This window comes from Solidesulfovibrio sp. DCME, from assembly GCF_049995385.1.
In the GTDB taxonomy this organism is placed as follows: domain Bacteria; phylum Desulfobacterota; class Desulfovibrionia; order Desulfovibrionales; family Desulfovibrionaceae; genus Solidesulfovibrio.
This window is the reverse complement of record NZ_CP188261.1, coordinates 1,715,150-2,176,522: the sequence shown is the minus strand read 5'-3', so window position 1 is coordinate 2,176,522 and position 461,373 is coordinate 1,715,150. Positions and strand designations below refer to the sequence as shown.

Below are 461,373 nucleotides of genomic sequence, written 5' to 3'. Positions count from 1 at the left end.
CGTCATCGAAGGCACGGGCGCCCGCTACTGCCCGTCGGTGGAGGACAAGGTGGCGCGGTTTCCCGAGCGCGACCGCCACCACGTGTTCCTCGAGCCCGAGGGCCTGGACAGCCCGGAGATCTACCCCAACGGCATCTCCACCAGCCTGCCCATCGAAACCCAAAAGGCCATGATCGCCACCATCCCGGGGCTGGAGCGGGCGCAAATCGTGCGGCCGGGCTATGCCATCGAATACGATTACGCCGACCCGGTGCAGCTTCTGCCGACGCTCGAAACCAAAGCCCTGCCCGGGCTCTTTCTGGCCGGCCAGATCAACGGCACCTCGGGCTACGAGGAGGCGGCCGCCCAGGGGCTGTGGGCGGCGCTGAACATCGTGTGCGCCGCAACCGGCCGGCCGCCCTTTTTGCCGCGCCGCGACCAGGCCTACATGGCCGTGCTCGTCGACGACCTGGTCACCAAGGGCACGGCCGAGCCCTACCGCATGTTCACCTCCCGGGCCGAGCACCGGCTGCTGCTGCGCGAAGGCAACGCCGACGCCCGCCTCACGCCCCTTGGCCGCGAACTGGGCCTGGTGGGCGACCGGCAATGGGCGCTTTTTTCCGGCAAGGAGACGGCCCTGGCCGGGGTCCTGGAAGGGTTGGCCGCGCGCCGGGCCCGGCCCGACGACTGCGACGAGGCCACCTGGCTGGCCCTGGGCGGCAAGCCCCTGGACCGCAGTGTGCGCCTGGACGAACTGCTGCGCCGCCCGGAAGTGGCCCTGGCCGACCTGCGCCGCTTCTGGCCCGACATCGAGGCCCTGTCCCCGGAGGCGGCCGAGGAGGCCCAAACGCGGGTCAAGTACGAGGGCTACCTGCGCCGCCAGTCCGAGCTGGCCGCCCGCCTGGGCCGGCTGGACGCGGTCGCCCTGCCGCCGGGCCTCGACTACGCCGCCGTGGCCGGGCTGTCGCGGGAGGTGGTGGAAAAGCTGACCCGGGTCGCGCCGTCGAGCCTCGGCCAGGCCGGGCGCATCTCCGGGGTGACGCCGGCGGCTCTTTCCTGCCTGGAAATCCACCTCAAAAAAATCGCCGGCCAGCCCAAGGCCTTGTGCCCGTAACGATGTTCGCTTATGAACGTTTCATGGGTGATTTCGGGGCACTGGACACACTGCCGGCGCTGACGAGCCTGTTCGATCCGGGCTGGTGGGACCGCATGCGCGATTCCACCACCTCGGGCCACATTTCCCCGGAAGCGCTCATCCTCACGGCCGTCGTCTTCGGCCTGGCCTTTTTGGTCATCGCCGCCGGCTTTTTCATCAAGATCCGGTTCGGCCGCGCCGACGCGCCGCCCACCACCTGGATCGTGCGGCCGGGCGAGATCCGGGCCCTGCTCGACACGGCCTTGACCCAGCGCAGCAAGGTGCGGGTCAGCTTCGTGCGCGACGACGCCGGCGCGCGCTCCACCGATGCCACCATCCTGTCCGTGGACCCGGTCCGGGGCATCGAGATGGAGATGACCTCCCTGGTGCGGGCCACCCCGAGTTGGGTCGGCAAGCTCGTGGCCTGCGACTTCCGGCTGCGCCTGGATCCCCGCAAGGACTACCACAGCTTTTACGGTTTCGTTTCGGCCATCGCCGCCGTGCGCCTGGCCGGCGACGACTTCGTGCACATGACCGTGACCTGGCCCAAGCACCTGGAGTTGGAACAGAAACGCGGCTTCCTGCGCATCGAGCCGCCGCGAAACTTCGTGCTGGAACTGGAAGTGTGGCACGAAAACACGGTCAAGACGGCCCATGGCCGGTTCGGCAATCCGTCCACCTGGGGCGAGCCGCTGCTACGGCTCGATCCGCGCCTCGAACCGCCGCTTATCGAGGTGCGCAACATCTCCGGCGGCGGCGTGCGCCTGGAGGTCCTGTCCGAAGGCCTGCAGGGCCACAAGGCCCTGTTCGAACCCACAGGCCGTTTCCTCATGCGCTTGGTGCTGGCCGAGCCCGAGGCCGACCAGCCCCTGGAGTTCCATCTGGCCCTGCGCCTGCAAAACGTCTACGGCGACCCGGGCAGCGCCGGCAAGAAGGGCTTCGGCTTTCGCATCGTGAGCTTCGGCGTGCCCTCCGACGCCCCGGGCGATGCCCTGTCCTGGAAAACGGCGGCCTCCGGCGCCCCGGCCCTGGACGACTGGGCCTTCCGGCGGCATCTGTCCATGTACCGCTCCCGGGGGGAATAGGCGCGCTTGGCCAGGGCCAGCGGGGCCGGGCCTTCCCATGGGCCGCCCCCGGGGGGCCGGGCGCGGCGCGGCCGCCTCCGCCATGGACGGCGCGGGCCGATTTGAGTATGGGGGACGGGTTTTCGTAGCGCCCGTCACCAAGTTGCAACGCATGGCGGCCATGATGCCCGGATACGCGTGGCCGCGGACGGGAAGACAAGGAGCGAGAGGTTGGACGACGATTCCGACAGTCGATTTTGGGGTGCCCTGGGGAAATTTTTCCGCCAGAAAAACATCTCCATCGAGGAGCTGATCCAGGAGGCGCGCGGCGAAGGCACGCTCATCGCGGAAGACGCCTCCATGCTGCTCAACATCCTGCGCCTGGAGAAAAAACAGGTCTTCGACATCATGGTGCCACGCCCGGACATCGTCTGCGCCGAGGCCGACGACGGCATCGCGGCCATCTGCGACCTGATCAAGACCCACGGCCACTCCCGCATCCCCATCTACGAGGGCAACCGCGACAACATCCTCGGCATCGTCTACGCCAAGGACTTGCTGGCGCACATCGTCGGGGCCTGCGGCGAATACCCCGATCCCCGCTCCATCATGCGCGCCCCGCTGTTCATCCCCGAAACCCTCAACCTCAAGAAGATGCTGCTGGAATTTCGCAGCCAGAAAAAACACATGGCCGTGGCCCTGGACGAATACGGCGGCACCTCGGGGCTGCTCACCCTGGAGGACGTGCTGGAGGAGATCGTCGGCGAGATCGAGGACGAGCACGACCCCAGCAAGCCCGAGGAAATCCAGGAGATCGAAAAGGATGTCTTCCTCGTGTCCGGCCGCTACCCCCTGGAGGACCTCGACGCCGCCCTGGGCCTCGAACTGGAGTCCGAGCAGGTGGAGACCATCGGCGGCTTCCTGACCGAACTGGCCGGCCGCGTGCCGCGCCAGGGCGACGCCTTCACCCTGGAAGGCCGCCGATTCACCATCCGCGAGGCCGACCGCCGGCAGATCCGCTGGATCGTCATCGAACCGGCCGCGTAACGGGGTTTCCCCGGCGGTCCCCGGCGGCAGGCCTTCCGCCGCGACCGTGCGCGCGCCCCGCCAAACCCGAGGCACCCCCGACAGACCACCGTGACAACAGCATGCATCCTGGCCGTGCTCGGGAGTTGGCTCGGCTTTGCCAACCCGCTGTACCGCCTGCCCCTTCTGGCCCTGGCCCTGCCGGCCGGCCTGGCTTTCGCCGCCGCGCGCGCCCCTTCGGCCACAGCCGCGGCCAAGGCCGGCTATTGGGTCGGCGCCGCCGCGGCCTGCGCCAGCCTCTACTGGACGGCCCTGCCCCTGCACGACTACGGCGGCCTGGCCTGGCCGTTGGCCGTACCGGCGCCCGTGCTCATGGGCCTGGTGCTTGGGCTGTACACCATGGCCCTGGCCCTGCTGGCCCGCCTGGCGGCCGAGCGGCTCTCCCCCTGGCTTTTTGGCCCGTTTTTCGCCCTGGCCTGGACCGTCATGGAGATGGCCCGGGGGACGCTTTTCACGGGTTTTCCCTGGCTCACCCTGGCCGCGGCCTTCTCGCCCTGGCCGGCGGCCATCCAGGGCGCGGCCTTCCTCGGCGCCTACGGCCTGTCCGGGCTCCTGGCCGGGCTTTTGGCCTGGCTGGTGGTGTGCGGCCCCGTTTCCCGCCAGGGGCTTGTGGCCGTGGCCGGGCTGGCGGCGCTTTTTTTCCTCGGCAACGGCCGGGCCGGCCAGAGCGCGCCCCGCGACGGCACCATCCACGCCACCATCGTCCAGGGCAACGTGGACCAGAGCCGCAAATGGGACCCCGACAGCCAGCTCGAAACCGTGGAAAAATACGTGTCCCTGTCGCGCCAGGCCATAAAGGACGCGCCCACGGACCTGCTGGTGTGGCCCGAGACCACCATGCCCTTCTACTACCAGGACCACGGCCCGCTGGCCGCGCGCCTGATCGATTTCGCCGCCGCGGCGGGCACGCCGGTGCTGTTCGGCGCCCCGGCCTACGGCCGCACCCTCGGCGGCCACGTCCTTTTCAACCGCGCCTACCTGCTCGCCCCGACCGGCGAGGAGGGCACCTACGACAAGGAACACCTGGTGCCGTTTGGCGAGTACGTGCCCCTTGGCCGATTCCTGCCCTTCATCCACAAGCTGGTGGACGGGGTGGGGGATTTCCGGCCGGGCAAATCCGAAGCGCCCTTGCGGGTGGGCCGCCTTGCCCTGGGCGTGCTCATCTGCTATGAAGCGATCTTTCCGGAACTGGCGCAACAGCGCGTGGAGGCGGGGGCCAACATCCTGGTCAACATCTCCAACGACTCCTGGTTCGGCGATTCCGCCGCCCCGCGCCAACACCTCGACCTGGCCGTACTGCGGGCCGTGGAGCAGGGGCGGGCCATCATCCGGGGCACCAACTCGGGCATTTCCGCCGTGATCGATCCCCGGGGCCGCCTCATGGCCCAGGGCGGGCTTTTCACCACCCTGACCCTGCCCTGCCCGGAGGTTCCGGTGGTGTCGGAAACGACCTGGTACCACCGCAACCATGCCGTGCTCACCTGGGCGGCGCCGGTACTGCTGGCCCTGGCCTGCCTGGCCTGCGCCGTCCTGCCCAAACGCCGCCACGGCCAACCCGGCCGCGGCATAACCCTATAACCGAGCGATCCACCCATGCTGCAATACGCGGAACTGCGCACCGTAGGCGCCGAGCTACTGACCAAATTCGACGAGTTCTGGAGGCGTCTTTGACCTGGGGCAAAGCCGCAAACGCCTGGCCGACATCGAGGCCGAACTGGCCAAACCCGGCGCCTGGGATGCCCCGGAACGCCTGACCCCGGTGCTGCGCGAAAAAAGCGCCCTGACCGCCAAGGTCGCCGGCGGCGAGAAGCTCCTGGCCGCCCGCGAGGACCTCGACGAATGGCTGGCCATGGCCAAGGACGACGACAGCCCGGAAATCCTCGACGCCCTGGCCGAGCAGATCGAGTCCCTGGGCGCCGCACTGGCCGACGCCGAACTGGCCGCCTTTTTCGGGCCCGAGGACAACGCCGACGCCATCCTGGAAATCCATCCCGGCGCCGGCGGCACCGAGGCCCAGGACTGGGTCGAGATGCTCCTGCGCATGTACCGCCGCTGGGCCGAGCGCAAGCGCTTCGACGTCAAGGAACTGGACTTCCTGCCCGGCGACGAGGCCGGCGTCAAAAGCGTCACCCTGCAGGTCTCCGGCCCCTACGCCTACGGCCTGCTCGCCGCCGAAAAAGGCATCCACCGGCTCATTCGCATCTCGCCCTTCGACTCCTCGGGCCGGCGCCACACCTCCTTCGCCTCGGTGGACGTCTATCCCGACGCGGGCGTGGACATCGACATCGAGGTCAAGGAGGAGGACCTGCGGGTGGACGTCTTCCGGGCCTCGGGCCCGGGCGGCCAGCATGTCAACAAGACCTCCTCGGCCATCCGCATCACCCACCTGCCCACCAACATCGTGGTCCAGTGCCAAAACGAGAAGTCCCAGCACCGAAACCGCGAAACGGCCATGAAAGTGCTCAAGGCCAGGCTTTACGACCTGGAGCTCAAAAAGCTACAAGCCGAAAAGCAGGAAAGCTACGACTCCAAAAACGCCATCGGTTTCGGTTCGCAGATAAGGACCTACACCATGCAGCCCTACCGCCTGGTCAAGGACCACCGCACCGGGGTGGATGCCGGCGATGTCGAGGCCGTCCTCGACGGCGACCTGGACAAGTTCATACGCGGCTTTCTGCTGCGGGGCGGCAATGGAACCTAACCCCCCGTTCCCAGGCGCCTCCCAGGAGGAGCTGCTCGCCGAACTGGCGACCTTGCGGCGCATGCTGGCCGAGGTGGAAACCCCGGCCTGCGCCGGCGAGGGGGAGGGGCTGGTCATCCTGCGCCTGTGCTCGGGCCTGGACCTGGCCGGCTGGGAGGTGCTCACCCACCGCCAGGAACTGCGGGACTGGCTGGCCCTGCCCCTTTCGGCCAACCCCCTGCCCTTTTTGGCCCGCATCCAGAAGACCCTGCGCGAACTCGTCTTCCTCTCCGAGCACGACCCCCTCACCCGCCTGTACAACCGGGGGGCCTTCGACCGCATCCTGGCCGCCGAGCTTGTCCGCGCCACCCGGGCCGGCCAGTCCATGGCCCTGGTCCTGTTCGACCTCGACGATTTCAAGGCCGTCAACGACACCTACGGCCACCCCTGCGGCGACCGGGTGCTCGAAACCGTCGGTTCGCTGCTGCTTTCCGAAAAACGCTCCTACGACTACGCGGCCCGGGTCGGCGGCGAGGAATTCGCCCTGATCCTGCCAAGCGTCGGCCTGGTGCGGGCCGAGATGGTCATCGGCCGCATCGTGGAGGCGGCCCGGTCGCTCAAGATCGCCTGCGACGGCGCGGAGGCGCCCATCGGCGTCACCATCTCGGCCGGGCTGGCCATCACCAAGGGCAAGCTGGACATGGCCCCGGAGAAGCTCTACGCCCTGGCCGACGCGGCCCTGTACCAGGCAAAGGCCTCCGGCAAGGACCGGGTCGTGGCCGCGCCCATCGCCGACCTGACCGGCCCGCCGGAGAAAACGCTCGTGCGCGCCGATGAAAAAAGATTTCTTTTCACTGGCTTAACCAAAGGATAAGGCGACGTATGCCCCAAGCCGTCAATCCCAAGGCGTCCCTGTCCGTGGCCATCTTAAGCGGCAAGGGAGGCGTGGGAAAAACCAACCTGGCGCTCAACATGAGCTACGCCCTGTTCCGGGCCGGCCACCGCGTCCTGCTGATGGACTTCGATGTGGGCCTGGCCAACGTGGACGTGCTCCTTGGCCTGTCCCCGGAAAAAAACCTCCAGGACCTGTTTCGGCCCGAGGTCGGGGCGGCCGAGGTCATGGTGGCCGTGGAGCCCGGCGGCTTCGACTTCCTGCCGGCGGCCAGCGGCGTGCCGGAACTTCTGGAAATGGACGACGACATGCGCGAGATCCTGTTCCAGAAGCTCAACGCCTCGTTTGGCGACTACGACTACCTCATGCTCGACCTGGGGGCCGGCATCTCCCAGACCGTGCTGTCGGTTGCCGTCATGAGCCACGTGCGCGTGCTCGTGGTCACGCCCGAGCCGACCTCGCTGACCGACTCCTACGCCGTCATCAAGGTGCTCCACACCCAGTACGGGGTGACCGACTTCCACATTCTGGTCAACCAGGTCGATTCGCCCGGCGACATCAAGGCGACCTTCAACCGCCTGGCCGCGGCCTGCCAGCATTTCCTGGGCTTTTCCCCGGAACTCCTCGGCGGGGTGCGCTCGGATCCGGCCCTGCCCGACGCCGTGCGCCGCCAGATACCGCTTCTGCGCCATGCCCCGCGCAGCCCGGCCGCCCAGGACGTCCTGGGCTGCGCCGTGAAGCTGCACCGCGTCCGCCAGGCCCGCCAGGAGGCCCTGGCCGACATGCCGCTTTTGGGAAAAATTCCCCGGCCGCGCAAGTAACCCTTGACGGAGACGGCTTTGTTTCGGCAATGGTATGAAATAGATGGATGAATGTTCGCCCGCCGCCTTGCGGCTGTGGCCAAAACGTCAACCGCGCGAGGACCACGCGATGAACAAAAGCGAACTCATCAAGACCCTGGCCGAAACCAAGGACCTGCACATCGACGAGGCCGCCGACATCGTCAACGCCTTCATCGACTCGGTCAAGCAGGCCCTGATCAACGAGGACCGGGTGGAAATCCGTGGCTTTGGCAGCTTCAAGATCAAGGGCTACAAGGGCTACACCGGCCGCAACCCCAAATCCGGCGACGTGGTTTCCGTGGCCCCCAAAAAACTCCCCTTCTTCCGCCCCGGCAAGGAGCTGAAGGAGTACCTCAACAAGTAAGCACCACCATGACCGCAACACGCCTCTTTTTCGCCGCTGTCCTGGCCGCCCTGGCCATGGCCGTTTCCCCGGCTTTCGCCGCCGACCCGGTCCTGACCATCGCCTTTGCCGGCAACACCTACGGCTATTTCGACCCCTGCCCCACCTGCGGACCCCAAATGCTCGGCGGGTTGGCGCGGCGGGCCTCGTTCCTGCGCGACCTACGCCAGAACGCCCCCACCGCCGGCAAGACCCTGGCCGTTGCCGGCGCCTGGGAATTTTTGCCCGAGGTCGCGGCCGCGCCGCCGGAACCGGCCAAGCTGCCGGCCGTGGCCAAGGCCCACGAGCGCCTGGCCTACGACGCCTTCGTCCTGACCCCGGCCGAAGTGAAGGTCCTGGCCGACAACAAGGCCGCCACCCCCGCCGGCGCCGTGGTCCTCGACCAGGCCCCGGTCAGCAAGATCCTCACCATCGGTGGCAAGGCCATCGGCCTGGTCTACTTTCCCATGCCCAAGGACATCAGTGCCCCGGTGCCGGACAGGCTCATGGACGCCACGGCCAAGGCCGCCGCCGAACTGCGCGGCAAGACGGCCCTGGTCGTCGGGATAAGCCCCTGGGGCGCCCTGGACGAGGAAGCCTTCATCAATACCCGCACCGGTGCCGTGGACGTGCTGCTCGGCAGCGGCGGCGGCTCGGGCTTTGCCTCGCGCACCTCCAAGGACGGCAAGACCCTGTGGACCCGGGCCTATATCAAGGGCAAGACCGTAAACCGCCTGGATCTGCTGGCCCTGCCCACGGCCAAGGACTTCGCCTGGAAGATCGGCGAAAACTTCACGGCCAAGGTCCAGCCCCTGGACGAGGCCTTTCCCCAGGACCCGGCCATCGAAGCCCTGTTCTGATCCGCGTTCCGACCATCCAACCTCGCGAGGCTTGCGCCGTGTCCATTCCCTTTCCAGGCCTTCTGGCCGCCCTTGTCGGGCTGCTGCTGTCACTGCCCGCCCTGCCGGCCCGGGCGGCCGATCCGGCGGCCGTCGTCTTTTTTACCGGCAACACCTACGGCACCCTGGCCCCCTGCCCGTCCTGAGGCGGCAAGCTCATCGGCGGGCTGGCCCGGCGGGCCGCCTTCATCAAAACCGAACGTGCCGCGCCCCAGCTTGCGGACAAACTGCTCCTCATCGCCTGCCCCTTCGAGATCCTGCCCGACGGCCCCGAAGCCAAGCCCGACCCCAAGACTCTGCCCGGGCTGGTCAAGGCTTTCGAGGCCATGGGCTACGACGCCGGGGCGCTGAACCCGGACGAGGCCGCCTTCCTGCAAAAGGCCGGCGCGCCCCTGCCCGCCCGGTTCACGGTCCTTGGCGACACGCCCACAACCCAGATCGTGAGCAAGGCCGGCACCACCTTCGGGCTGGTCTTTTTTCCGGCCTCGCCCGATATCCGAAAGCCCGTGCCCGCCGCCTACGGCGAGGCCGTGGCCCGGGCGGCCCACGCCCTGCGCGGCCAGGCGGCCGTCATCATCGGCATCAGCGGCTGGGGCATGACCGACGAGCAGGCCTTCCTCGACGGCCATCCCGGCGCCGTGGACGTCCTGCTCGGCAGCGGCCCGAGCGCCGGCACGACCTCGCGCCTCTCCCCCGACGCCAAAACGCTCCTGTCGCGCAGCTACATCAAGGGCAAGACCATAAACCGCCTGGACATCTTCACCCTGCCCGGCGCGCCGGATTTCGCCTGGAAACCCGGCCAGACCTTCCGCACCGACGTCGTCACCCTCGACGACCACTACCCCGCCGACCCAGCCATCGAGCAGATGTTGCAATGAAGCATGAAGATGTGGGGCGCTGCCCCACGCCCCGCCGGGGGGGATAATCCCCCCCGGACCCCCTTGACGGGTGGGCGCGACGGGGCGGGACGCAAAGCCGTCCCGCCCCGTCGCGCCCACCGGCAAAGGGTTCCAGGAAGCATTCTTCCTCCCGCCAGTATCGTGTCCTTACGAAACAACTTGCCCCAGTCACCACACACGGCTTATCCTCTCCCTATACCCCCCTTTGAAAGTTTTTGGGGGGAGGAGGGGTGTGGGGAGGAACCCCCCTTTTTTCAAAAAGGGGGGTTCCTCCCCACATTCCCACCGTCCATCCCCGCCAAGGAGCGTCGGTATGCGGAAAGGGACCGAGGAAAAAACGCCCATTGTGGTGCGGCCCGAGGCCGTGGAGCGGTATCTGCGCGAGGCTTTTGGCGACTCCGCCCGGATGCTCGGGGTGTGCGCCATGGGGGCCGACGGCCAGGGTATGAAGGAATTCGGCTACGGCAAGCCGGTCTGCCTGGATTTCAAGGTGGACGGGCAGGTGCGCCGGGGCGTGCTGTCCATCATGCGCGGCGACAAGTACGGCCACCAGTTCTACTGGGACCGGGCGGCCATCCTCATGTTCCAGTACGAGGCCGGCGGGCGCATGGAAAAGCATGTCCGGCCCATGGCCCTTGGCTATTTCGACCACGACGACCGGCTCGTCCCGGTCAAGGAACCCAAGGAATTTTTTATCCTGAGCGAAAAGGCCCCGGGCTACGACTACTACCTCGATTTGCAGCGCATCCAAAAGACAGGCCTGGAGCCACGCGACCTGGACATGGCCCGGGCCTTTGCCGCGTGGCTGGCCCGGGTGCATGCCGCCAAAAAAGACGACGCCGACCTGTACCTGCGCCGCGTGCGCAACCTGATCGGCGCCTCGGAGTGCATCTTCGGCCTGGTGGACGCCTACCCCCACCCTTACGATTGGTATCCGCCGGAACAATTCTGCGCCCTGGAAAAGCGGATCATCGACTGGCGCTGGAAGCTGCGGGGGTTCACCCACCGCTTAAGCGAGGTCCACGGCGATTTCCATCCCTGGAACGTGCTGATCCAGGAGGACGGCAACGCGCGCGATTTCGCCGTCCTCGACCGCAGCCGGGGCGAATGGGGCGAGCCGGCCGACGACGTGGCCACCATGAGCCTCAATTACGTGCTGTTTGGCCTGTATAGCGAACCGCGCCTGACCGGGGATTTCGAGCGCCTGTTCCTGACCTTTTTCGAGGCCTATCTGCGCGAAAGCGGCGACGACGAACTGTTTTCCGTCATCGCGCCCTTCTACGTCTTTCGCGGCCTGGTCATCGCCTCGCCCCAGTGGTATCCCGGCCATCCGCCCGAGGTGCGGCGGGCGCTGCTGCGCTTTCTGGGCAACGTGCTGGAAGACGGCCGGTTCGACTGCCAGGACTTCAACCGGTACCTGCGATGAATACGACGGCAGCGCTGTGGTTTACGGGCCTGCCCGGCTCGGGCAAAAGCGCCGTGGCCCGGGCCGTGGAAAAAACCCTGGCCCTTGGCGGCCTGCGGGCCCTGCGCCTGGAACTCGACGCCCGGCGCAAGGCGTATTTCCCCAATCCCGACTACTCCGAGGCGGAACGCGCCGCAGCCTACCGGCTTTTCGCCGAGGAGGCGGCCAAGGTCGCCCGCGACGACACCTACGACCTCCTCCTCCTGGACGCCTCGGCGCCCAAGCGGGCCATGCGGGACTATGCCAGGCGGCTTTTGCCCCGTTTCGCCGAAATCCACGTGCGCTGTTCCCTGGCCACGGCCATGGCCCGGGAGGCGGCCCGGCCCGAGGGCCTGGTCATGGCCGGGCTGTATGCCAAGGCCATGCTGCGCAAGACCACCGGCCGGGATTTTCCGGGCCTGGGCCAGGTCATCGGCGTGGACGTGCCCTTCGAGGAGGACCCGGCGGCGGAATGCCTGCTCGACGCCGAACACCTGTCCGTCGAGGCCTGCCGCGACGCGGTCCTGGCCTTTCTGCGGACCTGGCTGCCCCAGACCCTGGCCCCGCGCCTGGACCTGCCCGTGCCGGGCGACGGCGGTTTTCCGCCCGGGCCGTGAGGCCGCGCCCGCCCGCAGGCCCCCTGCGACCGCGAGGGACATGAAAAGACTGTATGTTCACAGGGGCGCGCCGGGACGTATCCTTGACGCATGCGCCCGCGCGGCCCGTCAAAAAATCCGCTCCCCCGGGGACACCGCGCGTTCGGGGCCAAGGAGCACCACGCCGCCGTCCGTTTGCGCCCCCAGCACCAACACTTCGGACACGAAACCGGCGATGCGCCTGGGCGCGAAATTGACCACCGCCACCACCAGCCGCCCGACAAGCCCCTCGGCCTGATACAGGTCCGTGACCCGGGCGCTGGACTGTTTGTGGCCGAGTGCGCCGAAATCGATGGTCAGCTTGTAGGCCGGCAGCCTGGCCTTGGCCAGCGGCTCGGTCACGTCCGTCAACGTGGTGTAAATTCTGGTGTGCTTGAGGTGGCCCTCGGTCAGGCTGCTCTTGGTGGAATTTGGGCTGGCTGCGCCTCGTTTGGTTGGGTGTTGAGTTCGGCCATGGCCTCGACCTGCATGTAGCGGCTTTGCAGCTGCCACTCGTCGTTTTGCTCCAGTAAGATGGCCCCGATGAGCCGGATGATGGACTGTTCGTTGGGGAAGATGCCGACTACGTCCGCCCGCCGCTTCACTTCTTTATTGAGCCTTTCCAGCGGATTGGTGCTGTGCAGCTTGACCCGATGCTGCGCCGGGAAGGTCATGTAGGCCAGCACGTCGTGCTCGGTTTCATCCATGAAGCTGGCGAGCCGTGGCCATTTTCCACGAAGCTGATCGGCGACATGCCGCCAGGTCTGGCTGGCGTTGGCCGCATCCGGCTGTAAAAAGGCCTGGCGCAGGGCGGCCGAGACCATGGCGTGCTGGGACTTGGGAACCCGGGCCAAGGCGTTTCGCATCCAGTGGACCCGGCAGCGTTGCCACGTGGCCCCGAACGTCTTGGCCATGGCGGCCTTGAGGCCTTCATGGGCGTCGGAGACGACAAGCCTCACGCCGCCAAGTCCCCGACGAAGAAGGCTTTTGAGGAAAAAAGACCAGAACGGCTCGGCCTCGCTGGGGCCGATGTGCAGTCCCACGATTTCTCTGCGGCCTTCGGTGTTCGCCGCCACGGCGATTATGGCGGCGACGCTGACCACCCGGCCGCCTTCGCGCTGCTTGAGGTAGGTTGCGTCCAGCCACAAATAGGGCCATTCGCCGGTCAGCGGCCGAGAAAGAAAGGCATGGACCCGTTCATCAATGTCCTTGCACAGCTTGGACACCTGGGACTTGGAGATGCCGGAAAGGCCCATGGCCTGGACCAGATCATCCACGCGCCGCGTGGAGATGCCGCCGATCCAGGCTTCCTGGATGACGGCCACCAAGGCGCGTTCGCTGGTCTTGCGTGGCTCCAGGAAGGGCGGAAAGTAGCTGCCCTGGCGCAGCTTGGGGATGCGCAGTTGCAAGGAGCCGATGCGGGTATCAAGGCTGCGGTCACGGTAGCCGTTGCGGTAGCTGACTCGCTCGGGGCTTCGCTCGTGGCGGCTGGCCCCGATGAGGCCGTCCACATCGGCTTCCATGAGAAGCTGCAGGACGGCTTCCGCCAGGGAGCGGAGAAAATCGCCGCCGTCGGCCTTTTGCATCAGCTCGATTAATGCCATGCTGTCCTCGGCCATCGTGGTCTCCTTTGGTTGCAGGTGCGGCGTCGTAACTTCACCTTACAGCCAATTGACCCGATGGCCACCTCGCCCATTCCGTCCGGGCCGGAGGCTCTCCCCCGGCCTGGACGACTTCAGAATTTACACCACCTCCGTGGACGCTACCAGCGGCTCGGCCGCCAGGATGCGCCCCACGCGCATGTCCACCTGCAAAAAATCCTCGAACGCGATGTGTTCCACGCAAGCTCCCACCGTGCCCCACCGTGTAACCAAGGCCGGGCTTTCAGGTACTTCTCTTGCAATACGAGGGTTTTGCAAAAATCGGTTTTGCTAAATAATCCTGCAAAACCGTATGGATAGGAGTAGAACGGAAGCTGGTTATGTGGTAGTTTGAGTTCACCACAAACCTAAACTAAAACCACACGAGCCAGCTTCCATGAGACTCCTATCACGCATCCTCGGTGCCATACAAGGTTCTTTGATTCCATGTTTAGAAGAAAAGTTTGGTTCTTTGACAGATAAGCAGAAAAGACTCGTTGAGATTATTGAGTTGGTTCGCATAGAAGATCATATTTCGGATTTGCCTCGATTCGGAAGAGGTAGGCCATCATATAGTCGCGCAGCTATTGCCAGAGCGTTTATTGCGAAAGCTGTTTTAAATTTTCCTAACACAAGGGCTCTCGTTGAAGCGTTGCAATTGATGCCAAGTCTTAGACGGATTTGCGGTTTTGAAGAACACAAAACTATTCCGCATGAATCTGTATTTAGTCGTGCATTTTCAGAATTCTCTTTAAAAGGTTTGCCTCAAAATGCCCATGAAAGACTTGTCAGGCTACATTGTAGCGAACGATTGATTGGGCATATTAGTCGTGATTCGACAGAAATTAACGCCAGAGAAAAACCAACTAAAAAAATGAATCCGCCCAAACCCAAAAAACGCCGCCGCAGGGGGCGGCCGATTAATAGCAAGACAAAGCCAAAGACAAAGAAGCTACTTGAGCGACAGATAGAAATGACTAGCGACGAAGCCAGAATGACTCTTCCTATGGCATGTGATATCGGTGCTAAATCTAGCAGTAAGGGGCATTTTCGTCGATGGATTGGATATAAATTACATATTGATTCGGCGGATGGTCAAATTCCTATCAGTTGTATACTTACTTCTGCTTCACTACACGATAGTCAGGCAGCCATACCGTTGGCAAAAATGTCCGCTGAACGAGTAATAAGTCTCTATGACTTGATGGATTCAGCGTACGATTCCAAAACAATTCGCGACTTTAGTCGTTCATTGGGGCACGTTCCGATTATTGATTTTAACAAAAGACGCAATGGAATAAAAAAAGAAATGGAGCCAGCAACTAGCATTCGATACAGAGAAAGAACTAATTCTGAACGTGTTAACAGCCGTCTTAAAGATGATTTTGGCGGAAGAAGTCTTATGGTTCGCGGTGGACCTAAGGTCTTTGCTCATCTTATGTTTGGCATCCTTGCGTTGACAGCAGATCAATTGATTCGTTTGTTGACAGTATAGCAACAATATGATTTTGATACTCATAAATCAGGATATTCGTTTCTGAATTATGTGCAAAATAGAAACACGACAGCATTAAAACACATTAGTGTTTAAAAATGAGCACTCATGCCCGTTGGAATGTGTTAATTCTGTAGCTCGTATTATTTTTGCAAAACCCTCATACGCCTTGTCCCAGGAGGACGCCATGTCCGAAGGCCCTGTGCGCACCTGTCCCGCTTGCGGCCAGGCGTTGCGCTTCCCCGGCGAGATCGGCGGCATGCTCATGGCCTGCCCGGTCTGCGGCCACCGTTTCGCCTCGCCGTTTCGGCTGGCGGGGCCGGCCTCCCTGGCCTGCGACGCCGCCGGCCCGGCGGCCGGCCCGGCGCCCGAGGAAACAGCCCGCCCGGCCGCGCAGGACCCGGCCGCGCTGCGTCCGCTGCGCCAAACCAGCCTGGCCGCCCGCGTCGCCGCCCTCTACGCCGCCAAATCCCGCTAATGCCGCGTCCTTGAAAAGCATATTGTGATCGTTGCTGGGGAAGCGCCCGAGCCCTTGACCGTCCCACCGCCAACCCCGGCCTCCGGATGACCTGGTGCCACGAAGCGCCCGGAACGCGCCAAACCAGGCGGCCGCGCCGGCGCGCCGGGCCAGGCCGCGGCCCTAAGGCCGAAGCGGCTCGCCGGCCGCATCCTGCAAGGGGAAGGACAGGCGGAAGACCGTCCCGGCCGTGCTGGAACCGAAGGACAGGGCACCGCGCAACTGGCGCGTGAGCTGGACCACGAGCTGCATGCCCAGCGATTTCACGGTATCGGGATGAAAGTCGTCGCCAAGGCCCACGCCGTCGTCCTCCACGACGGCCCGCACCAGGTCCGCCTCGCGGGTCACGGCCACCCGGACGTTTCCCGAAGCGCGCCCGGTGAAGGCGTGCTTGACAGCGTTGGTCACCAGTTCGTTGACGATCAGGCCAAAGGGGATGGCCTTGTCCACGGGCACACGGCATTCCTCGAGCTCCAGGGCGAAACCGATGGTGCGCTCACCGCGCAGGGACTGGATGAGCTTGGGCGTGAGCCGCTCCAGGTACTCCTTGAGGTCCACCCGGGCCAGGTCGCCGGAGCGGTAGAGCTCCTCGTGGATGAGCGCCATGGAGCTGATCCGGTTACGGCTTTCCTCGAAAATAATCTGGACGGCCGGATCCTCGATGGTGTCCTTTTGCAGGTACAGCAGGCTCGAGATGACTTGCAGGTTGTTTTTGACCCGGTGGTGCACTTCCTTGAGCAGCACTTCCTTTTCCAGGAGCGAATCGCGCAGCCGCTGCTCCTTGGCCTTGTCCTCGGTGACGTCGCGGATGACGCCGACGATGAAGCGCGCCCCGGAGGCATCGACGAAAAGGCCCTTTCGCGTCACGAAAATGTGCTTGACGCCCAGTTGGTCCGTCATCCCCTCCTCGTAGATGTCGTCCTTGCCGGTCTCCAGCACGAGCCGGTCGCGGGCGATGAAGACCTCGGCCTCCTCGGCCGGGACGAAATCCTTGTCGGCCTTGCCGATGATGGCGGCGGCGGGCTGGCCCAGCATGGCGCACAGGGCGCCGTTGACCGTGACGAAGCGGTGATCGCTGTCCTTGACGAAGACGGGGTCCGGAATCGTCTCCAGGATCATCCGTAAAAATTCCCTGGACCGCCGCAGGTCCTCCTCGATGCGGCGCCGTTCGGTGATGTCGCGGCCAACGCCCAGCACGCCCGTGAAGGTTCCCGAGGCGTCGAACAGCGGCCGCACGACCGATTCTATCCAGACCGTGCCGCCGTCCTTGTGGCGCGCCTCCAGTTCCAGGCGCTGGACGACGTGGTGGGCCGGCCCGCCGTTGCGGATCTGGGCGGCCTGTTCCCAGGCCTTGGCCGCCGATTCCGGCGTCATCATGTCTTCAAACGTCTCGGTCATGGCCTCTTCCACGCTGATGCCGCGCAACCGGCGCACCGAGGGGCTGACGAAGGTCGGACGGAAGGCGGCGTCGAGGATGAAAATGAGGTCATGGGCGTTGTCGGCCAACAGCCGGTACTTGGCCTCGCTTTCGCGCAGATGCCGTTCCGCGCGCAGGCGGTTGCCGATGTCGCGCACGAAAATCAGCCCCCCCGGCCCGCTCCCCAGGGCAAACGGCACACCCGACACCTCCACCTCGATGGGCGAGCCGTCCAGGCGCTGGTAGCGCTGCTCGCGCAGCCGGGCGACCTGTTTTCGGGCCATGGTCCGTTCCATGCGCCCGGCCACGGCCTCCCGGGAGTCCGGATGCACGAAATCCATGACCGGCCGGCCGATGATGTCCTCGGCCGAGGCCGCGCCGAAAAGCCTGGCCGCCTCTTCGTTGGCGAAGACGAAGCGGCTGGCGTCGTGAATCAAGATGGCGTCCGGGGCGTTTTCCACGACGAGTTGATACCGGCGCCTACTTTCCCCCAGCTCGAGCTCCTTGCGACGGTAGGCCAGCAGGTGCCGGTGCAGCAGCAGATGGAGCAGGCCGCCCGTGACGAGGACAAAGGCAAAGCCCTTGAGCGACGAGACCCACAGCAGCAGGTCCGGATTGCCCCGGAACAGCACATCGGCCAACCGATCGGAGAAAAGGATCCACAAGAAGCCGGCCACCACATAGGCCAGGACGATCCGGAGGGGACTGAGGCTGATGCGTCCGTACTGCTCCCTGGAGGGCGGAAGTGTCATCGTCGCCTGCCTTTGCCCGGCCGCCGGCCCGTCCCGAGGGGCATGGCCCAACCACGGCCTTCGGGGGCGGCCATCGCGGTCACTGTTTTTCCGTGGCCCTGGTCAGATGCGTCACGTTGCTTTTGGTGAAAAAGCCGTCGAATCCATCGTAACGCTCAATGTATTCGTTGACCAGCAGGGTCGTCGGCGACATGGCGGAAAAGATCTGCTTGAGCCCCTCTTCGGGCGAGCCGACCAGGTCCGACAAAAACCCCAGGCCCGTCCCGGCCAGGCCGGCCACAGCTTCCTCGATGCCCGAGACGGCGAAGGCCGCGTGGTGGGGCCGCACGCCGTAGTTGGCGATGAACCCCTCGGTGGGCCCGGCCGTGGCCGCATCCCCGGCCGTCAGGGGCACGATGCCCGAGGTGAACACCTGGGCGTAGTCGCCGGGGCCGAGGCGGGCCACGCTGGTGATGGAGTTGAGGGACTCCACGTACACGGCGAAATCGAACCGGTAATTGGTCAGGACCAGGAATTCGGCGATGGCGGCATTGCGGTCCCCGGCCCGCACCCGGGTGGCCACGTGGTCGAGGCCCTTGATCCGGCCCAGCCAGGCCTCGGCGGGCTTGGCCGGCAGGGGCAGGTCCAGGGTGCGGCTCGCCCCGTGGGTAAAGGCGCCGGGGCGGCGTTTCCACTGGATGCAGCCCAGGGAATTGCCGGTGTGAACGGAAGGCACGGTCTGGATGAAGGCGAAGGTGTCGGTTTCCAGCGGCGCCTCGGTGAGGAAGGCCACGCCGCGCTCACGCTGCAGGCGCCAATAGGCGCGCACGTCCTGGCAGACGAAAACGAAGGTCTCCAGGCGCGCCGGTGCGTCGGGGCCGGTTTTGGCCCCGGTGTTGTAGGGGGCGAAGGGATTGGCCCCCCGGGGCCGGCTTTTGACCAGGAAGTCCGCGCCCAAGCCGTCGCGCAGGAGCAGGCACGGCCCGCCGTCGGCGGCAAGGGGATCTTCCAGGGCCGCCACCGCTTCCAAGGCCGTGGTCGCAATGAGCTCCCGGGCGGCGGGCAGGACATCCGTCGGGGCGACATTGACGACCACCGCGGCCAGATCGCCGACCAGCCCGTCCAGGCCCGCCCGGCGGCGGTTTTCCAGGGTCGTTTCCACCAGGCGCAAAAGCGCCGCTTCGTCATGGGCGCAGGCTGCCGTCACAGGGACCTCCCGAAGGCTTGTGTCAGAGCATGTCCACCGGATCGAGATCCAGGGTCAACCGGACCTTGTCCGGAGCGGGCAAGGCCTGCCGGCCGGCGGCGAACACCCGGCGCAGGCTCGGCCAATCCTCGGCCTTAAGCAGGCAATGCAGCCGCCGCCGGCCAGCCACCAGGGCCAGGGGCGCCGGGGCCGGCCCGAGCACACGGACCTGCAGCGGCGCGGCGGCCTGACGCATGGCCTGGCCCACGGCTGTCGCGGCAGCGAACCCGGCCTCGAAATCCCGGGGAAAGCTCAGCCGCGCCAGGCCGAGCCTCGTAAATGGCGGATAACACAAGCGACGCCGGCGGGAAAGCTCCTGCTCGAAAAATCCCTCGAAATCGCCGGTCACGACATGGCGGAAAAACGGGTCCTGCGGGGTTCGGGTCTGGATGAGCACCCGCCCCGGGCGCCCGCCCCGGCCGGCCCGGCCGGAAAGCTGGGTCAGCAGTTGGAAGGTCCGCTCCGAGGCCCGGTAATCGGGCAAGGCCCGGCCGAGGTCGGCGTCGGCGGCCACGACCAGGGTCACCTCCGGGAAATGGTGGCCCTTGGAGAGCATCTGGGTGCCGACCAGCACCTGGGCCCGGCCCGCGGCGAAATCGGCCAGAATGGCCTCGGCGCGCTCCGGGCGCCGGGCGATGTCGCGGTCGAGCCTGGCCACGGCGGCGCCGGCCGGGAGTATCCCGCCAAGCTGCTCCTCGAGCATCTCCGCCCCCACGCCCATGGGCAAAAAGCGCGTGCCGCCGCAGGCCGGACAGGGCGAGGGATGGGCCCGGGCGTGGCCGCAGTAGTGGCACACCAGCCGCTCCCGGTCCTTGTGGTAGGTCAGCGACAGCTCGCAGTGCGGGCAGCGCACCGGGGTTTCGCAGTCGAGGCAGAACAAAAGCGGCGCGTAGCCCCGGCGGTTGAGCAGGATCATGGCCTGCTCGCCCCGGGCCACGACCTCGGCCAAGGCGGCGGCGGCCAGGTCGGTCAAAACGCCCGTGCGGTCGCCGCTCTCGCCGGCGGCCGGCACGGCCGTGAGCTTGGGGGCCGCCCGCATGTCGACGAGTTCCACCGTCGGCATGCCGCCGGCACCCACCCGGTGGGCGAGCCGGACCATGGGCACATGGCCTTCCCGGGCGGCCTGGAAGGTCTTGACGTCCGGGGTGGCCGAACCGAGCACCAGCAGCGCCCCGGACTGCCTGGCCCGGAAAAAGGCCACTTCCTTGGCCTGGTAGGGCAGCCGGTCCTCCTGCTTGAAGGCGCCGTCGTGCTCCTCGTCGAGGACGATGAGCCCGATGTCGCGAAGCGGCAGCAGCAGGGCCGAGCGGGTGCCGCAAACAAGCAGGGGCGCGTCCGGGCCGGCCGCCCGGCGAAAGGCCGCTTCGCGCACCGGCGGCGGCTGGTAGCCATGGTAGAGCAGCACCGGCCGGCCGGGGAAGGCCTGCTCGGCGGCCCGGTGCAACCGGGCGGCCAGGGCCACTTCCGGGGCCAGCAGGAGCACGCGCCGGCCCCGGGCCAGGGCCGCGGCCGCCAGCTCCATGTACAGGCGCGTCTTGCCGCTGCCGGTGACGCCGAAAACGAGCCGGGCCGCCCCGTCCGGCGCGTCGAGGACCGGCAGCAGGCTCTCGAGGGCGGCCCGCTGTTCGTCGGTTACGGGCGGCAGGGCGGCAAGCCCGCGACCGGTGGTCTCTGGCGCCAGGGCCGCCGCGCCCTCCCCTTCCCCGGCCGCCTCGCCGGCATCCAGGCGCACTAGGCCCAGGGCGACCAGGCGGCGCAGAATGGGCACGGTGCCGTCACCGAGCCTTTTTTTGAGCTCGGACAGGGGCATGGGGCCGGCGTCGCACAGGGTGTCGAGCAGTGTCCGTTGCCGGGCCGCCCCCGGGCGCACCGGCCAGGGCGGATCGGCGGCGAGGCGGCACAGGGGGTCGGCCGCCTCGCCGGCCAGGCGGCAGCGCAGGCGGCCGTCGCGCCAGGCCGTCGCCAGGCCGGCCAGCGCCTCGGGGTCGAGGCGGGACAGGCCCTTGGCGGTCAGGCGCTTTTCCAGCCCCGCCTCGGCCAGGACGAATTCCACCTGGGCCGTGCGCATGCCGCGCGGCAACAGCGCCCCGAGGATGCGCCCGGGCGGGGAAAGGTGGCGGCTGGCCAGGTTGCGTACCAGGTCCAGGTAGCCGGCGTCGCAGGCGGGCCGGCGCTCCAGGGGAAACAGGGCCGGCCGCAGGGCCACGCCCTCGGGCGGCGCCACCCCGGCCTCCCAGACCACCCCGGCCCGGATGGTTTTGCCCATGGGCACGAGCAGGCACAGCCCCACGGGCAGCTCGCCCGGGGCAAACCCCGGCGGCAAGGCGTAGGTCAGGACGGCATAGGGAGGCGCGGTCAGGGCGACGGCCAGGGCCTGGTTCATGGCGCAACGACAAATCGCCCGGGAGGAGTCCCCCCCGGGCGAATGCGGGTATGGTTGGGCGGGGCCACGGGCCCGCTCTCCGGGCTATTCCCCAAAGGGCAGCAACTCGCGCAGGCGCGGCACCAGGGACTCGCGCAGCGTCTCGTCGTGCAGGGCGAAATAGATGTTGGCCGTGAGGTAGTCCACCCAGTCGCCGGCATCGAAACGCTGGCCCTGGATCTTGACGGCCAGCAGCCGGTTGTTGCCGGCCAGGCCCTTCAAGGCATCGGTCAGCTGGATCTCGCCGCCGTGGCCCGGGGTGACCTTTTCCAGGTGGTAGAAGATGTCCGGGAAAAGGACGTAGCGGCCGACGATGGCCAGGCGCGACGGGGCCTCGTTGACCTTGGGTTTCTCCACCAGGTTGCGCACCCGGTACATGCCCGGGGCGAACTCCTCGCCGTCGATGATGCCGTAGCGCGACACCATCTGCGGCGGCACTTCCATGACGCCGATGACGGGCATGTGCTCGGTCATGGCCACGGTGAGCAGCTGCTTGATGCCGGGCTCCATGCTGAACATGAGGTCGTCGCCGACCATGACGGCGAAGGGGTCGTTCTTGCAGACCTCGCGGGCGCACAGGACGGCATGGCCCAGGCCGAGCTGCTTTTTCTGGCGCACGGAAATGATGTTGACCATCTCGGCGACTTCGCGGACCATCTTGAGCATGTCTTTCTTGCCGGTGCGTTCCAGCAGGTCCTCGAGCGTCAGGTTGTAGTCGAAGTGGTCTTCGATGATGGTCTTGTTGCGGTTGGTGACGAAGACGACATCCTGCAACCCGGAGGATTGGGCTTCCTCGACCACGTACTGGACGACGGGTTTATTGTAGACGGGCAGCATTTCCTTGGGGATGTTCTTCGTGGCCGGCAAGGACCGGGTACCCCATCCGGCGACGGGAATGACCACCTTCTTGATTTCCATGTTCTTCTCCTTGAATGCGCGCTGCCCGAATATGATTACGGCCTGGGCGGACCGCGCCCGTTCGTCCCGGCCGTCCGCAGCTGACCTTCCCGTCGACACCGGTTCACCCGGTTCAAGCGGTTCCCCGCAACAACAATGGACTTTAAAACCTTTGCACAAACAAGTCCAGCACCAAAAGGCGTTTCGCGCGCCCCGCCGGCCCTAGCGCAGGGCCGTGGCCACGGTCTCGGCCAGGCTCGCGCACAGGCTCTCGACCAGGCTCGGGTCCTCGGCCTCGACCATGACCCGGGCCAGGGATTCGGTGCCGGAATAGCGCAGCAGCACCCTGCCCCGCCCGGCCAATTGCCGTTCGGCCTCGGCCGTGGCCCGTTCGATGGCCGGGGCCTCGCGAAAGGGGATCTTGCGGGCCACGGGCACGTTGACGAGTTTCTGGGGAAACGGCGCCAGCAGCGTGGCCAGTTCGGACAGGGGCTTGCCCCGCCGGACCATGATGCGCATGAGCTGCAGGGCGGCCAGGGTGCCGTCGCCGGTGGTGCTGTGATCGAGGAAGATCAGGTGGCCGGACTGCTCGCCGCCGAGCACCGCCCCCTTGGCCCGCATGGCCTCGACCACGTAGCGGTCGCCCACGGGCGTGCGCACAAGGCTGCCGCCGTGGCTGTTCATGAAGACCTCCAGGGCCATGTTGCTCATGACCGTGGCCACGAGCAAATTGCCGGGCAGCTTGCCCTGCTCCAGGAGGTCCAGGGCGCAGATGGCCATGATCTGGTCGCCGTCGAGGATGCGGCCCTTTTCGTCGGACACGATGACCCGGTCGGCGTCGCCGTCCAGGGCGATGCCGATGTCGGCCCCGGTCTCCACGACCTTTTGGGCCACCAGTTCGGGATACAGCGAGCCCACGCCCCGATTGATGTTGGTGCCGTCGGGGTCCACGCCGATCTTGTGGACCCTGGCCCCGAGCTCCTCGAAGACCAGGGGCGCCACGCGGAAGGCCGCCCCGTTGGCGCAGTCCAGGGCCACGGTCAGGCCCTCGAAATTGACGTCCAGGGGCACGGAATTCTTCAGGAAAACGATGTAGCGGCCGGTGCTGTCCTGGATCTTGGAGGCCCGGCCCACGGCCTCGGGGGCGGGCAGGTTCCAGTTGCGGCCGCAGCCCTCGACCAGGGCGGCGATTTGCGCCTCCACGGCGTCGGGGAGCTTGAAGCCCTGGTGGTCGAAAAATTTGATGCCGTTGTCCGTGAAGGGGTTGTGGGAGGCGGAGATGACCACGCCCACGTCCACGCGCATGTCGCGGGTGAGAAACGAGATGGCCGGGGTGGGCAGCGGCCCGACCAGGATGACGTCCATGCCGGCGGCGCAAAATCCGGAGGTGAGCGCGTATTCGTAGATGTAGCCGGAAAGGCGCGTGTCCTTGCCGATGAGCACCTTGTGGCGGCGCCCGCCGTCGCGCAGCACCTCGCCGGCGGCCAAGCCCAGGCGCATGACGATTTCCGGGGTCATGGGGTAGTCGTTGACCCGGCCGCGCAACCCGTCCGTTCCGAAAAGCCTATTTTCCATTCGCACTCCGTGACCCGCTTGCCGGGCCTACTTGACCGTCAGGCTCACCTTGTCGGGCTTGGCCTCGATGAGCTCGCAACCCTGCGGCATCTTCACCCGGTAGGACGCGGTATACTTACCCGGTTCGATATCCGGCTTCAACTCCAGGGAAGCCTCGACCAGGCCCGGAAAGTCCTTGTCCGAGAGGATGGCGCCCGGCCCCTTGATGCGCAGGGTCACCACGTCCGGCACGGCCTCGACGGTGCGGCCCTTGGGCCGCGTCAGGGACAGCGGCGCCCGCAGGGTCACCTCCGCCTCCTTGCCGGCCACGGCCATGGACACGCGCACCGACGGGGGGGTGGCGTCCACGTCCTCGGGCACGTCCAGGGCGACCAGCTCCTCGACCCGGGCCGGCGGCGGGTTGGGCACGGCCACGGGCTGGGTGCGGACCTCCTTGATGGCCTCCAGGCGCGAGGCCGGGCCGGTGAGGCGCACGGTGTCGGGCACGGCCCTGGCCCCGGACACGGCATAGCCCTCGGCCACGCCCGGGCGCAAGGCCACCTTGACCGGCACGGTCTTGACGGCGCGCTGCTCCACGTCGAGCTCCAGGCGCGAGGGCCGGATCTCCACCACCTCGTAAACCTTGGGCAGGGGGATGTTCTTGGCGTCGAAGACGATGCGGTTCCTGCCGGGCACGATCTTGCCGAGGCCCAGGGTATAGACGAGCTGGCTGTCCTCGATCTTGCGGGCCACGCCCTTGGGGCCGCGCACCAGCACGTCCACCGAGCCGACCATGCCGTTTTTGATGTACAGCCCCTCGGGCGCGCCGGTCATCTCCACGCGCATGGTCATCCAGGTGTCCACCTTTTCCCGGCCGGTGGTCAGGTACCAGCAGAAAAGGGCCAGGGCGAAAGCCAGAAAGAGGTACTGCCAGTTGGGTTTCATGAGCGTTTGGTAAAAAGGTTCCAGAGCATGGTTTTGAGGGTGCGCTCGTCCACCGGGGAGATGAGCTTGCCGCCCTCGGCCACGGACACCACGCCCCGCTCCTCGGACACGATCACGGCCAGGGCGTCGGTTTCCTCGGTGATGCCGAGCGCGGCCCGGTGCCGGGTGCCCAGGGACGCGTCCAGGGGCACGCCGGCGACCAGCGGCAGGATGCAGCCGGCGGCGGCCAGGGTCTCGCCCTGGACGATGACCGCGCCGTCATGGAGCGGCGTGTCCGGAAAAAAGATGGTGCCGATAAGCTCCTTGCTCATGCGGGCCGAAAGCTCCACCCCGCGGGCGATCCAGTCGCCAAGCGGCACCCGGCGCTCGAAGACGAGCAGCGCCCCGGTGTGGCTGCGGGCCATCTGGAAGACGGCCAGGACGCATTCGTCCAGGGCCGCCTCGGTAATGGCCTCGCGGCGCTTGGACCGGAAAAAGCCCCAGGCCCCCACGCTGGACAGGGCCTTGCGGATGTCGGCCTGGAACAGGATGATGAGCACCAAAAACACGGAGCTCAGGAAGTTGGTGAGCAGCCAATGCAGGGTGTTGAGGCCGAATTCGCCGGACAGGTAATAGAGGATGCAGATGAGCAGGAAGCCGTGGAGCACGGACACGGCCCGGGTGCCGTGGATGAGCAAAAGCCCCCGGTAGAAGATGAAGGTGACCAGCGCGATGTCCAGGACCTCGACCCAGGACAGGCGCAGGTTTTCGAAAAAGGCGGCGGACATGGGCGCGGCAGGCGGGGTTTAGCCGATGGCGGCGGCCAGGCGCAGGGCCAGGGCCGTCCTGGCCACGTCGTGGACCCGGTGGATGCGCGCCCCCTTGCCGGCGCACAAGGCCCCGACCACGGCCGTGGCCTCGTCGCGGCGTTCCACGGGCAGTTTGAGCACGGCCCCGAACACGGATTTGTTGGAAACGCCCAGGTACACGGGCCGGCCGAGGCTGGCGAAGCGGCCCAGATGGCGCAGGATGGCCAGGTTGTGCTCGGGCCGCTTGCCGAAGCCGACGCCCGGGTCCACGACCACGTGGGCCTCGGGCAGGCCGGCTTTGACGAGCATGGCCAGTTTTTCCTCGAAAAAGCGCAGGATGTCCTCGACCACGTCGTCGTAACGGGGGTCGTCCTGCATGGTTTGCGGCCGGCCGAGGCTGTGCATGAGCACGTAGCCGGGCTTGTGGGAGGCCACGACCTCGAGCAGGCCCGGATCGAAGGAACAGGCCGAGACGTCGTTGACGGCCACGGCCCCGGCCTCCAGGGCGGCGGCGGCGCAGCCGGCCTTGTAGGTGTCCACGGCCAGGGGCAGCCCGGGCAGGGCGGCGGCCAGGCCGGCGATCACCGGCACGACCCGGCGCAGCTCTTCCTCCAGGGGCACGGGCGGCGCCCCGGGGCGGGTGGATTCGCCGCCCACGTCGAGCATGTCCGCGCCGGCGGCGGCCAGGCCCTGGCCGTGGGCCACGGCGGCGGCCGTTTCGTTGTGGCGGCCGCCGTCGTAGAAGGAGTCGGGGGTGACGTTGACGATGCCGGCGACCCGGCTGGCCGCGCAGTCGAGGGTCAGCCCCCGGCCGAGCCGCCAGACGGCGGCCGGGCCGTCAGCGGCCATGGCCGTTTCCGTCGGGCTTGCCCGGTTCGTCGTCGGGCTCCAGGGTGAACTCGTCAGGCGTGGCGGGGGATGCGGAGGACGCGGGCGCCGTGGGGGCCGGGGCGGCCTCAGTCGCCGGCTCGCCCGGGGCCGCCGGTGCCGTCGCCGGGGCCGCGCCGCTGGCGGCCGCGGCGCCAGAAGCGCTGTCGGGCGTGCTCTCCGGCCTGGCGGCGGAGCTCTCCCCGGCCGTCGCCTCCGGTTTCCCGGCCGGGGCTTCGGGCGGGGGGAGGGTTTCGCCCCGCAGCAGCCGGTCGATGTCCTCGCCGGAAATGGTTTCCCGTTCGAGCAGGGCCCGGGCCACGGACTCCAGGGCCTCGCGCTCGTCCTCCAGGATAGAGCGGGCCCGGCGGTAGGCCGCTTCCACGATTTTGCGCACCTCGGCGTCGATCTGGCGCGAGGTCTCCTCGCTGAAGTTCTTGTGGTGCACGAGGTCCTTGCCGAGGAAGATCTCGTTGTCGCGCTCGCCGTAGGACAGCGGCCCCAGCACCTCGCTCATGCCCCAGGAGCAGACCATCTTGCGGGCCATGTTGGTGGCCCGTTCGATGTCGTTGCCGGCGCCGGTGGTCATCTGGTTGAGCACCAACTCCTCGGCCACCCGGCCGCCCATGAGCACGGCCAGGTTGTTTTGCAGGTAGTCGCGCGAGTAGTTGTGCCTGTCGTCGGTCGGCAACTGCATGGTGATGCCAAGGGCCATGCCGCGCGGGATGATGGAGACCTTGTGGATGGGGTCGGAGCCGGGCAGCTTCTTGGCCACCAGGGCATGGCCGGCCTCGTGGTAAGCCGTGGTGCGCTTCTCCTCGTCGGTGAGGATGAGGCTGCGGCGCTCCTTGCCCATGAGCACCTTGTCCTTGGCGTGCTCGAAATCGGCCATGTCCACGTGGTTTTTATTGACCTTGGCCGCTTGCAGGGCGGCCTCGTTGACCAGGTTTTCCAGGTCGGCGCCGGAAAAGCCGGGCGTGCCCCGGGCCAGGACATCGAGGTTGACGTCCGGGGACAGCGGCGAGCGCCGGGAATGGACTTCCAGGATGCGCCGGCGGCCGCGCACGTCCGGGGTGGGCACCACGACCTGGCGGTCGAAGCGGCCGGGGCGCAAAAGCGCCGGGTCCAGGACGTCGGGCCGGTTGGTGGCGGCGATGAGGATGACGCCCTCGTTGGACTCGAAGCCGTCCATTTCCACCAGGAGCTGGTTCAGGGTCTGTTCGCGCTCGTCGTGGCCGCCGCCGAGGCCGGCGCCGCGCTGGCGGCCCACGGCGTCGATCTCGTCGATGAAAATGAGGCACGGGGCGTTTTTCTTGCCCTGCATGAACAGGTCGCGCACGCGCGCCGCGCCGACACCGACGAACATTTCCACGAAGTCCGAGCCGGAGATGGAGAAAAAGGGCACCCCGGCCTCGCCGGCCACGGCCCGGGCGAGCAGGGTCTTGCCGGTACCGGGCGAGCCGACCAGCAGCACGCCCTTGGGGATACGGCCGCCCAGGCGGGTGAATTTCTTGGGATCGGACAGGAACTGCACGACCTCGGTCAGCTCTTCTTTCGCCTCGTCCACGCCGGCCACATCCTCGAAGGTGACGCGGGTGGACTCCTGGGTGATCATGCGCGCCCGGGAACGGCCGAAATTCATGGCCCGGCCGCCGCCGTTTTGCATCTGGCGCATGAAAAAGATCCAGACGCCGACGAGCAGCAGCATGGGGAACCAGGACACGAGCAGGGACATGTACCAGGGCGATTCCTCGTCGGGCTCGGCCATGACCTCGATCTTTTTCTGCATCAGCGTGGAGACGAGGGACGGGTCCTCGGGGGCGTAGGTCATGAACTTGCCGCCGCCGGTGGTGACGCCGGAAATCTTCGGCCCCTGGATTTTCACGGAAACGACGTCGCCGGCGTTCACCTTCTGGATGAAATCGGAATAGGAGAGCTTGGCGCTCTGGCTTTGCGGCTGGTTGAACAGATTGAACAAGACGACCATGACCAGGGAGATGGCCGCCCAAAGCATGAGATTTTTCGCGAAACTGTTCAAACTGGAGTCCTCCGGGAGTCGGGCGGAGACGAGAGAGGCCCGCGCGTTGTAAGGGTAAGTGCCATAGCACAGCCGCGCCGGGCCTGTCCACGCGACATGGCGGCCCGGCGCGGCCGAATCGCCTGCCCGGGGAAATCCCGGGTCAAGGCTTGCCAAGGCTGTCGATGCTCCATATTGATCCAACAATAAGTGCTGGCAACGTCCCCGGCAAGGAGCGGTGATGGCTTCCAAGCGTATTTTGACCGTCGATGACGCGGAAAGCGTGCGATCGCTCGTGTCCAGGACCCTGGCCCAGGCCGGCTACGACATCGTCGAAGCCGTGGACGGGGCCGACGCCCTGGACAAGGTCGCCGGCGGCGTCGACCTGGTCATCACCGACATCAACATGCCGGGCATGGGCGGACTGGAACTGCTCGGCCGGCTGCGCCAGCGACCGGAAACGCGGTTCACGCCCATCCTGGTGCTGACCACGGAATCCCAAAGCGACATGCGCCAGCGGGCCGTGGCCGCCGGGGCCAGCGGCTGGATCGTCAAGCCCTTTGAACCGGGAAGCCTCGTCGCCCTGGTGCGGCGCTTCCTCAGCCGGTAAGGGCCTGTCGTGGACGACCGCTCCCCGCCTGCCGCCAACGGCGCCCCGCCTGCCGCCGACCGGGCCGCGGTCCCCCTGGACGCGGTGGCGGTGCTGTTCCACGACGCGCCCCTGGCCATCTACCTGCGCGCCCCGGGCGGGGCCTTCCTCGAGGTCAACCGGGCCATGGCCCAGCTGTTCGGCTACGACGCCCCGGCCCACTACCTCGAGGCCATGGCCGCCTCCCCGGACCAGCACTACCTGGACCCCGAATCCCGCCGGACCATCCTCGAGGACCTGGCCACGGCCGGCCAGGTCACCGGCCGGCAATACCAGGCCCTGGGCCGGGACGGCTTCGTGCTGTGGGTGGAGGAAGCGGCCAGGCTCGTGGAAAACGGGGCGGACGAGCACTACTATTTCGGCTACCTGCGCGACATCACGGCGGAAAAAAGCACCAAATGGGCCCTGACCGAGGCCGAGGAGAAATACCAGGCTATCTTCGTCCACGCCGTGGAGGGGCTCTTCCAGATGACCCCGGCCGGCCGGTTCGTCACGGTCAACGACGCCTTGAGCACCATGCTCGGCTTCGCCTCGGCCGCGGCGCTCACCGGCGACCCCGAGGCGGCGGTCCGCCTGTTCGTGGACGACGAGGACCGCCGGCACCTGGGCCGGGACCTGGAAACGGAAGGCACGGTCCGCGCCCTGGAAGCCGAGTTGCGCCGGGCGGACGGCAGCCATATCTGGGTGTCCATCCACGCCCGGGCGGTGCGCGACGGCAATGGCCAGGTGGTGCTCCACGAAGGCTCCATGGTGGATGTGACCGAACGGCGGATGTCCCAGGAACAGCTGCGCGAGAGCCTGGCCCGCACCCGGCGGCTGTTCCACCAGACCGTCACCTCCCTGTCCAAGACGGTGCGCTACCGCGACCCGTATACCGCCGGCCACCAGGACAGCGTGGCCCGGCTGGCCACGGCCATGGCCCGCCACCTGGGCCTGTCCGACCACGAATCGGCCGGCATCCGGGTGGCCGGCCAGCTCCACGACATCGGCAAGATCGTGGTGCTGGTGCGCTACCTGTGCAAGCCCGGCCGGCTGGTGGGGCTCGAGTGGGAATTCATGCGCCAGCATGCCCAGGCCGGCTACGAGATCCTCAAGGAGATCGACTTCCCCTGGCCCGTGGCCGAGGTCGTCTGGGCCCACCACGAGCGCCTGGATGGTTCGGGCTACCCCCGGGGGCTGACCGAGGCGGCCATTCCCCTGGGGGCGCGCATCCTGGCCGTGGCCGACGTCCTGGACGCCATGGCCTCCAACCGGCCCTACCGGCCGGCCCTGGGCGTGGCCGCCGCCCTGGACGAGCTCGCCCGGCACCGGGGCACGGGCTTCGACGCCGCGGCCGTGGACGCGGCCCGGGCGGTCATCCGCGACGGCCTGATCCGCTACTGAGCGCACCTGCGCCCCGTTCCCCAGGCGGCCCGGCCTGTTCACCCAGGGCGGCCCGGTCCGCTACTGAATGCACCTTCACCCCGTTCCCCACGCAACCCGGTCCGCCACCGGGCGCATTCCTCACCCCGTTCCCCACGCAACCCGATCCGCTGCCGGGCGCAGCCTTCGCCCCGTTCCCCAGGCGGCCCGGCCGGCGGCGAAGCGCCTGCGCGGGTCCCTTTTGGCCGTGCCCTGGCGGCCGGTCATCCGGGGCGGCCCGGAGCGCGGCGGCACATTCCGCCCATCCAGCCGACACAACAAAATTGTCGCTTGCCGGGCGACATTTTTGTTTCCTCCGGGCGTCCGTCCGGAGGCGGGGTGCGACCCGAAAACATTATTTTCTTTTATTTCAAAGACCTAGACGGAATGCATCACGACTTTCCCATCCTGGCATGACTCCTGCTTAAGAGGGTCCCATCACACTCTGCAGCAGGAGGCATTACAAAATGCGTAAAATCGCTATCTACGGTAAGGGCGGCATCGGCAAGTCCACCACCACCCAGAATACGGTCGCCGGTCTCGCGGAGATGGGCAAGAAGGTCATGGTGGTCGGTTGCGACCCCAAGGCCGACTCCACCCGCCTGCTCCTGCACGGCCTGGCCCAGAAGACCGTCCTCGACACCCTGCGCGAGGAAGGCGAGGACGTCGATCTCGACGATATCCTCAAGGAAGGTTTCGGCGGCACCATGTGCACCGAGTCCGGCGGCCCCGAGCCCGGCGTCGGCTGCGCCGGCCGCGGCATCATCACCTCCATCAACCTGCTCGAGCAGCTCGGCGCCTACGAGGAAGAAAAGCACCTCGACTACGTCTTCTACGACGTCCTCGGCGACGTCGTCTGCGGCGGGTTCGCCATGCCCATCCGCGACGGCAAGGCCGAAGAGATCTACATCGTCTGCTCCGGCGAAATGATGGCCATGTACGCCGCCAACAACATCTGCAAGGGCATCGTCAAGTACGCCGACACCGGCGGCGTGCGCCTGGGCGGGATCATCTGCAACAGCCGCAAGGTCGACCAGGAAAAGGAAATGATCGAGGAGCTGTGCCGCCAGCTCGGCACCCAGATGATCCACTTCATGCCCCGCGAAAACCAGGTCCAGCGCGCCGAGATCAACCGCAAGACCGTCATCGACTACTCGCCCGAGCATCCCCAGGCCGACGAGTACCGGGCCCTGGCCCGGAAGATCGACGCCAACGACATGTTCGTGATTCCCAAGCCCATCGAAATCAACACCCTGGAAAAGCTGCTCATCGACTTCGGCATCTCCAACTAGCCCGGCCGACAACCTCAAACGACACCCCACGCGCACAGGAAGGAGTTTCGACATGCAGACCATGGTGAGAGCAATCGTGCGTCCCGAGAAATGCGATGACGTCCTGGCCGCCCTGATGGACGCCGGCTTCCCGGCGGTGACCAAGTTCAACGTGGCCGGTCGCGGCAAGCAGCGCGGCATCAAGATCGGCGAGATCCAGTACGACGAGATCCCCAAGGTGATGCTGATCTGCGTCGTCGACGACAAGGACAAGGAATTCGTGGTCAAGACCATCATGGAAAGCGCCCGCACCGGGGCCAAGGGCGCCTTCGGCGACGGCAAGATCTTCGTGAGCCCCGTGGAAGAGATGTACACCATTTCCTCCGGCGTGAAGGAATCCTAAGGGAGGCGGTCATGAAGGAGATCATGGCGGTCATCCGCATGAACAAGATGAACCAGACCAAGAAGGCCCTGGCCGACGCCGGCATCCCGGCCTTCGTGGCCCGCGAGGGCTACGGCCGCGGCAAGGGCCTGGTCAACCAGGACGTGCTCGAGGGAGCCGCCGCCGGAAACGAGGAAGCCATCGCCCTGCTCGGCACCAAGGGCCGGCTGTACCCCAAGCGCATCATCTCCCTGGTGGTGCCCGACGACAAGGTCCCGGCGGCGGTGGAAGTCCTCATTTCCGTCAACAAGACCGGACGGGCCGGCGATGGCAAGGTCTTCGTGATGCCCGTCTCCGATTCCATCCGGGTCCGGACCGGCGAAGAAGGCGACGCGGCCATCGTCTAGGCGAGCGCGGACGTTCCCGGACCGTTTAAGAGCTAATGAGGTAGCATCGAGATGAGCACCAAGCCCCTGAATACCGAAGAGATCAAGAAGGAATTGATCGCCAAGATGCCCACGAAGGTGGCGCGCAAGCGGGCCAAGGCCATGGTCCCCGGCGCCGAGGGCGGCGACATTCCCGAAATCCAGGCCAACGTCCGCACCATTCCGGGCATCATCACCCAGCGCGGCTGCACCTACGCCGGTTGCAAAGGCGTGGTCCTTGGCCCCTCGCGCGACATCGTCAACCTGACCCACGGCCCCATCGGCTGCGGCTTCTACTCTTGGCTCACCCGCCGCAACCAGACCGACGCCGGCCCCGACGGCGAGAACTTCATCCCCTACTCCTTTTCCACGGACATGACCGAGCACGACATCGTGTTCGGCGGCATGAAGAAGCTGGCCGCGGCCATCCAGGAAGCCTACGACAACTTCCATCCCCGGTCCATTTCCATCTTCTCCACCTGCCCGGTGGGCCTCATTGGCGACGACATCCACGCCGTGGCCCGGCAGATGCAGGAAAAGCTCGGCATCACCGTGTTTGCCAACTCCTGCGAAGGCTACAAGGGCGTGTCCCAGTCGGCCGGCCACCACATCGCCAACAACCAGATCATGAAGCACATCATCGGCACCGATGACGACACGCCGGTCGAGGGCAAGTTCAAGGTCAACATCCTCGGCGAGTACAACATCGGCGGCGACGCCTTCGAGATCGAGCGCATCCTGGAGAAGTGCGGCTTCACCCTGATCGCCACCTTCTCCGGCAACTCCACCGTGGATTCCTTCCGCATCGCCCACAAGGCCGACCTCAACACCGTCATGTGCCACCGCTCGCTGAACTACGTGGCCGAGATGATGGAAACCAAATTCGGCATCCCCTGGGTCAAGGTCAACTTCATCGGCGCCGAAGCCACGGCCAAGTCCTTGCGCCGCATGGCCGCCTACTTCGAGGACCAGGAACTCATGGACCGGGTCGAGAAGGTCATCGCCGAGGAGATGCTCGAGGTCCAGGCGGTCGTGGACGGCATCCGGCCGCGCACCGAGGGCAAGTCGGCCATGATCTTCGTCGGCGGCTCGCGCGCCCACCACTACCAGGAGCTTTTCGGCGAACTGGGCATGAAGATCCTCGGCGCGGGCTACGAGTTCGCCCACCGCGACGACTACGAAGGCCGCCACGTGCTGCCCAACATCAAGGTCGACGCCGACTCCCGCAACATCGAGGAGCTGGAGATCGATCCCGACCCCACCCGCTACAGCCCCCGCAAGAGCGCCGAGGAAATGAAGAAGCTCGAGGAATGCGGCCTGGATTTCAAGGGCTACGAGGGCATGATCGGCGGCATGAGCAAGGACGCCATGATCATCGATGACATCAACCACTACGAGACCGAAAAAATCATCGAGATCATGAAGCCCGACATCTTCTGCGCCGGCATCAAGGAAAAGTACATCATCCAGAAGATGGGCGTGCCGCTCAAGCAGCTGCACAACTACGACATCGGCGGCCCCTACGCCGGCTTCAAAGGCGCCATCAACTGGTACCACGACATCGACCGCATGGTGAACACCAAGGTCTGGGACCTCATGAAGGCTCCCTGGCAGCAGGGCGGCCCCGAGCTGGAAGCCAGCTACGTCGCCTCGTAAAAAAACACGCTCAGCTTACGATAAGGAACGCATCATGGCCCTTTTGCGACACACCACCGGCGAGATCAAGGAACGCAAGGCGCTCACCGTCAACCCGGCCAAGACCTGCCAGCCCATCGGCGCCATGTACGCGGCGCTCGGCGTGCGGGGCTGCTTCCCCCACAGCCACGGCTCCCAGGGCTGCTGCGCCTATCACCGCTCCACGCTCACCCGGCACTACAAGGAACCGGTCGTGGCCGGCACCTCGTCCTTCACCGAAGGTTCGTCGGTCTTCGGCGGCCAGTCCAACCTGATCGCGGCCATCGACAACATCTTCACCATCTACGACCCCGAAACCATCGCCATCCACACCACCTGCCTGTCCGAGACCATCGGCGACGACCTCCTGCAGATCTCGCAGAAGGCCAAGGACGACGGCAAGGTGCCGGCCGGCAAGCACATCATCTACGCCAGCACCCCGAGCTACGTCGGCACCCACGTCACCGGCTACTCGAACATGGTCAAGGGCATCCTCAAGGGGTTCGTGAAAAAAACCGGCACCCCCAACGGGAAAGTGAACATCATCCCGGGCTTCTGCGAGCCCTCGGACATGGCCGAGATGCGCCGCCTGGCCACCATGATGGGCATCGACATCGTCCTGGTGCCCGACACCAACGGCGTTTTAAACGGCCCGCTGACCGGCCACTACGAAATGTACCCCAAGGCCGGCACCACGCCCGAGGAAATCGCCTCCATGGGCGACGCCAAGGGCACCATTGGCCTCGGCCGCTGGGCCACCACCGACGCCGTCAACTACCTCGACGCCGAGTTCAAGGTGCCGGGCACCATCCTCGGCCTGCCCATCGGCCTGCACGCCACGGACCGCTACGTGGACGCCCTGCGCAAGATTGCCGGCGTGGCCGTGCCCGAGGCCGTCAACTTCGAACGCGGCCAGGTCGTGGACGTCATCTCCGACTACAGCCAGTACCTCTACGGCAAGAAAGTGGCCCTGGCCGGCGACCCCGACCAGCTGCTGGCCCTGGTCGAATTCTGCGTCACCCTGGGCATGATCCCGGCCTACACCGTGACCGGAACGTCCGGCAAGTACTTCGACGAGCGCATGGCCGAGCTGCTCAAGGGCGTGCCCTACGACTGCAAGTACAAGTGCGGCGAACAGGCCGACATGTACCTGCTGCACCAGTGGATCAAAAACGACCCGGTCGACCTGCTGATCGGCAACACCTACCTCAAGTACATCGCCCGCGACGAGGACATTCCGCTGATCCGCCACGGCTTCCCCATCCTCGACCGCGTCGGCCACCAGTACTTCCCGTCCGTGGGCTACTCCGGCGCCATGCGCCTGCTCGAGAAGTTCCTGGAAGCCCTCATGGGCCGTCAGGACCGCGACGCCCCCGAAACCCGCTTCGAACTCCAGATGTAACACCGGAACCGAAACCGCAAGGGAGACGTAACGCATGGCCATTGAAAAGCCCAAATACCTGATCAACGTCTGCGCGAGCTTCCGCGTCAAGGGCGAGGCCAAGGGTATTTGCCACAAGAAAGGTTCGCACAACCTGCTGGGCTACTTCGAGGAAGGCGTGCTCGACCGGGACATCGACGCCCGCATCGTCAGCACCGGTTGCATGAAGCAGTGCGAGGAAGGCCCCATCGTGGTCGTGATGCCGGAGAACTGGTGGTACCGGGGCATCGACAGCGAAGACAAGGTCGATGACATCCTGGACGCCCTGGAAAACGGGGAAGCCTGCGAGGACCACCTGCTGCCCTGACCGATCCGGTTTGCCAACCGCTTGGATGGACTCCCATAAAAAGCCGCCCCGCTGTCACGGACCAGCGGGGCGGCTCGTTTTTCCGGGATCGCGGCCGTCAGTCCGGCTCGCCCTTGCGCGAGCGCTTGACCGCGTACATGGCCCGGTCGGCCTCCTCCACCAGGGTGTCCATCTCCGTGGCGTCCTCGGGAAACACGGCCAGGCCGATGCTGGCGTCGATGGCCAGGGGTGTCTCCTCGTAGACAAAGGGCGCCCGGATCTCCCGGGCCATGCGCTCCACCACCTGGCGCGCCCCGCCGCGATCCAGCAGTTCGGACAGGATGACGCCGAACTCGTCGCCGCCAAGCCGGGCCACGGTGTCCGAGGCCCGGGCCGCCCGGTGGATGCGCAGGGCGCATTCCCGGATGGCGGCGTCGCCGGCCCGGTGGCCGTGGCGGTCGTTGATGGCCTTGAGCCCGTCCATGTCGAGGTTGAGCACGGCCACAGGCGTCGCCCGGCGCCGGGCCAGGGCCAGGGCCTGGCGCAGGCGGTCGTAGAAAAGCGCCCGGTTGGCCAGGCCGGTCAGCAGGTCGTGGGTGGCCCGGTGATAGAGTTCGCTGGCCTCGTACCGGGCGCTGTAATACATCGAGGCGGCGATGAGCTCGGCCAGAAGCCGCAGGATGGTCACATGCCCCGAGGTGAAGAAAGCCGCATCGGGCGAGGCGATCTTGAACACGCCGACCACGGTGCCGTTGTGGCAAAGCGGCGCCACGATCATGGACCGCAACCCGACCTTGCGGCAGGCCTCCCGGTCGACGCGGGCATCGGTTTCGCTGTCGCCGCACAGCAACACCTCGCCGGTCTCGATGCAAAGCCCCGACAGGCTGCCGCGACGGGCCAGGCGCAGGCCCAGCTGTGGCCCGGCGATACCGGAGGCCGCCCGGTAGACCATCTCGTCGCCTTCGGCCAATTCCACCACCGCGCCCTGAGCCCCGGTCAGGATTTGCACCTGCTCGATGACGAAGGCTAGGACACTGCCGAGGTCGTGGCCCAATTTGACGATATCCGTTTGCAGGTTCACAATGCGTAACAAGATATCGGCAGGCAAGTCTGTCACTGCGGATTGGCCAAGCATACAACGTCCTCAGCACCTCGCCCGCCACGCCAAATCATACGCGACAACATCGGGCGATACATTTTGCACCGTGTAGGGATATTCACTGCCTTCCGTCAAGACGGCAGGAAGGGCCTGCTGGAAGGTGCCGGCCGCAAAATGCCGGGGGCCGTCGCGGCTTCAGGCAGCGGCCCTTCCCGGCAGCCGCCAAGGCCGGGCAAACCTCCCCGGCGAAAAACGAACCCGCCCACCCCGGCGGCCGCCTGTCCAGCGGCGCCGGGGAGCGGTTTCGTTGCCTGGGGCGGTCGGGGGGCAGGCGTCGGAGGCCGCCGCCGGGGCGCGTCGTTTGCGCCCCGCCATCGGACGTGGGCGGGGCTGCGTCAGATGCCGCCGCCGTCGATGATGACGGCGCCGCCGGGATGCTGCTGGACGATGCGCGAATAGGGCGGCACGTCGGCGGTCAGCCAGACGTTGCCGCCGACGACCGAGCCCTTGCCGATGGTGATGCGGCCAAGGACCGTGGCCCCGGAGTAGATGGTCACGTCGTCCTCCACGATGGGATGGCGCGGGATGCCCTTGACGAGCTTGCCCTCGGCGTCCTTGGGAAAGCTCTTGGCCCCGAGCGTGACGCCCTGGTAGAGGCGCACGCCGTCGCCGATGCGGCAGGTCTCGCCGATGACCGTGCCCGTGCCGTGGTCGATGAAAAACTTCCGGCCGATGGTCGCCCCGGGATGGATGTCGATGCCCGTGGCCGAATGGGCCATTTCGGTCAGGATGCGGGGGATGAGGTCCACGCCGAGGAGGAAGAGTTCGTGGGCGACCCGGTAGTGGGTCAGGGCCGTGAGGCTCGGGTAGCAGAAGATGGTTTCGCCGGGCGAGCGCGAGGCCGGGTCGCCCTCGTAGGCGGCCTGGGCGTCGGCGGCCAGCATCTCGCGGATGTCGGGCAGGCGCATGAGGAAATCCCCGGCCAGCTTCTGGGCCCGGGCTTCGCAGTCCTGGCAGTTGCCGGCCCGGTCGAGCTCGCAGAAAAAGCAGTAGCCCCGGCGCACCTGGTCGGTGAGCAGGCGGTTTAGGGCATCGAGGTTGGCCCCGATGTGAAAGCGCATGTTCTCCGGGGTGATGTCGGAATGGCCGAAATAGCCGGGGAAGATCACGGCCCGCAGGCGCTGTATGATCTCGGCCAAAACCGGGATGGCCGGCATGGGCTCGTCGTGCAGGGGGCGGTGGTAGACCTTGCGGTAGGAGGCCTCCTCGCACAGCATTTCCGCCGCCCATTCGACGACGGTGCGCTTGCGGGGCCTGGGCAATGTGTTCTCCGGCACGGGGATCAGGCCTCCTCGGCGAAAAGTGGCGTGGACAGATAGCGCTCGCCCGTGTCGCAGACCACGAACACCACGACCTTGCCGGCGTTTTCCGGCCGCTTGGCGATCTCGATGGCGGCATGGGCATTGGCGCCCGAGGAGATGCCGCAGAGGATGCCCTCCTCGCGCAGCAGCCGCCGGGCCGTGGTCAGGGCAGCCTCGTTGGTCACGGCAAAGACCTCGTCCACGAGGCTGCGGTCCAGCACCTCGGGCACGAAGCCCGCGCCGATGCCCTGGATGGCGTGCAGGCCGGGCTTGCCGCCGGAAAGGACCGGCGAGGAGGCCGGCTCCACGGCCACGGCCCGCAGCGACGGCTTCTTGGCCTTGATGGCCCGGGCCACGCCCGTGAGCGTTCCGCCCGTGCCCACGCCGGCCACGAACACGTCCACCGCGCCGTCGGTATCCTCCCAGATCTCCAGGCCGGTGGTGGCGGCATGGGCCTCGGGGTTGGCCGGGTTGGCGAACTGCATGGGCATGTAGGCGCTCGGCAAGTCGGCCACGAGCTCCCTGGCCCGCTCCACCGCCCCGCGCATGCCCAGCGCCCCCGGGGTCAGGACCAGCTCGGCCCCGAAGCCGCGCAACAGCGCCCGGCGCTCCAGGCTCATGGATTCGGGCATGGTCAGGATGAGCTTGCGGCCGGTCACGGCGCACATGAAGGCCAGGCCCACGCCGGTATTGCCCGAGGTGGGCTCGACGATGACGGTATCCGGCCCGATTTTCCCCTCGCGCGCGGCGGCCCGCAGCATGGCCACGCCGATGCGGTCCTTGACCGACGAGCAGGGGTTGAAGGATTCGAGCTTTGCGGCCACGCGGGCCACACAGCCCGCGGCCAGGCGGTTCAGCCAGACCATGGGCGTTGCGCCCACGAGTTCGGTCATATCGGCGGCGATGCGCATGCTCCCTCCTTCGCGCGGCCCCGGGCCGGGCCGAAGCCGGGCCTGGGCCGTGCGCGTGTCCCGATCCTAGCGCAATTCCCCGGGGATGGCACCCCGGCCGCCCGGCCAGGCCAAGGGCGCGCGTTGACGGCCTGGGCCGGCCGTGGAAGGATGCGCCACCGTGCGCGCCGGCCCCGCCCCTTGCTTTCTGGCGGCCGGGCCGCGCCCGGGCCGCGACCGACAAGGAGCGAACCATGCGCCACGGGGCCAGCCTCGCCTGCCTGATCCTGTCGCTGGGCCTGGCCGTGCCCGGCCTGGCCGTGCCCGGCCTGGCCTTCGATTGCGCCCGGCTGCCGTTTGGCGCGAAACTCTCGGCCATCGACGACGGCCATTTCGTCCCGTACCGCCAAAAAGACGGCGTGGCCTACTACAACTACGTGGGCAACTGCCGCCTGCGGATCCACGAAACGGCCTGCCCGGCCATCGCCTACGCCTTCGTGGACGGCGTCTTCTACGCCCGGCTCATCCGGGCCACCGTGGCCAACGTCAACGACCTGCTCAAGGACCTGCCGGAAGGCGCCGGCGGCCCGGTCAAGGTCAAGGAGGCGGGCGGGGTCAGCCACTACGTCAGCGAACTGCCGGGCGGCCTCGTCTTGAAGCTCAAATACGACAACGCCTCGGGCGAGGCCACGGCGGCGGTCTACGACAAAGGGCTGCGCCCGGCAGGCGGCCGGCCCCTCGGCGCGGACGATTCCCCGCTGCCCGATAGGCCCGAAGCGCCCTGACCGCAGGCCGACCCGAGCCGGCCAGCACGAACCGGCTTCTCTGGCCCGGGCCGCACGCCGGCACCGCGATACGGCCCCCGGGCCAGCCGCGCACCAAGCCGTCACGGCCGCTGGGTGGCCTGGCTACGCAGGCTCCCGCCTGGCCGGCCTTCGTACCGAGGCAGCCGCGTGGCCCCGCTGGCCCCTTGCGGCCGGGGGGAGCCCTTATTTGCGGGCCAGGCCCAGGGCCGCGACGATGGCCGCGGCCGCGGCGGCCGTGTAGTCCTCGGGGGACAGGGCCGCCTTGTCGGCCTCGGTCAGGATCGCCTGGGGCCGGTTGACGTATTGCGCCTCGGGGGTGATGCCGTAGGCGGCCGGGAAGGTGCCCTCGAAATACATCTCCTGGAAGCCGATGAATTTGAGGTGGTGGGCCGTTGCGTCGAGGATCGCGATCTCCGACGGTTCGACCAGGCCCAGTTCCTTGGCCTTGCGCAGCCCGGCCAGGCACTCGCCGCCCTGGGTGCAGCTGATGTGGCCGTGGCGGTTGGCCGTGAGCATGCCCTCCATGATGGCCTGCTCGGTCACCTGGACCACCTGGAAGCTGCCCGGGCCGCCGATCTTTTCGTACTGCTCCACGAAATGGGCCACACGCGGGAAGGACACCGGATTGCCGATCATGGCCGCCTGGGCCACGGACGGGGTCACGGCCACGGGCTCGTAGTGGCGCTTGGCCGGGTCGGCCTCGTCGTAGTAGCGCCAGACCGGGTCGGCGTGGTGGGACTGGACGCCGAAAATGCGCGGCAGGGAACGGATGATGCCGAGCTTTTTGAGCTTCAAAAAGCCGCTCATGATCGCCGTGACGTTGCCGGCGTTGCCGATGGGCACGAACACGCACTTGCGGTAGGTGTCCCAGCCGAACCACTGGGCCACCTCGAAGGCATAGGACTCCTGGCCGAGGATGCGCCAGGCGTTCTTGGAATTGAGAAGCGCCACCCGGTAGTTGTCGGCCAGGTGCTCCACGACCTTCATGCAGTCGTCGAACACGCCCGGCACCTCGATGACGGTCGCCCCGCTGCCCAGCGGCTGGGCCAGCTGCTGGGGCGTGACCTTGCCCTTGGGCAGGATGACCACGGACTTGATGGGCCCGCCGACATAGGCGGCGTAGAGGGCGGCCGAGGCCGAGGTGTCGCCGGTGGAGGCGCACACGGTCAGCACCGAATCCCAGCCACGCACCCGCACCAGGTGCTTCAAATAGCTGAAGGCGCAGGCCATGCCCCGGTCCTTGAAGGAGGCGCTGGGGTTTTGGCCGTCGTTTTTGTAGTAAAACGGCACACCCACGGCTTCGGTCAGGGCCTCGTTGGCCGCGACCAGGGGCGTATTGCCCTCGCCCAGGTAGACGATGTCGCCCTCGTCCACGACCGGGGCCATGAGCTCGTAGAAGCGCAGCACGCCGCGCAGGGCCGTCACGCGCGTGGCGGCGCGCTTGTCGAAAAGCGACTGCCAGAAGCTGGGGGGGTATTCGAGCAGGCTGTCGAAGGTGGTGTCTTCGAGGATGAACACGCCGCCGCAATGCGGGCAGGTGTAGTAAAGCTCCCGGATGTCGAACCGGGCCTGGCAGCCCAGGCAGACATATTCCATCTTGCCCCGGTAGGCCGGGAAATCGCTGACCGTGATCATGCCGCTTCCTTCTCCCCGTGTCGCGCCGTCAGCGCCCCTGCCCGGCCGGGCGGGACCCGACGGCCGCGTATGCATCCCGTATGGGACGTCAGGCCGGCCAGAGCGTCCTGGCCGTGGCCGCCCACATGACGACGCCGCAGGCCACCTTGGCGGTCATGCCGAAAACCTTGCCGTACATGGCCCCCATGGCCGCGCGCCGGGCTTCGGCGCCGGTGCGGCCGTGGGCGCGCTCGAAAACATAACAGCCGAAAAAGGCCCCGGCAACGGCCCCGAACAACGCCCCCACCCCCAGAAAAAACGGCGCCCCCAGCAGCGCCCCGGCAAATGCCCCCAGAAACCCGCCCAGGTTGCCCTTGCCCGTGGCCCCGTATTTTTTCGCCCCCACGAGCTGGGCGAAAAGCTCCACCGCCTCGCCGGCCAGGGCCACGCACACGAGCATGGCGTAAAAGGCGAACCCCAGGTGCGGCGCCGGGTGGAAGTAGTCCCAGGCGGCCACCAGGCCAAGCAGCAGCCAGTTGGCCGGCAGCCCCAGCACATGCAGGGTCAGGCAGGCCAGCAGCACAAGCAGGAACACGACGAGCAACAAAACACTCACGCAAGCCTCTCCCGATTGCCCCTGTCGGGCCGCGGCAGCCGCCTCGCCGTACCCTTTGCGCCGGCGGGCCGGCCCGGCGGGGGCGGCAAGCGCTTCCCGGCCACGGCCGGCAGGCGTTGCCCCCGCTCCCCGACGGCCGCCCCGCCCGGGAAGGCCGCCCCGGACAAGGACGGATGGCCGCCAGGCCCAGGCGACCGCGCCCAGGCGGCAGGCGCCGGCCCGCGGCTGGGCAGCACCGCGGCGACATTGCCGTTTTCTCAAATACCGTTCGTTCCCTTGCCGAGGTCCCTGGCCGAATCCGAGGCGCAGCCCGTCGTGGCTGTGCGGCCTGGCCCGCCCCCTTCACGGGGCGCCTCCTCGTGTCGCGTCCTCAAAATGCGTGCATCCGAATTTCGAGAGCAACAGACTTAAATAATTATTTTTTTCGATAAAATAGCAACATATTTTTGAGCGAACGCCACACTAGCCGAAGCCCAGTTCGGACGGGGGCGGGATGTCGGAAAGATTCTCGAAGGACGTGGATTCCTTGAAAAAGGTCAGCCGCACCATGCCCGTGGGGCCGTTTCGCTGCTTGCCGATGATGATTTCGGCCACGTTGTCCTCGGGCGTGAGTTCCTCTTTCTTCTTATAGGCGGCGGCCCGGTAGAGGAAGATGATGACGTCGGCGTCCTGTTCGATGGCGCCCGATTCGCGAAGGTCGGACATCATGGGACGCTTGTCGGCGCGCTCCTCGACCTTGCGGTTGAGCTGGGACAGGGCGATGACCGGCAGGTGCAGCTCCTTGGCCAGGGCCTTGAGGCTTCGGGAGATGTCGGAAATCTCCTGCTCGCGCGAATCGAGGTGGCGCGAGGCCCGCATGAGCTGCAGGTAGTCCACCACGACCAGGCCCAGGCCGTGTTCGGCCTTGAGGCGCCGGCAGCGGGCGCGCAGGTCCATGGTGGTGATGGCCGGGGTGTCGTCGACGTAAATGGGCGCGGCGGAAAGATGGTTGGCGGCGTCGTAGAGCTTGGCCCAATCCTCGTCGTCGAGCCGCCCCCGGCGCAGCTTGGCCAGGTCGACCCTGCCCCAGCAGCACAGCATGCGCTGCATGATCTGCTCCATGGACATTTCGAGCGAAAACACGGCCGTGGGCACGCCGTGCATGGCCGCGCCGCGCATGGCCACGTTCATGGCAAAGGCGGTCTTGCCCATGGAGGGCCGGCCGGCGATGATGATGAGGTCGGAGGGCTGGAGCCCGGCCGTGTATTCGTCGAACTGGTAGTAGCCGGTGGGCACGCCGGTGACCAGTTCCTTGTTTTCCATGCGCTTTTCGATCTGCTCGAAAACGCGGGTGACGAGGTCCTTGGAGGAGTGCAGGCCCTTGGTGGTTTTCGAGTCGGCGATGGCGAAGATGGCCTGCTCGGATTCGTCGAGGAGCTTTTCGGTTTCCTGGCCGCCTTCGTAGCAGCGGCTGATGATGTCCACGGCCGCGCCGATGAGCTTTCGCTGCACGGCCTTTTCGCGCACGATGCCGGCGTGGTGCAGGGCGTTGGCCGCGGCGATGGTGGAGCCGGTCAGCTCGGCCAGGTAGGCCGGGCCGCCGACCTCGTCCAGGCGGCCCGAGGCGCGCAGGGCCTCGGCCAGGGAAACCAGGTCGATGGGGGCGTTTTGGCGCGAAAGATCGAGGATCGCCTGAAAGATGCAGCGGTGGGCCGGGGAGTAGAAATCGTCCTCGCCGACCAGGTCGACGAGATTAAACAGGATGGAGTTCTTGAGTAAAATCCCCCCCAGAACCGCCTGCTCGGCTTCGAGGTTCTGGGGGGGGACTTTTTTGAGGACGTCGGCGGAGACCCGCTCCAGGGCCTGCCCGGAGAGCGGCTCGCCGCTTCCGACAAGGCCGGAAGACTTGGCGTTACGCGGTTTCTTCCTCGGGCTGTCCATCGGCTTCGGCGGAGGCGGGGGCGGAAGCGGCCGGGGCGGCCAGCACTTCCTCTTCCTCGTTGCCACCCTGGCGCACGACCGTGACGCTGACCTTGCCGCGCAGTTCCGGCAAGAGCTTCACGGCCACTTCGTACTGGCCCAGCGCCCGGATGGGCTCGTCGAGCACGATCTTCTTGCGGTCGATCTCGACGCCGGCGGCGGCCAGCTTGTCGGCGATGATCGCGGAGGTGACGGAGCCGTAGAGCTTGTCGCCCTCGCCCACGCGCACCTCGATGACGATGACGGCGGCGGCCAGCTTGTCGGCCAGGGTCTGGGCCGCGCCCATGAGCGCGTCCCGCTTGGCCTGCAGTTTCTTGCGCTCGTTTTCGAAACGGCGCAGGTTGGCTTCGGTGGCCAGCATGGCCAGGCCTTGGGGGATCAGATAGTTGCGGCCGTAGCCGGGCTTGACGGCGACCTTGTCGCCAAGTCTGCCCAGGTTCTCCACGTCCGCGCGCAAAATGAGTTCCATGGCGTCCCTACCTTACATTTTCTTGAGGAGCTCGGCGCTGTGGGTGGCCGTGTAGTACAGAAGGGCCATCTGCCGGGCGCGCTTGATCTGCAGGGTCAGGCGACGCTGGCACTTGGCGCAGGTGCCGGTGATGCGCCGGGCGATGATCTTGCCGCGATCCGTGACGAAATCCTTGAGGATGTCCGGACGCTTGTAGTCGATGGGCAGGTTCTTGTTGGCGCAGAAACGGCAGAACTTCTTCTTCGGGGTGAATTTTTTCTTGAACGCCATGGCTTACGCTCCCTCGGGCACGTACTTGTCGGCAATCTTGACGGTGACGAACTTCATGATGCCGTCGGTGATGCGCACGATGCGCTCGAATTCGGCGATGGCCGTGGCCGGGGCGGCGAACTCGAAACGGGTGTAATGGCCGCGGGTCTTTTTCTGGACGGGATAGGCCAGCTCGCGCATGCCCCATTCGTCCACGGCCAGCATGCTGGCCTCCTGGCGCTCGAGAACACCCTTGAGGTTCTCGAGGATCTCCTGCCGGTTGTCGGCTGCGAGCTCGGGGGAGAGCAGCAGCAGCGCTTCGTACTTCCGCATGGTTCCTCCTTGTGGTCCATGGCCCTTCCTCCCGGGGTCATCCCATCGGAAAGAGCAAGGCGAAGGGGAGTCGTTACCCGCTGCGCCCCGGCCTGTCAAGGCCGTTGGCCCGCTTCTTGCCAAACCGCCGCCGCATCCCTAGAAATGGACCGACAGCACCCTCCATCCCCCTTCGCCGGCGCCGAGGAGTCCATGCGCATACGCACCAAACTGCTTCTGATCCTCCTGGTCCTGGCCGTGCCGCCCCTTGTGGCCATCAGTTTCTACGCCCTGCGCGAGGGCCGGCTGCTCGGCGACGAACTGGCCGAACGGGCAGCCCTCTCCTACCGCCATGCCGCCGAGCAGGAATTGGGGCTCATGGTGGACCTCATCGGCGAGGACTTAAACGACAACCGGCGCCTGATGGAACTGTCCGTGGCCCTGCTCGCCCAGGAGGCCCGCACGGCCCTGTCCGGCCCGGCGGACACGGCCACCCCGGCCCGCACGGCCGAGGAATTCGACGCCGCCGGCGGGCTGCCGCCGGGGCTGGCCCCCCTGCCCGACTACCCCGTGCCGTCCACGGCCCAGGCCCTGTCCCTCAGCCACCCCCGGGGCACGGCCCTGGCCAAGGGCAAGGCCGACCGGCTGGCCGGGCTGTTGCCCACCATGGAACTGCTGCGGGCCAAACTGACGGACAACATGCTCTGGGCCTACGTGGCCCTGCCCGACGGCCTCATGGCCAGCTTCCCGGGCCACGGCCGCCTGCCCGAAACCTACGACCCCCGGCAGCGTTCCTGGTACAAGGAGGCGCTCGCCCGCAAGGAGGCCGCCTGGAGCATCCTGGTCGACGCCTCCACGGGCCGGCTGACGGCCACGGTCTCCACGCCGGTCACCGCCGCCGACGGGCGGCTGCTGGGCGTGGCCGCCATCGACGCGCCGCTCGAGGCCATGCTGCCGGAAAGCGACCTGTCGCGGCGGTGGGGCACGGGGGTCAAGGCGCTGCTCGTGCGGCGCGACGAAGCCGCCGGCGACCGGGCGCTGGAAGTCATCGGCAGCCAGAATTTCCTGAGCACGGCCCTGACCTGGAACACGCCGCTGGCGCCGGAACCCTTCGCGGCCAGCGACCCGGCCGCCGCCGGCCGGCTGGCCGCGGCCATCGCCTCCAAAAAGCCGGTCCAGCTCGCGATGGCCCTGGATGGCCAGGACTTTTTCGCCGTGTTCAAGCCCTTTCCCGACACCCCGGCCGGGCTTTTGGTGCTCGTGCCGCGCGAGGCCGTGCTGCGCCAGGCCGACACGGCCGAAGCGGCCATCCTGGCCCGCACCCAGGGCATGCTGACCGTGGTCGTGGCCGCGAGCCTGCTGGCCGTGGCCGGCGCGGTGGTGCTGGCCTCCTTCGGCGCCCGGGCCGTCACGAAACCCGTCACGGCCCTGTGCCAGGCGGCGGGCAAGCTGGCCCAGGGCGACCTGGACTCCCGCGCCCCGGTCACCGGCCGCGACGAACTGGCCCACCTGGCCATGACCTTCAATGCCATGGCCCCCAAGCTGGCCGAGCGGCTGCGGCTCAAGCAGGACATGCTTCTGGCCATGGAGGTGCAGCAAAACCTGCTGCCGAACGCCCCGCCGACGCTTGCCGGCCTGGACATAGCCGGCTCCACCCGGTTTTGCGACGAGACCGGCGGCGATTATTTCGATTTCCTGACCATCGAGGGCGACGGCCAGGGCGGGCTCGACGTGATCGTCGGCGACGCCACGGGCCACGGCATCGCGGCGGCGCTTTTCATGGCCACGGGCCGGGCGCTGTTGCGCGGCGGCCGGGCCGGCCGGGCCGATCCGGCCGGGCTGATCAGCCTGGCCAATGCCCTGCTGTGCCGCGACACCATGGACTCGGGCCGGTTCCTGACGCTTTTTTACCTGCGCCTGGCTGGCGGCGGCCTGGCCCCGGCCGGCCATCTGGAGTGGGCCAGGGCCGGCCACGACCCGGCACTGATCTACGACCCGGCCACCGACACCTTCGGTGAACTCATGGGGCCGGGGCTGCCCCTTGGCGTCCTGCCCGACTACGCCTACGAGGGCCAGTCCCACCCGGGGCTCAAGCCCGGCCAGGTCCTGGCGCTCGGCACGGACGGCATCTGGGAGGCCCGAAATCCGGCCGGCGAGATGTACGGCAAGGACCGCTTCCGGGCGGTCATCCGGGCCCATGCCATGTCCCCGGCCGGGGACATCCTGGCCGCCGCCCACAAGGACGTGGCCGATTTCCAGGCCGGGGCCCCCCGCGACGACGACATCACCCTGGTCATCGTCAAGGCCGATATCGCGTAAGGCCGCCCCTACAGCCAGCGGGCCTGGACGGGGTTGCGCGGCGGCACGCCGGCATAGCGGGCTTTCGGGTAGCCGAGCATGAGCCCGCCGTGGACCTTCTGGCCCTCGGGCAGGTCGAGCGCCCGGGCCACGGCCGGATCGCCGTTGGCGGCGGCGGTCAGAAGCCCGGCCCAGCAAGTGCCCAGGCCCCGGGACACGGCGGCCAGTTCCATGAACGTCAGCGCGATGCCGCAGTCGGCTGCGCCGAAGCGCGCCGCGACATCGGTGTAGACCACGGCCAGGGCCGGCGCGCCGCGCAGGAAATAGTCGAGCCCGCGCTCCCACATGGCCGAATACTTCGGCCGCAGGCCGTTTCGGGCGAAAAAGGCGGCCGTAAGCCCGGCCAATTCCCGGACCTTGGCCGGATCGACCGTGACGATCCAGCGGATCTCCTGCTCGTTGGAAGCGGTGGGGGCGTGGCGGGCCACGTCGAGGAGCTCCTCCAGCACCTCGCGGGGCAGGGGCTTGTCCTTGTAGGCCCGGATGGAGCGCCGGCCGCGCAGCATCCCGTCCACCACGGCCGGCTCGGGCCAGGCACGCAGGTTCTCCCGCACGCCCACGGCCGGATCGACCGCGTCCACCCGGCTGTTGGCCAAGGCGCCGTGGGGGCACACGGCCACGCAATGCCCGCAGGCGTTGCACACGGCCGCATCGACCGCGACCGGCCCCCCCTCCCCGTCCGCGCCCAGCGCTCCGCTCGGGCACACCAACACGCACAACCCGTCCTTCTTGCACTTGGCCGCATCGACCGTAATCAGCTCCATCCCGGACCTCCTTGCTGACGACACATCCGCCGACGGCATCCGCCGGCTCGGCAACAGACCCTACCCGCACCGGGAAGGTTTGCAAGCAGGCACGCGAAAGTGGCGTGCTCCCCTGGAGGATACCGGGAGAAAATCGGGGGGTGCGCCGGCCGGACCCGGAGGCAGGGGGCGGGGCCGGCCGACGGTCCCTGAGGAAGGGGGGACCCGTTATGCGCGCTTACGGGTCGGCGCGGCGATCCGCGCGAAAACACTCGGGCCAAGGCCCGAAGACGGCAACACCTTTACAACCAGATGATCCGGGTTCCCGGCATAGCCTCCGGACGCGCGGTGCGCGAGCCGGGATAGCCGATGAAAACAGCGGCATGGACCATGGCCGCGTCCGGTATGGCGAGCGCCGCGGCGAGTTCCGGGCAGCCGGCCGCCGCCTGGACCATTTCGCCGGCAAAGCACACGCCAAGCCCGGCGCCCAAGGCCAGCCATTCCATGCGGGCCACGGCCAGGGAGCAGGCCGCGGCGGCAGCTTCGTCCCGAGGCCCAAAGGCCACGGCCATATGGGGCGCGCCGCCGAAGACCACTTCCCGGGCCTTGCCCTCGGGCCCCAGGCCGTCGACCAGGATGCCCTCCCGGCGCAACCAGCCGGCGGCCAGGTCCGACATCCGGTCCATGGCCGGTTCGGATTCCACCATGACGAACCGGGCCTGTCCCGGGGCGTCGCCGGGCTGGGCCCAACTGGCGGCAGCCACGAGATCGCGCAGCACCCGCATGGAAACGACCCTGTCGGCGAAGACCCGGACAGAGCGGCGGCTTTTCATGAAAGCGGACTGGGACCGCGAGGCGCAGCCCATAAGGCCGCAACGCCCGGCGGCGGCCATGGCCCGTCCCGGTTGGAAACTGTCCGCGGCCGGGGTGTCGACAGCCGGAAATACGACGGTGTTGCCGGTGGCGGCCGCGAGGGCGGGCGTTGCCGACACCCCACGCAACGCCGGCCGGCCGGGCGTGTTGTGGTGGCCATGTACTGGTGGCGTTGCGGCCCCGGTTGGACATCGGAAGGGAACCCCTCTGATATACATGATGTTCCCTGTCGTCGCCGTGCCTTCTTGCTGTTCGTTCTCCATAGCATGCTCCTTAAGACCTGGGGTCTTATTCCATGCCTTACGCCCATCGCAGCACCGGCACAACGGGACGTTTTTCCTAGAAAAGCGTGAGCCATCACCCCGTGAACGCCAGTGCTCACAGGTTTTTTCTTGATAATTCCCTAAAGAAAGCATATGCTTTTTTTTATTGGATGCATGTTGCAAGGAGAAGCCCCATGCGGGTGCTTGTCGTGGACGACGATCCGGCCAGCCGCCATGTCCTGGCCGCCCACCTCGCCGGCTTGGCCCACTGCGTCATGTGCGCCAGCGGCCCGGAAGCCCTGGAGACGGTCCGTCAGGCCTTGGCCGGGGGCGAGGCCTTCGACGTGGTTTTTCTGGACATCATCATGCCCCACATGGACGGCCACGAGACCCTGGCCCATCTTCGCGAGATCGAGGAAGCCGCCGGTGTCCCCCCCGAGGGCCGCATGCGGGCCGTCATGGTCACCTCCATGGACGACGAGACCAACACCATGACCGCGCTGTTCGACAGCCAGGTTTCGGCCTATCTGGTCAAGCCGGCCAACCGGTCCGTGTTGCTCGAAAAGCTCGTGGCCCTGGACCTGCTCTCCCTGGAGTAGGCGCCCGGGTAGCCGCGCGGCCGATGCCCCCGCGCCGCAAGGCGTCTTCCGGGGAAGCGAACAAGCCCCACCGCCCTCACGCGTTGCCACGTCCAGCGCTGACCTTGCCCACGCCGGGGAGCCTTGGCGCAATCGATCCCAGGTGTTGTCGCGGCGCCTCTCACCGACGGATGCATTCCGGATCGACGGCCTCAGCCCAACCCCTCGCACGCCATCCGAAATGACACGTGACCCTGGCGACCGCGAAAAGCCGTTGCGGCGTTCCTGGCTGACTCCGGTTGGCACACTCCCCACCCTGACGGTCCACAGGGCTTCCGGGCCTGCCTCCATACAGGTTCGCGAGGTCAAAAGTGGCAAAGCCCTGTTGGGCTGGCTCCCTTTGTTGCATCAGACCAAGTGAACACTCCGCGATTGCAGCCGACCCTCTTCACGCGTCATCAGACCCGCCACCCCAAAGGATCGCCAGCACGCCCAAGACTCCAGTCACTACCGCCGACCCTATCTTGATCGCTTTCCCCGTACCGCTCGTCATCTTCCACTGCCTCCCGCATTCGCGACAGGCATAGTCATACTCCGTCACGCTGCTGTTGAACATATTCGTGTTCTCCGAGCCGCAAAAAGGACAAAGGATACTCTCTTCCATCGTCATCACCCGTGGTTTTCTGTTCTCCGAGCAAACATCCGACCATCTCCTTGTGCGGACAAATAATATCGTTTTTTATATATCGATGCAACTCGAAATCGACCCTGGCCACAGTCTCGCCGCAACGGCCAAAACGCGACCCGAGCAGGCCACTGCGCACGTTTGCCTGCCTCCTCCAAACGCGGCAGTACCCGTGCATATCCAAGAATTATAAGCTCCTCCACAGTCCGGCCAATGGCTCCCTTCGCCGACGAAGCGAGGCAATCGCAGGGCTTGATCGTATATTTATTTTTATATATAAGCAAACACGAGAAAGAGGTTTGCCCATGGTCCGCTTCCCACGCGTGCTCCCCTTTGCCGTGGTCCGCATCGCCTGCCTCGGCTTGGCCGCGCTCAGCCTGACCGTGCCTAGCCTGGATGCGGGCGGGCGCGACTACGGCAGTGTCGGGGCCGTGGTGGTGCGGGTGTGCGACGGGGATACGGTGGTGGTGGACATCCCGGACTATCCGGCGGTGATGGGCCAAGGGATACGGGTGCGCCTTTCCGGCGTGAACGCCCCGGAGTTGCGTGCGGAAAACCCCGTGGAGCGGGAAGCGGCCAGGCGGGCCCGGGAGGCCATGGAACGGCTCCTGCCGCCGGGAACGCCGGTGACCCTGTCCGGCATCCGCCGCGACAAGTATTTCCGCCTCGATGCCGCCGTCCGGGTGGACGGCCGGGACGCGGCCGACGCCCTGGGCCTGGCCGCCAGCCCCCAGGCCGCGCCCTGAACGCGCCGTGCGGGACGGCGACCGCCCATTACCCCTTGGGGTTGTCGATGGCGCCCGCTTCCTTGCCGGCACGGGCGTCGAGCAGCCGGCACAGCGTCTGAAACTTGCCCAAAAGCCGGCGATGCCGGGCCAGGCGGCCGGCCAGGCCGGCCCCGCCGGCGGCCAGGCGTTCCTCGAACAGTTCAACGGCGAAGGCATATAGCGCCGCGTCCAGGGCGTTGCGCCCAGCCACGAGTTCCCGCTCCTCGGGTGTGGCCCGTTCGCCAGGCGGCCGGCGCAGGACGTTTTGCCGTTCGTAGAGGAGGTCCGTCAGGCCCAGGGCGTCGGCCAAAAGCAGCAGGCTCTCGTCGAAGCGCTCGGTGAGCCCGAAACACACAAAGCGCCGGCGCAGGTTCTCCCGGGCCGTGTCCAGGGCCGCTTGCGGCCGGTCGTCGGGGTCGAGCCCGGACAGCACCCGGGTCATGAAGTTGGCGCCCTTGTAGCGCAAAAGCTGGTGCCCGCTCGTGACATAGGCGCGCAGGTCCATGCCGGGTTCGTTGAGCAGGCCGTGGAGGTGCTGCTGCGGCCAGGCGCGCAGGAAGAAATACTCGGAAATCACCCGGTCCACGGGCTCGCGCAGGAAGGTGAAGGCCCGCACGGGCACGTCGTAGAAGGTGAAGGCCTTATAGTCGGTCAGGAGCACATGGCCCTGGATCAGGCGCAGGCCTTCCAGGCGTTCCCGGTCGATGACGGCGTTTCGGGCGAAATCGTCGCGGGAATAGAGGGAAAGGATTTCCTTGGGCGCGAACCGGCGTTCCAGGAGCCGGTTGAGCGTGGTGCCGGCCGTGCGCGGCATGTGCAGGAACAAAAAAGGCGGCTCGCCCGTCATGGGCCGGTCTCCCGCATGCCGGCTAGGCCGGGTCGAAGGCGGCCAGGGCCGCCTCCAGGGCGTCGCGCCGGGCGGTGAGTGCCTCCAGGCTGCGGCGCCGGTCGGCCACGTCGTCGAAAAAGGGTTCGAAGCGGGTTGTGAGCTCCCGGAAGATCCGGTCCACGCGCGCGGCCAGGCGTTCGTCGAGTTCCCGGCGCAGCCGCTCCCCGCCGCCGGCCAGACGCCGGCGCAGCTCGGCCAGAACGCGCGGCCGCTGCCAGAAAAGGGCGCTGCCGGCGAGCAATGCGCCCAGGGCCGCCACGACCCCGCCCGTCACGTCGATGACCGTGCTCTTGACGGCCACGGCGAAAATCGTGCCCAGCACCACCAGCGCCCCGCCCAGGGCCGCTTTCGGGTCCATGCCCGTGACACTGCCGGGATCGAGGCCGGAAAGCGGGCCGCCGTCGGCCAAAAGCGCCTCCACCCCGGCGGCGACCTCGGACAGGACCCGCTGGCGCTGCTCGCCCAGGGCGTCGGCCGGCAGCTCCTCGTCGCGGCGCTGGCGGCGCAGTTCGTCGAGCAGCAGCTGGGCCGAGCCGGTGACGCTCTCGAAGACATGCTGGGCGCCTTGGCGGGCGATGGACTCGACCTCGCGCTCCAGGTCGGCGGCGAAGGTTTCGCCGAGCTGCTTGAGGCGCTCCGCCGGGCCGGCCTGGCTGCCCCGCCGCCACAAGCCGGCCAGGCTGCGGCCGAGCATGCCGGTAAAGGTCAATTCCCGGGCAAAGGCCGCCTCGAACTCGCCGGAAAGCCGGGCATAGGCCGCCTCGACCCGGGTGCGCAGCACCTCGGCCTCGCGCCCGGCCGCCAATCGGGCCGCCTCCAGGCGCTTGGCGATGCGCGCGGCCTCGGCCGTGTCGGCCGCCAGTTCCCGGGACCGGGCCTCGAGGCCGGTGGCCAGGTCGGCCAGAAGGCGCAGGGCCGAGCGGCGCGTGGCGTCGAGCTTGGCCGCGAAATGGCCGCCCGAGGCGGTCAACTCGCGGATGTGGCGGCGCAGGGCCTCGATGCCGCCGGCGGCGGGGTCGGTGCGGCTCACCGTTGACGAGACGAGAAAGATGGTGGGGTCGGCCATGCCGCGCTGCCCGGCCAGTTCCCGCAGCCGGGCGGTGTTGACCGCGATCTGCTCGGCCGTGGCCAGGTCGGCCTGGGTCAGGGCGAAGGCGACGTTGCGGCGCCAGGCCTCGGCGGCCAGGTCATGGAAGTCCCAGGCCGCGCGGGAATAGGGGTTGAGGGCCGAAAAGACGAAAAGCACCAGGTCGGCCCGGGGAATGAACCGTTCGGTGATCTCCTGGTGGCGGTCGATGATGCTGTCCACGCCCGGCGTGTCCACGATGGCCAGGCCGTCGAGGATGGGGTTGTCCAGCGTCACCCGGGTCAGCAGCGCCCCGGCGTCCGTTTCGCCGGGCTCGGCGGCCCGGGTGATGACGCGGATGCGGTCCGTGCAGGGGTCCGGGGCCACGGCCGTGACCTCGGCGTCGAGCAAGGCGTTGATCAGGCTGCTCTTGCCGGTCTTGACCTCGCCGACGACGACCAGGAAAAACGGTTCCAGGGCGTGCTGCGCCAGTTCGGCGGCCACGGCCTCCAGGTCCGACCGGCCGCACCGGGCCGCCAGTTCGCCCAACCGGCCCACGAGCCCGGACAGTTCGGTCCGGCGCGCAAGAAACCGCGACTCCAGCAACGCGCTTGCCACGACACCTCCGCGCCCCGCGTCAGCGAGGCAAAAACCAATCCAGACCCAGGCTTTCGGCTTCCACGGCCTGGGCGCCGTTGGCCGCCCCGGCGCCCGAGGCCTTGCGTTTGACGGCCTGGCACAGCTCTTCCTCGCGCACCATGCCGGTCGCGGCCAGGCGGATGGAGTTGCCGTCGGTAAAGGCGCCGTCCTCGCCCTCGTAGTGCATGAGGATGAGGCTGACCGGTTCGCCGCCGGGGGTCCGCAGGCTCCATTTCCAGGTGCGCAGGGTGCCGAAGGCGTTGCCCCGCCATTCCCGGGGTTCGCCGTAGCGCTTCTTGAGCGCCTCCATGATCTTGTTGAAAAAGGCCAGGGAGTCGTCGGCGTAGTTCATCTTGACGCGCACCACCCGGCCGGGCTTGGCGCAAAGCCCCACGTCGGCGTAGCCGCTGCGGTAGCCGGGCACGGCCGCCACGGGAACGATGCCGAGGGAGGGGCGCTGGGGCGAGCGGTCGATGTCCACCGAGGCCAGCTTGCCGGCCAGTTGGTCGACAGATTGCCCCAGGCGGATGCCGGCCAGTTCCACGGGGCCGTCCGCGGCCCGGGCCGGCCCGGGGGCGGCCAGCAATGACAGGGACAGGACGGCCGCAACGGCCAGGTGCAACGGAAAACGGGAATCAACGTTCATGACGACACTCTCTCCCCGAAACGCCCGCTCCCGGCACCACCGCCGCCACGCCGCCACGGCGCGGTGCCCAGGCAAGCGCATCGCCCGGAAGCAACGCCGCCGGGCCTGGTGTTGTGTCCCACACAAATTCGAGAGCATTGAAAAAAACAATTCTTCCGCTCTATTGTTTACGAAAACCAGCGTTTCCCCGCCACGGGGCGACCCTAGGCGAAATGGCCCAGGGCCTCCTCCTGGCTGGCGTAGATGGGGAAAATCTCCGTATAGCCGGAAATTTCGAACACTTCCTTCATGTAATCCTTGATGGTGGACAAAACAAGCTTGCCCTGGTTTTTCTTGAGCTGCTGCAAGGCCAGGAGCAGGACGCGCAGCCCCGTGGAATTGATGTAGTCCACGTCCTTGAAGTCCATGAGCAGCTTTTTTTTGCCCTGGCCGAGAATCTCCATGACCTTGTCCTCGAGCACCTTGGAGGTGTTGCTGTCCAGGCGGCCGCCCAGCTCGAGCACCGTGACCTCGCCGTTTTCCTTCTCCACAAGCTGCATCTCTCGCCCCCCTTTGCGTTAATCGATATCCTTTTCCAGTATCAGCCGGTTCGTGCCGCCCACCCGCTCGTAGGCGACCCGATCCATGATCGTGCGCACCAGATGGATGCCGAGCCCGCCGATGCGGCGCTCGTCGACCGCTGCCTCCAGATTCGGCGGCCCGGCCGTGAGCGGATCGAAGGGCCTTGCGTCGTCCTCGATGACAAAACGCAGACGCCGCCCCTCCTGGCCCATGAACACGTCGATGGCGTGCTCGGCCTCGTCGGCGTAGCCGTAGTTGATGATGTTGGTGAGGAGCTCGTCGAGGACCAGGCGGATCTGGAAGCGCAGCTTGGCGGCCAGGCCATGGGCCTCGCCAAAGGCCTCCACCGCGTCGGCCAGGCGGTCGAGTTCCAGCAGGCGGTTGCCGATTCGCAAGGAAAAGCCCGGTTGCATCCTGTCCCCGAGGCGAAGGTCACCGCCCCCGCTGGCCTGGCCCCAAGGCCGGCACGTTATGCCGCGCGCCGCGGCGACGCGAACGGGCGGCAGTTGCGCCGCCGGCCCCGTGCCGCCGCCCCCCAAGGCGTTGCCGTCGGGGCCGGCGCCCGACCGATCCCCGCTCAATTTCTGTTTTTTGCCGGCCTGTCAAGGCAGCGGCCGCCACGCGGCCGGCCGGCGGGTTGCCAAGGTGCCCTGGCGGACGTAGAAGCCCCGGGCAAGGAGCCATGCCGCCATGAAAGACTTAAACGACGCCCTGGCCGAAGGCCAGGCCGACGCCACTGAAGCCTTCCTCGAATCCCTGCCCGAGCTTGCGGCCGGGGAGACCTTCCGTTTCGCCTGCCATCCGCAGGTGCCGTGCTTCAACGCCTGCTGTTCCGACCTCACCCTCATGCTCACGCCCTACGACGTCTTGCGCCTGCGCCGGGCGCTTGGGGTTTCGTCGGCCGATTTCCTCACCCACTTCGCCCATCGGGTCACCATCCCCGATTCCGGCTTTCCCATGCCGCGCCTGAAAATGCGCGAGGAACGCCAGAAGCGCTGCCCCTTCGTGTCCGCCGAGGGCTGCAAGGTCTACGGCAACCGGCCCGGGGCCTGCCGGACCTATCCCCTGGGCCGGGCCAGCCGCCTGGACGAGGCCGGCAACGTGATGGAACAGTTCTTCGTCGTGCGCGAACCGCACTGCCAGGGCTTCGAGGAGGAGGCCAACTGGGACGCGGCCGCCTGGCTGGCCGACCAGGAACTGGCCGTCTACAACGCGGCCAACGACCGCTACATGCGGCTGATGGCCCTGGCCCGGGGCAAGGGGGCGCGGCTGACGTCCAAGCAGGAGCAAATGGTCTGGCTGGCCCTGTACCAGCCCGATGCCTTCCAGGACTTTATTGCCAAGATGGACCTGTTCCGGCTGGTGGAGATCGACGAGGGCCGCAAGGCCGCGGTCGCAGCCGACGAGGAAGCGGCCCTGGCCTTTGGCCTGGACTGGCTGGAACTGGCCTTTTTCGGCATCGAGGAAGGGCTGCGGCGCAAGCGCCCGCCCCGGCCCGACGCCGATTAAGGCAGGCCCCAGGCCTGGCGCTCGCGCGAGTAGACTGCCTCGGGCAGCACGGCCAACACGGGCGCGGCCGCCGGGTCGAGCCAGGCGGCCAGGGCCGCGACGGCCTCCTCGGGACAGCCGATCGAACCGCCGGTGGCCGGCCCGGAGGCTTGGCGCACGTTGAGGAACAGGCAGGCCCCGGCCTGGGGGTCGGGCTGGTCGCGGTTGTGGGCTATGACCACGCCCCAGACGTTGGCCCGGTCGTCGCGCACCATGCGTTCCTGGCCGGCCGCCCCGCCCGCCCCCCGCTCCCCCGGCCCGACGACGCGGCCGAAAAGGGGCGAGGCGGCCTCGGTGACGCAGGCCGCCCGGTCCGTCAGCGCCACATAGGGCAAACGCACGCCCGCTCCTTTGGCCGCCTCCTCCCCGGCATACCCGAACGCCTCGGGCAGGGCGAAAAGCCCGGCCGGGCTGCGGCCGTCGCCCTGACGCTTGACCGGCCCGTCGGCCAGGGGCACCAGCCCCCGCCCGACGCCCAGGCCGTTTCGCCCCAGCCGGCAGGCCACGACCGGGCCGGCCTGCCGCCAGGGAGCGCCGGGGCCCGTGCGTTCGAAGCGGCGCAGCTCGCCGGAATCGGCGGCAAAATCCCTGGCCACGACCAGCACCAGCTGCCGGCAGGCGGCCACGGGGAAAGACTGGGTCGCCGCGCCGCCACCCGGGGCGGCGGTGGGCCACGGGGATTCGGCCGACGGGGCCTTGTCCGGGCTGGGGGGACTCGCCGACGCAACCACCGGCCCGGGGCGGGCCGTTTGCCCTGGCGCCGTTGCCGCCCCGGCCCCGGCCGGGGCGGTTTGGCCCGGGGCCTGCCCCGGGCCGAAAAGGGCCGGTGCCAACGGGGCGGACGGGGACGGCCCCGCAGCGGGAGCCGACGGCGCGGCGGCCGGGGACGCAGGAGGGACGACGGGCGACGGCGAGGCGGCCTGGACCGTATTTGCGGCGGTGCGGCCGGCGAAAAGCCGGCCGGCGGCCGGATCGGACAGGGGCGGGCCCGCGGCCCGGTTGGCCCCCCCCGCAGGGCCGGCCTCGAGGGAAGCGGAAAGGTCCTGCCGGTAATCCGGCGCCAGCACGGCCGCGCCGCCGGCCCCCCGGCCATGGACATCCTCGGGCCGCACCACCGGCGTCTTGCCGGTCAGCGTCTCCCTGTCCCCGGCCGGCGGGTCCTCGGAGCAGCCAAGGCTGGCCAGGACAAACCCCAGGGCCAAGGCTGCAAGCCCCCCGACAGCCAACCGGCGCCACATGCGCCGCCCCCCCCGCTCGCCGCTCATGCCTCGCTCGGCTCCCCGGCGGCGGCCGGCCCCGGTGTGTCGGCCGGTTCCGGTGTCGCGGCCGCGTCCGGCAGCCCGGCTTTGGGGCGCCGTTTGGGCCCCTTGGCACCGGCCAGCAACGTAGCCAATTTTTCGGCGGCCCGGCTGGCCTCCTCGGCCTTGCCCAGAAAATGCATTTCGCCGCGCGGGGAGATCCAATGCCAGCCGGCCGGCTTGACGAGCTCGGTCGCTCCGTGTTTTTCTAAAAACTCGAGTGACTTTACCGACTCCAATTCCACGGCCAGGGAGTCCAGCAACGTGTCGGCCTCGAAAACGGCTTCGGCGTAGCGAAAGATCTCGAAGGCGCCGTGGGCCACGTCGAAGAGCGAAAAATCGCCTTTTTTGCGTTTGCCGGACAACACGGCCTCAAGGGTGGCCAAATCGGCCCGCAAGGCCTTGAGTTCCTTGAGCGCCGCCTCGCGGGCCGCCTCGCGCCGCTCCTGGAGGGTCTTGCCGACAGCCGCCGTGGCGGCGCGTTTGGGGGGCATGGGCACCTCGCTTGTTTGCAACAGGATAGCCCCAAATGCGTCAAATGTGGAGCCATAATTGCCCCGGCCCCGCTGGGGGCGGGCCGCCGAACAGCCGGAAACGCGACCGCCGGCCTTGTGACCCGGGCGCCGCGAAAACGCCGACGCCGCGACACACGTAGCGTACAAGGTAATAGAATAAAAAACATTGTCCTGACCGTTCGAACCGTGTAACTACGCTATTCACAAGCTACCGTTCAGTCATTTGCCGCCGTTGGGCGATACGCCGTCGAACCGCACAACACCGCAAGGGGACCGCCATGGCCGCAACCGACCAATCCCAAAGCCAGCGCTTTCTCACCCTGACGCTTGGGCAGGAGATCTTTGCCATTGACATCTTTTCCGTGCGGGAGATCCTCGACTACGCCGAGATCACCCGCATCCCCCAAACACCGGAATTCATGCGCGGGGTGGTCAACGTGCGGGGCAGCGCCGTGCCGGTGGTGGACCTCAAGATGAAGTTCGGCCTGGGCCAGGTGGAACGCAGCCTCAACACCCGTATCGTCATCGTGGAAATCCGCCGTGACGACGCCGTTTCGGTCATGGGCGCCCTGGCCGATTCGGTCAAGGAAGTGCTGGAACTGGAAACCGACCGCATCGACCCGCCACCCCGCATGGGCGCCGCCGTGCGGGCCGATTTCATACGGGGCATCGGCAAGCACGCCGAGCGGTTCATCCTGATCCTCGACGTGGACAAGGTGTTTTCCACCGACGAGGTCCAAGACATGTCGCAATTTTTCGGCGAAGGGCCGTCGGCCGGAAGCGTTTCCGCCCCGTCCGCCGGGGACGAGGACTTTTTCCGTTAGGCGCCGCGCCGATCGTCGCATGTCGGACTCGTTCAATTTCTCCGCAACCGTGCCACGCCTGAGCCGTCCCGTAAGGCGTGGCGAAAGCGTCGGCCTTAACGGGAGCCTGCCATGTTGAAAAATCGTGGTCTCGCCTTCAAGCTCGGATGCGGCTTTGGCCTGCTGATCCTGCTGGCCGTCATCGTCGCCGGCGTGGGCGCCCTGAGCCTCAACCAGCTCCTGGAACGCTCGGCCAAAATGCAAACCGAGGGTTTTGCAAAAATCGGTTTTGCTAAATAATCCTGCAAAACCGTATGGATAGGAGTAGAACGGAAGCTGGTTATGTGGTAGTTTGAGTTCACCACAAACCTAAACTAAAACCACACGAGCCAGCTTCCATGAGACTCCTATCACGCATCCTCGGTGCCATACAAGGTTCTTTGATTCCATGTTTAGAAGAAAAGTTTGGTTCTTTGACAGATAAGCAGAAAAGACTCGTTGAGATTATTGAGTTGGTTCGCATAGAAGATCATATTTCGGATTTGCCTCGATTCGGAAGAGGTAGGCCATCATATAGTCGCGCAGCTATTGCCAGAGCGTTTATTGCGAAAGCTGTTTTAAATTTTCCTAACACAAGGGCTCTCGTTGAAGCGTTGCAATTGATGCCAAGTCTTAGACGGATTTGCGGTTTTGAAGAACACAAAACTATTCCGCATGAATCTGTATTTAGTCGTGCATTTTCAGAATTCTCTTTAAAAGGTTTGCCTCAAAATGCCCATGAAAGACTTGTCAGGCTACATTGTAGCGAACGATTGATTGGGCATATTAGTCGTGATTCGACAGAAATTAACGCCAGAGAAAAACCAACTAAAAAAATGAATCCGCCCAAACCCAAAAAACGCCGCCGCAGGGGGCGGCCGATTAATAGCAAGACAAAGCCAAAGACAAAGAAGCTACTTGAGCGACAGATAGAAATGACTAGCGACGAAGCCAGAATGACTCTTCCTATGGCATGTGATATCGGTGCTAAATCTAGCAGTAAGGGGCATTTTCGTCGATGGATTGGATATAAATTACATATTGATTCGGCGGATGGTCAAATTCCTATCAGTTGTATACTTACTTCTGCTTCACTACACGATAGTCAGGCAGCCATACCGTTGGCAAAAATGTCCGCTGAACGAGTAACAAGTCTCTATGACTTGATGGATTCAGCGTACGATTCCAAAACAATTCGCGACTTTAGTCGTTCATTGGGGCACGTTCCGATTATTGATTTTAACAAAAGACGCAATGGAATAAAAAAAGAAATGGAGCCAGCAACTAGCATTCGATACAGAGAAAGAACTAATTCTGAACGTGTTAACAGCCGTCTTAAAGATGATTTTGGCGGAAGAAGTCTTATGGTTCGCGGTGGACCTAAGGTCTTTGCTCATCTTATGTTTGGCATCCTTGCGTTGACAGCAGATCAATTGATTCGTTTGTTGACAGTATAGCAACAATATGATTTTGATACTCATAAATCAGGATATTCGTTTCTGAATTATGTGCAAAATAGAAACACGACAGCATTAAAACACATTAGTGTTTAAAAATGAGCACTCATGCCCGTTGGAATGTGTTAATTCTGTAGCTCGTATTATTTTTGCAAAACCCTCAACCGTCAGCGATATCAGCGATTATATCACCAACGCCCGCATGGACATGCTGTATTTCATCAATACAAAGGACATGTCGCGCCTGGAGCGCCTGCGCAAAAACCTGTCCGCGGCCAGGGACGAGGCCCTCAAGCTCAAGCAGACCCTGGCCGATCCCCGCAACCGCGAACGCATGGACGCCCTGGTCGCGGAAATCACCGCCTACGAGGCCGGCCTCACCCGCTACCTCGAAGCCGGGAAAACCCACGAGGAGACGCTCAAGGCCCTGGTGGACGCGGCCGGCGCCCTGCAAAAGGCTGCCGAGGACCTGGCCAAGCGCCAGTCCGAGGCCATGACCAAGGCCGCCGCCGCCGGCACGGAAGCCATGGCCAAGGCCTCCACCATCCGCAGCCGCGTCGACGGCTTGATCCAGCAGTTCCTGCGCTCCCGCATCGAAGTCCTCTACTACCTGTGGAAGGGCGAGAAGGGGCGCATGGACACCGCCCGGGAGATCCTGGATGGCCTGGCCAACACCGGCCGGGATATCCAGAACCTCATGACCGATACCGAGGACCGGGCCGTGCTGTCCGATATCCTCGGCCGGGCCGAAGCCTACAAAAGCCGCATGGACGGCTTCGTCGCCGCCAGCGACACCCAGGCCGTCGTGGCCAAGGAAATGGCCGCCGCCGCCGACAGGGCGGCCAAGGTCGCCGCCGACGCCACGGAAGTCCAGAAGGAAAGCATGCTGCGGGAGTCGCGCACGGCCAACCTGGTGAGCCTGGCGTCCGCCGCCGCCGCCTTGCTTTTGGGCATCCTTTTCGCCACGCTGATCACCAAGGGCATCCTGCGCGGCGTCAAAAAGGCCATCACCGCGGCCGAGGCCGTCTCCCACGGCGACCTCGAGGTGGACGTCACGGCCGAGGGCCGCGACGAGATCGGCACGCTGCTTGCCGCCATGGGCCGCATGATCGAGGCCGAACGGACCACGGCCGAAACCGCCGGACGCCTGGCCGACGGCGACCTGACCGTCTCCGTCGCCCCCCGTTCGGACAAGGACGTGATGCTTCTGAGCCTGGCCGAAATGATCGACAAGCTGCGCGACGTGGTGGGCGAGGTCCAGTCCGGGGCGGAAAACGTGGCCTCGGGCAGCGAGGAAATGAGCGCCTCGGCCGAATCCCTGTCCCAGGGGGCCACGGAGCAGGCCTCGGCCGTGGAGGAATCCTCCTCGGCCATGGAGGAGATGGCCTCGAGCATCAGCCAGAACGCCGACAACGCCAGCCAGACCGAATCCATCGCCGTCAAGGCCGCCAGCGACGCCCGCGAATCCGGCCAGGCCGTGGGCCAGGCCGTGGCCGCCATGAAGGAGATCGCCGGCCGGATTTCCATCATCGAGGAGATCGCCCGGCAAACGGATCTTTTGGCCTTAAACGCCGCCGTGGAAGCGGCCCGGGCCGGGGAGCACGGCCGGGGCTTCGCCGTGGTGGCCGCCGAGGTGCGCAAGCTGGCCGAACGCAGCCAGACGGCCGCCTCGGAAATCACCCAGCTCTCGCGCACCACCACCAGCGTGGCCGAACGGGCCGGGGAACTCCTGGCCAAGCTCGTGCCCGACATCCAGCGCACGGCCGACCTCGTCCAGGAAATCAATTCCGCCAGCCAAGAACAGTCCACCGGTGCCGGCCAGGTCAACAAGGCCCTGCAACAGCTCGACCAGGTCATCCAGCAAAACGCCTCGGCATCCGAGGAACTGGCCTCCACCTCCGAGGAACTGTCGGCCCAGGCCGAACAGCTCCAGGCCAGCATCGCCTATTTCCGGCTCGACGCCGGCCTGCGCCCGGCCCAGGCCCTGCCCGGGGCCGCGAAAAAGGCTCCGGCCCAGTCCGGTCCGGCCAAGGCGCTGCCGGCCAAGACCAAGCCCGCCCAGCCCAGACGGGAAAAAACCAAGGCCGCGCTGAGCATCGACATGGGTAATGACGACGACCAGTTCGAACGGTTCTAGGGCCGGGCGCGCCGCTGGCGCGTGACCCGGGCCTCGGAGGCGCGCAATGTCCGAGATCGATCCGTCTATCGCCATCTACGTCGAGGAGACCCGCGAACTCCTGGGCGAACTGGAGCGCGGCCTGCTCGACCTGGAAAACAACCCCGCCGACATGGAGCGCGTGGATGCCTGCTTCCGGGCCATGCACACCATCAAGGGCGGCGGGGCCATGTTCGGCTTCGACGAGATTTCCCGCTTCACCCACGACGTGGAAACCGTCCTCGACCGCGTGCGCTCGGGCGCCCTGCCCGTGACGCGCGAGCTGTTGACCCTGACCCTGGCCGCCAAGGACCACATCCTGGCCCTGCTCGAAGCCCCGGGCAAGACCGGCCCCGAGCTGCGCCAGGCCTCCGACGACCTGCTCGTTTCCTTCGCCGCCTTCCTGCCCGGCGGCAGCCACGACCGCGCCGCGCCGGCCGAACCCGTGGCCGCGCCGCCGTCCCGGGCCCCGGACGAGGGGCACTACGCCTGCGAAGCCGTTCCCGGCCCGCCGGGCATCTACTGGGTCCGGTTCCGGCCGGCCGCCCGCATCCTGCATTCGGGCAACGACCCGGTGCGCCTGCTGGCCGAGCTCCAGTCCCTGGGCCGGGTGCGCGTGCTGCGCCACGGCCCCCTGCCCGACCTCGATGCCCCGGATTTCGACCCCGAGGAAACCTACGGCGTCTTCGACCTGCTCGTACGCACGCCGTGCGGGCCAAACAGCCTGCGCGACGTCTTCATCTTCGTCGAAGGCGACTCCGACGTCTTCATCGAGTGCATCCACCAGGGCGACCTGCGCGAGGCCGACCTGGAGGAGTTGCTGCGCGCCCTGGCGGGCCTGGACGCCGCGCCGCCGGACGTCGTCCTGGACACGCTGTCCCGGGCCCTTGCCGCCAAGCTGGCCGTCATCTCCGAGGCCAAGGCCCGGCTTGCGGCCAAACGGGAACAGCTCGGCACCCTGGCGGCGGGCCAGGAACGCCCGTCGCAAAAGGCCGCCGCCACCCTGCGCGTGGACGCGGCCCGCCTGGACAGCGTGGTCAGCATGGCCGGCGAACTGGTCATCCTCCAGTCCCGCCTGCGCCAGGCCGTGCGGGCCCGCGACCTCGACGCCGCCGCCGCCGTGGACGAGGACCTCGAACGCCTGACCGACGCCATGCGCGACGTGGCGCTCGGGCTTCGCATGCTGCCCATCGGCTCCGTGTTCAGCCAGTTCACGCGGCTTTTGCGCGACCTCTCGGCCAACCTCGGCAAGGAGGTCGAATTCGTGGCCCTGGGCGGCGACACGGAACTGGACAAGACCGTCATCGACCGCATCAAGGACCCGCTGGTGCACCTGTTGCGCAACAGCCTCGACCACGGCATCGAGCCGCCGGCCGACCGCCGGGCCGCCGGCAAGCCCGAACGCGGCCGCGTCACCCTCTCGGCCAGCCATTCCGGCGGCAACGTCGTCATCGCCATCACCGACGACGGCCGGGGCATCGACGTCGCGGCCGTGCGCGAAAAGGCCGTGGAACGGGGGCTCATCGCCCCGGAGGCCGAGATGACCGACAAGGACGTGCTGGAGCTCATCTTCGCCCCGGGCTTTTCCACGGCCGAAAAGGTCTCGGACATCTCCGGCCGGGGCGTGGGCATGGACGTGGTCAAACGCAACATCGAGGCCCTGCGCGGCATGGTCGAGCTGGAAAGCACGCTGGGCCAGGGGGCCACGGTCACCATCAAGCTGCCGCTGACCCTGGCCATCATCGACGGCTTTTCGGTGGTCGTCGGCGGCGACTCCTTCATCGTGCCCCTGGTCAACCTGCGCGGCTTCCAGGAACGCTTTCCCGAGGGCGAGGTGCGCACGGTGGAAAACATGGAGCGCATGGGCGAACTGATCCCGGTGGTCAGCCTGCGGCGGCTGTTCGACGTGCCGGGCGGCCAGCCCGGCTACGAGCGTGTGGTGGTCACCGAGGTCGAAGGCGAGATGGTCGGCTTTTGCGTGGACAAGGTCGTGGGCCGCCAGCAGGCCGTCATCAAGAGCCTGGACGACTGCTACCGCCACCTCAAATGGATTTCCGGCACCACGATCAACGGCGACGGCAGCATCTCGCTCATCCTGGACGTGCCCCAGCTCGTCCGGTTCGTGCGCGGGCAGGAAGAGTCCCGCTTGCAGATGGCCAAGGCCTCCCGTACACTCAGCCAGTAGGAGCGGCGACACATGGAAGCGTTGCAGCAAAAGGAAGGCGACCGCCTGACCCTGGCCATTTCCGGCAAATGCACCGTGGAACACGCCGGCGCCTTGCGCCAGGCGCTGCTGCATGCCGTGGCCGCCGGCGGCGACCTCGACCTGGACGTATCGGGCGTGGACGAAGTGGACGTGACCTTTTTGCAGCTCGTGCTGGCCACGGCGCTGTCGCTTTCCCGCGAGCGGCGCCTCCTTGGCCGGCGCGGCGCCCTAAGCGAAGCCTGCCTCCAGGCGGCGCGCGTTTCCGGATTCGACCAGACGCCCCAGCTCAAACCCTTTTTTGCCGACGGGGATCACGATGGCTAAGCGAATCATGACCGTGGACGATTCGGCCAGCGTGCGCCAGATGGTGGCGTTCACGCTCAAGAAGGAAGGTTACGACGTCGTGGAGGCGTCCGACGGCAAGGACGCCCTGTCCAAGCTTTCCGGCACCGTGGACATGGTCATCACCGACCTCAACATGCCCAACCTCGACGGCATCGGGCTCATCAAGGCCATCCGGGCCCAGGCCGCCTACAAGTTCATTCCCATCGTCATGCTCACCACCGAATCCCAGGCCGGCAAGAAGGCCGAAGGCAAGTCTGCCGGGGCCACGGGCTGGATCGTCAAGCCCTTCACCCCGGACCAGCTGGTGGCCGTGGTCAAAAAGGTCCTGCGGTAGTGTTGCGCCCTTAAAAAATACGAGGGTTTTGCAAAAATAATACGAGCTACAGAATTAACACATTCCAACGGGCATGAGTGCTCATTTTTAAACACTAATGTGTTTTAATGCTGTCGTGTTTCTATTTTGCACATAATTCAGAAACGAATATCCTGATTTATGAGTATCAAAATCATATTGTTGCTATACTGTCAACAAACGAATCAATTGATCTGCTGTCAACGCAAGGATGCCAAACATAAGATGAGCAAAGACCTTAGGTCCACCGCGAACCATAAGACTTCTTCCGCCAAAATCATCTTTAAGACGGCTGTTAACACGTTCAGAATTAGTTCTTTCTCTGTATCGAATGCTAGTTGCTGGCTCCATTTCTTTTTTTATTCCATTGCGTCTTTTGTTAAAATCAATAATCGGAACGTGCCCCAATGAACGACTAAAGTCGCGAATTGTTTTGGAATCGTACGCTGAATCCATCAAGTCATAGAGACTTGTTACTCGTTCAGCGGACATTTTTGCCAACGGTATGGCTGCCTGACTATCGTGTAGTGAAGCAGAAGTAAGTATACAACTGATAGGAATTTGACCATCCGCCGAATCAATATGTAATTTATATCCAATCCATCGACGAAAATGCCCCTTACTGCTAGATTTAGCACCGATATCACATGCCATAGGAAGAGTCATTCTGGCTTCGTCGCTAGTCATTTCTATCTGTCGCTCAAGTAGCTTCTTTGTCTTTGGCTTTGTCTTGCTATTAATCGGCCGCCCCCTGCGGCGGCGTTTTTTGGGTTTGGGCGGATTCATTTTTTTAGTTGGTTTTTCTCTGGCGTTAATTTCTGTCGAATCACGACTAATATGCCCAATCAATCGTTCGCTACAATGTAGCCTGACAAGTCTTTCATGGGCATTTTGAGGCAAACCTTTTAAAGAGAATTCTGAAAATGCACGACTAAATACAGATTCATGCGGAATAGTTTTGTGTTCTTCAAAACCGCAAATCCGTCTAAGACTTGGCATCAATTGCAACGCTTCAACGAGAGCCCTTGTGTTAGGAAAATTTAAAACAGCTTTCGCAATAAACGCTCTGGCAATAGCTGCGCGACTATATGATGGCCTACCTCTTCCGAATCGAGGCAAATCCGAAATATGATCTTCTATGCGAACCAACTCAATAATCTCAACGAGTCTTTTCTGCTTATCTGTCAAAGAACCAAACTTTTCTTCTAAACATGGAATCAAAGAACCTTGTATGGCACCGAGGATGCGTGATAGGAGTCTCATGGAAGCTGGCTCGTGTGGTTTTAGTTTAGGTTTGTGGTGAACTCAAACTACCACATAACCAGCTTCCGTTCTACTCCTATCCATACGGTTTTGCAGGATTATTTAGCAAAACCGATTTTTGCAAAACCCTCAATACGATCGTATTTTTTAAGAAAAAATAATTATTTTTGGCTGTTGTACCTGTACAGGCATCTGCCTTTTCAAGGACGCAACACGCTCCGCGCCCCCTCCCCCGCCCCCTTGGCCCGCCCGGTTCGCGCCGGGCGGGCCTTTTCCTGGCCCGCCCCCGTCAGGGCACCAGCAGCACCTTGATGTCGCAGACGTTGGTGTTGGTGGGGCCGGTCTTGAGCAGCCGGCCCACGGCCGCGAAATAGTGGTAGGCGTCGTTGTTGGCCAGGTAGTCGTCCACGGCCAGGCCCAAGGCGGCCGCCTGGCGCAGGATGGCCAGGGAGGCGAAGGCGCCGGTGGCGTCGGTGGGGCCGTCGGAGCCGTCGGTGGAGGCGGCCAGGAACACGGCCTCCTCGGCGTTTTTCGGGTCGCGGCCGAGCCCGGCCAAAAAAGCCAGGGCCATCTCCTGGTTGCGCCCGCCCTTGCCCGTTCCCCGGATGGTCACCGTGGTCTCGCCGCCAGCGATGACGCAGGCCGGGCGCGGCAGGGGCACGCCGTATTCGGCGATGTCCCGGGCCATGCCCAGAAAAAGGTGGGCCATCTCCCTGGCCTCGCCGGTTAAGTGCGAGGTCAGCACCACCGTGGCGTAGCCGAGCGCGGCCGCCTTGTCCCGGGCGGCCAGCAGGGCCTGGAAATTGGTGCCCACGAGCACGGTGCGGGTGTCGGCGAAGACCGGGTCGCCGGGCTTGGGCGTGTCGGGCAGCCGGCCGGCGGCCACGCCTTCGAGCACGGCCAGGGCTTGGGGGGCGATGGTCTCGGCCACGCCGTAACGGGCCAGCACGGCCAGGGCGTCGGCGCCGGTGGTCGGGTCGGGCACGGTGGGGCCGCTGCCGATGACGTCGAGGTCGTCGCCCACCACGTCGGACAGCAACAGCCCCAGGCAGGCCGCCGGGGCGATGGCCGCCGCCAGCCGGCCGCCCTTGACCGCCGACAGCTTCTTGCGCACGCAGTTGATGTCCTGGATGGTCGCCCCGCAGGCAAGCAGCACCCGGGTGGTCTGCTGCTTGTCGGCCAGGGTCAGGGGCTGGCCCGGGCAGGTCAGTGGCGCGGCCAGGATGGCCGAAGCGCCGCCCGAGACCAGCACGATGACCAGATCGTCCCGGCCGGCCGTGGCGGCCAGGCCGAGCACGGCATCGGCCGCCGCGGCGCTGCGCGCGTCGGGCACGGGATGGGCCGCCTCCAGGAGGCGAATGCGGGAAAGCGTTTCCCGGTAGCCTTCCTTGACCGCCACCAGGCCGCCCGTGATGCGCCCGCCGAGCAGGCGCTCGAGCCCGAGCGCCATCCGGGCCGAGGCCTTGCCCGCGCCGAGCACGTAGATGTGGCGGTACCGCGACAGGTCGTATTCGTGGCACTCGGTTTCGGTCGTCACCCGCAGCGTGTCCCCGGTCAGGGACAGCACCCGGCCCATCATGGCCAGGGGATCGACCCGGGCAAGGCCTGCCCGGAAAATCGCCTCGGCGTCGGCAACGGGGTCGCCCATGGCCTCCTCCCGGAAAACGGTCCGTGGGACCTGGTTTTTTACGGCTGTGCCAGGGCCGTTGCCCGCCGTCAAGAACGTCCGGGCTGGCCAAAACCGACGCCGCCGGCTATGTTCGCCCAGGCGGCCCGTCCGTCCGTTTCCCGAATCAAACCACGAGCAAACGCCATGCCCTATCCCGAAACCGTCAACCTCGCCTTCAACCGGGCCGTCATCGAGCCCGAATTCGCCTTCTCCACCCCGGACCGCGACGTGCCGGCGGCCCCGGGCTACTGGCTGGTGCTGCGGGAAAACGCCCTGCTCGTGCGGCCCTCTCCGACCGACGGCCGCCCGGAGCTGCCCCTGGGCCCCGGCCCCCTGGCCGGCCCCTACGCCGTGCCGCCGGTTTTCGTCGGCACCTATCGCGGCCGGCCGCTACGGGCCGCGCGCCTTGCCCCCGAGGCCGCCGTGGCCCCGGGTCTCGTGGCCGTGCCGGCCGGCTACCGCGCCACCGAACTCGACGAGAAGCTGCTCACCCTGGCCGGCATCGCCCGCCAGGTCCTGCACTGGCGCGACCGCAGCCGCATCTGCCCGGCCTGCGGCGGGGCGCCGCGAGAGATTGCCGGCACCTTCGGCGCCCGCTGCCCGTCCTGCGCCCGGGAATACTACCCGCGCCTGCACCCGGCCATCATCGTGCTGATCGCCCGGGGCGACGAGTACCTGCTCGTGCGCAAGCCCGGCTGGCCGCAGGGCCAGTACGGCATGGTGGCCGGCTTCGTGGAGTTCGCCGAATCCCTGGAGGAGTGCGTCGTGCGCGAAGTGGCCGAGGAAACGGGCCTGGCCGTGGACGACATCCGCTACGTCGGCAGCCAGAACTGGCCCTTCCCGAGCCAGCTCATGGCCGGCTTCACCGCCCGCTGCGCCGGTGGCAGCCTGCGCCTGGACACGAACGAACTGGAAGCGGCGGCCTGGTTTTCGGCCAAAAACCCGCCGCCCGTGCTGCCCGCGGCCTCGAGCATCGCCCGCTTCATCCTCGACCACCACGCCGCGGACATGGTCGCCGCCGCCCTGGCCCGCAAATAAGGCGCCGCGCCGGCGGGAAATCCGTTGACAGGCTCCGGCGGCCCATATATAGGATCAATCAAATCCGACTAATCCGAATTGAGGCCGCCCATGCGACTGACCCGCGCCGGCGAATACGCCATCCGCTGCCTGCTCTACCTATCCCAGCACCGGGACCGCCCGATCATCTCCCGCAAGGAGATCGCCGAGGCCATGGACATCCCGGCCCAGTTCCTGGGCAAGGTGGCGCAGCAGCTGGCCCGGGCCGGGCTCATCGCCATCCGCCAGGGGGCGCACGGCGGCTACGAACTGGTGGCCGCGCCGGAGGACATTACCCTGCTGTCCGTGGTCGAGTCCATAGACGGGGAAATTTTTTTAAACGACTGCATCCACCGGCCCGACTCCTGCGACCGCCAGGCCTTCTGCTCGGTGCACCTGGTCTGGGAGCGGGCCCGCCGGCAACTGCGGGACACCCTGGCCGGCACCACGCTGGCCAGGCTGGTCGAGGAGGAGGGGCATGGTTGCGCGAACCGGTCGCCCGGACCGTGAACATACAGGGACGCGGAAGTGAAAATCGTTGTGGGGCTGATGCATTTTCCCTGGGGGGATGCTAGGTACGGCCAGGGCTACGAAAACGCCTCCCGCGCGAGGCTGGCCCGGCCGGCGCCAGGGACGATGCAGCAAGGGACCTTTGGACCTGACGGAGGAAAAGGAGACGGATCATGGACGTATTAATGCTTTCCCGGTTGCAGTTCGCCTTCGCCACATTCATCCACTTCATCTTCGTGCCGCTCACGCTGGGGATGTCCTTCATCGTGGCGGTCATGGAGACGAAGTACGTGCGCACGGGCGACGAAACGTACAAACGGATGGCCAAGTTCTGGGGCAAACTGTTTCTGATCAACTTCGCCCTGGGCGTGGTGACCGGGCTGACCCTGGAATTCCAGTTCGGCACCAACTGGTCGCGCTACTCGGCCTTTGTCGGCGACATCTTCGGCTCGCTTCTGGCCATCGAGGCCACGGCCGCCTTCTTCCTGGAATCCACCTTCATCGCCGTGTGGGTGTTCGGCTGGAACAAGCTCTCGCCCAAGGCCCACGCCGCCTGCATCTGGATCGTGGCCTTCGCCGCCAACCTGTCGGCCTTGTGGATCATCCTGGCCAACGGCTTCATGCAGCACCCGGTGGGCTACGTGATCCAAAACGGCCGGGCCGAGCTGTCGAGCTTCCTTGACGTGCTCACCAACGGCTACGCCTGGAACGAGTATTTCCACACCGTGACCGGTTCCTGGGCCCTGGCCGGCTTCTTCGTGGTCGGCGTGTCGGCCATGCACCTGCTGCGCAAGAGCAACATCGACTTTTTCACCAAGTCGTTCCGCGTGGGCGCCGCCTTCGCGTTGATCTTCACCATCCTCGTGGCCCTCGTCGGCCACCGCCAGGGCAACATCGTGGCCGAACTCCAGCCGGCCAAGCTGGCGGCCATGGAATCCCACTGGACGACCCAGAAAAACGCCCCCATGTACCTCCTGGCCGTGCCCGACCCGGCCAAGGAAGGCAACAGCCTCGAGATCGGCCGCATTCCGAGCGTCTTAAGCCTCATGGCCTTCAACGACCCCTCGGCCACGGTCAAGGGCCTCAAGGACTTCCCGGCCGAGGACCGCCCGCCCGTCACCCTGACGTTTGGCGCCTTCCGCCTGATGGTCGGCCTCGGCACGCTGATGCTCGTGCTGGCCGTGCTGGCCTTCATCGCCCGCCACAAGCCCGAGGACAGCTCGCCCAGGCTGCTCAAAATCCTCGTCTGGGCCATCCCCCTGCCCTACATCGCCCTGCAGGCCGGCTGGGCCGTGGCCGAGGTCGGACGCCAGCCCTGGATCGTCTACGGCCTCATGCGCACCAAGGACGCCGTGTCGCCCCTGGCCGTGGAGCAGGTGGCCATCAGCCTGGTCGCCTTCTTCGTGGTCTACATCCTGCTCGCCGGCTTGGACATCTTCCTTTTGGCTAAGTACGCCCGAAGGGACCCGCACTAGGCCCGGCGACACTGGGAAGCCCTTAACGCGCACAAGCCCGAACCCGGCCACGCCGGTTGCACCGTAAAGGAGAATGGCCATGGATCTCGGAACCACCTGGTTTATCCTCTGGGGAGTACTCTGGGCGATCTACTTCGTCCTGGACGGATTCGACTTCGGCATCGGCATGCTCCGCCCGATCCTGTCCAAAAGCGACACCGAAACCCGCATCATGTACAATGCCATGGGTCCCTTCTGGGACGGCAACGAAGTCTGGCTCATCACGGCCGGCGGCGTGACCTTCGCCGCCTTCCCCAAAACCTACGCCGTCATGTTCTCGTCCCTCTACACGCCGCTGATGCTGCTTTTATTCTCGCTGATCCTGCGCGGCGTCACCCTGGAATTCCGCTCCAAGGTCGACAGCGCCGGCTGGCGCAAGCTGTGGGACACCTGCAACTTCCTGGGCAGCTTTTTGCCCTCCCTGCTCCTGGGCGTGGCCTTCGCCAACATCTTCAAGGGTGTGCCCATCGACCAGGACGGCATCCTCCAGGGCAACCTTTTTACCCTGCTCAACCCCTACGGCCTGGCCGGGGGGCTGCTCTTCGTGGCCCTTTTCGCCCATCACGGCGCGCTGTGGCTGGCGTTTAAGTCCGAGGGCGACCTGCGCGGCCGGGCCATGGGCCTGGCCGGCAAGCTCTGGCCGGTGGTGGCCGTGCTGGTGGTGCTGTTCCTGGCCATGTCCTGGTTCATGACGCCGCTTTTCACCAACTACCTGGTCCACCCGATCCTTTTCGCCATCCTGCTCGTGCCCGTGGCCGGGCTGCTTCTGACCTGCAAGTACCGCCGCGACGGCCGCGCCCTGGCCTCCTGGGTCGGCTCGGCCCTGCTGATTGGCGGGGCGGCCCTTTTCGGCGTCGTCGGCATCTTCCCGGCGCTTCTGCCCTCGAGCCTCAACCCGGCCTATTCCATGACCATCGAGAACTCGGCCTCCACGCCCCTGACCCTGTCCATCATGCTCGGCGTGGCCCTGGTGTTCGTGCCCATCGTCCTCATCTACCAGTTCTGGGCCTTCCACACCTTCCGTCACCCGGTGACCCAGGAAGACCTGGATTACGACGAGGCCTACTAGGCCCGGCCTTCCCCTGCCGCCTCTCGCGCCGCCGCCGGGTTCGCCCGGCGGCGGCTTTTCGTTTGCAAAGCCGCCGCCGGCACAAGCTTGATATTGACAACGATTATCACAATCGGTAAATCCTCGCCGACGCCTCTGACACGCAACCGTAACGCGCCTCCAGCGCATCCTGGGCAAACCTCCAACCCGCTTCCCGCGAAAGGCATCCCATGAACGAATCCATGAAAAACGGCCTGTTCCTCCTGGCTGGCGTGGCTGTCGGCGCCCTCGGGGCCGTGGCCCTGGACAAGGGCAAATTCTCCATCCGCCCGGCCATGACCGACCTGCTCGCCCACGGCCTGGACCTCAAGGACAAGACCGCCGCCGTGCTGGAGCGGGCCAAGGAAAACATCGACGACCTCATCGCCGAGGCCAAGCACACCAAGCAAGCCCGGGACACCAAGGACGGCGAGGCCGCCGTGGCGCCCCAGGGAGAGTCGGCCTAGGCCGCAGCGCAGCCCATGCCTACGACGCCCTGCGCCATCGTCTCCGACATCCCGGGCCGCATGCGCCTGCGCTACGCCTCGGCCGCGGCTTTCGCCGACGGGGCGTCGCCGCTGGTGGCGGCCCTGTCCGCCCTGCCCGGCGTCGTCGCCGTCGCGGCCAACCCGCGCACCGGCGGCGTGCTGATCCAGTACAGGCCCGGCGCGGCGCGGGTGGCCGTCCTGGCCCTGACGCAAAACGGCTCCTCGCCCTATGCCGGCGTAGCGCCCCCCGCGCCGGCCTTGTTGCGCGCTGCGCGCCAGGCCCTGCGCAGCGCCGGCCAGGCCCTGGCCACGGGCCGCAAGCCGCTGGCCGCCCCCCCGGCCGTGGCCGCCCCCGGGGCCGGCGGGCTCACGCCGGGCCTGGCCCTGCTGCGCGAGGCGGGCCTGTTCGCCCTGCGGGCCGTGCTGCCGCCGATGGTGCGGCCGCTGCTGCTGCTGCGCCGGGTGCTCCCGTTTTTGCGGCGCGGGGCGGCGGCGCTGGCCCGGGGCAAGGTCAACGTCGAGGTCCTCGATGCCCTGGCCATCGCCGTGTCCATCGCCCGCAAGGACTACCGGGCCGCCACGGGCATCGCCCTGCTGCTGGGGCTTGGCGAAGTGCTCGAAAGCTCGACGCGCAAACGCTCCCGCGACAGCCTGGCCGCCACGCTCACCGCCTCCTGCGACGCCGTCTGGGTGCGCCGCGACGGCGTGGCCGAGCGCATCGCGGCAAGCGCGGTCGTGCCCGGGGACCTGGCCATCGTCGACATGGGCAACGCCATTCCCGTGGACGGCGTGGTGGTCGAGGGCGAGGGGCTGGTCAACGAGGCCTCCATGACCGGCGAGCCGCTGCCCGCGCACAAGCGCGTGGGGCATACGGTTTTCGCCGGCACGGTGGTCGAGGAAGGCTCCCTGGTCATCCGGGTCGAAAAGGCCGCCGGCGAGACCCGCATCCAGAAGATGGTGGCCGTCATCGAGGAGTCGGAGAACTTCAAGGCCAAGGCCCAGGACCTGGCCGAGCGGTTCGCCGACGCCGTGGTGCCCTGGACGCTGCTCGGGGCGGCGGCGGTCTACGCCGTCACCCGCAACGCCAGGCTGGCCTCGGCCGTGCTGCTGGTGGACTTCTCCTGCGCCATCAAGCTCTCGGCCCCCCTGGCCGTGCTGGCGGCCATGCGCGAGGCGGCCGCCGGCGGCGTGCTGGTCAAGGGCGGCAAGTTCCTCGAAGCCGTGGCCTCGGCCGACGTGTACGTGTTCGACAAGACCGGCACGCTGACCCAGGCCCGGCCGCGCGTGGCCGCCGTGGCCGCCTTAAACGGCTACGACCGGCGCTTCGTGCTCAAGCTCGCCGCCTGCCTGGAGGAGCACTTCCCCCATCCCGTGGCCCGGGCCGTGGTGCGCCAGGCCGAGGAGGAAGGCGTGGTCCACCGGGAATTCCACGCCCAGGTCGACTACATCCTGGCCCACGGCCTGTCCTCCATGGTCGGCGAGGACCGGGTCCGGCTGGGCAGCCGGCACTTCATCGCCGAGGACGAGGGCGTGGGCGTGGCCGAGGCCGACGCGGCCATCGAAACGGCCGGTTTCGGCGGGCTGTCCACGCTCTACCTGGCCGTGGGCGAACGGGTGGCCGGCGTGCTGGCCATCGAGGACCCGCTGGTGCCCGAAGCCCCGGCCGTGCTGCGCGCCCTTGCCGCCCGCGGCGTGGCGCGCCTGGTCATGCTCACCGGCGACGCCCGGGCCCCGGCCGGCCTGGCGGCCCGGCAGCTCGGCATCGACGAATGCCACGCCCAGGTCCTGCCGGCCGACAAGACCCGCCTCGTGCGGGGCTTTCGCGACGCGGGCCATGTGGTGGCCATGGTCGGCGACGGCATCAACGATTCGCCGGCCCTGTCCGCGGCCAATGTCGGCATCGCCCCCCGCCACGGCGCGGACATCGCCCAGGCCGCCGCCGACATCCTGTTGGCCGAAGGCCAGCTCGGTAGCCTCGTGCCCATGCGCGACATCGCCACCGGGCTCATGGCCCGGCTCAAATCCAACTTCCGCACCATCTGCTGGGTCAATTCCATCATCCTGGCCCTGGGGCTGACCGGCCGGTTCACGCCCGGCATCTCGGCCCTGGCCCACAACCTGGCCACGGTGGGCGTGGCCCTGTCGAGCCTTCGCCCCTACCTTCCCCGCCAACTCGAACACGGAGGCACCCCCCATGATCGCCAGCGCCATTGAAGGCCGCGTCCGTTTCCGCCACCCCTTCCTGACCGACCCCGAAACCCTGCGCGCCGTGGCCGAGCAGGTCGCCGCCCTGCCCGGCATCACCGGCGTGGACGGCAACCCCCGCACGGGCAGCCTGCTGATCACCCACGACGCGCGCCTCAAAACCGCCGACCTCCTGGCCATGGCCGAGGCCATGGCCCGCAAGGTCGCGCCCGAGGCGCCGGCCCCGGCCCGGGCCGCCCGGCCCAGGGGCCGGCTCAAGCCCGGCCAGCTTACGCGCCGTACCCAGAAGTTCGGCCTGGCCACCTGCATGGCCGGGGCCGTGGCCACGGGCCTGGCCGACACCAAGGCCGCCCACCTGGCCTTTGGCCTGGGGCTGGCCGGCTTCGCCGCCTGGCACCTGTTCATGTACCGCCGCCGCTTCATGGCCTGACAGCCCGGGATGTGCCTTTGCCCATGTGCGAGACAGCCTTGCTGCATACTCCCGTGTTTGACCTAGCGCTTTCCCGCGGCACCCCAGCCGGTGCCGCCCCGGCTGCACAGGACGCCCTCCTGGCCCAGGTCCACGAACTGGCCGCCGCCCTGGGCCGGGCCATCGACGCCAAGGACAGCCACACCATGGCCCACTCCGAGGAGGTGGCCGAGGTTTCCAAGCTGCTGGCCGCCGGCCTGGGCCTCGGCCCGGCCCAGGCCCAGGCCGTCCACGTGGCCGGCCATCTTCACGACATCGGCAAGATCGGCGTGCCCGACGCCGTGCTCGGCAAACCCGGCCGCCTCACCGCCGAGGAATGGACACGCATGCAGGCCCATCCGGCCATGGGCGCCGACATCCTGGCGCCGCTGTCCTGCCTGTCGGCCATGGGCGTGGTGGCCATGGTGCGGGCCCATCACGAGCGCTTCGACGGCCGGGGCTACCCGGATGGCCTGGCCGGGGCGGCCATACCGCTGGGGGCGCGCATCATCGCCGTGGCCGACAGCCTGTCGGCCATGCTGCAACGCCGCCCCTACCGGCCGGCCATGGGTTTCGAGGCGGCCCGAAAGGAGATCGTCGCCTGCGCCGGCAGCCAGTTCGACCCGGCCGTGGTGGCGGTGTTCCTGCGGCACGAGGAGCGGCTGCGCCGCCTGGCCGCCACGTTTCGCGAGGCCGGCCCCGGACGTCGTCCGGCCGTGTCATGACCCGAAAGACAAAGGACGGTTCCATGGTTGTCGCCACAAGCACCGCCGCGGCCCGGGAAACAGAATGCGCCCACACCGAAGCCCGGCCCCGGGAAGCCGACACGGCCGCCCGCCTGGCCGCCTTCGGGGTCACGGCCCGCATGCGCCTGGTCTTTTTGCTCGTCTTCGCCCTGCCGCCGGGACTTGGGCTCTATTGCCTGGAAACGGGCCTTGTGGCCTCGCCGGGGCGCATGCTCGGGCTGTGGCTGGCCTTGGCCCTGGTGCTGGTGCTGCCCCTGTCCCGGCTGGCGGCCCGGTTCGTGGCCCTGGGCGACATCGCCGCGCTCAACCGCTTTTGCGCCGGGCTGCGCCGGGGCGAATACCACCGCCGGCTGCCCCTGCCCGCCGAGGGCGACGACGAACACGAGGTGCTGCGCCTGATGCGCGACCTCAACTGGCTGGCCCACGGCGTGGAGACCCGCGAGGCCTGGCTGACCACCCTGCTCGACGAAACCAGGCGGCGCGAGCGCCATTTCGCCGACCTGTCCCGCTCCGACGCCCTGACCGGGCTTTTCAACCGCCGCCGCTTCGACGAGGCCCTGCCCGAGCTGACCGCCGAAGCCGCCGCGTCCGGCTATCCCCTGTGGCTGGCCCTGATCGATTGCGACGCCTTCAAGGGCGTAAACGACCGCTTCGGCCATCCGGCCGGGGACGCGGTGCTGGCCGCCATGGGCGCCACCCTGCTCGACTCCACCCGCGAGGGCCTGGACATGCCCTTTCGCCTGGGCGGCGACGAGTTCGCCGTCATCCTCACCCGGTTGCCGGCCACGGCTGCCCTGTCCGTGGCCGAACGCATCCGCTCCCGTTTCGCGGCGGCCAACGCCCACGGCGCCACGGCCAGCCTCGGCCTGGCCCGCCTCGACCCGGCCCGCGACGCCAAACCCTTCACCCACTCCCTGACCGCGCGCTGCGACGCCGCCCTTTATGCGGCCAAGGCCGGCGGCGGCGACCGGGTGTCCGCCGACCCGGCCGATGTGGGCCACGGGGACGGGCCAAGCGGCCCCCAGGCCCGCGACCGCTGCGGCCAGCCCAACCGCTCGCAGGGATAAGGACCGCGCCATGTCGCCCACACTCACCTTCGCCCTGGCCGGCAACCCCAACAGCGGCAAGACGACCCTTTTCAACAGCCTCACCGGCGCGCGCCAACACGTGGGCAACTACCCCGGCGTCACCGTGGAGAAACGCGAGGGCCGCCTGCGCGCCGCCGGCCGGGACCTGATCCTGGTCGATTTGCCGGGCATGTATTCACTGACCGCCTACTGCGCCGACGAACGGGCCGCCCGCAGCTTCCTCGTCGAGGAAAAGCCGAGCTGCGTCATCGACGTGGTGGACGCCGGCACCCTGGAGCGGGGGCTGTACCTCACGGTGCAGTTGCTGGAACTGGGCGCGCCCGTGGTCCTGGCCCTCAACATGATGGACGAGGTCCGGCGCCGGGGCCTGAGCCTGGACACGGGCCTTTTGGCCCGGCTGCTCGGCCTGCCCGTGGTCGCGACCGTGGCCCGCCTGGGCCAGGGCACGGACGACCTGGTGCGCCAGGCCCTGGAGTACGCCAAGGCCCGGCGCGGCCAGTGGAAGCCCCTGGAGCTGTCCTACGGCCCGGACGTGGACCGGGCCCTCGGGGTCATGGCCGCCCGCATCGAGGCCGACCGGTTCCTCACCGACCGCTTTCCGGCCCGCTGGCTGGCCCTCAAATACCTGGAGGCCGACGAGGACGTCATCGTCCTGGCGCGCGGGCGCGGCCCCACGGCGGCCTTCCTGGAGGAAACCGCCGCCCGGCTCGCCCGCCACATCCGCGAGACCCAGGCCACCTATCCCGAGGCCGTCATTTCCGATTACCGCTACGGCTTCATCGCCGCCCTGCTGCGCCGGGGCGTGCTCCAGCGCACCGCCTCGCCGGACCGCCTGGCCGTTTCCGACACGGTGGACCGGGTGCTCACCCACGCCGTGGCCGGCCCCCTGATCATGCTGGCCGTGCTTTTTTGCATGTTCCAGCTGACCTTCCTGACCAGCCGCTACCCCATGGATTGGCTGGAGGCCGGGTTCGGCTGGCTGGGCGAGGCGGCCGGGGCGGCCCTGCCCGAGGGGCTGCTCAAGTCGTTGGTGGTTTCCGGGGTCATCGCCGGGGTGGGCGGGGTGCTGGGGTTCGTGCCGCTGATTTGCGTGATGTTTTTCCTGCTGTCCTGCCTGGAGGACCTGGGCTACACGGCGCGCATGGCCTACATGCTCGACCGGGTGTTCCGGGCCTTCGGGCTGCACGGCGCCTCGGTCATGCCCTTTATCATCTCCGGCGGCATTCCCGGCGGCTGCGCCGTGCCCGGGGTCATGGCCGCCCGGACGCTGCGCAGCCCCAAGGAACGGCTGGCCACCATCCTAAGCGCCCCGTTCATGGCCTGCGGCGCGAAAATTCCCGTCTATCTCCTTCTGATCGCCGCCTTTTTCCCCGAACATCCCGGCATGGTCATGTTCGGTATCACCGTGGCTTCCTGGGCGGCCGCCCTGTGCGTGGCCAAGCTGTGGCGCGCCACGGTCATTGCCGGGCACTCGACCCCCTTTCTCATGGAGCTGCCGCCCTACCGCCTGCCCACCCTGCGGGGGCTTTTGATCCACACCGGCGAACGGGCCTGGCAGTACATCAAGAAGGCCGGCACCATCGTGTTGGCCATTTCCGTGGTCATGTGGGCGGCCATGACCTTCCCGGGCCTGCCGCCCGACCGCCTGGCCGACTACGACGCCGAGCGGGCCGCCCTGGCGGCCGAACGCGAGGCCCTGCCCGACGACGGCTCGGCGCAGGCCGACCGCCAGGCCCTGGGCGAGAGGCTCGACGACCTGGACAACCGGCAAACCGAGGAGGCCCTGCGCCGGTCCCTGGCCGGACGCCTGGGCGTCGCCCTGGAAAGCCTCAGCCGCCTGGCCGGCTTCGACTGGCGCGTCAACATCGCGCTCATCGGCGGGCTGGCCGCCAAGGAGGTGGTGGTGTCCACCCTGGGCACGGCCTACGACCTGGGCCAGGCCGAGCCCGAGGCACCGCAGGCCCTGTCCGGGCGCCTGGCGGCCGACCCGCGCTTCACGCCGGCCGTGGCCCTGGCCCTGATCGCCTTCACCATCCTCTATGCGCCCTGTTTCGTCACCGTGGCCGTCATGGCCCGGGAGACGAACTGGAAATGGGCTGCCTTCGCCGTGGTCGCCAACACGGCGCTGGGCTTTGCCGTGGCCGTGGCCGTCTTCCAGATCGCCCGGATCTGGTAGCCTGCGGGCAAACCATCGAATGGAGGAAGGAGCAACTGGACAGCATAATAAATAAATTTTAGTGCTACCGAAAACGCTTTTGTCTGACCGTCCACACCAAGGGAGACACGATCCATGCGAGGCAAACCTCTTTTTGCCGCCCTGCTGCTCATTACCGCCCTGGCCGGACAGGCCGTTGCCGCCACCGAGGTCAAAATGGCCGGCGACGCCCGCGTCTACGGCGTCTTTTTCGCCAACCGCAACTTCACCGGCTGGAACGAGGACGGCACGCAAACCGAGGACCGGTTGACCATCTGGCAGCGCCTGCGGCTGCGCAGCGACTTCGTCGCCAACGAGAACCTCAAGTTCCGCTTCGGCCTGCGCGTCGACGACCAGGCCTGGGGCCACGACTACCTGACCGCCGCCAATCCCCAGGTGGCCATCGAGCCCTACCTGGCCTACCTGCAATTCAAATGGCCCGGCACCGACATCGAGGTCACGGCCGGCTACCAGCCCCTGTCCGTGCCCCACACCGAGGTCTTCTACGACAGCATCGTGCTCGCCGCCGACGACGGCGACCAGTCCAGCGCCGCCCTGCACCTGAACATTCCCGTGAGCGAAAACCTCTCGGTCCAGGCCGCCTACGCCCGGCTGCTGGCCGCCAACCGGACCTACCAGCCGACCACGACCCAGGTCGGCGACGCCTTCGACACCTACCAGCTGGCCCTGCCCGTGACTGTGGAAGGCTTCTCGGCCACGCCCTGGGGCCTGCTCGGCGTCTACGGCAAGGGGTCCGACCCCGAGGACCTCTTCGCCAACGGCCTGCGCGCGGCCGGCAGCTCCCTGTCCACCAGCGGCTACCCCTACAAGGACAACCAGAACGCCATGTGGTGGGCCGGCCTGGCCCTGACCGTGGACGCGGCCGACCCGTTCAAGTTCTTTTTCGACGGCATCTACGGCGACGCCGCCCCGGCCGACCGCGAGCGCAACCGCCGGCGGGGCTGGTTCCTCGACGCCGGCGTCACCTATTCCGGCTTCGACTGGATGCTGCCCGGCGTCTTCGGCTGGGTGGCCAGCGGCGAGGACGGAAGCATCGCCAACGGCAGCGAGCGCCTGCCCGTCATCACCCCCAAATGGGGGCCGGGCACCTCGTTCCTGTTCGACTGCGACCAGGAATTCGCCAACAACAACATGGGCGTGGACCCGACCGGCACCTGGGGCCTGGCCGGGAGCCTTCGCGACGTGAGCTTCATCGAGGCCCTCAAAAGCCGCCTGACCGTGGCCGTTATCGCCGGCACCAACAGCGTGGCCGGCCTGCGAAAGGCCGTCGTCGCTACGGGCGGCGTCGGCCAGTACGTGACCATGGGCCGCAACCTGGCCCAGGGCGAATGGCTCGTCGGCGTCAACTTCGACCACAGCTACGCCATCACCGAGCAATTGACCCTCACGGTGCAGACCGGCTTCGCCACGCCGCAGGGGCTCAAGACCAGCATCTGGGGCCACCGCTTCACCCAGCAGGCCGAAAACGCCTTCATGGGCTCCGTGGGTTTCCTCTACACCTTCTAGAATCCGTCCGCCGTCGCGAGCCTGGACGCCCCTGCCCCCCCGTGGTAGGGTCGTGCCAGGCTTGCGACGCTGTCGCGCTGCGTTCCCAAGGCGTCCCCGGCGCCCGGGGAAGCGCGCCCCGCCGCCGCAAGGCCATCCCCATGCAACACAACGCCGGCCGCCAAGGCCGGGCCGGATACGCCGGAGACGGTTGACGACAGGTGTCGCCATGCATTGCCCCTTGCCCAAACGCCTTTCCACCATCCCCCCCGGGCGCGCCCGCGCCTGGTTTGCGTTGCTTGCGGCCGTGCTGTGCGCCGCTTGTGTCCTGGTCGCCCGGCCGCCGGCCGTGGGCGCCGCCAAGGCCGGTCCGGCCCCGGCCGCCAGCCCGGAAGCCGTCGCCGATGCCCCCGCGCCGGCCCCGGCCGGCGCCAAATCCATCAGCCTCAATTTCGACGGCGTGGACCTGCGGGCCTTCATCAAATACATCAGCCAGGTCACGGGCAAGAATTTCGTCATCGACGACGCCGTCAAGGGCAACGTCACGGTCATCTCGCCGGCGCCCCTGAGCCTGGAGGAAGTCTACAAGGTTTTCGAGTCCGTGCTCGAGGTCAACGGCTTCACCGCCCTGCCCACGGAGAACTTCGTCAAGATCGTGCCGGCCAAGACCAGCCGGTCGCGCAGCATGCCGCTTATCGACGGCAACAAGACCGAGCCCTCGCCCAACGACCACATGGTCACCCAGGTGCTCAACCTCACCAACGCCCGCTCGCCGGAAGTGCGCAAGGTCCTGGCTCCGCTGGTCTCCCCGGACGGCTTACTCGCCGACTACGCCGACACCAATACGCTCATCATCACCGACTACCGGCCCAACATCCAGCGCATCATCGGCATCGTCAACCAGATCGACGCCTCCTCGGCCCGGGCCTCGCTGTACATGTTCCCCTTAAAACACGCCTCGGCCAGCAAGCTGGCCCAGAAAATCGAAAAGGTCCTGACCCAGGAGGCCCGCAAGGAAGGCGGCGGCCAGGCCAAGCTCAATGTCGTGGCCGAGGAACGCACCAATTCCATCATCGTCATGGCCGAGCCCCAGTACGTCAGCCAAGTCAAGGCACTGCTGGCCCGCCTCGACGTGCCCAACCAGACCGAACAGGGCAACCTGCGCGTCTACAAGCTCCAGCACGCCGATGCCGAGAACTTGAGCAAGGTCTTAAACGAGCTGTTCACCAAGGGCGGCGGCTCGGCCTCGGGCGGCGACGGCAAGGCGCAAGCCGCGCCGACCATTTCCGGCGGCTTCAACTTCGTGGCCGACAAGGCCACCAACAGCCTGCTCGTCACGGCCGCGCCCGAGGATTTCGGCTTCGTGGACAGCGTGGTCCAAAAGCTCGATGCCGCCCGCAAGCAGGTCTACGTCGAGGCGCTGATCATGGAAGTGTCCACGGACAAGTCCGTATCCTTCGGCGTGAACTTAAACGTGGCCAACAAGCAGAAGGCCCTGGGCGACAGCAAGTACGGCGGGCTCGTGTTCGGCTCGTCCAACCCGGCCGGCTACGAATCCCTCTACAATTCCTCGGGCGCCTTCGTGCCCCCGGCCGGCGGCAGCCTCGGCGCCCTGGCCTTTCCGGTGAAAATCGGCGAGGTGGTCTATTCCAACCTCCAGGCCATGATCGGCGCGGCCAAGTCGGACAACAGCTTCAACATCATCGCCACGCCCCAGCTGATGACCCTGGACAACGAGGAGGCCACCATCACCGTGGCCGAAAACCGGCCCTACCTGACCAGCCAGGACGTGGGCCAGTCCACCACCGACCGGCCCTACCAGCGCTTCGACTACAAGGACGTGGGCACCACCCTCAAGGTCACGCCGCAGATCAACGAAGGCAACGCCATCAAGCTCAAGATCAAGCAGGAAACCAGCCGCATCGACGAGACCGTGACCAAGGAGACCGGCACGCTCCAGCCCACCACGCGCAAGCGCGTCACCGAGACCACGGTCATGTGCCACAACGGCGAAACCATCGTGCTCTCCGGGCTCATTGGCAAAAGCCGCAGCGAAGGCAACAGCAAGGTGCCCGGCCTGGGCGACGTGCCGGTCCTGGGCTGGCTTTTCAAGAACAAGTCCGTGATCGACGACCGCACCAACCTCTACGTCTTCATCACGCCGCGCATCACCTCGCCCGGGCCCGACAGCGACAAGGTCCTGCACGACAAGCAGATGGACATCGAACGGCAGATCGAATTCGGCGAACCGGAGCTGGCCGCGCCCATCCGCAAGGCGCCGGTCTTTTTCGCGGCCGGTGTCGGCGGGTAAGGCCATGGCCCAGACTGACCGGCCCGCCCCCCGGGGCGGCCCGACCATCGGCCAGCGCCTGGCTGGCGCCTGCCGCCTGCCGGATTGGCTGAAAAAATCCGGCCCGGGACGGGCTTCCGGCCCTCCGGCCGAGCCCTGTGTCCCCTTGCCGGCCGTGCTCGAGCCCGTGGCCGAGACCCTGCACCTTGGCCTCGACATCCTGGAGGAGACCTTCGCCGAGGCCGCCCGCCTGGGCCAAAACCCCATCCGCCGCCTGTCGGAAATCCACAAGGTCGACCCGCAGCTGGCCTGCCAGTCCCTGGCCGAGGCCCTGGCCATGCCCTACCTCGCGGAGATTCGCCTCGCCGACGCCGACGCCGAACGCCTGCGCGCCCTGCCGTTCGCCTATCTCAAGCGCAACCTGGTTGTGCCCTATGGCCCCGAGGGCGACATGGTCCTGGCCATGGCCGACCCCTTCTGCCCGGAGCTGGCCGACGACGTGCGGCGCCTGTGCGGCGCGCCGGACCTGGCCCCGGCCCTGGCCCTGCCCGAAACGATCCTGTCGGCCATCAACCGCGCCTTCGGCGAGGCCGACGCCGAAAGCCAGCCCGTGCTCGACGACGTGACCCTCGACGACTTCATCGGCCCGCCCCCGGAGAACATGTCCACCGAGGACCTCCTGGACGAGACGAGCAACGCCCCGGTCATCCGCCTCGTCAACCAGCTCCTCACCCAGGCCGTCAAGGACCTGTGCAGCGACATTCATATCGAGCCCTACCAGAATTCGCTCAAGATCCGCTTCCGCCTCGACGGCGTGCTCTACGACATCAAGACCCTGGACAAGCGCTGGCATCCGCCGGTGGTCTCCCACGTCAAGATCCGCTCCAAGCTCGACATCGCCGAACGGCGCCTGCCCCAGGACGGCAGCTTCGACATCCGCCTGGGCAACCGCACCGTGGACATCCGCGTTTCGGTGTTCCCCACCAAGTTCGGCGAACGCCTCGTGCTGCGCCTGCTGGAAAAAAACACCCGTATCTTAAGCCTCGAGGAACTGGGCCTGGCCCCGGCCAACCTGGCCGTGGTCCGGCGCCTCGTGGCCATGCCCCACGGCATCATCCTGGTCACCGGCCCCACCGGCTCGGGCAAATCCACCACGCTTTACGCCACCATCAACCACATCAATTCCGCCGACAAAAACATCCTCACCATCGAGGACCCGGTGGAATACCAGATCGAGGGCGTGGGCCAGATGCAGGTCAACGCCAAAATCGACCTGACCTTCGCCAGCGGCCTGCGTTCGATCCTGCGCCAGGACCCGGACGTGATCCTCGTCGGCGAAATCCGCGACGCCGAAACGGCCCAGATCGCCTGCCAGGCGGCGCTGACCGGCCACCTGGTCTTTTCCACCCTGCACACCAACGACGCTGCCTCGGCCGTCACCCGCATGGTGGACATGGGCATCGAGCCCTACATGGCCGCCTCGGTGCTGCGGGCCATCGTGGCCCAGCGCCTGGTGCGGGTGCTGTGCCCGCGCTGCCGCCTGCCCGTGGACGCGACCGAAGAGGACCTGCTGCCTCTGGGCCAGGCGGGCCGCAGCCTCATCGGCCGGCCCATCAACCGGGCCGTGGGCTGCCCCCAGTGCATGCACACCGGCTTTCGCGGCCGCACGGCCATCCACGAGGTCCTGGTCGTGGACGAGGACATGGCCGAAGCCATCCTCCACGGCGCCGACGCCGGCCGCATCCGGGCCAGGGCCGTCGATTCCGGCATGATCACCCTGCGCGGCGACGGCCTGGCCAAGATCCTGTCCGGCGTCACCACCGTGGACGAGGTCGTGCGGGCCACCCTGGTCTAAAAGGGTGTCGCACAAAGGGTCAGCGGAGAAGCCTTCGGCGGCCAACGGGCTCTCGCCCTTTGGAATCCCCTCATGATTGCACAGAGGAGTTGCGAAAAAATTTCTCTTGCAACACGTGACACGTAAAAAGCCCCAATCCCCTTCGCGGCCGCGCCAGGAGGGAGGGCGCCCCGTTGCGAGCGATTGCTCGCCCGGGCCGCCCTCCGGCGCGGCAGGCGTCAGTAGCCGACGGTGAAACGCTGCCGGACATGGGCCGGCTGCTCGATTTCGTCGACCAGGGCCACGGCGTAGTCCTCGAACGAAATGCGGGAACCGGCTTCATTCGTCAGGAGCCGGTCCTGCCCCAGGCGGAAGATGCCCGTGCGCTCGCCCGGCACGAACAGGGCCGAGGGCGACAGGAACGTCCAGTCCAGGTCGTCGACGGTTTTCAGCAGCTCCAGGAAGGCCGCGCCCTTGGACGCTTCGTCCTTGTAGGCCTCGGGGAAATCCGGTGCGTCGATGAGGCGCCGCCCCGGGGCGACCTCCAGGCTGCCGGCCCCGCCCACCACAAGGTAGCGCCGGACGCCGGACGCGCGCACCGCCTCGAGCAGCAGTTGCGGGTCGCTGGCCAAAAAATGCACGGCACTGACCACGGCATCGTGGCCGCGCAGCAGCGCCGCCAGCCCGTGCGGATCGAAGACGTCCCCGGCAACGGCCGTCACGCCGGGCAGGCTGGCGATCTTGCCCGGGTTGCGGGCGATGCCGGTCACCCGGTGCCCCCGGTCGGACAGTTCCTTGAGGATGCGCGAGCCGGCGTTGCCGGATGCGCCGATGAGCGCGATGTGAGCCATGACTTGACCTCCCAGGTTTGTTTTTGCGACAAGGTCCGCAGTTTGGACCAGCATGTAGGCCAGCCACGGGTTGGGCGCAAGAAGTCATCGTCGCCTGATCGGGTCAGCGCGCCGTGACCGGGGAGGACCACCATGAACGAAGCCAGGCCGCAAAAACGGGGCGCGGCCCTCGAGCCCCCCTTGGAGCAGCCCTGCCCGATCCGCGACGTGCTTGACCGCATCGGCGACCAATGGAGCCTGCTCGTGCTGGAGGCCCTGGACGGCCGCACCCGGCGTTTCAACGAATTGCTGCGCGCCATCGGCGACATCTCGAAGCAGATGCTCTCCACGACCCTCAAGCGCCTGGAGCAGGACGGCTTTGTCACGCGCACGCTGTTCGGGGAAATCCCCCCGCGCGTGGAATATGCCCTGACCGAGCTTGGCCGCTCGTTTCTGGTGCCCCTGCGCACGCTCATCACCTGGGCCGACAGCCATCACCGCCTGATCGTCGCGTCGCGCCAGCGCTATGGCGCCCGAAACGGGAACCCGGTCCCCTCGTGTCGCGTCCTTGAACGGGACATGGGCGTATTTGGAAACAACACCATAAAATAAGTATTTTTTAAGGGGCGCAACACGAGGCGGCGCCACGCCCCGGGTCGGCCCCCTCCCCCGCGCGCCCCGGGCCGTGCCGGCCGGCCTGGCCGCCGCCTTGACCTTTTAGGCCGGGGCGGCTATCACCCGCCCCTTTCCGGCCAGGCCCGGCCGATTTTTTCTTGACACTTCGTAAACAGGCGTTAACATCCCTCATGGCCGAACGCTTGGAATCCCCCCTGCGCCGGGAGCAGATCGCCGATGCGGCCCTGGCCATCGTGGTGGAGCAAGGCATCGGCGCGGTGACGGTACGCCGCGTGGCCGAGGCCGTGGGCATCTCGGCGGCGGCGCTCTACCGGCACTACAAGAACAAGGGCGACATCCTGGCCGCCGTGCTCGAGGAGCACCACGAGTTCCACCTGGCCAACGTCCGCCGGGCCCTGTCCCAAGGGCTCGGGCCGCTGGATTCGCTGCACCTGCTCTATTCGGACATGATGAAGCTCGTGGCCCGCTACCGGGCCTTGCCCGTGATTTTCTTGTCCGACGTGCTGTGGTTCGAGGAACCCAGGCTGCGCGACCTCAAGATGCGCCACCACGAGGCCATCCGCGACGTGCTGCGCGACCTGATCGCCAAGGGCCAGGAGCAGGGGGAAATCCGCGACGATGTGCGGCCCCAGGAAATAGTCAATCATTTCATAGGACTTGTGGCCATGCCGGCGCTGATGTGCGCGCGCAATCCCGAGGATGTGGATATGGACCGCCAGGCTGCCGCCAACTGGGAGCTGTTCGCCGATGCCGTCGCTCGCTGATTTTTTTTCCCTGCGAAGTGAACGCTCGTTCACGCCGTTGCGGCCGCGCCTGGCCGGTTTGGTCGCCGGCCTGACCGTGCTGGCGGCGCTGACCGTGGAGTTCGCGCCGGCGGCCGCGCCCCGGCCGAGCCTCCAGGACGTCCGGGCCAACTACGCCATGCGGCTGCCGGACGTGACCCCCCGGGGCGAACTGGCCGTCTACGAAGGTGCGCCCGACGAGCCGGCCGCTCACTGCGACAGCCTGCTTGGGCCGCGCACCATGATCGCCCTGGTCGTGGGCCAGTCCAACGCCTCCAACACCGTGGACCCGGGCTACGCCGCGGCCGAACCCGTCTATGCCTACGCGGGCGGGGCCTGCCATCGGGTGCGCGACGCCATCCCCGGGGCGACCGGGAACAAGGGCAGCAGCTGGGCCCGCCTGGGCGACCGGATCATCGCCAGCGGCCTGTACGATACCGTGATCTTCGCGGACATCGCCCGGGGCGGTTCCTCCATCCTGCACTGGGGGCCGGGCGGGCCGCTCAACGCCTTGCTCACCGAAACCCTCGACGCCCTGGCGGCGGAAAACATGCGCCCGACCCATGTCCTGTTCCATCAGGGCGAGGCGGATTGCCTTCTGGGGCTTTCCCGGGCGGAATACGGCGTCGTGCTGGAAGCGGTTTTAGGCGATATCCGCGCCCACGGCGGCCCGGCCAGCGACATCTTCGTCTCCCGGGCCTCGCTCTACCTGGACCCGGCCTGCGGGGACAAGCGCAACCCCACCTGCTACGTCGCCTGCCCGGCCGTGACCGCCGCCCAAACCGAGGCCGCCGACCCCGAGCGAAAAATCTTTTCCGGCCCCAACACCGACCTGCTCGTCCCCTGGTTCGACCGCAACGACGGCTACCATTTCACGGACCTGGCCGCCGACCGGTTCGCCGCCGCCTGGATGCCGCTTTTGGTCCGGGACGGCCTCGGCACCGGCCTGCCCAACTGACGCAACGAGACCATGGCCGCCGTCTTTCCCGCTTTCCGGGAAGGCCGCCGGCCCGGAGGATGTATGTCTGTTTTCCGTTTTTCCGCTTGCACCCGCCTCATGGCCGCCTTGGGTGTTGCGACCCTGCTGGCGGCATCCCTTTCCGGCTGCGCCACGGACAGCTCCGGCCAGGAAACGGCCGCCGCGGCCCCGCCGCCCCCGGAAATCGTGGCCTTTGCCGTGCGCCATGGCGACATCCCGCTTAACATGACCTTCATGGGCCAGACCGCCGGCTCGCGCGAGGTCGAGGTCCGGGCTCGGGTCGGCGGCATCCTGCTTCGCCGCAACTACGAGGAAGGCCGGCCGGTGCGCCGGGGCGATCTCATGTTCGAGATCGATCCGGCTCCGTACCAGGCGGCCCTGGAGCAGGCCCAGGGCGCGCTGGGCCAGGCTGAAGCCACCCTGGAGCAGGCCAAGCGCGACGCCGCCCGCATGGAGACCCTCTACAAGGGCGACGTGGTGGCCAAGAAGGACTTCGACGACGCGAAGACCACCCTGGCCTCGGCCACGGCCGCCGTGGACACGGCCAAGGGCAAGGTGCGCGAGGCCTCGCTCAACCTCGAGTGGACCAAGGTCACGGCCCCCATCTCGGGCCTGACCAGCAAGGAGGCCCGCTCCGAGGGCAGCCTCATCACCACCACCAGCGACGGGAGCCTTCTCACCACGATCAACCGCGTGGACCCGCTCTACGTCAACTTCTCCATGTCCGGCCAGGAAACGCTGCGGCTGCGCAAGCAGATGGCCGAGGGCAAGGTGGTGCTCGGCCGGGAGGGCGACTTCGTGGTGCGCCTGACCCTGCCCGACGGCGCCGACTACAAGGAGCCCGGCCGCATCAACTTCACCGATACGCAAGTCGACCCCACCACGGGCGTGGTCAAGGTGCGGGCGGAGTTCAAAAACCCCGACGGCGCCGTGCTGCCCGGCCAGTTCGTGCGGGTGCGCCTGGAGGGCGCCCGCTACAAGGACGTCCTGTCCGTGCCCCAGGGCGCGGTGCTCAACACCCAGCAGGGGGCCATGGTCTGGGCGCTGGACGAGAAAAACCAGGTCGCGCCCCGGCCGGTGGTGCTCGGCGAGGCCGTGGGCAACGACTACCTCATCGAAAAGGGCCTGTCCGAAGGCGAGCGCATCGTGGCCGAAGGCGTGATCAAGGTGCGCCCGGGCCTGACCGTGCGCGTGCGCGAGGACGCCCCGGCCACCGGCGCGGCCCAGCCTCCCCAAAACGGCGAGGCCCCCCAGAAGGCCGACGCCGCCGCCCCGGCCAAGGAGCCCCGTTCATGATCTCACGGTTTTTCCTGGGCCGCCCGGTCTTTTCCATCGTCATCTCGCTGGTCATCATCCTGGCCGGCCTGGCGGCGATCCGCAGCCTCCCCATCGCCCAGTACCCGGACATCATCCCGCCCGAGGTCAACGTCACCACGGCCTACCCCGGGGCCAGCCCCGAGGTCATCGCCGAAACCGTGGCCGCGCCGCTGGAACAGCAGATCAACGGCGTGGACAACATGCTCTACATGCGCTCCACGAGTTCCGGCGACGGGGCGCTGTCCATCACCGTCACCTTTTCCGTGGGCACCGACCCCGACCAGGCGACAATCAACGTCAACAACCGCGTCCAGGCCGCCCTGACCACCCTGCCCACGGAAGTGCAGCGCCAGGGCGTGGTCGTGCGCAAGAAATCGTCCAACATCCTGCAGATTCCCATTTTCGAGTCGCCCAACAAGCGCTTCGACGCGATCTACATCAGCAACTACGTGCTGGTGAACGTCCTCGACGAACTCAAGCGCCTGCCCGGCGTGGGCGACGCCTCCATCTTCGGGGCCAAGGACTATTCCATGCGCGTCTGGCTGCGTCCGGACAAGCTGGCCCAGCTCAAGCTCACGCCGGCCGACGTGGCCAATGCCATCTCCGAGCAGAACGCCCAGTTCGCCGCCGGCCGCATCGGCGCCGAACCCACCGATCCGGCCAAGCCCGTGGCGCTCAACTACATGGTCACCACCAAGGGCCGGCTGGCCACGGCCGAGGAGTTCGAGGACATCATCCTCAAGGCCCAGGCCGACGGCTCGGTACTGCGCCTCAAGGACGTGGCCCGGGTGGAGCTCGGGGCCAAGGACTACACCTCCGTGTCCAAGCTGTCCGGCAACCCCTCGGTAGCCATCGGCATCTTCCTGTCCCCGGGGGCCAACGCCCTGGATACGGCGGACTTGGTCACGAAGAAACTGACCGAGCTGTCCAAGCGCTTTCCCGACGGGCTGGACTACAAGATCGCCCTGGACACCACCACCTTCGTGCGCGTGTCCATCGAGGAGGTCATCCACACCCTGGTCGAGGCCATGATCCTGGTCTTCCTGGTGGTCTTCGTGTTCCTGCAGAACTTCCGGGCCACGCTCATCCCCTGCCTGGCCGTGCCGGTGTCCATCATCGGCACGTTCGCCGGCATGCAGGCCCTGGGGTTCACCATCAACACGCTGACCCTTTTCGGCATGGTCCTGGCCATCGGCATCGTGGTCGACGACGCCATCGTGGTGCTCGAAAACGTCGAGCGCATCATGACGGCGGAAAAACTGCCGCCCAGGGAAGCCACGGCCAAGGCCATGGAAGAAGTGACCGGCCCGGTCGTGGCCATCGTGCTGGTGTTGTGCGCCGTGTTCGTGCCCGTGGCCTTCCTGGGGGGGCTGACCGGCCAGATGTACAAGCAGTTCGCCATCACCATCGCCGTGTCCGTGGTCATCTCGGGCCTGGTGGCCCTCACGCTGACCCCGGCCCTGTGCGCCTCGCTGCTCAAGCCCGGCCACACCGAGCCCAACCGCCTCTTTCGCGCCTTCAACCGCTTCTTCGACACGGTGACGCGCGGCTATGCCGCCGGCGTGGCCTTCCTGCTGCGCCGCAGCTTCCTGGCCGTGGTCCTTTTCGCGGTGCTGTGCGCCGGGGCCTTGTGGATGTTTCGCATCGTGCCCGGGGGCCTGGTCCCGGACGAGGACGTGGGCTACATCCTCGGCGTCAACATCCTGCCCGACGGCACGTCGCTGCGGGCCACGGAAGCCGTGGACGACGCCATGGACGCCATGAACGCCCAGGATCCGGCCACCAAGTACATGATCACCATCACCGGCCTGGACATCCTGTCGTTCACCTACCGCTCCAACTACGGCACCATGTTCATTCCCTTGAAACCTTGGGACGAACGCAAAAAGCCGGGCGAGAGCTCGTTTGACATGGTCAAGCGCCTCTTCGGGCGCGGCATGGCCCTGCCCAAAAGCCTGACCCTGGCCTTCAATCCGCCGCCCATTTCCGGCATGTCCAACACCGGCGGCTTCGAGGCCTACCTGCAAAGCCGCGGCGAGGGCGGCGTCCAGGAACTGGCCGCCATGACCGACAAGCTCCTGGCCGAGGCCCGCAAAAACCCGGTCCTCGGCCGGGTGGCCACCACCTTCGGCGCCAACGTGCCCCAGCTGCGCATCGACCTGGACCGCCAGAAAGCCAAGGCCCTGGGCGTGGCCATAAGCGATGTCTACGCCGCCCTCCAGTCCACGTTCGGCGCCTATTACGTCAACGACTTCAACAAGTTCGGCCGCACCTTCCGGGTCCAGATCCAGTCCGAGTCGGATTTCCGCGACCGGCCCGAGGACCTGCGCGACGTCTACGTGCGCTCGGCCAAGGGCGAAATGATCCCCCTGACCGCCCTGGCCAACATCGAGAAATCCACCGGCCCCGAGGTCATGGAGCGCTTCAACGTCTTCCCGGCGGCCAAGATCATGGGCCAGCCGGCCGAAGGCCATACATCGAGCGAAGCCCTGGCCGCCATGGAACAGGCCGCCAAGTCCCTGCCGGCGGACTACACCCTGGCCTGGACCGGCTCGGCCTACCAGGAAAAAGCCGCCCAGGGCTCCTCGGCGCTCATTTTCGGCATGGGCATCGTCATGGTCATCCTGATCCTGGCCGCCCAGTACGAACGCTGGACCCTGCCGTTCGCCGTGGTCATGGCCGTGCCTTTTGCCCTCTTCGGCGCCATCGCCGCCGTCTTCGGCCGGGGGCTGTCCAACGACATCTACTTCCAGATCGCCCTGGTGACGCTCATTGGCCTGGCGGCAAAAAACGCCATCCTCATCGTGGAATTCGCCGTGCTCGAGGTCAAGGCCGGCAAGCCCCTCGCCGACGCCGCGCTGGCGGCGGCCCGGCTGCGCTTTCGGCCCATCATCATGACCTCCCTGGCCTTCATCCTGGGCTGCCTGCCCCTGGCCATCTCCACCGGCGCCGGCGCCAACAGCCGCCACGCCATCGGTACGGGCGTCATCGGCGGCATGCTCGGGGCCACGATCATCGCCCCGTTTTTCATCCCGGTCTTTTTTAAGCTCATCATGAGCCTGGGTGCCGCGGCCAGGCGCCTGGCCGGCGGCCGCGGCGACGCGGGCGGCACCCACCCCTGACGCCCTCCCTCCCTCGCCCGACCGGGCGCCGCGCGGCTCCCCCCTCCCGCGGCGCCCGGCTCGGGCCTTCTCCAGGGCCGGCGGCAAAATGCGTCTTGTCGCTTCCGGCGGTTTGCTGCATACTTGAAAAAATGGCTCGCCCCCGAGAGGAGGCGAAAACAACGGGTTTTGTCCGCCCCCGGACGCGCCGCCTCTCCAACCGGTTTTTTTCGAGGGTATGTCCGCAACGCATCCGACCCCGCACCGGCGACGTGTCGCCGCGGTCCTTTTGATCGTCCTGGCGATCCTTTCCGGCTGCGCCGACAAGCGTCCGCCCACGGCCGTGCGCCAATCCGGCGAACCGGCCACGGACAACCCCGAGGCCGTCATCCGCCAGACGTCCCCGGCCATCGCCTCGGGCAATGCCCCGGCCGCAACCTACCAGGAACGCGGCGAGGCCTATTACCGCATGCGCCAGTTCGAGCTGGCCGAGAAGGATTTTGAAAAGGCCCGGTCCACCAGCGGCCCCTCGGCCCAGAACCTCTACGACCTGGGCGCGGCTGCCTACATGCGCCAGGACTACGACAAGGCCGTGCGGTACTTCAGCGACGCCCTGGCCGCCGACGGCAGCCTGGCCCGGGCCTACAACAACCGGGGCGTGACCTATTTCGCCCTGGGCCAGTACGACAAGGCCCTGGCCGACTTCGCCACCGCCGCCGGCCTTGGCGGGGAAAGCGAAAAGGCGGCGCTTTTCAACCGGGCGCTGACCTACCAGACCATGCGCGACCTCGACCGGGCCATGGCTGACTACGACCGCATCATCGCCGCCGACCCCGCCCAGGCGGCGGCCCGCAACAACAAGGCCGACATCCTCATCACCTTGCGCCGCTTCGACGAGGCGGCAAGCCTGCTCGACGCGGCCATCGCCATCGCCCCGAACGACCCGGACCTCTACTTCAACCGAGCCCTGGCCAGGGAGGCCATGACCCAATACCCCCTGGCCCTGGCCGACTACGACCGGGCCGTGCGGCTGCGCAGCAACTTCGCCGAGGCCTACCGCAACCGGGGCGTGCTGCGCCTGCGGCTGCACGACGCAAAAAACGGCTGCGCCGACCTGGGTTTGGCCTGCGAGTTCGGGCAATGCAAGCAGACCCGCAAGGCCAAGGACTTCGGCCTGTGCCCCTAGGGCCGACCGCCTGAGAGCGGCTGCCATGACCGAAACCCGTTTCAAGCAGGCCGTGGCCCTGGTCGGCGCCCTGTCCCTGGCCGGAGCCCTGGGCCTGCTCGGGCGCGTCTTCGTCTTCGCCCCCGACCTCCGGTCCCCCCAGCCCGCGCCCAAGGCCCAGGCCGAAGCCCCGGCCGCGCCCACGCCCCCCCAGGCCGCCGAACTGTCGCGGGCCATCCTCAACAACGATATCTTCGGCTTGCTGCCCACGGCGGCCGAATCGGCCAAATCCGCCGACCCGCCCAAACCGACCGAAATCGACATGGACCTGGCCGGCACGGTGGTCACGGCCGACCCGGCCGCCAATGTGGCCTTTTTGCGCGACCGTTCGGCCAAGACCCAGAAGCCCTACACCGTCGGCGCCTCGGTCAAGGACGCCACCATCAAGAGCATCGGCAAGAACTTCGTCATCTTCTCGCGCCAGGGCCGCGAGGAGATCCTGTCCATGAAGCCTTAGCCGACGCGGGACCCCAAGGATCAGGCCGCCATGCCCGTTTTCGAATACACCGCCGTCGACGCCAAAGGCCGGGCCAAGCAGGGCATCCTCACGGCCGAAAGCGCCCAGGCCGCCCGCCAGATCCTGCGGGCCAAGCGCCTGTACGTCAGCGCCATGGCCGAGGCCAAAAGCCACGGCCCGGCCGCCGCCACGTCCGGCGGCGGGTCGGCGCCGTTTTTCGCCCGCCGCGTCAGCCGGGCCCAGCTGCTCACGGCCACCCAGGTCCTGGCCACCCTGCTCGAGGCCGGCCTGCCCCTGGACAAGGCCCTGGGGTCGCTGATCGACCAGATGCGCCCCGGCCGGGCCAAGTGGGTGTTTTCCCACATCCTCGAACGCATCCGCGAGGGCCAGGACTTCTCCTCGGCCCTGGCCGCCTATCCGGGCGTGTTTCCGCCCACCTACATCAGCATGGTGCGTTCGGCCGAGGCCACGGGCATGCTGCCCATCGTCCTGGCCAACCTGGCCGAGTACATGGACCGCCAGATGGCCCTGGCCCGCACCCTCCAGGCCGCCCTGGCCTATCCGGCCTTCATGTTTGTTTTCGGCATCCTCGTGCTCGGGCTGCTTCTCACCTACGTCATCCCGGAAGTGACCCGCATCTTCGTGGACCTCAAGCGCACGCTGCCCCTGCCCACGGTCATCCTCATCGCGGTCAGCGATTTCTTCCGCACCTGGTGGCCGGCCATCCTCGGCGGCCTGGTGGGGGTGACGCTGCTTGGCCTGCGCCTGGTGCGCACGGCCCGGGGACGGGCCGTAAAGGACCGCCTGGCCCTGTCCCTGCCCGTTGTCGGCCCCATCGCCCGCCACGCCGCCACGGCCAGGCTGTGCCGCACGCTCGGCACCTGCCTGCTCCAGGGCGTGACCATGCTCGCGGCCCTGCGCATCGCCGGCTCGGTCTCGGGCAACGTGACCTTCGAGCAGGCCATGGAGCGCATCCGCGACGAGGCCAGCCAGGGTGGCGGGCTGACCGAGCCCATGCGCGAGGCCGACGTCTTCCCGCCCATCGTCATCCAACTCGTCTCGGCCGGCGAGCAGAGCGGCCGGCTGGGCGAACTGCTCGTCACCCTGGCCCGGATGCTCGAAGCCGACGTGGGCACGCGCATCAAGGCGGCCAGCGCCCTGTTCGAGCCCATGATGATCCTGTTGCTTGGCGGCATGGTGGGGCTTATGGTCCTGGCCGTGCTGCTGCCCATCTTCGAGATGAGCAGCCTGATCGGTTGACCGTTTCCGGGCCACCGCGCCCAAGGAGGATATGCATGCAGGCTTGCCCCTTTGCCGCACCGGTTGCGGCCGCCCCGGCCCGCCGGGCCGACGCGGCCGGTTTCACCTTGATCGAACTGATGGTGGTCATCGTCATCCTGGGCGTGCTGGCCGGGCTGGTGCTGCCGCGCATCGTGGACCAGCCGGACAAGGCCCGGGTGGTCAAGGCCAGGATGCAGATCGAGAGCCTGTCCATGGCGCTCAAGCAGTACAAGCTCGACAACGGCTTCTACCCCAGCACGGAACAGGGGCTGCGGTCGCTCAAGGAAAAGCCGAGCATCGGCCGCGTCCCCCAGAACTACCCGGCCAAGGGCTATGTCGACGCCCTGCCCAAGGACCCCTGGGGCCGCGATTTCGTCTACATCTGCCCCGGCGAGCACGGCGACTTCGACATCATCTCCCTGGGCGCCAACCGCGAAGAAGGCGGTGAGGGCGTCGATGCCGACATCAAGAGCTGGGACATTGGCGGATAGCCCCCGGCAGGCGTTTTGCGGCCCGGCCGGCTTCACCCTGGTGGAACTGACCATCGCGCTGGTGGTCATGGGCATCGCCGCCGGCCTGGCCCTGCCCATGCTTTCGGCCATGCTCCCGCGCGAGGGGCAAAAAACCACGGCCCGGGTCATCCAGGGCGTGCTGCGGCGCACCCAGGCCGAGGCCCTGCTCGCCGGCCACGACTGGCGGGTGGACATCGACTGGGCCAAGGGCCAGTGCCGGGCCGCCCAGGTCGACCAGACCGTGCCGCCGCCGTCCAACGCCGTGGAAAAAACGCCCAGCGCGCCCCTGGCCAAGGCCCCGGCCGTCAAGGACGGGCGGGGCGTGACCGTTTCGGCCGCCCTGCCGGCCGCCCAACGGCCCCTGCTGACGGTCACGACGGCGGGGCTCACCCGCCGCCCCGACGTCACGAGCCTGGTGCTGCGGCCCCAGGGCCTGTGCCAGCCGGCCTTCGTGCGCCTGGCCGACGCGGACGGCAAAAGCGCCGCCCTGGTCATTTCCGCCGTGGGCTGCCGGGTGGAGCTGCTCCAGTCCGACCTGGAGGCCGCCCAGGAGCGGTTCGAGCAAACCCACGGCCAACCCCGCCTGCCCTGGGACGCGGCCGCCACGGCCGGTGGCAAGGGCTAGCCCCGTGGCCCGAACGTCCGCCTCCTCCCCCTCGGGCCAGGCGCTCCTGGAGACGCTCGTGGCCGTGGCCATCCTGGCCATCGCCCTGGTGTCGCTGCTCGCCGGGCTGGTCCAGCTCCAGGACCGGCGCATCGAGGCCGCCCGCATGCGCCAGGCCGGGCAACTGGCCCAGGACAAGCTCGCCGAGGTGCTCCTGGCCGGCGAATCGGCCATGGCCAACGCCACGGGCGAGTTTCCCGCCCCCAACGAGGCCTTTGCCTGGAAGGTGGAGGTCACGGCCGCGCCCGACACCGTCTTTCGGGTGCTCAGCGTGGAGGTGCTGGCCAAGGGAACGGACACCCTGTCCGTGCGCCTGTCGCGCCTGGAGCCCAAGCCATGACCCATGGCCGCCGCGAAGCCGGCTTCACCCTGGTCGAGGTCCTCCTGGCCGTGCTTTTGGCCGGCCTGGTCATGGTCGGCAGCTATTCCGTGGCCTCCCAGGTCATGCGCCTGTCCGAGGAGGCGGGCATACGCCTCGAGGTGGAATCGGCCAAGGCCATCCTGCGCCTGGCCCTGGCTGACGACCTGGGCTCGGTCATCTATGTGGAAGGCGGCAAGAGCCAATCCGCCAATGCCATGGTTTTTCTCGGCGGCCAGGCCGCCTCGGAGCAGGCCGCCTCGAGCCCGGCCGCCTTGGGCCCGGCCGGGACGGCGGATCGCCGGCTCCTGTCCCTGGCCAGCGCCGCCAGCCTCGACCCCGGCCAACCCTTTCCCTCCCACGGCTTCAACCGGGTCGAATACGTGCTGCGCGCGAAGGAGGCCAGCCAAAGCGAACCGGCCCACACGAGCCTTCTGCGCCGTGAACGGATCGCGGCCACCGTCACGCGCCGCCAGGGCCAGGAGGAGCCCGTCAACGAAACCGTCCTCGCCGCCCGCATCGAGGACACGGCCATCACCTTCTACGGCCGGTCCGCCGACGACGCTTCCAGCACCTGGGACAGCCCGAGCCGGGAGCGCGACCGCCTCCGGCCGCTGCCGGCCCAGGTGCGCCTGACCGGCACACTGGTCGTTGCCGGCAAACGTTTTCCCGTGGACGTGCGCGTCGCTCTGCCGGCCCGGCTCATCGAAGCGGCGGGCCGCTCATGAGGCGCACGGGCCACCGCGGCGCGGTCCTGCTGTTCGTGCTGATCCTGGTGACGGTCCTGTCGGCCCTGGCCGTGCAGACCGTGCGCACCTCCCAGTTGGAGGTGTTCGCCTCCTATGCCGGCGTCTACGCCGACCAGGCCGAAGCCATGGCCGAATCGGGCCTGCTGGCCGCGGCCAACCTGCTGCTTGCGTCCAAGACCCTCGATGCCGATACGGTCAACCTCACCGAGGACTGGGCCTATTTTCCCGACCTCGCCCGCTACCCCGGCAGTTGGTTTCTCGCCGGCCACCTGCGCGGGGCCATCCAGGACGAAACCGGCAAGTTTCCGGTCAACGGCCTGCACCCGGATTTGAGCGGCCACGAGGCCTTCGAGGCGATTTTTTTGCGCCTGCTGACGGGCCAGCCCTTTTCCCTGCCGCAGCAACGGGCGAAGGCCCTCCTGGCCGCGCTGGTCGACTGGCTCGACAGCGACGACACCCCCGGGGCCGGCGGGGCCGAGGACGCCGTCTACGCCGCCGAGAAGCTTCCCTACAAGGTCAAGAACAACTCCCTGGACACCCTGTCCGAATTGCTGCTGGTCCGGGGTTTTTCCCGGGAACTGCTCTACGGCGGCCACGGTACCCCGGGGCTGATGGAGGTGTTGACCGTGTGGGGGCCGGGGCTGATCAACGTCAACACCGCGCCGCTACCGGTGCTGGCCGCCCTGCCGGCCAACATCGACGCCACACGGGCCAGGGCCATGGCCGAGGCCGCCGACGCCTACCGGCGCGACCCGGTCCGCCGGGACAACCTGGAGACGGTGGAGTGGCTGCAAAAAGCCGTCACCGACCAGGGCGTGGAATGGCCGACGGCGGCCATGACCACCAGGAGCCGGTATTTTTCCGTCACCCTGGAGGGGCGTTCCGGGGCCGCCACCAAACGGCTGTATGCCGTGCTGCGGCGAAGCCCGCGCCAGCGCAGCGACCGGCCGCCCGCTTGCGAGGTCCTGTACAGGGAGTTGCGTTGAACCTTGCGGCGTGACACAAAGCCTCCATGCCCACCGCCATCCTGGCCATGCTCTGCCGCGCCGACACCGTCCGCCTGCTGCGCCTGGGCGGGCCACGGGGGGGGGCGCACATCACCGGCCTGGCCGAGGCCAGCCCCGGCGACGAAACATCGCCGGCCGCCCTGGCGGCCCTTTGCGCCCGCACGGCCCTGGCCGAGGGCCTGGCCGAGGGCCGGCTGATCCTTGGCCTCGACGGCAATGCCGCCTATCTGCGCCGCCTGCGCTTTCCCTTCACCGGCCGGGCCAAGATCGATCTTGTCCTCGGGCCGGAACTCGAGCCCCATCTGCCCTTCCCCTTGAGCGAAACGGCCCTGTCCTGGGCCAGGACGAGCCTGGAGCCGCCGCCGGCCGCCGTGGCCCTGGCCGCGGCCTATCCCCTGGGCGCCCTGACGGCCATGCTCGAAACCCTCTCCGGCCACCTGCTCGCGCCATCGGCCGCCTGCCTGGATCTGGCCGGCCTGGACGCCGTGCTCGGGCGCCTGTATCCCGACGGCGCCTCGCTGCTGGTCTGCCGCGACGGGGCGCGGGCGTCCTGCGTGTGCCGGCTGGCCGGCGGCCCGGCCATCTGGCGCACCCTGGCCGTGCCGCCCGCTGCGGATGCCGCCAGCCTGCCCGGCTTTTTGGCCAGGGAGGCCATGCTGACCGTGTCGGCCGTGGCCACGCGCCCGCCCCGCGACCTGCGGCTGGTGCTGGCCGGGACCGACGACGCGCCGACGCGCGCCGCCCTGGAGGCGGCGTTGTCCGTACCGGCACAGCCTGTCGCCGAGCTGCCGGCCTGGCCGCGCCTGGCCGACGGCACGCCCCTGCCCGACCGGTTCGCCGCCGCCTACGGCCTGGCCTTGCTCGGGCGTGACGGCGCCGGCTCCATGAATTTCCTGCGCGGCGCCCTGACCCCGGCCATGGCCCCGGGGCTGCGGCGGCGGGGGCTGGCCCTGGCCGGGGGGAGCCTGGCCGCGCTTGCGGCCTGCGCCGTGCTGGGCCTTTTCGTCACCTACCATCGCCTGGATACGGCCATTGCGGCCGCCCAGGCCCGCACGGCCGCCCTGGTGGAAGCCGTGGCCCCGGATGCCGCCCCGGGCCTGACCCTGTCCCAGAAGCTCTCGGTGCTGCGCGGCCGGCTGGCCACGATGGAGGAGGCCGCGCGCGGCCGGGCCGCCGCCTCGGGCACGACGATCGAAATCCTGGCCGCCATCCACAAGGCCCTGGGCGCGGACAACCGTGTCCGGGCCCGGCGCATCGCCCTCGACGACCAGCATGCCACCATCGACGCCACGGCCGACGATTACAACACCGTGGACGAGGTCAAACGCCGGCTGGCCGCCACCCCCTTGTTCTCGGACGTGGAAATCAAGGGCGCCAAAAACAATCCGGAAAAAAAGCAAGTGGAATTCCAGCTCGACATCCGCTTCGGTCGCGGCGGGACAGGCGCATCGTGAAAAGCGGCCGCCCCAACCCCTGGATTCTGGCCGCCGGAGGCCTGGCGGTCGTGGCCGGCGCCTCCCTGTGGGTGGTCGCCCCCCTTTTCGACGGCATCACGGCCCGGGAAAAGCGCCTGGACACTGCCCGGGGCGTCGAAGCCGAGGCCGCGCGCCTGGCCGGGGCCATCGAGCGGGCCCAAAAAGGCCCCGGCGCCCCCAACCGGCCGGAAGGCTTCGCCATCTTTTCCTATGTCGAAAACGCGGCCACCAAGGAAGGCGTCAAGGACCAGGTGGAGTTCATGCGCCCGGCCAACCGCGACCTCGGTGGCGGCAGGCGGGAGATGGCCGTGGACCTGCGGCTGTCGGGCCTGACCATGCCCCAGTTTTTGGCCTTTCTCCAGCGGGTGGAGTCGCCGGAGATGGGCGTGCGCGTGCGCCAGCTCATCCTGCAGCCGGCCACGAAAGGCGGCCTGGACGTCGACATGTCCATCGCCGTGGTGTTCGATCGGCAGCGCTGAGGCGCCGCTTCAATAAAACGTCCCGATGGTCGGCGTGGTGCTGTTGGTCGTGGTGGTGGTGGTGGAATACGGCGGCGTGTAACCGGTCAGCCAAGAGGTGGACGAATAGGTCGTCGTGGCCGAGTTGGTGATGGTTTGCTGCAGCTTCTGGGCCTGGGCCAGGTCGTTTTGGGCATTTTGGGTATAGGTCGCGGCCTGGCTGGCATTGGAGGTCGCGGCGGCCAGGGCGGTCCAGGTCGCCGCCCGGGCGACCAGGGCCACCACGTAGTTGGCGTTGATGGAAAGCGCCTTGTCGTAGGCCTCCAGGGCCGAGCCGTAGTTGCCTTGCAAGGCCCGCAGCAGCCCGAGGCTGGCATAGGCCGGCAGATAGGACGCGTCCTGGGCCACGGCCGCTTCGTATTCCTCGTTGGCCCGGCCCCAGTCGCCGACACTGACCCAATAGGCGCCCCTGGCCACGTAGACGGCCGGTTCCGCGGGCGCGTAGCTCACGGCCAGGTTGAGTTCGGACAGGGCCGCCGAGGACGCCCCCTGGCCCAGGTAGGCCAGCCCCAGGCCGGCCACGGCCTTGGCGTCGTCATCGTCCAGGGACAAGGCGGCGGCGAACCCCTGCTGGGCCTGGGCGTAGTTTTGTCCCAGCAAATAGCCTTTGCCAAGCACCGTGTAGCCCTCCACGAGGCTGGCGAGGTTGTTGAGGTAGATGCCGCCGCAGAAGGACGAATACAGGGACATCTCCGTCAACGTTTCGTTGTATTCGTTCATCGTCTCATTTTTCAGCTTGTCCTTGTCCGTGAGGTCCTCGGCCACGGGCAGCTTCTGGCTGCCGCTCGACGAGGCAAAAAGGGAACCGCTCGTCGTGGTCGTGGAAGAGGTGTTGCCGCTGGTCGTGGACGCGGTGCCACTGGAGGAGGACGTACCGGTGGCACTGGTGGACGTGCCGGTCGTGCCTGTAGCGGTGCCCGAGGTGGTCGAGGAACTGCCCGAGATGCCGGTGGACGTCGTGGACGTGCTGGTCGGGTAGCCGGTGATCGAAGTCAGGTTCAGGATGCTGCCGTAGGAGGATGCCCCGGTCAGGCCGTAATAGGCATAGCCCGAAGTATTGAGGAGCAACGGGCTGTCGGTTGCCAGGAACTGGTCGCAGATATCCGAGGAACGCAGCAAGGCGACGGCGCTGTTGGCGTCGGTGACGGCGTTGGACGGCAGGTAGTAAAGCAGGTCGAGTTTGGCCCGGACCAGATAGACATAGCCGTTGTTCTGGTTGGAGGTCAGAGCCTGGTTGAGATAGACGAGGGCCGTGCTGTAGTCCTGGTTGTCGATGGCGGCCAGGGCGGTCTGATAGTTCGTATCGTTGGTCGAAGACAGCTGGTTGGTGCTCGTGGCCGCCGGAAGGGCCGCGGGCAGCCACAAAAGCGCAACGACGAGCAGGTTGATCGTCCGGGCAAGGCGCTTGGCAGCGTTCATGGGCGTCTCCGGGTCGAGGTATGCGGCGTTGTTGCCCAGGGCCACGGGGCGCGCCGGGCTGTCTTTCCTTTCACTGCACTTAATAAGGCGTTGCGCCAGCGTCAAGGCCCGCGTCCCTGGCCTGTCGGACCCAGCCGATCTCGCGGCAGATGGAGGCGGCCACATCCGTTGTCTTGAGGTCGTCCGGCAGGATGCCCCAGGTGTATGTTTCGACCTCCAGCGGCGCATCCGCCGGAAAACGGGGCAATATCGCCGTCAAAAAGGGTTGCGTCGTCCCGCATTCCGGCAGTTGCGGCACGAAGACCGGAAGATGGAAATGCACGCGCCACGATGCGACATCGGTCAAGCCTGCATCCAGCGCCTCCTGCAGGTCGTCGAAGCGCACGAGTGTGCCGTTCGGGCGCCTGGCCACGGCCTGGTGCAGATAGACGGGCTCCACGAAGCGGGCAAGGCGCGTCAGGTCGCCGCCGTCGAGGTGCAGGGCCGAGGACACCTGCACATGGGCGACCCGCAGCCCGGCCGCCGCCAGTTGGGCCAGGGACGTGCCCGGGTCCTCGAACTGGAGGGCCTGGTGGCAACAGTCGTAGCAGATGCCGAGTTGTTCCCGGAACTGCCCCCGGGGGTCGAGCCGGTGGCACAGGTCCACGAACTGCGGCGTGGTCTCGACCAGGCAGCCCGGCTCGGGCTCCACGGCCAGGCGCAGGCAGCGGCCCGTTTCCTCGCCAAGGTCCCGCAGCCCGGCCAGAGCCAGGCGCATGTTGGCCAGGGCCGCCGGCAGGTCGGCTTCGGGAAAGCCCCGGCGAAAGCCCACCGGCACCGTGGACAGCGATCCCGTGCCGCCCTCGGGCAGCCAGCAGGCCAGCACCCGGGCCAGGCGCAGGGTGTAGGCCAGGCGCTCGGGGTCGCGCCAATCGGGCAGGTAGACCGCCTCCTTGACCGGCGCATGGTGGAACCGGCCGTAGGGGAAGGCGTTTACGGTCGGCACGTAAAAGCCGTTTTCCGCCAGCCAATCGCCCAGCCGGGCGGCGGCGTCGCCCGCCTCCAGCTCAAGGCTGGCCCGGCCCGACAGCCGCAGCCCCAGCGGAAACGGGGCGTCGGGCGAACAGGCCGCCTTGACCCGGGTCGCCTGGGCGGCCAGGCCCCGGCGGACCTCGTCCAGGGTCTCGCCGGGATGGATATTGGTGCAGTAGGTGACCGGGTGGCCGGCGCCGCGCCCGTCCGTTGCCGTCATGCCCGTCCTCCGTCCGTCCCCGGCCCCGGTCGGGGTCAGGGCTCGCGCCCCGCGTCATGGGGCGCACCGAAAAAATGCGATCGCCTTTTTTCGAGAAAAACTATTCCAGCATCTTCCATCCCAACGAGCACCCCTTGCGCGACGGCGCCTCAGGCGTCGCCGGCCAGCCCGCACAGGATGGCCCTGGCCTCGTCCATGCGGGCGAAATCCACCGCGTGGACCTCGACGCGGCTGCCGATGCCGGTCAAAAGGCTCAGGTGCAGCCGGCCGCCCAGGTGCTCGCGAAACGCCTCCACCGCCGCCGGCATGGCCAGGCCCTCCAGGGCCGGATGCCATACGGCCAGGCGCAACGCCCGGCAAAGCGCCAGCACGGCCTCGACCGTGTCCCGGCCGGCCAACCCGACCAGGCCGGAATAGACCGTGTCCAGGGCCAGGCCCACGGCCACGGCCTCGCCGTGGCGAAGCGCCCCGCTCGTCGCCTCTTCCAGGGCGTGGGCGGCCCAGTGGCCGAAATCGAGCGGCCTGGCCGAGCCGTACTCGAAGGGGTCGCCGCCGCCGGCGATATGGTCGAGATGGGCCAGGGCGCAGCGCCGGTCGGCCTCCTCCAGGGCGTCGCCGTCGAGCACGGCCAGGCGCGGGGCCAGTTCCACGAGCCTAGCGAAAAAGGCCGCGTCGCGCAGCGCCGCCACCTTGACCGCCTCGGCCAGCCCGGCCCGGCGGTCGCGCTCGGGGAGCGTGGCCAGCAGGGCATGGTCGTTGATGACGGCATAGGGAGGCGCGAAGCAGCCCAGAAAGTTCTTGCGGCCAAAGGCGTTGACGCCGTTTTTGACGCCCACGCCGGCGTCGTTTTGGCCCAGGGCCGTGGACGGCAGGCGCACCAGGCGCACGCCCCGGTGGGCCGTGGCCGCGGCGAACCCGGCCGCGTCCAGGACCGCCCCGCCGCCGATGACCACGAGAAACGACTGCCGGCACAGCCGCGCCTCGAAGGTCAGGCGCCACACGGCCTCGAGCACGGCGAAATCCGCCTTGGCCCCCTCCCCGCCCAGCACCACCAGCGGCGGCGCGGCCAGCGCCAAGGCCGGGGCATGGCCGGCCAGGTAGGCTTCGAGCCGCCCGGGCAGGCCCGGGTCGGCCGCGGCCAGGCCGCCGTCCACCACCACCCCCAGGCGGTGCGGCCCGGGCCCGGCGGCCAGAAGCGTCTCGGCCAGGACGGGGTTGTCGGGAGCGAAGGCGTTTCGGGTGAAAACGACGGGAAAAGCGAAATCGAGCGCGATGCGCTGGGTAAACGTCTGGGTCATGAAACCTCGGTCGGCCCGTTGCGGCCCGCTTCTGTCCTACCCGGTTTGGGCCGCGATTTCCAGGCCGGCGCCCCGGACATCACGTCCCGGGGCGTGGCCGAGCCGGCTGCGGCCCGGCCACGTTCCCCGCGCGGCCCGGCTCAACCGATGGGCAGGACGGTCCGGCCGTATTTTTCGTTGAGCACCTCGGCCATGGCCAGATAACAGGCGCTGGCCCCGCACAGGATGCCCTCGAAGCCGGCCAGGCGGCCGATGGCCGGTGATTCCAGCCAGTCCCTGGCCGCCAGCAGGAAAAAAAGCACCGTCAGGGAGCCGAACACGAATTGAAGCACGAAATTGGCCCCGAACGTCCCCAGAAACATGAAAAAGGTGAAAAGGCCCCACAAAAAGAGGTACCAGCCCATGAAGGCCTCGGAGGTCGGCTCGCCCAGGCCCATTTTGGGCAGGACGATCAAGCCGACCAGGGTGAGCCAGAACAGGCCGTAGCTGGTGAAGGCCGTCAGGCCGAAGGTGTTGCCCTTTTTGAATTCCATGATACCGGCAATGACCTGGGCCACGCCGCCGTAGAACATCCCCATGGCCAGCACCATGGAGGCGATGGGGAAATAGCCCGCGTTGTGGAGGTTCAAAAGGATCGTGGTCATGCCGAAGCCCATGAGGCCAAGGGGTGCCGGATTCGCCAGTTTCTGGTCCATGTCGCGCCTTCCTTACGGTTAAAGGGAGGGCCGGGCGAACCCGCCGCTGTCCGCTTCGGCTTACCTGGACTGGCGGTAGGGATTTTGGCGAACCGTGTAAAGACTTGACAACACCGAACGGGGCCTAGCCGGTTTCGACCCGGTTGCGCCCGAGGTCCTTGGCCGCGTACAGGGCCCGGTCGGCCCGGCCCATGCAGTGCTCGCCGGATTCCCGGGGCTTGGCCATGACCACGCCGAAGCTGCAGGTCACGCCCCCCAGGCCGGAAATACCCAGGCCCATGACCGCCTCGCGCAGGCCCTCGGCCAAAACGAAGGCCTCGGCCAGGGACAAGCCCGGGCACAGGACGAGGAATTCCTCCCCGCCCCAGCGGCCGACGGTACAGCCCTGGGGCACCCGCTCCTGCAGCAGCCCGGCCAGGGCGGCGAGCACCGCGTCGCCGCGCAGATGGCCAAAGTGGTCGTTGATGGCCTTGAACCGGTCGATGTCGAGCATGATCAGGCTCAACGGCCGGCCGCCCTCGGCCAAAGCCTCCAGTTGCGCCTCCAGCAGCCCGTCGATGCATTGCCGGTTGGCCAGCCCCGTCAGCATGTCCGTGGTGGACAGGCGGGTCAGTTCGATATTTTTCAGCGCCAGCTCGGCATGGGCCTCGGCCAGGCGGTTTTGCGTGTCCTTGAGCGCCGAGATGTCCACGGCGATGGAGTATTTGACCACCCGGCCGTCGGGCCAGGTCATGGCCCGGTTCTGCATCTGGTACCAGCGGTCGTCGACCTCGTTGAAGTGCTCGAAGATCACGGTCCGGCCGTTGGGCCGGCCATCCGGGCCGAGCAGCTCGCCCATGCGGCAATTGCCGCAGGGCCGGTCGCTTTCATAGAGGACCTTGTGGCAGGTGTGGCCGGCGTGGTCGCCGAAACGGTCGATAAAGGCCCGGTTGCTGTAGACGAGGGTGTAGGAGAAGGCGTCCACCACGTAGATGCCGAAGGGGATGAGGTCGAAATGGCTCTCGAACAGCGCGTTTTCCATCATGGCGCGGCCCCGGGCCGATGCGGCAGCCGCACGAGGACCGTGGTGCGGCCGGGGGTGGCGGCGTCGAGTTCGAGGCTTCCGCCGTGGGCCCGGGCGGCCAGGGCGGCGGAATAGGCGCCAAGGCCGGTCCCGCCCCGCTTGCCCATGGTCACGTATTTCTCGAACATGCGCGACCGGATGGGCGGCGGCACCTCGCCCTCGTTGGACAGGGCCAGCACGGCGTGGCCGTCGTCCTCGGCCAGGTCCACAACCACTTCGCCGCCGCTTGGCGCGGCTTCCAGGGCGTTGACCAGCAGGTTTTGCAGCATGGGGCCAAGGAGCAGTTCGTCGCCGGCGATGTCGAAGGCCTCGTCCGGGGACAGGGGCCGGCCCTGGCGGGTCAGGCGGATGGTGCGGCGCCTGGCCACGGCCATGGTGGACAGCCGGGCCGCCGTGCGCCGGACCAGCTCGGCCAGGTCGAGGGTCTTGGCCGCCAGTTCGTAGGTCCCGGTTTCCAGGCGATAGAGCACCAGGGACTGGTTGAGCATGTCCAGCATGGCGTGGCCGGCCTGCTCGATGAGGCGCACAACGCTGGCGGCGGACTCGGGCAGGTCGTAGTTGTCGAGCAGCACCTGGGGCAGGCCGATGAGCGCCGAAAGCGGCGCCTTGAGGTCATGGCGGCTGATGCGCTCGACGTGCTCGCGCAGTTCGATGTTTTCCTGGAGGATGCGGTTTTGGGCCGCCAGCTCCTTGTTGCGGATGGCCAGCTCGGCATGGGCCTCGGCCAGGCGGTTCTGCGTCTCCTTGAGCTCGGAAATGTCCACGGCGATGGCGTACTTGACCACCCGGCCGTCGGGCCAGCCCATGCTCTTTTCCTGCATCTGGTACCAGCGTTCCTCGCGCTCGTTGTAGTGATCGTAGATCACGGTGACGCCGTTGGGCATGCCGGAAGGGGCAAGCAGTTCCGGAATACGGCAATGCAGGCAGGGGGCGGGTTCGTCGAAGATGACCTCGTGGCACTTGCGCCCCTCGGCCGCGCCGAGGGTCTCGCGGAAGTGGCGGTTGACGAAAACCAAATCATAGGACGCCACGTCGACGACGTAGATGCCGAAGGGGATGACGTCGAAATGCGTCTGCAGAAGCGCGCTTTCGAGCATGGAGGCGTTCATGGCAGGTACTTCGCCGCGACCGTTTCCAGGGTTTCCTTGAGCTTTTCCAATTTGACGGGTTTGAGGATGTAGCCCTTGGCCCCGGCCTCGATGGCGTCCATGACCATCTGCTCCTGGCCGTGGGAAGTGACGATGATGATGCAGGCGCCCGGGGTGGCGGCCATGATGCGCCGCGTGGCCTCGATGCCGTCGAGGTCGGGCATGGTGATGTCCATGGCCACCATGTCCGGGGCCACGGCGGCGTAACCGTCCACGGCCTGCTGGCCGGTGGTGGCCACGGCGGCCACTTCATGGCCGAGCTCCTCCAGGAGTTTGACCATTTTCTTGACGGTCAGCCCGGAGTCGTCCACCACCATGATGCGAAGTGGTTTCATGACCTCCTCCTTACACATAATCCAGGGTATCGTTGAACAACTCGCCCGGCCCGATGAGATGGATGCTCAGCGCCCCGCCCGCGGCATGCAGCTCGGCCGAGGCGAATTTGGCCGCCCGGTGGCGCATGACCGACTTGGCTTCGGTCAGGATGATGGGCGGGGACAGCGCGATGGACGTCCCGGTGGCGGCGATGTCGGCCAGGGCGTTGCCGACCACGATGTTGATGATGTCGCCGGCCGTTTCCTGGACGGCGTCGTCGCGCTCGTCCTCGGCGATGTCCAGGTCTTGGGTATAGGCGGCAAAGGCCGCGTCCAGCAAGCCGGCGTCGAAGCTGTAGGCCAGGTAGAGCTTGAGCTCGCCGGCGGCGCTCATGATCGCCGTGGTATGGCGCAGGTCGAGGGTTTGCACGTCGTCGGTCTGAAAGGTCGGATCGGCCAGGGCGATGGCAAGCTCCTCACGGAAAAACGTTTCGGTGCGGTGGGTCAAGGCGCGCAGGAAAGCGCCGACATTGAGCTGTTCGGTCATACGTGCTCCACGGGCATTTCATACGGCGCAAGCGGCACCGCGACAACGAGCCGGGCACCCGGGCCGGTTTGATTCTCGATACTGGCCGTACCGCCCAGGCGCCGGGCCTCGGCCCGCACGGCCGCCAGCCCCACGCCCCGGCCGGACAGGTCCCCGGCCAACCGGCGCGAGGTGAAGCCGTCCCGGAAGGCCAAGTCAAGGATGGCCGCGTCGTCCATGGCCGTCAGTTCCTCGGCGCCGGCCAAGCCCAGCTCGAAGGCCCGGTTGCGCACCACGCCCACATCCATGCCCCGTCCGTCGTCGGCCATCACCACCCGAACCGCGCCGTCGCGGGCCTCGACCCGAAGCAGCAGGCGGCCGATCGGGTCCTTGCCGGCGCGTTCCCGTTCCTCCGGCGGCTCCAGGCCATGATCCACGGCATTTCGTACGGCGTGTATCAGGCTTTTCACCAGGGGGGCAAGCCGGCCGGGATCGACCATGACCGCGTCGCCCTCCACGGCGAAGGGGGCCAGGCGCTTGCCCTGGGCCTCGGCCAGGCGCAGGGCCGTGCGGGGATAGGCGGCCAGAAGCTTGCGCAGGTCCACGAAGCGCAGGGACCGCGCCGCCTTGAGCACCCGCACGTCGGTGGCGTCGAAGCCCATGGCGTCCAGGCGCCCGAGCAGCCGCGCGGCCAGGCGGGCCAGGGCGTCGGCCAAGTTCCCGTCCAGGCAGACCTCGCCGCGGCGGGTGAAAAACTCCTGGCCCAAGGCCTCGCGCACCACGTCCAGGTCCCGGCCCAGGGCGGCGTCCACCTCCCCATCCCCCAGCAGGGCCACCACCTCCTGACGCACCGGCCCCGCCGCCTGGCGCAGGCGCGACAGGCGCTCCTCCAGGGCGTCCAGGGCCCGGGCCGCATGGGCGCACTCGAGCTGCAAAAACAGGCCCTTCAAGGTATGGACGGTCCGGTAGGTCCCGTCCAGGGCGGCCCGGTCGTCGGGGGCGGCGGCGGCCTTGGCGGCGCCGTCCTGGCGGAAGGCGGCGAAGGCGTCCAGCACGTCGAAGAAATCGCGCTGCTCGCGCACGGCCGCCACCACGCAGGCCAGCCGGTTGCGCTCCCTGGCCACGGCGTCCTTGAGGCGGACCTCGTCCGTGACGTCGGTGATCACGAACATCAGCCGGTCGGGGGACAAGGCCCGGTAGGCCAGGCGCAAGGCCGTGTCGCCGCGCACAAGCTGGGTGGGCATAAGCGACACGTAGAGGTCGCGGCGGTAGGCATCGGGCTCGTCCACCACCCGGCGGATATTGACGGCCATGGCGGCCCGGCCGGCCTCGTCGCCGGGATAGAGCAGCCGCGAGACATCGCCCCCGGCCAGGGCGTCGCCGAAAAGCTTATGGCATTCGGCGCTGTAGAGGGGGTCGATGACCCCGTCGCGGTCCACGGACAAAAAGCCCTGGCCGGCGTTGTCCAAAAGGGCCGTCATGCGGTGGGAGGCGGCCTCGCGGGCCTCGTTGGCCTGGCGCAGGGCGCGGTTTAAGCGCGAAAGCTGGCGGTTCCACCAGACCACCAGGCCAAGCACCGCAGCCGCGCCGCCGGCGATCTTCCAGGCCAGGTCGTAGTCAAACCCCTGCTCGAAGGTGACGGCCATCCAGCGCTTGAGGATGGCCTCGGACTCCTCCTTGGTGAGGGTATTGACGGCCTTCTGGAACAGCGAGGCCAGCTCGGGTTCGTCGTCCCGGCTGGCCATGGACAGGTCCAGATGGGCATCCAGGCGGCCGGCGATTTTCAGGTCCGTGTAGTGCCCCTTGGCCAGGGCCTGGCTGATGGCCGGGACCGTGTCGATGTAGCCGTACAGGCGTCCGTCGGCCACGAGCTTGAGGCCTTCGTCGACGCTCGGCACTTCCTTAAGCCGCAGCTCCGGGTACTTGGCCCGCAGGATATCCAGGCTGGCGTAGCCGTTGACCACGCCCACGTCCTTGCCGGCCAGGCTGTGGGGGTCCTCGATGTAGGGGGCCTTGGACCGAGTGGCCACCACCATGGGAAAGCGCAGGTAGGGCGAGGTGAAGCGCAAAAACCGCCGCCGGTCCTTGGTATCCCCGGCCACGGGCAGGAAGTCGCAGCGCCGTTTTTTGACCGCCTCCAGGGACTGGCTCCAGGAGGCCGTGGGCACAAGCACCATGGGCATGCCGATGCGCTCGCCGATGATTTTGAGGAAATCCGCGCCGATGCCCACGTAACGGCCGTTTTCGTCGATGCGCTCCACCGGCGCCCAGTCCGGGTCGACGCAGAATGCCAGGGCTTTTTTCTCGCTCAAATAGGCGCGCTCCCGGTCGGTCATGGTCACGGCCGGGGTGGCGGCGCGCTTGGCGTCCCGGCTGGCCGCGGCCTCGGGGTTGACGGCCCCGTCCTTGTAGACGGGCAGCCATTTGGCGACCAGGGCGGCCTTTTCGGCCTCGGTGACCAGGGCCTGGGCCTTGGCGAGGACGGAGGCGAGCTCGGGCCAGTCGTCGCGCACCAGGGTGTAGATGTCGAAGGTGTCATCGAGCTGGCCGGAAATCTTGACGTTGGTGAGGCCCGAGGCCCGGATGGCGTAGGCGGCCACGGCCAGGTTCTCCACGGCGGCGTCGGCCTTGCCGAGCGCCACCATGGTCAGGGCCTCGGCGGCGTCCCTGGCCGGGAGCAGCTCGATGCCGCGGCCGTTTTCCCGGAGGTATTCGTAGGCCGTGCCGCCCCGGCCGGCGGCGACCTTTTTGCCGGCAAGCGTGGCCAGGGAATAGGCCGTTTCGTCGTCACGGGAGACGATGGCCAGGGGAAAACGCAGAAACGGCCCCACGAACAAGGCATAGTGGGCCCGGTCGGGCGTCTTGCCCGTGCCGTCGATCATGTCGATGCGCTTTTCCCGCAAGGCGTCGAGCACATATTGGAAATCGTGGCCGTCGCCCACCGTCTCGAACTGGAAGGCCAGGCCGGTCTTTTGGGAAATGAGCGTGTAGTAGTCGTGGAACAGGCCGGTCATGCGGCCGCCGTCGAAAATGGACAGGGGCCGCCAATCCGTGTCGCTGTAGCGGATGACGGGATGGGCCTCGATGAAGGCCTTTTCCTGCGGGCTCAACTCCAGGGCCTCGGCCCGGGCGATGGCCCCGGTCAGGAGCAGGCCGCACAGGCCCAGGGCAAAAAACAAGCGCCGCCCCAGCGCAAAGAGGACGGAGCGTCGGTCACGGTGCATCAAGTCGCCACGCGTCATGGGAAATAGGTGTAGACCAAGACGAATCGTTCCCCAACAAAAAAAACCGGGTCAGTCGCGCGTGTCCATGGTCAGGCGGATGGCATGGGAAAGGCGCGGCGCGGGCGCCCGGCCGCGGAAACTGCCGGCGACCGGGGCGGCCTCGGCCGGGTCGCCGGCGGCGGCCACGGCCACATGGCGGTCGGCCACGGCCAGGCCCAGGGACGGGTCGAAGCCGCGCCAGCCGCCGCCCGGCAGCCAGGCCTCGGCCCAGGCGTGCAGGTCGCGGTCCTCGCGCTCGGGGTCGCCCTCGTGATAGCCGCTGACGAACCGGGCCGGAAGGCCGACGTGGCGGCAGGCGGCCAGATAGCACACGGCCAGGTCGCGGCAGGCGCCCTGCCCGGCTTCCAGCAGGTCCTCGGGGGAAAGCAGCCCCGGTTCCTCGCGGGGCACGGTGGCAATGTTGTCGGCCATCCAGCCGAGCAGGGCCAGGGCAAAACTTTGGGGCGTATCCGCGCCGTCGCGCCTGAGCCGCTCGGCCAGGGCGGCGGCCCGGCCATGGGGCGGCGCCAGGGGGGCCAGGCAGGGCGCGGCGGCCTGGGCCTCGGCCGGCGAGAGCGGCACGGGCAAGCGGCAGGCTTCCGTTTCAATGAGGTAATCGAAGGGATTGGCCCGCAGCGTCTCCACCGTGGCCGTCACGCGGATATCCAGGTGCCCGGACAGGCCCGAAAACCAGGTCGACAGCACGGCATTGCCATACAGGTCCTGGCACACGGACCGCCCGACCGGGGCCGGATCGATGTCCACGGTAAGGGCCGTCACGCGCTGGCAGGCGTCGGGGCGCGGCAAAAGGCGCACCAGGTGCGGCTCAAGGAACACGGGCCGGCCGAAGTCGTAGCGCGTGTGGTGCGAAAGGCGGCACAGCACGGGTTACTTCGGGGGCAGGGTACGGCAGCCGGGCGGGGCGCAGACCTTGATCAGTTTGGAGGCGACGTTGTCGATCCACTCCGAGGGCAGGTCGTGGACCAGGCCGCGCAGATGCTCCTGCCACCAGGCCGAGATGTCGGCCAGGTCCTGCTTCTCGTAGCGGTGCTGGGCCAGTTCCTGGCCGCCCTTGCGGTACAGGACCACGTCGATGGGAAAGTCCACGTCCGAGGCGCTGATGCGGGTGGAGTCGAAGGCCAGGCAGCCGACCTTGAGCGCCATGCGCAACGAATCGGAAAACTTGAGGGTGCGGTCGAGCACCGGCTTGCCGTAGCCGCCCTCGCCGATGATGTGGTAGGGCGTGCCCCGGCTGATCTCCACCCAGTTGCCCTCGGGGTAGACGAGGTAGAGCTTGTGGGACGCGTCGCCCGAGAGCTGGCCGCCGACGAGGGCGTGGAGGTTGAAGTGCAGGCCCGAGTCGGCCAGAAACGGCTTGTCCTCGGCCGCAACCCGGCGCAGTTCGGTGGTGAAGGCGTTGACGGCCTTGTAGAGCTTGTCGAAGGGCGTGGGGCAGGATTCGAGGACCTCGTCGAAGTAGGTCAGCGTCTTGTCGCGCACCGAGCGCAGCCCCGAGGTCATGAGGAAAAACGCGCCGTTGCCGTTCTGGTAGGTCGTGACCTTCTGGGCGCTGGTCAGCTCGTTGCCCGAGGTGATGCGCGTGTCGGCGATGCCGACCAGGCCCTCCTCCACGGTAATGCCCAGGCAAAATGTCATGGGCCGTTCCTTCTCATTGTTGGCCGACGCCGTCAATAGCCGGAAACACGGAGAAAAACGTGGCGTAGCAGGCCTCGTCCACCTGGTTCATCCGGGTCTGGAGATTGTCCGTGAATTCGTGCAGCCCGCCGGCGAAGACCTCGTCCACGCTGCTGTAGGCCAGGTCGCTGCACAGATGCCCCAGGCGCTTTTCCGCCGGGTTGCTGAAATAGCCCATGCGCGTGCCGGTGATGGCGTGCAGGCACTCTTGCGCCTTGGTCAGGCCGCACAGCACCGAACGGGGAAAGTCGTGGTCGAGGAGCAAAAACTCCACGATGCGGTCGGGCTGGATGCGGCCGTGGCGGCGGCGGTAGGCTTCCAGGGCGCTGATGGCCTTCAGTAGCGCCGCCCACTGCACGTAGTCGAGGTTGGAGCCGACGTCGGTCGGGTGCGGCAGGAGGATGAAGTACTTGACGTCGAGGATGCGCGAGGTCTTGTCGGCGCGCTCGAGCAGCTTGCCCAGCCGGAAGAAGTCCCAGGCCTCGTCGTGGGACATGGCGTCGCCCGCGATGCCGCTGATCGTCAGGTCCCGGCGCTTGACCTCGTCGCAGAACTGGTAGGGGTTGGCCAGCAGGGCCTCGCAGCGGGCGGAGGCGTCCCGGGCCAGATGGTAGAAGGTGTTGATCTGCTCCCACATCTCGGTGGGGATGATCTCGCGGATGGTGCGGGCGTTGTCCCGGGCGTGGGCCAGGCAGGAAACGATGGAATTGGGCGAGGCCGGGTCGAAGGCCAGAAAGCGGATGACGCCGCTTCGGTCCTGGGGCGTGCCCTTTTCGATAAAGGTGTCCCAGTCGCCCATGGCCCGCACCAGCGGCGTCCACTGCTCGGTCGTGGCCCCGGGCGTGTCCAGGGTCAGGTGCCAGTTGACGTCGATGAACCGGGCGATGTTCTCGGCCCGCTCCAGGTAGCGGCTCATCCAGTAGATGGCGTCGGCCACGCGGCTTAACATGGCAGGCTCCTTGCCGTTAGGCGGCGAAAGCGGTTGCGGCGATGGGCCTCTCTCGTATTTGTTCCGGGGCGCATCACGGGTCGACCGGGCCGCCCAGCACCCAGGTGTCCTTGCTGCCTCCGCCCTGGGAGGAATTGACCACAAGCGACCCCTTCTTGAGCGCCACCCGGGTCAGGCCGCCGGGGATGACCCTTATGTCCTCGCCGTAGACGACATAGGGTCGCAGGTCCACGTGGCGGCCCTCGAAATGGTCGTCCACGATGACCGGGGTGCGCGAGAGGCCAATGGTGGGCTGGGCGATGTAGTTGCGCGGGTTGGCCTCGATCTTGGCGGCGAAGGCCTCGCGTTCGGCCGGCGTGGCCGCCGGGCCGACGAGCATGCCGTAGCCGCCGGATTCCGCCGCCGCCTTGACCACCATGGTGTCGAGGTTTTCCAGCACGTGTCGCCGGGCCTTGTCCTCCCAGCACAATAAGGTCTCCACGTTGTCGATGCGCGGCTCCTCGCCGAGGTAGTAGCGGATCATGCGCGGCACGTAGGCGTAGACCACCTTGTCGTCGGCCACGCCCGTGCCCGGCGCGTTGGCCATGGCCACCCGGCCGGCCTTGTAGACTTCCATGATGCCGGGCACGCCCAGCAGCGAATCGGGCCGGAAGACCGTGGGGTCGAGGAAGTCCTCGCCCACCCGGCGGTAGAGCACGTCCACGCGCTTTAAGCCTTTGGTCGTGCGCATGTGAACGTAGCCGTCGGCCACGACGAGGTCGCGGCCCTCCACCAGTTCGATGCCAGCCTGCTGGGCCAGGAAGGTGTGCTCGAAATAGGCGGAGTTGAACACCCCGGGGGTCAAAAGCGCCGCCGTGGGCCGGGAGGCGGTGGGGGGGGCGATGGCATGGAGCATGTCGAGCAGAAGCGGCGGATAGTCGTCCACGGGCCGGATGTGGATGGCCTCGAAGACCTGGGGAAAGGCCCGCTTGAGGATGCGCCGGTTGGCCAGGACGTAGGAGACGCCCGACGGGCAGCGCAGGTTGTCCTCGAGGACGAGGAAACGGCCGTCCACGTCGCGCACCAGGTCCGTGCCGGTGATGTGGCACCACACGCCGCGCGGCGGGGTCAGCCCCAGGCATTCCTTGAAATAGCCCGAGGAGGATTCGACCACGGCCCGGGGCACCACGCCGTCGGCCATGATGCGGCCCTTGCCGTAGACGTCGGCAATAAACAGGTTCAGCGCCGCGATGCGCTGGGTCAGCCCCTTCTCCAGGGCGTCCCACTCGGCGGCCGCGATGACCCGGGGGACGATGTCGAAGGGGAAGATCTTCTCCGTGCCGTCCTCGTGGCCGTAGACGGTGAAGGTGATGCCCATGTCGTAGAGGGCCTGCTCGGCCGCGGCCTGGCGGCCGAGGATCTCCCCGGGCGGCAGGGAGATGATTTTTTCGTAAAGCATCCGGCAACCGGGCCGGGGCGAGCCGTCCGCCTCGAACATCTCGTCGTAAAAGGGGCCTGGGTCGTAGCCTGAAAAGTCCATTTTCTGCGACATGGCGCTGCCTCGCTGCCCGTTTGAAGCCTGATTTGCCAACGTCCCGATCACCGCCGACCGTCCTGTTCGCGACCGTAGCCCCTAAGGCTGATTACCTTTTTTGGTAATCCAAGCCTCGCCGCCCTGTCAACGGTCCTGCGGCCCGGGCCACCGCCACGGTGGACAGAATGCGGCACCCGGCATACCACGGTGGCATGAACGAGTCCGCCCAGGAACGCCTCGTCGCGGCCATCAGCGCCCTTCTCGCCAAGGGCCTGGCCCAGGATGCGGCCGTGGCCCATTTCATCCGCTCCACCCACGGCGAACTGCCGCCGCACCGGCTGGCGACGCTGCTGGCCGACGGCGACGACCCCCAAGGGGCCAGCCTGGCTGAACTGCTGCTTTTCCCGGGCGAGGACACGGCCCGGGCCCTGGAGCCGGACCTGGCCCGGGCTGGCCTCGACGCGGCCGGCAGCGCCGCTTTGGCCCAGCGCCTGGCCGCCGCCGTCACGGCCGCCGTGGCCATCCTGCCCGACGGCACGCGCCTGACCGTGCCCATGGACGCCGAGGCCGTCGCCCGCTTCGTTTCGCGCCTGGGCCCCGAGCGCGGCCTGCCCCGGGAGACAACGCACCTGTTGACGGAACGCCTTGGCCCGGAGGTAGCCCTCACCGTAGCCGTGGCGGCCAGGCGGTCGGGACCGGCGGTGTGGCCGCCGGGCGCGGCTGCGCTGGTGCGGGCCGTGGCCGGGCGGTTGCCGGCCGAGGCCCCGGACGCCCTGGCGACGCTGCTCTATCTGGTGGGGTTTCTGGGCGGGCTGGCTGCGGGCGCCCTGCCGCTGCCGACGCTTATGGCCCGCCATGGCCGGCTTTCCGCCCAGTTGCGCCGGGCGCGGCAACAGGAACTGGCCTTTTCCAAAAGCAATTTCGAAACCATCGCCATGACCGGCGCCCGCCTGCCCTACCTGCACGCCCCGGACATCGCCCGGGAGCTGGCCCTTTGCGCGGCGGCCATCGAGGCGGCCACGGGCCGGGCGGCCCCGCCGGCCGAGGCGACCTGCCTGGACCTGGGCGTGGCCGCCGATGCCGCGGCGCTTTTCGCCGTCCTGGACGATCAGTCGGACTGATCGCCGGGCGCCTCGAGGGCGCAGGCCCACCGCCCCGGCAGGCGCACGGTCAGGCGCGTGCCCGAGGCCTCGCCCGTTTCCATGTCGATATCCCCGCCGTGCAACCGGGCCACGCTGCGCGCCAGAAAGGCGCCGAGCCCCGTGCCGCCCTTCTTGCCGCTGGTGGCGTATTTGGCGAAAAACCGGGGGCGGACGTCTTCGGGCACGCAGCCCAGGTTGTGCAGGACGGTCCGGACTTCGTCCACGGTTTCGGACACCGTGACGGTGACGGTGGTGCCGGCCGGGGCGGCCTCCAGGGCGTTGGCCAGCAGGTTGGCGAACATGGCGGCCAAAAGCCCGGCCTCGCCGAGCACCGTCGGCCCGTCCCCGGCCCCGTCCAGGCCGGGGCCGACAAAGCGCATGGCCAGCTTCCTGGAGCCGGCCTGGGCGGCTTTTTCCCGTTCCAGACGGCGCAAAAGCGGCGCCAGTTCCACGGGCTCGGGCGCCAGCACGTAGCGCCCCTGTTCGATTTTGAGCAGGTCGAGGTTGCGCTCGACCATGGTGTAGAGGCGTTCGGCGGTTTCGCGGATGACCTCGGCCATGGCCGCGCCGTCGGGGCACAGGCCGTTGTTCGCCAGGTGCGCGGACAGGCCCACGATGCCCGCCAGGGGCGAACGCAGGTCGTGGCGCAGCATCTGCTCCACCCGCTCCCGGGCCTGTTCGGCCCGCACCCGGTCCGTGACGTCGTGGATGATGGAAAAAAGCAGTGTCCGCCCGGGAAAGGCCACCGGCCCGGAATAGACCTCCACCTCCCGAAGGCTCCCGTCGGCCAGGCGGTGGGTGAAGCGGAAAAACCGCCGGCCCTCCTCCTTGGCCGCCCGCATCTCGGCCTGGGTCTTTTCCGGCCTCAGGGTATTGATGTCCCAGATGGACAGGGACCGCATGGTGTCGGCGCCGTAGCCGTAAAAGTCGCAGGCCGCCGGATTGGCCTCGACGATTTGGCCGGTTTCCGGGTCGATGAGCAGCTTCACGGCGATATTGGCGGAGAACATGGCCCGGTAGCGGGCTTCGGCGGCGGCCAGGGCCTGGTCGGCGTCTTGGCGCGACAGGACCAGGGCCACGCCGTCGGCCAGCCGTTCCAGGGCGGCCACGCCCTCGCGGCCCAGGCGGTCGCGGCGGCGGTCGTTGACCTGGATGAGCCCGATGCATCGCCCGTCCACGCGTAGCGGAACCAGGGCCACGGTCTCGTAGCCGGCGGCGTTGCAGCGGTTGCGGGTGGTAAACGGCAGCTCGCCCGGCCCGGCCAGCAGCCGGCTGGTGGAACCGGTGAAAAACGAGCCCCCGGCCGTGGCGAAGGGCCAGGCCGGGTCGAGGCGGCCGTCGATGACCGCGCCGCACATGCAAGCCAGCGCGCCCCGGCCGTCCGGCGACGCCTGGGCCGGGTCGCCGTCGCACAGGCGCGACTCGGCCCGGACGAAATCCGCGGCAAAGCCCTGGGTCGTGAAATACGGATAGTCGCCGTCCCGGGCCAGGCGCAGGCCCACGGCCTGGCAGCCCGTCCAGCGGCGCAGCAGGTCCAGGACGCTGCGCAGGAATTCTTCCCGGTCGGGCACGGCCCGCAGCAAACGCACCGCGTCGTCGAGCCCGCTCAAATCGGGCAAGGATTGTTCCGGTTCCGCGATCATGCGGGACCCTACCATTTCCGTCCCCGCGGACACAAGAAAAAGGCTGGTTCAAGCACACAAAAATCGCAAGGAATCCCGAGGGAAAGACCCTCGCAGACGCCTTGGCCGGCAGCCGGTCGTTGCCGGGATGGGAGCAAAGGTTGCCCGGCACGACGTCCCAGGCCGCCGCGACCTTCCGGGCAAGCCGCAACCAGGCGCGGTTCCTCCCGGACACGGGGAGCATGGGTCAACCGGGGGGGCGAAAGCGCATTTCTGAAGCGGACCAGCCGCGTGCACGGGAGCTTCCCACCTCGAGCGCCGCACGCGCCGGTCCGGCCCCCGCCCCCCGGCCGGTCAGGCCGGCCGGCCCTCGCCCTGGGCGGGCACGGCCTGGGTTTCCAGGGCGGCCGGCGGGGTTTGCGGAATGCGGATCAGGAAACGGGTGCCCAGCCCCGGCTCGGACGTCAGCGCGATGGCCCCGCCGTGCTTGGCCACCATGTCGTTGGCGATGAAAAGCCCCAGGCCCGTGCCCTTGAGCCCCTTGGAGGAGAAAAAGAGGGTAAAGGCCTTTTCCCGCGTCTCCTGGTCCATGCCCATGCCGTTGTCCTCGATGTCGAAGACGATGACCGCGCCCTCGCGGCGGACACGGCAGGCGATACGGTGCTCGGACTTGGCCGTATCGGCCAGGCAGGCGTCCACGGCGTTTTCCAGGATGTTGACCAGGGCGGCCTGCAGATTGGCCGCGTCCACGGCCATCTCCCCCAGGTCCGGGGCGATTTCGGCGGTGAGGGCCACGCCTTCACGGGCGGCCTTGGGGGCCACGGTCTGGGCCAGGGAGGCGGCGAAGGCGGCCACGTCCACGGTCTCCGGGGCCAGCTCCCGGGACTTGGCGTAATAAAGGACATTGAGCACCAGCGCCCGCACCCGGCCGACCAGGGCGCGCACCGCCTCGGCCGCGGCCTGGGACCGGGCCATGTCGCCGCGCTTGAGGCCCGATTCCACGCGGTAGACCGCCCCTTCCAGGGCCGTGAGCATCCCTTTGACGCCGTGGGAGATGGAACCGAGCATGAGCCCAAGGGAGGTGAGGTGGCTTTGCAACTGGCGGATGCTCGTGATGTCGGCCGACATTTCCATGACCTCCACCATCTCGCCGGCGGCGTTGCGGATGGCGGCCGTGGAAATGAGCACGTTGAGCTGCCGGCCGTCGCGGGTGGTGACCACGGTTTCCTCGAAATGGGCCTCGCCGTCGGCGAAGGTCCGCTCGGCCGGGCAGTCGGGACAGGGTTCGGCCCGGTGCTTGAAGACGTCGAAACAGGGCCGGCCCACGCCCTCGCCGAAGTCCTCGACGAAACGCCGGTTGTTGGCCACGACCAGGCCCTGGCGGTCGCGCACGGCGATGGAGCACGGGGTGGCGTCGAAGAGGTCCATGTACTTCTGCTGGGTGACGCGCAGTTCTTCCTGGAGGCGCTTGATCTCGCTGACGTCCACGGCCATTTCCAGCACCAGCTCGACCTTGCCGTTGGTGGCGGCGATGGGCGAAGTGTGGACCATGACCGGCAGCTCGTTGCCGTTTTTGCACAGCATGGTTTCGCGGCAGCGCTGGCCCTTGCCGGTCTCGAAGGTCTTCCAGACGGGGGCGCCTCTACCGCGCAGGGCCTGGCCGGCGTAGACCTCCCAGCTGTGGCGGCCGACCATGTCGCCCAGGCGGTCCTTGTACAATTGATTGGTGGCCACGACTTCGAGGGAGGCGTTGTGCACGGCCACGAAGCAGGGCATCTCGTTGAAGTAGCCGGCGCCCTCGCCGAGGTCGGCCGAGAGGCCGGAGATGGCCTGGCACATGGTCTCGGCCATCTGGCCGGCGGCCAACTGGCGTTCGAGCTCGACCACGCGGCTGGATTTCTCGCGCACGAGCTTTTCCAGGTTCTGCGTGTACTGGCGCAGCTCCCGGCGCATGGAAAGCTTCTCGTCGATGCGCTTTAAGGCGGCATCGAGGATATCGTGGTTGATGGGCTTGGTGACGAAGTCCGCGGCGTCGTTTTGCAGGCAGCTGATGGCCAGGTCCATGTCGCCGTGGCCGGAGATCATGACCACTTCGGTTTCCGGGCTTCTGGCCTTGATGCGTTTGAGGAGTTCCAGCCCGTCCATGACCGGCATCTTGATGTCGGTCAGCACGATGGAAGGGGCCACGGCGTCGAAGACGGCCAGGGCTTCCTCGCCGTTGGCGGCGGCGTGGACGTCATAGCCGAGGTCGGCCAAAAAAAGCCCCAGGAAGCGGCGGATGTCTTCCTCGTCGTCGACGAGAAGCAGGGATTCGCTCATGGACGGCCTGCCTTGTCCCGACGGGCGGGATGGCCGGTCGGGGGAAGCCGCACGGCGGCTGCTTCCCCCGACCGGAGGTTACTCGCCGAGGATGCCGCGCACCACGCGCACGACCTCGTCGGCCTCGAAGGGCTTGGCCAAAAAGGCCGCCGCCTTGGGGATGATGTAGGACAGTTCGCTGTGGCCGGTGATGACCACGATGGGGATGGTGGCCAGGGCGCTGTTCTTCTGGATGGCCCGGCCGACCCAGGGGCCGGACTTGTCGGGCATCTCCACGTCCAGGGTGATGAGGTCGGGCCGCAGGTCCTTTAAGATCTCCAAGGCCTTGTCGCCGTTTTCGGCCAGGACCACGTTGTAGCCGTTGTCGGTGAACACGGCTTCCAGGTAGTCGCGGATATTGGGATCGTCGTCCACGGTCAGAATGGTTTTCTTGGTCATGGTTCCACTGCTCCTTTGGTGGAGGTGCTGGCGCGCCTTGGCGCGCTAGGCATCACCCGCCTGCGGCAGCTTGTCCGGGCGGTTGATGCTGATCACGGGACACGTGGCCCGCACCAGGACCTGTTCCAGGGTGCTGCCGAAGGGCCGCTCGTCGGGATCGAGTTCGCGGGTGTGGTGGGCCATGACGATGAGGTCGGCCTGCCGCTCGCGCGCGAACTTGACGATCTCCACATAGGGCGATCCTTCCCAGACCTCAATGGAAGTCCGCTTGGCCAGGTCGCCGAGCTTGGAGGCGTAGCCCACCTGTATCTTGCGCCGGGCCTCGGCCAGGCGGCCCTCGATGCCCTCCTGGGTGAGCGCGATGGCCGACTGGAGCTTGTCGAGGTCCAGGCAGTGGAAGAGGTGCAAATCGCCCTGCACGTCCCGGGCGATGGTCTCGGCCAGCTTGAAGGCCGATTCCGACGCCTTGGAGAAGTCGGTGGCGAAGACGATGTTGGAAAACCCGCCCCAGAACGAGGCGGCCGGGCGGGCCACGGTCAGCACCGGGCAGCGGGCGGCCTTGGCCACCTTCTCGTGGGTGCCGCCGATGACGCCGCGCTTGTAGAAGCCGCCAACCTCCAGGCCCTGGCCGCGGGCGCCCATGACCACGAGGTCGGCGTCCACCTTGCGGGCCAGGCGCAGGATCTCGCGGGAGGGGTTGCCCACGGCGATCTCGATGCCGGCCTTCTTGCAGCCCGAGAGCTGGATGGCGTAGGTGGTGCGCAGTTCCTCGCGCACGCCCTCCAGGTATTCCTCGTCGGCGTCGACCGTTTCACCCGTGCGCACGTCGAGGACCAGGTTGCTGTCCCCCTTGCCCGGGATGCCCAGGCAATGGAAGACGATGATTTCCGAGCCGTAACGGCCGGCCATGTCGAAAGCCACGCGGGCGGCGCTGTCGCAATCCGGCGCTCCCGAAGTCGCAAACACTATTTTCCCAAACATTGCGGACCCCCTGGGGCGTGAGAGGTGTCTTGCCTATGGGCGAAGCGCCCGCCCTATTCCTCGTCGTCCTCGTCCTTGGGCTTCAAATGCTCGGGTACGATGACCATCTTGAGGAGCAGCGGCTTGAGGAAGGACCAGTCGATGTGGATATGGTACTCTTCCTCCAGGTCGCGGATGGCGTCCCAGCAGTTGTGGCACGGGGCGATGACCAGCTTGGCCCCGGTTGCGATAATCTGGTCGCGCTTGGTGAGCAAGGCCTTGTTGCGCATGGGGCGGAACTTGCCGATGCCGTTGAAGCCGCCGCCACCGCCGCAGCAGTAGTTGTATTCCTTGTTGGGCGTCATCTCGACCAGGTAGCCCGGCTCCACGATGTAGGTCAGGATCTCGCGGGCGGTCTCGGCCAGGCCCCAGTTGCGGATGTAGTTGCAGGAGTCCTGGTAGGTGACGGGCTGCTTGATGCGCTTGGCCGGGTCGATTTTGAGCTTGCCTTCGCGCAGGGCCTCGGCCACCCACTGGACGTAGTGGATGTAGGGCGCCGGCGGCTGGCCGTCGGGACGGCCGGCCCAATACGGCCCCTCGACGACCGTGGCCCGGTGGGCGTGGCCGCATTCCGTGCCGATGACCCGTTTGGGTCGCAGGCGCTCGATGGCGGCGTAGACGTTTTCGACCTGCAGCTTGCAGGCTTCCCAGTCGCCGGCGAACATGGAAAGGCTCGTCTGCTCCCAGCCCTCGGACGGCACGGTCCAGTTCTCGCCGGCGATGTGGAAGAGGATGGCCGCCTCGGCCAGGTCTTCCGGGTAGTGCTTGGGCTCGCGGGCGTTGCAGGTGTACATGATGTCCGCGTCTTCCTTGTCCACGGGGATCTCGAGCCCGGGCCAATCGTCCTGCTGCTCCTCGGCCATCCATTCGCAGGTTTCCACCCAGTCCTCGGTGGTCACGTCCATCTGGGCGCGGTAGACGCGGTGCATGCCAGCGCCGATTTTGAGCTCCCAGGGCACGAACCCCTGGGAATAGAGCAGGCCGCGGGTATAGCCCATCATGATGCCGATATCGATGCCGTGGGGGCAGAACTGGGCGCAACGGTTGCAGCAGGTGCAACGCGACCAGGCCACTTCCATGGCGTGGCGCATGAACGCCCCGTCCACGTCGCCCTTGCGCCGCACGATCTCGCCGAGCGTCGACTGGATCTTGTACGAGGGCACCTGCTCGGGGTTGCGGTCGTTGACCAGGTACAGGAAGCAGGAGTCGGCGCACAGCCCGCAGCGGGCGCAAACGTCGAGCCAGGTCTGCATGCGGGATTTGAAGGTTTTCTGGATGGTGGCCCACAGTTTTTCGCGGTCCACTTCCAGCTCTTCCATTTCCGCGTAGTATTTGGTGCCGCGCGTGTCCGAGAGCAGGGCCTTTAAGGCCTCCTCGGTCGTTATCGGCGTCTTGTTGCAGTAGATTCCTTCAGGCATGTCGAATTCTCCTTGGCGGTATGGCGTCGGCCGTTTCTACCAGACGATGCCGCGGCCGCGCTGGCCGCCGCGCTTGACGCCGAAGTCCACGCCGATTTGCGCCCGGGAACAGAAAAACAGCACCACGTGGGAGAGCTTGGTGAACGGGATGGCGACAAGCCAGATCTCGCCCGTGATGATGTGGGCCAGCAGCCAGCCGCCCCCGTCCCCGCCCTGGTGGGCGGCCACGAAGCCCGTGACGAGCGGCGCCAGGCTGATGGCCATGATCCACAGGTCGTGGGGCGTGGTGATGATGCGCACTTCCGGCAGGGCGAAGCGGCGCAGCAGGATGAACGCCCCGGCGGCCAGGGCCAGGATGGTCAGCGCGTCGGCCAGCCCGGCCGGCAGGGTCGGCCAGGACAGGCCGAAGCGCTCGGACACGAGCATGACGTGGGCGAATAAAAACAGCGGCACGATGACCAGGCCGATGTGCAGCAGGAAGAAGGCCGCGGCATACAGCGGCTTGAACCGCCAGCTGCGCGAGCCGTAGGGGGTGATCCAGTGGAAGATGGACTTGAGCGCCCCTTTCCAGGCCAGCTCGCGGTAGTAGCCGTAGGGCACGCGGTCGAGCTGCCAACTGAGGCCCTTGACGTATTTGACGACGCGCCAGGCGCAGCCGATGATGAATATGGCGAACGACAGCCACAGCATCGGCCCCGTCAGGAATGCATACATGGTGTTCTCCTTCAATCCTTGTCGAGGTCCGGCCGGCCTAGTAGCGCCGGTTGCGTTCTTCGCGACCCGTCAGAAAACGCCAGAAGCCGATGAAGCAGACAAGCACCAGGCCCATGAGGACATAGGTGATGCTCTTGTTGTGCAGCATCAGGTCTTGCAGGGTGTTAAACATCGCGTATCTCCCCTTTCATCCTAGTGGGACGAGTCTTTGTACGCCGGATGCGCGTAGAAGATCGGCATGCGGGTGACGATGAACTTGAAGGCGATGATGCCGATGGTGACCACGAACAGGGAGATGATGATCTCGCCCAGGCTCGGGAAGTAGCGCTCGGCGCTCGGCAGCTGCCAGTTGAAGGCAATGAGGCTCACGTCGAAGCGGTTGAGCATGATGCCGATGACCGTCCACGGGGCGGCCAGGCGCACCAGGCCGATGTTGCGGTCGCGGTAGCCCACGGCGTAGCAGTAGCACGGCAGGACCACGAAGCCGACCACTTCCAGCAGCCACCAGGCGCCGTAGCCGGTGAAGAGGTAGTGCCAGCGGTTGTCCATGGACAGGCCCAGGAGCTTCATGGCCAGGTAGCCGGCCATGATCCAGGCCGCCCCCTTGGCGAAGGCGAACTGCAGGTCCAGGTAGTTGGCGTTGTAGTCCTCGTCCATCTTGTGATGGAAGTAGCGGTGCGACAGCGTCCCTTCGAAGACGACCATGGACAGGCCGGCGAACATGCTGGACATGAAGAACATGACCGGCAGGTAGGGCGTGTACCACAGCGGGTGCAGCTTGGACGGGGCGATGAGGTACAGGGCGCCGAGGGAAGACTGGTGCAGGGTGGACAGGATGACGCCGAAGATGGTCAGTACCATGGTCAGCTTGACCAGGATGCCCCGGTACCTGTCGAAGCCGCCCTTCCACTCCATGGCCGCCGGCAGGTACTCCAGGAACAGCACCGTCAGGTAGATGAACACGCACAGGCCGACTTCGAACAGGATCGAGGTCGTGCCCTGCTGGTAGAAGATGGGGTACGGCAGGCGCCAGGGCCGGCCGACGTCGTAGTTGAGGGCGAACACCACCAGGGCGTAGCCCAGGAAGGCTGTCAGGATGGCCGGCCGCACCGCGGCGTGGAAGCGCTTGAAGCCGAAGATGTAGCAGGCGGCCGAGGTGGTGTAGCCGCCGGCGGCCAGGGCGACGCCGCACAGGAGGTCGAAACCGATCCAGATGCCCCAGGGGTTGTTGTCCGAGAGGTTGGTGACCGAGCCCAGGCCCATGGTGAAGCGCATGATCGTCACCACGATGCCGGCGGCCAGGATGATGCCGGCGACAATGTTAAACGGCGTGACGAGCGAGCCGTTTTTGGTGTGTTCCGTCGACATTATGCGTCCTCCCCGCCCTCGGATTCCTTGTGGGCGGCCTCCAGGGCCTTTTTGACCTCGACCTCGATGCGCCGCTTGTTGGCCACCTCGGCCTTGGTGAGCTCCTCGGCCAGCTTGGCCTCGGCGTCGGCGCTGGCCTTGGCGATGGCCGCCTCGACGGCCGCCCTCTTCTCGTCCTCGGCGATCTTGTCCTTGCGCTTGCTGATGGCGTAGATGCCGGTGAGCAGCACCGGCCAGATGCCGGCCACGGCCGGCACGGCGGCCAGGGCCCCGGCAGTCAGCTCGGGAGCCGAGGCCGTGCCCAGGTGCTCGTCCATGCCGATGGCGCCAAACGACGGCTTGGGCGCGATGTACAGCCAACTCGTGCCGCCCATCTCATGCTCGCCGTAGACGTGCTGCACGTACTTCTCCGGGCTCGTCGTGACGCGGTCCCAGGCGATGTTGAGCAGTTCGCGGCGCTTGCCGAACTGCAAGGCCTCCTTGGGACAGGCCTCGACGCAGCCCGGGAGCTTGCCCTCGAGCAGGCGCGGCTGGCACAGGGTGCACTTCATGACGCGCGGGGTGAAGGCCTTGTCGTATTCGTAGGCCGGGATGTTGAAGGGACAGGCCACCATGCAGTAGCGGCAGCCGACGCAGACCGAGGGGTCGTAGACCACGGCGCCGGTCTCGGTCTTCTGGAAGGCCCGCACGAAACAGGCCGAGGCGCAGGCCGGCTCCAGGCAGTGGTTGCACTGGATCTTGCGGAAGACCGGGTTCTCGCCCGGTTTGGGCTGGTACTTGTTGACCACGGTGTAGGAGGCGGCGTCGGTGCGGCGCGCCGCGTCCATGACCGTGAGGTCGTCGAAGGGTTTGGCCGGCTGCGGCAGGTCGTTGACCTTGTTGCAGGCGGCTTCGCACTTGCGGCAGCCGATGCACCGGGAGGCGTCGAACAACACGCCGCCGACGTTGGGCATGCCGGCGACATCGGCGCCGGAGGCGGCCTTGGCCGAAACGCCCGTGGTGAGGCTCACCCCGGCCGCGCCCAAAAGGCCCAGAAAGTGTCTTCGTTTCATCGTATCGCGACCTCGACTGGTTGGGGTGCTACTTCTTTTTTTCCGCGTGGCAGCCGGCGCAATCCGTGGCCTTGGGCACGGGCTTGGCGCCGGGGGCCTTGTCCACCACCTTGCCGTCAATACCCATGGCCGTGTGGCAGCCCATGCACTGGTTGTGGTAGGCGGCCCTCAGCGCCGGGCGCGGCGAGGCGGCGGTGCCGGAGGCGGCGGGGTGGCAGTTGCCGCAGCGCGGCGGGGTCTTGGAAGCGGGGCTATTGTGGTGGCAGCCCTGGCACACGGCCGCGTCGGTGGCGTGGAAGGCGCCGGCCAGCTTGCTGTCCTTCATGCCGGCCACCATGGACTGCACGATCTTGCGGTGGGGCAGGACGGACGGTTCGTAGTCCTTGGCGAGGGAGCCGATGGTCACGGTTTCGGGGATGTCGTCGGCGGCGAAGGTGGCGGTGGCCTGGCGCTTGCCGGCAAGGAGCTTCTCGGCCAGGGCCGGGGCCATGGCCGCGGCTTCCTTGTCGTTGCGGCCCATGAATTCGGCGACGGCCTTGTCCAGGCCCTCGGTGGGCACCACGTGGCAGGAGCCGCATTGCGCCTTGTCGCCCACGCCCTTTTTCATGGAGGCGTGGCAGCCGGCGCACTCGGGCTTTTTCTGGAGGGCGGCGTGGCAGCCGGCGCAGCTCTGGGGCGCCTCGACCTTGTGCATGGCCGCTTCCAGGGTGACGAAGCCGCCGTCCTTGGCGCCGGGCACGGTGTGGCACTTGGCGGCGCAGGAGGTCAGGGCGGCGTGGTGGCAGGAGACGCAGGTCTCGCTCTTGGCCTCGTGGTACTTGTGGTTAAAGGGCACGGGCGACATGCCGTAGGCCGTAACGGGCTTGCCGTCGGCGCCGATGACCGGCTTGTCGGCCGCGGCCGGGCGGATCATGGCGAAGTCGGGCTGGCCGCGCTTGATGCGCAGGTCGGCGTCGGCCGGGACCTTTTTGAGCGAGGTCTCGGCGATGGCCTTCTGGTCCAGGGGACCGTGGCAGCCGGCGCAGGTGGACGGTCCGGTGGGGACGTCCTTGCCGCCGGAAGCGGCCACGGCGCGGTGGCAGGTCACGCACTCGCCGTGGGCGGCCAGGCGCAGGGAGCGGATCTTTTCCGGCTTGCGCCCGGGCACGTTCGAGCCGGATCCGGTGTGGCAGTAGACGCAGGCGCCGGGCACCTTTTCCGGCGCGGGTGCGGCCACGGTCTTGCCGGCGGCCTCATCATAGACGTGGTGGCAGGCGCCGCACTTGTTTTCCGCCTTTTCCTGGGTGGCGGCGTGGCGGAAGTGCAGGCGCTTGTCCACGGTGATGGGCTGCCAGTTGGACGAAACATCGGGGGTGCCGTTGTGGCAGCCCTTGCACTGGACGTCCGAGGGGCCGGACTTCTGGCCGGCGGCGGACATGTCCATGTGGCACTTGATGCAGTTGTCGTGATAGGTGTTCTTGATGGTGTCGGCCGAGGCGGGCGCGTCGTCGCGCCGGAAGGCCAGGTACATGGTCCCGTCCTTGGAGGACAGGTGGCAGGTCCCGCATTCCTTGCCGTAGAACTTGGCCTGCTTGCCCAGGGCCGCCGTGTGCTTGTCGTGGAGAAAAACAACCGGAGGCTGGGTGAGGGGTCCGAACCGCTTGAGTTCGTCGATGGACAGGATGTCGGCCCGCTGCTTGTCGTCGCCCTGGTCCTTGGCCGCGCCCAGTCCCGCCGTCAGCGTCAGCAAGCCGCCGGACCCGAGCAGGGCCAGGGCGACCAGCAGTGTTCCCGTGCGCCGTTTTGCATTTTTCATACGATTACTGACCTTCTGCTTGACATGTTCACTTCACCCATCTCCCTTGGCCTCGGTCCCCGGGCGCGCCCGGGCGCCCGCTTGCGGAAGTACCCCGTCCGCGCGGGCGGCCTTGAAAAAGTCCCTTGACAGCGCCCTGAAAAATTATCACGATTTGCCTGCAATACGTGAGATACGTCCTTAGCGACTTTTGTGAAACTTGTCACCTGAAATTTTGGATTCCTACGAACCAGGTCGGCATAAAATCGGCGAGCGACATTGCACAACGCATCGGAGGCGCGGCTAAAATGGGAATAATCCCTGAAAATAACAAGGTTTTTCCAAGAGACAACGATTCGGCCCAAGGGCCGGAGGAAGGGGCTGGGGCCAGATTCCTGACCACGGAACAGCTGGTTTTGCTCGACCAGACCTTTGCCGCCTGGGTGGCGGAGGCGCGGGGAAATCGCTCGCGAATATCACGGAACCGCTCGCGACTCGTGTTCTTGATGCTGCGCCACACCGGAGCCAAGCTCGGCGAGGTCCTGGCCATAAACGATGGCGAGGACTTCGACCTGGTGGCCCGCAAGGTCCGCCTGGGCGGGCGCGGCGAGGAAGCGAGGCCCTGGCGCGAGGTCTACATGCCCCACGAGCTGCACGCCGAACTGGGCCTGATCCTGCGCGACCCGGACTACGCCCCCGTTCGCGGCAGCCTGTTCGCCCTGGACCAGGGCTACGTGCGCCGGGTGCTCTACGAACGGGCGGTGGAATGCGGCCTGCCCAAGCACATGGCCAACCCCAACACCCTGCGCCGCTCCCGGGGCATCGAACTGCTGCGCGGCGGCGTGCCGCTGGTGGCCATCCAGCGCAGCCTGGGGCACTTGACGGCCAATGCCACGGCCGCCTTCCTGGAACTGTCCGGCGAGGACACGGCCGCCCTGGACATGGCCCTTTTGGAGCGCGAAAAAAACCCGGCCGAGGATGGCCGCAACGTCTTTTCCGGCAAGGTGGCGGCCGTAAACCCCGGGGACCTGCAATCCCTGGTCGAGGTGGAAACGCCCGGCGGCCACCGCCTGGTCTCGGTTTTGTCCAACGACCACCTGCGCGCCATGGGCCTGCGGCGCGGCAGCCCGGTCACGGCCCGCATCCGCCCGCCCCGGCTCACCCGCGGCGACGCCGGAGGCGACGCCCCCGGGCCCAACCGTTTTCGGGGCGTGGTGGAGCGCATCATGGTCGGCGCGGACACGGCCGAGGTGGTGGTGCAGCTCGAGGACGGGGCCAGGGTCTGCTCGGTCATCACGCCCGAAAGCCTGGCCAACCTGCATCTCGAGGTCGGGCAGACCGTCTGGGCCATGACCGGGGCTTTTTCCATCACGGTCAGCGCGCCCTAGGGCGTCCGACGGAGAGAGCGCCATGGCGAGGCCGGAAAACAACCATGCCGCCCCAGGTGGCCCCCTGACCCGGTCCGCCGCCGCGGCCGGCGGCCTTTTCACGCGCATCCGGCGCTCGCTGATCACCAAGCTGGCCATCATCTGCGGCGCGGCGCTCATGTTTTTCTTCTTCCTGTGGTCCTCCCTCAACATGGAGGCCATGGAAGCCCTGTCCATGGCCAACACCGTCTCCGACATCGACCGCCTGGGCACGACCATCATCCTGGGGCTGCACGACTCCATGCTGACCTACGCCCCGGACGCCACCCAGGAGATCGTGCGCAACATCGGCACCCAGCGGGCCATCAAGTCCATCCGCGTCTACAACAAGCGCGGCGAGGTCAAGTATTCCAACCTGACCAGCGAGATCGGCACGGTCACGGACATCAAGCAGGAGGCCTGCTACGTCTGCCACCGCGTGGAGCCGCCCCTGGCGCACCTGGACATCCGGGAGCGCACCCGCATCTTCACCGACGACGCCGACCGCAAGTGCATCGGCATCATCTTCCCCATCGGCAACGACGCCTCCTGTTCCGGCGACCCCTGCCACGTCCACCCGCCGGGCAAGAAGATCCTGGGCCTGCTCGACATGGTGGTCTCCCTGGAGGCCTCGCAAGCCAACCTGGACCGGTTTTCCCGCATCAATTTCCTTATGGCCCTCGGCATCGCCGCCGCCGTCTTCCTCATCCTGGTGCTGTGCCTGCACCTGCTCGTCAACCGGCCCGTGCGCAAGATGATGCGGGCCACACGGGCCATCGCCGCGGGCGTGGGCTTCGAGGGCCTCGACCTGCGCCAGGCCGACGAGATGGGCGAACTCGGCCGGGCCATCAATGCCATGGGCCGCGAGGTGCTCATCAAGCAGGCCGAACTGGCCCGCCAGATGAAGCGCTACCAGGACCTCTTCGAGCACGTGCCCTGCACCATCACCGTCCAGGACCGCGACCTGCGCCTGATCAGTTACAACCGCCAGTTCGCCGACGAGTTCCACGCCCGGCCCGGCGAATACTGCTACAAGGTCTACAAGGGCCTGGACGCGCCCTGCCGCAACTGCCCGGTCATCCGCACCTTCGAGGACGGCGCCCCCCACGCCACCGAGGAGATCACCGTGGCCAAGGACGGCGGCAAGCGCTCCTTTTTCGTCAGCACCGCGCCCATGACCGACGCCGCCGGCAACGTCAACGCGGTCATGGAGATCAGCCTCGACATCACGGACAGCAAATTCCTTGAAGAAGAACTTGAACGTTCGCGCCGCAAGTACCTGGCGATCTTCAGCTGCATCCCCACGGCCCTGTTCGTCCTGGACCGCGACAGCCTGACCATCCTCGAATGCAACGCCACGGCCGAGGAGGTCTACGGCTGCCCGCAAAGCGAACTGATCGGCCGCGGCTTCCTGGAGCTGTTCGCCGACCGCGACCGGGAAGGCTACGAACGCCGCATCCGCGGCCAGGCCGCCATCGACCGGGCCCGGCACCAGAAAAAGACCGGCGAGGTCATCTACGTCTCCATCCGCATTTCCACGGCCGCCTTCCCGGGCAGCCAGGTCTACCTGGTTTCGGCCACGGACATCACCCGGCGGCTGGAAACCGAGCAGCAGCTCATCCAGGCCAGCAAAATGGCCACCTTGGGCGAAATGGCCACCAGCGTCGCCCACGAGCTCAACCAGCCATTGACCGTCATCCAGACCATCGCCGACCTGCTTTCGCGAAAGACCCGGGGCGAGGCCAGCCCGCCCAAGGAACTCTTCAAGGAGATGGCCGAGGGCATCGGCAAGCACATCGCCCGGGCCACGCGCATCATCAACCACATGCGCGAATTCGGCCGCAAATCGGAAATGAAGGTCGAGCCCGTGGACCTCGGCGAGGTCCTCTCGCGCACACTCGAACTGTTCAGCCAGCAGCTCAAGGTGCGCAACATCGCGGTCGCCTGCGACATCGCCCCGGACCTGCCGCCGGTCGCGGCCGAGGGCAACCGGCTGGAGCAGGTCTTCATGAACCTGCTCATAAACGCCCGCGACGCCATCGAGGACCACGCCGCCGCCACGCCGGGCGCCGCCAAGCGCATCGGCCTGCGCGTGTTCGCCGACAACGACTGGGTCACGGCCGAGGTCACCGACACCGGCGCCGGCATCGCCCCGGATATCCAGGACAAGGTCTTCGAACCGTTTTTCACCACCAAGGCCGTGGGCAAGGGCACGGGCCTGGGGCTTTCCATCAGTTACGGCATCGTCAAGGACTACGGCGGCGCCATCGACATCGTATCCGAGCCCGGCCAGGGCGCCCGGTTCGTCGTGCGCCTGCCCCGCCGGGAGGGCGAGGACGGCCCCCCCCGGGAAGCCGTCGCGCCCCTAGGGGAAACCGTCCATGGCAACAAATGAAACGACGGCACATTCGATTTGGCGACCAGGGCGGCCGGGCCCGTCGGGAACAGGCGGTCGCACCGCCACCGACAGGCCCTTCCCCGGCGCGCCCTCTCCGGCAAGGCGCCCGCGACACGGCGCCAACCGGTATTTCCGGCAGGCAAAGGCGATCATTGCAACCAACCCCAACGGGAACGCGGCCCCAGCCGGCCGCGAGCCCACCAAGGAGTCGGACATGGCCAAGAAAATCATGGTGGTGGACGACGATCCCCAGATCGTCTCCTATCTCGTCACGCTGCTTGGGGACAACGGATTCGAAACCTGTAGCGCCTCGGACGGCGACGCGGCCATGGAGGTGCTGGAACGGGAGCGCCCCGACTGCATCACCCTGGACCTGGAGATGCCCCACGAATGGGGGCCGCGGTTTTACCGCAAGTTCTCGCAGAAAGAGGAATTCAAGAACCTGCCGGTGGTGGTCATCAGCGGCCTGACCGGCCACGACATGGCCATTCGCAAGGCCGTGGCCGCCATCCACAAGCCTTTCGAACCCGAGGCCGTGCTGACGGCCGTCAAAAAGGCCTGCGGCGAATAGCAACGCACCGGGGCCTGCCCGCCGCCGGACAGGCCCCGGCCCCCTTGCCGCCTGACGCTTTCCGCCCTGGGCCGGCCTCCGCCTGCCCCGTCCGTGGGGCCGCAAGGCGGTCGGGTGCGCCCCGTTGCCCGTGCGGCCGCCGCTGCGCCTCCCCCGGCCGCGGGGCCAAGGCCGGGACGTTGCGCCCGGGGCCGCTGCCGCCACGCGCCTTCCGTAAGCCCGCACAGCCCGCCGCCCGGACTCGCTGCCTTGGCTGCCTTCCCCCTTTCCCGCGACACACCCCTTCGGATTGCGCCCCCCTGCTCGGCCGGCCACGATCACCCGGATGCCGGCACCAGGCTCGGGCCGGCCCTGCCTGGCCTGCGCCACACCGACGCCGAAGGGGCGGCTGCCCCCCGGCGGCCAAGCACTGGCGTCATCTGGCTTTTATTGCGTTGAAAATGCGCTGCGACATCACCTGGAGTCGTGTGGCCAGTCGTTTCCTGGCTTGCATTCCCCCAGTGGGCGAAAGCCGGCAGCCTGTGCGCGCCCTTCAGGGCAGCGGGGCGCGAAAAGGTGCTCACGGCCCGGGCAGATGCTGCAAGCCTGCTCCGATACCGTTGTACGCTGCCAGGAGCCGTCCGTTCGATGGCCATTTTTCGGGCGTGTGCTGGCCACAAGTTTGTCCTTTACGGCAATGCGCTTTTCCTGGTAATCTTCAACAATAGGGTATCCCAATACGCGCCATCCATGGCCTGCCTTTTTGCCCATGCCCACGGGTACGACAGGGCCATGCAACCCACAGAGCAACGGTTACTGTTAACGAGAAAACTGTTTCACATCCAAACAACAAGGGAGAAGCCATGGACGCCTCTATCGCCCTGCGACAACTCGCCTTGCTGTTGTGCCTGCTTCTCGCCGCCCTAGCCGGCCGGCCGGCCGGGGCCGCCACCGGACCGTGGACCTTCCTCACCCCCACGCCCACGGGAAACACCATCCACGACGCCTACAGCCCCGACGGCGGGACCACCATCTACCATGTGGGCGACGGCGGCCTGATCCTCAAACAGGTGGGCAGCACCTTCACCTTCATGGACTCCGGCACCACCGCCCCGCTCAAGGGCATCGCCGGCAGCGGCCCGAGCGACATCTGGGCCGTGGGCGGCAGTGCCCTGGCCACCTCCAACGCCGACCCGGTCCGCTCGGTGCTGCTGCACTTCGACGGCACGTCCTGGACGTCGACCACGCCGCCCACCTGGTCCGGCTTCCCGGACCTCTACCCCATGCGCGACGTCTGGGTTTCCGCTACCGGCCAGGCCTGGGCCGTGTCCGAACTGTCCAGCCTCGTGTCCAAATGGAACGCCGGCAGCGCCGCATGGGAATTCGAGACCTTCTACGACCCCAAACTGGTCAATTACCCCGTGCTCAGTTCCGTCTTCGGCTTCTCCGCCAGCGACGTCTACGCCGTGGGCAGCTACGGCACCATCCTGCACCGCGACGCCACGAGCTGGAGCGCCATGGTCCAGTTCGAAAACGTTGCGAGCAACACCAGTTACAACCTGTTGCGCTGCGTCTGGGGCCCCGACGCCGACCACGTCTTCGCCAGCGGCAACTCCGGCCAGTTGTACCGGCTCATTCCCTTGGCCAGCGCGGACTGGAGCAAGGTCAACGAGGGCGGCTTCTTCTTTTCCGCCTATGAACTGGCCTCCATGGCCGGCACCGGCCCCGACGACATCTGGTTCGTCGGCGCCTCCGGCGTCATCCGGCGCTGGACCGGCGCGATCAATGACCTCGCGGTCTACGACGACCCGGCCTACAAGGCCAGGACGTCCATCATTTCCGTGGCCGGCGGCAACTACCACCTCACCGGCACCCAGGGCCTGCTCCAAGCCATGAACGGCACCACCGCCGCCCGCACGGACCTCAATGTGCCGGTCGCGGCGCTCACCCCCTGGCGGGCCGTGACCTTCGCCGGCAAGCTCTGGCTCGCCCCGCGCTGGAGTTCGCCAACCAGCGGCGTGTCCACCTTCAGCGGCGGCCAACTCACCAAGCATCCCATCACCAACCTGTCCGGCGATACCTACGTCACCGCCTTCAAGGCCTTTTCCCCCACGGATTTCTGGTTCTCGGGCCTTGATTCCGGCAACGCTGTCCTGCTGCGCGGCAACGGCACGGCCTGGTCGTCCTGGCTGCCGCCGGGTGTCTACGGGGCCATGAGCATCCTCGACGTGGTCAAGGCCACAACCGGTGCCTATGCCCTCATCCAGGCGGCCGGCTCGGAAACCGGCATGCCCTGCATCGTGGGGAGCCAATATATGGAATGCCCCACCAGCCTCGGTGCCGACGCCTACCTCTACGCCGGCCTGGCCGCCGCGACCGGCGGCGATGTCTACGCCGTGGGGACCGCCGGCCGGGTGGCCCGCTGGCACGACGGGGCCTGGAGCGTGGCCACCATTGGCGCAAACGGCGACAACCTGGCCGCCGTGGCCGCCGGCGGCGGGGCCATCGTGGCCGTGGGCCAAAACGGCTGCGCCTTTTTCACCACCGACGGGAGCAACTGGCAGCCCGTGTCCGGCGTGAGGCGGCTTGAGCCGGTCGACGGCTATTCGCTGTACGATTTCACGAACATCGTGCATGCCGGGGGCGGGGTCTTCTGGGCCGTGCTGACCAGCAACAGCCGTTGGACCGACGGCGGCAAGAGCTCGCTTTACCGCATCGAAAACGGCCAGGCGACCCTGGTCCAGGGCGGCTACACCAACATCCTGTACGCCCTGGCCGCCGCCGCCGACCAGCAGGCCGCCTTCGCCGCCGGCGAGGGCGGCGTGATCATGACCACCAACGCCGGGTTCCACGAAACCGGCCCCCCCCTGCCCTTCCTGCCGCTTCTGCTCCAAGGGCAGTAGTATCAGGCGCCGGGCGGTCCCGGCGCCTCGCCTCCCGCCCGTTTCGCCTTGGCGACTCGGGAGGACGACGCGTTCGTGAAGGCGGCCCCGACGCGTCGCCTCACGCCCGTTTCACCGCTCCCCCCTTGCCTCCCGCTTCCAAGGGACTTACACAGGATGCATGGTGCGTATGACCCATCAAGGAGTAACCATGACACGCCTCGTCAGCCTTCTGTTCGCCCTGCTCCTCCTGCCCGGCCTCACCGGCTGCGGCTACAACCAGATGCAAACCAACGAGGAGGCGGTCAAATCCGCCTGGGGCAACGTGGAATCGTCCCTGCAACGCCGGGCCGACCTCGTCCCCAACCTGGTGGAGACGGTCAAGGGCTACGCCAGCCACGAAAAGGACACCCTGACCGCCGTGGTCGACGCCCGGGCCAAGGCCACGCAAGTCAAAATCACCGCCGATTCCCTGTCCGACCCCCAGGCCATGGCCGCCTTCCAGCAGGCCCAGGGCCAGATGCAGTCCTCCCTGTCCCGGCTTTTGGCCGTTGTGGAAAACTATCCGCAGCTCAAGGCCGACCAGAACTTCCGCGACTTGCAAAACCAGCTCGAAGGCACGGAAAACCGCATCAACGTGGCCCGGCAACGCTACAACCAGTCCGTGGAGACCTACAACACCTCCATCCGCACCTTTCCCAACTTCATCACCAACTCCCTGCTGCTGCACTTAAAGGCCAAGGAATACTTCAAGGCCGACGAAGCCGCCCAGCAGGCGCCCAAGGTGAAATTTTAAGGGAAGAATGCCTCCGGCGGCCAGGGGCGTTGCCCCTGGACCCCACCAGGGGGATAATCCCCCTGGACCCCTTCAAGGGGGGACCATGAAGGTCACCGTATTGCACGGAGCAAACATGCCAACCACAGGCCACTGCCCCATTGCCCCCGCATCCCTTCGGGCCGGACAGCCCCTTCCCCCCCGTCGGGGAGGTCCAGGAGGGGGTCACCCCCTCCTGGCCGCCGGAGGCATCTTCCTCTTATTCTTTCTTCTCCTCCTCCTCATCCCCTCGATCACCCGGGCCCTGGGCGTACCCAAGCTCACGGGGCGGGTGGTGGACAATGCCCACCTGCTCTCGCCCCAGGCGGCCAGCGCCCTGGACGCGCGGCTGGCCGAATTCGAGCGCACGGACTCCACGCAGGTGGTGGTGCTCACCATCCCGTCCCTTGAGGGCGAATCCCTGGAGGAGTACGCCATCAAGGTGGCGCAAGCCTGGGGCATCGGCCAGAAGGGCAAGGACAACGGCGCCCTGCTGCTGGTCTCCAAGGGCGACCGCAAGGTGCGCATCGAGGTGGGCTACGGCCTGGAGGGGCGCCTGACCGACGCCTTGTCCGGGCGCATCATCGACTATGCCATCGTGCCGTCTTTCAAGGCCGGCAAGTTCGATGCCGGCATCGAAAACGGCGTTTCGGCCATCATCGAGGCCGTGCGCGGCGAATACAAGACCGAGCCGGGGCATGGCGGCAAAGCCGGCCACAACGACGACAACGCCTTTTTCGGGCTTTTCATCCTGGCCATCCTGCTGACGGCCTTTTTGTCCCGGCTTCCGGCGTTGGCCCGGGCGGGCATCGGCGGCGTGGTGCTGCCCGGCGTGGGGGCGCTTTTCGGCCTGGGGCTTGGGCTCTTGGCCTTGCTGTGCCTGGCCGGCGTGGTGCTCGGGCTCATCGGGCCGGCGCTGTTCTCGTCCAGCCGGGGCGGCGGTGGCGGCTATTATTTCGGTGGCGGCGGCGGTGGTTCTTCCGGCGGGGGCGGCTTCTCCGGCGGCGGGGGCTCCTTTGGCGGCGGCGGCTCGTCGGGAAGCTGGTAGGAGGCGGACATGCAGCGATTGGCCCGGATATTTCTCTCCCCAGGCGAACAGCAGGCACTCCTGGCGGCCGTGCGCGAGGCCGAGGCGAAAACCGGCGCCGAGATCGTGCCCATGGTGGTCGGGGCCAGCGACAGCTACCCCAAGGCCGAGTTGGCCTGCGCCCTGACGGTCGGCCTGGTGGCCGGCGTGGTCTTGAGCCTGCTTGGCGGCACGCGGGGCATGTGGCTTTTTCTGGTCTATTTCGGCCTGTTCACCCTGGCCGGTTTCCAGGCCGCCAAGCGCCTGCCGGCGCTCAAGCGCCATTTCGTCTCGCCCGGGCGCGCCCAGCACGAAACGCTGCAAGCGGCCCAGGCCGCCTTTTACGTCCACGGCCTGGCCGATACCCGGGAACGCAACGCCCTGCTCGTCTACATTTCGGTTTTCGAGCGGCTGGTCTTGCTGCTGCCGGACAGCGGCCTGGCCCGGAAACTGGACCGGTCCGTGCTCGACACGGCCGCGGCCGCCCTGTCCGAGGGCATCCGCCAGGGACGCCAGGCCGAGGCCCTGACCCGGGTCATCGCCCACCTGGCCGAGGACTTGGCAAAGCCTTTCCCGCCGCGCCAGGGCGACACCAACGAACTGAAGGACATCATCCTGCTCTAGGCCGCGCCTTCCCCACCGCTGCTCTTTTTTTTCACTGCCCGGCGTTGCAATCGGCGGCGCCTGTGGCATAGTGGCGCAAATTCTTCAGCCCCACTCGCGGGGCACTTCGCTTGAAGGAGTTGCGCATGGATCAGTATCACGAGCCCATTGCCGAGCTGTCCCCCCAGGACCGGGATTTCGTCCGGGCACTCAACAGCATCAAGGAAGAACTGGAAGCCATCAACTGGTACCATCAACGCGTGGCCGCGGCCAGCGACCCGCAGATCAAGGCCATCATGGCCCACAACCGCGACGAGGAGATCGAACACGCGGTCATGGGCCTGGAGTGGCTGCGCCGCAACATGCCCGTGTGGGACGCGACCATGCGGACCTATCTGTTCACCACCGGCGACATCACGGCCCTGGAGGACGCGGCCACGGGCGGCGAAGGCGAGGCCGGCCCGGCCGGCAGGCCCGCCTCCGGCGGATCGCTGGGCATCGGCAGCCTCAAGGGCAACCGTTAGATTCCTTTACGGACAAGGAGACGCCATGGATATTTTAAAGCGCGACCTCGCCCCCATCACCGCCGCCGCCTGGCAGGCCGTGGACAACCGCGCCCGCCAGACGCTCACCAACATGCTGTCCGCCCGCCGGGTGGCGGACGTGGCCGGGCCGCTGGGCTGGGAATACGCCGCCGTGCCGCTGGGGCGCATCGAATACGCCAAGACCCAGTCCGTGTCCGGCATCACCTACGGCCTGCACCAGGTCAAACCCCTGGTCGAGGTCAAGGTGCCCTTCGCCCTGGACATCGCCGAAATCGACAACGCCGCCCGGGGGGGCAAGGACATCGACCTCACGGCCCTGGACGAGGCGGCCGAGAAGCTGGCCCGCTTCGAGGAGGAGGCCGTCTACCACGGCTTCGCCCCGGCCGGCATCAAGGGCCTGTCGGATGTCTCCAGCCAGACGCGGCTTAAGCTTTCCAAGGACCCCGAGGACATCGCCGAAAAGGTGTCCGTGGGCCTGACCGCCCTGCGCAAGACCTCGGTGGAGGGTCCCTACGCCCTGGTGGTCGGCCCCGAGACCTGGGTGGCCCTGTCCGGCCACGTGCGCGGCTATCCCCTGTCCCAGTACCTGGAAACCATGCTCGGCGGCGAGGTCATCGTCAGCCCCTTCCTGGAGGAGGCCTACCTGCTTTCCACCCGGGGCGGCGACCTGGAACTGACGCTGGGTGGTGACATCGCCATTGGCTACGCCTCCCACGACACCGAGAAGGTTTCACTCTTCTTCCTGGAATCCTTCACCTTCCAGGTGCTCGACCCGACCGTGGTCGTGCGCCTGGACTGGCAGGGCTAGGCGACAGCCCGGCAGCGGGCCATTCGTTCGCAGGCCGTGTCCGGGCCGCTCCCCAAGGCTTGGGCACGGCCTACGGCCGGCTTTGGCCGGCTGGGTCGTCTCCAGCGGGGCTGCCCGGCCCTGACACGTCTCGTTTTCCTCCCCTCCGTTCTGGGCCGGACCGCAACGGGCTCCCCGGCAGGACCAGCCGAACTGGTTTGTAACAATTCAGCAGGCTCCCCCAAAAAAACTCATTCGTCAACACTATAATATAATTACTTAATGTTGTGTTTCTTTTATACACATACTGTCACGAAAATTCTATTTTCGTGACTGTTTTCAGCTAACACTTTGTGATTACAAATGTTAATAAAAACATTGTTGACACGAAAAAAATAATTTGCGTGTGACTAAGAAATATCCTATCTCTTTCCCAACGGCAGCACACAACCCAGGCAGGCGTTCGTAGTTCGGCCCAACAACCAACAACCCCGCAAGGAGACGCAGCCATGAAAGTCAGCGCCCGCAACCTGATCCCCGGTACCGTCAAGAAGGTTTCCATCGGCATGGTCAACGCCGAGGTCGTCATCGAAGCCGCCCCCGGCGTCGAAATCGTGTCCGTGATCACCAAGGAGTCCGCCGAGGCCATGGGGCTCAAGGCCGGCTCCAAGGTCAAGGCCATGGTCAAGGCCTCCAGCGTCATGGTCGTCACCGACTAACTCTCCCCCCACAGACGAAACTACCAAGGAGAACGCCATGAAAGTCAGCGCCCGCAACCTGATCCCCGGTACCGTCAAGAAGGTCTCCATCGGCATGGTCAACGCCGAGGTCGTCATCGAAGCCGCCCCCGGCGTCGAGATCGTGTCCGTGATCACCAAGGAATCCGCCGAGGCCATGGGGCTCAAGGCCGGTTCTTCGGTCAAGGCCATGGTCAAGGCCACCAGCGTCATGGTCGTCACCGATTAATTTCCGGTTTGCGCCAACCGCGAAGGCCGGCGATCCTGGAAGGGACGCCGGCCTTTGTGGTTTTCGTGCCCCTGCCGCGCTCCAAGGGACGGCCACTCCCCGGCCCTCCCTTGACTTTAGCCAGTCCCTTTGCAAAAGGGGGGGACTTTTCCTGGGAGGCTTGGCATGCAGCTTTACAACACCATGACCCGGACCAAGGAGGCCTTCGTCCCCCGCCGGCCGGGCAAGGTGGCCATGTACGTGTGCGGCATCACCGCCTATGACCTGTGCCACATCGGGCATGCCCGCTCGTCCGTGGTCTTCGACGTGCTCGTGCGCCACCTGCGCCGCCTGGGCCTCGACGTGACCTTCGTGCGCAACTTCACCGACGTCGACGACAAGATCATCAAGAAGGCCAACACCGAGGGCGTGTCTTCCACCGAGGTCGCCGAGCGCTACATCGCCGCCTTTTACGAGGACATGGACCGGCTCGGCATCCTGCGCCCCAACGCCGAACCCAAGGCCACGGAATATATCGGCGAGATGGCCCAGCTGGCCGAGCGCCTCATCCAAAGCGGCCACGCCTACCGCACGCCGTCCGGGGACGTCTATTTCCGGGTGCGCTCCTTTGACGGCTACGGCAAGCTCTCGGGCCGCGACCTCGAGGACATGCGGGCCGGTGCCCGGGTGGCCCCGGGCGAGGAAAAGGAAGACCCCCTGGATTTCGCCCTCTGGAAGGCCTCCAAGCCCGGCGAACCCGTCTGGGAAAGCCCGTTTGGCCCGGGCCGGCCCGGCTGGCACCTGGAATGCTCGGCCATGAGCGAAAAGCTGCTGGGCATCCCCATCGACATCCACGGCGGCGGCCAGGACCTGGTCTTCCCCCACCACGAAAACGAGATCGCCCAGAGCGAGGCCGCGGCCGGCGGCGAATTCTGCCGCTACTGGGTCCACAACGGCTTCGTGCGCATCAACACCGAAAAAATGTCCAAGTCGCTCGGCAATTTCGTCACCATCCGCGACATCTACGCCCGCTACCTGCCCGAGGTGCTGCGCTTTTTCCTGGTCTCCTCCCACTACCGCAGCCCGCTGGACTATTCCGACCAGGCGCTGGACGAAGCCGAAAAGGGCCTGCGCCGCATCTACGCCGCCAAGGCGCAAATGGAGCAGGCCCTGACCCGGGCCAAATGGTCCGGCACCAAGCTGCCCGCCGAGGTCGGCCAGGAACTGGCCAAGCTCGAGGAAGGCTACGCCGCGGCCATGGACGACGACCTCAACACCGCCCAGGCCCTGGGCCATGTTTTCGGCCTGGTGCGCCTGGCCGGCCGGCTCATGGAGGACAAAACCCTGGCCAAAAGCCAGGAAACGGCCGACGTCCTGCGCCGCATTCTGGCCGACCTGGCCGACTGGGCCACGGTGCTCGGGGTGTTCGGCAGCGACTCCGAAGCCTTTCTGGAGGCCCTCAAGGCCAGCCGGGCGGCGCGCCTGGGCATCGATGCCGCAAAGGTCGAAGCCCTGCTGGCCGACCGCCTGCAAGCCCGCCAGGCCAAGGATTTCGCCCGCTCCGACGCCATCCGCGACGCACTGGCCGGCCTTGGCGTCACGGTCATGGACACCCCGGCCGGCCAACGCTGGGACGTGGCCTAGTGTGGCGTTCGCTAAAAAATATGTTAATATTTTTTAGTAAAAACAACTAGTTAAACATGTTATTCTAGAAAGCCCCACCAGCCCGCCAAGCCACCCGCCCGGCCGCGGCATCGCCACGGCCGGGCCGGGCCACCGGGAGAAATCGGCCATGCCGCGCACTGGCAACACCGTTTGGCGAAACGCCCTGCTGGTCGCCCTGTCCCTGCTTGTGGCCGTGGCCGGCCTGGAAGGCCTGGCCAGGCTGCTCGCCCCGGCCGACGACGTGGCCGGCCGGGGGCTCGACCTCCAGCATTTCGCCGCCGACCGGGCCGCCGAGCCCGACGCGCTGCTCGGCTACCGCCTGCGGCGCAACGCGGAAGTGGCCAACTTCCGCTTCAACAACCTGGGATTCGTCGGCCCGGACCTGGCGGCGCACAAGCCGGCCGACACCTTCCGCATCCTGTGCCTGGGCGGCTCGACCACCCTGGGCGCCGGGGCCGAGGCCGACCGCTTCAGCTACCCGGCCCTGCTCGGCGAAATCTTCCGCCGCCTTAACCGCAATCCCGACGCCCGGGTGGAAGTCGTCAATGGCGGCGTCTTCGGCTACCACAGCTGGCACACGCGGCTGCGCACCCAAAAGGAACTGCCGGCCCTGTCCCCGGATTATTACGTTCTTATGGATGGCCTCAACGACGTCATGGCCGCCTGCCGCCAGATGGCCCCGGCCGACCTGGACCGGCTGGCCGATTCCATGGATGCCGTCCTGCGCACCCTCGTGGCCGGCCGGGCGGACGGGGTCGCCGCCTGGCTGGAACGCCGCCTGTCCGGCCTGGCCCTGACCCGGCTGGCCCGGGAACTCGGCCGCAAGCTGCGCCCGGCCCCGTCCGCCGCCGGCCAGGACTGCGCGGCCCGCCTGGAAAAATTCCGCTTTCGCGGCAACCTCGAGGCCATCCTGGCCCAGGCCAAGGCCGACGGCATCGGCACCCTGGTCGTCAACTACCCCTGGCTCCCGGCCGGGGAGCCGGCCGTGGCCGCCTCCATGGGCCTCAATAGCGACGACGTGCGCCTCTACGGCATCGGCCGGGAGGCCGTGGCTGCCGTCAACACGGACGTGACGCGGCAAGACGGCGTGCCCCTGGTCGACCCTCAGCCCCTTTTCGACCAGGCCGTGACCGCCACCGGCAAGCCGCACCTGCTGTATTCCGACACCGTCCATTTCACGCGCCTGGGCAATTTCGCCCTGGCCAAGGCCGTCTACGCCGCCCTGGCCGCCGACCCGGCCGTGGCGGCGGCCACCGGCCGCGCCACGCCGGCCACGGACGCCACAATCGACGGGCTTTTTCCCGACATCCTGGCCTGGCGCCCGGCCGACGGCTCGGGCTGGCCCACGGCCAGGGAGCCGGCCCTGGACACGGCGGCCCTCGAGGAAACGGGCCTGGCGATCAAGGGGCCGGACGGCGAAGGCACGGCCAGCCTGACCCCGGCCGGCGAGGCAGCCGTCATCCGGCTGCGCCTGTCCGGGACGCCGCCCGAGGGGGCCTTTTTCTTCCCGCGCATCAGCGGCGACGGCAAAAGCGCCGTGCGTGTCCTGGCCGTTTCCCCGGACGGCGCGAAACGGGAAATCTTTGCGCTGCGAAACGACACAGGCGACGGCATCTGGTCGCCGGTGTCCGGCCGCTACGCCGTATCCCTGCCGCGGCAGCCGGGCCTGGCCCTGGAAATAGCCCTGTCCGGCCACGACGCCCAGGTCTGGTCCCGGGGCGGCAAGCTCTTCTTCGCCGCCGCGCCCGAGGCCGGCCGGGCGGCGAACTGAGCCGGGCCATGGCCGCCGACATCGTCTACATCCACCACGACTGCTTCGCCCTGCGCGCGGCCGGCCGGACGCTTGTGTTCGACTACCCGGCCCCGGCCTACCTGCCGCCCCAGGCGGCCCAGGCGGCCGCGCCCCTTTTTCGCGGCGCCGACCTCACGGTATTTGCCTCCCACAGCCACGACGACCACTTCGACCCGGGCATCCTGGCCGCCACCAGGGAGGCGGCCGCCAGGCGCTTCGTGGTTTCCGACGACGTGGCCGACCGCTACGCCGACCGCCTGCCCCCGGACGCCCTGGTCCTGGAGCCGGACGCCATCGTCACGGTCGGGGGAATGACGGTGGAGGCCATGGAAAGCAACGACATGGGCCTGTGCTTTCGTCTCGAGCTGGCCGGGCTTTCGGTCTATTTCGGCGGGGATATGGCCCTGTGGGACTGGCCGGGGCAGTCGCCGGCGGCGCACCGGGCCGTGGGCATGACCTGGCGGCGCCTGCTCGGCCGGCTGGCCGCCCGGCCGCTGGATGTCGCCTTTTCCAACATGGACCCGCGCCTGCCGAGCCTGGCCGGGGCGCCGGATTTCGTGGAAACCCTCGCCCCGGCCGTGTTCGTGCCCATGCACCTGGGCGGGCACACGGAATACCTCGCCCGCTTCGGCGAGCGCCTGCGACGCCCGGGCACGGCCCTTTTTGCCTACGCCGCGCCGGGAGACGTCTTCCCGCTTACCGCCTAGGCCCGCTGCCCCGGCGCCGACACGAGCAGCGCCACGGGGAAATCCCGCAACAGGTCCTTGAGATACAGCCCCTGGCCGGAAAATTCCCGGCCGGTCATGGCCTCGACCAGGCGGGAAACGCCGTCCGGGACTTCGGCCAGGCGCGTGTCCTCCCAGGCCTCGCCCAGGGCGAACACGCCGCCCCCGGGCGCGAGCCCGGCCAGGCGCCAGGGCAGGACAGCCAAGGCCGCCTCCCCCTCGCCCAGGCGCCACAACCCGAAGGCCTGGCCGGCCAGGGGCCCCTCGAACCGGGCCGGCAGGTAGCCGCCGGCCGCGAACAACCCGGGATGCGCCCCCCGCACGGCCAGGCCCCGCCACAACGTGAACAGCTTGATGCGCCCGTCCTTGGGCGCGGCGGCCAGCTCCCGGCAAAGCGCCGTGGGATCGGCCGCAAACGCGGCCGTAAGCTCCCGCAGCACCGTGGCCCGGGCCGCGAAATCCACCGGCCGGCGGTTGTCCGGGTCGACGAAGGACAGGTCCCAGTCCTCGGTGCCCTGGTAGATGTCCGGCACGCCGGGGCAGACGAGCTTCAGCACGGTCTGGGCCAGGGAATAGCTGTAGCCGAGTTCCGTCACCCGGCGGCAAAGCGGCGCGAAAGCGGCCCCGAAGGCACTGTCCGGGCCGTCGCGCAGCAGGGCCTCGGCAAAGCCGGTCAAGGCCTTTTCGTATTCCAGGTCCGGGCTGAGCCACGTGGAGTGCTCCTTGCCCTCCCGCACGGCCTTGACCAGATAGGCGGCCAGACGCGCGCCGAACCCGGCCAGTTCCGCCTCCCGGACCGGCCAGTGGGCGGCCAGCGCCTGGTAGAGCATGTATTCGTCGTTCTTGTCCGGCGCCGGTTTGTCGCCGAGCATGACCTTGCGGGGTTGGTTGGCCCGGAAAAACCGGCCCAGGGCGGTCCGCCAGGCGTCGGGCATCTCGGACAGGGCGGCCAGGCGCATGCGCGCGTCCTCGCCGCGCTTGGCGTCGTGGGTGGCGGTGGCGCTCATGGACCGCGGCCAGTGCTCGGCCCGGTCGGCCATGGCGGCGTGAAAGGCCTCCGGGGCCAGGCCGAAAGCCCCGGGCTGGGCCCCGACCTCGTTTTGGCACAGCAGCCGGCCCAGCACGTAAAAGGCCGTGTCCTCCACGCCCTTGGCCATCAGCGGCCCGCTGACCTGCTGGAAGCGCATGGCGAAGCGCGTCCACAGGGCTTTTTTGTCTTCGCTCAAATGCTCGTCGTACTGGAGGAGCAAAAACCGCTCCAGGAAATCCAGCTCGTAGGCCAGATCGGCGTTGTGGCGCTTGGCCCGGCGGATGGCCGTGCGCACGTAGCCCATGTCCGCCGGCCGGATGGCGTCGGGCGAGATGTAGGTGCGGTAGACCGGGAAATGGGCCAGCACCTCGGCCAGCGCCCGCTTGGTCGAGCGCAGGGTGATGTCGAAGCCCCGGCGGTCGAGGCTGGACACGGCGTTTATAAGCCGGGCCAGGTTTTCCACGTCGCCGTACATGTGGGTTTCGATGATGCGGCTCTTTTTCCAGACCACGACGTCCTCGGCCCGTTGGCGCCGGCCGGTGAATCCGGCGTAGATGCGCTCGAAGGCCTTTTCCTGGGCGCCGTCCACGAACAGGCCGCACACGGCGTTGAGGAAATCGTAGCCCGTGGAGCCGGCCACGGGCCAGAAGGCCGGCAGGGCCTCGCCGGCCAGGCAGATCTTTTCCACCACCACGTAGGCCTCGCCCACGGCCTCGCGCAGCCGGCGCAGGTAGCGGGCCGGATCGTAGAGCCCGTCGATGTGGTCCACCCGCAGGCCCGAGAAAAGCCCCTCCTTGACCAGTTCGAAAATCCGGCCGTGGGAGTGGCGGAACACGGCCTCGTCCTCGACCCGCAGCGAAATGAGGTCGTTTATGGAGAAAAACCGGCGGTAGTTGATCTCCTCGCCGGCCACCTTCCAATAGGACAGCCGGAAATACTGCTCGGCCAGGAGGCTTTCCAGAAGCGCCCGCCGGTCCTCGCCCTCCCCGGCCTCGCCCGCGCCGTTGTTGACCCGGTCCAGATTGGCCGTGATGTGGCCGCGCACGGCGATGCTCCCTTCGTAGAGCTCGGAAAGCATCCGTTTGACGAAAGAGATCTGGTCGTAGCGCTCGTCCCGGGCATCGTCGGCCGGCAGGGACTTGATGGTGTAGAGCACGCCCAGAAGCTTGACGTAGTCCGGCGCGTCGCGGCCGAGGGCCTCGCGCAGCCGTTCCAGGTCCAGGGTGAGGATGCGGACGTAGGAATCGATGCGCAGCGGAAAGCGCAGTTCGTAGTAGCGCACGAAAAAGCCGTCGGCGTCGAAGCCGATGGTGATCTCGCCGGCCTCCAGGACCCGGCCGTAGAAGTTGCCCAAAAACGGGGCCAGCATGCGGCCCTTGATGCTCTCGTAGGGATGGTCCCAGTCGATGTCGAAGGACTGGTAATAGCGCGAGGCCGGGCCGTTTTCCAGGACATCGACGAGCATGCGGTTTTCGCCGGAAACGGCCATATGGTTGGGCACGATGTCCTGGATCCAACCCAGGCCGCGCTTCCCGGCCGCCGCGATCAGCGTGCGCAGGCCCGCCTCGCCGCCGAGTTCGGGGCTGATCTCCGTGTGGTCGCAGACGTCGTAGCCGTGGCTCGAACCCGGCCTGGCCCGGAAGATCGGCGAGGCGTAGAGGTGGGAAACGCCCAGGGCGGCCAGGTAGTCCAGGACGCCAAGGCAGCGGGTGAAATCGAAGTCCCGGGAGAACTGGAGCCGGTAGGTGGCGATGGGGGTGCGCATCAGGGTAACCTCACCTTGAGGGCCTCGGCCACGGCGGAAAAAAGCTCCACCCAGCGGGCCGCCGCGGCGTCCCCCGCCCGCGCCCCGGCCTTTTGGGACGGATAACAACACCGGGACAGCTCGAAGACGACGTTCTGGGCCTTCCAGAGGTTGAGGCCCATGGGCAGGGCGGACAGACGGTCCAGGGCCTCCCGGACGGCGGCCAGGGCGTCCGTGTCCACATGCTCCTCGCCAAAAGCGGCCAGGCGCCGGTTGATCCACTGCGCCCCCAAAAGGCCCAGGGCGCCGGAGTCCAGGGCCAGGCCGAAGCGGGCGGCATCCTGGAGGTGGCTGTCCAGGCGGTCGTAATCGATGGTTTCGCCGCCAAGCAGGCGCCGGACGTCGGTTTCCACGACAAAGGCGGCGGCGTCCAGGAAATGCCGGGGGATGGGCATGGACAGCCACTGGAGGAAACTGAGGATCGGGTAGTTGTTCTCGAAAATCCGCCGGTACATGGCCTCGGCCGCCTGGTATTCCGGGGCCAGCACCTCGCCGACGACCTTGCGCTGCTCGTCGCGGAACAGGTGCCACAGGGAATAGGTGTGGGCATCGAAGTGGCTGTCCAGGACGCGGACGGTCTCGGTCAGGTCGCCGCGCTCGAAGACCCGGCGCAGGTCCGCTTCCATGGCCGCGAAGCTGGCGGCGTCGCGGGAGGGCCGCAGGCCGCAGGTCAGGTTGTGGCCGCCGGCATGGACCACGGCGAAATCGGCCTCCAGGGTTTCCCCGGTCAGGCCGGAGGCGATGGCGGCCCGGCCGGTGAGCAGTTGGGCCCGGCCGGCGGTTTCCCGGCGCAGGCCGCGGCCGCGCATCCGGTAGCAGCCGTAGGCGTGGACATCGCCATAGGCCTCGAACAGCGAGGAAATGGCGTAGTGGGCGCCGGCGCGCATGATGTCCACGGCCGCCGGCTTGGCGTAGCGCTCGTAGGCCACCCGGCCGGTGGCCACGGCATTGCCCGGGGCCTGTTCCAGGATGGCGGCGAAGGCCTCCTCCACGGGTTGGCCGCCCAGGGCCTCGGCCAGCTGGATGGCCCGGGCGGCATACTGGAGGACCTGCACGGTCTCGATGCCGGAAACCTCGTCGAAAAACCAGCCGCAGCTCGTGTAGGCGAGCATGGCGCAACGGGCCATCTCCATGAGGGCCAGGGCCTGGGGCCGGTCGGCCCGGCGCAGCCCCTTGCGGCCCTGGCGTTTGAAAAAGGCGGCCACCTTGGCCTCGGCGCGGTTATTTATGACGTCGATGTAGGCATCCCGGGCCGCCCAGGGATCGGCGAAAAAGGCCGGCCCCCGGCTGTCGAGGATGGCGGCGCAACGGTCGCGCAGCAGATCCATGGCCTGGCGCAGGGGGGCGCGCCATTTCTGGTGCCAATGCCCGTGCATGCCGGAATTGCAGCCGCAGTCCGCCCGCCAGCGCTCCACGCCGTGGACGCAGCTCCAGGAGGAATTGTCGAAGATTTCCGCCTCCATGACCGGCGGATGGCGGTCGAGGTAGGCGGCGTAATTGATCAGTTCCACCGACGGGTCGGCCTCGATAAGCGAGAGGCAATAGGTGAGCGCCATTTCGCCGAAGCTGTGGTGGTGGCCGTAGGTTTCCCCGTCCGTGGCCACGTGGACGAGCTGCGGCCAGTCGCGGCCCTCGTCGGTGAAGGCGGCCAGGAGCCGGCCGCAAAAGGCCTCGCCGCTGGCCAGCATGTCGCCGAAGGCCATGTCCTGGGAGATGGGGCCATCGTAGAAAAAGACCGTGAAGGTGCCCCCGTCCGGCAGGCGCACCAGGTAGGGCGTGGTCGGGTCCACCCGGCCGCCGGAGACATCGCGCCAGTCGCCCTGGCCAAGGGCCCGCACCCGGGCGGCCTGGTTGGGGGCCAGGATCGTGAAGCGCAACCCGGCCTCGGCCAGGATGGCCAGGGTCTCCAGGTCCACAGCCGTCTCGGGCAGCCACATGCCCTCGGCCTCCCGGCCGAAGCGCTGGCGAAAATCGGCCAGGCCCCAACGCACCTGGGTAACCTTGTCGCGCTGGTTGGCCAGGGGCAGGATCATGTGGTTGTAGGCCTGGGCCAGGGCCGAGCCGTGGCCGTCGAAGCGCTCCATGGACAGCCGGTCCGCGTCCACGATGGCCTGATGCAGCTTGGGGTGGTGGCTGCTTAGCCAGGACAGGAGGGTCGGGCCGAAATTGAAGCTGATCTTCGAGTAGTTGTTGACGATTTCGACGATATGGCCGTCGCCGTCGAGGATGCGTGAACCGGAATTGGGGCCGTAGCACTCGGCCGTGATGCGTTCGTTCCAGTCATGGTAGGGGTGGGCCGAATCCTGGACCTCGACTTCCTCGATCCAGGGGTTTTCGCGGGGCGGCTGGTAGAAATGGCCGTGAATGCAGACATAGCGGTTCATGGCGCGGCCGCCTCCTTGCAGGTGTAGACCACCGCCCCGTGGGCCGGCAGGGTCAGCGTCCCGGCCGGGCGGTCGGGCGCCAGGTTTCCCGCGCCGCCGAACCGGGCCTCCCCGGCATCGAGGCAGCGCGCGTAGGCCTTGAGGCTCTCCGAGGCGCCCAGGCGCAAACGCACCGGACGGGCGGCGGCGTTGAAAAGGCACAGGAACCGGCCGTCGGCGCCCCGGCGCTCCATGGCCAGGGCCTTGGCATCGTCCAGGGGCCAGACCCGGGTCAGGTGGCGGCGCGCCTCCCGCAGGGCCGGCGAGGCGGCGCGCAGGGACAGCAGTGCCTTGTACCAGGCCAGCATGGCCGCGTGCTCGGGCCGGGCCAGCCGCGACCAGTCCGGCCGGCTGGCGGCAAAGGTGGCCTCATCGAAGGGATCGGGCACCGCGCCGCGCCAGCGGAACCGGGCGAACTCCCGGCGCCGGCCCTGGCGCACGGCCTCCACCAGCCCGGCGTCCAGGTGGCTGATAAAATAGCAAAAGGGGTTGGTCTCGCCCCACTCCTCGCCCATAAAAAGCAGCGGCGAACCCGGGGAGAGAATGAGCAGCGCGGCGGCGAGCCTGGCCGCGTCCGGGCCGACGAGCGTCACGAGCCGTTCGCCCCGGGCCCGGTTGCCGGTCTGGTCGTGGTTTTGCAGGCAATTGACGCATCGGTCGGCCGGCAGATGCCCGGCCGGCCGGCCACGGCGGTGGCCGAAAAAGGGGCTGTGGCGGCCGGCGTAGACGAAACCGTCGGCCAGGGCGGCCACGACGTCGTCGCGGGCGCCGTAATCGGCGTAATAGCCCCGCTTTTCACCCGTGAGCCAGGCATGGACGGCGTGGTGGAAGTCGTCGTTCCAGACCCCGTCCAGGCCCAGGCCGCCGCCGGCCTTGTCCGTGATGACGGCCGGGTCGTTCAAATGAGTTTCGGCGACCAGGAAAACCCGCCGCCCGGACGCGACCTGCCAGCCTGCCACGGTTTCGGCCAGCTCGGCCACGAAAGGAACCGGCCCCTGGTCGTAGATGGCGTGCACGGCGTCCAGGCGCAGGCCGTCGATGTGGTAATCGCGCAGCCAGTACAGGGCGTTTTGGAGGAAAAAATCCCGCACCGGGCCGCTGGCCGCACCGTCGTAATTGACGGCCTCGCCCCAGGGCGTGCGGTAGCGGTCGGTGAAGTACGGCCCGAAATCGCGCAGGTAGTTCCCTTCGGGGCCGAGGTGGTTGTAGACGACGTCGAGGACCACGGCGAGGCCGGCGGCGTGGCAGGCGTCGACCAGGCGGGCCAGGCCGGCCGGGCCGCCGTAGGCCTGGCTTGGGGCGAAGGGGGCGACACCGTCGTAGCCCCAGTTGCGCCCACCCGGACACTGGGCCACGGGCATGAGCTCCAGGCAGGTGACGCCGAGCTGCCGCAGGTGGGGCAGGCGGTCGATGACCGCGTCGAAGGAGCCCTGCGGGGTGAAGGTGCCGACGTGGATTTCGTAGGTGACGCGCCGGTCGGGCGGCGGCGGCACGAAGGACGCGTCGGTCCAGGCGAAGGCGCCCACGTCCACCAGGGCCGACGGGCCGTGGACGTCGTCGGGCTGGTGGCGCGAGGCCGGATCGGGCCGGCGGACCCGGCCGTCCAGGGAAAAGAGGTAGCGCGCGCCAGCGGCGAGCCCCGCGCGTTCGACGGTGAAATACCCGCCGGCCAGCCGCTCCATGGCGACTGTGGCATCCGTTTCGGGGAGGATCAGGTCAAGGTGTTGGCAGCGCGGCGCCCAGACGGTGAACCGCCAGGAGGTTGGGCCGGTTTTTTGCGGGCCGACCGGCAACGACCCGGTGCGTATTCGTTGCATACGTTTTTGTATGCAGCAAATACCAGGCCGGGTCAAACAGCGAAACCGCCAACGCGGGACGGACCGCTCAGCCCTTGGCGAACAACAGACGCGCCAGTTCGGCCAGGTTGTCCACCCTGGGCCCAAGCCCGCCGGCATCGGGGCACAGCACCGGCCCGTAGCCCAGGCGCTCGGCCTGCTTGAGGCGCCCGTCGTGGCCGGCCACGGGCCGGATGCGCCCCGACAGGTCCACCTCGCCCCACAGCACCGCCCCGGCCGGCAGGGGCCGGTCGTAGAACGACGACAGCACGGCGGCGGCGATGCCGAGGTCGAGGCCCGGGTCCTGGATCTTGAGCCCGCCGCCGATTTTCGCGTAGATGTCGGCCTGGCCGAGGTTTAGGCGCAGGCGCTTTTCCAGCACGGCCAGAAGCAGATGCAGCCGGCCGACGTCGAGCCCGAGCGCCGCCCGGCGCGGCACGGACAGGAAGGATTTGGCCGCCAGGGCCTGCACCTCCACGGCAAAGGGCCGCCGGCCCTCCACGGCCATGACCACGGCCGAGCCGGACACGGCCGGGTCGCGGTCGCCCAAAAAAAAGGTGGACGGATCGGGGATCTCCCGCAGCCCCCGCTCGCGCATCTCCATGACGAGCAGCTCGTCGGTGGGGCCGTAGCGGTTTTTGAGCACGCGCAGGATGCGAAAGAGGTGGCGCCGCTCGCCCTCGAGGTAGAGCACGGTGTCGACCATGTGCTCCAGGAGCTTTGGCCCGGCGATCTGGCCGTCCTTGGTCACGTGGCCGACCAGCACCAGGCAGGCCTGGCCGCGCTTGGCCGCCTCCACGCACGAGGCGGCCAAGGTGCGCACCTGGGACACCGAGCCGGCCGCGCCCTCGACGCCGGAAACGTGCATGGTCTGGACGGAATCGACGATGACCAGGTCCGGCGCCGGAGTGGCGCCCAGGATGTCCACGGCCGCGCCGGCGTCGGTTGTGGCGGCGGCCAGCAGGCCCTCGTGGAGCACGCCCAGGCGTTCGGCCCGGGCCTTGAGCTGGGGCAGGGATTCCTCGCCCGACACGTAGACCACCCGCCGCCTGGCCGCGGCGGCAAGCCCAGCCAGTTGCAGCAGAATCGTGGACTTGCCGATACCCGGCTCGCCGCCGAGCAGCACCGCGCCACCCGGGGTCAGGCCGCCGCCGAGCACCCGGTCCAGGCCCTCGATGCCCGTGGGAAAGGGGCGAAAATCCTCGTCGGGATGCTCGCCCAGGGGAATGGGCGTGCCGGATGCGGCGGGCGCGCCCGCACCCACTCGGCCCGGGCCGGCCACGCCCTCGACCAGGGTGTTCCACTCGCCGCAGCGCGGGCATTGGCCGCGCCAGGTCGGCGCGGCCCCGCCGCAGGACGAACAGGTGAAGACGCGCTTGGCCTTGGCCGCCATGTGCCTACCGGGCCGGGTCCTTGGCGTCCACCACCTTGACGCCGAACTCCTTGACCGCGTCCGGCGGATCGAAAAAGACGACCATGAACGGTGTCTCGCCGCCCGGGGCGATGTTGGTGTTGTTGGTCAGGACGCCGACCTGGGAGGCAAGGGCGTTTTTGAGCTCGTCGCGGGTCATGACCTGGAGTTGGAACAGCGAAACCGTGTTGCCGGCCAGGTCTTCCTGGGAGGCCAGGGTGGTCCCCTTGTCGTCAAACAGCGAGGCCTCGATGCGGATCATTTCCTTGGGCGTCTTGAAATTGTTGACGGCCTTGCCTTCGATGACAAAGAGTTGCCCGGCCTTTTCGTTGGAAACGTAGTATTGGCGGACATTTTGCAGCATGATGTCCTTGACCTTGGCCGTTTCCTCGGGCTTTTTCGCGGCCGCGTCGGCGGCGGGCGGCGCCTTGTCGGCGGGCTTGCCCGGTTCGGCCGGGGCAGGCTTGCCGGGTTCGGCCGGGGCGGTTGCCGCCGGCGGCTGGGCGGCGTCCTTGGCCGCCTTCTTGCCGGGCCACAGGTCGAGGTAGGAGACGGCGGCGATGGTGGCCGCGATGATGAGGCACACGGCGCCGACGATGACGAGCGCCCGCTTGCGTCGGTCTTTTGACGCGGCACTGCCGGGCAGCGGGATGTCGGCCACGTCGTCGAGGCTGAAACCCGGTTTGAAGGGCGTGTCGTCGGCCTCGTCGTCGTCCTTGCCGCCGGCCGGCCCCTCGTAGGTCTCGGAATGGAACAGGTCCGGGGGCACGTCGTCGTCGGGCATGGAGGCGCCGGGCGCGGGTTTTGGCGCGGCCGTGGGGGCGGCGGGCGCCTGGGCCCGGCCGGCCGCGGCCGGGGTTTCGGCCATGTCGTCGGGGAAGTCGAAGTCGGTGAGCCCCCCGAAATCCGGCGCGCCGGGCGCATCGACGTGAAAGACATGGCGGCATTTGCCGCACCGCAGCTTGGCGCCGTCGGGTCCGACCTTGTCATCGGGCAAATTGAACTTGGACCGGCAATTGGGGCACTGGACAATCATGGCGCATCATCCCTATCGGTTACGGTTTGCGGCCACCCCTGCAAATCCGGGGCCGAAGGCTACCGCACCAGTTCGTACACGCCGCGCAGACGCCGCAGCCGCTCCCCCACATCCATGCCGTAGCCGACCAGGAACACTGGCGGGGCCGCGAAGCCGACGAAATCCACGGCCACGTCCACCTCGCGGCGGTAGGCCTTGTCCAGCAGGGCGCAGACCTTGAGGCTGGCCGGGGCGCGTTTGGCCAGCATGTCCAGCAGATAAGCCAGGGAGCGGCCAGTATCCACGATGTCCTCGACCACCAGCACGTGGCGGCCGGCGATGTCGGTTTCGAGGTCCATGAGGAAGCGCAGCTCCCCGGGCGAAGTGCCCGCGCCGTAGCTGGCCAGGCGCACGAAATCGAGGACCGGGCAGAAGTCCAGCGCCCGCAGCAGGTCGGCCATCAACGGGAGCGCGCCCTTGAGCACGCCCACCATGACCACTTCGCCCATCCCGGCGTAATGGGCCGAGACCTCGCGGCCCAGTTCGGCCACCCGGGCGGCCACGGCCGCTTCCCCGAACACCTCGCGCAACGTTTCGGACATGACACCCCGCGCTTGGGGCCGCTCGCGCCAGCGGCCGGCCCCACGGCTTGCCTACATTTCCATGATCAGCGCGTTTTCGTCGCACTCCGGAAACTTGGGGCAGTTGATGCAATCGGCCCAGACCTTTTGCGGCAGCTTCTCCTTTTCCACCGGGACAAAGCCAAGGCGCTCGAAGAAATGCGGCCGGTAGGTCAGGGTGAAAACCTTGTAGATGCCAAGGGTCACGGCGTCGGACAGGCAGGCCTCGACCAGCCGGCCGCCCCAGCCCTGCTTCTGGATGTCCGCGACCACGGCCAGGGAGCGGATCTCGGCGATGTCCTCCCAGGTGATGGACAGGGCGCAGCAGCCCAGGATGCCCGGCGCGTCGTGGCCGGCCAGGACGAAGAAATCCCGCAGGTGGCTGTAGAGTTGGTTGAACGAGCGCGGCAACAGGAATTCCTGGCGGGCGCAGTGCATCAGCAGGGCGTGGATCTGCTTGACGTCCTGGATGCGCGCCTTGCGAATGAAAAGCCCGCTCATTTGCCCGTGTCGGCAAGCAGGCTGTCCACGGCCCGCTTGAGTTCGTCGCCGGACATGTAGCCGGCGTGGTTTACGGCTTGCTGCCCCGTGACGTCGTAGACGAGGGTCTTGGGGATCATTTTCACGCCGAAGGTGGCCATCACGTCGGGGTCGGCCAGGTGGACCGGGAAGTTGAACGGCGTCTGCTTGACGAACCGGGCGTACTCGCCCTGGTCCTGGTCGAGCGAAATGCCGAGGAACACGACCTTCTCCGCCGGGTAGTGCTTGCGGGCGGCGATGAAGTCCGGAATCTCCATCAGGCAGGGCCGGCACCACGAGGCGAAGAAGTCGACCACGACCACCTTGCCCTGGGCGGCCACGATGGCGTCGAGCACGCCCTGGCCGGTGATGGGGCCGGCGTCCTGCCCGGCGGCCCGAACGGCCGGCAGCGTCAGCAGGGCCAGCAGCAATGCGAGGGTGCGTATGCGCAACGAGACATCCTCCGATAATGGCGCGACGGCCGGGCAACCCCCCGTCAGGGCCGGTTTAATCCAAAGCGGCCGGCGCTATCCAGTTGTTTTTTCGGCCTCGGCCCCGACCAGGCCCTTGGCCCGGCGCACGGCATCCACGGCATCCGTGGCGTGGGCGTCGGCGCCGATGGACCGGGCGAAAGCTTCGGTCACCACCGCCCCGCCGACCATGACCTTGGCCCGCAGGCCCTTCTCCCGGACCAGGCGCACGGTATCCTCCATGCGCACCATGGTGGTGGTCATCAGGGCCGAAAGGCCGATGACATCGGCGTCGCGGGCGGCGGCCTCCGCCACGATGCGCGCCGCCGGCACGTCCTTGCCGAGGTCGATGACCTCGAAGCCGTGGTTTTTGAGCATCAGGCACACGATGTTCTTGCCGATGTCGTGGATGTCGCCCTCCACCGTGGCCATGACGATGCGGGCCTTTTGCGCCCCGGGGGTTTCGGCCAGAAGCGGCTCCAGGCGCTCGAACCCGGCCCGCATGGCTTCGGCCGCGACCAGCAGCTGGGGCAGGAAATATTCCTTGCGCTCGTAGCGCTCGCCCACGTCCATGATGCCGGGGATGAGCTCCTCGCTCAAAATGGCCGCCGCCGGCCGGCCGGCGGCCAGGGCGGCGTCGAGCAGGGCGGGAAGCTCGGCCTTGCGGCCCTTGATGACGGCCTGGCGGATGGGGCTGCCCGCCTCCTCGGCCACGGCCCGCACCGCGGCGGCGCTCGGCGCGGCGGCCTTCCAGCCGGCGTAGCGGTCGATGAACCGGCCGGCTTGCGGGTCGCGGGCCAGCAGCACCTCGCAGGCCGCCCCGGTTTCCATCAGGCGCGGCACATTGGGGTTGGCGATGGCCGCAGCCAGGCCGGCGCCCAGGCACATGGCGAAAAAGGCGCCATTGACCAGCTCGCGGGCCGGCAACCCGAAGGAGATGTTGGACAGGCCCAAAACGGTCGGCAGGCCCCAGGCCTGCCGACAATGGCGGATGGTCTCCAGGCAGGCTAGCCCCGCCTCGGCCTTGGAGGAGACGGTGAGCGCCAGGGCGTCGACGAGGATCAGGCGCCGGGGGATGCCCAGGGACTCGGCCTGGGCCACGAGTTCCTCGATGATGGCCAGGCGCTCGGCGGCCGTGACCGGGAGTTTTCTTCCCTTAAGCGGCAGCAGGATAAACGGCGCGCCGTGGTCGCGGCAGATGGGACCCAAAAGCTCCATGCGGCCGGGCTCGCCGCTGATGGAATTGACCAGGGGCGTGGCCGGCGAGGCCCACAGGGCGGCGGAGAGCGCCTCGGCGTTGTTGGAATCGAGGCAAAGCGGCAGCCGCTGGCGCTTGGTGAGCTCCAGGGCAAGCCCAGGCAGCACGGCCACCTCGTCGACCATGGGCGCGCCCACGTTGACGTCGAGGATGGCCGCCCCGGCCGCGACCTGTTCCTCGGCGAAGGCCAGGGCCCGGGTGAATTCCCCGGCCGCCAGCTCGGCGGCCAGTTCGGCCTTGCCGGTGGGGTTGATGCGTTCGCCGATGACGGCGCAAGGGCTCGCCCCGCCCAGGGTCACGGACAGCGACCGGGAGGTCACGGCCAGGACCGGATGGTCCGGGGCGGCGGGCCGCACCCGGGGCCGGCCGGACAGGGCCTTGGCCAGGGCGGCGATGTGGGCCGGGGTGGTGCCGCAGCAGCCGGACAGGGCCTTGGCCCCGAGATCGGCGAAGGCGGCGGTTTTTTCGGCGAACTCCTGCGGCCCCATGGGGAAGACCGTGCGCCCGCCCTCCAGGCGCGGCATGCCGGCGTTGGGCTTGACGAAAAAGGGTGTCGTGAGGCGCCTGGCGAAAACCTCGGCCACCAGGCGCATGTCGTCCGGGCCGGCGCCGCAGTTGACACCGACGAGGTCCACGCCCAGATTCTCCATGGCGTCGGCGAAGACTTCGGGCGGGGAGCCGGTCAGGCTGGCCGTGCCCTCGAAGGTCATGCACACGGCAACCGGCAGCCGGCAGACCTTGCGGCAGGCCAGTACCAGGGCCTTGGCCTCGGCCAGGTCGAAATGGGTCTCGCCGACGATCAGGTCGCAGCCGCCGTCAGCCAGGCCGGCGATCTGCTCGGCGAAGGCGTCCACCAGTTCGGCCAGGGTCACCTTGCCGAGCGGCGTCACGAACTGGCCGGTCGGGCCCACGGAGCCGGCGACGAAGGCCGTGTCCCCGGCGGCCCGGCGGGCCAGGCGGGCCATTTCGCGGCTCAGGCCCGCCACGTCCGTGCCGGCCGGGAGCTTGTAGCGCGTGCCGCCGAAGGTGTTGGAGGTCACCACCCGCGAGCCGGCCTCGATATATTCCCGGTGGGTGGCCACGATGGCCTCGGGGTTGGCCAGGCCGAAGAGTTCCGGGGACTGCCCCGGGGCAAGCCCCCGGCCCTGGAGCAGGGTGCCCATGGCCCCGTCGAAGACGAGAACGGTCTCGTCGCCAAGCGCTTTTCTGAAATCGCCCACGCGGTCTCCTTTGCTGGCCGTCGGCCGAGTCATTGGCGAAACGCGGCCCGTCTACTGAAAAACATTGAAAAGGACAAACCAAAACTTTACATGGGAAGGTAGACGTGCGAGACGGCGCTTCCGGGTGGTGGCGCAACGATCCGCCGAAACCTCCCCCAAGCGGCCTGACCACGCCTTGCAATCCGGTCATTATCCGATGGAACCACGAGACGATCAAGCAATTTCGGCAAACGACGCGGAGCTGGATCAAAACGACCCCGTGGAACTCGACGACCCCGAGGCGGACGATGTCATCGACATCGAAGCCACGGACGATTTCCGGCTGCCGGCCCCACGGCCGGCAAGCTCCGGATCGCTGTCCACGCGCGACCCGTTGCAGCTCTACCTGCGCGAAATCTCCAAATTCCCCATGCTCGCCCCGGAGGAGGAGCAGGAACTGGCCCGGCGCGTGCGCGACGCCGGCGACCAGAAGGCCGCCTTCCGGCTCATTTCCTCCCACCTGCGCCTGGTGGTCAAAATCGCCATGGACTTTCAGCGGCGCTGGATGCAAAACGTGCTTGACCTCATCCAGGAAGGCAACGTGGGGCTCATGCGCGCCGTGACCAAGTTCGACCCCGACAAGGGCATCAAGTTCTCCTACTACGCCGCCTATTGGATCAAGGCCTATATCCTTAAATATATCATGGACAACTGGCGGATGGTCAAGATCGGGACCACCCAGGCCCAGCGCAAGCTCTTCTACAACCTCAACAAGGAGCGCCACCGGCTCCAAACCCTGGGCTTCGACCCCAGCGCCTCCCAGCTCTCCGAAGCCCTCAACGTGGCCGAGTCGGACATCGTGGAGATGGACCAGCGCTTAAGCGGCAACGACCTGTCCCTGGACGTGACGCTGGGCGACGACTCCACTTCCACCCGCCTGGACTTCCTGCCGGCGCTGACCCCGGGCATCGAGGAGATCCTGGCCGGGGACGAGATCTCCCATCAGCTCGACAAGCACATCCAGACCATCCGGCCAACGCTCAACGACAAGGAGCTCGACCTCCTCGACAGCCGCATCCTGTCGGACTCGCCGGTGACGTTGCGGGAAATCGGGGCCAAGTACGGCATCACCCGGGAGCGGGTCCGCCAGATCGAGGCCCGGCTGCTCGAAAAGCTCAAGGACCACCTTTCCAGGCGCATCGAGGACTTTTCCTCGGATTGGATCCACAAGGAAGAATAGCGGCGGAGCAAGGCGCGCCTTGCCCCCCATCGGACGCCGGCCATGCCCGAACTGACCCAACGCGCCACAACCGGGCGCCTGCCCCTCCTGCTGGTGCTGGCGCTTTTGCCGTGCCTTCTGTCCAACTCCTGCGCCTCCAGCCGGCCGGCCCGGCTGGCCTACGCCGGCAAGTCCCTCTCGCCCGAGGCCGAGGGCGCCTACCAGTTCCTGGTCTACCAGGACCTGCTGCGCCAGGGCAAAAAGGACGAGGCGGCCAAGGTCCTGGCCGGGCTCAACCAGTCCCAACCCTCGCCGGAAACGGCCGTGGAGCTGGCCAACCTGCAATGGGGCCAAAACGAGCGGGAAGCCGCCACCAAGACCCTGGAAACGGCCGCAGCCACCTATCCCGATTCGCGCCAGCTCGTTTTGTACCTGGCCAGCGCCTACCAGATGCGCCGCATGCCCGACGCGGCCGTGGCCGCCCTGACCCGTTTCGTCACGGCCCACCCGGGCGATGCCCAGGCCGTTCGGGAGCTGGCCTCGCTGCTGGAGGAGGCCGGTCGGCACAAGGAAGCCCTGGACACCCTGTCACGCATCCCCGAGGACGGCCGCGACGCCACCACGCTCTACCTCATGGCCAAGGCCTCGGCCGGGCTTGGCCGCAAGGACGCGGCCATCGCGCTGCTGCGCCGGGCCGTGGCCGCCGATGCGGCCCTGACCGCCGCCTGGACCGAACTGGGGGCGCTTTTGGAGGAAAAGGGCGACCTGGCCGGGGCCGAGGACTGCTACCGCAAGATGCTCGCCCAGGACGAGGACTCGCCCGAGGTCCGGGCCAAGCTGGCCCGCGTGCTCATCCGCCAGAAAAAGCCCGACCGGGCCGTCAAGTACCTGGAGGAAGGGCCGCCGGACAAGGCCCGGCTCCTGGACGCCATGTCGGCGCTGCTCGAGGCCGGCTACGTCAAGCAGGCCCGGCAGGTGCTGGCGCGCCTGGCCGCCGCCATCCCCGACAGCCCGGACCTGCCCTTCTACCAGGCGGTCATCGCCTACGAGGGAGACAAAAAGCCCAAGGAGGCCCTGGCCATCCTGGCCAAGGTGCCGCCGGAGAACCCCAATTTCGACAAGGCCCTGTCCTTTCGCATCCAGCTGACCTCGGAAATGGGCAATTTCGCCGCCGCCCAGGCCCTGGCCACCGAGGCCCGCAACCGCTTTCCCGACCGCAAGGAGTTCCCGGCCCTGGAGGCCGTGCTCTACGACAAGCGCGGCGACACGGCCCAGGCCGCGGTCATCCTCAAGGAAGCCACGGCCACCTGGCCCGAGGACATGGACCTGCTCTACCGCTACGGCGTGGCCCTGGAAAAGCTCAAACGCCACGACGAAGCCAAGGCCGTGATGGAAAAGATCCTGGACAAGGACCCGACCAACCCCGATGCCCTCAACTACCTCGGCTATTCCCTGGCCGAGGAGGGCAAGGACCTGGAGACGGCCCTGGCCATGATCCAGACCGCCCTGGCCAAGGAGCCGGACAACCCCTTCTTCCTCGACTCCCTGGCCTGGACGCTCCACAAGCTCGGCCGCAACGCCGAGGCCCTGGCCGCCATCGAGCGGGCCATCGCCCGGGGTGTCAAGGATGCCGTCATCTGGGAGCACTACGGCGACATCACCGCCGCCGCCGGCAAAAAGGCCGAGGCGCAGAAAGCCTACCGCACCGCCCTGGAGCTCGGCTCGGACAACCCCGGGGACGTGAAGAAAAAACTGGGAGCCCTGTGAGCATGCGTCCCATCGCCGCCTTGTCGCGCCTTTTGGCCGTCCTGGCACTGGTTTCGTTCGTCGCCGGTTGCGCCGGCAAGCCCTCGGCCCCCACCGCCCCCACGGCCGACGAAGCCAAGGCCGTCTTCGCCACCTACCTGGCCGGCCAGGCGGGCATCCCCCCGGCCCCGGCCTTTTCCCTGTCCGGCTCCATGAGCTTTTCCCGGGGCAACCGCTCGGGGCGGCTCAACTACCGGCTTTTCGGCGACTACGGCCGCACCGTCCGCCTGGACCTGACCACGCCCATCGGCGGGGCCTACGCCTCGCTTTTCGAGGACGGCCAGGCCTTTTTCGCCTTCGTCCCGTCGCGCAACGCCGTCTACCGCCACGCCGACACCCGCCAGGGCGCGGCCAAGCTCGGCATGCCCCTGCCCTTTACCCTGCGCGAACTGGCGGAGCTGACCTCGGGGCGCCTGGGGGCCCTCGTCCCCGACCGCTACGGCGCGGCCAAGAAAACCGCCGACGGCTACCAGTACACCTTTTCCGGCAAGGCCCGCTTCAGTTCGCTGACCCTTGACTTCGCCGGCAATCCCCGCCATCTCGTCGGCGTGGGGGTGGAACCCTGGCGCATCGACCTCGCCGATGACGAGGCCGTGCCGGGTATGGCCGCGCCCGTGGCCCGCAAGCTCACGCTGACCACACCCGGCGGCGCCACGCTCGTCGTGCGCGTCAAGACCCTGCAGACGCGCCCGACACCCTATCCGGCCGCCGACCTGGAACTGCCGGTTCCGCCGACCGCCGTCGAACACGCGCTGGACGCGGCCGGGGACGAGCCGTCCCTGCCGGAACTGTAGCCCCGACCGCCACCGGCCGGGGCGATCGCCCATCGCCAAAACCCGGAGGCCCCTTTTCCATGCCCAAAACCGTTTTCCTCGGCTCCGACCACGCCGGCGTCGCCTTGAAGGCCGCCCTGGTCGCCCATCTGCAGGCCGCCGGCCACGACGTGGCCGACCTCGGCCCGGCCGAGGCCAAAAGCGTCGATTACCCCGATTTCGCCAAGCTCGTCTGCCGCCGGGTCCTGGACACCCCCGGCGCCGCCGGCATCCTGGTGTGCGGCACGGGCATCGGCATGTCCATGGCCGCCAACCGCATGCCCGGCATCCGGGCCGCCCTGTGCGTCAACGAATACCTGGCCCGCATGACGCGGCTCCACAACGACGCCAACGTCCTGTGCCTGGGCGAGCGCGTCGTCGGCCTGGGCCTGGCCGCCTCCATCGCCGACGCCTTCCTGGCCACGGACTTCGAGGGCGGCCGCCATCAGCGCCGCGTGGACCTCATCGAGTCGTGCGGACTGGCCGCGCCGATCTAACCCCTTTTACGCCCATCGAGGACCCCCATGGAAGATTGCGCCGCCATCGACGTCAAGGCCGTCAACATCGTCAAGGGCCTGATCATGGACGCCACCTTCAAGGCCAAGTCCGGCCATCCGGGTGGCGCCATGTCCTCGGCCGACATGGCCTATATCCTGTTCAAGGACTACCTGCGCTTCGACCCGGCCGACACGGGCTGGTTTGGCCGCGACCGGTTCGTGCTCTCGGCCGGCCACGAGTCCATGCTGCAATACGCCCTGCTCTACCTTCGCGGCGTGCTGACCATGGACGACCTCAAGGCCTTCCGCCAGTTCGGCAGCCGCACCCCCGGCCATCCGGAAAACGGCGAAACCCCGGGCGTGGAATGCACCACCGGCCCCCTGGGCCAGGGCTTTTCCATGGCCGTGGGCATGGCCGTGGCCGAGGAGATGCTCCGGGCCCGCCTGGGCGCGGACATCGCCGGCCATTACACCTACGTGCTGTCCTCGGACGGCGACGTCCAGGCCCCGGTGTTTCTGGGCTCGGCGGCCTTGGCCGGCCTGTGGGGCCTTGGCCGGCTGACCGTGCTGTTCGACAAGAACAAGGTCCAACTGGCCAGCGCCACCAGCGTGTGCGACGCCACGGACCACGTCAAGCTCTTCGAAAGCCTCGGCTGGCACGTGGTGGAGATCGACGGCAACAACCACGCCGCCATCCGCGCCGCCCTGGACGCGGCCAGGGCCGAGAAGGCCAAGCCCTCCATCATCATCGGCAACACCATCATCGCCAAGGGCGCCTTTTCCATGGAGGGCAACCACGAGGCCCACGGCGCGCCGTTTAAGGAAGCCGAAATCCAGGCCACCAAGAAGCACTTGGGCCTGCCCGAGAACGAGGCCTTTTTCGTGCCCGAGGACGTGGTGTCCCATTTCCGGGCCCGTTTCCCGGCCCTGACCGAGGCCCGGGCCGCCTGGGACAAGGCGCTGACCCAGCGCCTGGCCGACAGCACCTTCGCCGCCCTGTGGGGCGAGGCGACCAGGCCCAGGGGCGAACGGACCCTGTCCTGGCCGGTGTTCGACCCGGCCAAGGCCGTGGCCACCCGGTCGGCCTGGGGCGCCTGCCTCAACGGCCTCATCGAGCAGTTGCCGCTGCTCGTCGGCGGCTCGGCCGACCTCGACCCGTCCAACATGACCGAGAAGTTCCGCGACACAACAGGCATCTTCGGCAAGCAAAACCGCCTGGGCCGCGCGTTGTGCTTCGGCGTGCGCGAATTCCCCATGGCGGCCATCACCAACGGCATCGCCCTGCACGGCGGCCTGCTGCCCTTTAGCGCCACCTTCCTCATCTTCTCGGACTACGCCCGAAACGCCCTGCGCATGGCGGCCTTGCAGCACGCCCCGGCCCTGCACGTCTTCACCCACGACTCCTTCTACGTGGGCGAGGACGGCCCCACCCACGAGCCCATCGAACAGGTCAGTTCCCTGCGCCTGATCCCGAACATGCTGGTCATGCGCCCGGCCGACGCCAACGAGACCGCCGCCTGCCTGGAGACGGCCCTGGCCCAGGCCGCGCGGCCGACCTGCCTGCTACTCACCCGCCAGAACCTGCCCATCCTCGACCCGGCCGCCTATCCCGGGCTCAAGGCGGGCGTGGCCGCCGGCGGCTATGTCCTGGACGAGGCCCCGGGCGGCAAACCCGACATGGTCCTGCTCGCTTCCGGTTCGGAAGTCTCCCTGGCCCAGGCCGCGGCCAAGCTGCTGCCGGAGATCGCCATCCGCGTGATCAGCCTGCCCTGCCTGGAGCTGTTCAACGAGCAGCCCGAGGCCTACAAAAAGGCCGTGCTGCCGCCGGAGGTGCCCTTCCGCTTCGCCGTGGAAGCCGGCCGGCCGGAACTGTGGTGCCAGTACACCGGCAGCCTCGACCGGGTCTTCGGCATCGACCACTTCGGCGCCTCGGCCCCGGCCGGCAAGCTGGCCGAAACCTACGGCTTCACCCCCGAAGCCCTGGCCGCCAAGATCAAGGCCGCCTACGCCGGTAAATAGGGAAGTAGAAAGAGAGAAAGAGAATGCCTCCGGCGGCCAGGAGGGGCCGAGGGCCCCTCCTGGACCACCCCAACAAGGGGAATACACGGTTCGCGCCATTCCGATTTGTCGCACCGGCTTCTCCAGCTTGACAAAAACGCCTCCGAACGGCCCCGAAAGTCGACTTTCGGGGCCGTTTTGTATATCCCCCTTGGAAAGTTTTTGGGGAAGGAGGGGCGCGGGGAGGGAACCCCTTTTTTCAAAAAGGGGTTCCCTCCCCGCACTCCTCGCTCCTCTCCACCCCACCCCACCCCAAAGGAGCCTCCATGGAAGCGCCGGACAGAAATCTTGGCTTGGATCTGGTACGGGTCACGGAAGCGGCGGCGCTGAGTTCCTCGCGCTGGCTGGGGCGCGGCGACAAGAACGCCGGCGACCAGGCCGCCGTGGACGCCATGCGCCTGTCCTTCAACACCCTGCCCATCGAAGGCATCATCATCATCGGCGAGGGCGAGAAGGACGAGGCCCCCATGCTCTACAACGGCGAGCGGGTGGGCAGCGGCCAGGGCCATGCCGTGGACGTGGCCGTGGACCCGGTGGAGGGCACCAACCTGCTGGCCTACGGCCGGCCCAACGCCATCTCCGTGGTCGGCATCGCCCCGCGCGGCTCCATGTTCAACCCGGGGCCGAGCTATTACATGCAAAAACTGGTCGTGCCGGCCCAGGCCCGCGACGTGGCCGACCTGGACGCGCCGGTGGGCGACAACCTCAGGAAGATCGCCAAGGCGCTCGGCAAGGACGTGGACGACCTGGTGGTCTTCGTCCTGGACAAGCCGCGCCACAAGCGGCTCATCGAGGAGATCCGGGCCGTGGGCGCGCGCATCCAGCTCCATACCGACGGCGACGTGGCCGGGTCGCTGATGGCCGTGGACCCGGACAACGTGGTGGACATCATGATGGGCACGGGCGGCACGCCCGAGGGCGTGCTCTCGGCCTGCGCCATCCGGGCCCTGGGCGGCCGGCTGCTGGCCCGCCTCGACCCGCAAAAGGACGACGAGCGGCTGGCCCTGGCCGAGGCCGGCATCGACTGCGGCCGGGTCTTTACCGAGGAAACGCTTGTCGCCAGCGACGACACCTATTTCGCGGCCACGGGCATCTCCGGCGGCACCTTCCTGGAAGGCGTGCAGTTCACCGGCAGCCACGCCATCACCCACTCCCTGGTCATGCGCGGCAAGACCGGCACCATGCGCCGCATCGAAACGCGCATCCGGCTGGACAAGCTGATGGAAATCAGCGCGGTCAAGTACGACTAGAGGGAAGGATGCCTCCGGCGGCCAGGAGAGGCGCCGCCTCTCCTGGCCCTCTCCGCCGGGGGGCATCATGCCCCCCGGACCCCCTCGATGGGGGAAGGGCGGGGCGTGACGCGCGCAAGCGCCCTAGAAAACGAGGACGGTGCAACCGTTGTCGACGTAGGGGGCCATGCCGGGATGGCCGTGCATGTCGTCGAGCAACGTGAACCCCTCGGCCACGGCCGCCTCCTGGCTGCCGAGCTGGTGGGAGCAGGCCCGGCAAACGCCGGCGAAAAGCCCCAGGCTCTTGGTCTTCTCAAAAAGCCCGTGCAGATGGTTGTCCGGCTTGGCCAGCTCGGCCACGAGCCTGGTCGCCTCGCCCTCCAGCACCACGTTCACTTCGTAGCCCTTCTCCCGGAAATCCAGGGCGTTGAGCAACACGTGGACGAAGCAGGACATCTCACCCCGAAAAGCGAACAACGCCACCTTTTTCATGATGCCTCCCCCTTTTCGTCGGCCGCGACCTTGCCGACCGGGGCCAGGTAGATGGTGAATTCCGCCTCGCCGTCGACGCCGAGCAGTTCGTCGCAGGCCTCCTGGTCGTAGGCGGCCACGGCGCAGGTGCCGGCGCCGATGGCCTCGCAGGCCAGGTACAAATTCTGGCAGACATGGCCGGCGTCCAGGGCGATGACCTTGTAGGAGGCCTCGGCGTAGCGCCACTCCATGCGCTCCGGCACGGCGGTCCAGAAGAAGGTCGCCGCGGCCTTGGCCACGAAACGCTGGTCGAAAACCGCCTGGCTGACGGCCAGGGCCAGTTCCTCGACCTCGCCCTCGGGCAGCAGGGCATGCTCGATGGGCAGGTAGCGATACAGCCCGGCGGCGACGCCCTCCACCCGGAACACGGCCAGGTACGTTTCCAAGGCATGGCGGCAGCCGGCCGAGGGCACGGTACGAAAGCCGGACAGGCCGGGCGCCTTGCGCAGCCCCTGGGTCGCCCACAGCAGGTAGCCCAGTTCCTCCAGGGTCAGCGCCGCGTCGGTGTAGGCGCGCCGCGACCGGCGCCCCGCAATGGCCCGGGTCAGCGGCATGGCCGCGATGCCCGGCCAGCCCCCGCCCGGCCCGGGCAGGGCGACAAGCGGCGCCCCCGGCGGATAGGGCCGCTGCAAGGGCGGCGGCGCGATCCCCCGGTTTTGCGGCGTAGTGGAAAAATCCACCATCTTGCGCACGGTATCCTTCAGGAAAAACCTCAAGTCGAACCGCATCCCGGCCTCCCTTCAAAGCATTGGCGCCCCTACGCCACGGCACTTCCCCGGAGCAAGCCGCCCGGGGCGGACCGTGTCGCCGGCGGGCCGTCGCACGCGGTTGCCTCCGCGCGGCTTGCAAAAAAGGCCGCCCACGTCGGGCGCGGGCGGCCTGGGATAGGCGCACGGCAAACGCCGTTGGCGCACGTTAGGCGTTGGTCGGCGGCACGTAGACCCGGGCGGCCAGGTCCTTGTCCAGCATGAAGGCCCCGCCCGGGGTCTGGTCCACGAGCTTGAGCTTGGCGATGACGTCGGCCACGCTGGCCTCCTCCTCGACCTGCTCGTCGATGAACCATTTGAGGAACGAGGCCGTGCCGTGGTCTTTCTCCTCGAGGGCCAGGTCCATGAGCTTGTAGATGCGGGCGGTGACGCCTTCCTCGTGGGCCAGGGCCTCCTCGAAGACGGCCAGGGGCGAGGCCCAGTCGTGAGGCGGGGCCTCGATGGCCTGCAGGATCACCCGGCCGCCGCGCTCCACGATGTAGTTATAGAACTTCTGGGCGTGGAACTTCTCCTCCTGGTCCTGGACGTGCATCCAGTTGGCAAAACCCATCAGCCCCTTGTCCTCGAAATAGGTGGCCATGGAAACGTACAGGTAGGCGGAATAGAGCTCCCAATGCACCTGGTCGTTGATGGCCTTTTCCATGGTCTTGGACAGCATGGGCTAGTCCTTTTTCCACAGGCCGTGGATATTGCAGTACTCGCGGGCGTAGACCTTGTCGGCCTTGATGCAGAAGGTCGCCTCGGGGGTATCGCCGGGCTTGAGGAACTGGCGGTAGACCTTGCCGTCGGCCACCAGCTCGATCCACTCGATCCAGTGCTTCGCCTCCATGGGGTGGGGCACGGCGCCGACCTTGACCAGATAGCCGTCGGCGGTCTTCTCGATGACCGGAACGTGCTTTTCCTTGGCCGCGTCCACGGTGTTCTCGGTGAAAAGCTTCATGGGCTGGCCGCAGCAGACCAACTCGCCGCCGCCGGCATGCAGGACTTCGACGATATTGCCGCACACTTCGCACTTGTAGATTTCCAGTTGCTCAGCCATGTCGTATACTCCTTATGATCCCCGTTGATCGTTTTGGCGCGGGCCGGCCGGGGTGGCCCCGGCTCGCGGGGGAAGCGCTACCTTGTAGCCTCATAAAGCACTTCTTCGCTCCAAGCGCAACCCCCCCGCCACGATGGCACGCGGCCGTAAAGATTTCGGCCAACCGGCCGATGACAGGGGCATGAGGCCGGAAACGGCCGGGAGAACGACATGGTATCCTTGCGCGCACTGCTGCCCGGCGCCCTGGCCGGGCTCATCCTGGCCGGGGCCGTCCTGTGCCCGCCCGAAACGGCGGCAACGGCTGCAGCCGGCCTGCCGGCGCCCCTGCCGACGCAGATCCCCATCCGGGACATCAACAGCCCGCCCACGCCCAATACGCCGCCCACGCCCTTTACGCCCAAACCGGCTCCGGCCAAACGGCGGCACGCCAAAAAGCCGCGCCAGCAACAGGCAAGGCCCCCGGCGCCCCAGGCCGCGCCGCGCGCCAAGGCCCAGGCCGGCCCCAAGCTCGAACAGCGCATGGAAGCGCCCACGGAATCCATCATCCCCCTGGACACCCTGCCGAGCCAGGCGCCGCCGGCAACCGCGGGCCCGGCCGAGCCCAAGGCCGCGTCAGGCCCCACCCCGGCTACCGGCCCCAAACCGGCGGCCGTGGAATTCCCCCCCGAACCCGCCCCGGCCGCGGCGCCCGCGCCCAAGCCCCAGCCGCCGGCCCCGGCGCCGGCCAAATGACAAGGAGGCCGTCATGACGACCTTGCGCCGCACCCTGCTCGCCCTGGCCCTGCCCATGCTTTTCGCGCCGTTGCTTATGGGCGCGCTGTGCACGTCCTGCCCGCAACAGCAACAGCCCCAGGCGCCGCAATACCCCGAGCTGGCCATGGCCCTGGCCGGCGACCTCGACCGCCAGCTCGTGCCGCGCCTGGGCATGTACAGCCGCGACAACAGCCGCGGCCTGTACTGGGTGGTGGTGACCACCCCGGCGGACATAAACGACCTGACCCGGGCCTCGCCCCTGGCCCGGCTGGTCGGCCAGGAACTGTCCACGGCTCTGGTGGCCCTGGGCTACAACGTCCAGGAGATCCGCAAGGCCAGCGACATCATCTTCAGCCGGGGCCAGGGCGAATTCACCCTGACCCGCGACGCAAGGGCCCTGGCCGTGAGCCGGGCCATGGCCACCCTGGTCGTGGCCGCCACCTACATCGTCACCCCGGACGGGGTGCGCTTCGCCGTGGAGGTCATCGAGGCCCGCAACAACAACATCGTGGCCGCGTCCAACCGCACCCTGCCCATGGACGCCACGGTGGGCGCCCTGGCCGGCGGCGGCGCGTCCTTTATCGCGCCCACGGTCTCGACCACCGACCCGGAGACTTTCCGCCGGGACATGGCCCCCTACATGGCCCGGCACTGGTAGGCCGCCCCGGCACGCGGCCGGCTTGCCACCGGCCGCCCCATCTTCTATGCTTCCCCCAATGTCCGGGAACGCATGAGGATGGCCGCATGAACGAACTCCGCCATGTCCTGGTCGTGGAAGACAGCCGCGTCCAGGCCAAGATCATCAGTCAGCACATCGCCGAGGCCACGCCCTTCCCCACGCTGGTGGCCCACAGCCTGGCCGAGGCCAGGCAGGCCATGACCGAAAAGCGCGAGGCCATCTTCGTGGCCATTTTGGACCGCAACCTGCCCGACGACCCGGACGGGGAGATCGTCCCCCTGGCCACGTCCCTGGGCATCCCGTCGGTGGTCATGACCGCCACCTTCGACGAGGAGGTCCGCCAGAAGCTCCTGTCCCAAAACGTGGTGGACTACTTCGTCAAGACCATGTCCGAGATGACGGCCATGGAGCGGCTCATCGAACGGCTCTACAAGAACCAGTTCGTCAAGGCCCTGGTGGTGGACGACTCCCGGCTGTTCCGGTCGTACCTGACGACGCTGTTGCGCAATTTGAACCTCCAGGTGCTGGAGGCCGAGGACGGCCGGCAGGCCCTCACGGTCCTCGAGGCGCACGAGGACATCCGGCTGGTGGTGACCGACTACAACATGCCCCACCTCGATGGCTTCGGGCTGATCGAGGAGATCCGGGCCCACCGGCCCAAGGACGCCCTGTCCATCATCGGCGTCTCGGCCGAGGGCGGCGGCCAGACCGTCAAATTCCTCAAGGTCGGGGCCAACGACTTCCTGGTCAAACCGGTGCAGGCCGAGGAATGCGTCTGCCGGGTCAACCAGCAGCTGGACATGCTGGAAATCCTGGCCAACTACCGCGAGCTGTGCGCCAAGGCGGCCCCATAGGCGAGGCCTGGGCGATGCGGCGTCCTTTCGCGCGCCGCCGCGCCGTCCGCGTCGCCGGGCTGGCCCTGGTTCTGGCCCTGGCCGCCGCCCTGGGCCTGGGCCTGGCCACGGCCCGGCTTCCCTTTCCCCTGGCCGTGCTGTCGCCGCCGCCGGCCACGGTGGTCGCGGCCCGAAACGGCCTGCCCCTGCGCCTCTACCTGGCCCCGGACGAGGCCTGGCGCTTTCCCACCCGCCTGCCGGCCATCGCCCCCATCCTGCCGCGCCTGATCGTCGCCGCCGAGGACCGGCATTTTTTCCGCCACCCCGGGGTCAACCCCCTGTCCCTGGCCCGGGCCGCCCTGTCCAACCTGCGGGCCGGGCACGTCGTTTCGGGCGGCTCGACCATCACCATGCAGCTGGCCAGGCTGGCCGAGCCCAAGCCGCGCACCCTGGCCGGCAAGTGCCGCGAGGCCCTGGCCGCCCTGGCCCTGGAGCGGCGCCTGTCCAAGGCGGCCATCCTGGAGCGCTATCTGAACATGGCCCCCTACGGCGGCAACATCGTGGGCATCGGCGCGGCCAGCCTGCTCTACCTCGGCAAGACGCCCGACCGGCTGTCCCTGGCCGAGGCGGCCCTTTTCACCGTGATCCCCCGTGCGCCCAATGCCCTGGACCCGTTGCGCCACCCCAGGGAGGCCAAGGCCGCCCGGGACGCGTTGCTTGCGGCCATGGCCCGCCGGGGCGTCATCGACCCCAAGGCGGCGGACGAGGCCATGGCTGCGCCCGTGCCGGCCAAACTGGCCGCGCCGCCCTTCGTCGCGCCCCAGTTTTGCGAGCTGGCCAGGCAGGCGGCGCCGGCGGCCATCCGGGTGGACACGACCCTGGACCCGGCCGTGCAAAAGGCCGCCTCGGACATCCTGCGCGGCCGCAAGGCCGGGCTGGCCGCCCAGGGCATCGGCGCGGCCGCGGCCGTGGTCCTGGACGTGGCCAGCCGCGACGTGCTGGCCCTGGTCGGCTCCACGGACTATTTCGGCGACGCCCGCTTCGGCCAGATCAACGGCGCCGTCATCCGCCGCTCGCCCGGCTCGGCCCTCAAGCCCTTCCTCTACGCCATGGGCCTCGACGCGGGCCTGGTTTTTCCCCAAAGCCAGCTCCTGGACATCCCCACGGCCTTTGCCGGCTACAAGCCCAAAAACTACGACGGCCTGTTCCGGGGCCGGGTGACCACCGAACAGGCCCTGGTCACCTCCCTCAACGTGCCGGCGGTGCGGCTGCTTAACGCGGTGGGGCCGGCCCCCTTCCTCGACACCCTGCGCCTGGCCGGGCTGTCGAGCCTCGACAAGCCGGCCGGCCACTACGGCCTGTCCCTGGTGCTCGGCGGCGGCGAGGTGACGCTGCTGGCCCTGGCCAATGCCTACGCCGACCTGGCCAGCCTCGGCGAACACCGCCCGCCCAAGCTCCTGGCCGGCCCGGCCGGGCCGGGAACGCGGCTTTTCTCCCCCGAGGCCAGCGCCATGGTCACGGAGATGCTCGCCAAGGTGGAGCGGCCGGACCTGCCGACCTCCTGGGACCGGGCCCTGGCCGTGCCGGCCGTGGCCTGGAAAACCGGCACCTCCTACGGCCACCGCGACGCCTGGGCCGTGGGCTACTCCGCCGACCGGGTCATCGGCGTGTGGGTCGGCAACATGGACGGCACGCCGGTCAAGGGCATCTCCGGCGCGGTCCATGCCGGGCCGATCCTGTTCGAGCTGTTCCGGGCCGTGGAACCGCGCGGTTCGCGCCTGGCCGTGCCGGCCTGGTGCAACATCCGCGAGGTCGAGGTCTGCGCCGACAGCCGCGAGCTGCCCGGCCCCGACTGCCCCAGGCGCGTGACGGCCAGGATCATCCCCGGCGTGACCCGGCTCGGCCCCTGCCCGGTCCATGGCCGCCAGCTCGTGGACGCCGCCTCGGGCAAGGCCCTTTCCGCCGACTGCCTGGCCAGCCACGAGGCCGCCTCCGTGGTCGTTTCCCGCTATCCGGCCGAGCTGGTGTCCTGGTGGCGGGCCACGGGCATCCCCTTCGAGGTGCCGCCCGAGCCCGAGCCGGGCTGCGGCGCGCCGGCCGGCCCCGGGCCGCGCATCGTCTCGCCAAGCCCGGCCACGCCCTACGTCTACCGCCGCGACGCCCCGGCCGAGGCCCAGCGCATCGCGCTGCGTGCCGACGCCCCGGCCGACAGCCACCGGCTTTCCTGGTATGCCGACGGCGAACTGATCGCCCAGGGCGGCCCCGGGGACCGCCTTTTCTGGCAACCAAGCCCCGGCCGCAAACGGCTGGTGTGCGTCGACGACAGGGGCCGCCTGGACGCCGTGACGGTCCGCGTCGATTAACCAACCCGAAGGAGGACGCCTGTGAGCGCCATCTTGGATTTCTCCATCTTCCCCCTGGACAAGGGCGTGAGCCTGTCGACCTACGTGGCCAGGGCCGTTCGCATCGTCAAGGAAAGCGGGCTGCCCTACGTCTTTTCGCCCATGTCCACCAGCATCGAGGGCGAATGGGACGAGGTCATGGCCGTGGTCAGCCGCTGCAAGGAAGCCCTTGAGGCGGATTGCGGCCGCATCCACCTGGTCATGCGCGTGGACCTGCGCGACGGCCCCGGCGGGCGCCTTGTGTCCAAGATCCGGGCCGTGGAGGAAAAACTGTAGAAAACGCTGCGCTTGCTCGCCAGCCGTTGCCAAGGGGCGGGACCGGAGGTACACAGGCAAGACCAACAAGGACCACTGTCCCGCCCGGCCCGATATTGCCGCCGGACCGGCCTCCCTTCACCCCGCAACCTCCGAGGAGTCGGACATGCTCGATCAGTTGGCCCAGATGGACATGAGCATATACTTTCAAACGGTCATCTTCCTCATCTTCATCGGCCTGCTGTTGCGGCTGCATTGGAAGATGGGGTCGTTCACCCATATCCTGACCAACGCCCTGCGCTACGGCGTGCTGCTGCTGGTGTTTATCTACCTGTTCCTCAACTGGGCCAGCGACGTCAATCCGAGCCTGCGCAACAGCAGCATCCTCATCATGACGCTTATAAACATCTACCTGCTGTGGCACGTCATCGTCGCGGCGGTGGAGTTGCCCTACCGCCGAGCCCTGGCCAGTTGCGTGGACGGCATCTGCACGTCCACCGACCTGGAGCAGGCCTTCTCCACGGGCAAGCGCTTCTACAAGCTGCGCTACTTCTGGGCTTCCCTGTCCAGCGGCTCGGCGCCCTGGCGGTTTTTACGCGGCATCGCCGCCGAGCGCACCCGCGACGACCTGCACCGGGTCTTCGTCAGCCTCGACCCCAAGGCCTCGCTGTTCGGGGCCAGCCTCTACGCCCATTTCCTCCAGAACCAGCTCGACGCCGACCGCAACCAGCCCCTGGAAAAGCGCACCGAGCGCCAGCGCTTCGTCGAGGCCCTGGACAAGGATGCCTGGCTGACCGAAAAGACCGGCGAATTCCTGCACCAGCTGCTGGCCGCGCCCGAGGAGTTGCAGGAACGCGGCCTCAAGGCGGCCCTCAAGGACGCCGGCAAGATGGCCTAAGGGCCGTCTTGCCGCAGCCCCACCGGGATCGCGTGACCCGGGAGGCGAGGCCATGGCCAGCCGTCGACTGCGCCCGATTCCGCCCTTTCTCGCCCTGGTGGCGGCCCTGGCTTGCCTGCCGGCCGCCGCCGGGGCGCAGTGCCGCCAGGCCGGGCTGGCCGTGGCCGTGGACGCCGGCCACGGCCCCAAGGCCCCCGGCGCCACCAGCGCCCGGGGCCTGCCCGAGTATGACTTCAACCGGCGCCTGGCCGGGCAGGTCGTGGCCGCCCTGCGCGCGTCCGGCTTTCCCAAGGCCTACCTCCTCGACCCCGACGGCCGCGACCTGCCCCCGGCCGCCCGGGCGGCCCGGGCCAACGCCACCGGCGCGGGGCTGCTCGTTTCCATCCACCACGACTCGGTCCAGCCGCGCTACCTGGAGGCCTGGACCGTGGACGGCCGGGCGCGGCGCTACAGCGACCGCTTCGCCGGCTATTCGGTCTTCTATTCCGGCCGCAACCCCTTGGCGGCCCAGAGCCTGGAACTGGCCCGGGCCATCGGCCGGGAACTGACCGCCGCCGGCCTGCCGTTTACCCGCCACCACGCCGAGGCCATCCCGGGCGAAGGCCGGCCCCTGGTCGACGACACCGTGGGCGTCTACCGCTACGACGGCTTGGCCGTGCTGGCCGGGGCGCGGGCGCCGGCGGCCCTGGTCGAGGCCGGGGTCATCGTCAACCGCGACGAGGAGGTAGCGCTGGCCACGGCGGCCCGCCAAGGGCAAACCGCCCGGGCCGTGGCCAGGGGGGTGGAACGCTGGTGCGCCGCCCAAAACGGACGCTGAGGGAGAGCGAAACATCGCCTCCCCATACGGCGGGTTGCCGGGAGAAGGCGGGGCGGCAAGACCGCCGCAAACGGGACGGGGCGCGCGTCACTCCCCCGGAAAAGGCCGCCCAGGGAACAGGCGGCTACGCGACGGGGGCGCATCGGGGACGGGCAATCGAACGGCGGCTGGAGCAACCGGGGAGCTGGCGGCCGGGCGACGTGCCGATGCTAGACGGTGGCGGCCAGGCGTTCCCAGGCCAGGGCCCGGGCCCGCTCGGCCAGTTGCAGCATCTCGGGCTTGGAAATCTGGTCGTCGGCGCCGACCGCCTCGCCCTTGTGGCGCAGGCTGTCCGTTATAAGCGACGAAAAAAGGATCACCGGCAACTGCTTGAGCACCGGGTCCTCCTTGACCTTGCGGGTGAGGCTGTGCCCGTCCATGGCCGGCATCTCGATGTCCGAGACCAGGATGTGCACGAAGTCCGTGATGGGCTTGTTCTCCTTGGCCGAGGCCTCCTTCCACTCCATGAGCTGATCCCAGGCGATGCGGCCGTTGATGGTCCGGGTGACCTCGAAGCCGGCCTTTTCCAGGGACGAGCCGATCATGCGGCGGATGGTGGTGGAATCGTCGGCAATGAGCGCCTTGAAGACCATGTCCTTGTCGGGCAACTCCTTCTGGGACTCGGTGAAGACTTCCACGTCGAGTTCCTTGAGGGCCAGGCCCGGGTTGAGCTCCGCCACGATCTTTTCCATGTCCAGGATGAACACCACCCGCGTGTCCAGGCGCACCACGCCCGTGACGGAGTTGCCGGAATAGCGCTGGACCTGGATGCTCGGCGGTTCGATCTGCTCCCAGCTGAGGCGGTGGATGCGGGTGACGCCCGAGACGCGAAAGGCGCTGACGACCCGGTTGAACTCCGTGACCACCACCTTGTCCGAGGCGACCTCGGACCGGTCCTTGCCGAGCCAAATGCCCAGGTCGACCAGGGGCACCACCTTGTCGCGCAGGTTGAAGGTGCCAAGGACGCAGGGATGCGGCGTCTGCGGCATCTCCGTGACCTTGGGCAGCCGGATGATTTCCAGGACCTTGGCCACGTTGACCCCGTAATAGCCAACGTAGGTCTTGCCGGAGGGCGTGGGCTCCTCCAGGTAGAACTCGACGATTTCCAGTTCGTTGGTGCCGGATTCGAGGAGGATGTTCGTGTTGCTCATGTCGGACGGGCTCCGGAAAGCTTGTGACAAACGGGATAATGCATGGCCGGCGGTGGCAGAGTATGCCTGCGCGGGGAGAAAAGGCAAGGCCGCTTTTCGCCGGCGATTTCAAATTGACACCGAAAGGACACGGCGGCATGTCTACTACAGCACCACCTCCGGGGTCCACTGGGCGCATCCCGGGAACCTAACGGGGCCGCGTCATGTCGCGATGTCTATTCCGTGCCGTTTGCGCATCACTTATCTGTCTGGTATTCCAGGCTCCTCCACTCGCGGCGGCCCAGGATGAGCCCCTGACCCTCTACGTGTTCGACCGGCCGCCCTATTATCGCCTCCGCAACGGACAGCCGGCCGGCGGCTTCCTGCTCGACCTGAGCCTGGCCGTGCTGGACCACAGCGCCATCCCCTACGTCGTGCGCGAACTGCCCGCCGCCCGCGTGACGGCCACCTTCGCCAACGAGGTGGTCAACGCCTGCGGCACGGGCTGGTTTCGGACCCCCGAACGCGAGGGCTTCGCCCGCTTCAGCACCCCCCTCTACCAGGACAGGCCCCTGGTCGCGGCCGTAAACGCAAGCGCCGGCGCCTGCCCGGAGTCGACAACCCTGGCCCGGCTGCTCGACGAAAAGAAACATTGGGGCCTGCGCGGCGGCTTTTCCTACGGCCCGGCCATCGACGCCCGCCTGGCCGCGTTGCCCGACGACCGCATCCACCGCTTCAACGACGCCGCCGCCATGCTGGCCCTGGTGGCCAGGGGCCGCCTGGATGCCATGCTCATCGAACCCGAGGAGTTGGCCTGGCTCGTCGGCCGCCACCCCGAATACGCCGGCACGGTGTGTGCCCTGGCCCTGGAAGACGCCCCGCCGGGCAACGGCCGCCACATCATGTGCGACGCCAGCGTTTCGCCGGACACCATGGCCCGCATCGACGCGGCCATCGTGGAATTCGTCGGGGAGGATGCCCAACGGGCCAGGTGCCTTGTGGCCCTGCGCCATTAGCCCGGGGGAGGCTAGAATTTGCGGTCGAGCAGCAGGTGGGAGAAATAGCCCAGCACCGTGGCCAGGTAGTACGGGAAAAAGGGTTTCCAGGGCAGGCCGAGCAGCAGCATGGGCGCCAGCAGCACCGAACTCGGGATCAAAAGCGCCGCCCACCACGAATGGGTCCAGCCCCGGTGGGAGCCGATGGCCGGCAGCAGGGCGCAAAACCCCAGCACCGACGCGTAGCGATACTGCTGCCGAAAAATCAGGATGGCATCCACCACCAGGGCCGCGCCGTAAAAAAAACGGCGCCCCTTGGAATCGGTGTCCACGTCCGGAAACAGCCCCCCCAGGATGGAAAAAAGCCCCAGGCAGATCATGGTCTCGAAGTTCGGCTGGTAGAGGCCCAGCCAGATTGTCGCGCCCAGGGCGGCTGCGCTCACCGCCACCGCGCCGACCATGTGCGTCTTGAAACCCGGCATGGGCGGCCTCCTAGCACCGCCGCCCCGGCCCTGGCAAGCCGCGCCCGGCCCGGCCGATGTGCCCCGCTCGACGCGGCCGATGTGCCCCGCTCGACGCGGCCGATGTGCCCCGCTCGACGCGGCCGATGTGCCCCGCTCGACGCGGCCGATGTGCCCCGCTCGACGCGGCCGATGTGCCCCGCGCGACGCGGCCGCGTCACGCGGCGCCCAAGGCTCTCCCGACGGCCCCGCCCATCCGGCGCGCCGCCGCTTGACGCGGCCCCCCCCCGCCGCTACCACCAGGCATGCACAACCCCAACCCCGGAACGCCCATGCCCGTCAAAGCCTTTCTGCCCCCCTTCCTTGCCGCCCTTCTCCTGTGCGCCGCCTTGCTGGCCCCGGCTGTCGAAAGCCCGGCCGCCGGCCCGAAAGTGGAAATCTTCGTCACCAGCTGGTGCCCCTACTGCACCAAGACCAAGGCCTATTTCGACGGCAAGGGCATTGCCTACACCGCCTACGACATCGAAAAGGACGCCGCCGCCCGCATGCGCTACCAGAAATACGGCCAGCGCGGCGTGCCCCTGGTCGTCATCGGCCAGACGGTCATCCCCGGCTATTCCGTGGCCGATTTCGAAAAGGCCCTGGCCGGCGGCACCTCCGCCGCGGCCCAGCCCAAGATGATCTACAACAAGCCCTAGCGTGTCGTCCGGCAAAAAACAGCGTACTGTTATTACCGAAAATTAACTCTTTCAGGCTGTTATTCTCGAGATTCGCCTGCACGGATTTCGAGCACCCGAACGAGCAGCCGCGAGGAGGCTTCCGTGCCCGCCGCCGATGCCCCGCCCTTTGCCACGCGCGCCCACAACATCAAGATATCGGCCACCAAGCTCATGCCCATGCTGGCCGCCGGCATGGGCGACTGCGCCTCCCTGGGCCAGGGCGTGCCCTCGTTCGCCACGCCCGCCCATGTGGTCGAAGCGGTCTGCCGCGCCCTTCGCGACTCGCCGGCCGCCGGCAAGTACTCGCTCCAGCCCGGCATGCCGGAATTGCGCTGGGCCGTGGCCGAGCGGCTGGAGGCCGAAAAAGGCCTTGGGGCCAACCCCGAAACCGAGATCGCCATCACCGTGGGCGGCATGGAGGCGCTTTTGTGCGCCATCCTGTGCCTGTGCGAGCGAGGCGACGAAGTCATCGTGCCCGAACCGTTCTATCCCTCCCACGTGGAGCAGGTGCTCCTGGCCGAGGGCGTGCCTATCCTTGTGCCGCTACGCCGCGACGACTGGAGCCTCGACCCCGAGGCCGTGGCCGCCGCCGTCAGCCCGCGCACCCGGGCCATCGTCATCAATTCGCCCCACAACCCGACGGGCGCCGTTTTCGCCGAAAAAGACCTCCTGGCCGTGGCCGAGATCGCCCTGCGCCACGACCTGTGCGTGATTTGCGACGACACCTACGACGCCCTGTCCTACGATGCCCCGGCCTTTTCCCTGGCCAGCCTGCCCGAGTTGCGGCCGCGCCTGGTGGCCGTGGGCAGCTTTTCCAAGCGCTACGCCCTGACCGGCTGGCGGGTGGGGTTCGCCTTCGCCCCCGAGCCCATCATGGCGCAGATGCTCAAGGTCCACGACTGCACGGCCATTTGCGCCCCCACCCCGGCCCAGATCGCCGCCCTGGCCTCGCTGACCGGCCCCCAGGGCATCTACGACGGCTTCCTGGCCAGCCTGTCGGCCCGCCGACGGCTTCTCACCAGGCGCCTGGCGGCCATGGCCCCGGCCATCCGCTTCAACCGCCCCGGCGGGGCCTTCTACGTCATGGCCCGCTACGACCTGCCGCTTTCGCCCATGGAGGTGGCCACCCGGCTGATCCGCGAGGCCCATGTCGTCACCATCCCGGGCGACAGCTTCGGCCCGGGGGGCGAGCAGAGCCTGCGCCTGTCCTACGGCGGCGACGAGGCCGACATCGAAACGGCCTGCGACCGCCTGGCCGGCTGGCTGGCGGCGCAGCGGGCCAGGCGGTAGCACCCGAGGGACCGGGCGGAAGCGCTTCTGGTCCGAAGGGGCGGGCCTGACGGCAGTACCCGTAGCCCGAAGGTGCGGCCCAGGCGACAGCACCTCCCGGGGAACCGGGCCGCCGGCTAAATGTCCGGCGAATCATCGACCGGCCGTTCCTTGGGCAGGAAGGAGCAAAAGGGCTTGAGGATGTCGTTTCGCATCTCGGGCGCCCGGTCGAGAGAGTAAACGACACCGATCATGACCACGGTCCCGGCCAGCAGAAGCAGGGGGCCGAATATCCACAGCACCAGGGGCACGAGGAAGTAGTAGGCGCGCATGCCGAAATGGAAATGGCTGGCCGCCCGATTGAGTTGCATGGCCACGAAGGTCATGGAAGAGGCCGCGTTCTCCTCGCTGGCCGGGGCGTTGATCATGAAGCCCACATGGTTGAACAGCCGGATGGACGAGGAGAAACTGAAGAAGGCGACGAAGAGGTTCAGCAGCAGCACCAGAAGCTTGAGGGCCAGGGTGCTTTGCTGGGTCGACCCGAAAATATTGAGCGAATGCCAGGTGTTGGAAAGGTTTTCCGCCTGCCCGGTCAGCGAGAGCACGCCCACGGACAGCAGCACGGCCGTGGAGGCCATGAAGGTCGCCGCCATCGTGGAATTGCGCAGCGTCTGCACGGCCAACAGGGCGTCATGCTCCTCCATGACGGTGACGACCCAGGCCCGGCGGGCGAGGTCCGTGGCCCCTTGTATGGTGTAAATGGGATCGGACTTCAGCTTTTGCCAGATAAAGATATTATAGGCCGTAAACATCACGATCGATGCCAACAGGCACGACAAATCCAGCACGTGCGGGGAAAGTGTTTCCATAGCCAAGGCCTCCGTTGCAAATACTCCAAAAGGGACAGCGTATTTCTAGAGGCAAAAAAGCGCATAAATCAATCAAAAACCGAAGATGTGAGAAAAATAACATGCCACGCCCCGGCCAAACCACTCGCTTACCCCGGGCTTGCTTGCGCCAAAGTTCACATCACCCGAAATACAACAGCAGCCCCTTGCTGCCATGCGCCAAGGCCTGGTCACGGGCCGAACCGGCCCCGGACCGGCGCGCCAGCTCTGCCCGGGCGATGCGGGGCAAGCCACCCCGCGCTCCATTGAAACCATTATGGGATTCCAAAGGGCGCCAGCCCATTGGCCGCCGGAGGCTTCTCCCCTGACTGTTCTTGCAACACCTTCTGCCGTATTGTTTATGAGATACGACACTGGCCGAGGAAACCGGGGGATGCGCCCCCCACGGACGGGTCCGGGAAGGGAGAGACCCCTTGGGGCCAGCGGAGGCACGCACCCATGGACGTGACGGTCGGACAGGGGACGATTGGCTATCGGGACGGGGCCGAGGCCGCCCTGCTCCGTTTTTTTTCGGCGCACGACGTCGACGAATACGAGCTCTTTCCCCGGGACGCGCCCTGGGCCCTGCGCTACCACCTGACCCCACGCCGCAAGACGCTGCTCTCCTGGCTCGATTGCGGCACCGACGGCCGCATCCTGGAACTCGGCGCTGGCTGCGGCGCCCTGACCGCCCATCTCGTGACCCTGCCCCAGGCGATTACGGCCGTGGAGGGCTCGCCCGAGCGGGCCGCCGTCATCGCCGCCCGCTGCCGGCGGGCAACCAACCTGGAGATCGTGGCCGCAAACGCCGTGGGCCTGCCCTACCAGGGCGACTTCGCCATCGTGACGCTGATCGGCGTGCTGGAATACGCCGCCGCCTTCGTCCCCGGCCCCCGGCCCCACGAAAGGCTGCTGGCCGAAGCCCGGCGCTACCTGACAGACGACGGCTGCCTGATTTTGGCCATCGAAAACCGCATGGGGCACAAATACCTGGCCGGCCTACCCGAGGACCACACCGGCCGGCCCTACCACGGCATAAACGGCTACCCCGGCCCCGGCGGGGCGCGCACCTTCGACCGGCCGACGCTCCAGGCGCTGCTGGCCCGGGCCGGCTTTCCCGTCACGCGCTGGTACTACCCCTCGCCGGACTACAAGACCCCGGACAGCATCGTCGCCGAGGCGGCGCTGTCCCTGGGCGGCTTCCAGTCCCTGCCCCTGCTGGAGTTGCCAAGCGCCGACCCCGGCGGCCGAAGCCGGCCCGCCTTCAGCGAACGGGCCTTTGTGCGCTCCGCCCTGGCCGCCGGCACGGCCGGGCCGATCATGAATTCCTTCCTGGTCCTGGCCGCGCCGAGCCCAAACGCCCCCCTGCTGGCCGCCAACGCCCGGACCCTGGCCGTGGCCGTCAATGCCGACGCCTGCCCGCCGCGCTTCCAGACCATGACCCGGTTCGTGGCCACGGACACCGGCGTGGCGGTAGAACGGCGCAACCTCCACGGCCTGCCGCCATCCGTTTTCGCCTCGGGCCGGCAGCACGTCAAAGCCCGCGAAACCTACCACCTGGGCTACGTGAGTTTCCTCGAAGCCATCCTCGACGCGGTGGAGGACGGCGACCCGACCGGCGCGGCCCGCACGCTGACGGCCTGGATGGAGTTCCTGGCCAGCCGGTCCCGGCCGGCCAGCCCCGGCGGCCCGGAGGGCTTCGCCGCCTTCTGCCGGGAGCGGCTGGGCCGCACCATCTACCCGGAGGCGGCCGCGGGCCGCTGGCTGCCGGGAAACCTGCTCGACGCCCACCCGGGCAACGTGCTGCGCCATCCGGCAACCGGCGACATCCGGGTCATCGACCTGGAATGGCAGCTGGCCTGCGACATTCCCCTGGCCCTGCTGCTGGACCGGGGCGTCAACCTCGTGGGGCAAAAGCTCGCCCCCCTGCGCCCCTACCTGGACCTGCCCGAGGGCGGCGGCCTGCCGGCGGCCATGGACGCGCTCCTTTCCCGGCATCCCTTAAGCCGCCTGTCGGATGTGGCAGGCCTCGAGGCCTTCACCCAATGGCTTTTCGCCGCCGTCACCAACGGCAACCTGGACCACCGCCAGGGTGGCGCCCAGCCCTGACGCCCCTTCCCCGCCGCCCGGCATTGGCGTATGGGGGAGCGGGCCGCTGCCACCAAGGATATCCTTTTCATGTCAAAACTGCCCTTGGGGGCGGCCCCGGCGGCCGTCCCGACCGCCTCGCCGGCCCTGGCCATGCTCGGGGTCAACCTCATGGTCTTCATGGCCACCCTGGACATGAGCATCGTCAACGTGGCCCTGCCCACACTGGTTACGGTGCTCGATACCGATTTCGCCGCCATCCAGTGGGTCATCTTGAGCTACGTGCTGGTCATCGCGAGCCTCTTGCTACTGGTGTCGCGGCTGGGCGACATGCGCGACAAGAAACGCATCTTCTCCGCCGGGCTGGTGATTTTCCTGATCGCCTCGCTGTGCTGCGGCCTGGCGCCGTCGGTGGGCTGGCTCATCGCCTTCCGGGCCTTCCAGGGCGTGGGCGCGGCCATGACCCAGGCCCTTGGCATGGCCATCGTCACCCAGATCGCCTCGCCGTCGAGCCGGGGAAGGGCGCTGGGGTTCATTGGCGGCACGGTGGCCATGGGGCTGATGATCGGCCCGCCCCTGGGCGGCGTACTGATTGGCTTTTTCGGCTGGCGGGCGCTTTTTCTGCTCAACGTGCCCGTGGGGATCGTGGCCCTGTGGGTGGTGGCCCGGCGCATGCCCGCCCTGCCGCCGGTGCGCACGGGCGAACGCTTCGACGTGCCGGGCGCGGTGGTGGCCAGCCTGACCCTGGGCGCCTACTGCCTGGGCATGACCGGCATGCAGCGCAACGGCTTCACCGACCCGACGTCCCTGGCCCTGCTGGCCGTGGCCGCGGCGGGTCTGGCCGGCTTCATCGCCATCGAGCGGCGGGCCAGCCAGCCCATGCTCGACCTGTCGCTTTTCGCCAACCCGCTGGTCACCTTGCCCCTGTGCATGGCGGTGCTGGTGTTCATTACCGGCGCCAGCGGCTTCATCATGCCGTTTTTCTTCCAGTCGGCCCAGGGGCGGTCGGTGACGGAAATGGGGCTCCTGATGATGATCCTGCCGGCCTCCATGGCCGTGACCGCGCCGGTTTCCGGCTCCCTGGCCGACCGCTTCGGCTCGCGGGGCATCTCCCTGCTCGGGCTCGTGGTCCTGCTCGGGGGCTGCCTGGCGCTTGGCACGCTGACGGCGCGCACGCCCTGGTGGGGCTACCTGCTGCGCACCCTGCCGGTGGGCCTTGGCATCGGCATCTTCCAGGCGCCCAACAATTCGGCCATCATGGGCCAGATTCCGCCCCACCGCCTGGGCGTGGGTTCGGGGCTGGCCAATTACGCCCGGGTGTTCGGCCAGTCCACGGGCCTGCCGCTGGTGGGGACCATTTTCAGCGCCCTGGTCCTCACCTCGGGCTACACCGGGCAGCGGGCGGATTTCACCAGCGCCCCGCCCGACGCCCTGGCCGCCGGCGTGGCCGGGGTGTTCCGCTGGCTGGGGGCGTTGCTCGTGGTGGCCATCGGCCTGGCCGTTCTGGCCTGGCGCGTCGAATCCCGCCGCCGGGCGGCCGAGGCCCAGGCACCCCGCGACCAGGCGGCCGGCTGACCGTCGCCTTGGTGCGTTGCGACAGACAGCCTTGCCGGGCCGGACCACGAGGCTGCGGCCAAGGCCGGTATCAACGACACTCGCCGCGACGCGCTACCCCGCCGCCGGGGCCGGGTCCGGCTTCTCGAACAGCTCCCGCCGCACCCGCTCGCGCTCCCGGTCGATCTGCTCGTCCGTGGCCCCGAGCGCGGCCAAAAGCCAAGCCGCCATGGACAGGGCCACCTCGCCCTCGCAGGCGAAAACGGCCCGGGCCCCGGCCCGGCGCTGGGCCGTTGCCTCGGACAGATAGCCGGCCCGGCTGACGATCCGGATGTCCGGCGCCAGGTCCAAGGCCGCGGCCACGACCTCCCGGGCGTCCAGGCCCGAGGCGGTGACCAGCAGGCTTTCCGCCTCCTCGATACCGGCATGGTGCAGGATGTCGCGCCGCGAGGCGTCGCCGTGGACGGCGGGATGCCCGGCGGCATGCAGGGCGCGCACGGTCTCGATGTTCATCTCCACCACCACCGGCTCGATGCCGGCTTCGCGCAGGATGCGGCACAGCGTGCGCCCAACCGGCCCGTAGCCCACCACCACGGCCCGGTGGGCGTCCCGGTGGGCTTGGGTGGGCGTGGACGCGTCGGCCGGCCGCGCCCCGAACCGGCCCGAGCGGCGAAGCCAGGCCAGAAGCGCCTCCGTGCCCTGGTACAGCCAGGGGTTGAGCACGATGGACACCACCGAGGCCACCACCAGGGCATTGAAGGCCTCCCGGGGCAGCACGCCGAGCCCGGCGGCCAGGGAGGCCAGGATGAAGGAGAATTCGCCGATCTGGGCCAGGGCCACGGCCACGGCCCCGGCAACGGCCAGCGGCCGGCGCAACGCGAGGACCACGGCCAGGGCGGCCAGCGGCTTGCCCACGAGCACGATGCCGATGGTGGCCAGTTCCAGCCGCCACTGGGGCAGCACCGTGACCGGGTCGAGGAGCATGCCCACGGACACGAAGAACAGCACGGCAAAGGCGTCGCGCATGGGCAAGGCGTCCGAGGCGGCCCGAGCGCCGAATTCCGACTGGCCGACGATCATGCCGGCCAAGAAGGCGCCCAGGGCCATGGAAGCGCCGAAGACCAGGGCCGCGCCCACGGCCAGGCCCAGGGCCACGGCCAAAACGGCCAGGGTGAAAAGCTCCCGGGAGCCCGTGCGGGCCACGTGGCCGAAAAACCGGGGCAAAAGCCACCGCCCGGCCACGGCCGCGACAGCCACCAGCCCTCCGAGCTTGAGCAGGGCCACCGCGAGGGTCAGGCCAAGCCCCGGCCCGCCCGCCTCCCTGGGGCCGTAAAAAACCGGCAGCAGCAGCAGGACCAGGATGGTGAAGAGGTCCTCGACGATGAGCCAGCCCACGGCGATGTGGCCGGTGGGGGTGTGCAGGACCCGGTTGTCGGCCAGCACCCGGGTCAGGACCACGGTGCTGGCCACGGAAATGGCGATGCCGAAGACGATGCCGGCCGACCAGGACCAGCCCAGGGCATGGGAGGCCACGGCCCCCAGCGCCGCCGACACCGCGATCTGGGCGATGGCCCCGGGCACGGCCACCCCCCGCACGGCCATGAGGTCCTTGAGGTGGAAATGCAGGCCCACGCCGAACATGAGGAGAATCACGCCCACTTCCGCGAACTGGTTGGCGATTTCGCCGTCGGCCACATAGCCCGGAGTGAACGGGCCGATGACGAAGCCGGCCAGCAGGTAGCCGACGATGGGCGACATGCCCAGCCGCTTGGCCGCAAGCCCCAGGACCAGCGCGGCCAGCAGGCCGCCGGTCAGGGTCAGGATGAGGCTCATTTCATGCGACATGGGGCCTCCGGCTGGCGGCACCGTCCCGTCGGCGGCTCGCCATGGCGCCGGGGACCAGGCCGCGATGCCCAAATGCGCCGGCAACGCCCCGCCTGTTGCGCAACAGTTGTGCTTTTTGCATGTATTCCTTGCTAGCGTAAACCTCCACCCCAAGGCAACCCGGAACAGGAACGGCGGCGCGCATTGACAGCCGCGGGCTCCTTCCTTTAGGATTTTCATATGGATGTCGCCGTTCCGGTCACCGATGCCGAGACCTTCAAACGCCAGGCCGGCCGCTTGCAGGAAGCCGTGGAAAACCTGTTCGCCTGTTGCCAGGCGCGCATCGCCATGCAAAGCGAGTTGTTCGGCCTGCCGCCGGCGGCGCTTCGGGCCGTGGTCGCCCTGGGCGAGACCCGCTACCTGGCGCCCGGGGAACTCGGCCGGCGCCTGGGCGTGACCAAAAGCCGGGTGACCGCCGTGACCACCGGGCTTTTGCGCCAGGGGCTCATCGAAAAGCACCCGGACCCGGCCGACGCCCGCGTCACCCTGCTCTCCCTGACCCCGGCCGGCAAACGCATGCGCGAGGAGATCCGGGCCTTCCTGGTCAGCCTTTTCCGCAGCATGCTGGACAAGGTCGAGCCCGAGCGCCGCGAATCCTTCCTGTCCTCCCTGGAAGTGCTGCGCCAGTGCATGGACGCCGCCCGGGCCGATTTCAAGCTCTAGGGCCGCCCCGCCGGCAACGCCGTATCACCAGGCCATACGGCCCCACTCCCCGGCAGCGCCACATCACCAAGCCACACTGCCTCCCGCCAACTGTGGCGCATTACCGGGCCACGGCCCCTCCCGGCAACGGTGCCGGCTGACCGTGACGCGAGCCGCCCGGTCGGAGCCCCGGCGGCCGGCCCGGCCCCCGGCCCTCCCTTTCCATTCCCTTGCCTTTTCGTCATACTCCGCCCATGGACATACCGTTGCTTCCCGATGTCACCATCATCTTCGGCCTGGCCGTCATCGTCATCCTCGTCTGCCACCGCCTGAAAATCCCGGCCCTGGTGGGCCTGCTGCTCACGGGGGTGGTCTGCGGCCCCCATGGCCTGGGGCTCGTGCGCTCGGCCCACGACGTGGAAATCCTCTCGGAAATCGGCGTCATTTTGCTCCTGTTCACCATCGGCCTGGAACTGTCCCTGGCCGACCTGTCCCGGCTGAAGCGCCCGGTCTTCTACGGCGGCACGGCCCAGATGGCCCTGACCTGGGCCTTTTTTTTCAGTGTGCCGCTGTTTGTCCTGCATTTTTCCGGCGGCTCCAGCGTCCTGCTCGGCATGCTGGCCGCCCTGTCCAGTACGGCCATCGTGCTGACCACGCTCCAGGAGCGGGCCGAGATGGAGGCGCCGCACGGCCGGGTGAGCCTGGGCATCCTCATCTTCCAGGACCTGCTGGCCGTGCCCATGACCCTGGCCGTGCCGCTTCTGGCCGGCCGGACCTTCGGCTTCACCAATTCCATCGTCTTCACCGTGGGCAAGGGCGCGCTGGTGCTGGTGCTGTTGGTCCTCCTGTCGCGAAAGCTCATGCCCCGCCTGCTGCTGGCCATCGTGCGCACGCGCAGCCGCGAACTGTTCCTGCTCACGGCCCTGGGCATCTGCATGGCCGTGAGCCTGCTCACGGCCGCCATCGGCCTGTCCCTGTCCCTGGGCGCCTTCCTGGCCGGGCTGCTGCTTTCGGGGTCGGACTACCGCGAACACCTGCACGAGGCGGTGCTGCCCTTCAAGGACGTCTTCACCTCGCTGTTTTTCATTTCCATCGGCATGCTGGTCAACCTCTCCCCGGCCATGGAGCATGCCGGCCAGATCCTCGGGGCCACGGCGCTGCTGCTCGTGGTCAAGGCGATCCTGGCCGGCGCGGCCACGCGCATCCTGGGCTACCCCACGCGCACGGCCGTGCTGGTGGGCCTGGCCCTTTGCCAGGTGGGCGAATTCTCGTTTATTCTGGCCAAGGCCGGTTTCGACCGCCACGTCATCTCCGAGCACCTCTACCAGAAGTTCCTGGCCGCCAGCATCCTGACCATGGTGCTGGCACCGTTTATCATCAAGGCCGCGCCGCGCATTTCCCTCGTGCTGTGCCGGTTGCTCGGCGCCCGGGAAACGCCGCTGGCCCCGCCGGTCCCGGGGTTGACCGGCCACATGATCATCCTTGGCTTCGGGGCCGGCGGCCGGCAGTTGGCCCGGGCGGCCAAGGCGGCCGAGATCCCCTACGTGATTTTGGAGATGAACCCGGACACGGTGCGCAACGAACGGCAAAAGGGCGAACCCATCCATTTCGGCGACGCCTCCAAGCCCGGCGTGCTGGAACATATCGGCGTGACCGAGGCCAAGGCCCTGGCCGTGGTCATCTCCGACGCGGCGGCGGCCCGGCGGACGGTGGAGATCGCCCGGTTATTAAGTCCGGCGCTCTACATCGTGGCCCGCACGCGGTTCAATTCCGAGATCCAGGCCCTGCTGGACCTTGGGGCCAACGACGTGATCGCCGAGGAGTTCGAGGCCTCGCTGGTGGTGTTCGCGCGTGTTTTGGCCAAGTTCATGGTGCCGCGCGACGACATCGAGCGCATGGCCCAGGACATCCGGCGCGAGGGCTATCGGGCCATGCTGCCCGAGTCCCTGGCCGCCATGGCGCCATTTTCGCCGGACAAGTCCCTGGCCGGGCTGCATGTGGCGGTTTTCACGGTGGATGCGGCCTCGCCCCTGGCCGGGCTGACCCTGGAGGAAGCCAGGCTGCGGCGCGAACACAACCTGACCGTGGCGGCGGCAAGGCGCGGCAAGGAATTCGTGCCCAACCCCGACGGCCCGTTTCTGCTTACCCCCGGCGACCGGCTCTACGTCATGGGCACGGCCGAGGCGCTGAAAGACGGGGCGGGGCTTTTTCGCAAGGACGCCTAGCGGCAGGCCAGCTTGGCCGCGGCCAGATCGAACAGGGCATGCCCCACGGTCTTGAAGACCACCGGGCCGGAAGGCTGCTTTGGAGCCGCGTCCGGGACGTCCTCCAGGGCCGTCACCGTGGCCCAGTCCACCCCGGCCCGCAGGAAATCGCCGGCCTCGACCCTGGCCGAGGCCATATCATCCACGAACAGCGCGGCCCGGGAAACGAGCGACGCCGGCACCTCGGCCGCATGCGGCGTGAACGACCCCACGGCCGCGACGAAAACGTCCGCCGGCACGGCGTCGGGGAAAACCGGCTCGGGGCTGGTCGTGACCGTGACGATCAGCGACGCGTCGGCAACAGCCTCGGCCGCTTCGTCCAGGACCCGCACGGCGATCCCCTGCCCGGCCAATGCGGCCGCCAGGGCCTCGGCCCGGGGCCGGCTGCGGGAAACCAGGCGGATGTCGCGCACGCCCAGGCCCTGGCGGAAGGCCTCGATGTGGGTTTTCGCCTGGGCGCCGGCGCCGATGACGCACAAGGGGCCGGCCGGGCGCGGGGCCAGCCGCCGGGCCGCAAGCAGGCTCACCGCTGCCGTGCGCCGGGCCGTCAGTTCCTTGGCGTCGAGCACGGCGAGCTTCTCGCCCGTGGCCGCCGCGACCACCAGCACCTCGCCCTGGATGACGGGATGCTCCCGGTTGCCGGGATGCACGGTGATGTTTTTGACAATGGCCACGGCCTCGTCGGCGGCCGGCATGGCAAGCAGCACGCCGCCGGGCACGGGCACGGCCAACCGCTCGGGCGCGAACGCCCGACCCGCCTGCCTGGCCCGCAGCACCTCGGCGATGGCCTCGGATAACGCGAAATAATCGAACACCATTCCCCCCTTTCGGGAGGCCCAGAAGGGGCAGTGCCCCTCCTGGCCGCCGGAGGTATTCCCCCTGCCCCTCCCCGACACGCCCTACAACGGGCCGTCCTTCTCGTCCTTGTGGCCGACGAGCCAGGTCTGGAGCTGATCCATGTAGGTGTAGAAGACCGGTGTCAGGTAGAGCGTGACCATCTGCGAAATGACCAGGCCGCCGGCCACGACCAGGCCCAGGGGCTGGCGGGCGTCGGCCCCGGCGCCGATGGCCAGGGCGATGGGCATGATGCCGGCAATGGCCGCGACCGTGGTCATCATGATGGGCCGAAAGCGCACGATGCAGCCTTCGAACACGGCCTCGAAGGGCGTTTTGCCCTCGCGCTCGGCCTCGATGGCGAAGTCGATGACCATGATCGAGTTCTTCTTGACGATGCCAATCAGCATGATGATGCCGATGAAGCCGTAGAGGTCGAGCTCCCGGCCGAAGGCCAAGAGCGTCACCAGGCCGCCCAGGGCGGCCGAGGGCAGGCCCGACAGGATGGTCAGCGGATGGATGAAGCTCTCGTAGAGGATGCCGAGGATGAGGTAGATGACCATGATGGCCAAAAACAGCAGGAACGGCACGCTGTCCAGGGACTGCTTGAAGGCCGTGGCCTGGCCCTCGAAGATGTAGCTGATGTTGCTCGGCAGCTCCGTTTTGGCCAGGTTCTGGATGGCCGTGACGGCCTGGCCCAGGGAGTACTTGCCGGCGGTATTAAACGAGATGGTCACCGACGTGAGCTGGCCGGTGTGGTTGACGACCAGCGGCCCCACGCCCTCGGTCATTTTGACGATGCCGTTTAAGGGCACCATGATGGGGTTGCCGTTGGAATCGGTGGACCCGGTGCGCACGTAGAGCTTGTTGAGCAGGTCCGGCCGGCGCTGGAATTGTGGCTGCACCTCCACGATGACCTTGTAGGTGTCGGTGGACCCGTAGAGGTTGGTGACCTGGCGGGCGGAATAGGCGGTCATGAGCGCCGTTTCGATGGAGGAGGCGCTGATGCCGAGGGTTTTGGCCTTGTCGCGGTCGATGTCGATGAAGACCTGCGGCCCGTCGATCTGCATGTCGGTATTGACGTCGGTGATCTCCGGCAGCTTGCGCATGGACACGGTCATCTTGCGGGCCACGGGGTAGAGTTCGTCCGGGTCCGGGGAGAGCAGCGTGAACTGGTAGAGGGCCTTGGTCTGCTTGCCGCCGATCTGGATGGAGGGCGGGTTGTACATGAAGGTGAACATGTCGGGCAGCTGGGCCAGTTTCGGGCGCAGGTCGTCGATGATCTGCTGGGCGCTGCGCTTGCGCTTGTCCAGGTGGGCCAGAAGCGGAAACATGGCCGCGTTGTTCATGGAGGTGTTGGGGCCGCCCACGCCGACCACGCCGATGAACTTGAACACGTCCGGGTCGGCCATGAAAATGCGGCCGACCTTGAGCACGCGTTCCTTCATGGTCTCGAAAGAGGCGCTCTGCTCGGCCATGCCGAAGGCGTAGAAGATACCCGAGTCCGTGGCCGGGATGAAGCCCGTGGGGATGATGGTGAACAGCCAGAAGGTCAGGCCCAGGATGCCCACGGACAGCACCATGACGCCGAAGCGCCAACGCAGGGCGAAATGCAGGCTCCTTTCGTAGCCATGCTCGATCCATTTGAAGAAACGGCCGGACTCGGAAATCTTGCCGGAAAGGAAGCGGCTGCACATCATGGGCGTCAGCGAGAGCGTCACGAAGCCCGAGACCATGATGCACAGCGTGATGGTCACGGCCATCTCGTTGAGCACCCGGCCCAGGATGCCGGCCATGAACATGATGGGAATAAAGACCACGGCCAACGACAGGGTCATGGAGATGATGGTGAAGCCGATCTGGCGCGCGCCGTCCAGGGAGGCCTGCATGGTCTTCTTGCCCATCTCGGTGTGGCGCACGATGTTCTCGATCATGACGATGGCGTCGTCGACCACGAAGCCCACGGCCAGGATGATGGCCAGGGCCGAGAGGGTGTCGATGGAGAAGTGGAACATGACCATGATCGCCAGGGTGCCGATGAGCGAGGTGGGCAGGGCCAGGCAGGCGATGATGGTGGCGGGCAGGTTTTTCAGGAACAGGTAGACCACGATGACGACCAGGGAGATGGACAGCAGCAGGGTGAACTGGACGTCGTCGATGGCGGCCTTGATGGTGACGGAGCGGTCGTAGAGGAATTCCACGTTGACCGAGGGCGGCAAGGTGGCCTCGATATTCGGCATCATGGCCCGGATGGCCTGGACGAGCTGGATGGTGTTGGTGCCGGCGGCGCGCTTGACCGCGATGACGATACCTTGCTGCTGGTCGAAGAAGGCGGCGTTCTTGTCGTTGATGGTGGAATCGATGGCCTGGCCCACATCCTGGAGGCGCACGGGCTTGCCGTTCCTGTAGGCAATGATCTGGCGGTTGTAGGCCGTGGCGCTGGTGAGCTGGCCCTGGGCCTTGATGGTGAACAGGCGTTCGAGGCCGTAGAGCGAGCCCGTGGGCAGCATCACGGTCTCGTTGCTAAAGGCGCTGGCCACCTCGTCCACGCCGATGCCGAGCGCCGCCAGCTTGTCCGGGTTGACCTGGACGCGCGGCGAATAGGTCTGGTCGCCGTAGACCGACACCTGGGCCACGCCGTTGATCATGGAAATGCGCTGGGCGATGTAGACCTTGGCGTAGTTGGTCACCCGGAAAAGCGGCATGGTGTCGCTGGCCACGCGGATGTAGATGATGGGCATGTCGGCCGGGTTGACCTTCTGGAAGGTCGGCGGCGCGGGCATGGTGCTCGGCAGGCTGCCCTGGGCGGCGTTGATGTAGGTCAGCACGTCGGTGCCGGCGCCGTCGATATTGCGCGACAGGTCGAACTGCAGCGTGATGGTGGTGGTGCCCAGCGAGTTGCTGGAGCTCATGGACTGCAGGCCGGAAATGGAGGTGAACTGCCGCTCCAGGGGGGTGGCCACGGCCGAGGCCATGGTCTGGGGGTCGGCGCCGGGCAGGGAGGCCGTCACCTGGATGGTGGGGAAGTCGATGCTCGGCATTTCGCTGATGGGCAGCGAAAAATAGGAGACCACGCCGAAAAAGACCAGCGCGGCCATCAGCAGCGTGGTCGCGACCGGACGCTTGATGAAAAGGTCGGTCATTTCACTTCCCCTGGTCCTTGCCGCCGGCCGGGCTCAAGGCCGACTTGTCCTTGCCGGCCACGGCCTCAGGCGTAACCGGGCCGTTGTCGTAGGTCTGGCTGTCCACGACCTTCACGGGCACGCCGGGGAAGAGCTTGATCTGGGCCGAGGTGATGACCTTGTCCCCGGGGGACAGGCCCTTTTCGATGACGGTCTGGGCGCCGATCTTGCGGCCCACGGTGACGCGGCGCATCTCCACGGTGTTGTCGGGCTTGGCGATGAAAAGGGCGGCCCCGTCCTGGTTCTGGGCCACGGCGCTGGACGGCACGAGCAGGGTGTCGGCGGTTTCGGCCAGGACGACCGAGGCGTCCACGAACTGGCCGGGCCACAGGAACCGGTCGGTGTTGGGGAATTCGCCCTGCAAAGTGATGGTGCCGGAACTCACGTCCACGGTGTTGTTGATGACCGTGAGCTTGCCCTTGGCCGCCTTTTCGGGATGGTTGGGGTAGCGGGCTTCCACCGCGAGGCTGCCCTTGGCGGCGTAGGCGCGGATGTCGGGCAGGTATTTCTCGGCCACGGCGAACTGGACGTTTATGGGCTCGATCTGGTTGAGGGTGACGATGATATCCTTGTTGGCCTCGACGAGGTTGCCGGTCTTGTACTGCTGCAGGCTCAGCACACCGGTGGTGGGGGCGTTGATATAGCAGTAGTCGAGGTTGACCTTGGCGTTGACCACGGCCGCCTCGTCCACCCGGACCTGCTCCAGGTCCTGCTGGTAGGTGGTGCGCTTTTGCTCGTAGTCCTCCTGGCTGATGACGGCCTGGGCCACGAGTTCCTTGTAGCGCAGCCATTCGCGCTTGGCCTGGGCGGCGATGGCCCGGTCGCGGGCCAGGGTGCTGACGGCCTCGTCGTACTTGGCCTTGTAGGAATCGGGATCGATGACGATGAGCGGCTTGCCCTTGTCCACCACGTCGCCCTCGGCAAAAAGCGTCTTGCGGATGACGCCCGTGACCTGGGAGCGCAGGCTGATGGTATTGTAGGCGTAGACGTGGCCGATGCCGTCCACGGCCAGGGGAGCGGTGCTGGCCTTGGCCTCGTAGACGGTCACCTCCACGGGCGATGGCGTCTCGGCCTTGGGTTTGGCCCGGTCGCAACCGGCCAGGGCACAGGCCGCGCACAGGGCCAGGGCAAGCAACACATGGCGCGGCGCGGCGCCGGAACAACGCTCAAACGAAACTGGCATGGATGCGGTCTCCTTTGGCTGGATGCGCGCGATGGACGCCGCCGCCCCGACTCGTGCAGCGCTTGGCGGGGGATCGTTCCCTCGTTGCCTATTCTCGGGACTTAGTCAAGGAATTCACGACGATTACCGCGCAGTGACGACCGAGGCCCGACACAACAGCCCGGTGCGGACAGGGCCAAGGAGCCACCGGCATCAGTGGACGGCGCCCTTGCCGAGATAGGGGCCGAACAGACGCAAGCGGTATTGCTGGTCCTCCATGCGCCGCAGCAAGGCCACATTGACGCTTTTACGCAGTTGCGAGCCCTGGGGAAAGGCGAATCCGTACAACTGCGGATCGAAAAAGCCCGGCAGGACGCGGATACGACCGGTATACCCATGCAGTTCGCTGTAATGCAGCAAGGGCTTGTCGTGGACAAAGGCGTCGAGTTCCCCGCCGACCAAGGCCAACAGCCCCTTCTCCAGATTCGGATAGGTCGACACGCCCACGTGGTTGTTCATCAACTCCTCGGCTGCGGACGAATCGGCCACCACGCCCGTGCGGACCCGGTGCAGGTCGTCCGGGCCATGTACCTTGCCGCCCAGGCTGTCCAGGGTCAAAAGCGAGGTCATGCCGGCCGTGAACGAGGCCAACAAAGCCACCGAGGCGAACATCCAGACCAGGGCCACGGCCCGGCCGACCAGGGTCTTGGGCGTGGCGTCGCCGTAGCCCACCGAGGTCATGGTCACGGCCGACCACCACATGCCGTCGCCGATGCCCCGGCGGCCGGGACGGAAGTGTTCGGGGTTGCGCCGGTGCTCGATGGCCCAGACCACTGCCCCGACCAGCAGCAGCAAGGCCAACAGCGAGCCCACGTACCCAAGCACCTGGGCCGTGAAAACCCGCTGCACCAGCCAGTCGATGAAGGCGAAGGAATGCTTGGCCGGCACGGCGATGCCAAGGCCGGTGTAGAAAAAGGGCTGGGAGAAATCCATTTCCCCCTCGCGTTCCGGGGTGATGGACAGGGCCGAAACGCCCACGTCGACCTTCCCGGCCCGCAAGGCCTCGATCAGGTCCTCCAGATCGTATTCCCGAACCTCCCACAACCAGCCGGCATCCCGGGCGATGTCCTCCCACAGGCTGATGGCCACGCCTTGGTACAGCCCCTTGGCGCTTTTCTCGACAAACGGCGGCGCCACCACCACCCCGACCCGCAGCTTGCCTTGCCCCGGGGCCGGCCCGGCCTCCGCCGCGGCCAGGGCCCGGCCTGCCCCGGCGCCGAGCCACATCACCCCAAGCAGGCACCAGACCGCCATCCGCACCGCCACCCCCCTCATTCCTCCTCCCCATGGGCCACGGGCGCCACCGGCCAGCGGCGGCGGGCATGGACCCGGCGCAGGCGCCTGGTCTTGCCGAACACGGCGGCCCGTTTCTGCTTGAGTTCCTCGCGCAGGGCTTCCAACTGCATGGCTTCCGTTCCCTTGGGCTTGTATTTGACCTTCACGCTCTGGAAGGCCACCAGGATCTTGTTGTCCTGGAACTGCTGGTCGATGGCCGTGGCCAGTTCGGACTGGATCTGGAACTTCTCCATGAAGTTGCCGATCCAGACATAGAGGATGAACTCCAGGCCCAGGCGGCCGATGGTGTTCATGAGGACTTCCGGGGCGGGTTTTTTGAGCACGCCCGGATGCTCCTTGGCGATGGCGACGAGGATTTTGCGCACCTTTTTGATCTTGGTGCCCGGGGCCACGGTCACGGGAATGGCCAGGCGCAGGGTGGCGTCCTGGTAGGAGAGGTTGACGATCTCGCCGCGCAGGAAACTCGAATTGGGGATGATGACCGTGGTGTTGTCCAGGGTGCGCATGATGGTGTTGCGCACGGACAAATCCACCACCTCGCCGATGTTCTTGCCCTGCTGGATGATGTCGCCCTTTTTCACCGCCCCGCCGAACATGATGATCAGGCCGCTGACGAAATTGTTGACGATGTCCTTGAGCCCGAAGCCGATGCCCACCGACAGGCCGCTGGCGATCCAGGTCAAGGCGCCCAGCGGTACTTCGAACAGATGCAGGGCGAACAGCAGGAAGAGCACCCAGGTGAGGTAGGAAAACACCGCGCCCAACGTGTGGGCCAGCCCGGGGTCGATGGGCTTGCCGCGCAGGTGCACCAGGCCCAGGAGCCGGGTGAACCAGGCCTGGAGCAGTCGCAGCAGAAAAAAGCCGATCAGCAGCCCGCAGACCGCGTCGAGGGAGACGGTCACCCGGCCGATGGTGAACTTGAGCCCGAAGACGTAATCCATAAGCCCCGGCCCACCGAGAAAGACCAGCACCCAGGCCACATAGAGCGTGGCCAGAAGCGTCGCGGCCAGGGGCGAGACCAGGCCGGCCAGGGACCCCCGGCCGCCCGTCCCCCGCGCATCCAGGCCGCGCTGAACCGCTCCGGCCACGCCCAGGGCCAGATGCAGCATGAAAAGCGCCTGGACGGCGGCCACGCCCTGCGGGCCGTAGCCCAACACGCCGGCCACACCGGCCGCGACCAGCACGGCCATGTCGCAACCAACCGCCCTGCCGCCCAACCGGCGCAACCGCCAGACGGCCAGGGCCGCCAAAACCGGCAGGAACGCCCCCGCCACCGAAGCCGGCACGTTGGCCGCGTCCAGGGCCACGGTGGCCGTGAAACAGGCCAGCAGCGTCCTAAGCCCGGGGCCGCCGGCCAACAGCCCGGTCACGCCCCAGGCGACCGCCACCACCCAGGCCAGGGAGGTGAACTGGTTGCCGGCAAAAAGGATCGTCTGCCGGGCCGTGAACAGGGCCAGGCCGGCGGCCAGCCAGACAAACGACGGCCAGCGCCCCGTGGCAAGGGCCGGCCAACGCCGGGCAGCCAGCCGCACCAGGCCAAGGCCCAGGAGAAAATAGGCCACCGCCGCCGCCAGGTAGCGCTCCCAGATCGTCCAGTTGGCCACGGGGCGCCAGAAACGCGGCGCCGCGTCCAGCCACTGGACGCCATCGTCCACCATGCCCGACAGGTTGGACAGGCGCAGCAGGGAGCCGGAGGAATCGAAATAGGCCTGGCGGAAAAGCGTGATGAACCGTTCCACTTCCTCCTGGCGGGCGGTCTCGATATCGGCCTTGAGGCTGTCGGCCTGGCTCAGGGCCGTGTCCACGGCGGCCTTGGTGGCGTCGACCTCCCCTTTGAGCTCCTTGAAGTCGCGGCCGGGGCCGGCCAGTTCCTCGTTGACCAGGTCGGCGTACTCGCGGCTGGCGTTTTGTTCCCGGACCTGGCGCACCACGGCGTATTCCTGCTTGGCCCGGGACAGGGCGTCGCGCATGTCGAGCAGCGCAGCGCAGGCCGTATCCACGGCCAGGGTCAGTTCGCGCAACTGCATCAGCAGGCTGCGGGCCGCCCAGGGCGTCTCCCCGGCCACGCCGCGCAGGAGCAGGATCTGGTCGAGGCGGCTGCTCACATCGGCCAGGGCCGTGTCCAGAGCCTCCTTTTCGTCGGGCAAGGCCTGGCGGATACGGCTCAGTTCCTGGCGTTTGAGGGCGATGGATTGGCGCAGGCCGTCGCTGATGGACCGCCACAGGCTGGTATCCTGGCCAGGGGCCGGCCGGGCAAGGCCCAGGAAAAGGCAACAGCAGATCCAGGGGAGAAGCGGATGGAAGCGGCGGCGGGTCGGGGCATGCATGCGCTGGTGGCTCCGTGAAAAACCGTTACCGACAATACCCCTCCCTACCCGGCGCAGCGCTTCAGGGCAAGGGGGCGGCCCGGCCGGCACGGCCAGGCACCATTTCGCCTGGCAATCGCGAACTGGACCGGAGGCCGGCACGGCCGGCACGGCAAGGCAGGGCACGACCCGGACGGTACGACGCGTCAGGGGAGTGGCCCGGCCGGCCGGCGGCAGCGGCCATGCCGCGGCCCTTGCACTGCCTGGCCTCGGCCGTTATGAAGCGGGCGCAAGGATAAGGAACCACGCAATGAAGAAACTCGTTTTCGGCGTCGTCATGGTTTTGGCCATTATCGGCGCCGCCTGCGGCTATTTTTTCCTGACCGACACCGTGAGGCCCACGATCGCCCTGTCCCCGGCCAACGACGTGGCCGCGCCCAAGCGCGAATTCAGCCTGAACCTGGCCGATGCCGGCGCGGGGCTCAAAAACGCCAAGGTGGTGGTGACCCAGGGGGACAAGCAGATCACCCTGCTCGACCAGAACTATGCCACACCGGTCAAGGACGCGGTGGAAAAGTTCACCCTGGAGCCGGCCGGGCTTCGCGACGGCGCCTTCGGCCTGACCGTCACGGTCACGGACCGCTCGTTGGCCAATTTCGGCGCCGGCAACACTGCCCGGCTCGAAAAGCAGATGACGCTCGACACCACGCCGCCGCGTGTGGAGATCACGAGCCTGGCCCACAACGTGCGCCAGGGCGGTGTCGGGGCGGTGTCCTTCCAGGTCAACGAGGAGGCCGAACGCGCCGGCGTGGTCGTGGGCCAGGAGTTCTTCCCGGCCTACAAGCTGGACAACGGCAAGTATTTCGGGTTTTACGTCTTCCCCTACGACATGGACCCGAAAAATTTCGTGCCCAAGGTCACGGTCACGGACAAGGCCGGCAACCAGGCCGTGGCCACCTTCCGCTACCAGGCCATCCCGCGCAAGTTCCGCCAGGACAAGCTCAACATCTCCGACGCCTTCCTCGAATCCAAGATGCCGCAATACTACGACATCATCACGGACACGCGGGACAACCTCAAGATCTACCTGCGGGTGAACAACGACATCCGCAAGCAAAACAGCGTCTTTTTGCACGAACTGGCCCAGAAGTCGGCGCCGGCCATCCTCTGGGACAAAAAGGCCTTCCTGCGCCTGCCCAACGCCGCCCCGCGCGCCGGTTTCGGCGACCACCGGACCTACTATTACCAGAACAAGGAGATCGACCAGCAGACGCACATGGGCGTGGACCTGGCTTCGCTGGAGGGCGCGCCGGTGCCGGCGGCCAATGCCGGCAAGGTGGTCTTCGCCGGGTTTCTGGGCATCTACGGCGAAACGGTCATCGTGGACCACGGGCTGGGCCTGCAAACGCTTTACGCCCACCTGCGCCAGATCAATGTCCAGGTCGGCCAGGACGTCAAGAAGGGCGACATGATCGGCAAGACCGGCGTCAGCGGCCTGGCCGGCGGCGACCACCTGCATTTCGGCGTGCTGGTGGCCGGCCACGAGACCTCGCCCATCGAATGGTGGGACCAGCACTGGATCGACGACAACATCCTCAACAAGCTGTAATTAAAGGGGATCATCCTGATCCAACATCCATCATAGGTCAGATTGCTTTTCAAGCAATCTCCCTTAATTTATCATAAGAAAATACGAATTATCAGAATCTTGGCAACTTGACCGGCGCATCAGACAGGTTGCCAAGATTCGAAAATCCTTTAAAAATCTTCTTGCATATAAATAGATAAATAAATATAAATCATGAAAAATTTTGCTGGAGAAATCCGATGGCATTACTTACCAAAAGCGATCTTCGCCACAGCTACAGTTGGACAACGTATGCTACCGACAACCCTAAAATCACAGGAGAACCAGATAGCACTTTATTAAACCGCAACGAAGGTTATGAAGTTTTGTATATGATCAATTCCTTCGCCAAAAAGCATGCCCTAGCCAACAAGCAATCAGGTCTCAAGACAGAGAAAATGATAAAGGAACATCTTCCTGGCGACATTCGGCAACAATCAAAAGTTGCAAAATGGCTCGCTGACAACTGGAAAGAATATTGATCCACATCGAACTTCTCAACAACACGTGTCAAGGCAAGACTTCCTTATTGCAACGCACACAATAGCAGTAAACCGCAGCATCTCCATAGAAGATAAAAAACTTGTTATACACCCATCCCCTCCTGGCCAAGGGAGCGAAGAGATGGATACTGTTCCAGTACCCAGAACATAAAACGGCCGCCCGGGCAACACCCGGACGGCCGTTTTCCTTTTCCCGGGAGGTCCGGGAGGGGCCGCGCCCCTCCCGGCCGCCGGAGGCATTTCCTCGACCAGATATCACCACTTCTTGAGCCGCTGGGCGGACAGGGCGTCGGCCTGCTCCTTGAAGGAGTCGAAGCCGGCCTGGCGCAGGGCGTCGTAGACCGTGCCCGGCCAGTCCCAGGTGGCGTAGAGCACCGGCTTGTGGAAAAGCCGGCGGAAGCTCTCCATCTCCTGGCGGTAGAAGTTGGCCTTGGGGCTCTCCAGGTTCTCGCGCAGCTGTTCGGCCAGGCGCGTGAGCTCCCCGTCGTACCAGTCCTTGATGTCGGCGGCGGTGTCGTACTTCTTGGCGATATGGTCGTACTTGTTGGCGTGCAGCACCCCCTTGAGGCGGTCCAGGTGCTGGGTGGCCAGCCATTCGCCCAGGCGGCTGACCGGGATGTCCTCGGCTTCCACGTGGGCCATGTCGAACTTGGTGCGGTAGTAGGTGTCGGGCACCACCGAGGCGCAGACGATGCCGGCGATGGCGACCAGTCCCCGCAGAATGAGGCTGTTGGACACGCCCTGGCCGCAAAAGCCCACCTTCTTGCCGAACTTCTGGCCGGCGAAGATGGTGACGAGCACGGCCCAGACCACGGCCGGGTCCTCCTCGTCGTAGATGTGGCGCAGGGCCGGGTTGTCGCGGTCCGTGCCGAGCACCATCTGGGTCATGTCGTTGGAGCCGATGGAGAAGCCGTCGAACTCCTGGATGAACTGCTTGGCCAAAATCGCGTTGCTCGGGATCTCGGACATGATGAACATCTTGAGCCCCTCGTCGCCGGAGTGCAGCTTGTGCACCCGTTCGAGGTAGCGCTTCATGGCCGTGGCCTCCTCCACCGTGCGCACGAAGGGCAGCATGATGTGGAGGTTCTTGCCGCCGAAGATGCCCCGGGCCAGCTTGAAGGACTCGATCTCCCAGTCGTGGATGTTGCGGGACACGCCCCGGAAACCGAGCATGGGGTTGTCTTCCAGGGTCTCGAAGAGGTTGCCGCCAAGGAGGTTGCGGTACTCGTTGGATTTGAAGTCCGTGGTGCGGTAGAGGATGGGCTTGCCGTGGAAGGCCATGGCGAAAAGCCCCAGGCCCTGGGACAGGGTCTGGACGTAGAGCTCCTTGCCGCTGCGGAAGCCTCGGGAGAAGAGCTGCTTGCGGATCTTGCCCAACAGCGCCTCGAGGTCGTCGATCTGGCTCTTGATGCCGACCTGGCGGGCGACGTCCCGGCGCATGGTGGCGATCTTGTCCAGGGTGTCCTTGACCATGGGCTCGTCGGCCACGGCGGCCACGCGCTCCTCGATGCGGGCCTTGATCTCGTAGCGACGCTTGACCGCGTCGGGATCGGTGGCCTTTTCCTGGAGCTCGTCCCAGTAGCCGAGGATGATGGCCACGTGGGTGGCCAGGTCGGCCGAGGTCTTGAGCAGGTCCAGGCGGCGGGTGACCTCCTCCAGGTGGTGGTCGAGCCGCTTGTCGAGCTCGCGGATCTGGCGGTGCACGGCCATGACCTCGTCGGTGCCCCGGGCGCCGGCGTGGTCGGCCAGGGCGTCGAGCTCGGCGGCCAGGCCGGTGATGAGCCCGACGTAGCCGCGCAGCTTGATCTGGACGTTGATGTAGCCGGCGGCCAGCTGCTCGCGCACGACCTTGGTCAGCTTGGCGTCGAGCTGCTTGACCTTGCTTTCGATCAGGCTCGGCAGGGTGCCGTTGTCGTAGGCCTCCAGCGCCTGGGGGTGGACGCCGATGTTGCCGAGCATGAACTCGGCGCGAAGGAGCCCCACCTCGAAGTCCGGGACGTTGCGCAGCCGCGACAGGAAAAGGGCCTGCCCGACGTCGGCCAGGATCAACCCGACCTTGGTCTTGGTCGTGGGCAAGGCCGACAGGTCCATCTCGCCGCCGACTTCCTGCAGGGGCAAAAGGCCCCGGTAGACGCAGCCGCGCGAGCCGTCCACGGTGACGTACTGGCCGTCCAGGGAGCGCAGGGTTTCGGCGCGCTGGATGCCGATGACGGCCGGGATGCCCAGCTCCCGGGAGGTGATGGCGGCATGGCTGGTGTCGCCGCCGGCGTCGGCCAGGATGGCCGAGGCCACGCGCATGCCCGGCACCATGTCCGGGTCGGTGCGCTCGGCGGCCAGGATGTCGCCCTTCTGGATCTTGTTGAGTTCCAGGGCCGAGCGCAAAAAGCGCACCATGCCCTGGCCGGCGCCGCGCGAGGCGCCGTTGCCCTCGAGGATGACCTCGGCCGTGGCCACGGCCTTTTTCTCCACTTCCATGCGGCGCATGAAGATGGTGTGGGGATGGCGTTCGAGCTCCTCGTTCCAGCGGGTCTCGGGCCGGGCCTGGACGAACCACAGGCGGTCGGACTGGTCGATGCAAAATTCCGTGTCCATGATGCAGCCGCCATAGGCCACGCTGATGGCGCGCACGCCCCGGGCGACCTCCTCGGCCTGGGCCAGGGACAGGGCCCAGCGGTAGGCCTCCTCGTCGGAGACCTTGATGAGCTTGGTGCCGCCCGCCTTGTCGTCGTAGACGATCTTCTTGTCCTTGTAGCCCATGTTGCGGATGACGACCTCGGAGCCGTCGTCGCGCTGGAAGACGTAGAGCTTGTCCGGGGTGACCATGCCGCCGACCACGGCCTCGCCGAGGCCGTAGCTGGCGTCGATGGACACCAGGTCGTGGCGCGAGGTGCCCCGGCAGCCGGTGGCCGTGTCGGCGGCGAAGGCCGTGCCGGAAATCACGGGGTTGATCATGCGCATGATGCACACGGACAGCGAGGTGTTCTCGATGGCCCATTCCTGCTTGGCCGTTTCGGCGATGGAGTTGTCGCCGGTGCGTTCGGCCACGGCCACGGCGTCGAGGATGGCCTCGCGGCGGTAGGTCATGGAGCGCAGGTTGTAGGCCGAGGCGCAGTCCCACTGGTAGGCGCGCACGGCCTGCACGGCGCCGACGATATTGAGGTAGGTGTCCTGGAGCCCGGCAAAGGCCTTCTTGCGGCTGTCCTCGCCGGCGGCCGAGGAGCGCACGGCCACGGGCACGTCTTCGAGGCCGGCGTCGCGGCAGATGTCGTTGTAGGCGTTGGACACGGCCTCGCGGACCTCGGCCGGCATGTCGACAGAGAGGATGGCGACCTGGACGAGAACGGACCGCTTGCGCAACTGGTCGATGCCTTCGGGGGAGGTAGCGAAGCCCTCGACCACGTTGTTGACGAAGGTGCGCAGCTTGATGGCGGAGCCCGGGGCGTCGGCCATCTTGGCCTTGGCCTCTTCGGCCAGGTCGCGCACCAGGTTTTTGACGTATTCGGGGTCGCTGTTGACTTCCTCGTCGTTCCAGTTGACCCGGCGGTAGCCGTCGTTGACGACCTCGCGGATCAGCGAGGCGTTGACCTTGGTCTCGTCGAGGACGCGGTGAAAGGCCACGGAGGATACGGCCCGGAACTGGGGCGCGCGGATGCCGGCGATCTGGCTGATGAGCGCGGTATTGTAGTTCTTGCCGCCGACGAGGATTTCGGCTTCCTCGCCGATGGCGACGATGTCGGCGCCAGTGAGGATCAGCGTGGTGGCGGTATCGATGCCGGCGCCTTCGGTCTTGGCGGACGTGGCGTCCTCCTGGCGCGGCGTATCCTTGGCGTTGGTCTTGGCCATTCTCCCCTCCTTGTCTCTTCCGGACCGGCGGCCCGCTCCGTCCAGGGGGCCGCCGTTACATGTTCGTGGCGAAACTTACACCTGCTGGCCGCAGTTGGGGCAATACTTGTAATGTTCCTCGGCTACGGGCTGATGGCAGATGGGGCAGTCCTTGGTGACCGGCCCCAGTTCGACCAGCAGTTCTCCTTCCTTGACCGGGACCATCTTGCGGTCGTTGGCGTAATCGGCGTTTTTGAGCACCCGCCGGACCATGCCGTCAATGGGCGCGGCCACGGATTTTTCCTGCTTCATGACCGAGATGTTGAACAGCTCTTCCCCGGCCTTGATGTAGTCGTTGGGGCTGACCTGCATGACCCACAGGTCGCCGGAAACGGGCGCGCCCACATGGTAGGGATTTTTCGGGTCGGCCATCTCCACCTGGGGCGCGGCGCCGCCCTTGGGCGCGGCCACGGGCACCTGGTGGGTCAGGATCTCGGAATCGAGGACATAGCGCACCGTGGACAGGCCGCTTTCGTCGGGCTGGGAGATGTTCATGATGGCCATGTGGTGGGGCTTGCCCAGGCTGTCGGAAAACAGCAACTCCTCGCCGGGCTCCAGGCCCTCGAACCAGACGTCCAGGGGCAGCCTGTTGGGGTCGCCGAATTTCTTGCGGAATTCGAAGGTCTTCAGGGCATCGCCGGGATGGTTCAAGTACAGCACGAACTCCTCGTTGGTGGGTTCGCGGCCGATCTGCTTGGTGAGGTTCTCCATCTCGGCCTCGATGTCCACCTCGCCCAGGCTGTCCAGGGGGGAGACTTCGGTGCGTTCGGCCACGGCCTTTTTCCAGTCCGCCCCAAAGGCACTTTCGTAGACCCAGTCCGGCGGGAAGCCAAGGGGCATCTTGCCGAATTTGCCGAGCAGGAGGTTGCGGAAGGCGTCGTTGCAGTTGGCGTACAAAAGCAGCCGGTCGTGGCGGGCGGCCGGGGTCAGGCACTCGTCCGGGTGTTCGGACACGGCCTCGAGGACCTCGAGCATGTCCTTGACGGCCCGCTCGCCGCCGGCCTTGTAGGCGCTGGTAACGGCCAGAAAGGCCGTGTTCCAGGTGATCTGGGAACCGGGGGTGACGTCGTGGTAGCGCACGATCTTGCGGGTGCCGGCCAGGAACTTGAGCATGTAAGGAAGCAGATGGATGTAGCCCTGCTTCATGGCCCCTTCCTGGGACGAGGACGTGGCCCCGCCGGGCATGGCGTGGCCGACGACGTCGTAGTCGATGCCCTGGAAGTACGGGGCGGTGTAGCGGTCGTAATAGGGCATGATCTGCTTGAGCACGAAGTTGGAGGCCCGGATCATCTCCTTGTTGTCCCTGGTCAGGGACACGGGCACGCCCAGGTCCTCCTCGATGTAGGCCGCCGTGCCGAGCACCTCGCCCTGGCCGTACCAGCGCACCGAGGCGCCGATGGCCGTGTCCACGATGTGGCAGCCGGCCTCGGCCGCCGCGCCCACGGCCGGCACGAACAGGCCGTCGGTGTAGTGGCGGTGGTAGTCGAGGACGAGTTGCGGGTAGGCCTTGCGGATGGCCGCCACCATGGCCTTGACGAACCGGGGCGGGCACATGCCGGCCATGTCCTTGAGGCACAGGATGATGCTCCCCGCCGCCTTGGCCTTGGTCATGCCGCCGGCCTTGGCCACCTGGTCGAGGATGGCCTCGAGTACGCCCAGGTAGTGGGCGACGTCGAAGCCCTTGGCGAAGGAGAACGAGATGGCCGGCTCGAAGATGATGCCGGGCCGCGACAGGGCGACCTCGGCGAAGGGATACATGTTGTCGATGTGGTTTAAGAAATCGAAGCAGCGGATGACGTCGTAGTGCTCGCAGATCATCTCGCCCGTCAGCCGCATGAGGTTGCGGGGCTGGGGCTTGTAGCCGAGCACGTTGGTGGAGCGGATTAAAAGCTGCTTGAGGGTTTTCGGCGCGAACTGGTTCCAGCGGGCCGCCTCGGTGAAGGGGTAGGTCATGTTGGCCATCATGGCCACGTGGAAGTGGGCGCCGCCGCCGTTTTCCAGGGAGAAAAAGCCGCAGTTGTCGAGGTAGGGGCCGACCAGCTCGTCCTCGGCCAGGCGGAAGCGGTTGCCGCTGTTGGACTGGGTGATGTCGCGGCAGGTGGTGTCCACGAAATGGACCTTGCCCGAGTCGCGCACCGCGTCGAGGATGCCCTTGCGGTCGCCGCGCGGGTAGGGGCTCTCGTATTTGCGCAGGTCGGCGTCCGGCAGATAGGGCTTGAAGCGGCCCAGGCGGTAGTCGGCCCGGCCCCGGTACTTGCCGAGCATGACGTGGGGGTTGTAGCCCCGGGCGGCGATGTCGGCCACGAGCCACGACAGGCGCAACGCCTCGGGCTCCTCGTCGAGGTAGTTGAGCAGGTACGGGTTGTCGGCGATGAACTTGGTGTCGAACTCGCCCTTCATGAAATCCGGGTTGCGCAGGATCTGGCGGTGGAAGGGAATGGTCGTCTTGAGGCCGCCCACGATGTACTCGCGCAGCGCCCGCTCCATGACGGCCACGACCTTGGGCCAGTTGCGGCCGTAGGAGATCAAAAGCGCGCCGGCGGAATCGTACTGGGTCGGGAACTCGTAGCCGGCCGACAGGCAGGAATCCAGCCGGATGCCCTGGCCGCCGGGCGACAGGTAGCGGGCGATCAGCCCGGCGTTGGGCGTGAAGTTTTTCTTCGGGTCCTCGCAGTTGATGCGCAACTGCATGGCGTGCAAGAAGGGCCTGGTGTCGCCGCAGTTGAAGCGCAGCTTGCCGCCGAAGGCGATGTTGATCTGCTCCTCGACCAGGTCCACGCCGTAGCGGCATTCGGTGATGCCGTGCTCGACCTGCAGCCGGGTGTTGACCTCGATGAGGTAGGGCTCGCCCTCGGCATCGACCAGAAATTCCACCGTGGCCAGGGAATAGTAGCCCGTTTCGCGCACCAGGCGCTCGGCGTAGTCTTTGAGGCGCTGGCGCAGTTCGTCGGTCATGCCGCGCCAGGGCGAGGGCGTGATCTCCACGAGCTTTTGGTGGTTGCGCTGCACCGAGCAGTCGCGTTCGTCGAAGGCGAAGACGTTGCCGTGCTTGTCGGCCGCCACCTGGATCTCGATGTGGCGCACGGAGGTCAAAAGCTTTTCGACAAAAAGGCGCGGGTTGCCGAAGGAGGCTTGGGCCATGGCCGAGGCCTTGGAAAAGGCGGATTCGAGCTGGGCCTCGGAGTAGATCTCGTAGATGCCCCGGCCGCCGCCGCCGCCCTCGGCCTTGAGCATGATGGGAAAACCGATTTTTTTGGCGATCTCCCGGGCCTCGGGAATGGTGACCGAGCCCTCGGAGCCGGGCACCACCGGGATGCCCATGCCCATGGCCAGGCGGCGCACCTCGACCTTGTTGCCCAGGCTCTGCATGGCCTCGGCCGAGGAGCCGATGAAGATGATGCCGGCCTCGGCGCATTTGCGCGGGAATTCGCTGTCCTCGGACGCGAAGCCCCAGCCGGGGTGGATGGCCACCACGCCGTGGGCCTTGGCCTTCTTGATGATGCCGTCGATATCGAGATAGGCCCTGGGGTCGGCGCCCAGGGTGATGAGCTCGTGGGCCCCGGCCGTGGCCGGGGAAGTCATGTCCACGTCGGTGACGGTCAGGACCGGAATGGCACGCAGCCGTTCGCGGATGGAACGCAGTACCCGACGGGCGGAAATGCCCCGGTTGGCGACCAGGATCTTCTTGCCTTCCACCTCGGAAAGCACTTCCAGAAACGTCTTGGCGATCATGCTGTCCTCTAACCCCTGGGGCGAGATTGCCCATTGTCTCGTGTGACGGTCCGGCGGGGGCCGGCATCAAAGGAGGGATATGCTCCCGCTATGAAGCTTCATAACCTGCCCGGGGCCCGCGCCGTCCCGCAGCAACCGCAGTCCCCCGTCCCCGGCCAGACCGACGATGCGCGCCCGAAATTCGTGCGATCCGCCCTCGCGTACGAGCACCTCCTGGCCAAGCCAGGCCAGACGGTCCTCCAGAAAACGGGACAACTCCCGCGAGCCCGATACCGCAACGCACCGGAAGTAGCAGGTTTGGCCGGACTTCACAAGGTCGGCCCACAGCGTAACCGCGCCGGGAACCTCGCCAAAAGCCGCCAGGCACGAGGCCTGCGCGGCATGGTCGCGCCGCAGCCTGGCCGGGTCGGGCGCCAGGGCCAGATTGAGCCCCACGCCGGCCAGCAGCAGCCCGCCCCGCTCCTCCACCAGGATGCCACCGATTTTCCGGTCGTCAATCAGAAGATCGTTCGGCCACTTGACGCGAACAGCGAATCCGCGCCCATAGAGGGCCTCGGCCAGGCAGGCCCCCACCACCACCGGCGCGGCCGCCTCCAGCTCACCCCCGCCGGCCGGCCAGGCCAGGGCGGCATAACAATTGCCCGGCGGCGACTCCCAGGCCCGCCGCAACTGCCCCCGGCCGCTTGCCTGGGACACGGCCACGACCGAGGCGAACGGCTTAAGCAGCCCGGCTTCGCCGAAGGCCCGGGCCACGTCCAGGCTCGAGGCGCACCGGCCGACCACCAGGGCCGCCGGGGCGGCCTGGCCGGCGGCGCCCGCAGCCAGAAGCCACCGCCCGGCCGCCGGACCGCACTCGGGGCCAAGGACGACCTCGCGCCAGGGGGCGAGGCGGGCCGCGTCGGCCGCCCACAAGGGATGAGCGGCGGCCAGGGCGGCCAGGGACAGGGGCTCGGCCAGGCCCGGGGCGCCGTCGCGCCACAGCCACACGCCGCCCCCGGCAAAGGGGTTTTGGGTCATGGGAGGATTGTCCGCTGGATTTTTCAAGGCGTTTGGGCCAATGTCCGCCCCGGAGTCACTCATGAAACGGTATCTCGTCGGCGGCGCGGTCCGCGACATTCTGCTCGGGCGGCCGGTGGTGGACCAGGATTACCTCATTGTCGACGCCACGCCCGAGGCTTTCGTGCGACGGTATCGGAGAGCCCGGCAGGTCGGCAAGACCTTCCCGGTGTTCATGCTCGGCAGCGCCCAGTACGCCTGGCCGCGCGGCGGCGACGTCAGCGAGGACCTCCTGGCCCGGGACCTGACGATCAACGCCATCGCCATGGGCGATTCGCGCCAGATCGCCGGCCGCCTCCACTTCCACCCCCTGGCCCTGGCCGATCTGCGCGACCGGATCCTGCGGCCCTGCGCCGAGACGTCCATGTTCGACGACCCGCTGCGGGTCTACCGGGCGGCCCGGTTCGCCGCCTCGCTGCCGGATTTTTCGGCCCATCCGGAGCTTATCGCCCAGATGCGGGCCGTGGCCGCCTGCGGGGCCGTGGGCGACGTCTTCGCCGAGCGGGTGGCCCAGGAGGTGCGCAAGGCCCTGGACGCGGCCAAGCCGTCCCGGTTTTTCCGGCTCCTGGCCGAAACCGGCTGCCTGCTGCCCTGGATGCCGGAACTGGAAACGGCCCGGGGCATCCCGGCCGGGCCGCCCGAGAACCACGGCGGCAACACCGTCTTCGACCACCTGTGCGAACTCGTCGACCAGCTTGCCGGCAAGCCCATCGCCGGCTGGATGGCCGTGTGCCACGACCTGGGCAAGACCCTGACCCCCGAGGACCTCTGGCCGCGCCACCACGGCCACGACGATGCCGGGGCGGACGTGGCCGAGGAGCTCGGCCGGCGGCTCAAGCTCCCCAACCGGGTCCGCGAGGCCGGCGTGGCGGCGGCCCGGCTGCACATGAAGGCGGCCCGCTACAGCGAGCTGCGGCCGTCGACGCGGGTGGACATGCTGTCGTGGCTGCACAAGCACGAGATGGTGGAACCGCTGTTCGAGGTGGTCCAGGCCGACTCCGGCGAGGATGTCTGGCCGCTGGCCCGGCGCGACCTCAAGGTCCTGCTGTCGGTGCACCTGCCGGGCAAGCAGCGCATGCGCGGCCCGGCCTCGGGCGAGAAGCTGCGCCAGTTGCGCTGCCACAAACTGGCCGAGGCCGACAAGGCCCGCGAAACACCGGACGCCGGCGCCTAGGGCCGACGATCTTGCGGTTCGGGGCGCCTTCCGGGAGGAACGCGCGTGGCCCTCGACCGGAAGCGGCCAGGGGCGCCTTCTGCGCCTCCGGCTTGCCCATACGCGTGGACATCGTGGATGACCACGCCGTCACACCGGCCTTTCGTGCCATCATCGACGCCCAGGCCCTCCCCCTGCCCTGACGCAAGAAAAGACGCCTTCCGGGTGAATGGGCAGCAGCGGCAGCCTGGCCAGCCCCGGATTTTGCCGCTTGAAACCGACGCGCTCCTTGGGGCTCCCCGCAACGGGACGGCACCTTCCCAGCAGGCGACGGCCTCCTGGCAGGCGCAGCCCAAGCGAAAGGCTACTGCATTAAAAGTAATAGTGGCGGCATTCTGACAACAGAAACAATCAAATCACCGAGAAATGTTTTGTCTGTCGGATAAAAATTATAGTAATAATCGGTCCTCGTATTCCCCCCGGACACGAAGAGGCGCCCATCCTGCAGCAGATTCAAGCCGACGCTGCCGAGATACCCATCCAGCGGCGAGGTCCCCGCGGGATCCGAACGAACGCCTGTGGCCAGGTTGATCCGATAGACCCGGGTTTGAATCGGCAATGTACCGGAGGATTGGGTGAGATCCTGGGCCAGGAGGTAAACCGTGTTGTGGCTTGTGTCCACGAGCGGGTTCAACAAGCTTACCGCACTGTTCGAGGGCAGCGGGGGCGAGGTTTCGAACTTGGCGAAAGCCTTGGTCGCCGGGTTGAACGTCACCAGTGCATAAGAAGAGAGGCTGGTGTTTACAGCAAGGAAAAGATAGCGGCCATCCGGCAGTTTCTGTGCGTCAACCAGGTTTCCGTTCGTATCGCCCATACTGCCCAGGGTTACCCAGCCTGTTTCCTCGGGCAATAGATTGTCCTGAAGGATGCTGAAACTATTGCTGTCCGGATCATACAGTTCGACCTGCTCAATATACGGCGAGCCATACGTCCCCATGCCACCAAACACCACGGCCTTACCATCGGCCGTAGGCAGCACACGGGGATTGGACCGCGCGGTATTCAATGCCCCGGTGGCGGTAAACGTATTCGTCGTTGGATCGAACAGATCGCCGTAAGCGGCCGAGGTTGCATTATACCAACAGCCGGCGGTCAGGACCCTCCCGTCGGACAACGTGGCGGCGCTGTTGCTCGTGCGGGCATAGTGCATATTTCCGGTGGCGGTAAAGGAATCGTTCGCCGGGTCAAAGATCTCTGCGGTCACCGAGTAGCCGACGCCGAGGCTGTCCGAAGAGCCCCCGGCCAGAATATAGCGGCCGTCGCTCAATTTGGCGACGGCCCCGTTATCGTGCGTAGAGACCGTCGTAAAGCCGGTATGCGCACTGGTCGCCGGATTCCATATTTCGGCACTGGCCAACGGCACGAAATCAGTGCCATGGCCACCGGCAAGGACGACCCGGCCATCGGGAAGCACGAAGGCCGCGTGTGACATGCGCGCCACGAAAAGCGTCGGCCCGGCCGAAAAAGCAATGCCTCCATTTTGCGCGTAGACAGGAACAGCATTCATGCAACCGTAGCAGATTGCCAAGCCAACGAGTACCGCGACACATAATTTGTGACGTTTCATAGCTCCCCCAGCCCATGCAGTTTTCGCCGCGCAAGCCTGCCCCAGCCTGTACAAGCGTAACCACAAGATCCCCTAGCAACAACGTCAATGGATCATGGTCATCAAGCAAGAATCACTTTTGAACTCGTATCCATGCAACATCATCGGAATTCACCCGAATCGACGCACTAACAGCATTCGATTCGTTTCGCCAAGCAAAACGACACCTCTACCACTGATATTTAAAGTTAGCCTTTTGCGGAAGGAACGTCAAGAAAATCAGGCGGAGGGCGCCATATCGCGGACAGTCATACACGCTGCGCCAAACCTGGGCCCCGCTGTTTGCCCCCCCTTGGAGACGCTCCGAAGTAACGCAGCGGTCGAGCCGCAAGGACAGCTCTCGACAAGTTTGGACATTTTGTTCTAGCCATAACGGGGATGGCAGTGAGAAGCGATCGTCAGAGCGTGGAACACTGCATCCTATCTCGCTCACCTGGCCCACAAACCGGAGGTTCGCATGTTGCGGCACATCAAAATCGGCTACCGGCTGCTTGGCGGTTTTTCGCTCGTCATGGCAATCTTCATCGCCTTGGCCATTCATCAACTAGGCGTCATCGACCGCCTGGGTGACATCCAGGACGCCGGGGCCAAGCGGTCGCAAGAGACCAAGCAAGTCATGGACGTCTCCTTGCGGGTCAGCGAACTGTACACCGTGATCGCCGACGGGGAAATCAACCGCGACGTCGCCCAGACCAGGGAGGATTTTGCCAGGGCCAAGGAGCGGGCCCGGGAGGACATCCGGCTGGTCGAGAGCCTGTGCGACACCCCCGAGGAACGAGCCAACGCCGGGCGGTTCGCGGAGAACTACCGGGCCTACTTCGAGTTGTTCGAAAAAAAGATGCTGCCGCTTCTCGAACAGCTCGTCCGGACGGACAAAAACGACCCGTCTCTGCCGGCCGTGGAACAGGCGTTGCGCGCCCTGGACGGACAGGTGGACGGCATCCGTGAGACGACGCTGAAGCCCCTGGAAGCCATCGTCGCGTCTCTCGACAAGGAAAGCGAGGCCGGGGATCGGCTCTTCGACGAACAGCGGACCACCGCCTCGCGCGTCCTGATGACGATTACCGGGGCGGCCGCCCTGCTCGCCCTCGTGATTTCCCTGACCACCTCGCGCTCGGTGACCCGGCCCCTGGCCAAGTGCAGCGCCTACGCCCGGCACCTGGCCCAGGGCGACCTGGAGCAGACCCTCGACATCGACCAGCGTGACGAACTGGGCCTGCTGGCCGACTCCCTGCGCCAGATGGCCGCCTCGGAAAAATCCGTGGCCGAACTGACGGCTCACGTCGCCCGGGGCGACCTGACCGTGGATGCCACGCCGCGCGGCCCCAAGGATTCCATGCTGCTCGCCATGGCCGCCCTGATCGCCGCCGAGGCACAGGTGGCGGACATCGCCCGGCGGCTCGCCCAAGGCGACCTGCGGGTCAAGGTGAGCAAGCGTTCGGATGCCGACGTCCTGCTGGCCTCGCTTGGGGAAATGATCACGGCCTTAAGCGAGGTCGTACTCGAGGTGCAGGCCGGGGCCGACAACGTGGCCGCGGGCAGCGAAGAACTCTCGGCCTCGGCCGAGGCCATCTCCCAGGGCGCCACGGAACAGGCGGCCGCCGTAGAGCAATCCTCGTCGTCCATGGAGGAAATGAACTCGGGCATCCAGCAAAATGCCGACAACGCCCGCCAGACCGAAGCCATCGCGACCCGGGCGGCCGCCGACGCCAAGGAATCGGGCGAGGCCGTGGCCCGCACCGTGGAGGCCATGCGGGAGATCGCCGGCAAGATCACGATCATCGAGGAAATCGCCCGTCAGACCGACCTGCTGGCCTTAAACGCCGCCGTGGAGGCGGCCCGGGCCGGCGAGCACGGCCGGGGCTTCGCCGTGGTGGCCGCCGAGGTCCGGAAACTGGCCGAACGCAGCCAGCAGGCCGCGGCGGAAATCACCCGCCTGGCCAAGGACAGCACCGACGTGTCGGCCAAGGCCGGGAGCCTGCTCGCCCAGCTTGTGCCAAACATCCAACGGACCGCCGACCTCGTACAGGAAATCAGCGCTTCGAGCCAGGAACAGAGTTCCGGCGCCTCCCAGGTCAACAAGGCCCTCCAGCAACTCGACCAGACCATCCAGCAAAACGCCAGTTCGTCCGAGGAACTGGCCTCAACGGCCGAGGAGCTCTCCGGCCAGTCCGAACAGCTGCGGGCGACCATAGCCTTTTTCCAGGTGGAGGACCAGGATACCGGCAGAAACCGGCGCGCCGTCAACGGCCGGCGCGCCGCGGCCGCCCTCCAGCCCGGCAAGGCCGGCCTGCGGCATCGTCTAAACGCCAAGGCCGGAACGCATATCGTGCTCCGGCAAGGCGAGTCGGACCCGGACAGCGAATTCGAAAACTTTTAGGACCGGCCACACGAAAACCGGCCGACCAGGCCCGTTGCGGCCCCAAACGCGCAATGGCCGAAGCCCGGCGGCTTCGGCCATTGCATTTTCCCCCGGCGGGAGGTCCGGGAGGGGCCGCGCCCCTCCCGTCCGCCGGAGGCATCGTTTCGTCCTTCTCCCCTTCCCAGCTAATGCCGCGGCTCGGGCCGGAACTGCTCCTTGAGCAGCGACTCGGCCAGGGGGGCGGAATTCTCGTCGCGCCGGCAGAAGACCTTTTCCGGCTCGGGACAGACCAGAGCCTTGGACAGCACCTCGTCCATGCTCTCGACCTTGATGATCTCCATGTCGCTTAGAATGGTCTCGGGCACGTCCTTGAGGTCCTTCTCGTTTTCCGCGGGGATGATCGCCGTGCGGATCAGGCCCCGGTGGGCGGCCAGAAGCTTCTCGCGCAGCCCGCCGATGGGCAGCACCCGGCCGCGCAGCGTGATCTCGCCGGTCATGGCGATGTCGTTGCGCACCGGAATGTTTAATAGCGCCGAGATGATGGTCGTGGCCAGGGTGATACCGGCCGACGGGCCGTCTTTCGGGATGGCGCCCTCGGGCACGTGGATGTGGATGTCGATCTCCTTGTGGAAATCGGGCTTGAGGCCGTAGAGCCCCGAGCGCGAGCGCAGGTAGGAAAGCGCCGCCCGGGCCGACTCCTGCATCACTTCGCCGAGCTTGCCCGTGATCTCCACCTTGCCCGTGCCGGGCATGATGGCCGCCTCGACCATGAGGATCTCGCCGCCGACTTCCGTGTAGGCCATGCCGGTGCACAGCCCCACGCGCGGTGTGGGCTCCATTTCGCCGTGGCGGTGCTTGGGCACGCCGAGGTAGGATTCGAGGTTGTCCTTGGTGACGGGGTGGGCCTCGTCCTCGTTTTTGCCTTCCACGATCTTGCGGGCCACCTTGCGGCACACCGAGGCGATCTCCCGCTCCAGGTTGCGCACGCCGGCCTCGCGGGTGTAGCGCCGAATGACTTCCAGCAGGGCGTCCTCGGCGAAATCGAGGTTCTCGTCCTTAAGCCCATGCTGCTCGATGTTTTTGGGCAACAGGAACTTGCGGCCGATCTGCGTCTTTTCCGTCTCCAGGTAGCCCGGGATGCGGATGATCTCCATGCGGTCCTGCAGCGGCAGGGGAATCGAGTGCAGGGAGTTGGCCGTGGTGATGAAAAAGATCTTGGACAGGTCGTAGTCCAGGTCGAGGTAATGGTCGCTGTAGGCGGCGTTCTGCTCGGGGTCGAGGACTTCGAGCAGGGCGGCCGAGGGGTCGCCCCGGAAATCCATGCTCATCTTGTCCACCTCGTCGAGGCAGAACACGGGGTTGTTGAATTTGACGCGCTTGAGCGACTGGATGATCTTGCCGGGCAGCGCCCCGACATAAGTGCGCCGGTGGCCGCGGATCTCGGCCTCGTCGCGCACGCCGCCAAGGGACAGGCGCACGAACTCGCGGCCCATGGCCTTGGCGATGGACTTGGCCAGCGACGTCTTGCCCACGCCCGGCGGGCCGACCAGGCACAGGATGGGGCCCTTGATGCGCTCCACGAGCTTTTGCACGGCCAGGTACTCCAGGATGCGCTCCTTGGGCTTTTCCAGGCCGTAGTGGTCCTCGTTGAGCACGTTCTCGGCGGCGGCGATGTCGAGCTCGGCTTCCTTGTAGACGTTCCAGGGCAGGTCGAGGATCCATTCGACGTAGTTGCGCACCACCGTGTACTCGGCCGAGGACGGCGGAATCTGCCGCAGTTTCTTGATCTCGCGCAGTGTCTTCTCCCGGGCCTCCTCGGGCATGTTCTTCTCGCCCAGGCGCGCCTCGAATTCGGCCGCCTCGGCCCCGGGGTCGTCCTCGCGGCCCATCTCCTTGTTGATGGCCTTGATCTGCTCGTTTAAATAGTACTCTTTCTGGTTCTTCTCCATCTGCTGCTTGACGCGGTTTTTGATCCGCTTCTCGATGGAGGAGATTTCGATCTCGCCCTGGAGGAAGGCGTAGGCCTCTTCCAGGCGCTTGACCGGTTCGAGCTCTTCCAGCACGCCCTGCTTCTTGATGTAGTCCACCTTGAGGTGGGGCATGACCGCGTCGGCCAGCCGTCCCGGGGCGGTGATGGAATTGATGGCCAGGATGGTTTCCGGGGCGAGCTTCTTGTTGATGCGGCCGTACTGTTCCAGGGCTTCCTGGGTGGCCCGGATGAGCGCGTCGGCCTCGGCCCCGGCGGATTCCTCCTCGGGCACGCGGCGCACGGTGACCATGGGGTAGTCGGCGTCCTCGCCCACGCCCATGGTTTCGCTCTCCCACTCGGCCCGGTACAGGCCCTCGAACAGGACCTTGATGGTGCCGTCGGGCAGGCGCAGCATCTGGAGGATCTTGCTGACCGTGCCCATCTCGAAGAGGTCTTCGGGGGACGGCTTCTCGGTTTCGGGCGAACGCTGGGCGACCAGGAAAATCTTCTTGTCGTGGGCGGCCACGGCCTGCTCGATGGCCTTGATGGACGCCTCGCGGCCGACGAACAGCGGGGCGATGGAACGCGGGAACATGACCACTTCCCGCAGGCTCATCATGGGCAGACGTATGGTTTCGGCGGCGTACCGGTCATTGTCGAAAATAAAACCCGTCATGCAACCTCCCGCTTACGGGGTTTGACTCGGCGATTCGCGCCGGGCCGGCGAGGATTGCGGCCCGGCGGTTTGTTGCGGCAGGTGGTAGAGTAAGGCCGAAGCCGTCGTTGTCAAATGTGCCGCCGGCGGCGCTCAGGCCGACTTGACTTCCTGGTGGTAGAACAGCAGCGGTTCGAGGCCCTTTTCCACCACGGCCTTGTTGATCACGCACTCCTTGACGCCGGACAGGGACGGCAGCTTGTACATGATGTCGAGCATGATGCTTTCCATGACGTTGCGCAGCCCCCGGGCGCCGGTCTTGCGTTCGATGGCCTTCTCGGCGATGGAGTCCAGGGCGTTTTTGGTGAAGCGCAGCCGGACCTTGTCCAGCTCGAACAGCTTCTGGTACTGCTTGACCAGGGCGTTTTTCGGCTCGGTCAGGATGCGGACCAGGTCGTCCTTGCTCAGTTCCTCCAGGCTCGTGAGGATGGGGATGCGGCCGATGAATTCCGGAATGAGCCCGAACTTGATGAGGTCGGCCGGGTGGACCATGGACAGCATGCGCGACATGTCGTCGTCGTGGCGGGCCTCGACCTTGGCCCCGAAGCCCATGGCCGAGCCGCGCATGCGCTGGCCGACGATCTTGTCCAGGCCAATGAAGGCGCCGCCGACGATGAACAGGATGTTGGCCGTGTTGAGCCGGATGAACTCCTGCTGCGGGTGCTTGCGGCCGCCCTTGGGCGGGATGTTGGCCTCGGTGCCCTCGATGATCTTGAGCAGGGCCTGCTGCACGCCCTCGCCCGAGACGTCCCGGGTGATGGACGGGCTGTCGCCCTTGCGCGCGATCTTGTCGATCTCGTCGATGTAGATGATGCCCTTGCTGGCCGCCTCGATGTCGTAGTCGGCGTTTTGCAGCAACTGCACCAGGATGTTTTCCACGTCCTCGCCCACGTAGCCGGCCTCGGTCAGGGTGGTGGCGTCGGCGATGGCGAAGGGGACGTTTAAGATGCGCGCCAGGGTCTGGGCAAGCAGGGTCTTGCCCGAGCCGGTGGGGCCGATCAGGAGGATGTTGCTCTTGTCGATCTCCACGTCGTCGACACCGGCGGCGCCGGCGTAGAACACGCGCTTGTAGTGGTTGTGCACGGCCACGGCCAGGATCTTTTTGGCCTGGTCCTGGCCGATGACGTATTCGTCGAGGAGCCGCTTGATTTCGGCCGGCGGCAGCAGCTTGCCGCCCTCGGCCTCCTCGCTGACGGATTCCTGGGCGATGATCTCGTTACACAGCGAGACGCACTCGTCACAGATGTAGACATCCGGGCCGGCGATGAGCCGCTGGACCTCGTCCTGGTTCTTGCCGCAAAACGAGCAGCACAACTCGCCTGAAACGGTGCTCTTCTTCTTGGTCATACGGGAAAACCCACCCTGTCCGGCCGTCCGGACGTTTTGCCCCGGCCCAATGGGGCCTAGGCTTCCTCGGGTTCCTTTTTCGCCACAGGTTCCCTGGAGGTCAACACTTTGTCGATGAGGCCGTAGGCCATGGCATCCTCGGCGCTCATGAAATTGTCACGTTCGGTATCCACCTGGATCTTCTCGATAGGCTGGCCGGTGTGCTTGGCCATGATTTCGTTTAAGGCCTCGCGGATGCGCTTGGTCTCCTTGGCGTGGATCTCGATATCCGTGGCCTGGCCCTGGAAGCCGCCCGAAGGCTGGTGGATCATGATGCGGCTGTGGGGCAGGGCGTAGCGCATGCCCGTGGCCCCGGCGCTCAGCAGCAGCGCCCCCATGCTGGCGGCCTGGCCCATGCACAGGGTCGAGACCGGCGGCAGGATGAACTGCATGGTGTCGTAGATGGCCAGCCCCGCCGAGACGACGCCGCCCGGCGAGTTGATGTACATGAAGATTTCCTTTTCCGGGTCCTCGGACTCCAGGAACAGGAGCTGGGCGCAGATGAGGTTGGCGATGTGGTCGTCGACGGCGCTGCCGAGCAGGATGATGCGGTCGCGCAGCAGGCGGGAGTAGATGTCGTAGGCCCGTTCGGAGCGACCGGTGGTTTCGATGACAATGGGGATGGTGGTCATGTTGCTCCCGTTTCGCGCCGGAGGGCGTCACGTTTGGGACAATTTTGTCCGTTCACCGTAACCGCCGCGACCGCGGTCTTCGGGTTTGGGCCGGGTGGCGCGGCCTTGCGCCCACCCGGCCCGTTGGCTTCACATTCTTTATGCAAAAACGAGGCCGAGGCAGAGCCTAGTCGCGCACCCCGTAGCCCGAGCCGTCCTCGGCCTCCGGGGCGGCCTTGGCCTCGGGCACCTTGGTGACCAGGGCGTTGGCGTAGATGAAGTCGGCGGCCAGGTCCGCCAAAAGCTTGTCGCGCACCATGATCATGAGGCCGTTGTCCTCGTAGTAGCGCTTGAGCAGGATCACGTCCTGGCCGGTCTGGGTGGACAGGCGGTAGAAAAACGCGTCCATCTGCTGGGGGCTGACGCTCATCTCTTCCTTGGCGGCCACGGCGCCCAGGAAAATTTGCGTCTTGACCAGCTCCTCGGCCCGGGGCCGCAGGTCGGCCTCCAGGTCGGCCATGGTCTTGCCCACACCCTCCAGGCTCTTGCCCTGCCGCTCCAGCTTGTCCACGAACTCGTTGGCCATGCCGGCCAGCTGCTGCTCCACGGTGGAAGGCGGCAGCGGGAAATCGACCTGGGCCAGCAGATTGTCCAGCAGCTTTTTCTGGGCGGCGGAACGGTGCAGGTCCTGGCGCGATTTCTTGTAGGACATGGTAATGGCTTCGCGCATGTTGTCCAGGTTTTCGAAGTTGCCGGCCTTTTTGGCCAGCTCGTCGTTGATTTCGGGCAGCGTGCGCTGCTTGATGACGTGGACGGCCACCTTCATGGTCACGGTGCGGCCGGCCAGGTCGGTATTGATGAAGTCGGCCGGGAAGGTCATCTCGGCTTCGCCTTCGCCGCCGGCGGGCACGGTCTTGATCAGGGCCTCGAACTCGGGCAGGGCCTGGCCCTCGCCGAGCGTCAGCTCGAAGTTCTCGGCCCGCACGCCGGGCATGGGCTCCCCGTTCTCGAAAGCCTCGAAGGTCACGGACACGACCTCGCCGTCCACGGCCGGCCGGTTGTCGCTGATGGGCGTCACCTCGGCCAGGTTCTTGCGCACGCGCTCGATGACGGATTCGATGTCGGCCTCGCGCACCTCGACCTCCTCCTCCTCGATGGCCTGGCCCTTGTAATCGGGCAGGTCGAAGGCCGGGGCGTGTTCGAAGGAAAAGGTGTAGTCCAGCGGGGCGTCCTTGGCCAGGACGGCTTCGCTGACGTCGAGGCCGGACAGGGGCGACAGCTTCAGTTCGCCCATGATCTCGTTGATGTGGACGTTGATCAGGTCGGTGGTGGCCTCGGTGGTGATTTCCTTTTTAAAGCGCGACTCGATGACGCTCGACGGCACCTTGCCCTTGCGGAAGCCCTTGATGTCGGCCTTGGAGCGATACAGGGCCACGGCGGTTGCCAGGGCGGCGTTGGCCTCCTCGGCCGGGACGCTGACGGTGACCTGCGTTTTGACAGGCGAAAGTTGCGAGACGGTATATTCCAAGGCTTCCTCCCGGAGTATCGCCCCGGCCCTTTTTGGCGGGGCGGATTGCGGATCGTTTGGGGTAAATAGTCGCGGATACGAAATAGGCAATACTACAGGAAAGGTCGAGGAATGGGAAGGTGAAAAAGAGGCTTTGCCCGTGTTGCCGCAACCGGCCGCCCGGACAGAAGAAATCTCAGGAAATCGGGCCGTGGCCGCCGCCGCCCGGCGTCTCCAGGCGCAGCCTGTCCCCCGGGCGCAGCTTCACGTGGAACTTGGCCGGCATGACCATCTCCCCGGTGCGGCGCGTCACCGTATTGACACCCACCGCCCCCTCGCCCCCCCCGTCCAGCCCCCACGGGCCGCGCAGGCGCCGCTCGGACAGCACCGTCACCTCCATGGGCGCCAGGGCCTCGACCTCGCGCACGAGCCCTTCCCCGCCCCGGTGGGCGCCGGCGCCGCCGGAACCGTGGCGCAGGGCGTAGCGCGTCACCCGCAGCGGGTAGGCGTATTCCAGGGCCTCCACGGGCGTGTTGCAGGTGTTGGTCATGTGGGAGTGCACGGCCGACTGGCCGTCGCCCGTGGCGTGGGCGCCGGCGCCGCCGGCCAGGGTTTCGTAGTAGGTGAAGGGCGCCTGGCTGCGCGGGTCGCGCCCGCCCATGGCCACGTTGTTCATGGTGCCCTGGGAGGCGGCCGGCACGGCGCCGGGCAGGGCCGTGGCCAGGGCGGCCAGGATCACGTCCACGATGCGCTGGGAGGTTTCGACGTTGCCGCCGGCCACGGCGGCCGGAAAGGCGGCGTCGAGGAGGCTGCCGCGCTTGGTGCGCACGGTTATGGGGCGCAGGCAGCCGGCGTTGGTGGGCATAGCGCCGCCGGCCAGGGCCCGGAAGACGTAGAGGGCGGCCGACAGGGCGATGGCCCGCACGGCGTTGACGCAGCCGGCGGTCTGGGGGTCGCTGGCCGTGAAATCAAGTTCCGCCTCGCCGTCGGCCACGGACAGCGTCAGGCGCAGGGCCAGGTCCTGGTTGCCGGCGCCGTCGTCGTCCAGGAAGTCCTCGGCCGTGTAGTCGCCTTCGGGTATGGCGGCGATGGCGGCGCGCATGAGGCGTTCGGCGTAGTCGGTCAGCGCCTTGGCCATGGCGGTGACGGTATCGCGGCCATGGGCGGCGACCAGAGCTTCCATGCGGGCCACGCCGGTGGCGTTGGCCATGATCTGGGCCGAGAAATCGCCCTGGCGTTCATTGGGGGTGCGCACGTTGGCCAAAAAGAGGTTCATGACGTCGGGCACGATTTCGCCGCCGGCCACGATTTTCACGGGCGGTATGACGAGCCCTTCCTGGAAGATGGAGGTGGACAGCGGCATGGAACCGGCGGCCATGCCGCCGACGTCGGCGTGGTGGGCGCGGCTGGCCACGTAGAAAAGGGGTGTGTCGCCGCCGGCGAAAACCGGGGCGACCAGGGTGATGTCGGGCAGGTGTGTGCCGCCTTTAAACGGGTCGTTGAGCATGGCCATGTCGCCGGGCGCGAGGTCCACGGCCTCGATGACGGCGGCCACGGACAGCGGCATGGAGCCCAGGTGCACGGGGATGTGGGCGGCCTGGGCGACCATGTCGCCGCTTGCGTCGAAGACGGCGCAGGAGAAGTCGCGGCGCTCTTTGATATTGGGCGAATAGGCGGCCCGGCAAAGCGCCATGCCCATTTCCTCGGCCACCGAGGCGAACTTGTTCTTGAAGACTTCGAGCGTGATGGGGGTGATATTCATGGCAATCTCATTAATCTCCATCAATAAATTCACTTGTCAACACAATACGGCGAATGCTTCTCTTATCGTCAAAGGGCACAATCCAATCGCCATCATGAGTATCAGCTACAGAAACATAGTCCTTAGGTTGTCTTGATGTCTTTAGCAAGTCAACATAAGTTCCATAATCAAGCGTATAAATATTATAACGCTTTCCTGGATTATCCTTATCCGCATAGCCTCTCTGGACTAGATGGAGAATTCTCAAATCAAACAGCTTTTGTATGTTTGAATTTTTCTGAAGTTCTTTTGGCAACAAAAAAGATCGCGCACTTCTATGCCCAATAACTTCATTTATTATCTTTGACAACAAATCACGAAGCGGCGTATCTAGCGATTCGTTTTTATCTTTTTCAAACCATTCCCTTGCCGCCTCCAAGACAGATCTTTGATCTATACGCTCACGACCACGACGAACGGTATCAAAGAAAGCTATCGTAAATATATTAATCAAGTCTCGAACAACTCCCTCTGCGGCTCTAGCTAATTCGTTATATACCTTTTCTGTTGTAAATATACACCAAGCCAAACCCTGGCTTGTATCAATTCCGTATTCTTCGTCTAAATAGCCAGTTGGCAATTCACTTTTAATATGCCGGTAAACTATATCTAAAAAAAGATTTGAAATCTGCTCAGGGCTTCTATCATAAACATAATAGTCATCAATATCTAATGCTATAGAGATATCTGCTCCTGGCTCAAAACCCAGAAGACCACCCTTAAACGGCATATTAAACTCTGATCTATATTCTAATGAAGCTATTTTTACCACAACCAATTCATTGGCAAAAAAAGCTCGTTTAATAAACTCTGACAAATATGGCTGTATATCAAGGGGCAACGAAGACCACTCATCAACGAGTAACACAAGTCTATACTGCAAAACACTCAATATTTCTTTTACAAAATAATGTATATCTCCGAAAATAACTTTATCATCACGCTTTACCTTAAACTTCTCAGTGATGTCTTTACCAATTTCTAAGGAGCCACCCATATCTGCCTTTATAGACAAGCCAGTCTGACCTACTGCTACACCAGCACTAACATTCTGAGCGACTTTATCTTTCTCAATAACGACAACCTCTTCTCTGACAACATCTTCTTTGTCAGAACTAAATGCATTGGAAAGCTGAAAAAGAAGATCGAAAAGTCTTTCAGAGTTTTTCCCTGAAACCTGAGCTATCAAATCAAGCAACTCATTATGAATTATTTGCATAAAGTCTCGAAACAAAGCAAGGCACCTAACACGCATTTCATAAGTATCATCTGAAAATTGCGCAGTACTTCCGAGGACGCGACAATCAATATAGATTGCACTTGTATTAATTTCCTCCTCAAACTTTTTCTTCAACACCTTAAAAACGTGAGTCTTTCCCGTACCTCTCCGCCCATAAATAATTTGATTATTGTTGTTCTCTAGCTGAGGGATTATTCCTACATCAACATAAATATCAACAAGTTTCTCTATGTCACTTTGGCGTTCAGAACGTTGCAAAATATTCGACACTGCTCGATAAAATGTTTTATCCTTAAGAAGCAATTGAGCGATTTCATTTTCTTCATTTTCCATTGTTTACATCCTTTATGATGCGTCTAATACTGATCTAAATTTTACAAAGATACGCCGCAAAATCCCCAACATACGCCCTGCCCCCATGATGGGCGAACCGCCCCGGCACACTCACATACACCTTGCCCCCGATGTCGCACCAGCGTTTGCAAAACGCGTAGTCCTCGGGCAGGTAGTCGCGGGTTTGCCGGTCGATGGCCGTATCGAAAAAGGCGAAATTGTCCGCCGGTTCCTCGTTGGTGTAATTCCCGCGATAGTGCAAATCCGGATAGGCGTCCACAAGCCGCGTCAGCGCCCGGCGCGAGACCATCATGAAGCCCGTGGCCGCGTAGTCCACTTCCAGGAAACCCTTCTCGTCCATACGGCAGCCGGGTTTCACCTTGACGGCATAATCGAGGCTGGCCGCCTCGGCAACCGCCGGCGACGTGCCGGCGGGCATGGACATGACCCGGTCGAGCCGCAGCCCCTTGACCGGATAGACGCCGCAGGCCACGTCGTGCCCACTGCGCAGCAGGCGCACCACCATGGCCGGCTGGAACTCGATGTCCGCATCGATAAAAAGCAGATGCGTGGCCCGCTCGTCACGCAGGAATGCATTGGCGATGGAATTGCGCGCCCGCGTCACCAGGCTGTCGTTGGCCGGGGTCAGCAGCCGAAACGGCAGCTTCTCCCGGTTGAGCACGTCCTTGAGCGACAGCATGGACAGCATGTAGGGCAGCGTGACCACCCCGCCGTAACACGGCGTGCCGATGACGAGCATCAGCCGCGCCCTCCGGCGATTGTCACAGGATTTGCCACACCCGCCACCAATCGCGCCGTCGCCCCGGGCGACCCTTCCCGAGCCCCGCGCCAGGCCAGCCCCCTCCCCCCCCTTGGGGAGGTCCAGGAGGGGGTCACCCCCTCCTGGCCGCCGGAGGCATCCTCACCGAATCGCCCGCCGACGCCGGGCACCGCTAGCCGACCCGGGTGTCGATGACGAGGTTGCCGAACCCGTCGACCAGAGCCTCGGCCTTGGGCGGCACGAAGGTCGTGGCCGAGGCCTCGGCCACGAGCGCCGGCCCGAAAAGGCGGTTGCCGGGCACGAGCTTTTCGCGGTCGTACCACATGGCCGCGATCTCGCGGGTTTTCCAGACAAGCGGCTTCTCGCCGATCTTCGCGGCCTCGGCCACGGCGGCCACCCGATGCTCGGACTGCTCGAACACGGGCTTCTCGGTGACGCCCCGGGCCCGGATGCGCAGCGTCACCACCTCGATGACGGCCCTGGGGTTCTTGAAGCCGAAAACGGCCTCGTGGCGGGTATGAAAGGCCGTGAAGGGATCGGCCACGAGGCGGATGGGCAACTCGTGGGACTGGCCCCGGTAGCGCATGTCGAGCTGGCGCTCCAGGACGACCTTGGCCGCCGGCACGCCCTCCTCGGCCATGCCCTCGCGGGCCTTCTCCTCCAGGGAGCCGAACAACCCGGCCAGCTCGAAAATATCCACCTTGTCCGAGCCGAGCATGACCGTCTCGGAAAAATCCTTGACCACGTCGGCGCACAACATGCCCAGGGCCGAGAAAAGCCCGGGATGACGCGGCACGACCACCGTGCCCATCCCCAGCAGCCGGGCCAGGGAAACGGCATGCAGCCCGCCGGCCCCGCCATAGGAAAGCAGCGCGAATTCGGCCGGATCGTGGCCGCGCTCCACGGAAATGACCCGGATGGCCCGCTCCATGGCCGCCTCGGCCACGGCCACGATACCCTCGGCCGCCTCCACGGCGGAAAGCCCGGCCTCCCGGCCAAGGGTCTCGAACAGCGGCGGCAGGCGGTCGGCGAAAAGGCGCATGGCCCCGCCCAGGAAATGGTCCGGGCAAAGCCGGCCCAGAAACAGGTTGGCGTCGGTGACGGTCAGCCCCTCGGCCTTGCCGTAGCAGGCCGGCCCGGGATCGGCCCCGGCGCTTCGCGGCCCGACCAGCAGTGCCCCGCCGGCGTCCAGCGCCGCCAACGAGCCGCCCCCGGCCCCCACGGTGTGGATGTCGAGCATGGGCGTTTTGACCGTCAGCCCGGCAATGTGCTTTTCCATGGCCATGGACAGCATGCCGTCGAGCAGCGACACGTCCGTGGAGGTGCCGCCCATGTCGAAGGTGACGAGCCGGTCGAAGCCGGCCGCCTTGCCCACGGCAAGCGCCGCCACCACCCCACCGGCCGGGCCGGACAGGATGGTGCGCACGGCCTCGCGCCGGGCCACCGGCGCGGTGACCAGCCCGCCGCTGGACTGCATGACGAAAAGCGGCGCGCCCTCGGACAGGCCGGCCTCCAGCTCGCCCAGGTAGGCGTCCATGACCGGCGCCACGTAGGCGTTGGCAACGGTTGTGGCCGCGCGCTCGTATTCGCGAAATTCCGCCAGGATTTCACTGGAAAGCGAAACGGCGATCCCGGCCTCGGCCAGGGCCTGGCCGAGCAGCTTCTCGTGCTCGGGTTTGAGGAAGGAAAAAAGCAGGCACACCGCCGCCGAGGTCGCCCCGGATTCGGCCACGGCCTGGGCCAGTTGCCAGGCCTGCTCGGGGGAGAGGTCCTCGATGACCTTGCCCTCGGCCGAGACACGGCCCGGCACGCCGAAGCGCAAGGCCTCGGGCACGAGGCAGGCTTCCTTGCGGCTGGTCAGGTCGTAGATTTCGGGGCGATTCTGGCGGCCGATGGCAATGACGTCCTCGAAGCCGGCGTTGGCGACATAGGCCGTGACCGCGCCCTTGCCCTCGAGCAGCGCGTTGGTGGCCACGGTGGACCCGTGCAGGACCTTGCGCGGGCCAAGCCCCAGGCGGGCCAGGCCCTCCAGCACGGCCCGGGCGGGATTGTCGGGCGTGGACGGCAGCTTGACCACCGTAGCGCCCGCTTCCGTGTAACAAATGAGATCGGTAAACGTGCCACCGGTGTCCACGCCGACAACGGCCATCGGGCCTCCCTTCCCCCGCCCTTGGGCGCGGAGGCGTTACGGCTGGTTGCGCCATGCGTCCCTGCGGCCACCGGGCAAGCCAACGTCGCCGGTGAGCGGACGGCTTCCGCCGCGAAGTCGCCGGAAGGGCGCATGACCAGCCAAAGCCATGGCCCCGCCCTTCCGGAATAGCAGGCAAACGTTACAAATTGCTAGCCAAAAGCTCGCCGAACGCGGCGCAGCCGATGGTGGTCGCCCCCGGGATCTGGTCGGCCAGGTCCACGGTGACCTTCTTGCCGGAAATGGTCTTGTCCATGGAGTCGTGGATCAGTTTGGCGGCCTCGTTCCAGCCGATGTGCTCAAGCAGCATGGCGCCGCTTAAGATCAGGCTGCCCGGGTTGGCCTTGTCCTTGCCGGCCAGGGCCGGGGCGATGCCGTGGGTGGGCTCGAAAAAGGCCAGCTTCTCGCTCATGTTGACGCCGGGGGCCAGGCCGAGGCCCCCGACCTGGGCGGCCAGGGCGTCGGAGATGTAGTCGCCGTTTAGGTTCGTCGTGGCGATGACCGAATAGTCCTGGGGCCGCATCAGCGCCACCTGGAACATGTTGTCGGCGATGCGGTCCTTGATGACGATGGGCTTGGTGCCGCCGGCGGCGGCCTCCTCCTCGGTCATGGTCAGGTCGCCGAATTCCGTGGCCGCCACTTCGTAGCCGAAGGCCCGGAAGGCGCCTTCGGTGTACTTCATGATGTTGCCCTTGTGCACCAGGGTGACGCTGGGCCGCCCGGCGGCCACAGCGTATTGCAGGGCCTTTCGCACCAGGCGCTTGGAGCCGGCCGGGGTGATGGGCTTGATGCCGATGCCGGCCGTGTCGTCCACCTTGGCGCCGAGCTCGTCGCGCAAAAAGGCGATGAGCTTTTTGGCCTCGGCCGTGCCGGTGGCGTATTCGATGCCGGCGTACACGTCCTCGGTGTTCTCGCGGTAGATGACCATGTCCACGAGGTCGGGCCGCTTGACCGGCGACTCGATGCCCTTGAAGTACTTGATGGGCCGAATGCAGGCGTAGAGGTCGAGGACCTGGCGCAGGGTGACGTTGAGGCTACGGAAGCCGCCGCCGACCGGCGTGGCCAAGGGGCCCTTGAAGGCCAGTTCGGCGCCCTTGAGCGCATCCAGGGTGGCCTGGGGCAGATAGTCGCCGGTTTCCTTAAACGCCTTGCCGCCGGCCAAAAGCTCCGTCCAGACCAGTTTGCGGCTGCCGCCGTAGGCCTTGGCCACAGCGGCGTCGAGGACCGGACGACCGGCCTTCCAGACATCCGGGCCGATTCCGTCACCCTCGATCCAATATACCGTCTTTTCCATGCGCCTTCGCTCCTCACGGGAAATTTAGAACAACGCACGTCGATAAAAAGGGTTGCCGGCCTTTGTCAACCTGGCGGCTCAGGACTCGGGCGCGGGCGGCGAGGCGTAGCGCTTGAACTTGGCCGTGATGTTGTCCTCCAGCCAATGCCCGTCCCACCACTCGATGGGGATGACCGGATGGCCGGCCAGATACATGGCGAAATGGACCTGGTCGCCCGGGGCCAGGCCGGAGGTGCCGGTGGCGCCCACGAGGTCGCCCTTTTTCACCTCGTCCCCGACGGCCACGGCCACGGAGGACAGGTTGGCGTACAGGCTCTGCACGCCCATGCCGTGGTCCACGACCACGGTGTTGCCGTAGACGCCCAGCGGCCCGGCAAAGACGACCTTGCCGTTGTTGGCCGCCGGCACCGAGGCCTTGGGCACCGAGGCCAGGTCGATGCCCAGGTGCGTCTCCCGGGCGATTTCCTGGCCCTTGTAGGTGTAGATCCGGTCGGCGCCGAAGGAGCCGCGCACCACCGAGCGGGGCATGTAGACGAAGGCCCCGTCCCACAGCGGCGCCGCGGCGGTCTGGGCGGCCAGGCCGGCCAGGGTGGCGTCGTTTTGGCGACGCAGTTGCGCTTCCAACATTTTAAAACGTTCAACCGGATCGCGTACCTCCGGGTAGAGACCGGCAAAGGCCGGCAGGCGCGCGGCCAGAAACTCGTCGGACACCTCCACCCGCTCTTCGCGAAAACGCCGTTTGATGGCCATGTTGACGAAAAAACCGGTTTTTTCGTTGCCGGCCGCGTCCTCGACAAACAGGCGCGGCTTGTAGGCGTCGGCGTCCATGCCTTGGGGAAAGGCGAACAGGCAGGCGTATTGGCCGCTTTTTTGCTTGTAGCCGGGATAGAAGACATCGCCGACCACCACGCCGCTTCGCGTCACATCCTTGTTGACCTCGTAGATCACCAGCCCCACCCCGCCCTGGCGCAGGTAATGGGCCGGGGTGAGCGCCTTGACCGAGGGGGGGACCATGTCGAGGAGCATGCGTTGGGTGACGCGGCTGGTGTTGCCGGCGCCGAGGTTGGCCAGGGAGCCGTCGTAGGCGGCCACCTGCAACTCGAAGGCCCCGCCGCGCAGTTCCGAGCCCTCCAGGGTGAAGCGCTCGGTCACTTCCGGTCGGGGCGGGTCGTAGGTGCGGCGCAGGACATCGGCCCGGCGCTGGCCCTGGGTCACGGTGACGGTGAGGGAGCGGATGCCCGACTCCTCGTCGGCGGCGGTGATGGTGAAGGGGCGCTTGAGGGAAGCGGCGTCGGCCTGGGGGCTCAAGTTCACTTGCGGTTTCTTGGCGTCCTTGAGAAAAAGGTAATAGCCGGCAACGCCCGCCAGCACGAAGGGCGAAGCCAGGAGCAATCCGGCCAGGATGGTGAAAAGCGGCCCGATGCTCCGGCGTCCTTTGAAGGGCTTTTTAATGCGCATGCGTTCCGTATCCCCCGGCGGCCGTATCGCGACAGTATAGGACAGGCCGTGGCCGCGGGCAAGACGCCCCGAGCCCGGCCGGGCAAAGGAGGATTTCCATGGAGCAACCGAACAACGCGCCAAGCCCGGGAGGGAAACGGGCACCGCTTTTGTCCGTGGCCTTGGCCGGCCTGGCCCTTTCGGCCGTGGCCCTGTCCCACGGAACCGTGATGGTGCGCCAGCGCCTGGCCGCCCTGCGCCATGACGCCGCCCGGCTGGCCCAGGAAGCCGTCATGCGGCAGGAGGGCGAGAAACGCCTGGCCAGCCTTTTTACCCTCGACGAGGACCAGCGGCGGCGGTTCACCCTCACGGCCACGGCCTACTGCCCACTGTGCGGCTCCGAGGACGGCCAGCCCCAGCCCACGGCCCGGGGCGGGGTGGTGCGGCCCGGGCGCACGGTGGCCGTGTCCCGGGACCTCAAGCACCTGCTCGGCCGCCGGGTCCTGGTCGAGGGCCTGGGCGTACGGGTGGTGGAAGACCTCATGCACCCCCGCTTCACCGACCGGCTGGACCTGTGCCTCCCCGACAAGGAACAGGCCCTGGCCTTCGGCGTCAAGCGCCTGGAACTGGTCGTTTTGGACTGATCGGCCTCAGTACGCCCCGCGCATGCCGAAGACCACCGGCACCGTGGCCAGGAGGATCCGCAGGTCCATGGCCACGGACCAGGTGTCCACGTATTCGATGTCGAGTTCCATCATCCGTTCGAACGGCAGGGTGTTGCGGCCGCGAATCTGCCATAGGCAGGTGATGCCGGGCTTGACGCCGAAGCGGCGGCGCGGCCAGTCGTTTTCGATGCGCACCACGTCGCGCACGGGCAGGGGGCGCGGGCCGACCAGGCTCATGTCGCCGCGCAGGACATTGTAGAGCTGCGGCAGTTCGTCGATGCTGGTCATGCGCAGGATCCGGCCAAGGGGGGTGATGCGCGGATCGTTGCGCATCTTGAAGGTGGCGCCATTGGTCTCGTTTTGCGATTCCAGGGCATCCTGCATGGCCTCGGCGTTGCGGACCATGGTGCGGAACTTGTAGAACTTGAAAAGCCGCTTGTTGAGCCCCACCCGCTCCTGGACGAAAAAGGCCGGCCCGGGCGAGGTCAGGCGCACCAGGCCCCAGACCGCGACCAAAAGCGGCGACAGGGCCACCAGGGTCGTGGCCGACACGGTCACATCCAGGAAGCGCTTCAGCAGCAGTTCCCGCTCGTCGGCCAGGGTGTTGGAGGCGGTCACCACCACTTCGCCGCCATGGCTGCCCGGCCGGTTGCGGGGGTTTTTGAGTTCGAACAGGCGGGTCACGACGGTCACGGCCACGCCTTGCTCCTCGCCCACGGCCACGAGCGCGTCCACCGTGCCGCAAAGCGACGCCAGGGGTAGGCACACGAGGACCTCGTCCACCACGTTATCACGCAGATAGGCCGCCAAGGCGGCCGGCTCGGCCACGATGGCGAATTTCCCGGGCCTGGGCACCGGCGGGGCCTCGTCCCAGCCCTCGGCCACGAAGCCGCAGAAGCGGTGGCCGTGTCCGGGCCGGTCGAGCATGTCCCGGGCGATTTCCTGGGCCCGCCGTCCCGTGCCGACGATCAGGGTGCGCCGGGCGGCGATGCCCTGGGCCTCGGTGAGGAACAGCAGCCGCCGCCCGGCCAGGCGCACGGCCAGCCCGCCCAGGCAGGACATCAACCAGTAGGTGGCCAGAAAGGCCGGGGTGACCAGCGGCGGGCGCAGCACGGCCGCCCCGGCCACCAGCACCAGCAGCACGGCGGTGGCCGCCTTGACCATGGCCTTGAGCGCCGGCTTCCATTGGAACAGGGCCGTTTCGGTATACAGGGCGAACAGCGGGAACACGCAGGCCGTGGCTGCGAGCGTCACGGCGAAAAGCAGCATGGACGGCGCGTCCAGGGACAGGGACGTGCCGGCCGCAGCGGCCAGCCCCATGGCCCCGGCCACGGAGGTCGCCAGCAACAGCGAGACCGCGGCCACCAGGACATCCACGGCCCGCAGCCAGGCAATGGCCCCCCGCCGGGTCGCGAAGGCCAGGCATTCCCCCTCCCGGCGGGCCGTCTGGGTCACGGCGTGACCAGCGGCCTCCCCATCGGGGCATCGTTTCCGGGAAAAGGGCCAGCGGCTGAACATGCGAGACATTTTAGCCATATTTCCGCATCGGATGCAACCGGCACACCATTTTCACGTCGAGCCACCGGTCATGGGCAAGCCCACTGCGACACGCCGTGACAGCCCCGCAAACCTGCCCATACCGTACGTCCCAAGCGGGCCAGACTCACAGCCCAGGCCACTTAGCCCCGACCCGGGAGAGGCCACGGCTCGGGTGGCGTCCCTCAACCAGACGATAGTATTTTAAAAAATGTAATATTCTAAAGTGTTGTACCTGAACTGGCCTCTTCTCCTTTCGAGGGCGCGACTCCAGGACTTGCCCGGCCCGCCTCGCCCGGGGCGCTGGCCGGGCGTGCTGGGCGCAGGCCCAGCCCTGTGACCATTTTGACGGCTTTTCGGCAAAACGCCGATACGTCACCGAGCAAGCGTCCTCCCCCACGGGTATCCCTGCCTTGCGGCACAAAAAAGCCCGGCCACACGAGGCGGCCGGGCTTGGACAGGCATGGAAGCGCTTTGAAGCGGCTACTTCCGGTTGAGCCCCACTTCCTGCGGAAAAATGGGCAGGTAGCGGTAGGACAGGCTCATGATGATGAAGCCATAGGCCACGACCATCAGCGAGGTGAGCCACTCGGCCCAGTTGGGCGAGTAGATCTGCCACTGGGTAAACGGCAGCACCGGCTGGGCCAGGGCCTGGACGGTGAAAACGTAGCGGTTGATGACCACGCCGATGCAGGCCAGGATGGCGCCGGCGTAGAGGAAGGCCGGCTTTTTGCGCAGCGGGGTCAGCAGGAAGATGACCGGCAGGGGCAGGCACAGGACCATTTCGGTGAAAAACAGCCACTTGCCGTAGACCAGGCCGTAGAACATCTGGTCGAAGGTCAGCCCGGCCTTGGGCAGCACGCCGTTGATCCAGGCCCAGGTGTCCAGGTACTTGAAGACCATGTAGATCAGCAGCATGGTGCCGCCGATCTTGGCCATGAGCGACTTGACCCGGTAGGTGGTCAGCTTGCGGCCGGAGACCTTCTCCATGAAGCCGCAAATGAGCACCGTCAGGCAAGGCCCCGAGGAGATGGCCGACAGGACGAACAGGAAAAACGTCCAGGGCCAGATGAAAAACCCTTCGCGGAAGGCGTAGGGCCGGGCGAACATGACGCCGTACATGCCGCCGAGCGAGCCCTGGTGGAAGGTGGACAGGAAGGCGCCGATGCCGGCGAAAAGCGGCATGACCACGTGCATCTGGTGGGCCAGGTTGTGCAGGAAGGGGATCTTGTTGAGCTGCTTCTGCTCGAGGATCAGCGGCACATACTCGATAATCAGCACCAGCAGGTAGCAGGTGATGCAGAAGATGACTTCGGTGAGCATCGAGTGGACGTTGGGGTGCCAGTAGCCGAACCAGGCCCGCAGCGGCTGGCCGACGTCCAGGGACAGGATGAGCATGGCCCCGGAGTAGCAGATAAATCCCTTGATGACCGTCAGGTTGATGATGTTTTTGAGCTCATCCACACCGATGATGTAGCGGATAAGCCCGGTGAAGAAGGCGCCGGCGCCAAGGGCGATGACGGCCAGGTCGAAGGTGATCCACAGGCCGAAGCCGAAGTAGTTGTCCAGGCCCGTGACACCGATGCCGCGGTAGAAGATCCAGAGCATGGAGACGAGGCCCAGCAGGCCAATGAGGCCCAAAACGCCCAGCCAGCCCATGAACTTCCCCAGGCCGCAACGCGTGACGCCCTCGGGGTACCAGGTTTTTTCCGATTCGATAAAGCTCATCGCGTCCCCCGCTTACTCGCTTTTAAGGTAGTTGTCGCCGAGCTTGCGCACCCATTCCCGACGGCTGATGTAGTAGACCTGGGTGTTGGTGCCCAGGCGTTCGAGCAGCCGGAAGGCGTTGGGGCTTTTGATGAGCTCGTGCACCTTGTGCTTCGGGTTTTTGAGGTCGCCGAAGGACAACGCCCCGGAGGGGCAATTCTGCACGCAAGCGGTGACGTAGGCCCCGTCGTCGAGGCTATCGGGGTTCTTGCCCTGGGCCCGGGCGGCATCCTTGGCCAGGTTCCAGCGGTGGTGGCAAAAGGAGCACTTCTCCACCACGCCGCGCGGCCGCACGGACGTCAGGGGCGACAGGGTCTTTTCCATGCCTTCGGGCCAGATCGGGTCGTACCAGCCGAAGTAGCGGACGTGGTAGGGGCAGGCCGCCACGCAGTACCGGCAACCGATGCAACGCGGGTAGACCTGGGAGACGATGCCGCCGTCCTCGTTTTTATCCGTGGCGATGACCGGGCACACGGACACGCAGGGCGGGTTGCCACACTGCTGGCAGGGACGCGGCAGAAAGGCGATGTCGTGATTGGGAAAGGCCTTGTCGTTGGTCAGCTCGTAGACCAGCATCCACGAGGTGGACCGCAGCTTGTTGGAGGCCTCGGGCTGGGGTTCTATGTTGTTTTCCGTCTGGCAGGAGGCCATGCAGGCCCCGCAGCCGGTGCATTTGTCGATGTCGATCACCATGCCCCAGGTGATCGGGAATTCCTTGGAGTGTCCGGACATAGCGGCTTCCCTTTGACTCGTGGTTAGGCGATTTTGACTTCAGCGGCCGTCCAGGTGGACAGGCCGGTGCCCGGCTCCTCGACAACCGGCAGCAGGGACAGGTAGTTGGCGCCCTTGCCCTGGCTGAAGATGTCGAAGGCGGTGTGGCCAAAGCCCAGAGGAGCCGAAACCACGCCGGTCATGACACTCTCGAAGATGTGGACCTTCGCGTCGCACTTGGCGCCGGCGCCGCTGACGGTCACCGAAGCGCCCTTCTTGAGGCCCAGGGCCTTGGCCGTGGCGCTGTTGACCCGCACCAGGGTGGTCTCCTTGAGCAGCTCGGTGTCCGGCACGGTGGTCAGGTCCTGGCAGGGAATGCCGGTGGTCGGGGTGCCGGTGCGCAGCTGGGCGTAGGGCGCGAGCACGGCCGCCTTGTCCGGGCCCTTGCCGGCCTTTACGGCCTTGGCCAGCACTTCCGGGGCAAAGCCGATGTTGGACTGCACCTGGCCGACCATGGCCCAGGCGTAGCCGGCGGCAAGCGCCTTCCACAGGTCGCCGCCGGCCAGGGCCGGGGCGGGCTTGCCCGCCGCCACCTGCCAGGGCATGACGTCTTTGGCCACGAAGCCGCCGGAGGCCTTGGCCAGGGTGGCCACCTTCTCCTTGAGCACCTGCAGGAAGTTGTCGAACTTGAGGTCGACGCTCATCTTGCGGGCCAGGGTGAGGAGCACGTCGCCGGTGGTGCGGGTGTCGCACACGGGCTTCTGGTAGGGCATGGCCAGGCTGTAGAGGCAAAAACCCGAGCCGTAGGGCGTGGCCAGGTCGTCGTAGCGCTCGAGGGTCAGGGAATTGGGCAGGATCAGGTCGCACATGGCCGCGGTCTCGTCCATGAACGAGGCGAAGCTGACCTTGTACGGGATTTTTTCCAGGGCCTTGGCCATGGTCGCCGTTTCGGGCAGGCCGTAGGCCGGGTTGGCGTCGTAGACGAGCAAGGCCTTGGGGGCCGGGGTCTTGCCCTCGGCCACGCCCTTGAGGAAGGCCGGCAGGTCGCCGTCGAGCATGGCCGCGCGGGAGAGCGCGCCGGGCACGACCGTGGCCAGCTCCGGCAGGGCGTAGATGCCGCCGGGCTTGTTGATGCGGCCAAGCAGGATGTTGAGCGCCATGCCGGCGATAAACGGCGCGGCGCCCAGGCCCTGGCCGAAGGGCGAACCGGTCACGACCAGCGGGGCCTTGGCCGCGGCCAGGGCCTTGGCCAGGCCGGCCAGGGTCTCGGGGGCGATGCCCGTGGCTCGCTTGATGTCGTCGGGGCCGAAGCCGCCGTTGACCACGGCCTTGAAGGTGTCGAAGCCGGGCGCGTTGCTGGTGGCGCCGGCCTTGAGCAGATGCCAGGCGATGCCCAGGGCCACGACGCCGAGGTCGGCGGCCGAGGCCGGGATCCACTGGTCGCAGACGGCGGCGGTGTTGTTTTTGGTGGGGCCGACGTAGACGTAGGTGGACTTGGGCTTCTGGCCGACCGGCCGCGTGGCGCCGAAGGCCTTGCGGTTGCGGGTGGAGGTGCCCCAGGTCTCGAAGATATCGGCGCCAAGCACCAGCACGGTGTCGGCGTTTTCGAAGTCGTAGCCGGCCTGGCCGGAGCCGCCCATGAGCTTGACGCCCTTGGCGGCGGTGGTGGCCTCGGAGGGCATCATGAAGTAGCCGGCCGAGCCGAGCTTGCCGACGAAGGCGGACAGGACTTCGTTGACGGTGCCGGTGCCGTCGCCGGACACGCAGGCGACCGCGCCCTTGGCCGCGCCGAGCTTGTCAGCCATTTCGATGAGCGCCTGTTCCCAGGTGATGGGCGCAAAGCCCTTGCCCGCCTTTTTCATGGGCGTTTTCACCCGGGCCGGGCTGTAGAGCATGTAGACCTCGGACCGGGCCAGGGCGGAAACGCCGCCCTGGGATAGGGGATGGTCCGGGTTGCCCGAGGCGGTGATGGGATTGCCGGCCACGCGCATGATCCTCAGGCCCTCACCGGCCGGGCACAGCTTGCTGGTGGTGGTCACATAATCGACCTGGCCCTTGGGAACCCGGGGAATCCACGACCAGTTCTGGGTCCAGATCGAAACGTCGTCCAACAATTTCCACGGGATGGGGGTGAACATGGTGCCCACGGCGCCACCAGCCACAAGCCCGAGGAAAGCTCTGCGATCAACTCCCATTTCTTCCCCCTTATTTATGACAGACGTAGCAGGCGTTGCTCGTGCCCATGGACGCGTGGCAGCGTTCGCACTCCCACATCTTCATGGTGTCCTTGCTGTAGCCGCTGATCCGGTTCTGGTAATAGGTCGGCGGGGTGTCGGTCTTAGCCACGTCGGGGTGGCACTTGGTGCATTCGAACCCCTTGTGGGCGGCATGGGAGAAGAACACGTTGTCGGGCTGGTACTGGTAGACAAGCCAGGGGACCTGGGCGCCGGTCTTGACGTAATCCTTGACGAACTTGTCGATTTCCTTGCCGTTCGGCGAGTTGTCGCCGGTTTCCTCGCCATGGCATTCGGCGCAGGATTCGGTCGTGGGCAGGCCGGCGAACCGGCCGTCTGGGCCAAGATGGTGGCACTGTTCGCACTCGATGCCGAGTTGCGCGTGGACCGTGTGACTGAAACGAATGGGTTGTGTCTTTTCGCTATACAGCAGTTTCGGAAAGATGACCCACCCCACCACGAGAGCGCCGACGAAGCCGATCAGGCCAAAAAGCACCATGCCGCCAATGCCGCCGGCCGAATTCGATCTTTTCTCCTCCATACTTCCCCTGCCCATTGCCGTTGCTGGTTTACGCCACGCCCGAGGCCGCGCGACGTCCGATGGGCCGGAGGCACCATCGGAGAAAATGAGACGCAAGCGCGCCGCGACGCCGACCGGGGGCAATCCCCTCTCCCCGGTCGGGAGAGCCGCACCGCGCTTTTTACCCAGGCCGCAACTTCCGTGTCAAGGTTTAATGAAAAAATTCACGAATCCTCTTCCCCGGCCCAACCGGTCACGACCGCCCCTTGCCCCCGTCCCCGACCTTGCGGCCGTAGACGTCGTCGAAACGCACGATGTCGTCCTCCTCCAGGTACGGCCCGGACTGGATTTCGATGATCTCCACCGGCAGCTTGCCCGGGTTGGACAGCCGGTGCATGGCCCCCTTGGGGATGTCCACGGACTGGTTTTCGGTCAAAAGCCGCTCCTCGTCCCCGATCTGGACCAGGGCCGTGCCCGAGACCACCACCCAGTGCTCGCTGCGGTGGTGGTGCATCTGCAAGGAAAGCCGCCCGGCCGGCGGCACCTCGATGCGCTTGATCTTGTAGCCCGGCCCGCCCTCGAGCACGGTGTAGCTGCCCCAGGGCCGGCGCACCGTGACGTGGGCCTCGATGAGCTTGCTGCCCTGGGACTTGAGCGCCCCGACCACGTCCTTGACCCGCTGGGCCTCGGCCACCGGGCAGACCAGGGTGGCGTCGCGGGTCTGGATGACGATCATGTCCTTGACGCCGGCCACGGCCAGGGCGCTGCCCTGGGAAAAAAACAGGGAGTTGGCGCAGCCCAGCGCCAGCACGTCGCCCTGGAGTACGCAGCCGGCCTCGTCCTTCCTGCCCAGGCGGTACAGGGCTTCCCAGCTGCCCAGGTCGTCCCAGTCAAACGGCGCCTCGACCATGGCGATGCGGGTGAGCTTTTCCACCACGGCGTAGTCCACGGACACGTCGGGCAGGGCGGCATAGCCCTCCACCAGCGGCCGCGTCGCCCGGGACTCCCACCAGGCGGCGAACACCGGGGCGAAAGCGGCCACGGCGGCCAGGAACACGTCGGCCCGAAACACGAACATGCCGCTGTTCCAGTAGTGCTCGCCGCCGGCCAGGAGCTTCTCGGCCGTGGCCAGGTCCGGTTTCTCGGTGAACCCGGCCACGGCAAAGCCGCCCTCGCCCAGGGGCTCGCCCCGGTGGATGTAGCCGTAGCCCGTTTCCGGGGCATGGGGCACGATGCCGAAGGTCACGAACCAGCCTTCCCGGGCCAGGGCCACCGCCCGGTCCATGGCCTCGCCCCAGGCGGCCCGGTCGTCGATGCGGTGATCGGCCGGGAACACCCCGACCACGGCCTGGGGGTCGGCGGCCACGATGGGCTCCAGGCCCAGCAGGATGGCGGCCAGGGTGTTGCGGCCCATGGGCTCGGCCAGCACGTTGGCCGCGGTCGCGGCGTCGATTTCCTTAAGCTGCGCCCGGACCTCGAAGGCGTGCTCCTCGTTGGTGACCACATAGACCCGCTCGGGCGCGAAGGCCTCGGACAGGCGCAGGGCCGTGGCCTGCAACAGCGTCTCGCCCTCGCCCAGGTCGAGCAGTTGCTTGGGGGACAACGTCCGCGACAGCGGCCACAGCCGCGTCCCCGATCCTCCGGCCAGTATGAGGGCGTACTGCCCGTCGCGCCCCGTCCGATCCGATGCCGCCGTCATGGCTTCTCCTTGCTTGCGTCGCGTCCGCTGTGGCCTCGTGTCGCGCCCGGAAAGCGGCTCGCGGCTTTTCCGAGGGCACCGCCTGGGAAGAATGATCTTTTCCTATAAAATACTCCGTATTTCTTAGGGGACGCAACATGAGCCGTTCCAGACGAAAGGCGAGCCCGACGCGGCCAACAGGGGCTGGCGGGCGTCCTTCTCGGACAGGACCGGATCGGCCACCGGCCAGTCCACGCCGATCTCCGGATCGTTCCAGGCGATGCCGGCATCCTCAGCCGGCGCGTACGGCGCGTCGACCTTGTACATGAATTCGGCGTTCTCCGTGAGCGTCACGTAGCCGTGGGCAAAGCCGCGCGGCACCATCAGCCGCAGGAAATTGTCCTCGGAAAGCTCGATGCCGAACCATTTCTTGTACGTCGGCGAGCCCACGCGCAGATCCACGGCCACGTCATAGACCGCGCCGCGCGTGACCCAGACCAGCTTGGCCTGGGTGGCCGGCGGGCGCTGGTAATGCAGGCCCCGCAGCACGCCGCGCGGGCCGGAACGCGCGTGGTTGTCCTGCACGAAATCGTAATCGAGCCCCGCGGCCGCGAAAGCCTTGTGGCTGTAGGTCTCCAGGAAAAAACCCCGGCTGTCGCCGAATACCCTGGGCTTTACGACCACAAGCCCCGGGATGCCGGTTTGTGACACGTCCACGCGGGACCTCCCATGTCGTTTCTTGCGTTGCCTTGATAAGGAAAATGGATGCCGCTTCCCCTACATGATTTCAGGAGGGCGGACAACCGCCAAGCACGGCCGGGCCAGGTGCGATGCGCGCACCACGCCTTGCCGGCCCCTCCCGTCACGGAGTGTGCGTACCCCGGCTGGCAATCGGTCGCGCCGAGCCCGCGGGCGGTTGCACCGGGAACGTTGCGGCCGTTTTGAGCCGGAACACGGCACGCCCCGGCCCGTAGCGCCCAGGTTGCCGGCAATTCGTGACTTTCAACCCGCCCTAACCGTCACGCGGTTCCGTTTTGGGCTTGCCCCGACCCGAGGGCCGCGACGGGGCCTTGCCCGCCGGCCGGGTCGTGGGCGAGCCGGGTTTGGGGGAGCCGGGTTTGGGCGAGCCGGGTTTGGGGGAGCCGGGTTTGGGGGACCGGCGCGGTGGACGGGCCGGCGCGGCCTTGGGGCCGGGTTTGCGGGGCCGGCCGGCGGGCGGGGCGGTGTCCGGGTCGCGCTGTTTGGGCGCCCGGCCGCCCGGGGACCGGCCGGCCGGCGCGGCCGGCTCCCGCCCGGGCGGCGGGACGGCGGGCGCGTCATGGCCGGGCAGGCGCAGGCGCGGCGCGCCGGACTTGGCGTCGCGCGGCGCCTCGTCCGCGACGGGCAGTTCCAGGGCGTCCCCCGGGCGCGGCACCCGGCCGTCCGGGGCCACGAGCACGACCAGCCCCTTGCCGGAACAGCCGTACACGGCCGAACCCGGCGCATCGGCCAGGGAAAAGGCGCCCGAAACCACCCGCACCGTATCCCGGGGGAAGGCCGGCGGCGCGTTGCGGGCCAGCAGAAAGGACAGGCTCAGGCGGTTCTTGCCGAGCTGGGCCCGTTCGGACAGGCTGGTCAGCCAGGCCGGCGCCCCGGCCGGCGACATGGTGAAATGGCACCAGGCCCGGGTGCGGCCGGACACCAGGGAACATTCCCGGCCATGGGGGCAGGGCGCGTCCAGGCCAAGCCCCATCTCCCCGAACGCCTCGCGCAGCCCCAGCAGGCAGCGCCAGCCCAGGCGCGTCCCCGGCTCGACCACCAGGGCCTGGCCCCCCGGGGCCAGGCTGTCGGCCAACTGGCCGGCCAGGCGTTCCATGCGCGCCGCAAGCGGCTCGCGCCCGCCGCCGCCCAGTTCGTTGGCCACGTTGACCATGGCCACCAGCGCCGCCCCATCGGCCAGGCCCTGCCAGTATTCGCCGCGCACCGGCCGCACCCGCCAGGGGGCGTCCTCGGCCAGGGGATCGAAACCGACCAGGCCGGCGAAAAGCGCCAGCCCCAGGTCCAAGGCCCGACGGGAGCGGTCTGCGCACAGAAAACGCAGCCGCCTGCCCCGCAAATCGGGCCGCGACAGCCACAAGGCCTGGACAAAGGTCAGCGGCCCGCTGCCCAGGTCGCACACCAGGCCGTCCTCGGGCAGTTCCAGGGGCAGGGCCGGCAGCAGCCGCGACAGCCGCAGGATGTTCCAGGGCAGGAAATACCAGGCGTAGGCGGCCAGGGTGCGCGGGTCGCTCAGATAGCCCGGCTTGGGGCCGCCTTCGCGCTCGGCGGTCAGGGACAGGGACAGGTCGCGGACCTGGCGGGGCAAGGCCCGCTCAAGGCTTGGCGTGGTGCCGAGCGCCCGGCGCAGCAGCCCGGGATAGGCGGCCAGGGCCGCCGTGACTGCCGGGGCCAGGGGCGGGAAAAGCCGTTTGGGCGCCGGGGAGGGCGCAGTCGGGGCATCAGGGGACATAGGCGAACACCATCCTGGAGATGAAGGGATCGCCACCGGCGCCACCGCTTGCGGCGGCGACCAGGGGGACGATGGCGGTTTGTCCGGGCAGGGCCTCGGCCGTGGCGCGCCAGGCCGGATCGGTTAAAAAAAGGGCCGCGCCCGAAAGGGAAAGGTTGCCGGCGATCGTGGTGCGCCAGGCCAGGCCCGGCGGGAAAAAACCCAGGGTTTCCAGGGCATCGGGGGCAACGTTGGCACCAAAGGCCCCGGCCAGGTACACGGCGGCAAGCCCGGCCGTGGGCAGCCCGGCCGCCCCGAGCAGCCCGGCCATGGCCAGGTTGCAGGCGGCCTTGACCTTGAGCAGCTCCTCCACGTCCGTGGCGAACAGCCGGCAGCCGTGGGCCTCGAAAACGGCCTCGCCGCCCCGGCGCGACACCCGGGCCTGCAAGCGCCGGCCAAGCGGGGTCGGGGCCGGGTTTTGGGCGAAACGGCCGTCCGCGTCAAGCACGCCCTGCTCGCGCAGGATGGCGGCCAGGCGCAGATAGCCCGGACCGGCGATGCCGCGCGGCGGCCCGTCGGCCTCGGGGCCGTCGTACAGGACCGGCGCCAGGCCGGCGGGGGAGAGTTCGAAATCCACGGCCACGCCCGGCCCGGCCATGGCCCCGTCGGTGAGGCCCACGCCTTCCAGGGCCGGCCCGAGGGGGGCGCTGGCGGCCAGGTAGCGGCCGGGGGCCAGGGCCAGGACCATCTCGGCGTTGGTGCCGAGGTCGGCCAGCAGGAACGGATAGGCCGGTTTGCGGGCCGTAAGGGCGGTCAGCCCGGCGCTTATGTCCGCGCCGACGAAAGGGCCGAGCAGCGGCGGCACGTAGGCCGGCCCCAGCCCGCCGCCCAAGGCCACGGTTTCGCCGCCGGCCCAGGCGAGCCCGTAGGGCGCATGGGCCAGGCCTTCCAGGGGCTTGTCGCACAGGATCGCCATCATGGCCGTATTGCCGGCCACGCACAGCGCGGCCGGCGGTTTCCCGGCCCGGGCGGCCAACCGGGCCAGTTCGTCGCGAACGAGCCGGCGCAGGAGCTCGCCCCCGCCCGGAGTCAGGGCGAAGGCCAGGCGCGAGACCACCTCGCCGCCGGCGCCAAGCTGGGGGTTGACCCCCCGGCCCTCGGCCACGGTCCGGCCGTCGGCCAGGTCCAGCAGGCGCCAGGCCAGGCCGGTCGTGCCCAGGTCCACGGCCAGGCCCAGCGCACCGTCCTGCGGGCCGGCCAGGGCCAGGAAGGCCTTGTCGTAGGCCGGGGCCGGCCCGGTCGCGGCCAGTTCCAGGCGTTCGCCCCCGCCGGCCGGGCGCAGGCAGGCCAAGCGCCAGCCAGCGGCCACGGCCGCCTCGCCCAGGCGGCGGGTTTCGGCCACAAGGGGCGGCGGCGCCGCGGACAGGTAGCGGACCCGGCAGCGGCCGCATCGCCCCAGCCCGGCGCACAGCGGCGCGCCGACGAAATACCCGGCGCGAAAAAGCGCCCGGGCCACGGTATCGCCCGGCCCGACCGGGATTTCGCGCGGGCCGTCGGGATGGGCGACAAAAATACGGTTTGTCATTTGCGGCGAACATCCTTAAATTTCCCCGCCGGGACAAGCCCCCTCCCGGGAAGTCGTTACGTTTCAAATTATTAAATTGTCAAAACTGCCTTGACTTCAAATTTCAATTCTTTTAAACGCTCTTCTACCCTCCGTGGAAAGCGGGTTATTGTAGCAGGTGTTTCGCGTTCGTCAACGCGAATCAGGTTGCGCCGGCTTGCGCGCCACGACGGGTTGTTTTTTCGCCACGTGGACGCGGCCCCGGCCAGCAAACTCCAGCAAGGAGGAAGAATTTTGACCGACGCGCACGCACACGCACGAACGCTACGCAAATTGAAACCGATTGTCCTGGTATCCCTGCTGGCCCTTCTGGTCGCCGGCTGTTCCTCGAAACAAAAAACCTATTCCTACAAGTTCGACGAATACCAGGGATTCAACGCCCGCAACGACTTTCTCACCAGCGGCTCCCAGGCGGCCCCCGAGGAACGCCTGAAAGCGGAAGCCGAACCCAACCTCCTCTCCGGCAACCTGTTCGATCTCGGCGGCTCCACACCCAAAGTCGTCGCCAGCCCCGAACCCATCCTGAGCGAAAACCTTTTCGAGCTGGCTGCGGTGCAGCGCAAGGGCGGCGTTTTCGACCGCATGCTGCGCACCGCCCACACCCAGCTCGGCACCCGCTACCGCTCGGGAGGCTGCAATCCCGACACCGGCTTCGATTGTTCGGGATTCACCACCTGGGTTTTCAACCGCTACGGCATCCACCTGCCCCGGTCCTCGCGCGAGCAGTACCAGGTGGGCAAGATGGTGGCGAAAAACAACCTGCGCAAGGGCGACCTCGTCTTTTTCCGCTCCAAGCGCGGCGTCAACCACGTCGGTATCTACCTGGAAAACGGCAAGTTCATCCACAGTGCCAGCAACGGCAAGTCCGTGACCATCAGCCATCTCGAAGAGGACTACTGGAGGACCCATTATGCCGGAGGCCGCCGGGTCTTTTAGCTCGACCGGCCACGCGACGCGGATTCGAAAAAGACAAGCGGGTTTCCCTGAGGCAGGGAGCCCGCTTTTTCGTCCGGGAATATGCCGCGTGGCCGGAGTTGCCCTTGTCGCCCTGTTGCTGGCCGTTGCCGGAGGAACGCCGGGTCTGGCCCGGGCCGCCGACCGGCCGCCCGCCTTCGTCGCCGCCGAACTGACCCAGGTCGGCGATCCGGTCCTGCGGCAAGAACTGGAGAGTCTGGCCGCGGCGTTCGAACAGGCTGTGACGGACCGGACCGTGGCCCGTTTCGGCCGCAAAAACAGCCACAAGCGCGTGGACCTGATCAGCGATCCGCCGCTTACCTACCGCAACCGCCTGCGCGCCGACGCTCTGGCCAAGCTTCGGGCCGCCGGCCTGGACGCGAACCTCAGCCAATGCTTCCTCTACGTCGACCGCAACCCGGCCACGCAGGTCCTTTTCCTGGCCTATTACGACGCCCCCGGCCGGCACGTGGTCTTTCTCGGCGCCGACCTCTTCTCCTCGGGCAAGCTGCGCGTCGGCGAAGACTCCTTCCTGACGCCCCTGGGCGTGTACGAAAACCTGACGGACAACTGGGGCTACCGGGCGGCCGGCACCAAGAACGCCAAGGGCTGGCGGGGGCTCGGCGGCCGTGGCAGCCGGGTGTGGGACTTCGGCTACCAGCAGGCCCCGCGGCAGTTCCGCCAGGGCATCTACGAGAGCCAGATGCGCCTGCTCATGCACGCAACCGACCCTGACCAGGGCGAACCGCGCCTGGGCGGGCCGGATTCCAAGGGCTGCGTGCGGATCTCTGCGGCGGCCAACGCCTTCATCGACCATCGCGGCATCCTCGACCGCCACTACGAGCGGATGCTGGCCGACGACAGCTACCGGGCCAGGGAACTGCTGGGCGAGGCCCATGCCCCGGTGTCCCATCCCGGCAGCTTCCTCGTGGTCGGCGATTCGGCCATCGAAAGCGCCTCCCGCGAGGCCGGCCCCGCCCCTACGGGGCAATGACCGCGCCGGGCTCGGGCAGGCCCGAGGGATGGCCGGCGGCGGCGAGCAGGCGGCGGATGTCCTGCCCGCGCTCCCGGCGCAACTCCCGGCGCACATGGACCACGGCCAGGGCCGTGGCCCCGGACAGCCGGGCCAGATCCAGGGCCTCCTCCAGCGAGCCGTGGCCCGGGATGCCGGGGGCGAGGCCGTAGGCCTCCTGCACGATAAGGTCGCAGCCCATGGCCAGTTCCCGGCACGCTGGCGTGGGCGGGCCGTCGCCGCTGTAATAGAGAGCGCGCTCCCCGTCCGCAAGGCGCAGGGCCAGGCAGGGCACGCCATGCCCGGTGGCCGCCGCCCGGCCGGCCAGGCCGGCCAGGTCGAACGCCCCGCCCGGCGCGACTTCCCGGACATCCAAGGCAAAGCCGAGCTTGGCCCGCAGGCGGGGATAGGCCGCGTCCACAACCGTCGCGACCGTGTCCCCGGCGCCCGGACCGCCAAAAACCGCCAGCGGCCGGTCGCGGCCGGCCTCGTGCCAGCGGGCCAGCAGATACGGCAGCCCGAAAAAATGATCGCCGTGGAAGTGGGAAATCCACACGGCGTCCGGCCCGGCCTCCCGCTCCCGGGCATCGATGGCCGGACAGGCGAAAAAGGCCGCCCCGGCCGTGAAGCCGCAGTCGAGCAGCACCGTCGCCCGCCCTCCCGCGCCCCGGGCCTCCACGAACAGGCTCGTATTGGCCAGGGCCTCGTCAAAGGCCTCGCCCACGCCCACGAACGTCACCCGCACGGCACCCTCCCCCCGCTTGCCTAACGGCGCGTTTTCCGACACCTTCCCGGAGCCGGGACGGTTGGCCTCCCCGCAGCAACCCCACGCCCAAGGAGCGAGCATGCAACGGCGCGTCACCCAGATCGAGAGCGTCCGGGTGCTGGCCATGGCCGGCATCTTCTTCTACCACCTCTGGACCGTGCTGCCCGAGGGCGGCGCACGCAACCCCTTCGGCCCCCTCCTCGGCGACATCCTCAGCCAAGGCTATCTGGGCGTGGTGGTCTTCAATGCCATCACCGGTTTCGTGTTGACCCTGCCCCACGCCGCCCCGGGCGGCAAGCCGCCCCTGGGGTTTGCGGACTTCTTCCGCCGCCGCTTCGGCCGCATCGTGCCCCAGTACTACCTGTCCCTGGCCCTGTGGAGCCTGGTGGCCCTTCTCGCCGCGGCCATGCCGCTGTCCGCCCTGCTCGCCTGCGTGGCCGAAAAGGTTTTCTTCGTCCAGACCTTCGACCCGGCCCGGTTCTTCTGCCTGGAGCCGGCCTTGTGGTGGATGGGGCTGCTGGCCCAATTCTACCTGTTTTTCCCGCTGCTGCTGCGGTTTTTCCAGAAATGCGGCACCCGCCGGGCGCTGTGGGCCTGCCTGGGCCTGGGCTGGGGGTTGTGGCTCGCCCTGGCCCTTCTGGCCAAGGTGAGCACCACGGCGGCCCTTTGGGACTACATGCTCTATTTCAACCTGCCCTACCGGCTGCCGGAATTCGCCCTGGGCATGGCCTTCGCCCTGGCCTGGAAGGCCCGGGACGCCGCCGGGGGCGAGGACGTGGACCCGGTCACGGGCGTGCCGTCCTCGTGGCGGCTGGCCTTCGCCGGCCTGACGTACTTCTGCCTGCCCTTGGCGATCCTGTTCAAAAACGCCCTGCCCATGCCCTTTGCCCACATCCTGCTGACGGCGGCCTGCCTGGGCGTGGGCGGCTCGCTTTTCGCCTGGCCGCGCCTGGCCGTTTGGGGAGCGAAGCCGCTGGTCGCCGCTGCGGCCGCCGCCTCCTACAGTTTCTACCTGCTGCACCAGCCCATCCTCGGCTACGGCGCGGACCTGCTGCGGGGCCTGATGCACCCCTTCGCGGCCATGGTGCTCCTGTGCTGCCTGAGCCTGCCCCTTTCCGGGCTGCTGTCGGTGTGGCAGGACCGGCTGGTGGCCGCCCTGGAGGCCCGGGCCAAGGCCCGGGGCTGACACCGCCCGCCGCTGTCACGCAAACGGCCGCCCCGCGCCAGCGAGGCGGCCGTTTGCCGCAGCGTTTGCCGCGTGCCGCAACCGGCCCGCAGGCCGAAACAGGACCGCGACAAGCCGGCGCCCGTTGGCCGAGGCGGTTGCCCCGCGCGGCACCATCGTCCATGACGCCGTGACCGGTGCGCCGGATTACCACGTTGGCCGGCGCGGCTGCCCCGTGCCGCGCCATCGCCGCGCGTCAGAGGTCGCGCATGGCGTGGACGGTGCGGCCGGCGGCGCCCGGAGCCGACGGCTCGGGCGGGCGCGGGTATTCGCGGCCGAACAGCTTGCGGTAGAGCTTGCGCCCTTCGTCGAAACCGGCATTGTAGCTTAGGGCCTTTTCCACGCAGTCCTTGGCCCGGCCGGTATCCCCCATGAAATAATAGGCCTTGGACATGTTGAAATGGATGTTCTCGTCCTCGGGGGTCAAGGACAGGGCCTGGCCGTAGGCGTGCAGCGCCCCGGCCAGGTCGCCGCTCTTGCGCAGCTTCACCCCCAGGGAATTGAAGGGGTTGGGCGTGGTGGCGTCGTACTTGAGGATCTCGATAAAAAGTTCCTTGGTCTCTTCCATGCGGTTGAACTGGGCATGGATCTCGGCGGCCTTTTGCATGTAGCGCTTGAAGGGCTCGAGCTCGCCCTTGCCCTTGTAGGCATCGGCCAGGCCCTTGTAGGCCTCGGCGAACAGGTCGTTGATCTTGATGGCCTTCTTGAAGGCGATGATGGCCTGGCCGTATTTCTGGCGCACCAGGCAGCGACAGCCCATGTCGTAGTATTTCTGGGCCATGTTCTGTTCGGAAATGATCTCCTCGAAGGCTTCGATGGCGTCGTCGAAGTTGCCCATGGCCACCATTTCCCGGGCGTCCTCGATCTGCTGGCGCTCGATCTCGGTGACGCGCTCCACCTGGCAGGCGCGCAACACGTGCTTGGCGAAGGTCTCCTCGGAATAGGGGCGCAGGATGTAGCCGGCGCAGCCCACGGCAATGGCGTCGAGGACCTTGTCGCGCTGGCTGGCGGCGGTCACCATGACCACGGGCACGTCCTTGAGGCGCAGGTCCCGGCGCACGACGCGCAGGAACTGGAGGCCATCCATATCCTCCAGCGGGCTGTCCAGCAGCACCACATCCGCCCGGTTGGCGAGCAGAAAGGACAGGGCCTTCTCGCCCGAGGCGAACACTTCCACCCGGCGGGGGCGAAAGGCGGCCACGCTGCGCCGGTCGCGGCGCGCGCTTTCCTCGTTTTTGCCGACGATCACCACGGTATCGAGGAGGACGGGGGAAAAATCCATGGCAGCGCCTTTGCTTGCGGTCTGGTCAGGGAGCCTCGGGGCCGAAGCGCTCGCGGTAACGCCCGGCAAAGGCCCGCATGGCCGGCGTGTCCGGCAACTGGCCGAACAGGGCGTCGACATGGCCACGGGCAAAAAACAGCCGGCGCGTGCGCGGATGGTACATGTCGTTGATCCAGCTCAAAAGGAGCAGGGCGAAATCGTTGACCGATTCCATGTCGTTGTAGTTGCCGATACGCCCGGCCTCGATATCGGCGACCACGGCCGGATTGTACCGTTCGGGGTCGTCCGGCAGGCCGAGGAAGACCACCTCGTCCTTCGCCCCCTTGGCCTGGAAATGGTCGCGCATGACCCGCACGATATCGAGCTTGTCGGCGTCGCGCACGATGTGGGCCAGAACCAGTGCCTCGGCGTCCCCGCCGGCGGCCAGGCGCCTGGGCAGGGCCCGCCGGTTGTGGGCCACCACGGCCAGGCGCACCAGCAGCCGGTCCCGGGGGGCGAGGTGGCCAAGCCCCCCCTGCCGCGCCAGGGCTTGCAGGCCGAGGACGGCGTGGTTGGCGCTGTCGGCGTCGCGGAAGGTCCGGTAGCGGCGGTACTGGGGAAAGCGGCCCGTATCGTGGACGAGCCCGGCCACGGTGGCCAAGTCGACCAGGCGCGGCGTCAGGCCCAGTTCCCGGGCCTGGTCCCTGGCCTCGGCCATGACCAGCAGGCAGTGCTGTCGCTTGAGTTCCAGCCGGGCGGTGTCGGCCGCATCGGCCATGCCGCCCCCGGCGACGAAATCCTCGAACCAGTCGAGGGTCCGGCCGATCATGGCTCGCGCCGGTCCTCGCCGTGGGTTTGGCCGGGGCGCGGCGGCGCTTCCGGGTCGGGTTCGTCGAACTCCTTGTCCCGAAGCGGCCCTCCCGGCCCAAACAGATACCGCAGCAGCCAGGCCATGCCACCGAGGATGGCCAGGATGAAAAGCCCCTTGAGGACCACGGACAGCAAGCCCTCCTCAAGCCCGGGCCCGAAAGGCCAGGTCTTGTGCCAGCTGGGCTCCACATTGCTGGCGGCGTAAAACAGCAGATCCTGTCCCCAACCCATGCATGCTCCCTTGGCGCCATGTGCGCAGCACATCTTTGTTACGCGGCTTTAGGCCGCCTTGCAAGATGCCGCTCCCGCCGCGGCTGCCGCGCATTGCCTTTTCCGGCGGTTGCGCCTACAAGTTTTCAAGGGTACCGGCCAAGGGCCGCCCCTTCCCGGGCATGTTTCCGGTGCCGGGATTCGCCAGTTCGCGGGAGGCGTCGATGCGCGTGCTCGTTGTCGAAGACGATTTCACCAGCCGCAAGATTCTGCAGAAGATCCTCGGCCCCTACGGCGAGGTCGACATCGCGGTCAACGGGCGCGAAGCGGTCGAGGCCTTCAGCCAGTCCCTGGACGACGACAATCCCTACGACCTGATCTGCATGGACATCATGATGCCGGAGATGGACGGCCAGACGGCGCTGCGCACCATTCGGGCCATCGAAAAGGAACGCGGCATCGCACCCTCCCGGGAGGCCAAGGTCATCATGACCACGGCCCTGGACGACCCGAAAAACGTGGTGGAAGCCTACTACAAGGGCGGCGCCACCTCCTACGTGCCCAAGCCCATCGACAAGCACATGCTGCTGCATCTGCTCAAGAACCTGGGCGTCATCGAATAGCCCCGGCCAGCCCGCCTGGCCCGCCCTGCCGGTCGGCGAGGCGCCCCGCGCGCCTGCCGCGTCCCGGCAAACCGTTCGGCCAGCCTGCCTGGCCCGCCTCCTCACGGAGTGTTCCACGCCTTTGCCGCGTGACCCCGCTGTGCCCCGGGCACGTCGCCCGAGCCTGTCGGCGAGGCGCCCTGCGCGCTGCCGTGGGGCGTCGCGGCGCCCAGGACCACCACTTCGGCCCGCCGGTTGTGAAGCGCCTTGCCCGGTTGCCAGCCCGGCCACTCGTTCGCCCTGCCTGTCCGCGAGTACCTGGCCCGCTTGCCGCGTGCCATCGCACTGCCCGGCCAGCCTGCTTGCCCGCCTCCTGATGGGGCGTTGCGCACCCTGGCCGCCTGCCGTCGCGCAGGCCCGGCCAGCCCGCGCGGCTCTTGCCGGCGGGCCTCAGGCCCGATGACCCGACCCCCTTCCCGCGTTTTCACCTGCGCCCGGCCCCAAAAACACGGCGCCCCGGACCGTCGCGCAACGGTCCGGGGCGCCGGCTTATGGAGGGGCGTGGGGTCTACGCTTCCTTCTTGATTTTGGACTTGCTCATGGACATGCCGATGCCGTTGAAGATGTCGAAGATGCCGTAGCCGTACCACATGGTGTAGACGACGTAGAAGATGAGCAGGCCGGCGACGGTGGGGATCTTGGTCATGATGCTTTCCGCCGGGATGCCGTAGAAGTTGTAGGCCGGCTCGATGGCCTTCTGGTTGACCGTGTTGAGTATGTTGGCTTCTTCGATCTGCTTGACCTTCTGCAGGGGCTTGATCATGGTATTGAGCGTCGTCCACCAGCCCTTCATGGCCTTCTTGCCATCCATGCCGTAGAAAGCCTGGATCTGGGCGTCCTGATCCTTGTAGAGCTCGTCGGCGCCTTCCAGGACCTTGGCCAGCATGGCGCCCAGGTCGCCGCTGATGGCCAGGGCGTCGCCCTTGGCCTCGGCCTTGCCGCCGACCTTGGTGAGCAGCGTCTGGGCCATTTTCGTATCGTCGGCGGTCTTGAACTTCACCTCGACGTTGATCTGCTTGCCCTCAAAGGCCTTGGCTTCGGCAGCCACCTTGGGAATGAAGTAGGACGAGCCCTTGGACAGCTTGTTGAACAGGTCGTCGGAGAAGTGCAGCCCGTTCACCCCGCCGGGAAAGATCGGCGAAAAGATCAATATGAAGACTACGGTGAAGGACACCAGGAGCAGTATGCCCTTGATGAACAGTTTCTTGTCGGTAACGAGCATCTCCTTACCCCTCCTGGCGCAGGACGCCGATGTTGACGATGAACTTGCCGATGACCCAGGCGCCGAAGATGGCCACCACGATCCAGAACACGATGTTGCCCACGTATTCGATGGCGTTGACCATGTCCTTGGACATGTTGATGTATTCCAGTTCCACGAACTTTTTCGGCAAGGTGGCCACGCGGTTGATGAAGCCGGCGATGATGGACATGGCGTAGAAACCGCGGATGTGGATGCCCTTGACCACCTTGGTGGTCAGCGCGCCGACCTGGATGCCCAAAAGCGAGCCCAACAGCATGCCCATGGCCAGGGTGTAGAAGACGTAGCCGTAGATGGCGTACTGGGCGATGGCGCCGAGGCCGGCGGTGAAGATGATCTGGAGGATGTCCGTGCCCACGGTGGTCATGGAGGACACACCGAAGACGTAGACGAACATGGGGAAGGTGACGAAGCCGCCGCCCACGCCCATAAGCGCGGCCAGGATGCCGACGATCACGCCGCCGGCGGCCACGATCCAGCCGGAGATGCGCTTGCCGCCGGGCACGAAATCCTCGTCGAAGGTGATCATGGGGGCGATGTTGAGGTTCTGGAGCTTCAGCGCCATGCCGGTGGTGCCGGCCGGGCCGCCGTGGCTGCCGCCGTGGGCGTCGTCGCCGGAAGCCTTGCGGCTGGCCACGATGTAGTCGATCAGCGCGTAAAAGCCCAGGAAGCCGAGCAGGACCGCGTAGATGGTGCTGATGAAGAACTCGGAGAGCAGCGGGTCCTTGTTGTAGAGGCCCTTGTTGATGGCGCCGCCGACGAAGGTGCCGGCGCCGGAGCCAATCAGGAAGGCGATGGCCAGTTTCACCGAGACGTTGCCGAGCTTTTTGTGCACGGCCGTGCCCATGATGGCCTTGGCGAAGATGTGGAACAGGTCCGTGCCCACGGCCAGGATGCCCTTGACGCCGGCGGCCATCAGCGCCGGGGTGATGATGAAGCCGCCGCCGGCGCCGATGCAGCCGGTGATCAGCCCGGCGGCCAGGCCCACGGCGATGGAGACCAGAAAGATTTGCGTGGTGTAAAAGGCCGGTCCGTAGGCCGTCTTGCCGCCGATGAAATCACCGGCCTCGACGAAGGACACCGCCAGGATGGGCAGCGCCAGGACCATCAGGAACAGCAGTTTCTTGCGGTTTTTGAGGATGGACGTGGACACTTCCATGTCCCACTGGGCATGGGCGACCGACGCCGCCTTCAGGAAATCAAAGACTTGCCTACCGAACCCCATTTTCGCTTCCTCCGTAAGTTGTGTCGAACGCGCGGGGCGCATCCCCGCCAGGCCCCGCGACGCTTGCGCCGCCAGCATCCGCCGCCTTGCCCGCCCCGGTCAGCCGCTGCCCGCCATGGGCCGCAGCACCTGGCGCACCGCGCTTTTTAAGCGCTCGAAGTCCCCGTCCTTCTCCACCCGGGCCGCACCGCCCTGCCCGGCCTCGAAGCCGGCGTAGCCGTGCAGCACCACCGGCAGTTGCGGAAACTCGCGCGAAAGCCGCGGCAAAAGGACCGAACCGTCGGGACCGCCCATCTCGGCGTCGAGCACCAGCAAGTCCACCTGCTGCGCCAGCGCCAGGCGCGACAGGACTTCCGCCCCCGAGCCCGCCGTCAGCACGGCATAGCCTTCGCGGCCGAATTCCCGGCGCAAAAGCTCCCGGATGTTGGCGTTTCGTTCGGCGATGACCAGTGTTGCCCTTGGACGATCCACGCTGTTCCCCCGACAAGGTTTCGACACCCCCTTTCGCAACTCCCATGCCAAGACGCACCACCGCCCGCCCTAAGCCAATGGCTTGGAATGACAATATAAAATTAAACAGAACAACACCGTCGCGGCGAAGCGGACCGCACGGGCTGTCAGCATTTTTTACAGGACGTCAAACGGACGGGAGGGGTGTCAGGAATCGGCCGGCCGCACCCGGGATTCGATGCGCAGGCCGTACTTCTCGATCTTGGCCAAAAGCGTGGGCCGCGACAGGCCCAGGAGCCTGGCGGCCTGGCTGCGGTTGCCGCCGGTGGCGTTGAGGGCCTCGCGGATGACCTGCTGGCCGAAGCGGTCCATGAGGTCCTCGAACAGGCTTTCGCGGCCCGAACCCAGTTCGCGGCGGATGAGCCGGGTGAGGCTTTCGGCGGCCTCGGGGTCGGGGCCGGCCTCGTTGCGCAGGGGTTCGCCCAGGGCCTTGCGCACCTCGTCGAGACCGAGGGGGGCGCCGAGGTTGAAGATCAGGGCTTTCTTGACGGTGTTGCCCAGTTCGCGGACATTGCCCGGCCAGGGCTGGGCGGTCAGAAACTCCAGGGCCGCCGGCGCCACGCCGGGGTCCACCTGGCCCATCTCCCGGGCGAACCGGGCCAGAAAATAGCGCACCAGAAGCGGAATGTCGCCCGGGCGTTCGCGCAGGGGCGGCATGGAGAGGCTTACGACCTTGAGCCGGTAATAGAGGTCCTCGCGAAACTGCCCCCGGCGCACGGCCTCTTCCAGGTCGCGGTTGGTGGCGGCGATGATGCGCACGTCCACGGGGATGACCTGGCGCCCGCCCAGGCGCTCGACGTTTTGCTCCTGCAACAGGCGCAGGATCTTGGCCTGGATGGGCAGGGGCATGTCGCCGATCTCGTCGAGGAAGACCGTGCCGTGGTTGGCCTGCTCGATCTTGCCGACCTTGCGGCCCGAGGCGCCGGTGAACGCCCCCTTCTCGTAGCCAAAAAGCTCCGATTCCAGCAGCGTTTCCGGGATGGCCACGCAGTTGATGACCAGAAACGGCCGCTCCGCCCGGTTGCTGTGCTGGTAGACGGCCCGGGCCACCAGTTCCTTGCCGGTGCCGGATTCGCCGCGCACGAGCACCGTGGCGTCGGTGGGGGCGGCCCGGCCGATGGCCTTGTAGAGTTCCTGCATGGCCGGGCTCTTGCCGATGATGGCATCGGCGGTGGCGGCCGCGTCTTCCTCGCCCACGGCCACCCGGGCGCGCATGGACCGGGCGGCGGCCACGGCCTTGTCGATCAGGCGCAGGGTCTCGGGGATGTCGAAGGGCTTTAATATGTAGTCGTAGGCCCCCATCTTGGTGGCCTCGATGGCGATGTCCGTGGTGCCGTAGGCGGTCATGATGATGACCGGCAGCCGCGGCTCGATCTCGCGCATGGCGGCATAGGCCTCGAGGCCCGAGATGCCGGGCATGCGCACGTCCATGACCACCACGTCGGGCATGGCCTCGCGCACGGCGGCGATGCCGGCCTCGCCCGAGGAGGCGGCCCGCACGTCGTAGCCCTCGGCGGCCAGCAGCCGCTCGAAACTGACCCGCAACTGGTGGTCGTCGTCGACGATCAATATCTGCGCCATGTCAGGCCCCTCCCCCGGACCTCGCCCCGCCAGGGCGCGGCGACCCGGCCGATCGGGCTAGGCTCTGTGCCATCCCCGTTCCCCCTGGCACGGAAAAACCATGGTGAAGGTGGCGCCGCCGCCGGGCGGGGACTGGATGGTGATCCAGCCGCCGTGTTCCTCGACGATACGCCGCACGATGGGCAGCCCCAGGCCCGAGCCTTCGCCCTTGGTGGTGAAAAAGGGCTGAAAGATGGTGTCGAGCAGGGCCGGGTCCACGCCCGGCCCGCTGTCGGTCACCCGCAGGGCCAGCACCCGGCCGTGGGGTTCGAGCAGGCCCACTTCCTCGCGGATGCACAGGCTCCCGCCCTCGACCATGGCCTCGCAGGCGTTGAGCACCAGGTTGACCAGGGCCTCCTTGAGCTGGTCCGGGTCGGCGTTGATCTCGGGCAGCATCCGGGCCCGTTCCACCGAGACGGCGACGTTGTAGGATTCCAGGCGGTGCCGCAGGAGGTTGAGGGTGGTGTCCACCACCACCGACAGGCTCACGGGCTGGGCCGTCAGTTTGGGCGGCCGGGCGAATTCCAGGAAATTGCGCACGATGGTGTCGATGTGCCCGATCTCCTCGGCGATGACCTCGAAATCCTCCTGCTGGGAGGGCGTGAGCTTGAGCCCGCGCTCCAGGGAGAAAAGCCGCATCTTGACCGAGGTCAGGGGGTTGCGGATGGTGTGGGCCACGCCGGCGGCCAGCCGACCGGCCAGGGCCAGCTTCTCCGACTGCATGAGGTCCGTGTGGGCCTTGTCCACGTCCTTTTCCAGGTTGCGGAACTTCTCCCCGATGGCCTTGACCTCGTCGGAAAAGCCGGCCAGGGCCTCCTTGCCCCGCTCGCCCCGGGCCAGGCGGCGGATGGGGTCGAGGATCTGGCCGACCAGGACGTAGGCCAGGAAAAAACCCAGGGTGGCGTTGATGACCACGCCGATGACGGCCACGCCCATGACCAGGTCCGTGCGCTCCAGGTAGACCTGGCCGGTCTCGCGCATGCGGGCCCGGAAGAAATCCTTGAACCGTTCGCACAGCTCGCGCAGGCCGTCGAAATCCTCGCGCACGGCCCAGTGCTGGCCCTTGGCCGCCTCGACCCGCCCCTGCTGGTAGAGGCGGATGACGTTGTCCTTGGCTTCGGCGTAGTCCTTGTAGGCCGCCTCGATGCCGTCGAGGAGGGCAACCGCCTCGGGCGCCTCCACCTGCTCGCGCAGCCGCTCCAGCCACAGTTGGAAGGTCCGCCGGCTCTCGTCGAGCTTGACGAGCCAGGTCTGGTCCTGGCTCAGGTAGAAATAGGTGGCATAGCCCTTCTGGTTGAGCAGGGCGTTTTCCAGCTCGTGGGCGGCGGTCAGGGCGGCCAGGTCCTTGTCGGCCGTGGCCGTATAGAGGTCGCGGGCCATGGCCGCGTACCAGACCATGATGACCGGCCCGGCCATGTTGACCAGCAACAGCCCCCCCAGCAGCAGGTAGACCCGGGTGCGCAGCCCCATGTGGGCCAGGGCGGCCGGGCTGCGGGCCTTTTTCGCGGCGGCTTTCATGGGGGCGGCGTCTCCTTGGCGGCAAACTGGGCGGGCGGCCCGGGCGCCCGGCAGCACCCGCCCGACGCACCAGCCTCTTACCGGCCGCGGGCGGCCGTGGCAACGTCCCGGCCGGCCGGGCGGCCGCTGCCGCCTGCCGTGTGGAGCAGGCCGGCCAGCCGCAGATTCCCCCGGGGAGGAGGGCCTCCCGATGCACTCCGCCGGCAGGGCCACGACCCTGTCGTGACCAGCGGCAGCCGCACGACGTGACGGCTCTCTGTCGGGGGCCGCCGGCCGGCCCCGGCCTCCAGGCGCGGGGGAGGCTCAGGCGGCCAGGGCCCGGGGGCTTTCCCCCCGGCCGCCGCGCAACCGGTCGATGAGCTGCTGCAGTTCCTCGGCCATGCCGGACAGGTCGTGGGCGGCCCGGGAGGTCGCGTCCACCCCGGCCACGTTGTCTTCGGCCACCTGGTTGATCTCGGCAATGGCCCGGCTGATCTGTTCCGAGGCGGCGGACTGCTCCTCGGCCGAGGCGGCGATGGACTGGACCTGGCCGCTGGTGGCGTCGGCGTGGCCGACGATGGCGGCGATGGCTTGGCCGGAATTTTCGGACAGCCCGTTGGCCTCGGCCACGGCGGCCACGGCCTGGTCCATGCTTTTGATGTTGCCGCCGGCGGCGTCCTGGATGGCCCGGATGCGGGCCTCCACTTCCTTGGTGGCGACCATGGTCTTTTCGGCCAGTTTGCGCACCTCGTCGGCGACCACGGCAAAGCCGCGCCCGGCCTCACCGGCCCGGGCCGCCTCGATGGCGGCGTTTAAGGCCAGCAGGTTGGTCTGGTCGGCGATGTCGTTGATCACGCCCACCACCTGGCCGATGGACTGGGCCTCCTGGCCGAGGCCGGCCATGTCGGTTTTCAGCGCCGCGGCGATGCCGTTGACCTTGGCCATGGCCGCGCCGGCCCGCCTGACCACCTCGGCCCCGGTTGCGGCCTCGTCGCGGGTCTCCCCGGCGATGCGGGCGGCCGTGCCGGCATTGTCGGCGATCTCCAGGATGGTGGCGTTCATCTGGCCGATGGCCGCGGCGGTCTCGTCCACTCGGCGGCGCTGGAGTTCCACGCCCGAGGCGGCCTGTTCGGTCTGGGCCGAAAGCTCCTGGGCGGCCTCGGACAGCCGCCGGGAAATGCCGCCGGCCTGGTCGGCCACGGCCCGCATGCGCTCCAGGGTGGCGGCCAGTTCCGCCTCCTTGCGCCGGGTCTCGGCCACGGCCTCTTCGGCCGCCTGGGCTTGCCTCGTGGCCTCGTCCTGCTTTTGCGCCACCTCGCGCATCTTTTCCTTGAGGTTGTCCACCATGGCCGTGATGTCGTCGCGAAGGGCGGCGAACTCGGCCTCGAAGCGGCCGGTGGGCCGGGCGTCCAGGTCGCCCGAACGCACCAGGCGCGAATACGCGCCCAGGGAGGCCAGGGAAGCGGTTAGGCCCCGGATGATCCACAGGATGACCGCCAGCACGGCCAGCCCGAGCACGGCCTGGACGGCGGCGGTGGCCCAGTCCACCATCGCCTGGACCTCGGCCCGGCGGTCGGCGTAGAATTTACCGATCTTCTCGAAGCGGGGCATGAGGTTGCGCCCGCTTTGCACCATGGCTTCGGCCACCCGCTTCCCCTTTGCGGCCGCCTCCACGTAGGCGGTGAAACTGCGCTGGTAGGCGTCGATGACGCCGGTGAAGGCCTTTTTCTCGGCCGCCGGGATCTCGGGGCTCTGGTCCACCATGGTCCGCAGGCGCGTCACCGAGGCCCCGACCTTGTCCACGTAGCCGGCCTCGTCGCGCAGCTGCCAGTTCTTCTCGTGGCGGCGCACGGTTAAAAGCTCGATCTGGAAATCCTTGTCCGTCACGGGCTTGAACTTGTCGTCGAGCTGCCGGGCGGCGGCGACGAAATCGCCCATGAGCCCCTGGCGCTCGTCGAAGCCCTTGCGCCGCTCGATGGCCACCAGGTCCTCGAAGCCCTTGCGGTAGACGGCCAGTTCGTCCAGGGCGTCGCGGACCTCGGCGGCCAAGGCCTCGTCCTGGCCGGCCAGTTTCTCGATGTCGCGTTTGACCTTGTCGGCGTGGGCCAGGGCCGGCTCCACATAGGACGGATCCATGCGCATGAGGAAATTTTTTTCCTCGCGCCGGGCCTGCAACAGCTCCAGATAGGCGTCGGCGGCCAGGCCCTCGAGGGAACGGCAGCGCGCCTCGTACGAGGCGCCGATGCGGTCGGCCGCCAGGGAACAGGCAAAACCCAGCACACAGACGCCCAGCAACAACCAGAGCTTGCCCCGCACGCTCATAATACCCCCGTACGACGAGAACGGCTTTCGCGGAATGCGACAGCCCCTAGCCCTTCCCCCAACCGCCGCCACAGGCGCGGCCCGGCCGGGCAAAATAGGTTTGAAGGGATGGGTTCGCAAAGGCCATGCCAACCCGAACATGTGATTTCCATCACGTTTTGGCGCCGCCCCACGAATCGTGACCACCATCTGTGTCAGGATATTTTACACTCCGTCAAGAGGGGCGCATTGACTTGCCCGCCGGCCTTTGTCAGACCCTAGGCCATGGACAAAGAAACCGCCTTTCCCGCATCCCGCCCGGTTCGCCGCCGTTGCCACCGGCGGCTGGCCCTGGCCGCGGCCGCCTTGGCCCTGGCCGCGCTGGCCCCGCAAACGGCCGCGGCCGACATGCTCAGCGGCGGGCTGTTGGGCAGCCTGCTGCGCGGCGACCCCTTCACCGGCCCCCGGGTGTTCGACCTCCTCGTCATCGGGCTGGCCATCTTCCTGGTGTTGCGCCTGATCCTCGGCCGGCAAAAACCCGGGAACCGGGCCGATGACCCGGCCACGCCCCGGGACGGGCAGGCGCCCCCCCCGCGCGAGGCTTCACCGCCCGACCCCGGCAGCCCGCCCGGCCCGGGCACCCCGCCCGGCTCCGGTGCCCCGCGCCCCAAGCCCGACATGTATTCCAACGCCGCCGCCACCTGGGCCTACCTGCAATCCGCGCCGTCCAAGGACGGCCCCGCCACGCCGCCCGCCGCCCCCGGCTCGGACGCGGAATTCCTCGCCGGGGCCAAGCTGGCCTATTCGCGCATCGTGGCGGCCATCGCCAAACGCGACTTCGACGACCTCGCCTCGTTTGTGACGCCGGAATTGTTGGCCAAATTGCGCCAAAGCCTGCCCGCCTCGCCGCCGCCCGAGCCCGACATCCTCCTCGTCGAGGCCAAGCTCGCCGACAAGCGCCAGGAAGACAGGCGCACCGTCATGGTGGTGGACTACGATGTCCTCATCCACGAGGAAAACGCCCCCCACAACACCGACCGTTTCGAGCGTTGGCGCTTTTCCCGCGACGAGGCCGACCAGGCCGCCACCTGGCTCCTCGAAGACAGGGAACAACGGCGTTAAGCGCACGCCCGCCGGCCGGTTGCCCAGCCCGTACCCCGCTTGGGCCTCCTGGGGCCGCTGCCCGCTCTCGGGCCGCTCCGCGCCGCCTGCCCCAGCAACAGGCGGCGCAACGCAAGCGCAGCGGCCTGAAAACCTCCAGGGCATGACAGGCGCTTTTCATACGCTGCGCTGTATCAGCCAAACGATCTCCCCGTTGCACCATTGGCATCATCCGTATTTTCTACGCATCTTCCGCTTCGAACGGCATACACACCCTGCTGCGGCGCAGACATATCCTTGCATAATTCAATTATTGTTTTCATAAATGTTGTGATGCATGTGCCCAGTTCCGCGTTGACATCTCTTTTAAAAAGGCCTTAGTAGTATGGAACGAATTCTTCTCCGGCGACAACCAGCTGCCCGACGGCAACGCAATGAAACGGCAATGGAGCGCGGGATGTACCAAGCGAGAACCGAGCAGTATGGACAAATAACACCCGAGGAACGCCATGAAACGTTTCGGTTGGCTTATTGTCCTTGTCCTGGCCCTCCTCCCCACCGGCCCAAGCTTCGCAGCGGATGACCTCCTGCTGTTGACGATTCCGGTCATGAGCGGCTCCGGTCCCGGGAAATACAAAGGCATCAAGTTCATTCCAGGCACGTCGACCGAGCAAGGCAGTCAACTCATACCGGTTTCCGGCGGCTCCATCAGTTTCAGCCAGGGCCCGCTGGCCGGCGTGACCATCACCGTTCCGCCCAATGCCATCAAACAGGCCACGACCTTCACCATCGCCTCCAACAGCGGCCGGCTCGCCCCCGTCTCGGGCACCTTCTCGGGCCGGGTCATCGACATCACGACCTCGGGCCAGACCACCTTCGACGAACCCCTGGAAATCACCGTCCCCCTGCCGGCCGACACCAGCCTCGTTCCCGTGCCCTACTACATCGCCCCGGACAACTCCGTGCAACCCTGCGACCTCGGCACAATCGACGAGGTGGCCGGCACCGTCACCTACTACACTTTCCACGCCTCGCTGTATGCGGAGATCTGGTCGGCCATCATCGGCGAGGGCGGCCATACCAGCTATCGCCCGGGCTCCGACGGCTTCCAGATCGGCAACGCCGGCTCCAGCTACAACCCCGATGGCGAATGCTACGGCATGACCGGATTTTCGCTCTGGTATTACCGCAACAAGGGCCAGGGCTTCTATGGCAAGTTCATGGAGGACATCGTCAGCCCGGTCAGCGGCTTGACGGTCAAGGGGCAGGACATCATCGCCACCCGGGCCCATACGTCGTTTTCCCGGATGTGGACGACGTTTTTCCCCAAGCTCTCGGCCATCCAGAATATGTCCGACGAGAAAACCTACGCCAGCATCAGCTCGCTGCTCAAAAACACCAAGAACCCCGTCATGCTCTACCTGACCCAGAAGCCTGGCTCCTCCAACGCCCATGCCGTGCTCGCCTACGACAACACCGCCTACGGCACCATCGCCGTCTACGACCCCAACAACCCAGGCCTGGCCTCCACCGTCCACTACGACGGCAGCAACAAGCAGTTCCTGCCCTACACCGGCTTTACCAAAATCCGTATGCTTGGCCAGGGCGCCATGTACACCGAGCCCTACGACCGCATCTACGCCGATGCCTCGACCGGTTTCCACGGCAGTTCCGACGCCAAGATCACCATCACCTCCCACACCACGGAGCAGCAGGTCACGGACCGCACCGTCACCATCGCCGGCAAAGTGGAAAGCGGTGAAATCGTCGTCAATAAGATGGAGATCCTCCTCAACGGGAAGACTACCTTCACCGGGGAGGTCAAGGAGGATGGCAGTTTCAGCATTCCCGTGAGCCTGGCCTACGGCAAGAACAATCTTTTCTTCCTGACGTACGGCCTGGACAGCAAAAACAACAGCGTGGACGCCCTCAACAACCTGTACGAGGGCTTCGTCCTCAACCTCCTGACCGGCAAGGCGACCATCCTGGTCACCCTGACCTGGGGCGGCAGCAATACCGACATCGACCTCTACGTCGTCGACCCCAACGGCGATTACTCCTGCTACTACCACAAGACGACGGCCGATGGCGGCGTGCTCGATTACGACATTCAATACGGCTACGGCCCCGAGCACTGGACCCTGCTCGACACGAAAACCGTGCGCTGGGACGAGCCCTACAAGGTCCGTGTCCACTACTACAGCGACCATTCCTCGGCCGAGGAAGTTGTCCCCGTTTCCTACAACGTCAGCGTCCAACTCTACGAGGGCACCGACAGCGCCACCACCACGACCTACTCCGGGGTGCTCACCGCGGAGAGCAGCACCAATACCGGGCCCAACGCCACCGGCCCGGACTGGGACGACGTGGTGACGATTACCCCGGTCCAGCCCACTTCCGGCTTGACCGGCCCCCTCGTGCGGCGCGGCACGGACGGCAAAATTGACATCACCGTGCCCATTCCCCCGGCCGAGGAACGCCTCAAGGCCCCTCCGGCCCGCTAGCCCTCGCGCCGCCCCGGCCATGGTCCGTTCGGGGCGGCGCGGTTCGCCTTGTCATTTTCGCCGTTTTTCCGCATAGAAATAGCATGCGCCGTTCGCCGGCGGGCATGGTGCCCGTCTGGCGGCGCGTCACAGCGTCCCCGTTGCCCCGGCACCGGGAGTTCTCAAGGAGGCGTGCAATGAAGGCATCCGGCATGTGGCGGCTGGCGGGCGGCTTGGTCCTGGCTGCGACCCTGGCCGTGGCGGCCCCGGCCCGGGCCGCGGATTACCAGATCCCGGTGGTGACCGGCGAGCATTGGACCCAATCCTCGCCCCAGGAGCGCAAGGCCTTCCTGGTCGGCGCGGCCACCATCATCGAGCTCGATCAGGAAGTGCAAGGCGAGAAGCCGGCCCAAAACAGCACCATCAACGCCTGGGCCAAGGGCCTTTCGCCCTATACCTTCGACCAGATGGTGGCGGCCATCGACAAATGGTACGCCGACCACCCGGACAAGCTGCGCCGGCCCGTGGTCGAAATCATGTGGTACGACCTGGCCCAGCCCAATTTCGGCGCCACGGACATCGGCCAGGCCGACCCCAAGGCGGCCCTGCAGGAGAAGCGGGCCGAGGCCAAGGCCGCAGCCAAGGCCCGGGCCAAAGCCAAGGCCAAGGAAGCCGCCCAGTAGGCCCGGCCGCGCACCGTTCACAAGCCGTCTTCCGGTATTATATGTACGGGAAGGCGTGCTCCCCTCCGTTTCGAACCGGTCGAGCGGAGGCCCAGCAGTAAAGGAGGACACCATGAAGAAACTGAGCCTGCTTGTCGCCGCCGTCATGCTCGTCGGCGCCTTGGGCTGCACCAACATGACCAAGACCCAGCAGGGTGCCCTGTCCGGCGCGGTTATCGGCGCCGGGGCCGGCGCGGCCATCAGCGCCATCGCCGGCGGCAATGCCGGCATCGGCGCGGGCGTTGGCGGAGCCCTCGGCGGCATCGCCGGCGGCCTCATCGGCCACGAACAGGAAAAACGCGGCTATTAGCAGCGTCCCTGTAACATCCGAGGGTTATTAAAGAATAAGAAATTATTCTTCGGCGTTGCCCGCGAAGCGGCAGGGACCTCTTCGAGGAGGCGACGCAAACCCTCCCGCGCCCGGCCCGGTCGTCACGGCCACCGTTTTGGCCTTGCCGGGCCAACAGGCCCCTTTTCCACTGCGCCCACCCAGGCCGACGACCGTGCGCCGTCGGCCTTTTTCTGGGCTGCATCCCGCCCGCCCCACCCTGGCCCGTGCCCGGCCGTCGTATTGCGCAACCGCTTAAGCAGTTGCCCATCTATTTACGCACCTGACAGGCCGTATTTTTCATCGACTTGAAACGGGAAAACAATTCCTCAACAAAATCAACGCGTGCCATGGGTTATCCTCCTCACCGCACCTGGCATGGTCCGTGCTTTTGTTCACGAAACCAGGAACCGCCGCTATTCGCGGGTGGCGCTTCCGACCGGGCCCGGCCACCAGGCCGGCCCGGAAGCGAGGAGGGAACATGCGACAACGAATCCGCGCCCGAAACGTCCTTGGCGCCCTGGCCATGTTGGCCATGGCCGCCCTGTGCGGCCTGCCGGCCGCCCTGCCGGCGGCCGAACAGGAACCCGAAAAGGCCCCGGGCCGACAACTGGCCCGCAGCGCCGTCGCCGCCCCGGGCGCCCGCTGGACCACGGCCGACCACTCCAAATTCGAAGCCCTCAAAAAGGACTTCGCCAAGCCCGAGGAGGTCACGGCCGCCTGCCTGTCCTGCCATACCCTGACAGCCGAACAGATCCACCACTCCATCCACTGGACCTGGATCTGCCCCACCTGCGGCGACGGCAAGTCCATGGGCAAATACGGTAAGACCATCAACAACTTCTGCATCGCCGTGCCCTCCAACGAGCCGCGCTGCACCTCCTGCCACATCGGCTACGGCTGGAAGGACAAGGATTTCGATTTCGCCTCCAACGACCGCATCGACTGTCTGGTCTGCCACGACACCACCCATACCTACAAGAAATTCCCCACCAAGGCCGGCTATCCCGCAACCGAGCCCACGGTCTTCCCCGAAGACGGCGTCACCTACCTGCCGCCGGACTACAAGGTCATCCTGGGCAAGGTCGGCCGGCCCGACCGCCTCAACTGCGGCGCCTGCCACTTCTACGGCGGCGGCAGCGACGGCGTGAAGCACGGCGACCTCGACAGCTCCATGGGCATGCCCAAAAAGTCCCTGGACGTGCACATGGACGCCGAGGGCCTCAACTTCACCTGCCAGCGCTGCCACACCACCAAGGAACACCAGATCGCCGGCCGGCTCTACACCTCCCCGGCCGCGCCCGAACGCATCAGCCTCACCGAGGCCGACCTGGCCTCCAAGATCGCCTGCGAATCCTGCCACGGCCAAAAGCCCCACAAGCGCGACGCCAAGGCCAACGACCACACCGACAAGGTCGCCTGCCAGTCCTGCCACATTCCGGAGTTCGCCCGGGTGCTGCCCACCAAGATGTCCTGGGACTGGTCCACCGCCGGAAAGAAAAACGCCGAAGGCAAGCCGTTCAAAAAGGATGGTCCCTACGGCAAGCCCGTCTACGACACCAAGAAGGGCGATTTCGTCTGGGAGAAAAACGTCACCCCGGCCTACTATTGGTTCAACGGGGCCATGAGCAACATGCTCGTCACCGACACCGTGGACCCGACGCGCATCGTCGCCCTCAACCACCCCGCCGGCTCGCCGGACGATCCCCAGGCCCGCATCATGCCATTCAAGCGCCACACCGGAAAACAGCCCTTCGATCCGATGGGCGCCACCATGGTCATTCCCCACCTGTTCGGCCCCAAGGACCCCAATGCCTACTGGACCGGCTACGATTGGAAAAACGCCGTCACCGCCGGCATGCAATACGTCGACCTGCCGTTTTCCGGCGAAGTCGGCTTCGTGGAAACGGAATACTTCTTCCCCATCACCCACATGGTCGCGCCCAAGGAAAACGTCGTACCCTGCCAGCAGTGCCACGCCGTGGACGGCCGCCTCGAGGGGCTGCCCGGCGTCTACATCCCCGGCCGCGACGTCCACGCCGCCGTCACGTCCGTGGGCTGGTTCGCCGTCGGCGCAGCCTTCGTGGCCGTGTGCGGCCACGGCATCATGCGGCTGGTTTCGCGCAAAAGGAGGAATGGACAATGAACGGCAACACCAACGGAAACGGCGCCATGTTCTACCTCTACACCCGCTACGAACGCTTCTGGCACTGGCTGCAGGCGGCATTGATCATAAGCCTGCTGGTCACGGGCTTCGAGGTCCACGGCTCCTTTTCGCTGCTCGGCTTCAAGCGGGCCGTGGCCGTCCACGCTTTCCTCGGCGTGGCCTGGCTCATCGCCTTCGCCTTCTTCGTCTTCTGGGTGGCCACCACCGGCGAATGGAAACAGTACGTGCCGACGACCAAAAAGATGTTCGAGGTCATGCGCTTCTACGCCTACGGCATCTTCCTCGGCCAGCCCCACCCCTGCCCCAAGACGCCCGACGCCAAGCACAACCCCCTCCAGCGCCTGACCTACCTGACTCTGGCCGCCATCCTGCTGCCCTTCATGATGGCCACCGGGCTGCTGTATTACCTCTATAACGACTGGCCCAGCCTGGGGCTGGCCGGCTTGCACCTCTCCAGCGTGGCCCTGGCCCACCTCATCGGCGCCTTTGCCATCCTCGCCTTCCTGGTGGTCCATATTTACATGACCACCACCGGGCACACCCCCCTGGCCCACATGCGCGCCATGGTCACGGGCTGGGAGGAGGCGACGGCCGAGAAGCCCCAGGACTGGGAGAAACGGGCGGCGTAAGGCGTGTAGGGTGAGTAAGGTGTAAGACTGTTGTGTGGCTGAACCTGTGTTGTGCGGCACACGGGAAAAGGCGAATGCCTCCGGCGGCCAGGAGGGGCCGAGGGCCCCTCCTGGACCACCCCGATGGGGGCGGATGGAGGATGGGTCGGGAATGGTGAGCGGCGAGACGTCGGCCGTTGTGGTCGCGCAATGGGGCCTGCCGACACTGGCCGTAAAGCCGGCCAGCACGGCAGGCCCCATTGCGCGACCACGGGCGCCAGCGGCGAAGCGCCGCATGGAAAGAATGGAATCTGTTGGCTTGCGCCGCCCTCTGCCCGTATTTGGCGAAGCGCCGTATGGGAAGAGAAAACCGGTGGACGTCTGTAACCGCCGCACAAGAAGCGCAAGAGCCTTTCAAGAGGCTTCCAAAGCAAAAAAATCCAGACCCCTCGGCCCGAAGGGCCGACGGCTGGGCGAGGCCGCAATTGCCCCTTTCGAGCCAGGAGCGAAGCGACGGCATCGAAAGGGGCAATTGCGGCCTCGCATCTTCGCGCCGCTCACGCCGCCCACGCCGCGCACGTCCGACGCCCCGGTGCCCATAGCCTTCCCGCCCGCCCACGCCGACGGGGGGGCCTGGGGGGCGTCACGCCCCCAGCGGAGAGGTCCAGGAGAGGCGGCGCCTCGCCTGGTGGGGTCCAGGGGCAAAGCCCCTGGCCGCCGGAGGCATGCGATGGGCCCCGTTGCCGTTCCCGTACCCGTAGCCAATCCCGTTGCCGTTCCCGGCAACATTCCCGGCACCGGGCAACGTTCCCGTGGCCGTTCCCGTCAACGTTCCTCGTCGAGTTGTTTGGCTTCGGCTTCGGTGAGTGGTTCCCACGCCGATGGAAAAAGCAGCATGACGGCCGCAAAAAAGACCAAGACCGCCGCGTAAAGGGCATCCTTCATGGCCTTCTCCCCCTGTTTCTCCCGGCCCCCCCGGACCGGAACTCCCTGGTTCCCTGGTTTTTGTTCTATGCTTTTTTTGCCGTCCGGCAAGGGAAATCGTGGCTTGTCACCCTGGTCTGTTTGCACAATTGGCCGCCTTGGGCTACATCATGGACGACCCTGTCCGAAAATTGCTTGCAAGGAGGGGCGCGATGGCCCTTTTCGGAAGCGACAAGAAAAAAAAGACCAATGATACCAAAGCAACGAAACCGGCCAAGCCCAAGCGGTTGATCCCCGAGGACAACCTGGCCGAATTGACCAAGTTCTTCGAGCCGATGCAGGAGCCGGTCGAGCTTGTCGTCTTTACCGACCCCAAGCAAAACGCGCCCTATAACGACTTCATGGTTTCGCTTTGCCGGGAACTGTCGGAAATCACGCCCAAGATCACGACCCGATTCGAGGCGCTGGAAAGCGACGTGGCCAAGCTGTACGGCGTGGATTTCTCGCCGACCCTACTGCTGGCCCCGGACCGGTGCAAGATCCGCTACCTGGGCGCGCCCCTTGGCGAGGAGGCGCGCACGCTGATCGAAACCATCATGCGCCTTTCCGTGGGCAACAGCGGCCTGGGCCAGATCAGCCGGCAACTGCTTGGCGAGCTGGAGGAGAAACGCCACGTCCGGGTGTTCGTCAATCCGGCCTGCCCGTACTGCCCGGGCCAGGTGGCCCATGCCTTCCACTGCGCCATGGAGCGGCCCGACCTCGTGTCGGCCGAGTGCGTGGACAGCTCCCAGCACCCGGCCCTGGCCGACAAGTTCCATGTGGGTTCGGTGCCGCACACCTTCATCAATGACGATTTCTCGGTGTTGGGGCTGGTGCCCGAGGAACGCTTCGTGGTGGAGCTGGTGACGCTCAAAAGCGCCGAGGACCTCGTGGCGAGCCAACGCGGCCTGGGCATGGAGCCGGGCGGCGGGCTGGCCGTGGAAGAAGTGGACGTGGTGGTGGCCGGGGCCGGCCCGGCGGGCCTGACCGCGGCCATGTACGCCGTGCGCAGCGGCCTTTCCGCCGTGGTGCTGGAGAAAAACGTCATCGGCGGCCAGGTGGCCCTGACCCCGGTGGTGGAGAACTACCCCGGCTTCGCCAACGTGGCGGGCAAGCGGCTGATGGAGATGATCGCCGACCAGGCCCGGGGCTACGCCGACGTGCGCGAGGGCGAGGGCATCGACGAGGTCAAGATCGGCAAGCACGTGGAGGTCTACACGAGCAAGGCCGTGTACGTGGCCCGGGCGCTGATCCTGGCCACGGGCGCGACCTGGAAGAAGCTCGACGTGCCGGGCGAGGAGCGCTATTTCGGCTTTGGCGTCAGCTACTGTTCGACCTGCGACGGCTACCTCTACCGCGACAAGAAGGCGGTGGTGGTGGGCGGCGGCAACACGGCCCTCACCGACGCCCTGCACCTCAAAAACCTCGGCGTGGACGTGACGGTCATCCACCGGCGCGGCGAGTTCCGGGCCGAGAAGCACCTCGTCGACACCCTGGCCAAGGAAGGCGTCAAGACCTTGCTCAATGCCGTGGTGACGGAGATCGTCGGCGCGGACAACAAGGTCACGGGCGTCAAGGTCAAAAACGTCGTGGATGAAACGGAGTCGCTGGTGGAAACCGACGCGGTCTTCGTGGCCATCGGGCTTTTGCCCAATACGGCCCTTGCCGAGGAACTGGGGCTGACGCTCGACGCCGACGGCTTCATCCGGACCGACCGGGCCAAGCGCACGTCGATTCCGCGCATCTACGCCGCCGGCGACGTGACGGGCGGCGCCCGCCAGATCGTCACGGCCGTGGGCGACGGCTCCACGGCCGCGCTGTCGGCCTTCGAGGACCTGGCCCATCCGTACTGGAAGAAGGAGAAAACGGCCTAGTGTTGCGCCCCTTAAAAAATACGATCGTATTTTTTAAGAAAAAATAATTATTCCTTGGCGTTGTATTTGAACAAGCAAATGTCCTCTTCGAGGACGCGACACTCGGGGCCGTATCCAGCCGGCCGCGTCGCCGCACGCGGCCGGCCCCCCGAAGCGTCAGGCCCCACGGCCTCCATGATCACGCCGCGCACTTCGCCGTGCGCGCACGCGGACGGCCGGTCTGCCACCCGAGCTTTTTCGAGCGCGACTACCCTTCGCCGTGCGCGCACGCGGACGGCCGCCCGCAACACCTGGCCCCACGGCCAGGCCGGTGCCCGGACGGCCGCTTCTTTGCGACCGCCGTCTGCCACGAGTCGCGCCACGAAGAACGAGCCCTCCGTTTGAAGGGCAGCAACCTCGCAGCATTATGTGTTCCTGAAAAATACCCTCGTATGCTTCAAGACACGTAGTGCTAGCCGGCCAGCACGGCGGTGACGGCGTTGAAGGCGCCTGGCGTGACCAGGCCGGGGGCCAGGGTGAAAACCATGGCGTTGGCGGCCGTTACGGGGCTCTCGGCCGTGGCGCCCTGGTAGAGGTTGTCCAGGTAGGCGGCCTGGCTGACCGGGTTGGACAGGATTTCGCCGTACACGGCCAGCCATTCCCCGGGCGTGGCCAGGCTTTGGCCGTAGGCCTCGCTGTAGGTGTATTCCTTGCCCCAGGTGGGCGTGGCCGACTGGAGGTCGAGGGTGTAGGTGGTCTCGTCGAGCAGGGCATAGGTCCCGGTGTCGTAGGTGTAGACCTGATAGCCGGGATTGTTGCCGAAAACCGGCGAGATCGACGGGGCGATGCGCATGAGGCTGGCCGCGCCCGAGCCGTCGTCGGCCACAAGGAGCCGGAAATCGTCGTTGTGGGTGTGGCCGGCGAAGGTGGCGGCAATGGTCCCCGAATAGGCCAGTTCCAGGGAGACGAACGCGTTGTTGAAGCCGTCGTCGAGCATGCCCGAATAGGTGTACTGCCCGGTCTGCCCGGCCGCGTCGACGACCATGGTGTCATCGGCGCCGACCGGAATGTGCGCCACGACCCAGACTTTCTGGAAATTCGCGGCCGATTCGGCCAATTCCCCGGCGAACCAGGCCAGTTCCACCATGCCCGGCCCCGGGTCGTCGTACTCGCTGATCCAGAGGTTGTCGTTGAGCACGACGTACTTGAGCCCCGTCGGCCCGTCGGGCTCCACGGCGTAGTAGCCGCCCATGGCGTAGCTGGTGGCAAAGGCCGCCCGGTCCGCGTCGTTGTTGAAAAAGGCCTGGGCGATGACCGGGGCCGAATTGACGAGGTAGGCGTCGCCGGGCCGGGCGCCGATGCTGCCGAGCAGGTTGTCGGTGTCGCAGTTGCCGTCGGCCACGAGCACCGTGGCGTTGGAGAAGCGGCTGTCCACCTCGCTGACGAAGAACTGGACGGTCTTTTGGGCGAAGGCGCCCAGGCCGGCCTGGCTCGTGTCGCCGGTCAGGGCGGCGTAATCCGCCGGGAAATCATGGCCGAGGATGTCGCCGGGATAAATGATGACGGAGACGTTGCCGGCCCGGGCGGCCATGTCGTCGAGGGCCGATTCGAACAGGGCGTAGTTGCTGTCGCTGCCATAGGCCGAATAGGCGGTACTGCCCGACGCGGCCAGGATGCCCTTCCAGGCCGACACGTCGGCGGCGGCCAGGGCCGGCACCAGGGACGGGTCGGCAAAGGGGTCGAAGTGCACGTCGGAAAAAAGGAGAACCGTACCCGAGTTGCCCGCGCTGGCCATATGCCCTTCCCACCGGGAGGCCCGGCTGCACCGTCTGGGGATTGGGCTGTCTCGCCGGTTCGCTGCGAAGTGTCAAGGGCGGCGAGGCTTACGGCAGGGCGTAGAATTCCGCCGGGGCCAGTTCCGTGGACTCGAACCAGCCACGCTCGGAGAGGTGGCGGCGGATGTCCTGGCACAGTTCGCACTTGTTCACGTAGCCCTCGGGGCTGGCCGTGAAATCCTCGAGGTTGGCGGCGTAGTCGTAGAGCCCCCGGATGCCGGATTCGGCCAGGGTGGACAGGATGGGGTAGAATTCCGGGTCCAGCGGCTCGCCCAGGTCCTTGACCCGGATGGCCAGCCCCGAACACAGGCCCGGCGTGTAGTCGCCGTAGAGGTCCATGTGGAAATGGCTGGCGTCGGTGAGTTCCCCCCGGCAGTCGGCCGAGGCGCCGGCCAGGACCATTGCCACCGGTTTGCGGCCGAGGACCGGGCCGAACAGGTCGAAGGCCCGCCCGCCCAGATGGATCCAGACGCGCTCCAGGATCCGCCCCGGGTAGTCCGGCCCGAACCGCTCCAGGTACTCCCGGAAGGGATGGGTCGTGTCCGGGTCGAAGGCCCGCAAATCGCCCAGGAAATGCTCCTGCCAGGGGAGGACCTCCAGGCCGGCGCGCCTGGCCGCCTCGATGGTCCCCAGGGTCTTGCGCAGGGGAATGAAGCCGTTGTGCATGGGCGAGATGGACACCAGCAGGCGGGAAAGGCCCATGGAACCCAGTTCGGCCAGGATCTCCGCGGCTTCGCCTGCATCCTCGAACCAGGAGCCGCTGGTCTCCACGTATTCGATGGGCATGCCGGCTTCGGCCGCCGCCGCCAGCACGCCGGCCAGGGAAAGCGGATCGGCCAGGGGCTCGCCGCCGCCCACATGCATGGCCGTGGCCCCCAGCGACAAGGCCTTGGCGAAAAGCTCCGTGGCCATGCCCTGGTCGATGTACTCGGGCGCCCGGGCCGGACCGCCGCGATAGAGGCAATGCGGGCAAGCGCTTTGACACCGGTAGGTGGCGATGAGCCCGCCCGAGCGCAGGCGCGTGACAGCCAGGGACATGCGGCGTCAGCCTTTGGTCCGCGCCGCCAGGGCGGTCAGGACGTCGGCGGCATGGCCCGCCGCCTTGGCCACCTTGGGCCAGGCCTGGCCAACCACGCCGGCGGGGTCGATGAGGAAGGTGGAGCGCACCGTGCCCAGGCACTCCTTGCCGCAGGCCTTTTTCATCCGCCACACGCCATAGGCGTTGTGGGCCACAAGCTCGGGATCGGAAAGCAGCAGGACCTTGAGGTCGTTTTTCTCGATGAATTTGGCGTGGGAGGCCGGCTTGTCGCGGCTCACGCCGACCACGGCCGCGCCCAGGTCGGCGAATCGCGGCAACAGGTTCGAAAATTCCAGGGCCTCGGTGGTGCAGCCGCTGGTCGCGTCCTTGGGGTAGAAATACAGGACCAGGTACCGGCCGGCGAAATCGGCCAGGGAATGGACCGCGCCGGTGGCGTCGGGCAGGGAGAAACCCGGGGCGGGGTCGCCGGGCTTGGGCCAGGGTTCGTCGCTCATGGTCGCTCCGCTGCGGCCGGGGACGGCAGGTCCGTGGCGGCCAGCTGCTTGTGGATCACGTCGATATCTTCCACGGGATACCGTTGACGCAAGTAGAAATAGCGGTCCACCACCTTGAGCACATAATCCCGTGTCTCGTCAAAGGGGGGGACGCCGCCGTGCCGGGCCACGGCGCCCGGGCCGGCGTTGTAGGCGGCCAGGGCCATGACCTCGGTGCGGAACTTGTCCAGCATGGCCTTGAGGTAGCGCGTGCCGGCGGCGATGTTGCGCTCGGGGTCGAAGGGCTCGGTCAGGCCCAGGAGCTTCTGGGTGTCGGGCATGATCTGCATCAGGCCCTGGGCGCCCTTGGGCGAGACGGCGCAGGCGTTGAAACGGGATTCCTGCTCGATGACGGCATAGACCAGGCGCGGGTCGAGGCCGTTTTTGCGGCTGTGGATGTTGACCAGGCGCAACAGTTTCTTGTCCTCGATGAGCGCCGGATAGCGACAGGCCACGGGCGCGCCCCCGTCGAACCGGCGGCCGGTCTGGCGCAGGGAAGCGTCACGCTTGGCCGCGGCCACGGGATCGGGCAGGGCCAGGCCATGGATCTCCGTGACCGGCATGGGCGCGGTCGCCATTTTCGGACCGGCCGCCAGGGCCGGCACGGTCTGAAGGCAAAGCAGCATGGCGGCCACGGCCGCCGAACTTGGACGCATGGAACAGGGCTCCTTGGCGACGTACCCCTTGCCCCTACCTTCTTCGCCAGGGATTGACAAGAAACGGGGTCAGCGAACCTGACGCCGCCAGCGGTCGATGGTGTCGTCGATAAAGGCCGTGTCGTTACACGGCCGGCTCCAAACGGCGGAAAATCGCGCCGTGTCGCTGCGCGGCCGCTCGTCGTCGGCCAGGTCGCGCAGCCGGATGCGCATGGGCACGGGCACGCCCTCGCCCACCACCACCGCTTCCTGGGTGCGCAGCGCCGGCAGGGTCGACAGCAGGCCGGCCGCGTTTTCCGGCATGGCCCGGCGCACGAACACCTGGTCCTGCTCGTTGCTCATGCGCAGCGACACGAGGGTGTTGACCTGGGACAGCACCGTCTCGGAGATTTCCGAGGGCCGCTGGGTGACCAGGCCCAGGGAAACGCCGTACTTGCGGCCCTCCTTGGCGATGCGCGACAAGGCCCGGCGCGTGGGGCCGAAGGCGGCGGCGGAGTCGCGCGGCACGTAGCGGTGGGCTTCCTCGCACACCAGCAGCACCGGCACGCCCCGGCCCCGCTCGGCCCACAGGGCGAAATCGAAGATCAGTCGGCACAGCACCGAAACCACCACGTCCACGATCTCGGCCGGCACGCCGGCCAGGTTGAAGATGGTCAGCGGCCGCCCCCCGGCCGGCAGGCGCAAATACCGCGACAGCACCGCGGCCATGTTGTCCTCGATGGTGAGCTGGCCGAACATGAAGGCGAAGCGCCGGTCCCGGCGCAGGGCGTCGAAACGGGCCGTCAGGCGCAGGTAGGGAATGGAGCTTTCGGGCTTGTCCAGGCGGCCCATGCCGATTTTGAGCAGCTCCGTCACCCGGGCCAGCCGGTAGGGCGTGGGCGTGTCGATGGTCAGCCCGGCCTCGTCGCCCCCGGCGCCGCGCCAGTACTCAGCCTTGGCCGCCAGCACGCATTCCTTGAGGATGTTGGCCTCGACCTCGCGGTAGGGCCGCTCGGAACTGCAAAAAACCTGCACCATCTCCTCGAAGTCGAGCAGCCAATAGGGCAGCGCCAGGGTGTCGGGGGTGACGGATTCGGCCCGGTCGCCGAAGGCGGCCGCGTACTCGTCGTGGGGGTCGAGCAGCACGATGTGGCCCTCGGGATGGGCGTCGAGGACGGTGCGCAAAAGCACGGCCACGGTGCAGGACTTGCCCGAGCCGGTGGTGCCGAGCACGGCGAAATGCTTGCCCAGGAAATCGTCCACCACCATGAAGGCCGGCACGTCCGGGTCCTGGTGCAGGCTGCCGATGCGCACGCTGGATTTGGCCGGCTTGGCGTAGATGCGGGCCAGGTCGCCCGTCACGGCCAGCTTGACCGGCCCACCCAGGCGGGGGCTGACCGTCACGCCGCGCGTAAAGGTGAATTCCTCGCACTCCGGCCCCATGCTCTCGCCCAAAAGGGCCAGCCGGGCCAGGTGCCGGTCCGCCGCCTCGGGCCTGCCCGACGGTGACGGGATGGACAAGGCCTGGACCAACCCGAACACCATGGACCGCTGGGAGGCGATGACCGCCATGTCGCCCAGGGCCACCTCGCCGGCGACGAGAGGATCGAGCACCACCGTCACCTCCGGCCCCTCCACCGCCGATACGTAGCCGATCACCTTGCGTTGCATAGGAAAGATGCCTCCGGCGGCCGGGGGGGGATAATCCCCCCCGTACCCCCTTGATGGGGGCGGCGCGGTGGTGCCGGCTGCAAAGCCAGCCGGCACCACCGCGCCGCCCCAACAAAAGGTTCCAGGAAGACAAACGGCAAATCCGCTGCTTCCTCATTGTAAAACTCTTCACCTGCGGCGCTTCGCCGCTGGCGCCCGTGGTGCCGGAAATGGGCCTTGCGTGCTGGCCGGCTTTGCGGCCAGTGTCGCAAGGCCCATTTCCGGCACCACAACGACCGACGCCCCGCCGCCCGACGTTCCCGACCGCTTTTTCACCCGCACCGTCGAGGGGGTCCGGGGGGCATCATGCCCCCCGGCCGCCGGAGGCATCTTCTCTCTTCTCTCCCCCCCCGCTTCACCCCTACCGCCGCGCCGGCGTCAGGCCGTGCTCGAAGTCGTCCAGTTCCCGGCGCAGTTCCGGGCAGCGCTTGACCCCGTAGCCATGCCCCAGGCGCAGCCGGCACACGGCCTTGGGCAGGGACAGGATCAGGTGCACGGTGCAGGGGCCGGGATAGCGGCGCAGGATGTCGGCCAGGGGGTCGAGGGGCACGGGCGTCTCCTCGGGGCAGGCCAGGACCACCTCCACGGGCTCCTCGCTGCCGCCGATGATCTTGGCCAGGGGGTCGATGCGCACGGCTTGCAGCTTGATGAGTTTCTTGCCTTCGGCCTGGGCGTCTTCGGACTGGCCGATCTTGGCCGTGAGGAAAAGCGGCGCGTCGCCGGTCAGGTGGTCCCGGCATTCGGCGTAGCAGTCCGAGAAGACCACCACCTCGGCCTCGCCGCCCAGGTGGTCCTCCAGCTTGCAGAAGGCCATTTTCTGGCCTTTTTTGGTGATGATTTCCTTGGTGGAGACGCAGATGCAGGCGACTTTCACCTCGACGCCGGGCTCGATGCCGGCGCACTGGGCGAGCGTGGTCGTGCGCATGGCCCGCAGGTCGCGCTCGTAGGCCAGAAGCGGATGGCTGGTCAGGTAGAAGCCCAGGGCTTCCTTTTCGAAGCCCATCATCTCCTCGTGGAGCCATTCGGGCATGTCCGCCTCGGGGCAGGCAAGCCCCAGGCCCGTGGTGGGTTTGGGCTTTTCGGGCACGAGCGTCATGAGCGACAGCCGGCCGTCGTTCTTGTCGGCCGCCCGTTTCTGGCCCACGGCCACGGCCTGGTCGAGGCCGGCGAAAAGCCCGGCCCGCGAACAGCCAAATCCGTCGCAGGCCCCGCATTTGATGAGGTATTCGATGACGCGCTTGGTGATCTTGCGGTTCACGCGCGTGGAAAAATCGAGCAGCGAGCTGAAGGGGCCGTTCTGCTCGCGTTCGGCCACGATTTCGAGCACCGCGTCGCGGCCGATGTTTTTGACGGCGGCCAGGCCGTAGAGGATCTTGTTGTCCTTGACGGAAAAGTGGGGATGGCCGGCGTTGACGTCCGGGGGCAGCAGCGTGATGTCGTTGTCGCGGCAGGCGGCGATGTATTGCAGGAGCTTTTCCTGGTTTTCCATGTCCGAGGTCATCAGCGCCGCCATGAAGGCCACCGGGTAATGGGCCTTCAAATAGGCCGTGTGGTAGGAGATGAGGGCGTAGGCGGCGCTGTGGGACTTGTTGAAGCCGTACTCGGCGAACTTCTCCATCAAGTCGAAGATCTCGTTGGCCTTTTTGGCCTCGATGCCGTTGCCGGCGCAGCCGTCGACGAAAAAGCCGCGCTGCTTGGCCATCTCTTCGGCGTTTTTCTTGCCCATGGCCCGGCGCAGCAGGTCGCCGGCGCCGAGTGAAAAGCTGGCCAGCACCTGGGCGATCTTCATGACCTGTTCCTGGTAGACGATGACGCCGTAGGTCGGCTTCAAGGTCTCCTCCAGGAGGTCGTGGGGATAGACGACCGGGTCCTCGCCGTGCTTGCGGCGGATGAACTGCTCGACCATGCCCGACCCGAGCGGCCCGGGGCGGTAGAGGGCGAGCATGGCGATCAGGTCTTCGAAGCAGTTGGGCCTCAGCATCCGCAGGTATTTGCGCATGCCCTGGCTTTCCACCTGGAAGATGCCGTCGGTGTCGCCCTTGGCGAAGAGTTCGTAGGTTTTCTCGTCGGTCAGCGCCAGGGTGTCCAGGTCCGGCGGCTCGGCGCCCATCTCCTTGATGATTTTCAGGGCATCGTCGATGACCGTCATGGTCTTGAGGCCCAGGAAGTCGAACTTGACCAGCCCGGCCTTCTCCACCCGCTTCATGTCCCACTGGGTCACGGTTTCGTTGTTCTTGCCCTTGTACAGCGGGACGTACTCGGTCATGGCCGTGTCGGAGACGACCACGCCGGCGGCGTGGGTGGAGGCGTGTCGGGCCAGGCCCTCCAGGCGGCGGGAGACGTCGATGAGGCGGGCGATGCGGGGGTCGGTGCGCATGAGCGCCTTGAGTTCCGGCTCGCGCTCGAGCGCCTTGTCGATGGTCATCTTGAGCTCTTCGGGGATGAGCTTGGCGATGCGGTCGGTCTCGCCGAAGGTCATGCCCAGCGCCCGGCCCACGTCGCGCACCACGGCCTTGGCCTTCATGGTGCCGAACGTGGTGATTTGCGCCACGGCGTCCTCGCCGTAGCGCTCGGTGACGTAGCGGATGACCTCGTAGCGGCGGCGCTCGCAGAAATCGACGTCGATATCGGGCATGCTCACGCGTTCGATATTGAGGAAGCGCTCGAAGAGCAGATCGTAGGGCAGCGGGTCGAGGTTGGTGATGCGCAGCGCATAGGCGACCAGCGACCCAGCCGCCGAGCCGCGACCCGGGCCGACCGGGATGCCGTGGTCCTTGGCCCAGTTGATGAAGTCCTGGACGATGAGGAAATAGCCCGGGAAGCCCATCTGCTTGATGACGTCGAGTTCGAGCTCCAGGCGGTCCCAGTATTTTTTGGGCTCGGCTTCCGGCATCTTGGCCAGCCGGTCCGTGAGGCCGGCCCGGGCCATGTCGGCCATGACGTCGTCCAGGGACTTGCCGGGCGGGGTCTTGTAGACCGGGAAATGGTAGTCGCCGAACTTGAGCGACAGGTCGATGCGCTCGGCGATCTCGCAGGTGTTGGCCAGGGCTTGCGGCAGGCCGGGAAAGGCGGCGGCCATCTCGTCGGGCGTGCGGTAGTAGAGGTCCTTGGTGGTAAAGCGCATGCGCTTTTCGTCGTCCACGCAGGCGGCGGTCTGGATGCACAGCAGGATGTCGTGGGCCTCGGCGTCGTCGGCCCGCAGGTAGTGGCAGTCGTTGGTGGCGACAAGCGGGAGCTTGAGGTCGTCGGCCAGTTCGATGAGGAAATTGTTGACCGTGGCCTGCTCGGGAATGCCGTTGGCCTGGATCTCCAGGTAGAAGCGGTCCGGGAACAGGGCCATGTATTCCCGGGTCATGGCCACGGCCCGGTCCTTGCCCTGCTTGAGGAGCTTCTGGTTGACCTCGCCCTTGAGGCAGGCCGACAGGGCGATCAGGCCCTCGCCGTACTTGCCGAGCAGCTCCTTGTCCACGCGCGGCTTGTAGTGGAAGCCCTCGGTGTGCCCCAGCGTCACGAGCTTGAGCAGGTTGTGGTAGCCGGTCATGTTCTGGGCCAAAAGCACCAGGTGGTAGCGCGGCGACTTGGGTTCGCGGTCGCGGCGGCTGCCGTCGGCCACGTAGACCTCGCAGCCGATAATGGGCTTGAGCCCGGCTTTCTTGGCCGTGTCGTAAAAAATCAGCGCGCCGTGGAGGTTGCCGTGGTCGGTGATGGCCGCGGCCGGCGAGCCGAAGGACGCGGCCGTCTTGACGAGGTCGCCGATGCGGATAGCCCCGTCGAGGAGGCTGTATTCGGTGTGGCAGTGCAGGTGGACGAAATCGGGCATGGTGCTATGGGGGTAAGAAATGGACCGGCGCGGGACATCCCGCCGGGGATGTCATAGCGCACAAGACCCCGTCTGGAAACGGGGCGGATATCGTTGGGGAAGCGGAGGCAGGCGTCAGGACCAGCGCTGGACTTCGAGGATGTTGCCCTCGGGGTCGCGCAGGTACTGGAAGGACAACCGGCCGACGCCCGGCACGTCGCGGCGGGCGATGTCCCCCACGGCCGCACCGCCGGCGGCGATCACGGCCGCGGCCACGGCCGCCACGTCGTCGACGAGAAAGGCGATGTGGGCAAACCCCGGGGTGTTGGCGGCGATTTCGGGATGGTCGGGCATGGCGTCGTAGGAGAAGATTTCCAGCGTCGGGCCGGTGTCGCCGTGGCCGGGCAGGCGCAGGTGGACGCCGGTGATGTGCGAGCCGTGGATGCCGGTGGCCGCGTCGAGCCAGTCGCCGGAGAGGTCCCGTTCGGGCGGCACGGGCTTGCAGTCGAAGAGGCGGACGTAAAACGAGGCCAGGGCGCGCCAATCGCGGGCGATGATGTTGGTGTGGACATAGCGGATGGACATGGGAACTCCTTGGGCGCTGCGGCGGCGGCCCACAGGATAGCCAAGGGGCGCATCGGGCGCAACCGGGCCGCGCCGTTGGGGATGCCCAACGGCTCCCCCCAACACCCACCCTCTTTCCCGAGTTCCTTGCTTCCGTTTTCCCGTTTCCTCGGCTATACGCAAAGGGCGGCGCGAGACTTGGCGGCGTCGCGGCGACGAAACGCGCGTCCACACGCAAAGGCCAAGATGCCCCAGCCCGCAAGCGCGAAGAAATTCCTGTCCGGTCCGGCGCTCGTCGTGTGCATCGCCGCCATCCTGACCGTCTGCTCCCTGGAAGGGATCACCATCCCCAACCCGGTGCTGTTTTTCTCCCTGGCCATCGTCCTGTCCTCGTTTGTCGGCGGCACGGCCTCGGGCCTGACAAGCGTCGGCGTCACCTTGGCCTTTCTGCTTTTCTACTGGTCCAAACCAGGGGAGTTCCTCGCCTACCGCGGCCAGGACATCATCCGCTTCGTCGTCTTTCTCGCCACCATGCCGGCCATGGCCGTGCTCGTGGGCCTGCTGGAACGGAAAAACAGGCTGCGCATCGCGGAAATCGAAACCCAGGCCCGGGAACTCGCCGACAGCCGCCGCCGGCTCGCCCGGGCCGAACGCGTCGCCGGCATGGGCAACTGGGAAGTCGACATCGACACCGCCACGCTTTTCGCCTCGCAAGGGGCCCAGCGGATATACGGTATCGGCGAAGGGCCCTACTCGCTTCTGGATGTCCAGCATATCCCGCTGCCCCCCTACCGCCGCGCCCTGAACGAGGCCCTGCGCAACCTCCTGACCCACCGGAGCGAATACGACCTGACCTTCAAGATACGCCGCCCCACGGACGGCGCCATCATCGACATCCACTCCCGGGCCGTTTTCGACGCCGCCGCGAGGAAAGTCTTCGGCACCATCCAGGATGTCACCACCCACAAGGCCATCGAGGCGGCGCTTATCGAATCCACCACGCGGGCCGAAGCGGCCAACAAGGCCAAGAGCGCCTTCCTGGCCAACATGAGCCACGAGATACGCACCCCCCTCAACGGCATCCTGGGCACGCTCCAGGCCCTGGAAGACACCGTCCTCGTCGAGGAGCAACGCAACCTGCTGGCCGCGGCCATGCGCGCCTCGAAACGCCTGGCCCAGCTGTTAAGCGACATCCTGGACCTGTCGCGCATCGAATCCGGGAAAATGCCGGTCTTCACGGACCGTTTCGAACCCGGCGCCCTGGTCACCGCCATCGACGACATCTTCCAGGGCGCCGCTCGCCAAGCCGGCCTGTCGCTGCGCTGCCAGGTCGCCCCCGGCCTGCCCCGGACGCTTATCGGCGACGAGATGCGCATCCGGCAGATCCTGTTCAACCTCGTCGGCAACGCCATCAAGTTCACCGGCCAGGGCGGCATCACCGTCTCCATCGACCCCCTCGGCCGACACGGCCACGACATCCGGGTCCTTTTTACCGTGTCCGACTCGGGTCCGGGCATCCCCGACGCCTTTCTCGAGCAACTCTGCGAACCCTTCACCCAGGCCGCCGACCTGGCCGCCCACTGCCACCAGGGCGCGGGGCTCGGCCTGTCCATCGTCAGCAAACTCGCCCGGCTGCTGCGGGGCGAAGTGGCCATCGAAAGCGAACCCGGACGCGGCACCACCATCTACCTGTCCCTGCCGCTTCGCCTGCCCGAGGCCAAGGACGTCCCGGCAGCCGCCAACGACAAGGCCGATTCCCCGCCTACCGGCAGGAACCTGCGCATCCTGCTGGCTGAGGACGACACCATCAGCGCCCTGGCCTGCAGGCATCTGCTGGAAAAACTGGGGCACGCGGTCGCGACCGCGCCAAACGGCCGGGAGGCCGTGGAGCGGTTCGCCGCAGAGGATTTCGACCTCATTTTGATGGATATCCAGATGCCGGTGCTCGACGGGATCGAGGCCACGCGGGAAATCCGCGACGCTGGCCGATACGGCGACAAGGCGGCCATCCCCATCATCGCCATGACCGCCTTCGCCATGGCCGGCGACAAGGAACGCTTCCTGGCTGGCGGCATGGACGGCTACATCGCCAAACCCGTGGACCGCGACAAACTGCGCCAAAACATCGACCACGTCCTGGGGCAGGCCCGGCCCAGCCCCCAGGCCGGCCGCAAGCCCGAGGATCCCGCCTCATGAAAGCCCTTTTTGCGACCCGCTGCCGCTACAACGCCTGGGCCAACGCCCGGCTGTACGCCGCCATGGCCAGCCTAGCCCCCGAAACCCTGGCCGCGCCGAGTGCCGTCAATTTCGGCTCCATCGTCGCCATCGCCAACCACCTCGTCCTGGCCGACCGGCTGTGGCTGACCCGTTTCACCGGCCAGGGGCAGCCCGTACCCAGCGTGGACGCCGTACCCTACCCGGCCCTGGCCGACCTGCGCGCCGCCTGCCGTATCGAGGAAGCCCGGGCCGAGGCCTTCTGCCGCGGCCTCGATGCGGCCCGCCTGGGCGAAACCCTGTCCTACGTCACCACCGACGGCACGCCCATGGCCCTGCCGCTGGCCCTTTGCCTGGACCACTTCTTCAACCACCAGACCCACCACCGCGGGCAGATCCACGGCCTGCTCGGCGCCCATGGCCTCAAGGCGGCGGACATCGACCTGCTCGGCTTCGAGCGCGAAACCGCCACCTACGCCGGGCTTGGCCAGGCCTGACGCGCCCGCCAGGAAACGGCCCTTTTTTCGGGCCGGGCACCAGCCGGCCCGCCTTGCCTCGCCCGGGGAAACCCGTTACCCCCGAGGCCATGCTGTCGTTTTTCCTCAAGGGCTTCGCCATCGGCGCCATCATCGCCATGCCCTTTGGCGCCGTGGGCATGCTGTGCCTGCAACGGGCCATCGCCCAGGGGCTGCGGGTGGGGCTGCTCTCCGGCATGGGCGCGGCCGCGGCCGATGCCTTCTACGGCGCGGTGGCCGCCTTCGGCCTGACCTACATTTCCGATTTCCTGGCCGAAAACGCCCGCATCCTCCAGGCGGCCGGGGGCGTGTTCCTCGTCGGCATGGGCCTGCGCCTGCTGCTGGCCACGGCCGCGCCCAAGCCGGCCGCGCCCCCCAAACGGCGCTACGCCGGGGCGTTCGCCTCCATCTTCCTGCTCACCCTGACCAATCCCCTGACCGTGGTCGGTTTTTTGGCCATTTTCGCCGGCTTTGGCCTCGGCCGCATCGAGGCCAAGGCGGCCGAGGCCACGGCCGTGGTGGCCGGGGTGTTTTGCGGCTCCATGCTCTGGTGGGCGGCCATCGCCTTGGGGGGAAAACTGCTGCGCCTGCGGCTTTTGGCGCACCTGCGGACCATCAAGCGGGTGTGCGGCGCGATGCTGGCCGCCTTCGGGCTGTGGGCGGTCTTTTTCGCGGCCTAGCGTCGCGCCCTCGAGGCGCACAGAGGCGCATCCGAGCGCAACAGCGAGGAGGAATGGATTGTTTGAAAAATACTTTCGTATTTTCTCAAGGGGCGCGGCCTAGAACGAACCGGCCTCGGGCACGGCGCACGTGGACGGCTCCGCGCGGCACAGCTCCTCGCGAAAGGTTGCCACCCGCCGGGAAATCACCGACAGGCCCGTGAAGGGAAAGGAGGCCATGGCCGCCTTGTAGGGGGCCGGGTCGTCGAGCAGGCGGGCCAGGCGCTCGCCGATGGTGGCGGGGGTCAGGGCGTCCCAGGGCAGGAATTCGATCAGCCCCTTGGCGCTTAAAACCTCGGCCCGGATGCGCTGCTCCAGGCGCGGCACCTCGCGGGGCACCACCAGGCAGGGCTTGCCCAGGGAGAGTATCTCGCAGGTGGTGTTGTAGCCGCCCATGGTCACCACGACGTCGGCCAGGCCCAAAAGCGTCTCCATGCGGCGGTAGAAGTGGTAGAACCGGGCCCGCAGCCGCCCGGCCCGCCGGGCCACGGCCTCGCGGTCGGACTTGGGCATGAAAGGCCCCGAGACGAAGACCACCCGGTGCTGGGGCAGGCCACCGGCCTCCAGCATGCCGAGGTAGGCGTCCATGAGGGGATAGCCATCGCCGCCGCCGCCGGTGGTCACCACCACCAGCTTCTCCTCGGGCGACAGCCGCTCCTCGCGCCGCACCCGGGCCATGGACTGGGCCGAGGGCACGTGGCGCGGAATGTAGCCGGTGAAAACCATCTTGCGGCTGATGGAGTCGGGGATGGCATACTCGGTGATGGGATCGTACAGGCCCCTGTCCCCGTAGACCCAAATTTCCGAGTAATAGCGGTCGAGCACGTCGTAGACGCCCTTTTCCGCCCATTCGCGGCTGGTGGAGGCGGCATCGTCCATGATGTCGCGAAGCCCCAGGATGGTCTTGGTGCGCGGCATGCGGCGCTTGAGCCACTTGAGCGTGGGGATGACCTCGCGGCGCAGCCCCATGGGTGCCTTGTCCACGATGAACAGGTGGGGCTGGAAGGCCTTGGCCGTGGCCACGATGATGTTGCGCCGGATGTTCAGGGCATGGCGGGCGTTGATCTTGATGGAAAGGGGAAGGTATTCCTCGTTGGTCTTCTTGATCATGCCGGGGATGCGCACGAAATCCACGCCGTCCGGGGTCTCGTAGCGCCCGGCCAGGGGCGAGCCGGTCAGGATGAGGATGTTGACCCCACGCTGGCGCAGGTGCCCGGCGATGGCCATGGTCCGCCGCAGATGCCCCAGACCGTAGGTGTCGTGGGAATACATCAGGATGTTGTATGTCGTGGGGGGCGCCATCGGGGATCAGGGAACGTCGATGCCGAGCTTGCGGTATTCGTTGAGTTTGTTGCGCAGGGTGCGCACCGAGATGCCGAGCAGCTGGGCCGCCTGGGTCCGGTTGCCCTCGGTGCGGTCCAGGCTTTTGATGATCATGTGCCGCTCCATGACCTCCAGGGGCACCACCTCGCCCGTGCCCGGGGCGGGTGCGCCGTCGAAGAGCCTGGCCGCCGCGGCCGGGTCGAAGGCTTCGGCCTCCTCGGCCTCGTCCTCGGCGGTGGCCGCTTCGGCCTCGAGCGCGGGCTCCTCCTGCCAGTTTTCGCCGTCGAGCAGGAAATGGGCCTTGCGGATGGGGCCGGCGCCGGCCAGCAGCACCGCCCGCTCCATGAGGTTTTGCAGCTCGCGCACGTTGCCCGGCCAGTCGTAGCCGACCAGCCATTCCTTGGCGTCCTGGGAAAAGGCCAGGCGCGGCAGGTTGTAGGCCTTGCGGTACTTTTCGACGAAAAAAAGGGCCAGGCGCGGCACGTCCTCGCCGCGGTCGCGAAGCGCCGGCAGTTTGAGCGGAATGACGTTCAAGCGATAGTAGAGGTCCTGGCGGAACTTGCCCTCGGCCACGGCCTCTTCCAGGCGGCGGTTGGTGGTGGCCAGCACGCGCACGTCCACCTGCACGGTCTCGGTGCCGCCCACCCGGTCGAACTCGCTTTCCTGGAGCACGCGCAACAGTTTGGCTTGCAGGCCCAGGTCCATCTCGGAAATTTCGTCGAGGAGGATGGTGCCGCCCGAGGCCAGCTCGAACTTGCCCATCTTGCGGGCGATGGCGCCGGTAAAGGCCCCTTTCTCGTGGCCGAACAGTTCGGACTCCAGGAGGTGTTCCGGCAAGGCGGCGCAGTTGATGGCGACAAACGGCCCCTCGGACCGGTCGGAACTGGCGTGGAGGTAGCGGGCGAACATCTCCTTGCCCGTGCCGGATTCGCCGGAAATGAGCACCGTGGCCTTGGATTTGGCCACCTGGCGGGCCAGGGCCAGCACCCGTCGGATGAGCGGATGTTCGCCGACGATGGCGAAGCCCTTGCCGGCCACGTCGCCGGGGGCCGGGGCGGCCACGGCGGCCGGCGCGGCCGGGGCCTGGCGCTGGGCCGGGGCCGGCGCCGCTTCGCGCGGCACGACGGCCTGGATCTTCTCCCAGGTCAGGGGTTCGAGCCAGTAGTCGCGGGCGCCGAGTTCCAGGCAGCGGGCCGCCTCGGCGGCGGTGCCCCGGTCGGTGAAAACGATGACCGGCGGGAAGCCGGGCTCTTTTTGGGCCTCGGCCAGCAGGGATTCGGCGGTGTAGACGCCGATCTTGGCCTGGGAAAAGACGACGGCCGGCGGGGACTTGCGCACGGCGGCCAGGGCGGCGGCCAGGGAGTCGACCATGCCGACGGCGAGGCCCGCCTCCTTGAAAAAGGGGAAAAAAGGGGTCACCGCCTGGGCCGGGGCAACGAAAAGAAGCGCCTTTTCCGCCATCGGCGACCTATTAGCCCGAAGTCAAACGGTTTTCAACGGGTTCCCGCGCGATCTCCCGAAATCGTCGCAATTGCCGCCTAGGCCAGCCCGCAGTCGCGCAAAAGCCCGGTGAGCACCTTGTCGCTGTCAAAAAAGTCCCCGGCGATCTCCCGGGCGACCTTGCCGGCGCGCACCGGGTCGGCCTCGGCGGCGCGCAGGGCCGCCACCGCGCCGTCGTGGCCCTCGAAGGGAAAAAGCGCCTCGCCCACGGGCAGATAGCGCCCAAAGCCGGTGTCCTCCACCACGGCCGGCCGGCCCGAAGCCAGATAGGTGGCGGTGCGGTCGGAAAACCAGCCGCTTTTGAGCACCACGTTCTGGTCCTTGGCAATGGTGAATTCGCCCCGCGAGCCCCGGATGTAGTCGCGATAAACGTCCGGGTCGCGCGAAACCGCAAGTCCCTCGCGCACCTCCCAGCCGGCCGAGGCGTAGCGCCAGGCGTCGTCGCACATGCCGCTCATGGCCATGCCCAGGGGAATGTTGCGCAGGGTGGTGGGCAGGTCGAGGATGGCCTCGTATTTGACGTTTTTGCGCCAGGAAAGCCGGCGCCCGGCCACTTCCACGTCCCGGTCCCGGGCCTCCCAGGTGCCGATGGTGGTGTAGCGGTCGCCCCGGCCCTGGCCGACGGGCCAGTGGTCCAGGATCACCGGCGGCAACAGCGGCTTCCAGTCCACGTCGGACAGGGGCACCTCGGTGCCGCCGCCGGGCAGGTTGTAGCCGTAGGTGAAGCAGACGTCATGGCGGTGGTAGTAGTCGTGGGTCCAGGGGTCGCCGGCCACCTTGACCTGGGTGAAGACCGGGTCGGTGTCGATGACGGCCGTGACCGGGGCCTGGAAGTACTCGTCCTTGAGGGGCAGCACGGCGGAAACGTTGAGGAAGAAGTCGGCCTCGGCCAGGCGGCGGTCCAGCGTCGCCCGGTCCATGCCGTAGAGCTTGCCCTCGATCTCGCTGACATAGGCCCAGCGGCCGGCCAGGCCGGCCCGGCGAAACAGCCGGTCGACCGTTTCGCGGCCCCGCACGGAATTGTCCACGGGGTGCCCGAGGACCGGGTCGAACGGGTAGGCCCAGTTGGACGTGTCTTCCAGAAACGTGACTTCATGGCCGAGCCGGGCCAGCCCCTCGGCGAAATGCAGCATCATCCACAACTGACCGCCCAGGGGAAAGCCCACGGCAAACCCGGCGATCACGATACGCAACGATCGTTTCATGCCCCTTGCTAATTCCCGGTCTTACCCTTTCCGTCGAACCACAATTTCGCGCCCTGGTCCACGGTGACCACGGGCACGGCCTTTTGCTTGAGAAACGCGGCCAACTGGTCCAGCTTGGCCGCGTCCCAGGGCTCCCAACCGAGGTCGGAGCCGATGCCGTGCAGGCAGAAGACGACCCAGGCGTTTTCTCGAATGGCGTGTTCCTTGACCAGGCCGATGATGGACTCGGCCGGGTCGTTGGCGTGGACCACGTAGCGTTTGATCCAGTAGCGGTCGGTGGCCCCCTTGCGATTGCAGTCGTCGCCGCCGTCGGCGACCTGACTGTAGAAGCGCTTGGCCAGGGCGCTCATTTCCGGGGTCCAATAGTTGTGGGGCGTCACGTAGGTATTGACCGTGAAGCCCAGGCCGGTGAGTACCTTCTTGGACTCCTCCAGTTCGCGCTCGTAGGAGATGGCCCGGATCTGTTGTTTCTCGGCGCTTTCCGGGTCGAAGGGATGGACGGTGACCTCGCCGATGAGGTCGTCGAAGTAGTAGCTGCCGGGCTCGCTTTTGACGAGCTTGACGCTGGAGCGCTCCTTGAGGGGGCGGCCGTTTTCCACCAGGCCGGCCAGCTCCTCGTATTTGTACTTGGCGTCATACAGCGTGCGCTGGCCGTTGACCCGGCGCAACAACAGGCATTTTTCCTCGGCCAGGAACTTCGGTATATCAATGGGCCGCTTGTGGGTCAGACTGTGAGAAGCGATTTCCCAGCCGGCCTTTTGCAGTTGGCGCAGTTGGTTTTCATCCATGAAATCCTGATCGCCCACATCCACGCGGTTGGCGATGATAGCCACCGTGGCGGGCAAGCCGTATTTCCCCAAAACAGGAAATGCGTATTGATAAACGCTCTCAAGACCGTCGTCAAAAACCAGGGAAACTATCCCCGCGCGGCTTATGCCGCCCTGCATGAAGCAAAACAAGACAAAAAGGGAAACCGTGATGCAAAGCCTGCGGATCTTTCTCATGGTAAATCCAGGAAGATGCTAAAGACGTGAGCCTCCAGGGGCACAGCATACAATAGTCGAAATATCCCAAAAGTCAACGGCCAGGCGCCGTCGCGGCCGCTGCCCCCCGCGGCTTGCGGACCGCCGGCCGGGCTCGCCCGGCCCGGCCCGCTTTGACGGGTCGGCAAAAACTGGTATGTGGCGCTTGCCGCCCGGGAGCCGGTCCCCCGGCGGATCGCCTCGTCACGGAGTCCGCATGCGTTACCGTCTCGCCACGCCCTGCGTCCTCGGCCTCGTCCTGCTGCTGGCCGCCGCCTCCGCCGCCTGCGGCGCGGCCAAGCACTTTCGCCTTTCCTACGAGCATTTCAACGACTACGCCGGCAAGGCCGCCGACCTCTATTTCAAGTCCAGCCAGCCCGGCGAAAAAAACATCCTCTCCCATTTGACCGCCATCTCGGCCATCTATGCCGAGAAGGCCGCAAGCGTCATGAACCTGGCCGACATCCTCGAGCACATGGCCGCCAAACGCGACCGCAATTACGTCCAGGACCGCCTGGCCGAGGTCAAGCGGCTGGTGCTCGGCGGCCTGCCCCAGGACATCAAGCTTCTGGCCGACCTCGTCGAGAATCAGGAGAATCAGGAGATCCGCGATCTGGGCAATCTGGTGGTCAACGAGATGCGGGTTTTCGAACGCAATACCGAAAATCTCTAGACGGCCCTACGGCGCAACGCCCACCGCCAGGCCAAGCCGCCGGGGATCGGGCGCGCCCGTGGCCGCCTGGGGCAGATACGACCGGGCGGGCAGGACGTAAAGGGGATTGTCGCCCCTGGCCCCGTTTCCAGCCAAGGTGTAATGTCGGCTGACCGGCCGGCCAGCCAGGCGCACCACCTCGAGCAGCCTGTCGCCGGCAAAAACCGCCACTTCCCCCGGGACCGGCGCGGCCAAGGTCAGGGTCGCCTCCCGGGCGCCCGGGGCCGGCACGATCACCCCGCCGCCGGCGCTCCAGCGAAACACCCGGCCGCCTTCGGCCGTCTCGGCCGGATAAAAGCCCTCATAGACCGCTCCCGCGCCGGGCGCCCGCCAGTCGGCCAGGCCCAGCCGCGCCGCCGTGCGCGACAGCCCGGCATCCACGGCATAGGAGAGCGTGCCCGCCGCGGCAACCAGCCAGGCGGCCGCGACCAGCCAGCCGGCGGCGCGCGGCGGCCGCGCCTGGCGCCCCTCCAGGGCCATGGCCCGGGCCAGGGGAACGAACAGGAGCAGCAGCACCGGCGGCACGTAGAACATTTCCTGGAAAAACGCATAGATGTGGAAGGCGGCCAGGGAGAGGAGCAGGACCAGGTCGGGCAGGCTGGCAAAATCCCGGGCCCGCCGCCACAGCAGCCACCCCGCCCGTCCGGCCATGGCCAGCCACAGCCCCAGGCCGGCCAGGCCCAGGCCCGAGACGAGCTGCACGTACATGTTGTGCGAGGTCTCGAAGACCTCGGCCGCCGGGTCGCCGTAGCGGTTGAGCCAGGCCCCGGGCGTGGCCAACAGCACCGGGTAGTGGCGGGCGTAGGTTTCAAACCCCATACCGAAGGCCGGCCGTTCGGCGGCGATGCACAGCCCGGCCCGAAAAAGCCCCGGCCGGGGCGATTCGGTGAAATTGCCCACCCGCTCGGCCAACAGGGCGTTGATGGGGCGGCTGACGGCCGACAGCCCTCGGCCGGCGCCCCAGGCGGCCAGCGCGACGACCAGCGCCCCGGCCACGGCCAGGGTCGGCAGGTGGCCCCAGGGGCGCTCCCAGCGCACCAGGTGGTTGGGGCGCAAATACAGCCAGGCGGCGGCGGCGAAGGTCAGGCTCCCGGCGATCCAGCCGGCCCGGGCCAGGGTCAGGACCAGGGCCGCGCCGCACAGGGCCAGGGTGGCGGCGGCCACCAGCCGCCCCCGGCGGGACCGGCCGGCCAGGGGCAGCAGCAGATAGGGCGCGGCGATGGCGGCGTATTCGGCGAACCAGCCCGGATTGGCGAAAAGCGAGGTGAACCGGTAGTGCAGCAAGTAGTGGTCGCCCTGGAAATGCTCGAAAAACCCGAACACGATGGCCGTTGCCAGCCCGCCGGCCAGCCCCCGCCCCAAGAGCGTGAAGCGCTCGGCCACGGCGAGCCGGGCCAGCTCCCGGGCGAAAACGGCGAAGGTGACCAGCCGCCAGGCCGAAGCCAGGCCGTAGGCCGGGGCGTCGGCCGAGGAAAAGGCCATGGCCGCGAAAAATTCCACCGGCCCAAACAGCCTGGCCGCCTGGAAAAACCGGCCCCAGGGCAAAAGCAGCGTCGAGGCCAAGGCCAGCCAGGCCAAGGCGCCAAGGGCCGTGCCCGTGGCCCCGGTTGCGGGCGAGCGGTTGCCGGCGTTGCGCCAGGCCAGGGCCAAGGTGGCCGCGTCGAGGAAAAGTCCGAAGACCACGGCCGGATAGACGTAGGATTGGACGCCGAACAAGAAAAGCGAAAAACCCAGCAGCGACAAGCCCAGCCGCGTTCCCCGGCCCCCAAAGGCCATGGCCGCGCCAAGCCCGGCGGCCAGGACGACCAGGCAGCCGGCCGCCCCGCCGGCCCCGGCCAAGGCCGTGGCCGAAAGCAGGAAATGGGCGGCCACCAGCAGGCTGCCGCCAAGGGCCGCCGCCCCAAGCCCCCCTTGCCACGGCCGGGACAGGCCCGCCACCGCCACCCGCCCTACCGCCCCTGCCCGGCCAGGGGCACGGCCAGGACGATGTCGTCGGCGTCGCCGGCCAGGCCGTTTTGCCCGGCCGTGGCGATGGTGTCCGGCTCGAAGGGAAAATCGGCGCTTTCACCCTCGTTTTCGTTGAGCAGATAGGGCGAGCCCCAGGGGTCGCGGGCCAGCCGGGCCAGGCGGCCCGGACCGGCCGCGGCGGCCTGGCCGATGCGCTCCAGGGCGGCATGCCATTTGCGCACGCAGATATCGCCCTCGGGGGCGTTGCGCAGGTCCCGGCCGTCGCAGCCGCACAGGCTGCAGTTGCTGCCGGTGATGTCGATCAGGCTGCGGCCCGTGGCGGCCTTGGCCGCCTGGGCCAGGCCGGCGATATCGGCCAGGGCGGCGGCGGCCTCGCGGCGCTGGCGCTCCAGGGCCACGGCGGCGGCGAACTGCCGGGTCCGTTTGGCCATGGCCTCGCCCAGGAGAATGGCCGCCGACAGCACGACCACGCCGACGAGCAGGACCGCCCGGGCCCGCCACAGGGCCCTGGCCTGGAACCGGTCCTCGGGCAGGGCCCAATCCCGGTCGCGGCGCCGGGCCAGGGCCTGGCCCAGGGCGGCGAGCCGGGCCTCGGCCAGGCCGGCGAAGGCGGCCAGGGTTTCCGGTGGCGGCAGCAGGCCGCCTTCGGCCCGCTCCAGGGTCAGGGAGCGCTTTTCGCGCCAGCCAAGCACCGCGGCCGCCGTGTCGAGGTCCTCGGCCAGCAGGTCGGCCAGCAAGGCGGCGTCGCGGCCATCGTCGGACTCCAGCAGGGCATAGAGCCCGTCCAGGCGCGTGGCCGCCCGGGTAAGGAGTTCCCGGGCACGCTCCCGGGCCGCGCGCACCGGCGCCTCGGCAACGCGCGCCGGCGGCCGGCGCTCGCCGGGCATCAAGCGGTCGAGGAGGTTGCGGCCCATGCCTTATTCGGTTCCGGCGGCCGGGGCGGCGATGTCGCCGCGCGGCGTGGGCCCCTCGGGAAACACCAGGCGCAGGTCCGTGACCGCATCGCCCCGGGCCTTGGCGACCGTGGCCGTGGCGGCCAGGACATGGCCGCCGTGGCGGCCGTCGGCGGACAGGAAATGGAAGTGCCAGCCCGTGGGCGACAGGGCGGCCGTGCCCTTGGGCGAATAGATGCCGATGAGCGTGCCGGCCACGTCGGTCAGGGGAAAGGTCGCCTGCCGCCGGACCGCCTCGGCCAGGGTCGGCCAGGGCTGGTGCTGGGCCGGGACGCTGCGCAGGGTCAGCGCGCCAAAAAGCCCGTCCACGCGCACGGCGTAAAACCGGGTGGGGTCGGGCAGCCGGGAAGCGAGGGCCTGGCCGAGTGCCGCCAGATCCAAGCCGTCCAGGTGGCCGAGGTCGAGGGCACCCGTAAAAAACACGACCTGGGCAAAGGGGGCCTTCTGCCCCGGGCTGGCCCGGCGCACCAGGCCGTCGCTTTTGACCTGGTAGAACCGGCCGTCCAGGGCCAGCATCTCGCCGTCGAGGTTGGTGAAGGTGCCCAGGCCGAAGTCGCCGTGGCGGGCCAGGGCGGCGTAGGTCTCCCGGCCGGCGTAGTCCCCGGCGGACAGGGACTCGATGGTCCCGACCTGATAGAGGCTGGCGGCCGAACCGGCCGCAACGGACAGAGCGAAGAACACGGCGGTCCAAAACGCCGCCCCAAACGCGCGCGCGCATTGCGACATGGGCAAGCCTCCTTGGCCGGTCGGCCGCGATCAGATGTCGGAGTCTTCGGGGTCGGGCTGGCCGGCCAGAAACCGGCGCACCACCGGATCGCCCACAGCCGCGATGGCCTCGGGCGGGCCTTCCCAGACGATGCGGCCCGCATCCAGCATGGCCACGTGGCCGGCCACGCCGAAGACGTCGGGGATGTCGTGGCTGACCAGCACGGCCGTGAAGCCGAATTCCCGGCGCGACTGGTCGATAAGCGCCAGCACCGCCGCCTTGCGGATGGGGTCGAGGCCGGTGGTGGGCTCGTCGAAAAGCACCAGCCCCGGTTCGGTGACCAGGGCCCGGGCCAGGGCCACGCGCTTTTGCATGCCCCCGGAAATCTGGGACGGAAACTTGGCCAGGATGCCCGACAGCTCCAGCCGGGCGGCCATGGCGCCCACCCGCTCGGCCACCACGTCTTCGGGCAGCCGGGACGTCTCGCGAAGCGGCAGGGCGATGTTGTCGAAGACGTTTAGGGAATCGAACAGGGCCATGCTCTGGAACATGTAGCTGCAGCGGCGGCGAAAGGCCTTGCGCTCGGCCGTACCCACGGCGGACAGGGCCTGGCCCCGGAACAGGATGTCGCCGGCATCGGGTTTGAGCAGGCCGATGATGTGCTTTAAAAGCACGCTCTTGCCCTCGCCGGACTTGCCGATGACGGCCGTGACCGCCCCCTCGGGCACGGTCATGTCCACGCCGCGAAGGACCGGTTGGCCGGCGAAGGCCTTGGTCAGGCCCCGTATCTCGATCATGGGTTGCGCTGTCATGGCAATGGGCTTGCGATGGAAAAGCGGCGCCACTTTGACCGCATTCGCGGCCAAAGGCAATATCCCCGCGCCCCCGGCCGGGAAAAAGAGCCGGCCGGGGACGCCTCAGGCCTCGGCCCGGGGCGGGGCGTCGGCCTGGCCCTCGGCCAGCCCCAGGGGGGCGCGGCGGTCGCGGACAAAGGAGTTGCCGGCCTGGGACTTGGCGTATTTCTTGACCGCCGCCGCCCGCAGGCCCAGTTCGTCCATGGTCACGGGCACGGCAAAGGCGCAGTCCACGGCGCCCATGGAGATGGTGAGCAGGTCGAAGCGCCCCACCCGGCCGTCGCGGCCCTGGCCCTCGATGTAGCCGCGCTCCCGGTCCCCGGAGCCGTACAGGGCCGGCGAGGCGGCGGCGAAGGCGGCGATGGCCGCGTCGCACACCGGCTCCACCGAGGCGGCGTCGCACAGGATGACGAAGTCGTCGCCGCCCACATGGCCCAGGAAATCGTCCGAGGCGCCGTGGGCGGCCAGGGCCTCGCCCAGGATGCGGGCGGTCATGAGGATGGCCTTGTCGCCGTCCTGGAAGCCGTAGACGTCGTTGAAGACCTTGAAGTTGTCGAGGTCGACGTAAACGAAGGAGGTGGGCCGGCCGGCCTCGGCCCGCCGGGCGATCTCGCGCTCGATGGCCACGTTGCCGGGCAGGCCCGTGAGCGGGTTGGCCCCCTTGGCCATCTCCACCTGGACGCAGGCCAGGGCGTCGAGGATGCGCCGCACCGAGACCATGCCCGTGAGCCTTCCCCGGCAGGTGACCAGGATGGGGTCGTAGAGCTTTTCCCGGTCCCGGGCCATGGCCGCCTGGGCGGCCACTTCCACGGGCGTGTCCCACTCCACGGCCAACGGCGAGGCGTCCATGACCCGGGAGACCTCCCGGCGCAGGTACAGGGCCAGGCCGTAGGGCGTGCTGAGCAGCCGGTCCAGGTGGTGGCTCATGAGCAGCCCCTCGGGCCGGCCGTCGCGCACGACCGCCACGGCGTGGACCGCCTCGTTGGCGTCGAAGAACTGCTTGACCTCGGCCACGCTCTCCTGGGGCGCCACCTGATGGGGCCGCTCGGCCAGGTCGCTTATGGGCGAGGCGCACTTGAGGCCGTCCACGGCCTGGCTCGCCCCCCGGATGATGGCCAGCCGCGTTTCCTCGCGCAGGGGCTCGGGCGGCGACTGGGGCCGGCCCAGGAAATAGCCCTGGCCGAAGTGGACGCCCAGCCGGATGAGGCAGGCCAGCTCCTCCTCGGTCTCGATACCCTCGGCCACGATGCGGCAGCCGACCTTTTCGGAAAAGGTCAGCAGGGTTTCGAGCAGCGCCCGCTTGACCGGGTTGGCGTCCACGCCGCGCACCAGCGACATGTCGATCTTCATGAAGTCGGGCTGGATCTCGGCGATGGACAGCAGGCCCGAATAGCCCGTGCCCACGTCGTCCACGGCCACGCCGTAGCCCGCGTCGCGGTAGTGGGCCAGGGTGCGGTAGAACAGGTTGAAGTCCTTGACGCTGTGGCGCTCGGTGATCTCCAGCACCACGTCGCGGGGCTCCATGCCGTATTTGTCGAGCAGCCGCCTGGTTTCGCCCGGGGTGAACTCCGGGTCGAGCAACGTGCGGGGGTGGACGTTGCAAAAAAGCCTGGCCCCCTGGCCGCGCCGGGTAAAACCCTTGATGGCCGCCTCGCGGCAGACCTTTTCCAGGGCGAAGACGGCCCCGGCCTCTTCGGCCACGTCGAAGAGCATGGCCGGCGATTCCAGGACGCTGCGGGCCGGCCCCCGGGCCAGGGCCTCCCAGGCGAAGACCTCGCCGCCGCGCAGGTTGACGATGGGCTGATAGACGGCCCGGACCCGGGCCAGTTCGAGAATCTCGCGGAATTCCCGCAACGCCGGCGCCCCGCCCCCCTCGCCGCCGCCGCATAGGCGCAGGGCTTCGGAGAGGGCCGCGGCCAGGGCCGCGTCCAGGGCCGCCACCGGGGCCGCCGGGCCGGGCGCGATGACCGCCGCCGCGCCGCAGCGGATTTCCAGGGGCCGGCCGGTGAGGCGCACGCCCTCCTCGCGCAGGCAGGCCCGCACCTCCAGGCGCAGGCTCGCCGCCAGGCGGTCCAGGCCGTCGCCGTCGACATCGCGCCCCCCGGCCACCACCAGCACCCGGCCCGGCTCCAGGGCCTCGGTCAGGTACGGTGCGTACTCGCCCCGCCGGCGCGCCGTCAGCCCATCGACGGCCACGGCCATGGCTTCGGCCGCCGCGGCGGCCACCTCCGGCCGAAAAAGCCGGCGCAACAGGGAAAAATCCTGAATTTCCAACAAGACCAAGCCCAGGTCGCCGCCGCCGGCCAGATGGGCGGCCACGGCTTCCCGGCCTTCGCCGCGCAGCAACCCGGAAGCCAGGCCCATGCCGGCCGCGACGTCCGCTCTGAGGAAAGCCTCTTCCAGGCGAGGCGTTGACAACATAAAATATCCTTGCTGCTTTGCCCTGTCCTGCCCGGCCGCCGGGCAAACCGCACCTAGCTAGCATGCCCCGCGACAGGACCGGGACACGCCGGGTCGACATTGCCATGACGATTCCGTGACGATCCGCCCCTCGTGTCGCCCAGGGCCGCGAGCGACTTGCCAGGCGAACGCCTTTTTCGCATCATGCCGGCCATGCACGCCCCTGTGACCGAACGCCCCCTCCCGTCGGTGGAACTGTCCAAGGAGATGGTCCTGGCCTGGCACCTGCGCGACGACATCCGCGCCGGCCGCAGCCTGGACGATCCCCGCACCCGACTGGACATGGCCCTGTGGTGGCTCGTCTCCGTCCCCCTCGAATTCCCGGCCATGGCCGGCGATCCGACGCCCGCGGACGTGGCCCTGGCCGGCGAGGTCCTCATCCCGGCCACGGCGCCGCGGGACGCTTCCGTCACCCGGCTCATGGACTTTATGCGGCGCCTGCGGCCCGAGGACGCCGCCGGGCACGACCTGTCCACCGCCCGGGGGCGCCGGGCCATGGCCGCCTGGTTCTACGCCTGCGCCATACCGGAACTCAAGCTCTTCGACCTCCTCGACGCCCGGGAGCGGGACTGGCTGCTGGCCCCGGTGACGCCGCCGCTGGCGCCGGCCGGGCTGCCGCTTCCCCGGATTGCCCGGCTGCTGTGGGAAAACCGCGCCGACGTCCGCGACGCCTTCGACCTCGACGCGCCCCACGGCCCCTCCGGCCTGCTGGCCTGGTACTTCGCCCACGGCGTGGCCGAAATGCGGCACCAGGCCTATGTGGCCTGGCTGCCGCCCGGCAGCCTGCTTGCGCCCTTGCCCGGCCCGGCCGGCCTGACGCCCCTGGGGCTTTTGGCCTGGTGGGCGGACGAGGCGGCGCGCGGGCGCATAAACCCGGCCACGCCCGGGGGCCAGGCCCAGCTCGCCGCCTGGCTGGCGGAAACCCGGGCCATGGAGCGGCTGGCCGCCTCGTTGGCGGTCCCCGCGGCCCAGACGCGCAGCCCGTCGGCCGCCTGCCGGCCGCGGCACCCCTTCGGCGCCAACATCATCGGCTACGCCCGGGGGGAACTCGGCATCGGCGAGGATTCGCGCATGTGCGCCCTGGCCTTATCCCAGGTAGACACGCCCTTCGCCGTGGTCAATATCCCCGTGGGCTCGAACACCCGGGAGGCCGACGGCTACCTCGACGCCTGCCTGGCCGAGGACGCGCCCTATCCGGTCAACATCTTCTGCCTCACGGGCCTGGACACGGCCCGCATCTGGCTGGAACGCGGGGACGCCCTTTTTTCCGGGCGCGTCAACGTCGGCTACTGGCCCTGGGAGCTGCCGGCCTGGCCCGAGGTCATGGCCGACGCCTATGGGCTGATGGACGAACTGTGGGTTTCCAGCGCCCACACCAGGGACGCCTTCGCCAAAAGCGCGCCGATCCCGGTGCGGCTTATGCCCATGGCCGTGTCCGTGGACCGGCTCACGCCCCGGCCCCGCTCCTTCTTCGGCCTGCCCGACGACCGGTTCCTGTTCCTGTATACCTTTGACTGCAATTCCTACCTGGCCCGCAAAAACCCCCTGGCCGCCATCGCCGCCTTCCGGGAGGCCTTTGCCGGCAGCGACGCCCCAGTGGGCTTGGTGCTCAAGACCATGAACGCCCGGGAGGACGACCCCCGCTGGCTGGCCCTGGCCGAGGCGGCCGCCCTGGACCGGCGCATCGCCTTCGTGCGCGACACCCTGGACCGGGGCGACGTGCTCGGGCTTTTCGCCGCCTGCGACGCCTACCTCTCGCCCCACCGGGCCGAGGGCTTCGGCCGGACCCTGGCCGAGGCCATGCTCCTTGGCAAACCGGTCATCGCCACCAACCACTCGGGCAGCGTGGACTTCCTCACGCCGCAAACGGGCTTTCCCGTGGGCTACCGGCTTTCGCCCATCGGCGCCGGGGAGTACCCTTTCGGCGAGGGGCTGTTGTGGGCCGACCCGGACATCGAGGCCCTGGCCCGGGCCATGCACCTGGTCGCCCGGTCGCCGGAACTGGCGGCCAGTCGCGCCGCCGCCGGCCGGGAACACATCGCCGTCCGGCATCATCCGCGCACCGTCGGCCTGGCCTACCGGGAACACCTGCGCGCCCTGTGCGGCCCTGCCTGAAAACTGCGCAACGCCAGGGCGGCCACCACGCCTGCGGACGCATTTCCCGGCCGGCGACTGTCTGTTCCCATGGCGGAGGCGTTCTGCGGACGCATCGGCCAACCATGGTGGATCATTCGGCTTTTCCAGCATGTCCGGAAAAACGCATTGACATAAACTTCACGATCGTGGCAGGGTTATGAACTGCACGGCGTGCGACTTCTTCCACAGCCAGCCGCCCTTCCGTGTTCATGATCGCCGCCAAGGAACCGTAACAGCATGACCACCGACCAGCTTCGCAGTAATTCAGGACTGTTTTGTTTTTTACTCCTGGCCCGGCATCACCACATCGATCTGACGGCTGAATCCCTCGCGCACAAGTATAATATCAATTCAGTGAACCTTGAGCCACTCTTGTTGCTGCGCATTGCCAAGGACTTGGGGCTCAAAAGCAAACGCGCCCATCTGAGCTGGAAAAAAATTTTCTATATCGGCAACGTCTTCCCGTTTATCGCCCGCCTGCGCGACGACAAGTACATCATCGTTTCCGGCGTGCGCGGCACGGAACACAGTGGCGACATTGCCATTGTCGACCCGAGTCGCGGCTCCCTGGAATTCGTCTTTCTGAAGCAAAATGCGTTCGAGGAAATATGGGCCGGTGAATGTTTCCTCTTCAAAAAAATCTACAAGGCCGCCGACACACACAAACCCTTCGGCCTGGAATGGTTCATTCCGGAAATGGTGCGGCACAAGAAGCTGTTCCGCGACGTCGGCCTGGCCACCTTCACCGTCAACCTGCTGGCCCTGGCCTTCCCGATCTACATGCAGATCGTTTTCGACAAGGCGGTCGGCCATCGCGCCCTGTCCACCCTGATCGTCCTGTCCTTGGCCATGCTGTTGGTGGTCATCTTCCAGAAATTACTTGACTATTTAAAGGAATACATCACCCTGTTCATCACGAACAAGGTCGACCTCCGCCTGGACAAGGCCATCTACAGCCACATTCTCCGCCTGCCCATCGATTTCTTCGATTTCACGCCCATCGGACTGATCACGCGTTTTCTGTTCCAGAAGGAACGCATCCGGCAGTTCATGACGGGCACGCTGCTGACGACGTTTTTCGATTTGAGCCTGATTGTCTTTATCGTTCCGGTGCTGTTTTTTTATTCCTGGCAGATGACCTGCATCGTCCTGGCCGGAATCGGGCTCATCCTCTGCATCATGTTCGCCACCATGCGTTCGTTTCGCTATATGATGACGCAGGTTCAGAACGCCGAGGCTACAAAAAACAGATACCTCGTGGAAACGCTTCGCGGGATCGGCACCATAAAGTCCTTGGCTCTTGAACCGTTCCGCTACAGGAGGACGGAACAGGACTCGGCCACCACCATCAGCCAATACCATAAAATCAAGAAACTTTCCCTGAAAGTTACCTTCATGAGCGAGGCGATTCAAACCCTCCTGCGAGTCGCCATTTTATGGTATGGCTGCACCCTGGCCATCGATCAGGAGATGACCTTGGGCAGCATCGTGGCCTTCATCATGCTCAGCAACCTGATCACCGCCCCCCTGGTGAAGATGCTTGGCCTGCTCCACGAATATCAGGAAGTCGTCGTTTCCGTTTCGCTCCTCGGCACCATCCTGAACCGCCCCATCGAACAGCAACTCAACAACCGCGGCCTCATTTCCCCCATAAGCGGCAGCATCGGCATCGAATCCGTCAACTTCCGCTACAACGAGAACGCGCCGCCGGCGCTGACCGACGTCACCGTGCACTTTCCCGCCGGTTCGATCATCGGCATCGTCGGCCGCTCGGGCTCCGGCAAATCCACCCTGACCCGCCTCGTCCAGGGGCTCTATCCCCTGCAGCAGGGCCGCATCACCATCGACGGCCTGGACATGCGCGACTACGACCTGCCCCACCTGCGCCGCTCCATCGGCGTGGTCCTCCAGGAAAGCTTTCTGTTCGAGGGCACCATACGCGACAACATCGCCGTCACCAAACCCTCGGCCACGTTCGAGGAAATCGTTTTCGCCTCCCGCATGGCCGGAGCCGACGAGTTCGTCCAGCTTCTGCCCAAGGGCTACGACACCATGCTTTTCGAAGGCGGCTCCAACCTGTCCGGCGGCCAGCGCCAGCGCGTTTCCATCGCCCGGGCCCTGCTCACCCAGCCCTCGATCCTCATCCTCGACGAGGCCACCAGCGCCCTGGACGCCGAATCCGAAGCCATCATCCAGGCCAACCTTACGGCCATCGCCCAGGGACGCACCATGCTCATCGTCAGCCACCGCCTGTCCATGCTGACCATGTGCCATTCCATCATCGTGCTGGAAAAAGGCAAACTCATCGGCAACGCCCCCCACGACGAACTGCTGCGCACCTGTCCCATCTACGCCGACCTGTGGTACAAGCAAAACCGACACCTGATGGGCTTGCTGCAAAACCAGGCCGTCTCCTAGCACACGGTTGCCGGGTCCCGCGGCGCAACCTCTCCCGAGGGAACAAAGACGAAGGCACGACTCCATGAGCATGCTCGAGAAATTCATCCCCAAAAAAGACAAACCGGCCCTGCCCAAGGAAGCCCTGGAATTCCAGCCGGACGCCGACGAACTCGAGCTGACCCCCCTCCCCTGGGCCGCTCGGCTGACGCTGTACACCATCATCGTCATGTTCCTGATCTTTTTTGTCTGGTCGTTTTTCGCCCAGACCGACAAGATCATCTCGGCCTACGGCAAGATCGTATCCTCGGGCAAGAACATCAACATCTCCCCCTTGCAGGATGCCATCATCCGCAGCATCGATGTCCGGCTCGGCGCCACGGTCAAAAAGGACGACGTGTTGCTCCGGCTGGACCCCACCTTCTCCACCGCTGACGCCAGCCGCTTGCAAAAAACAAAAACCTATGATTCCCTCCTGTTAGCTCGCCTGGAAAGCGAGCTCGACGGAGCGCCCTTCATTGCCCCGGCCAGCGCGTCGGCCCAGGATGTGGAAACCCAGCGAAAGCTCCTGGCCGGACGCTTCGAGGAATTCTCGGCCAAGCTCCGCACGGTCAACACCAAGATCTCCCAGTACCAGCACGACATCCAGGCCCTGCAACGGCAAAGCACCCAAATGGAAAAGCAGGTGGCCGTGGCCCAGGAACTGGTCGGCATGCGCGTGAAGGTCTACGAACAGGGCTCGGATTCCCGCCTCTCCCTGCTCGAGGCGGAAAACCACCTGGCCCAGACCAACGTCTCCATGGAACAGCTCAAGGGCGCCCTGGCCTCCAAGCGCCACGACCTGGCCCAACTGCTGGCGGAAAAGGAAGCTTTCATCGAAAACTGGCGCAACGACATCGTCAGCCAGGTGACCATCGGCCGCAAGGACCTCCAGGGCGTGGAAGAGGACCTGTCCAAGGCCGAACGCCTCCAGGAACTCACTGTCCTGACCGCGCCCAGCGACGCCGTGGTCCTCGATATCGCCAACTACAACCCCGGCACGGTCATCAAAAGCGGCGAGACCATCATGACCCTAGTCCCACTAAACGCCCCCCTGGAGGCGGCCGTGTACGTCGATCCCTCCGACATCGGCTACATCCGACAGGGCGACCCGGCCGAAATCAAGCTCGATACCTATCCTTTTCAAAAATACGGTTATCTCGACGCCCAGTTGCGGACCATCGCCGAGGACGCCCAGACCATTGACACGACGGTCGGCCGCAAGTTCGTGTACGAGGGGCGCCTGCGCATCACCAGCATGGACCATATGATCAACCTGCCGCCGGACTTCCGCCTCGTACCGGGCATGACGTTGTCCTCGGACATCAGGGTCGGCAGCCGTACGGTCATCACCTACATCACCTGGCCGCTGCTGCGCATCTTCGGTGAATCCATCCGCGAACCCTAAGCCCCGTCACATCGACAAGGAGCCCCATATGCAACCGCAGCAACCGCACGCATCCACGCCGGGCGCCCGGCTGGAAACCCTGCTCACCAGCGAGGTCACCCTGGTCCCCTTCCCTCCAGGATCCTACCGCATCGCCGTGGGCGGCATGGAGCATCCCTCCAAAACCGTGGTCGAAACCTCGTTCCCGGCGGTTGCCGTCATGGTGCTGCCCGGCTGCCGCGCCGCCGCCCGCCTCGACACCGCCGACGGCATCGTGGCTTGGCTGCAACGCCCCGGCGACCAGTCCCTGTTGACCGTGGACAATCCCGGCGGCGTGCTCCTTTTCACCACCTACCGGCCCAGCGATTACGCCACGACCGGTATTCGCATGGATATCGAGCGGCTCAAGGCCGACGCCCCGGCCCAGCCCGCACCCTTCGCCCAAAACACCCACCAGCCGGCCGGGGCACCGGCCTTCGCCCCCGGCGCCCCGGCCTACCCCGGCGCCCAGCCCGCGGGCTTTCCCCAGGCCGACGCCCAACCCGCCTTCCAGACCTTTCAGCCCCAGGGAGGCCGGCCCCAGCCGTTCCCCGGCGGCGTCGGCCTCCAGCAGCCCACGCCGCAGCCCACCATGCCGCCTGCTTTCGCCCAGCCGGCGCCCGGTTTTTCCCTGACACCCCAACCCGGCGGCTTCCCGCAGCCGGGCGGCTTCCCGCAGTCGGGCGGCTTCCCGCAGCCGGGCGGCTTCCCGCAGCCGGGTGGCTTCCCGCAGTCCGGCGGCTTCCCGCAGCCCGGCGGCTTCCCGCAGTCCGGCGGCTTCCCGCAGCCCGGCGGCTTCCCGCAACCCGGCGGCTTCCCGCAACCCGGCGGCTTCCCGCAACCCGGCGGCTTTCCCCAGCCCGGCGGCTTTCCCCAGCCCGGCGGCTTCCCGCAGCCGGGTGGGTTCCCGCAGCCGGGTGGCTTCCCGGCCGCCGCGCCGCAGCCGTTCACGCCGCCCACGGCCCAGCCGGCGGCCCAGCCCGCACCGGCGTCTCAGCCCGCACCGGCGTCTCAGCCCGCACCGGCGTCTCAGCCCGCCGCCCAGCCCGCCGACGTCCCGGGCATCCGCATGGCCGGCCATATCGAACGCGAAGGCGACGTGGCCTTCGAACCCGGACAGACCGCCGGCCGCCCCGGCTCCGGACGGCGCCTGGAGGCCATCGCCCTCTACGCCGAAGGCCTCGACCTCAACGAGCTCGAATACGCCGCCGTCACCTATGACGGCCGCCTCATGCCCTGGGTGAGCCCGCCGCAGTTCACCGGTACCCGCGGCATGGGCGCGCCGCTGCTCGGGTTTGCCGCCCGGCTTACCGGCGTCGCCGCCAGCCGCTTCGACATCGTCTATTCCGGTACGTTCATGCAGGCGGGCCCCGTGCCCGCCACCCGCAACGGCGAATTCCTCAAATCCCCGGTCCAGGGGGACCCCCTGGAGACGCTTGGCGTCAGCCTGGAGCCGAAAAAGGCCTGAGGCAAGCTCCCCGGAAACGGATGCGCGTTTTCGGGGGGAGAGGGAAGCCATCGGCGGCCTGCCCATGCCATCCGCCCGATCAGGATGGCATGGGCAGGGAGCCGCCCGGTGACGGGCCGGTCGGCCCGCGCCGGCCGCATCGCCCCGGTGGGGCCAAATCCCGCAGCCAGGCGCCAACACCATGCAGCCCGACCTGACCGTCCTTTTCGTCCATCGGGACTTTCCCAGCCAGTTTCGCGGCCTGCTCGAATATTTCCTGCGCCGGCCGGGCACCCGTGTCTGCGCCATCCGCCAGGCCGACAAAGGCCCCCCCATCCCCGGCGTTGTCGATGTCCCCTACACCGGCTTCGGCAAGCGCCCCGAAGGGCTGCACCAGTACGCCAGGCACCTCGAGGAACAGATCCGGCGCGGCGTGGCCGCCATGGAAGCGGCCAAGCTCCTGCGCCGCATCGGCGCGAGCCCCGACCTCGTCTACGCCCACCCCGGCTGGGGCGAGGCGCTCTTCCTCAAGGACGTCTTTCCCCAGGCCCGGTACATCAGCTACTGCGAGCACTACTACGACCCCCGGGGACGCGACGCGGCCTTTGACCCGGAATTCCCCATCCCGGACTACCACTGGCCCATCATCAGCCTGCAAAATACGGCCAACCTCCACGCCCTGGCCGCCAGCGACCGGTGCCTGTCGCCCACCATCTGGCAGCGCCGGGGCTTTCCGCCCGAGTGGCAGGAAAAAATCGAGGTCATCCACGAAGGTGTGGACACCGATGCCGTGCGCCCGGATCCGACGGCCTGCCTGCGCGTCAACGGCCCGGGCCTGGATATCGCCCACGGCGACGAGGTCGTCACCTACGTCGCCCGGGACCTCGAGCCCTACCGGGGCTTTCACATCTTCATGCGAGCCCTGCCGGAACTGCTGCGCCTGCGGCCGCACTGCCGCGTGCTCGTCGTCGGCCGCGACAGCGTCAGCTACGGCATGCCGCTTCCCTTCGGCCAAAGCTATGCCCGCCGCTACCGGGCACAGTATTCGCTCGACCCGGACCGGGTCTTTTTCTGCGACACCCTGCCCTACCCCGACTACCTCAAGGTGTTGCAGGCCTCGGCCTGCCACGTCTACCTGACCTATCCCTTCGTGCTGTCCTGGTCGGCCCTGGAAGCCATGGCCAGCGGCTGCCTGATCGTGGGCTCGGACACCGAACCGCTGCGCGAGGTGGTGACGGACGGCCAAAACGGCTTTCTCGTCGATTTCTTCGACCACCAGGCCCTGGCCTGGCGCATCGCCGACGTCCTTGCCCGTCGCCACGACCTGGGCCACCTGCGCCAGGCCGCCCGGCAAACCGTGCTTGCGCGCTACGACAAGACCCGGACCTGCCTGCCGGCCCATCTGCGCCTGGCCGAACGGGTCCTGACCGGAGAATTCGATGCCAAAGCCTGAGCCGATCCTGCCCGATCCCGCGCCGGCCGCCCTGGCTGCCCTGGACGCGGCCACGGCCCTGGCGGCCGCCGGGGATGCCGACCGGGCCCGGGAGCTTGCCCTGCCGCTGCTGGGTGAACCGGCCCTGCACGTCCGCGCCCTGGTCCTTTTGCAGGAGATCGCCCGTCGCCGGGGGGAGGCCGCCGAGGCGGCGCGACTGGCCGCCCGGGCCGCCCGCCTGGCTCCCAAAAGCCCCCGCGCCCTGGCCCTTTGCGCCATGGCCGCAACCGACGCCGGCCGCCATGGCGAGGCCCTGGCCAAGGCCCGCGAGGCCCTGGCCCGCGACCCCGATGAAACCCTGGCCGCGGCCGCCGGCATGCTGGCCGCCCTGCGCCTCGACCAGCCCCTGGCGGCCAAGGATGCCGCCCTGGGCGTCCTGGCCGCCCCGGACTGCCCGGCCGAGGTCGCCTCCCTGGCGGCCACGGTCCTCGGCAACCTCGCCCAGGGACGCCCCTTTGGCCTCATCCGCTGCGAGCAGGGCGACCTGGTCGGGCTTGCCCGCACCGGCACGGCCGCCCCGGCCGACGTGGACCTCCTGGTCGACGGCGCGCCCCTGGCCCGGTTGACGGCCGATATCCCCTTTTGCCCAAAGGCCGGGCTATTGGCCTTCCGGTTTTCGCCCCCGGCCACCCTGGCGCCCGGGACAACGGTCGAAGCCCGGCTGGCCGCAACCGGCCAGGCCCTTTTCGGCAGCCCCGTCGCCTTGCCGGCCGCCCGGACCGGACCGGCCGCCGGCCCCCGGCGCGGTCAGGCCGCCTTGGCTGACGACGGGCGCTTAAGCGGCTACCGCTTCGATCCGGCCGCGCCAGGCAAACGGCTGGCGGTCGCCTTTTTCGCCGACGGCGAGCCCTCGCCGCGCCTGACCGCCACGGCCGAGGGATTCGCGGCGGGCCTTCTGGAAAAGGGCCTGGGCGACGGGCGCTTCGCCTTTGCCGTGGACTGGCCCCACGAGGCCGGGACCGCCTGCCGACGGGTCCATGTCCGCGACGCGGCCACGGGGGAGGCCCTGGCCGGTTCGCCCGTCCTCGTCCCCCATCCCCGGGAGGCCGGGCCGACCCTGGCCCGGCTGTGCGCCTGGCTGCGCCAGGCCGGCCAGAACCCGGACGCGCCGCCGCCGCTGCCCCCGGAGTGCCGGGGGGCGCTGCTCGATTTCGCCCGGAGCGAACTGGCCGCCCGCGTGGCCCGCTTCGAAGCCGCCGCCACGGACGCCAGCGAGGCTTCCCATGGCTAGCCCGGCCCGCGTCGACGTCATCGTGCCGGCCTACCGGGGGCTGGCCCTGACCCTGGCCTGCCTGGAATCACTGCTTGGCGCCAGCTGCCGCCTGCCCCACCGCATTGTGGTCGTAAACGACCGCTCCCCGCAGCCGGAACTGACCGCCGCGCTGCGTAAGCTCGCCGGCACGGGCCGGCTGGAGCTGCTGGAAAACGACCGCAACCTGGGTTTTCCGGCTACGGCCAACCGGGGCCTAGCCCTTTCGCCCGGCCGCGACCGGGTGCTCGTCAACAGCGACGTGCTCGTCTTCGACGGCTGGCTGGACCGGCTGGCCGCCGCCGCCCACGCCGCGCCGGACATCGGCACGGCCACGCCCTTTGCCAACAACGCCACCATCTGCTCCTACCCCCGGCCCAACACCGACAACCCCCTGCCGGCGGACATCGCCCCGGCCGCCCTCGATGCCCTGTGCGCCGCGGAAAACGCCGGGCAAACCGTCGAGTTGCCCACGGCCGTGGGCTTTTGCATGTACATCCGGGGCGACTGCCTGGACGACGTCGGGCTTTTCGACGCCGAGGCCTTTGGCCTGGGCTACGGCGAGGAGAACGATTTTTGCCAGCGGGCGACGCATCTGGGCTGGCGGCACGTGCTGGCCGGCGACGTCTTCGTGGTCCACGCCGGCGGGGCGTCCTTCGGCGAGGGGAAAAAGCCGGCCCTGGCCCGCAACCTGGCCGTTTTGGCCGCGCGCCATCCCGGCTACCTGCCGCGGGTGCGGGAGTTTATCCGCCGCGACCCCGTGGCGGCGCTGCGCCGCAACATCGACGTGGCCCGATTGGCCCGCCTTGGCCCGCCGCCGCTGGTGGTGCGGCTTTGCCACGCCAAGGACGGCGGCACGGCCCGGCGGCTGGACGACGAGGCCCGGGAACTCGTGGCCGCCGGCTTCACCCCGGCCACACTCGCCCCGGCCGCCCGGGAAAACCCCGACCACCGGGTCCGCCTGACCGTGGACCAGCCCGAGGTTGCGGCCGAACTGGTCTACGCCCTGCCGGACGAATTGCCCCGGCTCGTGGACGACCTGCGCCGCCTGGGCACGGCCGGCTGCATCTTCCACCATTTCCTCGACCTGCCGCCCGAGGCCCTGGGCTTGCCGCAACTGCTCGGCGTGCCCCACGAGGCCCGGGTCCACGACTTCGGCTGGTTTTGCCCGAGCATCAACTGCCTAAACGACACGGGGCTGGCCTGCGGCGAGCCCGACCGGGCCGCCTGCCAGCGCTGCGCCGACGTGGGCGGCTCGGACATGCCCCACCTGACCGTGGAGGCGCTTTACGCCCAGTCCGGCCGCATCCTGGATACGGCTGTGCGGGTCGTGGCCCCCAGCCGCGACGCCGCCGCCCGCCTGCGCCACTGCTTCCCCGCGGCCCGGGTGGAGGCCGTCCCCCATCCCGAACCGGCCCTCGCCCCGCCGCCGCCGCCGGCCATCCTGCCCTGGGACGGCCGCAGGCCCGTGCGCCTGGCCGTCATCGGCGCCATCGGCGAACACAAGGGCTACGGGGTGCTCTTGGCCATGGCCCGCGACGCCAACCGGCGCGGCCTGCCCCTGTCCTTCCAGGTGGCGGGCTTCACCAAGGACGATTTTCCGCTGTTCGCCACGGGCAAGGCCTTCGTTTCGGGCCGCTACCAGGAAAACGAGGCCGTGGCCGTCATCCGGGAGCTCGACTGCCACCTGGCGCTTTTCCTGTCCGTGTGGCCGGAAACCTACTGCTACACCCTGACCGAGGCCTGGCGGGCCGGGCTGTACGCCGTGGGCTTCGACCTGGGGGCCGTGGGCGAGCGCATCGCGGACACGGGCTGGGGCTGGCGGCTGCCGCCCACGCGCCACGGCGCGGCCGTCAACGACCGGCTGCTGGCCCTGCTGCGCCAGCCGCCGCCGCCCGGCACCCTCCTGCCCTGACCGTATTGCGGTCCTGCGGCAGAAGCGCAACGACACTGTACGGCCATTCTGTTTGCTTTTCGTCTGCGGCGCGCCTTGACGCCGGGAAAACTTCGGCGCACATGCCCTCCATGCACGCCCATACCTGTATCGTCGGCTCCGGCATCCTCGGCCTGACCCTGGCCCGCGAACTCCTCGCCCGGGGCGAGGACGGCATCATCGTCTGCGACAAGGAGCCCGGCCCGGGCCGCCACGCCTCGGGCCGCAACAGCGGCGTGCTCCACGCCGGCATCTACTACGCCCCCGACAGCCTGAGGGCCAAAACCTGCCTGACCGGCAACCGGCGCATGCGGGCCTATTGCCGGGAGCGGGGCTTGCCGCTGTCGGCATGCGGCAAGGTCATCGTCACCCGCGACCCGTCCGAGCTCCCGGGGCTCTTGGCCCTGCGCGACAAGGCGCAAGCCAACGGAGCCACGGTGCGCCTGGTCGACGAAAAGGAACTGGCCGCCATCGAGCCCCGGGCCATCACCCACGGCCAGGCCCTTTTCTCCCCGGAAACGGCCGTGGTCGACCCCAAGGCCATCCTCGCCGCCCTGGCAAAGGACGTCACCGCCACGGGCCGGGCGAAAATCCTCTGGGGCACCAAGGCCATCGGCCCCAACGCCCTGGGGCGGCTCGTCACCTCGGCCGGGGAGATCGCCTACGATCGCCTGGTCAACGTGGCCGGGGCTTACGCCGACAAGCTCTGCCGGGCCTACGGCCTCGGCGCGGGCTACCAGCTCGTGCCGTTTAAGGGCGTCTACCGCAAGCTGCGGCCCCAGGCCGCCCACCTGGTGCGGGGCAACATCTACCCCGTGCCGGACCCGCGCAACCCGTTCCTCGGCGTGCATTTCACGCGCGGCGTTTCGGGCGAGGTCTATATCGGCCCCACCTCCATCCCGGCCTTTGGCCGCGAGAACTACGGCCTGCTTTCGGGCCTCGACGCCGAGGCCTTCTCCATTGCCCTGCGCGACGCCGTGCTGTTCGCCGTCAATCCCGGGTTTCGCTCGGTGGCCCTGTCCGAGCCGCGCAAGTACCGCTTCCGGCATTTCTTCGCCGACGCCTCGCGCCTGCTGCGGGGGCTGTCTCCCGAGGATGTGGTGCCGGCGGCCAAGGTCGGCATCCGGCCGCAGCTCGTGGACCTCCGCAAAAACACGCTGGTCTCGGATTACGTCCTGGAGCGGGGGCCGCGCGAACTGCACGTGCTCGGGGCCATCTCCCCGGCGTTTACCTCGTCCATGGCCATCGCCCCCTATCTGGCCGACCGGCTGCCCAGGGCCTGAGGCGAAACCGCCTCGCCGTGCCGCCGCGCGCAACGTCGCCGCCGGCACCGCCCGAAGCAACGGAAAACGTCACGAAACCGCCTCGCCGTTGTCGCCACGCCCGCCCCGATCCGGCGCATGGTGCCCATCAACACGAAAAGCGAGGTACGCCATGCACGACATCGATCCCCGGGTGTGCAGCCGGGAAAAAGACACCCTGACCTGCGCCTGCGGCGCGGTCTTCACCGTGGCCACGGCCCGCCAGGCCGGCTGCGACCGCCTCATCGGCTACGCCTGCCCGGCCTGCCGCCGGCCCCATGCCGCCAAGGCCTGCCTGCCGCCCGAACTGTCGCTGATCATCGCGCCCGCCGCCCTGCGCACGCCCGCCCACCCCGCCGCCTAACCCCCCGTCCCGCCGCGCCCGGCCGTTGCCCGATGCCGCCACCGGCACCGGCGCCTGCGGTCACGGCCGCGCCATCCGGTTTCTTTGCGCATCCGCCGGTTGCAAAAAAAAACGTTGCGGGTATGATCCCTTGCAATCGTTCCCCTCAGGTCCGACAGGGAACAGAAAACGCCGGCAGACGCGAGGCCCCATGCCGCCCCAAGACGCCTTCACCCCCCTGACCAGCCCCTTTTCCCCCTGGGAACCGGGCGCACTGGGCTTCGTGACCTTTCTCGCCATCGTGTTGGCCATCTTGGCCCTGATCCTTTTTCTGTCCGGTTTCCTGGTCCGCCGCCGCCAAAGCCCCGAAAAGCAGCGCCCCTACGAATGCGGCATCCTGCCCACGGGCCAGGGCCGGTTCCGCTATCCGGTGCCCTTTTTCCTCATGGCTGTGTTTTTCCTCATCTTCGACGTGGAAACCGCCTACCTCGTGGCCTACGCCGTGGCTTGGCCCCAGCTCGGGCTGCCCGGCTACGCCCGCGTGGCCGTTTTCATCGTCGTCCTGGGCCTGGGCCTGGCCTACATCTGGAAAAAGGGTGGCCTCGACTGGGACGAGGAGGAAGGGCTGTGACCGGCCCCCTGGACGCCGCCTTCGCCCCGGCGGATTTTATCATCAACTGGGCGCGCAAAAACAGCTTGTGGCCCTTTTTCTTCGGGCTGTCCTGCTGCTTCGTCGAGGAAGCCACGGCCTGGGGGCCGCGCTACGACATCGCCCGCTTCGGCTCGGAAGTCTTCCGGGGCTCGCCGCGCCAGGCCGACGTGCTCATCATCTCGGGCACGATGTTTAAAAAGGTCGCGCCCGTGGCCCTTCGGCTCTACGAACAGATGGCCGACCCCAAATGGGTCATTTCCATGGGCTCGTGCAGCAATTCCGGCGGCATGTACGACGTCTACTCGGTGGTCCAGGGCTCGGACCAGATTCTGCCCGTGGACGTCTACATCCCCGGCTGCCCGCCCCGGCCCGAGGCCCTGTTCGAGGGACTCATGCTCCTGCAAAAAAAGATCGCCGCCGGGGAAAAGCCCACCCGGCCCGTGCTGCACCTGCCGGGCGGCAGCGAGGGCGGCCGGCGCGACCACCTGATCGACGGGGTGAGCAAATGCCGCGACACGCGCGGCCCGGGCTACGCCGGCATTCCCATTCGGGGCACGGCGGCCACGGAGCCGCGCTTTTACGGCTCCCGGGCCGAGGGCATGTGGACGCCGCCCGCGCCGCGCATCAGCCTGCGCCCCGACCAGGAGGCCGTGGCCGCCGACCTGGCCGCCGCCTTCGGCGAAGACGTGGCCCTGGCCCCCGACAGCCAGGACATGCCGACCTATACCGTCGCCCCGGCGCGCATCGCCGCGGTGCTGGCCCACCTCAAGCACGCTTCCCCCACCCGCTTCGAACGCCTGGAGGACCTGACGGCCGTCGACGAAACGGCCCGCCGCAACCCGCCCGGCCACGAAGCCACGGTGGTCTACACGCTCGCGTCCCTTTCCACGCCCGGCCTGGTGCGCCTGACCTGCGCGCTCCCCACGCGCGACGCCGCCATCGCCACGGCCACGGGCGTGTGGCCCTGCGCCAACTGGTACGAACGCGAGGCGGCCGAGATGTTCGGCCTGACCTTTGCCGGCCACCCCGACCCCCGGCGGCTTCTGACCCACCGCGACTGGATCGGCCATCCCCTGCGCAAGGACTACGAGGGCCGGGCCACCAACATGGCCCCCTTCACCGAGGATGAGGCCAGGCGCCTGGAGCCCGTGGACGCCCGGGAACTGCTCGGCAAGGACGCCGACGCCGGCGAGGCCGTGCTCAATTTCGGCCCCCACCACTACGCCACCCACGGCATCCTGCGCTATGCGCTGTCCCTTCGCGGCGAACGCATCGAGGCCCTGGGGCTCGACATCGGCTACCACCATAGGGGCGTGGAGAAAATCGGCGAGCGCCAGACCTGGCACCAGTTCATCCCCTACACCGACCGGGTGGACTACCTGTCGGGCGTGGCCAACAACCTGTCCTACGTCACGGCCGTGGAGACGCTCGCCGACGTGGCCGTCCCCCCCCGGGCCGCCTATGCGCGAGTCATGCTGTCCGAGCTTTTCCGGCTGTCCAACCACCTGATGTATTTCGGCACCTTCCTCCAGGACCTCGGCATGATGAGCCCCATCTTCTACGCCCTGCGCGAGCGTGAGATGGTCCTCGACATCATCGAAACGATCACCGGCGGGCGGCTGCACCCGTCCTGGCTGCGCATCGGGGGGCTGGCGGCCGACCTGCCCGAGGGCTGGAAGGACATGGTCGACGCCTTTGTCCGGATTTTCCCGGCCAGGCTCAAGGAATACCACGCCGGGGTGACCAAAAACCCCATCGTCAAGGCCCGCGCCCGGGGGGTCGGCGGCATTTCCGCCGCCGCAGCCGTCGACTGGGGCGTGACCGGCCCCAACCTGCGCGCCGCCGGCGTTTCCTGGGACCGGCGCAAGGCCCTGCCCTACGGCGCCTACGCCGATTTCGACTTCGACGTGCCCACGGGCGAAGGCGGCGACTGCTACGCCCGCTACCTCGTGCGCATGGAAGAAATGGCCCAGAGCCTGCGCATCATCGAGCAGGCGGCGGCCAGGATGCCCGGCGGGCGCTACCTGCCTAAGGACATGCGCTACAGCCTGCCCCAGAAACAGGAAGCGCTCCATGACATCGAAAGCCTCATCCACCATTTCGTGAACGTGACGCGCGGCCCACGGCTTCCGGCCGGCCAGGCCTACGCCGCCACCGAAGCCCCGCGCGGCGAGCAGGGGTATTACCTCGTCTCCGACGGCGGCTGCCACGCCTACAGGCTGCGAGTGCGCACGCCGGGGTTCGCCAACATCCAGGCCCTGCCAGTCATCGCCAAGGGCCTGCGCATCGCCGATTTCGTGGCCGTGCTCGCCTCCTACGACTACATTTTGCCGGACATCGACCGTTAACGAGCGGACGGAACAACGAGAGAAGCGATGAAAAAAATACTGGCCATAGTGGGAGGCGTTTTCCTGGTCCTCCTTGTCGCGGGCGCCCTGTTTTTCGGATACGGCGTATACCAGGGAAAAAAGCTCGACGCATCGAGCCGGGCCTATATCGAGCAAAATATTCCGGCGATTTTGCAGACATGGTCAAAGGATGCGTTGCTTGAACGCGCGGCGCCGCAGTTGCGGCGCGATCTTGACAAGGATCCGCCGAATACCGACCTACTTTTCAAGAAATTCACGGAGCTTGGTAAATTTCAACAGATGGATGACATCAAAGGCAATTCTATCACCTCCATCACGCCGGATAAAGGCCTGATCAAAACGGCCCACTACGTGATCCAAGCGAAATTTGACCACGGGGACGCGGCCATTACCGTCAATCTCGTCCAGGCAGCCGAGAAATGGCAAGTTGTCGGTTTTTTCGTCAACTCTCCGAAAATGCTGCAATAACGGCAATGCGCCCAACCCAACTCCGCCGAGAACACCATGCTGCCTGACGCCCTGCGAAACGAACTTGAACACATGACCACCAGGGTCGGCCATCCCCGCGAAGCGGCCGTGGACGTCATGTACGCCCTGCAGCGCCACTACGGCTATCTGTGCGACGAGGCCATGCACTACGCGAGCGGCGTCCTCGGCATGACGACACTCGAACTGGAATCCCTGGCCACCTTCTACGACTACCTCTACCGCCGGCCCGTGGGGCGCTACGTCATCCACGTCTGCGATTCGGTGGTCTGCTGGATGTTCCACCAGGATTCCATCTTCGACTACCTGTGCCGCACCCTCGGCGTGCCGCCCGGCGGCACCACCGACGACGGCATGTTCACGGTCTTGCCGGCGGCCTGCATCGGCAACTGCCACAACGCCCCGACCATGCTCGTCAACGGCCGCTTCTACGACAGGCTCACCCCCGAACGCATCGACGCGGCCCTGGCCGAGCTGCGCCAATCCACCGAGGAGCCGGTGCGATGCAAATAGACACGCCGCAGGTGCTTTTCAAAAACCGGCATCTCGGCCGGCCGGCCACCTTCGAGGAATACCGGGCCGGCGGCGGCTACGAGGCGCTTATCAGTACCGTGGGCAAGCGCACGCCGGCCGAGGTGCTGCAACTGGTCCTCGAAGCCGACCTGCGCGGCCGCGGCGGGGCCGGCTTCCCGGCCGGCAAGAAATGGCAAGGCATCCCGGCCGATTACGTCGGCCCGCGCTACGTGGTGGTCAACACCGACGAGATGGAGCCCGGCACCTTCAAGGACCGCATCCTGGTCAACGTAGACCCCCACCTGGTCATCGAGGGCATCGTGCTGTGCGCCTACGCCGTGCAGGCCACCGAGGGCGTCTGCTTCATCCGGCCCTCCTACGAATCCGACGCCGTGCTCCTCGAAGAGCAGTCCCGGGTGGCCCGGGAACATGGCCTGCTCGGCAACTCCATCCTGGGCACCACTTTCTCCTTCGATATCCACGTCCACCGCAGCGCCGGCCGCTACATCTGCGGCGAGGCCTCGGCGCAGATAAAAGCCATCTCCGGGCTGCGGCCCAACCCGCGCAAGGGCGGGCCGCGCACCAGCGTCAAGGGGCTGTGGGACTGCCCGACCATCGTCAACAACCTGGAAACGTTGGCCAACCTGCCCGGCATCGTGCGCAACGGCCCGCAGTGGTTCAAGTCCCTGGCCCGCTCGGCCACCGGTTCGGGCACCAAGCTTTTCAGCGTGTCCGGGCGCGTGGTCAGGCCCGGCTGCTACGAACTGCCCATCGGCACGCCGCTGCGCGAGATCATCTACACCCACGCCGGCGGCATGCCGCCCGGCCGGGTGCTCAAGGCCGTGATCCCGGGCGGGGCCTCGACCCCGTTCATGCCCGACAAGTACCTTGACCTGGAGATGGACTTCGAGCCCATGAAAAAAGCCGGCCAGCGCTTCGGCACGGCCTCCATCATGGTCTTCGACCAGAACACCTGCCTGGTCGGGGCCACCCTCAACCTCATCGAGTTCTTCGCCCGCGAATCCTGCGGCTGGTGCACGCCCTGCCGCGAGGGCCTGCCCTATGTGCGCTATCTGCTGCGCCTCATCGAAGGCGGGCAGGGCCAGGAAGCACACATCGCCATGATCAAGGACGCGGCCAAGGCCATGCGGTCGGCCTACTGCGCCTTCGCCCCGGGCGCGGCCGAGCCGCTGTTGAGCCTTTTTGAATTCTTCGAGCCGGAAGTGCGCGAGCATCTGCGCCAAAAACGCTGCCCCTTCGGCAACCCGCCGCCGGCGGTGCGCGGCAAGGCCTGCGGCACCCGGCCGCCCGATTTCGGCCCCACGCCCTGCCCGGAGGACCAATGCCCGATCTGATCATCGACGGCCGGCCGGTGTCCGTGCCCAAGGGCACCATGGTCATCGAGGCGGCCGAAAAGCTTGGCATCGTCATCCCGCGCTTTTGCTGGCATCCGGCCCTGGGCGCGGCCGGGGCCTGCCGCATGTGCGCCGTCATGTTCGTCGACGGCCCGACAAAAGGCCTGGAAATGAGCTGCATGACCCCGGCCGCCGACGGCATGGTGGTTTCGACCTTCCACCCCGAGGCCGTGGCCTTTCGCCGCCAGGTCATCGAACTGCTCATGGCCAACCACCCCCACGACTGTCCGGTCTGCGACGAGGGCGGCCACTGCCTGCTCCAGGACGAAACCATCTCCGGCGGCCACGGCCTGCGCCGCTTTCCCGGCAAGAAACGCACCTACCTGGACCAGGACCTGGGGCCGTTCGTCCAGCACGAGATGAACCGCTGCATCCACTGCTACCGCTGCGCCCGGTTCTACCAGGAATACGCCGGCTACCGCGACTTCGGCCCCATGCAAAACGCCAACCGGGTCTATTTCGGCCGCTTCGCCTCCGGTCCCCTGGAAAGCCCCTTTAGCGGCAACCTGGCCGACCTCTGCCCCACGGGCACGCTCACCGACAAGCCCGGCCGCTACAAATCCCGGCGCTGGGACTGCCAGCGCGCCCCGTCGCTGTGCCCACATTGTTCCCTTGGCTGCGCGACCGTGGCCTTGTCGCGCTACCGCGAGGTCGTGCGCATCGAGGGCCGGGAAAACCCGGCCGTCAACGGCTTTTTCCTGTGCGACCGGGGCCGCTATTCCTTCGGCTACGCCGCCAGCGCCGAACGGCCGCGCCAGGCCCGCGTCGACGGCGTGCCCACGGAAGCGGACGCGGCCATCGCCCAGGCGGCGGCGCGCCTCAAAGCCGTGTCCGACCAATACGGCCCGGCTGCCGTGGCCGTGGCCGGGGGAACGCGCACCACCCTCGAATCCCAGGCCGCCCTGGCCGGCCTGGCCCGGGCCGCCGGCTGGCGCGGGCCGGCCTTTTTCGCCACGCGGCGGGAACACAGCGATACGGCCGCGTCGCTGGCCGCCCTGGCCGGCGGCCGGACCCGGTCCCTGGCCGACCTGGCCCAGGCCGACGCCGTGCTGTGCCTGGGCGTTTCGCCGCTATGCGACGCCCCCATGCTGGCCCTGGCCCTGCGCCAGGCGACCCGGGCCGGCGGCAAGGTCCTCGTGGCCGACCCGCGCCCCGTCGGCCTGCCGCTGCCGTTTGCGCATCTGCCCGCGCTGCCGGGCCAGCTCGCCGATGTCGCGGCCGTCATAACCGGCGATCCCGACCGGGCCGGGCTCGAGGCGCAACAGCGGCTCCCCCTTGCTCCCGAGTTGTGGCCGGGCCTGGAAGAAGCGGCCAAGGCCTTCGCCGCCGCCAAACGCCCGGTCATCGTCTTCGCGCCGCCTCTGGCCCAGGCCTTGCCCGCCGACGAACGCATCGGCCTTTTCCCCGTCCTTGCCGGCCCGGGCACGGCCGGCGCGGCCTTGCTGGCCGCCCCCGACGCCCCGGGCCTGGACGACCTGGCCGGGGACATCGTTGCCGGGCGGGTCAAGGGGCTGGTCCTGGCCGAGGCCGACGCCACCGCCGCCTCGCCGGCCCTGGCCGCCGCCCTGGGCAAGCTCGACACCCTGGTCGTGCTGGACTGCCTGCCCACGCCGACCTTTGCCGCGGCGAAAGTGTTCCTGCCCACGCAAACCCTGTTCGAATCCGGCGGCACGCTGTGCAACAACGAAGGCCGGCTGCACTACGCCGCGCCGGTCGCCCCGCCGGGCGAGCCCGTCTCCCGCGACGGCCACGGCGGCCATCCGCCCCGCGACTATGCCCGCAAGCTCCCGGGCACGGAGCCGCGCCCCGTGGCGACGCTGTGCGACGCCCTGGCCCGGGGCCTGGGGCTGGCTGCGCCGGACCAGGACCTGGCCGCACTGACGGGCCTTGCCCTTGGCCCCCTGCCGCCTGAGGGGGCGCGCATCCTGCGTTTTCCCGTTGCCGCCGCTGTTGGGGCCGGCCAGACGCCAGCCACCGTTGCGGCCAGCCCGGCGCCCCCCGCTGCTGCGGCCGACCAGGCGCGCACCGCTGCTGCGGCCAGCCAGGCGCCCCCCGCTGCTGACGGCCCGCCCGACACGGCCTCGCGGCCCGACACCCCGGCTGCGGCCGACGTGCCGCCCACGCCGCCCCAGCCCGGCCTGGCCGTCGTTTTCGACGAAACCCTTTTCGGCACCGAGGAGTTCGGCCGCTACGCCCCCTTGGCCCGGGGCCAGGCCCCGGCCGGGCCGACCTTCGGCCTGCACCCGGACGACGCCGCCGCCCTGGGCCTCGCCGACGGCGCCGCCGCCACCCTGGCCGTGGGCGAACGCCTCGTTGCCGGCACGGCCCGGCTTTTCCCCAACATGGCCAGGGGAGCGCTGGTCGTGCCGCGCCTGCCGGAACTGGCCGGCTTGCCGCCAACCCTTCCCCCGCAGGCCTGGCGTCGGAGGCAGCCATGACCGATATCCTCACCGGCGTGCTGGTCATGCTCGTCCGCATGGCCGTGGTGTTGGCCGTGGTCTTCGGCCTGGCCGCCTACATGATCCTCCTGGAGCGCAAGCTCCTTGGCCGCTTCCAGGTGCGCTACGGCCCCAACCGGGTCGGCCCCTTCGGGCTGCTCCAACCCATCGCCGACGGGCTGAAAATGCTGCTCAAGGAAGACATCATCCCCGACGGCGTGGACCGGCGCATCTTCCTTATCGCCCCGGCCATCGTGGCCGGCGCGGCCCTTTTCGCCTTCGCCGTGGTGCCCTTTGGCCCCACGTTTACCCTTTTCGGCAAGCGCATCACGCAAGTCATCACGGACACCGACGTGGGGCTGCTGGTCATCTTCGGCCTGTCGTCCCTGGCCGTTTACGGCGTGGCCCTCGGCGGCTGGACGTCCGACAACAAGTACAGCCTGCTTGGCGGCATCCGCGGCGCGGCCCAAATGATCAGCTACGAACTGGCCCTGGGGCTGTCGCTGGTGCCCGTGGCCATGATGGCCCGCTCGCTCAACCTCACGGCCATCGTCGAGGCCCAGGCCAGCCTGCCCTTCGCCCTGACCCAGCCCCTGGCCTTCGCCATTTTCGTCGTAAGCGCCCTGGCCGAGACCAACCGCATCCCCTTCGACCTGCCCGAGGCCGAAAACGAACTGCAAGCCGGCTACCACACCGAGTATTCCGGCATGCGCTTCGCCCTGTTTTTCGTCGGCGAATACGTCAACATGATCCTGCTCGGCTCCATCACCGCCGTGTTCTTCCTGGGCGGCTGGCACGGGCCGTTGCTGCCGCCCATCGTCTGGCTGGCGGTCAAGGTCCTGGCCGTGCCGGTCTTTCTCATCTGGACCCGGGCCTCGCTGCCGCGGCTGCGCTACGACCAGCTCATGGCCGTGGGCTGGAAGTGCCTGGTGCCGCTGGGGCTACTCAACATCCTGGTCACCGGGGCCATCCTGACCGCCGGCCTGTAGGAAACGCGCCATGGACGAAAAAAAAGACACGCCGGGCATCATACGTGAATTCCTCGACGGCGCGGCCGGTATCGCCGGTTCCTACGCCGCCACGCTGACCCACCTGTTCCGCAAGCCCGTCACCGAACAGTACCCGGACTACAAGCGCCCCATGCCCCCCCGGGCGCGCGGCCGCATCATCCTGACCCGCTCCCCGGACGGCAAGGAACGCTGCGTGGCCTGCTACCTCTGCTCGGGCGTGTGCCCGGTCAACTGCATCTCCATGCAGTCCGAGGAAGGCCCGGACGGAAGGCGCCGGGCGGCCTGGTTTCGCATCAACTTCGCCCGCTGCATCTACTGCGGCCTGTGCGAGGAGGCCTGCCCCACGCTCGCCATCCAGCTCACGCCCGAATTCGCCTTTTGCAAGGACGCCATCGAGGATTTCGTGTACGAAAAGGACGACCTGCTCGTTACCCACGGCGGCAAGGACCCGGACTACGACTTCTACGCCCATGCCGGCGTGACCGCCGGTGCCCCCAAGGGCGAGCACATCGGCGAGGACGAGCCCGTGGACGTCAAAAGCATCCTGCCCTAGCCGGCTTTTTTCCTGGAATATGATGATGCGCCAAAACGGAATCGAACATCGGGCCGGACAGGCCGGGGAGCCGTCATGACCGCCCTGGGAACGCTTTTCTACCTGCTGGCCGCCGTGATGCTGACCGCCGCCGGCCTGGCCGCCACCCGGCGCAACCCCATCCATGCCGTGTGCTGCGCCGTGATTGCCTTTGTGGCCTCGGGCGGGCTGTTCGTGGTCCTCGGCGCGCCCCTGCCCGGCGCCTTGCAGGTGGTTGTCTACGCCGGGGCCATCATGGTCCTGTTCCTGTTCATCATCATGCTGCTCGGCCTGCCTGTCGGTGCCGGGCGCCTGCCCGCCGCCCGCCTGGCCCTGCCGGCGGTCCTCGGCGCGGCCACTTTCGTTTCCCTGTTTGTCCTGGCCGGGGCCGCCCCGGCCGGGCGGCTGCCCCTGCCGGCGGCCACGGCCGCCCCCGGCAACGTCGGGGCCGTGCTTTTCGGCGACTACTGGCTGGCGGTGGAGGCCGTCTCCATCCTCCTGTTCGCCGCCCTGGCCGCCGTGCTGCTGCTGGGCAAGGCCAAACGGAACCCGACGCACGGAGGCAAGCCGGCATGAACGTTCCCCTGTCCCACGTGCTCGCCGTGGCCGGCCTGCTGTTCGTCATCGGCGGCGGGTGCGCCGTGGCCCGGCGCAGCGTGCTCATGATCCTGGTCGGCGTGGAATTCATGCTGACCGCCGCGAGCCTGGCCTTTGTCGGCGCCGCCCTGGCCCACGGCAACCTGGACGGCCAGGCGGCGGCCATCCTGGTCATGGGCCTGGCCGCAGCCGAGGCCGGCCTGGGCCTGGCCCTGCTCGTCCAGGCCAAACGCGGCGGCGCTACGGCTGATATCGACAGCTACAACCGGCTGGGGGGGCAGTGATGCATACGGCCCTTGCCCTCATGCTCCTGTGCCCCCTGGCCGGCGCGGTGTTCCAGGCCGGCTGGGGCTCGGCCGTGGGCCGGCGGGCCAGCGCCCTGGCCGCCGCCCTGGCCGTGGCCGGGTCCTTTGCCGCGGCCCTGGTCGCCTTCGCCGGCTGCGGCGTGGCCCCCACCCACGTGAGCTTCGGCGCCTGGCTGGCCTTCGACGGCTTTTCCGCCCAATTTTCGCTGCTCTACGACCGCATCGCCGCGGTCATGACCGTGACCGTGACCTTCACGGCCCTACTCATCCACCTCTATTCCGCCGGCTACATGCGCGAGGACAAATCCTATGCGCGCTATTTCTGCTACCTGAACCTGTTCGTCTTCTTCATGCTGGTCATCGCCCTGGCCGACGACCTGGTCTTTCTTTTCCTGGGCTGGGAGGGCGTGGGCTTTTGCTCTTTTGCGCTCATCGGCTTTTGGCACGAGGACCCCAAGAACGTCGTGGCCGGCTGCAAGGCCTTCATCACCACCCGGGTGGGCGACCTGGGCTACGTGGCCGCGCTGGCGCTCACCATCGCCTCCTTCGGCGAGGCCTCGCTCACCGGGCTTTCCGCCGGGGCGGAGACGCTCTCCCCGGGCCTGGCCGCCGTCATCGGCTTCGGCTTCCTGTTCGCGGCGCTCGGCAAATCCGCCCAGCTGCCGCTGTCCTCCTGGCTGCCCGACGCCATGGCCGGCCCGACGCCCGTCTCGGCGCTGATCCACGCCGCCACCATGGTCACGGCCGGCGTCTACCTGCTCATGCGCCTGGACCCGCTTTTGGCCTACGCCCCGCCCGTGGGCGCCACGGCGGCCCTGCTTGGCGGGGCCACGGCGCTTTACGGCGCCTGCTGCGCCCTTGGCCAGCGCGACGTCAAGCGCATCCTGGCCTATTCCACCGTCAGCCAGGTCGGCTACATGTTCCTGGCCGCCGGCTCGGCCGACGTGACCGGGGCGCTTTTCCACCTGCAAACCCACGCCTTTTTCAAGTCGCTCCTTTTCATGTGCGCCGGCATCATGATCCAGGCCGCAAGTGAAGAGCACGACATCTTCCGCATGGGCGCGCCGTTGCGGCGTCGCTATCCGGGGCTGTTCGTCCTTTTTTCCTGCGGCGCGGCAGCGCTCGCCGGCATCCCCTTCACCTCGGGCTATTTCAGCAAGGGCCGCACCCTGGCCGACGCCCTGACCCATCCCGACCCGGTCTTCCTGCTGGCCTTCGCCATGGGCACGCTGGCCGCCCTGGTCACGGCCGTCTACGTCTTCCGCATGTATTTCGTGGCCTTTTTCGCCGAGCCGGCCGATCCCGCGCCCATCCACGACGCGCCGGCCCTGCACGCGATGGAACTCCCCCTGTGGCCCCTGGCCCTCCTGGCCGTGGGATACGGCTTTGCCAATCCACCGGAATTTTTGCATATTCGTCCATGGCTCGATCACTATCTCCTGGGCGTGACCGCGCCGCTCCCCCCCCACGCCGCCCATGCGGAACTGCTCGTGGAAAGCCTCGACGCGGCCCTGGCCTTCCTCGGCTTGGCCATGGCCTGGCATTTCTACCGGCCGGCCAGGCATCCGGCCGCCCCCCCGGACGGCCTGCTCACGGCCGGCCTGGGCCTCGACGCCCTGTACCTGAAGCGGTTGGCCGCGCCCTATGTCCGGCTGGCCGCCTTTGCCTGGCGGGCCATTGACGAAGACATCCTGGACGGCGCGGCCCTTGGGCTGGCCAGCGGCCTCGGCGGCCTGTCCGGGGCCGTGGGCCGCGTCGGCGGCGGCCGCATCGCCGTCTCGCTGGCCGCGGTATTCGCCGCCGTGGCTGTCGTCCTGGTTTGGGTCGCCTTTGGTTGGTTATAGAGAAAGCCCAACGGAATCGGAGCCTTCATGCGGCAGATGCCCTGGCTGACCTTGCTTGTCTTCTGGCCCTTGCTTGCGGCGGCGGCCATGCCGTTGCTGCGGCGATCCCGTGAGGGCTGCCGCCGCTTCGCCCTGGCCGCCGTCCTGGTCGAGCTGGCCTTGGCCGGGCTGGTGGTCCTGCTCTTCGCCGCCGGCCGGCCCGACCTGCCCGTGGTCGAGGACGCGGCCTGGATACCGGCCCTCGGCATCCGCTACACGCTGTCCTGCGATGGCTTAAGCCTCGTGTTCGTGGTGCTGACGGCAGTGATCGGCCTGTGCTGCATGCTGGCCTCGCGCCACGACGACCAGGCCCGGCCGGCCCTGTACCACGCGCTGATCCTGGCCTCCCTGGCCACGGTCCAGGGGGTGTTCCTGGCCACGGACCTGTTTTTGTTCGCGCTTTTTTGGGAAGCCCAGCTCATCCCGGTCTTTTTCCTCATCGGCATCTTCGGCCACGGCGATCGGATGCGCGTGGCCATCAAATTCTTCCTCTTCTCGGCCGTCGGCGGCCTGCTCATGTTCCTGGCCGTCATCGCCCTGGGGCTTTTCGCCGCCGACCTGCCCGACGGCCCGAGCTTCGCCCTTTTCGACCTCACGCGCCTGTCCCTGCCCGTGGCCACGGGCCGGTGGCTCTTCGCCGCCTTCGTCCTGTCGTTCGCCATCAAGATTCCCTTGGTGCCGGTCCACATGTGGCTGCCCGACGCCCACACCGAGGCGCCCACGGCCGGCAGCCTCATCCTGGCCGGCCTGCTGCTGAAAACCGGCGGCTACGCCCTGATCCGCTTCGCCCTGCCGCTTTTTCCCGAGGCGGCCGTGGCCTTCGCCCCGGTGCTGACGGTCCTCGGCCTTATCGGCCTGTTCTACGCCTCGGTGGTTGCCCTGGCCCAGGAGGACGTCAAGCGGCTGATCGCCTATTCGAGCATCGGCCACATGGGCCTGGCCATAGCGGCCATCGTCTCGGGCTCGCGCCTGGCCCTTGGCGGCGCGGTCGTCATGATGGTCAGCCACGCCCTGACTTCGGGCGGGCTTTTCGCCCAGGCCGGCATGATCGGCGAACGCCTGGGCAGCCGGCGCTTCGCCGTGCTGGGCGGCATCTGGAACAAGGCTCCCGGTTTCGGCGCCGCGTTTTTGTTCTGCGTCCTGGCCGCCGCCGCCCTGCCCGGGTTGTCCGGGTTCGTGGGCGAGGCCATGATGGTTTTCGGACTGTTTCGGGTCGACACCGTGGCCGGCGGCTTCGCCGTGGCCGGCATGGCCGCCACCCTTATCTACCTGCTGCGCCTGGCCAAGGACACGCTTTTCGGCCCGGCCCGCTCCGACCTGCCCTTCCCGGACCTTAACGCCCGGGAATCGGCCCTGCTCGTCATCCTGGTCCTGGCCATCGCCTGGCTCGGACTGTTCCCCGGCCCGGTGCTGCGGCTGACCGCCGGCCCCCTGGACGCCATCGCCGGCCAGGTCTGGCCGACCCTGCACGCCGCAACCGGCCTGTAACCGCGAGGAACGCCATGCCCGCCGCCCCAACCGACCTCTTTCCCCATCTGGCCCTGGCCGTCGGCGGCCTGGTCGCCCTCGGCGCGGCTTGGCTGCCGGGCGCCACGGCCCGCAAGGCGCTTCCCGTGGCCGCCGCCGTCTTCGCCCTGCTGCCCGGCCTGTGGGCCATCGGGGCCGGCGGCGAGGCCAGCGGCATGACCCGTTTTTTCGCCGCCCTATTAAGCGCCATCACCCTGGCCGTGGTGGGCCTGCTCGCCCGCTACGCCGACCGGCGGGATTTCGCCGGCGACGCCCTCTACGGCCTGCTGCTCTGGTCGGCCCTGGGCATGCTGCTTCTGGCCGAGGCCACCGACTGGATCATGTTGCTTATTGGCCTGGAACTGGCCTCGCTGTGCCTCTATGCCCTGGTCGCCGCCCGGGTCGCCGACGGGCTCGGGGCCGAGGCGGCGCTCAAGTACTTCCTGCCCGGGGCCGTGGGCCTGGCCGTGCTGGCCTTTGGCATAAGCCTTCTCTACGCCGGCAGCGGCAGCCTCGACATCACCGATTCCCTGGCCGCCGGCGGCCCGCTGGTCGCCGCCGGCCTGGCCCTGGCCCTGGTGGGCCTCGGGTTCAAGCTGTCGCTCGCCCCGGTGCACCTGTGGACCCCGGACGTCTACCAGGGCGCCCCGGCGCCGGTGGCGGCGTTTTTGTCCACCGGCTCCAAGGCGGCCGTGGCCGCCGCGCTGCTTCACGTGTGCGCCGACGCCTCCCCCGAGGCCATGGCCGTCCTTGGCCCGGCCCTGGTCGTCGCCTCCGCCCTGACCATGGCCGTGGGCAACATCGGCGCCCTGGCCCAGAAAAACCTCAAGCGCCTGCTGGCCTTTTCCTCCATCGGCCAGATGGGCTACATCGGCATGGCGGCGCTGGCCGTCAACGACGGCGGCGGCGAGGCGGCGCTTTTTTATCTCGTGGCCTACGCGCTCATGGACCTCGGCGCCTTCGGGGCCGTGGGCGCGCTGTCGGGCCAGGGCGCCGACCGCGACGCCATCACGTCCTACCGGGGCCTGGGCTACGTTTATCCCTGGCGGGCCGGGGCCTTGTGCGCCGGCCTGCTCTCCCTGGCCGGCCTGCCGCCCACGGCCGGTTTCATCGGCAAGTTCCTGGTCTTCGGCGCGGCGCTTCGGGCCGGCTATACCGGCCTGGCCGTCTTCGGCATCCTCATGGCCGTCATCGGCATCTTCTACGCCCTGCGCGTGGTGGCCACCCTCTACATGCGCGAGGGCATCGAGGCCTACCCGGCCATGCCCGGCCCGGCCGGCCCGGCCGCCAGCCTGGCCCTCGGGGCCGTGTCCGTGGGCGTCGTGGCCCTGGGGCTTTGCCCCGGGCCGCTTCTGGCCGCCATCGGGCGCATGGTCGGGGGATGAAGCGAAAAGAGGCCAGACCTTCCAGGGCCGCTTACAGGCCCGCATGTTCCCTGGCGAGTGGTTACGATCGCGTCAAAGACCTGACGCGGCACAGGGAGCGCGGCAACAGAAGCACGACCCGGCATCGCAAAGAGAATATATTGATATCATAGTATTTTTTGAGGCTCCCCAACTCCTGCCGCTCGGCCTGCCATTCCATTTCGCCTGGTACGCTTCTTGATTTATCCCCGTTGGCGCCCCTCGGCGCCGGGTCCACCCTTGAGGCGGACAAAAGGGGAACACGGCATGGAAATCACTTCCCTCACCGCCTTGCGGGAAAAACTGGAAGACCTGCGCGGCCGCACGGGCGCCCGGAAAACACCGCCACGACCGGGCCAAGGCGGCGTCGTGCTCCACCTCACGCCCCGCACCGCCAGCCCGGGCGCGGACACGGCCATCTCCTTCGACGCGGCCAAGGGGCTCGTGGCGGACATCCGCCGCCAACCGCCCACGCAGACGGCCCTGGAAGCCGTCCACGACCTGGATTGGCAACGCGTGGCCCGCCTGATTGGCTGACGCGAAAAGGACTAACGCCGGCAAACGTCCGGGCGCGCGGCCTCGGAAACCGGCCGTGACCGGTCTTGCGCCCCGTGGCGCGCCTAAGCGGCGAGGATGGAAGTCGAAAGGATGGTGTGGCTGGCTGGAGCCCACGACCGGATTTGAACCGGTGACCTCTTCCTTACCAAGGAAGTGCTCTACCGACTGAGCTACGTGGGCCGATAACGCCGGGACGGTGTCGCAACGGGCCGTCGCCCCTCGCGGGCTGCGCGGGCGCAACCCGAATCACCCCGTCGCCGTGCGCTTGTGAACGAACCCGGCTCTTTTGTCAAAACGTTTTCGCCCCTGCTCCCCCATTCGGGGGGGGGCCGGGGTCGCCCTGCGGCAGAGTGGCGAGCACCGTCATGCCTGCTCCCCCATTCGGGGGGTCCGGGGGGGATGATCCCCCCCGGCCGCCGGAGGCATTGCTCCCCCGCAGCTTCCCACTCATCAATGGCTCTGGGCGACTTCCTTGGCAGCGGCCGCCGGTTCGACGACGTTGGCCTCGGCCTGGCGGATCTCACGGACCGGTTCGGCGGCCGGAGCGGTTTGCGCCTGGGCCGGCGCCTCCTCCTCGTGCATGGCCTTCTTGAAATCCCGGATACCCCGTCCGAGCTGACCGCCGAGGTCGGCGATCTTGCCCGGCCCGAAGATGATCAGGGCGATGATGATGATCAAAATGAGGTGATGCGGTTCGAAAATTCCCATTGACTGCCTCCCGGCTTGAAGATGGAACATGCCACCTTTAGGCGCTTGGGGCCAACCGGGCAAGGCATCCTGAACACATTGCAATCCAGGCGGGCGGCCGCCCCGGCCCGTCTCCCGGCCGGTGGCCGGTAGGGGAGCCGGCGGCACCGCTCGCCCGGCGACCGTCAGTTTCCCGACGCGTAGCGAGTCGGGTCCGGGACGCAGGCCTCGGCGAAGCCTTTCTTGCGCAGCAGGCAGCTGTCGCAGCGCCCGCAGGCCAGGCCGTCGGGCGTAGGGTCGTAGCAGGAATGGGTCAGGCCGTAGTCCACGCCAAGGCCCATGCCCAGACGCACGATGCCGGCCTTGGTCAGATCGAGCAGTGGGGTGTGGATGGTGATGCGCAGCCTTCCCTCCACCGCCTCCTTGACGGCCAGGTTGGCCATGGCCTCGAAGGCCCGCACGAACTCGGGCCGGCAGTCGGGATAGCCGGAATAATCCAGGGCGTTGACGCCTATGAAGATGTCCTGGGCGCCGAGCACCTCCGCCCAACCCAGGGCCATGGACAGGAAGATGGTGTTGCGGGCCGGCACGTAGGTGACCGGGATGTCGGCCTCCATGGCGGCCGGGTCGCGGTCCTTGGGCACGGCGATGTCGGCCGTCAGCGCCGAGCCGCCGATGGCCCCCAGCGGCAGGGGCAGGATCAGGTGGGCGTGGACGTCCATGGCCGCGGCCACGCGCTTGGCCGCCTCGAGCTCGACCTTGTGGCGCTGGCCGTATGCGAAGCTCAGCGCGCAGGGCGAAAACCCCTGGCTTTTGGCCACGGCCAGGCAGGTCGTGGAATCGAGGCCGCCGGAAAAAAGGACGACCGCTTTTTTCGGTTCCGTGGTCATGGCCGCTCCTTTGCTTGGTTGGCGACAAAAAGCTCCGCTCTTTTCGCCAACACGACCCTAGACGCCCCGGGCGTCGGGATGCCAGATGTATTTGTGCAGTTGCAGGGAAAGCCGCGCCCGCGCGCGGTCGGCCACCATCCAGGCGGCCAGGTCGGCCGGGTCGAGCGATCCGGCCACGGGCGAGAAATGGACGGGGTGGCTCGCCCAGACCAGTCTGGCCACCTCCAGGGCGAAACGGTAGTCCTCGCGGCCGGCCAGCACGAACTTGACCTCGTCGCGGGGCCGCAGCCGCTCCAGGTTGGCGTAGTCGTTGTGCCCTTCCATGCCGCTGCCCGGGCATTTGACGTCCACGATAGCCACGGCGCGCCCGTCGAGCACGGAAATATCCCGGCTGCCGTTGGTCTCGACCAGCACCGTCAGGCCGGCGTCGCACAACTGGGCGGCCAGAGCCGGGATGTGCGGCGACAGCAGCGGCTCGCCGCCCGTGAGCTCGACCAGCGGCAGGCCGAAGGCCAGCAGTGCCGCCTTGGCCGCCGCGACGGACATGTCGCTGGATGATTCCAGGGCGTGGCGCGTGTCGCACCAGGCACAGTCGAGGTTGCAGCCCGACAGGCGCAGGAAGACGCAGGGCCAGCCGGCGTAGCTCGATTCGCCCTGGATGCTGGCAAAAATCTCGTGGACGGGCAGGGTCATGCGTCCTCGGCGTAGCTGGCGGCCAGGCCCGGGCTTTCGACCACGGTCACCCGGGCCACGCGCACCCGGCCGTCGGCCAACCGGTCGCGCAACTGGCCGTAGATCCAGGCGGCGATAACCTCGGCCGTGGGCGGCGAAAGCTCGGGGATGTCGTTTAAGCAGCTGTGGTCCAGCCGGGAGGTGGCCGCGTCCAGGGCGGCGCGCACGTCCAGAAAGTCGGCCACCATGCCGCCGGCCAGGCGCGGGGCGGCCAGCTGCGCCGTCACCTCGAAGTTGTGGCCGTGCAGGGCTGCGCACGGGCCGGGGTGGTCCGGCAGGCGGTGGGCGGCGCTGAAGGACGTGGAAACGGAAATGGTATAGGTCGCGGCCATGGGGCTGCCTCGCGGTCGTTGAACATCGGCGGCGGCTGGCGTAGGGAATCGTCCCGCCCGGGCCGCGGCCGGGGGCGGTCAGACAACCACGGCCGGGTGCGGCCGTCAAGGAGTACCTCGATCATGCCCGAAACGCATTTCCACAAACCCCATCCCGACGACGTCAGCGGGCTTAAGACCCTGGGCCAGGGCGCCACGGCCTACCCCCGCACGGTGACCCCGGAATTGCTGGAGACCTTTCCCAACGCCTATCCCGACCGGCGCTACACCGTGACCTTCGCCTCCCAGGAATTCACCAGCCTTTGCCCCAAGACCGGCCAGCCCGACTTCGGCACCATCACCATCCGCTACGTGCCGGGCGAACGCTGCATCGAATCCAAGTCCCTGAAGCTGTATCTCTTCAGCTACCGCGACGAAGGCACGTTCATGGAGACCCTGACCAACCGCATCCTCGACGACCTGGTGGACGCCTGCCAGCCCCTGTCCATGGAAGTCACGGGCGATTTCGCCGCCCGGGGCGGCATCACCATTTCGGTTGCGGCCACGTACGTGAAGCCGTAGCCGCGGCCGGCGGCGTGTGGTTTCCGCCCGCGTCCCGCCCCGTTGCCCCGCTGCGGGCCAGGCCGCCACGGCCTGCCCGGGCCGCCTCATCGGCCGCGCGCCGCCGCAACCGGGAAAGCCAACGGGCAACGGCCGGGCGGCGCGGACCCGGGGCCGGCGGGTGGCGGCCCTGCCAGGTCCGCATGAACCAGGCGCCCCACAGGAGCACCCAGGCGTTGTAGTCGAGCCAGAGCAGAAACAGGATGGCGCCGCTTAAGGGGCCGTAGACCAGATGGTAACGGGGCAGGCCGGCCACCAGGGCGGTAAAGGCGGCGCTGACGCCGTAGGCCAGGGCGGCCAGCCCGGCCGAGAGGCCAACAAGCAGCCGCAGCGGCCTTCGCCTGGGCAAAAAGAGCAGATAGACGGCCACAAACAGGCCCGTGAGGCTCCCCGCCCCCCACAACGGCGAGAGCTTTCGGGCCAGGCTGCCGGCCGGTTCCAGGCGCGGCAGATGAGCGAAGGAAACCGCCGCCGTCATGGCGGCCACGAAAAGCGCCCCCACCAACGGCCCCTTGGCCACGGCCGCGAGCCTCGCCGGCCAGGTCCGGGGCGCCGTCCCGTCCTCGCGCCAGGGCTGGGCCAGGGCCCGGCCCAGGGCTCCCACGAACAGCCACGATGACCAGAGGATGAAGGCGACGCTCGACCAGCCGAGCCCCGGCCAGGCCCACAGCAGCCGGCGGGCCCGGGCCACCATGACCTCGTCGAAAAAGGGCATGACGTCGGCCATCTGGCGGCGCAGCACCGTCTGGGCCGTCCAGCTCTCGCCGGCCAGCCAATCGTAGCCGGCCAGCATCACGAAAAAAAGCGGAATGCACGACAGCAGGGCGTAAAAGGCCAAAGCCGCGGCCTGGCTCGGGCCGGCGGCCCGGAAAAAGGCTCGGGCCGCCCCGGCGGCCGTGGCCGCGAGCTCCCGGCAGCCCTCCTCCGCCCTGGCCCGGCCGAATCGCTTCATGGCCGTATCGCCGGCATTTCTTTCATTTGTGTCATGTAACATTTTCCGCTGCGGCAGCCAAGCGGCAAGGGCTGCCCTGGAACGGAACCTGCATTACCCTCCGTGAAACCAGGGAGGAACGTCCATGTTCGCACCAAGCATCCAACTGGAATCCATCAGTTTTTTCGAGCCGAGCGAAGGCGTGTGGCGCGAGGAGGCCGTCAAGGCCCCGGCAGGGGAAGACCGGGGGAACGGGCCAAACCTCGACGACGAGGAGTTCGAGGCCTTCTGCCGCCGCTCCCTGCTGTAGGAGCGGACGGCGGCGTTCGGCCGCGCCCTATCCGCCCAGGCGCGGCAGCCCCATCTCCCGCTCCCGCACGATGCGACCCGCCAGTGCGGCGCAGTAGCCGCAGGTCCGGCAATGGTGGCTGCAGCCGTCCGTGCGCGCGAAAAAATCCGCCGGCAACGCCTCGTTGGGCACGTCCAGCCGGCCCGACAGGATCTCCTGGGTGTCCAGCAGCCAGGCCAGGTTGCCGTGGTAACCCCCGTCCAGATAGGCCGCGACGATGACCGCCAAATCGGCCGCCGGCCGGGTGCGGCCGCAGACTTTCAGGAAATCGACCAACCCCTCCAGGCTATGGGCGTCCTCGGGACGGATGAACGGCGAGGCCAGCATCCGGCCGGGATGGGCGAAAAACGTCCGCAGGCAGCCGAGCTCCCGGTGCGTGTCCGGGCCGAGCCGGCAGGCAGCCAGGCGCGAGAGGGCGATGTGGGCGTCGTGGGCGGTCTTGAACGGGCAGGCGTACAGGCAGCCCTCGTTGGCCATAAGCCCCAGCCGCAGGCCCGGAAAGGCCCGCCGCGCCCGGCCGGCCAGGTCGGCCAGCCGCGCCGTGTCGCGGTTGAGGTCCCGGTCGAGGATGACGGCATCCGGTGGGCGGAAGGCCGTGTCGTCGATGGCTTCGAGGACGGCGGCCAGGCGCTCGAAGCGGTCCAGGCGGAAATTGATGCTCGGCACGGCGACCAGGGCGCCGGCCACCTCGGGCGAGGCGTCGGACAGGGCCGTGAGCAGATAGTGGTCGGCGTAGACGATGCCGGTGATGGCCCCGGCCGCCAGATAGCCTTCAAGCAGCAGCAGCAAATCGCGCAGGCCGTCGCCGGAAAGCGCCTCCGGGGCGTAGAAGGCGGCGTTTAAAAGGCCCAGGCGCGGCAGGCCGGGCATGGCCGCAAGCCCGGCGGCCAGTTCCTGGGGCGCGGCGTCGCCCATCCCCGGCAGCCTGGCGTCCGGGATATCGGGGCCGAGGCGGAAATAGACCGCCGCGATGTCCCCGGCCCTGGCGGCGAGCAAGGCCGCGTAGGCCGGGTCGGGCACGAAAGGGACCTCGTAACGCATGGGGCGCTCCTTGCCGCGCCGCCACCCCGGGGCGCGACCCATCCGCACTAACGTGAACAGGCGTTAACCGCAAGCATTGCCCGCCGCGGCCGCCATGACATTCGGGAAACCGACCGCCAACCACCCACGGCCGTGCCCCGGGAAAACAGCCCCAGGCCGCCCACGGCCGTGCCCCGGGAAAACGACCGCCGCCCTACCACGGCCGTGCGACGATACGGCGACGCCCCCGGCCGGGCCTTGCCTTTTGCGCGTTGGGCCTTATGTTGCGGGCTTGCCGCGACGGCTTTTGGAGGCGTTCACCATGTCCGAGGCTCCCCGTATCCGTATCGAAGGCGCGCGCCAGCACAACCTCAAGGACCTGACCCTGGACATCCCCCGGGACAAGCTGGTGGTGGTCTGCGGGCCGTCGGGGTCGGGCAAGTCCACGCTGGCCTTCGACATCGTCTATGCCGAGGGCCAGCGGCGCTACGTCGAATCCCTGTCCGCCTACGCCAGGCAATTTTTGCCGCAGATGGACAAGCCGCAGGTGGACAAGATCGAGGGACTGTCCCCGGCCATCTCCCTGGAGCAGCAGACCGCCACCCGCAACCCGCGCTCCACGGTGGGCACGGTGACGGAAATCTACGACTTCCTGCGCGTGTTCTTCGCTCGCCTGGGCAAGCCCCACTGCCCCAAGTGCGGCCAGCCCATCACCGCCCGGACCACGGACGAGATCATAACGGACGTGCTGGCTTTTCCCGAGGGCTCGAAGCTGCTGCTTCTGGCCCCCCTGGTGGAGCACCAGAAGGGCACCCACGCCGACCGGCTCAAGAAGCTCAAGAGCCAGGGCTTCGCCCGGGTGCGCCTGGGCGGCGCGGTGGTGCCGCTGGAACCCATGCCCGAGCTGGAAAAAAACAAGCGCCACACGATCGACCTGGTAGTGGACCGGCTGGTGGTCAAGGACGGCATCCGCTCGCGCCTGTCCGACTCCGTGGAACTGGCCCTGGCCCAGGGCGAAGGCCGGCTCATCGTGGCCGACCACGAGGGCAGGGCCGCGGACCGCGTCTTTTCCACGGCCTCGTCCTGCCCGACCTGCAAGATCAGCGTGCCCAAGCCCTCGCCCCAGCTGTTTTCCTTCAACAGCCCCCAGGGCGCCTGTCCGGCCTGTTCGGGCCTCGGCGCGGTGGAGTATTTCGAGCCGGCCCTGCTCGCCCCCAACAAGGGCCTGTCCCTGGCCACGGGCGGCATTTTGCCCTGGAAAAGCGAGCGCGCCCTGGCCCGCTACTCCCGCCGGCTGGAGGACCTGGGCAAGCGCCACGGCTTCACCCTGGGCACGCCGCTGGCCGATTTCTCCTCCAAGGCCTGGGAGGCGCTTTTTTTCGGCGACACGGCCTTCGGCTGGGACGGCGTGGTGCATCTGCTGGAGCATGGCCAGTCCTTCGGCTCGGTCTGGCGCGACGAACTGGCCCGCTACCGCCAGTCGCGGCCCTGCCCGGTCTGCCTTGGGGCCAGGCTGCGGCCCGAGGCCCTGGCCGTGCGCCTGGCCGGGGAGAACATTTTCGGGTTTTGCTCCATGCCCATCGACCGGGCCCTGGCCTGGCTGTCGGGCCTGGCCTTCGCCGGGGCCGAGGGGCTCATCGCCGCGCCGCTGCTCAAGGAGCTCAACCACCGCTTGCAGTTCCTCACGGGCGTGGGGCTGGACTACCTGTCGCTGTCGCGCAACATGGCCACGCTTTCCGGCGGCGAGGCCCAGCGCATCCGCCTGGCCGGCCAGCTCGGCTCGGGCCTGGTCGGCGTCACCTACGTTCTGGACGAACCGAGCATCGGCCTGCACCCCCGCGACAACGACCGGCTGCTCGGCACCCTGCGCCAGCTGCAAAGCCGGGGCAACACCGTGCTCGTGGTCGAGCACGACGAGGCCACCATCCGCCACGCCGACCACGTCATCGAGCTGGGGCCGGGCTCGGGGCGCCTGGGCGGCGAGATCGTCTACCAGGGCGACGTCCCCGGGCTTTTGGCCGACCCAAAATCCCTGACCGGCAAGTACCTGCGCGGCGACGCCACCTCGCCCATCCCGGAAACCCGGCGGCCGGGCAAGGGCCTGCTGCGGCTTACGGGCGTGACCACCAACAACCTCAAGGGCATCGACGCGGACATACCGCTTGGCTGCCTGGTGTGCGTCACGGGCGTCTCCGGCTCGGGCAAGAGCTCCCTGGTCATGGACACGCTCTACAAGCACCTGGCCCTGGCCAAGGGCATCAAGGTGGACGCGCCCGGGGCCATCGCCGGCATCGAGGGCGCGGGTCAGGTCGAAAAAATCATCAGCATCGACCAGACGCCCATCGGCCGCACGCCCCGGTCCAACCCGGCCACCTACACGAAAGTCTTCGACGAGATCCGCGAGATCTTCTCCACCACGCCCGACGCCAAGCGCCGGGGCTTCAAGCCCGGCCGCTTCAGCTTCAACGTCAAGGGCGGGCGTTGCGAGGCCTGCGGCGGCGACGGCCAGATCCGGGTGGAGATGCACTTTTTGCCCGACATCTACGTCACCTGCGAGGTCTGCAATGGGCTGCGCTACAACCGCGAGACCCTGGACGTGCGCTACAAGGGCCTGTCCATCGCCGAGGTGCTGGACCTGACCGTGCGCCAGGCCCGGGGCTTTTTCGAGAACTACCCGGTGCTCGACCGGCGCCTGGCCGTGCTCGAGGAAGTGGGCCTGGAGTACCTGCACCTGGGCCAGCCGGCCACGACCCTGTCCGGCGGCGAGGCCCAGCGCATCAAGATCTCGCGGGAGCTCGGCAAGCGCAGCCTGCCCGGCACGCTCTACATCCTCGACGAGCCGACAACCGGGTTGCACATGCAGGAGGTCGGCAAGCTCATCACCGTGCTGCACAAGCTCGTGGACAAGGGGGCGAGCGTGGTGGTCATCGAGCACAACACCGACGTGGTGGCCGCCTCGGACCATGTCATCGACCTCGGCCCCGGCGGCGGCGAGGCCGGCGGGCGCATCGTGGCCAGCGGCACGCCCGAAGCCCTCAAGGCCAACCCGGATTCGGTGACTGGCCGCTTCCTGACCCTTGTGCGGTAAGCCGCCCGCAAGCCGCCACGGACACTCGCGGGCCGGGCCTCCCCGCCGATGGCGGGCGGCCCGCGCCCAGCCTCAGAGGAACAGCTCCGGTTCCTTGCGCTCCCGGCAACCGGCGGCCAGCCGGCGAGCGACGTCGCGCAGCTTCGGATGGTCGAAGAGCCGGGCGCCTTCCGGGCAGCCCTTGACGCAGGCGCAACAGCGGATGCAGCGGGCCGCGTCCGTGACCGGGCCGTCCGGCCCCAGGCGCACGGCCGCCACCGGGCAGGCCGTGACGCACTGGCCGCAACCCTGGCACAAGGCCGTCACGGTGGTCGGGCTTACGCCCCCCATAAGCCCGGACTCGCGATAGGGGGCATTGCCCGGCACCGCCAGCGGCGCGAAGTGCTCCGGCCCATCGAGCCGGGCCAGCTTGGCCGCGACCGTACGGCCGAAATCGCGGGCCGCCTGCGTATCCCTGGCATCTGGCCGGCCGGGGGCGATGGGCGTTTCGGGCGTGCTGTAGGAATGCTCGCCGACAAACGCCCCGGCCGCCACCGGGATATACCCCTGCGCCCGGGCCAGGTCGCACAGCTCCAGCAAGGCGTCCTCATAGGCCCGATTGCCGTAGGTCACGACCACAACCGCCGGCCCGCCCTCGCCCCGCACTCGGCCAAAGCGCCGCACGGCCTCGGCCGGCAGCCGGCCGGCGTAGACCGGCGCGCCGAGGACCGTGACCGTCCCCGCCGGCGCGGCCGCCGGGGACAACACCCCGGGTTTGGTCATATCCAGGCGCTCGACGGCCGCAAAGCCCAACCCCTGGCCAATGTTGCCCACGATCCGGCGCGTGGTGCCGGTCGGCGAAAATAAAACCAGCCGCGTGGCCTCGTAACGCATATCCGGCTCCCTACAAGTCGTCGTCCCGGTTGTCCTTGCCGGTCATCCAGCGGTCGATGGGATTGTCCCCGCCGGGATGACGCCGCTTGTAATTCCTGGCCCGCCTGTTGAAGTAAATCAGTATCACGAAGCCGAACGCGATCAGGACAAGGAGAAACATGCCATTGCTCATGGGCGTCTCCTGATGATGGCTGCCGACGCTTTTCCCGATAAAAGCGTCCTCCACTCGTATTCCGATACGCGCCCGGCCGCCCCATGTACAGCCCCGCGCCGCCGCATCGCCTCGCGGGCGTTTCCCGATCGACACACGGCGCTGCTACCAAGCCAGGCGTGCCGGCGAGGCAGTCCCGCCCCATCCGGCAACCCTTCACCGACGGAGACTCCCATGCGCCTCGGCATCAACGGCGTCCTGACCATGGCGGTCTGCGCCACGGTCCTGGCCGGCATCCTGGTCCTGCTGTTCTACGTCTCCCACACCACCACCGACCTGGCCGTGAGCATGGCCGAGCAGTCCATGGGCCAGATGGCCGAGGCCGCCTCCAGGTCCCTGGACATCCACGCGGCCCAGGCCATGGAACTGGCCGCCGCCCTGGCCCGGCGCCCCGGCATCCGCGACGCCTTTTCCGGCAATCCGGCCATCGCCCAATCCGTTTTGGCCGAGACCCTGGGCACTTTTGAAAACGTCCGATCCATCCTGGTCCTCGACCCGTCCGGCACACTGCTGGCCGGCCGCGACATCGAGGGAAAGGCCTTCGAGCCCGGCCTGTCCTACGCCGAACGGCCCTATGTGGCCACCTACAACGCCGGCACCAAGCAGTACATCACCGCCTCGGTCCTGGCCGCCAAGCACGGCGGCGGGCTCATCATGTCCGCGGCCAGCCCGGTCCTCGGCCCGAACGGCACCATCCTCGGCGGCGTCATCGTCAACATGGACATCGCCGCCGTGGCCGCCGGGCTCATCGCGCCCTTGCGTCTGGGCGAAAAGGGCTACGGTTTCGTGGTGGACGCCTCGGGCGTGGTGGTGGCCCATGCCGGCGACCCCGCCCTGGTCGGCCAGGACGTGTCCAAGCTCGATTTCATCCAAAAGCTCATGGCCCTGCAAAACGGGGTGTTCGACTATGCCTGGAAGGGGGAAGCCAAGGCCCTGGCCGCCCGGCGCTCGCCGGTGACGGGCTGGTACACGGGCATGACCGCCGCGCGCGACGACCTGGTCGCCGCCGCCCGCAACCAGCGCCTGGTGCTCATCGGCGTGGGCCTGGCCGTGGTCGCCCTGGTCACGGCCGTCATCGCCCTGATCACCCGGCGCCTGCTGCTGCGGCCCCTGCGGGCGATCTCGGCCTACGCCGACCGCATCGGCTCCGGGGACTACGCCGCCACGCTTTCGGGCGCCTTCCGCTTCGAGATGGCGACCTTGGCCGGCCACGTGCGCGGCATGGTCGGCCAGCTCAAGGAGCGGCTGGGGTTTGCCAAGGGCCTGCTCGACGCCCTGCCCCTGGCCTGCGTGGTCTCGGGCCCGAACGGCAACATCCGCTTCCTCAACCAGCCCGTGCTCGACTTCCTGGAGGCCGACGGCCGGCCAGAGGACTACCTCGGTCAGCCGGCCGGAAGCTTTTTCTACGGCGACCCCGGCCGGCCGACCATCACCAGGCGGGCCATGGACGAAGGCAAGGCCATCACCGCCGTCCAGACCGAGGTGACCACGCGCCGGGGCAATACGGCCTTCACGCAAATCGACGCCGCCCCGCTTTTCGACCTGGACGGCGTCTGCCTGGGCGGATTCGCCCTGTTCACCGACCTCTCGGAACTGCGCCGCCAGCAGGATCGCATCGCCGCCCAAAACGAGTTGATCGCCCGGACAGCGGCCGAGGCGGCCACCGTGGCCGAACGCATGGCCTCGGCCTCCCAGGAGCTTTCGGCCCAGATCGAGCAGTCGAGCCAGGGCGCCCTGGAGCAAAGCGACCGGGTCCGGGGTACGGTGACGGCCGTGGAGCAGATGAACGCCACCATCCTGGAAGTGGCCAAGAACGCTTCCCAGACCGCCGAGGACGCCCGGGAGGCCCAGGAGATGGCCCGGCGCGGGGCCGGCCTGGCCGAAGCCGTGGTCGTGGCCGTGGACACCGTGCGCGGCCAGGCGGCCAGCCTCAAGGACACCATGTCCGACCTGGGGGCGCGGGCCCAGGGTATCGGCGCGGTCATGAACGTCATCTCCGACATCGCCGACCAGACCAACCTGCTGGCGCTCAATGCCGCCATCGAGGCGGCCCGGGCCGGCGAGGCCGGACGGGGCTTCGCCGTGGTGGCCGACGAGGTGCGCAAGCTGGCCGAAAAAACGATGTCCGCCACCAAGGAAGTCGGCCAGGCCATCGCCGGCATCCAGCACGGCACGGCCGAGACCGTGGCCATGGTGGAAGGGGCCGTGGCCAGCGTCGAGGAAGCCACCGGCCTGGCCCGGTCTTCGGGCGCGGCCCTGGCCGACATCGTGGGCGTGGTCACGGCGGCCGGGGACCAGGTCCGGGCCATCGCCACGGCCGCCGAGGAGCAGTCGGCCACGGTGGAGGAGATCAATCAGGCCGTGTCGGCGATCAACCGCATCGCCTCGGAAACCGCCGACGCCATGATCCAGTCGGCCACGGCCGTGACCGAACTGGCCGACCAGGCCCACGGGCTGTCCATCCTGGTGACGGATATCCGCAGCGGCGACCGGCCGGCCTTGACCGCCTAGGCCACCCGGCCGCTATCCCTCCGGCGCGCCGAAAAGCGCGGCGACCGCGGCGTATTCCCCGTCCTCGGGTGTCAGGGCCCGGTTGCGCATGGCCTGGTCGAGCAATCCGCCAAAGGCCTGGGCCACCCCTTGGCCCTCGACCGGGGCCTGCTTCACCACGCAGGCCTCGTAGCGGTCCGGCTCGGCCGTCAGTTCGAGGTTGCCGGCCAGCCCGTGGAGCTTGAGGAAAAACGGGTTGCGCCGCCGCAGCAGGATGGAATCCATGGGATTGGGCCCGATGAGGTAGCCGAGGATCTGGTAGTCCTCGGAATGATATTGGATGTGTATCGCGCTGTTCCAGCGAAAAAGTGTCCCGGATATTTCCACCGGGATGCCGTCGAAGACGATGACGCCAACCACGCTCATCCCGACTTCCGTCTGTATCTCCGCCCTGGCCACGCCTTGATAGAGCGTATCCGACCCGCACCGTTTGTAATAAACCGTGTACACGCCGCCGAGCAGCTGGTAGAGTGGATAATTGGCCGCCACGCCGTTGTGCTCGCGGACATGGCGGCTGGCCTGGCGGTTGAGCAGGCTGGCCTCCAGGGCGGGCGAGGGCGACAGCCGGTTCTTGTTTTTGAGGATCTCGCAGGAAAACGTGGCCGAGTAGGGGCCGATGGCCGTGTCGGCGAACAGGTCGGCCGGCACCTGGAAAAAGGCGGCGTAGCGTTCCAGGCGATGGACCGGCAGGCCCGAACGGATGTCCTCGATGACGGTATTGATGCTGCGCGGCAGGCCGCACTGGGCCCAGCGCGGATTGACGGCGATATGGTTGGGCCCCACCCGCGTGCCCCAGGACATGCCCGTCAGTTTGAGGGCCATGTACAGCTTTTCGCCGGTGTCGCCGACCCGGACGGATTTCGGTCTTCCTTGCGTCATCGCGCTTTCCCGTCGACCTGCCTGCTGGCCTTATTAAATTGGTATTTTTTTGGCGTCAATATCTACCAATAAAACCATCTTGTAACCGGCGTGGCTATCACCTAGAAAAGCAACGCACCATGGATGCAACGGAGCGGAACGGCCGCATTCCGAAAAGCAAACCGATAACGATTGCTGCTTTGCCTCCCGGCACCATCCGTCATAACCCCTTCCCCGCCCATTGCATGGCCCAACGCGCGCCGCGCACTGTCTCATAAAACATCGCCAGGCAATCACCGGAGGCTCCCCATGCGCAAACTCGGCATCAATGCGGCGTTGACCTGCGCCGTCGTCGCGTCCCTGGTGATCGGCATCGGCCTGCTCATCGCCTACACGGCCCATTCGACCTTCCAGATCTCCATCGCGCTGCAGGAAGAGGCCTTGGGCAAAACCGCCGACGGCACGGCGAAGATCCTCGACCTGTTCCTCAACACCGTCAGCGACGAGGCGGAGCATCTGGCCAACCTTCCCATCGCCCTGGAAGCGGCCCTGGGCGCCCCGGATCGGGCCAAGGACATGCTCAAGCGCTATATTGCCATCTCCGACAACCTCTACCTGGCCGCCGTCATCGACGCCGACGGCAAACCCGTGGCCGGCGCCACCAAGGCCGGCGACGCCTTCACGGACTCCTACGCCGACAGGGACTATTTCAAGGAAATCATGGCCGGGAAGAAGTCGGTCCTGACCCGGCAGATATTGCGGGGCAAGACCTCCGGCGTGCTGGTTTTCGTGGTGGCCCACGCCATCGTCGATCCGGAGGGCAAGACGCGCGGCATGGTCATCCTGTGCCCCAAGTGGGAGGATTTCACCAAAAAATTCATCGATCCCGTGACGTTCGGCCGCACCGGCTACGGCTACATGCTCGACGCCGACGGCCGGATCATCGCCCATGCCAGGGACAAGTCCATGCTGTTGACCACGCCCACCGACACCAACATCTCCCAGCGGGCCCTGGCGCTCAAAAACGGCGTCATGAACTACGACTACAAGGGCGAGCGGAAATACATGGCCGTGGCCGAGGTGCCGCAGACGGGCTGGCTGGTGTGCATGACCGCCGCGGAGTCCGAGATGTCGGCCCTGGCCGCCGGGCAGCGCAACATCCTCATCCTGCTGGGGCTGGCCGTACTGCTGCTGGTGGCGGGCATCATCGTCGTTTTCAACCGCCTGGCGGTCCTGGCGCCTTTGCGGGCCATCATGGCCTTCACGGCCAAGGTGGCGGCCGGCGACCTCAAGGCCGAACTGGCCGGGCGCTTCCGGTTCGAGCTGGCCGCCCTGGCCGGCAACCTCCGGGCCATGGTGGGCGCGCTCAAAAAGGAACTCGGCTTCGCCCAGGGCGTCATGCAAGGCATCCCCACGCCCTGCGGCATCGTCGCCCCGGATTGCACCATGCTCTGGGTCAACGGGCACATTTGCCGGATCCTGGAAAAACCCGGCACGCCCGAAAGCTACGTCGGCCAGCGCTCGGGGCTGTTCTACTTAAACGACGCCTCCAAGGAGACCTGCTCCGACCGGGCCATCAAGGAGCGCCGCCAGGGGCACAACGAGAGCTCCTACGTGACGCCCTCGGGCAAGACCCTGCACGTCAGCGTCATCAGCACGCCGTTTTACGACATGGACGGCACCCTGCTCGGCTCCATCTCCTTTTGGACCGACCAGACGGCACTTAAGGAGCAGCAATCCCGCATCGAAGCCCAAAACGCCCTCATGGCCGACACCGCCGCCAAGGCCGCCAACACCTCCGACCGCATGGCCTCGGCCTCCCAGCAGCTCTCGGCCCAGATCGAACAGGCCAACCAGGGCGCCCAGGAACAAAACCACCGCGTCCAGGAAACCGTCACCGCCGTGGAGGAGATGAACGCCACCATCCTGGAGGTGGCCAGAAACGCCGGCGAGACGGCCACCGGCGCCCAGGCCGCCCGGGACAAGGCCCGCGAGGGCGCCGACCTGGTGACCCAGGTCGTGGCCGCCGTGGACGGCGTGCGCGAGGCGGCCGGCCGGCTCAAGGACAACATGCGCGGCCTGGGAAGCCAGGCCCAGGGCATCGGCGCGGTGCTGGGCGTGATTTCCGACATCGCCGACCAGACCAACCTGCTGGCGCTCAATGCGGCCATCGAGGCCGCCCGGGCCGGCGAGGCCGGGCGGGGCTTCGCCGTGGTCGCCGACGAGGTCCGCAAACTGGCCGAGAAGACCATGCACGCCACCAAGGAAGTGGGCGAGGCCATCACCGGCATCCAGCGCGGCACGGCCGAAACCGAACGCATGATGGACCAGGCCGCCGCGGCCGTGGACCAGGCCACCAGCCTGGCCGAGCGCTCGGGCGGCTCGCTTTCCGAGATCGTCACCCTGGTCGAGTCGGCCGGGGACCAGGTCCGGGCCATTGCCACGGCGGCCGAGGAGCAATCCGCCACCTCCGAGGAAATCAACCGCTCCATCGAATCCATCAGCCGCATCGCCTCGGAGACCGCCGATGCCATGGCCCAGTCGGCCCAGGCCGTGACCGAACTGGCCGAACTGGCCCAGAACCTGAGCGCCCTCGTGGCCGACATCCAGGGAGGCAACCAGACGGCCCTTTCGGCCTAGTCGCCACCAGCCGCGCCGGCCCCTCCCGCCGGCGCACGGGCCGCCGCCAGGGACGCGGCCCGCCCTTTCCCCCGGCGGCACCCCCTGGCCGGGGTCCTCCCACTTCCCGGGCCACCGAGGCAGGATGTTGTCTTTTGTCATTGCCGCCCGCCCCGGGTTTCGTATACCCTGTACGGCACAGCGTCTGACGCCTTGTGCGCCGACGGCGCAGGCCCCTGCCCGCGTCGCCCCGTATCGGCCAGTGCAGCGGAAACGAACATCCGGGGAGGAACCCATGGCAAAAGCTGGTGTCAATACCGTGCTCACGCTTTTCGTGGCCGCGGTGGTCCTCGTCCCCATCCTGATCCTGGTCGCCTACGTTTCCACGTCCTCCTACGAGATGGCCGCCGACCTCCAGGGGTCCTCCCTGCGCCAACTGGCCAAGGGCGCCAGCCAGACCCTCGAACTGTACCTCGACGATGCCGCCGACGTGGCCCGGGCCCTGGCCACCCAGGAAGCCGTGGTGGTCGGCCTTGGCGGCGACCGGCAGCGCATCGACACCCGCTTTCGCGACTACATGCAAAGCTACAAGCAGTATTGGGCCATCTTCGCCTTCGACCTGTCCGGCAAGATCGTGGCCGGCTACAACGCCAACATGGAAGACATGCGCGGCGGCAGCCGGGCCGACCGCGACTACGTCAAGGGCGTGCTGGCCGGCAAGGACCTGGTCTTTACCGACCAGGTGCTCTCGGCCCGCAGCGGCGACACCCTCATTTTCGTGGTGGCCAAGGCCGTGCACGACGCCGCGGGCAAGCTCGTGGGCGGCGTGGCCGTGTGCCCCAAGTGGAACGTCTTCACCAAGGACTTCATCGACCCCTTGCGCTTCGGCCGCAAAGGCTACGCCTTCATGCTCGACGCCACGGGCACGGTCATCGCCCACGGCACGGACAAGAACCTGCTGCTCAAAAACGTGGCCGACATGGAGTTCATCAAAAAGGCCCTGGCCCTCAAGGAGGGGTCCATGGCCTACGACTGGCAGGGCGAAGGCAAGTACATGGCCCTGGCCCGGGTGCCGACCACGGGCTGGCTGGTGTGCATGACCGCCTACGAATCCGAGATGACGGCCCTGGCCAAACGGCAGCGCACCTTCGTCTTCCTGATCGGCGGCCTGGCCCTGGTCCTGGCCGTGGCCGGCATTGCCCTGGCCAACCGCGCCCTGGTGCTCACCCCCCTGGCCAGGGTGGAGGCCTACGTGGCCAAGGTCGCCTCGGGCGATCTGCGGGCCGACCTGGCCGGGCGCTTCCGTTTCGAACTGGCCGCCCTGGCGGCCAACCTCCAACGCATGGTGGGGGAACTCAAGACCCGGCTGGGTTTCGCCCAGGGCGTCCTCGACGGCATTCCCGCCCCCTGCTCCGTGGTCGGGCCGGACGGCCGTGTCCTGTGGATCAACCGCCAGGTCCTGACCCTGCTGGAGCTTGAGGCCACGCCGGAAAGCGCCAAGGGCCAGAACACCGGCCAGCTCTTCTACGGCGACGCCAGCCGGGAGACCCTGTCCCAGAAAACCATCGCCACCCGCCAGAACGTTTCCGCGGACATCGACTTCCCCACCCGAAGCGGCCGGACCCTGCACCTGCACGTGGACAGCACGCCTTTCTACGACATGGACGGCGCCCTGCTCGGCTGCCTGGTCTTCTGGAACGACCGCACCGCCCTCATCGCCCAGAAAAACCGCATCGAGGCCCAAAATACGCTCATCGCGGCCACCGCCGCCAAGGCCGCCGACACCTCCGACCGCATGGCCACGGCCTCCCGGGAGCTGTCCGTCCTTATCGACCAAGCCAACCAGGGCGCCCAGGAGCAAAACGGCCGCGTCCAGGAAACCGTCACCGCCGTGGAGGAGATGAACGCCACCATCCTGGAAGTGGCCCGAAACGCCGGCCAGACGGCCACCGGCGCCCAGGCCGCCCGGGACAAGGCCCGCGAGGGCGCCGACCTGGTGGCCCAGGTCGTGGCCGCCGTGGACGGCGTGCGCGAGGCGGCCGGCCGGCTCAAGGACAACATGCGCGACCTCGGCCGCCAGGCCCAGGGCATCGGCGCGGTACTCGGCGTGATCTCCGACATCGCCGACCAGACCAACCTGCTGGCGCTCAATGCCGCCATCGAGGCCGCCCGGGCCGGCGAGGCCGGGCGGGGCTTCGCCGTGGTCGCCGACGAGGTCCGCAAACTGGCCGAAAAGACCATGCACGCCACCAAGGAAGTGGGCGAGGCCGTCACCGGCATCCAGCACGGCACGGCCGAGACCGAACGCATGATGGACCAGGCCGCGACGGCCGTGGATGAGGCCACGCAGCTGGCCGAACGCTCGGGCGGCTCCCTTGCCGAGATCGTCACCGTGGTCGAATCGGCCGGGGACCAGGTCCGGGCCATTGCCACGGCGGCCGAGGAGCAGTCCACCACCTCCGAGGAAATCAACCGCTCCATCGAATCCATCAGCCGCATCGCCTCCGAGACCGCCGCAGCCATGAGCCACTCGACCCAGGCCGTAGCGGAACTGGCCGAGCTGGCCCATAGCCTGAGCGCCCTGGTGGCCGACATCCGGGGTGGCGGCCAGACGGCGCTTTCGGCCTGAGGTTGCAGCCCGAAACAAGTGCAATAGCGGGTGTTGCAACAATGGCCGGCGGGGAAACCTCCGGCGGCCAAAGGGCTCCCACCCTTCGGAATCCCATGATGCTTCCCGCTTGTCCGCCCCTTTTCCTCCGCGCTCGCGGGCTCGGGACAGCAGGCCGACGTCATTGAGGACCTGGTGACCCTCCTTCTGCGCGCTCGCGGGCTCGGGCCAACCGTGGCAATGCCGCCAAAGGGCTTGCCATTTTCCGGGTTGGTCGCTATGGAAGCCCCCCCTGTGTGACATATTTCACGTGTCGATGGTGTGGCGCTCGCCGCCGTTCGTGACGCCAGGCCGTTTCACGCTCCCACTCGGGTCTTGCCGTACCGGGGAGGAGGGCTTCCGGCGCTTTGCCCGGGGGTCGCATCCGATGCCAGCCGCGTCCTCTTTCGGGGTTTGCCGTCGCCGCCGCGCCGGCGAGCCGCGCCGGAGTGCGCCCGCCATCCCCGGAGAAGGAGCCCTCCATGCGCAACGCCGGCATCAACACCGTGTTGGCCATTTCCGTCAGCCTGTCCGTCCTGGCCGGCATCGCCGTCCTGGTGACCTATGTTTCCCGTTCGTCGCTGGCCCTCAACGAGGAGCTGCGCGGCGAGGCCCTGACCGAATCCGCCCGGGCCGCGAGCAACGCCGCCTCCCAGTATCTGCGCCACACGGCCCAGGTGGTCGATTCCCTGGCCTCCCAGGACGCCATCAAGGAGGCCTTCGCCGGCTCGCCCCAACGGGCCAGGGAACGGCTCAAGAACTACGTCCAAGGATTCAAGGACTATTTTTCCTTTTTCCTCTTCGACGCCGACGGCAAGATCATCGCCGGCTACAATACCAACGGCCAGGACCTGACCGGCGGCGACCGGGCCGACCGGGACTACGTGGCGGCCATCCGCGACGGCAAGGATCTGGTCTATAGCCGCTCCGTCATGAAGGCCACCACCGGCGACGCGCTCATCTACGTGGTGGCCAAGGCCGTGCGCGGCCCGGACGGCAGGCTCCTCGGCGGCGTGGCCGGTTCGCCGCTTTTAAGCGAATTCACGGCCGAAACCGTCGACGCCGTACGCTTCGGCAAGCGCGGCCACGGCTTCCTGCTCGACGGCCAGGGGCGCGTCATCGCCCACGGCCTGGACAAGGGCCTCCTGCTGACGGACATTTCGGGCGAGGCCTTTGTCCAGCAGGCCCTGGCCAAGGGCCAGGGGCTTTTCGCCTACGACTGGAAGGGCGAGGCCCGGGTCATGGCCGTCAGCCGCATCCCGGCCACGGGCTGGCTCGTGTGCATGTCGATTTTCACCGACGACATGGACGCCCTGGCCAGGCAGCAGCGCCTGGTGCTGGTGTGGATCGGCCTGGCCGTGGCGGCGGCGGTGGTGGTGGTCATCAGCCTGGCCAACCGCCGCCTGGTGCTGCGGCCCCTGCTGGCCTTGAGCGAATTCACCGGCCGGGTGGCCGCCGGCGACCTGGGCGCGTCCCTTTCCGGCAACTTCCGGGCGGAACTGGGCCTTTTCGCCGACAGCCTGCGCCACATGGTCGGCGAACTCAAAATCCGCCTGGGCTTCGCCCAGGGTGTGCTCAACGGCATTCCCAGCCCCTGCGGCATCGTCGGCCCGGACGGCACCATGCTGTGGGCCAACGAGCAGGTCTGCCGGCTGCTGGAAAAAAACCAGCCCCGCGAATCCTATGTCGGCCAGCGTTCCGGGATGTTCTACTACAACGACCCGAGCCGCCAGACCCTGTCGGACAGGGCCCTCGCCGAAGGCCGGCCCCTGGGCAGCGAAATCGACTACCCGACCGCCTCCGGCAAGGTGCTGCGCCTGGCCATCCAGACCACGCCCTTCCACGACCTCGACGGCAAGACCCTGGGCGCCATCTCCTTCTGGACCGACCTGACGGAACTCTACGACCAGAAACAGCGCATCGAGGCCCAAAACGCGGCCATCACCGCCACCGCGGCCAAGGCTTCGGCCGTGGCCGACCGCGTGGCCGCCGCCACCGAGGAACTCTCGGCCCAGATCGAGCAGTCCAACCAGGGCGCCCGGGAACAGAACCACCGCGTCCAGGAAACCGTCACCGCCGTGGAGCAGATGAACGCCACCATCCTGGAAGTGGCCCGAAACGCCGGCGACACCGCCACCGGCGCCCAGGCCACCCGGGACAAGGCCCACGAGGGCGCCGACCTGGTGGCCCAGGTCGTGACCGCCGTGGGCGGCGTGCGCGAAGCGGCCGGCCGGCTCAAGGACAACATGCGCGACCTCGGCCGCCAGGCCCAGGGCATCGGCGCGGTGCTGGGCGTGATTTCCGACATCGCCGACCAGACCAACCTGCTGGCCCTCAATGCCGCCATCGAGGCGGCCCGGGCCGGCGAGGCCGGGCGCGGTTTCGCCGTGGTCGCCGACGAGGTCCGAAAGCTCGCCGAAAAGACCATGCACGCCACCAAGGAAGTGGGCGAGGCCGTCACCGGCATCCAGCACGGCACGGCCGAAACCGAGCGCATGATGGACCAGGCCGCGACGGCCGTGGACCAAGCGACAAGCCTGGCCGAGCGCTCGGGCACGGCGCTTTCGGAGATCGTCGGCGTGGTCGACTCGGCCGGGGACCAGATCCGGGCCATCGCCACGGCGGCCGAGCAGCAATCGGCCACCTCCGAGGAGATCAACCGGGCCGTGGAATCGATCAGCCAGATCGCCTTCGAGACCGCCACGGCCATGGAGCAATCCGCCGACGCCGTATCCGACGTGGCCCGCCAGGCCGAGGAACTCACGGCGCTGATGCGCGAGCTGTCCGGGGATGGCGGCGCGCCCAAGGCCCTGGCCTGAATCTTGTGCCGATAACGAACACGGCTGTTGGTCCGGGCGCGCCCACGAGGACCGGTCGCGCGGCCGGTGGTTTGCCTTTCTGCCCGTTTCCGGCTATTTTTTTCCGCTTCGGTCCAGTGGGCCGAAGCGGCGGACTTTTCCCCTCTTCCCCGTCGCGGGGGCCGGCGGCAGGTTGTCCCGGCGGCGCGGGCCGATCCGGCGCGCCGCACCGGGCCGCTTGAAGCTGCTCCGGCCTTCGTTACCGCAAGGAGACGCGCCATGCGCATACTGGTTGTCGGGTCCGGCGGGCGCGAGCACGCCCTGGCCCATACCCTGATCAAAAGCCCTGACGTATCCCTGGTCCTGGCCGCGCCGGGCAACGGCGGCACCGCCGGCATCGGCGAAAACGTCCCCGTTGCCGACACCGACGTGCCGGGCCTGGTCGCCCTGGCCAAGGACCGTGGCATCGACTTCGTCGTGCCCGGCCCCGAGGCACCGCTCGTTGCCGGCATCCGCGAGGCCATGGAATCGGCCGGCATCCCCTGCTTCGGCCCCGATGCCTACGCCGCCGGCCTCGAAGGCAGCAAGGCCTTCGCCAAGGAAATCATGCTCGCCGCCGGCGTGCCCACTGCCGCCTACGCAGCCTTCACCGACGCCAAGGCCGCCCGGGCCTATATCGAAAAAATCGGCGCCCCGGTGGTGGTCAAGGCCGATGGCCTGGCCGCCGGCAAGGGCGTGACCGTGGCCGCAACCGTGGCCCAGGCCGTGGAGGCCGTGGACGAGGCCCTGGTGCGCGGCGCCTTCGGCCAGGCCGGCGCCACGGTGGTGGTGGAAGAGGCCCTGGTCGGCGAGGAGGCCTCGTTTCTGGCCTTTTGCGACGGCACCACCGCCGTGCCCATGACCGCCTGCCAGGACCACAAGGCCGTCTACGACGGCGACAAGGGCCCCAACACCGGCGGCATGGGCGCCTACTGCCCGGCCCCGGTGCTGCCGCCCGAGCGCTACGCCGCGACCTCGGCCCTGGTCATCGAGCCGATCATGCGGGAGATGGCCAAGCGCGGCCATCCCTTCACCGGCATCCTCTATGCCGGGCTGATGATGACCGCCGCCGGGCCCAAGGTGCTCGAATACAACGTGCGCTTCGGCGACCCGGAGTGCCAGCCGCTGCTGTCGCGCCTCACCGGCGACCTGCCGGCCATCCTGGCCGCCTGCCGGGCCGGGACGCTTACGCCCGAACTCGTGCGCTGGTCGCCGCGCGCCGCCCTGTGCGTGGTCATGGCCGCGCCGGGCTACCCGGGCAGCTACCCCAAGGGCATGGCCATCACCGGCATCGAGGAGGCCGAGGCCGACGCGGCGGTCACGGTCTTCCAGGCCGGTACGCGCCGCGACGGCGACCGGCTCGTCACCAGCGGCGGCCGGGTGCTCGGGGTCACGGCCCTGGGCGACGGGCTGGCCGCGGCCAAGGCGGCCGCCTACGCGGCCTGCGCCAAGATCCGTTTCGACGGCGCGTTTTATCGTCGCGACATCGGCGACAAGGGACTTTCCCGGGAGGAAAACTAGATGCGCGTGGCCATTTTCATCGGCTCCATCTCCGACGAAGAGAAGATGCGGCCCTGTTCCAAGGTGCTCGATTCGCTGGGCATCGACCACATCTGCACCGTCACCTCGGCCCACCGGACCCCGGAGCGCACCCTGCGGCTGATAAAGGAGTGCGAGGCCGACGGCTGCCAGGTGTTCATCTGCGCCGCCGGCCTGGCCGCCCACCTGGCCGGGGCCGTGGCCGCCCGGACGGTCAAGCCGGTCATCGGCGTGCCCCTGTCGTCCTCGGGTTCGGCCCTGGGCGGCCTGGACGCCATGCTGGCCACGGTGCAGATGCCGCCGGGCTATCCCGTGGCCACGGTGGCCCTGGACGGGACCGGGGCGAAAAACGCCGCCTGGCTGGCCGCCTCCATCCTGTCGCTGACCGACCCGGAGCTGGCCGGCCGCATCGCCGCCGCCCGCGAGGGCTTCATCAAGGACGTGGAGACCGCCGCGGCCAAGCTGGGCAAGGGCTAGTCAAGGGGGCAAGGGGAGAGGCGGGCCGGAAGCCTCCGGCGGCCCAAGGGCTCCCGCCCTCCGGACTCCCTGCCGGGAAGACCGTTGGGCGAGCGTTGCGGCAGACCAGGGAAACCGTTTCGAAGCCGCCCCCCGTCTGCCCGAAAAACCGTCGCAAGGGCGTTGCAGCTCCCTGTTGCAACGCTTCCTGGCAGAGACGGCACGAAATAAAAAAAGCCCGGACACGCGTCCGGGCTTTTGACTTTCGCCGGGGCGCGCTAGTTCTTCACGCGCTTTTCCCACAGCTTCATTTCCTTCATCTTCTTGCGCCGCTCGCGCTGCAATTCCTTGCACACCAGCGGCATGCCCTTGGGGTAGCCCCACTTTTCCCGGTAGGTTTCGGGGGTCAGCCCGAACTTGCCGAGGTGCTTTTTCGTCAGGATCTTGAAGGACTTCCCGGACTCGAGGCAGATGATGCTGCGTTCGCGCACGGCCTTTTTCGGGTCCACGGCCGGGGTTTGGGCCTCGGCCTGGGCGCCGTCCTCGACCGGAGCGCCGCCGAGGAGGGACCGGATGTTGTCGGCCAACCGGCGGACCATGGAGGTGATCTCCTCCTCGGTCATGTTGCGCACGCTGGCCTGGGCTTTGACGATTTCCAATGCTTCTTTCAGACAGTCATCCATGGATGCTCCTTCACTGCTTCACGATAAACCAGAAGAGCCATGCAGCATCGGGCATGGCTGGGTGTTTTCGGGGTTGCGCCTGGGGCAACCACACCGTCCTGGCCCTGTCGGGCCGGCCGGGCGCCGAGTCGCTGAAACCGCCAATACGATGGAGCCGGGGTGTGGCCAGGCTTGCCGGCCGTTGGCCGTCGCCCGCCGCTGCCGACCGGCATTTCCTTGCGGCACCGCGCCATGCCCGCGCCGCCTGGAAACGCACGATGCGGGGAAGAGCCCGAGGGCAGGCAGGCTCTCCCCACATCGCCACCTCAACCTTGAGGGATGAGGTAATTTTGTCGCGCTGCCGATCCCGGATGCGGCCGCCTTGCCGCGAACCGTCCGGCCGCCGTCCGGATCAGCCCCTGCCCGAGGAAACGGAACCGGAAAGATGGCCCAGGCCATCCCGACGCCAATCCCCCTGGGCGTAGCGCACGCCGAGGCGCTTGAGTTCAAGCCGCTGGCTCCGGCCGCTGACGCCGGCCACGGCCACGTCCATCAGCAGGTTGCCGGCAAAGGCCAGCAAGCCTTCCAGGGCGTCCCGACGCCGGTCCGGCTCCCAGTGCCAGGGCATGCGGCTGGGGGAGACGCGCAGAATATCCGCCGGCAGCATCTCCATAAAACGCGCCGGCGGTTCGTCAAGATCGAAATTGTCCAGAAGGATGCGCGCCCCGGCCCGCTTGCAGGCCACGAGCAGTTCCAGGGAACGGGCCGGCTCCCGGCAAAGCGCCGTCACGTCGAACATCAGGATGGTGCGGGCGGCCGCCGGCCCGGGGGCTTGGCCGATGCGATCCGGGCGGGTGGCCAGGTCCGCGCGCACCAGACGGGCGGTGGGCTCACCCCGGCGGCCCGGGCAGGAGCCACGCTCGGGCCAGCCCGGCACGAACGCGCCAAAGGGCCTGACCGGGGCGCCGGCTTCCAGGCTCTCGCCCGGCGCCGGCTTGCCCAGGGCCGTTTCGATACCGGCCACCTGGCCGGTGCCGAGTTCGACCAACGCCCGAAAAAAAACGCCGCGCGACGCCTCTGCCCCGGTTTCGTTTTCCGGCCGGGCCAGCAGCGTCGTCGGATACGGCCACTGAAAGAGGGTATGTGCCATGGGTGTCCTTTAAACGTTCCTCGGCGACTTCCCCTCCAAGAATCGGTCCAAAATAAATTGTTTTATTTCAGCGAGGTACCTCTCGAAATCTGTCCTCAATCCAGGACAATGCCGCTAAATCCCTTTCTCTGTCCTCTTTTCAGGACAACCTGACAACCGCCGCCGGGACTGCCCCCGCCCCGATCCCGGGCCGCGCGGCCCGGATGCCGCCCCGGCACCTGGCCTTACGGAACGCGGCATTAGCCGGCCATGCCCGTCAGCCGGACCAGCATGCCCAGGGAGGCGGCGAAAAGCCGGTGGCGCAACTCGTCGGGCAGGCGCAACACGGTCATGGCCATGTAGGCCCCGAACCCGGCCAGCACCATGAGGTCGAACAGAACGATGACGCGCTTTTGCATACAAGCCTCCCGGAGGAACTTTTTTCCCCCCGGCCAGGCCAAAGCAAGAGGCGTTCCCGGCGGCATGGACCTCGGGGCCGGCCTCTGCTATGCGCCCCCCCATGCCACATGCCCACACCAAGCGGTTCTACCTGGCCAGCCTCGGCTGCAAGGTCAACCAGTACGAGAGCCGGGCCCTGGCCGAAGCCTGGGGCCGGGAGGGCTTCACCCGCGTGGAGGCCCCGGAGCAGGCCGACCTGGCCGTGCTTTTCACCTGCGCCGTCACGACCCGGGCCGAGGCCGAAAGCCGGCGGCTCGTGCGCGGCCTGGTCCGGCAGGCCGGCGCGGCGGCCCGGGTGGTGGCCACGGGCTGCGCCGCCGTGATCAGCCCCGACGCCCTGGCCGGCCTTGGCGCGCGGGTCGTGCCGGACAAGGCCCACCTCGCCCGCCATCCCCTGGGCCCGGACAGCCCCGCCCCACGCGCCCCGGACGTTTACCCCGACCTGCGCCTGTCCGGCCACGACCGGGCCAGGGGCCTGCTCAAGGTCCAGGACGGCTGTTCCCACGGCTGTTCCTACTGCATCGTGCCCGCGGCCCGAGGCCCCTCGGTCTCGCGCCCCCTCCCCGACATCCGCGACGAGGCCGCCCGGTTGCTGGCCGCCGGGCGCCGGGAGATCGGCCTGACCGGCATCAACCTCGGGCACTACGGCCGCGACCTGCGACCGGCCCTGAATTTCTGGGATCTGGTCAGCGACCTCGACAGCCTCCTTAACGCCGCGCCCGGGGGGCCGGCCAGGCTGCGCCTGGGGTCGCTCGACCCGGACATGCTCACCGACGAAGGCTTGGCCGTACTGACCCGAAGCCGCCATGTCTGCCCGCACCTGCACATCTCCCTGCAAAGCGCCGATCCCGGGATCCTGGCCGCCATGGGCCGCCGCCCGGGCGACGCCGACCGCTTGTCCCGTTTTGTGGACAAAATGAGTCGGGAATGGCCGGCCATGGCCCTGGGCTGCGACATCCTCACCGGCTTCCCCGGGGAATCCGAGGCTGCCTACGGCCGCACGGCCGATTTTCTGGCCGCCATCCCCCTGACCTACGCCCACGTCTTCCCTTATTCCCGCCGCCCCGGCACCCCGGCCGCCGCCCTGCCCGGCCAGGTGCCCCGGCCTGTCCAGGCCGAGCGGGCCCGGCGGTTGCGGGAGCTGGCCGAGGCAAAAAGCCAGGCGTTCGTTCGGGCCCTGGCCGGGACGGCCCGCCTCGAGGTGGCCCTGGAGCGGCGCGATCCGGCCGTGGGGGCCTGCGGCCAGTACGTCGACTGCCGGTTCACGGCCGACCCGGGCGCCCCGCTGGGGGCCATTGTGGCGGCCCGGCCCGTGGGGGTCGACGGCGCCCTGGTGGTCGTTTCCGCCCTGGGGCCGGGGGCGGCGACGTGAGCGAGCCCCGCGAGCCCCTGCCGGCCAAGCTCGTCTGTTCGGTGCTCTCGGCCGCCCTGCCGGACCTGTGGCCCGGGGCCGTGGCCGGCCTGGAGGAACGTTTCGGCCCGGCCGAATGGGCCTCGCCCGTCCTGCCCTTCGACCGGACCACCTATTATGATGCAGAGCTGGGCACGCCCCTGGCCCGGCGGCTGCTGGCCTTCGCCCGCCTGGTCCCCCAGGGGGCGCTGGCCGCGGCCAAACAGTTCACCAACGCCCTGGAAGCCCGTTTCGCCCGGCCGGACGGCCGTCGCCGCTGCAACCTCGATCCGGGGCTGCTCACCCAGGAACGCCTGGTTTTGGCCACGGGCAAGAACTTCACCCACCGCGTCTACCTGGGCCAGGGCATTTTCGGCGACCTGACCCTTGTCTTTCAGGCGGGGTCCTGGCAAACCCTGCCCTGGACGTTTCCCGACTACGCCTCCCCGGACATGCTGGCTCTTTTGACCGACATCCGATGCCGCTACCGCCGGGATCTGCGGGAAGCCGCCGCCAACGCCACGCCACCCAAGGAGCCTCCATGCCCAAAAGCATGACCGGCTATGGAAAAAGCCTGATCGAGTCCGATGCCTACACCCAGGTCTGGGAAGTCCGCGGCGTCAACAGCCGTTTCCTCGACCTGAAATGGCGCCTGCCCCTGTTTCTGCGGCCCAGCGAATCGGCCCTGGAACGGGTGGTGCGCGAGCAGGTGGCCCGGGGCCGCCTGGAAGTCCACCTGGAATTTACGCCCAAGCGCGCCGACATGTGGAAGGCCAGCCTGGACGCCGGCCTGGCCGGGGCCATGCTCGACGAGCTGGAAGCCCTGGCCCGCGCGCGCGCCATCCCCTACGTCCCGGACCTCAACCGCCTGCTGCCCCTGTCCCATCTGTGGCGCGAGGAGGCCGTGGAGCCCGATCCGGAACTTTTTGCCAACTTAAGCCGCGGCCTGCGCCTGGCCCTGACCGATTTCAACGACGCCCGGGCCCGCGAGGGCCGCGACCTGGCGGCCGACATGCTGGCCCGCCTGGCCACCCTCAAGGGCTGGCGCGAGGCCATCGAGGCCGCCGCCCCGGCGGTCAAGACGGAAAAGATGGACCAACTGGTGGCCCGGGTCACGGCCGTGCTGGAAAAAGTCGGCCTGGAACCCACCCAGGACCGCCTGCTCCAGGAGACGGCTATCCTGGCCGACAAGCTCGACGTGTCCGAGGAGCTCACCAGGCTTGCCGGCCATCTGGAGCGGCTGGAAGGCCTGCTGCGCCAGGGCGGCGAGATCGGCAAAAAGCTCGACTTCCTGGTCCAGGAGGCCTTCCGCGAGATCAACACCTGCGGCAACAAGGCGCAAAACCTGGAGATCAGCCGGCTTGTCGTGGATTTCAAGGCCGAGCTGGAAAAATGTCGCGAACAGGTGCAAAACCTCGAGTAACGGCGCGCGCCAACCGTACCAGGGGCGCAGGGGGAGGCCATGGGCCAGGGACTGCTCAACATCGGTTTCGGCAACTACGTGGCCGCCGCCCGCGTCACGGCCATCGTCAACCCGGCCTCCTCGCCCATGCGCCGCCTGCGCGAGGAGGCCCGGGCCGACAAACGCCTGGTGGACGCCACCCAGGGCCGCAAGACCCGCGCCATCATCATCACCGATTCCAACCACGTGATCCTGTCGGGCATCCAGGCCGAAACCCTGGGCGCCCGATTCGTCGCCGAGGAGGAAGACCATGCCGGCTAAACGCCTGGGCCTTGTTTTCGTCGTCTGCGCCCCGTCGGGCACGGGCAAGTCCACGCTCGTGCGGCGGCTGTGCAACGAGTTCGACAGCCTATCGTTCTCCGTGTCCGCCACCACCCGCGCCCCGCGCCCCGGCGAGGCCGACGGTGTGGACTACCATTTCCTGACCCGCCAGACCTTCCTCGACTGGCGCGGCACCGGCAAGCTGGCCGAATGGGCCGAGGTTTACGGCAACTTCTACGGCACGCCGGTCGAACCCGTGCGCCAGGCCCTGGCCGCCGGCCGGGACGTGCTGTTCGACATCGACGTCCAGGGTGCCGCCCAGCTGCGCCAGAGCCTGGGGGCCGGGGCCTATGTGTTCGTCCTGCCGCCGTCGCGGGCCGAGCTGTCCCGCCGCCTGTCCGGCCGGGGCACGGATTCGCCCGAGGTGGTGGCGGGCAGGCTTGCCGCCGCGCCCAAGGAAATCGCCGACGCGCCACTTTTCGACTACTGGGTGGAAAACGACGACCTGGAAGCCGCCTACGCCGACCTGCGGGCCGTGTACATGGCCGAGCGCCGCCGGCCGCGCTACCACCCCCAACTGCTGCCCGAACTCCTCCACCAATGGGAGGCGGCCATCTGAACCCGGCCGGCTGGCCGCGGCATTGACCCGGCGCGTGTTTGCCGCTATTTTGGGAAAAAGGGACCTCTGTCCGACGCCAATCGCCATGAGCCCAGAAAGCAGCCACCCCCCGCGCCGCCCCGCCGCCAAGGCCGACGACGACCTCGCCAAGCGCGACCGGATCAAGGGCATTTTCTCCACCCAGGCCATCCAGAAAGTGGGCACGGGCACCACCACCCGGCGCACCATCCAGAAGATGTACTGGTTCGTGGAGGAAGACGAGGGGCATATCCTGGAGATTCAGCCCCTCAACAAGAACTACGTGCCCTCGGGGCCCAAGCGCCGCATCGCCCTCGAGGAGTTGCTGGACAAGTTCTCGCCCGAGCCGGAATTCTACATTTCCACGGTCTACCCGCGCCTGCGCGAGCTCAACATGGTCATCCAGAAGGGCGAGAAGCACCGGGAGAAAGGCGAGATCTTCAGCGCCGAACTGGAATTCGGCCAGGCCCTGGCCGTGGACGAGGAAAACATCCGGGCCAACTTCGGCCTGGGCCTGACCTACCTCGACCGGGGCGAGGCCAACAAGGCCGACGACATCTTCCAGCGCCTGGTGCGCCTCGACGCCGCCTTCGAAAAGGAACACAAGCACCTGTTCAACGAATTCGGCATGAACCTGCGCAAAAACAAGATGCTCGACCAGGCCCTGGACTACTACCAGCGGGCCGAGGCCCTGGCCGTGCGCGACGACCACCTGATGTTCAACATCGCCCGGGCCTTTTTCGACAAAAAGGACTATGCCCGGGCCATGGAATACCTGCAAAAGGCCCTGGCGCTCAATCCCGAGCACACCGAATCGCGCCGGTTCGTCGCCTTTCTCGAGGAGAAGGGCCTGGCCAAGGGACCGGTCATCCAGTCCCCCGAGGCGGCGGCCGTCCCCGGGGACGACCCGCCCTCATGAGCCAGGAAAGCGGTCAGCGTTTCCTGCTGACGCTGCCTGCGGTCCAAAACGACCTGCCCTTCTCGCCGGTCCTGCTGACCCGGCTGTTTCGCCTGACGGGCGACGACGGCCTTTCGCCGCTCGACGCCATCGCCGCGGCCGTGGCCGAGGACCAGGGCCTGACCACGCGCCTTCTGGCCCTGGCCAACTCCGCCTATTACGGGCTCCAGGCCCAGGTGGGCACGGTCTCCCGGGCCGTGGCCGTGCTGGGCCTGCGCGAGGTCCGGGCCCTGGTGGTGGCCCTGGGCATGCGGGGGCTGGCCGACGTGCGGCCGCTGCCCCCGGAATTCTCCCCGCGGGAATTCCTCGAACACCAGACCGCCGTGGCCGCCGCGGCCATGGGGCTGGCCCGGGCCAGCGGCGTCATGGAGCCCGACGACGCCTTCACCGCCGGGCTGCTCCACGACCTCGGCAAGCTCATCACCGCCCTCTACCGCCCGGGCGACTGGCAGGCCCAGGCCGCCCTGGCCAAGGCCCAGGCCATTGCCTGGCACGAGGCCGAGGAACGCCACTGGGGCCTGGACCACGGGCTCATCGGCGCCATGGTCCTGCGCTCCTGGAACCTGCCCGACAGCCTGACCGAACCCGTCAACTGGCACCACGCCCCCCAGGCCGCCCCGGGCGATGCCCGGCCCTGCCGGCTGCTCGGCCTGGCCGACGCCCTGGCCCGGGAGGTGACCGGCCACCCGGAGCCGGGCGTCGCCGCCCAGGCGCCCCTGCTCCACGGGCTGCGCCTGTCGCGGCAGGAGGCGTTTTCGGCCGTGGAAACGGCCCTGGCCAGCCGCGACGTCGCCTCCTTAGCCGCCGCCCTGGCCTGACCGTCCGGCCGCCTAACCGCCCACGCCCGGACAGCATTCCCCTCGACGGAGCCCCCATGCGCAAAACCTGGATCTTTCCGCCGCAACCCGGCGCGAACATCGACGGCCTGGCCGACGGCCTGGGCATTTCCCCGGCCGTGGCCGGGCTGCTTTTCCGGCGCGGCCTGACCACGGCCGAGGCCATGGACGCCTACCTTTCCCCGGGGCTTCGCCGGCTCATGCCGCCGGCGGCCATTCCCGGGCTCGCGGCGGCGGCCGAACTGCTCGCCCGGGCCCTGACGGCCGGCAGGACCGTGGCCGTGTGGGGCGATTACGACGTGGACGGCATCACGGGCACGGCCGTGCTGGTGGAATTTTTGCGGGCGCGCGGCCACACACCCCTGTGGCGCCTGCCGGTGCGGGCCGACGAAGGCTACGGCCTCAACCTGGCCGGCATCGAGGAACTGGCCGCGGCCGGAGCGGAGGTGCTCGTCACCGTGGACTGCGGCATCGGCGGCCTGGCCGAGGTGGCCCGGGCCAAGGAACTGGGCCTGGACGTCATCGTCACCGACCACCACCTGCCCGGGCCCGAGCTGCCGCCGGCCGACGTGGTGGTCGACCCCAAACTGGCCGCGGGGCCGGGTTGGGATCTGGCCGGCGTGGGCGTGGCCTTTTTCCTGGCCGCCGCCGTCAACCGGCTCCTGCCCGGCCAGCCCTGCGACGTCCGCCGGTTGCTCGACCTGGTGGCCCTGGGCACCCTGGCCGACGTGGTCCCCCTTGGCGGCCAAAACCGCATCCTGGCCAAAAACGGCATGCTGCTTTTGGCCGAGGCGCCCCGGCCGGGCATCCACGCCCTCAAGGAAGTGGGCGGTCACAATCCCAAGGCGGCGCTGACCGCCTCCCAGATCACCTTCGGCCTGGCCCCGCGCCTCAATGCCGCCGGCCGCATGGGCCGCCCCGACGACGCCCTGGCCCTGCTGCTGGCCCCGGACCTGGACACGGCCCGGCCCCTGGCCGCCGCCCTGGACGCCGAGAACACCCGCCGCCGGGCCGAGGAGGACACCATCCTGGCCGAAGCCCTGGCCCAGGCCGAGGCCTGCCCGGACCGCTTCGGCCTGACCCTTTTCGCCCCCCACTGGCACCAGGGGGTCATCGGCATCGTGGCCTCGCGGGTGGCCGAGCGGCGCAACCGGCCGACCCTGATCCTGACCGAGGACGCGGCCAAGGGCCGGCTCAAGGGCTCGGGCCGGTCCATCGCCGGCTGCGACCTGCACGGGCTTTTAACGGAGATCGCCGACGTCCTGGCCAGCTTCGGCGGCCATGCCCAGGCGGCCGGCTTGTCCATCGTCCCGGGCGACCTGCCCCGGCTGGTTGCGGCCTTCGACGCGGCGGCGGCCCGGGCCATCGGCCCGGTGGTGGCGCCGCCGTCCCTGGCCCTGGACGGGGAGCTGTCCTTCGGGGCGGTCACGGCGACGCTGGTGCGCGAGATCGGCCTGCTCGAACCGTTTGGCTGCGGCAACCCCGAGCCGCTTTTTGCCTCGCCGCCGGTTGCGGTGGTTTCCCAGCGCTTTTTTGGCGAAAATCACGTGGCGGTTTCCCTGCGCGACACCGCCGCCGGGGTGACCTTGCGGGGCAAGGCCTGGCGCATGGCCGAGACAATCGGCGCGCGTGCGACCGGCACCACGGTTCGCGTGGCCTATACGCCAAAAATGTCGTACTTTTCCGGTGTCCCGGAAATCGAACTGCGCCTGCGCGACATTGGGGAAGCCTAAGCCCTTTCATTTCTATTCTGTAATCTCAGCTCCTGCGATTTCAGCATGTTAACATATTCTTCCTCCTTGCTCGATTTCGTAACAATCGCATAAGGTGCAGCATGTCAGGCTCGGGATGGCTTCGCCAGCCGTTTCCGTCCTGACGGCCGCTCGGCAATGGATCGGACCACGCTCAAGGAGGAAGGATTCATGAAACGTTTTGGTTTGCTCGCCATCGCGGCCGCCCTGGTTCTGGGCGCCGCCCTGAGCGCATCCGCCGCCACCGAAGTGAAGATGGTCGGCGATGCGTACGTCTACGGCAACTATTTCCAAAACCATAACTTCACCGGTTGGAGCACGGGCTCCTGGGACGACAACACCGGTGCCTACACCGGCGCTGGCACACAGACCGAAGACCGTTTCCAGATCTGGGAACGCTTCCGTCTGCGCACCGACTTCGTGGCCAACGAGGCCGTGAAGTTCCGCCTGGGCATCAAGGTGGAAGACACCTGGGGTCATGGCACCTTCACCGCCGCCAACCCGACCGTGTCCATTGCCGTGTACCAGGCCTTCCTGCAGTTCAAGATGCCGGATTGCAACATCGAAGTGTCCGCCGGCCTGCAGGACTTCTCCCTGCCGGCTAACGCCTTCTTCAGCGATTCCGTGGTGTTCGGTGGCGACCGCGCCGCCGCCCTGGTCATCAACGCCCCCATCAACGAGAACTTCTCGGTGATGGCGGCCTACTCGCGCATGCTGGACAAGAACCGGACCTACGACACCACCACCACCCAGGTGGCCGATGAGCTGGATGCCTACGTCCTGGCCCTGCCCATCACCCTGCCCGGCTTCAAGGCGACCCCCTGGGGTACCCTCGCCGTGGCCGGCAAGTCCGCCAACTACTTCACCGCCGGTTCCTACGGCCCCAACTCGACCATGGCCGACAGCCTGTTCTCCGCCGGCACCTTCGCGGCCCCTGTCGGCTTCCGCAACAGCCAGAATGCCTACTGGTGGGCGGGCGGCACCTTCGAAGTGACCGCGCTTGACCCGGTGAAGTTCTACGCCGACGTGGTCTACGGCGCCGGCAACCAGACCGACCGCAAGAAGGATCAGCGCTATGGCTGGTTCATCGACCTTGGCGCCGAGTACACCGGCTGGGACGTGCTGACCCCGCAGGTGTTCGCCTGGTGGTCCACCGGTGAAGACAAGTCCACCCGCAACGGTTCCGAGCGCATGCCCTCGATCCTGTCCAACTGGGGTCCGGCCGGCAACTTCCTGTTCGACAGCTCCCAGGAGCTGAGCAAGGACGCCAACCTCGGTGTCAACCCCATCGGTTCCATGGGTATCGGCGCCGCCCTGGCCGACATCTCCTTCATGGAGAAGCTGTCCCACCGGGTGAGCTTCATCTACCTGCGCGGCAACAACTCGGCCTCCGCCATCCGCTACCTGAACACCTACATGGGCAGCAACCCCTACTTCACCATGGGGCGTGACCTGACCAGCAACGAGAACATCATCAGCGTCGGCTTCGACACCAAGTACCAGATTTACGAAAATCTGGCCGCTATCCTCGAAGCCGGTTGGGCGCATGGCCAGTTCCAGACCAGCGTCTGGGGCCATCGCCTGGCTGAACGCGCTCGCGCTGGCGATCCGCTCAAGGTCGCCTTCGGCCTGACCTACAAGTTCTAGCGTTTCCTGTCCGCCGACGGCCAAGGCCGGGGTTTTCGAACCCCGGCCTTTTTTTTTGCCCGTCCAGGCAGCGGTGCGCTGTGGCGTAAAAAAATTTTTACCGAGGTTCAAAAAACTTGCCCTTCTTTCATTGCATTTCTGTAATTCATTACATAGGCTGCAATGGTCGCTGGGACGCCACCCACGGCTGCGTTGCCAAGGCACCTGGTTCGAGATGCACAAGGAGGAAGGAAGATGAAACGTTTTGGAAAGTTAACCGTGCTGGTCGCCCTCATGCTGGGCCTGGCCGGCATCGCCCAGGCGGCCACCGAAGTCAAAATGACCGGTGACGCCCGTGTCTACGGCGTCTATTTCGCCAACCACAACTACACCGGCTGGTCCACCGACGGCACCCAGACCGAGGACCGTTTCCAGATTTGGGAACGCTTCCGCCTGCGCTCCGACTTCGTGGCCAACGAGGCCGTGAAGTTCCGCCTGGGCATCAAGGTGGAAGACACCTGGGGTCACGGCACCCTGACCGCCGCCAACCCGACCGTGGCCATCGACGTCTACCAGGCCTTCCTGCAGTTCAAGATGCCGGATTGCGATGTCGAGGTGACCGCCGGCCTCCAGGACCTGTCCTTCCCCACCAACTCGTTTTTTAGCGACTCGGTGGTGTTTGGCGGCGATCGCGCCGCAGCTTTGACCATCAACGCACCGCTGATCAAGGACACCCTGGCCGTGACCGCCGGTTTCGCCCGGATGATCGACACCAACCGCACCTACGATAAGACGACCACCCAGGTGGCCGACGAGTTCGACGCCTACATCCTGGCCCTGCCCATCACGGTCACCGGCTTCAACATCACCCCTTGGGGTGTCGTGGGCGTGGCCGGCAAGGACGCTGCCTACGGCGACGCCGGCTTCCTCGATTACCTGGTCTCCGGCGGCGCCTACGAGGCCGGCTGGAAGAACGACCAGAACGCCTACTGGTGGGCCGGCGCCACCTTCGAAGTCACCGCCCTGGATCCGGTCAAGTTCTACGGCGACGTGATCTACGGCGCCGGCGCCGAAAACGACCGCAAGTGGGCCAAGCGCCAGGGCTGGTTCATCGACGCCGGCGTCGAGTACACCGGCTGGGACGTGCTCACCCCGCAACTCTTCGGCTGGTGGTCCACCGGCGAGGACAGCAGCAACCGCAACGGTTCCGAGCGCCTGCCCCAGATCGTGCCCAACTGGGGCCCGGGCAACAGCTTCCTGTTCGACGATACGCAGGAACTGGGCAAGGAATCCAACATGGGTGTCAACCCGGTGGGCAACTGGGGCCTGGGCCTGTCGCTCAACAACATCTCGTTCGTTGAGAAGCTGTCCCACATCCTGACCTTCACCTACCTGCGCGGCAACAACAACGCCAAGTCCATCCGCGCCCTGAACTACACCATGGGGACCAACTCCTACTACGTCATGGGCCGTGACCTGACCAAGGACGAGTACCTGCTTGGCCTCAACTTCGACACCAAGTACATGATCTACGAAAACCTGGCCGCCATCGTCGAGACCGGCTGGTCCCACGGCGAATTCCAGTCCAGCGTCTGGGGGCACCGTTTGGCCTCGAAGTCCCGCGACGGCGACGCCTGGAAGGTCGCCTTCGGCCTGACCTACAAGTTCTAGTTTCCTGCGAACCGGCACCTGGCGACGCCAAAGCCGGCCCTCCACGGAGGGCCGGCTTTTTTCTTCCGTCGGCCGCTCCATGGCCGGCCCCTTGCCCGTCGGCCGCTCCATGGCCGGCAAGCCCCCCGGCGCCCCGGTGCCAGTCCGGTTACGGACATGTGTCATTATGTCCTCAATCCGGCCTTCTGGATACTTTTTGGCCGCCGGTTGAATTTTTTGTACGAAAAGCCTTGCTTGCCAATTCGTAATTTACTACATTCTTTTCATGTTCGGGTTCGCCAGCCCGACCACGCGCCTGTGGGGACAGGACGTTATCAGGAGGAAGGAAATGAAACGTTTCGCAGTGTTGGCTTTGATTGCCGCCTTCGTGCTCGGGGCTTTCGCCTCGGCCAACGCGGCCACGGAAGTCAAGATGACCGGTGACGCCCGCATCTACGGCGTCTATTTCGCCAACCATAACTTCACTGGCTGGAATACTGCGTCCTGGACGGGGAACAACCCGACCGTCTTCAAAAAGGCCGGCACCCAGACCGAGGACCGCTTCCAGATCTGGGAACGCTTCCGGCTGCGCTCCGACTTCGTGGCCAACGAGGCCGTGAAGTTCCGCCTGGGCATCAAGGTGGAAGACACCTGGGGCCACGGCACCCTGACCGCCGCCAACCCCGAGGTGGCCATCGCCGTCTACCAGGCCTTCCTGCAGTTCAAGCTGCCGGACTGCAACGTCGAGGTGACCGCTGGTCTCCAGGACATCGACCTGCCCCAGTCCAAGCTGTTCTATGCCTCGCCGGTCTTCGGCGGCGACCGCATCGCCGCCCTGACCATCAGCGCGCCCCTGATCGACAACACCCTGGGCCTGCTGGCCGGCTTCGGTCGTCTCGTCGACACCAACCGCACCTACGACACCACCACCACCCAGGTGGCCGACGAGTTCGACGCCTACTTCCTGGCCCTGCCCATCACCCTCAACGGCTTCAAGGCCACGCCTTGGGGCATGATCGGCGTGGCTGGCGCCAACGCCAACTACTGGACCACCGGCTTCGGGCAGAACCTGATCTCCGCCGGCACCTTCGCCACCCCGGCTCTGTGGAAGAACGACCAGAACGCCTACTGGTGGGCCGGCGGCGCCTTCGAAGTCACCGCCCTCGACCCGGTCAAGTTCTACGCCGACGTGATCTACGGCGCCGGCGCCCAGGCCGACCGCAAGAAGAGCAAGCGCGAAGGCTGGTTCATCGACCTCGGCATCGAGTACACCGGCTGGGACGTGCTGACTCCGCAGGTCTTCGGCTGGTGGTCCACCGGTGAAGACGGTTCCACCCGCAACGGTTCCGAGCGTATGCCGATGGTGCGCCCCAACTGGGGTCCGGGCAACAGCTTCCTGTTCGACGATTCGCAGGATCTGGCCAAGGAAGGCAACATGGGCGTGGCTCCCGTCGGCAACTGGGGCCTCGGCGCTTCGCTGAACAACATCTCGTTCATCGAAAAGCTGACCCACCGCCTGACCTTCACCTACGTCCAGGGCACCAACAGCGCCAAGGCCATCCGCTACCTGAACGACCTGCTCGGCAGCAACCCCTACTTCACCATGGGTCGCGACTTGACGGTCAACGAGCACGTGCTTGGCGTGAACTTCGACAACAAGTACATGATCTACGAAAACCTGGCCGCCGTCATCGAGACCGGTTGGGCCCACGGTCAGTTCCAGCAGAGCGTCTGGGGCCACCGCCTGGTCAGCCAGTCCCGCAATGGCGACGCCTGGAAGGTCGCCTTCGGCCTGACCTACAAGTTCTAAGACGACGTCCCTTTTTCCCCTGGCGCGAAGGCCGGAATCGTACGATTCCGGCCTTGTTTTTTTGTAAGAAATTACATCGTTGCAACATGTCAAATATTTTGTACTTTTGTATACAAAATATACACATCCTGTCTTGTCCGATCCCCCACCCCGATGTAAGGGACAAACCGTGGCCTCGCGGGATTCGCCCTCCCGATGACGGCCACGTGCGCCAACGGTTACCGGCAACACCCGCAATTTTGGAGGAAGGAACATGAAACGCATTCTGACCATCGCTCTGGTCGCGGTGTTCGCCCTCGGCGCCTTCGCCAGCGCCCAGGCGGCCACCGAGGTGAAGATGACCGGAGACGCCCGCGTCTACGGTGTCTTCTTCGCCCAGCACAACTACACCGGCTGGAACAACGCCTCTTGGACCTCCAACACCCCGACCTGGTCCGGAGCTGGCAAAAAGACCGAAGACCGCTTCGAAATCTGGGAGCGCTTCCGTCTGCGCACCGACTTCGTGGCCAACGAGGCCGTGAAGTTCCGCCTGGGCATCAAGGTGGAAGACACCTGGGGTCACGGCACCCTGACCGCCGCCAACCCCGAGGTGGCCATCGCCGTCTACCAGGCCTTCCTGCAGTTCAAGTGGCCCGGCTGCGACTTCGAAATCACCGCCGGCCTCCAGGACATCGACCTGCCCATCAGCAAGATGTTCTACGGCAACCCGGTCTTCGGTGGCGACCGTATCGCCGCCCTGACCATCAACGCTCCCCTGATCGACAACACCCTGGGCCTGTTGGCCGGTTTCGGTCGACTCATCGACACCAACCGCACCTACGACACCACCACCACCCAGGTGGCCGATGAGCTCGACGCCTACTTCCTGGCCCTGCCCATCACCCTCAACGGCTTCAAGGCCACGCCCTGGGGCGTGATGGCCGTGGCCGGCAAGAACGCCGGCTACTTCACCACCGGCGCCTCGACCTTCAGCTCCGGCAGCTACGCCGAAAACCTGGTTTCCGGCGGCACCTTCATGTCCCCGGCCCTGTGGAAGAACGACCAGAACCTGTACTGGTGGGCCGGCGGCGCGTTTGAAGTCACCGCCCTTGACCCGGTCAAGTTCTATGCCGACGTGATCTACGGCGCCGGCGCCCAGGCCGACCGCAAGAAGAGCAAGCGCGAAGGCTGGTTCATCGACCTCGGCGTCGAGTACACCGGCTGGGACGTCATGACCCCCAAGATCTTCGGCTGGTGGTCCACCGGCGAGGATCATTCCAACCGCAACGGTTCCGAGCGCATGCCCCAGCTGCGCCCCAACTGGGGTCCGGGTGCGAGCTTCCTGTTTGACGACAGCCAGGAACTGGCCAAGAACTCCAACATGGGTATGAACCCGGTCGGCGCTTACGGCATCGGCGCTTCGCTGGACAACATGTCGTTCATCGAAAAGCTGACCCACCGCCTGACCTACACCTACATCCACGGCAACAACAACCCGTCGGCCATCCGCGTCCTCAACACGACCATGGGCAGCAACCCCTACTTCGTGATGGGCCGCGACCTGACCAGCAACGAGTTCGCCATGGGCGTGAACTTCGACACCAAGTACATGATCTACGAGAACCTGGCCGCCGTCCTCGAGACCGGCTGGGCTCACGGCCAGTACCAGACCAGCGTCTGGGGCCATCGCTTGGCTGAGAAGTCCCGTTCCGGCGACGCCTGGAAGGTGGCCTTCGGCCTGACCTACAAGTTCTAAAGCGGTTTTCCGGTACCGCCGGCGCAGGGCCGGGACCTTCGGGTCCCGGCCTTTTTTTATTGGGCCATCGCCCGGTGCGACCCGCAATACGCCGCCGACGGGATTGCGGCGGAAAGTACGTGGCGTGGCGGCTAGCCGCTCTGCCCGCAGGGAGGACGCAACCGGGCGCACGACGTCGGGGGCGCAGGCGGGCCAACCGCCGCCACGGGTCCCCCCAGCGACCATGCCCGGACAGGAAGGGGCGGGGCCGGTGAGGCTGGCTGCCTCGTTGGCGCACTTTTGAAGAATACGTCGGTGTTTTTGAAAAAAAACATTATACTGCCATGTTATACTCAAGAACTACAGGCAGTTATTTGGGGGCAGCCTTAGCGTTCCGCCGGCAGGCAGTAGAGCGGCAGGACCGTGCCCGAGGCCAGCGCTTCCACTGCCCCGGCGTCCAGGACGCGGCCGGCCGGTGCGCTGGTGGTGGGCGTCTGCCCCCGGGACAAAAAGGCCTTGACCGCGGCCAGGGGCACGACAAAGCCCATTTCCGCCGGGGCGTCGCCCAGCCGCTCCCGGAACCGGGCCGTATTGCGCCGGGCCGAAACCACGCCGGACACATGGCCCGAGGCGTCCAGGAGCGGGCCGCCGCTGTTGCCCGGAAATACCGCCGCCGTGACGGCCTGGTCGCCACGCGGGCCGGCATCGGCGGCCAGGGTCCGGGTCCGCCCGGCGGTCACGTGCAGTTGGCCGCTCAGGGCCGCCCGCCCCGGGTAGCCGACGGCGTACACCGCCTCGCCCTCGCCAATGCCGTCGCCTTCCCGAAAGGCCAGGGCACGCGGTTGCGGTACGGCCAGCACGAGCAGGGCCAGATCGTTTTGCCGGTCCAGCCGGGCCAGCCGGGCGGCCATGCCCTTGCCGCCGACCCGGGCCACGATGCGGCCGCAATCCGCCACCACGTGGGCGCAGGTCAGCACATGGCCGACCCGGCTGACCACGAACCCCGTGCCCGTGGCCATATGGCCGGGCTGGATTTCCTTGGGCGCCGTTTGGCCGTCGGCCCCTTTGCCGGCCTTGGCGGCGATGGCCAGGGCCACGGTGGGATCGAGCCGGCTTTTGGCCGCCGCGGCCAGGGCGTCCAGGCGGGGGCGCAACACCGCCGCCTCCGCACCGGCTGGCTTGGCCTGCAGGGCCAACCGGTAGGCCTCGGCCGGATCGCGGGGGACCAGCCGCCCGGCCAGGAGCAGCTCCCCCAGGGTCACGGCGGCCTCGGCCGACCCGGCCGCCACGGCCTGGCGCAGATAGCGGGGCGCGTCGGCGGCCGGCCCGCCCCGGTTGTCCAGGCGCATGGCCCCGAGCAGGTACAGGGCCTTGGCCGAGCCCTTCTGTGCCGCCCGGGACAGCAGTTCCCCGGCCCGGACATCGCTTTGGGGCACGCCGTCGCCGCGAAGCGTCAGCGCGGCCAGGGCGACAAGGGCCGGGACATTGCCGCCGTCGGCCGCCCGGCGGTAGAGCCGGGCGGCTTCGGCCGTGTCCCGAGGGCCGCCCCGGCCGGTTTCGCGCATGAGCCCCAGCAGGCCCAGGGCCGAGGGGCTGCCGGCCCGGACCAGGGGGGTCAGTTCCCGCAAGGCGGCCGCATCGTCGCCGCGGCCGTAGGCCGCAAGGGCCGCGTCGTAATCCGCCCGGGCCAGGGAGGGGCCGCCGACAAGCAGCAGCACCAGGGCAACCGTCGGCCAGGCCAGCCCTTTTCCCGGCAGCCGCCTCACGGATGGCCTTTTTTGGCCGCCGGCGCCGGCGCCGGCGCGAGCGGCGGCGGCGGCGCTTCGGCCAGGCGGCACAGGCCGTAGCGCTGCCGTATCTTGGGCATGGTCCCGGCTTCGTGGTGGGAGGCGACCATGAGGAAATTGTCCGATGCGCCGGAATAGACGGGAAACACCGTGACCATGACCATGCCGCCGTCGGGATAGCGGGCCACGACATTGAGGCCGGTCGCGCTCTCGTTGAAAACGCCGGGCGTATCCCGCGCATCCTCTTCCAGGATGACCTTTTTCTGGGTCCGGTCGATGATGTCGATGGTCAGCCCCGGGGTGTTGGGGTCCAGCGGCGGTTTGATGCTGACCCCGCCCTGGGGGTTGAAGCCGGCGTTGACGCCGTGGGTGAAGGCGCAGGCCAGGCGCTTGGCGGTGAAGAGTTCTTGGCTCGGATCACCGGCCAGGGCCGTGGCCGGCGCCTGGGCGGCGGCCAGGAGCACGGCGGCCAGGAGCAGCCTCAGGGAAACACGGGGCATGCGGACCTCCCAAGGCCCAAAGGGCTGTTACCCGTTGACTGAACCAGCCGACTCGAAAGGTCAACCCGGCCGGCCCCCGGAACAGGCCCCGGAAAGGCCTTGCCGCCGTGCCGGCCTTCACGTAATGTCACCGACTCCGCCCTCACCGATACCGCCAGGCGGCCCGGCAGGACCGTTGTTTTCGAGGGTTGGTTTTTTGGAGATTTCGCAGCATGCAAAAATTTCGCGTGTATTTCGCCACCAAGGATTTCGCGCCGACCCGTTGGTTTCGTCCCAAAAAAGACGTTTCGGAAACCGAATATGTCGTCGTCTCCGCCTTCAACGAAGCCCATGCCTCCAAGGAAGCCAAGAAGCATGTGGACATGGCCGCCCTGTCCGTCCCCTTCACGGTGACCCGCATCGAGCCGGCCCGGGACGACGAGGCCGAAGGCTGCCATGGCAGTTTCGCCAAACTCGCCCCCGCGCCGGCGGCGCCGGGCCTCACACTCCCGGCCGAACCGGCCCGGGACGATCACCTCGCCGACAGGGAACCCGATTAGTGTCGCGTCCCCGAAGCGGCCGTTGTACCATCGGCCCAAGGGGTACCGCCATCCAGGCCTGTCGCCTCGGTGTGCCGACGACAGGCCTTTGGCCCACCTGACACGAGGCCGTTCCGGCCCGCCGAGCGCCGTCCGCCCGGCGCCTCGGGTCCCGGCCCAAAGCGGAGGACCACCATGCTCACCGCCTTTCCCAAGGCCCTGGCCGCCCATGTCCGGGGCATCCGTTTCGCCCTGGCCCACAAGGGCTATCTGCTGCTGGTCGCCGTACCCTTCGGGCTGACCCTCGTTTTGTACGCCGCCGGTTTCGGGTTGCTTGCGGCTTCCGGCGACCGCCTGACGGCCCTGGCCTGGTCGCCCGAGGCCGCCGGCGCGGGCGGTTTCCTCGGGGCGCTCTACTGGCTCTACGCCCATGTGGCCAAGTACCTGCTGTACCTGCTGTCCGTGGTCCTGATGTATTTCCTGTTCATGGTCACGGCCAACATCCTGGCCTCGCCCGTCTACGACGGCATTGCCGGGCGCATGCTCGCCCGGGCCCGGGGCGGGGCCGTCCCCGACGCCTCCCCGGTCTGGTGGCGCATCATGGCCGAGGAACTCAAAAAGGCCGTTTTCGTGGCCGCGCTGCCGGTGCTGCTCGTCTTCGTGCCGGTGGTCGGCCAACTGTTGGCACCGCTTGTGGCCGCGGCCCTGCTCGCCTTCGACTTCCTGGATTTCGCCTTTGGCCGCGACGAGCCCCGTTTCGCGGTCCGTTTGCGCCGGGCCGCCGCCCATCCCCTGACCCTGCTCGGCTTCGGGCTGCCCCTCCTCGTCCCGGTTCTCAACATTGTCCTTTTTCCCTTCGCCATTTGCGGCGCGACCTTGCTCTACCTGGACACCTTCGGCCGCCCCGGCAACGGATGACATTTTCGTAACAACTTCCGACCGTCGCTATCGCGCGGCCGCTTTTCGGCTATAGGTCCGGGCACGCCCGACACAATCCGCCGGTGGCAGCCCGTCGGCGAAAGGACCTCCGCCCCATGGCGCAACGCCCCGTTCACGTCCGCGACGGCATCCCCCGGAGCCCCGCCGCATGACCTCCCACGCGCAGCCCGGCTCCAAATCCCTGTCCCATACCGTCGCCCTGTCCTTCGGCGCCCTGGGCGTGGTCTACGGCGACATCGGCACGAGCCCGCTGTACGCCATCAAGGAATGCTTCCACGGCATGCACGCCATCGCCGTGACCCCGGAAAACATCCTGGGCGTGCTGTCGCTGATCTTCTGGTCGCTGACCATGGTCATCACCATCAAGTACGTGCTTTTCATCACCGCCGCCGACAACCGGGGAGAGGGCGGCATCTTCGCCCTCATCGAGCTGCTGCCCAAGGACCGGGGCCATCGCCACGTCCGGGCGACCCTGGCCTTTCTGGGGCTCATCGGCGCGGGGCTGCTCTACGGCGACGGCGTCATCACCCCGGCCATCTCGGTGCTGTCCGCCGTGGAGGGCCTCAACGTGGCCACCAGCGCCGCCGAGCCCCTGGTCGTGCCCATCACCTGCCTGATCCTGTTTTGCCTGTTCATGGTCCAGCGCCGGGGCACCCACGGCATCGGCAAGGTTTTCGGCCCGGTGATGCTGGTCTGGTTTTCCGTGCTGGCCGTGCTCGGGGTCAAGGAGATATTGCTCGCCCCGCAGGTCCTCGGCGCCATCAACCCCTGGCACGCCGTGGAGTTTTTCCAGCGCAACCACCTGCACGGCATGGTGGTGCTTGGCGCCGTGGTCCTGTGCATCACCGGCGGCGAGGCCCTCTACGCCGACCTGGGGCATTTCGGCCGCCGGCCCATCCAGATCTCCTGGCTCGTCATCGTCTTCCCGTGCCTGGTGCTCAACTATTTCGGCCAGGGCGCCGGCCTGCTGCTCGACCCGTCCATCGCGCCCAACCCCTTTTACAGCCTGGTGCCCGACGCCCTGCTCTACCCCATGGCCGCCCTGTCCACGGCGGCCACGGTCATCGCCTCCCAGGCGCTGATTTCCGGCGTCTTTTCCCTGACCCGCCAGGCCATCCAGCTCGGCTGCTGCCCCAGGCTTCGCATCGTGCACACCTCCAGCGCCATGGAGGGCCAGATCTACATTCCGGAGGTCAATTTCGCCCTGATGTGGGCCTGCATCGGCCTGACCGTGGCCTTCCAGGAATCCGGCCGCCTGGCCGCCGCCTACGGCATCGCCGTCACGGCCACCATGGGTATCACCTCCATCCTCTATTTCTTCGTGGCCCACTGGACCTGGAAGCAGCGGCTGGCCCGCTGCCTGCCGCCGCTTTTGATCTTTCTCGCCTTCGACCTGGCCTATTTCGGCGCCAACCTGCTCAAGGTCGCCGACGGCGGCTGGTTCACCCTTTTCATCGCCGCCCTGGTCGTCCTGGCCATGGCCACCTGGCAGGACGGCCGCAAGGCCCTGCGCGAACTGTCCATGGCTGCCACGGTGCCGCTGCGGACCTTCCTGCAGGAGGTGGCCACCCGCAAACCCATCCGCGTCCCCGGCACGGCGGTCTTCATGTCCCTGTCGCCCCAGGGCACGCCTGTGACCTTGCTGCACCACTACAAGCACAACAAGGTCTTTCATGAAAGCGTGGTCATCCTGACCATCACCGCCGCCGACACCCCCACGGTGCCGGAAAACGACCGGCTGGACATCCAGGACCTGGGCTCGGGCTTTTTCCGGATCGTGGCCCGCTACGGCTTCATGGAGACGCCCGACGTGCCGGACATCATGGCCCGGGCCCGGGAGACGGGCATCCCCATCGATCCGCCGGCCGACACCACGTTTTTCCTGGGCCGCGAGAGCCTGCTGACCACCGGCAAGTCCAGGATGGCCGGCTTTCGCAAGTCGCTTTTCGCGCTCATGTCCCGCAACGCCCGCCCGGCCACGGCCTATTTCAGCCTGCCGCCGGGGCGCGTGGTGGAGCTGGGCGTGCAGGTCGAACTGTAAGTCCCCCGGGCACCCACACGCCAGATTTCTGCCAGCAGCGGCCTTCCCAGGCCGATGTCTTTGCTTTTCCTAATGGATCTTGTATACGCATTGTACGTATTCGATTTTTGCCCGCTTCCGCCTGGAGCGCAAACCGTGGCATTGCCATTCGGTGCGCCTTTGTCGTTTGCCGCAACCGCAACGAGGAGACTCAAAAGGCAGGTGAACCATGAGCGAGACACAGGTAATCATTGACAAAATAACACGAAAACTCCTGATTCAATTCGGCTTTGCCTTCTGCATCTTCCTGCTCCTCCTCAAAATAGTAGCCCTTCAGAATATTTTCTACGTCGCCACGCCGATTTGTGTTTTTATCCTCGGTTTTCTCGGCGGCTACATCAGTATGCAAAGGCGGCTCAAGCTGATGACGCCCCAAGAATTGGATAAACTGGAGAACTCGAATCTAAGCCTTTGCATCACGCCGCTGGTCGGGGGCTGTTTGGCAATCATCCTGTATATGGTATTCGTTGCCAATATCGCATCCTGCGCCTTCTTTCCGACCTTCACTCCCGGGAATCCGGACCAGTCCCAAAGCGTCATCCTCGACTTCCTGCGTTGCCCAGCCCTGGATTACAAGGAATGGGCCAAGCTGGCCTTCTGGAGCTTCATCGCCGGCTACTCCGAGGACTTCACCATCGCCATCATCGACCGGCTCAAGCAGGCCGCCGTGGACAAGGTGAAAAGCGCGCCCCCGGATGGCAACGGCAGCGGCGGTAGCAGCGGCAGCGGCAGCGGCAGCAGCGGCGGTAGCGGCAGCGGCGGCAGCGGCGGCAGCGGCGGTAGCGGCAGCGGCGGCAGCGGCGGTAGCGGCAGCGGCGGTAGCGGCAGCGGCAGCGGCAGCGGAGGAACACCGTTACCGACCGGCAGCTAATCTTCCCCTTTCCCGCCTTCCCGCACCACGGCCGGCCCGTCCGCAGGGAGGCCGTGGCGCGGGGACCACACCGGGCGCCGACACGGCCTTGCGGCGAAAAGCCATTTCCCGCCCGCCCCTTGACCCGAGGCGCTTCCTGCCGTAACCGCAAGGCGCGGCACAAGCCGTTATCCGTAAGTTCCCGCCGCCGGCACCCGAGGAGCGCATGACCGATACGCCCGAGAAAAAAGCCCTGACGCCCGAAGACGCCCCCCAGGCGCCCGCCACCCCCGACGCCACCGCCGCGCATGCGGACACGGCCGCCGCGAACGCCGCCCCGGCGGCAGCCGCGGACGCCGACACGGCTGCCCAGCCCCGGGCCGAGGCCCCGACGCCAACCGACGCGACGGCCGGGTCTGGGGACGCTGCCCCGACACAAGACGCTCCCCCGGCGCAGGACGCTAGCCAGGCGCAAGACGCTGCCCCAGCGCAGGACGCCGCGCCGGCACAGGATGCCGCGCCGGCACAGGATGCTGTCCCGGCGCAAGGCGTTGCCCCGGCACAGGACGCTACCTCGGCACAGGACGCTACCTCGGCGCAGGACGCTAGCCCGGCGCAGGGCGCCGCCCCGTCCACGGACGAGGCCGTGGCCGTCGCCGATGCGGGCGCTCCCCCCCAGACACCGCCGCCTGCGCCACCATCCGGCCCCGGGGCCGGCGACATGAAGGAAGCGCCGCTGCTCGAGCACCTCGTCGAGCTGCGCACCCGGCTGGTACGCTGCCTCATCGCCGTGGGCGTGGGTTTCGCCGCCTGCTACGCCTTTGCCGAAAAACTGCTCGGCATCCTGCTCAAGCCCCTCATGGACGTCATGCCGGGCGGCAGCAAGCTCATCGCCACCAGCCTGCCGGAAACGTTCTTCACCGTCATGAAACTGGCCCTGGTGGCGGGCGCCTTCGTGGCCAGCCCCTACATCTTCTACCAATTGTGGAAGTTCGTGGCGCCGGGGCTGTATAAGGAAGAACGCAAGATCATCGTTCCCGTCGCCGTTGCCACGGCCGTGTGCTTCGTTGGCGGCGCGCTGTTCGGCTATTTCATCGTCTTTCCCTTCGGCTTCAAGTTCTTCGTCGACTACGCCGCCGACTACATCACGGTCATGCCGACGATCAGCGCCTATTTTTCCCTGGCCGTCACGCTGCTGTTCGCCTTCGGCCTCATCTTCGAACTGCCGGTCTTCATCTTCTTCATGACGAGCTTGGGCCTGGTGACCACCAAGACCCTGCGCAAGTTCCGGCGCTGGGCCATCTTGCTGAGCTTCATCGTGGCCGCCCTGCTCACGCCCACGCCCGACGCCATAAACCAGCTGCTCATGGCCGGCCCCATGGTCGTTCTGTACGAGATCGGCATCTGGGTATCCTGGTTCGTGGACAAGTCCCGCAAGGAAGAGAAGGCGGCCAAGGAAGCGGAGGAAGCCGCGAAAAAAGCGCCGGGCGACACCGCCGCCGCTCAGCCGACGGCCGAGGCCACCCCATCCGACACCGAATCCCGGGCCGGCTAGCGGCAATCCCGCTCCCGTGGGCAGGGGCAGGGCCCGCGCCCCGCATGCGGCCGCATTCCCCAATATCCGCCATGGGTTGGGGGATGCGGCCCGGTCCTTGGGACGCCCAGGGAACGTGGCCGTCCTCCCCTGCCGCGCCGCCTGGCCCCTGCCCATGCCTTGACAAGACCTGTCTTTCAAGGCATAGGTAGGCTAGAGGCGACGGCCGCCGCCATCCGTCAGGCGTCGTACCGTATCCGCCCGGGCCGCCCGCGATCGCAACGCGGAACAGAGCCGGGGCCGGGCGACCATGCTTGTTTGCGGCCGCATCCCCTCGCCAACGACCATAATATGTCGTTGCGTCCCGCCGTCGGCTGTCGGCGACCGGGATACGACCTCTCGCCACGCGAGCCACTCCACCAAGCGGACGACCGAGACGGCCAGGCACGGCCTGGCTCAAAGGCCCCGCCGCCCTTGATGACGTCCCCTCCGGACGTCGGCGCACCGGCCCCTCTCGGCGTCTCGAAGCCATGGAGCGACGATGCGAAACGCTCATCTGCTGTTGCCCACCGTGACGCTGCTGGTCATGGCCTTTGCCATGCCGGGTTGCGCCGGTACCAAGACCGTCAAATCCCCCCCTGCCCAGACCGCCGCCGCGCCCGACACCCTCGACCGGCTGGCCGAGCCGGATTTCCTTTTTACCGGCAAGGGCAAGCGCCCCGGCAATTCCCTGCGGGTCAAGGCCCTGGCCTACACATGTTCGGTGGGGAAAAAGAAATCCAAGCACACGCCGCGCGGCGCCTGGGGCGACCTGCTGACCGAGGAGGTCAATGCCGTGGCCGTCTCCCCGGACCTGTTGGACCTGGGCCTGGACCGGGGCGACCTCATCACCATCGAGGGCCTGCCCGGCAAATACAAGGTCCTCGACGTCATGCACAGCCGCCACGACAAGACCATCGATATCTTCTACGGCGACGACCGCTGCGGGGCCATGCAGTGGGGCAAGCGCAGCCTGACCATCACCTGGCAGTAGCCGCCTGACGCCGCGGCCCGCCCTGGCGGCGCCTTTTGCCCCTTCCGGTGCCGTGCCTTCCGACCGGCGGCACGGGCTTGGGAGGCGTAAGGTCCGCATCGGACCGGGACGACAACCAAGCGTCGTTCCCCGGTATTTCGGGGGGTCAGGGGCGCGGCGGTCCTTGCCTGCCAGCGACAAACCGCCCGCCGCATGTCGCGTCCTTAAAAAGGATAAATGCGTGCAAAAGCGCAACGCCCGCGAGAAATCATCCTGGGGATCCAACGGGCGGGAGCCTGTTGGCCGCCGGAGGCTTTTCCCCTGACCTTTGTTGCAACACCCTCATTTTTTTAAGGGACACAACATCAGGGCAGCACTTCCACCAGGACATAGCGGGCGACGAAGCCCAGAGCGTAGACGCAGATCAGCACCAGGAAAAAGGCTTTGAAAAGCCCCTTGCCGCCACGCCCCTCGGCCGCCCGGGACAGGCAAAAGGCCACCACCACCGCCGCCAGCAACCCGAACCCCAGCGCCAGCGCCACCTTGAGAAGCGAGATGTCCGCCATGGCCATCGCCCCGGCGCCCTAGCGCTGGTCCAGGGGGACGTAGGGCCGGTGCGGCGGCCCGGTGTAGATCTGGCGCGGCCGGTGGATGCGGGTGGTGGGGTCGCGGCTTTCCTCGCGCCAGTGGGCGATCCAGCCCGGCATGCGGCCGATGGCGAACATGACCGGGAACATGTTGACCGGAATGCCCAGGGCCCGCAGGATGATGCCCGAATAGAAGTCCACGTTGGGGTAGAGCTTGCGGCTCTTGAAGTAGTCGTCGGACAGGGCCGCCTCCTCCAGTTCCAGGGCGATGTCCATGAGGGGGTCGCTCTTGCCCGACTGGAAGACCAGGTCGTGGGCGGCCTTTTTGAGCACCCGGGCCCGGGGGTCGAAGTTCTTGTAGACCCGGTGGCCAAATCCCATGAGCCTGCGTTCCTTGCGCTTGACCATGTCCAGGTAGGACTTGACCTTGTGCTTGCCGTCCAGGATCTGGCCGAGCATCTCGATGACCGCGGCGTTGGCCCCGCCGTGCAGCCGGCCCCACAGGGCGCAGATGCCCGAGGACACGCTGGCGAACAGGTTGGCCTGGGTCGAGCCGACCATGCGCACCGTGGAACAGGAGCAGTTCTGCTCGTGGTCGGCGTGGACCACCAGAAAAAGCGACAGGGCCGCAACGGCCTGCTGGGTGGGCTCGAAGTCGCGGTTGGGCACCGAGAACATCATGTGCAGGAAGTTGCGGCAATAGCTCAGGTTCGGGTCCGGGTACATGAACGGCAGGCCGCGCGACTTGCGGTAGCTGAAGGCGGCGATGGTGCGCACCTTGCTGACCAGCTTGGCCACGGCCATGGTGAACTCGTCCATGCTCTGGATTTCCAGCAGCTCCGGATGGTAGTTGCCCAGGGAATTGATGACCGCCGACAAAATGGCCATCGGCTGGCCGCCCGGCTGGAACCCGTCGAAATGGTGGAGCAATCCCTCGTGCAACAGCTCGTGTTCGGACAAAAGCAGGCGGAAGTCCGAACGTTCTTCGGATGTCGGCAGCTTGCCGAAGATGAGCAGCATGGCCGTTTCGATAAACGAGCTTTTTTCGGCCAACTGTTCGATGGGGATGCCGCGATAGCGCAGGATGCCCTTTTCGCCGTCCACGAAGGTGATGCCCGACAGGCAGGAGCCGGTGTTGGCGTAGCCCGGGTCAAAAGCCAGCAGCCCGGCGTCTTTTTCCAGGGAGGTGATGTCGATGCCGACCTCGCCCTCGCTGCCGACGGTCACGGGCAGGTGCAGGGTTTTGTCGCCGTAGGTCAGGGTGGCGGTCTTGACTTCGCGCATGGGACACCTCGTGTCGGCTGGGAGGGAGAACGGCCGCAAGCGGCGTGGTGGCTGGGGTGCCGAATTGCCTCGGGGGCAGTATAGAAAAAAAATTCGGCCTTGTCTGCATGCGCCGGGGCCGTTGCGGCGCGGGCCGGGCTCAGGGCTTGCGGGCCGTGACCAGGGAAAAATAGCCGTGGGCCGCATGGACGCCGATGTCGACGAAGCCGGCTTTCGCGAGAAAGGCCGCCACCTCCCCGGCCGCGTACTGCCGGCCCCCAACAGCGAGATACAGCAGGACCGACAAAGCGGCCGCAGCCAGGGGACCGACGCCGTCATCGTCCAAAAGGATCTCATGCACGAAGACACGCCCGCCCCGGGGCAGGGACCGAAAGGCCCTGGCCGCCAGGTCCCTGTTGGTCGCCTCGTCCCAGTCATGCACAACGTTGGACAAAAGCACGGCGTCGTGGTCCTCGGGCCAGGGGTCCCGGAACATGTCCCGGGCCAGGGTGTCGACCCGGCGGCCAAGGTCGGCCGAAGCCAGGTACCCGGCGGCGGCCTGGCACATGGCCGGCAGGTCCATCACCGTGCAGCGCAGGGCCGGGTCCCGCCGAGCCAGGGCGATGGCGAAGCAGCCCGAACCGCCGCCCACATCCAGCAGCCGGGACACACCCCGGAAATGGCCGCTGGCCGCCAAGCCCAGGGCCGCGGCCAGGGACTGGCCTTGCATGACCCGGGCCGCGGCCTCGGCGGCCTCCTGGTCGAGGCGGCCGTCGGCCCAGCCCTTGGCCGCCTGGAACTGCCCGGGCCCGGCCTTGTCGGCCAGCGCCCGGCACAGCGCCCCGACCATGGGCAATTCCCGCATGACGCCCAGCGCCTCCCCCCAGTAGAACGGTTGCCCCCGCCGCAGATACCTCTGGCCGGCTTCGGTGAGCCCGAAGCGTCCCAGTCGCTTGGCCAGAAAGCCCAGGCAGGCCAGCAACGGCAGCAGGCCGGCCAGCCCCTGCCCGTCGAGGTCGAGGCGCGCGGCCAGTTCCTCCCGGCTCGCCGGCTGCGCGGCCAGCGCCTCGAAGATGCCCAGCGCGTCGGCAACCAGCACGGCCGGCAGATGGACCGCCGAGCCCCAGACGTCCCAGACGAGACGGTCGTCCACACCGGGCAATGCGATATCCCTTTCCATCGTCTCCCCCTTTTTCCTGGGCAATGCGGGGCCGCGCACCGGCCCCTGGTCATGTTCCCCGGAGTATGGCCCGCCCCATCGATTTGCGCACCTGTAGGAACTGCCAGGGCCGGGCACGCGGCGGCGGATTTCGGGGCTGGGGAGCACGAACGCCAGGCGCCGCAAGCTCAATCGAATACGATCAGTTGCCGGTGGAGCGCGGCGGCCACGGTCTGGGCCCGGTTGCAGGTGCCGAGCTTGCGCATGATGTTGGCCACGTGGAAATTGACCGTCCGTTCCCGGATACCCAGGATGACCGAGATGTCCCAGGAGCTTTTGCCCTGGGCGAGCCAACCCAGGACTTCCCGCTCGCGCGGGGAAACGGGGCAAGGGGCCGTCCGCCGTCCATGGACTCGGCCCAACCGGGAAAAGGCCCAGAGCAGATGGGGCGCCAAGTGCCACACGACGGCCTCGCCGCGTCGGTCGATCGTCGGCGACGCTCCGCCGAAACAGACGAGGTGGCCACGCCCCGGGGCGCAGGCCGGTCCCAGGCCGGCGACATGGCCACTGCGCAGGCCGAAGTCCCGGCAAAGCCCCAAGGCGTTGGGCTGGGCCAGCCGGACCCGGGCATCGGACCAGCTTTGGACCTCCCGCGCCGTCATGGCCGCCCTGACGACCCCGTCCCGCCCCGGGCCGAGCCGGGCCGCATACGCCTCGATCCAGCGCTCGGGAAAAGCGATACTGCGGCTCTCCGTCACGGACACGCCATCGGCGTCCGGGCGTCCGGCCAGGACCAGGGCGCAATCGAAGGGCAACACCTTCCGGATCATGTCGAAAAGCGCCGTGAAATCGGCCTCGTCCCCGCAGTCGAGGCAGGCCGCGATGATGTCGAGCACCCGGACCGCGTCCGCCCCGTCGAGGCGATCGCCGCCCGGCCGGGGTGTCCGGTTCGTCCTTGTGCCGGGCTGGCGTTCCATCTCGCCTCCCCTGGGGCCGTTTCGCCCGCGTCCCCGCCGGGGCCGGGTTCCAGGCCGCCCGCCCTCCCGTGGCGTCGCGCTCAGGCCCAGGGCATCTGGCGCCAGTCCATGACGGCCGGGACATGGCCGTGCTGGCGGGCCAGAAGCTCCAGGGGAGCCAGGGCCAGGCCGGCCACCTCCGGCGGGTAGTCGCCAAGGGCCTCTTCCGTGAGTTCGGCCAGGTAGTGGTTGCAGCGGCGGCAGGCCACCACCCGTTCGCCGTCGAAGCCCGGCACGGCGTAGACCTGGGCCGACGGCCCCGGGGCCTCGCAAAACGGACACTCCGGCCTGGCAAACCGCCAGACCGTGGCGCACGACGCACAGGTCAGGCGCACCCCGCCGGCGTCGCGGCGGGCATGGCCGGGCCAGGCCCCGCACACCGGGCAATACCCCCGGTTCCAGGCCGTTTCGGCCAAAAGCGGCGCCAGACGCCGGCCCCGGGCCATGGCCAGGGGCGCCACCAGCTGCACGCCCCAAAAAGCCAGCACCCGTTCGTCCACGGCCAGGCGATGGGCCATCCCGGCTACCCCCTCGCGCCGGTCCCGCAACGTCTCGCCCACCACCCGGGCCGTGAAGGCCCCATCGGCCTGGGCCGCCCGGGCAATGGCCGCCAGATCCCCGCGCACCTCGCGGAAACCGCTGCTTAGAACCGGCTGGAGCACCTCGAAAACGCGCTCCAGATCCGCCGGCAGGATACGGAGTTCGTCGCTCGGTTCCAGACAGGCCCCCTGGGACAGGCGTACCGGGTCGGGGCGCGGCCCGGGCAGGGCGGCCCCGGCGTGGCGCAGCACCTCGACCAGGGGGGCGCGGGCCAGCAGCAGCCCCAGAAAGGGATCGACAAAGGCCCGGACATGGGGCCGCTCCCGGCGCAGGCGGCCGACGTCCTCGGCCAGCGAGGCGGTGATAGCATCCATGGCGACGACTCCCTGCGCGCGCGACCTACATGCGCCGCCGCTTCTGGCCGCCGGTCGACGGCTCCCTGTGCGCGCGACAACCGCGCCGGACGTCCCGGCGGGCGCGCGGCCATGCCCTTGCCAGGCGCATCAGGCGTGCCAACAATCGCCCCGGGCGTCAACCGGGGCCCGGCCGCGGCAGAGGCACGCGTCGCCCGACAGGGGTCGGACAAAATGTTTTGTATTCAAAATAACTTAATTACAATTAGAACCAATTCCCGCCTCCAGGGGGGCCTTTTTCCTGGAAAAAACGTGTCTGTTAGTGCCAACGCTCACGCAATGCGGATTCCTTTGACCCCCGCTGTCCGGTTTTCCTAAATAGTAGTGTGCCTAATTTGACACAGGTCCGTCTCCGGGCAGGGGTGCCCGGGGCTGGAGAACCGGAAAAAGGAGGCGGTATGGGCATTTCCCGACGTGGGTTCATGAAACTGACGGGGGCCGGGCTGGCCTGCCTGGGGCTTAAGGACCTCGGGCTCGATCCCCGTCCGGCGGCGGCCTACGCAACGACGTTGCGTATCGAGGGGGCCAAGGAATTTCAATCGACCTGCCCGTTTTGTTCCTGCGGCTGCAGCATCCTGATGTTCGTCAAGGACGGCAAATTCTTGAGCTCCGAGGGCGATCCGGACTATCCGGTCAGCGAAGGGGCGCTGTGCCCCAAGGGCGCGGCCTTCCACGCCATGCACGTCAGCCACCACCGCATCCTCAAGCCCAAGTACCGGGCCCCGGGCAGCGACAAGTGGGAGGAAAAGGACTGGGACTTCGTCCTGGACCGCATCGCCAGGCGCGTCAAGGAGACCCGCGACCGCGATTTCATCGAGAAAAACGACAAGGGCCAGACCGTCAACCGCGTCGAGTCCATCTTCCACCTCGGCACGTCCCAGATGGACAACGAGGAATGCGCCGTCACCCATCAAATGCTGCGCAGCCTGGGGGTCGTCCATCTCGACCACCAGGCCCGGGTCTGACACTCGCCCACTGTACCGGCTCTGGCAGAGTCGTTCGGACGCGGCGCGATGACCCAGCACTGGATCGACATCAAGAACGCGGACGTGGTGCTGATTATGGGCAGCAACGCCGCGGAACACCACCCCATCTCGTTCAAATGGGTACTCAAGGCCAAGGATGCCGGGGCCACCGTCATCCACGTGGACCCGAAATTCTCCCGCACCTCGGCCCGCAGCGATTTTCACGTGCCGCTACGCTCCGGCACGGACATCGCCTTCCTGGGCGGCCTGATGAAGTACATCATCGACAAGGAACTCTACTTCAAGCAGTACGTTGTCGAATACACCAACGCCTCGTTCCTCGTCGCCGACGGCTTCTCCTTCAAGGACGGCCTGTTCTCGGGCTTCGACCCGGCCACCAAGACCTACGACCGCAAGACCTGGACCTTCGACAAGGACGAGAACGGCCTCGTCGTCAAGGACAAGACCTTGCAGCACCCCCGGAGCGTCTTCCAGCTGCTCAAAAAGCACTACGCCCGCTACGACATCGACACCGTGTCCGCCATCACCGGCGTTTCCAAGGACAACCTGCTGAAAGTCTGGGACGCCGTGGCCGCCACGGGCAAGCCGACCAAGGTCGCCACCATGATGTACGCCCTGGGCTGGACCCAGCACAGCGTGGGCGTGCAGAACATCCGTTGCGCCGGCATCATCCAGCTGCTTTTAGGCAACGTGGGCATGGCCGGCGGCGGCGTCAACGCCATGCGCGGCGAGCCCAACGTCCAGGGCTCCACGGACCACGCCTTGCTCTACGATTCCATCCCCGGCTACCACCCGGTGCCGACCACGGCCTGGCCGACCCTGGCCGACTACCTCAAGGCCAACACGCCCGTCAGCAAGGACCCCAAGAGCGTCAACTGGTGGCAGAACCGGCCCAAGTACGTCACCAGCCTGCTCAAGGCCTGGTTCGGCGACGCGGCCACGGCGGAGAACGAATACGGCTACGGCTGGCTGCCGAAGATCGAAACCAACGTCGAGTACGCCAGCCTGTTCATGTTCGACAAGATGTACAAGGGCAAGATCAAGGGCGGCTTCATCTACGGCCACAACCCGGCCATGTCCATGCCCAACACGCATAAGATCAGGAAGGCCCTGACCAACCTCGACTGGTTCGTCATCGGCGAGGCCCACGAGACCGAGACGGCCGCCTTCTGGCGCCAGCCCGGGTTCGACCCCAAAAACGTCAAGACCGAAGTGTTCCTGCTCCCCTCCTGCCAGCGCGGCGAGAAGGACGGCACCACCTCCAACTCCGGCCGCTGGCACATGTGGCACTACAAGGGTTACGAGCCGGCCGGCGACAGCAAGCCCATGGGCTGGATGGTCGTCGAGATCATGAAGCGCGTCAAGGCGCTCTACGAGAAGGAAGGCGGCGCCTTCACCGCGCCCATCGTCAACCTCGACTGGTACAAGGAATACGACCCGGACTTCATGGCCAAAAAGATCAACGGCCAGTTCACCCGCGACGTGACCATCGGCGACAAACAGTACAAGAAGGGCGACCAGGTGCCGGCCTTCCCGATGCTGGCCGCCGACGGCTCCACCACCAGCATGTGCTGGGTCTACGCCGGCAGCTACGGTGCGTCCGGCAACCTGACCAAACGCCGCGACCACAACCAGACCCCCCTGCAGGCCAAGATCGGGCTTTTCCCCAACTACTCCTGGGCCTGGCCGGTCAACCGGCGCATCATCTACAACCGGGCTTCCGTCGACGTGAACGGCAAGCCCTACAACCCGGCCAAGACCGTCATCGCCTGGGAAGAGGGCAAATGGATCGGCGACGTGCCGGACGGGCCGGCGCCGCCCATGGCCGACCCCAAGGGCGTCTACCCGTTCATCATGCACACCGAGGGCCACGGCCAGCTCTTCGGCCCCGGCCGGGTGGACGGCCCCTTCCCCGAGCACTACGAGCCGGCGGAAACGCCCGTCACGGTCAACCCCTTCTCCAAGCAGATGAGCAACCCCTGCATGAAGGTGGCCGAAAGCGACATGGACGCCCTGGCCAAGCCGGGCGACCCGCGCTTCCCCATCGTGCTGACCACCTACAGCCTGACCGAGCACTGGTGCGGCGGCGGCGACACCCGCAACACCCCGCCGCTGCTGGAGGCCGAACCCCAGCTCTACGTCGAGATGAGCCAGGAGCTGGCCAAGGAAAAAGGCATCAAGAACGGCGATCCGGTCATCCTCGAAAGCCTGCGCGGCAAGGTCGAGGCCATCGCCATGGTCACCGTGCGCATGACCCCGCTTCAGGTCGCGGGAAAAACCCTTCACCTCGTCGGCATGCCGTTTTGCTTCGGCTGGACCACGCCGGGCGTGGGCGACGCCACCAACCGCCTGACGGTGTCGGTGGCCGATCCCAACACCCGCATTCCGGAGTACAAGGCCTGCCTGTGCAACGTGCGCAAGGCCGACAAGGTGACGGAACTCTACCGCTAACACGCCTTCCGGCCGGCGGCCGCGAGGCCGCCGGCCGGATCACATACGGAGCGCGCCATGCCCAAGACCTTTTTCATCGACACCTCCCGCTGCACGGCCTGCCGGGGTTGCCAGGTGGCCTGCAAGGAATGGCACCAGCACAAGTCCGTGCCGACCAAACAGACCGGCACCCACCAGAACCCGCCGGACTTCACGCCGTTCAACTTCAAGATCGTGCGGTTTTCCGAACACAAGATCGACGGCCAGATCAAGTGGCTGTTCTTCCCGGACCAGTGCCGGCATTGCATCAATCCGCCTTGCAAGGACGCGGCCGACGCCTACGTGCCCGGGGCCATCATCCAGGACGAGGCCACCGGGGCGGTGCTCTACACCGACCTGACCAAAAAGCTCACCATCGACCAGGCCCGGGAAGTGCGCGATGTGTGCCCCTACGCCATCCCGGTGCGGGACGAGGACTCGGGGCAACTCACCAAATGCGACTGGTGCATCGACCGCCAGCGGGCCGGCATGTTGCCGGCCTGCGTGAAGACTTGCTGCACCGGGACCATGAACTACGGCGAGCGGGCCGACATGCTGGCCCTGGCCCAGAAGTCCCTGGCCAAGGTCAAGGAGACCCATCCCAAGGCGGAGCTGCTCGACGAGGACTTCATCAACGTCATCTACCTCGTGACCGAGCCCCGTAAACTCTACCATGAATACGCCGAGCGCCGCCCCTCCCGCGAACCCCAGGGGCCGATGTCGCGCCAGGCGTTTCTGGCCATGCTGGCCCGGCCGGTCACCCGGATGCGCGGCTAGCCGGAAAACCCGTTCCCAGGCCGCGCGGCCGCCATCTGCCAATGGCGGCCGCGCGGCCGCTTCCCAGCAAAGGATATTCCATGCGCATTCCCCCGAACATGTCCCGGGCCACGCCGGACCTGCCCGACCTGCCGCCGCCGGCGCAGCTGGCCGCGGTCATCGACCGTTTCGCGGCCCTGGCGGGCCTTCGCCGCAAGGCCGCCGCAGCGCTGCCGGACGACGCCCCGGGCCTGGCCTACGATGCCGACCGCTTCGCCGAAGGCAGGCCGCTTCTGGCCGACACCGCCCCGGAGGCGCTCGCGCCGGCGTTCCTGCAGGCCGCCTCCCTGCTTTTTCCCGAACTCGGGGACATTTTTCCGGCCCAGGCCCGGGATGCCGCCTGCCTGGGCCAGGCCCTGGCCATGCGGCCGCGTCTGGCCGCCCCCCTCCTGGCCGCCCTGGCCGGCGGCGACGAGGACGATATCGTGGCCCTGGCCGACGAAATCGGCATTCCGCCGGCGGCACTGGTTTTCGCCGCGCGCGAAGCCCTTTCGGCCGTGCTGCGGGCCAGGGCCAGGACCTTGTCGCTTCTGGCCGACGACGCGCTGTGGCAACGGCCGAGCTGCCCGGTCTGCGGCGGCCCGCCGGACTGCGGCATGCTCAAGGAGCAAAGCGAGCCCACGGAATTTCTGATCGCCAAATCGGGGCGGCTTTTCCTGCACTGTGCGCTGTGCGGCCACCAGTGGCGCTTTCCCCGGCTCAAGTGCGTGGCCTGCGGCGAGGGGGAACAGGAGCAGCTCGACGTGCTCTTTCCGGCCGGCCGCGACCGCGAGCGCATCCACGCCTGCCGCAGTTGCGGCCATTACCTCATTGTGCTCAACCGGGTGGAAAGCGCCCGGGCAACGGACCTGGACACGGCCCCGGCGGCTCTGATCCACCTCGACGCCGCCGCCCAGGCCCGGGGCTTTGCGCCGATTTGCGACACGCCCTGGAACAGGCTGGAATAATCCGCCGCCCCCGCTTCCCGTGGCCTCTTGCGGCCTCCCCGGGGAGGGCATAGAGTGCGTCCGGCTGCGCGGACAACGCCGGGAGTCCCTCCTCCATCCGTCCGGTCGCCACCTTCCGGGGCCGCGACACCGGAGGATTGGCCCGCCCGGGACCGCCTCCCGCGTCCCCTGAGCGGCAGGGGACGCCACGGCAACCCAGCGAGGCAGGCGCATGCGCCCAACGATTGGCACTCCGGAAACGGCCCTGGCGGTTGTCGGCCTTCTTTTTCTCCTGGGCTGGGCGATTCCGGCCTGGGCCGTCGATCCGGGCGCGATCGACGGCGCCCTCAAGGCCTGTCTGCAGGCCCACGAGGACACGGCCGGCATGGTGGAATGCCAGGCGAGCGCCATCAAGCAATGGGATACGGCCCTCAACGCGGCCTACCAGGATCTCATGCGGACCCTTTCGGACCAGGGCCGCACGAACCTGCGGGAGGCCCAACGCGACTGGATCAAATTCAAGGATGCGGAACTCACGTTCCTGCGCGGCGTCTTCCAGGAAGAAACGGGCACCATCTGGGCCATCGTCAGCGGCAACCAGGTCATCGACCTGCTGCGGCAGCGCACGGTGCAGTTGCGCTGCCGGGCCAAGATGACGGACATGGCCGCCCCGCCCGACCCGGATTGCCCGTAGGCCGCGGGCCGCGCCTAGCCGCCGGCCGGGGTCAGCCCTCGCGCCGGCGAAGCATAAACATGCCGTAGGTGGCCAGCAGATTGGGGAAGTATCTCACCACCATGCCCTTTTCGTGGTGGTGGGGGGTGCTGATGGCCGTCTCCCGGGCGATGGCGAAGCCTTCCTTGCGGCAAAAACGGCGGAAATCGCGGATGGTGATGACGCGGATGTTGGGCGTGTCGTACCACTCGTAGGGCAGCTCCCGGGACACCGGCGCCCGGCCGCGAAAAAGCAGCTGCCCGCGAATGCGGTAGTAGGCGAAGTTGGGAAAGCTCACGATGCCGCGTTTGCCCACGCGCAGCATCTCGCGAATCAGGCTGGCCGGATCGTAGACCTGCTGCAGGGTCTGGGACAGGATGACGTAGTCGAAACAGCCGTCGGCGTAGTCCCGGATCTCCTCGTTGATGTCGCCGTGCAGGATGGACAGCCCCTTTTCGATCCCCCGCGTGACCTTACCCTCCTCGGCCTCGATGCCCGTGCCGCGCACGTCCTTGTCCACGGACAGGATGTGCAGCAGGTCGCCCGAGCCGCAGCCGAGGTCGAGCACCGTGGACCCCGGCTCGATCCAGGACGCGATCACCGACAGGTCATAGCGCATGGCCGGCCTCCCTGGCCGCGTCGGCCGCCGCCCGGTCCAGAAAGCCCTCCAGCATGCCCGACAGCCGGGCGTTGGGCAAAAGGAAGGCGTCGTGGCCCCATTTGGCTTCGATTTCCACGAAGCTCACGTCCAGGCCGTTTTTCTTCATGGCCTGGACCATGGCCCGGGACTGGTAGGTCGGGTAGAGCCAGTCCGAGGAAAACGACGCCACCAGGAACCGGCACCGGGCCCTGGCAAAGGCCGAAACCGCCGAACCGCCGCCGTGGGCCGCCTCCAGGTTGAAGTAGTCCGCCGCCTTGGTCACGTAGAGAAACGAGTTGGCGTCGAAACGGTCCACGAACTTCTGGCCCTGGTAGCGCAGGTAGGACTCGACCTGGAAGTCGGCCTCCTCGAAGGTGAACGAGATCTCGCAGCGGTCCTGGAGCCGGCGGTCGAACTTCTGGCGCATGGACTCGTCGGACAGGTAGGTGATGTGGCCGATCATCCGGGCCACGGCCAGGCCGTGGCCGGGCTTTTCCCCGTCGTAGTAGTCGCCGCAGTTCCACTTGGGGTCGGCCATGATGGCCTGCCGGGCCACTTCGTTGAAGGCGATGGCCAGGGCCGAGTGCTTGGTGGTGGTGGCCAGGGGCACGGCCGTGCGCACCATGTCCGGGTAGCGCACGGCCCATTCCAGGACCTGCATGCCGCCCATGGAGCCGCCGATGGCGCACAGGAGCTTCGTTACGCCCAGGTGTTCCACCAGCCGCTTCTGGGCCCGCACCATGTCGCCGATGGTGATGACCGGAAAGGTCGAGCCGTAGGGGCGGCCCGTGGCCGGGTCCACGGACGACGGGCCGGTGGAGCCCATGCAGCCGCCGATGACGTTGGAGCAGATGACGTAGTAGCGGTTGGTGTCGAGGGGCTTGCCCGGGCCGATCATGATGTCCCACCAGCCGGGCTTGGCGTCGGATTTGTCGTAGTAGCCGGCGGCGTGGGAATCGCCGGACAGGGCGTGGAGCACGAGGATGGCGTTGGAAGCCGTCTCGTCGAGGGCGCCGTAGGTTTCGTAGGCCAGGGTCACCGGCCCCAGGGTGCGGCCGGACTCCACGGTCAGGACATCGGGCGGCGCGGCGAAGCTGAAAAACCGCTTCTCCACCCGGCCCACGCTCGCCCCGGTCTGGGCATGTTCCACATATTCGCTCATGGCTTGCCTCTGGCTGGTCTCCTACCAGGAAGGTGGGAGAAGCGCCAGTGCGGCCACGGCAGCCCCGCAGCCGCCTGTCGCGCCTTTGACATTCCCGGCCGGGGCAGGCAGAATTTGCGACACTGGGAGGGGAGATGGCCTTTACGGAACGTCGCGCGGAAAAACGGGTCCACCCGCCCCAGGACGCGGTCCTGGATTTCGCCCTGTGGCCGGCCGTCGCGACGCCTCCCTTGCGCCTGCCCCTGGCGGGCCTGGGGCCACCCCCGGCCCGGCGCCGGCCGGGCCAGGACCTGGAGCTGGTCGACGTGGCCAGCCTGGGGCTCGGGCTGCGCCTGCACGCCGCCCCCGCCGTCCTGGAGGCCCTGGCCGGGGTGCCGGCGCTTTTTGTCTACCTCAAGCTGCGCGCCTACGAATCCCTCGCCGCGACCGGCCCCTTGAGCCTTTTCGTGCACGCCGCCGTGATGCGGGCCGAGGCCGTGGCCGAAACCCTCCGCCTGGGCCTGCGCATCCTGCACTTGGGGCGGGGCTCGACCTTCGAAAAGGCGCTGGAACTGCTCGATGTCAGCCGCTTCGGCGTCACGGAACTGGCCGCCTGGATCAATGCCGTGGACAGGCACGGGCATCGCCGGGAAAGCGGCCTGGACGACGGCCTCGACCTCGAGGACTTGCTGGCCGAACCCGCCTTGGCCGGCCAGGCCCCCCCAACAGGAGAAGGAAACGGCGCATGATCGCCTTGATCGGCACGGTGGTGGTTCTCGCTTCGGTGTGTCTGGGGTATGTCCTCGAAGGCGGGGTGTTCGCGGTGCTCGTCCAGCCCGCCGAATGGCTCATCATTTTCGGCGCGGCCCTGGGCGCCCTGCTCATCGGCTCCACCCGCAACTCCCTGGCCCTTTTGGCGCGCAGCCTGCCGCGCGTGCTCGCCCCGGCCCGCCTCGGCCGGGAGGAATACCTGGAGACGCTGGGGGCGTTGTCGCGGCTTTTGTCCAAGGCCCGGCGCGAGGGGCTCATGAGCGTGGAGGCGGACATCGAGCGCCCGATGTCGAGCCCGGTCTTCACCATGGCCCGGCGGCTTTCCCGCGACCAGGAGGCCGTGGACTTCATCTGCGACACCTTCCGGGTCTACCTGGTCACGGGCGACGCCCAGGAGATCGAGCAGCTCATGGACGTCGACATCCAGGCCATGCACCAGCAGGCGGCCAGCCCCGGCCACAACATCGGCAAGGTGGCCGAATCCCTGCCCGGGCTTGGCATCGTGGCCGCGGTGCTCGGCGTGGTGTTGACCATGGGCAAGATCACGGCCCCGCCCGAGGTGCTCGGACACAGCATCGGCGCGGCGTTGGTCGGCACCTTCCTCGGCGTGCTGTTGTGCTACGGCTTCGTCGGCCCCCTGGCCACCAACCTGGAAAACCAGGCCGTGGAGCGCCAGGCCTATTTCGCGGTCATCCGGGCGGTCATCGCCGGGGCGGCGCGCGGGGCCACGCCTTTTATCGCCGTGGAATACGGCCGCCGGGCCGTGCCCGAGGCCCTGCGGCCCGCCTTTGCCGACCTCGAAGCCATGCTGCGCGCCTAGGCCCCCGCCATGCTCACCGCCAAGAAGCGCCCCGCCCCGACCAGGCCGCAAAAGCTCCCCGGCTTTCCCAAAAGCCACGGATCGAGCTGGAAGGTGGCCTACGCCGACTTCGTCACGGCCATGATGGCCTTTTTCCTGCTCATGTGGATTCTGGCCATGGTGCCGCCAAGCGTCCAACGGCAGTTGGAGGACTATTTCAAGGCCACGCCCGCGGCCTTGCAGGCCGGCCTTTCCCCGGAAAAAAACGACAAGCAGGCCGTCGCCCCCCGCAGCCGCGACGAGGCCATGCGCTACGCCATCGCCCTGCGCTTCAAGAAGATCATCACCGAGGACCCGTTCCTCAAGGCGGCCAGCGGGATCAGCGCCGACGACGTGGGCGTGCTGCTGCGCATCCAAAACGGCGTGCTGTTCACGCCCGGCTCGGCCAGCCTGACGGCCGAGGCCAAGCGCATCCTGGCCGATGCCGTGGACATCCTCAAAACCTACAACGTGTCCCTGATCATCCGGGGCCACGCCGACGCCGAGGAGGCGGCCAAGGGAAACTTCGCCTCCAACTGGGAGCTTTCCGGGGCCAGGGCGGCGGCGGCGGCCCGCTACCTCATCGCCGCCGGGGACATCGAGCCGACCCGCATCCGCGCCGTGGCCTACGGCGACTCCCGGCCGCTGGTGCCCAACCTCTCCGCCGACGCCGCCGCCCGCAACCGCCGGGTGGAATTCTACTTCCACCGCCCCGACGCCGTGGGCAGCCAGGTGTTGTACTGACGGCCTTCCGGGGACGCGCCACCCGCCGCTTGGCGGAAAACGGCGGGTGGCAGCCGGTGTTACTGCCCCGCCCTTGCGGGGAAACGCCACCCGCCACTTGGCGTAAAACGGCAGTGGGCAGCCAGGTGTTGTCCTGACCCGGCCTTCCGGGGTATGCCGGGCCATCATGAGACTGGAGGCGTTCGCCATGCCCATGCGTATCCCGGCCGCACTGTGCGCCTGTCTGGCTGTCTTGTTCCTGGCCCAACCGGCCCTGGCCGCCGATCCCCAGAAAAAACCCGACGATTTCCGGGACCTCAAATGGGGCGCTTCCCCGTCGAGCCAGCCCGGGCTGACCCAGGTCGAGCGTGACGGGGACATCGTCCACTACGAGCGCCCGAGCGAAAAAAAGGACCTCGGCGGCGTGGCCCTCAAGCACGTGACCTACTCCTTTTACAAGAACCAGTTCTACCACGCCGAGATCGACTACGAGGGCAAGGACGCGGCCGAGTCCCTCCAGCGCAGCCTGGAAGCCAAGTACGGCCCGCCCGATGCCGTGCGCGAAAAGGCCGACCCCTCGGGCAAGCCCTACGTCGTGGCCACCTGGAACTGGCCCGGCCACGCCTTCATCGGCAACCGCCACGACAAGGACGGCACCCGGGGCCGGGTGTTCTATTTCTACGCCCCCTTAACCGACGCCTCGGCCAAGGCCCAGGGCCTCGCCCCGCCCCCGGCCCCGGCCAAGGCGGCCTCGGGCGAGGGCGCGGCCTACAAGGTCAAAAAAGGCGACAGCCTGGAGCGCATCGCCAAAAGCCTCGGCATCAGCGAACAGGCCCTCGTGCAGGCCAATCCGGGGCTTACCGACAAAAACCTCAAGGCCGGCGCGAACCTGGCCGTCCCGGGCGCGGCGGCCCCCAATCCGGACGCCACCTGGGGCAAGGCCGCCACGCCCCCGGCCGGGCCCTATGTCACCTACACGGTCAAGGACGGCGACATCCTGTCCAAGGTGGCCAACAGCCACGGCGCGCGCACCCGCGACGTCATCGCCGCCAACCCCGGCATCAACCCCGACGCGTTGCGCCCGGGCACGGAGCTCAAGATCCCCGTCAAGGCCGGCGACACGCCGACCGAAGTCGTCGCCCCCCCGGCGGGCCAGTCCCCGGCCGCGCCGTAATCGGCCTGCCCGATGAATAGGCACCTCACCCATTAAGCTTAGCGATTTGTCTGGTCTCTTGCAGCATGGTAAGGATGGAGGGTCGCGGGATTTCCCGAGCGACCCTCCGCCATGCGCCAACCACTATCCATCCTGTCCTCGATCTGGGCCTATCGGATCGTCCGCGCCATCCTGGCGGTCTCCTTTCTCGTCGCCGGCTGCCTCAAACTGGCCGATGTCCGGGCCTTCGGCCTGACCATCAAGGCATTCGCCATCCTGCCCACGGACCTGGTCAAGCCCGTGGCCGTGGGCCTGCCGGTGCTGGAGATCGTCGGAGGCACGCTGCTGCTTTTGGACGCGCCCGGCGGATTGACCATCGTCGGCGGGCTGCTGGCGCTTTTCATCGGCGTGGTGGTCAACGCCATCCGCCAGGGCCTGGCCATCGACTGCGGCTGCTACGGGCCGGGCGATCCCGAGGGCGAGGTCTATCACGGCCTGTGGCCGACGCTGTGGCGTGATTCGGCCATGCTGGCCGGTGTGGCCTGCTGCCTGCTGTGGCGCCGTTTTCGCGGCACGTCCCGTCAAACCCCCAACCCCCGCAAGGAGCCCGCATGCGCACCTTCAAACTGATCCCGACGTTTGCCCTCCTGGCCGTCTTCTGCCTGGTGGCCGGCCCGGCCCTGGCCGACAAGTTCGAGGACGAGACGGCCAAGGAAAAGGAAGCCGTCAAGCTCGTGCGTGACACCCAGAAAGGCGGTTACGGCCTGGTGTCCACCGAGGAACTCAAGAAATGGCTCGATGAAGGCAAAAAGCTCGTCATCGTGGACACCATGCCCTTCGAGGACAGCTACAAGAAGGAGCACATTCCCGGCGCCGTGAATTTCGTCTTCCCCATCCCCGACATGGACAAATGGGACGCCAAGGAAACCGGCGGCAAGACCGAGGCCGACTACGCCAAGCTGCTGGGACCGGACAAGGACGCCACCATCGTGGTCTACTGCGGCTTCGTCAAATGCACCCGCAGCCACAACGGGGCGGTCTGGGCCAAAAAGCTTGGCTATAAAAACGTGCTGCGCTACCCTGGCGGCATCTTCGCCTGGAAAGGCGCCGGCCTCCCCGTCGAAGCGGTGAAGTAGGAATGTAAGGGAAAAGAGCCTCCGGCGGCCAGGAGGGGCGACAGCCCCTCCTGGCCCTCCCGAAAGGGGGAGCCGATTGTTCGTTTAACCACGAGTCGCCCTGATGTTGTTGTTCGATTTTTTCCGTCGCCATCCCTTGCCCGAGCCGCCGGCCGCGCCTCCTGGCGACGACGGCTTGGAACCGGCCTCCCGGCCGGCGCGCGAGGACGCCCTGGCCCGGGCCGTGGGCGAAAAGGCGGCCAGGCTTTTTTCCCACCGCAAGCTCCTGTGCGCCGAGGCCATCCTGGTGGCCGTCAACGATGCCCTCGGCGGCCCCTTGACCGAGGAGCAAGCCCTGGGCCTGGCCGCCGGCCTGACCGCTGGCCTCGGCGACCGGGGCTGCCTGTGCGGGGCCGTGGCCGGCGCCTGCCTGGCCGTCGGCGCCGTGTGCGCCAAGGGGGATCACCACGGCACCCGCGCCGAGGTCCGCCGCGAAGCCGCCGCCATCCACGAGGCCTTTGTCCGCAGGCACAAGTCCGCCTGCTGCCGGGTGCTCACCAAGCCCGTCAAAGACGACGGCAAGGCCCATGCCGCCCAGTGCGCCCAACTGACCGGCTACGGCGCCGAACTGGCCGTGCGCTCCATCCTGCGCCTGCGGCCGGAACTCCTGGACTGCCCCGAGGGCGCGGCCGTCCGCGAAAGCCGCCCCTGCGGCCGGCTCAAGTGGCTGCTGTCCTTTTTTTGCCGCTAACACGCCTTGCCCTCGCCGGCCGGCGGCGCTATGCCCCGCCCGACACGAGACAAGGAGTTCCGTATGACCCGCCGCAACACCGTCGCGTTTTTCCTTTTGTGCTGCCTGCTTGTGGCCGTCCCGGCCGCGGCGCTTTCCCTGCCGCCCGACGCCCGGCGCGACCTGGCCGTCCTGGCCACGGCCTATCCCGGCATCCTCGCCGCCATCGAGGTCGCCCCGGCCGGACGGGTCACGGCGGTCCTGGCCGACGGCGCCCGCGTCGTCTATGACGACGGCCGGCCCCGCACGCCACGGCAACTCGTCGACGACCCGGACCTCAAATCCATGTTCGTCCAGCCCTACCCCCTGGGGCCGGTCGCCAGCGAGCCGCCGGCCGGATTTTCCCCCGGCCGCCAGCGCGTGCTGGAGCTCTTTTTCGCCCTCTACGGCCACGACAAGGCCCAGGTTCACGTCAACCTTCGGCCGGTGCGCTTTTTCAGCCAGACCATCCCGTTCAATGCCCGCCAGGGCGCGGCCGAGGCCTTCGCCCGGGTGACCGCCAGGCTCGAAAAGCTGGCGGCCGCCGATCCGAGGGTCACCCGATACCTGCTGCCGGCCTCGGGCGGCCTGGTCTGGCGGATGATCGCCGGCACGCAGCGCCTCTCGGCCCACGCCTTCGCCGTGGCCGTGGACGTGAGCCCCCGGGGCAACCCTTATTGGCGCAACCTGCCGCGTGGCCAAAACATCCTGTCCGGTCGCCAGGCCTTCCCGGCCGCGGTGGTGGCCGCCTTCGAGGCCGAGGGTTTCATCTGGGGCGGCAAGTGGTCGGAGTTCGACCTCATGCACTTCGAGTACCGGCCGGAACTGGTCCTGGCCGCCCGGCTCGCCCGTGGCGAGGCCATCCCCCTGGCCGCCATCGACGGGCTGGTACGGCCGGGGCGGTAGGCGCCGCCGTCGCGTCGCCTGGTTGTCATGGGTACAACACGCTGCATACGATTTTTAAATTCATATCCAGAACTTCTTCCGACCATTGCCCCCCGTAACACCCTTGAATCACGTGAAAATTCTGACAAACCCCATTGACGTCGTCGCCAAGGCGTGATCTACTGCGACAGGAAATACGGCATTCGGTCAGCTCTTTTTAAGGAACTGCAAAGCGACGCGACAACGGAGCCAAGGCGCCGTCGGCCGCGACGCAGGCGCTGGGTGGGATGGAGGCGACAAGCCATGACGCCGACGGGTGCCAGGCATGTCCGTTTGAAAACAAAGGAGGACGTTTATGAACTTTTCCGTGGGTCTTGGCAGGGATGATGCGGAAAAACGGCTTGAGCAAAACGGCGTCTCCCGCCGCGACTTCATGAAATTTTGCGCCACCGTCGCGGCAGCCATGGGCATGGGTCCGGCGTTTGCCCCCAAAGTGGCCCAGGCCCTGACCGCCAAGCGCCGCCCCTCCGTGGTGTGGCTGCACAACGCCGAGTGCACCGGCTGCACCGAGGCGGCGATCCGGACCATCAAACCGTTCATCGATTCGCTCATCCTCGACACCATCTCCCTGGACTACCAGGAAACCATCATGGCCGCCGCCGGCGACGCCGCCGAGGACGCCCTGCACAAGGCCGTGGAATCCCCCGACGGCTTCTACCTGGTGGTCGAGGGCGGCCTGCCCACCATCGACGGCGGCAACTGGGGCATGGTCTCCGGGCACCCCATGCTCGAGACCACCAAGAAGATCGCCCCCAAGGCCAAGGGCGTCATCTGCATCGGCACCTGCTCCTGCTACGGCGGCATCCAGAAAGCCAAGCCCAATCCCAGCCAGGCCGTGAGCGTCACCGAAGGCACGGGCATCAAGACCATCAACATCGCCGGCTGCCCGCCCAACCCCATCAATTTCATCGGCGCCGTGGTCCACGTCCTGGAAAAGGGCCTCCCGGAACTCGATGCCAACGGCCGCCCGAAGATTTTCTTCGGCGAACTGGTCCACGACAACTGCCCGCGGCTCAAGCATTTCGAAGCGTCCGAATTCGCTCCCTCCTTCGATTCCGACGAGGCCAAGAAGGGTTTCTGCCTCTACGAACTCGGCTGCAAGGGCCCGGTGACCTACAACAACTGCCCGAAGGTGCTGTTTAACCAGGTCAACTGGCCCGTCCAGGCCGGCCATCCCTGCATCGGTTGCAGCGAGCCGGATTTCTGGGACACCATGACCCCCTTCTACGAGCAGGGCTAGTTTGCCCCGCCTCGCAGTGGCCGAACCTGGAACCAACAATCACGCAGCGCACGTCTCGTGACGGAGGAAGCATATGGCTGAGAGCAAACCCACGCCGCAATCCACCTTCACCGGCCCCATCGTGGTCGACCCCATTACCCGGATCGAAGGCCATTTGCGGATCATGGTCGAAGTGGAAAACGGCAAGGTCAAGGACGCCTGGAGTTCTTCGCAGCTGTTCCGTGGCCTCGAAATCATCCTCAAGGGCCGCGACCCCCGCGACGCCCAGCACTTCACCCAGCGCGCCTGCGGCGTGTGCACCTATGTCCACGCCCTGGCCTCCACCCGGTGCGTCGACGACGCCGTCAAGGTCAACATCCCCGGCAACGCCCGCATGATGCGCAACCTCGTCATGGCCTCCCAGTACCTCCATGACCACATCGTGCATTTCTACCACCTGCACGCCCTGGACTGGGTCGACGTGACCAACGCGCTGAAGGCCGACCCCCAGAAAGCCGCCAAACTGGCCGCCTCCGTGGCCCCGGCTCGTCCCGGCAACTCCGCCGAGACCCTCAAGGCCGTCCAGGACAAGCTGAAAGCCTTCGTCGCGTCCGGACAGCTCGGCATCTTCACCAACGCCTACTTCCTCGGCGGCCACAAGGCCTACTACCTGCCGCCCGAGCTCGACCTCATCGCCACCGCCCACTACCTGGAAGCCCTGCACCTGCAGGTCAAGGCGGCCAGCGCCATGGCCATCCTCGGCGGCAAGAACCCCCACACCCAGTTCACGGTCGTGGGCGGCTGCTCCAACTACCAGGCCATGACCAAGGACCCCCTGGCCAACTACCTGGCCCTGACCCAGGAAGTCTGCAAGTTCGTCAACGACGTCTACATCCCGGACCTGCTGGCCGTGGCCGGCTTCTACAAGGACTGGGGCGGCATCGGCGGCTGCACCAACTACATGGCCTTCGGCGAATTCGCCACCGATGAAAGCTCGCCCGAGAAGCACATGGATACGTCCTACTTCCCGGCCGGCGTCATCACGGGCCGCGACCTCGGCAAGGTGGACAAGGTCGACCTCGGCGCCATCTACGAGGACGTGAAATACTCCTGGTACAAGCCCGGCGCCGACGGCCTGCACCCCTACGACGGCGTCACCGATCCCAAGTACACCAAGCTCGACGACAAGGACCATTACTCCTGGATGAAGGCCCCCCGCTACAAGGGCAAGGCCATGGAAGTCGGCCCCCTGGCCCGCACCTTCGTCGCCTACGCCAAGGGACAGCCGGAATTCAAGAAGGTCGTGGACATGGTCCTCGGCAAACTGTCCGTGCCGGCCACGGCCCTGCACTCCACGCTCGGCCGCACCGCCGCCCGCGGCATCGAGACGGCCATCGTCGCCGCCAACATGGAAAAGTGGATCAAGGAACTGGCCGACAGCGGCGCCAAGGACAACACCCTGTGCGCCAAGTGGGAGATGCCCGACGAGTCCAAGGGCGTCGGCCTCGTGGACGCCCCCCGCGGCGCCCTGTCCCACTGGATCCGCATCAAGGGCAAGAAGATCGACAACTTCCAGCTCGTCGTGCCCTCGACCTGGAACCTCGGCCCCCGCGGCGCCCAGGGCGACAAGAGCCCGGTCGAAGAGGCGCTCATCGGCACCCCCATCGCCGATCCCAAGCGCCCGGTGGAAATCCTGCGCACGGTCCACGCCTTCGACCCCTGCATCGCCTGCGGCGTGCACGTCATCGAGCCCGAGACCAACGAGATCCTCAAGTTCCGGGTTTCCTAACCCCGGCCCCATGCTGTATACGGAGAACCCGGCTTCGGCCGGGTTCTCCGTTTTCCGGGAGGTGCCATGTCCGAATCCCCGCGCAAAATCCTCATCCTCGGCGTCGGCAACATCCTCTACACCGACGAAGGCGTCGGTGTGCGGGCCGTGGAACGGCTACTCGAAACGTATGATTTTTCCGACAACGTCACCCTCATGGACGGCGGCAACCTGGGCATGCGCCTGATGCAGCCGCTCATGGACTGCGACTACTGCATCGTCCTCGACGCGGTGCTCGGCGGCGACGCGCCCGGCACCATCTACCGCTTCACCGGCGAGGACCTGCGCAAATCCCTGGCCTTCAAGGACTCCATGCACCAGTCCGACCTGGTGGATACGCTCATCTACTGCGAACTCGTGGGCAAGCGGCCCGAAACCGTGGTCATCGGCATGGAGCCCTTCGATTTCAAGACCATGGCCGTGGAGCTCTCCCCCGCCATCGCCGAGCGCCTGCCGGCCATGCTCGAAGTGGCGCTGACCGAACTCGCCGCCGCCGGCGGCACGGCCAAGGCCAAAGCGTAAGGCGTAGGGCGAGGGAGAAGACGGGAAGATGCCTCCGGCGGCCGGGGGGCATGATGCCCCCCGGACCCCCTCATCGGGGAGGCGGGAAACGGGTGGAAGCCTGGCTGGCGGGCGGTTGTCCGTCGGCGAGGCCGGAATCGGGCCTTTCGATGCCATCGCTGCGCTCCCGGCTCGAAAGGCCCGATTCCGGCCTCGCAGGGCCGTCGCCCCTTCGGGGCGAGGGGGAGTCGAATTTTTACTTTGAAAGCCTCGTTAAAAGCTCTCTTCGAATGCGGCGCTTCGCCGCTGGCGCCCGTGGTCGCGCAATCGCCCCGTCGGGGGGGACCGGGGGGGATCATCCCCCCCGGCCGCCGGAGGCATCCCCTTCTCCCCGGCCGCTGGAGGCATCCCCTTCCCCTCCTCAACCGTGCGCTACACGTTGGGCCGGGCGCGTACCGTGCGCACGGCTTCGCGCAGCATGAGCAGGACGGTCTCGTCGGTGATGGGTTCGTCGATGACCAGGGTCACGGCCTGAACGTAGCGGGCCGGCAGCATGTTGAGGGTCAGCGCGTAGATGTCCTCGATATCCGTGCGGGTGAAACGGAAATCGGGGAACTCCTCCAACACTCGGGGCATGAGGTTGATGACCCGGTCCTCGTTCTTGTTACGGATGGAATGAAAGTCCAGTCCGAGCGCCACGTAGTCCATGCACCCTCCGCACTTTCCCGGTCTGGTCTTTCAATTACCCGGGTGTGCGGATTTTGCAAGCCAATTTGCCGGGCGTATGGCCCACGTGCCAATTCCAGGCCGTCTGCACGATGGCCTGCAGATCCATGTAGCGCGGCTGCCAGCCGAGTTCCCGGATGATGGCCCCGGAATCGGCGTAGAGCCCCGGCGAGTCGCCGGCCCGGCGCGGCCCTTCGACCACGGGCACGGGCTTGCCCGAGACCTTTTCCACGGCCTTGATGACCTCGCGCACGGAATTGCCCGTGCCGGTGCCCAGGTTGTAGGTGGCGCTCGCGCCGCCAGCGAGGAGCCGCTTGAGGGCCAGGATGTGGGCCTCGGCCAGGTCGGTCACGTGGATGTAGTCGCGCACGGCCGTGCCGTCCGGGGTCGGATAGTCGGTGCCGAAAATCTCCACCTTGGGAATGCGCCCGAGGCCAGCGGCCACCACCAGGGGAATCAGGTGCGTCTCGGGGTCGTGGTCCTCGCCGATTTCGCCGTCCGGGTCGGCGCCGGCGGCGTTGAAGTAGCGCAGGGCCGTGTAGGTCATATTGTAGGCCACGTCGAAATCCTTGAGCATCTGTTCGATCATGAGCTTGCTCGTGCCGTAGGGGCTCAAGGGGCGCGTGGGGTGGTCTTCGGTCAGCGGCACGCGCTCGGGCGCGCCGTAGGTGGCGCAGGTGCTGGAAAAGACGATGTGGCGGCAGCCGGCCCGGCGCATGGCCGACAAAAGCGACAGGGAGCCGGCCACGTTGTTGCGGTAATACTTCTCGGGATCGGCCACGGACTCGCCCACATAGGCAAAGGCGGCGAAATGCAGCACGGCGGCGGGCTTGTATTCCTCGAAGACCTCGTCGAGCTCGCCGCGATGCAGGATGTCGCCGCGCACCAGCGGCCCCCATTTGACGGCCCAGTCGTGGCCGTAGACCATGTTGTCGAAGGTGACGGGGGTAAAGCCTGCCGCCTTGAGGGCCTTGCAGGTGTGAGAGCCGATGTAGCCCGCGCCGCCGGTGACGAGAATGTTCGTTGCCATGGATCGCTCTTCCTTCAAGATGTTTTACTGGTCGGAAAGCACCGCCGCCGCCAGGGCGGTTTGCGCGGCATCGCCGCGTTTGCCGTCCCTGGCCGGGGCACCGAGGGTCATGGTCATTTCCCGATAAAACGTGGTGGCCTGGATGCGCAAGGAGAGCGCCTGGCCGGCCGCCAGCCGGTCCACGCCGAGAAGCCTGGCCGGCAGGGCCAGTTCCACGGCGATGTGCGGCAGGGGCTTGTCCAGCACCTGGGCCAGGCCCTGGCCCTCGATGGGCGTCAGGCCGCCGTCGTCGGCCACGCCGTAGAGCTGCGGGGCCAGCTCGAACCGGCCGGGGTAGAGGTGGTGCGGGCGCGGCACCAGGCACAGGACGAAATGGCGCACTCCCGCCCCGGCATCCACGTCCAGGCTCAGGCGATAGCTCTCCGACGGCGGAAAATCGCCATCGCGGGCCAGGAGATAGAGATCGGCGTAGTTCTGGGCCAGATTGAAGAAATTGAGGCCCGTTTCGCTCCAGGAGACGTGCACGTCGCCGAAGGGCACGTGGGGGGCCGGCACCGAGAACCAGGGCAGGCGCGTGCCGGCCTTGTCCGGCCAGTCGGCGAGCGTATCGTCGGCGGCGCTCACCGGCGCGGCGGCCTTGCGGATGGGGATGACCGCCGGCTGGGGCGGGTTCGCCCTGCTCCCGCTGGCCGCATGGATGGCCGGGGCCTGCCGGTTGGCGGCGGTCAGGGCCTGGACCAGGCCTTCGTAGGGGGCGTTGCGGATGTCCACCAGGCCCATGTTGAAGTTCTCGCCGTCGCCGCGGCCGGTGGAGGGCTCGTCGTAGTACTGGAACCAGTGGATGCCGGCGACGTTCCTGAAACCGGCGAAGTGGCGCACGGCCGCCGCCGCGCCCACGGCCCGCTCGGCTTGCGTTTTGACGTGCATCAGGTGGCCGTTGTTGACGTTGCCCGAGCGGTTCTCGTCGGCGGCGAAGAAAAATTCCGAGATGAGCTCCGGCACGTCGGTGAGCTTCTCCAGGCCCTCGAAATAGTACGGCGCCACCCAGCCGTCGGGGGTGTCCACGTTGTAGTTGGTGGACAGCACGTCGAGGAAGCCGCGCGAGGCCAGCACCGCGTCCTGGTTGTAATACAGGGGCAAACGGTCGCCCATGACCAGCCGGTCCGGGTCCACGGTACGCAGGGCCTTGTACACCAGTTCATAGTACCGGCCGGCGCAGGCGGCGGTGAAGCGCTGAATCAGCGCGATGCCGTGGCCGCCCGGGCGCAGCTTGAGCTCGGCCCGGCCCTTCTTGAGGTCCTCGAAGGAGCCGATCCCTTCCCCGGGCACGAAATCCGCCAGCAACTTTCGCCAGTCGCCCTTGTAGTGGTCGTGGATCAGGCGCCACAGGAACCGCTTGGTGTAGATGGCCCATTCGTTGCCCAGGTACCAGCGAAACAGCGGCGCGTTCCACCAGCCGACCTCGTTGTCCGTGAAATAGCCGATGACGGCCGGGTTGTCCTTGTAGGGCGCGGTCAGCTCCCGGGCCTTGGCGATGGTGCGCTCCAAGGCGTCCGGGGCGAAGGGGTCGAACCAGTGCAGCCGACTGTTGCGGCCGAGGTCGATTTCCGGCACCAGCGGCAGGGTCATGGCCGTGGTCGGATCGGACCAGCCGCCCCGGGTATTGAAGCCCCAGGCGTAGAGGCGCTTTTGGGTATCGGCCGCCCAGGCGGCCTGGTCGGGGTAGGCGTCTTCCCACCAGTAGCCGTGTCCCCGGTAGTGCTTGTCGCCGCCATTGACGGTATCGGCGCCGATGGAAAAAAACCGCACCCCGCCGGGCAGCGTCAGCCACCAGGCGCCGCCATCGCGCGTCGTGCCGAAGCCGCCGGCCAGGGCCAGGCCAGACAAAAAGCATAACGCGGCCAAGGCCGCCACGGAAATGAAAAACCAGGGAGCGCGGCCCGAGCGCCGGCCTGCCGGCCGCCCTACCCGTGCCCTCCGAAACCTTGCCACCATCCGAGACAACATGCGCTTCATGCAGAATGTGGGGTTAACGGTCTGTTTCGCGGCGCTTGGCCACACGGATCACCGGCACGGCCCCTAGCGCAGGGCGTCGGCCAAAAGCTTGGCCAGGACCGTGTCGGAGTCGAAGTAGCGCGTGGCAAAGGCCTTGGCCGCCTTGCCATGGCGCGGCCAGTCGGCGCGCACGGCCTCGATGCCGGCCAGGGCCCCGGCCTCGTCGTCGAAGGCGATGACCCCCTCGCCCACGTCCATGAAGCGGGAATAGCCCGTGTCCTGGACCACGGCCGGCCGGCCGGAAGCCAAGTAGCAGGCCGTGCGGCAGGAAAACCAGCCCGAGCGCGTGGCCACGTAGGCGTTCTTGGCCGTGGAGAATTCGGCCAAGCTGTCCCAGATATAGTCCCGGTAGACCCAGGGCGTTTGGGACATGGAAAAGCCGTCGCGCAGCTTCCAGCCTTTTTCTTCCAGCAGTTCGCGCGGCGGCTTCCCGCCGCCCAGGGCCAGCTCCAGCGTGGCCGAGGTCTTTTGGGGCAGGTCCAGCATCTTTTCGAATTCCAGGTTCTTGCCGCCGTACTGCACGCCGCCGACAAGAGGGCCCTTCTGGGTGGGCTGCCAGGACAACACGGTGGTGAAGGCGTCGCGGGCCGGTTTCGCCGGCGCGCCGGCCCAGCTGTCGAGCACGATGGGCTGGCGCGTCGGTATCCAGTCCACGATGCCCTTGGGCACGGCGCAGAAATCCTCGTTGATGTTTTCGCCGAAGGAGAAAAAGACGTCGTGGCGGCGCATGTTCTCGATGTTGCGTTTTTCCTCGTCGGTGGCCGTGCCGTCCAGGTACTGGGGGAAGCTCGACTGGGTGTAGAGGGGGTCGGAGTCGATAAGGACCTTGACCGGAATCTTGGCGTAGGCCTCGCGCAGCTGGCAGGTCGTGGAAATATTGAAAAAGACGTCGGCGCGCCCCACGACGGCGGCCAGGTCCTCGGCGGACATGCCCCAGTGCCGGTCGTCGGGGCCGATGACGCAAAAGCGCTTGGCCAGGCCCGGGTCCAGGGCGGCGACGTAATCGCCCAGGTATTTGGTGTGGTAGGTCAGGTCGTCGACGAAGGTGACGTTGAACGGGTCATAGGCCCAGCCGCCGGTGTCCTCCAGGTAATAGACGTCATGGCCCAGGCGATAAAACCCGTGCAGATACTGGATGTAGTCCCAGGCCACGCCGCCCAGCGGATAGGTGGCGGCCAGCCCCGAAACGATGATCGTGCGCTTTTGCATTGAGCGGGCATCCTTATGCGGAACCGGGGGAGGGAACCCCTTTTTGAAAAAAGGGGTTCCCTCCCCCGGACCCCCACCCTCCCGAAAAACTTTAAAGGGGGGGGTATCGCGTTGCGGCTTTCAAAATTCCATAATCCGGCGGCCAAAGCCCGTTAAAAGTTTTGGGAGGGGTCCAGGGGAACCTTTTTTCAAAAAGGTTCCCCTGGCCGCCGGAGGCCTCTTCCCTTCCTACTCCCCCGTCCCAAAAAACAACTTCTCCCGCTCCCGCATCGCGGCGGCGCCGATGAAGTGGAAGTATTCCTCGAAATCGACCATGGTGTCCGGGCCGGCGAAACCAGCGCTGGTGCCATGGGCTTTAAGGTGTCCGGCCCAGGCCCGCAAGGCCCGCACGGCGGTAAAAACCGAGGCGCAGGGGTAGGCGACCACGGCGTAGCCGACGTCTTGGAGCTCGGAGGCGGTCAGAAACGGCGTGCGGCCGCCCTCGATCATGTTGGCCATGCTCGGCACGGGCACCGAGGCGTTGACCTTGCGCATGTCTTCCACGGTGGTCACAGCTTCGACGAAGACCATGTCCGCGCCGGCGGCGGCGTAGAGGTTGGCCCGGCGGATGGCTTCGTCCAGGCCGTAAACGGCAGCGGCGTCGGTGCGGGCCATGATGACGAAATCCGGGTCCTGGCGCGCCCAGAGGGCGGCCCTCAGCTTGGGCAGGTATTCCTCGACGGGCACGACCGATTTGCCGGCCATGTGGCCGCAGCGCTTGGGAAAGGTCTGGTCCTCGATGAAAAGCGCGGCCGCGCCCAGGCGCTCGGCCTCGCGCACGGTGCGGATGACGTTGTTGACGTCGCCGAAGCCGGTATCGATGTCGACCATGACCGGGATATCCACCCGGGCGACGAGGTGGGCGTAGTGGGCGAGCATTTCCGTGGCCGTGAGCAGACCGATGTCGGGCAGGCCGAGCAGGCTGCCGGAGCTGCCGTAGCCGGCCACGGCCATGGCCTCGAAACCGGCCTCGGCAATGGCCAGGGCGGACAGGCCGTCGTGGGCCACGGGAAGCATGAGGAGTTGCGGGGCGGCCACCAGCTCCCGGAAGCGAGTCGTTTTTTTCACGGAATCCTCCTGGGTGTGGGGAAGCGCCTCAGCGGACGGGCCGGTGTCGCCGGGGTGGCGGGGCAACATCAGGGGGCGGTTGCGCCCGACCGCGCGCCCGCGCCTTCCGGCGGCGCGGCAAGCGCGCGGGGCCGGAATAACGCGGGCGGCATCGGGAACGATTCTAGGCGCAAAGGGGATGGGGCGGCAACTTCTCGGGGCGGCCCTTGCCCATCTGGATGGCGTGGAGGCGGGCGAACTCGCCGTTTTTGGCCATGAGCTCGTCGTAGGAGCCCATTTCGTGGATGCGCTGGTTTTTTATCACCAGGATCATGTCGGCCCGGCGCATCATGGACAGGCGGTGGGCGATGACGAAGGTGGTGCGGTTTTCCATGAGCCGCTCCAGGCCTTCCATGATCAGCGCCTCGGTCTCGGCGTCGAGCGCCGAGGTGGGCTCGTCGAGGATGAGAAGCGGCGAGTCCTTCAAAAGCGCCCGGGCGATGGCCAGGCGCTGGCGCTGGCCGCCGGAGAGGTTGGCGCCCTTTTCGCCGAGGATGGTGTCGTAGCCCTCGGGCAGGCCGGTGATGAACTCGTGGGCGTTGGCGAGCCTGGCCACCCGCTCCACTTCCTCGCGCGTAGCCTGGCGGCGGCCGTAGGCGATGTTGTCGTGGACGGACATGGGAAACAGCTGGGTTTCCTGGAGCACGATGGCGATGCGCCGGCGCAGGCTCGCCAGCGACACGTCGCGCAGATCCTGGCCGTCGATGACGATGGAGCCCTTTTGCGGATCGTAGAAGCGCAGCAAAAGGCTAATAAGCGAGGTCTTGCCGGCGCCGGTCTGGCCGACCACGGCCACGGTGGAACCGCCCCGGCAGACGAAATCGACGTCATTGAGGACCATCTTGTCGGGGCTGTAGCCGAAGCTGACCTTGTCGAACCGGACTTCGCCCCTGGTCACGGCCAGGTCCGGGGCGTCGGGCTTCTCGGGCACGGCCTCGTCCACGGCCAGGACGTCCATGACGCGCCGGGCCCGGGCCAGCGAGGCCCGGATGCCGGCCACGGTGTCGCTTAGGCTGTTCAGCGGCGTATAGAGCGAGGCCAGGTAGGCGATGAAGACCAGCAGCTCGCCGGTGGAGAGCAGGCCGTCGAGGACGTGGCGCACGCCGATGTAGAGCACCAGCGCCGTGCCGGCGGCGGTGATGCCGGAGACCAGCCAGCCGTAGACGGTCTGCAAGGCGTAAAGCGACAGCTTGCGGTCGAAGGAATGCTTGGACTCGGCCACGAACTTGCGGCGCTCCTCCTCTTCCCGGCCGAAGGCCTGGACCAGGGTGATGGAGGAGAAGATGCGCTCCACGGTGGTGTAGACCTGGGATTCCTTGAGGTGGGTCTCGGTGGTGAGGTCCCCGATCTTGCGGGAGACGCGGGAGATGGCCAAAAAAAGGAACGGAATGACGCACAGGGCGTAGAGCGTCAGTTCCACGTCCATCTGCAGGCACACGGCCAGCATGCCAAGCAGCAGGGCCGAACTGGTCAGCGTGGTGAAGACGCCGTTCATGAGGAGCGTCTGCACGGCGTAGGTGTCGCCCATGATGCGGTAGATGAGGTCGCCCGTGGGCCATTTCTGGTGGAAGAGCAGCGACTGGCGCTGGAGGTGGTCGAACAGGTCGCAGCGCAAATCCTGGACCATGTCCTGACCCATGCGGATGGTCAGGTAGTTGTTGCACAGCTGCACGAAGCCGACCAGGAAGTGGACGCCGACCAGCATGCCGACCACGACGGCGAGCTTGAACCCGACCGACCAGACGGCCAAGTCCGGGGTCCAACCGAAGACGTCCAGGGGCTTTTGGCCGATGATCTGGTCCACGGCGAGCTTGAGCGGCCAGGGCTTGAGAAGCTCCATGGTACTGGCCAGCCCGACCAGGACAAGGCCCAGGATGAACAGGTATTTGTAAGGCTTCAAATACCCGAGAAGCGTGCGGAACATGCTCATGACAACGGTCCTTGCGGGTTTTCCCGCTTCGCGCCGGTGGCGGACTGGCCGCCAGCGGCCCCTCGTCGCCGGGGGCGCGGCGCCCCCGGGCTCCCCGGAAGGGGATCAAAAACGGCTGACACGACGCCGCGCCGCCCCTGCTTCCAGGGGCGGCGCGGCGGGCACGGGTCCTAGGCAGCCTCGGTCTCGAAGGCCGGGGCCGGCGCGGCTTCGGGCGCGGGCGCGGCTTCGGGCCGGCTGTCGGCCGCGGCGGCCTGCGGCTTGACCACCTTGGCCACGCGCTCATCCTTGGGCTCGGTCATGGAGCAGCCCGGGCGGGTGACCATGACGTACTGGGTGATGGTGGCCACCAGCGACGCGGCGCGGTAGAGGCCGGCGGTCATGGAGCCGGCCAGGGCCAGGGCCAGGACCCCGGCCCCCACGGCATACAGGGGGTGGAAGAAGGCCAGGCCGGCGGCCAGGCCCAGGCTGGCCAGCAGGGCCGCCACGGACAGGCCCGAAGGCAGGACCGAGCCGGCCATGCGCACGAAGCGCTTGTCCCCGCCGTGGTTTTCCACGGTCACGCGCAGCTTGGCCGTGGTCAGGCGGCCGGATTTGACCGACAGGTCCCAGGGCGGCGTGGACGAGGAGGCGGCGAAACCGCTGTCCAGGGCGTAGGTCACACCCAGGGTGCGCATGAGGCCGATCACGGCGCCAAGCAGCTCGTCGCGCTCCAGGCCCTTGTTGTTCCAAAAGAAGCGGTGGAAGGTCAGGCGGTGGGCCACCAGCCCGCCCGTGGCGGCCAGGCGGCGGGCAAGCCCCACCTTGGGCAGGTCGGCCTCGTCGCAGGCGGCGGTGCCGGCCATGGGCAGCGGGCAGGCGCCCACACCGGCGTTGCGCTTGAGGCCCCACAGGGTCTTGTAGCGGGTCCAGCCGCGCAGCACGGGCTGGGCCAGGGTCAGGCCGGCGATGGTCAGGCGCGAGGCCAGGTTGTCGTGGCGCTCGGGCAGGCGGGCCTTGCTGACGCGGTAGGCCACGAAGGCGATGGTCGTGGCGGCCATGGCCAGGCCGATGCCGCCGGCAATAAAGCTCAGCGGCGTGGCCAGCAGGCAGGCCAGGGCCAACATCATCCATTCCATGGACAGGGGCAGGTAGGCGGCCAGGCTGCCCTTGGGCTCGTAGAGGGTCTGAAACAGGCCCATGCCGAAAGCGCCATGGTAGACAATGGGCCGAGCGGCCAAAAGCGCCCCGGAGATGTCGCCGTAGATGCGGCCGGCCCAGCGGGAGTTGCCGAGCATGTTGAAGCGGAACTTGTGCTTGGGCAAAAGCAGCGCCTCGGCGCGGCCGTAGCCCTTCTGCTGCTTCAGGTAGGCCGAGACGGTGTTGCGGCGGTGGTGCCACACGAACATGGCGGCGGAGAAGCCGATCAAGTGCCCCTGGTCCTGGAGGCGCCAGCAGACGTCCACGTCGTCGCCGGCGGCGCGGTAGGTGGCGTCGAAGCCGCCGATGCCGGCCAGGTGCTCCTTGCGGTAGGCCATGTTGCAGCCGGGGATGTGCTCGGCGATCTCGTCGGTCAAAAGGACGTGGGTCGGGGCGCCGGGCGAGACGGCCACGCAGGCGGCGGTGCGGTTGTCTTCGAGCGGGGCCAGGTTGGGGCCGCCCACGGCCACGAAGCGCGGGTCGGTAAAGGCCCAGGCCATGTAGTGCAGCCAATGCGGGTCCACGTAGCAGTCGGAGTCGGTGTAGGCCACGATCTCGCCCCGGGCGGCGTTCATGCCGACGTTGCGGGCGGCGGACAGGCCGAGGTTGGGCTGGTGGATGACGTGGATGTAGGGCGCCGTGGCGGCGTGGCGGTCGGAAATCTCGCCCGTGGCATCGGTCGAGCCGTCGTCCACCACGATGACCTCGAAGTTGGGGTAGTCGACCTTGGCGAAGGAAGCCAGGCAGCCGTCCATGGTGGATGCGGCGTTGTAGGCGCACACCACCACGGAAATAAACGGCGCGCCCTCCGGCAGCATGGGCAGCCGCTGGCGGTAGACGTCGGCCACGGCCTTGAAGGCGGGTTTGGGCTTGCGGGTTTCGGTCACGACGCCGAACTTCCAGTCCTCGATGAGGTGGCCGCCGGTGTACCACTCGTCGGTCCAGGCGAAGACCATGGTGCCGGACACGCCCAGCTCGAAGGCGGCGCGCAACTGCCAGGACAGCGTCTCGGCCACGTGGGCCTCGTCGTTCCGTATGGAGTCCATGCCGAATTCGGACAGGACCAGCGGCAGTTCGCCGGCCACGTTCTGCAGGCGCTTGACGTAGGAGCGGAAGGCCTTCTCGTCATGGAGGTAGACGTTGACCGACAGGAAATCCAGGAACGGCAGGCGCAGGTATTCGGTGGAGGGGTAGTTGGCGTAGGTGACCATGCCCTCGGGGTCTTCCTCGCGCACGATGGCGGCGAGCCTGGCCAGGAACTTCTCGACCTTGCCGGCGCCGTGCCAGCGCACGATGTGGCTGGGGATCTCGTTGCCGATCAGCCAGGCCAGGATGGCCGGGTGGCCGGCCAGGGAAGCCACGGCCTCGCGCACGGTCTTCTTGATGTCTTCCTTGACCTCCCACTGGTCCAGGAAGCACAGGTGCTGGGGCCAGGGGATGCCGATCATGACGCGGATGCCGTGGGCGGCGGCGATGTCCAGGAACCGGCGCGGCGGCACGTAGTAGACGCGGATGGCGTTGACGCCGGCCCGGCGCATGAGCTCGAAGTCGTGGTGAACGGTTTCGTCCTCGGGGAGGGGTTCGCCCCGGGAATTTTCCGGGAACGGCCCGTAGGTGACGCCCTTGATGAAGAACTTGTCCTCGCCGGCGAACAGGTAACGCCCCTTGGCGCGAACACGGGGCAGAATCTTCACGCCCGTCAGCCCTTCCTCGATCTGGAACATAGCTCCCCTTCTCCTGGTATGGCGAATCGTCGCCTTGTTTCGTTTGCGCCGCCGGTGCGGCGTCGTACTTGTTACGTTTTGGCAAGCCTTTGCCAACATCCCAGAATAACGAATAAATTTCTTCCATCCTGGCCCGGGGAGGCAGGCTTGCGGGAGAGCGAATAGCAACGAGCGTGCCAGGAATGAAAAACCAGGAAACAAGCCGGTCGGCGGGTCGCAAACGCGTGCGGGACGGCCCCAGGTTACGAAAATTGCCCACGCGATTACGGAATCGTAATCGCCCGGGCCGGGGCATCACTCCTTGAAAGGCTGGTAGACGAAAAAAGGATTGACCAGGAAACTGCCTTCCATTGCATCCGGGGCAGCTAGACAGTTCAACGTCAAGGCCCCAAAACTAATGCAAATATCTTGACGAGTTCCGCAACAAATGGCAAAAATATGATTTTAGACTAAGATCATCTTATCACGACACAATTAACACCTCTTGCAATACCCATCAACATACAAAATATCACTGCCTATTATCAATTCATGTCTCCATAAATCATCGACATCTTAGCGGGGCATGCCTCAGTCTGATTCGAAACCAACCAAACATCCAAACAAATGCAAAAATTATGAGCATAAAAAGCAATAGAACGACAGAAAGAATTGGTATCAATGCAGTTTCTAAAATAGTTGAATGCAATTGGGAGAGTGGATGGCAAGAGTATTCTGCCCACAACGACGATGCCGTCGACGGTATAATATTAATGCGACGTGGAACAAAAGAACCAATCGACACAGGCGGGGTAGTTTACGTTCAGGTCAAATGCGGGGGCAACGGCTATCGAAGAGATCAAAAACAGTATCCAAACCATATAGGTATCCAACTTGGCAAAAAATACATAGAAAAGCACCGTCCTCGATGGATGAAAACACTTGGCCCCATGATTCTCATTTTCGTCGACGATACAATAGACAGCAACACCCCTTCTGCTTGGTGGGCAAACCTAAGAGATGAAGAAAGTTATTCCCCAACAAATCAAGGAATGATACTCATCCCAAAAGCACAACGTTTCGCGCATCATTCAAAAGGCGATTTTCACAAACTTTGTGGCCCTACTACTCGTGACAGGCAACTCGAAGAAATCAAGTTATCAAGAAATGATCTTGTATTGCCAAGACTTGGAAAAGATGAATCCCTACGGAACGACGCCTGGAATTTCTACAAAAACTGGAGAGATGATCCAAAGGCACGCAGCAATCCTGTTCTTGGAGAGATATTAGTAAATCGTGTCGGATGGAAACACATAACAAGAAAATCTCGTTTACCCGAAAGAATTATACAATCCTGGCTATTACTTGGAGCAGCAAAAGTAATGACATACACCTGTAAAAAAATATTTAACCTCGGACATGCCCGCTATATTATATTTCCCGACGGAAACGTCAACATCGTTGATTATCTTGGTTTTCGAGCGACCGTGTCATTCCCGCATCGTCATCATAGCGTTCTACAAGTTATCTTGCGACGAAGCCGTCTTATCGGACCGCAATACGAGGGCACAAAAATTTGGTTTTATTCCGTATACGAAATGCGAAGGGGGATTATGCAGAATTAAAAGAGTGCGCAGCCGCCTTCCATAACCGGAAAAGACTTGAGCGAACAATCTGTTACACGAGGCACAGATACGCCATTACTCCTCAATGGCCATGGGGCTAGCTGCGCAACGCGAACATAAGCCATGACTTCGTACGGCGCAACCCAAACAGTTTTATCTCGGCTGTCTATTTTCTTCTCGTTGAAGAATTCATAGCGCAATGACTGCCGTGGGTGTATCCAGGGTATGGCCTGCAGGCGATTTGCGCCCCCCGGCCGCGCGACACGGCCGCCGGGCCGATGCGCCCCCCACCCGCGTCTACGGTGTCGCGGCCTGGCGGGGCGGGGCGAAACACTCGATGAAACGGGCGTAGCGGTCGTGGCCGAGCTCTCCCCCCGGGGCGGTCACCTCGCTCAGGCGCAGGACCGTGAGGCCGGTAAAATCGCCCGCGCAAAAGGCTTCCTGGATGTTGTCCCAACCCTCTTTGCTGTGCACCCCCCCGGGCAAGGCGTTTTCACCCATGATCGGCAGCCCGGCCCGGCCGGCGGCCTGCCCCACCCAGCGGACCAGGTCCTTGGCCAGGGAATGGGCCTCCTTGCCGTCGTCCACGGCCGCATTGTCGCGCTCCAGGCAGGTGAAGTGCAGCACGATCTTGCGCCCTTGCCCGGCCTGCTCGGCCAGCATGTCCATGAGCCGTTTGTAGCCGTGGCCCGTGGCCGCGCCGCCGTCGACATCCGCAGCCGGGACGAGCCCGGCCGTGATTTCGGCGATGCGCGGCGCCGGGGCCTGCCCATCCATCTGCCAGTGGATGCCCGGCACCTTGACGCCAAAGGGAACATCCGCGGGGAGCACGTCCTCGAAGACGGCCGTGGCCAGCCCCAGCACACGGGCGCCGTGCTCAAGGAGCTGCTCGTTGTACCAGCCGGTGAAGTCCAGGCCGTAGGGGGTGCCGGTGTAGTCCCGGCCACTGACGAAGCCTTGGGCCCGGCCGACCTCGAGGGGCGTGTCCGAGGGCGGCCGGATGTCGTCGGCACTGCCGAGGCGCGCTTCGGGCCGATCCGGGAACCAAGTGTCGTTTAACGTATCCAACTTGGCGTACTTCTGCATCATCTCTTTACGGAACGAGTCCTTGGCGGCATCGCTGTAGGCCTGGAAATAGCCGCGCCCGGGATAGGCCCAGCAGTCGGCCGGGGCGTAGGACGGGTAGCGCAGTTCGCCGGCCGGCCCCAGGCCGATGTCCACGGCGGCGATGGCCGCGCCGAGCTCGGGTTTTTCCTTGAAAAAATGGTCGGCGAAGGCGCGCATGAAGGCTTCATAGTACGGCATGACGGTGGTGTCGGCCCACAGGGAGACGTATTCCTCGCTGAGCCTGCCCTTCTCGCTTTTGTACCGTGGGTCCCGGCAGATGTCGCTCTGCGGCTCCCGGCAGGACTGGCGCAACAGCTCGCCCCAAATCCACTCCGGCAAGGGAATGTCGCAGGTATCGCCCACATTGCCGCCGCACTGGTGAAAGGCGAGGATGGGCACCCAGCGCAACTTTTTGCCCCGGATCAGTTCCGCGATCCGGTCGTAATAGGCCCAGTCGAAGCGGCCCTGGCGGGCCTGCACCAGCCCCCACCAGACATCCACGCTCACGGCCCCCACCCCCATGTCATGGGCCTGGTCCAGGCGCTTGGCAAAGTCCTGCCACTGCTCTTCTTTGGCAAGGAAAAGCGGGGCCATGACGTCGACGGTCGTGGCCGGTTGTTGCCCGGCGCGCAGGCAGGGCGAGGGTTTGCAATCGGCTTCGGCCGGACGGACGGATGCCCAAAGCCCGGCCCAAAGCACCGTCCACAGGACGAACACCACCGCAACCGACCGTCGGCAACCCTGACGTGTCGCGTCCATGCAGCCTCCAGCCTTACGGGGTTGGAAAACGAAGAGACGCGAAAATATATATCGGAAAACAAGAGACAGGCAAGGCCCGGCAACGCGCCCGGGCGGGGCGTCAACGCCCGGGGTTCAGCCCAGGCGGCGGGCCTGCTCGCAGGTCGCCTCGAGCAAGGCCAAAAGCGTCGCAACCAGTTGCGCCAGGTGGTCGAGCGCGTTGTCCCTGGCCGCCATTTCCAGCGCGTAGGCGGCCTGGCGCAGGGGCTCGGCAAACATGGTGGCGGCCACGCCCTTGAGGGAATGGGCCAACCGGTTGAGGCGGCCGACGTCGCCCGCGGCCAGGGCCGCTTCGATGTCGGCTCGCCGGCCGGGTGTCTCCGCAACGAACACATGGAAAATTTCGGTCAACAGCTCCATGTCGTCGTCGAAACGCTGGCGCAGCCGGTCCACATCGACCAACGGCTCGCCCGTTCGGTTCCCCTCCATGGCCACTCCCCCTTCGGTTCAACGTCAGGCGGCGCCGGCCGCACGCGCGCCGGCCAGGGCCGCCGGCAGATACAGCGTCAGGACGCAACCGCCGTCGGGCTTTCCCGCCGCCTCCACCGCGCCGCCGAAATCGTCCACCACCTTTTTGACCATGGCCAGGCCCAGGCCGTATTCGCAGGCATCGCCCTTGTAAAAGGGGCTGAACATGTTCTCCAGGTTCTCGCGGGTGGCGCCGCGTCCGCTGTCGGCCACCCGCAACCGCACCCGCTGGCCGTCGCGGTCGGCGGTCACGGACACCAGGCCGCCATGGGGCAAGGCTTCCATGGCGTTGCGCAGCAGGTTGACCAGGCACTGCTTGAGCAGGGCCGGGTCCAGGGCCACGGCCGGCAGCCCCGGCCCGATGTCCTCGGCCAGGCCCACCCGCCGGTTCTCGGCCTCCAGGCGGACCGTCGCCAAAGCCTCCCGGGACACCCGGGCCACGTCCGCCTCGCCGACCACCGCGCCCACGGGCCGGGCGAATTCCAGAAACTGCTTGAGCAGCGCCTCCATGCGGGACAGCTCCTCCACCACGATGGCCGCCTTTTCCCGGGCCTTCTCCGGCAGGTCGGCCATGCCGGCCAGTCGCCGGGCGAAACCGCTGGCCGCGAACAGGGGGTTGCGTATCTCGTGGGCCAGGTACGAGGACAGCCGGCCCACGGTCTCGATGCGCTCGGCCTGGCGGGCGCTTAATTCCCCCACGGTGCGGTCGGTGATGTCGCGGCGAAAGACCACCACGTGCCCGACCCGGCCCGAGGCGTCGCGGATGGGATAGGTGTAGGTACGGTAGTAGCGCAGCCGGCCGTCGGCGGAGACGGCGGTGTGCAGGCGTTCGGCCTTTTCGCCCGTTTCCAGGGCGATGCGGAAGGGGCAGGCCGGATCGTCGGGGTCGCACAGGGGCGGGTCGTCGGGGCCGCTGCGCAACGCCCGGCAGTCGCAGCCGAGCAGCGCCTCCTTGGACTGGCCCAACCGGGTCACGATGTTGCGGTTGAGGTCCACCACCCGGCCCGTGGCGGCCACGAGCGCGATGTCCTCCTGGACCTCGTCCACGATGGTTTCGAGCAGCAGCTTCTGGTGGTCCAGGCGCCGCCGGCAATGGGCGCCCACGGACACGGCGCTGGACAGGGCGCACAAAAAAAAGGAGGCCGTGCTGTCGATCAGCGAGGCGCCGGGAGGCATGTGGCGTAAAATCTCCCTGGGGTCGAGGCCGCTTTGCAGCTCGACCACCAGGTTGATCCCCGGGCACCGGGCGAAAAGCTCCCGGCAGTCGGCGAAAAAGGGCACACCGCGCAACAGCGGCGAAGCCCGCCTGGGATCGGCCGCGTCCAGCCCGGCCACGCCGGCCAGGCGCATGGACGGCAGGAATTCCCGGAACTCCACGCCGGCCACGATTTCCAAAATGGTTTCGAAGCCCGGCCCAACGCCGACCACACCGACCAGATAATCGCGATCCTCGGCGTCCAGTACGCAGTAACCATCCCGATGCGGCCGCGGGGCGTCGACCATGCGGCGATCCCTCCGGGTCAATCGTTTTCCCGAGCGGCCAGCATGGCATAAAGCTCCTTGGCGGTCCATCCCGAAAGGCGCGAAACGGCGCGCCTGGCCGCTTCGCGCGGCTTGCCGCCCCCGGCCGCCTCCTCGGCCAGCACGCGCCGGGCCTCGTCGTCCGCCGACCGGGCAACGTGCTTGGCCGGCCCGACGACAATCGTCACTTCCCCGAGCAATTCCAGGTCCTTGGCCGCGAAATCGGACAGACTACCGGGCAGGAATTCCTCGAAGGTCTTGGTCAGTTCCCGGCACAGCACGCAGTCCCGATCGCCCAGGGCTTCCAGGGCGGCGGCCAGGGTGTCGCCGATCCGGTTCTTGCGCTCGAAAAAAACCAGCGTGGCGCCCGTGGCCCCGAACCGGGCGAACAGGGCCACGGCCTCGGACCGGCCGCGCGGCGGGAAACCCAGGAACGAAAAAGGATAGGGCGCGATGCCGGCCGCCGACAGCGCCGCCAAAAGGGCCGAGGGGCCGGGCACGGGCGAGACGCGGCAGCCGGCCGCCCGGGCGGCGGCCACCAGCCGGTAGCCCGGATCGGCCAGAAGCGGCGTGCCGGCGTCGGACACCAGAGCCACGTCCTGGCCCGCGCCAAGCCAGCCGAGGACCTGGGGGACGCGCGCCTCCTCGTTGTGCTCGTGGAAGCTGGCCAGGCGGTTGGCGACGATGCCCAGGGACTTGAGCAGCATCCCGGTGCGCCGCGTGTCCTCGGCCAGGACCACGGCCGCCTCGGCCAGCAGCCGCGCCGCCCGGGGCGAGATGTCCCCGGTGTTGCCAAGGGGCGTGGCGACAATGAACAGTGTCCCGTTTTCCGTGTCCAAGGCAGGGCCTCCCGCCCCTCCTGGTACAGGCAGGCGCCGGCCGCGGCAAGGCCCGGCCATTGACAAGCCCCGGCTTTGGACTACGTTATCGCCACTCCAAAACGGGTTCGGGACAGGCCGGGCGCCTGCAACAACCAGGCATCCAGACCTCACCCGTATGGAATTCGCCGGGGCGCCCCTGACGCGGCGCGCCGCCCAAGACGGCAAACAACACGAAACGCGAGGACACGTCATGTCGCAACAGGTCGTCATCATCGGAGCCGTGGCCCTTGGCCCCAAGGCCGCCTGCCGCTTCAAGCGGCTTTCCCCGGACAGCAAGGTCGTCATGCTCGACCGCGACATGCGCATTTCCTACGGCGGTTGCGGGATTCCCTACTTCGTCTCCGGCGAGGTCAGCGAGGTGACCGCCCTGCAATCCACGGCCTTCCACATGGTGCGCTCGCCCGAATTCTTCCACGACGTCAAGGACGTGGAAGCCCGGGCCCAGACCGAGGCCCTCGCCATCGACCGGGCGGCCAAGACCGTGACCGCCCGCCACCTGCCCACCGGCGCCGAGGAGAAAATCCCCTACGACAAGCTGGTCATCGCCACGGGCAGTTCGCCGCGCAAGCTCCCCATCGCCGGCCTGGACCTGCCGGGCGTGCACGCCGTCAACAACCTGGAGGCGGCCGAGGCCATCAAAAAGGCCGTGGCCGGCGGTTCGGTCGGCTCGGTGGCCATCATCGGCTCGGGGTTCATCGGCCTGGAGATGGCCGTGGCCTTTGCCGACATGTGGGGCCTCGACGTCACGGTCATCGAACTGTTCGACCAGATATTGCCGGGCGTGACGAGCCCGACGCTGGCCGGCATGGCCCAACGGCACATGGAGGAAAAGGGCGTGGCCTTCCGCCTGGCCGAGCAGGTCAAGGCCATCGAGGGCGACGGCCGGGTGGAGCGCGTGGTCACGGACAAGGGCACCGTCGCGGCCGACCTGGTCATCGTGTCCGTGGGCGTCGTGCCCAACGACGCCCTGGCCAGGGACTGCGGCCTGGAGGTCTCGCCGCGCGGCGGCATCGTGGTCGACGACCGCATGCGCACCTCGGACCCGGACATCTACGCCGGCGGCGACTGCGTGGTGGTCAAAAACCTGGTGACCGGGCAACCCATGTACCTGCCGCTGGGGTCCATGGCCAACCGCCAGGGCCGGGTCATCGGCGACAACCTGGCCGGCGGCGACTCGACCTTCGCGGGCGTGGTCGGCTCGTGGTGCGTCAAACTCTTCGACCTGGGCGCGGCCGGTACCGGCCTGACCCTGGCCGCGGCCAAGCGGGCCGGGCTCGACGCCGTGTCCACCCACATCACGGCCGTGGACCGGGCCCATTTCTACCCGGAACACGCGCTCATGTCCCTGGAGCTGGTGGCCGAGCGCGGCACGCGCCGGGTGCTGGGCCTGCAGGGCCTGTCGGTCAACGGCGACGCCGTGGTCGGCAAGGTCAACACCGTGGCCGCCATGCTGCCCTCCGCGCCCAAGGTGGCCGACGTGTCCAACGTGGAGGTGGCCTACTCGCCGCCCTTCGCCGCGGCCATGGATATCTTAAACACCGTGGCCAACGTGGCCGACAACATCCTGGCCGGCAAAAACAACGGCATCACGGTCACGGAGTTCGGCGAACTGTGGAAGCAGACCGACCTCGGCGAGGCCTACATCCTCGACTGCCGCGAAACGACCCAGGGCGGGCCGCTTATGGAAAAATACCCCGGCCGCTGGCACAACATCCCCCAAGGCCAGTTGCGCGACCGCCTGGCCGAGGTGCCCCGCGACAAGAAGATCGTGCTCATGTGCAACACCGGTGCCCGCTCCTACGAGGCCCTGGTGACGCTGGCCCACATGGGGTTTACGCAAGTGGTCAGCGTCGAGGGCGGCATGGCCGCCGTCAATGCCGCCGGCATCGACGTGTAGCGGCGGCGGCGGGGTCGACGGGAGAGAGGTCGGGGGAAAGCCTCCGGCGGCCAGGAGGGGGCGAGGCCCCCTCCTGGACCACCCCATCCGGGGAAATTGCCCAATATGCGCCGGCGGCTTGCCGCCAACGGGTAAAACGACGGGGCCGGTCGCCAGGATCGGCCCCGTTTCTCCTGGCCAGGGGCCGGGGAAACGGCCGCGCACGCCCACACTCGAGGCGTGCCGGACCGCGAGTTTTCGTTCGCTCTCCCACGCGCCAACCAGCGCATAGTCACCCGCTCCCCCACACACTTCACGGGCGCAGATTCACCCGTTCCTCCGCGTGCTGGACCGGCGAGTACCCGCCCGCATCTCCATGCGCCGGACCAGCGCATGTTCGCCCGCTCCTCCTGTGCCAGACCGGCAACCTCCGCCCGACCACCAGGCATCATCCTGGCGGGGTGCGCCGGCTCCACCATGCGCTGGGCCGGCGAGCCTTCGCCCGCACTGGCCAATGCCGGGCTGACGGATTGCGCCGGTTCCTTAGCCCGGGCACGCGTCGCCCGGGCAGGCTCTTCCCCCGCCCGCCCGGCCTGGGCCACGCCCCGGAACGATTTCGTGAAACAAATCCCAATCACGTAAAAAAATGCCGCTCCGGGCTTGATTCGTACTTTTTAATAGAGTATTTCTCCTTCGTGCTACGAATATTTTTTTAATATGAGGGTTTTGCAAAAATCGGTTTTGCTAAATAATCCTGCAAAACCGTATGGATAGGAGTAGAACGGAAGCTGGTTATGTGGTAGTTTGAGTTCACCACAAACCTAAACTAAAACCACACGAGCCAGCTTCCATGAGACTCCTATCACGCATCCTCGGTGCCATACAAGGTTCTTTGATTCCATGTTTAGAAGAAAAGTTTGGTTCTTTGACAGATAAGCAGAAAAGACTCGTTGAGATTATTGAGTTGGTTCGCATAGAAGATCATATTTCGGATTTGCCTCGATTCGGAAGAGGTAGGCCATCATATAGTCGCGCAGCTATTGCCAGAGCGTTTATTGCGAAAGCTGTTTTAAATTTTCCTAACACAAGGGCTCTCGTTGAAGCGTTGCAATTGATGCCAAGTCTTAGACGGATTTGCGGTTTTGAAGAACACAAAACTATTCCGCATGAATCTGTATTTAGTCGTGCATTTTCAGAATTCTCTTTAAAAGGTTTGCCTCAAAATGCCCATGAAAGACTTGTCAGGCTACATTGTAGCGAACGATTGATTGGGCATATTAGTCGTGATTCGACAGAAATTAACGCCAGAGAAAAACCAACTAAAAAAATGAATCCGCCCAAACCCAAAAAACGCCGCCGCAGGGGGCGGCCGATTAATAGCAAGACAAAGCCAAAGACAAAGAAGCTACTTGAGCGACAGATAGAAATGACTAGCGACGAAGCCAGAATGACTCTTCCTATGGCATGTGATATCGGTGCTAAATCTAGCAGTAAGGGGCATTTTCGTCGATGGATTGGATATAAATTACATATTGATTCGGCGGATGGTCAAATTCCTATCAGTTGTATACTTACTTCTGCTTCACTACACGATAGTCAGGCAGCCATACCGTTGGCAAAAATGTCCGCTGAACGAGTAACAAGTCTCTATGACTTGATGGATTCAGCGTACGATTCCAAAACAATTCGCGACTTTAGTCGTTCATTGGGGCACGTTCCGATTATTGATTTTAACAAAAGACGCAATGGAATAAAAAAAGAAATGGAGCCAGCAACTAGCATTCGATACAGAGAAAGAACTAATTCTGAACGTGTTAACAGCCGTCTTAAAGATGATTTTGGCGGAAGAAGTCTTATGGTTCGCGGTGGACCTAAGGTCTTTGCTCATCTTATGTTTGGCATCCTTGCGTTGACAGCAGATCAATTGATTCGTTTGTTGACAGTATAGCAACAATATGATTTTGATACTCATAAATCAGGATATTCGTTTCTGAATTATGTGCAAAATAGAAACACGACAGCATTAAAACACATTAGTGTTTAAAAATGAGCACTCATGCCCGTTGGAATGTGTTAATTCTGTAGCTCGTATTATTTTTGCAAAACCCTCATATTACTTAATGATGATTTTCACAAAACTCCTATCCAGCGTTGGAGGCGGCATGTCCACCGCCGTCACCCCCGGTCGATCGCCGGCGCAAAGCCCGGCCGGGCCGCCTCCCGCAACGCGCCGTCCCGCCAACCCGCCCGCAAGGCAAACCCATCAACCCGTCGGAGGTCGCCTATGAGCCGCATCGAGATGGAAAAAATCTTCTACGAGGCAACCGTGCCGCCCCCGGGCACCAACCTGGACAAGGCCCTGATCGTCCAGGTCGACGAGACCAAATGCATCGGCTGCGACACCTGCATGGGCTACTGCCCCACCGGCGCCATCTCCGGCGAGACCGGCGAACCCCACAAGGTCGTGGACCCGGCCGCCTGCATCAACTGCGGCCAGTGCCTGACCCATTGCCCCTCGGCGGCCATCTACGAGACCGTGTCGTTCGTCCCGGAGATCGAGGCCAAGCTCAAGGATAAAAACGTCAAGGTCATCGCCATGCCGGCCCCGGCCGTGCGCTACGCCCTGGGCGACCCCTTCGGCCTGCCCCTTGGCGCCGTGACCACCGAACACATGCTCACGGCCCTGACCCAGCTCGGCTTCGCCAACGTCTGGGACAACGAGTTCACGGCCGACGTGACCATCTGGGAAGAGGGCTCCGAGCTTCTGGCCCGCATCACGAAAAAGCTCGACAAGCCCCTGCCCCAGTTCACCTCCTGCTGTCCCGGCTGGCAGAAGTACGCCGAGACCTTCTATCCCGAGCTGCTGCCGCATTTCTCCTCCTGCAAGTCGCCCATCGGCATGTGCGGCCCCCTGGCCAAGACTTACGGCGCCAAGGAGGCCGGCTACGAGCCGAAAAACATCTACACCGTGTCCATCATGCCCTGCACGGCCAAAAAGTTCGAGGGTATGCGGCCGGAATACAACGTCAGCGGCTTCCGTGACATCGACGCCACGATCAACACCCGCGAACTGGCCTACATGCTCAAGAAGGCGAACATCGACCTGCCCAAGATCGCCGACGGCAAGCGCGACGCGGTCATGGGCGAATCCACCGGCGGCGCCACCATCTTCGGCGTCTCGGGCGGCGTCATGGAAGCGGCCCTGCGCTTCGCCTACCAGGCCCTGACGAAAAAACCGCCCCAGAGCTGGGACTTCAAGGCCGTGCGCGGCCTTGACGGCATCAAGGAAGCCACGGTCAATATCGCCGGCACCGACGTGAAAGTGGCCGTGGTCAACGGCGGCAAGAACTTCGCCAAGGTCTGCGAGGCGGTCAAGGCCGGCAAGTCGCCCTACCACTTCGTAGAATTCATGGCCTGTCCGGGCGGCTGCGTCATGGGCGGCGGCCAGCCCATCATGCCCACCGTGCTCCAGTCCGCCGCCAACGCCACCACCAGGTTCCATGCCTCGCTCAAAAAGCGCCTGGCCCTGTACAACGCGCAAAAAGCCTAAGGAGGGCGACCCATGTCCATTGCCAGCTTCACCCGCCGCGGTTTCTTGAAGACCGCCTGCGTCCTGACCGGCGGCGCCCTCGTCGGCCTGCGCCTGACCGGCCGGGCCGTGGCCGCGGCCAAACAGCTCAAGGAATACATGATGGACCGCATCGACGGCGTCTACGGTGCGGACGCCAAATTCAAGGTCCGGGCCTCCCAGGACAACCAGCAAGTCGTCACGCTTTACAAGAAGTTCCTCAAGGCGCCCCTGTCCCACGAGTCCGAGCACCTGCTGCACACCACCTGGGTGGACCGCTCCAAGGACCTGGCCGCGCTGAAAGCCAAGGGGCTCTACCCCAATCCCCGGGCCAAGGAATTCGACAGCGCCCCCTATCCTTATCTGTAACCGCGTCAACATCCGCCGAACCTGCGGCAAGGGCCCACCTGACCCCAAGGTTCGACGGTTTCTCCCCCGCCCGGCCGCAGGATCGGCTCCCAAACGCCTGCCATACCTGCCGGCACCCACGGTTGTCCCCTGTCCGCAAGGTTACAAGATCTTTACTTGACAGACACAATTGCGTATCTGCGGGGCTTCGCAGTTACGCGCCCCAAAAATCGTTGCAATGGCAACCGGATAGGATTCCCGAAGTGCCCCGTGCCGGCATCTTCCCGTTTCCTTTTCCTGCGCCATTGTCGCGACCCGGATGCGGCGGCTCGGCGACGCTTGGCCCGCGAGCCCGCATGCTTGCCGTTGCGCCGCCCGGCGCGATCCGGCGGGCCGCCCGGCGCCCTCGCCCGGCGCCGGGCGGCCCATGCCCGCGGCGGCGGCATGCGGATGCCGTCCCGAAAGGAACCCAGGTCCAGCAACCCGCAACACGAGGAAGGACAGGAGATGAAACGTTTCACCGTGCCGGCCCTACTGGCCATGCTCCTTTTGGGGGCAGTCGGCATCGCCCGGGCCGAGACGCAAGTCCGCGTCACCGGCGACTCCCGCGCCTACGGCGTCTTTTTTTCCGGCCACAACTTCACCGGCTGGAACAACGCCAACTGGACGTCCAACACCCCGACCTGGAGCAAGGCCGGCACCAAGACCGAGGATACCTTCGAAATCTGGGAGCGCATCCGGGTCCGCACGGATTTCATCGCCAACGAAAACCTGCGCTTCCGCCTGGCCACCAAAGTGGACAACACCTGGGGCAACGGCACCTACACCGCCGCCAACCCCGAGGTGGCCATCCAGGTCTACCAGGCCTTCCTGGAGTTCAAGTATCCCGATACCAAGATCCAGGTGACCGCCGGCCTCCAGCCCACGGCCCTGCCCCAGAGCGCCCTTTTCAACGACAGCATCGTCTTTACCGACTGGGCCGCCTCCCTGCTGGTCAAGGCCCCGCTGATCGACGACGTCCTGGAGCTCAACGCCGGCTTCGCCCGCCTCATCGACACCAACCGCACCTACGACACCACCACCACCCAGGTCGGCGACGAACTGGACATGTACATCCTGACCCTGCCCATCACGGTGCCGGGGCTCAAGGCCACGCCCTGGGGCGTTGTCGGCGTCGCCGGGGCCAAGGCCGGCTACTACACCAGCTGGGCCTCGTCCTTCGGCCAGGCGACCTACGCCGAGGACCTGCTCTCGGCCGGCACCCTGCTTGGCCCCACCGGCTGGAAGAACAACCAGAACGCCTATTACTGGGTGGGCGGCGCCTTCGAGCTGTCCGTCCTCGACCCGGTGCGATTCTACGCCGACGTCATAAACGGCGGCGGGGCGCTCAGTGACCGCGCCAAAAGCCACCGCCAGGGCTGGTTCCTGGATTTCGGCGCCGAGTACACCGGCTGGGACGTGCTCGTGCCCCAGGTCTACGCCTGGTGGTCCACCGGCGAGGACAGCTCCAACCGCAACGGCTCCGAGCGCATGCCCCACACCCGCCCCAACTGGGGCCCGGGCGGCTCGTTCCTGTTTGACGACAGCCAGGTGTTCGCCCGCAACTCCAACATGGGCATGGACCCCGTCGGCGCCATGGGCATCGGCGTGGCGCTCAAGGACATCACCCTGGTGGAAAAGCTTTCCCAGCGCGTGTCCTTCACCTACCTGCGCGGCAACAACTCGCCCCGGGCCATCCGCGACCTCAACTACAACCTCGGCTCCAACCCCTACTTCGCCATGGGCCGCGACCTGACCACCAACGAGTACGCCCTGGGCGCCAACTTCGACAGCCAGTACATGATCTACGAGAACCTGGCCGCCCGCGTCGAAACGGGCTGGGCGCACGGCCAGTTCCAGGAAAGCGTCTGGGGCCGCCGCCTGGCCAACAAGGCCAATGGCAGCGACACCTGGAAAGTCGCTTTCGGCTTCACCTACAAATACTAGGCGCCCCCCGCGTCCGGGCCGCTACGGCGGTCCCCGAAAGGCGGCCGTTTTCCTCGGAAAATGGCCGCCTTTTTCATGGATGAACGAGATTTCATGCCGTTACGGCCCGCAACCCGGTTGCATCCCCAGCGGGGAGTGACTAGAGGGTGACGGTCCACGCCCGCGCGCCGCGGCCAACCGCCGCGAGGCCCCGGACGACGGCGCCGTGGCCCTGCGACGGTTGCAGGCCCGCGCGCCTTGGCCAACCCCAAAAGGAGTCTCCCCATGCCCGGGACGAAACGGCGCTTCCTGTCCGACCTGTGGGCCCTGACCAAACCCTACTGGAAAAGCGAGGAAAAATTCAAATCCGGCCTGCTGCTCGCCGTCATCGTCGGCATGAGCCTGGGCATCGTCTATTTGAACGTCCTTTTCAACGAATGGAACAACCTCTTCTACAACTCGCTGCAGGAAAAGGACGTGGACGCCTTTTTCCGGCTCCTGGGCAAGTTCTCCTTCCTGGCCGCCCTGTTCATCATCGTGGCCGTCTACCAGATCTACCTGCGCCAGATGCTGCAGATCCGCTGGCGCCGCTGGCTGACCGAACGCTACGTCGCCCGCTGGCTCGACGCCCACAACTACTACCGCCTGCGCTTTGAAAACGGGCTGACCGACAACCCCGACCAGCGCATCAGCGAAGACATCAACGGCTTCATCGAGCAGACCCTGTCCCTGACCCTGGGCTTCCTCGAAGCCGTGGTCTCCCTGGCCTCCTTTTCGGTCATCCTCTGGAACCTCTCCGGCGACATCCACATCCTGAACCTGCCCATCCCGGGCTCCATGCTCTGGGCCGCCTTGGTCTACGCCGGTTGCGGCACGGTCCTGACCCACCTGATCGGCCGGCCGCTGATTCGCCTCAATTTCTTCCAGCAGCGCTACGAGGCCGATTTCCGTTACACCCTCGTCGGCGTGCGCGAAAACGCCGAACCCATCGCCCTCTACGGCGGCGAGTCCCAGGAAGCCAAAAGCCTGTCCGAGCGCTTCCGCCACGTCGTGTCCAACTGGTGGGGCATCATGATCCGGCAAAAGCGCCTGACCTGGTTTTCGGCCGGCTATTCCCAGGCGGCGGTCATCTTCCCCTTCATCGTGGCCGCGCCGCGCTACTTCTCCGGGGCCATCCAGCTCGGCGGGCTCATGCAGACCGCCTCGGCCTTCAACCACGTCCAGAACTCCCTGTCCTGGTTCATCGACGCTTACACCCGCCTGGCCGCCTGGAAAGCCACGGTCGACCGCCTCACCGGCTTCGCCGCCGCCCTGGAGGCCCTGGAGGCCCGCAAGGGCGAAGGCCTGGCCCATGTGCCGGCCGCCCCCGGCGACGGGGTGGCTGTGACCGGCCTGACCCTGCGCCTGCCGGACGGCGGGACGCTGCTTTCCGACCAGTCCCTGTCCTTCGCCCCGGGCCGGCGCGTCCTGGTGGCCGGCCCCTCGGGCTGCGGCAAATCCACGCTGTTTCGGGCGCTTGGCGGGCTTTGGCCCTTCGCCTCGGGCACCCTGGCCGCCCCGGCCGGCGAACGCACCCTCTTTTTGCCCCAGCGGCCCTACATCCCCATCGCGAGCCTGGCCGCCGCCGTGGCCTATCCCGACGCGCCAGAAACTTACGGCGAGGCGCGCATCGCCCAGGTGCTCGCCGAATGCGGCCTGCCCCACCTGACCACGCGCCTGGCCGAGGAACACCACTGGTCCCAGGAACTGTCCGTGGGCGAGCAGCAACGCCTGGCCTTCGCCCGGGCCCTTTTGATCGCCCCGCGCTGGCTTTTCTGCGACGAGGCCACCTCGGCCCTGGACGAACCGGCCGAACAGGCCCTCTATGCCCTGCTGACCAGTCGCCTGCCCGACACGGCCGTTGTCAGCATCGCCCACCGCCCGGCCCTGGCCCGTTTCCACCAGCGCCTCCTGCGCTTTACCCCCACCCCGGACGTAACGGCGCCCTTCAGGCTGGAAGAGGCGGCCCTTCCGGCATGAACGCCCTGCACAACCTGGATCTGTTCGCCCAGGCCACCCTGTCCATCGTCATCGAGGCCTTGCCCTTCCTGCTGCTGGGCTCCCTGGCCTCGGGCCTGGTGGAAGCCTACGTGCCGCGCGAACGCATGGAGCGGCTTTTGCCCAAGGGCCGGTTGGCCGCCACCGCCTTCGGCCTGGCCCTGGGTGCGGCCACGCCCTGCTGCGAATGCGGCGTGGTCTACCTGGCGAGGCGCCTGATGGGCAAAGGCGTCCCCCCCGGCGCGGCCATCGCCTTCATGCTGGCCGCGCCCGTGGTCAACCCGGTCTCCATCCTGTCCACCGTGGTCGCCTTCCGGGGCGACCTGTCCATGGCCGTGTGGCGTTGCCTGATCGTGGGCGTCGCCGCCCTGGTCGTCGGCTACTGCGCCGGCGGCCGCAAAACCGAGGAACTCCTGCGCCCGCTTTCCGGCCGCGAACCCGAATGCGGCTGCGGCCACGACCACGGCCCGGGCAACGATCATGCCCACCACCATGGCCCGGCAACCGTCCCGGGCACGCCCTTCGGGTCGCTGGCCGACGCCATGCCCGCCTCCGCCCTGCGCCGCGACACCCGGCGCGAAAAAGCCGCCTGCGCCCTGCGCCACGCCATGGCCGACTTCCTGGACATGGCCAAGGTGCTGGTCTTCGGCTCCATGGTCGCGGCGGCGTTTAAGGCCTACGTGCCGGCTGCGGTCATCCTGGCCATGGAAAACGACCTGGCCCTGGCCATCCCGGGCATGATGGCCCTGGCTGTCGGCCTGTCGTTGTGCTCCCAGGCCGACGCCTTCGTGGCCGCCTCGTTTTCCACCTTCCCCCTGGCGGCGCGCCTGGCCTTTTTGAGCCTCGGCCCCATGCTCGACCTCAAACTCCTGCTCATGTGGCGCGACGTCTTCACGCCCAGGCTCGTGCGCCTGCTGGCCTTGGTGCCGGCGGCCATCGTGCTCGCGGCCTGCATCGCCTTCGGCATCGCAACGGGAGGTGCCTCGTGAAAACGCCCTTCCCCAAGGCCCTGGCCGCGCGCATCGACGGCGCCGCCTGGCTGGGCATGGCCGGCTTCATGGCCTGGCTGACCCTTGCCGGCGACTACTGGCTGTTTCTCAATCCCAAATTCAAACCCGTCACCCTGTTCGCCGCCATCGTCCTGGCCGTGCTTGCCGCCTGCGCCTTGTGGCGGCCCGTCTCCCGGCCAAGCTGGGGACGCTCCCTCGCCTACTGCTTCCTCGCCGCCATGGTCGGCCTGACCCACGGCGGCATCCAGGCCATCTCCGGCGAAATCGACGCCGACCCCTTCGCCGTGGCCCCCAGCCTGCCCGCCCCGCCCCCCGAAGCCATCCCCGCCCGCATGACGGCGCGCGGCAAGGAATACATTCCCATAAACACCGGGGAACTCTTCGACATCGCCGCCAAAGGCCCCGGCGAGGCCTGGGGCAAACCCTACGTCATGCGCGGCTTCGCCCGCCGCGATCCGGCCCTGGACGCCAAAGGCGAATTCGTGCTCTTCCGCCTGGCCGTGTGGTGCTGCTTCGCCGACAGCACGGGCGTGGGCTTCAAGGTCAAACTGCCGCCCGGCGCCGCACTGCCGGCCGACAAGGGCTGGGTCGTCGCCTACGGCCGCCTCACCGAAATGCCCGCCGACAAGCGCGGCGAATACACCCTGCCCGGCATGACCTTTTCGAGTATCGCCCCGGGAGCGCTGTTTGCCGCCGACCAGGTGGAGTCCGCCCCGGTGCCGGCCGAACAGGTCTACATGTACGAATGGCGGGTGGCGGAGCCGTACGCGTATTAGCAAAGGAGAGACGGGGAGACAGGTGAGGCGGGAGAGAAGATGCCTCCGGCGGCCAGGGGCTTTGCCCCTGGACCCCACCGGTGGGCATGATGCCCCCCGGGCCCCCTCGACGGGAAGGCGGGAAACGGGTGGAAGCGTGACCGGTTGGCGGTTGTCCGTCGGCGAGGCCGGAATGGGGCCTTTCGATGCCGTCGCTGCGCTCCTGGCTCGAAAGGCCCCATTCCGGCCTCGCCGGGCCGTCGCCCCTTCGGGGCGAGTTCTTGGAATTTTAGCTTTGGAAGCCTCGTTAAAGGCAATCGACAGATTTTATTCCCCAAATACGGGGCTTCGCCTGACACGCACAGGCAAGGGAACCGTTGTTCTTCACATGCAACGCTTCACCGAGCACCTGCAACCGAGGGAATTATTGTTCTTCACATGCGGCGCTTCGCCGCTGGCGCCCGTGGTCGCGGAAATGGCCAGGCCGGGCTGGCCGGCTTTGCGGCCTGCATCGGCCTGGCCATTTCCGCGACCACAACGGCCGATGCCCCGCCGCTATCCGTTCCCGACCATGCCTCCATCCGCCCCGTCGGGGAGGGGCCGGGAGGGGGTCACCCCCTCCCGGCCGCCGGAGGCATTGTTTTTTCCCTAACCCTTGTGCGCTAGCCGCGCACCCGGGCATCCTTCACGTTCTTTTTGAGCAGCTTCTTCCACTTCGGCCCGTCCAGCGCCTCGGCCAGGTACTCCAGCGTGTGCAGCACCGTATGCTTGTCGCGCATCTCGGCCAGAATCCGGCTGATGCCCATCTTGCACGACGGGCAGCCGACCAGGATCGGCATGGCCTCGGACGCATCGGCCAGATTCTCGGCCAGCGTCACCCGCTTGCGCTCGCGCAGCCGGTTGTAGATGGCCGGCGTGGTCATGGCCCCCATGCCGGACTCGCCGCAACAGTCGGGCGAGAGCTTCACCGGCCGGCCGCTCACCTTGGCCAGGGCAGCCATGTACATGTCCGCCGCCTTGGTCTTGGGCACCTCCGCCCATTCGCTGTGGCAGGCGGCATGGTACAACATCGGCGAGGCGTCCTCGGCCGGGGGAAACTCCAGGCGGCCCAGCAGAAACTGCGTGACGTCCATGTGGGCGAGCCCCGGCCGCAAGGTCTTGAGCTCGTGCTCTTCCAGGGCCTCGCGACAGGTGCCGCAACTGGTCAGGCAGTGGGTCGGGCAAAGGCCCAGGTTCTCGGCCTCCTCAAGCAGCGCCGCCAGCGCCGATCGGTTGCGCTCGCGGTTGCGCTGGTAGGCCTCGCCCATGCCGGCGGCCAGCAGCGGATAGCCGCAGCACAGATGCCGGTGCGGCGTCAGCACCGCCACCTCGGCCCGCAGCAGCAGATGCACCGCCGCCATGCCAATAGCGCTGGAGAAAAGCGACGCCCCGCAGCCCGGAAAATACAGCACCGTTTCCGGCGCCTCCCGGCCTTCCTGGGGAATGAAAATGGAACCCTTGTCCAGGTCCAGACGCTCGGACAGGTTGCGCAAGCCCAGCGACGGGTTGGGGCCGCGCAGGCCCGGGTTCTCGATGCGGTTTCGCCAAAAACCCGGCAAAAGCGGCATGGCCTTGTTGTGGAACTGCTGGCCGTAGGCGGCCAGCTTGGCTGCCTTGGGCGCGCGGTTTTCCACATCCTCGACCAGGTACGACAGGAGCTTGTGCTTGATGGGATGGCCGCCGCAGCCCTGCTGGTCCAGGAAATTGCGCAACCCCAGCGCCACCTGGCCGGACTGGATCTTGACCGAACACACGCCCGTGCACTTGCCGCAGGCCGTGCAGTGGTCAGTGATGCCGCGAAGCTTGTCCAGCAACTCCGGATCGGGTTCGCCGTGCGTGATCTGGGAATAGTAGATGGCCTCTATGATCGCGCCCAGGGCGATGTTCTTGTTGCGCGGATGATAGAGCATCCCGTACTGCGGCGCGAACATGGGGCAGACCTGCTTGCACTTGCCGCAGCGGTTGCAGAACTGGATGCCGCTTAAAATGGAAATCAGCGTGTCCTTGTCGGGCAGCGCCGTCTTCTTGATGTCTCGGATCAGCCGGTTAAAGGAAAAGGTGTAGGGCTCGACCGCCAGGGTGCGGGTGGTCAGCTTGCCGGGATTGATGATGCCCTTGGGGTCCACCCGTTTCTTGTAGGCCTTGAGCGCCTCGATCTTGGACTCTTCCAGAAAGGCTATCTTGGTGATGCCGATGCCGTGCTCGCCCGAGACCGCGCCGCCAAGTTGGGTGACCTTCTCGAAGACCTTTTCCGCCGCTTCCCAGGCCTGGCGCATCATCTCGGGATCGTTGGAATTGACCGGGATGTTCACGTGGCAGTTGCCGTCGCCGGCGTGCATGTGGCTGGCCACCTCGATGCGCGTGGCGGCCATGTCGGCATGGATGGCCCCGAGGCGGTCCTTGAGCCGGGGATAGCGCGAGGCCAGGTCGGTGAAGAAATAATGCGTCTGGACCTCGACTTCCGAATCCGACAAATCGCGGGCCGTGACCCGGCCGCGCAGCACCCGGTCGCAGAATTCCAGCTCCATGGCGATGAATTCGTCCGAGGCCGGAATGCCGGCCAGCCGGCTGGCGTTCTGCAAGGCGGTGCGGTAGGCGTGGGCGATGCAGTGGAGGTTCAAATCCTCCAGGAATTCGGCGAATTCCGGCACGACACTGAGCGGGATGACCACGTCCTCGTTGATCTTGAAACCCGAGGTGCGCTTGGAAATGGCCGACAGCTTGTGCCGGTCCTCCCAGTACAGTTCCGCCGTCTTGGCGTCCTTGGCCTCGAAGACGTCCACGTTGTCGTAGGGGTCGACGATGTCCACGATGTCGGCGGCGGCGCGCAGCAGCGCATCCTCGTCGTCGGAGTCAAGCTGCAACAGCAGCACGGAAATGGGGTCGCCCTCGTAGAGCGCGGACTTCTTGGCATAGTTGATGGCCCGCACGTACTTGGAGTTGAATTCCTCCAGGGCCGAAATCTTGACCGCGTCGCCTTCCTCGCGGATGCGGTTGCGCAGCCCCACCACGTCGCGGATGACGCACATGGCGTTTTTCATGGACCGGCCGAAAAACTCCAGGCACAGCGTGCGCGAATACTTGGGGATGGGGTAGAGGGCGAAGCAGGCCTCGGTGATGATGCCGTCCACGCCTTCCTTCTGCACGCCCGGCAAGCCCCCGAGGAACTTGTTGGACACGTCCTTGCCGAGGTTTTTGCCGCGAATCTCGTCGCCGCCGAGCCTCACCACGTCGCGGACGTTGCCCTCGCCGTCCACCACCTCGAACACGGCCGTTTCCTCGGGCCGGATCTTGTGGCGGGGATGATCCACACGGCGCACTTCGATGATCTCGCCCGTGGCCTCGACCATCTTGTAGCTGATGATGTTGTCGAGCGTGGTGCCGTATTCGAAGGCGAAGGGGCCGCCGGCGTTTTCGGCGATGTTGCCGCCCAGCGACGAGGCCGCCTTGGAGGCCGGGTCCACGGTGAAAAGCAGCCCCTTGGCCGCGGCGGCCTTGATGGCCGTCTGGGTGATGACGCCGGTCTGGGCGCACAGTGTTTTCGCCTCGGTGTCGATGGCGATGATCTGCTTGAATTTGGACAGGCTGAGTATCACCGAGCGGCGATGGGCCGGCACGGCGCCGCCGGTGAGCCCCGAGCCGCCGCCGCGCGGGATGATGGCGAATTCCAGCTCGTTGGCCAGGCGCAGGATCTGGCGGATGTGCTCGGCGGATTCGGGCAGGAGCATGCACAGCGGCATTTCCATGCGCAGGTCCGTGGCGTCGGTGGAGCACTCGACCAGGGAATGGGCGGCGGTGACCACGTCCTCGTCCGGCAAAAACTGGCGCAGGCGCTCGACGAGGTTGTCGCGGAAGCGCTTGTCCGCCTCGTAGACGTCCCAGAAGGCCTTGTAGGCCCGGCGGATGGTGCGGGGGTATTCGCCCCAGGCCTTGGGGTTGGCCTCGGCCAGGCGCTTTTCCACCGAGGCCTTGACGTCGTCGGCCTTGATGAAGGGGTTGGCGCGCACGAGAAAGAGCTCGGCGGCCACGGCCACGGCGAGGTTTTTGGCGTCCTCGGGCCAGGTTTCCAGTTCCTCGGGGCTGATGTCGAGGATACGGGGGACGAGGCGTTCGAGGGGCAACGAGATATGGGGCGTTCGCTCGGACATGTTGGGCGCTTCCAGGGAGGGTTGCAATGAAGGAGGCAGTCAGATAATGCCGAAGCCGACGTTTGGCAAGGCTCGGGGCAGCCACTGCCGCGCCGCCCCCTGATGCGTTCATGCCCGAGCAATGCTGAGGCCGCAAGGTTTTTGCGCCGTGCCCGTTCGGGCGCTCTTCCATGACAATGGCCTTTGCTTCGGGCCGACAACGTCCCGGTGGTCCATGGCCGACAGTGTCCTTGCGCTCGTATTGCTGGCCGAGCTCGGCGGCTGCCTGGCCGCCTGGTACCGCCTCCAGCCGACCGACCTGGCCTTCGGCGAGGCCTTGTGCCGCGCCCTGGCCCTGACCCTGGCCGGCTTCGGCCTGGCCATTCAGCTTCTGTTCGTCCTGCACCTGGCGCGATTCCCCTGGCTGCTCGATGCGGCCGTGGGCGGCCTGTGGCTGGCCGCTTTCCGCTGCGGCCGCCGCCCTTTCCTGGCCGAGACCCGGGCCGCCCTGGCGGCGGCCCGGCGCTTCCCCTGCGCCTGGCTATTGGGCGCGGCCTTCGCCGGCTTGGCCGTGACCGTCTGGGTGGCGCCGCCCACAAACTGGGACGCCATGACCTACAACCTGTCCCGGGTGCTGGTCATGATGCGCGAAAACACCCTGGCGCCGGATCATGTGGCCAACTTCCGCCAGTTCGCCTTCAGCCCGGGCTTCGACCTCCTGCACTGGTTCTTCCTGCGCTACGGCACGGACCGGGCCATCGCCGCCTTTTCGCTGCTGGCCTACGCCACCATCGTCAGCGGCGCCTATGCCCTGGCCCGGCGGCAGGGCGAGGTGCCCTTCGCCCTGCGGGTGACGCTGGTTGTCGCTTCGCTCAAGCTTTTGCCTCTGGAGGCGGTCTCCACCAAAAACGACATCGGCGCGGCGGCCATGGCCGTGGCCTGCCTGGTGGCCGCGGCCCGGCTGCTCGACCGGCCGGGCCTTGGCGCCCTGGGGTTCCTGCTGGCCTGCGCCTTTTACGGGCTGTCCACCAAAAGCCATTTCGCGCTTTTCGGCGGCCCGTTCACGGCCCTTGTCCTGTGGGCGCGGTGCGGGGAACTGCTGGCCGCCCTGGCCGGGGGCTGGCGGAGGCAGCGGGGGCGACTGGCGGCGGCGGCCCTGGCCCTGGGCGCAACCCTGGCCCTTTGCCTGGCCAGCCAGTGGCACAACTTGGCCCGTTACGGCCACCCCTTCGGCCCGCCCGAGGAAGTGGCCCGGCACGAGAATGCCGACGGCCTGACCGGCGCGGCGGCCAACCTCGCGCGCTACGCCCTGGACGTGGCGGATGTGCCGGGGCCGTGGTGGTACGCCGCCAGGCAGCGGCTGCACGAACGGCTGCTCGGCCCGGGCAGGGGGCCGGGCGCGACCATGGCGTTCCACGCGGCCGCCTATGCCGTGGGCAACGAGTTGCGCGAGGACGCGGCCTGGTTCGGGCTGCTGGGGGGACTGCTGCTCGTGCCGTGCGTCGTGGCCGGGCTTTTTCGGCGAAACGACACCCTATGCCGGCTGTCGGCCCTGTCTTTGGTCGCCTTCGCGGCCCTGGTGTGCCTGAAAATCACCTGGTTCAGCTTCAACAACCGGTTTTTTTCGCTTTTTTTCGCGGCAAGCGCCCCCTGCCTGATCGCGGCCCGAGGCGTCTGGCATGACCGGCGCTGGCTGCGCCTACCGGTTATGGCCGTGGCCACGCTGACCCTTTTGGCGGCGACCCTGGCCAACCAGGACCGGCCGCTGGTGGGCGCGTCCCTTCTGCCCTCGGCCGACCCGCCCTTCGAGGTTTCCATCCTCGACCGCCCGGGCGGCCGACGCGGAGCCTACGCCGCCTTTTTCGACGGGCCGCTTCTGCTCGACTACCTCACGGGCGGCCTCTTCCCCGGCGGCCGGGGCCTGCTCGTGGCCGACACGGACAGCGTGGTCTACCCCATTCTCTTTTACGCCCGGGCCCAGGACTGGCTCCTGGCCAGCCGACAAGCGCCCCTCGTGCCCGTGGACGGGACGGAGGCGGACATCCGCGACTGCGCCGCGCTCAAGGCGCTTACCCGGCGGTTCGACGTGACGGTGGTCATGGAGGAGCCGGCGGCCCTGGCCTGCCTGGCCGGCGAGAAACCGGTCATGACCACGCGCGCCCCCTGGGGCGACGTGCTGGTGTTCACGGCTGGCAAAAACGCGGTCGGGAGCGGGGTCGGTGCTACTTGGCCAGGCGCACCAAGGCGGCCAGATTAGGGCTGAACATGGCGATGGCCAGGACGGCCAGGCCGATCAGAAGCTTCATTTGCAGATCGAGCCGCTTGATGTCGCCGCGAAGCGAGGTGACTTCCTCGCGCATTTCGCCGCGAAGTCCGGCACTCTCGGTACGCACCCCGGAAATCGCTTCCCGAAACTCGCCGCGAAGTGCGGCACTCTCGGTGTGTATTCCGGAAATCGCTTCCCGAAGCTCACCGCGAAGTTCGGCACTCTCGGTGTGCATCCCGGAAATCGCTTCCCGAAACTCGCCACGAAGTGCGGCACTCTCGGTGTGTATTCCGGAAATCGCTTCCCGAAGCTCACCGCGAAGTTCGGCACTCTCGGTGTGCATCCCGGAAATCGCTTCCCGAAACTCACCACGAAGTCCGGCACTCTCGGTGCGCACCCCGGAAATCGCTTCCCGGAACTCGCCGCGAAGTTTTTCGATATCCGCCTTGGTGGCGATTTCCGCCATCAGCGAGGCCAGCACGCGCTGGTCCGTGGACTGGATGGCCTCCACCACGGGCCGGGCCGCCTCCACGCCCAAGGCGTTCTCGATGGCTTTGATCTGCTCGTAGGTCAGCATGCACAGACTATGCACACCCGGCGGCTACCGGTCAAGACGTGCCGCGAACGCCAAGCGGGCGGCCCTTCCGGACCGCCCGCCGACTGTCGCACTCGTGCCCGTCGGGCTAGCTGTGCGCGCCCGGGAAAAACACGCCGCTGACGTAATAGAGGATGAACAACAGCGCCACCCCAAGCCCGATGCTCCAGCCCACCAGCTTCTTCTCGATGGGCAAAAGCGGCTCCCACTCCATTTTGGCGAGTTCCTCGGAAAAGCTCGCGTCCTTCTTCTCAGGCTCCATGCAGGCCTCCTTGCGTATGGTTTGACCCGGCTAGGAAGCCAGGGGCGGCTTGACGCCGTGGAAGAACAGCCAGGAAATGAACAGGCCGATCCAGATGATGAAGCCGAAAAGGCTCACGACGTAGACCAGGGCCAGGCGGCCGATGCCCTCGTCCCAGAGCTTCTTGAAGTTGGACACCACGCCGATGGTGAAAAACGTCAGCACGAAGAAGATGCCCCGGAAGGGCCCGGTGTCGCCGATGGCGGTCTTGCCCATCTTCAGCATGTCGCCGCCCTTGGCGCACAGGATCAGCATGATCACGAAGGTGATGACGTAACCGAGCACGAAACGCGGGAACCGGTCGATGATGGCCCCGAGCTTCATGCGCTCGCCGGGCTTGCAGTCGATGAGCGTGCACCAGATGGCGGCCAGGATGAAGGCCCACACGCCGATGAACACGTCGATGAAGATCTTGATGGTGGTGGCCGCCATGGTCACCCAGCCTTCCTGGTACTTGATGCCGTCGATGGCCAGGGCCTGGGCGCGGATCAGGGCGTCGGTGATGACGCCCGAGGCGATGGCGCCGCCGTCGGACTTCACGGCCAGGCCCATCCAGGCGCCGGCCACCATGGGCTCGCCGTACATCCAGTGCTGGGCGACAAAGGGCAGGATCAGCATTTCCACGCAGGTAAAGACCACGACCAGGGAGGAGACCATGATCGGGACGATGGGCCGGGCCCGGATGGCGCCGCCCGTGGCGATGGCGGCCGAGACGCCGCAGATGGAGATGCCCGACGCCAGCGGCGCGGCCCATTCACGGCTGAACTTGAAGTATTTCCGGGAGATGTAATACACCAGCGCCCAGTAGATCAGGTAGGCCTCGACAATGGCGCAAAGGCCCCGGAAAATGACCGAGGAAGCCAGGCCCAGGGCGTCCACGGACTTGACGCCAAGCTCCGCGCCGAGGATGACGATGGCGATCTTGACGAACATCTCGGGCTTGAGCGCGTCCTTGAGCTTCTCGGCCACCCCGGGCATGAAGTTGCCGATGAAGATGCCGGCCAAAAGCGCGATGATGAATCCGGCCTCGCCGGTCAGCCCCATGGCCCAGGTCAGGTTGAACTTCTTGACCTGGTCCGGGGTGGCGGCGATGACCGCGTAGTGGCCCAGGGCGTAGCAGCAGTAGCCGATGAAAAAGACCAGGGTGAAGCTGACGGCAAAGCGTTTGGGATCGCCGCCCAGGGCCTTGATGCCGAAGGCCAGCATGGCCGTGACGAAGATCCAGGTCAAAATCAGGGAGGCGAGGCCTGACATGTCCTTGTAGGCCCCGGTGGCCGCCGAGAAGATCTTCGACGCGTCGGTCCAGACATTGACCTTGACGGCCCAGCCCAGCGGATCGACGCCGCCGAAGTTGAAAAGCGACAAGCCGAACAGGAGCAACCCCAGGATCAGGGCCAGCTTGTCTTCCGTAAGCCATCTCTTTTCCGCCATAATTCCCTCCTTGCGCGGTGATGGTGTCGCGATCGGGCACAACCGGCCCCATCCCCCCACAGCAAAACCGGGGCCACTTTTCACCTCAAACGCAACACGCTAAAATAACAGACTAATACAAATCAGGCTCGCCAAAACCGCTAACTTGCGTTAGCACCTTGCTGCCCGGCGTTCGCATTGCCTTTTTCGCCCGCCCGCCCCAAAAGGGGCCTACGAGGTGGCCCATGGCCAAGCAGCATCCCCGGACCATCAAGCACCGTTTCGTGGTCGGCCTTTCCGTCATCATGGCCCTGCTCGGCATCTTCTTCGCCGTGGTCATCTCCATGAACCTGCGCAACCAGCTCGTCACCGACACCGAGCACAAGGCCTCGCTCATCCTGTCCCAGGCCGAGGCCGTCCAGTCCTACGTCCGGCAGGTGCTGCGCCCGTCCATGTACCACCTGCTGCCGCCCGACGCCTTCCTGCTCGAAGCCATGTCCACCTCCTTCGTGACGCGGCGGGTGATGAGCGACCTAAGCGCCCTGGGCGACCAGTACCGCTACCGCCGGGTGGCCGTGGGCGCCCGCAATCCCGACTACGAGGCCGACGCCTTCGAACGCGGGCTCATGGAACGGTTCGAAAGCGAACCGGGCCTGACCCGCATCGAGGAGATCACGGAACGCGACGGCGAAGAGGTCTTTCTGGCGGCGCGGCCGGTGCGCCTGGACGCCTCCTGCCTGCACTGCCACGGCGACCCGGCCACGGCGCCCCGGGAACTGATCGAACACTACGGCGACACGCGCGGCTTCTGGCGCCACGACGGCGAACTGGTGGGTGTCGACGCCGTGACCATGCCCGTGGCCGGGGCGCTGGGGCAGATCAAGGGCGCGACCGTCAGCTTCCTGGGGCTGTTCGCCCTGGGGCTCGGCGTCTTCTACCTGACCTTGCAGGTCTTTTTCGACCGGCTGGTGGTGGTTAACTTAAGCCGCGTCACGGAAGTCATGCGCCGCTACTTCCCCAAGGAAGCCGGCGAGGAGCCCAAGCAGGCCCCGGACGCGGGCGAGGGCGAAATCGACGAGATCTATGCCGGCATCGAGGCCTTTGCCTCGCGCCTCAAGGAAGCCCGGGGCAAGATCGAGGACCATGCCCAGAACCTGGAACGCAAGGTGGCGGAACGCACCCTGGAACTGGCCCACGAGGCCGACGAGCGCCGATCCGACGTGAGCCTTTTCGTGGAGCTTTTAAGCATCCTCAACGTCTCGCACACGCGCGCCGAACTGCTCACCGGCGCCTTGGCCCGCATCGCGGCCCGCTTCGGCGCCAGGGCCGTGGCCTACGAATGCGAATTTTCCGGCGGCGGTTCGGTGTCCTGGCCGCCGGGCACGGCCGCCCCCCCGCCGCCGGCCGACTGGCGGTCGTTGGTGGCCGGAAACGACTTGCGCCTGGGCCAGGACGCCGCCTTCATCCCCGTGCGCACCACCGACGTCAGCCGGGGATTGCTGCGCCTCTATTTTCCGGCCGACGGCCCCGGCCCCGACCCCGAAGCGGCGGAACTCTACCGGGCCATCGGCCAGCAGCTCGGCATCGCCCTGGAAAACCTCGACGCCATCAATTCGCTCCTGGGCCAGAACATGCTGCTGGCCTCCATCTTCGACGGGATTTCCGACCCGTTGGCCCTCATCGACGCCACCTTCGCCGTCATCCTGGCCAACGAGCCGGCCCGGGAACTGGCCCGGGCCATGCGCCGGGAGCCGGCGGCCGGCCGCGACTGCCCGGCCGCCTCCGCCCTGCCCGGCCAAACCCTGCGCCTGCCGCCGGAACTGTTCGGCCCGGGCATGGCGCTGCGCCCCGCGCCGGCCAACGGCCCCGCCGAGTCCCACCCCCCCTCGCCCTCCACCGTCGTGCTGGCCGACGGCCGCTCCTTCGCCGTCACCCGCTACCCCCTCGACCCCTCCACCGGCCAGGACGGCCGCCTGGTGGTCTACGCCCGGGAGATCACGGCCGAGCGGCGCATGCGCGAACAGATGCGCCAGACCGAGAAGCTCGTGGCCGTGGGCAAGCTGGCCGCCGGCCTGGCCCACGAGATCAACAACCCCCTGGGCGTCATCAGCTGCTACGCCGAACTGCTGCGGGCCAACATCGCCGACACCCAGGCCCTGGACGACCTGGCCGTCATCGAACGCCACGCCGAGATGGCCAAGAAGGTGCTGCGCGACCTGCTCGACTTCGCCCGGCCGCGCCCGGCCACGCCCGGCCCCTGCGACCTGGCCACGCTTTTAAAAAGCCTCTCGCGCATCTTCGAGGTCCAGGCCCAAGCGCGCAAGGTGCGCCTCGTCACCCGGGCCGCCGCCGCCCTTCCCCTGGCCAAGGCCGACGCCTCGGGCCTGGAACAGGTGCTGTCCAACCTGCTGCTCAACGCCCTGGACGCGGTCACGCCCGGCGAAGGCGAAATCGTCATGGAGGCCGAGGCCGGCACCGAACCCGACACCGTGCGCATCCGGGTGGCCGACAACGGCCCGGGCATCGCCCCGCAAGACCAGCCGCGCATCTTCGAGCCCTTCTTCACCACCAAGGAGGCCGGCCGGGGTTCGGGGCTGGGCCTGGCCGTGGTTTTCGGGCTGCTGCGCGACATGGGCGGCCGGGTCGAGGTGGAAAACGCCGGCGGCGCGGTCTTCACCGTCACCCTGCCGTCCTGCGGCCGCGACTGCCAGGAGGAACACGTGTGAACGACACCCCCCACCGCGTGCTCATCGTCGACGACCAGCCCGATTTCGCCCGGGGGCTGGTGCGGCTGCTGGCCCCGAAACTGCCCGGGGCGACGCTTGGCCACGCGCTTTCCGGCGAGGCCGCCCTGGAGGAACTGGCCGCCCGGCCTTGCGCCGTGCTGGTCACGGATCTGCGCATGCCCGGCCTGTCGGGACTTGAGCTGCTCACCAGGGCTCTGTCCGCCCAACCGCGCCTGGGCGTGGTCATGCTCACGGCCCACGGCGACATCGACACGGCCGTGGCGGCGCTCAAGGCCGGGGCCTACGATTTCCTCACCAAGCCCGTGGACTCGGAACACCTGGCCCGGGTCGTGGCCAAGGGGCTGGAACGCGAGGCGCTGCTGCGCGAAAACGACCGGCTGCGCGCCGTGGTCGCGGCCTGCGGCGCGGACCAGGGCCTGCTCGGCCAGTCGCCGGCCATGGCCCAGGTCACGGAAGCCATCGCCGCCGTGGCCGGTTCGGACTACACGGTGCTCATTCGCGGCGAATCCGGCACGGGCAAGGAACTGGCCGCCCGGGCCATCCACAGCCTGTCGCGTCGCTCCGGCGGCCCTTTTTTATCCGTCAACTGCCCGGCCATCCCGGACCAACTCCTGGAGAGTGAACTGTTCGGCCACGTGCGCGGCGCCTTTACCGGTGCCGAACGCGACCGGCGCGGGCTGTTCCTCTCGGCCAACGGCGGCGTCATCGTCCTCGACGAGATCGGCGACATCCCCATGAGCGTGCAGACCAAACTCTTGCGCGTGCTCCAGGAACGCGAGGTGCGCCCCGTGGGGTCGAGCAAGTCCTCGCCCATCGACGTGCGCATCCTGGCCGCCACCAACCAGGACCTGGAAGCCAAGATCGCGGCGAAAAGCTTCCGCGAGGACCTCTACTACCGCTTAAACGTCCTGACCGTGCGCCTTCCCCCCTTGCGCGAGCGCCGCGAGGACATCCCGCTTCTGGCCACGGCCTTCCTGGCCCGGGCCTGCCGCGAAACGGGTATCGGCGAAAAGGAGTTCTCGGCCGAGGCCCTGGCCGCCCTGGCCGGCCGGGACTGGCCGGGCAACGTGCGGGAACTGTTCAACTTCGTGCGCCGGCTCACGGTCTTTTGCCGCGGCGACGTCATCGGCCCCAAGGCCGTGGCCACCGCCGACCCGGACCAGTCCGACCCGGCCGGGGAGGACGACGAGGCCCTCGGCACGCCCTACCTCGAAGCCAAGGCCCGGGTGGTGGACGCCTTCACGAGGCGCTACGTGGAACGCCTGCTGGCCCAGACGCGCGGCAACGTCTCGGAAGCGGCCCGGGTGTCGGGCCTGGAGCGGGTGTCGCTCCAGAAGATACTGCGAAGGTTGGGCATCGCGGCGGAAGGCTACCGGTAAGGGGCATCGGGAATCGCCAGGCCCGGCGGACAGGGGCGCTGCCCCCTGGCCCACCTGAACTGGGGCGTTGCCCCAGACCCCACCAGGGCTTTGCCCTGTACCCATCGGGGGGAGTCACTCCCCCCGAACCCCCCGGTCGGCTGTGGCGGGCGGAAGAGGCTGCGGTCACCGGGAGGCTTGGCGTGCGCGGCGCGAAGATGCGAGGCCGGAATTTCGCCTTTCGATGCCGTCGCTGCGCTCCCGGCTCGAAAGGCGAAATTCCGGCCTCGCCCAGCCGTCGGCCCTTCGGGCCGAGGTCTTGGATTTTTTGCTTTGGAAGCCTCTTGAAGACATTCAAAGGATTCTATTCTTCCATGGGCACTTCGCTACGGATAAGATCACGACGCCAGAGGTCGGCGTAAATCAAAGAATTTTCTATACGGCGCTTCGCTAAGTTCGGGCAGTGATCGGCGTAACGCAAAGGATTCTATTCTTCCATGCGACGCTTCGCCAAGCACGGGCAGTGCTCGGCGCAACGCGCAGGATTTTAATCTTCAATGCGGCGCTTCGCCGCTGGCGCCCGTGGTGCCGGAAATGGGGCTGGCGTGCTGGCCGGCCTTGCGGCCAGTGTCGCCAGCCCCATTTCCGGCACCACCACGACCGACGCCCCGCCACACACCATTCCCGACCTCGCCTCCACCCGCCCCGTCGGGGAGGTCCAGGAGGGGATCATCCCCTCCTGGCCGCCGGAGGCATCTTCCTTCTTCTCTTCTCTCACCTCCCCCGCTACCGCCTGGCCGCAACCGCCGTCATCACCCCGGCGCCGATAAGCGCGCCGCCGCCCAGCCGCCGCAGGCGACGCACGAAGCGCGGGTCGCGGATGCGGCCGCCTGCCGTGCCGGACAGCATGGCGTAGGCGGTGGTGTTGACGGCGGCCAGGGCCACGAAGGTCGCGCCGAGCAGGAACAGCTGCGGCCCGGCCGGGGCGCCGGGGCTGACGAACTGGGGCAGAAAGGCCACGAAAAAGAGGATGGATTTGGGATTGAGCGCCGTGACGGCGAAGGCGTGGGCGAATTTGCGGCCGGACGGGCTCGGTTCGGGGGAAACGGCGGCATTGCCCGAACGGAGCATGCCGAGGCCGAGCCAGATGAGGTAGACGGCGCCGATGGCCTTGACGATGGTGAAGGCGGCGGCCGAGGCCGAAAGCAGCGCACCGAGGCCCAAGAGTGATCCGGCGCAGACCACGGCGTCGCCCAGGCACACGCCGGCCACGATGGGCCAGGGCGAGCGGCGGCCCTCGGCCAGGCCGTAGCTGATGACGAGCAGGACGGTCGGGCCGGGGATAATCAGCAGAAAGGACGCGGCGGCGATGAAGGCGAGGTAGAGGGGAAGCGACATGGCGGACTCCTTGGCCGAGCCTTACGCCCCGTCGCCTCCGGAGTAAATGCCGCAGCGACGGCAGGCCTGGCAGCCGGCCGGCGGGCACTTGGCCGTGGTCACGCCGTCGCGGTAGCGTTCCCATTCGCGCCACAGGAATTCGCGGGATACGCCGATATCGACGATGTCCCAAGGGAAGGCTTCGTCCTTGCCGCGCTCCCGGTCAAGGTACGCGGCGATGTCGCCGTCCCAGGATTTGAGCGCCCGGCGGAAGCTGCCGGCGGTCACGGCCTGTGCGACCAGGGGAAAGAGCGCCTCGTCACCCCGGGCGAGCAGGCCTTGCAGGCGGGCGGCCGAGGCGTTTTCCACTTCCACCTTGAAGCCCCTCAGCGGTTTGACGGCGGCACGCACCCGGGCATAGGCCGCCTCGATGGCCGCCACGGAGGCCATGGGCGCCCACTGCATGGGGGTGAAGGGTTTGGGCACGAGGGGATTGACCGACAGGGTGGCGTGGGCCACGCCGCGCTTGCCGTGGCCGATGGACGCGGCGGCGGCGATGTCGCGCAAAAGCAGCGCCAGTTCGTCGAAATCCTCGGGCACCTCGCCGGGCCAGCCGACGATGAGATAGAATTTCAGGTGGTTGACGCCATGTTTGCCGGCCAGGGACACGGCCCGCAAAAGCGCCTCCACGGAAAGATGTTTGTTGGCCGCCCGGCGCAGCCGCTCGCCCGGGGCTTCCAGGGCCAAAGTCAGGGTGCGCAGGCCGACCTCGCGCAGGATGGCCAGAAGCTCCGAGGTAATGCCGTCGGCGCGCACCGAGGACAGGGAAAACTTCGTGCCCCGCGCCTGGAGCCAGGACAGAAAGGGCAGCAGGTCGGGCCAGTCGGTCAGGGCCGTGCCGACCAGGCCGACCTTGCGCGGCGAAACGTCCTCGATGAGCGCCTGCAAGGCGTCCAGGCGGGCCTGGCGCGGCGGGCGGTAGACGTAGCCGGCGGCGCAGAAACGGCAGCCGTAGGGACAGCCCCGGTTGACCTCGACCAGGAACATGTCGCGGAAGGCGGCGTGGCCGGAGACGAAGCAGGAATGGGCCGGCTCGGCCAGTTCGGTCGCGGCCCCGGGGCAGGCGGCCACGGCCCGGGCTACCGGGGTTCGGCTTCGCCCCGGCACGAGTACGCCCGGCATGTCGGCCACGGCGGCCAGGCAGGCGGCCTTGTCCGCGCCGGCAAGCGCCAGGCGGCGAAGCGCGGCCAGCACAGCGGCCAGCCCAGCCTCGGCCTCGCCGACAAAGAGCATGTCCAGGGCCGGCAGCAGCGGCGTGGGGTTGAGAAAGGAAAGCGGCCCGCCGCCCAGGATGATGGGGAAATCGGGCCGCGCCGCGCGCGTGAGGGGAATGCCCGCCGCGGTCAGGGCCGCCGCCACGGGCAGGTAGTCTTCCTCGTAGCACAGGGAAAAGGCGATAACCGGGAACGCCGTCAGGGGTCGGCCGGAGTCCTCGGCCTTGGGCGCCTGGCCCGGCCGGCAGAACACCCGTTCCACGGCCAGGGACGGGTCGGCCACGAGCAGCCGCCAGGCGGCCTGCCAGCCCAGCGCCGACAAGGCCAGGCCGACATCGCCGGGCACGGCCAGGGCCACGGGCAACCGGCCGCCGAAATCCCGCACCTCGGGCCTGTCCAGCCCGAAATGCACCTTGGCCCGCGTCATGGCGCCCAACGCGCCATCCGTCCCTTCCCCGCGCCCGGGGGGCCGGGGGGAAGGCTGCCCCCCGGCAGGGAGGTCGGGAAGGGAAGAGGTCCCTGGTGAAGCCTAATCCGCCTGCATGCGGATGAAGGACGGAATTTCAAATTCCTCCTCATCGAAGAGGAACTCTTCCTCGCCGATGGGCTGGGTCTTCATGGGCGGCTGGGAAAGCGCCGCTTCGGGGCCGCCTTTCTTGGTGCCTTTGCGCAGGTAGGCCGGGATGTTGTAGTCGTTGGCCTGCTGGCCCGACAGCACGCGCACGCTGCGGGGGCTCTGCACGCCGCCGCCACCGCCGCTGCCGCCGCCGAGCGGCGGGCTCATCGCCTTTTGGCGCGACAGGCTGGTGATGACCTCGACGGGCTTTGGCTCCTCGCGCTTCTGGGCCGGGGCGGCGTCGCGCTGCATGGCCGACTCGATGCCCGTGGCGATGACGGTGATGCGCATTTCGTCGGTGGCGTCGGGGTCGAAGACCGTGCCGAAAAAGACCTTGGCGTCCTCGTGGACGGCCTCGGTGATGGTGGAGGCGGCCTCGTCGACCTCTTCGATGGTCAGGTCCGGGCCGCAGGTGATGTTCATGAGCACGCCGCGGGCGCCGTCGATGGTGACGTCTTCCAGCAGCGGGCTGGTGATGGCCTTGAGCGCCGCCTCGCGGGCGCGGGATTCGCCGCGGGCCGTGCCGAAGCCCATCATGGCCAAGCCCATTTCGCTCATGACGGCCTTGACGTCGGCGAAGTCGAGGTTGATCAGGCCCGGGACCATGATCAGGTCGGAGATGCCCTTGACCGCGAAATAGAGGATCTCGTCGGCCTTCTTGAGCATCTCGATGAAGGTGGCCTTTTTGGAGGCCAGGGACAGCAGGCGGTCGTTGGGGATGGTGATGATGGAGTCCACCACGTCCCGCAGGGCCTGCACGCCCTTTTCGGCCGAGAGCAGGCGTTTTTTGCCTTCGAAATAGAAGGGTTTGGTGACCACGGCCACGGTGAGCGCCCCGGCTTCCTTGGCGACCTGGGCCACGACGGGCGCGGCGCCGGTGCCGGTGCCGCCGCCCATGCCGGCGGTGACGAAGACCATGTCGCAATCGCCGATGGCGGCGCGGATGGCGTCGATGCTCTCCAGGGCGGCGTCGCGGCCGACATCGGGGTTGGCCCCGGCGCCCAGGCCCTTGGTGAGCTTCTCACCGAGCTGGATGCGGTATTCGGCCTGGGACTTCTGCAAGGCCTGGATGTCGGTGTTGGCCGTGATGAAGGTCACCCCGGACATGGCCGAGCAGATCATGTTTTCCACGGCGTTGCCGCCGCCGCCGCCGCAGCCGACGACCTTGATGCGGGCGTTGGAGCCCTGATCGAGTTCCAAATATTCCATACGTGTCTCCCCCTAGCGGATCTCCCTGCGAATCCCCCAACAAAACGACCTCTCGCGGACTATTTCACGTCCACGAACCACTTCCGCATCCTCCCCAGAATGCGGTTGAAAACATTTTCGTCGCGGATGCGGAAGCGTTGTTCCACGCCTTCCTTTTCCGCGCCGAACATCAAGAGCCCCACGGCCGTGGCGTACATGGGGCTGTTGACCACGTCCTTGAGCCCCCCGACCTTGTCGGGGTAGCCGATGCGCGTGGGCAGGTTGAAGATTTGTTCCCCCAGTTCCTGGATGCCCTCGATCAGCGCCGTGCCGCCGGTGAGGACCACGCCGGCGCCGATCTGGTTCTTCATGCCCGAGCGGATGAGCTCCTGGTCGACGAGGGCCAGCATCTCCTCCACGCGGGGCTCGCAGATCTCGGCCAGGACCTGCCGCGAGAGTCGGCGGGGCTCCCTCCCCCCGACACTCATGACCTCGATCACTTCGTCTTTTGGCACCATCTCGGCAAGGGCGCAACCATACTTTATTTTAATCTTTTCGGCCGAGGCCATGGGCGTGCGCAGCCCGAAGGCGATGTCGTTGGTCAGGTTCGTGCCGCCAAGGGCCAGCACGGCGGTGTGCTTGATGGAATCATTGGCGAAAATGGCCAGATCCGTGGTGCCGCCGCCAAGGTCCACCAGGGCCACGCCGATCTCGCGTTCCTCGCCCGTCAAAACGGCCTTGGACGAGGCCAGGGATTCGAGCACGATGTCCGAGACGTCGAGCCCGGCCCGGTGGCAGGAACGGATGATGTTCTGGGCGCTTGTGACGGCGCCGGTGACGATGTGCACGCGCACTTCCAGGCGCACGCCGGCCATGCCCAGCGGGTCGGCGATGCCGCGCTGGTCGTCGACGATGAATTCCTGGGGCAAAATATGGATGACTTCCCGGTCGAGGGGTATGGCCACGGCCTTGGCCGCGTCGATGACCCGCTCGATGTCCCGGGGCCCGACCTCGCCGCCCTTGACGGCGATGACCCCGTGGCTGTTGAAGCCCTTGATGTGGCTGCCGGCGATGCCGGCGTAGACCGAGCGGATCTCGCACCCGGCCATGAGCTCGGCCTCTTCCAGCGCTTTCTTGATGGACTGCACGGTCTGCTCGATATTGACCACCACGCCCTTGCGCAGGCCCGTGGAGGGGCTGGTGCCGATGCCCACCACATCCACGCCCTCGGGCGAGAGTTCGCCGACGACCACGCAAATCTTGGTGGTGCCGATATCGAGTCCGACGATAAGTTCCGACCTGGCCATAACCGCTCCCTGAACGTTTCCCTGATGGCGCCGGTGTCGCCCGCGCACGTTTTACGTCAAACGTGCGCCGATTTCATTCCTTAAATCGCCCCCCGCGGCGATTCGCGCTGCGACGCCGGCCGCACCGCGCGCATGTCCCCTAGCCTTGCGACCCTTCCCCCGAAGTGCCGCGTTTTTCCACCCAGACCTTATCCCCTTCGGCCGTGATCAGGCCGACCTTGTCCAGTTCCCCCCGCCGACGCAAGTCCGTCCAGACCAGATTCATGCGCGACAGGTTGCGCCGCCACTCCTTGGAGCCCAGGCACAACAGGATACCCGGGTCCATGAGCCGGATTTCCAGCCCCCGGCCCCAACTGAGGCGCAGCCAGGCGATCTGGCCAAAATCGAAGGGGACCTGATGCTCGGCCACGGCCCGGCGCAGGTCGGCCAAAAGGGCCAGGTGCTTTTCCATGCCGGCTTCGACTTCGATCTGGGGCAGGGAAACGAACTGCCCGGGCTCGACTTTGTCGATGATGCGCCCAACCTCGTCGGCGTAATAGAGGGTTCCCTGGTACTGCACAAGATAGGAAGGGGACTTTTCCTTCACATCGATGACAATGGTCCCGGGCAGCACCCGCTTGACGGTCACGGCCTCGACCCACGGCTCCCGGCCCAGGTCGGCCCGCATGCGGTCCATGGACAGCGACAGCACGTTGACGCCCGTCGCCAGCCCGGCCACCTGGCGGATGTGCTCCTCGGACAGGCGCGAACAGCCGGAAACCTGGGCGCTTTGCAAGGCGAAATAATTGACCGTGGTCAGCCAGCGGTAGCCGGCCAGCAAGGCCACACTCACGGCCAGGACGATGGCGCCCAGAAAGGCCATGGACACGGCCCGGGTGAAAAGCCTCCCCACGCCGCCAAGGCTGACCGTGGGCAGGGCGATGGAACCGCCACCCCGGGCATTGCGGTTGCGGTTGCCCTTGGATTTGACCACCCGGCTCTTGACGGTCACGTGCGGGGCGCTCCCCCCATAGCCGTTGCGGCGTTTCCTGGACGATCCCCCGCCCCCCAGTCCGGAAAGCGTTCCCACCCTGACATTCATGGCGCCACCCTCACTTCCAGTTCGAGTTCCAGACCGCTTCGTTCCCGCACGGCCTCCCTTGCCGCCGCGAGAAGCGAAAGCGCCTCCCTGCCCGTCCCTCCGCCGTAATTGACCAAAAAATTGGCATGTTTCTCGGAAAACCCGACGCCTCCGACACGTTTCCCCCGAAATCCCGCCTCGGCCAGAAGCCGCCAGGCCGACGCGCCCGGCGGGTTCTTGAACACGCAGCCGGCCGTGGCCGCGGTGATGGGCTGGCTGGCCTTCTTGTCCGTCAGGTGCCGCACCATCTCCTGGCGCAGCTCGATAGGCTCGCGCACGGCCAGGTCCAGCTCCGCCTCGAGCACCACGAAAAAGCCCGCAACCCCGGTCAACGTGAACCGCCGGTAGGCGGTGGAAAACCCTTCGCGCCCGACCCAGGCCAGGCCCGTCTGCGGCGACCAGATGCGCACCCTGGCCAGCACCGCGCCGAGATCGTCGCCGTAGGAGCCGGCATTGCCGGCCACGGCCCCACCGACCGTCCCGGGCACGCCAACGAGCCCCCCCAGGCCCGACAGGCCCTGCGTGGCCAGCCAGGCCACCAGGCGCTGGAGCTTGACCCCGGCCCCAACGCGCACCCGGATGCCCGCCTCGGGGCGCTGCCGCAAAATCACCGGCTCGCCCCGCAGGCGCGGGGAAACGACCACCAGGGGCCGTTCGCCGTCGTCGGCCAGGACATTGCTGCCCCTGCCGAGGATAAAGGGCGCGCCGCCGCAACTTTCAAGGGCCTGCCCGAGCCCTTCGGCCTCCTCGGGGCGGGCGAAGACGATTTCAGCCAGGGCGCGGCCGCCCAGGCGCAAGGTGGTCCGGTCCGCAAGCACGGGACCGGGCCGGATCTCAAGCGCCACCAGCCGCCTCCAGGTAATGGACGCCGACCTGCCAGATGCTGCCGGCCCCCAGGGTGAGCAGCACGTCGCCCGGGTGCAGGATGTCGGGCAAGGCCTGCTCCATGGCCGCGAAATCGCGGAAATACGTCACGTCCGTTTGGCTGACCTGCCGGATGCCCTGGGCCAGGCTCTCGCCGCTGACCCCGGGGATGGGCGCTTCGGACGCCGGGTAGATCTCGGTCAAAAGCAGCTTGTCGGCCGCGGCGAAGCAGGTGCAGAATTCCCCGAACAGCGCCTTGGTGCGCGAAAAACGGTGCGGCTGGAAGGCCACCACCAGGCGGCGGTCGGCAAAGACGCCCCTGGCCGTGGCCAGGGTGGCCTTGATCTCGGCCGGATGGTGGCCGTAGTCGTCGATGACGGTCACGCCGCCCCGCTCGCCCTTGCGCTCGAAGCGCCGGCCCACGCCGCCGAACTTGGCCAGGGCCTCGGCGATGACCGCGACCGGGATGCCGGCTTCCAGCGAAATGCCGATGGCGCCCAGGGCATTGAGGACGTTGTGGCGGCCGGGGTGGTTCAGGCGCATCTCGCCCAGGGCCTGGCCGTCGAGGCTCACGCGAAAGCGGCTGCCGGCGCCGGTCTCCAGCACCTCGCCGCGCAGCCTGGCCTTTGGCCCGAACCCGTAGGGCAGCACCGGCCGGTTGACCCGGGGCAGGATGCGGGCCACGCCCGGGTCGTCCAGGCAGACCACGGCCACGCCGTAAAAAGGAATGCGGTTGAGAAATTCCACAAAGGCGTCGTCGATGGCCGCCAGGTCCGGGTAGTGGTCCAGGTGGTCGGCGTCGACGTTGGTGACCACCGAGGCGATGGGCGACAGGCACAAAAAGGAGCCGTCGGACTCGTCGGCCTCAGCCAGCAGGTATTCGCCCTGGCCCAGGCGGGCATTGGCCCCGTAGGCGTTTAAGCGCCCGCCGATGATGACCGTGGGGTCGAAGCCGGCCTCGGTGAAGATGGTGGCCAGAAGCGAGGTGGTGGTGGTCTTGCCGTGGGTGCCGGCCACGGCGATGCCGGTGCGCAGGCGCATGAGTTCGGCCAGCATCTCGGCCCGGGGAATGACCGGGATGCCGCGCTCCCGGGCGGCGACCACCTCGGGGTTGTCGCTGGTCACGGCCGTGGATTTGACCACCACGTCGGCCTCGCCCAGGTTTTCCCGGCCGTGGCCGATGGCGATGGACGCGCCAAGGCCGGCCAGGCGCTTGACCGTGGCGCCCATGGCCAGGTCCGAGCCCGAAACCTCGTAGCCGAGGTTGAGCAGCACCTCGGCGATGCCGCTCATGCCCGAGCCGCCGATACCGATCATATGGATTTTGCGGACCTTGGAGCGCATGGCCCCGTGGCCGTTTGGCGTCGTCAGTTGCATGGTCATTTCGCGCCTCCCTTGGACGCGGCCAGTTGCAGCAGCGCCGTGGCCACGGCGTCGGCGGCCTGGGGCAAGGCAGCGGCGGCCGAGGCCCGGGCCATGGCCCCCAGGCGCGCGGTGTCGTTTAAAAGCCCGATGACCAGTGCGGCCAGGTCGTGGCCGGGCAGGTCCTTCTGGGCCACGACCACGGCCGCCCCGGCCCGGCGCAGGTAATCGGCGTTGACGGACTGGTGGTCGTGGGTGGCGAAGGGAAAGGGGATCAGCAGGCACGGCTTGCCGGCGGCCGTGGCCTCGGCCAGGGTGGTGGCCCCGGCCCGGGCCAGGACGAGGTCGGCGAAGCCGTAGGCTTCGGCCATGTCCTCGATGAAATTCTCCAGGATAAACCGCGGCCCGCCCGGGACTTCGGGACGGGCGGCCATGATGGCGGCGGCCCGGTCGCGCATGCGCTCGAAATCGGCCCGGCCGACCTGAAGCCTTACGGTGACGCCGGCATCGAGGAGTGCGGGCAGGCTGTCGGCCACGGCGTCGTTTATGGCCCGGGCGCCCTGGCTGCCGCCGAGCACGAGCAGGTTTTTCCCCTGCCCTTGGGGCTTGACGCCGCGGCTTGCGGCGATGCCGCCCCGGATGGGGTTGCCCAGGCGTTCGGTCTTGCCGGCCGGGAAGGCGCCGCCCTCGTCGGGGTAGGTGACGAACACGCGGTTCACGAAGCGGCCCAGAATCTTGTTGGTCACGCCGGGGACGCTATTTTGCTCCTGGATGGCCGTGGGAATGCCCATGATGGTGGCCGCGGCCACGGGAATGAAGCCGGCGTAGCCGCCAAAGCCGGCCACCACGTCGGGGCGGTTACGCGAAAAGAGCCCCACGGCCAGGCCAAAGGCCCGCAGCATCCAAAACGGTGCGGCCAAGGCCCGTATCCCCCGGCCGAAGACGCCGCTGGCCGGCAAACCGACAAAGGGCAGGCCGGCCTTGGTGGCCAGCGCCCCTTCCGGGCCCTGGCCGCCGACGAAAAGCACCTCGGCTTCGGGGCAACGGGCGCGCAGGGCCTCGGCCACGGCCAGGGCCGGAAAGATGTGGCCCCCGGTGCCGCCCGTACTCAGCACGATGCGCGTCATGTCCGCACGCTCCGCGACAGGTTGAGGAGGATGCCCACGCACAGGAAACAGGCCAGCAGGTTGGAGCCGCCATAGCTCAAAAACGGCATGGCCACGCCCTTGGGCGGCACGCAGCCCAGCACCACGGCCAGGTTGAGGATAAACCCGAGCCCGAGCACCAGGGCCATGCCGTAGGCCGTGAAGCGGTCGCGCAGGTCGTCCTGGGCCAGGGCCACCTTGAAGGAACGCCACAGCAGGATGCCGATGCACAAAAAGACGATGGAGATGCCGATAAAGCCCAGCTCCTCGCCGAGCACGGCCATGATGAAGTCGTTGTGGGCCTCGGGCAGGTAGAACAGCTTCTGCTTGCCGGCGCCGAAGCCCGCCCCGGCGATGCCGCCCGAACCGAAGGCGTAGAAGGACTGGACGAGCTGGTAACCGACGTTTTGCGGGTCCTTGAAGGGATCGAGAAAGGCGAACCAGCGCTTGAACCGGTAGGGCGAGGAGGCGATGAGAAGCCCCATGGCCCCGACGCCGAACAGCATGGACACGGCCAGGTAGGTCAGGCGCGTGCCGCCGACCAGGCTCATGAGGAAAAAGAGCATGCCGAGGAAAACCGCGCCGCCGAAATCGGGTTGCAGCAGCAAAATAAGCCCCAAAAACCCGGTGACCATGACCGGCGGGATGAACCCCACGGAAAAGGAGCGCACGAGCTTTTGCTTCTGGCTGAAGAAATAGGCCAGGTACATGACCAGCACCACCTTGGCCAGCTCCATGGGCTGCAAGGTGGCCGGCCCCAGGTGCATCCACCGCCGGGCGCCGCCGGCCTTGACGGAAAAGGGCGGCACGAGCGTGAGCACGAGCAGGCCGATGATGGCGAACAGCCAGAGGTAGACCGGGCCGTGGAGGATCTTGCGCGGCATGTAGGCGCAAATGGTCATGAGCCCGAGGCTCACGAAGGCGAACAGGGCCTGGCGCTGGAAGAAATAGTAGCGGTTGCCGTTTAAGCGCTCGGCCATGACCCCACTCGAGGAAAAGACCATGACCAGCCCCAGGCCGGCCAGCAGCAGGGCCGCGCCCAGAAGCCACAGGTCGAACTGGCCGGATTGCTTGGTTTCGGCCGTGGCCACGCGCAGCTTGCTCATGCCGTCTCCCCCGCCTGGCTGGCGGTTTTCCGGGGCAGGTCGGCGAACACCCGCTGGAAATCGCGGCCCCGGGCCTTGTAGCCGTCGTAGAGGTCGAAGCTGGCCGTGGCCGGGGATAAAAGGACCACGTCGCCGGGCCGGGCCTCGGCATACAGCCGCATCATGGCCGCTTCCAGGGTCGGTTCGTGAAAAAGCGGCAGCGCTCCCGCCCAGGCCGCCTCGAAGACCTCGCGGCTGGCGCCAAAAAGGCCGACCCCGGCCACCTTTTCCCGCATAAGCGGCAAAAGCGCCGCCAGGTCGCCGCCCTTGAACACGCCGCCGCACAGCAGGCGCACAGGGCGCTCGAAGCTGCGAATGGCCGCCTCCATGGCCGCCACGGTGGTGGCCTTGGAATCGTCCACGAACAGCACCCCGCCCTTCTCGCCGATGACCTGCAAACGGTGCGGGGCCGGCACGAAGGTATCGAAGGCGGCCTTGGCCATCTCCTCGGTCACGCCGAACGGCGCGGCGGCGAGGAAGGCGGCTTCCATGTCGTGGTGGTTGTGGGCGCCGATCAGCCGCCGGCAGGCGAAGCGGCCCGTGGCCGTAAACCAGGTGGTTTGGGCCTTGGTGAAGGCGCGCCCGGCCAGGGTCTGGCGCAGTTCCTCGGGCACGATGGCCAGGTCGTCGGGGCGCTGGGCGGCGAAGATCCTGAGCTTGGCGTCCAGGTACTCGTCCAGGGTCTCGTGCCAGTCCAGGTGGTTGGGGGCGAAATTCAAAAGCACGGCCACGCGGGGGCGGAAGGTGCGCGTGAGCTGCAACTGGAAGCTCGACACCTCGAGGACGACCACGTCGGCGGTGTCGCCGGAAAGGACGTATTCGGACAGGGGCGTGCCGATGTTGCCGCCGGTGAAGACCTTGTTGCCGGCCGCTTCGAGCAGGTGGCTTACGAGCATGACCGTGGTGGTCTTGCCGTTGGAGCCGGTGACGGCGATGACGGGTTCGGCCACGAACCAGGAGGCCAGTTCCAGTTCGGACAGGACCTGGGCGCCGGGGCAGGCGGCCAGGCAGTCGGCCAGCCCCGCCGCCCGGATGCCGGGGGAGAGCACGACCATGTCCGCGCCGGCGAAATCGGCCGGGCCGTGCTCGCCCAGGCGCAGGTCGTAACCGGCCGTGGCCGCTTCCTCGCGAAAAGCATCGCTTACGGCCTGGGCGTTTTTCTCCAGAAACCGCACGCTCGCGCCCAGGCGCGCCAGGAGCCTGGCCGCCGACCGGCCCGAGGCGCCGGCCCCCACGACCACGCAGAGATGCCCGCGCAGTTGATCGGAATGGAGCATGTCGGACATGGAGGCCGCCTACCGGAGTTTGAGGGTGGAAAGCCCCACCAGGGCGAGCAGGATGGAGAGGATCCAGAAGCGAATGATGATCTTCGATTCCGGCACGCCCATGAGCTCGAAATGGTGGTGCAACGGGGCCATGCGGAAAATCCGCTTGCCGCCGGTCATCTTGAAATAGCCGACCTGCAGGATGACCGAGACCGTCTCGGCCACGTACAGGCCGCCGACGACGATGAGCAGCAGTTCCTGCTTGCACAAAAGCGCGATGAACCCGAGCGCCCCGCCAAGGGACAGGGAGCCGACGTCGCCCATGAAAATCTGGGCCGGATAGGCGTTGAACCACAAAAACCCGAGCCCGGCCCCGACCATGGCCCCGCAGAAAACCGTGACCTCGCCCACGCCGGACACGGGCATGACTTGCAGGTAGCGGGCCATCTGGGCGTGGCCGGCCACGTAGACGAAAAGCGAGAACATGGCCGCGTTGACGATCATGGGCCCGATGGCCAGGCCGTCCAGGCCGTCGGTGAGGTTGACGGCGTTGCTGGCCGCGATCATCACCAGCATGGCAAAGGGAAAGTAGGCCCAGCCGAGGTCGGGGTTGATGTGCTTGAAAAAGGGCACGGCCAGGCGGGTGGAATATTCGGGGTCGGACAGCAGCACGGCGGCGGCGATGCCCGAGACGATGAGCTGGCCCAGGAGCTTGCCCTTGGCCGACAGCCCCTTGTTCTGCTTCTTGACCACCTTGGCGTGGTCGTCGACGAAGCCCAGGCCGCCGAAGCCCAGAAAGACGAAAATGGTCATCCAGACGTATTCGTTGGCCAGGTCGCCCCATAAAAGGACGCTGACCAGGATGCAAAAGGCGATGAGCAGGCCGCCCATGGTGGGCGTGCCGGCCTTGCGCTGGTGGGCGGTCACGTCCTCGTGGATGTACTGGCCGTACTTGAGGCGGGTCAGCCAGCGGATGAACCGCGGCCCGAAGACGATGGACAGGACCAAGGCGGTCAAAAGCGCCGCGATCGACCGAAACGTGATGTAACGGAAGACGTTTAGGGCGCTCAAGTGGGCCGCGAGCGGCACCAGCAGGTAATAGATCATGCCTTGGGGTCCTTCTGGATGCTCTGGGTGAAGGCGGCCAGGTATTCCTCCATGCGCATGGAGCGCGAGCCCTTGAACAGGAAGACACCGCAATCGAGGCCCATGGGGGCCGCGGCCTCGACAAAGGCGTCGGGGCTGTCGACCACGGCGAACCGGCCGGCATACCCGGCCCGGGTCAGCCCCGAGGCCACGGCGTCGGCGTGGCTGCCATGGAAAAACACGGCCTTGGCCCCGCTTTTGCCGGCCACTTCACCCAGGGTGTTGTGCTCGTCCACGGCGTGGGCGCCCATCTCGCGCATTTCTCCAAGCACCAGCACCAGCGGCTTGTCCCTGGCCGTCTCGGCGGCGGCGGCGATGGCCCGGCGCATGGACAGCGGGTTGGCGTTGTAGGTGTCGTCGATGAGGGTGAAGCAGCCCTGGCGGCGGCAGAAAAAGCGCTGTTCGGGGATGACGGCGGTTTGCAGGCCGGCGGTGATGTGCTTTTCGCCGGCGCCCAGGATGTGGGCGGCGGCGGCGGCGGCCAGGATGTTCTCGGCGAAATGGCCGCCGGTCAGCGGCGTTTCGACTTCCAGTTCCAGATCCCCGAGCTTGAGGAAGAACATCCCCCGGCCCTCGGGCAAGGCGCCCAGGTATTTGGCCCGGTAGGGCGCCGGCTGGCCCTTGGTGGACAGGCCCCGCACGCGCGGGCAGGCGGCCTTGGCCGCTTCCCACAGTTCGGGGTAGTCCATGGAGGCGAGCGCCACGCCGCCGGGGCGCAGGGACCGCAACAGCACCGTCTTCTCGGCGGCCACCCCGGCCACGTCGCCCAGGGCCTCCAGGTGGGCCGGGCCGACGTTGTGGATGACGGCGATGTCCGGCTCGGCGATGGCGGCCAGGGGGGCCATCTCGCCCGGGGCGGAGATGCCGAGCTCCATGACCCAGAAGGCGTCGGTTTCCGAGGCTTCGAGCATGGACAGGGGCAGGCCGATGCGATTGTTGTAATTCTTGTAGTTTTTCGCCGTGGGGCCAACTTTGGCCAGGATGGCGGCGGTGAGTTCCTTGACCGTGGTCTTGCCGGCCGAACCGGTGACGGCCACGAGCCTGGCCCCGGCCCGCTCGCGCCAGGCCCGGGCCAGGCGGCCCAGGGCGGCCACGGTGTCGCGCACCAAAAGCACGGGCGTGCCCTCGGGCAGGCCGGCGAGCGGCCGGTCGGCCAGCACGGCGGCGGCACCCTTGGCCACGGCCTCGGCGGCGAAATGGTGGCCATCCAGGCGGGAGCCGGGCACGCACACGAACAGGCAACCGGGGATCACGGCCCGGCTGTCGATGCGCACGGCCTCGATGGCGGGATTGCCCCGTTCCCCCACGTCGCCGACGGCGCCCGTGGCCGTGAGTATATCGGAGAGGGTCATGCGCATCCGGTAAGCTCCCTGACCACGGCGGCGTCGGAAAAGGGGTACTTCACGTCGCCGATCTGCTGATAGGTTTCATGCCCTTTGCCGGCGATGACCAGCACGTCCTCGGGATGCATTTCACTGAGGGCCAGCTCGATGGCCCGGCGGCGGTCCGGTTCGAGGATGGCCCGGCGAGCCTTGGCCAGGCCCGGCTTGGCGTCGGCCATGATGGCCAGCGGCTCCTCGTGGCGGGGGTTGTCGGAGGTCAAAACGGCCACGTCGGCGAAGCGGGCCACGGCGGCGGCCATACGCGGCCGTTTGGTCCGGTCGCGATCGCCGCCGCAGCCGAAAACGACGTAAAGCCGGCCGGGCGTGAATTCCCTGGCGGCGGCAAGCACGTTTTCCAGGGCGTCGGGGGTGTGGGCGTAATCGACCAGCACGGTGAGGCCGGCCGGATTGGGGATGCGTTCGAGCCGCCCCGGCGCGCCGTGGCAATCGGCCAGGCTGGCGAAGGTTTCGGCCGGAAGCTTCAAGGCCAGGGCCAGGCCCATGGCGGCCAGGATGTTGGCGGCGTTGTGGCGTCCGGGCATGGGCGAGGCCACCTCGAAGGCGGCGTCGCCGAAGCTCGCGCCGACCACGATCCCCTCGCGGCCGTGTTCGCGCAGCGTGCCGGCCAAAAGCCGCCGAAAGCCCAGGGGCGGCCGGGTCAGGCCGTACCCGATGGCCTGGGGGAATTCGCGCAGCAAGCGCTCGCCGTAGGGGTCGTCGAAATTGAGCACCGCCGTGGCCGGGTCGGGGAGGCAGCCGCGGAAAAGCCGGGCCTTGGCCGCGAAATACGCCTCCATGTCCTTGTGGTAGTCCAGGTGGTCCTGGGTCAGGTTGGTGAAGGCGGCGGCGGCGAAGGAAATCCCGGCCAGGCGGTCCTGGTCCAGGGCGTGGGAGGAGGCCTCCATGACGGCCAGGTCGCAACCGGCCCCGGCCATGGCGGCCAGGTGTTCGTGGATGGTCAGGCAGTCGGGCGTGGTGAGGGCGGCGTCGCGGGAAAAGCCGGGCCAGCGGTAGGCGACCGTGCCGAGCACGCCGACTTTCCTGCCCGCGGCCGTGGCCAGGCGTTCGACGAGGTAGCTGACCGTGGTCTTGCCGTTGGTGCCGGTCACGGCCACCACGGGCATGGCCATGCGGTCCGTGCCGTAGCGCGCCCCGGCCAGGGCGCCCAGGGCGGCCCGGGGATCGTCCACGGTCACGAGCCTGCCCGTGGCCCCGGCCGGCAGCGCGGTGCCCTGGGCGGCCACGACATAGGCCGCGCCGCGCGCCAGGGCGTCGGGCACGAACCGGGCGCCGTCGGCCACCGTGCCGGCGGCGGCCACGAACACCCCGCCCGGTACGACCTTGGCCGAATGCCCGGCCACGGGCACGCCGCCGGCCCGCACCGTTTCGAGCAGCGTCAAAAATCCCCTGTCTTGCCTGTCCATCGTCATCCTCGCCTGGTCCTCAGGAGGGCCGGGAAAGCCACAGCACGAATTCTTTCTTGTTGTCGCCCGGCCAGGGCGCGCCCGGGGCCGGACTCTGCTTGTTCACGATGAGCCCCTGGCCTTCCAGGCGCGGGACAATGCCCTTTTGCACGAGAATTTCAATGGCCCGGCGCAGGGGCATGCCGGAAAAGTTCGGCACGGCATGCACCTCCACGGTCTTGACTTCCGTGGGCGTCGACTGGGCGATCTCCATGATCTCCTTGTCGGCGACCGAGAGGGCCTTGGACGCGTCGGCCTGGGCCCGGGCCGCCGGGGTCGCCGAGGCCGCGGGCGGGACGGCGGGGGCGGCGGCACCGTCGGCCAACTGCACGCTTTCGGGCATGCGGCCGAGGTAGGACAGCGTGCGCAGGGTGATCTCCCGCACGGCCGGCGCGGCGACGACCCCGCCGTAGTGGCTCGGTTCGGGTTCGTCAACCATGACCATGACGATGTACTCCGGGGAAATGGCCGGCACGAAGGAGACGAAGGAGCCGAGGTATTTGTTGCCGTAGCCGCCGTGGGGGCCGGCCTTCTGGGCGGTGCCGGTCTTGCCGCCGATCTCCAGGCCCGGGATGCGGGCCGTGCGGCCGGTGCCGTGCTCCTCGTGGACGACCTCGCGCATCATGCGCTGGACGGTGCGGCTGACATCGACGTCGAAGACGCGGTAGGGCGCGCGCTTGGCCTGGGCGTCCTCGGGTTCGGCCACGAGCCGCAGGGGCTTGTAGACGCCGTCGTTGGCCAGGATCAGGAAGGCCTGGGCCAGCTGGGCCGGGGTGACGGCCACGCCCTGGCCGAAGGACTGGGTGGCCAGGTCCAGGGGCGACCAGGCCTTGAGCGGCCGCAAAAGCCCCTTGCCCTCGCCGGAGATGGGCAGGCCGGTGGGCCGGCCGAAGCCGAGCTTCTCGAAATAGGCGTGCAGGCGCGGCGAACCGAGCTGCAGGCCGATCTTGGCCGCGCCGATGTTGCTCGAGACCCGCACGATCATGTTGACGGGCAGCACGCCGTAGGAGTGGGTGTCCTTGATGACGCGGTTGGCGAAGGCGAACTTGCCGTTTTCGCAGTTAAACGTCGAGGTGGGCCTCACCACCCGCTCCTGGAGGGCGGCGGCCACGAGCAGGGGCTTCATGGTGGAGCCGGGCTCGAACACGTCCAGGGCGGCGTGGTTGCGGGCGACGCGGGGGCTGATGCCCCGGCCGACGTTGGGGTTGAAGAAGGGGTAGTTGGCCATGGCCAGAACCTCGCCCGTGGGCACGTGGACCACGATGGCCGTGCCGGCCTTGGCGTTGTTGGCCGTGACGGCTTTTTCCAGCTCCTCCTCGGCGAAAAACTGGATCTGGGAGTCGATGGTCAGCCGCACGCCGTGGCCGTTGATGTCGGCCAGCTCCCGGCCCTGGGAATCGAAGAAGAAGCGGCGGCCCGAGGCGTCGCGCTGGACCACGTACTTGGCCTGGCGGCCCGTCAGGCGCGTATCGAAGGCCTTTTCCATGCCCTCCAGGCCCACGTCGCCGACGCCGACAAAGCCCATCAACTGGCTGGCCAGGTGGCCGTTGGGATAAAACCGGGCGTATTCCTTGCTGAAATAGACCCCGGGCAGACTCGCTTCCCGGATGCGGGCGGCGGTGCGGTCCCCGACCCGCCAGGACAGATAGACCATGGAGGAGTTGCTGGTCAGCTTCTGCCGGACGCGCTGTTCCTTCATGCGCAGGACCTTGGCCAGAAACGCGGCCGTCCTGTCCGGGTCGGTCACTTCCCTGGGCCGCACGAACAGGGCCTCGCATTCGACGCTTTTGGCCAAAAGACGGCCGCCCCGGTCGTAGATCTCGCCCCGGGCGCCCTTGTCCACTTCCGAGGCCAAGTGTTGCCTGATGGCCTTTTCGGCCAGCTCCGGCCCGGCCACGATCTGGAGGTAGCCGGCCCGGGACCACAGCCCCAGCCAGGCCAGACAGAAAAAGACGCCCACACAGGTGAGCTTGACCCGGCTCCAGTCCCTGACGGTGGCCTGTTGCCGGTCGGCGGCGGTTGCGGCGCGCATGTCCTCCCCTTGCCCGATCAGTTGGTGGGAGCCGCTTCCGGCGCTTTCGCCTCGGCCGGCGCCTTGGACGGGGCCTTGGGCGCACCGGCGGACTTGGCCGACGCCTTGGCGCCGGCCGGGCGGGTTTCGGACGGGCCCTTGGCGCCGCCCTTGGCCTTGCCATCCTCCGCGGCGGCGACCAGGGGCGAAGCCTCGATTTCGCCGGAAGCCGCCACGCGGCGGATCTGGCCGGGCCGGGCCGGGCCGAGGCCGTATTCGCGCGCCACCTCGCGCAGCCGGCCCGGGGTGATGAGCGTGTTGCGCTCCACCTCGAGCTTGGCGGACAGGGACTCGATCTCGTCGATCTGGCGCTGCATCTTGTTGAGCTCGTAGGCCAGGTCAACCCGTTCGATATTGAGCCACACGAGCCCCAGGCCGAAGACCAGCAGCAAGACCAGGCTAAACGCCATGGATATGGCCCATTCCCTCGAGAGCGTGCCCATCTCCCCTCCTTCGCTCGATCCTCGATCAATCCGGCAGCCGCTCGGCCACCCGCAGCTTGGCGCTTCGCGCCCGCGAATTGGCGGCCACTTCGGCCTCCCCGGCCATGACGGGCTTTTTGGTCAGGATGCGCAGGCGGGCCTTGTGGCCGCACACGCACACGATCTGTTCGCGCGGGCACAGGCAATCCGTCGCCTCGTGGCGAAAGGCCCGCTTGACCAGCCTGTCTTCCAGGGAATGGAAGGAGATGACGGCCACCCGCCCCCCTGTGGCGAGATGACCGGGAATGGCCCGCAAGAACTCCTCCAACTCCCCAAGCTCGTCATTGACCGCCATGCGCAAGGCCTGGAACGTGCGGGTGGCCGGGTGCTGCCTGGCCGTGGCCCGCCATTTGGCCGGGTACGCCGCCGCCACCACCTCGGCCAGGCGGCCGGTGGTGGTGATGGCGGCCTTTTCCCGGGCGGCGACGATGGCCCGGGCGATCCGCCCGGCCTGCGGGTCCTCGCCGTAGTCGCGGATGAGGTCCCGCAACCGGGCGAAGGAGGCCAGGTTGACCAGCCCTTCGGCGCTTTCGCCGCCGTCCTCGGCCCCCATGCGCATGTCCAGGGGGCCGTCGTGCGTAAACCCGAAGCCGCGCTCCGGGTCGTCGAGCTGCAAGGAGGACACCCCCGCGTCCAGCAATGCCGCGTCGACCTTCTCCCACCCCGCCTCGGCCAGGGCCGCCGGGAACCGGCTAAACGGCGCGCGTACCAGGCGCACCCGTTCGCCGTATGCCTCCAACCGCCGCCCGGCCTCGTCCAGGGCCTCCCTGTCCCTGTCGAGCCCGAGCAGCCAGGCATCGCCCCCGGCCGCTTCGAGCATCCCCCGGCAGTGCCCGCCAAGCCCTGTCGTGGCGTCCAAAATTTTCATGCCCGGCCGGATGGCCAGATACTCGAGGACCTCGTCGAGCAGGACCGGGACATGCACGGGTTCGGACAACATCAGCCGAGCCTAGAGCCTGATCGAAACGCCCAGTTCGGCCAAGGCCGCCAGGTCGGCGTCGATGCGCAGGCCCACCTGCCGCCGGCGCTCCTCGAACTTGCCCTGGTTCCAGATTTCGAACTTCTCCCCCACCCCGGCCAGCACCAGCTCCTTGTCCAGGTCGGCGAAGCTGCGCAGGTACGGCGGAATGAGGATGCGCCCCTGCTTGTCCACGGTCACTTCCATGGCCCCGGAGATGAGGAAGCGTTCCAGGTCCCGGATGCGCGGATCGAGCTTGTTGCCCTCCTTGAAGCTTGCCTCCACCTCCTCCCAGGCGGGCATGGGGTAGCCGCTGACGGCGCCGTCGAAGTTGTTGGTGAGCATGATCCGGCCGTCGGGCACGTGACGAAAGACCTCCTCCCGGTACTCGGGTGGCAGCATCAGGCGACCCTTGGGGTCCAGGCTGCGGTAGGAATGCCCTCGAAACACGTTCCCTCGATGCGGCGGCTCACCACTTCTTACCACCTTTTCCCACATTTTCTCCATCAATAGCCCTGGGGTGTCAAGCCAAAACCACGAGGCCCGGCAATCCCGGTCAAGGGCCACAGCCATCCGCCCAGAATCGCGGGACAAAGGGTCGATCGCCCCGGCCGGACCGGGAAGTGGGACGAGGCCGGTGCCTGACGGCGGCGCGGCCTGGCCGGGCACCAATCGCCCGGCGCGGCCTCGGGTTTGTGGGAGCCAAGTCTTGCCAGAATTGGCTGGAGTCCGTAAGGAGGTACAAAGTCTGGTAAAATTATCGGGATTGGCCCGCCGGTCGATTCGACTCGGGCCGACGAAGGTTCACGGATTCGCGGAAGGACAGCATGCGCGACAGGACGACCATCGATATACCGGCGGGGCTGGAGGAAGAGTACTACCAGATAAACCCCGAAATCCTGCACAGCTTCAGCAAATTCCGCCCACCGCTCAATATCTACCGCTTCCTTGAGCCGGTCGGCCGCCTGGCGCAATATTACAAGGTCGGGGACCGCCTGACCAAGGAACAGACCCTGGAACTGGCGGAACTGGTGTCCCAGGGCGTCATTTTCGTTTCCCGGGCCGACCATGCCGTCTACGTCAAGCACATCAGCTACCAGCTCGACCTGGTCCTGCTCGACAAGCACCTGACCGAATCCGAGATCGCCGACATCTTCCAGATCGCCCTGACCCGGCGCATGGAGGCCTTTTTCGACCAGCCGGTGCGGCTTGTCTTCGACAAGGTGCGCGAGGACGCGCTGGTGCTGACCGAATACGTCTGGGAGGATTTCCACCGGACCAAGGCCCTGGCCAAGCGGCTGCACGGCGTGCACACCCTGGCCGCCCACGCCGTCAACTGCGCCCTGACCGGGCTGCACCTGTTCGTGAGCGGCCAGCCGGCGACCTTCCGCGAGGGGAGAACCGCCCGTACGGGCCTTGACCGGCTGGTGCTGGGGCTGCTGCTGCACGACCTGGGCATGACCCGGGTGCCGGCGCTCATCCGGGACAAGACCAAGCCGCTTTTGCCCGATGAGATGCAGAAAATCCGCGGCCACACCCTGTCCGGCTACGAGATGCTGGCCCGCCTCGACATCAAGTTCCCGGAGATGGAGCGTTGCGTGGCCGAGCACCACGAGCGCCTGGACGGCTCGGGCTATCCCCAGAAACTGACCGTGGGGGGGATCTCCGAGACGGGGCTGCTGGCCGGGGTGGTGGATTCCTTTTGCGCCATGATCACCAAGCGCATCCACGCCGAGGCCATGGAGCCGCTGGTGGCGGCCAAAAAGCTCCTGGACGACGGCCGGCGCTACCCGGCCGACCTGGTCAAGCGCCTGATCGCCGGCCTGGCCGGAAAATAGGGCCGGCTTCCCACTCGGCTCCCACCGTGGCCGGGTTTCCCCCCGGCGCGCCCCCATGTGTCGGGCCTTGCCGCTGTGCCGGGCCTTTGCCCCCTTGCTTGCGGGGAAAAGCGGCGACCGCCTCGGCCGCCGCTGCCACGACAGGCCTCCGAGCCGCCCTGCGGCCATGCGGCCATGCCCCGCGAGGCGGGTCGCCGCGCTGCGGCGGCCAAAGGCTATCGGGTTATTTCGCCGGCCGGCATTCCGGGCCCAGTTCGCGAAAGATCTCGCCCAGGGGCACGAACCCGAGCAGGCGTTCGCCTTCGAGCACGGCGGCGAAACGGCTGTCGGCCTTGATCATGGCGTCCAGGACCAGGTGCAGGGGATCGGACGGGGCCACGCGCGGGATGTCGCGGCGGGCGGCCTCGCCGGCCTTGCGGGTCATGCAGTGGCGGCAGGCCTCGCGGTAGGTCTCCTCGAAATCGTCGTCACCCAGGCTCGTGCGCAGGCTGGCCTCCAGGGCGCAGTCGTTTAGGTCGCCAAGCAGGGTGCGCAGGCTCACCACGCCCAGGAACCGCCCCCGACGCATGACGGCCACGGCGTCCATGTCCGGGCTTTTTTCCAGATGTTCCCGCAGCTTGTCGGCCACGGCGTCCAGGGGCTCCCCGGCATCGACGGCAATGACGTCGGTGCGCAAGGCGTCGAAGGCGCGTTTGCGAATCATGGTTGCTCTCCGAGGGTGTGGTGCATCGGCAGGGTAACCTCCTTTGGCCCGGCTTGGGAAGGGCGGCGACCGGGGTTTTGCCGGCCCGGGGCGGCCGCGGCGGCTTTTCCTGGCGGGCCGGCCCCTTTTTTCGTATGCTGGCGGCCTTGGCCGTTCGACACCAACCACGAGGTTCGTATGCATTTCGCGCGTCTGCCCAAGCTGGCCAACCTGGCCAACCTGGCCGCCCTGGTCATCCTGGCCGCCCTGGCCACCCTCCTCGCCGCGACCGCCGCCCCGGCCGAGGAGATCGACTGCGTCACCACGGAATGGAAGCTCGTGGGCGCCAACCACAAGGTCTGCGTCAACGCCTTCGACGACCCGGAAGTCCCCTGCGTGACCTGCTACATGAGCCAGGCCCGCACCGGCGGCATCTCCGGCGCCGTGGGCCTGGCCGAGGACCCGTCGGAATTCTCCCTGGACTGCCGGCAGACCTGCGCCGTGGTGTTGCCCGAGAAGTTCCCCAAGAAAAAGAAGGTCTTTTCCGAAGGGACCTCGGTGCTGTTCAAGGACACCGAGGTGACCCGCTTCTTCGACCAGAAGCGCAAGGCCCTGATCTATCTGGCCGTCAGCCGCAAGATCATCTCCGGCTCGCCGAAGAATTCCCTCTCCACCGTGGTCATCCGCTAGCCCGCCGGACCGGCCATGCCCTGCCTCGATCCCGTCACCGTCGGCGTGGTCCTGGTCGACGAC

377 protein-coding genes and 1 tRNA gene (2 of these 378 only partly in view) are annotated in these 461,373 nt (G+C 67.4%); 197 read left to right on the top strand and 181 right to left on the bottom strand.

Annotated elements, in window-relative coordinates; genetic code table 11:
• The 12 genes from mnmG to ACP59X_RS09235 form a co-directional block, all read left to right on the top strand.
• Positions 1-1,093, top strand: partial view of a tRNA uridine-5-carboxymethylaminomethyl(34) synthesis enzyme MnmG gene (gene mnmG, locus ACP59X_RS09290; RefSeq protein WP_428568345.1) — the 3' portion only. 782 nt of this gene lie to the left of the window's left edge; 1,093 of the gene's 1,875 nt are visible here — the last part of the coding sequence; the start codon falls outside the window, past its left edge; the stop codon is at positions 1,091-1,093.
• A gap of 2 nt (positions 1,094-1,095) precedes the next feature.
• Positions 1,096-2,199, top strand: a complete 1,104-nt coding sequence (locus ACP59X_RS09285) for a PilZ domain-containing protein (protein WP_428568341.1) — start codon at positions 1,096-1,098, stop codon at positions 2,197-2,199.
• A 210-nt stretch (positions 2,200-2,409) separates the two neighbouring features.
• The gene (locus ACP59X_RS09280; RefSeq protein WP_428568339.1) at positions 2,410-3,225 is read left to right on the top strand and encodes a hemolysin family protein; all 816 of its coding nucleotides are present in this window, start codon (positions 2,410-2,412) and stop codon (positions 3,223-3,225) included.
• A gap of 90 nt (positions 3,226-3,315) precedes the next feature.
• The gene (lnt, locus tag ACP59X_RS09275; protein ID WP_428568337.1) at positions 3,316-4,842 is read left to right on the top strand and encodes an apolipoprotein N-acyltransferase; all 1,527 of its coding nucleotides are present in this window, start codon (positions 3,316-3,318) and stop codon (positions 4,840-4,842) included.
• Positions 4,843-4,857: 15 nt separating this feature from the next.
• A protein-coding gene (gene prfB, locus ACP59X_RS09270) for a peptide chain release factor 2 (RefSeq protein WP_428568333.1) occupies positions 4,858-5,965 on the top strand; the annotation gives its coding sequence in 2 pieces (ribosomal slippage) (positions 4,858-4,932 and positions 4,934-5,965; 1,107 coding nt in all).
• The gene (locus tag ACP59X_RS09265; protein ID WP_428568330.1) at positions 5,955-6,818 is read left to right on the top strand and encodes a GGDEF domain-containing protein; all 864 of its coding nucleotides are present in this window, start codon (positions 5,955-5,957) and stop codon (positions 6,816-6,818) included. Before prfB ends, ACP59X_RS09265 begins: the two co-directional genes overlap by 11 nt.
• Positions 6,819-6,826: 8 nt before the next feature.
• Entirely contained in the window at positions 6,827-7,657 is an 831-nt protein-coding gene (locus ACP59X_RS09260; RefSeq protein WP_428568325.1) for a MinD/ParA family protein, read from the top strand.
• Between the two features lie 109 nt (positions 7,658-7,766).
• Complete coding sequence (locus tag ACP59X_RS09255) at positions 7,767-8,042, top strand: HU family DNA-binding protein (protein ID WP_323429042.1); 276 nt, start codon at positions 7,767-7,769, stop codon at positions 8,040-8,042.
• Between the two features lie 8 nt (positions 8,043-8,050).
• The gene (locus ACP59X_RS09250) at positions 8,051-8,920 is read left to right on the top strand and encodes a UshA-like (seleno)protein family 2 (RefSeq protein ID WP_428568320.1); all 870 of its coding nucleotides are present in this window, start codon (positions 8,051-8,053) and stop codon (positions 8,918-8,920) included.
• A 38-nt stretch (positions 8,921-8,958) separates the two neighbouring features.
• Positions 8,959-9,837, top strand: a complete 879-nt coding sequence (locus tag ACP59X_RS09245; RefSeq protein ID WP_428568316.1) for a UshA-like (seleno)protein family 2 — start codon at positions 8,959-8,961, stop codon at positions 9,835-9,837.
• A 334-nt stretch (positions 9,838-10,171) separates the two neighbouring features.
• Positions 10,172-11,284 (top strand): phosphotransferase family protein, encoded by a 1,113-nt coding sequence (locus tag ACP59X_RS09240; RefSeq protein WP_428568313.1) that lies wholly within the window; start codon positions 10,172-10,174, stop codon positions 11,282-11,284.
• Complete coding sequence (locus ACP59X_RS09235) at positions 11,281-11,919, top strand: adenylyl-sulfate kinase (protein WP_428568308.1); 639 nt, start codon at positions 11,281-11,283, stop codon at positions 11,917-11,919. The genes ACP59X_RS09240 and ACP59X_RS09235 overlap by 4 nt, the downstream gene beginning before the upstream one ends.
• Positions 11,920-12,027: 108 nt before the next feature.
• Here the strand turns inward: ACP59X_RS09235 and ACP59X_RS09230 are convergent, their stop codons facing one another.
• A complete protein-coding gene (locus ACP59X_RS09230) occupies positions 12,028-12,300 on the bottom strand; it encodes a tRNA-binding protein (RefSeq protein ID WP_428568305.1) in 273 nt (90 codons plus the stop codon).
• 47 nt (positions 12,301-12,347) lie between these two features.
• Complete coding sequence (locus ACP59X_RS09225; protein WP_428558936.1) at positions 12,348-13,556, bottom strand: IS256 family transposase; 1,209 nt, start codon at positions 13,554-13,556, stop codon at positions 12,348-12,350.
• A 418-nt stretch (positions 13,557-13,974) separates the two neighbouring features.
• On the opposite strand from ACP59X_RS09225, the gene ACP59X_RS09220 reads away from it, so the two are divergent.
• Both ACP59X_RS09220 and ACP59X_RS09215 read left to right on the top strand, forming a co-directional pair.
• The gene (locus ACP59X_RS09220; protein WP_428568301.1) at positions 13,975-15,072 is read left to right on the top strand and encodes a transposase; all 1,098 of its coding nucleotides are present in this window, start codon (positions 13,975-13,977) and stop codon (positions 15,070-15,072) included.
• Between the two features lie 187 nt (positions 15,073-15,259).
• Positions 15,260-15,550: a hypothetical protein gene (locus ACP59X_RS09215; RefSeq protein ID WP_428568299.1), complete on the top strand. Its 291-nt coding sequence runs from the start codon at positions 15,260-15,262 to the stop codon at positions 15,548-15,550.
• Between the two features lie 162 nt (positions 15,551-15,712).
• Here ACP59X_RS09215 and ACP59X_RS09210 read toward each other — a convergent pair whose 3' ends face one another.
• The 9 genes from ACP59X_RS09210 to ftsH all read right to left on the bottom strand — a co-directional run bounded on the left by ACP59X_RS09210 (position 15,713) and on the right by ftsH (position 28,494).
• A complete protein-coding gene (locus ACP59X_RS09210) occupies positions 15,713-17,758 on the bottom strand; it encodes a PAS domain S-box protein (protein WP_428568295.1) in 2,046 nt (681 codons plus the stop codon).
• Positions 17,759-17,837: 79 nt separating this feature from the next.
• Complete coding sequence (locus ACP59X_RS09205) at positions 17,838-18,944, bottom strand: hypothetical protein (RefSeq protein ID WP_428568292.1); 1,107 nt, start codon at positions 18,942-18,944, stop codon at positions 17,838-17,840.
• 22 nt (positions 18,945-18,966) lie between these two features.
• Complete coding sequence (priA, locus tag ACP59X_RS09200; protein WP_428568289.1) at positions 18,967-21,366, bottom strand: replication restart helicase PriA; 2,400 nt, start codon at positions 21,364-21,366, stop codon at positions 18,967-18,969.
• Positions 21,367-21,450: 84 nt separating this feature from the next.
• A complete protein-coding gene (gene galU, locus ACP59X_RS09195) occupies positions 21,451-22,323 on the bottom strand; it encodes a UTP--glucose-1-phosphate uridylyltransferase GalU (protein ID WP_428568286.1) in 873 nt (290 codons plus the stop codon).
• Positions 22,324-22,524: 201 nt separating this feature from the next.
• Positions 22,525-23,877, bottom strand: a complete 1,353-nt coding sequence (gene glmM / locus ACP59X_RS09190; protein WP_428568283.1) for a phosphoglucosamine mutase — start codon at positions 23,875-23,877, stop codon at positions 22,525-22,527.
• Positions 23,878-23,904: 27 nt separating this feature from the next.
• On the bottom strand, positions 23,905-24,801 hold the full coding sequence (locus ACP59X_RS09185; protein ID WP_428568280.1) for a CdaR family protein: 897 nt from the start codon (positions 24,799-24,801) through the stop codon (positions 23,905-23,907).
• Complete coding sequence (gene cdaA, locus ACP59X_RS09180) at positions 24,798-25,568, bottom strand: diadenylate cyclase CdaA (RefSeq protein ID WP_428568277.1); 771 nt, start codon at positions 25,566-25,568, stop codon at positions 24,798-24,800. Before cdaA ends, ACP59X_RS09185 begins: the two co-directional genes overlap by 4 nt.
• An 18-nt stretch (positions 25,569-25,586) precedes the next feature.
• Entirely contained in the window at positions 25,587-26,438 is an 852-nt protein-coding gene (gene folP / locus ACP59X_RS09175; RefSeq protein ID WP_428568274.1) for a dihydropteroate synthase, read from the bottom strand.
• Positions 26,428-28,494: an ATP-dependent zinc metalloprotease FtsH gene (ftsH, locus tag ACP59X_RS09170; RefSeq protein ID WP_428568271.1), complete on the bottom strand. Its 2,067-nt coding sequence runs from the start codon at positions 28,492-28,494 to the stop codon at positions 26,428-26,430. Before ftsH ends, folP begins: the two co-directional genes overlap by 11 nt.
• 220 nt (positions 28,495-28,714) lie before the next feature.
• Here ftsH and ACP59X_RS09165 point away from each other — a divergent pair, with 220 nt between their 5' ends.
• The 8 genes from ACP59X_RS09165 (at position 28,715) to ACP59X_RS09130 (ending at position 36,023) form a co-directional block, all read left to right on the top strand.
• Complete coding sequence (locus ACP59X_RS09165) at positions 28,715-29,083, top strand: response regulator (protein ID WP_428568266.1); 369 nt, start codon at positions 28,715-28,717, stop codon at positions 29,081-29,083.
• Between the two features lie 9 nt (positions 29,084-29,092).
• Entirely contained in the window at positions 29,093-30,505 is a 1,413-nt protein-coding gene (locus ACP59X_RS09160; RefSeq protein ID WP_428568263.1) for an HD domain-containing phosphohydrolase, read from the top strand.
• Positions 30,506-30,990: 485 nt separating this feature from the next.
• The gene (nifH, locus tag ACP59X_RS09155) at positions 30,991-31,815 is read left to right on the top strand and encodes a nitrogenase iron protein (RefSeq protein ID WP_428568260.1); all 825 of its coding nucleotides are present in this window, start codon (positions 30,991-30,993) and stop codon (positions 31,813-31,815) included.
• Positions 31,816-31,867: 52 nt separating this feature from the next.
• Positions 31,868-32,197 (top strand): P-II family nitrogen regulator, encoded by a 330-nt coding sequence (locus ACP59X_RS09150; protein WP_323408045.1) that lies wholly within the window; start codon positions 31,868-31,870, stop codon positions 32,195-32,197.
• Between the two features lie 11 nt (positions 32,198-32,208).
• Positions 32,209-32,583 carry a P-II family nitrogen regulator gene (locus ACP59X_RS09145; RefSeq protein ID WP_428568256.1) on the top strand — a complete coding sequence of 125 codons (375 nt, stop codon included), beginning with the start codon at positions 32,209-32,211 and terminating at the stop codon, positions 32,581-32,583.
• Between the two features lie 51 nt (positions 32,584-32,634).
• Entirely contained in the window at positions 32,635-34,257 is a 1,623-nt protein-coding gene (gene nifD / locus ACP59X_RS09140; RefSeq protein WP_428568253.1) for a nitrogenase molybdenum-iron protein alpha chain, read from the top strand.
• A gap of 34 nt (positions 34,258-34,291) precedes the next feature.
• Positions 34,292-35,677 carry a nitrogenase molybdenum-iron protein subunit beta gene (gene nifK / locus ACP59X_RS09135; protein WP_428568249.1) on the top strand — a complete coding sequence of 462 codons (1,386 nt, stop codon included), beginning with the start codon at positions 34,292-34,294 and terminating at the stop codon, positions 35,675-35,677.
• Between the two features lie 34 nt (positions 35,678-35,711).
• Entirely contained in the window at positions 35,712-36,023 is a 312-nt protein-coding gene (locus tag ACP59X_RS09130) for a (2Fe-2S) ferredoxin domain-containing protein (RefSeq protein WP_428568246.1), read from the top strand.
• 97 nt (positions 36,024-36,120) lie between these two features.
• On the opposite strand, the gene ACP59X_RS09125 is transcribed toward ACP59X_RS09130, so the two are convergent.
• From ACP59X_RS09125 to cysK, 3 genes are all read right to left on the bottom strand, one after another.
• Entirely contained in the window at positions 36,121-37,095 is a 975-nt protein-coding gene (locus tag ACP59X_RS09125; RefSeq protein ID WP_428568243.1) for a diguanylate cyclase domain-containing protein, read from the bottom strand.
• Positions 37,096-37,496: 401 nt separating this feature from the next.
• Positions 37,497-38,378 (bottom strand): serine O-acetyltransferase EpsC, encoded by an 882-nt coding sequence (gene epsC, locus ACP59X_RS09120; RefSeq protein ID WP_428569837.1) that lies wholly within the window; start codon positions 38,376-38,378, stop codon positions 37,497-37,499.
• 65 nt (positions 38,379-38,443) lie between these two features.
• Complete coding sequence (gene cysK / locus ACP59X_RS09115) at positions 38,444-39,373, bottom strand: cysteine synthase A (RefSeq protein ID WP_428568239.1); 930 nt, start codon at positions 39,371-39,373, stop codon at positions 38,444-38,446.
• Between the two features lie 233 nt (positions 39,374-39,606).
• On the opposite strand from cysK, the gene ACP59X_RS09110 reads away from it, so the two are divergent.
• A complete protein-coding gene (locus tag ACP59X_RS09110; RefSeq protein ID WP_428568237.1) occupies positions 39,607-40,137 on the top strand; it encodes a hypothetical protein in 531 nt (176 codons plus the stop codon).
• A gap of 204 nt (positions 40,138-40,341) precedes the next feature.
• Here the strand turns inward: ACP59X_RS09110 and thrC are convergent, their stop codons facing one another.
• The 6 genes from thrC to rpsF form a co-directional block, all read right to left on the bottom strand.
• The gene (gene thrC, locus ACP59X_RS09105; RefSeq protein ID WP_428568234.1) at positions 40,342-41,793 is read right to left on the bottom strand and encodes a threonine synthase; all 1,452 of its coding nucleotides are present in this window, start codon (positions 41,791-41,793) and stop codon (positions 40,342-40,344) included.
• 88 nt (positions 41,794-41,881) lie between these two features.
• Positions 41,882-42,388, bottom strand: coding sequence for a DUF456 domain-containing protein (locus tag ACP59X_RS09100; protein ID WP_428568231.1), 507 nt, complete (start codon positions 42,386-42,388; stop codon positions 41,882-41,884).
• Positions 42,389-42,850: 462 nt separating this feature from the next.
• The gene (gene dnaB, locus ACP59X_RS09095; protein ID WP_428568228.1) at positions 42,851-44,308 is read right to left on the bottom strand and encodes a replicative DNA helicase; all 1,458 of its coding nucleotides are present in this window, start codon (positions 44,306-44,308) and stop codon (positions 42,851-42,853) included.
• Complete coding sequence (gene rplI / locus ACP59X_RS09090) at positions 44,280-44,816, bottom strand: 50S ribosomal protein L9 (protein ID WP_428568225.1); 537 nt, start codon at positions 44,814-44,816, stop codon at positions 44,280-44,282. The genes dnaB and rplI overlap by 29 nt, the downstream gene beginning before the upstream one ends.
• A gap of 12 nt (positions 44,817-44,828) precedes the next feature.
• Entirely contained in the window at positions 44,829-45,086 is a 258-nt protein-coding gene (gene rpsR / locus ACP59X_RS09085) for a 30S ribosomal protein S18 (RefSeq protein ID WP_428568223.1), read from the bottom strand.
• 3 nt (positions 45,087-45,089) lie between these two features.
• Entirely contained in the window at positions 45,090-45,398 is a 309-nt protein-coding gene (gene rpsF / locus ACP59X_RS09080; protein ID WP_428568219.1) for a 30S ribosomal protein S6, read from the bottom strand.
• Between the two features lie 192 nt (positions 45,399-45,590).
• On the opposite strand from rpsF, the gene ACP59X_RS09075 reads away from it, so the two are divergent.
• On the top strand, positions 45,591-47,696 hold the full coding sequence (locus tag ACP59X_RS09075) for a SpoIIE family protein phosphatase (protein WP_428568216.1): 2,106 nt from the start codon (positions 45,591-45,593) through the stop codon (positions 47,694-47,696).
• A gap of 8 nt (positions 47,697-47,704) precedes the next feature.
• Here ACP59X_RS09075 and ACP59X_RS09070 read toward each other — a convergent pair whose 3' ends face one another.
• A complete protein-coding gene (locus ACP59X_RS09070; RefSeq protein ID WP_428568213.1) occupies positions 47,705-48,499 on the bottom strand; it encodes a nitroreductase family protein in 795 nt (264 codons plus the stop codon).
• A gap of 281 nt (positions 48,500-48,780) precedes the next feature.
• Positions 48,781-49,371: a nitroreductase family protein gene (locus ACP59X_RS09065; protein WP_428568210.1), complete on the bottom strand. Its 591-nt coding sequence runs from the start codon at positions 49,369-49,371 to the stop codon at positions 48,781-48,783.
• A gap of 437 nt (positions 49,372-49,808) precedes the next feature.
• On the opposite strand from ACP59X_RS09065, the gene ACP59X_RS09060 reads away from it, so the two are divergent.
• Complete coding sequence (locus ACP59X_RS09060) at positions 49,809-50,213, top strand: response regulator (RefSeq protein WP_428568208.1); 405 nt, start codon at positions 49,809-49,811, stop codon at positions 50,211-50,213.
• Between the two features lie 969 nt (positions 50,214-51,182).
• A complete protein-coding gene (locus ACP59X_RS09055; RefSeq protein ID WP_428568205.1) occupies positions 51,183-51,623 on the top strand; it encodes a thermonuclease family protein in 441 nt (146 codons plus the stop codon).
• A gap of 28 nt (positions 51,624-51,651) precedes the next feature.
• On the opposite strand, the gene ACP59X_RS09050 is transcribed toward ACP59X_RS09055, so the two are convergent.
• From ACP59X_RS09050 to ACP59X_RS09030, 5 genes are all read right to left on the bottom strand, one after another.
• Positions 51,652-52,491, bottom strand: a complete 840-nt coding sequence (locus ACP59X_RS09050) for a sulfotransferase family protein (protein WP_428568202.1) — start codon at positions 52,489-52,491, stop codon at positions 51,652-51,654.
• Between the two features lie 22 nt (positions 52,492-52,513).
• Complete coding sequence (locus ACP59X_RS09045; RefSeq protein ID WP_428568199.1) at positions 52,514-54,217, bottom strand: dynamin family protein; 1,704 nt, start codon at positions 54,215-54,217, stop codon at positions 52,514-52,516.
• A gap of 19 nt (positions 54,218-54,236) precedes the next feature.
• On the bottom strand, positions 54,237-54,884 hold the full coding sequence (locus ACP59X_RS09040) for a hypothetical protein (protein ID WP_428568196.1): 648 nt from the start codon (positions 54,882-54,884) through the stop codon (positions 54,237-54,239).
• Positions 54,885-55,087: 203 nt separating this feature from the next.
• Positions 55,088-55,423 carry an STAS domain-containing protein gene (locus tag ACP59X_RS09035; RefSeq protein ID WP_428568194.1) on the bottom strand — a complete coding sequence of 112 codons (336 nt, stop codon included), beginning with the start codon at positions 55,421-55,423 and terminating at the stop codon, positions 55,088-55,090.
• A gap of 18 nt (positions 55,424-55,441) precedes the next feature.
• Positions 55,442-55,840, bottom strand: coding sequence for an ATP-binding protein (locus tag ACP59X_RS09030; RefSeq protein ID WP_428568190.1), 399 nt, complete (start codon positions 55,838-55,840; stop codon positions 55,442-55,444).
• Positions 55,841-56,135: 295 nt separating this feature from the next.
• Here ACP59X_RS09030 and ACP59X_RS09025 point away from each other — a divergent pair, with 295 nt between their 5' ends.
• Complete coding sequence (locus ACP59X_RS09025) at positions 56,136-56,954, top strand: YkgJ family cysteine cluster protein (protein WP_428568185.1); 819 nt, start codon at positions 56,136-56,138, stop codon at positions 56,952-56,954.
• Here the strand turns inward: ACP59X_RS09025 and ACP59X_RS09020 are convergent.
• The gene (locus tag ACP59X_RS09020; RefSeq protein WP_428568183.1) at positions 56,951-58,258 is read right to left on the bottom strand and encodes a hypothetical protein; all 1,308 of its coding nucleotides are present in this window, start codon (positions 58,256-58,258) and stop codon (positions 56,951-56,953) included. The genes ACP59X_RS09025 and ACP59X_RS09020 overlap by 4 nt on opposite strands.
• Positions 58,255-58,785, bottom strand: coding sequence for a hypothetical protein (locus ACP59X_RS09015; protein ID WP_428568180.1), 531 nt, complete (start codon positions 58,783-58,785; stop codon positions 58,255-58,257). The genes ACP59X_RS09020 and ACP59X_RS09015 overlap by 4 nt, the downstream gene beginning before the upstream one ends.
• Positions 58,786-59,084: 299 nt before the next feature.
• On the opposite strand from ACP59X_RS09015, the gene ACP59X_RS09010 reads away from it, so the two are divergent.
• From ACP59X_RS09010 to ACP59X_RS08980, 7 genes are all read left to right on the top strand, one after another.
• The gene (locus ACP59X_RS09010) at positions 59,085-59,630 is read left to right on the top strand and encodes a chemotaxis protein CheW (protein ID WP_428568176.1); all 546 of its coding nucleotides are present in this window, start codon (positions 59,085-59,087) and stop codon (positions 59,628-59,630) included.
• A gap of 111 nt (positions 59,631-59,741) precedes the next feature.
• Positions 59,742-59,909: a hypothetical protein gene (locus tag ACP59X_RS09005; protein WP_428568173.1), complete on the top strand. Its 168-nt coding sequence runs from the start codon at positions 59,742-59,744 to the stop codon at positions 59,907-59,909.
• A 98-nt stretch (positions 59,910-60,007) separates the two neighbouring features.
• Positions 60,008-61,105 carry a transposase gene (locus tag ACP59X_RS09000; RefSeq protein WP_428559722.1) on the top strand — a complete coding sequence of 366 codons (1,098 nt, stop codon included), beginning with the start codon at positions 60,008-60,010 and terminating at the stop codon, positions 61,103-61,105.
• Positions 61,106-61,307: 202 nt separating this feature from the next.
• Positions 61,308-63,242 (top strand): methyl-accepting chemotaxis protein, encoded by a 1,935-nt coding sequence (locus tag ACP59X_RS08995; RefSeq protein ID WP_428568170.1) that lies wholly within the window; start codon positions 61,308-61,310, stop codon positions 63,240-63,242.
• A gap of 46 nt (positions 63,243-63,288) precedes the next feature.
• Positions 63,289-65,445, top strand: coding sequence for a chemotaxis protein CheA (locus tag ACP59X_RS08990; RefSeq protein ID WP_428568167.1), 2,157 nt, complete (start codon positions 63,289-63,291; stop codon positions 65,443-65,445).
• A 12-nt stretch (positions 65,446-65,457) separates the two neighbouring features.
• A complete protein-coding gene (locus tag ACP59X_RS08985; RefSeq protein WP_428568164.1) occupies positions 65,458-65,790 on the top strand; it encodes an STAS domain-containing protein in 333 nt (110 codons plus the stop codon).
• Positions 65,783-66,145: a response regulator gene (locus ACP59X_RS08980; RefSeq protein WP_428568161.1), complete on the top strand. Its 363-nt coding sequence runs from the start codon at positions 65,783-65,785 to the stop codon at positions 66,143-66,145. The genes ACP59X_RS08985 and ACP59X_RS08980 overlap by 8 nt, the downstream gene beginning before the upstream one ends.
• Before the next feature lie 183 nt (positions 66,146-66,328).
• Here the strand turns inward: ACP59X_RS08980 and ACP59X_RS08975 are convergent, their stop codons facing one another.
• Positions 66,329-67,426, bottom strand: coding sequence for a transposase (locus ACP59X_RS08975; protein WP_428559722.1), 1,098 nt, complete (start codon positions 67,424-67,426; stop codon positions 66,329-66,331).
• Positions 67,427-67,715: 289 nt separating this feature from the next.
• Positions 67,716-69,074 (bottom strand): glycerate kinase type-2 family protein, encoded by a 1,359-nt coding sequence (locus ACP59X_RS08970; RefSeq protein ID WP_428568156.1) that lies wholly within the window; start codon positions 69,072-69,074, stop codon positions 67,716-67,718.
• A 165-nt stretch (positions 69,075-69,239) separates the two neighbouring features.
• On the opposite strand from ACP59X_RS08970, the gene nudC reads away from it, so the two are divergent.
• From nudC to gspE, 13 genes are all read left to right on the top strand, one after another.
• Positions 69,240-70,133: an NAD(+) diphosphatase gene (gene nudC, locus ACP59X_RS08965; RefSeq protein ID WP_428568153.1), complete on the top strand. Its 894-nt coding sequence runs from the start codon at positions 69,240-69,242 to the stop codon at positions 70,131-70,133.
• Between the two features lie 90 nt (positions 70,134-70,223).
• Complete coding sequence (locus ACP59X_RS08960; protein WP_428568150.1) at positions 70,224-70,661, top strand: RrF2 family transcriptional regulator; 438 nt, start codon at positions 70,224-70,226, stop codon at positions 70,659-70,661.
• 173 nt (positions 70,662-70,834) lie between these two features.
• Positions 70,835-72,136, top strand: coding sequence for a cytochrome ubiquinol oxidase subunit I (locus tag ACP59X_RS08955; protein WP_428568146.1), 1,302 nt, complete (start codon positions 70,835-70,837; stop codon positions 72,134-72,136).
• Positions 72,137-72,215: 79 nt separating this feature from the next.
• The gene (cydB, locus tag ACP59X_RS08950; protein WP_428568143.1) at positions 72,216-73,244 is read left to right on the top strand and encodes a cytochrome d ubiquinol oxidase subunit II; all 1,029 of its coding nucleotides are present in this window, start codon (positions 72,216-72,218) and stop codon (positions 73,242-73,244) included.
• Between the two features lie 209 nt (positions 73,245-73,453).
• The gene (locus ACP59X_RS08945) at positions 73,454-73,729 is read left to right on the top strand and encodes a hypothetical protein (protein WP_428568139.1); all 276 of its coding nucleotides are present in this window, start codon (positions 73,454-73,456) and stop codon (positions 73,727-73,729) included.
• Positions 73,730-73,744: 15 nt separating this feature from the next.
• The gene (locus ACP59X_RS08940; protein WP_428568136.1) at positions 73,745-75,964 is read left to right on the top strand and encodes a heavy metal translocating P-type ATPase; all 2,220 of its coding nucleotides are present in this window, start codon (positions 73,745-73,747) and stop codon (positions 75,962-75,964) included.
• Complete coding sequence (locus ACP59X_RS08935; protein WP_428568133.1) at positions 75,945-76,385, top strand: HMA2 domain-containing protein; 441 nt, start codon at positions 75,945-75,947, stop codon at positions 76,383-76,385. The genes ACP59X_RS08940 and ACP59X_RS08935 overlap by 20 nt, the downstream gene beginning before the upstream one ends.
• 53 nt (positions 76,386-76,438) lie before the next feature.
• Positions 76,439-77,128: an HD-GYP domain-containing protein gene (locus tag ACP59X_RS08930; protein WP_428568130.1), complete on the top strand. Its 690-nt coding sequence runs from the start codon at positions 76,439-76,441 to the stop codon at positions 77,126-77,128.
• Positions 77,129-77,151: 23 nt separating this feature from the next.
• Entirely contained in the window at positions 77,152-78,216 is a 1,065-nt protein-coding gene (locus ACP59X_RS08925) for a GGDEF domain-containing protein (RefSeq protein ID WP_428568127.1), read from the top strand.
• Positions 78,217-78,226: 10 nt separating this feature from the next.
• Positions 78,227-80,413: a ferrous iron transport protein B gene (gene feoB, locus ACP59X_RS08920; RefSeq protein WP_428568123.1), complete on the top strand. Its 2,187-nt coding sequence runs from the start codon at positions 78,227-78,229 to the stop codon at positions 80,411-80,413.
• A 114-nt stretch (positions 80,414-80,527) separates the two neighbouring features.
• Complete coding sequence (locus ACP59X_RS08915) at positions 80,528-81,958, top strand: outer membrane homotrimeric porin (protein ID WP_428568121.1); 1,431 nt, start codon at positions 80,528-80,530, stop codon at positions 81,956-81,958.
• A gap of 208 nt (positions 81,959-82,166) precedes the next feature.
• Entirely contained in the window at positions 82,167-84,248 is a 2,082-nt protein-coding gene (gene gspD, locus ACP59X_RS08910; protein ID WP_428568118.1) for a type II secretion system secretin GspD, read from the top strand.
• A gap of 4 nt (positions 84,249-84,252) precedes the next feature.
• Entirely contained in the window at positions 84,253-86,082 is a 1,830-nt protein-coding gene (gene gspE / locus ACP59X_RS08905) for a type II secretion system ATPase GspE (protein ID WP_428568115.1), read from the top strand.
• Positions 86,083-86,300: 218 nt separating this feature from the next.
• On the opposite strand, the gene ACP59X_RS08900 is transcribed toward gspE, so the two are convergent.
• On the bottom strand, positions 86,301-86,912 hold the full coding sequence (locus ACP59X_RS08900; RefSeq protein ID WP_428568109.1) for an NAD(P)-dependent oxidoreductase: 612 nt from the start codon (positions 86,910-86,912) through the stop codon (positions 86,301-86,303).
• 132 nt (positions 86,913-87,044) lie between these two features.
• On the opposite strand from ACP59X_RS08900, the gene ACP59X_RS08895 reads away from it, so the two are divergent.
• The 15 genes from ACP59X_RS08895 (at position 87,045) to ACP59X_RS08825 (ending at position 101,913) form a co-directional block, all read left to right on the top strand.
• Positions 87,045-87,503, top strand: coding sequence for a winged helix-turn-helix transcriptional regulator (locus tag ACP59X_RS08895; protein WP_428568104.1), 459 nt, complete (start codon positions 87,045-87,047; stop codon positions 87,501-87,503).
• Positions 87,504-87,697: 194 nt separating this feature from the next.
• The gene (locus tag ACP59X_RS08890) at positions 87,698-88,291 is read left to right on the top strand and encodes a TetR/AcrR family transcriptional regulator (protein ID WP_428568101.1); all 594 of its coding nucleotides are present in this window, start codon (positions 87,698-87,700) and stop codon (positions 88,289-88,291) included.
• Entirely contained in the window at positions 88,275-89,267 is a 993-nt protein-coding gene (locus ACP59X_RS08885; protein WP_428568098.1) for a sialate O-acetylesterase family protein, read from the top strand. The genes ACP59X_RS08890 and ACP59X_RS08885 overlap by 17 nt, the downstream gene beginning before the upstream one ends.
• 63 nt (positions 89,268-89,330) lie before the next feature.
• On the top strand, positions 89,331-90,584 hold the full coding sequence (locus ACP59X_RS08880) for an efflux RND transporter periplasmic adaptor subunit (RefSeq protein ID WP_428568094.1): 1,254 nt from the start codon (positions 89,331-89,333) through the stop codon (positions 90,582-90,584).
• Positions 90,581-93,727: an efflux RND transporter permease subunit gene (locus ACP59X_RS08875; RefSeq protein ID WP_428568091.1), complete on the top strand. Its 3,147-nt coding sequence runs from the start codon at positions 90,581-90,583 to the stop codon at positions 93,725-93,727. The genes ACP59X_RS08880 and ACP59X_RS08875 overlap by 4 nt, the downstream gene beginning before the upstream one ends.
• Positions 93,728-93,944: 217 nt before the next feature.
• On the top strand, positions 93,945-94,892 hold the full coding sequence (locus ACP59X_RS08870) for a tetratricopeptide repeat protein (protein WP_428568088.1): 948 nt from the start codon (positions 93,945-93,947) through the stop codon (positions 94,890-94,892).
• A 25-nt stretch (positions 94,893-94,917) separates the two neighbouring features.
• Complete coding sequence (locus tag ACP59X_RS08865; protein WP_428568085.1) at positions 94,918-95,388, top strand: type II secretion system protein N; 471 nt, start codon at positions 94,918-94,920, stop codon at positions 95,386-95,388.
• A 30-nt stretch (positions 95,389-95,418) separates the two neighbouring features.
• Positions 95,419-96,648, top strand: coding sequence for a type II secretion system F family protein (locus ACP59X_RS08860; RefSeq protein WP_428568081.1), 1,230 nt, complete (start codon positions 95,419-95,421; stop codon positions 96,646-96,648).
• A 35-nt stretch (positions 96,649-96,683) separates the two neighbouring features.
• Positions 96,684-97,160, top strand: a complete 477-nt coding sequence (gspG, locus tag ACP59X_RS08855; RefSeq protein ID WP_428568078.1) for a type II secretion system major pseudopilin GspG — start codon at positions 96,684-96,686, stop codon at positions 97,158-97,160.
• Positions 97,150-97,806, top strand: coding sequence for a pilus assembly FimT family protein (locus ACP59X_RS08850; RefSeq protein WP_428568075.1), 657 nt, complete (start codon positions 97,150-97,152; stop codon positions 97,804-97,806). The genes gspG and ACP59X_RS08850 overlap by 11 nt, the downstream gene beginning before the upstream one ends.
• A gap of 4 nt (positions 97,807-97,810) precedes the next feature.
• Entirely contained in the window at positions 97,811-98,185 is a 375-nt protein-coding gene (locus ACP59X_RS08845) for a type IV pilus modification PilV family protein (protein WP_428568072.1), read from the top strand.
• A complete protein-coding gene (locus ACP59X_RS08840) occupies positions 98,182-98,931 on the top strand; it encodes a prepilin-type N-terminal cleavage/methylation domain-containing protein (RefSeq protein ID WP_428568070.1) in 750 nt (249 codons plus the stop codon). The genes ACP59X_RS08845 and ACP59X_RS08840 overlap by 4 nt, the downstream gene beginning before the upstream one ends.
• On the top strand, positions 98,928-99,938 hold the full coding sequence (gene gspK, locus ACP59X_RS08835) for a type II secretion system minor pseudopilin GspK (RefSeq protein ID WP_428568067.1): 1,011 nt from the start codon (positions 98,928-98,930) through the stop codon (positions 99,936-99,938). The genes ACP59X_RS08840 and gspK overlap by 4 nt, the downstream gene beginning before the upstream one ends.
• A 26-nt stretch (positions 99,939-99,964) precedes the next feature.
• Positions 99,965-101,413: a PilN domain-containing protein gene (locus ACP59X_RS08830; protein WP_428568063.1), complete on the top strand. Its 1,449-nt coding sequence runs from the start codon at positions 99,965-99,967 to the stop codon at positions 101,411-101,413.
• A complete protein-coding gene (locus tag ACP59X_RS08825) occupies positions 101,410-101,913 on the top strand; it encodes a type II secretion system protein GspM (RefSeq protein ID WP_428568060.1) in 504 nt (167 codons plus the stop codon). Before ACP59X_RS08830 ends, ACP59X_RS08825 begins: the two co-directional genes overlap by 4 nt.
• A 9-nt stretch (positions 101,914-101,922) precedes the next feature.
• Here ACP59X_RS08825 and ACP59X_RS08820 read toward each other — a convergent pair whose 3' ends face one another.
• From ACP59X_RS08820 to ACP59X_RS08760, 13 genes are all read right to left on the bottom strand, one after another.
• Positions 101,923-103,371, bottom strand: coding sequence for a tetratricopeptide repeat protein (locus ACP59X_RS08820; RefSeq protein ID WP_428568057.1), 1,449 nt, complete (start codon positions 103,369-103,371; stop codon positions 101,923-101,925).
• A gap of 79 nt (positions 103,372-103,450) precedes the next feature.
• Entirely contained in the window at positions 103,451-104,602 is a 1,152-nt protein-coding gene (gene eboE / locus ACP59X_RS08815) for a metabolite traffic protein EboE (RefSeq protein ID WP_428568053.1), read from the bottom strand.
• 149 nt (positions 104,603-104,751) lie between these two features.
• Positions 104,752-105,900 carry a 3-dehydroquinate synthase gene (locus ACP59X_RS08810; protein ID WP_428568050.1) on the bottom strand — a complete coding sequence of 383 codons (1,149 nt, stop codon included), beginning with the start codon at positions 105,898-105,900 and terminating at the stop codon, positions 104,752-104,754.
• 140 nt (positions 105,901-106,040) lie between these two features.
• Positions 106,041-106,595, bottom strand: coding sequence for an acetate uptake transporter (locus tag ACP59X_RS08805; protein WP_428568046.1), 555 nt, complete (start codon positions 106,593-106,595; stop codon positions 106,041-106,043).
• A gap of 124 nt (positions 106,596-106,719) precedes the next feature.
• Positions 106,720-107,619, bottom strand: a complete 900-nt coding sequence (locus tag ACP59X_RS08800) for a sensor domain-containing diguanylate cyclase (protein ID WP_428568042.1) — start codon at positions 107,617-107,619, stop codon at positions 106,720-106,722.
• Positions 107,616-108,767, bottom strand: coding sequence for a PAS domain-containing sensor histidine kinase (locus tag ACP59X_RS08795; protein ID WP_428568037.1), 1,152 nt, complete (start codon positions 108,765-108,767; stop codon positions 107,616-107,618). Before ACP59X_RS08795 ends, ACP59X_RS08800 begins: the two co-directional genes overlap by 4 nt.
• Positions 108,764-109,141, bottom strand: a complete 378-nt coding sequence (locus ACP59X_RS08790) for a response regulator (RefSeq protein ID WP_428568032.1) — start codon at positions 109,139-109,141, stop codon at positions 108,764-108,766. The genes ACP59X_RS08795 and ACP59X_RS08790 overlap by 4 nt, the downstream gene beginning before the upstream one ends.
• 10 nt (positions 109,142-109,151) lie before the next feature.
• A complete protein-coding gene (locus ACP59X_RS08785) occupies positions 109,152-109,667 on the bottom strand; it encodes a chemotaxis protein CheX (protein WP_428568028.1) in 516 nt (171 codons plus the stop codon).
• Positions 109,664-112,825: a transporter substrate-binding domain-containing protein gene (locus tag ACP59X_RS08780; RefSeq protein ID WP_428568024.1), complete on the bottom strand. Its 3,162-nt coding sequence runs from the start codon at positions 112,823-112,825 to the stop codon at positions 109,664-109,666. The genes ACP59X_RS08785 and ACP59X_RS08780 overlap by 4 nt, the downstream gene beginning before the upstream one ends.
• 114 nt (positions 112,826-112,939) lie before the next feature.
• Positions 112,940-113,794, bottom strand: a complete 855-nt coding sequence (locus ACP59X_RS08775) for a transglutaminase family protein (protein ID WP_428568022.1) — start codon at positions 113,792-113,794, stop codon at positions 112,940-112,942.
• A 3-nt stretch (positions 113,795-113,797) separates the two neighbouring features.
• Positions 113,798-114,565 (bottom strand): proteasome-type protease, encoded by a 768-nt coding sequence (locus ACP59X_RS08770; protein ID WP_428568019.1) that lies wholly within the window; start codon positions 114,563-114,565, stop codon positions 113,798-113,800.
• A 13-nt stretch (positions 114,566-114,578) separates the two neighbouring features.
• Complete coding sequence (locus tag ACP59X_RS08765; protein ID WP_428568017.1) at positions 114,579-115,553, bottom strand: alpha-E domain-containing protein; 975 nt, start codon at positions 115,551-115,553, stop codon at positions 114,579-114,581.
• A 73-nt stretch (positions 115,554-115,626) separates the two neighbouring features.
• Complete coding sequence (locus tag ACP59X_RS08760) at positions 115,627-117,084, bottom strand: circularly permuted type 2 ATP-grasp protein (RefSeq protein ID WP_428568012.1); 1,458 nt, start codon at positions 117,082-117,084, stop codon at positions 115,627-115,629.
• A 194-nt stretch (positions 117,085-117,278) separates the two neighbouring features.
• Here ACP59X_RS08760 and ACP59X_RS08755 point away from each other — a divergent pair, with 194 nt between their 5' ends.
• Entirely contained in the window at positions 117,279-118,187 is a 909-nt protein-coding gene (locus ACP59X_RS08755; protein ID WP_428568009.1) for a hypothetical protein, read from the top strand.
• On the opposite strand, the gene ACP59X_RS08750 is transcribed toward ACP59X_RS08755, so the two are convergent.
• The 10 genes from ACP59X_RS08750 to hmcA all read right to left on the bottom strand — a co-directional run bounded on the left by ACP59X_RS08750 (position 118,175) and on the right by hmcA (position 129,954).
• Entirely contained in the window at positions 118,175-119,827 is a 1,653-nt protein-coding gene (locus ACP59X_RS08750; protein ID WP_428568006.1) for an ATP-binding protein, read from the bottom strand. The two genes, ACP59X_RS08755 and ACP59X_RS08750, sit on opposite strands and share 13 nt — an antisense overlap.
• 357 nt (positions 119,828-120,184) lie before the next feature.
• Positions 120,185-122,149, bottom strand: a complete 1,965-nt coding sequence (locus ACP59X_RS08745) for a two-component system sensor histidine kinase NtrB (RefSeq protein ID WP_428568003.1) — start codon at positions 122,147-122,149, stop codon at positions 120,185-120,187.
• Positions 122,150-122,227: 78 nt separating this feature from the next.
• On the bottom strand, positions 122,228-122,587 hold the full coding sequence (locus tag ACP59X_RS08740) for a response regulator (protein ID WP_428568000.1): 360 nt from the start codon (positions 122,585-122,587) through the stop codon (positions 122,228-122,230).
• Between the two features lie 45 nt (positions 122,588-122,632).
• Positions 122,633-123,568, bottom strand: coding sequence for a universal stress protein (locus ACP59X_RS08735; protein WP_428567997.1), 936 nt, complete (start codon positions 123,566-123,568; stop codon positions 122,633-122,635).
• A gap of 53 nt (positions 123,569-123,621) precedes the next feature.
• Positions 123,622-125,025 carry a sulfate respiration complex iron-sulfur protein HmcF gene (hmcF, locus tag ACP59X_RS08730; RefSeq protein ID WP_428567992.1) on the bottom strand — a complete coding sequence of 468 codons (1,404 nt, stop codon included), beginning with the start codon at positions 125,023-125,025 and terminating at the stop codon, positions 123,622-123,624.
• A 36-nt stretch (positions 125,026-125,061) separates the two neighbouring features.
• Entirely contained in the window at positions 125,062-125,739 is a 678-nt protein-coding gene (gene hmcE / locus ACP59X_RS08725; RefSeq protein WP_428567989.1) for a sulfate respiration complex protein HmcE, read from the bottom strand.
• Positions 125,740-125,776: 37 nt separating this feature from the next.
• Complete coding sequence (gene hmcD, locus ACP59X_RS08720) at positions 125,777-125,911, bottom strand: sulfate respiration complex protein HmcD (protein ID WP_323426335.1); 135 nt, start codon at positions 125,909-125,911, stop codon at positions 125,777-125,779.
• 20 nt (positions 125,912-125,931) lie between these two features.
• Positions 125,932-127,107, bottom strand: a complete 1,176-nt coding sequence (hmcC, locus tag ACP59X_RS08715) for a sulfate respiration complex protein HmcC (RefSeq protein WP_428567984.1) — start codon at positions 127,105-127,107, stop codon at positions 125,932-125,934.
• A complete protein-coding gene (hmcB, locus tag ACP59X_RS08710) occupies positions 127,107-128,159 on the bottom strand; it encodes a sulfate respiration complex iron-sulfur protein HmcB (RefSeq protein WP_428567979.1) in 1,053 nt (350 codons plus the stop codon). Before hmcB ends, hmcC begins: the two co-directional genes overlap by 1 nt.
• A gap of 28 nt (positions 128,160-128,187) precedes the next feature.
• Positions 128,188-129,954 (bottom strand): sulfate respiration complex hexadecaheme cytochrome HmcA, encoded by a 1,767-nt coding sequence (gene hmcA, locus ACP59X_RS08705; RefSeq protein ID WP_428567974.1) that lies wholly within the window; start codon positions 129,952-129,954, stop codon positions 128,188-128,190.
• 485 nt (positions 129,955-130,439) lie between these two features.
• Between hmcA and ACP59X_RS08700 the strand changes: the two genes are divergently transcribed.
• The 14 genes from ACP59X_RS08700 (at position 130,440) to ACP59X_RS08635 (ending at position 146,093) form a co-directional block, all read left to right on the top strand.
• Complete coding sequence (locus ACP59X_RS08700) at positions 130,440-131,321, top strand: TOBE domain-containing protein (RefSeq protein ID WP_428569835.1); 882 nt, start codon at positions 130,440-130,442, stop codon at positions 131,319-131,321.
• A 22-nt stretch (positions 131,322-131,343) separates the two neighbouring features.
• Entirely contained in the window at positions 131,344-133,734 is a 2,391-nt protein-coding gene (locus tag ACP59X_RS08695) for an ATP-binding protein (protein WP_428567968.1), read from the top strand.
• Positions 133,735-133,951: 217 nt separating this feature from the next.
• A complete protein-coding gene (gene divK / locus ACP59X_RS08690; RefSeq protein WP_428567965.1) occupies positions 133,952-134,308 on the top strand; it encodes a DVU0259 family response regulator domain-containing protein in 357 nt (118 codons plus the stop codon).
• 842 nt (positions 134,309-135,150) lie between these two features.
• Entirely contained in the window at positions 135,151-137,190 is a 2,040-nt protein-coding gene (locus ACP59X_RS08685) for a beta propeller repeat protein (RefSeq protein WP_428567962.1), read from the top strand.
• Between the two features lie 190 nt (positions 137,191-137,380).
• Positions 137,381-137,965 (top strand): LemA family protein, encoded by a 585-nt coding sequence (locus tag ACP59X_RS08680; protein ID WP_428567959.1) that lies wholly within the window; start codon positions 137,381-137,383, stop codon positions 137,963-137,965.
• A 313-nt stretch (positions 137,966-138,278) separates the two neighbouring features.
• Positions 138,279-139,031: a TPM domain-containing protein gene (locus ACP59X_RS08675; protein ID WP_428567956.1), complete on the top strand. Its 753-nt coding sequence runs from the start codon at positions 138,279-138,281 to the stop codon at positions 139,029-139,031.
• A 9-nt stretch (positions 139,032-139,040) separates the two neighbouring features.
• The gene (locus ACP59X_RS08670) at positions 139,041-139,673 is read left to right on the top strand and encodes a TPM domain-containing protein (RefSeq protein WP_428567951.1); all 633 of its coding nucleotides are present in this window, start codon (positions 139,041-139,043) and stop codon (positions 139,671-139,673) included.
• 125 nt (positions 139,674-139,798) lie between these two features.
• Positions 139,799-140,176: an encapsulin-associated ferritin-like protein gene (locus tag ACP59X_RS08665; RefSeq protein WP_428567947.1), complete on the top strand. Its 378-nt coding sequence runs from the start codon at positions 139,799-139,801 to the stop codon at positions 140,174-140,176.
• 25 nt (positions 140,177-140,201) lie between these two features.
• Positions 140,202-141,005, top strand: a complete 804-nt coding sequence (locus tag ACP59X_RS08660) for a family 1 encapsulin nanocompartment shell protein (protein WP_428567942.1) — start codon at positions 140,202-140,204, stop codon at positions 141,003-141,005.
• A 488-nt stretch (positions 141,006-141,493) separates the two neighbouring features.
• On the top strand, positions 141,494-141,703 hold the full coding sequence (locus ACP59X_RS08655; protein WP_428567939.1) for a TOBE domain-containing protein: 210 nt from the start codon (positions 141,494-141,496) through the stop codon (positions 141,701-141,703).
• A 37-nt stretch (positions 141,704-141,740) separates the two neighbouring features.
• Positions 141,741-141,950, top strand: a complete 210-nt coding sequence (locus ACP59X_RS08650) for a TOBE domain-containing protein (RefSeq protein ID WP_428567937.1) — start codon at positions 141,741-141,743, stop codon at positions 141,948-141,950.
• A 165-nt stretch (positions 141,951-142,115) separates the two neighbouring features.
• The gene (gene cysS, locus ACP59X_RS08645) at positions 142,116-143,573 is read left to right on the top strand and encodes a cysteine--tRNA ligase (protein ID WP_428567933.1); all 1,458 of its coding nucleotides are present in this window, start codon (positions 142,116-142,118) and stop codon (positions 143,571-143,573) included.
• A gap of 148 nt (positions 143,574-143,721) precedes the next feature.
• On the top strand, positions 143,722-145,365 hold the full coding sequence (locus ACP59X_RS08640) for an SGNH/GDSL hydrolase family protein (protein WP_428567929.1): 1,644 nt from the start codon (positions 143,722-143,724) through the stop codon (positions 145,363-145,365).
• Positions 145,366-145,373: 8 nt separating this feature from the next.
• Entirely contained in the window at positions 145,374-146,093 is a 720-nt protein-coding gene (locus ACP59X_RS08635; protein ID WP_428567926.1) for an MBL fold metallo-hydrolase, read from the top strand.
• On the opposite strand, the gene treY is transcribed toward ACP59X_RS08635, so the two are convergent.
• The 9 genes from treY to ACP59X_RS08590 form a co-directional block, all read right to left on the bottom strand.
• Entirely contained in the window at positions 146,090-148,906 is a 2,817-nt protein-coding gene (gene treY, locus ACP59X_RS08630) for a malto-oligosyltrehalose synthase (protein ID WP_428567923.1), read from the bottom strand. The two genes, ACP59X_RS08635 and treY, sit on opposite strands and share 4 nt — an antisense overlap.
• A complete protein-coding gene (locus tag ACP59X_RS08625; RefSeq protein WP_428567920.1) occupies positions 148,906-151,329 on the bottom strand; it encodes a DUF3536 domain-containing protein in 2,424 nt (807 codons plus the stop codon). The genes treY and ACP59X_RS08625 overlap by 1 nt, the downstream gene beginning before the upstream one ends.
• Positions 151,326-153,185 carry a malto-oligosyltrehalose trehalohydrolase gene (gene treZ, locus ACP59X_RS08620; protein WP_428567917.1) on the bottom strand — a complete coding sequence of 620 codons (1,860 nt, stop codon included), beginning with the start codon at positions 153,183-153,185 and terminating at the stop codon, positions 151,326-151,328. Before treZ ends, ACP59X_RS08625 begins: the two co-directional genes overlap by 4 nt.
• Before the next feature lie 67 nt (positions 153,186-153,252).
• Positions 153,253-154,596 carry a DNA repair protein RadA gene (radA, locus tag ACP59X_RS08615; RefSeq protein ID WP_428567912.1) on the bottom strand — a complete coding sequence of 448 codons (1,344 nt, stop codon included), beginning with the start codon at positions 154,594-154,596 and terminating at the stop codon, positions 153,253-153,255.
• Positions 154,597-154,600: 4 nt separating this feature from the next.
• Positions 154,601-155,650: a DUF3426 domain-containing protein gene (locus ACP59X_RS08610; protein ID WP_428567909.1), complete on the bottom strand. Its 1,050-nt coding sequence runs from the start codon at positions 155,648-155,650 to the stop codon at positions 154,601-154,603.
• A 59-nt stretch (positions 155,651-155,709) separates the two neighbouring features.
• Positions 155,710-156,231 (bottom strand): hypoxanthine phosphoribosyltransferase, encoded by a 522-nt coding sequence (gene hpt / locus ACP59X_RS08605; RefSeq protein WP_428567906.1) that lies wholly within the window; start codon positions 156,229-156,231, stop codon positions 155,710-155,712.
• Positions 156,232-156,282: 51 nt separating this feature from the next.
• Entirely contained in the window at positions 156,283-156,750 is a 468-nt protein-coding gene (locus tag ACP59X_RS08600; RefSeq protein WP_428567903.1) for an N-acetyltransferase, read from the bottom strand.
• Complete coding sequence (locus ACP59X_RS08595) at positions 156,747-157,220, bottom strand: TlpA family protein disulfide reductase (RefSeq protein WP_428567900.1); 474 nt, start codon at positions 157,218-157,220, stop codon at positions 156,747-156,749. The genes ACP59X_RS08600 and ACP59X_RS08595 overlap by 4 nt, the downstream gene beginning before the upstream one ends.
• A gap of 75 nt (positions 157,221-157,295) precedes the next feature.
• A complete protein-coding gene (locus ACP59X_RS08590) occupies positions 157,296-159,716 on the bottom strand; it encodes a homocysteine S-methyltransferase family protein (RefSeq protein WP_428567897.1) in 2,421 nt (806 codons plus the stop codon).
• A gap of 196 nt (positions 159,717-159,912) precedes the next feature.
• On the opposite strand from ACP59X_RS08590, the gene ACP59X_RS08585 reads away from it, so the two are divergent.
• The 6 genes from ACP59X_RS08585 (at position 159,913) to glpX (ending at position 167,337) form a co-directional block, all read left to right on the top strand.
• Positions 159,913-160,935 (top strand): sigma-70 family RNA polymerase sigma factor, encoded by a 1,023-nt coding sequence (locus ACP59X_RS08585; protein WP_428567893.1) that lies wholly within the window; start codon positions 159,913-159,915, stop codon positions 160,933-160,935.
• Between the two features lie 42 nt (positions 160,936-160,977).
• On the top strand, positions 160,978-162,681 hold the full coding sequence (locus ACP59X_RS08580; protein ID WP_428567889.1) for a tetratricopeptide repeat protein: 1,704 nt from the start codon (positions 160,978-160,980) through the stop codon (positions 162,679-162,681).
• Between the two features lie 2 nt (positions 162,682-162,683).
• Entirely contained in the window at positions 162,684-163,514 is an 831-nt protein-coding gene (locus tag ACP59X_RS08575; protein ID WP_428567886.1) for a hypothetical protein, read from the top strand.
• Positions 163,515-163,573: 59 nt separating this feature from the next.
• Complete coding sequence (gene rpiB / locus ACP59X_RS08570; RefSeq protein ID WP_428567883.1) at positions 163,574-164,029, top strand: ribose 5-phosphate isomerase B; 456 nt, start codon at positions 163,574-163,576, stop codon at positions 164,027-164,029.
• A 27-nt stretch (positions 164,030-164,056) separates the two neighbouring features.
• Positions 164,057-166,048, top strand: coding sequence for a transketolase family protein (locus ACP59X_RS08565; RefSeq protein ID WP_428567880.1), 1,992 nt, complete (start codon positions 164,057-164,059; stop codon positions 166,046-166,048).
• A 305-nt stretch (positions 166,049-166,353) separates the two neighbouring features.
• The gene (glpX, locus tag ACP59X_RS08560) at positions 166,354-167,337 is read left to right on the top strand and encodes a class II fructose-bisphosphatase (protein ID WP_428567876.1); all 984 of its coding nucleotides are present in this window, start codon (positions 166,354-166,356) and stop codon (positions 167,335-167,337) included.
• A 123-nt stretch (positions 167,338-167,460) separates the two neighbouring features.
• On the opposite strand, the gene ACP59X_RS08555 is transcribed toward glpX, so the two are convergent.
• From ACP59X_RS08555 to ACP59X_RS08540, 4 genes are all read right to left on the bottom strand, one after another.
• The gene (locus ACP59X_RS08555) at positions 167,461-167,808 is read right to left on the bottom strand and encodes a cytoplasmic protein (RefSeq protein WP_428567873.1); all 348 of its coding nucleotides are present in this window, start codon (positions 167,806-167,808) and stop codon (positions 167,461-167,463) included.
• Positions 167,805-168,575, bottom strand: coding sequence for a SagB/ThcOx family dehydrogenase (locus ACP59X_RS08550; RefSeq protein WP_428567871.1), 771 nt, complete (start codon positions 168,573-168,575; stop codon positions 167,805-167,807). The genes ACP59X_RS08555 and ACP59X_RS08550 overlap by 4 nt, the downstream gene beginning before the upstream one ends.
• A 187-nt stretch (positions 168,576-168,762) precedes the next feature.
• A complete protein-coding gene (locus ACP59X_RS08545) occupies positions 168,763-169,272 on the bottom strand; it encodes a ferritin (protein WP_428567867.1) in 510 nt (169 codons plus the stop codon).
• A gap of 3 nt (positions 169,273-169,275) precedes the next feature.
• Positions 169,276-169,653, bottom strand: a complete 378-nt coding sequence (locus ACP59X_RS08540; RefSeq protein WP_428567864.1) for a desulfoferrodoxin — start codon at positions 169,651-169,653, stop codon at positions 169,276-169,278.
• Between the two features lie 210 nt (positions 169,654-169,863).
• On the opposite strand from ACP59X_RS08540, the gene ACP59X_RS08535 reads away from it, so the two are divergent.
• From ACP59X_RS08535 to ACP59X_RS08505, 7 genes are all read left to right on the top strand, one after another.
• Positions 169,864-170,385 carry a hypothetical protein gene (locus ACP59X_RS08535; protein ID WP_428567860.1) on the top strand — a complete coding sequence of 174 codons (522 nt, stop codon included), beginning with the start codon at positions 169,864-169,866 and terminating at the stop codon, positions 170,383-170,385.
• 13 nt (positions 170,386-170,398) lie between these two features.
• Positions 170,399-171,064, top strand: coding sequence for a FlgO family outer membrane protein (locus ACP59X_RS08530; protein WP_428567857.1), 666 nt, complete (start codon positions 170,399-170,401; stop codon positions 171,062-171,064).
• An 86-nt stretch (positions 171,065-171,150) separates the two neighbouring features.
• Positions 171,151-171,939: a response regulator gene (locus ACP59X_RS08525; RefSeq protein WP_428567855.1), complete on the top strand. Its 789-nt coding sequence runs from the start codon at positions 171,151-171,153 to the stop codon at positions 171,937-171,939.
• Between the two features lie 14 nt (positions 171,940-171,953).
• Positions 171,954-174,281, top strand: a complete 2,328-nt coding sequence (gene pbpC, locus ACP59X_RS08520) for a penicillin-binding protein 1C (protein WP_428567852.1) — start codon at positions 171,954-171,956, stop codon at positions 174,279-174,281.
• A gap of 21 nt (positions 174,282-174,302) precedes the next feature.
• Complete coding sequence (locus ACP59X_RS08515) at positions 174,303-174,596, top strand: MTH1187 family thiamine-binding protein (protein WP_428567849.1); 294 nt, start codon at positions 174,303-174,305, stop codon at positions 174,594-174,596.
• Positions 174,597-174,741: 145 nt separating this feature from the next.
• Entirely contained in the window at positions 174,742-175,473 is a 732-nt protein-coding gene (locus ACP59X_RS08510) for a hypothetical protein (RefSeq protein WP_428567847.1), read from the top strand.
• Between the two features lie 52 nt (positions 175,474-175,525).
• A complete protein-coding gene (locus ACP59X_RS08505) occupies positions 175,526-176,290 on the top strand; it encodes an N-acetylmuramoyl-L-alanine amidase family protein (protein ID WP_428567844.1) in 765 nt (254 codons plus the stop codon).
• A gap of 209 nt (positions 176,291-176,499) precedes the next feature.
• Here the strand turns inward: ACP59X_RS08505 and ACP59X_RS08500 are convergent, their stop codons facing one another.
• Entirely contained in the window at positions 176,500-177,480 is a 981-nt protein-coding gene (locus ACP59X_RS08500; protein WP_428567839.1) for a chemotaxis protein, read from the bottom strand.
• A gap of 305 nt (positions 177,481-177,785) precedes the next feature.
• Between ACP59X_RS08500 and ACP59X_RS08495 the strand changes: the two genes are divergently transcribed.
• Positions 177,786-178,475 carry a substrate-binding periplasmic protein gene (locus ACP59X_RS08495; RefSeq protein ID WP_428567835.1) on the top strand — a complete coding sequence of 230 codons (690 nt, stop codon included), beginning with the start codon at positions 177,786-177,788 and terminating at the stop codon, positions 178,473-178,475.
• Positions 178,476-178,486: 11 nt separating this feature from the next.
• On the opposite strand, the gene ACP59X_RS08490 is transcribed toward ACP59X_RS08495, so the two are convergent.
• Complete coding sequence (locus ACP59X_RS08490) at positions 178,487-178,936, bottom strand: metal-dependent hydrolase (RefSeq protein WP_428567832.1); 450 nt, start codon at positions 178,934-178,936, stop codon at positions 178,487-178,489.
• Between the two features lie 311 nt (positions 178,937-179,247).
• Here ACP59X_RS08490 and ACP59X_RS08485 point away from each other — a divergent pair, with 311 nt between their 5' ends.
• On the top strand, positions 179,248-179,613 hold the full coding sequence (locus ACP59X_RS08485; RefSeq protein ID WP_428567828.1) for a glutaredoxin family protein: 366 nt from the start codon (positions 179,248-179,250) through the stop codon (positions 179,611-179,613).
• 123 nt (positions 179,614-179,736) lie between these two features.
• Positions 179,737-180,924: a pyridoxal phosphate-dependent aminotransferase gene (locus ACP59X_RS08480; protein WP_428567824.1), complete on the top strand. Its 1,188-nt coding sequence runs from the start codon at positions 179,737-179,739 to the stop codon at positions 180,922-180,924.
• 116 nt (positions 180,925-181,040) lie between these two features.
• Here ACP59X_RS08480 and ACP59X_RS08475 read toward each other — a convergent pair whose 3' ends face one another.
• Positions 181,041-181,772, bottom strand: coding sequence for a DUF599 domain-containing protein (locus tag ACP59X_RS08475; RefSeq protein WP_428567821.1), 732 nt, complete (start codon positions 181,770-181,772; stop codon positions 181,041-181,043).
• A gap of 477 nt (positions 181,773-182,249) precedes the next feature.
• Between ACP59X_RS08475 and ACP59X_RS08470 the strand changes: the two genes are divergently transcribed.
• Both ACP59X_RS08470 and ACP59X_RS08465 read left to right on the top strand, forming a co-directional pair.
• Positions 182,250-183,899: a class I SAM-dependent methyltransferase gene (locus tag ACP59X_RS08470; RefSeq protein ID WP_428567818.1), complete on the top strand. Its 1,650-nt coding sequence runs from the start codon at positions 182,250-182,252 to the stop codon at positions 183,897-183,899.
• Positions 183,900-183,968: 69 nt separating this feature from the next.
• Positions 183,969-185,453 (top strand): MFS transporter, encoded by a 1,485-nt coding sequence (locus tag ACP59X_RS08465; protein ID WP_428567814.1) that lies wholly within the window; start codon positions 183,969-183,971, stop codon positions 185,451-185,453.
• A 93-nt stretch (positions 185,454-185,546) separates the two neighbouring features.
• Here ACP59X_RS08465 and ACP59X_RS08460 read toward each other — a convergent pair whose 3' ends face one another.
• Positions 185,547-187,277, bottom strand: coding sequence for a cation:proton antiporter (locus ACP59X_RS08460; protein ID WP_428567810.1), 1,731 nt, complete (start codon positions 187,275-187,277; stop codon positions 185,547-185,549).
• Between the two features lie 219 nt (positions 187,278-187,496).
• On the opposite strand from ACP59X_RS08460, the gene ACP59X_RS08455 reads away from it, so the two are divergent.
• Together ACP59X_RS08455 and ACP59X_RS08450 are read left to right on the top strand one after the other, a co-directional pair.
• On the top strand, positions 187,497-187,979 hold the full coding sequence (locus ACP59X_RS08455; RefSeq protein ID WP_428567806.1) for a MarR family winged helix-turn-helix transcriptional regulator: 483 nt from the start codon (positions 187,497-187,499) through the stop codon (positions 187,977-187,979).
• A 233-nt stretch (positions 187,980-188,212) separates the two neighbouring features.
• Entirely contained in the window at positions 188,213-190,183 is a 1,971-nt protein-coding gene (locus ACP59X_RS08450; protein WP_428567803.1) for a monovalent cation:proton antiporter family protein, read from the top strand.
• On the opposite strand, the gene ACP59X_RS08445 is transcribed toward ACP59X_RS08450, so the two are convergent.
• From ACP59X_RS08445 to ACP59X_RS08425, 5 genes are all read right to left on the bottom strand, one after another.
• Complete coding sequence (locus ACP59X_RS08445) at positions 190,180-191,040, bottom strand: delta(1)-pyrroline-2-carboxylate reductase family protein (RefSeq protein WP_428567798.1); 861 nt, start codon at positions 191,038-191,040, stop codon at positions 190,180-190,182. The two genes, ACP59X_RS08450 and ACP59X_RS08445, sit on opposite strands and share 4 nt — an antisense overlap.
• A gap of 81 nt (positions 191,041-191,121) precedes the next feature.
• Positions 191,122-194,199: an efflux RND transporter permease subunit gene (locus tag ACP59X_RS08440; protein ID WP_428567794.1), complete on the bottom strand. Its 3,078-nt coding sequence runs from the start codon at positions 194,197-194,199 to the stop codon at positions 191,122-191,124.
• A 1-nt stretch (position 194,200) separates the two neighbouring features.
• A complete protein-coding gene (locus tag ACP59X_RS08435) occupies positions 194,201-195,421 on the bottom strand; it encodes an efflux RND transporter periplasmic adaptor subunit (RefSeq protein WP_428567791.1) in 1,221 nt (406 codons plus the stop codon).
• 192 nt (positions 195,422-195,613) lie between these two features.
• Positions 195,614-196,735: a transporter substrate-binding domain-containing protein gene (locus ACP59X_RS08430; protein ID WP_428567788.1), complete on the bottom strand. Its 1,122-nt coding sequence runs from the start codon at positions 196,733-196,735 to the stop codon at positions 195,614-195,616.
• Positions 196,732-199,083, bottom strand: a complete 2,352-nt coding sequence (locus ACP59X_RS08425) for a mechanosensitive ion channel domain-containing protein (protein WP_428567783.1) — start codon at positions 199,081-199,083, stop codon at positions 196,732-196,734. The genes ACP59X_RS08430 and ACP59X_RS08425 overlap by 4 nt, the downstream gene beginning before the upstream one ends.
• Before the next feature lie 289 nt (positions 199,084-199,372).
• Here ACP59X_RS08425 and ACP59X_RS08420 point away from each other — a divergent pair, with 289 nt between their 5' ends.
• Positions 199,373-200,671 (top strand): M23 family metallopeptidase, encoded by a 1,299-nt coding sequence (locus ACP59X_RS08420; RefSeq protein ID WP_428567778.1) that lies wholly within the window; start codon positions 199,373-199,375, stop codon positions 200,669-200,671.
• 218 nt (positions 200,672-200,889) lie between these two features.
• The gene (locus ACP59X_RS08415; protein WP_428567776.1) at positions 200,890-201,171 is read left to right on the top strand and encodes a hypothetical protein; all 282 of its coding nucleotides are present in this window, start codon (positions 200,890-200,892) and stop codon (positions 201,169-201,171) included.
• Between the two features lie 276 nt (positions 201,172-201,447).
• Here the strand turns inward: ACP59X_RS08415 and ACP59X_RS08410 are convergent, their stop codons facing one another.
• The 3 genes from ACP59X_RS08410 to ACP59X_RS08400 form a co-directional block, all read right to left on the bottom strand.
• Positions 201,448-205,035, bottom strand: coding sequence for a PEP/pyruvate-binding domain-containing protein (locus ACP59X_RS08410; RefSeq protein WP_428567774.1), 3,588 nt, complete (start codon positions 205,033-205,035; stop codon positions 201,448-201,450).
• A 75-nt stretch (positions 205,036-205,110) separates the two neighbouring features.
• Positions 205,111-208,806: a pyruvate carboxylase gene (locus ACP59X_RS08405; protein ID WP_428567771.1), complete on the bottom strand. Its 3,696-nt coding sequence runs from the start codon at positions 208,804-208,806 to the stop codon at positions 205,111-205,113.
• 66 nt (positions 208,807-208,872) lie between these two features.
• Entirely contained in the window at positions 208,873-209,823 is a 951-nt protein-coding gene (locus ACP59X_RS08400; RefSeq protein WP_428567767.1) for a biotin--[acetyl-CoA-carboxylase] ligase, read from the bottom strand.
• 61 nt (positions 209,824-209,884) lie between these two features.
• Between ACP59X_RS08400 and ACP59X_RS08395 the strand changes: the two genes are divergently transcribed.
• Complete coding sequence (locus ACP59X_RS08395) at positions 209,885-211,036, top strand: tRNA nucleotidyltransferase/poly(A) polymerase-related protein (protein ID WP_428567762.1); 1,152 nt, start codon at positions 209,885-209,887, stop codon at positions 211,034-211,036.
• Positions 211,037-211,379: 343 nt separating this feature from the next.
• On the opposite strand, the gene ACP59X_RS08390 is transcribed toward ACP59X_RS08395, so the two are convergent.
• Complete coding sequence (locus ACP59X_RS08390; RefSeq protein ID WP_428567759.1) at positions 211,380-212,642, bottom strand: Kelch repeat-containing protein; 1,263 nt, start codon at positions 212,640-212,642, stop codon at positions 211,380-211,382.
• Between the two features lie 496 nt (positions 212,643-213,138).
• Between ACP59X_RS08390 and ACP59X_RS08385 the strand changes: the two genes are divergently transcribed.
• Positions 213,139-215,061, top strand: a complete 1,923-nt coding sequence (locus tag ACP59X_RS08385; RefSeq protein ID WP_428567757.1) for a methyl-accepting chemotaxis protein — start codon at positions 213,139-213,141, stop codon at positions 215,059-215,061.
• A 167-nt stretch (positions 215,062-215,228) separates the two neighbouring features.
• On the opposite strand, the gene lon is transcribed toward ACP59X_RS08385, so the two are convergent.
• From lon to ACP59X_RS08335, 10 genes are all read right to left on the bottom strand, one after another.
• A complete protein-coding gene (lon, locus tag ACP59X_RS08380; protein WP_428567754.1) occupies positions 215,229-217,688 on the bottom strand; it encodes an endopeptidase La in 2,460 nt (819 codons plus the stop codon).
• Positions 217,689-217,820: 132 nt separating this feature from the next.
• A complete protein-coding gene (gene clpX, locus ACP59X_RS08375) occupies positions 217,821-219,074 on the bottom strand; it encodes an ATP-dependent Clp protease ATP-binding subunit ClpX (RefSeq protein WP_428567751.1) in 1,254 nt (417 codons plus the stop codon).
• Positions 219,075-219,130: 56 nt separating this feature from the next.
• Positions 219,131-219,745 carry an ATP-dependent Clp endopeptidase proteolytic subunit ClpP gene (gene clpP / locus ACP59X_RS08370; RefSeq protein WP_428567744.1) on the bottom strand — a complete coding sequence of 205 codons (615 nt, stop codon included), beginning with the start codon at positions 219,743-219,745 and terminating at the stop codon, positions 219,131-219,133.
• 166 nt (positions 219,746-219,911) lie between these two features.
• Positions 219,912-221,252: a trigger factor gene (gene tig / locus ACP59X_RS08365; RefSeq protein WP_428567740.1), complete on the bottom strand. Its 1,341-nt coding sequence runs from the start codon at positions 221,250-221,252 to the stop codon at positions 219,912-219,914.
• 175 nt (positions 221,253-221,427) lie between these two features.
• Positions 221,428-222,993 carry a hydantoinase B/oxoprolinase family protein gene (locus ACP59X_RS08360; RefSeq protein WP_428567737.1) on the bottom strand — a complete coding sequence of 522 codons (1,566 nt, stop codon included), beginning with the start codon at positions 222,991-222,993 and terminating at the stop codon, positions 221,428-221,430.
• A 10-nt stretch (positions 222,994-223,003) separates the two neighbouring features.
• A complete protein-coding gene (locus ACP59X_RS08355) occupies positions 223,004-224,605 on the bottom strand; it encodes an ORC-CDC6 family AAA ATPase (RefSeq protein WP_428567735.1) in 1,602 nt (533 codons plus the stop codon).
• Positions 224,606-224,639: 34 nt separating this feature from the next.
• A complete protein-coding gene (locus ACP59X_RS08350; protein WP_428567732.1) occupies positions 224,640-225,365 on the bottom strand; it encodes a hypothetical protein in 726 nt (241 codons plus the stop codon).
• 193 nt (positions 225,366-225,558) lie between these two features.
• On the bottom strand, positions 225,559-227,535 hold the full coding sequence (locus ACP59X_RS08345; RefSeq protein ID WP_428567729.1) for a hydantoinase/oxoprolinase family protein: 1,977 nt from the start codon (positions 227,533-227,535) through the stop codon (positions 225,559-225,561).
• Between the two features lie 181 nt (positions 227,536-227,716).
• A complete protein-coding gene (icd, locus tag ACP59X_RS08340; protein ID WP_428567727.1) occupies positions 227,717-228,868 on the bottom strand; it encodes an NADP-dependent isocitrate dehydrogenase in 1,152 nt (383 codons plus the stop codon).
• 78 nt (positions 228,869-228,946) lie between these two features.
• A complete protein-coding gene (locus tag ACP59X_RS08335; RefSeq protein WP_428567724.1) occupies positions 228,947-230,326 on the bottom strand; it encodes a M23 family metallopeptidase in 1,380 nt (459 codons plus the stop codon).
• 98 nt (positions 230,327-230,424) lie between these two features.
• Here ACP59X_RS08335 and ACP59X_RS08330 point away from each other — a divergent pair, with 98 nt between their 5' ends.
• Complete coding sequence (locus ACP59X_RS08330) at positions 230,425-230,949, top strand: 3D domain-containing protein (RefSeq protein WP_428567721.1); 525 nt, start codon at positions 230,425-230,427, stop codon at positions 230,947-230,949.
• A gap of 6 nt (positions 230,950-230,955) precedes the next feature.
• On the opposite strand, the gene ACP59X_RS08325 is transcribed toward ACP59X_RS08330, so the two are convergent.
• The 9 genes from ACP59X_RS08325 to ACP59X_RS08285 form a co-directional block, all read right to left on the bottom strand.
• A complete protein-coding gene (locus tag ACP59X_RS08325; protein WP_428567718.1) occupies positions 230,956-232,425 on the bottom strand; it encodes a sugar transferase in 1,470 nt (489 codons plus the stop codon).
• Positions 232,426-232,989: 564 nt separating this feature from the next.
• Entirely contained in the window at positions 232,990-234,234 is a 1,245-nt protein-coding gene (qrcD, locus tag ACP59X_RS08320; RefSeq protein ID WP_428567715.1) for a menaquinone reductase integral membrane subunit QrcD, read from the bottom strand.
• Between the two features lie 12 nt (positions 234,235-234,246).
• The gene (gene qrcC, locus ACP59X_RS08315; protein WP_342463688.1) at positions 234,247-235,005 is read right to left on the bottom strand and encodes a menaquinone reductase iron-sulfur cluster-binding subunit QrcC; all 759 of its coding nucleotides are present in this window, start codon (positions 235,003-235,005) and stop codon (positions 234,247-234,249) included.
• A gap of 23 nt (positions 235,006-235,028) precedes the next feature.
• Entirely contained in the window at positions 235,029-237,179 is a 2,151-nt protein-coding gene (qrcB, locus tag ACP59X_RS08310; protein WP_428567709.1) for a menaquinone reductase molybdopterin-binding-like subunit QrcB, read from the bottom strand.
• A 10-nt stretch (positions 237,180-237,189) separates the two neighbouring features.
• Positions 237,190-237,759, bottom strand: coding sequence for a menaquinone reductase multiheme cytochrome c subunit QrcA (gene qrcA / locus ACP59X_RS08305; RefSeq protein WP_428567705.1), 570 nt, complete (start codon positions 237,757-237,759; stop codon positions 237,190-237,192).
• Positions 237,760-237,991: 232 nt separating this feature from the next.
• Entirely contained in the window at positions 237,992-239,437 is a 1,446-nt protein-coding gene (locus ACP59X_RS08300; protein ID WP_428567702.1) for a mannose-1-phosphate guanylyltransferase/mannose-6-phosphate isomerase, read from the bottom strand.
• 123 nt (positions 239,438-239,560) lie between these two features.
• A complete protein-coding gene (gene rfbC, locus ACP59X_RS08295; RefSeq protein WP_428567699.1) occupies positions 239,561-240,133 on the bottom strand; it encodes a dTDP-4-dehydrorhamnose 3,5-epimerase in 573 nt (190 codons plus the stop codon).
• 295 nt (positions 240,134-240,428) lie between these two features.
• Positions 240,429-241,904, bottom strand: coding sequence for a small ribosomal subunit Rsm22 family protein (locus tag ACP59X_RS08290; RefSeq protein ID WP_428567696.1), 1,476 nt, complete (start codon positions 241,902-241,904; stop codon positions 240,429-240,431).
• Complete coding sequence (locus tag ACP59X_RS08285) at positions 241,894-243,468, bottom strand: ASKHA domain-containing protein (RefSeq protein WP_428567693.1); 1,575 nt, start codon at positions 243,466-243,468, stop codon at positions 241,894-241,896. The genes ACP59X_RS08290 and ACP59X_RS08285 overlap by 11 nt, the downstream gene beginning before the upstream one ends.
• Before the next feature lie 312 nt (positions 243,469-243,780).
• Between ACP59X_RS08285 and ACP59X_RS08280 the strand changes: the two genes are divergently transcribed.
• Both ACP59X_RS08280 and ACP59X_RS08275 read left to right on the top strand, forming a co-directional pair.
• Positions 243,781-244,443, top strand: a complete 663-nt coding sequence (locus tag ACP59X_RS08280) for a C40 family peptidase (RefSeq protein WP_428567690.1) — start codon at positions 243,781-243,783, stop codon at positions 244,441-244,443.
• 88 nt (positions 244,444-244,531) lie between these two features.
• Positions 244,532-245,455 carry a hypothetical protein gene (locus ACP59X_RS08275; RefSeq protein WP_428567686.1) on the top strand — a complete coding sequence of 308 codons (924 nt, stop codon included), beginning with the start codon at positions 244,532-244,534 and terminating at the stop codon, positions 245,453-245,455.
• Here the strand turns inward: ACP59X_RS08275 and ACP59X_RS08270 are convergent.
• Positions 245,442-246,218 carry an MBL fold metallo-hydrolase gene (locus ACP59X_RS08270; RefSeq protein ID WP_428567683.1) on the bottom strand — a complete coding sequence of 259 codons (777 nt, stop codon included), beginning with the start codon at positions 246,216-246,218 and terminating at the stop codon, positions 245,442-245,444. The two genes, ACP59X_RS08275 and ACP59X_RS08270, sit on opposite strands and share 14 nt — an antisense overlap.
• Before the next feature lie 100 nt (positions 246,219-246,318).
• Here ACP59X_RS08270 and ACP59X_RS08265 point away from each other — a divergent pair, with 100 nt between their 5' ends.
• Positions 246,319-247,425, top strand: coding sequence for an acyltransferase family protein (locus tag ACP59X_RS08265; RefSeq protein WP_428567679.1), 1,107 nt, complete (start codon positions 246,319-246,321; stop codon positions 247,423-247,425).
• Between the two features lie 235 nt (positions 247,426-247,660).
• Here the strand turns inward: ACP59X_RS08265 and ACP59X_RS08260 are convergent, their stop codons facing one another.
• Genes ACP59X_RS08260 through ACP59X_RS08250 form a run of 3 tightly spaced genes read right to left on the bottom strand, consistent with a single transcriptional unit; the run spans position 247,661 to position 249,826 of the window.
• Positions 247,661-248,746: a tetratricopeptide repeat protein gene (locus ACP59X_RS08260; protein ID WP_428567676.1), complete on the bottom strand. Its 1,086-nt coding sequence runs from the start codon at positions 248,744-248,746 to the stop codon at positions 247,661-247,663.
• 25 nt (positions 248,747-248,771) lie between these two features.
• Complete coding sequence (locus ACP59X_RS08255; protein ID WP_428567673.1) at positions 248,772-249,554, bottom strand: HD domain-containing protein; 783 nt, start codon at positions 249,552-249,554, stop codon at positions 248,772-248,774.
• The gene (locus tag ACP59X_RS08250) at positions 249,551-249,826 is read right to left on the bottom strand and encodes a hypothetical protein (protein ID WP_428567670.1); all 276 of its coding nucleotides are present in this window, start codon (positions 249,824-249,826) and stop codon (positions 249,551-249,553) included. The genes ACP59X_RS08255 and ACP59X_RS08250 overlap by 4 nt, the downstream gene beginning before the upstream one ends.
• A gap of 203 nt (positions 249,827-250,029) precedes the next feature.
• On the opposite strand from ACP59X_RS08250, the gene ACP59X_RS08245 reads away from it, so the two are divergent.
• Positions 250,030-250,428 carry a response regulator gene (locus ACP59X_RS08245; RefSeq protein ID WP_428567667.1) on the top strand — a complete coding sequence of 133 codons (399 nt, stop codon included), beginning with the start codon at positions 250,030-250,032 and terminating at the stop codon, positions 250,426-250,428.
• A gap of 547 nt (positions 250,429-250,975) precedes the next feature.
• On the opposite strand, the gene ACP59X_RS08240 is transcribed toward ACP59X_RS08245, so the two are convergent.
• From ACP59X_RS08240 to ACP59X_RS08215, 6 genes are all read right to left on the bottom strand, one after another.
• Positions 250,976-251,689, bottom strand: coding sequence for a hypothetical protein (locus ACP59X_RS08240; protein WP_428567665.1), 714 nt, complete (start codon positions 251,687-251,689; stop codon positions 250,976-250,978).
• Between the two features lie 4 nt (positions 251,690-251,693).
• Positions 251,694-252,953: a sulfite exporter TauE/SafE family protein gene (locus ACP59X_RS08235; protein ID WP_428567662.1), complete on the bottom strand. Its 1,260-nt coding sequence runs from the start codon at positions 252,951-252,953 to the stop codon at positions 251,694-251,696.
• A gap of 99 nt (positions 252,954-253,052) precedes the next feature.
• Positions 253,053-253,424, bottom strand: a complete 372-nt coding sequence (locus ACP59X_RS08230) for a response regulator (RefSeq protein ID WP_428567658.1) — start codon at positions 253,422-253,424, stop codon at positions 253,053-253,055.
• A 186-nt stretch (positions 253,425-253,610) separates the two neighbouring features.
• Complete coding sequence (locus ACP59X_RS08225; protein ID WP_428567656.1) at positions 253,611-255,044, bottom strand: sigma-54-dependent transcriptional regulator; 1,434 nt, start codon at positions 255,042-255,044, stop codon at positions 253,611-253,613.
• A gap of 57 nt (positions 255,045-255,101) precedes the next feature.
• Entirely contained in the window at positions 255,102-256,601 is a 1,500-nt protein-coding gene (locus ACP59X_RS08220; protein WP_428567652.1) for an ATP-binding protein, read from the bottom strand.
• Between the two features lie 303 nt (positions 256,602-256,904).
• Entirely contained in the window at positions 256,905-258,902 is a 1,998-nt protein-coding gene (locus ACP59X_RS08215; RefSeq protein WP_428567649.1) for a methyl-accepting chemotaxis protein, read from the bottom strand.
• 264 nt (positions 258,903-259,166) lie between these two features.
• Here ACP59X_RS08215 and ACP59X_RS08210 point away from each other — a divergent pair, with 264 nt between their 5' ends.
• From ACP59X_RS08210 to ACP59X_RS08180, 7 genes are all read left to right on the top strand, one after another.
• Complete coding sequence (locus ACP59X_RS08210; protein WP_428567646.1) at positions 259,167-260,003, top strand: hypothetical protein; 837 nt, start codon at positions 259,167-259,169, stop codon at positions 260,001-260,003.
• A 488-nt stretch (positions 260,004-260,491) separates the two neighbouring features.
• Positions 260,492-262,486: a YfaP family protein gene (locus ACP59X_RS08205; RefSeq protein ID WP_428567643.1), complete on the top strand. Its 1,995-nt coding sequence runs from the start codon at positions 260,492-260,494 to the stop codon at positions 262,484-262,486.
• A gap of 176 nt (positions 262,487-262,662) precedes the next feature.
• Positions 262,663-263,148, top strand: a complete 486-nt coding sequence (locus ACP59X_RS08200) for a hypothetical protein (RefSeq protein ID WP_428567641.1) — start codon at positions 262,663-262,665, stop codon at positions 263,146-263,148.
• A gap of 112 nt (positions 263,149-263,260) precedes the next feature.
• Positions 263,261-263,497 (top strand): glycine zipper domain-containing protein, encoded by a 237-nt coding sequence (locus tag ACP59X_RS08195; RefSeq protein ID WP_428567638.1) that lies wholly within the window; start codon positions 263,261-263,263, stop codon positions 263,495-263,497.
• Between the two features lie 499 nt (positions 263,498-263,996).
• A complete protein-coding gene (locus ACP59X_RS08190) occupies positions 263,997-265,661 on the top strand; it encodes a tetrathionate reductase family octaheme c-type cytochrome (RefSeq protein ID WP_428567635.1) in 1,665 nt (554 codons plus the stop codon).
• On the top strand, positions 265,658-266,311 hold the full coding sequence (locus tag ACP59X_RS08185) for a cytochrome b/b6 domain-containing protein (RefSeq protein WP_428567632.1): 654 nt from the start codon (positions 265,658-265,660) through the stop codon (positions 266,309-266,311). The genes ACP59X_RS08190 and ACP59X_RS08185 overlap by 4 nt, the downstream gene beginning before the upstream one ends.
• A 1,115-nt stretch (positions 266,312-267,426) precedes the next feature.
• A complete protein-coding gene (locus tag ACP59X_RS08180; protein WP_428567630.1) occupies positions 267,427-269,127 on the top strand; it encodes an FAD-dependent oxidoreductase in 1,701 nt (566 codons plus the stop codon).
• A 451-nt stretch (positions 269,128-269,578) separates the two neighbouring features.
• On the opposite strand, the gene ACP59X_RS08175 is transcribed toward ACP59X_RS08180, so the two are convergent.
• The 7 genes from ACP59X_RS08175 to ACP59X_RS08145 form a co-directional block, all read right to left on the bottom strand.
• Positions 269,579-270,901 (bottom strand): acid sphingomyelinase family protein, encoded by a 1,323-nt coding sequence (locus tag ACP59X_RS08175; protein WP_428567627.1) that lies wholly within the window; start codon positions 270,899-270,901, stop codon positions 269,579-269,581.
• An 88-nt stretch (positions 270,902-270,989) separates the two neighbouring features.
• Complete coding sequence (locus ACP59X_RS08170) at positions 270,990-271,979, bottom strand: radical SAM family protein (RefSeq protein WP_428567623.1); 990 nt, start codon at positions 271,977-271,979, stop codon at positions 270,990-270,992.
• Positions 271,980-271,985: 6 nt separating this feature from the next.
• Positions 271,986-272,474, bottom strand: coding sequence for a peroxiredoxin (locus tag ACP59X_RS08165; RefSeq protein WP_428567618.1), 489 nt, complete (start codon positions 272,472-272,474; stop codon positions 271,986-271,988).
• Positions 272,471-273,169 carry a lytic transglycosylase domain-containing protein gene (locus ACP59X_RS08160; protein WP_428567615.1) on the bottom strand — a complete coding sequence of 233 codons (699 nt, stop codon included), beginning with the start codon at positions 273,167-273,169 and terminating at the stop codon, positions 272,471-272,473. Before ACP59X_RS08160 ends, ACP59X_RS08165 begins: the two co-directional genes overlap by 4 nt.
• A 69-nt stretch (positions 273,170-273,238) precedes the next feature.
• Positions 273,239-274,819, bottom strand: a complete 1,581-nt coding sequence (locus ACP59X_RS08155) for an ATP-binding protein (protein ID WP_428567612.1) — start codon at positions 274,817-274,819, stop codon at positions 273,239-273,241.
• Positions 274,820-275,219: 400 nt separating this feature from the next.
• Positions 275,220-278,678 carry a DNA polymerase III subunit alpha gene (gene dnaE, locus ACP59X_RS08150; RefSeq protein ID WP_428567608.1) on the bottom strand — a complete coding sequence of 1,153 codons (3,459 nt, stop codon included), beginning with the start codon at positions 278,676-278,678 and terminating at the stop codon, positions 275,220-275,222.
• A gap of 114 nt (positions 278,679-278,792) precedes the next feature.
• Positions 278,793-279,242: a VOC family protein gene (locus ACP59X_RS08145; RefSeq protein WP_428567605.1), complete on the bottom strand. Its 450-nt coding sequence runs from the start codon at positions 279,240-279,242 to the stop codon at positions 278,793-278,795.
• Positions 279,243-279,467: 225 nt separating this feature from the next.
• Between ACP59X_RS08145 and ACP59X_RS08140 the strand changes: the two genes are divergently transcribed.
• The 3 genes from ACP59X_RS08140 (at position 279,468) to ACP59X_RS08130 (ending at position 282,630) form a co-directional block, all read left to right on the top strand.
• Positions 279,468-281,417 carry an ATP-binding protein gene (locus tag ACP59X_RS08140; RefSeq protein WP_428567603.1) on the top strand — a complete coding sequence of 650 codons (1,950 nt, stop codon included), beginning with the start codon at positions 279,468-279,470 and terminating at the stop codon, positions 281,415-281,417.
• Positions 281,414-281,932, top strand: coding sequence for a DinB family protein (locus ACP59X_RS08135; protein ID WP_428567601.1), 519 nt, complete (start codon positions 281,414-281,416; stop codon positions 281,930-281,932). Before ACP59X_RS08140 ends, ACP59X_RS08135 begins: the two co-directional genes overlap by 4 nt.
• Positions 281,933-282,021: 89 nt before the next feature.
• Positions 282,022-282,630: a LysE family translocator gene (locus ACP59X_RS08130; protein ID WP_428567599.1), complete on the top strand. Its 609-nt coding sequence runs from the start codon at positions 282,022-282,024 to the stop codon at positions 282,628-282,630.
• Between the two features lie 99 nt (positions 282,631-282,729).
• On the opposite strand, the gene ACP59X_RS08125 is transcribed toward ACP59X_RS08130, so the two are convergent.
• From ACP59X_RS08125 to ACP59X_RS08110, 4 genes are all read right to left on the bottom strand, one after another.
• A complete protein-coding gene (locus tag ACP59X_RS08125; RefSeq protein ID WP_428567597.1) occupies positions 282,730-283,971 on the bottom strand; it encodes a glycosyltransferase family protein in 1,242 nt (413 codons plus the stop codon).
• Between the two features lie 6 nt (positions 283,972-283,977).
• Positions 283,978-285,453, bottom strand: a complete 1,476-nt coding sequence (locus ACP59X_RS08120) for a sigma 54-interacting transcriptional regulator (protein ID WP_428567595.1) — start codon at positions 285,451-285,453, stop codon at positions 283,978-283,980.
• Between the two features lie 77 nt (positions 285,454-285,530).
• Positions 285,531-286,697 (bottom strand): hypothetical protein, encoded by a 1,167-nt coding sequence (locus ACP59X_RS08115; protein ID WP_428567592.1) that lies wholly within the window; start codon positions 286,695-286,697, stop codon positions 285,531-285,533.
• Positions 286,698-286,705: 8 nt separating this feature from the next.
• Positions 286,706-287,644 (bottom strand): polysaccharide deacetylase family protein, encoded by a 939-nt coding sequence (locus ACP59X_RS08110; protein WP_428569832.1) that lies wholly within the window; start codon positions 287,642-287,644, stop codon positions 286,706-286,708.
• Positions 287,645-287,936: 292 nt separating this feature from the next.
• Between ACP59X_RS08110 and ACP59X_RS08105 the strand changes: the two genes are divergently transcribed.
• The gene (locus tag ACP59X_RS08105; RefSeq protein WP_428567590.1) at positions 287,937-288,392 is read left to right on the top strand and encodes a hypothetical protein; all 456 of its coding nucleotides are present in this window, start codon (positions 287,937-287,939) and stop codon (positions 288,390-288,392) included.
• Positions 288,393-288,398: 6 nt separating this feature from the next.
• On the opposite strand, the gene ACP59X_RS08100 is transcribed toward ACP59X_RS08105, so the two are convergent.
• The 5 genes from ACP59X_RS08100 to ACP59X_RS08080 all read right to left on the bottom strand — a co-directional run bounded on the left by ACP59X_RS08100 (position 288,399) and on the right by ACP59X_RS08080 (position 295,333).
• A complete protein-coding gene (locus tag ACP59X_RS08100; RefSeq protein ID WP_428567588.1) occupies positions 288,399-290,369 on the bottom strand; it encodes an O-antigen ligase family protein in 1,971 nt (656 codons plus the stop codon).
• Positions 290,370-290,380: 11 nt separating this feature from the next.
• On the bottom strand, positions 290,381-291,313 hold the full coding sequence (locus ACP59X_RS08095) for a hypothetical protein (RefSeq protein ID WP_428567584.1): 933 nt from the start codon (positions 291,311-291,313) through the stop codon (positions 290,381-290,383).
• Positions 291,314-291,316: 3 nt separating this feature from the next.
• Positions 291,317-292,078 (bottom strand): acetolactate decarboxylase, encoded by a 762-nt coding sequence (budA, locus tag ACP59X_RS08090; RefSeq protein WP_428567581.1) that lies wholly within the window; start codon positions 292,076-292,078, stop codon positions 291,317-291,319.
• Positions 292,079-292,108: 30 nt separating this feature from the next.
• A complete protein-coding gene (locus ACP59X_RS08085; RefSeq protein WP_428567577.1) occupies positions 292,109-292,855 on the bottom strand; it encodes an ABC transporter ATP-binding protein in 747 nt (248 codons plus the stop codon).
• A gap of 120 nt (positions 292,856-292,975) precedes the next feature.
• Complete coding sequence (locus tag ACP59X_RS08080) at positions 292,976-295,333, bottom strand: GGDEF domain-containing protein (RefSeq protein WP_428567574.1); 2,358 nt, start codon at positions 295,331-295,333, stop codon at positions 292,976-292,978.
• 156 nt (positions 295,334-295,489) lie between these two features.
• Between ACP59X_RS08080 and ACP59X_RS08075 the strand changes: the two genes are divergently transcribed.
• From ACP59X_RS08075 to ACP59X_RS07965, 23 genes are all read left to right on the top strand, one after another.
• Positions 295,490-297,487 (top strand): glycosyltransferase, encoded by a 1,998-nt coding sequence (locus ACP59X_RS08075; protein WP_428567571.1) that lies wholly within the window; start codon positions 295,490-295,492, stop codon positions 297,485-297,487.
• A 258-nt stretch (positions 297,488-297,745) separates the two neighbouring features.
• Positions 297,746-299,926, top strand: a complete 2,181-nt coding sequence (locus ACP59X_RS08070) for a peptidase domain-containing ABC transporter (protein WP_428567568.1) — start codon at positions 297,746-297,748, stop codon at positions 299,924-299,926.
• A gap of 64 nt (positions 299,927-299,990) precedes the next feature.
• Positions 299,991-301,352 (top strand): HlyD family type I secretion periplasmic adaptor subunit, encoded by a 1,362-nt coding sequence (locus tag ACP59X_RS08065; protein WP_428567564.1) that lies wholly within the window; start codon positions 299,991-299,993, stop codon positions 301,350-301,352.
• Positions 301,353-301,380: 28 nt separating this feature from the next.
• Positions 301,381-302,838, top strand: coding sequence for a hypothetical protein (locus ACP59X_RS08060; protein WP_428567560.1), 1,458 nt, complete (start codon positions 301,381-301,383; stop codon positions 302,836-302,838).
• Between the two features lie 181 nt (positions 302,839-303,019).
• Entirely contained in the window at positions 303,020-304,270 is a 1,251-nt protein-coding gene (locus ACP59X_RS08055; RefSeq protein WP_428567557.1) for a glycosyltransferase, read from the top strand.
• Positions 304,257-305,540: a hypothetical protein gene (locus ACP59X_RS08050; protein ID WP_428567554.1), complete on the top strand. Its 1,284-nt coding sequence runs from the start codon at positions 304,257-304,259 to the stop codon at positions 305,538-305,540. Before ACP59X_RS08055 ends, ACP59X_RS08050 begins: the two co-directional genes overlap by 14 nt.
• A complete protein-coding gene (locus ACP59X_RS08045; protein WP_428567550.1) occupies positions 305,533-307,473 on the top strand; it encodes a glycosyltransferase in 1,941 nt (646 codons plus the stop codon). The genes ACP59X_RS08050 and ACP59X_RS08045 overlap by 8 nt, the downstream gene beginning before the upstream one ends.
• 101 nt (positions 307,474-307,574) lie before the next feature.
• Positions 307,575-308,774, top strand: coding sequence for an L-2-hydroxyglutarate oxidase (gene lhgO / locus ACP59X_RS08040; RefSeq protein WP_428567547.1), 1,200 nt, complete (start codon positions 307,575-307,577; stop codon positions 308,772-308,774).
• A gap of 151 nt (positions 308,775-308,925) precedes the next feature.
• Positions 308,926-309,156: a hypothetical protein gene (locus ACP59X_RS08035; protein ID WP_428567544.1), complete on the top strand. Its 231-nt coding sequence runs from the start codon at positions 308,926-308,928 to the stop codon at positions 309,154-309,156.
• 190 nt (positions 309,157-309,346) lie between these two features.
• Positions 309,347-309,766: an NADH-quinone oxidoreductase subunit A gene (locus ACP59X_RS08030; protein WP_428567541.1), complete on the top strand. Its 420-nt coding sequence runs from the start codon at positions 309,347-309,349 to the stop codon at positions 309,764-309,766.
• Positions 309,763-312,135, top strand: a complete 2,373-nt coding sequence (locus ACP59X_RS08025; protein ID WP_428567538.1) for an NADH-quinone oxidoreductase subunit B/C/D — start codon at positions 309,763-309,765, stop codon at positions 312,133-312,135. The genes ACP59X_RS08030 and ACP59X_RS08025 overlap by 4 nt, the downstream gene beginning before the upstream one ends.
• Positions 312,136-312,162: 27 nt before the next feature.
• Entirely contained in the window at positions 312,163-312,624 is a 462-nt protein-coding gene (locus ACP59X_RS08020) for a hypothetical protein (RefSeq protein WP_428567535.1), read from the top strand.
• Positions 312,625-312,660: 36 nt separating this feature from the next.
• The gene (nuoE, locus tag ACP59X_RS08015; protein WP_428567532.1) at positions 312,661-313,155 is read left to right on the top strand and encodes an NADH-quinone oxidoreductase subunit NuoE; all 495 of its coding nucleotides are present in this window, start codon (positions 312,661-312,663) and stop codon (positions 313,153-313,155) included.
• Positions 313,146-314,510 (top strand): complex I 51 kDa subunit family protein, encoded by a 1,365-nt coding sequence (locus ACP59X_RS08010; RefSeq protein WP_428567527.1) that lies wholly within the window; start codon positions 313,146-313,148, stop codon positions 314,508-314,510. The genes nuoE and ACP59X_RS08010 overlap by 10 nt, the downstream gene beginning before the upstream one ends.
• A complete protein-coding gene (gene nuoG / locus ACP59X_RS08005; protein WP_428567524.1) occupies positions 314,498-317,008 on the top strand; it encodes an NADH-quinone oxidoreductase subunit NuoG in 2,511 nt (836 codons plus the stop codon). Before ACP59X_RS08010 ends, nuoG begins: the two co-directional genes overlap by 13 nt.
• A complete protein-coding gene (gene nuoH, locus ACP59X_RS08000; protein ID WP_428567521.1) occupies positions 317,005-317,997 on the top strand; it encodes an NADH-quinone oxidoreductase subunit NuoH in 993 nt (330 codons plus the stop codon). Before nuoG ends, nuoH begins: the two co-directional genes overlap by 4 nt.
• A gap of 10 nt (positions 317,998-318,007) precedes the next feature.
• Positions 318,008-318,571 carry an NADH-quinone oxidoreductase subunit NuoI gene (gene nuoI, locus ACP59X_RS07995; RefSeq protein ID WP_428567518.1) on the top strand — a complete coding sequence of 188 codons (564 nt, stop codon included), beginning with the start codon at positions 318,008-318,010 and terminating at the stop codon, positions 318,569-318,571.
• Between the two features lie 75 nt (positions 318,572-318,646).
• Entirely contained in the window at positions 318,647-319,165 is a 519-nt protein-coding gene (locus ACP59X_RS07990) for an NADH-quinone oxidoreductase subunit J family protein (RefSeq protein ID WP_428567515.1), read from the top strand.
• Entirely contained in the window at positions 319,162-319,470 is a 309-nt protein-coding gene (nuoK, locus tag ACP59X_RS07985; protein ID WP_428567511.1) for an NADH-quinone oxidoreductase subunit NuoK, read from the top strand. The genes ACP59X_RS07990 and nuoK overlap by 4 nt, the downstream gene beginning before the upstream one ends.
• Complete coding sequence (locus tag ACP59X_RS07980; protein ID WP_428567508.1) at positions 319,470-321,335, top strand: NADH-quinone oxidoreductase subunit L; 1,866 nt, start codon at positions 319,470-319,472, stop codon at positions 321,333-321,335. Before nuoK ends, ACP59X_RS07980 begins: the two co-directional genes overlap by 1 nt.
• A 27-nt stretch (positions 321,336-321,362) precedes the next feature.
• Complete coding sequence (locus tag ACP59X_RS07975; protein WP_428567504.1) at positions 321,363-322,862, top strand: complex I subunit 4 family protein; 1,500 nt, start codon at positions 321,363-321,365, stop codon at positions 322,860-322,862.
• Between the two features lie 14 nt (positions 322,863-322,876).
• A complete protein-coding gene (locus ACP59X_RS07970; protein WP_428567501.1) occupies positions 322,877-324,265 on the top strand; it encodes an NADH-quinone oxidoreductase subunit N in 1,389 nt (462 codons plus the stop codon).
• Between the two features lie 285 nt (positions 324,266-324,550).
• Entirely contained in the window at positions 324,551-324,820 is a 270-nt protein-coding gene (locus ACP59X_RS07965) for a hypothetical protein (protein ID WP_428567496.1), read from the top strand.
• Between the two features lie 125 nt (positions 324,821-324,945).
• On the opposite strand, the gene ACP59X_RS07960 is transcribed toward ACP59X_RS07965, so the two are convergent.
• From ACP59X_RS07960 to ACP59X_RS07940, 5 genes are all read right to left on the bottom strand, one after another.
• Positions 324,946-325,021: transfer RNA gene (locus ACP59X_RS07960), tRNA-Thr, on the bottom strand.
• Positions 325,022-325,291: 270 nt separating this feature from the next.
• Positions 325,292-325,549, bottom strand: coding sequence for a twin-arginine translocase TatA/TatE family subunit (tatA, locus tag ACP59X_RS07955; RefSeq protein ID WP_428567493.1), 258 nt, complete (start codon positions 325,547-325,549; stop codon positions 325,292-325,294).
• Between the two features lie 164 nt (positions 325,550-325,713).
• Positions 325,714-326,418 carry a 7-cyano-7-deazaguanine synthase QueC gene (gene queC / locus ACP59X_RS07950; RefSeq protein ID WP_428567490.1) on the bottom strand — a complete coding sequence of 235 codons (705 nt, stop codon included), beginning with the start codon at positions 326,416-326,418 and terminating at the stop codon, positions 325,714-325,716.
• Between the two features lie 57 nt (positions 326,419-326,475).
• A complete protein-coding gene (locus ACP59X_RS07945) occupies positions 326,476-327,111 on the bottom strand; it encodes a 7-carboxy-7-deazaguanine synthase QueE (protein ID WP_428567486.1) in 636 nt (211 codons plus the stop codon).
• A complete protein-coding gene (locus tag ACP59X_RS07940) occupies positions 327,108-327,482 on the bottom strand; it encodes a 6-pyruvoyl trahydropterin synthase family protein (protein WP_428567481.1) in 375 nt (124 codons plus the stop codon). The genes ACP59X_RS07945 and ACP59X_RS07940 overlap by 4 nt, the downstream gene beginning before the upstream one ends.
• A gap of 123 nt (positions 327,483-327,605) precedes the next feature.
• Between ACP59X_RS07940 and queF the strand changes: the two genes are divergently transcribed.
• Positions 327,606-328,043, top strand: a complete 438-nt coding sequence (queF, locus tag ACP59X_RS07935; protein WP_428567478.1) for a preQ(1) synthase — start codon at positions 327,606-327,608, stop codon at positions 328,041-328,043.
• On the opposite strand, the gene ACP59X_RS07930 is transcribed toward queF, so the two are convergent.
• Positions 328,006-329,034: a YhjD/YihY/BrkB family envelope integrity protein gene (locus ACP59X_RS07930; RefSeq protein ID WP_428567475.1), complete on the bottom strand. Its 1,029-nt coding sequence runs from the start codon at positions 329,032-329,034 to the stop codon at positions 328,006-328,008. The two genes, queF and ACP59X_RS07930, sit on opposite strands and share 38 nt — an antisense overlap.
• A 124-nt stretch (positions 329,035-329,158) precedes the next feature.
• On the opposite strand from ACP59X_RS07930, the gene ACP59X_RS07925 reads away from it, so the two are divergent.
• A complete protein-coding gene (locus ACP59X_RS07925; protein ID WP_428567471.1) occupies positions 329,159-329,323 on the top strand; it encodes a hypothetical protein in 165 nt (54 codons plus the stop codon).
• Positions 329,324-329,350: 27 nt separating this feature from the next.
• Here ACP59X_RS07925 and ACP59X_RS07920 read toward each other — a convergent pair whose 3' ends face one another.
• Positions 329,351-330,403: a hypothetical protein gene (locus ACP59X_RS07920; protein ID WP_428567468.1), complete on the bottom strand. Its 1,053-nt coding sequence runs from the start codon at positions 330,401-330,403 to the stop codon at positions 329,351-329,353.
• Between the two features lie 301 nt (positions 330,404-330,704).
• Here ACP59X_RS07920 and uvrA point away from each other — a divergent pair, with 301 nt between their 5' ends.
• Positions 330,705-333,470: an excinuclease ABC subunit UvrA gene (uvrA, locus tag ACP59X_RS07915; protein WP_428567465.1), complete on the top strand. Its 2,766-nt coding sequence runs from the start codon at positions 330,705-330,707 to the stop codon at positions 333,468-333,470.
• A 72-nt stretch (positions 333,471-333,542) separates the two neighbouring features.
• Here the strand turns inward: uvrA and ACP59X_RS07910 are convergent, their stop codons facing one another.
• Entirely contained in the window at positions 333,543-334,343 is an 801-nt protein-coding gene (locus ACP59X_RS07910) for a 4Fe-4S binding protein (RefSeq protein ID WP_428567462.1), read from the bottom strand.
• A 10-nt stretch (positions 334,344-334,353) separates the two neighbouring features.
• Positions 334,354-334,515 (bottom strand): nucleoside transporter, encoded by a 162-nt coding sequence (locus tag ACP59X_RS07905; protein ID WP_428567459.1) that lies wholly within the window; start codon positions 334,513-334,515, stop codon positions 334,354-334,356.
• Between the two features lie 213 nt (positions 334,516-334,728).
• On the opposite strand from ACP59X_RS07905, the gene ACP59X_RS07900 reads away from it, so the two are divergent.
• Positions 334,729-337,065 (top strand): methyl-accepting chemotaxis protein, encoded by a 2,337-nt coding sequence (locus ACP59X_RS07900; RefSeq protein WP_428567455.1) that lies wholly within the window; start codon positions 334,729-334,731, stop codon positions 337,063-337,065.
• A gap of 12 nt (positions 337,066-337,077) precedes the next feature.
• On the opposite strand, the gene ACP59X_RS07895 is transcribed toward ACP59X_RS07900, so the two are convergent.
• On the bottom strand, positions 337,078-337,983 hold the full coding sequence (locus ACP59X_RS07895; RefSeq protein ID WP_428567452.1) for a hypothetical protein: 906 nt from the start codon (positions 337,981-337,983) through the stop codon (positions 337,078-337,080).
• A gap of 288 nt (positions 337,984-338,271) precedes the next feature.
• On the opposite strand from ACP59X_RS07895, the gene ACP59X_RS07890 reads away from it, so the two are divergent.
• From ACP59X_RS07890 to purE, 5 genes are all read left to right on the top strand, one after another.
• Positions 338,272-340,602, top strand: coding sequence for a methyl-accepting chemotaxis protein (locus ACP59X_RS07890; protein WP_428567449.1), 2,331 nt, complete (start codon positions 338,272-338,274; stop codon positions 340,600-340,602).
• A 274-nt stretch (positions 340,603-340,876) separates the two neighbouring features.
• Positions 340,877-343,210: a methyl-accepting chemotaxis protein gene (locus ACP59X_RS07885; RefSeq protein WP_428567446.1), complete on the top strand. Its 2,334-nt coding sequence runs from the start codon at positions 340,877-340,879 to the stop codon at positions 343,208-343,210.
• Positions 343,211-343,710: 500 nt separating this feature from the next.
• Positions 343,711-346,047 carry a methyl-accepting chemotaxis protein gene (locus ACP59X_RS07880; RefSeq protein WP_428567444.1) on the top strand — a complete coding sequence of 779 codons (2,337 nt, stop codon included), beginning with the start codon at positions 343,711-343,713 and terminating at the stop codon, positions 346,045-346,047.
• Positions 346,048-346,305: 258 nt separating this feature from the next.
• Entirely contained in the window at positions 346,306-347,586 is a 1,281-nt protein-coding gene (gene purD / locus ACP59X_RS07875; RefSeq protein ID WP_428567441.1) for a phosphoribosylamine--glycine ligase, read from the top strand.
• On the top strand, positions 347,587-348,081 hold the full coding sequence (gene purE, locus ACP59X_RS07870; protein WP_428567438.1) for a 5-(carboxyamino)imidazole ribonucleotide mutase: 495 nt from the start codon (positions 347,587-347,589) through the stop codon (positions 348,079-348,081).
• A gap of 257 nt (positions 348,082-348,338) precedes the next feature.
• Here purE and ACP59X_RS07865 read toward each other — a convergent pair whose 3' ends face one another.
• The 3 genes from ACP59X_RS07865 to ACP59X_RS07855 form a co-directional block, all read right to left on the bottom strand.
• On the bottom strand, positions 348,339-348,743 hold the full coding sequence (locus ACP59X_RS07865; protein ID WP_428567435.1) for a Ros/MucR family transcriptional regulator: 405 nt from the start codon (positions 348,741-348,743) through the stop codon (positions 348,339-348,341).
• Between the two features lie 391 nt (positions 348,744-349,134).
• Positions 349,135-349,872: an EAL domain-containing protein gene (locus tag ACP59X_RS07860; protein WP_428567432.1), complete on the bottom strand. Its 738-nt coding sequence runs from the start codon at positions 349,870-349,872 to the stop codon at positions 349,135-349,137.
• A 239-nt stretch (positions 349,873-350,111) separates the two neighbouring features.
• Positions 350,112-350,270, bottom strand: coding sequence for a hypothetical protein (locus ACP59X_RS07855; protein WP_428567429.1), 159 nt, complete (start codon positions 350,268-350,270; stop codon positions 350,112-350,114).
• 101 nt (positions 350,271-350,371) lie between these two features.
• Between ACP59X_RS07855 and ACP59X_RS07850 the strand changes: the two genes are divergently transcribed.
• From ACP59X_RS07850 to ACP59X_RS07795, 12 genes are all read left to right on the top strand, one after another.
• Positions 350,372-351,682 carry a MiaB/RimO family radical SAM methylthiotransferase gene (locus tag ACP59X_RS07850; RefSeq protein ID WP_428567426.1) on the top strand — a complete coding sequence of 437 codons (1,311 nt, stop codon included), beginning with the start codon at positions 350,372-350,374 and terminating at the stop codon, positions 351,680-351,682.
• Positions 351,679-352,257 carry a DUF4416 family protein gene (locus ACP59X_RS07845; protein WP_428567423.1) on the top strand — a complete coding sequence of 193 codons (579 nt, stop codon included), beginning with the start codon at positions 351,679-351,681 and terminating at the stop codon, positions 352,255-352,257. Before ACP59X_RS07850 ends, ACP59X_RS07845 begins: the two co-directional genes overlap by 4 nt.
• Positions 352,242-353,123: a YicC/YloC family endoribonuclease gene (locus tag ACP59X_RS07840; RefSeq protein WP_428567420.1), complete on the top strand. Its 882-nt coding sequence runs from the start codon at positions 352,242-352,244 to the stop codon at positions 353,121-353,123. Before ACP59X_RS07845 ends, ACP59X_RS07840 begins: the two co-directional genes overlap by 16 nt.
• Before the next feature lie 39 nt (positions 353,124-353,162).
• Positions 353,163-353,423 (top strand): DUF370 domain-containing protein, encoded by a 261-nt coding sequence (locus ACP59X_RS07835; RefSeq protein ID WP_428567417.1) that lies wholly within the window; start codon positions 353,163-353,165, stop codon positions 353,421-353,423.
• Entirely contained in the window at positions 353,413-354,042 is a 630-nt protein-coding gene (gmk, locus tag ACP59X_RS07830) for a guanylate kinase (protein WP_428567414.1), read from the top strand. The genes ACP59X_RS07835 and gmk overlap by 11 nt, the downstream gene beginning before the upstream one ends.
• 85 nt (positions 354,043-354,127) lie before the next feature.
• On the top strand, positions 354,128-354,979 hold the full coding sequence (locus ACP59X_RS07825; RefSeq protein ID WP_428567412.1) for a tetratricopeptide repeat protein: 852 nt from the start codon (positions 354,128-354,130) through the stop codon (positions 354,977-354,979).
• A complete protein-coding gene (locus tag ACP59X_RS07820) occupies positions 354,976-355,836 on the top strand; it encodes an HDOD domain-containing protein (protein WP_428567409.1) in 861 nt (286 codons plus the stop codon). The genes ACP59X_RS07825 and ACP59X_RS07820 overlap by 4 nt, the downstream gene beginning before the upstream one ends.
• A gap of 56 nt (positions 355,837-355,892) precedes the next feature.
• On the top strand, positions 355,893-357,587 hold the full coding sequence (gene recJ, locus ACP59X_RS07815) for a single-stranded-DNA-specific exonuclease RecJ (RefSeq protein ID WP_428567405.1): 1,695 nt from the start codon (positions 355,893-355,895) through the stop codon (positions 357,585-357,587).
• Between the two features lie 189 nt (positions 357,588-357,776).
• Positions 357,777-359,252 (top strand): outer membrane homotrimeric porin, encoded by a 1,476-nt coding sequence (locus ACP59X_RS07810; protein WP_428567401.1) that lies wholly within the window; start codon positions 357,777-357,779, stop codon positions 359,250-359,252.
• A gap of 234 nt (positions 359,253-359,486) precedes the next feature.
• Positions 359,487-360,902 carry an outer membrane homotrimeric porin gene (locus ACP59X_RS07805; protein WP_428567398.1) on the top strand — a complete coding sequence of 472 codons (1,416 nt, stop codon included), beginning with the start codon at positions 359,487-359,489 and terminating at the stop codon, positions 360,900-360,902.
• A 328-nt stretch (positions 360,903-361,230) separates the two neighbouring features.
• Positions 361,231-362,691 (top strand): outer membrane homotrimeric porin, encoded by a 1,461-nt coding sequence (locus tag ACP59X_RS07800; protein WP_428567395.1) that lies wholly within the window; start codon positions 361,231-361,233, stop codon positions 362,689-362,691.
• Positions 362,692-362,944: 253 nt separating this feature from the next.
• Positions 362,945-364,426, top strand: coding sequence for an outer membrane homotrimeric porin (locus tag ACP59X_RS07795; RefSeq protein ID WP_428567392.1), 1,482 nt, complete (start codon positions 362,945-362,947; stop codon positions 364,424-364,426).
• A 365-nt stretch (positions 364,427-364,791) separates the two neighbouring features.
• Here ACP59X_RS07795 and ACP59X_RS07790 read toward each other — a convergent pair whose 3' ends face one another.
• Both ACP59X_RS07790 and ACP59X_RS07785 read right to left on the bottom strand, forming a co-directional pair.
• Positions 364,792-366,171 (bottom strand): trypsin-like peptidase domain-containing protein, encoded by a 1,380-nt coding sequence (locus tag ACP59X_RS07790; RefSeq protein WP_428567389.1) that lies wholly within the window; start codon positions 366,169-366,171, stop codon positions 364,792-364,794.
• Positions 366,168-366,692 (bottom strand): hypothetical protein, encoded by a 525-nt coding sequence (locus ACP59X_RS07785; protein ID WP_428567386.1) that lies wholly within the window; start codon positions 366,690-366,692, stop codon positions 366,168-366,170. Before ACP59X_RS07785 ends, ACP59X_RS07790 begins: the two co-directional genes overlap by 4 nt.
• Before the next feature lie 212 nt (positions 366,693-366,904).
• Between ACP59X_RS07785 and ACP59X_RS07780 the strand changes: the two genes are divergently transcribed.
• The 6 genes from ACP59X_RS07780 (at position 366,905) to ACP59X_RS07755 (ending at position 373,646) form a co-directional block, all read left to right on the top strand.
• Positions 366,905-367,231 (top strand): hypothetical protein, encoded by a 327-nt coding sequence (locus ACP59X_RS07780; protein WP_428567384.1) that lies wholly within the window; start codon positions 366,905-366,907, stop codon positions 367,229-367,231.
• A gap of 174 nt (positions 367,232-367,405) precedes the next feature.
• Entirely contained in the window at positions 367,406-368,128 is a 723-nt protein-coding gene (locus ACP59X_RS07775; protein ID WP_428567381.1) for an EI24 domain-containing protein, read from the top strand.
• Positions 368,129-368,297: 169 nt separating this feature from the next.
• On the top strand, positions 368,298-370,190 hold the full coding sequence (locus ACP59X_RS07770; RefSeq protein WP_428567378.1) for a potassium transporter Kup: 1,893 nt from the start codon (positions 368,298-368,300) through the stop codon (positions 370,188-370,190).
• Between the two features lie 208 nt (positions 370,191-370,398).
• Positions 370,399-371,100, top strand: coding sequence for a hypothetical protein (locus tag ACP59X_RS07765; RefSeq protein ID WP_428567375.1), 702 nt, complete (start codon positions 370,399-370,401; stop codon positions 371,098-371,100).
• Positions 371,101-371,800: 700 nt separating this feature from the next.
• Positions 371,801-372,634, top strand: a complete 834-nt coding sequence (gene tatC, locus ACP59X_RS07760; protein ID WP_428569830.1) for a twin-arginine translocase subunit TatC — start codon at positions 371,801-371,803, stop codon at positions 372,632-372,634.
• A 520-nt stretch (positions 372,635-373,154) separates the two neighbouring features.
• Positions 373,155-373,646: an RlpA-like double-psi beta-barrel domain-containing protein gene (locus ACP59X_RS07755; RefSeq protein WP_428567372.1), complete on the top strand. Its 492-nt coding sequence runs from the start codon at positions 373,155-373,157 to the stop codon at positions 373,644-373,646.
• Between the two features lie 344 nt (positions 373,647-373,990).
• Here the strand turns inward: ACP59X_RS07755 and ACP59X_RS07750 are convergent, their stop codons facing one another.
• From ACP59X_RS07750 to ACP59X_RS07730, 5 genes are all read right to left on the bottom strand, one after another.
• Positions 373,991-374,197, bottom strand: coding sequence for a hypothetical protein (locus tag ACP59X_RS07750; RefSeq protein ID WP_428567369.1), 207 nt, complete (start codon positions 374,195-374,197; stop codon positions 373,991-373,993).
• A 12-nt stretch (positions 374,198-374,209) separates the two neighbouring features.
• Positions 374,210-375,496: a citrate synthase gene (locus ACP59X_RS07745; protein ID WP_428567365.1), complete on the bottom strand. Its 1,287-nt coding sequence runs from the start codon at positions 375,494-375,496 to the stop codon at positions 374,210-374,212.
• A gap of 139 nt (positions 375,497-375,635) precedes the next feature.
• A complete protein-coding gene (locus ACP59X_RS07740; protein ID WP_428567360.1) occupies positions 375,636-376,655 on the bottom strand; it encodes a methyltransferase in 1,020 nt (339 codons plus the stop codon).
• 167 nt (positions 376,656-376,822) lie between these two features.
• Positions 376,823-377,611, bottom strand: coding sequence for a helix-turn-helix transcriptional regulator (locus tag ACP59X_RS07735; protein ID WP_428567356.1), 789 nt, complete (start codon positions 377,609-377,611; stop codon positions 376,823-376,825).
• Between the two features lie 80 nt (positions 377,612-377,691).
• Positions 377,692-378,564 carry a formate dehydrogenase accessory protein FdhE domain-containing protein gene (locus tag ACP59X_RS07730; RefSeq protein ID WP_428567353.1) on the bottom strand — a complete coding sequence of 291 codons (873 nt, stop codon included), beginning with the start codon at positions 378,562-378,564 and terminating at the stop codon, positions 377,692-377,694.
• Positions 378,565-379,001: 437 nt separating this feature from the next.
• On the opposite strand from ACP59X_RS07730, the gene fdnG reads away from it, so the two are divergent.
• From fdnG to ACP59X_RS07710, 4 genes are all read left to right on the top strand, one after another.
• Positions 379,002-382,040 carry a formate dehydrogenase-N subunit alpha gene (fdnG, locus tag ACP59X_RS07725; RefSeq protein ID WP_428567349.1) on the top strand — a complete coding sequence of 1,013 codons (3,039 nt, stop codon included), beginning with the start codon at positions 379,002-379,004 and terminating at the stop codon, positions 382,038-382,040.
• Between the two features lie 57 nt (positions 382,041-382,097).
• Positions 382,098-382,835: a 4Fe-4S dicluster domain-containing protein gene (locus ACP59X_RS07720; RefSeq protein WP_428567347.1), complete on the top strand. Its 738-nt coding sequence runs from the start codon at positions 382,098-382,100 to the stop codon at positions 382,833-382,835.
• An 80-nt stretch (positions 382,836-382,915) separates the two neighbouring features.
• Positions 382,916-383,821 carry a formate dehydrogenase accessory protein FdhE gene (locus ACP59X_RS07715; protein WP_428567343.1) on the top strand — a complete coding sequence of 302 codons (906 nt, stop codon included), beginning with the start codon at positions 382,916-382,918 and terminating at the stop codon, positions 383,819-383,821.
• 211 nt (positions 383,822-384,032) lie between these two features.
• On the top strand, positions 384,033-384,494 hold the full coding sequence (locus ACP59X_RS07710) for a lysozyme inhibitor LprI family protein (protein WP_428567340.1): 462 nt from the start codon (positions 384,033-384,035) through the stop codon (positions 384,492-384,494).
• A gap of 31 nt (positions 384,495-384,525) precedes the next feature.
• Here the strand turns inward: ACP59X_RS07710 and metW are convergent, their stop codons facing one another.
• Both metW and metX read right to left on the bottom strand, forming a co-directional pair.
• On the bottom strand, positions 384,526-385,131 hold the full coding sequence (metW, locus tag ACP59X_RS07705; protein WP_428567336.1) for a methionine biosynthesis protein MetW: 606 nt from the start codon (positions 385,129-385,131) through the stop codon (positions 384,526-384,528).
• Positions 385,121-386,314: a homoserine O-acetyltransferase MetX gene (metX, locus tag ACP59X_RS07700; protein WP_428567330.1), complete on the bottom strand. Its 1,194-nt coding sequence runs from the start codon at positions 386,312-386,314 to the stop codon at positions 385,121-385,123. The genes metW and metX overlap by 11 nt, the downstream gene beginning before the upstream one ends.
• 134 nt (positions 386,315-386,448) lie before the next feature.
• Between metX and ACP59X_RS07695 the strand changes: the two genes are divergently transcribed.
• From ACP59X_RS07695 to ACP59X_RS07645, 11 genes are all read left to right on the top strand, one after another.
• Positions 386,449-387,042 (top strand): hypothetical protein, encoded by a 594-nt coding sequence (locus ACP59X_RS07695; RefSeq protein WP_428567327.1) that lies wholly within the window; start codon positions 386,449-386,451, stop codon positions 387,040-387,042.
• Positions 387,039-387,884, top strand: coding sequence for a flagellar motor stator protein MotA (gene motA, locus ACP59X_RS07690; RefSeq protein WP_428567324.1), 846 nt, complete (start codon positions 387,039-387,041; stop codon positions 387,882-387,884). Before ACP59X_RS07695 ends, motA begins: the two co-directional genes overlap by 4 nt.
• 9 nt (positions 387,885-387,893) lie before the next feature.
• A complete protein-coding gene (locus ACP59X_RS07685; RefSeq protein WP_428567321.1) occupies positions 387,894-388,646 on the top strand; it encodes an OmpA/MotB family protein in 753 nt (250 codons plus the stop codon).
• Positions 388,647-388,833: 187 nt separating this feature from the next.
• Positions 388,834-389,799 (top strand): LysM peptidoglycan-binding domain-containing protein, encoded by a 966-nt coding sequence (locus ACP59X_RS07680; RefSeq protein WP_428567317.1) that lies wholly within the window; start codon positions 388,834-388,836, stop codon positions 389,797-389,799.
• A gap of 111 nt (positions 389,800-389,910) precedes the next feature.
• Positions 389,911-390,408, top strand: a complete 498-nt coding sequence (locus ACP59X_RS07675) for a MauE/DoxX family redox-associated membrane protein (RefSeq protein WP_428567313.1) — start codon at positions 389,911-389,913, stop codon at positions 390,406-390,408.
• The gene (locus ACP59X_RS07670) at positions 390,390-390,914 is read left to right on the top strand and encodes a rhodanese-like domain-containing protein (protein WP_428567310.1); all 525 of its coding nucleotides are present in this window, start codon (positions 390,390-390,392) and stop codon (positions 390,912-390,914) included. Before ACP59X_RS07675 ends, ACP59X_RS07670 begins: the two co-directional genes overlap by 19 nt.
• A gap of 103 nt (positions 390,915-391,017) precedes the next feature.
• Positions 391,018-391,644 carry a C-GCAxxG-C-C family protein gene (locus tag ACP59X_RS07665; RefSeq protein WP_428567306.1) on the top strand — a complete coding sequence of 209 codons (627 nt, stop codon included), beginning with the start codon at positions 391,018-391,020 and terminating at the stop codon, positions 391,642-391,644.
• A gap of 63 nt (positions 391,645-391,707) precedes the next feature.
• The gene (locus tag ACP59X_RS07660; RefSeq protein ID WP_428567304.1) at positions 391,708-392,568 is read left to right on the top strand and encodes a M15 family metallopeptidase; all 861 of its coding nucleotides are present in this window, start codon (positions 391,708-391,710) and stop codon (positions 392,566-392,568) included.
• A gap of 334 nt (positions 392,569-392,902) precedes the next feature.
• Positions 392,903-393,847: a hydrogenase small subunit gene (locus tag ACP59X_RS07655; protein WP_428567301.1), complete on the top strand. Its 945-nt coding sequence runs from the start codon at positions 392,903-392,905 to the stop codon at positions 393,845-393,847.
• 73 nt (positions 393,848-393,920) lie between these two features.
• Positions 393,921-395,615 (top strand): nickel-dependent hydrogenase large subunit, encoded by a 1,695-nt coding sequence (locus ACP59X_RS07650; RefSeq protein WP_428567298.1) that lies wholly within the window; start codon positions 393,921-393,923, stop codon positions 395,613-395,615.
• A gap of 66 nt (positions 395,616-395,681) precedes the next feature.
• Positions 395,682-396,176 carry a HyaD/HybD family hydrogenase maturation endopeptidase gene (locus tag ACP59X_RS07645; protein WP_428567295.1) on the top strand — a complete coding sequence of 165 codons (495 nt, stop codon included), beginning with the start codon at positions 395,682-395,684 and terminating at the stop codon, positions 396,174-396,176.
• Positions 396,177-396,587: 411 nt separating this feature from the next.
• Here ACP59X_RS07645 and ACP59X_RS07640 read toward each other — a convergent pair whose 3' ends face one another.
• The 7 genes from ACP59X_RS07640 to ACP59X_RS07610 all read right to left on the bottom strand — a co-directional run bounded on the left by ACP59X_RS07640 (position 396,588) and on the right by ACP59X_RS07610 (position 407,154).
• Entirely contained in the window at positions 396,588-396,863 is a 276-nt protein-coding gene (locus tag ACP59X_RS07640) for a late competence development ComFB family protein (RefSeq protein WP_428567291.1), read from the bottom strand.
• 34 nt (positions 396,864-396,897) lie between these two features.
• Positions 396,898-397,911, bottom strand: coding sequence for a UDP-glucose 4-epimerase GalE (galE, locus tag ACP59X_RS07635; RefSeq protein ID WP_428567288.1), 1,014 nt, complete (start codon positions 397,909-397,911; stop codon positions 396,898-396,900).
• A 24-nt stretch (positions 397,912-397,935) separates the two neighbouring features.
• Positions 397,936-399,825 (bottom strand): hypothetical protein, encoded by a 1,890-nt coding sequence (locus tag ACP59X_RS07630; protein ID WP_428567285.1) that lies wholly within the window; start codon positions 399,823-399,825, stop codon positions 397,936-397,938.
• A 165-nt stretch (positions 399,826-399,990) separates the two neighbouring features.
• Complete coding sequence (locus ACP59X_RS07625; RefSeq protein ID WP_428567282.1) at positions 399,991-401,175, bottom strand: glycosyltransferase family 1 protein; 1,185 nt, start codon at positions 401,173-401,175, stop codon at positions 399,991-399,993.
• 228 nt (positions 401,176-401,403) lie between these two features.
• Positions 401,404-402,282 (bottom strand): isocitrate lyase/PEP mutase family protein, encoded by an 879-nt coding sequence (locus ACP59X_RS07620; protein WP_428567279.1) that lies wholly within the window; start codon positions 402,280-402,282, stop codon positions 401,404-401,406.
• A 163-nt stretch (positions 402,283-402,445) separates the two neighbouring features.
• Complete coding sequence (locus ACP59X_RS07615; protein WP_428567274.1) at positions 402,446-404,251, bottom strand: ABC transporter ATP-binding protein; 1,806 nt, start codon at positions 404,249-404,251, stop codon at positions 402,446-402,448.
• 170 nt (positions 404,252-404,421) lie between these two features.
• The gene (locus ACP59X_RS07610) at positions 404,422-407,154 is read right to left on the bottom strand and encodes a glycosyltransferase (protein ID WP_428567269.1); all 2,733 of its coding nucleotides are present in this window, start codon (positions 407,152-407,154) and stop codon (positions 404,422-404,424) included.
• Between the two features lie 617 nt (positions 407,155-407,771).
• Here ACP59X_RS07610 and ACP59X_RS07605 point away from each other — a divergent pair.
• The gene (locus tag ACP59X_RS07605) at positions 407,772-408,758 is read left to right on the top strand and encodes a DUF4365 domain-containing protein (RefSeq protein ID WP_428567266.1); all 987 of its coding nucleotides are present in this window, start codon (positions 407,772-407,774) and stop codon (positions 408,756-408,758) included.
• Between the two features lie 297 nt (positions 408,759-409,055).
• Here the strand turns inward: ACP59X_RS07605 and ACP59X_RS07600 are convergent, their stop codons facing one another.
• From ACP59X_RS07600 to rsmI, 4 genes are all read right to left on the bottom strand, one after another.
• Positions 409,056-410,624, bottom strand: coding sequence for a family 14 glycosylhydrolase (locus tag ACP59X_RS07600; RefSeq protein WP_428567264.1), 1,569 nt, complete (start codon positions 410,622-410,624; stop codon positions 409,056-409,058).
• Between the two features lie 114 nt (positions 410,625-410,738).
• Positions 410,739-411,092 (bottom strand): Hpt domain-containing protein, encoded by a 354-nt coding sequence (locus ACP59X_RS07595; protein WP_428567261.1) that lies wholly within the window; start codon positions 411,090-411,092, stop codon positions 410,739-410,741.
• A gap of 24 nt (positions 411,093-411,116) precedes the next feature.
• Positions 411,117-412,634, bottom strand: coding sequence for a sensor histidine kinase (locus ACP59X_RS07590; RefSeq protein WP_428567257.1), 1,518 nt, complete (start codon positions 412,632-412,634; stop codon positions 411,117-411,119).
• 17 nt (positions 412,635-412,651) lie between these two features.
• Positions 412,652-413,491 (bottom strand): 16S rRNA (cytidine(1402)-2'-O)-methyltransferase, encoded by an 840-nt coding sequence (rsmI, locus tag ACP59X_RS07585; protein ID WP_428567252.1) that lies wholly within the window; start codon positions 413,489-413,491, stop codon positions 412,652-412,654.
• A gap of 232 nt (positions 413,492-413,723) precedes the next feature.
• Between rsmI and ACP59X_RS07580 the strand changes: the two genes are divergently transcribed.
• The 8 genes from ACP59X_RS07580 to ACP59X_RS07545 all read left to right on the top strand — a co-directional run bounded on the left by ACP59X_RS07580 (position 413,724) and on the right by ACP59X_RS07545 (position 425,113).
• Positions 413,724-415,430, top strand: coding sequence for an FAD-dependent oxidoreductase (locus ACP59X_RS07580; RefSeq protein ID WP_428567250.1), 1,707 nt, complete (start codon positions 413,724-413,726; stop codon positions 415,428-415,430).
• A gap of 829 nt (positions 415,431-416,259) precedes the next feature.
• Positions 416,260-417,357 carry a transposase gene (locus ACP59X_RS07575; protein WP_428559722.1) on the top strand — a complete coding sequence of 366 codons (1,098 nt, stop codon included), beginning with the start codon at positions 416,260-416,262 and terminating at the stop codon, positions 417,355-417,357.
• A 336-nt stretch (positions 417,358-417,693) separates the two neighbouring features.
• Positions 417,694-418,959 (top strand): [FeFe] hydrogenase, group A, encoded by a 1,266-nt coding sequence (locus ACP59X_RS07570; protein ID WP_428567243.1) that lies wholly within the window; start codon positions 417,694-417,696, stop codon positions 418,957-418,959.
• Between the two features lie 12 nt (positions 418,960-418,971).
• Positions 418,972-419,346, top strand: a complete 375-nt coding sequence (locus ACP59X_RS07565; protein WP_428567239.1) for an iron hydrogenase small subunit — start codon at positions 418,972-418,974, stop codon at positions 419,344-419,346.
• 486 nt (positions 419,347-419,832) lie between these two features.
• Positions 419,833-421,311 (top strand): outer membrane homotrimeric porin, encoded by a 1,479-nt coding sequence (locus ACP59X_RS07560; RefSeq protein ID WP_428567236.1) that lies wholly within the window; start codon positions 419,833-419,835, stop codon positions 421,309-421,311.
• A gap of 264 nt (positions 421,312-421,575) precedes the next feature.
• Entirely contained in the window at positions 421,576-423,309 is a 1,734-nt protein-coding gene (locus ACP59X_RS07555) for an ABC transporter ATP-binding protein/permease (RefSeq protein WP_428567234.1), read from the top strand.
• Positions 423,306-424,316 (top strand): permease, encoded by a 1,011-nt coding sequence (locus tag ACP59X_RS07550; RefSeq protein ID WP_428567230.1) that lies wholly within the window; start codon positions 423,306-423,308, stop codon positions 424,314-424,316. The genes ACP59X_RS07555 and ACP59X_RS07550 overlap by 4 nt, the downstream gene beginning before the upstream one ends.
• Complete coding sequence (locus ACP59X_RS07545) at positions 424,313-425,113, top strand: TIGR03943 family putative permease subunit (RefSeq protein WP_428567228.1); 801 nt, start codon at positions 424,313-424,315, stop codon at positions 425,111-425,113. Before ACP59X_RS07550 ends, ACP59X_RS07545 begins: the two co-directional genes overlap by 4 nt.
• Positions 425,114-425,754: 641 nt before the next feature.
• On the opposite strand, the gene ACP59X_RS07540 is transcribed toward ACP59X_RS07545, so the two are convergent.
• Positions 425,755-429,279: an FAD-binding and (Fe-S)-binding domain-containing protein gene (locus tag ACP59X_RS07540; RefSeq protein ID WP_428567225.1), complete on the bottom strand. Its 3,525-nt coding sequence runs from the start codon at positions 429,277-429,279 to the stop codon at positions 425,755-425,757.
• Between the two features lie 214 nt (positions 429,280-429,493).
• On the opposite strand from ACP59X_RS07540, the gene ACP59X_RS07535 reads away from it, so the two are divergent.
• On the top strand, positions 429,494-431,515 hold the full coding sequence (locus tag ACP59X_RS07535; RefSeq protein WP_428567223.1) for a hypothetical protein: 2,022 nt from the start codon (positions 429,494-429,496) through the stop codon (positions 431,513-431,515).
• Here the strand turns inward: ACP59X_RS07535 and ACP59X_RS07530 are convergent.
• The 3 genes from ACP59X_RS07530 to ACP59X_RS07520 form a co-directional block, all read right to left on the bottom strand.
• Entirely contained in the window at positions 431,481-432,101 is a 621-nt protein-coding gene (locus tag ACP59X_RS07530; RefSeq protein WP_428567220.1) for a hypothetical protein, read from the bottom strand. The two genes, ACP59X_RS07535 and ACP59X_RS07530, sit on opposite strands and share 35 nt — an antisense overlap.
• A 106-nt stretch (positions 432,102-432,207) precedes the next feature.
• A complete protein-coding gene (locus tag ACP59X_RS07525) occupies positions 432,208-432,381 on the bottom strand; it encodes a hypothetical protein (RefSeq protein ID WP_428567217.1) in 174 nt (57 codons plus the stop codon).
• 30 nt (positions 432,382-432,411) lie between these two features.
• Positions 432,412-433,851, bottom strand: a complete 1,440-nt coding sequence (locus tag ACP59X_RS07520) for a putative sulfate exporter family transporter (RefSeq protein WP_428567214.1) — start codon at positions 433,849-433,851, stop codon at positions 432,412-432,414.
• Between the two features lie 224 nt (positions 433,852-434,075).
• Between ACP59X_RS07520 and ACP59X_RS07515 the strand changes: the two genes are divergently transcribed.
• Positions 434,076-436,556 carry a c-type heme family protein gene (locus ACP59X_RS07515; RefSeq protein WP_428567211.1) on the top strand — a complete coding sequence of 827 codons (2,481 nt, stop codon included), beginning with the start codon at positions 434,076-434,078 and terminating at the stop codon, positions 436,554-436,556.
• Positions 436,553-437,956 carry a sigma-54-dependent transcriptional regulator gene (locus tag ACP59X_RS07510; protein ID WP_428567207.1) on the top strand — a complete coding sequence of 468 codons (1,404 nt, stop codon included), beginning with the start codon at positions 436,553-436,555 and terminating at the stop codon, positions 437,954-437,956. The genes ACP59X_RS07515 and ACP59X_RS07510 overlap by 4 nt, the downstream gene beginning before the upstream one ends.
• A gap of 765 nt (positions 437,957-438,721) precedes the next feature.
• On the opposite strand, the gene ACP59X_RS07505 is transcribed toward ACP59X_RS07510, so the two are convergent.
• The 17 genes from ACP59X_RS07505 to mraZ form a co-directional block, all read right to left on the bottom strand.
• Positions 438,722-439,333, bottom strand: a complete 612-nt coding sequence (locus tag ACP59X_RS07505) for a LysE family translocator (RefSeq protein WP_428567201.1) — start codon at positions 439,331-439,333, stop codon at positions 438,722-438,724.
• Positions 439,334-439,354: 21 nt separating this feature from the next.
• Positions 439,355-441,013 carry a radical SAM protein gene (locus ACP59X_RS07500; RefSeq protein ID WP_428569827.1) on the bottom strand — a complete coding sequence of 553 codons (1,659 nt, stop codon included), beginning with the start codon at positions 441,011-441,013 and terminating at the stop codon, positions 439,355-439,357.
• Positions 441,014-441,115: 102 nt separating this feature from the next.
• Complete coding sequence (gene ftsZ, locus ACP59X_RS07495; RefSeq protein ID WP_428567196.1) at positions 441,116-442,411, bottom strand: cell division protein FtsZ; 1,296 nt, start codon at positions 442,409-442,411, stop codon at positions 441,116-441,118.
• Between the two features lie 59 nt (positions 442,412-442,470).
• Positions 442,471-443,697, bottom strand: a complete 1,227-nt coding sequence (gene ftsA / locus ACP59X_RS07490; protein WP_009109895.1) for a cell division protein FtsA — start codon at positions 443,695-443,697, stop codon at positions 442,471-442,473.
• Positions 443,698-443,836: 139 nt separating this feature from the next.
• Entirely contained in the window at positions 443,837-444,688 is an 852-nt protein-coding gene (locus ACP59X_RS07485) for a cell division protein FtsQ/DivIB (protein ID WP_428567192.1), read from the bottom strand.
• Between the two features lie 86 nt (positions 444,689-444,774).
• Positions 444,775-445,662 carry a UDP-N-acetylmuramate dehydrogenase gene (gene murB, locus ACP59X_RS07480; RefSeq protein ID WP_428567189.1) on the bottom strand — a complete coding sequence of 296 codons (888 nt, stop codon included), beginning with the start codon at positions 445,660-445,662 and terminating at the stop codon, positions 444,775-444,777.
• Complete coding sequence (gene murC / locus ACP59X_RS07475; protein WP_428569824.1) at positions 445,652-447,025, bottom strand: UDP-N-acetylmuramate--L-alanine ligase; 1,374 nt, start codon at positions 447,023-447,025, stop codon at positions 445,652-445,654. Before murC ends, murB begins: the two co-directional genes overlap by 11 nt.
• 35 nt (positions 447,026-447,060) lie before the next feature.
• Positions 447,061-448,170, bottom strand: coding sequence for a UDP-N-acetylglucosamine--N-acetylmuramyl-(pentapeptide) pyrophosphoryl-undecaprenol N-acetylglucosamine transferase (locus ACP59X_RS07470; protein ID WP_428567187.1), 1,110 nt, complete (start codon positions 448,168-448,170; stop codon positions 447,061-447,063).
• Complete coding sequence (gene ftsW / locus ACP59X_RS07465; RefSeq protein WP_428567180.1) at positions 448,167-449,294, bottom strand: putative lipid II flippase FtsW; 1,128 nt, start codon at positions 449,292-449,294, stop codon at positions 448,167-448,169. The genes ACP59X_RS07470 and ftsW overlap by 4 nt, the downstream gene beginning before the upstream one ends.
• Positions 449,291-450,619, bottom strand: coding sequence for a UDP-N-acetylmuramoyl-L-alanine--D-glutamate ligase (murD, locus tag ACP59X_RS07460; protein ID WP_428567177.1), 1,329 nt, complete (start codon positions 450,617-450,619; stop codon positions 449,291-449,293). The genes ftsW and murD overlap by 4 nt, the downstream gene beginning before the upstream one ends.
• 9 nt (positions 450,620-450,628) lie before the next feature.
• On the bottom strand, positions 450,629-451,705 hold the full coding sequence (gene mraY / locus ACP59X_RS07455) for a phospho-N-acetylmuramoyl-pentapeptide-transferase (RefSeq protein ID WP_428567173.1): 1,077 nt from the start codon (positions 451,703-451,705) through the stop codon (positions 450,629-450,631).
• A complete protein-coding gene (locus ACP59X_RS07450; RefSeq protein WP_428567170.1) occupies positions 451,702-453,102 on the bottom strand; it encodes a UDP-N-acetylmuramoyl-tripeptide--D-alanyl-D-alanine ligase in 1,401 nt (466 codons plus the stop codon). The genes mraY and ACP59X_RS07450 overlap by 4 nt, the downstream gene beginning before the upstream one ends.
• Positions 453,093-454,550 (bottom strand): UDP-N-acetylmuramoyl-L-alanyl-D-glutamate--2,6-diaminopimelate ligase, encoded by a 1,458-nt coding sequence (locus ACP59X_RS07445; RefSeq protein WP_428567167.1) that lies wholly within the window; start codon positions 454,548-454,550, stop codon positions 453,093-453,095. The genes ACP59X_RS07450 and ACP59X_RS07445 overlap by 10 nt, the downstream gene beginning before the upstream one ends.
• A 19-nt stretch (positions 454,551-454,569) precedes the next feature.
• Positions 454,570-456,621, bottom strand: coding sequence for a penicillin-binding transpeptidase domain-containing protein (locus ACP59X_RS07440; RefSeq protein ID WP_428567164.1), 2,052 nt, complete (start codon positions 456,619-456,621; stop codon positions 454,570-454,572).
• Positions 456,622-456,638: 17 nt separating this feature from the next.
• Complete coding sequence (locus ACP59X_RS07435) at positions 456,639-457,103, bottom strand: hypothetical protein (protein ID WP_428567161.1); 465 nt, start codon at positions 457,101-457,103, stop codon at positions 456,639-456,641.
• A 25-nt stretch (positions 457,104-457,128) separates the two neighbouring features.
• Positions 457,129-458,082 carry a 16S rRNA (cytosine(1402)-N(4))-methyltransferase RsmH gene (gene rsmH, locus ACP59X_RS07430; RefSeq protein WP_428567158.1) on the bottom strand — a complete coding sequence of 318 codons (954 nt, stop codon included), beginning with the start codon at positions 458,080-458,082 and terminating at the stop codon, positions 457,129-457,131.
• A gap of 9 nt (positions 458,083-458,091) precedes the next feature.
• Positions 458,092-458,550 (bottom strand): division/cell wall cluster transcriptional repressor MraZ, encoded by a 459-nt coding sequence (mraZ, locus tag ACP59X_RS07425; protein ID WP_428567155.1) that lies wholly within the window; start codon positions 458,548-458,550, stop codon positions 458,092-458,094.
• 377 nt (positions 458,551-458,927) lie between these two features.
• Here mraZ and ACP59X_RS07420 point away from each other — a divergent pair, with 377 nt between their 5' ends.
• A complete protein-coding gene (locus tag ACP59X_RS07420; RefSeq protein WP_428567152.1) occupies positions 458,928-459,938 on the top strand; it encodes an HD-GYP domain-containing protein in 1,011 nt (336 codons plus the stop codon).
• Positions 459,939-460,161: 223 nt separating this feature from the next.
• Here the strand turns inward: ACP59X_RS07420 and ACP59X_RS07415 are convergent, their stop codons facing one another.
• On the bottom strand, positions 460,162-460,641 hold the full coding sequence (locus ACP59X_RS07415; protein ID WP_428567148.1) for a CBS domain-containing protein: 480 nt from the start codon (positions 460,639-460,641) through the stop codon (positions 460,162-460,164).
• Positions 460,642-460,818: 177 nt separating this feature from the next.
• Here ACP59X_RS07415 and ACP59X_RS07410 point away from each other — a divergent pair, with 177 nt between their 5' ends.
• Both ACP59X_RS07410 and ACP59X_RS07405 read left to right on the top strand, forming a co-directional pair.
• Positions 460,819-461,310 carry a CreA family protein gene (locus ACP59X_RS07410; RefSeq protein WP_428567146.1) on the top strand — a complete coding sequence of 164 codons (492 nt, stop codon included), beginning with the start codon at positions 460,819-460,821 and terminating at the stop codon, positions 461,308-461,310.
• 15 nt (positions 461,311-461,325) lie between these two features.
• Positions 461,326-461,373, top strand: partial view of a PAS domain S-box protein gene (locus ACP59X_RS07405; RefSeq protein WP_428567143.1) — the beginning only. Its footprint extends 2,727 nt past the window's final position; only the first 48 of its 2,775 coding nucleotides appear in the window; it begins with the start codon at positions 461,326-461,328; its stop codon lies beyond the right edge, outside the window.

Bases quoted from the DNA above. Each gene is read 5' to 3' on its own strand.
- ACP59X_RS08670 (WP_428567951.1), top strand. From the start codon at position 139,041: ATGCAGCGATTGGCCCGGATATTTCTCTCCCCAGGCGAACAGCAGGCA.
- ACP59X_RS08510 (WP_428567847.1), top strand. From the start codon at position 174,742: ATGCTCGATCAGTTGGCCCAGATGGACATGAGCATATACTTTCAAACG.
- ACP59X_RS08065 (WP_428567564.1), top strand. From the start codon at position 299,991: ATGAGCATGCTCGAGAAATTCATCCCCAAAAAAGACAAACCGGCCCTG.
- ACP59X_RS07535 (WP_428567223.1), top strand. From the start codon at position 429,494: ATGGCCGACAGTGTCCTTGCGCTCGTATTGCTGGCCGAGCTCGGCGGC.
- cysS (WP_428567933.1), top strand. From the start codon at position 142,116: ATGCAGCTTTACAACACCATGACCCGGACCAAGGAGGCCTTCGTCCCC.
- uvrA (WP_428567465.1), top strand. From the start codon at position 330,705: ATGTCCGAGGCTCCCCGTATCCGTATCGAAGGCGCGCGCCAGCACAAC.
- ACP59X_RS08700 (WP_428569835.1), top strand. From the start codon at position 130,440: ATGCTGCGCCACACCGGAGCCAAGCTCGGCGAGGTCCTGGCCATAAAC.
- ACP59X_RS08330 (WP_428567721.1), top strand. From the start codon at position 230,425: ATGGAGCAACCGAACAACGCGCCAAGCCCGGGAGGGAAACGGGCACCG.
- ACP59X_RS07920 (WP_428567468.1), bottom strand. From the start codon at position 330,403: ATGCGTTACGAGGTCCCTTTCGTGCCCGACCCGGCCTACGCGGCCTTG.
- dnaB (WP_428568228.1), bottom strand. From the start codon at position 44,308: ATGGACAGCCCGAGGAAGAAACCGCGTAACGCCAAGTCTTCCGGCCTT.
- ACP59X_RS08880 (WP_428568094.1), top strand. From the start codon at position 89,331: ATGTCTGTTTTCCGTTTTTCCGCTTGCACCCGCCTCATGGCCGCCTTG.
- ACP59X_RS07645 (WP_428567295.1), top strand. From the start codon at position 395,682: ATGTCCGAATCCCCGCGCAAAATCCTCATCCTCGGCGTCGGCAACATC.
- ACP59X_RS07905 (WP_428567459.1), bottom strand. From the start codon at position 334,515: ATGAGCAATGGCATGTTTCTCCTTGTCCTGATCGCGTTCGGCTTCGTG.
- gspD (WP_428568118.1), top strand. From the start codon at position 82,167: ATGCATTGCCCCTTGCCCAAACGCCTTTCCACCATCCCCCCCGGGCGC.
- ACP59X_RS08490 (WP_428567832.1), bottom strand. From the start codon at position 178,936: ATGCCGGGTTTCAAGACGCACATGGTCGGCGCGGTGGCGGTGAGCGCA.
- ACP59X_RS08915 (WP_428568121.1), top strand. From the start codon at position 80,528: ATGCGAGGCAAACCTCTTTTTGCCGCCCTGCTGCTCATTACCGCCCTG.
- ACP59X_RS07655 (WP_428567301.1), top strand. From the start codon at position 392,903: ATGAACTTTTCCGTGGGTCTTGGCAGGGATGATGCGGAAAAACGGCTT.
- ACP59X_RS09255 (WP_323429042.1), top strand. From the start codon at position 7,767: ATGAACAAAAGCGAACTCATCAAGACCCTGGCCGAAACCAAGGACCTG.
- purE (WP_428567438.1), top strand. From the start codon at position 347,587: ATGCGCGTGGCCATTTTCATCGGCTCCATCTCCGACGAAGAGAAGATG.
- queF (WP_428567478.1), top strand. From the start codon at position 327,606: ATGCCCGAAACGCATTTCCACAAACCCCATCCCGACGACGTCAGCGGG.
- ACP59X_RS08790 (WP_428568032.1), bottom strand. From the start codon at position 109,141: ATGAAACCACTTCGCATCATGGTGGTGGACGACTCCGGGCTGACCGTC.
- ACP59X_RS07965 (WP_428567496.1), top strand. From the start codon at position 324,551: ATGGAAATCACTTCCCTCACCGCCTTGCGGGAAAAACTGGAAGACCTG.
- ACP59X_RS08565 (WP_428567880.1), top strand. From the start codon at position 164,057: ATGGAAGATTGCGCCGCCATCGACGTCAAGGCCGTCAACATCGTCAAG.
- ACP59X_RS07640 (WP_428567291.1), bottom strand. From the start codon at position 396,863: ATGGACTACGTGGCGCTCGGACTGGACTTTCATTCCATCCGTAACAAG.
- ACP59X_RS08250 (WP_428567670.1), bottom strand. From the start codon at position 249,826: ATGGGTTGGGGACAGGATCTGCTGTTTTACGCCGCCAGCAATGTGGAG.
- gspE (WP_428568115.1), top strand. From the start codon at position 84,253: ATGGCCCAGACTGACCGGCCCGCCCCCCGGGGCGGCCCGACCATCGGC.
- ACP59X_RS08830 (WP_428568063.1), top strand. From the start codon at position 99,965: ATGCCCACCGCCATCCTGGCCATGCTCTGCCGCGCCGACACCGTCCGC.
- glmM (WP_428568283.1), bottom strand. From the start codon at position 23,877: ATGGAAAATAGGCTTTTCGGAACGGACGGGTTGCGCGGCCGGGTCAAC.
- ACP59X_RS08195 (WP_428567638.1), top strand. From the start codon at position 263,261: ATGAAGAAACTGAGCCTGCTTGTCGCCGCCGTCATGCTCGTCGGCGCC.
- ACP59X_RS08640 (WP_428567929.1), top strand. From the start codon at position 143,722: ATGCCGCGCACTGGCAACACCGTTTGGCGAAACGCCCTGCTGGTCGCC.
- murD (WP_428567177.1), bottom strand. From the start codon at position 450,619: ATGTCCGACATGCTCCATTCCGATCAACTGCGCGGGCATCTCTGCGTG.
- ACP59X_RS08600 (WP_428567903.1), bottom strand. From the start codon at position 156,750: ATGAGCGGGCTTTTCATTCGCAAGGCGCGCATCCAGGACGTCAAGCAG.
- ACP59X_RS07975 (WP_428567504.1), top strand. From the start codon at position 321,363: ATGCGGCAGATGCCCTGGCTGACCTTGCTTGTCTTCTGGCCCTTGCTT.
- ACP59X_RS08445 (WP_428567798.1), bottom strand. From the start codon at position 191,040: ATGGTGTTCGATTATTTCGCGTTATCCGAGGCCATCGCCGAGGTGCTG.
- ACP59X_RS08415 (WP_428567776.1), top strand. From the start codon at position 200,890: ATGGCATTACTTACCAAAAGCGATCTTCGCCACAGCTACAGTTGGACA.
- mraY (WP_428567173.1), bottom strand. From the start codon at position 451,705: ATGATCTATTACCTGCTGGTGCCGCTCGCGGCCCACTTGAGCGCCCTA.
- ACP59X_RS08865 (WP_428568085.1), top strand. From the start codon at position 94,918: ATGACCGAAACCCGTTTCAAGCAGGCCGTGGCCCTGGTCGGCGCCCTG.
- ACP59X_RS08385 (WP_428567757.1), top strand. From the start codon at position 213,139: ATGTTGCGGCACATCAAAATCGGCTACCGGCTGCTTGGCGGTTTTTCG.
- ACP59X_RS07710 (WP_428567340.1), top strand. From the start codon at position 384,033: ATGCGCCCAACGATTGGCACTCCGGAAACGGCCCTGGCGGTTGTCGGC.
- ACP59X_RS07980 (WP_428567508.1), top strand. From the start codon at position 319,470: ATGCATACGGCCCTTGCCCTCATGCTCCTGTGCCCCCTGGCCGGCGCG.
- ACP59X_RS07565 (WP_428567239.1), top strand. From the start codon at position 418,972: ATGTCCATTGCCAGCTTCACCCGCCGCGGTTTCTTGAAGACCGCCTGC.
- qrcB (WP_428567709.1), bottom strand. From the start codon at position 237,179: ATGGGAGTTGATCGCAGAGCTTTCCTCGGGCTTGTGGCTGGTGGCGCC.
- ACP59X_RS08650 (WP_428567937.1), top strand. From the start codon at position 141,741: ATGAAAGTCAGCGCCCGCAACCTGATCCCCGGTACCGTCAAGAAGGTC.
- ACP59X_RS09240 (WP_428568313.1), top strand. From the start codon at position 10,172: ATGCGGAAAGGGACCGAGGAAAAAACGCCCATTGTGGTGCGGCCCGAG.
- feoB (WP_428568123.1), top strand. From the start codon at position 78,227: ATGTCGCCCACACTCACCTTCGCCCTGGCCGGCAACCCCAACAGCGGC.
- ACP59X_RS08740 (WP_428568000.1), bottom strand. From the start codon at position 122,587: ATGACCAAGAAAACCATTCTGACCGTGGACGACGATCCCAATATCCGC.
- ftsA (WP_009109895.1), bottom strand. From the start codon at position 443,697: ATGGCCAGGTCGGAACTTATCGTCGGACTCGATATCGGCACCACCAAG.
- galE (WP_428567288.1), bottom strand. From the start codon at position 397,911: ATGGCAACGAACATTCTCGTCACCGGCGGCGCGGGCTACATCGGCTCT.
- ACP59X_RS08055 (WP_428567557.1), top strand. From the start codon at position 303,020: ATGCAGCCCGACCTGACCGTCCTTTTCGTCCATCGGGACTTTCCCAGC.
- ACP59X_RS08265 (WP_428567679.1), top strand. From the start codon at position 246,319: ATGCAACGGCGCGTCACCCAGATCGAGAGCGTCCGGGTGCTGGCCATG.
- ACP59X_RS08455 (WP_428567806.1), top strand. From the start codon at position 187,497: ATGGATGTCGCCGTTCCGGTCACCGATGCCGAGACCTTCAAACGCCAG.
- recJ (WP_428567405.1), top strand. From the start codon at position 355,893: ATGCGCAAAACCTGGATCTTTCCGCCGCAACCCGGCGCGAACATCGAC.
- ACP59X_RS07885 (WP_428567446.1), top strand. From the start codon at position 340,877: ATGGCAAAAGCTGGTGTCAATACCGTGCTCACGCTTTTCGTGGCCGCG.
- gspG (WP_428568078.1), top strand. From the start codon at position 96,684: ATGCAGGCTTGCCCCTTTGCCGCACCGGTTGCGGCCGCCCCGGCCCGC.
- ACP59X_RS07525 (WP_428567217.1), bottom strand. From the start codon at position 432,381: ATGGAGCCTGAGAAGAAGGACGCGAGCTTTTCCGAGGAACTCGCCAAA.
- ACP59X_RS08870 (WP_428568088.1), top strand. From the start codon at position 93,945: ATGTCCGCAACGCATCCGACCCCGCACCGGCGACGTGTCGCCGCGGTC.
- ACP59X_RS08945 (WP_428568139.1), top strand. From the start codon at position 73,454: ATGAACGAATCCATGAAAAACGGCCTGTTCCTCCTGGCTGGCGTGGCT.
- ACP59X_RS08935 (WP_428568133.1), top strand. From the start codon at position 75,945: ATGATCGCCAGCGCCATTGAAGGCCGCGTCCGTTTCCGCCACCCCTTC.
- ACP59X_RS09060 (WP_428568208.1), top strand. From the start codon at position 49,809: ATGCGGGTGCTTGTCGTGGACGACGATCCGGCCAGCCGCCATGTCCTG.
- qrcC (WP_342463688.1), bottom strand. From the start codon at position 235,005: ATGTCCGGACACTCCAAGGAATTCCCGATCACCTGGGGCATGGTGATC.
- ACP59X_RS07930 (WP_428567475.1), bottom strand. From the start codon at position 329,034: ATGAAGCGATTCGGCCGGGCCAGGGCGGAGGAGGGCTGCCGGGAGCTC.
- cysK (WP_428568239.1), bottom strand. From the start codon at position 39,373: ATGCGCATCGCCGCCGATATGACCGAACTCGTGGGCGCAACGCCCATG.
- ACP59X_RS07680 (WP_428567317.1), top strand. From the start codon at position 388,834: ATGCCCATGCGTATCCCGGCCGCACTGTGCGCCTGTCTGGCTGTCTTG.
- ACP59X_RS07925 (WP_428567471.1), top strand. From the start codon at position 329,159: ATGTTCGCACCAAGCATCCAACTGGAATCCATCAGTTTTTTCGAGCCG.
- ACP59X_RS08465 (WP_428567814.1), top strand. From the start codon at position 183,969: ATGTCAAAACTGCCCTTGGGGGCGGCCCCGGCGGCCGTCCCGACCGCC.
- ACP59X_RS08610 (WP_428567909.1), bottom strand. From the start codon at position 155,650: ATGATTGTCCAGTGCCCCAATTGCCGGTCCAAGTTCAATTTGCCCGAT.
- ACP59X_RS08550 (WP_428567871.1), bottom strand. From the start codon at position 168,575: ATGCGGTTCGACTTGAGGTTTTTCCTGAAGGATACCGTGCGCAAGATG.
- ACP59X_RS07695 (WP_428567327.1), top strand. From the start codon at position 386,449: ATGGCCTTTACGGAACGTCGCGCGGAAAAACGGGTCCACCCGCCCCAG.
- ACP59X_RS08185 (WP_428567632.1), top strand. From the start codon at position 265,658: ATGAACGGCAACACCAACGGAAACGGCGCCATGTTCTACCTCTACACC.
- ACP59X_RS08580 (WP_428567889.1), top strand. From the start codon at position 160,978: ATGCCCGAACTGACCCAACGCGCCACAACCGGGCGCCTGCCCCTCCTG.
- ACP59X_RS07900 (WP_428567455.1), top strand. From the start codon at position 334,729: ATGCGCCTCGGCATCAACGGCGTCCTGACCATGGCGGTCTGCGCCACG.
- gmk (WP_428567414.1), top strand. From the start codon at position 353,413: ATGCCGGCTAAACGCCTGGGCCTTGTTTTCGTCGTCTGCGCCCCGTCG.
- ACP59X_RS07575 (WP_428559722.1), top strand. From the start codon at position 416,260: ATGAGACTCCTATCACGCATCCTCGGTGCCATACAAGGTTCTTTGATT.
- hmcF (WP_428567992.1), bottom strand. From the start codon at position 125,025: ATGCCTGAAGGAATCTACTGCAACAAGACGCCGATAACGACCGAGGAG.
- ACP59X_RS08115 (WP_428567592.1), bottom strand. From the start codon at position 286,697: ATGAAACGATCGTTGCGTATCGTGATCGCCGGGTTTGCCGTGGGCTTT.
- ACP59X_RS08875 (WP_428568091.1), top strand. From the start codon at position 90,581: ATGATCTCACGGTTTTTCCTGGGCCGCCCGGTCTTTTCCATCGTCATC.
- ACP59X_RS07665 (WP_428567306.1), top strand. From the start codon at position 391,018: ATGTTGTTGTTCGATTTTTTCCGTCGCCATCCCTTGCCCGAGCCGCCG.
- ACP59X_RS08200 (WP_428567641.1), top strand. From the start codon at position 262,663: ATGAAGGCATCCGGCATGTGGCGGCTGGCGGGCGGCTTGGTCCTGGCT.
- ACP59X_RS08735 (WP_428567997.1), bottom strand. From the start codon at position 123,568: ATGTTTGGGAAAATAGTGTTTGCGACTTCGGGAGCGCCGGATTGCGAC.
- eboE (WP_428568053.1), bottom strand. From the start codon at position 104,602: ATGACGGCAACGGACGGGCGCGGCGCCGGCCACCCGGTCACCTACTGC.
- ACP59X_RS09150 (WP_323408045.1), top strand. From the start codon at position 31,868: ATGCAGACCATGGTGAGAGCAATCGTGCGTCCCGAGAAATGCGATGAC.
- ACP59X_RS09005 (WP_428568173.1), top strand. From the start codon at position 59,742: ATGTTGAAAAATCGTGGTCTCGCCTTCAAGCTCGGATGCGGCTTTGGC.
- ACP59X_RS07800 (WP_428567395.1), top strand. From the start codon at position 361,231: ATGAAACGTTTCGCAGTGTTGGCTTTGATTGCCGCCTTCGTGCTCGGG.
- ACP59X_RS07855 (WP_428567429.1), bottom strand. From the start codon at position 350,270: ATGCAAAAGCGCGTCATCGTTCTGTTCGACCTCATGGTGCTGGCCGGG.
- rpiB (WP_428567883.1), top strand. From the start codon at position 163,574: ATGCCCAAAACCGTTTTCCTCGGCTCCGACCACGCCGGCGTCGCCTTG.
- ACP59X_RS08180 (WP_428567630.1), top strand. From the start codon at position 267,427: ATGGCCCTTTTCGGAAGCGACAAGAAAAAAAAGACCAATGATACCAAA.
- ACP59X_RS08635 (WP_428567926.1), top strand. From the start codon at position 145,374: ATGGCCGCCGACATCGTCTACATCCACCACGACTGCTTCGCCCTGCGC.
- ACP59X_RS08525 (WP_428567855.1), top strand. From the start codon at position 171,151: ATGAACGAACTCCGCCATGTCCTGGTCGTGGAAGACAGCCGCGTCCAG.
- ACP59X_RS09035 (WP_428568194.1), bottom strand. From the start codon at position 55,423: ATGCAGCTTGTGGAGAAGGAAAACGGCGAGGTCACGGTGCTCGAGCTG.
- ACP59X_RS08545 (WP_428567867.1), bottom strand. From the start codon at position 169,272: ATGCTGTCCAAGACCATGGAAAAGGCCATCAACGACCAGGTGCATTGG.
- ACP59X_RS08660 (WP_428567942.1), top strand. From the start codon at position 140,202: ATGGATATTTTAAAGCGCGACCTCGCCCCCATCACCGCCGCCGCCTGG.
- nifH (WP_428568260.1), top strand. From the start codon at position 30,991: ATGCGTAAAATCGCTATCTACGGTAAGGGCGGCATCGGCAAGTCCACC.
- ACP59X_RS09265 (WP_428568330.1), top strand. From the start codon at position 5,955: ATGGAACCTAACCCCCCGTTCCCAGGCGCCTCCCAGGAGGAGCTGCTC.
- folP (WP_428568274.1), bottom strand. From the start codon at position 26,438: ATGGCCGCTGACGGCCCGGCCGCCGTCTGGCGGCTCGGCCGGGGGCTG.
- ACP59X_RS08220 (WP_428567652.1), bottom strand. From the start codon at position 256,601: ATGAAAGCCGCCGCGAAAAAGGCCCGCAGCCCGGCCGCCCTGGCCCAC.
- ACP59X_RS07550 (WP_428567230.1), top strand. From the start codon at position 423,306: ATGAACGCCCTGCACAACCTGGATCTGTTCGCCCAGGCCACCCTGTCC.
- ACP59X_RS07610 (WP_428567269.1), bottom strand. From the start codon at position 407,154: ATGTTCCAGATCGAGGAAGGGCTGACGGGCGTGAAGATTCTGCCCCGT.
- ACP59X_RS08450 (WP_428567803.1), top strand. From the start codon at position 188,213: ATGGACATACCGTTGCTTCCCGATGTCACCATCATCTTCGGCCTGGCC.
- ACP59X_RS07450 (WP_428567170.1), bottom strand. From the start codon at position 453,102: ATGCGCATGACCCTCTCCGATATACTCACGGCCACGGGCGCCGTCGGC.
- ACP59X_RS07810 (WP_428567401.1), top strand. From the start codon at position 357,777: ATGAAACGTTTTGGTTTGCTCGCCATCGCGGCCGCCCTGGTTCTGGGC.
- nuoE (WP_428567532.1), top strand. From the start codon at position 312,661: ATGCTGCCTGACGCCCTGCGAAACGAACTTGAACACATGACCACCAGG.
- ACP59X_RS08955 (WP_428568146.1), top strand. From the start codon at position 70,835: ATGGACGTATTAATGCTTTCCCGGTTGCAGTTCGCCTTCGCCACATTC.
- ACP59X_RS07860 (WP_428567432.1), bottom strand. From the start codon at position 349,872: ATGGCACATACCCTCTTTCAGTGGCCGTATCCGACGACGCTGCTGGCC.
- ACP59X_RS07805 (WP_428567398.1), top strand. From the start codon at position 359,487: ATGAAACGTTTTGGAAAGTTAACCGTGCTGGTCGCCCTCATGCTGGGC.
- ACP59X_RS07940 (WP_428567481.1), bottom strand. From the start codon at position 327,482: ATGGCCGCGACCTATACCATTTCCGTTTCCACGTCCTTCAGCGCCGCC.
- ACP59X_RS08215 (WP_428567649.1), bottom strand. From the start codon at position 258,902: ATGAGCGTGCGGGGCAAGCTCTGGTTGTTGCTGGGCGTCTGTGTGCTG.
- ACP59X_RS08300 (WP_428567702.1), bottom strand. From the start codon at position 239,437: ATGACGGCGGCATCGGATCGGACGGGGCGCGACGGGCAGTACGCCCTC.
- ACP59X_RS08190 (WP_428567635.1), top strand. From the start codon at position 263,997: ATGCGACAACGAATCCGCGCCCGAAACGTCCTTGGCGCCCTGGCCATG.
- ACP59X_RS07780 (WP_428567384.1), top strand. From the start codon at position 366,905: ATGCAAAAATTTCGCGTGTATTTCGCCACCAAGGATTTCGCGCCGACC.
- ACP59X_RS08410 (WP_428567774.1), bottom strand. From the start codon at position 205,035: ATGGCCAAGACCAACGCCAAGGATACGCCGCGCCAGGAGGACGCCACG.
- galU (WP_428568286.1), bottom strand. From the start codon at position 22,323: ATGGAAATCAAGAAGGTGGTCATTCCCGTCGCCGGATGGGGTACCCGG.
- ACP59X_RS07625 (WP_428567282.1), bottom strand. From the start codon at position 401,175: ATGCAAAAGCGCACGATCATCGTTTCGGGGCTGGCCGCCACCTATCCG.
- ACP59X_RS08985 (WP_428568164.1), top strand. From the start codon at position 65,458: ATGGAAGCGTTGCAGCAAAAGGAAGGCGACCGCCTGACCCTGGCCATT.
- ACP59X_RS08960 (WP_428568150.1), top strand. From the start codon at position 70,224: ATGCGACTGACCCGCGCCGGCGAATACGCCATCCGCTGCCTGCTCTAC.
- ACP59X_RS08160 (WP_428567615.1), bottom strand. From the start codon at position 273,169: ATGCGTCCAAGTTCGGCGGCCGTGGCCGCCATGCTGCTTTGCCTTCAG.
- ACP59X_RS07910 (WP_428567462.1), bottom strand. From the start codon at position 334,343: ATGCGTTACGAGGCCACGCGGCTGGTTTTATTTTCGCCGACCGGCACC.
- ACP59X_RS07755 (WP_428567372.1), top strand. From the start codon at position 373,155: ATGCGAAACGCTCATCTGCTGTTGCCCACCGTGACGCTGCTGGTCATG.
- ACP59X_RS09055 (WP_428568205.1), top strand. From the start codon at position 51,183: ATGGTCCGCTTCCCACGCGTGCTCCCCTTTGCCGTGGTCCGCATCGCC.
- ACP59X_RS09185 (WP_428568280.1), bottom strand. From the start codon at position 24,801: ATGAAACCCAACTGGCAGTACCTCTTTCTGGCTTTCGCCCTGGCCCTT.
- ACP59X_RS08665 (WP_428567947.1), top strand. From the start codon at position 139,799: ATGGATCAGTATCACGAGCCCATTGCCGAGCTGTCCCCCCAGGACCGG.
- glpX (WP_428567876.1), top strand. From the start codon at position 166,354: ATGGAAGCGCCGGACAGAAATCTTGGCTTGGATCTGGTACGGGTCACG.
- ACP59X_RS08860 (WP_428568081.1), top strand. From the start codon at position 95,419: ATGCCCGTTTTCGAATACACCGCCGTCGACGCCAAAGGCCGGGCCAAG.
- ACP59X_RS08120 (WP_428567595.1), bottom strand. From the start codon at position 285,453: ATGGCGGAAAAGGCGCTTCTTTTCGTTGCCCCGGCCCAGGCGGTGACC.
- ACP59X_RS07650 (WP_428567298.1), top strand. From the start codon at position 393,921: ATGGCTGAGAGCAAACCCACGCCGCAATCCACCTTCACCGGCCCCATC.
- ACP59X_RS08125 (WP_428567597.1), bottom strand. From the start codon at position 283,971: ATGGCGCCCCCCACGACATACAACATCCTGATGTATTCCCACGACACC.
- rplI (WP_428568225.1), bottom strand. From the start codon at position 44,816: ATGGAACTCATTTTGCGCGCGGACGTGGAGAACCTGGGCAGACTTGGC.
- ACP59X_RS08050 (WP_428567554.1), top strand. From the start codon at position 304,257: ATGCCAAAGCCTGAGCCGATCCTGCCCGATCCCGCGCCGGCCGCCCTG.
- ACP59X_RS07505 (WP_428567201.1), bottom strand. From the start codon at position 439,333: ATGTCGCTTCCCCTCTACCTCGCCTTCATCGCCGCCGCGTCCTTTCTG.
- murC (WP_428569824.1), bottom strand. From the start codon at position 447,025: ATGCGCTCCAAGGTCCGCAAAATCCATATGATCGGTATCGGCGGCTCG.
- ACP59X_RS07715 (WP_428567343.1), top strand. From the start codon at position 382,916: ATGCGCATTCCCCCGAACATGTCCCGGGCCACGCCGGACCTGCCCGAC.
- ACP59X_RS07895 (WP_428567452.1), bottom strand. From the start codon at position 337,983: ATGACGCAAGGAAGACCGAAATCCGTCCGGGTCGGCGACACCGGCGAA.
- ACP59X_RS08155 (WP_428567612.1), bottom strand. From the start codon at position 274,819: ATGCAACGCAAGGTGATCGGCTACGTATCGGCGGTGGAGGGGCCGGAG.
- ACP59X_RS07660 (WP_428567304.1), top strand. From the start codon at position 391,708: ATGACCCGCCGCAACACCGTCGCGTTTTTCCTTTTGTGCTGCCTGCTT.
- ACP59X_RS08405 (WP_428567771.1), bottom strand. From the start codon at position 208,806: ATGATCGCCAAGACGTTTCTGGAAGTGCTTTCCGAGGTGGAAGGCAAG.
- ACP59X_RS07990 (WP_428567515.1), top strand. From the start codon at position 318,647: ATGACCGCCCTGGGAACGCTTTTCTACCTGCTGGCCGCCGTGATGCTG.
- ACP59X_RS08010 (WP_428567527.1), top strand. From the start codon at position 313,146: ATGCAAATAGACACGCCGCAGGTGCTTTTCAAAAACCGGCATCTCGGC.
- ACP59X_RS07600 (WP_428567264.1), bottom strand. From the start codon at position 410,624: ATGGACGCGACACGTCAGGGTTGCCGACGGTCGGTTGCGGTGGTGTTC.
- motA (WP_428567324.1), top strand. From the start codon at position 387,039: ATGATCGCCTTGATCGGCACGGTGGTGGTTCTCGCTTCGGTGTGTCTG.
- ACP59X_RS09000 (WP_428559722.1), top strand. From the start codon at position 60,008: ATGAGACTCCTATCACGCATCCTCGGTGCCATACAAGGTTCTTTGATT.
- nuoI (WP_428567518.1), top strand. From the start codon at position 318,008: ATGGACGAAAAAAAAGACACGCCGGGCATCATACGTGAATTCCTCGAC.
- ACP59X_RS08760 (WP_428568012.1), bottom strand. From the start codon at position 117,084: ATGTCGCAGAAAATGGACTTTTCAGGCTACGACCCAGGCCCCTTTTAC.
- ACP59X_RS08175 (WP_428567627.1), bottom strand. From the start codon at position 270,901: ATGGCCAGCGCGGGCAACTCGGGTACGGTTCTCCTTTTTTCCGACGTG.
- treZ (WP_428567917.1), bottom strand. From the start codon at position 153,185: ATGCAACGAATACGCACCGGGTCGTTGCCGGTCGGCCCGCAAAAAACC.
- icd (WP_428567727.1), bottom strand. From the start codon at position 228,868: ATGGAAAAGACGGTATATTGGATCGAGGGTGACGGAATCGGCCCGGAT.
- ACP59X_RS07595 (WP_428567261.1), bottom strand. From the start codon at position 411,092: ATGGAGGGGAACCGAACGGGCGAGCCGTTGGTCGATGTGGACCGGCTG.
- ACP59X_RS08995 (WP_428568170.1), top strand. From the start codon at position 61,308: ATGGACATGCTGTATTTCATCAATACAAAGGACATGTCGCGCCTGGAG.
- ACP59X_RS08430 (WP_428567788.1), bottom strand. From the start codon at position 196,735: ATGAGGGGGGTGGCGGTGCGGATGGCGGTCTGGTGCCTGCTTGGGGTG.
- ACP59X_RS08290 (WP_428567696.1), bottom strand. From the start codon at position 241,904: ATGTCCCCTGATGCCCCGACTGCGCCCTCCCCGGCGCCCAAACGGCTT.
- metW (WP_428567336.1), bottom strand. From the start codon at position 385,131: ATGCGCTATGACCTGTCGGTGATCGCGTCCTGGATCGAGCCGGGGTCC.
- metX (WP_428567330.1), bottom strand. From the start codon at position 386,314: ATGAGCGAATATGTGGAACATGCCCAGACCGGGGCGAGCGTGGGCCGG.
- ACP59X_RS08245 (WP_428567667.1), top strand. From the start codon at position 250,030: ATGCGCGTGCTCGTTGTCGAAGACGATTTCACCAGCCGCAAGATTCTG.
- ACP59X_RS07440 (WP_428567164.1), bottom strand. From the start codon at position 456,621: ATGCGCGCCGCAACCGCCGCCGACCGGCAACAGGCCACCGTCAGGGAC.
- nuoK (WP_428567511.1), top strand. From the start codon at position 319,162: ATGAACGTTCCCCTGTCCCACGTGCTCGCCGTGGCCGGCCTGCTGTTC.
- clpP (WP_428567744.1), bottom strand. From the start codon at position 219,745: ATGACCACCATCCCCATTGTCATCGAAACCACCGGTCGCTCCGAACGG.
- epsC (WP_428569837.1), bottom strand. From the start codon at position 38,378: ATGCTGTGCGAGGAGGCCTCCTACCGCAAGGTCTACCACCGCCCCCTG.
- ACP59X_RS07835 (WP_428567417.1), top strand. From the start codon at position 353,163: ATGGGCCAGGGACTGCTCAACATCGGTTTCGGCAACTACGTGGCCGCC.
- ACP59X_RS08135 (WP_428567601.1), top strand. From the start codon at position 281,414: ATGAAAGCCCTTTTTGCGACCCGCTGCCGCTACAACGCCTGGGCCAAC.
- ACP59X_RS08770 (WP_428568019.1), bottom strand. From the start codon at position 114,565: ATGACATTTTGCCTGGGCATTACCGTGGAGGAGGGCCTGGTCGGCATC.
- ACP59X_RS08900 (WP_428568109.1), bottom strand. From the start codon at position 86,912: ATGGCTCACATCGCGCTCATCGGCGCATCCGGCAACGCCGGCTCGCGC.
- ftsZ (WP_428567196.1), bottom strand. From the start codon at position 442,411: ATGGAATATTTGGAACTCGATCAGGGCTCCAACGCCCGCATCAAGGTC.
- ACP59X_RS08240 (WP_428567665.1), bottom strand. From the start codon at position 251,689: ATGCTCGTTACCGACAAGAAACTGTTCATCAAGGGCATACTGCTCCTG.
- ACP59X_RS08505 (WP_428567844.1), top strand. From the start codon at position 175,526: ATGGCCAGCCGTCGACTGCGCCCGATTCCGCCCTTTCTCGCCCTGGTG.
- pbpC (WP_428567852.1), top strand. From the start codon at position 171,954: ATGCGGCGTCCTTTCGCGCGCCGCCGCGCCGTCCGCGTCGCCGGGCTG.
- ACP59X_RS07770 (WP_428567378.1), top strand. From the start codon at position 368,298: ATGACCTCCCACGCGCAGCCCGGCTCCAAATCCCTGTCCCATACCGTC.
- ACP59X_RS08400 (WP_428567767.1), bottom strand. From the start codon at position 209,823: ATGACCCAAAACCCCTTTGCCGGGGGCGGCGTGTGGCTGTGGCGCGAC.
- ACP59X_RS08765 (WP_428568017.1), bottom strand. From the start codon at position 115,553: ATGTTAAGCCGCGTGGCCGACGCCATCTACTGGATGAGCCGCTACCTG.
- ACP59X_RS08535 (WP_428567860.1), top strand. From the start codon at position 169,864: ATGGTATCCTTGCGCGCACTGCTGCCCGGCGCCCTGGCCGGGCTCATC.
- ACP59X_RS08925 (WP_428568127.1), top strand. From the start codon at position 77,152: ATGGTTGTCGCCACAAGCACCGCCGCGGCCCGGGAAACAGAATGCGCC.
- ACP59X_RS08940 (WP_428568136.1), top strand. From the start codon at position 73,745: ATGCCTACGACGCCCTGCGCCATCGTCTCCGACATCCCGGGCCGCATG.
- ACP59X_RS09040 (WP_428568196.1), bottom strand. From the start codon at position 54,884: ATGAACGTTGATTCCCGTTTTCCGTTGCACCTGGCCGTTGCGGCCGTC.
- ACP59X_RS09220 (WP_428568301.1), top strand. From the start codon at position 13,975: ATGAGACTCCTATCACGCATCCTCGGTGCCATACAAGGTTCTTTGATT.
- purD (WP_428567441.1), top strand. From the start codon at position 346,306: ATGCGCATACTGGTTGTCGGGTCCGGCGGGCGCGAGCACGCCCTGGCC.
- ACP59X_RS08425 (WP_428567783.1), bottom strand. From the start codon at position 199,083: ATGCATGCCCCGACCCGCCGCCGCTTCCATCCGCTTCTCCCCTGGATC.
- rpsF (WP_428568219.1), bottom strand. From the start codon at position 45,398: ATGCGGAAGTACGAAGCGCTGCTGCTGCTCTCCCCCGAGCTCGCAGCC.
- nudC (WP_428568153.1), top strand. From the start codon at position 69,240: ATGCCCTATCCCGAAACCGTCAACCTCGCCTTCAACCGGGCCGTCATC.
- ACP59X_RS08680 (WP_428567959.1), top strand. From the start codon at position 137,381: ATGACACGCCTCGTCAGCCTTCTGTTCGCCCTGCTCCTCCTGCCCGGC.
- ACP59X_RS09075 (WP_428568216.1), top strand. From the start codon at position 45,591: ATGCGCATACGCACCAAACTGCTTCTGATCCTCCTGGTCCTGGCCGTG.
- ACP59X_RS09285 (WP_428568341.1), top strand. From the start codon at position 1,096: ATGTTCGCTTATGAACGTTTCATGGGTGATTTCGGGGCACTGGACACA.
- ACP59X_RS07840 (WP_428567420.1), top strand. From the start codon at position 352,242: ATGCCCAAAAGCATGACCGGCTATGGAAAAAGCCTGATCGAGTCCGAT.
- ACP59X_RS08895 (WP_428568104.1), top strand. From the start codon at position 87,045: ATGAACGAAGCCAGGCCGCAAAAACGGGGCGCGGCCCTCGAGCCCCCC.
- ACP59X_RS07410 (WP_428567146.1), top strand. From the start codon at position 460,819: ATGCATTTCGCGCGTCTGCCCAAGCTGGCCAACCTGGCCAACCTGGCC.
- ACP59X_RS08810 (WP_428568050.1), bottom strand. From the start codon at position 105,900: ATGACCCAGACGTTTACCCAGCGCATCGCGCTCGATTTCGCTTTTCCC.
- ACP59X_RS08805 (WP_428568046.1), bottom strand. From the start codon at position 106,595: ATGGACCAGAAACTGGCGAATCCGGCACCCCTTGGCCTCATGGGCTTC.
- ACP59X_RS08205 (WP_428567643.1), top strand. From the start codon at position 260,492: ATGAAACGTTTCGGTTGGCTTATTGTCCTTGTCCTGGCCCTCCTCCCC.
- dnaE (WP_428567608.1), bottom strand. From the start codon at position 278,678: ATGCCCGATTTCGTCCACCTGCACTGCCACACCGAATACAGCCTCCTC.
- ACP59X_RS08170 (WP_428567623.1), bottom strand. From the start codon at position 271,979: ATGTCCCTGGCTGTCACGCGCCTGCGCTCGGGCGGGCTCATCGCCACC.
- hmcD (WP_323426335.1), bottom strand. From the start codon at position 125,911: ATGTTTAACACCCTGCAAGACCTGATGCTGCACAACAAGAGCATCACC.
- ACP59X_RS07515 (WP_428567211.1), top strand. From the start codon at position 434,076: ATGGCCAAGCAGCATCCCCGGACCATCAAGCACCGTTTCGTGGTCGGC.
- ACP59X_RS07675 (WP_428567313.1), top strand. From the start codon at position 389,911: ATGCGCCAACCACTATCCATCCTGTCCTCGATCTGGGCCTATCGGATC.
- ACP59X_RS09025 (WP_428568185.1), top strand. From the start codon at position 56,136: ATGAAAGACTTAAACGACGCCCTGGCCGAAGGCCAGGCCGACGCCACT.
- ACP59X_RS07420 (WP_428567152.1), top strand. From the start codon at position 458,928: ATGCGCGACAGGACGACCATCGATATACCGGCGGGGCTGGAGGAAGAG.
- ACP59X_RS08970 (WP_428568156.1), bottom strand. From the start codon at position 69,074: ATGGGCGACCCCGTTGCCGACGCCGAGGCGATTTTCCGGGCAGGCCTT.
- ACP59X_RS08485 (WP_428567828.1), top strand. From the start codon at position 179,248: ATGCCCGTCAAAGCCTTTCTGCCCCCCTTCCTTGCCGCCCTTCTCCTG.
- ACP59X_RS07415 (WP_428567148.1), bottom strand. From the start codon at position 460,641: ATGATTCGCAAACGCGCCTTCGACGCCTTGCGCACCGACGTCATTGCC.
- ACP59X_RS09235 (WP_428568308.1), top strand. From the start codon at position 11,281: ATGAATACGACGGCAGCGCTGTGGTTTACGGGCCTGCCCGGCTCGGGC.
- qrcA (WP_428567705.1), bottom strand. From the start codon at position 237,759: ATGGAGGAGAAAAGATCGAATTCGGCCGGCGGCATTGGCGGCATGGTG.
- ACP59X_RS08285 (WP_428567693.1), bottom strand. From the start codon at position 243,468: ATGACAAACCGTATTTTTGTCGCCCATCCCGACGGCCCGCGCGAAATC.
- ACP59X_RS08335 (WP_428567724.1), bottom strand. From the start codon at position 230,326: ATGCGCATTAAAAAGCCCTTCAAAGGACGCCGGAGCATCGGGCCGCTT.
- clpX (WP_428567751.1), bottom strand. From the start codon at position 219,074: ATGACCAAGAAGAAGAGCACCGTTTCAGGCGAGTTGTGCTGCTCGTTT.
- ACP59X_RS07520 (WP_428567214.1), bottom strand. From the start codon at position 433,851: ATGGCGGAAAAGAGATGGCTTACGGAAGACAAGCTGGCCCTGATCCTG.
- ACP59X_RS08085 (WP_428567577.1), bottom strand. From the start codon at position 292,855: ATGATCGAGATACGGGGCCTGACCAAGGCCTTCGCCGGCCAACCGGTC.
- ACP59X_RS07880 (WP_428567444.1), top strand. From the start codon at position 343,711: ATGCGCAACGCCGGCATCAACACCGTGTTGGCCATTTCCGTCAGCCTG.
- qrcD (WP_428567715.1), bottom strand. From the start codon at position 234,234: ATGAGCTTTATCGAATCGGAAAAAACCTGGTACCCCGAGGGCGTCACG.
- ACP59X_RS07850 (WP_428567426.1), top strand. From the start codon at position 350,372: ATGCCACATGCCCACACCAAGCGGTTCTACCTGGCCAGCCTCGGCTGC.
- gspK (WP_428568067.1), top strand. From the start codon at position 98,928: ATGAGGCGCACGGGCCACCGCGGCGCGGTCCTGCTGTTCGTGCTGATC.
- ACP59X_RS09070 (WP_428568213.1), bottom strand. From the start codon at position 48,499: ATGGAGCTGATTACGGTCGATGCGGCCAAGTGCAAGAAGGACGGGTTG.
- ACP59X_RS08745 (WP_428568003.1), bottom strand. From the start codon at position 122,149: ATGAGCGAATCCCTGCTTCTCGTCGACGACGAGGAAGACATCCGCCGC.
- ACP59X_RS07590 (WP_428567257.1), bottom strand. From the start codon at position 412,634: ATGGTCGACGCCCCGCGGCCGCATCGGGATGGTTACTGCGTACTGGAC.
- ACP59X_RS09145 (WP_428568256.1), top strand. From the start codon at position 32,209: ATGAAGGAGATCATGGCGGTCATCCGCATGAACAAGATGAACCAGACC.
- ACP59X_RS08575 (WP_428567886.1), top strand. From the start codon at position 162,684: ATGCGTCCCATCGCCGCCTTGTCGCGCCTTTTGGCCGTCCTGGCACTG.
- ACP59X_RS08350 (WP_428567732.1), bottom strand. From the start codon at position 225,365: ATGCTCGTCATCGGCACGCCGTGTTACGGCGGGGTGGTCACGCTGCCC.
- ACP59X_RS08145 (WP_428567605.1), bottom strand. From the start codon at position 279,242: ATGTCCATCCGCTATGTCCACACCAACATCATCGCCCGCGATTGGCGC.
- ACP59X_RS07540 (WP_428567225.1), bottom strand. From the start codon at position 429,279: ATGTCCGAGCGAACGCCCCATATCTCGTTGCCCCTCGAACGCCTCGTC.
- ACP59X_RS08975 (WP_428559722.1), bottom strand. From the start codon at position 67,426: ATGAGACTCCTATCACGCATCCTCGGTGCCATACAAGGTTCTTTGATT.
- hmcA (WP_428567974.1), bottom strand. From the start codon at position 129,954: ATGAAAAATGCAAAACGGCGCACGGGAACACTGCTGGTCGCCCTGGCC.
- ACP59X_RS08165 (WP_428567618.1), bottom strand. From the start codon at position 272,474: ATGAGCGACGAACCCTGGCCCAAGCCCGGCGACCCCGCCCCGGGTTTC.
- ACP59X_RS08460 (WP_428567810.1), bottom strand. From the start codon at position 187,277: ATGTCGCATGAAATGAGCCTCATCCTGACCCTGACCGGCGGCCTGCTG.
- treY (WP_428567923.1), bottom strand. From the start codon at position 148,906: ATGCGCACCCCCATCGCCACCTACCGGCTCCAGTTCTCCCGGGACTTC.
- ACP59X_RS07775 (WP_428567381.1), top strand. From the start codon at position 367,406: ATGCTCACCGCCTTTCCCAAGGCCCTGGCCGCCCATGTCCGGGGCATC.
- ACP59X_RS08360 (WP_428567737.1), bottom strand. From the start codon at position 222,993: ATGAATATCACCCCCATCACGCTCGAAGTCTTCAAGAACAAGTTCGCC.
- ftsW (WP_428567180.1), bottom strand. From the start codon at position 449,294: ATGAGCAAGCTGCGCGTGGCCACGGCCGAAACCAAGCAATCCGGCCAG.
- ACP59X_RS08625 (WP_428567920.1), bottom strand. From the start codon at position 151,329: ATGAACCGCTATGTCTGCATTCACGGCCATTTCTACCAGCCGCCCCGC.
- ACP59X_RS09260 (WP_428568325.1), top strand. From the start codon at position 6,827: ATGCCCCAAGCCGTCAATCCCAAGGCGTCCCTGTCCGTGGCCATCTTA.
- ACP59X_RS08435 (WP_428567791.1), bottom strand. From the start codon at position 195,421: ATGCCAGTTTCGTTTGAGCGTTGTTCCGGCGCCGCGCCGCGCCATGTG.
- ACP59X_RS07580 (WP_428567250.1), top strand. From the start codon at position 413,724: ATGTCGCAACAGGTCGTCATCATCGGAGCCGTGGCCCTTGGCCCCAAG.
- ACP59X_RS07970 (WP_428567501.1), top strand. From the start codon at position 322,877: ATGCCCGCCGCCCCAACCGACCTCTTTCCCCATCTGGCCCTGGCCGTC.
- ACP59X_RS08210 (WP_428567646.1), top strand. From the start codon at position 259,167: ATGGACAAAGAAACCGCCTTTCCCGCATCCCGCCCGGTTCGCCGCCGT.
- ACP59X_RS08695 (WP_428567968.1), top strand. From the start codon at position 131,344: ATGGCGAGGCCGGAAAACAACCATGCCGCCCCAGGTGGCCCCCTGACC.
- ACP59X_RS08225 (WP_428567656.1), bottom strand. From the start codon at position 255,044: ATGGCGCAGATATTGATCGTCGACGACGACCACCAGTTGCGGGTCAGT.
- cydB (WP_428568143.1), top strand. From the start codon at position 72,216: ATGGATCTCGGAACCACCTGGTTTATCCTCTGGGGAGTACTCTGGGCG.
- ACP59X_RS07435 (WP_428567161.1), bottom strand. From the start codon at position 457,103: ATGGGCACGCTCTCGAGGGAATGGGCCATATCCATGGCGTTTAGCCTG.
- ACP59X_RS09010 (WP_428568176.1), top strand. From the start codon at position 59,085: ATGGCCGCAACCGACCAATCCCAAAGCCAGCGCTTTCTCACCCTGACG.
- ACP59X_RS08585 (WP_428567893.1), top strand. From the start codon at position 159,913: ATGGAACCACGAGACGATCAAGCAATTTCGGCAAACGACGCGGAGCTG.
- ACP59X_RS08685 (WP_428567962.1), top strand. From the start codon at position 135,151: ATGGACGCCTCTATCGCCCTGCGACAACTCGCCTTGCTGTTGTGCCTG.
- ACP59X_RS08530 (WP_428567857.1), top strand. From the start codon at position 170,399: ATGACGACCTTGCGCCGCACCCTGCTCGCCCTGGCCCTGCCCATGCTT.
- ACP59X_RS09020 (WP_428568183.1), bottom strand. From the start codon at position 58,258: ATGAGCGGCGAGCGGGGGGGGCGGCGCATGTGGCGCCGGTTGGCTGTC.
- ACP59X_RS08080 (WP_428567574.1), bottom strand. From the start codon at position 295,333: ATGTTGTCAACGCCTCGCCTGGAAGAGGCTTTCCTCAGAGCGGACGTC.
- lhgO (WP_428567547.1), top strand. From the start codon at position 307,575: ATGCCCTCCATGCACGCCCATACCTGTATCGTCGGCTCCGGCATCCTC.
- nuoH (WP_428567521.1), top strand. From the start codon at position 317,005: ATGACCGATATCCTCACCGGCGTGCTGGTCATGCTCGTCCGCATGGCC.
- tatC (WP_428569830.1), top strand. From the start codon at position 371,801: ATGAAGGAAGCGCCGCTGCTCGAGCACCTCGTCGAGCTGCGCACCCGG.
- ACP59X_RS08060 (WP_428567560.1), top strand. From the start codon at position 301,381: ATGCAACCGCAGCAACCGCACGCATCCACGCCGGGCGCCCGGCTGGAA.
- ACP59X_RS08440 (WP_428567794.1), bottom strand. From the start codon at position 194,199: ATGACCGACCTTTTCATCAAGCGTCCGGTCGCGACCACGCTGCTGATG.
- ACP59X_RS07740 (WP_428567360.1), bottom strand. From the start codon at position 376,655: ATGGAAAGGGATATCGCATTGCCCGGTGTGGACGACCGTCTCGTCTGG.
- hpt (WP_428567906.1), bottom strand. From the start codon at position 156,231: ATGTCCGAAACGTTGCGCGAGGTGTTCGGGGAAGCGGCCGTGGCCGCC.
- ACP59X_RS08785 (WP_428568028.1), bottom strand. From the start codon at position 109,667: ATGACCGAACAGCTCAATGTCGGCGCTTTCCTGCGCGCCTTGACCCAC.
- ACP59X_RS07765 (WP_428567375.1), top strand. From the start codon at position 370,399: ATGAGCGAGACACAGGTAATCATTGACAAAATAACACGAAAACTCCTG.
- ACP59X_RS07555 (WP_428567234.1), top strand. From the start codon at position 421,576: ATGCCCGGGACGAAACGGCGCTTCCTGTCCGACCTGTGGGCCCTGACC.
- ACP59X_RS08390 (WP_428567759.1), bottom strand. From the start codon at position 212,642: ATGAAACGTCACAAATTATGTGTCGCGGTACTCGTTGGCTTGGCAATC.
- ACP59X_RS07500 (WP_428569827.1), bottom strand. From the start codon at position 441,013: ATGACGCGGGCCAAGGTGCATTTCGGGCTGGACAGGCCCGAGGTGCGG.
- ACP59X_RS08540 (WP_428567864.1), bottom strand. From the start codon at position 169,653: ATGGCTGAGCAACTGGAAATCTACAAGTGCGAAGTGTGCGGCAATATC.
- ACP59X_RS09250 (WP_428568320.1), top strand. From the start codon at position 8,051: ATGACCGCAACACGCCTCTTTTTCGCCGCTGTCCTGGCCGCCCTGGCC.
- ACP59X_RS09130 (WP_428568246.1), top strand. From the start codon at position 35,712: ATGGCCATTGAAAAGCCCAAATACCTGATCAACGTCTGCGCGAGCTTC.
- ACP59X_RS08105 (WP_428567590.1), top strand. From the start codon at position 287,937: ATGCGTTACCGTCTCGCCACGCCCTGCGTCCTCGGCCTCGTCCTGCTG.
- ACP59X_RS08890 (WP_428568101.1), top strand. From the start codon at position 87,698: ATGGCCGAACGCTTGGAATCCCCCCTGCGCCGGGAGCAGATCGCCGAT.
- ACP59X_RS07820 (WP_428567409.1), top strand. From the start codon at position 354,976: ATGAGCCAGGAAAGCGGTCAGCGTTTCCTGCTGACGCTGCCTGCGGTC.
- ACP59X_RS08345 (WP_428567729.1), bottom strand. From the start codon at position 227,535: ATGGCCGTTGTCGGCGTGGACACCGGTGGCACGTTTACCGATCTCATT.
- ACP59X_RS08110 (WP_428569832.1), bottom strand. From the start codon at position 287,644: ATGCAGGGCGGCATAAGCCGCGCGGGGATAGTTTCCCTGGTTTTTGAC.
- ACP59X_RS07735 (WP_428567356.1), bottom strand. From the start codon at position 377,611: ATGGAACGCCAGCCCGGCACAAGGACGAACCGGACACCCCGGCCGGGC.
- ACP59X_RS07670 (WP_428567310.1), top strand. From the start codon at position 390,390: ATGCGCACCTTCAAACTGATCCCGACGTTTGCCCTCCTGGCCGTCTTC.
- hmcE (WP_428567989.1), bottom strand. From the start codon at position 125,739: ATGTATGCATTCCTGACGGGGCCGATGCTGTGGCTGTCGTTCGCCATA.
- rpsR (WP_428568223.1), bottom strand. From the start codon at position 45,086: ATGGCGTTCAAGAAAAAATTCACCCCGAAGAAGAAGTTCTGCCGTTTC.
- ACP59X_RS08070 (WP_428567568.1), top strand. From the start codon at position 297,746: ATGACCACCGACCAGCTTCGCAGTAATTCAGGACTGTTTTGTTTTTTA.
- tatA (WP_428567493.1), bottom strand. From the start codon at position 325,549: ATGGGAATTTTCGAACCGCATCACCTCATTTTGATCATCATCATCGCC.
- ACP59X_RS07825 (WP_428567412.1), top strand. From the start codon at position 354,128: ATGAGCCCAGAAAGCAGCCACCCCCCGCGCCGCCCCGCCGCCAAGGCC.
- ACP59X_RS07560 (WP_428567236.1), top strand. From the start codon at position 419,833: ATGAAACGTTTCACCGTGCCGGCCCTACTGGCCATGCTCCTTTTGGGG.
- ACP59X_RS07745 (WP_428567365.1), bottom strand. From the start codon at position 375,496: ATGCGCGAAGTCAAGACCGCCACCCTGACCTACGGCGACAAAACCCTG.
- ACP59X_RS07720 (WP_428567347.1), top strand. From the start codon at position 382,098: ATGCCCAAGACCTTTTTCATCGACACCTCCCGCTGCACGGCCTGCCGG.
- ACP59X_RS08045 (WP_428567550.1), top strand. From the start codon at position 305,533: ATGGCTAGCCCGGCCCGCGTCGACGTCATCGTGCCGGCCTACCGGGGG.
- hmcB (WP_428567979.1), bottom strand. From the start codon at position 128,159: ATGAAACGAAGACACTTTCTGGGCCTTTTGGGCGCGGCCGGGGTGAGC.
- ACP59X_RS08655 (WP_428567939.1), top strand. From the start codon at position 141,494: ATGAAAGTCAGCGCCCGCAACCTGATCCCCGGTACCGTCAAGAAGGTT.
- ACP59X_RS08555 (WP_428567873.1), bottom strand. From the start codon at position 167,808: ATGAAAAAGGTGGCGTTGTTCGCTTTTCGGGGTGAGATGTCCTGCTTC.
- radA (WP_428567912.1), bottom strand. From the start codon at position 154,596: ATGGCGGCCAAGGCCAAGCGCGTCTTCACCTGTTCGTCCTGCGGCGGG.
- ACP59X_RS08035 (WP_428567544.1), top strand. From the start codon at position 308,926: ATGCACGACATCGATCCCCGGGTGTGCAGCCGGGAAAAAGACACCCTG.
- queC (WP_428567490.1), bottom strand. From the start codon at position 326,418: ATGACCACGGAACCGAAAAAAGCGGTCGTCCTTTTTTCCGGCGGCCTC.
- ACP59X_RS08885 (WP_428568098.1), top strand. From the start codon at position 88,275: ATGCCGTCGCTCGCTGATTTTTTTTCCCTGCGAAGTGAACGCTCGTTC.
- ACP59X_RS08820 (WP_428568057.1), bottom strand. From the start codon at position 103,371: ATGAACGCTGCCAAGCGCCTTGCCCGGACGATCAACCTGCTCGTCGTT.
- ACP59X_RS08020 (WP_428567535.1), top strand. From the start codon at position 312,163: ATGAAAAAAATACTGGCCATAGTGGGAGGCGTTTTCCTGGTCCTCCTT.
- nuoG (WP_428567524.1), top strand. From the start codon at position 314,498: ATGCCCGATCTGATCATCGACGGCCGGCCGGTGTCCGTGCCCAAGGGC.
- ACP59X_RS08475 (WP_428567821.1), bottom strand. From the start codon at position 181,772: ATGGAAACACTTTCCCCGCACGTGCTGGATTTGTCGTGCCTGTTGGCA.
- ACP59X_RS07750 (WP_428567369.1), bottom strand. From the start codon at position 374,197: ATGGCCATGGCGGACATCTCGCTTCTCAAGGTGGCGCTGGCGCTGGGG.
- nifD (WP_428568253.1), top strand. From the start codon at position 32,635: ATGAGCACCAAGCCCCTGAATACCGAAGAGATCAAGAAGGAATTGATC.
- thrC (WP_428568234.1), bottom strand. From the start codon at position 41,793: ATGATCACGGTCAGCGATTTCCCGGCCTACCGGGGCAAGATGGAATAT.
- ACP59X_RS07530 (WP_428567220.1), bottom strand. From the start codon at position 432,101: ATGCTGACCTACGAGCAGATCAAAGCCATCGAGAACGCCTTGGGCGTG.
- ACP59X_RS08395 (WP_428567762.1), top strand. From the start codon at position 209,885: ATGAAACGGTATCTCGTCGGCGGCGCGGTCCGCGACATTCTGCTCGGG.
- ACP59X_RS08420 (WP_428567778.1), top strand. From the start codon at position 199,373: ATGAAGAAACTCGTTTTCGGCGTCGTCATGGTTTTGGCCATTATCGGC.
- ACP59X_RS08355 (WP_428567735.1), bottom strand. From the start codon at position 224,605: ATGGAAAATGAAGAAAATGAAATCGCTCAATTGCTTCTTAAGGATAAA.
- ACP59X_RS08980 (WP_428568161.1), top strand. From the start codon at position 65,783: ATGGCTAAGCGAATCATGACCGTGGACGATTCGGCCAGCGTGCGCCAG.
- ACP59X_RS08235 (WP_428567662.1), bottom strand. From the start codon at position 252,953: ATGGGGTTCGGTAGGCAAGTCTTTGATTTCCTGAAGGCGGCGTCGGTC.
- ACP59X_RS08795 (WP_428568037.1), bottom strand. From the start codon at position 108,767: ATGAACGCCTCCATGCTCGAAAGCGCGCTTCTGCAGACGCATTTCGAC.
- ACP59X_RS09065 (WP_428568210.1), bottom strand. From the start codon at position 49,371: ATGGCCGCCGCCGGGCGTTGCGGCCTTATGGGCTGCGCCTCGCGGTCC.
- ACP59X_RS07730 (WP_428567353.1), bottom strand. From the start codon at position 378,564: ATGGATGCTATCACCGCCTCGCTGGCCGAGGACGTCGGCCGCCTGCGC.
- ACP59X_RS08500 (WP_428567839.1), bottom strand. From the start codon at position 177,480: ATGAGCAACACGAACATCCTCCTCGAATCCGGCACCAACGAACTGGAA.
- ACP59X_RS08255 (WP_428567673.1), bottom strand. From the start codon at position 249,554: ATGATCGGCCGGACCCTCGACTGGTTCGAGGATTTCGTCGCCGGGGGC.
- ACP59X_RS08800 (WP_428568042.1), bottom strand. From the start codon at position 107,619: ATGATGGAAAACGCGCTGTTCGAGAGCCATTTCGACCTCATCCCCTTC.
- ACP59X_RS07570 (WP_428567243.1), top strand. From the start codon at position 417,694: ATGAGCCGCATCGAGATGGAAAAAATCTTCTACGAGGCAACCGTGCCG.
- ACP59X_RS08140 (WP_428567603.1), top strand. From the start codon at position 279,468: ATGCCCCAGCCCGCAAGCGCGAAGAAATTCCTGTCCGGTCCGGCGCTC.
- ACP59X_RS07445 (WP_428567167.1), bottom strand. From the start codon at position 454,550: ATGGACAGGCAAGACAGGGGATTTTTGACGCTGCTCGAAACGGTGCGG.
- divK (WP_428567965.1), top strand. From the start codon at position 133,952: ATGGCCAAGAAAATCATGGTGGTGGACGACGATCCCCAGATCGTCTCC.
- ACP59X_RS08030 (WP_428567541.1), top strand. From the start codon at position 309,347: ATGCCGCCCCAAGACGCCTTCACCCCCCTGACCAGCCCCTTTTCCCCC.
- ACP59X_RS08990 (WP_428568167.1), top strand. From the start codon at position 63,289: ATGTCCGAGATCGATCCGTCTATCGCCATCTACGTCGAGGAGACCCGC.
- ACP59X_RS08260 (WP_428567676.1), bottom strand. From the start codon at position 248,746: ATGGATTTTTCCCCCGTCCTCCTCGATACCGTGGTGATCGTCGGCAAA.
- hmcC (WP_428567984.1), bottom strand. From the start codon at position 127,107: ATGTCGACGGAACACACCAAAAACGGCTCGCTCGTCACGCCGTTTAAC.
- ACP59X_RS08130 (WP_428567599.1), top strand. From the start codon at position 282,022: ATGCTGTCGTTTTTCCTCAAGGGCTTCGCCATCGGCGCCATCATCGCC.
- ACP59X_RS07605 (WP_428567266.1), top strand. From the start codon at position 407,772: ATGAGCATAAAAAGCAATAGAACGACAGAAAGAATTGGTATCAATGCA.
- ACP59X_RS08470 (WP_428567818.1), top strand. From the start codon at position 182,250: ATGGACGTGACGGTCGGACAGGGGACGATTGGCTATCGGGACGGGGCC.
- rsmH (WP_428567158.1), bottom strand. From the start codon at position 458,082: ATGTTGTCCGAACCCGTGCATGTCCCGGTCCTGCTCGACGAGGTCCTC.
- budA (WP_428567581.1), bottom strand. From the start codon at position 292,078: ATGTCGCAATGCGCGCGCGCGTTTGGGGCGGCGTTTTGGACCGCCGTG.
- ACP59X_RS09110 (WP_428568237.1), top strand. From the start codon at position 39,607: ATGCGCCACGGGGCCAGCCTCGCCTGCCTGATCCTGTCGCTGGGCCTG.
- ACP59X_RS07795 (WP_428567392.1), top strand. From the start codon at position 362,945: ATGAAACGCATTCTGACCATCGCTCTGGTCGCGGTGTTCGCCCTCGGC.
- cdaA (WP_428568277.1), bottom strand. From the start codon at position 25,568: ATGTCCGCCGCCTTTTTCGAAAACCTGCGCCTGTCCTGGGTCGAGGTC.
- ACP59X_RS09050 (WP_428568202.1), bottom strand. From the start codon at position 52,491: ATGACGGGCGAGCCGCCTTTTTTGTTCCTGCACATGCCGCGCACGGCC.
- ACP59X_RS07785 (WP_428567386.1), bottom strand. From the start codon at position 366,692: ATGCCCCGTGTTTCCCTGAGGCTGCTCCTGGCCGCCGTGCTCCTGGCC.
- ACP59X_RS09015 (WP_428568180.1), bottom strand. From the start codon at position 58,785: ATGCCCCCCAAACGCGCCGCCACGGCGGCTGTCGGCAAGACCCTCCAG.
- ACP59X_RS07615 (WP_428567274.1), bottom strand. From the start codon at position 404,251: ATGAGCATGTTCCGCACGCTTCTCGGGTATTTGAAGCCTTACAAATAC.
- nifK (WP_428568249.1), top strand. From the start codon at position 34,292: ATGGCCCTTTTGCGACACACCACCGGCGAGATCAAGGAACGCAAGGCG.
- ACP59X_RS09165 (WP_428568266.1), top strand. From the start codon at position 28,715: ATGGCTTCCAAGCGTATTTTGACCGTCGATGACGCGGAAAGCGTGCGA.
- ACP59X_RS08095 (WP_428567584.1), bottom strand. From the start codon at position 291,313: ATGGGCCGCAACCTCCTCGACCGCTTGATGCCCGGCGAGCGCCGGCCG.
- priA (WP_428568289.1), bottom strand. From the start codon at position 21,366: ATGAACCAGGCCCTGGCCGTCGCCCTGACCGCGCCTCCCTATGCCGTC.
- ACP59X_RS07865 (WP_428567435.1), bottom strand. From the start codon at position 348,743: ATGGATGACTGTCTGAAAGAAGCATTGGAAATCGTCAAAGCCCAGGCC.
- ACP59X_RS07890 (WP_428567449.1), top strand. From the start codon at position 338,272: ATGCGCAAACTCGGCATCAATGCGGCGTTGACCTGCGCCGTCGTCGCG.
- ACP59X_RS08755 (WP_428568009.1), top strand. From the start codon at position 117,279: ATGAACGAGTCCGCCCAGGAACGCCTCGTCGCGGCCATCAGCGCCCTT.
- lon (WP_428567754.1), bottom strand. From the start codon at position 217,688: ATGACGGGTTTTATTTTCGACAATGACCGGTACGCCGCCGAAACCATA.
- ACP59X_RS07685 (WP_428567321.1), top strand. From the start codon at position 387,894: ATGCTCACCGCCAAGAAGCGCCCCGCCCCGACCAGGCCGCAAAAGCTC.
- ACP59X_RS07470 (WP_428567187.1), bottom strand. From the start codon at position 448,170: ATGACGCGCATCGTGCTGAGTACGGGCGGCACCGGGGGCCACATCTTT.
- ACP59X_RS09225 (WP_428558936.1), bottom strand. From the start codon at position 13,556: ATGGCCGAGGACAGCATGGCATTAATCGAGCTGATGCAAAAGGCCGAC.
- ACP59X_RS07945 (WP_428567486.1), bottom strand. From the start codon at position 327,111: ATGACCCTGCCCGTCCACGAGATTTTTGCCAGCATCCAGGGCGAATCG.
- ACP59X_RS08840 (WP_428568070.1), top strand. From the start codon at position 98,182: ATGACCCATGGCCGCCGCGAAGCCGGCTTCACCCTGGTCGAGGTCCTC.
- ACP59X_RS09210 (WP_428568295.1), bottom strand. From the start codon at position 17,758: ATGACACTTCCGCCCTCCAGGGAGCAGTACGGACGCATCAGCCTCAGT.
- ACP59X_RS09215 (WP_428568299.1), top strand. From the start codon at position 15,260: ATGTCCGAAGGCCCTGTGCGCACCTGTCCCGCTTGCGGCCAGGCGTTG.